We start from the raw sequence: 461,373 nt of genomic DNA, 5'->3' as shown, positions 1-461,373 counted from the left end.
CAGGCTGTGCTCAAATGGAGGGATTTATAAATGGCTGACGAAGAAAAAGAACAAGAAGCTGCGCCAGAAGAAAAAAAGAAATCTCCCATCATATTGGTCGTAGTGCTTGTGCTGGTAGGCCTTGTGCTGGCAGGTGGCATTTCCTTCTTCGTGACTACGAAGATGATGTCCAATCCCCAGACTGAGTCAGTCAATGAGCACCATGACCCGGGAGTCTTCATCAAACTGGGAGATGCCAAGGAGGGAATTCTTGTAAATGTAGGCGGCCAGAAGGCTGGCAAGTTCCTCAAGGCCAGCATCGTGCTGGAAATGAATCCTGGCAAGAAGGATAATATCGTGGAGGGAGTCCTCCAGCCTATGGCTGAGACCAAGATTCTTGATACCACTATGCAGATGCTCAGAAGTGCCAAACTTGATGAGTTTGACGCTGCCAAGCAGGATGAACTGAAGAAGAAGCTGAAGGACGAGCTCAATGAGCGTTTAGGGCAAGGTTCTGTGTATGATGTCTATATAACTAGCTTCCTGCTCCAGTGACCTGACTTAAATAAAGCAGGAAGGAGGGCGAAGATTGGCAGAAGATGTACTTTCCCAATCCGAGATAGACAAACTGCTGTCCGCTTTGTCGGACGGTTCAGTATCTGCGGAAGAGGTCAAGGCAGACGAAGAACAGAAAAAAGTCAAGTCTTATGACTTCAAGCGTCCGGATAAATTTTCCAAGGATCAGATTCGCACTCTGTTCATGCTGCATGAGAGTTTCTCAAGGCTTCTTAATACCTATCTCTCCACCCATCTTCGCACCATTGTGAATGTGGAAGTGGCTTCGGTGGAGCAGCTGACCTACCAGGAATTTGTCCAGTCCCTGGCCAATCCTTCGGTGATCAGCATCCTGGCGGTGCCGCCCCTGAAGGGCAACATCATCATGGAGGTGAACACGGAAATAGCCTTTGCTTTCATAGACAGGGTCTTTGGCGGTGAGGGCAAGAGCGGCATCAAAACCCGTGTTCTCACTGAGATAGAGGAAGCTGTCATGAGGCGCTTCGTGGAGAAGGCCACAGCCCATCTGAAGGAAGCTTGGGCCAATGTGGTGGAGTTCTATCCCAGTCTTGAGGCCACTGAGTCCAATCCCCAGTTCACCCAGATTGTGCCCCCCAGCGATATGGTGGTTATCGTCACCATTCAGATGAAGGTGGGGGAGGTAGAGGGCATGATGAATATCTGCATACCCTACCTGGTATTGGAACCTGTCATGTCCAAGCTCACAACTACTTTCTGGGTAGCATCCTCGGTTTCCAAGGATGATGACCCGGAACAGGTGAAAATCCTCCAGCGGAAGATTGAGAGAACCAGGGTGCCCTTCCTGGTGGAAATGGGAGATATCAACATTACCATCAATGAATTCCTTACCCTGGGGTTTGGGGACGTACTCCAGCTTGATACCAAGGTGGATGATGAACTCAAATGCAGGATAGGCCGCAAGGCCAAGTTCTTCTGTCGCCCGGGAACTTCAGGCAAGAAGATGGCGGTACAAATTACCAGGATACTCAATGAAGATGAGATCCTGAACGAAGGAGATGAAGAAGCCAATGAGTGACGATATGATCTCGCAAGAGGAAATAGATGCTCTCTTGAACGGCGGCTTGCCACCGGCAGGAGGCGATGATGCACCAGCGGGAGAGTCGGCAGATGGAGGCGGCGGACCAGCAGAGGCAGGGTCTGATGATTCATCTCAGTTCGCAGATGTGCTGTCAGATATAGAGAAAGACGCTTTGGGGGAGATAGGCAATATCTCCATGGGCAGTGCAGCTACCACCCTTTCGGTGCTGCTGGGCCACAAGGTGAACATCACCACACCTACGGTGTCCGTGTCCACCATGAGCCTCATCAAGGAACATTATCCCATGCCCTACCTCATTGTGGAGGTGGGCTACACCATAGGCATTGATGGCAACAATGTGCTGGCTATCCAGGCCCAGGACGCTGCCATCATAGCAGATCTCATGATGGGAGGCGATGGCACCAATCCTGACACCAATATCGGTGAGATACAGATGAGTGCCGTGGGCGAGTCCATGAACCAGATGATGGGTACTGTGGCCACGTCGCTGTCCTCCATGTTCAACAAGAAGATTGATATTTCGCCACCTAAGGTGAATCTTATCGATTTGGGGGCGGAGGACAAGGTCACGGAAATCATCGGCAACGATGACCCCATCGTGCGCATTTCCTTCCGCATGGAAGTGGATGGTCTCATAGATAGTGAAATCATGCAGATCCTGCCTGTTCATGTGGCAAAGGAAATGGTAGAGTCGCTGATGAATGGCGAGGCCAACGTGGATCCGGCACCTGCGCCGGCACCTGCTCCACCGCCGCCAGCTGCCCCGGCAGCAGCTCCGCCTCCGGCGGCAGCACCACCGCCTATGGCAGCAGCTCCGCCTGCTATGGCAGCGGCACCACCGCCTATGGCACCCGGTGGGATGCCTCCTGGCGGAGGTTATGGCTACGGTTATGGCGCTCCCATGATGTCCCAGCAGCAGATGGCGGCCAATGTGCCAGTGCAGCCAGCGGCCTTTGTGCCTCTCAATATGGAGCCTGTGCAGGTAAATGATGCCAATATCGGCCTTATCCTGGATGTGCCCCTGAAGGTGACGGTTGAGCTGGGCAGGACCCACAAGTCCATCAAAGAGGTGCTGGAACTTACCAACGGTTCCATTGTGGAGCTGGACAAGCTGGCTGGTGAGCCGGTGGACATCCAGGTCAACGGCAAGTTCCTGGCCAAAGGGGAAGTGGTGGTCATCGATGAGAATTTCGGTGTCCGCATCACAGAGATAGCAAGTCCTGCTGAGAGGGCGGCCAAGCTGCAGTAAGCCCCGTGAGGGCAGTGCGGCTTGGATAGACCCTTGTCTAAAGGCAGAATTTCCTATATAATTAAACTAGCTTTGAAGTACATCCAAGTTTCTTTTAAGGTGAGGAGAGATGAAACATGGCAGTAAGAGTATTGGTCGTTGATGACGCAGCATTCATGAGAATGATGGTCAAGGACATTTTGTCTAAGAATGGCTATGAGGTCGTCGGCGAGGCCGAGAACGGCATGAAGGCCTTGGAGAAATACCAGGAACTGAAGCCGGATCTTGTTACCATGGACATCACGATGCCTGAAATGGACGGCATCAGCGCTGTCAAGGAAATCAAAAAGGTTGACCCCAACGCGAAGATTGTCATGTGCAGTGCAATGGGCCAGCAGGCCATGGTTATCGAGGCTATTCAGGCTGGTGCGCGTGACTTCATTGTCAAGCCGTTCCAGGCTGACCGCGTTTTGGAGGCTGTCCGCAAAGCAGTGGGCTGATGGGCAAGAGATATTATGTGCTGGCGTGTTTGGCGGGGCTGCTGTTCGCAGCTGCGACGGAGCCTGCCCTGGCAGCCGAGGAGGCTGCTCAGGGGGGGTATCTGTCCGGTTACGACACCAGTATCCCGCAGCCGGCAGCGATGTCTTGGTGGTCTACCGCTGCTTATCTGGTCAGCCTCTTTGTTATTTTTGCCTTCGTGGTGGGTATGGCGTATCTGGCAGCCAGATTTCTGGGCGGTCATTTTGGGAAGCCTGTGAAGACTTCCGCAGGGCGCATCGTGACCCATCTGCCTCTGGGGCCGGGCAGGTCAGTCTGCATTGTGGAAGTGGCAGGATATTTCCTGCTCCTGGGGGTTACGGAGCATGAGATAACCCTTCTCAGGGAAATCACAGATTCGGAAGAGATAGAAAAACTTCGCCGGATGGATTCAGACATAAGCCTGTCCGGGGATATGTTCTCCCAGCAACTGGGTTCCCTGTCGGGACTGGCACAGAAGATACCGCCTTTCCTTCGCAAATGATGCACTTATATCTAGTAAAAGCTGGGGGTGGGAGATGTGAGAGGCCTGAAGGCCTTGGGATTGCTTGGGGGACTGGTCCTGATCCTGGGACAGCCCGTTGAAGCATTGGCGGCACCTCTGCCCAGCGTGAATATCGGCCTGGGTACCTCTGACAGTCCTCAGGATGTGGCTGTTACCCTGCAGGTCATGGCAGTGCTGACCATTGTTTCGTTGGCACCTGCAATTCTCATGATGACTACTTCCTTTGTGAGGATTGTAGTGGTCATAGGTTTCCTCCGCAATGCCCTGTCCACCCAGAATGTTCCGCCTAATCAGGTGGTCATTGCTTTGTCTCTGTTTTTGACTTTTTATATCATGGCTCCCTATTGGGGAGAGGCTAATGAGCAGGGGCTGCAGCCATATCTGGCGGGGCAGATTACCCAGGAAGAGGCTTTGCAGAATGTAGTGGAGCCCATGCGGGTATTCATGTTCAAGCAGACCAGGGAGGCAGACCTGGCCCTGTTTGTGAACCTGGCTGATGCACCGCGTCCTGATTCACAGGATGATGTATCGACCTTCACCCTGATTCCCGCCTTTATCATCAGCGAGCTGAAAACGGCTTTCCAGATGGGCTTCATGATTTACATTCCCTTCATTGTCATTGACATGATAGTGGCCAGTACCCTCATGTCCATGGGCATGATGATGCTGCCGCCAGTGATGATTTCGCTGCCTTTCAAGATTTTGCTTTTTGTCATGGTGGATGGCTGGCATCTCCTGATCCAGTCTCTTATCATGAGCTTCAAGTAAGGGGGGAGCGATATGTCCGGGGATTTGGTTATCCAGCTTGCACAGCAGGCTTTGATGGTCGTTCTCATCGTGGCAGCTCCCATGCTGGGATTGGGACTTATTGTCGGCCTTATGGTCAGCGTCTTTCAGGCCACTACCTCCATTCAGGAGCAGACTTTGGCCTTTATCCCAAAGATTGTGGCAGTGTTTGTGGCTATTCTTATTTTTGGTCCCTGGATGCTGCGCATCATGGTGGAATTTGTCACCAATATCTTTGTCAACCTGCCTTTTTACATCGGCTGAGGCTGCGGAAGGGGTAAGGTGAGATGGATTTCTTTGAGATTTACCATGAGCATGCAGCAATATTCCTGCTGCTTCTCACGAGGATTACAGGGATTTTCATGATTTCTCCCTTTTTCGGCAGCATGAACGTGCCCATTTACTTCAGGGCCGGCACTTCTTTTGCCTTTGCCCTGGTGCTTTTTCCTGTAGTGGACAAGCTGGGCATTGTGGAACCGCCTGCCACTGTGGCCATGTATGTTTTGGCAGTGCTGGGGGAGATGTTCGTTGGCTGGCTGATAGGCTTTGTGGCCTATATAGGCTTTTCTGCCATTAACATGGGCGGAAAAATCATGGATATGCAGGTGGGGTTTGCTATAGTAAACGTTATGGATCCAACTTCCGGTCAGCAGATTCCGCTTATCGGAAGTTTTCTTTATAATCTGAGCGTAATCATCTTTCTGGTGACTAATGGCCATCACATGGTGATTGCCTCCCTGGTGGAAAGCTTTCATCGGGTGCCGCTCCTGACCATGGATGCCAGCATGTCGCTGCCGATTATAATTTTGGATTTTACCGCAGGAATTTTCCTGACGGGCATGAAGATTGCCATGCCCGTGACTTTTTCCATTCTGCTGACTAATACAGGACTGGGGATATTGGCTCGTACCATGCCCCAGCTCAATATCTTCGTGGTGGGCCTGCCTATGCATATCATGATTGGCCTTTCCATGCTGATGATGCTGATACCTTTTTATGTGCTTTTTTTGGATGTGGTGTTCAATGAAATGTATGGCAATATCGGCATTGCCCTGCGGGCCCTGCAATAGGGAATGGCGCACATATCTGGAAGATGACAGGGAATGGCGCTTTGACCTGCAGCTTTTTGCTGATGGGGACAAGACAGAGGAGCCTACAGCCAAGAAGAGGGAGGATGCCCGCAAGAAAGGCCAGGTGGGCAAGAGCCAGGAGCTAAATACGGCTTTTGTGCTGCTTATGGGCTTCTTCATGCTGAAGATCCTCTGGGATACCATCTACCTGAACATTGCAGAATATACCAAGTACATACTGTCACATCCGGCCCAGACGGTGGATACGGAGACTGTCATACAGCTGTTTTTGGGCATGGTGGAACTGCTGGCCAAGACGTCTTTTCCCATCATGCTGGCTATTATGTTCATAGGTCTTGGCATCAACTTCTTTCAGGTGGGGCTGCACTTCAACACGGAGGCCATGGAGCCGAAACTTGACAAGCTGAATCCCATCAATGGTTTTGGCAGGATTTTTTCCAAACGGGCTTTGGTGGAAATGGTAAAGTCTATTTTCAAGATCATTGTCATTGGTGCGGCCTTGTATGTGGTGCTCGTTGACCACGTGCTGTCCATGCCGCAATTTATCTTCTTCGGGCTGGAGAACAGCCTGGGACAGATTGCGGATATCATTTTCAACATGGCTTTCAAGGTCTGTGGACTTATCCTGGTGTTGGGCGTGCTTGACCTTGCTTATCAGAAATGGCAGACCACCCAGGACCTCAAGATGACCAAGCAGGAAGTCAAGGATGAGTTCAAGCAGTCCGAAGGCGATCCCCAGATCAAGGGCAAGATCAAGCAGAAACAGCGCCAGATGGCCATGGCCCGCATGATGCAGGAAGTGCCCAAGGCAGATGTGATTGTCACCAACCCGACTCATTTTGCAGTAGCTCTTGAGTATCATAAGGGTATGGTGGCCCCCAGAGTCATTGCCAAAGGCCAGGATCTGGTAGCCCAACGCATCAAGGAGATAGGCCGGGAGTCCGGCGTGCCTCTGGTGGAGAACAAGCCGCTGGCCAGGGCACTCTTTGCCAGCACGGAAATCGGGGACTCGGTGCCCCAGGAACTTTACCAGGCTGTGGCAGAAGTGCTGGCTTATGTCTACAGGCTCAAGCACCGCAAAAGAGCATGATTTTTTTGAAATTTTACGTGAAAGGCATGGGGAGGTGAGAACATGGCTGCACCAAGTGCTGCGGCGGACCCCCTGAAAGGCGGTTCCCTCATACAGAAATACAGCGATGTCCTCATAGCGGTGGCCATCGTGACCATCGTCATCATGATGATCATTCCGTTGCCCACCCTCCTTTTGGATCTCTTGCTGTGCCTTAATATTACCATTGCCCTCCTGGTGGTCATGTCTGCCATTTACAATGTGGAGGCGCTGGACTTATCTATTTTCCCGTCACTCTTGCTCATTACCACGCTGTTCCGCCTGGCACTGAATATATCTTCCACCCGTCTCATTCTGTTGGATGGTTATGCAGGAGAGGTCATCACAGCTTTCGGCAACTTCGTTGTCGGTGGTAATGCAGTAGTAGGTTTCATAGTATTCATCATTTTGGTGGTTATCAACTTCATCGTCATCACCAAGGGCTCCGAGCGTGTGGCAGAGGTTTCTGCCCGCTTCACTTTGGATGCTATGCCCGGCAAGCAGATGTCCATTGATGCAGACCTCAATCAGGGGGCCATCACAGACGCTGAGGCCAAGATCCGCCGCGAGAAGATTCAGCGGGAATCAGATTTCTTCGGCGCCATGGACGGTGCTTCCAAGTTTGTCAAGGGCGATGCCATTGCCGCTATCATCATCATGTTCATCAACATTTCCGGCGGTTTTGTCATCGGCATGCTGCAGCGGGGGCTGGAAGCTTCACAGGCGCTCCAGACTTACACCCTGTTGACAGTAGGTGAGGGCCTGGTGAGCCAGATCCCGGCGCTCCTGATTTCCACGGCTACGGGTCTTATCGTCACCCGTTCTGCTGCGGAGGGGAATCTGGGCAGCGATCTGGTGAATCAGATGTTCCGCAATGAGCGCATTTTCTTCATCCTCTGCGGCGTGCTGGTGTTCCTGGCGCTGGTGCCAGGCCTGCCAGGTGTGCCCTTTATGGCTCTTTCTCTTCTCTGTGCGTTCATAGGTTACAATCTGAAGAAGAGCCATGAGGTGAAGGTGGAAACCAAGAAGGTGGAGAAAAAAGCTCAGGCCAAGAAGGAGGCCACAACGCCGGAGAACATCGTTTCTCTGCTGCAGGTGGATCCCATGGAGCTGGAAATCGGCTACAGCCTGATTCCGTTGGTAGATACGGGACAGGGCGGCGACCTGCTGGACCGCATTGTCATGATCCGCCGTCAGTGCGCTTTGGAACTTGGTTTGGTTGTGCCTACTATCCGCATCCGCGACAACATCCAGATCAAGCCCAATGCCTACATCATCAAATTGAAGGGCATTGAGATAGCCAAGGGCGAATTGATGCTTGACCATTACCTGGCTATGAATTCCGGCACTGTCTTTGAGGAAGTGCCGGGCATCGAGACCGTGGAGCCGGCCTTCGGCCTGCCTGCACTTTGGATTCCTGAGAGCGAGCGGGAGCAGGCAGAGCTCAACGGCTACACAGTGGTGGATGCCGTGTCAGTGCTGGCCACTCACCTCACAGAGGTCATCAAGCAGCATGCCGATGAGATCCTGGGCCGTCAGGAAACCCAGAACCTCATCGACAACCTCAAGAAGTCCAACCAGTCTCTGGTGGACGAGGTGGTGCCGGATATCCTCAGCGTGGGCGATGTGCAGAAGGTACTGGCCAACCTCCTCAGGGAGCGTATTTCCATCAGGGATATGGCCACCATCATGGAGGTGCTGGCGGATTATGGCCACGCCACCAAAGATACGGAAATCCTTACAGAGTATGTGCGCCATGCCATGGCCAGGTCTCTTACCCAGGCCAATGTGCAGAATGGGATCCTGCCCTGCGTGACTTTGGATCCGGCGTTGGAGAACAGGATAGCCGGCGGCGTGCAGCGCACGGACCATGGCTCCTATGTGAGCCTGGATCCGGATTCCATGCAGAGGCTCCTGCAGTCACTGGATACAGAGCTCCAGAAGCTTACCAATATGGGCTATCAGCCCATCGTCCTCACCAGCCCTGCCGTAAGGCTTTACTTCCGCAAGCTGGTGGAGCGCTCCGTGCCGGGACTTATCGTCCTTTCCCATGCAGAAATAGAGCAAAGCGTTGAGATACAGATTTTAGGGGTGGTGAAGATCTAAGGTGCAGATCAAAGTTGTGAAGGCTCCTTCTATGAAGGAAGCCATGGAAGAAGTAAAAAATGAATTAGGCCGTGACGCAGTCATCCTGCACACCAAGAAATATCGCGAGGGTGGTTTCCTGGGTTATCACAGCAAGGATGTGGTGGAAGTGACGGCAGCCATAGAAGATGCACCTGCCAAGGGACAGGGAAAACGCGCTCCCAAGGCAGTGGAGACGGTGGAGGAAAATGCTCCCCAGACACGGGCTGGGGAGCGTCCTATGCCCGTATTCCCGGCCAATATACTCAACCAGTACAAGACCAATGGCACCCAGGCGGGGGTGGATATAGTGTCTCCTCCTTTGGAAATGCCAAGTTTCGAGCCTCGTCCTGCCAGCCAGGAAGTGGAAGCCGGCACCGCTGCTGAGGCAGTGATGCCCATGGAGCTGCTTCCAGGGGCAGAGGAAGAAGCGCGGGAAAAAGAGCCTGAAGAGAAAGCGGCAGAGACACATATGCAACAGTCAAAGCAGGAAGATACAGAAAAGATACAGAAGCTGGAGGCAGAGCTCTCCCAGATGAAGACCCTGCTGGCCCAGGTCATGAGCAAGGATATGCCTCAGGATGAGATTTCTCTGCAGGAGGCCTTGAGGAATCAGGAGGTAGAGGAGGAAATCCTCCGGGATATGGCTGCCAAATCGGCCGCAGGCGACACCCTGGTGAACTGCCTTGATCCCAAGGCCAAGGATATCCTGGCAGATTATCTGGACAAAGTGGTCAATTTCTCAGAGGGAATCCAGCTGAACCGCCATGGGGTGCGCATCGTATCCCTCATCGGTGCCACAGGGGTGGGCAAGACCACGACTCTTGCCAAGATTGCGGCCCGCTTCGTGCTGGAAAAGGGAGTCAAGGCGGCCCTTATCACTGCCGATACTTACCGCATTTCTGCGGTGGAGCAATTAAAGACCTATTCAGATATCATCGGCCTGCCTTTGGAGATAGTATATTCTCCCGATGAGCTGAAGGTGGCCATCCACAAGCACAAGGATAAGGACCTGGTGCTTATAGATACCGCAGGCCGTAGCCAGCACAATGATTATCAGATGAAGGAGCTTCAGGACTTCCTGGCTGTGGACGGCCGCATTGAAAAGCATCTGGTCATGAGTGCCACTACCAAGGAGAGAGATGCAGAAGACATTCTGGAAAAGTTTTCTGTGTGCAGGCCTGACCGGGTGATTTTTACTAAGACTGATGAGACCAGCAGCGTGGGGCTTATCTTGAACCTGCTTAGCAAGAGAGAGATTGCGATTTCCTTTTTGACCAATGGGCAGAGCGTGCCGGACGATATCATCCCCGCCACCCCTGCAGAATTGGCCCGGCTATTGTTGAGGGTTTGATATGGCAGATCAAGCGACTAGATTGAGGCAGCTGGTGGGAGGAAGCCCGCTGCCAGAAGACATCAGGGAGGAACAGATGCTTTCTCCCCAAAAAAGAAAAACTGCAAACTCCGACAACGTGCGGGTCATCGCCATCACCAGCGGCAAGGGCGGTGTGGGCAAGACCAACTTGTCTGTGAACCTGGCCATTGCCCTCAGGGAAGCAGGTCTCAGGGTGCTGCTCATTGATGCGGATCTGGGCATGGCCAATGTGGACGTAGTCCTGGGCAGCCTTTCCCGCACGCATCTGCTGAACCTCCTGGAAGAAGGGGTGGAGCTTGAGGATGTGCTGGTGCATGGCCCCTATGGCGTGGATTATATCTCCGGGGGCTCCGGCATTGAGAAGGCGGCTGATTTCACCTTTGAGGAACGCCAGCGGCTCATGCAGAAGCTTACGGGCTGCGGCCAGATAGCGGACATCATCCTGGTGGACACGGGGGCAGGTCTTGGGAAGAACGTCATGGAATTCATCCTGGCAGCAGATGAGGTGCTGCTGGTCACCACTCCAGAGCCCACGGCCCTCACTGATGCTTATGCAGTGATGAAGGCCTACAGCATGTACGCCTCTGCTCCCAGCCTGAAGCTGGTGGTGAACAGGGTCTATGATGAATCCGAAAGCCGTGAGGTGGTGGCCAAGCTGCAGCAGACCTCCGAGCGTTTCCTGCATCTTCCCTTGGAGTGCCTGGGTTATATCTTTGAGGACCCGGGGGTCATGAAGGCAGTGCGCAGTCAGAAACCCTTTTTGGTGACAAATCCCTCAGGTACCGCCTCCAGATGTATCAAGGGACTTGCCTCCAGTGTGCTTTACGGCAGCAAAATGACCGTAAAGAAGGGGTGGAGAGGATTTTTACAGCAAATTTTTAATTTTTCGCACTAACTATGGAGGAACTTTTTTATGGCGGGCGAATTATTAAGAACAGGGGAAGTTTTGAGAGCGGGCCAGAAGGTGGAATTCTATCTGGACGAGGAAGGGGACCGTTACCAGAGCTACCTTATCTCTGTGTCAGAGAAGGAGCTTCAGGTGGCTACCCCTGTGGACCCGTCCGGCATGCCCCTGGCCTTGGTGCCCCAGGTGACTTTCAAGGGACTGGTGCAGGTAAAAAACAGCGAGTATCAATTCGCTGTCACTTTCCTGAAACAGGAAACCAGAGGAAAGGTTTCCCTTTGGCACACTTCTTTGCCTGAAAAGGTGGAACATTCCCAGAATCGTGCTTTTGTGCGGGTAAGTGTGGAGCTTCCGCTGGAGGTGCGCCTGATTGGCAGTGATGGCTCCATCGGAGCCAGGAAGCGCGTGCGCATGCTTGACCTCAGCGGCAGCGGCTTGAGTTTTGAGATTGGCGAGGCTGTGGAGCCCGGGCTTCAGGTTGCCCTGGAGATAAACAGCATCCCTGAGGTTGGCACTCTGGCGCTCCTGGGCAGAGCCCGCAAGTGCAAGGTGGTCAACCCAAAGGCCGTCTATCCCAGGTATCATGTGGGGGTGAGTTTTGGGCATCTGCCCAGGGCTGACGTCAACAGAATAGTGCGTTATCTTTTCACAGTCCAGCGGGAGCGCATCAACCGGGCCAGCTGGCTGAGAAAATAAGAAATCATTCATGCTGCTATTTGCAGACCGAGAGGTTACTGTGAACTGATAGGTGAGGTGAGCCAGATGATCCGTGTGTTGATCGCCGATGATTCGGCGTTCATGCGAAAAGTCTTAGCGGATATGTTTGCATCACAGCCGGACTTTGAAGTGGCTGGCACAGCCCGCAATGGTCAGGAAACCGTGGAAAAGGTCAGGGAGCTTTCTCCCGACCTGGTGACTTTGGATGTGAATATGCCCGTCATGGACGGATTGGAGGCTCTGGATATAATCATGAAGGAGCATCCCATTCCCGTGGTCATGCTCTCAAGCCTCACCCAGAAGGGGACGGAGCAGACAGTGAAGGCTCTGGCCCTGGGAGCGGTGGATTTCATCAGCAAGGCTGGAGGTTCCATTTCGCGCATTGACGGCATAACCGGTGAAATCCTGGAAAAGTGCCGGGCAGCGGCCAAGGCTCATGCCAGGAAAACACCCTCTGTACCTGCGAGGTCATCAGCACCTCCCGGACCGCCGGTTATGAAGCGCATACAGCTCCCCTTGCGGCAGGGGCATAAGCTGCCGGACCGCATGGCAGTGAAGCCTCCGGAGCTTGCGACTCCGGCCAATACTTATGCCAAGCGCAATAATCCCCTGCTGAAACGCAATGCCAATCCGCCTGTCCCCCCCAGCAAGCCATCCGCTGTGCCCATGACCAGTATGGGCAGGGGGGCAGAGAAGCTGGTGGTCATAGGCACCTCTACAGGCGGTCCGCAAGCTCTCCAGAATGTGATTACCAGACTTCCGGGCAATCTGCCCTGCGGGGTGGTGGTAGTGCAGCACATGCCTGCAGGTTTTACAAAAGCCCTGGCTGACCGGCTCAATGCCATTTCCGACATTGCTGTGAAAGAAGCGGAGGATGGCGAGGGCATAAAACCTGGCATGGTTTACATAGCGCCAGGAAATTATCACTTGCGCATCAAGAACGGCACCCAGATAGTCCTGGGACAGGATCCGCCTGTGGGCAACCATCGCCCGGCTGTGAATGTGATGTTTTCTTCCGTAGCCAGCCTGGGGCGCAAGCTGGTGGCAGTCATAATGACTGGCATGGGCTGTGATGGCTGTGATGGCATGAGGGAGATAAAGAAGGCCGGCGGCTACAGCATAGCCCAGGATGAACCAACCTGCGTGGTTTACGGCATGCCCAAAGCCGTAGTGGATGCAGGGCTGGCAGATGAGATAAAGCCGGTGCAGAATATAGCCCAGGCCATTGTAGAGGCTGTGAAGCGATAAGATTAAATAGGGGGAATACAAATGGAAACGAATCAGTACATGGATATGTTCTTGGATGAATCCCATGAACATTTGCAGTCTCTTAATGACGGCCTGCTGGTACTGGAGGAGAACTCCGAAGACATTTCCGTTGTTAATGAGATATTCCGCAACGCTCATACCCTGAAGGGTATGTCTGCCACCATGGGCTTCAATAAGATTGCTGAGCTGACCCATGAGATGGAGGATGTACTGGACCTTATCCGCAAAGAGCAGATCAAGCTCACTGAGGACATCGTTGATACGCTGTTCAAATGCCTGGACTCCTTGGAGCAGATGGTTGACAATGTGGGCAATGGAGACCCGGAAGACCTTATTGACGTATCTGACCTGGTCAGCAAGCTTTCTTCCATTTCCAAAGGCGATGGCGCGCCGGCACCGGCAGCTGCTGAAACACCGGCAGCGGCGGCACCGGCAGCAGCAGCTCCTGCCCCTGCGCCTGCAGCAGCACCTTCTGCAGCTGAGGCAGCTTTGCAGCTCAGTGAGACTGACAAGAATATGATCCGCCAGGCCAAGGAAGGGGGCCTGCAGGGAATCCATATTCAGGTGACCCTCTCTGATACCTGCCTTTTGAAGTCAGCCCGTTCTTACATGGTCATGAATGCCCTGGATGAACTGGGAGATGTGATCAAGACAGTGCCTCCTGCTGAAGAACTGGAGCAGGAAAAATTCGAGCAGAGCTTTGACATTCTCATGGTCAGCGGCTCTGAGCCCAAGGTGGTGGAGGAAGCTCTGACCACCATTTCTGAAATCGATAAGATTGTGGTGGAGTTGGTTGATCCCGATAAGGCAGCTGCGCCTGCAGCAGCACCTGCTCCTGCCGCAGCAGCGGCACCTGCTCCTGCGCCTGCAGCGGCGGCAGCACCGCCTCCTGCAGCAGCTCCTCCTGCACCTGCCGCCAAGAAGGCACCGCCCAAGGCAGCAGCTCCTGCAGCCGCCTCCGCTCAGAAGAAGGCTCATCAGAGCCAGAGCGTCCGCGTGGATATCGAGAAACTCGATACTCTCATGAACCTCATGGGCGAGCTGGTAATCAACAAGGTTCGTCTGGAGCAGATTGGCCAGACTCACAGGCTCACAGAACTCACCGAGACGCTGGAGCAGATGGACCGCGTCACTACGGATCTGCAGAACATAGTCATGAAGGTGCGCATGGTGCCGGTAAGTGCCGTGTTCAACCGCTTCCCCCGCATGGTTCGCGACGTTTCCAAGGAACTCAACAAGGAAATCAACCTTACCATCGAGGGTGAGGAAACAGAACTGGATCGTACCGTTATCGATGAAATCGGCGATCCCATCATGCACCTCCTCAGAAACTCCCTGGATCATGGCGTGGAGCACCCGGATGACCGCGAGGCCAAGGGCAAGCCCCGCACAGGTGAGGTTGGCCTCATCGCCCGCCACGAAGGCAACAACGTGGTCATCATGGTCACCGATGATGGTGCCGGCATCAATGCGGACAAGATCCGCAAGAAGGCCGTGGAAAAGGGCATGATTTCTCAGGAGGAAGCAGACAAACTGGACGATGCAGATGCTGTACGCCTGATTTTCCTGCCTGGTTTCTCTACTGCCGAGCAGATTTCCGATATTTCCGGCCGCGGCGTGGGCATGGATGTGGTGCGCAGCAAGATTGAGTCACTGTCCGGCCATGTGGATGTTGAAACCCATGTGGATGAAGGCTCTGTCTTCAAGATCAAGCTGCCCCTGACCCTGGCTATCATCCAGGCCATGCTGGTGAAGGTACAGGAAGAGATGTACGCTATTCCCCTTGGCTCCATCGACAGCACCATCAACATCCAGGAAACGGATATCCAGACGGTGCAGAACAAGGAAGTCATTGTCCTGCGCGGGGAGATCATCCCCATCATCCGTATGGGCGAACTGCTGCAGGTACCTCATGTGAAGGACTACGACGAAATCTTCGTGGTGGTGGTGCATGCAGGCGAAGCCAAGGCCGGCATTGTGGTGGACAACCTCATTGGCCAACAGGAAATTGTTATCAAGACCCTGGGCAACCTCTTTGCCGGACTGAAGATGTTCTCCGGCGCTACCGTCCTGGGTGATGGCCGTGTGGCACTGATCCTCGATGTGGCTACCATGATGCAGTAAGGAGGGCAACTAAGATGGCAAACGAAGATACGACCAAGAACGAAGTCCAGGAAGGATTGCAGGTTGTGGCATTCAAGCTCCATGACGAGGAGTATGGTGTAAGCATCCTAAATGTACAGGAAATCCGTAATCTGACTGATATTACCAGAGTGCCCTTTGCTGCTGAATTCATCAAAGGGGTCATCAATCTCCGCGGTTCTGTGCTGCCGGTCATTGACCTTAAGCAGCGCCTGGGATTGGCTGAGACTCCTTACACCGACAGCACCCGTATCGTTACCGTGACGGTGGACGATCTGCATGTGGGCATGCTGGTGGACGCAGTGACAGAGGTCATGACCATCGAGGCCAAGCCCGTGGATACCAAGAAGGCTATCAACGCCAAGGATACCAGGTTCCTTTCTGGCATAGGCAATGTAGAAGGCCGGCTTATCATCATGCTGAACCTGGAGGAGATTGTAGGGCTGCCAAAGGATGGCAAGTAACCCGGAGAACTGGAATTTTGAAGCCGCGAAGCAGTTCACACAGCGAGGTGTCAGAATATGAATGATGAACTCGATTTGTCCCCGGCGCAACTTGATGCGCTAAAAGAAATAGGCAATATCGGGGCGGGCAATTCCGCCACCGCCCTGTCCCAGGTCATCAACCGCCGCATTGATATGAATGTGCCCAAGGTGGCTCTGGTGCCTCTGGAAGCTGTACCTGATCTGGTAGGAGGACCTGATGCCATTGTGGTGGGGGTTTTCCTCCGGGTTTATGGCAAGGCTCCGGGCAATATCCTCTTCCTTCTGCCCAAGAACAGTGCTTTTTATCTGGTTGACACTTTGATGGGGCGTCCTCAGGGCACTACCACCAAACTGGACTTCATGGATGAGTCTGCACTCATGGAAATCGGCAATATTCTGGCAGGTGCTTACCTCAATGCCTTCTTCACCTTCACCCAGCTGGCTATGCTTCCCTCCATCCCGGCTCTGGCTATGGATATGGCAGGTGCTATCCTGAATGTGGTGCTGGTGCAGCTGGGCCAGATGGGTGACCAGGCCCTGGTTATTGAGACAGAATTCCTTTCTGAGGATGACGGTATCAACGGGCACTTCTTCCTGGTGCCGGATCCTGGTTCATTGGAGACGATAATATCTGCAGTAGGAGTTGAGTGATATGCCAGAACTGATTCGAGTGGGCATGGCAGACTACAAGGTAGGCAAAGCTCCCGCCACCATTATCAGCTATGGCTTGGGGTCCTGCATAGGAATTTCCCTCTATGACCCCCAGCTCAAGGTGGGCGGCCTCCTGCACATCATGCTGCCTGACAGCACCCAGGCCAGGGGCACCGATAATCCTGCCAAGTTCGCAGATACTGGTCTGCCACTTTTGCTGAAGGATGTACTGGCTTTGGGGGCTTCCAAGTCCCGGCTGGTAGCCAAGATCGCCGGTGGTGCCCAGATGTTTGCCTTTGCCAATGCTACGGATGTCATGCGGGTGGGAGCCAGGAATGCTGAGGCTTCCAAGAAAATGCTGAAGGACCTGGGGATAAGGCTGATTGCCGAAGATACTGGCGGCACCTATGGCCGTACGGTTTCCATCAATCTTGAGGATGGCAGCTATATAGTCAAGACGGTCAACAAGGGTGAAGCAGTGATTTAAGAGGCGGGTGGTGAGGCGCATTGTTCAAGTTATGCTTGGCCCTGGCCTTTGGGCTGGTGGCAGCTTTTGCCATCGGCCTGGCGGGCCTCTTGGCAGATGTGACCCTCGCTACCGCCTTTTTGCGGAGCCTGTTGGGCTTTCTGCTGGCAGGGCTTTTGAGTTATTTGGTGGCATTTGTCCTTGAAGCCAAGGAATGGGCGGATTTTGACAAAAATCTCGTGCTGGCCTCCCTTGATGGGAAGCCGGAAGAAGGCTCTCCTGAAGATGAGGAGGGCGGTCAGGAGGAGGAGACAGGTGCACCTGCTGAGGAGGTCACGGAGGAAGGAGGCTTTACGCCTTTTTCCCCGGAGAACCTTAATCGTGTTGAGCCCCCCTGATAATATGCTGGTCAGCTTAGGGAGGCAGTGGGGAGGTGGCGCCTATGGCCTTGAATGAGACCTTGACTGAAGTGCAGCTGGAGTCTCTTTGGAGGCGTTATAAAAAAAGCAAGGACAGCGCCCTGCGCAATGAACTGGCAGAGTATTACCTGCCGCTGGTTAAGGTCGTTGCCGGGCGGCTTGCCATCAGCCTGCCCAGCCATGTGGATAGGGACGATCTCTTAAGCAGTGGCTTTTTTGGCCTGATAGATGCCATTGACAGGTTTGAGCCGGATCGCAAGAACAAGTTCGAGACTTATGCAGGTGTCAGGGTCCGTGGAGCCATGCTGGACTATCTGCGCTCCAAGGACTGGGTGCCCGTGACTATGCGGCAGAAAATCCGTCGCTATGAGCAGGCGGTGCTGGAAGTGGAAAGCCGTCTGGGCCGTTCTGCCACAGATGAGGATCTGGCGGGAGAGATGGGGCTGACCGTCAAGGAGCTCCAGAATCTGGAGAGCCAGATCAGTGCCGCTACGGTGATTCCACTGGACGATTACCTGCGGGCAGATATGCCTGGCGGGGCAGACCCTGAGCCCGTGGAGAAGCTGGAAAAGCAGGAACTCAGGGAAACTCTGGCTCAGGCCATACAGAGACTTCCGGAAAAGGAAAAGAAGGTAGTAGCTCTTTATTATTATGAAGAAATGACTTTGAAAGAAATAAGCCTGGTCATGGAGCTTTCCGAGGCGCGCATTTCGCAGTTGCACACCAAGGCAGTATTCAGGATGCGGGGGTATCTTTCCCGCATGAAGGCCAGCTTGGTATAGATAGGCACAAGGGTGCTTCAGATTGAGATTATGCCCTTTCATGTCAGCATGAAAGGGCGTCTTAGGATAGAGGGGGCTGGGAATCATGGCTGAGAAGGAGCTGCGCTCCCCCGTTGGCGGGGCAGGAGCCGGTTATTTGCTGGAATTCAGGGAAACAGGTGTTTACATCACTATTTTCCCGGATTCCAACGGAATCCTCTTTGAGCTGTCAGATATCCGGCAGATACTCCAGGAGTGCGGCGTAGTGGACTATGATGTGGTGAGCCTTGCCCGCATAGTCAGGGAGTCCTCAGGTGAAGCCCACAAGCTTTCAGATTCCTTTTTGTCCCCCGAGGAAATGAAGGCTTTGCTGGAAGGTGAGAAAAAGCCTGAAGGTGAGGCTGCAGAGGAGGCCCCGCTCTCTGAGGAGGAGGCGGCCCTGGCGGCTATACCGGCAGATATCATTGTGGAGATCAGCCGTGACCGCATGCAGGCAACTGTGCGCTTTGACACCCGCAAGGGCAAGGGGCTGCGTTCTGTCAGTGATATACAGGAGGCGCTGGAGGCCAAGAAGGTAGTTTTTGGCATCAACCTGAATGCCATCAAGAAGGGGGCGCAGGCCCTCAATCCATTTGTGGCAGCCCAAGGGGTGCCGCCCCAGCATGGAGAGAATGCTGTCATTGAGAGAAAATTTGACCTGGGTGTCAAGGGGCGTCCTGTCATAGACAAGTATGACCGGGTGGATTACAAGAACCTGAATCTTTTCGTGCTGGTGAAAAAGGGTGATGTGCTGGCAGTGCGCATTCCCCAGACCCAGGGTGTGCCGGGCAGGAATGTGCTGGGAGCTGAAGTCATGGCCAGGAATGGCCGTCCTCTGCCCCTGCCCTTAGGCAAGGGAACTGCCCAGCAGGGGGAGAATACGGTGATAGCTGCCATTGACGGGCAGATTGTGGACAGCAAGAACAAGATTGCCATAGACCCGCATTTGGTCATAAAGAGCAGTGTAGGTGTGGGGACTGGCAATATTGACTTTGACGGCAGTGTGGAAATCAAGGGCAATGTGGAAGCCGGCTTCATGGTCAAGGCAACCGGCGACATCGAGATTGGCGGCGTGGTCAGCGGCGGCGACGTGCATGGCCGCAACGTCTTTGTCAGCGGCGGGGTCAACGGCATGGGCCGTGGACAGGTTACTGCTGATGCGGATGTGAGGGTGTCTTTTGCAGAAAATGCCAGGATTGAGGCGGGGCAGGACATATACATTTCTGATGTGTCCCTGCACTCAAACATCAGGGCAGGCAGGCATATCTATGTGGAGGACCGCCGGGGACAGATTACCGGTGGGCTGGCAGCTGCCGGAGAGGAGATCAGGGCCAATGTCATAGGCAATCAGGCCTGCGTGGTCACCAATATTTCCGTGGGCATAGACCCTACGCTGCAGAACAAGTATAATCATGCCTGCAATGAGTACAAGGAAACCAAGAAGCGTCTTACGGAAATAACCCAGATGCTCAACACCCTTTCAAAGATTGATGTGAGCAAGCTGCCGCCTCAGCGGGTGGAGCAGATAAATTCCCTGACCCGCTCCCAGTTCCCTTTGGTGGGCAAGCTCAAGCGGCAGGAGGCGGAGATTGCTGCCATGGCGGAGGAGCTTTCCCATATGAAGAACGGTAAGGTATCGGCTTCTTCTATCATTTACCCGGGGGTGCGGATCACCATAAATTCCTTGAAGAAGAACATACAGTCAGAGCTTCAGCGCTGTACCCTGACGGTGCAGGGAGATGAAGTTACGGTAGGGCTTTATGACGGCTGAGTTTCTTAAGAAAGAGAGGGGGGAGCAGCTATGAATGTGACACCCATCAGCATGCAGATGGTGGTGCCCCAATCTACCGAGGCGGGACAGGTACAGCACAATCTCAATCAGGCAGGTGCCTTGCAGCAGGCCTTCGAGGATGTGCGGCAGAAAGAGGATGCCCGGCTCAAGCAGCAGCAGGTGCGGAATAAGGATAACCCCGAGGATGGGAAAATCAAGGATGACCCGGAGCACAGGAACAAGGGCAGCTACGCAGGAAGCAGGCGTGGAAGACAGGCTGAGGCAGAGGAGGAAGAGCCTCAGTTGGAGCTTTTTGCCCGTGACCCGTCAAGGGGGCAGTTCCTGGACATAAGGTATTGAGGATAATCTATGGCAGCAGGAGGCTCTTTTTTTAGTTATGGTCACAGAAGTATTAGGTTTGATGATTGCAGTCGGAGCAGTCCTGGTTTTGGGAGTCAGATATTTAACCAGCAGGCAGGCGAAAGCCCAGGAAATGCAGGAAGATATGCAGCAGTCCACCAAGCGCCTGAAAGCAGAGCTTGAACGTTCCGGGGACGCTGTGGTGAAGCGCTTGGGCAGCCATGTGGCTCATTTGGAGAACCTGATCCGCGAGGCAGATGAGAAGAATGCCCAGTTGTCGGAACGGCTCTCTGAATCACGCCGCATGGAGGAGGATTTCAGGCGGCAGCTCAAGGATCTGGAGAGAAATCTTGAGGATGCCAGAGCAGAGAACCGGCGTCTCAGCGAGGCCCGGGAAAGCCAGCTGAGGCAGCAGGAGGAACTGAGCCGTCAACGGCGTGAGATTCAGCAGCGCCAGGAGGAAGAACGGCAGATGCCCCAGCGGGTGGATGCCCTGGATTTTGCCCAGGTGCTGCAGAATTCCATCCAGAGGGGGGCGGCAGAGGAGGAGAATGATCCTGCCCAGGAAGCAGCAACTTCCAGGCACTCGCTGATAGGAGAGCCGCCTCAGGAGCCTCCGCAGGAAGGTCAGCCCCTGGTGAATGCCCAACAGGCCGCAGGCCTGGCTGAGGCCATGACCAATTGGGAACCTGCGCCTGAGGAGCTTTTCAAGGAGCCTGACAGAGGAGGCGGTAATGTGCCAGCAGGCAAGAGTCATCCTGGTCCTACACCGGACACGGCAGCGGCTAAGGCAAGAGCAATGCTCCTGAGCGGTTACTCGATAGAGGAGGTTTCCCGGGACACAGGTCTGGGGAAAAGAGCTGTGGAGCTGGTCAGGGAAATGAGCCGCCATGAGTTGGAAAAAGTACAATAAAAACAGCGGCCCCGGTTTGATTCTCAAACACGAAGGGCCGCTGTTGGCGTCCAATCATGGACACTGTTGCAATTATTCTTTTAGAGGTTTGAAATTCGCTTGAATTCTTCGACCTGACGCAAGGCTGCCCCGCTGGCGATGAGCTGGCGGGCTTTTTCTATGCCCTCGGCAATAGAGTCTGCCTTGCCGCCGATGTAGATGGCGGCTCCGGCATTGAGCAGCACGATATCTGTCTTGGGACCCTGAGCCCCCTTGAGAATTGCCAGGGTATCGGCAGCATTTTCCTCAGGCGTGCCGCCTTGGATGTCTTTCTTCTCACAGCGGGTAAAGCCGAAGTCCTCTGGTTTTATGGTATAACGGCGGAACCAACCCTCCTTGAACTCGCAGACACTGGTGGGGGCACTCATGGAGAGCTCATCCAGGCAGTCCTGGCCATAGACCACCAGACCGCGCTCCACACCGAGAGAGAGCAGGACCTTGGCCAGCGGCTCCAGCAGATACTCATCGTAAACACCCAGCAGCATGCGCTTGGGGTGGGCGGGATTGGTGAGAGGACCAAGGATATTGAAAACCGTGCGGATGCCCAGTTCCTTGCGTACTGCTCCTACATACTTCATGGAGCTGTGGTATTTCTGGGCAAAGAGGAAGCAGAGCCCTATTTCCTTCAGTTCCTGCACGGCCTTCTCAGGCGGCTGGTCCAAATTCACTCCTAAAGATTCCAGGCAATCCGCTGCCCCGGATTTTGAGGAGGCTGCCCTGTTGCCGTGCTTGGCAACCTTGACACCTGCTGCAGAGATGATGAAAGCGGCGGTGGTAGAGATATTGATGCTGTGGGCGTGGTCACCGCCGGTGCCTACGATTTCCAGCACATCCATATCATGCTCCACTTTCAGGGCATGGTCCCGCATGGCAGCGGCAGAGCCAGAAATCTCCGCAATGGTCTCTGCCTTGGTACTCTTGGTGGAAAGGGCGGCCAGGTAGGCTGCATTCTGCACCTGGCTGGTTTCCCCGTTCATGATCTCATTCATGACGGTGTAAGCTTCATCGTAGGTAAGGTCCTGCTTGCTGACTACTTTCTCAATGGCTTCTTTGATCATGCACATCCGCTCCTTTGAGGGGGAATCAGTTCGTAACATATAAGAAATAACAGAAAAAGAATACCATCTATATGTAAAGTTGTCAACTTTTCGCTGGCAAACATCAAAAAAGGAGCCTGACAAACGTCAGACCCCTTGTATTTCCTGGTGCGCCTGGAGGGATTCGAACCCCCGACCCACGGCTTAGAAGGCCGTTGCTCTATCCAACTGAGCTACAGGTGCAAATGGTCGGGATGACAGGATTCGAACCTGCGACATCCTGCTCCCAAAGCAGGCGCGCTACCAAACTGCGCTACATCCCGTCACATACCTTAATATTATATACACCTGCATCGATTCTGTCAACTAACTTTTCAGGTACTTGAAATTTTCTATGCTATTGTCCATAATATTGTTTTGGGAGACAAAGAAGGATTTTCAATAAGATTGAAGAACATAGAAGGTGTTCTCAGGAGGGATTCTTTTGGCTAGATTTGGCGGCGGCAGCGGTCTTTGTGCCTTGTATGTGGTGGTAGGTGCCATTCTGGGGGGGCTTTTGGGAGAGCTTATCAAGATGAGTGATATGCTCTCCGGGGTGGCTCCTTATCTGGTAACTACTTATCAGGTGTTCGACATAGCACCTGTGACGGTGAATCTTTATGTATTGCAGTTCACTTTGGGGCTTTCTTTTGCACCGAACCTCATGAGTATCCTTGGTGTGGTGCTGGCTATCTATTTGTTCAAGAAATATTGAGGGGGAAGGATTTTGTTTATTTTGGCTTCGGGTTCTCCCAGGCGGCGGGAGCTTTTGAAACAGATTGGCGCCAGGTTCCGGGTGGCCATCAGTGATGCGGCAGAGCTTAAAGGTGACGGTTACGAGCCTTTTCAGCTGGTGCGGCACAATGCAGAGGCCAAGGCCGAGGCTGTGGCCCGCATTCACAAGACTCTGCCGGTGTTGGGAGCTGATACGGTGGTGGCTCTGGAAGGAAGGATTTTCGGCAAGCCACGTGACGAGGAAGAAGCGAGGGAGATGTTGAAGACCCTGTCCGGGAAAGTCCATGAAGTGTTGACAGGCATTGCCTGGGTGAAGGATGGACATACTTTTTCCGAGGTCATCTCCACCAATGTGAAATTCGCCCAGCTGGCAGAGACGGAAATCGACAGGTATGTGGCAGGCGGCGAGCCGCTGGACAAGGCTGGGGCTTATGCCCTGCAGGGCGAGGCCGCTGTCTTCATTGAAGGTATCGAAGGTTCTTACAGCAATGTGGTGGGGCTGCCCCTCTTTGCCACGGCGGCCCTGGCCCGAAGAGCGGGGGTCGATATTTATGGCAGAGACGATTATGGTCAGGGATTTGCCCCTTGAGGAGAGGCCGAGAGAAAAACTTGTAAGCTACGGGCCGTCAGCTCTTTCTAATGCAGAGCTTTTGGCCATCCTCCTGAGGACCGGCACCAGAGGGGAATCTGTGCTGCGCCTGGCAGAGAGGGTGCTGGCCTACTGCAAGGACAGGGGCCTTGCAGCCATGGTGCACATGTCCGTGGAGGAGCTGGCGAAAATCAATGGCCTGGGCCCAGGCAAGGCTGCCACAATCCTGGCGGCAGTTGAGCTGGGCAGGAGGCTTTCTGTGGCAGAAGCCAGGATAGAAGTGATACACGGGCCGGAGGACGCGGCCCGTTTTGCTATGCCTCATTTTCGCCATGAGACGAAGGAACACTTTGCGGTGCTGCTGCTGAACACCAAGAACCACATCCTGGCCATGCCCCTTATCTCCCAGGGAAGTCTGACGGCTTCCGTGGTGCATCCCCGGGAGGTATTTGAGGCGGCGGTGCGGCACTCGGCGGCCTCCATGATACTCCTGCACAATCATCCCTCAGGCGACCCCAGTCCCAGCCGGGAGGATATTGCTGTCACACAGCGTTTGGTGAAGGCAGGACAGGTCATGGATATACCTGTACTGGACCATGTAATAATAGGAAATAATTCCTTTGCCAGCCTGAAGGAAAAAGGACTTATGGGGAACTGAGGAAGTGACTGCAGAAAAAGTGCCTGCATTTGCAAAAAAAATCCCCCAAAGCTTCATAAGTTGTGCTACAATGATGCTTGTATTATTTGTCTATGAATGAATTTCTGAAGGGAGTTTATAAATCAACATGTGGAGTCTTTTTGGTGGTTTTTCTCACGATATGGGTATCGATTTGGGTACCGCAAATACGCTGGTGCACGTGAAGGGCAGGGGCATTGTGCTGCGTGAGCCTTCTGTGGTGGCTATCAAGAGCGATACCGGCGACATCCTGGCCGTAGGTGAGGAAGCCAAGCGCATGATCGGCCGTACCCCCGGCAACATCGTGGCTATCCGTCCCATGAAGGACGGCGTCATTGCAGACTTCGATGTGACTCAGGCCATGCTGAAGTATTTCATTGCCAAGGCCATGAATTCAAAGACCCTGATTTCCAAGCCTCGGGTAGTGGTGGGTGTGCCTTCCGGCGTCACCGAGGTGGAGAAGCGTGCGGTCATCGATGCTGCCCAGCAGGCAGGTGCCCGTGAGGCTTACCTGATTGAGGAGCCTATGGCAGCAGCAATCGGCGCAGGCCTGCCGGTGGAAGATGCTACCGGTTCCATGGTAGTTGACATCGGTGGCGGCACTACGGAAATCGCAGTGATTTCCCTGGGGGGCATTGTCACCAGCCGCTCTATCCGCGTGGGCGGCGATGAGATGGATACTTCCATCGTCCAGTACATCAAGCGCATGTACAACCTGATGATTGGCGAGCGCACTGCTGAGGATATCAAGATTGAGATTGGTACGGCCATTGTCACCCCTGAAACTGACCGCACCATGGACATCCGCGGTCGTGACCTGGTCAGTGGCCTGCCCAAGACCCTGACCATTCAGGCCAAGGAAATCCGCGAGGCTCTCAATGAGCCCATCTACAAGATCATCGATGCTGTCAAGAGCACTCTGGAGAAAACTCCTCCTGAGCTGGCAGCTGATGTCATGGATCACGGCATCATGATGACCGGTGGCGGAGCCCTGCTCACCAACCTGGACAAGCTTCTTTCCAATGAGACGGGGATGCCGGTGCTGGTTTCCGAGGATGCACTTTCCTGTGTAGGCGAGGGCACGGGCAAGTCTCTTGAGAATATTGAACTCCTGAAGCGCGTCGTCATGACGAGCAAGAAGCTGAACTCGTGAGCCGGGTAAGACGTGATAAAAAGTCCCCTAAGAGGTTTTGGGCACTGCTGTTTGTCCTCGTCAGCCTGTTCTGCCTGATTCTTTTTGCAGCCAGGGGGCGCTTCCAGGTGCCCATAGCCAGCCAGACAGTATCACTTATTCTTTCGCCCTTTCAGCAGGCTGTGTCCTGGGTGGGGGGGGAGATAAATTATGTCACCAGCAATATCTGGGAGATTGTCACCGTCCATGAGCAGAACAAGATGCTCAGGAATGAAGTGAACCAGTTGCGCCAGCAGAATCTCCAGGCCAGCGACTTTGCGGCAGAGAATGCCCGCCTGCGTGAGCTTTTGGGCTACAAGCAGGCTGCCACCCAGTTTGACCTGGTGGCAGCCAGAGTCATTGGCCGTGAGTCTGCTACCTGGTCCAGCATGGTGGTCATCAACAAGGGCCTGGGAGACGGTGTGGACAAGGATATGGCTGTGGTTACGGAAAAGGGCCTGGTGGGCCGGGTAATAGAAGCCGGTCCGAACTCTTCCAAGGTGCAGCTGATCCTTGACCCCCGTTCCTCCGTGGGCACACTGGTGCAGCGGGCAGAGTCCCGGGTCACTGGCATTGTGGTGGGGGATATGGATAATCCCACCATGCCGGATATGGTGAATATCCCGAAGACTGCCGACGTGCAGGAGGGAGATCTCATCATCACCTCTGGCTATGGCGGCGTGTTCCCCAAGGGGCTGCCTGTGGGGCTGGTCACTACCTTGAAGAATGATGACGGGGGGCTTTTGAAGATTGCGGTGCTGGAGCCTGCGGTGGACTTCCAGAAGCTGGAAGATGTGGCGGTAATCGTTGCCTCCAGAGAGGCACCGCCTGAGCCCTTGAAGCCTCCTGTCCAGACCCCTGGCACAGAGACAGATCCTGCCACGGGAGAGCCTAGGAATGCAGAAGGGCAGGGGAACTGAGCTTGAAAAAGATAGGCAAATGGGCAGCCTTTGCCGCCGCCCTCTTCGTCCTCCAGACTTCCATCCTGCCCTTGATGGCCTACCATGGCATCACCGCTGACCTGATGCTCCTGCTGACTGTTTCCTTTGCTTTTTTGCGGGGGGCGAAGCAGGGCGCGTTCATGGGATTTTCTGTGGGGCTGATGCAGGATCTGGCCACGGGCACCTACTTCGGAGTGAATACCCTGGCCCGCACCCTGATGGGCCTGCTCTTTGGACAGTTTTCCGACAGGGTCTTCAAGGAGCAGTTTTTCCTGCCGGTGCTGGCTTCTATGGCTGTGACCATACTCAACTATTTTATTTTGGCCCTGCTTATGGTATTATTAGGTTACCGCTTTAATCTGGAAAGCCATATGCAGCAGATGCTTGTGCCCATGCTCCTTTATCAGCTGGCCTTTGCCTATCCTGTACATTATCTTACTTACAGGCTGGACAAGCGTCTGGAAGAAAAAAAGTAATTATGAAGATTGAAGCAGGCACCTTATATATAAAGGGTGCCTTGCTTAATGTAGTGAACCGAGTATTCCAGGGGAGATTGTTTTGACGGAGATTGATGAATACGGCGACAGGCTGAAGGTCGTTGGCTGGCTGGCGGTGCTGGTCATAGTGGTCCTTATTGCCAGAGCCTGCTATTTGCAGATTTATGACGGGGAATACTATGCCCGTCTGGCAGACGGCAACCGCATTCGCCTGATACCTGCCATGGCCCCCCGGGGCAATTTTTTCGACAGGAATGGCGAGCTCCTGGTTGTCAACCGGCCCGGCTTCACCGTTTCTCTGCTGCCCCTCAATGAGCCTGTTTCTGACGAGGTGGTGGACAGGCTCTCGGAGCTCTTGAAGATGCCCAAGGAGGACATCCAGAAGAAGATCGATGCCCATGTGGGCTTTGACCCCATCCGCATCAAGACGGATGTGGCAGCAGATGTGTACTCTGTCATCGAGGAGCAGAAGGAAAAATATCCTGGGGTGGTCATTGAGACACAGCCCATCAGGGATTATATCCTGAATGAGGAAGGAGCCCACACCTTCGGCTATGTCAGTGAAATCAATGATGTAGAGCTGGAGAAGAAGAAGGACGAGGGCTACAAGTCCGGTGACATCATCGGCAAGTTCGGTCTGGAAAAAGTATATGACCATGAGCTGCGGGGAGCCGATGGCGGCGAGCAGGTGGAAGTGGATGTGGCAGGCAAGCCCGTCCAGCGCCTGGGCCGTAAGGAACCACGCCCCGGTGATGACCTTTACCTCACCATTGACAAGCACATCCAGGAAGCGGCGGAAAAGGCTGTAGATGAACGCTTGAAGATGATACATGCCAATGCGGCGGCGGCAGTGGTTTTGAATCCCCAGACCGGCGAAGTGCTGGCCATGGTTAGCCGCCCGGCCTTCAACCCGAATCTCTTTGCCCGGGGGATTTCCGTGAAGGAGTGGAACAAGCTCAACAACAATCCCTACCATCCCATGGACAACAAGACCATCACCGGCGAATACCCGCCGGGGTCAACCTTCAAGATAGTCACGGGTACAGCAGCTCTCACTGAGGGCGTGGTAACACCCGGGGAGCAGATTTTCGATTCAGGCCATCACTGGATCATTCCCAAAGGCAATGCTGACGGTGAGGCTCTGGGCTGGCTGGATTTCCGCGCAGCCATGGCCCATTCGGATAACGTGTACTTTTACGAGATGGGCAACCGTTTGGGGATAGACAGACTGGAGCGCTATGCCCGCATGTTTGGCCTGGGCGCTGTCACGGGCATTGACCTGCCCTATGAGTCTGACGGTCTGGTGGCCAACCGCAAGTACAAGGAAAAGAACTTCGAGGACGGAGACTGGTACCTGTCCGAGACCTTCGATGCTGCCATCGGCCAGGGCTTCAATCTTGTGACTCCCCTGCAGGCCGCCATGGTCATGGGGGAGATTGCAGCAGATGGCAAGCGGTTCAAGCCTCATCTGGTGAACCGCATCGTGGGGCCTGATGGCAAGACCGTGAAGGAATTCAAGCCGGAACTCCTTTCCTCACTTGATGTGAGGCCGGAGGTTATCAGGTTGGTCCAGGAAGGCCTCCACGAAGTGTCCACTTACGGTACAGCAGCTTCCATCTTCCGGGGCTTCCCGGTGCAGATTGCAGGCAAGACGGGAACGGCGGAGAACCCCCACGGCAAGGACCACGGCTGGTTCGTAGCCTATGGACCCTTTGACAATCCCACGGTGGTAGTAGCTGTGGTAGTGGAGCAGGGCGGCTACGGCGCCCAGTCCGCTGTGCCTATCGGTCGTGAGATCCTGGAGGCAGCCTTCGGCATAGAAAAGCCGCAGGAAAGCAAGGATAAGCAAGGCAAGCAGTAACTTATTTTCATATCTTGATTGAAATGAGGATAACTATGAGTGAAGAGATGGTGAAGATCAAGGGCGGCAGGTCAGGCCTTTCCCTGACTTTTGCTCCCCAGGCAAGTTTTGAGGACATCCTGCAGCACCTGCAGGAAAAACTGGAGTCTGGCTCCGGCTTTTTCCTGAGGGGGACCATGGTGTTTCTCCCCCGGGATGTGTTGACGGATGGGCAGCGGGAAAAGCTGCAGAAGCTCTTCCATGAGCATGGCCTTATCTGCAGGCTGCAGCCGTTGGAGGGGGAAAATCCTCTGGAGCAGCAGCCCAAAGCGCAGCCGGCGTCTGTACCTGCCGAAAGCCAGCCCCAGGCAGAAGCTCCTCAGAATCCTGATACTCAGGAAATGCTGGTGGTGAATAAAACCCTCCGGGGAGGGCAGGAAATCCGCACCAAGAGCTCTGTGCTGGTGTGCGGCAATGTGAATCCCGGTGCGCAGATCATCGCCGGGGGCAGCATTGATGTCAGGGGCATCTGCCGGGGCATGGTTCATGCCGGGGCCTATGGAGATACTTCCGCCATTGTGGTGGCAGACCATCTCATGCCTACGCAGATACGCATTGCAAGTTTTATTGCAAGGTCTCCGGACCACATGGATATGACAGAAAAAGCCGAGCGGGCGTCCATCAAGGATGGGCAGATCGTTATCGAACCAATAGAAAGGTAGGAATTTGCAAATGAGCGAAATCTATGTAATCACCTCTGGCAAGGGCGGCGTTGGCAAGACCACGACTACTGCTAATCTTGGTATGGGCCTTGCCATGCGGGGCAAGAAGGTAGTATTGGTGGACACCGATACGGGCCTTAGGAATCTTGACCTCCTGCTGGGGCTTGAGAACCGCATCATGTACGATTTGATCGATGTCACCGAGGGCCGGGTGCCTTACAAGAAAGCTCTGGTGCGTCACAAGAAGTACGAGAACTTGTTCCTGCTGCCTACTTCCCAGGTGAAGGACAAGACGGCTGTGAATCCGGAGCAGGTGGTAAAGCTTTGTGAAGAGCTGCGCCAGGAGTTCGACTACATCCTCATCGACTGCCCTGCAGGCATCGAGCAGGGGTTCAAGACCGCCATTGCCGCTGCTGATGTGGCTATCGTAGTGACTATGCCGGAGATTTCCGCTGTCCGTGATGCTGACAAGATCATCGGCGAGCTGGGCAGGGCTGACAAGGAGAACATCAAGCTCATCGTCAACCGCATTCGTCCCCAGATGGTGCAGAGCGGGGATATGCTGGATATGGATGACATCAATGACATTCTCTCCCTGGAGTGCATCGGTCAGGTGCCCGATGATGAGATGGTGGTTACCAGCACCAACCGTGGTGAGCCCTGCGTGGCCCTGAATGGTTCCCAGGCAGGCCAGGCCTACAGGAATATTGTGGGCCGCATCTGCGGTGAGCCCATCCCCTTCATGACCTTTCAGAAGGAAGGCTGGTTCACTAAGCTCAAACATGTCTTTGGTCTTTAAGGGGAGGTCGCTTAACATATGATGGAAGCATTGATGAAAATCTTCGGCAAGAAGGAGCCGTCCGGCAAGGTGGCCCGCAATCGCCTGAAGGTGGTACTTGTACATGACAGGATAAATATTTCCCCGGAAATCATGGAAAACATGAGGAATGACATTGTGAAGGTCATTTCCAGATATGTGGATATCGACATGAATGCCATGGAGATGTCCCTGGCCAATGATGATGATTCCGTGGCTCTGGTGGCCAATATCCCCGTGAGCCGCATGAAACATGATAAGGGCGACGGCAAGTGAAAAAAGGAATGCTGAGGCGCATGGATTTTACCCTGCTGATGGCTGCGCTGGGCATCATTATCATGAGCCTGGTCATCATCGGCAGCGCCACTCATATCAATACTCCCGGAGAGGAACGCTATTATTTTGTACAGCGCCAGGGCATCTTCACTATCCTGAACATCGCAGCCGCGGCTTTTTTCATGAACTTCGACTACAAGATGCTGCAGGGCTACGGCAAGAAGCTCTATATCTTCAACCTGGTGATGCTGTTGGCGGTCATGCTGGTGGGCCAGTCGGCACTGGGAGCCCAGCGCTGGATTTCCATAGGACCCATCAGCATCCAGCCTTCGGAGTTTTCCAAGCTTATCATGATTGTCTGCCTGGCTTCGGTGCTGGAAGAAAGGGTGGGCAAGCTCAATACCTTGGATGACCTGATGCCTGTGGCGGCCTACATCGGGGTGCCGTTCCTGCTGGTTTTGAAGCAGCCGGATTTGGGCACATCTCTGGTGTTCATGGCCATCTTTTTTGGCATGGTCTTCGTGTCGGGTATCAGGCTGAAGCTGCTCTTTGGGATTTTTGGGGCGGGCATTGCCGCTATGCCCCTTCTGTGGCATTTTCTGAAAGATTACCAGAAAATGCGCATCATGGTCTTTATGGATCCCAATGTTGACCCCTTAGGTTCTGGCTATCATATCATCCAGTCCAAGATTGCCATCGGCTCCGGCATGCTCTTTGGCAAGGGGCTCTTTGAGGGCACCCAGAGCCAGCTGAATTTTTTGCCGGAGAACCACACGGACTTCATTTTTGCCGTGGTGGGAGAGGAACTTGGCTTTATTGGCGCGGTGTTACTGCTGCTGCTCTACCTTGTGGTATTGTGGCGGGGGGTGCAGATTGCCAAGGATGCCGGCGATGTCTTCGGCAGGTTGCTGGCAGTGGGCATCACTTCTATGTTTGCCTTCCATGTGCTGGTGAATGTGGGCATGACCATGGGCATCATGCCTGTGACGGGCATTCCGCTGCCGCTCATGAGCTATGGAGTGAGTTCGCTGACTACCAATATCATGGCTATAGCTATACTTATGAATATTCAGCTTAGAAAGCAGAAATTGTTATTTTAGTATTTGTGGGGAGATCCCGGTGCTTGATGCGGGGTCTTCCTTTGTCTTTTCTATTATTGTGAAGGAGAACGAAAGCATGTCAAAAGCAAGGACCGTACAGGTGCCTCATGAGGTGCTGCAGGCTGTTTTGAAGCCCTCCCGCTATACTGGCGGGGAGTGGAATGCGGTGCATAAGGATTGGGATTCGGTGGACTGCCGCTGGGCTTTGGCTTTGCCGGATGTCTACGAAGTGGGCATGAGCAACCTGGGGCTGGCTATCCTTTATGAAATCCTCAATTCTGAGGAAAAGATTGTGGCCGAGCGGGTCTATGCTCCCTGGACGGATATGGAAGAGGAGATGCGGGCCCGCAAGATGCCCCTGTTCTCCCTGGAGTCCAAGCATGAGATTTCTGCCTTTGACTTCCTGGGCTTCTCTCTCCAGTACGAGATGATCTACTCCAATGTGCTGAATATGCTGGATTTGGCGGGGATTCCCCTTTGGGCCAAAGACCGCGGGGAGGATATGCCATTTATCCTGGGGGGCGGTCCCTGCGTTTACAATGTGGAGCCCTTGGCGGATTTCTTTGACTTCTTCATCATCGGTGAGGGCGAAGATGCGGTGAAGGAGGTTTCCGCTGCCCTGATAGAGTGGAAAGGGGAAGGTCGTCCCGGCGGCCGCCGCGGCTTCCTGGAGCGCCTGCTGGAGATTCCCGGCATCTATGTGCCTTCCTTCTACCAGCCTGAATATACCGGCGCAGGTGAAGAAGGGGATTTCAAGGCCCTGCAGCCCTTGACCCCCAAGGCGCAGCCCATCATCTACAAGCGGGTCATCAAGGACATGAATACGGCCAAGTCCGTGGAAAAGCCTCTGGTGCCCTTCATGGATATCGTGCATAACCGAATTATGCTGGAGCTGTTCCGCGGCTGTTCCCGCGGCTGCCGCTTCTGCCAGGCTGGCATCTGCTACCGTCCGGCCCGTGAGCGCCGGGAGGAGAATCTCAGGAAGATGGCCAGAAACCTGGTGGATTCCTCCGGCTATGATGAGATGAGCCTCACTTCCCTGTCCTCGGCAGATTACTCCTGCCTGGGCAGGCTGGTGGATGATTTGCTGGCTGACTTCAAGGAGGAGAAGGTGAGCTTCTCCCTGCCCTCCCTGCGCATAGACAGCTTTTCCATTGACCTGGCCCACAAGATGCAGCAGGTCAGGAAGTCCGGCCTTACCTTCGCCCCTGAGGCAGGCACCCAGCGCATGCGCGATGTCATCAACAAGGGCGTGACGGAAGAAAACCTCCTCACCGCCTGCGGCGCCGCTTTCCGTCAGGGCTGGAAGCAGGTGAAGCTCTACTTCATGATGGGCCTGCCTACGGAAACAGACGAGGATATCATCGGCATTGCGGAACTGGCCAAGAAGGTGGTGGATCTCTATACGGAGATCAAGGGACGCCGTGGCGTGAAGGTCACCATTTCCGTGTCCTGCTTCGTGCCCAAGCCCTTCACCCCCTTCCAGTGGTTTGGCCAGCTGCCCATCGAGGAATTTGAGCGCCGTCAGCGGCTTCTGAAGGAGCATATCAGAGACAGGGCCATCACCTTCAACTACCATGATGCGCGGCTGTCCGTCATCGAAGGCGTGCTGGCCCGGGGTGACCGGCGCCTGGCCAAAGTCATTTATCAGGCCTGGGCAGACGGGGCCAAGTTCGATGGCTGGTCTGACCTTTACAAGGACGAAATCTGGCATGAGGCCTTCAAGAAATGCGGCATTGACCTCTCTTACTACAATGCCCGCCACCGGGAGTTTGGCGAAGCCCTGCCCTGGGCGCACACTTCTCCCGGCGTGAATGAGGAGTTCCTGCGCAGGGAGTGGGAAAAGGCCATGCAGGGCGCTCTCACTGAGGACTGCCGCCGGGGCCGCTGCTCTGCCTGCGGCATCTGCACCAATCTCAAGGTGAACGTGGTGGATTTTGCCAAAGAAGAGGAAATGATCAAGGCAGAAGAAGCCTTTGCCGCCAGTGTCAGAGGCGAGGGCGAAGCTGTGCAGGAAGCTCTGGGCAGCGGCGCCGCCGATGGCGAGGGCACCTTCAAGCCCCAGAAGGCAGTGAAGGGGTCTCCCCAGCATCCCGGCACCCAGCGGAAGCTCTACAAGTACCGGGCGGAAATCACCAAGGGTGATGAGCTGCGCTATGTGTCCCACCTGGACTACGCCAATATCTTCCTGCGGGCCTTTGACCGCAGCAAGCTCCCCATGGCCTATTCCGAGGGCTTCAACCCCCACATGAAGGTGGCCTTTGCCTCTGCTCTTTCCCTGGGGGTTACCAGCCGGGCAGAGTATATGGACTTTGAGCTGACCAGGGAAATGGCCCAGCCCGAGGTCTGGGACAAGCTGAAGGCCCAGCTGCCCCGGGAGTGGAAGTCAGGGAATTGAAGCTCCTGAAGGAGAAAGCTCCTGCCCTGATGGCCCAGACTGACGAGGCCCGCTACAGCCTGGTGGTTCCCTATGAAGGTACGGAGGAAGAGGCCGGGGCTGCCGTTGCGGCTTATAACAAGGCGCCTGAGGCCGTCTACAACCGGGTGACACCCAAGAAGAAGCGGGAGATTGAAACTAAGCAGTATATGCTGAAGCCGGTAGAAGCTTCCATAGCTGACGGCGAGCTGCAGCTGGACTTCGACATTTCCGTCACTCCCGAGGGCAGCGTGAAGCCCCTGGAGGTGTTCACGGTGATTGTGGAGAGCTTCGGCCTCAAGGCCCAGCCCAATCAGGCCCGCATCGAGCGCACAGCTCTCATGGGCAAGGGGCGCAGGCTGATTGATTTAGTGAACTAACCTAAAAGCCTTCCCCTTGAGGGGAAGGGGAACCGCTGAAGGCGGTGGATGAGGTGTCTCGTTGAAGAAACTTTTGCATAGCAGGCCACCTCATCCGTCAGCCCTTCGGGCTGCCACCTTCCCCTCAAGGGGAAGGCGTTAAAAACACTCTTGGAGGTACAGCAATGAAGACCATCCTGGCTAATGTGGTGCCGGAGGAAACCCGGCTGGCCATGGTAAGTGACGCCGACGGCGAACTGGAGATGGTGGAATTTGAACGGGCAAGCCAGGCCCACCTGGTGGGCAACATCTACCGGGGGCAGGTGCAGAACGTGCTGCCGGGGATGCAGGCGGCCTTTGTGGATATCGGAGGAGAGAAAAACGCCTTCCTCTACATAGGTGACGGCCTGCCCTACGGCGAGGGGGAGGCCCGCCAGCTGCCCCACCAGAAAATCCATATCGGACAGATACTGCCAGTGCAGATTGTGAAAGACGCCGTGGGCACCAAGGGTCCAAGGGCTACCATGCACATTTCCCTGCCCGGCAGGATGCTGGTGCTGATGCCCACGGCAGCCTATATCGGCCTTTCCCGCAGGATCACAGATGAAGGCGAGCGGAGCAGGCTGCATGATATTGCAGGGCGTATCTGCCCTGAGGGCATGGGCCTCATCATCCGCACGGCGGCGGCAGGGGCCAGTGAAGAGGAGCTGAAAGCTGATGCCGAAGCCCAGCTCCGCATCTGGAACTCCATCCTGGCCCGCTTCAAGCTCAAGGGACAGCGCAAGGGAGCTCTGCTCTACCGTGACGCAGACCTGCTGATCCGCTGGGTGAGAGACCAGCTGACGGAGGATATCTCCGCTTTGGTAGTAGATGACCGCCAGGCCTACCTCAGGGTGAAGGAACTGGCTGAGGCCCTGACCCCGGAGCTGGCTGACCGGGTGAAGTATTACGAGGGCAAGCGCCCCCTTTTCAAGGAATATCAGGTGGAAAGGGAGCTGGAGAAGCTGGGAGACCGGCAGGTGGAGCTGAAGAACGGGGGCTTTCTGGTCATAGACAAGACCGAGGCGCTCACCGTTATCGATGTGAACACCGGCAGCTTCGTGGGCCGCTCCAATCTTTCGGATACCGTCTATCAGATGAATCTGGAGGCGGCGGCGGAAATCATGAAGCAGATCCGCCTGCGGGACATCGGCGGCATCATCATCGTGGACTTCATCGACATGGATGCGGCCGAGCAGAAGGAAAGCCTCCTGCAGAGACTGCGGGAGCTTACGGCCAAAGACCGCACGAAGATGACCATTGTGGACATTACCAGTCTTGGTCTGGTGGAAATCACCAGGAAGAAGTCACGCACCAATCTGGAGACACTTATCTACGCCGAGTGTCCCGTCTGCCACGGCAGGGGGCGGGTGGAGTCTCCCGAGACTGTCAGCATCCGCATCAGCCGGGATATACGGCGGCTGGAGAAGAAGTGCCATGCGGTGGACGGCTATGACATAGAAGTACATGACAGCGTGGCTGACGAACTGGGGGCCAACCAGCTGCTCATGAACCTGGCAGCAGAGTTTGCCTTTGACCTCAAGGTCATTGCCCGCCCGGACTTCCACCCGGAAAGCTATACCATTACCCAGACCAGCCCTGACTGAAATTTCACCTCTTGACAGGTTTGCTATACTGATAGTGTAGGTCTTTTGAGAGGCCTGATGTATTGTATTTGGGAATAAGCAGAGGACGCCGATATCAGTGCTTTGGTGCGATATCAGCGTCCTCTTTGTATGGGAAGAACGTAGGAAGGAGTATTCATTTGAAAAGATTTAAGTATGTACTGTGCGCCATGATGGTGATGCTTTCCCTGCTGGCTGCGGGCTGCGGAGGGCAAGAGGCCCAGAAAGGGAGCAAGGACGGGGAGTTTGTGATTGTCACTTCTTTTTACCCTATGTATATTGATGTGCTGAACATCACTGACGGGGTGGAAGGTGTTAAGGTGGTGAACATGACCAAGCCTCAGACCGGCTGCCTGCACGACTACCAGCTCACCACCGAGGATCTGAAGACTTTGGAAAGCGCTGATGCTTTTGTGGTGAACGGAGGGGGCATGGAGAGCTTCCTGGACAAGGTCACCTCCCAGCAGAAGAATCTTAAGATCATCGATGCCTCCAAGAGCGACAAGATCAATTTCCTGAAAGACGGGGATGAGGAAAATCCCCATGTGTGGCTGTCCGTGACCTACGCCATTGAGCAGGTGAAGGCCATTACAAGCCAGCTCTGTGAGGCTGACCCTGCCCATGAAAAGCAGTATAGGGATAATGCCATGGCTTACGTGGAGAAACTGATGAACCTGCGTGAAGAAATGCACGGAGAGCTGGATAATTTGCCCAACAAGGATATCGTGACCTTCCATGAAGCTTTCCCCTACCTGGCCAAGGAGTTCAGGCTGAACATAGTCAGCGTGGTGGAGCGGGAGCCGGGCACGGAGCCATCTCCCAAGGAACTGGAGGAACTCATTGCACAGGTGAAGGCTCTGCCGGTGAAAGTCCTCTTTGCAGAGCCCCAGTATTCTCCTGTGGCAGCAGAGACTATTGCCCGGGAAACGGGAGCGAAGCTCTATCAGCTGGACCCGGTGGTGACAGGAGAGGCGAAGCCGGAAGCAAAGGATGCCTACCTCAATACCATGAGGGAAAACATGAAGGTGCTGAAGGAAGCCTTGCAATAAGAGAAGCCATAGTTTAGAATCAGAGGCGGAGCAGATGCTCCGTCTTGATTTTTTTTGTAAGTAAGAATGCAGGAGCAGTGAAAAAGCAAATTGAAACGCGAGCATAAAGAGGAAATGAAGCAAAGGAGCCGCAATATCTGCCTGAAGGTGGCTTATGACGGCACCAGGTACCACGGTTTCCAGCGCCAGAGTCCTCCAGTGGTGGCGGTGCAGAATGTGCTGGAAAAGCAGCTGGGCAAGATGTTCGGCGATTCCATAGAGATGGCGGCAGCCGGCCGTACGGATGCAGGGGTGCACGCCTACGGCCAGGTGGTGAACTTCTTCACCAACGGCAGGATTCCCACGGAGAGGATCGTGCAGGCCGCCAATAGCCTGCTGCCGGAAGATATCACGGTGGTGGAGGCCTGGGAAGGGGGCTATGACTTCTCTGCCCGGCACAGCGCCAAGTCCAAGACCTACCTCTACCGGGTGCAGCAGGGGGCGGTGAGGAATCCCTTCACTGACCGCTACGCCTGGTATGTGAACCGTTCCCTTGACCTTCCTGCCATGAGGGAGGCCCTCTCCATGCTTCTGGGGACCCATGATTTCAGTTCCTTCCGGGCAGCTGGCGGCGCTCCCATGAGCCCGGTGCGTACCCTTTACCGGGCGGATATTGAAGAACGCGAGGGGGAGATGCTGGAATTTGTCATTCATGGCAACGGCTTCCTCTACCACATGGTGCGCAATATCGTGGGCACGGTGGTGGATGTGGGCAAGGGGAGGATCACGCCCCGGCGTTTCGGGGAAATCCTTGAAGCCCATGACCGCGGCAAGGCCAGCCCCACGGCTCCGGCCTGTGGGCTGTACCTTTATGAGGTGGAATATTGACAGCAGGGGGAGGCAGCTCCCCCTTATTGGATTGGACATGAAAGATGATTTTATGGTATATTTTAAATGGTATTGAAAGGAAATTTCATTATAAAGTAGGAATTTTCTTTTTGGACAGAAGGTATGTATAAGTAAATGGGGGAATTATATGTCAGACCTTATATATGCAGCAGGGGGCATTCTGGTGTTGCTCCTGCTGGCAGTTCTGGTCATGGCAGTGTCGTTTGTGCGCCGGGGAAGGCGCAAGGCGGGGACTGTGCTGATTTTGATGGTGGCTATTTTGGTAGCTGTGGGAAGCTACGGAGTCTGCATGTTCCGTGACTCCAGCCAGCAGGCGGTAGAAGCCCAGGTCAGCTCCTACGAGAGCAGCACGCTGGAGCAGGCAGAGACCAGCTATCAGGAAGCCGTGGTGCTTCTGCGGGCGGTCTCCCTGCAGAATGCGGACATAAGGAGCCTCAAGGCAGCCCAGCAGGATTTGGAGGCCATTGACGGCAACGGACACATGGCCGATATCCTGGTGGAGAAGTATCCGGATGTGCCGGTACTGCTCTCCTATACGAAACTGCTGTTGGCTGTTTCCCGCCATGAGGAAGGGCTGAGCAGCCGTGTGGTAGCCCAGGACGGCCCACTGGTGGAAGCAGCCCTGGCTATTCCTGCCCAGTACGCCGGGACACTGGCGGAAAAGATCCTGCCTGTGCGCAATATGATCCTGGCCATGAAATCGGAAGGGGACAAGAAGTCCCAGCAGGATGCCAGGGATATGGCTGAGCATAAGGAAAAGATGGAGCAGGGTGAGTACGGACTGATTGCCAAAGGCGACCCGGAGAGCAAGCTGGTGCCGGCTTTCGGCCAGCCTGTGTACGTCAATGAAGGTATGGACAAGGACGAGCCCAAGCAGTATGTCTTCCGGCACAACAGCCGTAATATCTATGTCTATACGAAAAATGGCATCGTGACAGACGTTCGGGGGTTGTGAAGCCATCTTATTTTGCTGTTAATGGTTGGCAAAACCGGTAGATATAGTGTAAAATAGAATATAGGTTCGAAAAGGCGGCTGTTTAGCCGCCTTTCACTAGAGAGGAGCGAAAAATTAATGGCAAAGGAAAAGACAGTACAGAGGGAGCTGCCCGCCCTGGACGACATGGAAGGGCGCAAGGCCGCCCTGGCTTCAGCACTGAAACAGATTGAAAAAGATTTCGGCAAGGGCTCCATTATGCGGCTGGGGGATGCCAAGTCCAGTATGAACGTGGAAGTCATACCAACCGGCATCCTGCCCCTGGATATTGCTTTGGGCGTAGGCGGCGTGCCCCGGGGACGTATTGTGGAAATCTACGGCCCTGAGTCTTCCGGCAAGACCACCGTCACCCTGCACATGATTGCCGAGGCCCAGAAGAACGGCGGCATCGCGGCTTTCATTGATGCAGAGCACGCCCTTGACCCCATCTATGCCCAGAAGCTGGGAGTAAATATCGATGACCTGCTGATTTCCCAGCCGGACACCGGCGAGCAGGCTTTGGACATCGTGGACGCCCTGGTGCACAGCGGCGCCCTGGACATCATCGTGGTGGACTCCGTGGCAGCTTTGGTGCCCAAGGCAGAGATCGAGGGCGAGATGGGTGACAGCCACGTGGGCCTCCACGCCCGTCTCATGAGCCAGGCCATGCGCAAGCTCACGGGCATCATCAGCAAGTCCCGCACGGTGGTGGTGTTCATCAACCAGATCCGTGAAAAGGTTGGCGTCATGTTCGGCAACCCGGAGACCACTACTGGCGGCCGTGCCCTGAAGTTCTATTCCTCTGTGCGCATGGATGTGCGCAAGAAGGATAAGATCACCCAGGGACAGGATGTAATCGGCAGCCACACCATCATCAAGGTGGTGAAGAACAAGGTAGCGCCTCCCTTCAAGCAGGCAGAGTTCGATATCATGTACGGCGAGGGCGTTTCCCGTCTGGGCTGCGTGGTTGACATGGGCGTGGAACTTGACATCATCGACAAGAGCGGCGCCTGGTTCTCCTACAATGGCACCCGCGTGGGACAGGGCAAGGAAAATGCCAAGAAGTATCTGGCAGAGAATCCCGAGACCTGTGAGGAAATAGAGAAGAAGATCCGTCAGAAGCTCATGGAATCCCAGCAGACGGAAGCCAACACCGAAGTGGCCCAGGCCATGAAGTCCGCCGAGGATGAGGTTGAAGCTGAGGATGAATAAGAAAACCGCCCTCATGTATGCGGTGGATCTGCTGGCCCGTCAGGAACAGAGCGAAAGGCGCCTGCGGGAAAAGCTCGCCCGCAAGGGCTATGAGGAGGAAGAAATCGACGCCGCCATGGCGAGGCTTCACGAAAAGCATTACCTCAATGACGAAGAAGCCTGCCAGCGGCAGTTTGACTACCTCTACCGCGAAAGCCGCAGCTCAGTGCGGCAAATATGTCTCAAGCTCCAGCAAAGGGGATTCGAGGGCAGCCTGGTCAGGCAGTGCGTGCCCAGTGATACCTTTGAGCGTGAACAGAAGGCGGCCCTGAAGAACCTGAGACTGAAATTCAAGCCCTCCGCTGACCAGCAGAAGATGCTGGCCAGCCTTTACAGGCAGGGCTTCGGCACCTCCGTCTGCCGGGAGGCAGTGGAAGAATTCACGGCTGAGGCGGAAGAAGAAAATTTATAGATAATGATATGTTTCCCTGTAAGGGTGCCTTTGGATTGGTTATCCTTACAGGGATATTTTTATTTCATTGACCTAAGTACCAAAAAGTGATACCATTGAGATATGAATAATAAACATAAACAGACGTATAAGGCTATTTACAGTGACCCGGTCAGGTCAAATGTGAAATGGTCAGATATAGAGGCTCTGCTGGTGGCGGCAGGGGCTGTAATAACAGAAGGAAATGGCTCCCGGATTCGTATACTTCTTAATGGTGAGCGTGCTGTGTTTCACAGGCCTCACCCAGAAAATACAACCGACAAGGGGGCTATTAAGTCTATGCGCAGATTTTTGCTCAATGCGGGGGTGACGATTGATGAACTATAAGGGGTATATCGGAAAAGTAGAATACGATGAAGAGAATCATATTTTTTCGGGAGAGGTAATCAACACTCGTTCGGTGATAACTTTTCAAGGTGATTCTGTAAAAGAATTGGAGACAGCTTTCAAGGAATCTGTAGATGATTATTTGGATTGGTGTGCCCAGGATGGTGTGGAGCCGGAGAAGCCGTATTCGGGGAAATTCAATGTTCGCTTCCAGCCAGAGCTTCATCAGCAGGCCACGGTAGCAGCGAAAATTTTGGGAATGTCGTTGAATGCTTTTATTGCAAGGGCGGTTACAAATGAATTGAAGGCTGTGCCTGTGAAGTAGGAGTTGTAGTTATAATTGTCGCCGCTGTAAGGGCGGCAATTTTTTTAAGGATGTGTAATAATTTTGTCACAAGATGCAAATAATAAGATGAAGAATGTTATCTGGGATGATACTCCCGTGGATGTTACTGAGGAAGTCAATCTCATCTGGTCTATAGCCAATAAGCTGCGTGGCCCCTATCAGAGCGACAAATATAAGAATGTCATTATCCCCATGACGATTATCCGTCGGTTTGAGTGTGCGCTGGAACAGACGAAGCAGGCTGTGCTGGATAAGGTGGCGGCTATGCCGAATGTGCCGGATAAGGTGCTCTATAAGACAGCAGGGTATGCTTTTTACAATAAGAGCCGTTTGTCCCTCTGTGAACTGTTGAATGACCCGGATAATCTGGCTGAGAATTTCAAGGCTTATCTGCAGGGCTTTTCGGATAATGTCAAAAATATCATTGCCAATCTGGAGTTCGAGAAGGAAATTGTCAAGATGGACAAGCATAACCGCCTCTATCGGGTGGTGGAGTCCTTCTCTGAGGTGGACCTTGACCCGGCAATTATCGACAATGTTAAGATGGGCTATATCTTCGAGGATTTGATTCGCCGCTTCTCTGAAAATGCCGAGGCTGGTGACCATTACACGGGGCGTGATGTCATCAAGGTCATGGTGGAAATCCTGCTGGCTGAGGGGGCGGATGATGTCTTCGAGGATCACAAAGTCGTGCCTGTGCTTGACAAAAGACAAGCGTATTTGATACAAGCAAACGGCAACGAAAAAGCCTCGCAGTCCCTTGGTATATGGGCTTGCGAGGCTTTTCATGATTATGGAGCAGCGGCATAATAGCTAGGTTTACATATTTTAAAATGGTATAAAAATCTTTACAATCGTTCCGCCGCATTCGCGCGGATAAATGCTTAAATTCCCTTCGCAGAACATTTCCAATCGTTTTTGAATATTTTTCAACGCAAAATTTTCTCTGCCGTCGTCAAGTTCAAATCCTGCTCCGTTGTCCTCAACGATAATTTCATTGCCCGATTCTGTTTCGCGCGTCAAAATTAAAATGTTTAAGGGATCAGAATCAAGGTCAAGTCCATGCTTAATGCAATTTTCCACAATCGGTTGCAATGTCAGCGGCGGAATCTTAAAATTCACATACGGCGTGTCGTATTCGATAAATAAATTTTCTTCAAACTGCGCCTGCTCAATCGACAAATACGCTTTTGTATGCTCCAATTCTTCTGAAAATAAAATCGTCCCTTTGTGAGTAATCGCCATAAAATTTTTTCGCAGGTAATTTGTAAAATCGAGCATAACTTTCTGCGCTTGTTTTGGATTTTGCGAACAAAGATAATAAATACTCGTCATAGTGTTGTATATGAAGTGCGGACGCATTTGCAAAACCAAAATGTTCGCTTGCTGACCCAAAATTTCACGCTGTTGTCGTAAAAATTTTTCGATATGATCAATCAAAATTATGACAAACATTCCAAGCGCCGAAAGGGTTACTCCAATCGCAACCACCAACGGATTAAAAATTATCGTATGAAAAAGTATCGCAAACATCATCGACAAAGTATTGACCATAAACGCTACATAATACTTTTTCGACAACATTTTTCTGCGTTTTATGACCGCGATTAAATTTATAGACGCCATTACTACTAACTGGCCTATTAAGATTGTGTGCAGTTCGTTTCGATAAAAAATGTTTTCATCCGTTATATAATAAAAAATTCCTGTAAACTGAGTTATTGCAAGCAAAATTAAAAATACAACATATACGATGAGCACCGAATAAAAAAATTTGCTCTTGCGCCAATTTTCTCCGCAACAATGCAACAAAAAAATGGCGACCATAAATATATTGACGGGAATAAAGAAATATTCAAAGAAAACAGCAATTCTTCCTGCAATCGCCGCATTTGGAGATAATAACATAAACGAGTCAATCAAATATGTACTTACCAATAGCGTTAAAATCGTGAAAAGCGCGATAAAAAATTTTCTCTTCCATTTTTCCATGTCAGGCGTTATTGCGGATATGATAATTCCCGCAATCATCAGCGACATCATTATGCCGCAAAGGAAAAAATTTGCCGCACACATAATCGTCATAGAATTTCACCCAAATTTATCAAAGGATAACGCAGATTTTTTAATTGGGCTTTTAAATTTTCCGCCGTAATAGGCTTTAACAGATAACCGCTTGCTCCGGTGCTCCATGCCTCAAAAGAATATTCAACAAAAGCGGTCAGAAAAATTATATTTGTTTGCGGGTTTATCTCCAAAAAATTCTTGCAAATATCAAGTCCGTTGGTTTTCCCCATTTCAATATCCAAGAAAATCAGCGAAATTTTCTTTTTTTTGGCAAATTCAACCGCTTCGATAGGTTTGGTAAACCCAAAAATATTTGCGTTTGGCAAAACTTCTTCGACAACGGAGAGTGAACCTTGCACAACAATTTTTCTGTCGTCAAGAATAATTACGTTTAATTCGTCGTCGCCGTCAAGCAAAATTTCCATTAAATCGTATTCGTTTACCTCAAGCGCTTTGCAAATTCTTTTGATCATAAGCATATCCGGCAAACTGTAGCCGTTTTCCCATTTAGCGATGGCTGAACGCGTAACGAAAATTTTTTCCGCCAATTCATGTTGAGAAATCAATTTGGAAGTTCTTAATTTTTTTAAAGTATCCGCAAATTTCCTTTTCATTGTAAAATCCTCAAAAATTTTTAGTTTTTTTTAGTTTACATGCAGGGGACGCTAAAATCAAGAGTTTTGTTTGAAAAATGTTCCAATTCAGAACACATCTTGACAGCAATCAATGTATAGTGTATAAATGTACTATAGGTGTAGACCGAATTGGTGGTAAATTCTAACAAAGACATATATAGCAAAAGGGAGTGAGGCAATGAAAAAATTATTTACGATTGATGATTTTATAATCGCCTTCATTTCGGCCCTTGTATACGGCTTGAGTTTTGAAATTCCCATGCTTCTCGGCTGGGGAATCTGGACGGCTTTACCCCTTTGCTTGATTATCGGCGGCGCGGTTGATATGGTGACAAGAAAGCTTGTCTTCAATAAAGCCGTACAAAAAAACGCGATGAATAAGGCTCTGATTTTTTTTGCGCTGTTTGTCATTTTTCTTATAGGAGGGTATGTCGCGTTGCAATTAACGGGATTATCCCTCAAAGATTATTTTGTGGAAAATTATATATATTCGATTTTGCCTTCTGTTTTGGGATTTGTATTTAGTATGGCATTTCGCTGGTATCAAATCAGAAAAATTCGCGTTCGTTATGGTGATGGCAGTCAGGGATTCTTATACGACGATATGTACACGAGCGAGGAGATTGAAGAGTTTAACAAGCAGAATCGGCAAATCAAAGGCGAATATGATACAAAATTGGCTGTGAAAACGAAAACCGGCGTATATGTCGGCTACAAGGAAAAAAAGGGCGTCGTTTATCGCGAAATCCCTTACGCAAAGCCGCCGGTGGGCAAGCTTCGCTGGAAAGCTCCCGAGTCGTTGCCCGCATCTGATGAAGTATTCGAGGCAAAATATTTTGGCGCGTCTGCCATACAGGTTGAACACAAAGGCTCAATCCTGAAAATCCATCGGCAAAGCGAAGATTGTTTGACGCTAAACGTTTGCGTCGGCAAAAAAGATAACAATGATAAAAAGCCTGTAGTGGTGCTTTTTCATCACGGCGATTTTTCTTACGGCGGTTCTGCCGACCCGCTGATGTATTTAGAAAAAATAGCCGACACGTATTCTGGCTTCATTGGCGTAAGCTTTAATTATCGTCTTGGCATATTCGGCTTCATTGATTTTTCCGAAGTCCCCGGCGGTGAAAATTATCCCGATGCTTTAAATCTTGGCTTGCTTGACCAAATTGCGGCGCTTGAATGGGTGAAAGAAAATATTTCCGCTTTTGGCGGCGACCCCGGCAATATTACGGTAATGGGCTTTGAATCCGGCGCGATTTCAATCAGTCTGCTTGCCGTTTGCGAACGCGCAAAAGGCTTGTTCCAAAAGGCGTTTATATTTTTCGGCAGTCCCGATTTTTCCTACCTTACGCCGGATGCCGCAAGGGCTTTTGCCCAAAAACTTTTGGAAGAAACCGGGGCAAAGTCAATGGACGAGCTGCAACGGCTCACAAGCGCACAATTAAAAGACCTCAATCAAAAAATCGGCTTGCACAGAATAGCTCCGACTTGCGACGGCAAACTTATTCCGGCAAATGTTTTTGACGCTTATAAAAACGGTGCGGCTGACGGCATAGAATTTATTGTCGGAATTCCAAGCAATGAGGGACATGTCCTTAAATCTTTTATTGGCGAAGAAAATTTCGAGGAATTCGTGTCCGAAAACAATGAAGAAACTTTATCGTCGTACCTTGACGCCGATACTGCCGCCGCCGTGAGAAAGTACATTGAAAATCGGGCAAAGCATACAACCGCACTTGAAGCAGAAGGAAAATTCTATGAACAATGGAACACTTTGTCAATGTATCTCAGCGCTATGCAGCTTGCGGCAGGCGGAAATAAAGTTCATCTGATGTATTGGGACGTAAAGCCGCTGATTGAAAATCTAGGCTCCGGCACAGTCGATGTGGTTTTGGCTTTGTTCGGCGACAGCAAAATTTCGCAAATGTACGGCAATGTCATTGATTCCGCCATTTCCGAAATACTTCAGCATTTCTTGAAGAAGTTTATAAGCGGCGAAACGATGAGCCTTTACAACAATGAAATCAAGGGCGTTAAGGATATCGACTGGAAAGAATTTCCCAGCGCGCTTATTGTCTCAAATAAAATTTTTAAATGCGCACCTATCGAAGACAGGCTGTATGAAATTGATGGGTTATGGGAATTTATGAAGAGGAATGGCGCGACTTTCGCGCGAGAATAAAATTATGGGAGGTACTTCAAATGCAAAAGACTGTTATTCTCGGCAACATCATCACGGTTGACGAAAGGAGGCCCTTTGCCAAGGCGGCGTTTGTCAAAGACGGCGTTTTTGCCTATATCGGCGACGCTGACGAGGCGAAAAAGCTTGCCGGTGCGGACGCAAAAATCTTGGATTACGGCGAAAATTTCATTTATCCCGGTTTCCTGGAAGCCCACGCTCACGGCGCTCTTGCGGGGGACCGCGCTATCGGGCAGGCCAATCTTTCGCAGGTTCGTTTGACCGACTATGATAAATACCGCGAAATTATCAAGGATTATATCGCGAAAAATCCCGATAAAGAAGTTTATGTGGCGGCGGGCTGGATTCAAAATGAGGAATATAAAACCAAAGCCTATCTTGATGAAATTTATTCCGATAAGCCGTTGATGATGAACACAATCGACGGGCATTCTATGTTGTTTAACACAAAGGCGTTGGAATGGGCGGGCATTGACGCCGAATATGCGAAAAAATACGGCTATGACCAGGTACACGTGGATGAAAACGGCGAGCCGGACGGTTATGTTTGCGAAGGACCATTATATGAAATTGTGCCTAAGCTTCCCCGATCATTTGACGACTTCAAAAACTTTTTGCTGGCGTGGCAGGATATCGCCATACAAAACGGATTTACGGCTGTAGCGGATGCCGGAGTTGAACTTCTCCATCCGAGCGTTACCCAAGCGTATTATGAACTTGAAAAGGAAGGCAAGCTGAAAATGCGCACTTACGCATTTTTAATGGTGCCCGAGAACGCCGAAAATCCCAAAGCGGAGGTTGCCCGTATTGCCGCAGACCGCGCAAAATACAGCAACGAATATTTTCACGTAGTAGGCGTAAAGGCTTTTCTGGACGGCGTAATCGAGGCGCATACCGGCTGGCAAATTGACGATTATCTTGATACGCCCGGTTATCACGGCTTGGAACGTTTCAACGACCATGACAAAATGGTTGAGCTTATTGTTGCGGCAGATGCCGAAGGGCTATCGGTACACGTTCATTCCATAGGAAACGGCGCAACTAAATTTATGCTTGATTGCATTGAGGACGCGGAAAAGATTACCGGCGATATGGATCAGCGCAACATTTTGGCGCACTTGCAATTTGTCCGGGAAGAAGATTTTCAGCGTATGGCAAATACCGGCTCCGTACCGGCGGTGTTCACTCTTTGGTGCCCCAAAGAAGCGAACATTTACGAGCAGGAAGTCAGATACGTCGGCGAAGAATTGGCGGAGAAAGGTTACCCGGTAAAATCTTTCTATGATGCGGGCGCGAACGTGGTATTTCATTCGGATTATCCCGTGTCGCCGCTGTTTGACATCAAAAACAGCTTTTACGCAGCCGAAGCGCGCGACTTTCCAAAAGGGATCGGAAAGGTAGCAAAACCGCGCAATATGGAAGAAGCTATCACCCGCGAACAGTCGCTTCGTGCAATGACAATAAATGTTGCCCGTCAATGGCGTGAGGAAAGCCGCCTGGGTTCCATCGAGTTCGGAAAAATCGCCAATATGACGGTGTTCGACTGCGATTTCCTGCACGACGATTTGGAAAAAGTTGCAAAGGCAAAGATTATCGCCACTATCATTGACGGCGAAGAAGTCTACAAAGCCTAAGGAAACCTCTAAAAAATTCCCTAAAATTACAAAATGAAGAATACATATGCCACATAGGGATTTCATCAAACTGTTACTGTGATCGCACATCGAAGTATATATGGTACTGCCTGGAGGAGCCTTTGGGATTGGCCCTTCGGGCGCAGTCGAAGTTTGTCAAGACATATCGGGAAAGGACTTGAAACGCATGAAGAATGGTGTTACGATTCGCACAGCACAGCACAGGCTGACTGCGCTCTTTTTTGCTGCCATAAAACCGCATATGGCATTCGGGACGGATGACCGCCGAATTTGATGGGGCTAACTATGCCCTGTCAAATTCGGCGCTTTTTTATGGCCTGGCAGTATTTCGGCCTGATTGCACGAAGGTTCAAGCAGCAAAGGCAAAAAGGAGGGAGATATCATGAGCACATAGGAGAGGCACGGCAGTATTTTTGGGAGCAAGGAGATTGCGGCCCCGTCAATGTGGACGAGAAATTCGTAATAGGAGGTTAGCTTATGAATCGAACTTTTTTCAGGAAAGCACTTACTGCGTCCCTGGCAGGAGTGATGTTCACTCTCTTTGCCACAGGCTCCGGTGCAGTTTTTGCCCAGTCGAAGTTTTCCCAGGAATTTCAGGAATGAAAAATAGCACGCTGTAGGAAAAAAACTAGGAGGAGATCGGCAATGAGTATTTTCAAAAAAGAGTTCCGTCTCTTTGTGTCTGCGCTTATGGCTTTCTGCTTCACCGTATGCGTTTCAGCGGCGCAGGCAGCCCCTTTCACGGCCCCTGAGAAGCTGGCTGATTACCTGTACTACATGGAGTACACCGACTATGTGCCTGACCTTACGACGGGCGAAAAGGTCAAGACCGGCTTCGCCTGCTCCGCTGTACGCAACGGAAACTTCTACGGGCGCAATTTGGATCTTGACTACTCCGACGTCCCGGAATTTGTGATCAAGGTTGCCGCCAAAGAGTCCGAGGGACGCTACGCCAGCATAGGGCTTGCCGCGATTCTCACGCTGAAGTCCAAGGGGGTTGGCAACGTCTCGGAGGCTGAGTTGCTCGCCATGCCCAACCTGACTTTTGACGGCATCAATGAAAACGGCGTGGCCATGAACTGCAACGTCGCTCCCGCCACCGATCTGGACTTCGCCACCAAGATTTCGACCAATTACGGCAAGCCGCGCATCCATGCCGTTGCCGTCGTCCGCTACGTCCTTGACCATGCGAAATCCGCTGCCCATGGCGTGGAGCTGATGAAGAACATGGACATTTACGGCGGCTATGGCTCCTGGGGGCTTCACTGGATGCTCTCTGACGAGAAGGAGACTTACATCATCGAGTGCATTGACGGCAAGCTGGTTGCCAGGAACGACACGGACAACATCATGACCAATTTCTATGTCAACTACGCAGCGAATACTCCCTATGCCAAGCACATGAAGGCAGGGCAGACAGCCGTGGGCAAAACCTACAAGGGCTTCCCGGTTCTCACGCCCCATGCCTGCGGCGTTGAGCGCTACGCCATCCTGAAGGAGCATTATGCAGAGGGCGCGAAATCCGCTGAGGGCATGGCCAGCTTGATGGAGCGTGTGAAATATACCCAGACTTATGAAGCGAGCACGGAGCCCTTCTGGTACACGGAGTATACCGTAGGAGATTTGACAGCCGCAAGCGCGCCTGCGGATTTCAAGGCCAAGATCCAGGCCGGCATGGATACCTACAAGCTGCATGACAGGAACATCCAGCCCGATAATTTCTGGCTGACCTGGCACACGGCGGTTTACGACCTGGCGAACAGGACGCTCCGCCTGAACATTCAGGAGGATTACGCCAAGCATTACGACTTCAAGCTGGGCGAATGAAAAGCGGCCTGCTTTTGGGAAAAGTTTTTTCACTGCAAGAGTGGCATCTATGGAACTTGAGGGCGGGCAGCCGCCCTTCAGGGGAGAATGCATAAGGGAACCTCTAAAAAATTCCCTAAAATTACAATTACGTTCCGTTATCTCCCTGCCGCTTCGCGGCAGGGAGATAACAAAACATGGTTTTAAAAAAGTTTAGGAGGGACTATGATGAAAACCAATGCAGCAGAAAAGGTTGTTATAGGAGATGGTGTTATGAAAATAATTGACTGCGAATTTCACTATTACTTACCTGAATTGATGGAATATCTTTCCACACGTAATAATTCAGTGAGATATTATCCGGAAACCAAAACCTTGGAAGTGAGAGATAAACTTTTTGCTAATCTTGGCGGGGTAACGAACGAATACCCGGTTATTGATGAGCTTATGAATTTTGGAGCAGAAAGAATTGCCGTCATGGATAAAAACGGCATTGATGTAGGCGTTATGGCCTCTTCCCCTGCACTGGAAGAATTACCGGAAAAAGAGGCAATATATTTTGCCCAGAAATCTAATGATGCTGTTGCTGAAATTATAAACAAATATCCAGAGCGTTTCCTTGGCGCTGCCGTTTTACCAACACCTTATGTTGATGCGGCCATAAAAGAACTTGAACGCTGTGTAAAAGAGCTTGGTTTTAAATATTGGCACACACATTCTAATTATAAGAATGAACATTTATATGAAGAAAAATATCTTCCTTTGCTTGCCAAAGCTGAAGAATTGGGATGCGCGTTTTATGTTCATCCACAAGCATCTGATGATAAAGATATGAAAGACATGGGTTACGTATATTCTTCCCCTGGACTTGGTTTTGGCTTAGATGCTATGAAAACATCATTAAGAATCATATTAAACGGGACATTTGATAAATTCCCCAACTTAAGAATGATTCTTGGTCATTTGGGCGAATTTTTCCCATTTATATTGGATAGAGTTGATAATCGTTTTAAATGGATTCGGGATGACGAAGTAAAAATGAAACATACTGTTTCTTATTACTTTAAAAATAAAAATGTTGTTGTAACAACAAGCGGCAATATGTCTAAACCTGCTTTCGAATGTACGAAGAAGGCGCTTGGTATAGACAGCATTATTTTTGGTTCTGATTATCCGTATGAAAGCTTGTCTGATATGATGAAATTTATGGATTCTTTAGAATTAACCGCAGAAGAAAAAGAAAAGGTATTTCACTTAAATGCTGAAAAATATATTTTAAATAAATAATGTTTTAGCTTATTGCCAGCTTTATTTCAAATAAATTTTCAAGGAGGTTTGACACCTCATCCACCGCTAATGCGGTCCCCCTTCCCCTCAAGGGGAAAGCTTAAGTTAATGACGTTGCTAAAAAACTACCTAAAATTACAATTACGTTCCGTTATCTCCCTGCCGCTTCGCGGCAGGGAGATAACAAAACATGGTTTTAAAAAAGTTTAGGAGGGACTATGATGAAAACCAATGCAGCAGAGATGGTTGTTTACGGCAAAATTTTTACTTCGGAAGACAACAAAATTGTCGAGGCGTTTGCGGTTAAAGACGGCAAATACATTTACGTCGGCGACAAAGACGGCGTGAAAGATTTTATCGAGGAAGGCAAAACCGAAGTCATCGACTACACTGGCAAAGGTCTTGTCATGCCCTCTTGCGGCAACGGGCACGCACATTATTCTAATGCTCTCGGTATTCCGAAATTCGGCACGACAATGGACAGAGAAACCACTCCGGAAAAATTTTTGGCGGAAGTCATTCCGGCGGCGGTTAAAAAGGCAAGAAAAACCGGCGCGACGGCTATCTTCGGTTACGGCTGGAAATTTTTGATTTTTGAAAACAATATGCCTACTCGTCAACAGTTGGACGCCATTTGCAGCGATATTCCCATGTACATTGCCGACGAGGAAGGTCACAAATCTCTCGTGAATACAATCGCACTTGTCAATGCGGGTATCATGACGGCGGACGGCACCGTACTCAAAAATAAAATTCGCGGCGGCGAAATTGTTTTCGGCGAAGACGGCACTCCGACAGGTTTTCTCAAGGAACAGGCAGGAACTTACACGCGGTCTTTCTTGGACAATGACAAGATCTTTTCCGTTGACTTGGCAAAAGAAACTTTGCAGGATATCCAAAAACTTTTGCTGTCGGAAGGCTACACAATGTATATGGACGGTTGGAGTAACTATTTCTACAATGAAAGTTATTACAGAGCCGCGAATGAAATGGACAAAGCGGGCGACCTTCATTTTATGGCCGGCTTGAGTTATGAACTTGAAAGCTGGATGGACATTGATAAAAATTTGGAAAAATCGCTTGAGGTTCAAAAATATGCTTCCAAGCATGTAAAGACAAACTGGGTAAAACTTTTCATGGACGGCACGGTTGAAACGGGTACGGGCTTTATCGAACCGCTTTATAATGACGGACATCAGGGAATCGCCAACTGGGAGGAAGACGAAGTTACCTACATTACGCGCAAATCTAACGAAAAAAATTTGACGATGCATATTCACACAATGGGCAATAAGGCGGTCAATCGCGTCGTCAACGCATACGTTAACGGCGGCAAGGACGAAATGCGCAACACGCTTGTTCACGTGTACGGCGTCATGCCGTCGGACTACAAGCGCATGGCAGATCACAACATTTATGTCACTGAAGGTATGCTTTGGCATCACAACAGCGACGATGTAAGAGATTATTTGATGGAACGTCTTCCCGGAAACATGGGAGAAGAAGGTTTCCCGATGAAGTCATACTTCGACAACGGCGTTAACGTAACCTCGCACTCGGACTTTCCCGCATTGACCGGCAGCCCCGACGATCCGTTCGGCATTATTGAAGTTGCCGTTACGGGTCAATGGCACCTCGAAAACGGAAAACCTCGTTGGCCGGAAGAATTAATCACCCGCGAACAAGCCATTACGACTCTGACAATCAACGTCGCAAAGCAAATGTTCATCGAAAACGAACGCGGCAGTATCAAGACCGGCAAATATGCCGACTTCCTCCTCGTCAACAAAGATGTTTTGTCTTGTCCGGAAACTGAAATTCACGAGGCTAAGCCTATCGCGACTTATTTTGAAGGTAAAAAAGTTTTTTCTGTCTAAAGTGAAAATGAACTGCCTAAAGTGAAAATGAACTACTCCCGCCTATAGAAGCGGGAGTAGTTCACAAATTTTTTGAAAGTGGTAATTATGAGAAAACGTAATGATTTCGTCAAATTATTTGAGAGTCGAAAAAGCAACATAGATTCTTGTATAAGAAGCGATTATATAGAAAACTCAAACTTCCCACACCTATAACCGGCGGAGATCCTTGAAAACTGTATATCTCAGAAGATAAAAAAGGCGCGCAAAGCCTCAAAACTTGGTACAATAGAAGTGCTACCCAGCTACTATCCAAGGAGGTTTTACGCCATGTCTATTGTATCACTTGAATCCGCTGATGAAAAGAAAGTTTCTGTTTCAATCTTGAACTTTCTCACTGCCTATGGAGTAATAAGCCTTTTGAGCAAGTGCGGAGGCACGAAGCTCAAGGGGATTCCTGTCAAGGCTCTGTTCACTTACACATCCATTGTTTTGAATTTGTCGGCAGCCTGGAAAAGAACGGTTTTTAGGTATACTACACTTTAAGGAGGCAAACAGATGAAAAAAAAGTTGTTTTCGATGATGGGTTGCGCGCTTTTGGCAACAGTCGCGCCATGCACAGCCGGAGGGATGAATACCGCTTTTGCGGCGGAAACGGTTTTCGTGGAAAGCGAATTTGCTCCCCTCAAACGCGTAGTGCTGACACAGACGGAGGTTGTGCTCGGAAAGAACATTCTAAAATATGTTGATGCTAACGCTAAGGTTCCGGAAGTGACGGATGAATATATGAAGGCGTGGGCACTCGAACGGGAAAATCTGAAAGAAGTGCTGGAAAAATACGGCGTCGAAGTGCAAAGACCGCGTTTGCTCACGGATTACGAGAAAATGCTTGGAAATGTTGAGAACGGTTACACAGAAGCCGCAGGTATCACCAACTTTTTTGCAAGAGATCCGTTCATAACAATCGGTAATCATATTATCGAATGTTCATTGTTCTCGCTCTATCGCAGACTGGAAGTTCTTCCGATTAGACCCATTTTACAAAAAGAAGCAGAAAAAAGCGGTTGCTATTATGTGTCAATACCGCAAGCGGATATCTCGGAAGGCAATGATTCAACGGTCGGGCCGTTTCTTGAGGGCGGCGACGTGTTGGTTTACAAGAAAACCGTTTTTGTGGGAAATTCGGGACGAGCTACCAACCATGCAGGTGTCGTATGGCTCAGAAACTATTTGAAACATTTCGGTTATAACGTTGTCGAAGTCAAGATGGATAATGATATTTTGCATCTTGATTGCATACTGAGTTTTCCGAGAGACGGTTTAATGATTGTATGCGAAGAGGCTATGCCCGAAGGTTTGCCGACGGAGTTAAAATCGTGGGACAAAATCACCGTCAGCAAAGACGAAGCGCAAGCGTTGGCAACCAACGGACTGCCCATTGACGATCACACCTATATAACGGATATTGTGTTCAAAGATACCGTAGGCAAGGAATTGGAGAAACGCGGTATAAAAGTCGAATATATAGATTATAAATTGTCGAGATTCGCGGGGGGAGCTTTCCGTTGCAGCACACAGCCGCTCCTCAGGAAATAACGGGCAAATATGCGGAGTTCGCTTTTGTTGATATAGAATCCGATCATTTTCATCAAAATAAGGGCAAGATAACCGCCAGCGACTTCAAGCAGGAGAAGACTGGGATGTATGTTAAGGAAGATATTGTTCCTTATCCCATTGTCAAATTGCCGGTTCCAGATAACATCAACGTATCGCCTGAGGTTTATCAGAAACTGTCCGAGATTATAGATGAAATCAACAGTCGCACGGGACAGAATTTTGACCGGGATGTTGCCGTCAAGTCCATGTTGCAGCTGCGCGACATCATGCTGAAATCAGATGACCTCAAAGCCAGCGCGAGGAATAATACCGCCTCGAACTTTGAGATTTCCTTCTACAACCAGCTGGATGATATTTTAGTGGAGGGTTATGAACAAAATCAGGACTTCTTTTCACTGCTTCTGAGCAATGAAGGCATCAAGCATCAGGCTATGGGGATTTTTGCAGATGAAGTTTATCGGGAATTACGTGAGAATCAAATGAATGTGTAATATGGTCACGAAAAAGGACTCCAAAGTTCGGAGTCCTTTTTTATGTACATATCTATTTTTATGCTTTCACCAGCCATTCCGACAAATTCCTTTTTTCAGAATCGAAGCTCACGCCAATCTTGAAGAGCTGCCGCTGGTCGGCTGCGAAGGGGGCGGCGTAGACTTTTTCCTCTATCTGGGCCAGGGCCTCCTGGGCTGATTTGTCCAGCTTGAATTCAAAGATGTAGATGAACTCTTCCGTTTCCAGTATGCAGTCGGCCCTGCCCCGGCTGCTGTGTACTTCGCATTGCACGAACTGGCCCAGCAGGGTGAAGACGATGTAGAGTACGGACTGGAAGTAGTGTTCGAAGGGAGCAGCGTCTGTGGTATAGGGGATGCCGGCGAAGAGGGCGGTTAGGATGTCTCTGGCACCATCAGTATCCCCTGCCTCCAGGCAGTCGCAGAGGGCGAAGACATCTGTGCCGCGGTTTGCTATGGCGGCGGGAGTGTAGGCGGGCAGGAGGCTTTTCAAAAAAGCGTATTTTACTTCGTCATTGGGGAAGCCAAGGATGTAGACCTGGCGGCGCTCGTTGAAGCCCTGGATGGTCAGATAGCCAGTCTGGTAGAGCAGGGGTACGGGGTCGGGATTTTCGTAGCGGTAGTCTGTCAGAGCGTCCATATCAGCGCAAAGGGTTTTGTCTGTGAAGCGATTGGCATTCAGCCGGGCTTCCTGCACCCGTTTTACCAGGAAGGTGGGGGTGCCGGTGGAGAACCAGAAGGCTTTGAACTGCCGTTTCTTGAGGGCATTTAGCAGACTGAAGGGATTGTAAAGGCCGGGGCAGCCGGGGAAGAAGTGGTAGCCGTCGTACATGGCGGCCAGTTTCTGCAGGGCCTCATCTTCTGTCAGCTTGTGCTTTTCGGCCAGCTGCTTCAGTTCCAGCTGGAAATTCTGCTCTATTTCTTCCTGGGTCAGCCCGCAGATGGCGCTGTATTCCTCATCAAAGGAAATGTCCTCCAGCTGGTTCAGATCACTGAAAATGCTAACCTGGCTGAATTTCGTGACCCCGGTGATGAAGACGAACTGCAGATAGGCATCGTAACTTTTCAGAGTGCCGAAGAAGCCTTTGAATACTGCTTTGTTATGCTCTTCGCGTTCCTTGTTTTCAAGTACCTCTAGGAGAGGTTTATCATATTCGTCCACCAGCACCACACATTTTTTGCCGGTTTCTGCTTTAGCTTTCATAAGCAGGGTCTGGAAGCGGGCGCTCAGGGAGCCTTGGGGGACACAGTCATACAGGGCCTCCCATTTCTGCAGCATTTTGTCCAAAGCATCCTCCAGGGCCGTATCCTGCTGATAGTTCTCCCCGTTGAAGTCAAAGTAAAATACTGGATAGGGCTGAAAGGCGTTTTCGCTGCCTTCTTCCATTTTCTCAATGGAGAGTCCAGCAAAGAGTTCTTTCTTCCCCTCCCAATAAGCAGCCAGGGTGGAGAGGAACAGGCTCTTGCCGAAACGACGGGGGCGGCTGAGGAAGTATTGCCGTCCGGAATGTGCCAAATCATATATGTAGCTTGTCTTGTCAACATACAGGAAGTTTTCCTGTCGCAAAATATCGAAGCTCTGCACCCCTATGGGCAGTTTTCTGTTCAAATCCTTCATTTTCACGGCTCCTTTCCTTGTTTTTGCCTGGCTCAGACGTCTTTTTATGGCTCAAGCATAGCATATTTTCAATAAATTAGCTATACTGATGAATCTTCTTTCAGGTTCCCCCTGCCGGGGGCAGGAATTTGCCATAAGCAAGGAGAATATTTGCCAGATAGATTTGTTTGCTGATAGAAAAGTGAAGGGGAGAATCTAGAGCGTGAAGGGGATAAGAACCTGGCTTCGACGTATGGCAGATTACAGCCGGGCCAGCATCAGGCGGCAGTTGCTGTTTTTGGTGCTGGCTTGCGGCATTGGCACCTTTGTGGCAACTCTCATGCTGTTTGGCTATTCTATGCATGGCTTGCAGGAATCTTTGGAAGATGAAGGCCGGGACATAGAGGAAGTAGTGGCAGAGTCTGTGGGAAACACGGCCAAGAAGCGTACCAGAGCCTGGCTGAAGTCAGCGGTGGAGAATGAGGCAGCCCATATTGACAGGGAATTGGCAGTTAATAGCGCCGATGCGGAGCTCCTGGCTGACAGTATGACCATGATGATGCAGTCCCGGGATAAATATGGGGAAGGGAAGCTGGTCAATGACAGAGAGGTGGCAGATATTGCTTCCGGTACGGCCTATCTCCATTACAGCCCTCAGTTGGCAGCTGAGGGAGTGGGAGCGGATTTGGCGGCAGAGATTAGCCGGGCCGCTAATTTCGCGGATATGCTGGTACCCATGGCCAAGTCATATATGGGGTGCCGCACCTCGCTTGTCGTTGCTTCCCGCAAGGGGTATTCCATCTGCGTGGACGTCCTCCCAGGGGAACCGGGGCAGAGTATCTATCCTTCGCCGGAGGCCAGGACGTCATTCCTGGAGCAATACGATGCCAGGCAGCGTCCCTGGTACCAGGCAGCCCAAGCCAAGGGGAGAAACGTCTTTACGGATGTCTTCATGGGTGAGGAGGGCTTTCTGGCGCTGAGCTTTGCCACTCCTTACTACGATGAGGAAGGGTTTGCTGGTGTGATAGGTATCAACGGCAGCATCGAGGATTTGCAGAGTCAGGTCAAGCAGGTCTCCATTGGCAGGACTGGCATCAGTTTCTGCCTGAATGGCAAGGGACGGGTGGTGCTGTCCTCCGAGGGCGAGGGGCTGCTGGCTCCTAATCTTCAGGGTGCAGACCTGCGGGAGAACTCTGAGCCTACTTTGGCAGAAGCCGCCCGGCGCATGACTGCCGGGGAGAGCGATGTGGTGAAGGTGCTGGTAGATGGGCAGGAATACTATCTGGCTTTTGCTCCCATGCATATTGTAGGCTGGAGCTTTGGGGCTCTCATTGGTCGGGATGAGGTCCTGGCGCCGGCCCAGGAAGTGACGGCCCTGGTTCATGAGGAGATGAAGGATTTCTACGACACGCTCAATCAGGATTTTGCCTGGATGGCGGGAAAAGTCTTGTTGCTGCTTGGCCTGCTGGCATTGGCAGCCTTTTTCACCAGCGGCGCTCTGGCTGACCGTATCCTCCGTCCTATCCGCGCTCTGGCGGAGGGGGTTCAGGAGATAGCGGAGGGCAATCTGGACAAGAAGCTGGAAATCCACACCGGCAACGAGGTGGAGGAGCTGGCCTCCTGCTTCAATGAAATGACGGAAGAATTGAAGGACAATGTCCAAAGGCTTTCCCAGGCTGCGGCCAAGGAGGAGAGAGCCAGGACGGAGCTGGAGGTGGCAGCCAGGATTCAGGCGGGGCTTTTGCCTGCGCCCTTGAAGGCCTCCGCCTTGAGAGGGGATTTCGACCTCAGCGCTTTCATGCAGCCTGCCAAGGAGGTAGGGGGAGATCTCTATGATTTCTACTTCCTGGATGAGGACCTTTTGGCCGTTACTGTGGCTGATGTGTCTGACAAAGGCGTGCCTGCGGCTCTTTTCATGGTCATGGCCAAGACCTTGCTGAAGGACCAGGTGCTGCTGCGGCGGAATGAAAAGGACCTGGCCCGGGCAGTGGCGGAGGCCAATGATGCCCTGGCCCAGAGCAACACCACCTTCATGTTTGTGACGGCCTTCATAGGGATACTGCACTTGCCCACGGGGCGGTTTATCTATGTCAATGCAGGGCACAATCCCCCGCTCATCTGCAGGGCGGGCCTGGCAGTTTATCTGCCCAAGGCCCCAAATCCCATGCTGGGTGTGAGAGGGGGCATGTCCTTTGTGGCCGAGGACCTGCTCCTGCAGCCAGGGGACTCCCTCTTCCTCTACACAGACGGGGTGACGGAGGCCATGGATGCAGCGGAGGACTTCTTCGGTGAGCAGCGCCTGCAGGAGGTGCTTTCAGCAAAGTCCGGCCAGGGAGCCGGGGAGCAGCTGGAGGCGGTTCGGGAGGTCCTGGCCTCCTTTGTGGGGGAGGCCAGCCAGTCGGATGATATCACCATGCTGGCCCTCGCCTATGGTAAAAGGAATAGGAAGTAGGAGGATTTATGTCTGATTTACCTATCAGCTACAGCAGTGAAGAAATAAACGGCTGGCTCCTTTGGCACCTGCAGGGGCGGCTGGACCGCCTCACTGCAGAGGAGACAGCGGCAAAAGGGGAAGATCTCCTGGCTGGCTGCCGGAAGCTGGCCCTTGACCTGTCAGCCCTGTCATATCTTTCCAGTGCCGGCATCAGGACCATCCTGAAGCTGGCCAGCACAGCCGGGCAGGCAGGGAAGCCCTTTTCAGTGGTATCACCTGGGGGCATGGTGAAGGAGATTTTGGAAATGGCCAGGTTGGATATGTTTGTTAATATCTACTCGTCGGCGGAAGAGTTGGAAAACGCTTAAACAGGAGGAGTCATCATGGATTTTGCAATAAGGCAGGAACGTCAGGGAGAGCGCCTGACTATGTTTTTGACAGGAGAGTTCAACAAGCTGGCCATGGACGTCTTTGATAAGGAATTCTTGCTGGCAACGGAAGGGGTGAAGGAACTCCTGCTGGATATTTCCGGGGTCACCTATCTTTCTTCGGCGGGATTGCGTTCCCTGCTGCAGGCAGCCAAGGTCATGGAAAGCCAGGAAGGCAGCTTCACGGTGCTCTACCCCCAGGAGGCTGTGATGGAGGTCTTTGAGATGACCAACTTCTCCCGCTTCATTCACATCGTTCGGGAGGGGGAGGAGCCGGCTTCTGCCACCAGGGCTTATTATCCCCTGCGTCCCATCCAGCGCTGGATGACGGATACCCATTTCCGTCGGGCCAAGTCTACCATGATGAATGCCGGCGCTTTGGTGCGGCTGGACCCTGCTGTGGATCTGGAACGGTTGGCGGCAGCGGTGAACGGTCTTTTGGAGTCTTATGACATCTTCCGCTGTCGTCTGGTGTTCCATCCTGATACAGGAGAACTTTGCCAGCGCTTTGACGGGGAGGTGGCGAAGGTTTATGTGGAAAGCCTGTCGGAAGAGGGACTGGAGGAGCGCAAGCAGGAGCTCAGACAGCCCTATGACCTCATTGACCGGCCCCTCTACCGGGTCAATATCATAAAGACCCCTGAGTCCAAGTATATCTACATGGACTTTTATCATGCCATCATGGACGGGACGGCTATAGCCCTGCTCTTCTGGCGGGAGCTGGAGAAGCGCTATGTCCACGGCAACGAGGCCGCAGCCGCCAAGCGCCAGCCTGCCAGCTATGCTGACTATGTCAAGGCGGAGGCAGAACTGCCTGAGGAGGAGCTGACGAAGGGGCGGGCTTACTGGCAGGCTATGCTGGCCGGTTTTGATAAGGAAAGGCACTTGCCACCTATGGATGGAGGTAATGGGGAAGCGGGGCCGGACCATGAGATGGAAACGCCCCTCAAGGGGATAGAGAAAGAGTTTTTCAAGGGCCGTGATTTCAATGAGAACACTTTTTTCATGGCGGCCGCAATGCTGGCTATTGCCAGGTCAGCCGGGCGCAGGGATGCTATCATCAGCTGGGTCCACAATGGTCGGGCCACCTCGTCTGAGCGGCGCCTCATGGGCTTGATGCTGGATCAGTTCCCCCTGCGCTGGGATTTTGATGGCGAGATGACCGTGGGCCAGTTCCTGCCCAGGCTTGAGGCTCGTATAGCTGAGGCTGTCCAGTACAGGAAGGGACTGGATAAGGTTTACGAAGAAGGCATGGAAACAGGCTGTGCCTGCTTTATCCTTCAGAAGGGCAGTATGGGACGCCGGGGAGGCATGAAGCTGGGGGACACCCAGGCTGTCATTGAGGAAATGCCGGCCAACGAAATCTCCGCAGCGGAAAATACTCTTGATATTGAGCTGAATGCCCATGATGATGGTACCTATTCTCTGGTGCTGGATTACGATCCTGACTGCTATTCCCACAAGGCCATGGAGAACTTTACCAGCCAGGTGGAAAAAATGACCGTGGCCCTGCAGGATAGTGAACGGAAATTGGCAGAACTGCTGTGAGTAGAGGTTTTGAAGCATGAATAAAGAAGTGTGGTGTGACAGGTATCTGTCCGAAGAAAGCCCGGAATGCCTGCCCCTGCCTGATGGCAGGGAGCCAGGCGGGTGGAGGCGTCAAGCCCTGAACTTGACTGCGGCAAGTGATGCTGCGGAGTTGTCGGCAAGCCTGCTGCTTTTGTTGGGGCTATACGGAGGGCTGCAGGAGGGCGCGTTTCTCCTGCAGCAGGGAGAGTGCCTTAGGCCGGTGCGTCTCAGCTGGCAGGGGGAGGATTCTCCAGAGAGCCTCATTTCACGGGTGCAAGGCTGGCTGGAGGAAGCAGGGAACTTTGCCTGGCAGGAGGAGGAAATAGCGGAACTTTTGGGTTGGGAGCCGGGCCGGGGGATGGTTCTCTGCCTTGAGGCGGAGCGCGGCTGGGTACCGGGTGACAGATATGCCCTGGGCTTCTGCGCTGGCGGTGGCGAGCTCTCTATCTGCTATGATGAGGGCAGGTACAGCCAGGCCCTCATCCGGGAACTGCTCCTGGCCTGGAGGGAAATCCTCCAGAGCCTGCGGGCGGCTCCGTCCCTGAGCAAGGTTCAGGTGTCTTCGGCAGAAACCAGGCAGAGACTGGATGCCTTCAATGACAATGCTCGGGAATATGACCGTCAGACCACCATAGTGGAGCTTTTCCGTCAGCGGGCGGCAGAGTACCCGGAGCATACGGCGGTCATCTACGAGGAGCGGGCCTATACATATGCCCAGGTGGAGGATTTGACTGACAGGCTGGCAGCATATCTTGCCCGGCAGGGGCTGGGAAGGGGAGACCGGGTGGCGGTCTTCATTCCCCGGTCTGAGTACATGGTCATAGCCTCCCTGGGAGTGCTGAAGGCAGGCTGCGCCTATGAGCCACTGGATCCCAACTATCCCGATGAACGCCTTTCCTTCATGGCCAGGGATGCAGAGGTAAAGCTCATCATAGTGGCTGATGAGCTGAAGGCAAGATTGGAAAATTTCCCGGAATATAAGGGGCTGGTGCTCACTATTTCTGAAGCGGCCAGCCTGCCAGAGGCTGCAGAGGAAGAAATCAAGGCAATGGAGGGCCCCAAGCCGGAAGATCTCTTCATCCTCATCTACACCTCCGGCACCACCGGCGTGCCCAAGGGGGTGCGGCTCCTGCACAGCAACCTCATGGCCTATGCTGCTTGGTACCGCAGGTACTATGCTCCCACCCCGGAGACCCGGGTCAGCTGCTACAACAGCTATGGCTTTGACGGCTCCCTGGCAGATATGTATCCCATCCTGACGGTGGGAGGCGCTGTGGTGATAGTCCCTGAAGAAAAGAAACTGGACCTGCCTGCTCTGGCAGAGCTGATCCGGCGCCACAACATTTCCATTTCTGATATGCCCAGCCAGGTGGGGCGGCAGTTTGCCCTGACCATGGACTGCCCCAGCCTTCGCTATATCGTGGGAGGCGGGGAGAAGCTGGTGTCTTTCCAGCCGGTCTATCCCTATATCCTGGCCAATGAATACGGCCCCACGGAGGCCACCGTATCCGTCACCTGCTACAATATGACCAAATACGAGGCCGATGTGCCCATTGGCACCCCAAATGACAATACCGATATCTACATTGTGGATGGTTATGGCCGCCGGGTGCCCCCGGGGGCTTTGGGAGAGCTTTGGATAGCCGGGCCCCAGGTGGCGGGAGGCTATCTGAACCGCCCGGAAAAGACAAGAGAGGTCTTCGTGCCCAATCCTTTCTCCACTGACCCTGATTATGCCACTGCGTATCGCACCGGGGACATCGTGCGCTATCTGACTGACGGCAATATCCAGTTCGTGGGCCGGCGGGACGGCCTGGTGAAGATCAGGGGCTTCCGGGTGGAGCTTTCCGAGGTGGAGGGAGTCATACACGACTTCCCCCAGGTGGAAAATGCCGCCGTGGCAGCCTGGGACAATCCCGCAGGAGGCAAGTTCATTGCCGCCTATGTGGTGTCCCGGGAGCCCATTGACCAGGAGGCGCTGGCAGATTTCATCCGGGAGCGGAAGCCTCCCTACATGGTACCTGCGGCCATTGTGCAGCTGGATGCCATCCCCCGGAACCAGAATGGCAAGCTGAACAAGAAAGCCCTGCCTGTGCCGGAATTGAGGGGCGTATCTGAGGAGTATGTGGCCCCTAAGAACGACACTGAATCGGAGCTGTGCAGAGGCTTTGCCGCTGCCCTGGGGCTGGAGCGGGCCAGCGCTGAGGAGGATTTCTTCCAGGCAGGGGGCGACAGTCTTAGCATTGTGCGTCTCCTGTCCGAGTGCCGGGAGCTGAAGCTGAATTTCAACCTTATCTATGAGGGCAAGACCCCCGCAGGCATTGCAGCCCTGCTGGCGGAGCGCAGCCAGCAGGCAGCCGGGGAAAAGAAGGAAAGCCACTTCTTCGGCCCCCTGCAAGAACTGCATTACGACTGGGGCAATTCTCTGGAGGAAGGCTACGGCCTTCACTGTGATGCCTATGTGACTCTGGACGCCGTTACTGACCTGGAACGGCTGGCTGCAGCCATTGAAAAGGTGCTGCTGGCCCACCCGGCAGTTGATGCCAGGCTCACAGAGGCGGAAGGGGGAACACTGCGCTGGAAACAGGGTGACCTGCAGGACCTGCGTCCCGCTGTGGAAGAGGTGTCCCGGGCAGAGTATGAGGCCCTGAAGCCCAAACTGCGGCAGAGCAGGAACAAGCCTGACACCCGCATGTTCGTCATGCGCCTCTTTGCTATCAAGGAGGAGGATGGCAGCCTGAGCAAGTTGTTCTACTTTGATTTCCTCCATCCCATCATTGACGGGGACTCCATTGAGATCTTCCTGCAGGACCTGGATGCCGCATACCGTGGCGAAGAAGTTCAGCCGGAGGAGTACAGCATCTTTGACTACTATGACGAGATAGAGGCAAAGCTGGGCACCGAGGCTTATAAAAAGGAACAGCAGTGGAACCATGATTTTGTCCGCTCCTTCACCAGCCGTCTCAGCGAGATGCCAGGAGATCTTGACCCCAAGGGTGAGAATGATACCAAGGATATCTTTGTCCCCATCCATGTGGATCTTGCGGCGGTAGACGCTTTCACCAAGGCCCAGGGCATCACGGACGGCACTTTGACCGCTGCCGCCTTCGGCCTGCTGCAGGGCCGCAACAACGGGGAGCAGGCCGGAGTGGTGCTCACCATTTACAACGGCCGTGACGACATCCGCTTTGAGCGCACCATGGGAGCCATCTACCGTCACTATCCTCTCTGCGTGAGCTGGGATGAAAATATGGGAGCGGGAGATTTTGTCCGGCAGACTCAGGAAAATGTCCTGCTCTGCCGTCGTCACGCCCTCTATGAAGGTGATCCGGTGCCCCTCATCGTGGCTTTCTCCTACCAGGGGGAGGACATGGACACGGGCTTCGACTTCTGCGGGGGACGGGCTGAATATGAGGAAATCGAGGACTTTGAGGAGGAGAATTTCGACTTCTTCGTCCATCGCCGCAGCGATGATTTCTATGTGAACCTGACCTACAATACACTGGAGTACAGCGAGGCTTTTGTAGAGAAGTTCCTGCGGAACTACGCCCGCGTCATAGAGGGCTTGGCGGCAGGCAGGAAGCCTGCGGATATCATAAGGGAGCTGGCCTGACAAGGAGGTTTGTCCTTGAGTTTGAAGGAAAAAGTGGATCATGCTTATTTTACCCGCAGGATGTTTTTGGGGGCGGTGCTGCCTGCACCTTTGGCGGGGATTGGCCTGGCCCTGGCGGAAATGGGGCACACCATTTTGGTGGGCCATGCCATCGGCACGGAGGGGCTGGCTGCCGTAGGCTTCGCCTCGCCGCTCTTCCTGCTGGCTGCTTTCTTTGTCTTTGGTCTGTCCATGGGAGGAGCAGTGATTTATGCCAATCTCATGAACGAGGGGCGAAAGGAGGAGGCCCTCTCCATCTTCCGCTTCTTCCTGCGGCTGGCTGCCGTCATCGGCTTTGGGGTGGCGGCCGGAGGTCTGCTGCTGGAAGATGGGGTGCTGGCGGCACTGGGCACCTCTCCGGAGGACGGCGAAGTCTACCAGCTGGCCAAGAGCTATATCTCTTACATACTGCTGGGGATTCCCTTTGAGATTCTCATGGAGCTGGTGACCACCTACCTGAGGAATGACGATGCCGACACCCTGGCCATCACCCTGCAGACTGTCAGCGGCGTGGCCAATCTGGCCGTCAGCGCCCTGCTCCTGTTGGTCTTTGACTGGGGCATTGCCGGCTGCAGCTTTGGTTTCTTTATTGCCAATGCGGGAACCTTTGCCATTGCCATGGGCTATCTATGCCTGGGCAAAGGGCAGCTGCGGGTGCTGGGCAGGGCTGCCTCCTTCCAAGAGGCCTTCAAGGCCTTGCGGCTGGGCTTTGCCACTTCCTCTGAGTACATCTTCGATGCCATCTTTACGTTAGTGGCCATCCACCTCATGATGGACCTGGGGGGCACCGAAGGGGTGGCGGTGTTCAACATCATCGAAAACCTCTCATTGCTTTTCATCTTCATCTACGAGTTTATCGGCAAGACGGCCCAGCCCCTCTTTTCCACCTTCTTTGCCGAGTGCAATTTCACCGAGCTGCACAGAGTCTTCCGCTACTGCCTGATATATTCACTGGTTTTGGGCGTCCTGGCTACTTTGGGGGTCGTGGTTTATCCCCAGATCCTGGATCTGCTCTTTGGCATGGAGGATATCGGGGAGGTGGGCAAGGCCTACTATGCAGCCAGGGTTTTCTGCATCGGCACCATCTTCATGGGAGTGTGCCTGCTGTTGCAGAATTATCTCCAGTCCGAGGAGGATGAAAAAGGGGCTTTCCTGGTGGTCTTCATGCGGCGTCTGGGGGCCAGCCTGCCCCTGCTGTTCCTGCTGGCGGAGGGGGGCTTCTATGTCTTCTGGTTCGTCTATCCCCTGGGAGAGCTGGTGACGCTGGCGGTGCTCTGGCTTTACCACAGGCGCCGGGGGGAGCGCAGGTCCATCTCTGACGAGCGGGTCTACAGCGCCTCCTTCCTGGGCCATGCGGAGGCTGTGACTGAGCAGCTGGAGGCCATGGAGGATTTCGCCGCCCGCTGGGGGGCTGATGAGAAGAAACGCTACCTCCTGCGTCTGGCCCTGGAGGAAATCTGCGAGGAGGAAAGCAGCCGCTTTGGGGGGCAGGCAGTGCAGGTGCAGCTCACCCTGATTGCCAGGGAAGATGGCATATTCGAGCTCCATTTCCGTGATAATGGGGAGGAGTTCGACCCCTTCCAGCTGGCCCGGGAAGCCCTGGCTCGTAAGCCACAGGGCATGGCAGAGGCCGCCCGTGACACCCGCGGCTTGGGCCTGCACATGGTCAAAAGCCATGCAGCCAATCTTTTCTATCGCAGCTATCACGGCTTCAATACATTGACGCTGTCTATTTGAAATTGGCCCGGCAGGGGATAACCCAGCCGGGCTTTTTCTATGCGCCCAGCAAAACGAATCAAAACTTCTGCTGCCTCATTTTGATGAAGCCAGCAAGATAAAAAAGGGAAAACCCCTTCTCATGTAGAAAGAAAGGCAATAGCTATTTCGTAGGAGGGAATGTGTATGTTTTTTATGAACTCTGTGAAAGGACGGCTGACGGCCATGTTTGTGGCCATCGGTGTCCTGGCCACTCTGACAGTAGGCTCATACTTCATCTTCAGCACTATCCAGGAAAACAAAGAGGAAAATATCGCCTACAGGAAAAACCTGGAGGAACACTACGACAGGGAAATCAAGCTGCAGACAGAAGCTCTGGTATCCTCCCTGAACGGCATCTACTCGCAGCAGCAGCAGGGCAAGATCACCGAAGCCCAAGGCAAGGAACTGGCTCTGGCTACCATCAGGGCCCTGCGCTACGATGACGGCAAGGGCTACTTCTTTGCCGATGAGAAAGCCACCGGCATCTGCGTGGCCCACGCTACTTTGGGCTCCAAAGTCGAAGGCAAGATGCGACTCAATGACAAGGACAGCAACGGTGTCCTCTATATGCAGGAAATCTTCAAGGCAGCCCAGCAGGAGGGGGGCGGCTACTCCAACTTCGCCTTCCCCAAGCCCGGCGAGAGCACTGATCTGCCCAAGCGGGGCTATTCCATGGAATTCAAGCCCTATGGCTGGATCATCTGCACCGGCTCCTGGATTGACTACATAGACGAGGCGGCAGCCGCCTATGTGGCAGAAAATGACTCTGCCCTCTACAGCAGGATTGCCATGGCCGCCGTTATCATGCTGGTGATTTCCGCCCTGATGGTGGTCTTTGGCATCAAGCTGGCAGGCGGCTTCAGCGGCCCTATCTCCTTTGTCACCGGACGCCTGCAGAAGTTTGCCCAAGGAGATTATCGCCAGGAACCCATCAATCCGGAATTTGCAAGCCGGCAGGATGAAATCGGCCAGATGGTGGAAGTGCTGGGAGTGATGGGAGGCAGCATGAGAAAGCTTTTGGATGCCATCCGCAGCTCTGCCCAGCAGGTATCCTCTGATGCTGCTCAGCTGAATGAAATGACCGCCCAATCCGCCACCGCCAGCCAGCAGGTGGCCGAATCTATCACCGATGTGGCCCACGCCACCAACACTCAGCTCACCGCCATCACCGAGGCTACTGATGCCATGGAAAACCTGCTCACCCGCATAGAGACCATGGCCCACAACGCCCGCCGGGCTGCGGTAGAGACCAAGCAGGCCACGGACGAAGCCCAAAAGGGGGCCGAGGTCGTAGACCGCACCGTCAAGGATATGGCCCGCCTCAGCGAAGTGGTAGGCGAATCTGCCAGGGTGGTTGACAGCCTGGGAGAGCGTTCCGACACCATCGGCAAGATCACCGATGACATCTCCGGCATCGCTGAGCAGACCAACCTGCTGGCGTTGAATGCTGCCATCGAAGCCGCCAGGGCAGGAGAGGCAGGACGGGGCTTTGCCGTAGTGGCAGAGGAAATCAGGAAACTGGCAGCCCAGTCCGAAGAAGCCGCCAGCCGCATCGCCTCCCTCATCACCCAGATCCAGCACGAGACAGAGCAGGCCGTAAGCAGCATGCATGACGGCACCGCCCAGCTCACCTCCACCCAGAAAAGCGTGGAGGAAACCGGCCAGGTCTTCGACCAGATCGTGACCCTGGTGGACAAGATCGCCCAGCGTTCCCAAAAGATTTCCGCCGACTCCCAGGAGGCCGGCGCTAGTGCCAAAACCTGCCGCAATTCCATCGACAATATCAGCCAGATGAGCCGCAGCGTGGTATCCAACGCCGAAACTGTTTCCGCCGCCACAGAGCAGCAGACCGCTGCCGTCCATGAAATGAACACCAACACCCAGCAGCTGGCCAGGATGGCAGGAGAACTTGAGCAGGAAGTAGCAAAATTCAAGGTGTAGATACCCTGCTGGAATAATAAAGAATAGCCCGGCAGGTGAATCCTGCTGGGCTATTGCTTTATCGCATTTGTTCAGCAAGCCCATAAAAAGAAGAAATGATACAAATAGTTACCGCCGCGAGGTGGCTTAAAAAGTGTTGATTGGTGATATATTTATACACCGTTTGAACTTTAAATAAATTTAAGAGGGAAGTTCATGATGGAATATATGAAATTACTTTCAGGTATACTGATACTTACCTCGTTGCTGCACGATTGGGGCAAAGCCAATGATGCTTTCCAGGAATCGCTGCGAAAGAAGAAAGCGAGAGATTGCTATCGTCACGAGTGGCTTAGCTGCAAGCTGGTGGAGAATCTTTGTGCTGCTGCTGATAACGATGCTGATTGGCTTCAGCAGCTTGCCGAAGGAAAAATTGATGAAAAGGCTCTTATTGCGGCAATACAAAAAAACTATGCTCAGGAGATAGGTGAAATGCCACCTATTGCCAGCATGATTTGCTGGTTGATTTTGTGCCATCATCGAATGCCGACACTGAAAAAAGAAGATTGTGCTGGCTTCGTGAAAGCTGAGGGCAATTCTTTTCAAGAGGTACTGTCTATAATTGAGCCTGAATGGGGATATAAGAAAGTTGATGAGGTGAAAATGCCCATGTTTTCCAAGGGCTTGCTGCTTGATTCAGCAGTTTGGCTGCAGGAGCTGAAGGAAGCCAGCCAAGCGGTGCTGGATGAGCAGGATAAGCTTCTGGAGATATGGGAAGCTGGAAACACAAGAATCTTCTTATTGCAGGCGAGAATTTGCCTGATGCTGGCAGATTACGCTGTTTCGTCAGAGGAGGCTGACAAGGCGTGGAAAGGTGGATGGCAGGTTTTGTATGCAAATACCTGTCAAAGGAAGCTGAAGCAAAAACTTGCTGAACATCTGGTGCGTGTTTCCCGGCAGGCTGTTCAGATAGCCAATGCCCTGCCGAAACTCATGGTTGGGATGAAACGGGCAAGAAATATCGAAAAACTCCAACAAGAAAGTAAACTGTCAGCTTTTGCCTGGCAGGATTTGGCAGTGAAGGCTGTGCGTGAAAATAAAGCAAAGTCTGAGGCCGGGGGCGGATGGTTTGTAGTCAATATGGCAGGAACAGGCTGCGGCAAAACCTTTGCCAATGCCAAGCTTGCCATGGCTATCTCGCAAGATGGAGAGTCCTTAAGATATAGTCTTCTGCTAGGGCTTAGAAGCCTCACGTTGCAAACCGGCGATGAATATCGCAGTCGTGTAAGGCTGAACGAAAATGATATGGCCGTGTTGATTGGTTCTGCTACAGTCAAGGAACTGTATGAAAGGGTGAAAGGCGGAAAAGAAGATTGTGAGAAAGTCTGGGATGATAATAGTGATACTGCAAACATGAATGAGCTTATGCCTGGTGATATTGATGGTGGTACTGCTCAAGATGAAGATGTTTTGGCGGCGCTCTTTCCTAAGAATAATGAAGATGCAAGTCAGAAGCATCGCAGATTGCTGTATGCTCCTGTGCTGGTGTCCACTATTGATCACCTTATGCCAGGCACGGAAAGCATTCGTGGTGGACGTTTTATCTTGCCTGTGCTGAGGATGATGACGGCTGATATTGTCATCGATGAGATAGATGACTTCACAGGCAGTGATTTAGTAGCTATAGCCAGGCTTACGCATCTGGCTGGCATGCTAGGGCGCAATGTGATATTGTCATCGGCAACTATACCGCCTGATTTGGCAGAAGGCTTGTTTTCTGCCTATAAAAGCGGACGGGAACTATATGCTCGTTTTTGTGGTACAAGCAATGATATCAACTGCGTTTGGTGTGATGAGTTCATGACCAAAGTAAAGTTGATGGACAATCAAAAAGATGATGATTTCAGGAGGGCTCATGCTGCGTATGTTGATAACCATTGCAAGAAACTTCTGTCTCAGCCGCCGAAAAGATGGGCCTGGATAAAGGATTGCACTGATATTTTTAGCAAAACAGATGATGAGAGGCGAAAGGCATATTGCGAATGTATGAAAGAAGCGGCGGTCACCCTTCATCAAAATTACTTCGTAATAGATAAGAAAACCAATAAAAAGGTATCAATTGGTCTTGTCAGGACAGCTAATATCAGGTTGTGTGTGGAAGTAGCCAGGTATTTCGTAGAGACAGCTGCGTGGCCAGAAAATATGGCACCGAGGATTATGGTATATCATAGCAGGCAGACACTGCTTTTGCGAACGTTGCAGGAGAAATATCTTGATGGAGCCTTGAAGCGCAAGGGGCAGGATATGGAGATGATTGATTTCACAGATAGCGTTATGCGTAAGCACATAGATGAAGCAGAAGGAAATAATATTCTCTTTATTGTCGTAGCTACACCTATCGAAGAAGTGGGGCGTGATCATGATTTTGACTGGGCTATATTGGAGCCATCTTCATATCGCTCGCTCATTCAGTTGGCTGGTCGTATACGCAGGCATAGATGTGCTTTCAAGGCAAAGGCTGTAGGTAATATCTGTATAATGCAATATAATATGTTGGCTTTGGAGGGAAAAAAGATTGCATATACATCGCCTGGCTTCGAGTGTGAAGAATATGTCCTGGAGACGCATGATTTGCAGCAACTGGTAGACGTTGATGGCCTGGCTGAGAGAGTAGATGCCATACCTAGAGTCAGCAGGCAGGAAATGTTGTTACCAAAGAGACGGCTCATAGATTTGGAACACCAGGTATTGAGCGATTTTCGCAATCTTTCCAATGTGGGGGCTGCATTTATTCATGGCTGGCAGGACGAGTATTGGTATCTGACTGGTTTGCCACAGACTTTGAATCCTTTCCGTGAGGGGGACAGAGATATCGAATTGTATCTAGAAAAAGATGATGCGGGGAGGTACAGATTTAAAAAAATGGATGAAGAATCTGGGAAGTTTATGCTGGTTGAAGAAACCTATGACATCGTTCATGCTGAAGTTGAAGATAGTGAGAAGTTTTGGCTTGAAAGGGATTATGGTACCGCAATTGAGGTTGGCAAAGAATGGAGTTATAGAGTGGGACTTCTGACTATTTCTGATAAGGAACGCAGGCGCATATATTCTGATCAGTATGGCATGGTTGAAATTATTAGGTGAGGAGGGGTAAGGGTGAGTGTTTTCCTGGATGAACTTGCAAAGAAAGTAAAAAGCAAGGATAAGGATTTGGGGGCCTGTTTGCTGAGATTGGCCGATAATGTATGCAAGATAGAATTGGCTTCGCATATCGGCAAATACACGGACCCTGAACTTCAGGTTAATTATTGTGTGCCCACGGATGGCGTGGCTGATATTAACTACGTGATGACCAAGACTGTGAATTGCCAGGTAGATATGTATGGCAGTGCCGCGTATTCTGCAACCAGCAGTTTGCTTACCAAGAAACTAGAGGATGGCAGGACGGTATATCAGCATCTTAATAGTGATGATATGTTAAGAGAAGATATAGAATCTATTGGCCTTGCCTATGATGAAATCAAAGAAAAACTGCTTGCTTTCAAGGAGCCTGACAGTCATGCGCCAATAGGGAATAAGCTTAGGCAAGTGTATTTTCCTGTCGGAGATACAGATCACCTGCTGTCAGTCATGCAACCTGCTTGCGTTATTCAAGAATTGGCGACCAGGGCAAGAGCAATGAGGGATTTGAAGTTTGAGGCACGGAAGCCAGATGCTGATATAGGTGAATACAGTGATATCTATGGGATGGTAAGCACCAAAATAGGTGGAGCAAATGCACAAAATGTGTCTATAGGCACGACTGGCATGGAGGCAAAAATGTTATTGTCCATGCCACCAAAATTTGATAAGAGAGTATTTTTGCCTCAAAAAGATTTTTTTAAAGAAAAAGTGTGGTTCAATAACACCTTCAAGGATATATATAAGCATATATGCAAGCATTATAACACTGCATGGGAAAATAAGCAGAATCGGGAGATACTAGACTATTACTGGTCCAAAGCTATCGATGAGACATATAGATTTGTGTATGAGTTGCGTGCGGAGCCGCAAGGCTGGAGTGAAAAGGGAAAGCTTCCCAGGGAACAGGCTGTCTGGTTGGATGATAAATATATTGATGAACGTTATGACAGCGATGAATGGCAGAAAGAAGTTGTATCGGAATTTGCCAGAAGGTTGAGGGGATTTTTTGTTGAAGCATGGAAAATTGAGTATAGAAAAGAAATCACACCTGATGATAAGTTTTTGTATAATTTGAAAGAGAAAATTCTTAGGGTTGTTCAATCAGACTGATGGTTGCGTTGATTAGAGGTGATAGACTGATGGATAAAACTTATTTGTTGTTTTCTAAAATGAGGGTCCACAATGCCAATGCGGCCAGTTCAGCTTATACCATAGGGGTTCCAGCTATGACTGCGTGGACAGGCTTCATGTATGCATTGGAGAGATATGTCAAAAAACAACGCAAGTTGGAGAAAGTCGAGTTTACCGGGATTGCGGTATCGTATCATGAATGTGAACTGCAGACGTATAGACTAGACGTAGATAGGACACACATTATTGGTTATGCCAAGCCACCTAAGCTGAAGGGTAAAAAGGGTGAGATACAGGCTGCTTCATTCATTGAAGAAGCAAGATGTCATATGTGCGTAAGCCTCCTTATCGAACTTGAAGGCGTGAACGGCATGAATGAAAAGATGTTGCTGAATGCTGTTAGGGAACGGATGCCGCGTATGAAAGCTGCTGGAGGAGATATTTGGACAAAATTTGATGAGAAAAATTTAACTGTTCATTATGTCCGGGATGAAAAGTCTATGTATAAGGTTAGAGCCAGACTGATGTGTGGCACTATACTGAGGGAACGCACGGATCTTATACAGCCAACGGAGGAGCATGATGCGCTTGACTGCCTAATGGATATTCAACGAGTAGTGTATAAGAAGTTTGTCGAGGAACAGGAAAATTCTAAAAAGAAAGTAGTGCGATGGGAAAGCAGCAAATTCATTGATAAGGGCTGGCTGGTACCTATAACTGTAGGTTTTTGTGATTTGTCCGGCCCTACTGATAAACTTGAGGGCCAGCGCGACTATGATTATGAGCATCACTTTGTTGAGCCGATAGTTACGGTAGGAGAGTTTAGGATGCCGCATAGATTCAATACCCTTGACGAAATGATGTGGCGTTATGACTATGATGAGGTCAATGGCCTTTATCTTTGCAAACAGACAGTTCAATAAGAAAAGGAGAAATGTGGTATGGCTAAGAAGAAAGAATCTAACAATACGAAACTTCCCTCTCTGCTGGCTTATGAAAAGAAACTTGTTCCTTCTGATGGCTATTTATATGGTACTGTCTGGGATGATAATCATATCAATGATACTGAGCCACTTAAAATAACTGAGAAAGCAGTGCGCGGTACTGATTCCACTTTGCAGGAGAATTCTAAAGCCGATACTGAAGATAAATTTGAGGCGAGGATTACCAAGGCAAATTTGCAGACAGTGGATGCCTGTATGCTGGGAGTTAATCAGGATACAATAGTGCTGACGTTCACGTTGAAGATCCTGAGTGGCGTAGAAACTCCGATTGCTTGTAATGATGTGGCATTTAATGACAATTACTACGCCAAGGTTAAAGAGTACATAAAGAAAACGGGATGCCGGGAGTTGGCCCATCGTTATGCTACGAATATTGCTAATGGCCGTTTCCTGTGGCGCAATCGTCTGGGGGCAGAGAAGGTTGAAGTTTATGTGAAGGCTGATGATTTGGAGGCAACCTTCTCAGCATATGACTATTCTCTGCGCAATTTTGATAGATATGATGAGAATCTGGATAGGTTGGCAGGTAAGATTGCCTCAGCCCTGTCTGGCGAGACTCCCTATTTGTATGTTGAGGTAAAGGCTTATGCCAAGGTGGGCTTCGGCCAGGAAGTTTATCCTAGTGAGGAGCTGGTGTTTAGCAAAGGCAAGGAGGACAAGAGCAAGATCCTGTATCAGTCAGACAGCATCGCAGCCATGCACTCCCAGAAAATCGGCAATGCGCTGCGTACTGTTGATAATTGGTATCCTGACTATCCGGACAAGGAAAACTCGCCTGTTCTGGCTGCTGAGGTTTATGGCGCAGTGACTACCAGGGGGCGGGCGTTCCGCATGCCAAACAGTAAGCAGGACTTTTATACCTTGTTTAAGAAATATATGTTTGGAGAAGAACCTTTGACGAATGAAGAGGAACATTATGTAGTAGCAGTTCTCATTCGCGGTGGCGTATTCGGTGAGAGCGATAAGAAAGATAAGAAGGATGGTTGATTTATGGTGAAATATTATCAGGAGTTGACCATACTGCCGGATGGGGAGGTCAATGAAAATCATATATGGGGCAAGTTGTATCAGTCGGTTCATATTGCCTTGTCAGACAAGATGGAGGAGGAGAGGGGGCGCATTGGCGTTTCCTTCCCTCACTATAGCCTGGATGGCTTGGGGGATAAGCTAAGGATTTTTGCAGAGACAAAAGAAGAACTGCTAGCGCTGAACATGCAGCAGCAGGTGGCCAGGTATCGCGATTATGTCCATGTAAAGGGAATTGCCAAGGTGCCTGAGCATGTTACATGGGCTACTTTCAAGCGCCGCCATAGTAAGGGGAATCCTGCTAAACTAGCAAGAAGATATGCCACGAGGCATAATATCTCTTTTGAGGAGGCTATCAAGATTTTCCCGGAGCAGGTGCATAGGAAACTCCCTTATGTAGTGCTGCGCAGTGATAGCAACAAGCATGAGTACCGTTTGTCTATAGAGAAAATTGACAAGGATGAAGTCAGTGCGATGGGGTTCGGGAGTTATGGGCTGGATAATCAGTCTACTGTGCCTGTGTTTTGACCCAAATTTTTGGACTGCTGTCAGAAGCAAGTAAAATAAAGGCTTCTTGAGAAGGCGCAGAATTTGGGGTAAAATAGGGAAAAGCGCTGTGAGAGCAGGTGCAATAAGGTATTAGGTATCGGATTTTACTGTTAACCGCCGTGTAGGCGGCTTAGAAATAACGTAGAGACGAGGAAAATCAGCAGCGAAGGTTAACCGCCGTGTAGGCGGCTTAGAAATGTTGCCACCGAAGCCGTCGCCGTTGTTGTTAGTTAACCGCCGTGTAGGCGGCTTAGAAATTCTTGATGATATAGTCACCACCGAAAGCAGGGTTAACCGCCGTGTAGGCGGCTTAGAAATATTCCAGTGGTTAAAGATAGGCAGGGCAAGCGTTAACCGCCGTGTAGGCGGCTTAGAAACTTACAACGCCAGCGGGAACGTCGCCAGCACCGTAACCGCCGTGTAGGCGGCTTAGAAATCCTTCAGCCACGTGTGGAACGCATCCCAAACGTTAACCGCCGTGTAGGCGGCTTAGAAATTGAGGACTTCGGCGTAGTCAATGTCCTGACCGTTAACCGCCGTGTAGGCGGCTTAGAAAAGGCAACAGAGGATTTTCTTGCGCAGATGGAGGTTAACCGCCGTGTAGGCGGCTTAGAAAAGTACAGGGACTTCGAGGTGGAGCTGTTCCGTGTTAACCGCCGTGTAGGCGGCTTAGAAACTCCTGCTTGCGAACACGCTTCAGCGTTCCTTGTTAACCGCCGTGTAGGCGGCTTAGAAATATGACCTGCTGTCAGTCCGGGTGTACAAAGGGTTAACCGCCGTGTAGGCGGCTTAGAAAAAACGATGTGACCCGCCGTGTAGGCGGCTTAGAAATACGTTGTCGGGGGCATCCGTGGAGAATTATTGTTAACCGCCGTGTAGGCGGCTTAGAAACTTGACCAGGCAAAGGCTTTGAAGGTGGCTCCTGTTAACCGCCGTGTAGGCGGCTTAGAAAATGCTGGAGCAGATGTATGAACAGGCGGAAGGGTTAACCGCCGTGTAGGCGGCTTAGAAATTGGGCCAGACAATGATGCCACCCACGGGTGTTGTTAACCGCCGTGTAGGCGGCTTAAAAATCTAGCGGGTTCCCCATCAAGCGAAAGGAGGCGTTAACCGCCGTGTAGGTGGCGTAGGAGTAAAAAGCGTTGAGCAGTGTCATGTGAGGGCGAAAGAAAAAGTAGCTACTTGTATGTAACTACTTCTTGGTGCTATAATTAAATCATGGACATGGAATTTGAATGGGATGAAGAAAAAGACGTAATCAATTACCGCAAGCATCACATACATTTTGCGGATGCTCAATATGTTTTTTGCGATAAAAATCGCTTGGAGCGTTTAGATTGTTCTGCAGAAAACGATGGAACAGAGGAACGCTGGCAGACCATTGGCAAAATTGGCGAAGTGGTCTTTGTCGCCTTTACAGAGCGCAAAGACAGAATACGACTGATTTCAGCAAGGCCAGCGACTGCGAAGGAAAGGAGGTTTTACTATGGCAATAGTGACTTCACGGCTGAAGGCTGGGAGCATACCTTCTGAGGAGGTAATGGCGAGGATAAAGGAGGCCGTATGTTACCCGGTGACATTTGATGAGGATTGCCCGGAGCTCACTGATGAACAGCTTAGGGAGTTCAAGCCTGTAAATCCTGAACTTCATGCCAATCCTAAGTATTTCAAGCCAAAGAAGAGGCAGATTACCCTAAAAATAGATGCTGATGTATTGGAGGCATACCGGGGAACGGGTAAAGGCTATCAGACTAGAATTAACGAGGCATTGCGTCATGCAGCTGTTAACGCAGGCCTTCTGATGGGCTGATGTAGTGTCCAAGCTTTTATATCTGAAAATTTTTTATGCCGTTTTATTTATCGAATGATTTGTACTCTGGAGCGGTGCAAGAAGATAACTGAACAGAGAGAAAGCCACCTTTCCTAAAAAAGAAAAGGTGGCTTTTCTAATGGCATTTGGATCAGAATTTTCCTCCTCCGCCGCCGTGGCTGCCGCCGCCACCGCCGCCGGAGCTTTTCTTTGGCTTGGGGCGGCGGGTTTCGGTGGTGTAGAGGAAGGTGTCGTTGTTTTCCGTGAGGCTTACGCTGCCGTCTTCCAGATAGGCATCTGCTGAGGGGGCGTAGGCCACATTGCTCATCATGCCTTCAAGGCCGCTCTTGACCAGGAGGGCGGCAAGAATGCCTAAGGCAATGGCTATGACCAGGGCCAGGGGACTGAATTCGTTGTAGGGGGCGTAGGGCTCCCCTTCCCGCTCGTAGTAGGCGAGCATTTCATCTGTGCCGTCTACGTAGGCATCAAAGGCACCGTAGAAGTCATTGTCCTTCAGATGGGGCAGGAAGGCTTCTTTCAGATGGGGGAAACCGCCGTCATCGGTGATGATGGTGCGCATGACGCTGTCCGTGGATACATGGTAGTCGCGGCTGTCCATGGCCAGGAGCAGCACGATGCTGCCGTTCTTGCCGCCGGCATACTGCTTATCAAGGATGCTGTTGGCAGTCTTGCCCGGGGGTGCCCCCTTCAGGGATTTCATGGTGACGATGCCGATTTTCACTTGATGGGCATCTTCCACCTGCTTGATTTTCTGCTCCAGTGCTGCTTTCTGCTCTGCCTTGAGAAGCTTGGCTCCGTCCTGGACAGAGGCGGCAAAGGCCGCCGTCATGGTCAACAGGAGGCAGAGCAGGAGGGCAGAGAGCATAGCGGATACTCTAGCAAGTCTTTTCATCTTCACGCCTCCTCATTCTGCCAGCACTTCTGTCAGGAGATACTTGGCTATATAGTAGAACAGGGGCGTGGTTAGAGCAAAGACCAGCAGGCTGTAGAGCAGGGATTTTTTCTTGTCAATGGGCAGGCTGCCCACGGTTTTCCCTGTCTGGCCGTTCATCATGAAGGTGTAGGGCTGATCCTGGTATTTCGTGGTGAGTATCCACACCGGGGCCATGGCATAAGACACAGCGCCTTCCTCCTTGAAGACGGAGGAGGTATTGCAGTTCACGGAGTCATAGCCTGTGACGGTGTCTGCCAGCACGCCCACAGCGCTTTCCTCTACCCGCTTGTCTGCCCTGGGCACAGAAGCATCTGCATCCACATCGTACTTATCTGCCAGGAAGCCAGTCATATAGGTCTGGGTGAAGGGCACCATTTCCTTGTAGTCGAAAGGCTCGATGCTCTCCATGTAATCATCGTCCATCTTCTCGCTGCCGTCCACGGGAATGTTTGCAAAGCTCATTTTCCCCGCCCGGTTGCACTCGTAGTGGCGGGTGATAGTGACAATCTCATCACTGGTCTCGAAAGTGTTGTCCGTGGTGGCATGGAAGCTGGCGTGGGCATCGACTTTGGCATCAAAGAGCCAGAAGGGCACGTACATGGGCTGGATTTTTTCCAGCTTGTTGGCACTGTCAAAGCCCGAGGGCAGGAGAGGCTTGCCTTTGTAGAATTCCTTCAGGGAGGCGAGGGCCTCCTCTTTGGTTTTCTTGAAGGGTATGATGTAATCCGGCCTGAGAGTGCCAGAGAACTTCTGGGGCACCATGGTGGGGTTGCCACAGTAGGCGCACTGGGTGGACATGGTGTTCATATCCGCCACAATCTCCGCTCCGCAGGAGGAACAAACCAGGCTGCGCAGGTTGGCAGTGTCTTCTTCGCTCCACTCACTGCCGGCCTGTTGGGTTTCCCATTTCTTGTCCTCCAGGTCGGCCAGGGCAGCGGCTCTTTCCTCTGCCTGACGGTAGAGTTCCTCGATGGTTTCCGTCTGGAACTCTGTGCCGCAGTATTCGCAAGTGATTGTTTCCTTGCCAGGCTGGTAGGAGAGCGGGGCACTGCAGTTAGGGCATTTGTAATTTACCGCAGATTCTGCCATAGAGCCCCCTCCTTACGGTCTGGGGCTGCCGCAATTGGAACAGAATTTGCCCTTGTTCACGGTGCCGCAGGAGCAGGTCCAGTCCCCGGCAGGTTTGGGCTTGCCGCACTCGGCGCAGAACTTGCCCGTATTCACAGCACCGCAGGAGCAGGTCCAGCTGGTGTTTTCGGGGCGGGGCTTGCCGCACTCAGCGCAGAATTTGCCCGTGTTGCCTGTGTGGCCGCAGGCGCAGGCCCAGCCGCCGGCAGCAGGCTGGGCAGGGGCTGCAGGAGCCTGGGCATTGCCCATTTTGTAAAGGTCTTCGGCCCTGACGCCGCCAGCTCCAGCCGCCATATTCATGCCCATGAAGCCGATGGCGGCGCCGCCTGCGTTATTGGCAGCGTCCTGCATGGCGGCAGCCTGGGAACCTACCATGTGGGCTGCGGCCATGGTGGGATTGCGGAAGGCGGCGTTGCGCTGGAGCTCCTTGATCATCTGCTGGTCTTCTTCGCTGATGCTCACGTTGCTGACGCCGAAGGAGACGATTTCAATGCCCCGCAGTTCGCCCCATTTCTTGCTGAGCACATCATTGAGGGCATCGGCAATCTCCTGGGTGTGGGCGGGCAGTTCGCTGTAGCGGATGTCCAGGGCTGCAATCTTGGCCATGGCAGGCTGCAGGGCTGTCATGAGCTCGGATTTCAGCTGGCTGTCGATTTTGTCACGGGAATACACGCCTTCTATATTGCCACAGACGTTCTTATAGAACAGCAGGGGATTCTTCAGCTGGTAGCTGTACTCGCCGAAACATCTGAGGGAAATGTCAATGTCCAGGCCCACGTTCCTGTCCACCACCCGGAAGGGAATGGGGGTGGGGGTGCCGTACTTGTTGCCCATGATTTCCTTAGTATTGAAGTAATAGACCCGCTGATCCGTGGAGGCTTCCCCGCCGAATTTGACACGGTTCAGGAATTCGTCAAAGACCTTCTTGGCACTGTCACCAAGGCTGCCTTCGAAGATGGTGGGCTGAGTGGCAGAATCGAAGATGAACTCGCCAGGCTCGGCGCAGACTTCTATGACTTCACCCTGCTCCACGATCATCATGCACTGGCCGCTGTTCACAGTGATGACTGAGCCGTTGGAAATCACATTGTCGCTGCCGTCCGTGTTGCTGCTGCGCTTGCCTGTGCGTTTCTGTCCCTTGGCAGCCAGAATGTCCTCGCTCAGGCTGTCACAGTAAAAGAATTCTTTCCATTGATCAGCCAGCACGCCGCCAGCGGCGCCAGTCACAGCTTTGATAAGTCCCATAGTGTATTCCTCCTTGCTGAATGCGAATGCAATTGAAGTCTTACATACCTCATCATATATTCACTAAAGGCGGGGGGAATTCCTGCCTGGGGGAGCTATTAGGCAAGATTTATACCAAAAACGGCAAATCCATGCTTGGGAATTTTTCAGGCATGGATTTGCCGTTTGCTATGTGCGCTTGTAATGGCCGCTTTTGCCGCCGCTTTTTTCTTCCAGATGGATGTCTGTGATTTCCATGCTTTTGTCCAGGGCCTTGCACATATCGTAGATGGTGAGAAGCGCTGTGCTGACGGCGGTGAGGGCTTCCATTTCCACCCCGGTTCGCCCGGTGATCTTGGCGGTGGCGGCAGCTTTCACGGCACATTCCTCCGGCAGCAGGGTGAAGTCTACGCTGACGGCGGTGAGGGGCAGGGGGTGGCAGAGGGGGATGAGGTCGGAGGTCTTCTTGGCTCCCATAATGCCTGCCAGCCGGGCTACCCCCAGCACATCGCCATTCCTGGCAGTGCCGCTGGTTGCCTGTTTTTTCTGATACCTGTCATTGGCTGGATTTATATTTTGCAGGCAAAGTCCTGAATTTTTGCCAAATATTTCAGTCCAGGGCACGCCTTTCCAACAGGATGTTTGGGAGTTGCTCCTAATCATTCCCTATGGACGGACAACCAGCTATGGGGATATGGCAACTGAGATTGGCAAAAGGCGGCAGAAAGAAAAATGTCCGCCCAGGCAGTGGGCGTAGTAGTGGAGCATAATCCTATAGGTATAATTATTCCCCCGCCATTGGGCAGGATGGCAGTCTTACTGGTTATGGGGGGGCTTTTGCGGAAGGAATGGCTGCTGAAGGTGGAACAAGGCGTGAAAAAATAGGGCTTTAATGGTAAAATAAAAGTAAAATGTTTCCAAGTCACAAGGACGGTGAGAACATGGGCAAGAAAAGTCTTACCGAAGAGGATATCAAGCTTCGCTACATCACCCCCGCTATCACGGCCAAGTGGAAGGTGGAGCATATCTTCATGGAGAAGAAAATCACTGATGGCAGGGTGAATATTAAGGGCAACATGGCTGTCCGTGAGAATCCCAAGAAAGCTGACTATGTGCTCTGCTACCGTGGCTACTATCCTTTGGCTATCGTGGAGGCTAAGGATAATAAGCAGCTTCCCTCCTTCGGTCTGCAGCAGGCCAAGACATACTGCCAGATGATGGATGTGAAGTTTGCCTATAGCTCCAACGGTGATGAGTTTGTAGAGTTCGATTTCCTGACGGGGCAGGAGCGCAGTCTGCCTCTTGCTGACTTTCCTTCTGAGGATGAGCTATGGGAGAGGCTGGAGCGCGAAGTCAAGCTCTCAACAGAAGAGATTCAGATAATCAACCAGCCCTTCTATACAGGCAAGAACTCTCCCAGATATTATCAGCAGGTGGCTATTGACCGGACCTTGGATGCCATTGCTCGGGGACAGCAGCGTCTCCTTTTGGTTATGGCCACCGGCACTGGCAAGACTTTCACAGCCTTCCAGATAGTCTATCGCCTCATCAAGAGCAATCTGAAGAAGAAAATCCTCTACCTGGCTGACCGCAATATCCTTGTTGACCAGTCCATCATTCAGGACTTCAATCCTCTGGCTAAAGTCATCCATAAGGTAGACTTCTCAAAGGACAAGCCTGCGCAGATCTCGGCCTATCAGGTATACTTCGCCCTTTATCAGCAGATGGTAGGCAATGATGACGTGCCGCATTTTCAGGAGCTGTTTGAGCCGGAGTTCTTCGACCTCATCATTGTAGATGAGTGCCACCGTGGATCTGCCAAAGAAGAAAGCCAGTGGCGCAGGGTACTGGAATACTTCCAGACAGCTACCCAGATAGGCATGACCGCTACGCCCAAGGAGACGAAGTATGTATCCAGCACCAATTACTTCGGGGATCCGGTCTACACCTACAGCCTCAACCAGGGCATCAATGATGGCTTCCTGGCTCCCTTCCGAGTCATTGAGCCGCGCATGAATGTCAGTGATGGCTGGCGCCCTATCAAGGGACAGCTGGATTATTACGGCCAGGAGATTCCTGACCGTATATATAACAACACTGACTATGACTACAACATCGTGCTGGAAGACCGCATACGCGAGGTGGCTGCCCAGATAACCGAATACTTAAAGGCCACTGACAGGATGGCCAAGACCATTGTTTTCTGTGCCAGTGAAGATGCTGCTGAGAGAATGCGGGCAGAACTTGCCAGGCAGAATGCAGATATGCTGGCCCTGAACCCTGATTATGTGGTGCGTATCACCGGCAGCGATGTCTATGGCAAGAGCAAGCTGAACTATTTCATCTCTGTCAGGGAGAGGTTCCCTGTTATAGCTACCACATCGGAACTGCTCTCTACTGGCGTGGATGCGAAGATGACCAAGGTTATCGCCATTGACAAGAGCATTGCTTCCATGACCCTCTTCAAGCAAATCGTGGGCCGTGGCACCCGCATCCGCGAGGAAGCAGGGAAGACCAACTTTACAATCATTGACTTCCGGGGCGTGACCCGTCTCTTTGCTGATCCAGCCTGGGATGGCCCCATTGAGAGAGTACCAGGATTTACACCAGGACAGGTTAAGGAGCCGCCTGCTACATATGGGCCCGAAGGGCCTCAAGGCACGGATGGCCCCGAAGAACCGAAAGAGCCACGCATAGTACCCTTTGTGCGGCCTGATGGCTGCAAGGTAGTTACCGTGAACAAGACCATCTCGATTTATGATCCGGGTGGAAAGCTTTTGAAGCAGGAAAACATCATTGACTACACCAAGGCGAATATCCTGGGCCAGTATGGCGACCTGGCGAAGTTTATCCGCACCTGGTCAGAGGCAGACAAAAAAGAAGCCATTGGCGAGGCGTTGGCTTCACAGGGAATAAGCCTGGAGAAGCTCAAGCATGACATGAACATGGATGAAGTGGACGACTATGACTTCATCTGCCATGTAGCCTACGACCAGAAGCCCCTCACCCGCAGGGAAAGAGCCGAAGGCGTGAAGAAACGTGACTTCCTGCACAGGTTCAAGGATGCAGCAAGGGAAGTGCTGGAAATCCTTCTGGATAAGTATATGAACCTTGGCATCAAGGAAATAGAGACTACGACTGTGCTCAAGCTGGCAGAATTTCAGAAGTTTGGCACACCGGGCAATATAGCCAAGCTCTTTGGCGGCAACAAGGGCTATAAAGAGACCGTCAGAGAATTAGCAAAAGAGATATACAAGAATGAAGATAAGGCAGGTTAAGTAAATGGCAGGAAATTTAGGAGGCCTCGTCAAGAGGCTGCAGGACATCATGCGTCAGGATGCGGGGATTAACGGTGATGCTCAGCGCATAGAGCAGATTGTCTGGATGCTCTTCCTCAAGGTCTACAGTGCTAAGGAAGAAGAATGGGAACTCGACGATGAAGATTATGTCTCCATCATACCCGAGGAATACCGTTGGCAGAATTGGGCCCATGAGGAAAAACAGGGAGATGGTCTCACCGGCGAGGACCTGCTGGACTTTGTAAACGATATGTTCAAGGCCTTCAAGGAGCTGGAAGTAACCTCTGAAACGCCCCTCAAGAAGTCTATCGTGAAGACTGTCTTCGAGGACACCAACCAGTACATGAAGGATGGTGTTCTGCTTCGGCAGATGGCCAACGAGCTGGACGCTATCCAGCTGAGTCAGTATGAGGAAATCCATGCCCTGGGGGATATTTACGAAACCATACTCAAAGACCTGCAGTCAGCTGGCCATGCTGGCGAGTTTTACACGCCCCGTGCTGTGACGGACTTCATGGCAAAGATGATAGAGCCGAAGCTGGGTGAAAAGATGGCAGACTTTGCCTGTGGCACCGGTGGCTTCATTACCAGCTGGTTAAAAGAGCTTGAACCGCAGATACAGACTACTGAGGACAGGAAGAGTTTCAGCCAGTCTGTCTATGGCATAGAGAAGAAGCAGTTCCCTTATATGCTGGCCATCACCAACCTGCTCCTGCATGACATTGACGAGCCAAGAATCTTCCATGACAACAGCCTGGCTTACAACGTGCTGGACTACACGGAGAAAGATTCCTTCGATAAGATCCTTATGAATCCACCCTACGGGGGAAGCGAAGGGGAAGCCATCAAGAACAACTTCCCGGAAGATCTGGCTGACTCCGAGACCGCTGACCTCTTTATGAGCGTCATCATGTACCGCTTGAAGAAAAACGGACGGGCTGCCGTGGTGTTGCCAGATGGCTTCCTCTTTGGCACCGACAACACCAAGACTGCTATCAAGAAGAAGCTCATGAGCGAGTTCAACCTGCATACCATCATCCGGCTGCCCGGCAGCGTCTTTGCTCCCTACACCAGCATCACCACCAACCTGCTGTTCTTTGATAACACCGAACCTACCAAGGAAGTCTGGTTCTACCGTCTGGATATGCCAGAGGGCTACAAGCACTTCTCCAAGACCAAGCCCATGAAGCTGGAGCACTTCCAGCCCGTTATGGACTGGTGGAAGAATCGGGAGGAGATAGAGGTGGAAGGCTGGTCCAAGGCTAAGCGCTACACTGCCGAAGAGATCCAGGAAGGTGGCTACAACCTCGATCTCTGTGGCTTCCCCCATGAGGAAGAAGAAATCCTGGATCCGCTCGACCTGATACAGAGCTACCAGGAGCACCGCAAAGAATTGAATGCAGAGATTGACAGGGTATTGGGGGAGATAACAGCAAGACTTGAGAATTGATGGGAATAGTTGCAGGATTTTTAGTGACAAGAGAGAAGTTAAGCGTAGTTGTAGATAGGACGCATAGAGTTTTTAGCAAAGAATATGTTGCAGGCCAAAAGATTAAGGGGGTGAGGGCATGACAGTGGCTCGAGTAAATATCAATCCTGATGTACTGATGTGGGCTATAGAATATAGCCAGAGAGGATTGGAGGCTTTTTCTGAAAAATTCCCTAAGCTAACTAAGTGGTTGGAAAAAAGTGAGCGGCCTACTGTTAAACAGTTGGAGGACATGGCAAAGTTTGCTTATGTTCCTTTTGGCTATTTGATGCTGTCTGAAAAACCTGATATTCCCATAAGGAAAATATCTGATTTTCGTACTCTCCAAAATCAAGGCTTTATTGCAAGTGATGAATACAGCGCTGCTTTGCGTGATACTATAAACATTGTTCGTAGTCGTCAGGAATGGTTGATTGATTATAAAAAAGATAAAGATTACGCTCCTGTAGCATTTATAGGTAGCATAGATAGAAATATGTCCGATGATGATATTGTAAATCATATAAACAAAGTATTGGAAATACCAACAAATTGGCGTACTAAGATAAGCAGCAGAGCTAATGCCTTACGTTTTTTTGTTGATATTCTTGAAAGTAAAGGAATTGTAATTTTTATCAATGGAGTAGTGGGCAATGATACCCATCGTCCTTTGAGTGTGAGTGAGTTTCGCGGCTTTGCTTTAGCAGATAAAATGGCACCTGTGATTTTTATCAATGGTGCAGATGCTATAGCAGCCAGGATATTTACTTTGTTCCATGAGGTGGTACATTTATTTTTAGGTCAAGATGGCCTTGATGACCGCACTGAACCTTTTTGTAATAGAATCGCCGCTAAATTATTAGTGCCAGAAGATTTGTTTGATAAGGGCTGGCAGAAATATGCTCATGATTTTGAGCAGTTAGAGAAATTCTTTAAGGTGAGCCAGCTTGTCCTTTTTAGGGCAGCTTTGACTTATAACAAAATAGATGAAAAAGAATATGCTAGGTTGGTTAAATTATATGAGAGTACGCATAAGAGAATCTCTATGACAGGTAGTGGAGGAGATTTTTATAATGTTGCACCATATCGTGTAGGGCGTGGTTTTTGTCGGTATGTGAACGAAGCGATTAATTCGGGAGCTTTGACTTATACGGAGGCATATAACTTGCTGGGCGTTAAGGGAAAAACCTTTGCTGAAGTAATGAGAAGGGCAAAGGAGGGATAATCATGAGTTATTTGCTTGATACAAATACATTTATAACTGCAAAGAATACATTTTATGCTTATGATATTGTTCCTACCTTTTGGCGTAAGCTGTTGGATAGGTTTCAGGTTGGTACAGTTAAAGTTATAGATGCTGTAGCTACGGAAGTACTCTCTGGTAATGATGAGTTAACAGATTGGTTTCGCAAAAATATACAAAAGGCAGAAGATTTTTATAACCAATCTTATGTTATTAACGCTAAATATGACGAAAAAGTTGTTGCGAAGTACCAAGCTATAGCAAATAAGATATATAATAATCCGCAATATGATGAATCAAACAAGCAAAAATTTTTAACAGTAGCTGACCCGTGGATTGTGGCAGCAGCTTGTGTATATGATGATACTGTTGTGACGTTCGAGACAATGGCGGGGGCAAATAGCAGAAAGATTAAAATTCCTGATGTTTGTCAGCAGATGGACGTGCATTGCGTGAACTTGTATGAAATGATGAGAAACACTGAGATTAAAATATAAAGGATGGACATAACGCAGTGATGACACCACAGCAATTAAAGAATAGCATACTTCAAAGGGCCATAGAGGGGAGACTGGTGGAACAAAGACCAGAGGAAGGAACCGCCAAAGAACTGCTCAAGGAGATACAGGCGGAGAAGGCGCAGTTGATCAAGGAAGGAAAAATCAAGAAAAGCAAGACATTGCCGCCTATCACTGAGGAAGAGAAGCCCTTTGATATTCCTGAGGGGTGGGAGTGGGCAAGGTTGGTCGATATATGTTGGACAATAGTTGATTGTCCACATTCTACGCCTAAGTATGTACAATACAAAACTGACTATGCTGGTATAGATACGAATTGCATTGATGAGAATGGAAACATAAAACAATGGAGATATGTTCTCCAAGATGATTATGAAAAGCGAATAACCCGCCTTACCCCTGAGTGTGGCGATATTGTATTAACTCGTGAGGGTTCAATAGGGCGAGCTGCGATTTTACCAGTTGGCATGAATATCTGTTTAGGTCAAAGAGTAATGCTACTTCGACCAGCTGATATAGAAACCAAATACTTAAGATGGTTTCTTATGTCTCCCGATACCTTAACGCGACTAACAGCTAAACAAAAGGGGTTAGGTGCCAAACATATTAATGTATCAGATATATGCCAAATAACAGTTCCGTGCCCTCCTTTAGCAGAGCAACAGCGCATTGTAGCCAAAATCGAAGAAATCCTGCCCCTTATCGACAAATATGATAAAGCTTACACCAAGCTGACCGACTTCAACACCCGCTTCCCGGAGGCCATGAAGAAAAGCCTGCTCCAGTACGCCATCCAGGGCAAGCTGGTGGAGCAGCGCGCCAATGAGGGCACAGCCCAAGAGCTCATCAAAGACATACAGGCAGAGAAGAAGCGGCTCATAGCCGAGAAGAAAATCAAGAAGCCCAAGGCACTGCCACCTATCACAGAAGAGGAAATCCCCTTCGATATACCGGAAGGGTGGGAGTGGGTACGACTGGGAGATATTTGTACCTATGATCAGACAAAGGAAAAGATTTCCAAGGAAGAAATCTTGCCTGATATGTGGTCACTGGATATGGAGGATATAGAAAAAGGTAGCGGAAAGATTATTAATGTAGAGAAGGCTGGCAATAGGAAAATAGCGGGGGATAAAGTTGTTTTCCATAAGGGAGATATTCTCTATAGTAAGTTGCGTCCCTATCTACAAAAGATACTCATTGCTCCAGCAGATGGGATCTGTACCTCGGAATTGGTGCCGTTCCAGTGCTATGGCGAAGTGAATAATAGTTATATAACATGGTTGTTAAGATCACCTTATATAAATCAGATTGTTAATACATCTTCGTATGGGGTCAAAATGCCAAGAGTAGGAAAAGATACTATGGTAAATATTTTAGTTCCACTACCGCCTCTATTGGAGCAGTTCCGTATTGTAGAAAAGATAGAAGAGTTGATGCCATTCTGTGATGATTTAATGAAATAGCAATAAGACCTGCCAGGAACTTTAGGCAGGTCTTATTGAAAAATGAGTAGTGAAAAAGGATGGATGATTTTGATTACATTAGTAGTGGGAAATGGATTTGATTTAGAGCACGGATTGCCAACGCAATACAAAGATTTTTTGAAGTTTTTGGGAGTGCTTAAAAAATTAAAAGGTATTACAAGTTTAAGTGGATATAAGGATGATGTAGATTTAGGATCAAAATTCAAGGATTTAGCAACAAGTGATGGGCTGAATGCTGAATTGGTAAATGTTGCAACAGAGTGGATATGTGAAGATGTTAATGCATCGATGGAATTTATGTTGTCGGTTGAAGCGAATGAATGGGTGGGATATTTTCAAACAATTTATGAAGAAAATAAGATAAGGGGGGAGAGGTGGATTGATTTTGAAAATGAGATATCGAAAGTTGTTAAAAGGTTAGAAGAGGAGACGCATTTTCTTGTTAAAGAGAAGGAGTTTTTTTATAAAAATGGTTTAATAAAAGAATTTATGAAGAAAAGAAATAACTATACTGTTGGATATAAGAGTAAGTTTGTAGAACGCCTTGTTAAAGAAATGGATGATTTTACATCATTCTTAGAAAAATATATTTCTTTGATTGAAAAAATAAAGCTTAACCATACGTCGTATGATATAGAGGATATTTCGATAAAGGTAGATAATCTTATTAGCTTTAATTACACCGATACATTTAGAAGAAAATATAGCAAAAGTGTAAATGTTGATTTTGTGCACGGAAAAGTGAATGAAAATAATATGATATTAGGAACAGAAGAAACTATAGAAAATAAAGATGAGATTAGTAAAAAATTACTATGTATAAGATTTAAGAAATATTTCCAAAGAATATATAAGAGAACAGGCTTAGAGTATAAGAGGTTTCTTTCAAAAATGGAAAAAGGAAAAAATATAGCATACTTCTTTGGTCATTCGTTATCAATAAATGATGGAGATATTATAAAACTCAAACTTCGCACAAACGAAACAGGCCAGCACCTATGTGCGGTGTAGAGCCATGACTCCTAGAAAGTCTGCCTCATGCACAACGTTTCAAACACTTGTTCCATAAATTCGGCAGATTTTCCAAGAACAAATCGAGCATCATGTCCAGTTCCTTTTCCATAAAAAACGTCTTTCCCTTTACCTTAGCAATAAGTTCTTTTAAGAGCAACACCAAGGCATCGAGATAACGCAGATCCTGCAATTCGTCATAAGCGAGATAGAATAGCTCACCTATGCTCCGTTTATCGACATTCCGGCGCTGCTCTAGTGACAACATCATATACCTTGCAAATACAACGGATACATGTGATGTCATTGCATCATAAGACAGAGCGTGGCTTTCTTTCCCAAGTTTCAGGAATGACTTGCATATCTTGAAGAAAACCTCGATATTCCAGCGCTTTCCATAAGTCTGGATGATGTCTTCCTCAGACAAACAGGTATCTGTGGATACCAAGATTAGATAGTCCTTGGGGTTGCTTCTGTTCCTAACGAAAACGAGTTTGACTGGCAGAGTTTTTCCGTCCTTTACCACCGCCGCCTCTACTGAAAGCAGATACTTTGAGCAACCAGGACGCTTTTTAGACTGGCGAAATATTGCCATTACACTCTTCATGCGTTCGTCATGAAGGAAATGACTGTTTTCAGACTTTTTTACCATAGCAATGGCATCGAAGCCGAGTTCCTTGACTTGAACAAGGGAAGACGGTGAACAGAACCAGGTGTCAAAAAGAACGTAGCGGGCTGGAATCTCCATAGATTTTGCCTCAGCCAAGAGCTTCTGCATAACAACGGTAGCCTTAGTCTGTGCCAGCTTGCGCTGTTTCCCGCCGTTGCTACGCGAGTCGATCTTATCCGAAGACTCCTGCAGCCGATTGACACGATTGGCAGATGAAAGCAGACAGTGGCTGAGTGGCAGAAACGAATTCCCATCACTCCAGCCGAGAGTCAGCATGCGGAACCCCCGCGTATACTTGTGCTCGACGTGGTCAAACACCTTGGCAAGCAGCTCCACATTCTTGGAACGTGCCCTGCTTAACAAGGAGTCATCGATGATAAGCACGTTGCGCCGGTTTTCATTGGTAAGAGGTACAATTTTTTGAATGATGGATTTACCAAGCTGCAGAGTGAATTTGCGCCAGTTGACACAACTGGAATTCATGAAACGGTAAAAGGTATCTTTAGCAAAGGGAATAACAGATGAATCCATCTTTTCCTGCTGATAAAAGGACTTGTTGCGAAAGGCATTCTCGAATGCAACCTTAAACACATTGCTTACAGAGAAACCGCGAACCTTATAGGCATTGCAGACCTTGAGTATCTTGCCAACATGGAATTCTTCCAGGAAACAAGATATTTTTGAAGAAAGTTGTTCACCAAAGATATGATTCTGTGATACAATGTTCATGGCATAAGCCCTCCGTTTATGTTATGATTGCTGTCACTTTCATTATACAAAACGGAGAGAGCTTATGCTATTTTTTTAGGAAATGGTACAAGTCGAATGATTTGGCAGTTTCACAACTGCGAAGTTTGAGTTATAAAATATATCGTGGATAGACATGATAGAAGTGTATTCTTTTATCATGATGAAAAGCAACATGCTGAACAAATAGCAAATTTAGTATTGATATTTGGAAAAGATAGAGTTATAGAAGCTGCAAATACAAATTTTGAATTTAGGAAACAGAATCATGGTAAGGAGGGGAAGAAATAGTAATTTTTTCTGTCTTTGGCAGTATTCTGCTATATGCGCCTGTAATGCCCGCTCTTGCCGCCGCTTTTTTCTTCCAGGTGGATATCTGTGATTTCCATGCCCTTGTCCAGAGCCTTGCACATATCGTAGATGGTGAGGAGGGCGGTGCTGACGGCGGTGAGGGCTTCCATTTCCACCCCGGTACGTCCGGTGATCTTGGCGGTGGCGGCAGCCTTCACGGCGCATTCCTCCGGCAGCAGGGTGAAGTCTACGCTGACGCCGGTGAGGGGCAGGGGATGGCAGAGGGGGATGAGGTCGGAGGTCTTCTTTGCTCCCATAATGCCTGCCAGCCGGGCTACCCCCAGCACATCGCCCTTCCTGGCAGTGCCATTGGTGATGGCTTCGTAAACCTGGGGGCTGACCTTTATCTTGCCTGTGGCCGTGGCAATCCTGAGGGTTTCTGCCTTGGGGCTTACATCAACCATGTGGGCCTGGCCGCTGGCATCGAAGTGGTTGAGTTTTGGTTCATCTATCGTCCCATCAGAAAGAGACATGATTCCACCGCCTTTTCTATGTCGTTCAGATTGTATTCGTAAATCGCAGCTGCTTCTGCATGTGGCTCAGAAGTGAATATGGCGGCCACATCTTCTCCCACAAGGGGAGTGCCCTTGCCCCGCCAGAGGGAAAGGGCGGGCAGGGTGCCATGGCTGCGGCTCTCTGTGAGGAGCAGGTCGATGCCCTCCATCTTGTTGGCAACAGATTCAAAGCCAGCCCGCTGCTCAGTCTTTTGGGTAATGAACCAGCCCTGCGGTGATATCACCGCTACGCTTTCTGCGCCTGCCTGTGAGAAGCGGCAACTGTCCTTGCCCTCCATATCCAGATTGAAGCCGTGGCTGTCGCTTTTGATCACTCCTGCTCTTATGCCTCTTTCCCTGAGGCGGGGCAGGAGTTTTTCTATGAAGGTGGTCTTGCCGGTGCCGGAGGCGGGGGCGGTGATGGCGATAACAGGTACTTTGCGTTTGAGATTGGCAAACCTGCCTTGTGCCAGCCGCCAGTCGGCGGGGGTGTTGATATTGAAGAAATGAGAAGGTGAGCCTGCATATTCCCGCTGGCTGCAGGGGAAGGATTCAAGCACCTGCCGGATTTTCCTTACGTCACCATGGAGGGCTCTTTGGAAACAGGTGGCAGTTTTCTGGTGATAGAAAGCTGCCAAGGGCTGAAGCCTGCCCTTGGCTACAGGCAAAAGGGCAAGTTCGCTGGTTGGGAGAGTGGCTCCGAAACGGCACAGTTCTTCCAAGTCCAGGAAAGGCATGTCTCCTGCGATGGCCAGAGCCCATGATTTCGTTATGGAAGCAAGCCCCCGGGCAAGGCCGGACACGGGACCAAGCCCCTGCGTCTCGTCAAAGAGCAGGGCAACCCTATATTTTCCTGCCAGTTCCGTGAGGAAGGGGGAGGGGGCTTCGGCACAAAGGAAGACTTCCTTGAAGACGGATTTTTTGCCCTGGGCCAGAGTGTATTCCAGCAGGGAGGAGTCACCAAGTTTCAGTTGCCGCTTGTCAGTGCCCAGCCGGGAACTTTTGCCCCCGGCTATTATCAGGAGTGAGAGGTCATTTGGGTTCATACATTATTTCCTCGCACATTCCCCTGTCTCTCCCCGCAGGATTTCTATGCCGTGGGCAAGGCTGGGGAGAATGAACCCCAGGCATTCTTCTACGGCCTTGGGGCTGCCGGGCAGGTTGACAATCAGGCTTCTTTTATGGATGCCGGCGGCGGCGCGGCTCAGCATGGCCCGGGGGGTGATCTTCAGGGAAAGGGCCCGCATGGCTTCGGGAATGCCGGGGGCCAGGCGTTCGCAGACCTCCAGGGTGGCCTCCGGAGTTACGTCCCGGGGGGAGAAGCCTGTGCCGCCGGTGGTGAGAATGAGGCCTACCCCCATATCTGCGTATTCCCGCATCTTGGCGGCCAGTTCTTCCTGTTCGTCTGGCAGGATGACCCTGTGGACTTTGGTGTAGCCTGCTTCCTTCAGCATGGCTTCGGCCTTGTCGCCGCTCTTGTCCTCCCGCTCCCCCTTGGAGCCTTTGTCGCTGGCGGTGATGACGGCTGCTTCCAGAGGAAGCTTTTCTTCGGTGATGGCAAGTGTGTCTCCTGCCTTCAGTTTGCCTCCGTGCAGCACTCTGGCGAAAACGCCTTTTCTCGGCATAATGCAGTCGCCCACCCGCTTGAAAATCTCGCAGTGGCTGTGGCATTTCTTGCCTATCTGGGTAATCTCGAAGAAGACGTCTCCGGCCTTCAGCCGCGTGCCCACGGGCAGCTGGTCGAAGGCAATGCCCTCTGCCACGATATTTTCCCCAAAGTCTCCGAATTCCACCTCACCACCCCGGCGGCGGAAGTCTTCTATTTCCTCAAGGGCCAGGAAGCTTACCTGCCGATGCCAGCTGCCGGCGTGGGCATCGCCCTTGATACCGTGTTCCGTGATAAATAATGCTTCTGCTACAGGTCGCTTGATGGTGCCCTTCTTTTCGCTCATGCAGATTGCCTTGATATTGCCTGTGCTCATGTTAGCCTCCTACCTGATACATATAGCGGCTGTCCCGCTCCCTTTGTTCAATGGCTGAGAAAAGATGCTCTGCCGGCTTTTTCCTGGCTGCATTGGCAATGGCTTCAATCAGATCTTCATCAGTGATGCCATTGCGGAGAAGTGTCCGCAGATCCAGCCCTGCGGAACTGTGCAGGCAGAGCTTCAGGAAACCTTCGGCGGTGAGACGCAGGCGGTTGCAGGAAGAGCAGAATTTATGCTCCATGGCGTCTATGAAGCCAAGCTTGCCCTTGAAACCAGCAGGCCTGACATACTCGGCAGGACCCCAGAGGCTTTCCCGGGCCTTGGCTTCCTGCAATGTGCCGAAGGAGCTTTGCAGGATTTGCCGCACTTCTGCCATGGGGATGCGTTCCAGTCCTGCTTCATAGGCACAGCCCACGGGCATCAGCTCTATGAAACGCACGTTGATTTCTTCGTTTCTTGCCATTTCTGCCAGTTGGGGGATATCTGCCTCGTTTATGCCCCGCAGGGGGACGCAGTTGATCCTGGTATGACGGAAGCCTGCTTCTTTCAGTGCCTTCAAGCCTTCCCTGACAGCGGGCAGATCCCGGCGGCGGGTGAGGCGGAAAAAGGCGGTCTCGTCCAGGGTGTCCAGGCTGACATTGATATAATCAAGGCCCGCTGCCTTGAGTTTTTCTGCCATCTGGGGCAGCAGCACCCCATTGGTGGTGAGGACCACAATCTCTATGCCGGGGATGCACTTGATTTCTTTTATCAAGTCAAGGATGCCTGCCCGCACCAGTGGCTCGCCTCCCGTCAGGCGGATTTTCCTGGCGCCAAGTTTGGCGAAGCAGCGCACCAGCCGCAGGATTTCCTCGTAGGAGAGTATGTCCTCATGGCGCAGCTTGGGCACGCCTTCCTCCGGCATGCAGTAGCGGCAGCGAAGGTTGCAGAGGTCTGTGACGGAAATGCGCACATATTCGATGCGCCTGCCTAAGTTATCGTACATAAGGGTACCTCATAGCAATAGAACTTCAACCTTATCTCCCGCCTTGAGTTTTCCCGTCCCAGCAGGCAGGTCAATGAGTGCGTTGCAGCCCACGGCGGAGAACAGGGAGCCGGAGGAGTGCTGGCCAGGAATGGAGACGGCGCCCGTGGCTATCTCGTAGTGGGCGCGGATAAAGCGCCTGCCGTGGCTGGCTTTGGGGAAGACGTCTTTCAGAGTGGCCCTGACACGGGGGAAGGGGCGGGGGGCGCGTCCTGCCAGCTTGTCAATCAGGGGGCGGGCAATCAGCTCGAAGGTGGTGTAGGCGGCGAAGGGATTGCCGGAGAGAGCCACGCCTAAGGTTTTCTCTGCTGCATAGGCCAGCAGGGGATAGCCGGGCTTCATCTGCACTCCCCAGAAAAGCCTTTGGGCAGGGAGCAATTTGATGACCTCGTGCATGATGTCTTTCTTGCCTACGGAAACTCCGCCAGTGGTCAGCAGCAGGTCAGCCCGGTCAAGGCAGGAGCGCAGCTTTTCTGCAGCTTCTTCAGGGTTATCGGGGATAATGCCCAGGATTTTTGTCTCCGCCCCCAGTTCCTGCAGGCGGGCAGCCAACAGGTAGAGGTTGCTGTTGTAGATCTTGCCGGGGGAGAGCGGCTCTCCTGGCTGCAGCAGTTCGTCCCCCGTGCCGCCCAGGACAATGCGGGGGCGGCGGCAGACTTTGACTTTTGCCCTGCCCTGGCTGGCCAGCACGCCGATGCGGGGGGCGTCCAGCACTTCCCCCTGCCTGATGAGCAGGGTGCCCTGCTTGATATCCTCTCCTGCGAAGCAGTAGTTCTCATGGTGCCTGAGGGGATAGGGCACTTCCAGCATGCCGTCTGCAACTGCCACATCTTCCTGCCGTATCACCGCATCAGTCCCTCGGGGCATGGCCCCGCCGGTCATGATGCGCAGGGCTTCGCCGGAATTGATGGCACCGGCAAAGAAATCCCCGGCGCATTCCTCGCCCACAATGCGGAGGCGGGCAGGTTTTTCCCTGGTGGCATCAACCGTGTCGGCGGCGATGATGGCATAGCCGTCCAGGGGGGAACGGTCAAAGGGGGGATTGTCGAAATCTGCCCGCATATCTTCAGCCAGGGTGCGGCCTAAGGCCTCTGACAGGGGGATTTCTTCCGTTTCCTTAGGAACATTTGCTTTTGCCAGCAACAGTTCCACGGCCTGTTCCAATTCGATTCCTTCCATGGCCCTTCCTCACTTTCCAAAGCCGCAGTTGGGATAGTGGCAGACCTGGCAATTCTGGCAAAGTCCTCCTGCTCCCAGATGGCGGATATCTTTCCTGGTCACTTCTATTCCTGCTGCCAGTCGGGGCAGTACAATGTCAAAGATAGTGGTGGCGGCGTACATGACACAGCCGGGCAGCCCCAGGATGGGGATTTTCTTTCCTTCATTCTCGTAGTAGGAGAGCAGGAACATGGCACCGGGCAGCACCGGGGCGCCGTAGGTGATGATTTTGGCGCCAGTGGCTTTGATGGCGGCGGGGGTCTTGTCGTCCGGGTCAACGCTCATGCCGCCGGTGCAGATGATCATATCCATGCCCAGGCCAATAAGTTCACGGATTTTCTCAAGGGTGCATTCTATCCCGTCATCGGACAGGCGGTGCTCGTCCATCTTGAGGCCAAATTTTTTCAGCTTGGCTTCGATGACAGGGGTGAAGGTGTCTTTGATAAGTCCGTTATAGACTTCGCTGCCAGTAGTGACTACGCCCACTTTCATTGACTTGTATGGGTGAAGTTCCAGCAGGGGCGTACTGCCTGCTGCTGACTTGGCTTGCTCCATTTTCTCTTTGGCAATGACCAAAGGAATCACCCTCATGCCTGCCAGTTTCGTACCGGCTTTTACGGGCATATATTGGGGCAGGGTGGCGATGGCGATATCCTCCAGGTCATTGAGGTTGTCCAGGCGTTCGACATCGACTTCCAGCACGCCGTCATATTCTGCCGTGAGTTCGATTTTGCCTTCCTTGGGGGCAGAGGCGTTCATGCCCTTGTTCTGTGCAAGGCTGCGGAGAATCTCAGCGGCCTCGTCTTCATGGAGCAGGGTGCCGTCATTTTCCCAGACAAAGAGGTGTTCCTTGCCCATGGAAAGCAGCACGGGGATATCTTCCTCAGTGACGATATGCCCCTTGCGGAAGCGGGCGTCCTTGGTGACGCCCTTGATGATCTGGGTGAGGTCGTGGCAAAGGATATGGCCTACGGCTTCGGTGGTCTTGATTTCTTTCATCAGCAGGTTCTCCTAAACAGTTTTTTTGTTGAGCCACATATTCATAGCCAACACAAATATCAATGAAAACACTACCAGGCTCATAGCCCACTTCCCTGCCAAATCATAATCATTGGCCTGGACAGCGGCGTAGATGGCAGTGGACATGGTCTGGGTGCGGCCGGGGATATTGCCGGCGAACATGATGGTGGCGCCGAACTCTCCCAGGGCCCGGGTGAAGGCCAGCACCAGCCCTGCCAGGATGCCGTGGCGGGCATTGGGAATGAGGATATGCCAGAAGATGCGCCACTCGGATACCCCCAGGGTGCGGGCGGCGTAGATGATGTTCCTGTCCAGCTGCTCGAAAGCCCCCCGGGCTGTGCGGTACATGAGCGGCAGGGATACCACTACGGCGGCGATGACTGCTGCTTTCCAGGTGAACACCAGGGTGATGTCAAACTGCAGCAGGAGCTGACCGATGGCGCTGCGCTTGCCGAAGGCCAGCAGCAGGAAAAAGCCCACCACCGTGGGGGGCAGCACCATGGGCAGGGTGATCAATGCGTCCATCAGCCCCTGGCCCCGCTTCAGGCGCACTACACCATAAGCAAGGCCAATCCCCAGGAAGAAGGTGATGAAGGTGGCAGTGACAGCTGTTTCCAGTGTGACGATAAGGGGGCTCCATTCCATTATGTCCTGCCTCCTTAGCTTTCCAGCAGCATGATGGCTTCGGGGGGGAAGTAGATGAATAATTCCCTGCCTGAGAGCCGCTGCCAGTCTTTTTTCTCAAGTTCCCAACGAATAGGGGCGGCATCTTGGCCTGCAGGCCGTATCATGACTATGAAAGAGAAGGTGTCTTCTATCACCCGCACAACTTCCATGGAAAAGACATTCTCGCCTTCCGCCCCTTCCCTTGGATCCAGGAAGTGGGCTCGTATGCCCGCGTATTTTGTCCCTGAGGGCGGTTCTGTTGAGGTCTTCAGGGACAGTTTCCAGTCTGCCGCGTAGATATGGCTCCCGTCCTCACGCTGGGCGGCGGAGATATTCTTGCAGCCTGTCAGCAGGGTGGCTGAGAGGGTTTTGGGGTGGCGGAAGAGTTCCTTCTTCTTCGCAGGAGGCTCCATCTGTCCCCGGTTGATGACGGCAATCTTGTCTGCCAGCCGGTAGACCTCTCCCCGGTCATGGGATACCAGCAGGGCTGTGCCGCCGTAGGCAGGCAGCATGTCCATCAGCTCCGTTTCCAGTTGCCATTTGAGATAGCTGTCCAAAGCTGAAAAGGGCTCGTCCAGCAACAGGAGCTTTGCCTCCGAAGCCAGGATGCGGGCGAAAGCCACCCGCTGCTGCTGCCCCCCGGAGAGGGCGGCAGGATAGGCGTTTTCCAGTCCTTCCAGCTGGAAGCGCTGCAATAGTTTTGGTACCTTATTCCCGCTATCTTCCTTCATGACAAAGCGCAGGTTTTCCGCTACGGTCATATTGGGGAAGAGGGCGTAGTTCTGGAAGAGGTAGCCCATCTGCCGCTTCTGCGGTGGCAGGTCTATGCCCTTCTCGCTGTCAAAGAGGACCTGCCCGTCCAGCATGATGCGGCCTTTGTCAGGCTTTTCAATGCCCGCGATGCACTTGAGGGTCATGCTCTTGCCGCAGCCCGAAGCCCCCAGCAGGGCAAAGACTTCATCCCTGACGGTGAAATCAGCCTGCAGGGTGAAGTCTCTGAGCTTTTTTTCTAGAAAAACTGTAAGTTCCATATGTTTCGCTCAAAATCACTTGCATACAAATCCGTACTTCTCAAAAATTGCCTTGGCCGTATCGGAACTGGTGAAGTCCAGGAAAGCCTTGGCCTCGTCGGGATGCTTCGTGCCCTTGATGACGGCGGCGGGGTAGATGACGGGCTTGTGGCTGCCCTCCGGGGCTTTGGCGGCCACCCTTACATTGGGGTCAATGGCTGCGTCCGTGGCGTAGACTATGCCGCAGTCAGCTTCCCCGGCAGCCACCCAGGAGAGCACCTGCCGCACATCGGAGCCGTAGACGGCCTTTTCCTTCACTTGGTCAAGGATGTCCAGCTTGGTGAGGATTTCTTCTGTATACTGTCCCACGGGCACCCCTTTGGGCTCACCCAGGGCGATATGCTTCAGTTCCGGTCTGGTGAGGTCTGCAAAGGAAGCCAGTTCGATTTTGCTGTCCCGGGGCACGATCAGCACCACGGAATTTTCCAGCAGGTCCTTGCGGGTGCCTGCGGCCAGGTTGTCCGACTTCTCCAGGGCGTTCATCTGCTTCTGGGCGGCGGAGAAGAAGAGGTCTGTCTCGCCGCCGTTCTCAATGGCCTGCTGCAGGGCGCCGCTGCTGCCGAAGTTGAAGGTGAGGGTCACTTCCGGGTGCTCTGCCTTGTAGGCTTCCGCCACTTCCTTCATGGCATCCGTCAGGCTGGCGGCTGCCGCCACATGGAGCTCAATGGCCTTGTTGTCCGGTACCCGCTCAGATTTTCCCGCCTGTTCACTGCCGCAGCCAAGGCTGAGCAGGGCAGCTGTTGCGAGCAAGGCGGCTGCAAGTTTTTTCATGTAGGATTCCTCCTTCTAAGAACACAAAAGGGACTATCCCTCCACTGAAACGCAGAGGGACAGTCCCTATTTTGTCCATAGGAAAGAAAGCCCCTTGCTCCTTTTCAAATGCGGAAGGCGGCCGGGTTTCCCCTGCCACCCTGTGCCCTGCCACCAAGGGCAAGGCAGGCGCAGCGCCATAGACTAGCCTTAGGCACTTTTGCTCGGAGGGATTTTTATGTTTTGTTATTATTTTAGCATGAGTTGGTATTGTTTACAATGACGTCATAGCGCATGTATGGCTATCAATGTGTGCGGAACTTGCCGATGCTTTCTTTCAGAGAGTTGGAGAAACTGGAAAGCTCCGTACTGGAGGCGGCGCATTCTTCGGAGACGGCAGAGTTGTCCGTGACTACCCCCAGGATGTCCTGGGAGAGGGAACTGACGGCTTCCATCTTGTGCTGCTGGGCGACGCTCTGTTCCTTCATCTTCTGGAAGGCTGCATCCACCACCTGGGTGTTCTGGGAGGTGCTGGCCAGGGACTCGGCGGCTTTGTTCACTACTTCCGTGCCCCTGTCGATGGCAGCCAGAGCGTTGGAGATGAGCTGCTGGATATTCTGGGTGGAGGCGGCGGACTGCTCGGCCAGCTTGCGCACGTTCTCGGCTACCACCGCAAAGCCGCGGCCTGCCTCGCCGGCCCGGGCGGCCTCGATGGAGGCGTTGAGGGACAGCAGGGCTGTCTGCCCGGTGATTTCGTCCAGGGTGCTGAGGATGGTGCGTATCTGCTCGGAAGCATGGCCGATTTCCTGCATGGCCGTCACCACATTGTCCATCTGATGGCGGCTGTCACCGATGCGGTCTTTGGTGGTCTTCCTGGCTTCCAGGGCATCGTTGACGTATGTTTCCACCTTGGCATTTTCCTCGATGGCTTCCTGGATCTTGGTCTGCAGATTCTGCACTGTCTCGTTCTGGGCCATGGCTCCTTCTGCCAGGCTCTGGGATACTTTTGATACTTCCCCGGCGCTGACGGCCACATGGTCTGCCATCTCTACTATGGAATGCATTTCGTTGCAGAGGGTCTGGCGTATTTTGTCCAGATTGGTCTGGATGGGCAGGTAGTCGCCGATGTATTGCATATTGGTGCTGGTGACCAGATCCCCTGAGGCCATGCAGCTGAGGTTCTTCTCAATATCCTGCACATAATCCAGTAGGGCCTTGCGGGTCTTGTTCAGCAGACCGTAGAGGACACCGATTTCGTCATGGCGCTCATAGGAGAACTTCTGGGAAAGATGCCCTTCGGCCAGTTTGTTGAAGCTGTCTTCCAGTTCATGGATGGGGGTGACTACCCGCTGGCTGAAGATGGCGTAGACATTGCGCAGATAAATTCCCACCGCTGCGGCGAAGCCGATGAGCAGTACATAGAGGAAATAGGCCATGATGTCCACCATGTGCTGGGCAGAAGCTACCATGTTGTTGGTCAGCTCGAAGTATTTCTCGCTTTTCTCCAGCAGCCCGGCAGGATTCTTGCTTTGCTGGTATTCAGAAATGGCGGGCTTTATCTCACTGTTCCAGTATTTTTCCACCTCATCCCGCCTGTCCTGGAAGCTGCCCAGGCGCATTTCTCCCTGCAGGCGTTTCAGGATGCCCTCATTCTTCTCTATGAGCTGGGCGGCATCGGTGCCGGCCAGCACCTGCTTGACGATGCGCTGGCTGCCGCCGCGCACGATGCCAGCATCATTGACCACTGCTGCGTAATCTGTGAAAAGATACAGGCTGATCATGATGATGAAGGCTACAGCGCTTACAATGATGAAAACCTTGTTCAACAGCTGCTTGATCAGATAGGCTATGGTTTCGTTACCCATGGTCGTACCTCCTAAATGCACAGGCAAGTGAAATCATCCTCATCGTACTTTATTCACGAAGCAGGGGAAGTTTTCCTGCCTGGGAAGCAAAGTCCTCTACCAAAGATTATAAGAAAATCGGCTTCTCAATGGGTCCTTATGTCCATGTTTGCCATAAACAAAGATTTCCTGAAACCGCTCCGCTGGGTAGCGCTGCTGCGCCGTCTGCAGCGGAGCCTGTTTCCTTGTTTGGAAGGTTGGAATAAGTGCCTTGACAAATAGATTATAAAAATGTAATATATGAATATATTGTAAGGAGGCAGGGAAGGAGAGGCATAGGATGGAAAAGACAGCTATGCAAAGGGCAAAACTCAAAAGATATGCAGTGGTAGACCGTGAGTACTGCGCAGCCTGCGGGGCTTGCGAGGCAGTTTGCCCGCGGGGGGCCATCGTTGTTTGGAAAGGCAGTTTCTCCGTGGTAGATGATGATCTCTGTGTTGGCTGCGGGCGATGCAGCGCTGAATGCCCGGCTTCTGCCATCAGCATCGAGGTGAGAGCATGAAGCAGCATTGGTACAATTATTTGTGGATTTGGTCAGTCATATATTTTTCCCTGGGATTCTTCAATATACTCTTTGCCTGGCTGGGGCTGATCAGCTTTTTCCTGCCCCTGATTTTTGCCATCGGGTTTGGCAATAAGCATTTCTGCAACCGCTACTGCGACAGGGGGCAGCTGCTGAGGATGCTGGGAAGTCAGAAGGGCTTTTCCCGCAAGCGTGATATGCCGGACTGGCTGAAGAGCCGTGGCTTTCGCTATGGCTTCCTGATCTTCTTCCTGTTGATGTTTGCCAATGTGATCTATGCAACTTATCTGGTGGCAGGCGGGGCCAGGGAGGTGGCGGAAGTGGTGACCCTCTTCTGGTCTTTCAGGGTTCCCTGGGAGTGGGCATCCTCTGCGGCAGCAAGTCCCTGGGCAGTCCAGTTTGCCTATGGCTTTTACAGCCTGATGCTCACTTCGGCTCTGCTGGGCATCATCACCATGCTCTTCTATAAGCCTCGTTCCTGGTGCGTATACTGTCCCATGGGCACAATGACCCAGCTGATATGCAAGGCAAAGGCGGGGGCAGATAAAGAAAGCTTGCAGATGTTTTGCAGAAAGATGCCGTAGTATGTTAGCAGTGACGCGATTTATATTGAAGTTTTCCCGTGAGGAGGAATGTAGATGTGGATAGTATTAGCACTGCTTTCAGCCGTATTTGCGGCTCTTACTGCTATTTTGGCCAAGGTGGGGATTGAAGGTGTCAATTCGCATCTGGCAACAGCCATTCGCACAGTAGTGGTGCTGGTTATGGCCTGGGGAATGGTCTTCCTGCTCAATGTGCAGCATGGCATCGGTGATATCAGCAGGAAATGCTGGATTTTCCTGATTTTGTCGGGGTTTGCTACAGGAGCTTCGTGGCTTTGCTACTTCAAGGCCCTGCAGATGGGAGAGACTTCGGCAGTGGTGGCGGTAGATAAACTGAGTGTGGTTCTGACTCTGGTGCTGGCGATAGTTTTCCTCCATGAGGAATTCACCATGAAATCTTCTTTGGGCGCAGCTCTTATTACAGCAGGAACCTGGATGATGATAAAATAGGTTAGAGGGGAAGGGAAGGATTTGTATGGCACTTGGCAGCATGATAATGAAGATAAGGCCTGAAGCAGAACACGGCCTGCGCACCAGACTGGAGCAAATGCCAGGGGTCAGCGTGGAGGAAAAATCTCCCCAGGGAGATCTTATCCTGCTGGTGGAGGCAGAGAACCTGGGGGCTTTGCACAAGCTCAGCCAGGAGATAGAAAAAGTTGAGGGGGTGCTGGGGCTTTATCCCAGCTATATCACAACAGAAGATGAGGATGCTTGAAGACTCCCTCCATGAGGGAGGCTTTTTTACAATTTTTTATCAGTGGTGACTGCTGCAACATCATGGCAGGAAAATATAAGGTAAAATTGAAAGATAAAGATTTGTTTGAATTATCGGAGAGAAGGAGGCTTGTATGGAAAGGAGGGCTTTTATCAAGATGGTATTTGGCGGCGGAATACTGGGCATTCTTATGGGAGCGGGAAAAGCTGTTTCGGCTGATGAGGGGCTGATCAGGCCTCCTGGGGCAGAGCCGGAGGAGCTTTTCCTGGGCACCTGCGCCCGCTGCGGCAAGTGCGCCGAAATCTGTCCCCGGGGCTGCATCAAGATTGCTCATGGGGAGCAGGGGGTGGCCATCGGCACGCCCTATATCGTGCCGGTGGAAAATTACTGCGACCTTTGCCTGAAGTGCATCGATGTCTGTACGGCGGGGGCCCTGAAGTCCGTGGAGAAGGAAAAGGTGCGCATGGGGCTGGCCCAGATTGACAAGGATTTGTGCCTGGCCCGCAAGGGGGAGGACTGCCGGGTTTGCCACGCGGCCTGTCCTTTCTATGACAAGGCCATCAAGCTGGAGGATTATAAGTATCCCACGGTGGACCCGGACTACTGCACCGGCTGCGGCCGCTGCGAGAATGTCTGCATCGCCAGCCCCCAGAAGGCCGCCACTGTGAAGCCCAGAGGGGATTGAGGCCATGATGAAAGTAAAGATCATACGGAAAATAGTGCAGGTGTTTTTCCTTGTCATCCTCCTGCTGCCTATCTGGTACACGGATCTCCTGTGGTATGGCACTTATATTTCGGCAGATCTTATGGGACTGGAGCTGACAGACCCGCTGACGGTCTTGGAAATCACTTTGGCCAGCAAGAGCTTGTGGGGGCCTCTCTTATTGTCGGCCCTGCCCTTGACTCTGGCGGCTGTTCTCCTGGGAAGGGTCTTCTGCAGCTTCGTGTGCCCGCTGAATTTCCTGCTGGAACTCTTGCCCAGGGACAAGAAGAAGCCGTTGCAGGACAAGCGTTGGCCTTTGTGGTCTTTGATTTTTGTACTGTGCCTCGCCCTGTTCTTGTCTATGCCGGTGTTCAACATTTTCTCCCCGGTCTTCGCCCTGATGCGCATGCTGCTGTTCGGGGCAGGGCTTGAGCTGCTGCTTTTGCTTCTAGTGGTGGGAGCAGGCCTTGTCTGGGGCAGGAAAATCTGGTGCCGCACCCTTTGCCCCTTGGGGGCCATCTATGGTCTTCTGGGGATGAAGCGGCTGCTGAGGGTGACGGTGGATGAGAGCAAGTGCACCCACTGTGGCAAGTGCGCCGCCGTGTGCAGCATGGGCACGGCCCCGGGCAGGGAGTCCGTAGATGATAATATGTTGTGTACTAACTGCGGGGATTGCATTGACAGTTGCAAGGAGGGGGCGGTGAGCTTTACATTCAAGGGGAAAAACAAGTGATGATCATCTGTGCTGGCATCCCTCCGAGCAAAAGTGCCTAAAACCTTCGGTCATGGTACTGCGCCTACGCCGGGAGCGTACAGGGCCATGGGGGAAACCCTGCGGCCTTCCGTGTTTGAAAAGGAGCCAAGAGCCAAGAAGGAGGGAGCAACATGAGTCTGGGAGACAAGCAAGTAAAGCTGAAGCACATTGCCATGGCAGGCATTGCCTGCATCGTGGCCTTCACGGCGGCCTACGGCATGATTGAGGCCACCAATCAGAATACCTTCTGCGGAGAGCAGTGCCATGAGATGGACCCCATGTATGTCACCTGGCAGCACTCCAACCATAAGAATGTGGACTGCGCCGACTGCCATGAGCAGCCTGGTTTTACAGGTCTGGTGAAGTCCAAGATGAAGGGCACCCAGGAACTTATCCTCCATGTGACGGGCAACGTCCCCGACCCCATCAAGCTGCAGAATACCAATGAGGTGAACTGCTACAACTGCCATCAGGACAAAATCAAGGAAGCAGAGGTGGCCGGGCCCCGCAAGGATCCCCATACTGCCAAGCATTTTGAGAACGGCATGAACTGTGTCACCTGCCATACCGGCATTGTGCATAACGATGCCGCCAATCAGGTGCTGCCCAGCCGTGAGCGCTGCTACACCTGTCATCTTGATGCCATGGGTTCGCTTTGAGGGAGGGCCTGAACATGAAATTTTCAAGAAGAGATTTTTTGAAGGCTATAGCAGTTTCGGCCGCCATGCTGGCTGCCGGCTGCGGCAACAAGCGTGACACGCAGAAGGGCCCTGTGGAGCAGAAGGATGCGGAGAAGTGGGTCAAGGGCGTCTGCCGTTATTGCGGCACCGGCTGCGGCGTGCTGGCAGGCGTCACTGGCGGCAAGATCGTAGCCGTGAAGGGTGACCCGGATTGCGCCGTGAACAAGGGTCGCCTCTGCGTGAAGGGCATTCTGTTGCCCAAAATCATGGATACCAAGGACAGGGCCAAGAAGCCCCTGATCAGGAAGGACGGCAAGCTGGTGGAGGCCAGCTGGGATGAGGCCATGAACCTCATTGTGGAGAAGTTCAAGGAATCTATCGAGAAATACGGTCCGGACTCTGTGGGCTTCTATGGCTCCGGCCAGACCTTTGCCGAGGAAACCTACACCATGCAGAAGATTTTCCGGGCTGGCATCGGCACCAACAATGTGGAGGGCAATCCCCGCACCTGTATGGCCAGCGCCGTGGCAGGCTTTGTCACCACCTACGGGGCAGATGAGCCCATGGGCACCTATGCGGATATCGAGGCGGCGGATACATTCTTCCTCATTGGCTCCAACTCTGCCGAGGCTCACCCGGTGCTGTTCTCCCGCATTGTGGACAGGAAGAACAGCGACCCCAATGTGAAGATCATCGTGGCAGATCCCCGCAAGACCCGCACGGCAGATATTGCGGACTATTACCTGCCCTTCATTCCCAGCCGGGATCTGGCCATGATGAACGCCATGGCCCAGGTCATTGTGGAGGAAGGGCTGACGGACGAGAAGTTCATCGCTGACCATACGGAATTCATGAAAGGGGCCAGCGATAAGCTCACCTATGAGGAGTACAAGGCCTTCCTGCAGGATTATACCCCGGAGAAAGTGGAGGCAGCCTGCGGCATACCTGCCGCAACCATCCGTGAGGTGGCCAGGCTCTTTGCTGACCCCAAGCGCAATACCATGTCCATGTGGTGCATGGGCTTCAACCAGCGCACCCGGGGCGTCTGGGCCAACAATCTGGTGCACAACCTGCATCTCTTGACAGGCAAAATCTGCAAGCCAGGCAATACGCCCTTCTCCCTGACGGGGCAGCCCAGTGCCTGCGGCAGCGTCCGCGAGACAGGCGGCCTTTCCCATATTCTGCCCGCCCATCGTTTTGTGGCCAACGAGAAGCACAGGAACGAGCTGGAGGAAATCTGGGGCGTGCCCAAGGGGACCATGCCCTCCAAGCCCGGCTACCATACCCTGGAGATGTTCAAAGCCGCCGTCACTGGCGACCTCAAGTGCCTCTGGGTCATGACCACCAATCCGGGCCAGTCCCTGCCTAACCTCAATTACTACCGTCCCGGCATGGAGAAGGTCTTCCTGGTGGTGTCGGAGGCTTATCATCCCACCCGCACTTCGGAACTGGCAGATGTGGTGCTGCCTGCCGCTCTCTGGATGGAAAAGGAAGGCGTCTACGGCAACGGCGAGCGCCGCACCAACCATATCGCCAAGGCTGTGGAGCCTCCCGGTGAGGCCAGGTCTGACCTGGAGACCATCATCGACTTCGGCAAGCGCATGGGCTTTGAGAAGCTGGTGCCTTTCAAGACCCCGGAGGAGGTTTGGGCAGAGTATCAGAAGTGCCAGGCTGGCACGGATATGCAGATGGCTTCCTACAGGCGCCTGCGTGAAGGCCACGGCTTCACCTGGCCTGTGGCGCCGGACCCCGACAGTTCCCCCGAGACATATATCCGCTATGCGGAGGGGTATGATCCTTATGTGAAGGAGGGGGAGGGCATCAAGTTCTACTGCCGCAAGAACAACAGGGCTGTCATCTACGCACGGCCTCAGATTGACGCTCAGGAAATGCCTGATGCAGAATATCCCTTCTTCCTCACCACGGGCCGCATGCTGGAGCATTGGCATACTGCCACTATGACGGGCAACGTGCCGGAGCTGAAAAACGCTGCTCCTGAGATGTATGTTGAAGTCAACGAGGAGGATGCCAAGCGCCTGGGCATCAGTGAGGGCGATCTGGTGAACATCACCTCCCGCCGGGCCACCTGCAAGTTCAAGGCCAAGATTAACGGCCGCGGCAAGCCCATGCCGGGGCTGGTGTACGTCTCCTTCCACGACCCGGAAGACGACCGCCTGATCAACAAGGTGCTGCTGGATGCTTTCGATCCCGGTTCCAAGCAGCCGGAGTACAAGGTCTGCGCTGTGCAGATTGCCAAGGCATAAAATGTATAGCAAGGGGCTGTTGCACGTAATCCAAACGTGCAGCAGCCTCATTTTTATGCAAAAAGATAATCCCGGGACATTCAAGCCCCGGGATTAGGTGTAGAATTTAGGTATGCTAAAACCGAATTCACAGAAAGAGTATACGTCTTTAGGAGAGAATTATCAACTGTTTCTCCCCTTAAATCTTGAATTTCAGGTTAGCAAGGATGACCCCGTCCGCCTGCTTCGCCACTGCATTGGAGGTATGGATATAAAGTCACTGGAGGAGACCTATCAAAGGATAGATCGAAATTTGGCGTCGCCCAGGCAGATGCTGGCCATCCTTGTTTATGCCGGAATGAACCATATTTTCAGCTCCCGCAAGATTGAGACTGCCTGCCGACGGGACATCAACTTCATGTACCTGCTGGAAGGCAAGCCGGCCCCTGACCATGCTACCATCTCAAGATTCCGTTCCAAACATCTGGCACTCTGCATCAAGGAACTGTTTGCCCAGATGGACTTCCTGCTTGAACAGTTCGGTGTCATTTCCCTTAAAGACATCTTCATTGACGGAACAAAGATTGAGTCTTTCTCCAACAAGTATAAATTTGTCTGGAAGAAGGCTGTCCTTAAAAACAAAGCCAAGCTCATGGCAAAGCTTCCTGCCTTTGTCAGCAAAGCCAGGGAAGAGTTCACGCTTTCTCTGCATTACAGCGATGAAATCCATGTCAGGCACCTCAAAAAGCTTCGCCGCAAGCTCAAGGCATGCCAGAAGGCGCAGGACATCATATTCGTCAAGGGAACGGGCAAGTGCAAGACTGCCCTGCAGAAAACAATGGAGCAGCTGGACGAATTCATTGCCCGGCTCAAAAAATACAATACATACCTGCACATTCTAGGCGACCGCAACAGCTTTGCCAAGACAGACACGGATGCAACCTTCATGCGCATGAAGGAAGATGCCATGAAGAACGGCCAGCTCAAGCCGGCCTACAACATCCAGTGCGGCACGGACTCTGAATTCATCACATGGGCATCGGTCGGTCCCCAGCCTACAGATACAACCACACTCATTCCTTTCCTTCAGGATATGGAGAAACATCTGCAGCGCCGCTATCCCAATGTGGTTGCGGATGCAGGATACGAAAGCGAAGAGAACTACCTCTATCTTGAGATCAACGGGCAGCGCGCCTTCATAAAGCCCAGCAATTATGAGAAGAGCAAGACAAGAAAATGGAAAAAGGATATCGGGCGCAGGGAGAATATGACCTATCTGCCAGAAGAAGATGCCTATTTATGCGCCCAGGGCAGGAAGCTTGCAGCTGCAAAGGAATTCGTACGCAGCAGCCGGACAGGATTCAAAAGAAATATAACCCTTTACAGTTCCGCGGATTGCGGCAACTGCCCGCTGAAGAGCCAGTGCATACACGGAAACCATTGCAAGACCCCGCTGGAGGAGAGAACCAAGCACTTTGAAGTATCCAAACAGTTTTTGCGCCAACGTCAGGAAGATTTGGAACGTATAACCTCAAAAGAAGGAGTACAACTGCGCATAAACCGAAGCATACAGGCAGAAGGTGCATTTGCAATGATGAAGGCGGACATGAATTTCCGAAGGTTCCTGAGCCGCGGCACAGCAAATGTCCTTGTTGAGATCATGCTGGTGGCTATGGCTTACAATATTCAAAAGCTGCACTGCAAAATCCAGTCAGACAGAGCAGGCCAGCACCTGTTCCCTGTGAATAACGCAGCCTGAATACAAAATAAGAGCACAAGAAAAAAGGCGATTTTTATACCGCCTGGTATCTTGTGCTCATTTTTAGTGGATTTTACAACGAATAGGAACTTCTTATACATCAACAAGGAAAAGGGGCTGTGCATAAGTGGAATTACACTCATGCAGCAGCCCCGTTTTGCTATGTACAAGAAGAAGGATTTTCACAAAGGGTGGAGAATATATAATTAGGATTCATTTTGTCTAAGGAGGAAGGCGCTTTGCGGTTTGATAACAGTGAGGGTATCCTTACTATTTTCTTAGAGGGCGATATTGATGCCCAAAATGCTGCAGATATTCACCCTGGCAGACCATATCAACTTCGCCATAGAGCGCCTGCAGAAGAAACTGGTCATCACCAACAGGTCCCTGTGGGGTATCAAGAGCTTCTACAGCAAGGAATTTGCGGCAGCAGAGAAATGCCTGGCCTGTCTCAATGAGACCCTCAAGGTGAACCTGCCAGAGGAAGAGGCGGCCAATATCGCCTTTCATATTGCCAACGCCGAGGAAGCCCACGGCCAGGACTACGACAGCGCCAGGAATGCCAAGCTCATGGGGGAGATTGTCAACATCGTCTGCTACTCCCTGCACAAGAAGCTGGACAAGGAAAGCCTCCATTATAACAGATTCATCACCCATATCCGCTTCTTCGTGGAGCGCTTCTTCACCAACCAGATGCTCACGGATGACATCCTGCCGGAAAGCATTGCCGGCAAGTACAAGACAGAAGAAGCGGTGGCGGAGAAAATCAGGCAGCATCTGCTGAACAGGTATGAGAAGGAAATCAGCGAGGAGGAAAAAGCCTACCTCGTCATCCACATTTCCCGCCTGGCCAGAAGTTAAAGCAAGGCCCCGGTGCCAATGGAACCGGGGGCTGCTTTTTGTGGTGATTTGTAAGTTTTCTTGACAAAGAATTTATACAATGGTATGATAATTCTGACTTAAGTTTCAATCTACAACAGCATAAGGAAGGGTCAGGTGTCGGAAGACTCAATAAGGAAGTCCGGTGCGAGGGAAATCCTCAAGGCCGGTGCGGTCCCGCCACTGTAACAGGGAGCAGTCCTGCATCCATGCCACTGGGGGAAACTCTGGGAAGGCGCAGGAGGGTGATGAACTGGAGCCAGGAGAATTGCCTGACCGACAATCGCCGTAAGATACTGGAGAGCAGTATCCAAGAACCTGCGAGTGATGGGGATGGGGATTTGTGCCGGGGTGTATTCCTGCTGCCAGGGGCATGGGAAGACACGGCAAGGATGATGGTTTGACAGGCCCGCTCCCACTTGGGGGAGGGGCCTGTTTTCTTGTCTTGCGGAACAGTTCAAAGGGAGATGGTGGAAGGATAATGGGAAAACTTTGGCTGCGGGGCATGATGCTCCTGGCGGCGCTGACAGCCAGCATGGGGCTGGCCCTGGGCATGGGGTCGGTGCCTATCCCGCCGGAGACAATCCTGCAGGAAATCAGCGCCTTGGTTCTGGGAGAGCCGCTGGAGGCGTCCACTTCCATGATAGTCTTCGACATACGGGCTCCCCGCATTCTCTTTGCGGCCATGGGCGGGGCGCTGCTTTCCCTTACGGGGCTTTTGATGCAGACCGTGTCCCAGAACTATCTGGCAGACCCCTATATCCTGGGAGTTTCTTCCGGGGCCAGCACAGGAGCCGTGCTCTGCCTGGTGACCGGGGCGGCCCAGCTCTTTGCCCCCTATGGTGTCTATGTGGGTGCCTTTCTGGGGGCTGCGGTGGCCACAGCCCTGGTGGTGAAGCTGGCAGGCAGCAGCGGCAGTCCGGTGAAGCTGGTGCTCATGGGCATGGGCATTTCGGCCCTTTTCTCGGCCTTCACCATGCTGGCCATCTATGGGGCCAAGGACGAGGCCCAGGTCAGAAGCGCCATGTTCTGGCTGATGGGGAGCCTGTCCGGGGTCCAGTGGGGCATGGTGCCGGTGGGGGCAATGATGCTCTTCATAACCATGCTGTTCATCTGGCTCATGCGCCATGAGCTGGACCTGATACTTTTGGGGCGCAATGAGGCCAGGCATCTGGGGATGCCCGTCCAGCGGGTGCAGCAGCTCATCGTGCTGGTTTCCTCCCTGGCGGTGGCTGTGGTGGTGGCCCTTTCTGGCATCATCGGCTTTGTGGGCCTGGTGGTGCCCCATATAGCCAGGTCTCTCAGCGAGTCCCGCCATGCGGTCATGCTCTGGTTCACCGCCCTGACAGGGGCTTTGGTGATGGTCTGGGCAGATGCGGCAGCCCGCACCTTATTCCGGCCGGAGGAGCTGCCCATCGGCATCCTGACGGCCACCCTGGGAGCGCCGGTGTTCATGTGGATCATCAGCAGGAAGTACAAGGATTATTGATATGCTTACGGTAAAGGATCTTAGCTACAGGATAGGGGAGCAGGAAATCCTGAAAAATGTGCAGGCTCATTTCCGGCAGGGGCGCATGACGGCCATCGTGGGTCCCAATGGCAGCGGGAAAAGCACCCTCCTGTCCTTTCTGAGCCGGGACAAGCCAAGTTCCGGGCAGGTTTTCCTGCAGGGCCGGGATGTCAGCACCATCGAGGGAAGCGAATACGCCCGGCTGGTGGCGGTGCTGCCCCAGCAGCGGGAGACAATTGCTGATTTCATGGTGAAAGATGTGGTGGTCATGGGCCGCTTCCCCTACAAGCAGGGGTTCCGTGACTATACGGAAGAAGACCGACGCATTGCCGCCGAGGCCATGGAGCAGGCAGGAGTCAGCAGCATGGCAGAGCGGCGCATCAGCCACATGTCAGGGGGCGAGATCCAGCGGGTGATGATTGCCAAGACCCTGGCCCAAAGGTCTCAGCTGGTATTGCTGGACGAGCCCACCAACCATCTGGATGTGAAGTACAAGCTGGCCCTGATGAAGACTCTGCAGGCCTACGAGGGCACGGTGGTCATGGTGCTCCATGACCTGTCCCTGGCAGTGGCTTTCTGCCATGATGTCATCATGATGAAAAAAGGCAGCATCGTGAAGCAGGGGGCAGCGGGTGAGGTGCTGGAGCCAGGGCTGCTGCAGGAAGTCTTCGGAGTACCCTTTGTGCGTTACGAGCATGAGGGCAGGATATATCTCAACTATTGAAAGGAGTCATAAGCATGAAGATGTGGTTAAGGAAAGGCCTCATAGCAGGACTTTGTGTCATGTCTGCCATAGTGATTGCCGGCTGCGGCGCTGAAAAGCAGGCCCCAGCCAGCGACAAGCCCGCCGCAACCAGCGAAAAGGCCGCTGCCTATCCCGTTTCCTGGACGGAGACCCTGGACGGCCAGGAAGTGAAGCAGAGCGTGGACAAGGCTCCCGCCCATGCCATTTCCATGTCCCAGGCTACCACGGAAATGCTGCTGGCCCTGGGGCTGGAGGACAAGATGGCAGGCACGGCCATGAAGGAGGAGGAAATCTATCCGCCCCTGCAGGCCGCCTATGACAAGGTGAAGGTGCTGTCGGATAAATGGCCTTCCTATGAGACCTTCATGGCAGAGAATCCTGACTTTGCCACAGGCTGGGAAGTGCCCTTCACCAAGCGGGGCATCCCGGCAGAGAAAATCACCGCCAAGAATGTGCCCATTTACGTGCCCTCCTCCATGCAGAAGCTGGATGCCAATCTGGACACGGTGTTCGAGGATATGCTGAAGCTGGGAGATATTTTCGGCGTCCGTGACAAGGCCGAGGCCTGGGTGAAATCGGAGAAGGAGAAGCTGGCCGCTGTGCAGGGCAAGATTGAGAAGCTGCCCAAGAAGAAAATTTTCGTCTATGATGCCAGCGACGGCAAGCCTTTCACAGCCTTCAAGGGCTATACCACCAATATCCTGAAGCTCATCGGCGCGGAGAACGTCATGGAAAATGCCGGCGTGGACAAGACCTGGGCCGCCGTCAGCTGGGAAAATGTGGTGGCAGCAGACCCGGAGTACATCATCATTGCAGACTACAGCAACGGCATCCGCAATGACGACGACTTCCAGCAGAAGGTAGCCGCCATCAAGGATAATCCCCAGTTGGCCAATGTGAAGGCAGTGAAGGAAAACCACTTCGTGAAGGTGAAGCTGTCCGAAATCACCCCGGGCGTGCGGACAGTTGATGCGCTGGTGCGCATGGCAGAAGAAATCCACGGTGCAGCCGCGAAGTAAGAGAAGTTAATGGCAAATCTTGCATAAAGCAAGGCCCCCGGTGTCGTGTGACCGGGGGCCTTGCTTTATGCTGATTCTATGCTCTTGTCAGATTTTGAATTTCTTCATTTCATCCTGCAGATCTCCTGCCAGGGAGGCCAGGCCGCGGGCGGCGTCGGAGATTTCGTGCATGGAGGCGCTCTGCTGCTGGCCGGCGGCGGAGACGGACTGGGCTTCGTCAGAGTTCTTGCCGCTGGTCTTGCTGATGTTGACGCTGGCCTGGAGCATGCGCTCGTTGTCGCTTGCCATGTCTTCGATGGCCTTGGCTATGCGCTGTATCTGGGCGGTCAGGTCATCAATGACCGTCACGATGTCGGCAAAGGCCTTGTCGGCGGTCTGCACGGTGTTGATGCCTTCCATGACGCTCTGGGTGCCGGTGCGACTGGCTTCCACCGCTGACTTCATGTCTTCCAGGTTGGAGCGCACCAGGGCGGCTATCTGCTGGGAGGACTGGTTGGAGTTTTCCGCCAGCTTCCGCACTTCATCGGCTACCACCGCAAAGCCACGGCCTGCCTCGCCTGCCCGGGCGGCCTCGATGGCGGCGTTCAGGGCCAGCAGGTTGGTCTGCTCGGCGATGCCCGTGATCATATCCACGATGTCGGAGATTTCCTTGGAGCTTTGATTGAGCTTCTCGATGGAAGTCTGGATGCTGTCGGTGCTAGCGGTGATGTTGTTCATCCGGGACACTGCTTCCTGGATGGAGGCACGGCCTTCTCCAATCTTGTCCTTGGCGCTCATGGCGTTCTGCAGCACTTGGTTGGCATCTGCCGCCACTGCCTGGACGGAGTTGGTGACGTTTTCGGCGGCTTCCTGGATATTGCTGGCCTCTACTGCCTGCTCGCTGGCACCTTCGGCAATGGAGACAATGCTCTCTGCCACCATGTGGCTGGCTTGGGCGGACTGCTCGGCGCTAGTGTTCAGCTGCTGGCTGGCATGGGCTACCTGCTCTGCCATGGAGGTGACTTCCTTGATGACATGGCGCAGGTTTTCAATCATGTGGTTGAGGGAATTGCCCAGGGCGCCAATCTCGTCCTGGCTGCTGTTTTCTACATGGCCTGTGAGGTTGCCGTCGGCAATCTTGCCGGCTTCGTCCATCAGGTGGCCGATGGGGTTGCCGATGCGGCGGTTGAAGATGATGATCATGGCGGCGCAGAGGACTACCATGACCATGAGGGCCATGATGATGCTGGTCCAGATGGATTTGGTCACGGCACCCCTGTAGTCTGATTTGGGAGCCACCAGCACCAGCTTCATATTGTCTATGCAGAGGGGAGCAGCCATCACATAGCTGTCCTCACCGAAGACATCCGTTTCCGTGAGTTCCAGCGAGGTGAGTCCCACGATCTTCTGCCCCAGGGCAGCCAGTTCTTTGTCGCTCTCCTCGGTGATCTTCTGCTTCATGTTCTTGCCATCGTCCTTGGTGGCCAGGTACAGGCCGTCGCTGCCCACCAGGAAGGCGTAGCCGTTATCCCCGATGGTGATGCTCTTGACATAGTCCTCCAGCTCCGTGATGCCGATGTCCACGGTGACGGTGCCGATGCTCCTGCCGCCTTTCTGCACAGCTGCTGCGCTGGTGAGCATGGTGGTGCCGCTCATTTCATCAAGGTAGGGGCCGGTCCAGGCCACCTTGCCCGGACTCTTCATGGCGTTCAGGTACCAGTCGAATTTGTTGTAGCCGTACTCGGCGTTGCTGTATTCCATGTCCAGGGTGACGGTGTTCCCGGGACCTTTGGTGCGGTAGGGGCCGTAGTATTCGATGTCCGGGCTGTAGGCAAAGGGCTCGAACCAGAAGCCGCTGCCGATGATCAGGCTGTCAGAGAGCACATAGCCGTCTGCCATGCCGAACATGACATCGCTGTCAAAGGTCTTCAGCTGGCTGACCCCCAGGGAGAGGCCGAGGGTCTTCTGCCCAACCTGCAGGATGCGCTGGTCCAGCTTCCCGGCAATAGCCTCGGAGTGGGCCGAAAGGTTGCCCTTCACCTGCTCTTCCACGGTGCTGGTGAGCTGGCCGATGTTGATGAAGGTCTGCACGGTCAGCAGCGCCCCTGTCAGGAGTACGACGCTGATGAGGAACAAGGTCTTGATGCTGCCGCCAAATCTTTCCATGAGTGTCCACCTCTTTCTTGAAATATGTTTACACTTTCTGTCTTTCGCTTCCAACAGGGAAGATTCCTGCTTACGGGAAAGAAAAATGGCTGTGCAAAGCAACACCCCCGATTCATATGAACCGGGGGCAGCTTTGGGTATGATTTTTTTGAGCAGGATTACCTTATCTCAGCTTGAACTCTGCCACTGCCTGCTGGAGCTTGCCGGCCATTTCGGCCAGCTGGCGGCTGGCGGTGGCTACTTCTTCGATGGCGGCACCCTGCTCTTCCGTGGCGGCGGAGACGGTTTCCGTTTCCATGGCCAGGCGGCTGGAGGCGGCGTCGATGTTGATGACGGCTTCCACAATCTTGTCGCTGCCCTTGTGGGCTTCGCCGATGGCGCTGTTGGTCTGGCTCACTTTTTCCGTCAGGGAGTTCACATGCTGGGCGATGGCCCGGAAGGCTCCTCCGGCTGCGCTGACAGACTGGGCGCTCTTTTCCGTGATGTCACGGCCGGCGTGCATGGTTTCCACGGCCTTTTCCGTCTGGTCCTGGACCTGGCGGATGAGGCTGCTGATCTTGTCGGCAGCAGCAGCGGACTGCTCGGCCAGCTTCCGTACTTCGTCCGCCACCACGGCAAAGCCCCGGCCGTGCTCGCCGGCTCTGGCGGCTTCGATGGCGGCGTTCAGGGCCAGCAGGTTGGTCTGCTCGGCAATGGCGGAAATGGTGTCCACAATCTGGCCGATTTCCTGGGACTGGGTGCCCAGGGACTGGATGACCTGGGCGGACTCGTTGACGGAGGTTTCCAGGCTTTCCATATTGCTGACAGCAGCCTCGATGGTCTCCATACCCTCATTTGCGGTGGTGCGGGTCAGTTCCGAAGCCTTGGCCACGTTGTCTGAGTTGTCGGAGATGACGTACAGCAGCTGCTGCATATTGGCGATGGCAAAGCCTGCGGCTTCCATGGCCTCTTTGAGTTCCTTGATGCGCTCTACCACGGTGGTGACAGAGGTGCTTATCTGGTTGGCGGCCTGGGCAGATTGCTCTGAGGTGGCGCTGAGTTCCTCGGAGGAGGAAACCACCGAAAGGGCGCTTTCCGACGTGCGCTTCAGGACAGCAGAAAGCTTGTCCATCATGCTGTTGAAGGCGGCAGACATCTGCCCCAGTTCATCACCGGAGGTGACGGTCAGATTGGGCTGGGCCAGGTTGCCTTTGGCGATTTCTGCCGCGGTATGGCTGATGGCGGCGATGGGAGCGGCGGCCCTGCCAGCCAGGGCATAGGCCATGAAGGCGGCCAGCACCAGCAAAAGCATACCAAGTCCCGCCGTGGTGAAGGCCTGCCTGTAAGCGGCTGCCTGGATGTGGCTGTAGGGGCGGGCGGTGGCAATGACCCAGCCTGTCACTTCGCTCTGTGAATAGCAGATGAGGCACTTTTCTCCCTCCAGCTCGGCCTGGGCAGCGCCGGACTGGCCCGCGAGAGCCTGGCTGACGAAACCCAACTGGCTTTCGTCGGTGCGGTCTTCCTCTTTGGTCACTTCTTTGGCGGAGTGGGCCAGGAGCTTGCCCTGGGCATCGATGATGAGCACCCGGGTTTCGTCATCTGCCTGGGCTTTGACGAAGTCACCCAGCACGGAGAGGTCATAGCTCCGCTGGACGATGCCTATGGGCTGGCCATTATCATCTTTGACGGGCACTTCCAGGACGGAGATGAAATTCCCTGCGCTCTTGCTCACCAGGACTTCGGAAATATATTCCTTGCCCTGCATGCCCTCCTGGAAGTAGGAACGGCTGCTCACCTCCGTCAGGTTCAGCTTGTCGCTCCTGCAGACCTGCTTGCCACGGGCATCGGTGACGATGAGGTTGTTGCCGTCCTGGAAGATGGCATTGGTGTCGTCCACGGACTGCTGCAGGGCAAGGGCCAGCCTTTCGTCCTGTTCCCCCGCCAGATAGTGCCTGACAGCGGGCTGGGCAGCCAGGGTCCTGAGGGCTGTGAGGTTCTGCTGGCAAAGGGAGGAGATATTTTCCTGCACGATGGCATTTCGCAGGAGGCCGTCTGCCTCCGCAGCCTCCTCAGCATCGGCGATGGTGTTCAGGGTGCTGATGATGATGGAGATGATCAGCGGCACGGCGCTGATGCCCACGAGGAGCAGGATAAGCTTGGCTTTGATGGACTTCAGTTCCATGGGGCAGACACACTCCTTTGCTTCAATCTGTATTACCGAAGAACGCCGCAATCCCCGCCAGCAGCTCTTTCTTTCCCAGGGCCTTGATGAGGACCCCGGCAGGGTGGAGCTCCTCGACCTTCTTGAGGTTGTCCTGGTCTTCCGTTCCCGTCAGGAACATTACCGGCACATTCTGGCAGTCAGGCATCATGCGGATTTTTTCCAGCACCACGGAGCCGTCCATGTCCGGCATCTCGTAATCCAGCAGCACCAGGTCGGGCTGCTCCTTTTTTAGATATGCCAGGGCCTGTTCTCCGGAACCCACTGCCGTCACATCATAGTCCTTCTTGAGCCAGCGGGTCATCATGGCGAGGAAGTCCTCGTCATCATCCACCAGGAGCAGGCTGCGCTGCTGGTGGGGGGCGGGTTCCTTGGCTGTCTTCCCGCTGCCTGCCTGCTGGGGCTGTTCTTCCGAGAGCTGTTTCAGCGGCTCGTCAAGGCTGCGATAGAGGGAGAGCAGCACCTCTGCCCCTGCAGTGAGGGCAGCCAGGTCATGCTTCTTGCCCGCTTCCTCCATTTCTGCCGCCAGCTCAGAAAGCTCCGAGGCGCCGATGGATTTTGCCATGCTCTTCAGGGCGTGGACTTTTATCGTATAACCCTTGTAGTCCCGTTGTTTATAAAGCTTTTCCAGTTCGTCAGCCCGTTCCTTGATGGAAGCGGCGAAAAGCTTCAGGGCGTCCAGGTATTCCTGCTGGCCCCCGCAGAACTCGATGCCCCGGCGGGGGGAAATCAGCGGGATATCACTGAGCCAGTCGGGAAGCTGCGTCTCCTCCGCCTCCTCTGTGTCTGCCGAGTCAAACACCAGCTTGTCTGCAGGCAAATGCTTCAAAAGCATGGCGTCCAGCGCATAGGGCATGACCGGCTTGGAGAGGTAGTCCGAAAAACCGGCGGCCAGGTATTCTTCCTTCGCGCCGAAAACTGCATTGGCTGTCAGAGAGATAATGGGCGTTTCCTCGCTCTTGCCCGGATAAAGGCGCTTCAGCTCCTTCAGGGTTTCCATGCCGTCCATGCCCGGCATCCTATGGTCCAGAAAAACCAGGTCGTACTGGTTCGCGCCGAATTTCTCCAGGCACTCCTCACCCCCGGAGGCCGTATCCACGAAAATCTTCGTGCGGCGCAGCAGGCCGGAAATGACCGCTATATTCATGGGGGCGTCATCCACCACCAGGATGCGCGCGGTGGGAGCCACGAAGCCAGCATTGCGGCGAAGCCTTTTCCTCTCAATACGCTTCATGGCGGCATTGATATCACCCACACCTTCCCAGTTCACTACCTTCTGGGGCAGGGAGAAGGAGAACGTGGAGCCCTTGCCGAACACGCTGCGCACTTCCAGATGGCTGCCCATCATGGTCAGGAGCTGCTGGGTGATGTTGAGGCCCAGCCCGGTTCCTTCGATTTTCCGTGTCTTTTCCCCGTCCAGACGGTCAAAGGCGGCGAAAAGCTGGTCCATCTGCTCTTCCCGGATGCCGCAGCCCGTATCTGTTACGGACACGTCCAGGGCGATTTCGTCCTGGGCCGTCTGATGGAAGCCTACGGAGAAGGACACAGAGCCTTTCTCTGTATATTTCACCGCATTGGTCAGGATATTGGTGATAATCTGCTTGATTCGGATCTCGTCGCCAAACAGGATATGGGGCGTTTCGGGGTCTACCTTGACGTGCAGGGTCAGCCCGTGCTCCTCTGCCCTCAGGCGCACCAGATTGACCAGGTCGTTTACCAGGGAGGGCAGGGCATACTCTGCAGGCAGGATATCCATCTTGCCGGCCTCGATTTTCGAGAAATCAAGGATGTCATTGATGATGGAAAGCAGGCTCATGGAGGCGGCGTGGGCGTTTTCCGCATAGTTCAGGATGTTCTCGTCATGGCTTTCCCGCAGGATCATCTCGTTCATGCCGATGACGGCGTTGATGGGGGTCCTTATCTCATGGCTCATCATGGAGAGGAAGGCGGTTTTCGCCTGGTTGGCAGCCTCTGCCGCTTTGCCGGAGTCCTCCGCTGCCTGCAGGGCGTTTTCCAGCTCTTTTTTCTTTTGCAGGGACTCGCGCATCTCTGCGTCAATGTCCGCAAAGCCTATGCAAATAGTGTGGATGGTGGTGCCGTCCTCCTGCGCCGTGGTGTTGGCGGCGGAAATGCGCAGCTGTCCATAGCGTTCCTGGCCATCGCGCTCCGCCAGGAAGCGGAAGGTGAAAATGGGTTCTGTCGCCAGCCGGCGGCGAAGCTCCTTCGGCTCGATGCACCGGAGGAATTCGGAACGATATTCTTCTCTCACAGACTGCTCGGCATAGGAGGCAAATCTCTGGTAGAAGGGGAATTGCTCTCCTACTTCCGGCGAGTTCTTCAGCAGATTGTCCTTGCGGTAGCAGACAGCCTCATTGGCGTCCAGGTCCACATAGTAGACGCTGCGGTAATTGGCGGCCAGGGAATTGATGATATTTTCCTGCCGGGCCTTTTCTTGTTCCTGGGCCAGGAGCTCCTCCTGCATGGCCAGCTGTTCTTCCAGCTCCTGCTGCTTGCCGCGGTTCTCGGCCTCAGATACCTCTTTTTCCAGTGTGGCCCTTGCAGCCCGGCGGAATTGCAGATACAGAGCAGCGAACATCACCATGAGCACCAGGGCCGTAAAGGCGGACTGCAGGAAGCTGCGCTTGGCAATCCCCTCGGCAATGGAGCTGATCTGCTCGTTGATGACGCTGTCACGCACCAGATAGGTTATCATCCAGTCCGTATCCTTGATGGGCACATAGCAAAGAGTTTCCCGGATATTGCCATAGGTAAAGGCGGCCACCCCGGGCCTGCCTTCTGTGAAATCCGCCGCCACCGACTTGAAAGATTTGTCGCCGCTGAATTTCGCGTGGGACAGGGCATCCAGAAGATTCGTCTCGCTGGCCAGCCCCCCCAGGACCATGTTCGTCAGTGCTTCTCCCTGGCGAGTGTATATATTGCAAAAGGTGGTGTTCTTATTGTCTGTTTGCAGGGAAAGATTCATCAGCATCCGGTTCATGTCTATTTCCATGAAGCAGGCCACCAGGGTTTTCCCTTCCAGCGGCAGCCGGTCTACGGGCATGGCGATGATGACTTTCTTGGCTCCCTCCACATCTTTCAGCGAGACTTCCGCTCCCGCAATATGGTTGTAGTCGAAGCGGTAAAGCTGCACATCCGTACGTGTCCCCCGGGAAGTATAGATAAGGCCGTCGCTGTCCACGAAGGCAAATTTCTCCAGCCCGTAAATCTGCTTCATGCGGGCCTGGTACACCTGCAGATTCGCGATGCTGGAGAGGTCCTGGGGGGTGAGCAGGCCGACGGCGGCATCCATGCTGGCGGCATAGTTGGACAGGGTGGAGGAAACCACCTGCCCGCGCCGCTCCGCCAGCTCGTCAAGATACATCATGCTCACCGCATGGACGGCAGTCTCCGTGTCCTCGCTGGCATTCCTGCCCGTGATGACCGTGCCCAGCAAGAGGATGGCGGCGACAATGACACAGCCGATGGCAGCTTCTTTCATGAAGCCTTTTTTTCCCGAAGTTTCCAACGAACTCATCTCCCGTCGCAAAGATATTATCGAAGGATTTATTCTATTGCGGCGGTTATTTTTCCTGCTTTTCCCTGCTGTTGCGGCTGGAGAGATAGTTGGCGGCCAGTGAGCCGGAGATGTTGTGCCACACGCTGAAGATGGCGCCGGGGATAGCGGCGGCAGGGCCGAAGTGGAGCATGGCAAGGGATGTGGCCAGCCCGGAATTCTGCATGCCTACTTCAATGGAGACAGCCTTGGCTTTGGCAATATCCATGTGCAGGGCTTTGGCCAGCAGGAAGCCGGTGCCGTAGCCCAGCAGGTTATGGCACATGACCACGGCCATGATTAGCAGGCCTGTTTCCATGATTTTCTGGGAGCTGACGGCAACGACGCCTCCCGCAATCAGCACAATGGCAATGACGGAGATCAAGGGCAGGATTTTGACGAATTTCTGTACTTGGGATTCAAAGAAGGAATTGAGGACGAGCCCCGCCACAATGGGGAGGATGACTACCTGCACAATGGACATCATCATGGCTGAGAGGGAAATATCCACCCAGGCGCCTGCCAGCCACCAGGTCAGCAGCGGCGTGACAATAGGAGCCAGCACAGTGGTGGTCATGGTCATGGATACAGACAGAGCCACATCTCCGCGGGCTAAGTAGGTCATGACATTGGAAGATGTTCCGCCTGGGCAGGTGCCTACTAGTATCACACCTGCGGCCAGCTCCGGCGGCAGATTGAAGCCCTTGGCAAGGAGATAGGCCAGCAAAGGCATGATGGTGAACTGGGCCAGGGCGCCGATGAACACATCCCGGGGACGCTGGAACACCAGCTTGAAATCCGAGAGTTTCAAGGTCATGCCCATGCCAAACATCACAATGCCCAGCAGCATGGTGATGTTTGGGGCAGCCCACTTGAAGCTGGGGGGCTCGAAGAGTGCAACAGCCGCGATGGCGATAACGAATACCGCCATATACTTGGAGATAAAAGAACTTGCTTTTTCCAGAAAATGCATTAAATCAATCCTTTCTGTACCAGATGTTTACAATGTTATAACTGCAAACAGAAGGTGTCAATCGAAGAACTGTCCGCATGGCAGCAATTTTTTATTGTTTTCTGGCGGTCCCTCTTCTACAATGGAGGAAAGGCGGGTGAGGATATGACAGGCAGCACAGATTTGCTGGAGGAGTACAGGCAGTACATACTGGCTGAAGAATTGCCGGAAGGGAAAATTGAGCCAAGTGAGGGGGACATCAAGCTGTCCGGCCCTTATGCCCAGGGGGAGATTCGCTTCCATTTGCTGGCTTCGGTCATCGTGGAAATGAGCGTGACCAGCCGGGCGCGGGGGGAGAGCATCTTCTACCTGCACTTCGAGCTGAAGGACATGGCCCACGCCAAAGAACTTTGGGCGGAGATGCGGGAGGTCTTTGCAGGGGCCAGGGACAAGGGGCGCCGCAGGATTCTTCTCTGCTGCACCGGCGGGCTGACCACCGGGTATTTTGCCCAGCAGCTGCAGGAGGCGGCAGAGCTTTTGAGCCTTGACTATGAGTTCAGCGCCGTGCCCTGGGCAAAGCTGGGGACAGCGGGGCTGGAAGCCGAGGCCGTGCTGCTGGCACCACAGATTGCCTATCAGTATGAGGCGGCCTGCACCCTTCTGCCGGAGAAACTGGTGCTGAAGATTCCCGCCAAAATCTTTGCCCGCTATGATGTGGCGGCCCTGTTGGACTTTATCCGGGACGGGATGGATAAGTGGCGGCAGACCAGTGAGGACAGGGCTATTGCCAAGGCTTTGGGAGAGATAAAGAGCAGGGAGAGGATTCTGGCCCTGGTGCTGATGCCCTTTGCGGGCAGGACCAGAATTGCCTACCGCCTCTATGAGCAGGGGACGCCCCTCAAGGCTGAGACGGTTATCAAGGGCCGTCTGGACGTGCGGAAGGACATAGAGGATATTCTGGACACGGCTGCCTGCCGCTTTGGTCCCTATGATATCGTAGGCATTGCCACCCCAGGCTCTGTATGGCAGGGACACCTTGACTTGGACCCCACCATGATTGACCCGGAGCTGGACCTGGCTGGCTATATGGAGGAAAGGTACGGCGTGCCTGTGGTCATCACCAACAATGTGAACGCTGCGGCCCTGGGCTTCTACGCCCAGCAGGATAAATACAGGAACATCGTCTTCCTTTCCCTGCCCAGGGGCTACAGCATCTGCGGCATGGGGCTGGTGCTGGACGGCAGGCTACATCAGGGCAGCCACAATATCGCCGGAGAAATAAAGTATCTGCTCTACAGCCTTCTGCCCCAAGAGGAATGGTATCAGCATCACCTGACGGACAGGAAGAAAAGCCTGGAAACCATAGAGGTAAGCCTCCGGGCAGCTCTCGCTATGACCGATCCGGAGCTGGTCTGTGTCCGCAGTGAGATGGTGACGGATATGGAAGCCCTGTGCCAGAAACTGGCAGAATATATCCCCGAAAAATACTTGCCAGACCTGCAGCATATCAGGGACGACGAAATGTCAGAGCTGGCCCTGCTGGGGCAGATGATACTGTGCTTGGAGAAGCTGGCAGAGGGGGAGGGCTGTTGCTGAATGTTTCATCAATTTGTGTTATACTTTTCTCAGCTAGAAGACCGGTTAAATATAGGTGATTTCATTAGACGTTGAAAAGAGAATGGGTGGGTATGATGAACGCTTATTTGGAAAGAATCCGTGATTTTGCCCTTAAGGCCATGGAAGACGAGAAAGCCAATATCTACCTCTTTGGTTCCTGGGCCAGGGGGAATGCCCGCCATAGCTCTGATGTGGATATAGCTGTGGAGGGTACGGCGGGGGATATTTCTGCGAAGATTGCAGACCTCCGTGAGAAGCTGGAGGAATCGACCATTCCTTATCAGGTGGATGTAGTGGATATGGCCTGCGCCTCAGAGGTGCTCTGCGAGGAGATACGCCGGGAGGGAATCTTATGGAAGAAAGCATGAAGAAGCGTTTTGACGGGGCGGAAAAGGCTCTTGGCAAGTTGCATGAAGGTGTGATCAAGGACAGCCTCACGGAAATGGAACGCGATGGGCTGATTCAGCGTTTTGAGTTTGCTTTTGAAATCATGTGGAAATGCGGCAAGGATTATCTGTTGGACAGGGAGGGTCTGGAAGCAGCCTCACCCAAGAAAGTAATCCGTCTCCTCCGGGAAGTAGGGCTGTTCAGTGATGAGGAAGCAGAACAGGCGCTGCAAATGGCAGATGACCGCAATCTTACCGCTCATACTTATGATGAAAAGATGGCAGTGGACTTGGCCAAGCGGATTGTTGAGCATGAGAAACTGCTGTCAGAGTGGCTGGGGAGGATGAAGGATTAGATGACATAAAAAAAGGTTCAGGGAAACGCTCTGCAGAGCGCTTGTCCTGAACCCTTTATTTTTACTCGCAGATTTTCACGCGGTTGGAAATGTCTTCCTTTTCCTTGGCCTCAGGCTCGGCGGTGATGCCGCCGAAGGGCATCTGGGCCACCAGCTGCCATGAATCAGGCACTTGGAAAAGTTTTTTTACAGCTTCATCTATGACCGGGTTGTAGTGCTGGAGGCTGGCACCGATGTTCAGGTCCCGCAGGGCCGTCCAGATGGTGAATTGCAGCATACCGTTGGCTTGCTGGGCCCAGATGGGGAAGTTGGCAGCATACAGGGCAAACTGTTCCTGCAGGGACTTGACCACGTCTTCATCATAGAAGTAGAGAACTGTGCCTGCTCCGGCTTTGAAGCTGTCAATCTTCTCCCGTGGGACTTTGCCGCCAAAGGCCTCATAGACCGCATCCCAAAGCTCGTCCTGTTTCTGGCCCAGGGCCAGGACAACACGCGCCGACTTCATGTTGAAGGCATCCGGCACCAGCTCTGTGGCCTGTTGGATTACTTCTTTGACTTTCCCGGTATCCAATGGAAGCTCCTTGTTAATCTGGTAATAGGTGCGCCGCTGGCTGATGGATTCCAAAATGCTCATGCTGTCCTGCCTCCTCAAACTTTTGATATATAGTTTGAAATATTCCGTAAATATATGATACAACAAAGCAAGTGAACGGGTCAAGGTCGTGTTTTCCACAGGGGCCAGCTTCTCTTCCTTAAGCCAGCTTTCTGGTAGGTTGTCTTTTTCTTTTGACACTACAAAATTTGCAGCAGCTCTGTTATGCTAAGATAAAAGGAATACAATGGGAGGTGGCTTTTTATTGGATGAACGGAAAAAGGGACTGCTCATGGTATGTATGGGCGCGTCCATGTGGGGCGGCAGCGGTGTGGCCGGGCAGTATTTGCTGCAGGATTGCGGCTTTTCCACGGAGTGGCTGGTGGTGTCCCGGATGCTGCTGGCTGGTGTCATCCTGCTGGTGACAGATGCCTGCCTCTATAGAGAAAGCATCTTCCAGATCTGGCAGGATAAGAAAGATGCCTTGGAAGTGCTCTTGTTTGCTGTTTTTGGCATGCTGGCGGTGCAGTACACCTATTTTGCCTGCATCAAAGCGGGCAATGCGGCTACGGCCACGGTGCTGCAATACCTGATGCCGGTGTTTATCGTAGGTTATACAGCTGTGAGAGCCCGCCGTCTGCCCCGCTATCTGGAACTCATCTGCGTGGCTATGGCCGTGGGAGGAACCTTCCTGCTGGTTACCCACGGCAGCCTGGACAAGTTATCCATTTCGCCCCTGGCCCTGTTTTGGGGATTGGCATCTGCGGTGGCGGCGGCTTTCTACACCATGCAGCCCAAGCGGCTGATCCGCAAATGGCGGCCGACCTTGGTGGTGGGCTGGGGCATGCTGCTGGGAGGACTGGCCCTTTCTTTCCTGTGCCCTCCCTGGAATTTTGTGGGCATTTGGCATCCTCTGGCCGGTCTTATTTATGCTTATATCATTATCTTTGGCACCGTGGTGGCCTTTGGCTGTTATCTGGGCAGCATCAAATACATCCAGCCAGCGGAAGCCAGCATCCTTGGCTCTCTGGAGCCTTTGTCGGCCATTGTCTTTTCCCTGCTGTTCCTGAAGGCCAGCTTCGGTGTCATGGACCTGCTGGGGACGGCTCTGATTCTTGCCACCGTATTCCTGCTGGCCAGACGCGGCAAGGAGTGAGGAGATATCTGGCAGGATTTTGCCTCATGGAAGCGAAATAAGCAAAAAGGTATATTTTTTGCATAAGGAGATCATGATGGAAAAGAAAGCATCTTATCTTGAACATGCGGCGGTGACCGTGGCGGATATTGACTGGAGCCTGAAGTTTTTCCAGACAGTGCTGGGTATGACCGAGACCCGGCGGAAAGAAAAGGACGGCAACCTCCAGCAGGTATGGCTGAAAGGGGGACTGCAGCTGGTGGCTGCCCCGGAAGACCCGGCAGCGGGCAGGGGACACCATCTGGGCATTGTGGTGCAGGATTTTGCGGCTGCGCTGCAGGAAATGCTGGCCTATGAGGGGGTACACCCCATGGAAGGCAAGCCGGAAAAATGGGTGCAGCTTCCGGACGGGCTGGTGCTGGAGCTGTTCCAGGAAAAGCCGGGAGCCATTGAAAAAGTCCTGGGCATTGAGGTAAAGTGAGCATCATAGATTTTGAAGGAGCGTTTTTGCAGGCGGATAACATAAAGCAGGAGGCAATGGACATGAAACTGGCGATTTTGGGAACGGGATTTATTGTGAAGGAAGGGGCACTGCCAGCCCTCAGGGAGGTGCCGGAGATTGAAGTCACGGCCATTTTTGCCCGCCCCAGAAGCAAGAGCGTGGCAGAGGGGCTGGCCGTACAGTACGGCATTCCCAAAGTATATACGGACTATGACGAGCTGCTGGCCAGCGGGGACGTGGAATTTGTCTATGTAGGCCTGACCAACAGCGTGCATTACGAATATGCAAAAAAAGCCCTCCTGGCGGGCAAGCATATCATCATGGAAAAGCCCTTTGCCTCCACAGCGGCAGAGGTGCAGGAACTGGTGAAGCTGGCCCTTGAGAAGCATCTTTATATCTTCGAGGCGGTGACACTGCTGCATCTGCCCAATTTCCATGCCATCAGGGAAAGGCTGGCAGACCTGGGGAAGATCACGGCGGTCATGGCCAATTACTCCCAGTATTCCAGCCGCTATGACAGGTATCTGAAAGGAGAGGTGCTGCCAGCCTTTGACCCGGAGCTTTCCGGTGGTGCTCTTTACGATATCAACATCTACAATCTGAATTTCATCATCGGCCTCTTTGGTGCGCCGCAGGCTGTGACCTATGAGCCAAATATCGGTTTCAACGGCATTGACACTTCCGGTACTCTCCTGCTGAAATATCAGGACTTCACGGCGGTGGCCCTGGGAGCCAAGGACTCTGAAAGTCCTTGCTTCATCACCATGCAGGGAGAAAAGGGCTGGCTGAGGGTGCTGGGAGCGCCCAATGCGCTGGCAGCCTTCGAAGTATCCCTACACGGCAGCAGGACCGTCACCCGTTACGAGCTGAACCGCTATCCCCACCGCATGGTGCATGAGTTCAAGGAGTTTGCTGCCTTGTATGAAGCCAGGGACTACGCCGCCATGGAAGCCGGCCTCAAGGTGTCCCAGGTTGTACTGGAAACCGCCGAGCGTGCCAGGAAGGATGCGGGCATAGTCTTCGGTTGTGACAAACAGTAAATAAAAAGAGACTTTGAGGCTGTCATATCATTGATATGAGGCAGTCTTCAAAGTCTCTTTTGGTATGTGATGTTTGGAATATCTTACAGGTGGGAATGAGTTTCAAGTTCCGGGGTGGCAGAGGTCAGTGTCTTGCTGGACTGGAGGCTGGAAATCTCTACGCTGTAGGCGCTGCCGAAGCGGCGGTTCATTTCTTCGTCGGTAGGAGGCGGGAGTTGAGGCTTTTTATAAGCATCCTGGGAGCTTATCTGAGCCAGTTTGCTCTCGATCCTGGACAGCTTCTGGTAATCCTCATTGATCTGGCCACGGTTTGAATCCTCATCTGTGGAAGAAAGCTGGGCAATCTCTTCACGGTAACTGCTGCGGTCCTGAATGAGCTTCTGCTGAAGGTCATCGTGCTTGGGAATCTGCTGAGCCTGCCAGGAATTGCCGGCAGGGCCGATGGCCATGGGCACAGGCATTACGTCCTTTCTGTGGTAGCAAAGGGAATGGTTTCATAAATTGATATCATTCTACAGGAAAGTAGTGGCGTTGGCAAGTCGTAACAGGCTATTAAGTATTGCAGCTCTGAGTAGATATGCAACGTGTATGGGGGTGAGTTCAAGTAGGTGAACTGAAAGCGGATATCCGAAGCAAACGAGTGCCAACGCCAGGCAGAAAGGGAGCCCAAGGATTTAAACAATGACCAAATATAAATTTATAAAATTGTATTTGACAAAATTAAATTTAGGCGTATAATAAGCCTTGTAAGACAAACAGAAAGGAAAAAGTTCAGCAGACCGATTTCGAAAAGCTGTGATGGCTGAGCTTTTGAGGAGGTGCATGGAATGACAAAAGCAAGGATTCACAAGAATATCATCATCATCGGCGCTGGTATGGCTGGCCTGACAGCTGCTCTATATGCAGGCCGTATGAACCTCTCTACCCTGGTTCTGGAAAATGGAATCGTTGGCGGCCAGATTGCCAATGCGACAGGCATTGAGAATTATCCGGGCTTCGCCAAGGTCTCCGGCAAGGAACTGATGAGTAACCTGCAGGCACAGGCAGAAAGCTTTGGCGCTGAGATTGATGAATTTGACATGATTCAGCGGGTGCAGCTGAAGTCCACGCCCAAGCTGGTCGAGACTGATGAGCATATCTACGAAGCTGATGTTGTCATCATTGCCTCCGGCATGAACCGCCGCAAGCTGCCGTTGCCAGAAGCAGGCAGGTATGCCAACAAGGGTGTCCACTATTGCGAGCTCTGCGATGGTCACATGTATCAGGATAAAGTCATCGCTGTCATGGGAGGCGGCAATGCTGCTGTGGATGCTGCCAACTTCCTGTCGAAATATGCGAAGAAGCTTTACCTCATTCACCGTTCCCAGCTGAGAGCCGATGAGATTTCCCAGCAAAAGCTGCTGGAAAATACGAAGGCTGCTGTGATGCTGGAGACAGAGATCAAGGCCCTTCACGGAGAGGGTCGTTTGGAAAGCATAGATGTTTTCGATAAGAAGTCCAATCAGGAGTCAAGCATTGCCGTTGACGGCATCTTCGTCAATATCGGTGTCGAGCCGAATTCCAGCCTGTTTGCAGAAGAACTTGAACTGAAGGACGGACGCATTCCTGCTGGCGAAGACTGCCGCACAAAGATTCCCGGTGTCTTTGCCGCCGGAGATATCCGTGAGAAAGAGATCCGCCAGCTGACCACGGCAGCTGCTGATGGCACTGCTGCAGCCCTGCTGGCCGAAAAATACATTGTCAAATTACAGGGAGGAAAATCAGAATGGTAAAGGTATATTCGATCAATGACTGCCCCTGGTGCGAAAAGGTGAAGAAGTATCTGAAGAGCAAGAATGTAGAGTTTGAAGAGCACAACATCGAGGAAAACGATGAAGACCGCAATGCGTGCTATAAGCTGTCGGGTGATATGGCTGTACCGGTAACCACAGCCAATGACAAAGATTTTGTCCTGGGCTTTGACAAGGACAAAATCAACGAGATAGTTGGTCTCTGATAGTGATGATATAGATTAAGGATATTGAGGAGTAAATAATCATGGGTGTATATGATTTCGCAGCCAAAACCAGCAAGGGTGTAGAAAAGTCTCTGGCAGATTACAAGGGAAAGGTTCTCATCATCGTCAATACGGCCAGCAAGTGCGGTTTCACGCCGCAGTTCAAGGAGCTGCAGGACCTGTATGTGAAGTATCAGGAGCAGGGCCTGGAAATCCTCGGTTTCCCCTGCAATCAGTTCGCAGAGCAGGATCCGGGCAGCAATGACGAGGTGCAGGAATTCTGCCGCTTCAATTATGGCGTGACCTTCCAGATTTTTGCCAAAGGTGATGTCCGTGGTGAAAGTGCCCAGCCCCTCTTCAAGTATCTGACGGAACAGAAGGGCTTCAAGGGCTTCGATAAGAACCATCCGATTGGTGCGAAGCTGGAGGAGGTCCTGAAGGACAACTTCCCGGAAATACTGGCAGGGGACGGCATCAAGTGGAACTTCACCAAATTCCTGATTGACCGTGAGGGCAACGTAGTAGAGCGTTTCGAGCCCACCACGAATCCCTCTGATATGGCAGCAGCTATCGAGAAGCTTCTGTGAATAGGGCGTGTTGAAAAACTCATTTCATAAAGACTTTTGTATGTAAACAGTGGACTGCTTGCGTAATTCTTTTCCAAGCCTAAGAAATGTCTTCATTCATCTCAAGATGAAACGTGGCCCTTCTGCACCCAGTTTCCCCCTGGGTGCAAAGCCGCATTTTTCCAGTACCCGCATAGAAGCGGCATTGCTCTCATCGGTCTCCGCTTCTATGGATTTTACGTCTTCACGTTTGGCAGCCCAGTCAACTAGTGCTCTGACCGCTTCGGTGGCATAGCCGTGATGCTCATAGGTGGGGGATACGCCATAGCCGATTTCCACCATGCCGTCTTCGGACAGCCCTTTGAAGCACAGATCACCAATAATAGTGTCAGGTTTTCCCTTCAGTTTTATGAGCCACATGGCATAGAGTTCCCTTATCTCCGGGTGCTCCTGTGCCCCATGCAGCATTTCGCCATAGGCTTTTTTCATCTCAGCATCAGCCTCTGCCGCTATAACGCGTTCCATTTCCCCATCACTTGCCAATGTAAGGCAAAGCCTGGCAGTTTCGATTTTTTCCATCTTTATGTCTCCCTTCATGAAAATAAGACGGGGCAGTTTGCTCCGTCTTATCTTTGTTAGTTGCTATTTGGTCCTCAGAAAATCTGTCCTGGCAATACCAGCTTTTCTTTTTGGGGGAAGCCTGCCTCATACCGAGCGAAATCCTCAGGATTCTCATCTGCCACAAAGTAGCATGAGGGAGTGGCGTATTCCCCGTTGACTGAATCCAGGCAGCCGGGCACAAGTTCCTTGCACAGGAAGAAGGAACTGTCTGCTCCTTCAGGCAAGCCGTGGTAGCGGATTCCCTTGGAGTCAGCGGTCACAAAGCCACTCTTGCCGTAAAATTCAATATTTCCCTCGAAGCAGACCGCCTTGCAACCCGACTCGGCTGCCCGCTCCAGGGAATAGTCCAGCAGGATTTTGCCATAGCCCTGCCGTTTCCACTCGGGAGCAATGCAGATAGGCCCCATAGTCATGATAGGGAAAATCGTACCGTCATCACAGGCAATCTCTGCCTGCACAAAGACATTCTGCCCAATAATCTGTCCGTCCTTTTCCAGTACGAAATCCAGCTCCGCAACAAACTCCTTTGTCTGCCGCAAATGCTTCAGCACATAATGCTCCACACATCCAGGACGGTAGACATTCCAAAAGCTTTCCCGTACAAGATTCTCTACGATAGCATAGTCAGCTGGCATTTCTCTGCGAATCACATAGTTGTTCTTATTCATTGTTCTGCCTCCCATAGCAATCAGTCTATATTGCTTAAGGGCGGGAGGCTCCCAGTTGTCCTGCAAGCCTTCCGCTTACAGAACAAGCTCCAATGCACTTGTAAATTTACGCAAAAAGCATACTCCTGTTCATAAAATGTTAACTACATGACATAGCAAACTATTTGCCATATCATCGACAGAATTATAGCACTATTTCTTTCTTTTTGTCAAACATCTGCGATTATCTGCAGTTTGGATGTGCAAGTAGTTGAAATAGCAGGAGGCAGGGGGCGCTTTTATGGAGGTGAGGAACAGCACTGGAAAAATAAATTATGCTCTTTATAAAATTCGTTGTGATTTAGCGTTTTTCCTCTATCGAGTTCAGGAAGGGGAAAGTATATAACTCGGAAGAAGATGTCCCCCCTCTATAGGTGGGGGTGGCTAATATCATAACAGGCGGGAGCGCATATCTCCCGCCTCGTTGAAACGCTGATTGGAAGATTTTGTCTATCGACAAAATCTGAACAATGGCGTTATAATAAATCTGATTGGAAAATAAAGAATATTATGTATAAAATGGGAGGTATCGTGATTATGCCGATGGTGAAAGATTATCTGGAAAACAAATTCAAGCATAACATCGAGGCTGGGAAGCTGCAGTATGGCGTGGCCCAGGAAACTACTTCCATGGATGTGGCTGAGGTCCTGGCAACGTCAGGCTATGACTGGCTGTTCGTTGATGGGGAGCATGGCCCCCATACGGTTCAGACCATCCTGGCCATCGCCAGGACCGTGGCGGCCTATGATATGCAGCCCGTAGTGCGCATTCCCCAGGCGGGCACAGGCATCCTCAAGCAGCTCCTGGACAGCGGCATCCAGAACATCATCATTCCCAAAGTGGAAAGCGGGGAAGAAACAGAGGATATCATGTACTGGGCATCCTATGCTCCCCGGGGCAACCGCGGCATGGGAGCATCGGTAGTCAGGGCTGCCCGCTTTGGCCGCCACGAGGATTATTTCCAGCGGTCTGCCGAGGAAATCTGCATCCTGCCACAGATTGAAAGCCCCAAGGGCATCGAAAATCTGGAGGCCATAGCCAAGACGCCGGGCATAGGCGGCGTCTTCCTGGGGCCCATCGACCTGGCAGTGGAAATGGGACACGGTGTGAATATCTTCCACCCGGAAGTGGAAAAGGCCATGGACTATGCCATCACCCGCATCAAAGAGCTGGGGGTCCCCGTGGGCACCATTGCCGTTACGCCGGAGCAGGCCAAACACTTTGCTGACCTGGGTGTCAGCTTCTTGGGAGTGGGGGCAGATACAGCCTTCCTGACCCAGGGAGCAGATGCAGCCCTGAAGATGTTCAAGGATGGGATGAAGTAAGGCATGGAATCCCGTGAGAAAACAATCATCAGGACCAGCATCATCGGCATCGCAGCCAATTTATTCCTGGCCGCTGTCAAGGCAGTCATAGGCTTGGCCAGCAATTCCATCGCCATCATGCTGGATGCGGTCAACAATATTTCCGATGCAGCCAGTTCTCTTATTACCATCGTAGGAGCCAAACTGGCCGTCAAAGCGCCGGACAAGGAGCATCCCTTCGGCTATGGGCGCATTGAGTACATGAGCGCCATCATCATAGCCGTCCTTGTATTCTATGCCGGCACTACATCCCTGGTGGAGTCGGTCAAGCAGATTTGGCAGCCCGAAACTCCTGAGTACAGCACCGTATCCATCGTCATTGTGGCCCTGGTCGTGGTGGTCAAGATTGTGCTGGGTCGCTATGTCAAAAGCATGGGGGAAAAGGTGAATTCAGATGCCCTCATCAACTCGGGGGAAGATGCCAGGCTGGATGCGGTCATCTCTGCTTCCACCCTGGCAGCCGCCGGCATCTTCCTGTTGTTCGGCGTGCCCCTTGAGGCGTGGCTGGGTGCGATTATTTCTCTGGTCATCATCAAGGCAGGCCTTGATATGCTGAAGGAAACTGTGTCCAAGATTTTAGGGGAGCGCAATGACCCGGAGCTGGCCAAAAGCATCAAGCAGACGGTGCTCTCCTTTCCGGGAGTGCGGGGGGCTTACGATCTGGTTCTCAACAACTACGGTCCCGATACCTGGCATGGCTCCATCCATATCGAGGTGCCGGATACATATGGGGCGAACCAGCTGGACAAGCTGCTGCGGGAAATCATGATGGAAGTGATGAAGCAGCACCGTGTAGCTCTCACGGCCATCACACGAAAAAAGCTGCCACGGGCAAATATGTATGCTCTATCTGCGGCCAGGTCTACGACCCGGCTGTTGGCGACCCGGAGCATGGCATTCCGGCAGGAACTGCCTTTGAGGATTTGCCCGCAGACTGGAAATGCCCACGCTGCAAGCAGAGCAAGGACAAGTTCAGCCCCGCGTAAATGAGGCGGCAAATCTGTGCCGGGCGAAGACCACCACCACGAATCCCTCTGATATGGCAGCAGCTGTCGAGAAGCTGCTGTGATGCAGGAGGTATGGCTTGCATGAGAATAGCAGGGCTGCACATAGGCAGTCCTGCTTTTTGCGTTGAGGATAAGCAGGGAGGCAACTGGGAGATTTTGAAATTTGAGCATGCTCAGGCGCAGCCCTTGCTTTTATTTTCCTCCTGCCTATGGTATGATTAACAAAGATAGTATTGTTAGTAACGAGAGGGAGGAACCGTTTTGAGCAAGCCTGCAAAAGAAATGATTTTGGTGCTGGACTTCGGAGGTCAGTACAATCAGCTGATTGCCCGCCGGGTGCGTGAGGAGCATGTGTACTGCGAGGTGCACCCCCATACCCTGAGCCTGGAGAAAATCAGGGAAATGGCACCGAAAGGCATCATATTGACCGGCGGCCCCAACAGCGTTTATAAATCCGAGTCTGCCACCTGCAGCAAGGAACTCTTTTCCATGGGCATTCCCGTGCTGGGCATCTGCTACGGTTCCCAGCTCATGTCCCACCTGCTTGGAGGCAGGGTGGAGACGGCTCCCACCAGCGAATACGGCAAGACCGAGGTTCAGGTGGATAAGCATGCTTCCAAGCTCTTCAAGGAAGTGGACGGCAAGACCATCTGCTGGATGAGCCACACGGACTATATCGCCGCAGCTCCCGCAGGTTTTGAGGTTACGGCCCACACTCCCGTTTGCCCTGTGGCGGCTATGGAGAACGAGGCAGAGAAGCTCTATGCTGTGCAGTTCCACCCGGAGGTCATGCACACGGTGCAGGGCAAGACCATGCTGAAGAACTTTGTCTATGAGGTCTGCGGCTGCTCCGGCTCCTGGCAGATGGGCTCCTTCGTGCAGGAGACCATTGAGGAGCTGAAGGAGAAAATCGGCTCCGGCCGTGCCCTCTGCGCCCTGTCCGGCGGCGTGGATTCCTCTGTGGCAGCTGTGCTCATGTCCAAGGCCATCGGCAAGCAGCTCACCTGCGTATTCGTTGACCACGGCCTGCTCAGAAAGGACGAGGGAGACCAGGTGGAGGCCGTCTTCGGTCCCAATGGCCCCTACGATGTGAACTTCATCCGGGTCAATGCCAAGGAGCGCTTCTATGAGAAGCTCAAGGGCGTGACGGAGCCTGAGGCCAAGCGCAAGATCATCGGCGAGGAGTTCATCCGCGTCTTCGAGGAAGAGGCCAAGAAGATTGGGGCTGTGGACTTCCTGGTGCAGGGCACCATCTACCCGGATGTCATCGAAAGCGGCCTGGGCAACTCCGCTACCATCAAGTCCCACCACAACGTGGGCGGCCTGCCTGACTATGTGGACTTCAAGGAAATCGTGGAGCCTCTGCGCCTGCTCTTCAAGGACGAGGTGCGCACTGCAGGCCGTGAGCTGGGCATCCCCGAGTATCTGGTCAGCCGCCAGCCCTTCCCGGGCCCGGGCCTCGGCATCCGCATCATTGGCGATGTCACCGAGGAAAAGGTGAAGATTGTCCAGGAGGCAGACGCCATCTACCGTGAAGAAGTGGACAAGGCCGGCGTGAAAGGCCTGGGTCAGTACTTCGCCGCCCTCACCAACATGCGCTCCGTAGGCGTCATGGGTGATGGCCGCACCTACGACTATGCCATTGCTCTGCGTGCTGTGATGACCTCCGACTTCATGACAGCCGAAAGCGCCCAGATTCCCTGGGAGGTCTTGCAGAAGGTCACCAGCCGCATCGTCAACGAGGTCAAGGGCGTCAACCGCGTACTCTACGATTGCACCGGCAAGCCGCCTGCTACTATTGAATTTGAATAAGTTCTTTTATTGCTACAATGAATATACAGCAAAAGCTTAGCAATTTATCTCAGCAAGGTCTTGTTCTGGCTCTAATGTTTTTTGGAGCACTGTTGCAAAGGTGGTTGCCGGACAACGATTTATGGTTTATCCTGAATGGCGGTCGCTATGTAATGGAGCAGGGCATACCCCATACAGAACCTTTCACCGTTCATGCAGGACTTCATTTCGTGCTGGAACAATGGCTTACCGGGGTAATATTTTGGCAGATATATAACATTTTAGGAGAGACAGGACTGTTAGAGTTGATATTCTTTCTAGGTTGTGCTCTCATATATGCTTATTATCGGTTGTGCCTGCTTCTAAGCGAGGAGAATCGACAGGTTTCCTTTATGATGGCCTTGACAGTGGGAATAATGACGGCTCCTGCCTTTTTTGTGACCCGACCGCAAGTTATTTCCCTGCTTATATTCGTGACGGAAATATTTTTCTTGGAAAAATACCTCCGTACCTCAAAAAAATCTTATCTTTTAGTCTTGCCCTTGGCGTCTGTACTGGTTGTCAATCTTCACGCTGCCCTTTGGCCTTTTGTGTTTGTTCTGCTGGCTCCTTTTGTGCTTGATTGGCTAATGGGGAAATTTGGCTTGCCATCGTTTCATTTTCCCGGCAGCAAATTTTCGGTTCGTCCCTTGGCTGTAGCGGCGTTAGCCGCTTTTCTGGCAGGCTTTATAAATCCTTACGGTTGGGAAGCCATGACCTTTGTGCTTTATTCCTATGATCCGGTCATTCATGGACGTATAGCAGAAATACAAGCCGTTAACGCCGGGATACGTGAAGGGAAATATTTTTTTGCGTTGACAGCCTTGCTGATAGCGCTGCAAGCCAGAAATAGCGTTCCTTTGCGCTACTTTCTTTTGTTTCTTGGTACCATGTTAATGGGGCTGTTTTTCCTCCGCAATATGTTTTTGTTTTTCTTCTTGGGGACACTTCCCTTAGCCTATATATTCCGTGGATGGCACTCTAAGTTTCTGGCGAGAAATACCCGCACCAGTCCGGTTTTCGTTGTTCCTTTTTTGGCTCTTGCATTAATGGCCGTGTTATTGTTTTTGTCCAGGCCGGAACTGCATAATCTCACATATCCATGGATAGTGAAATTGTTTTTCCTGTTTGCATTCCTTTGTGGTACCATCAATCTATGGAGTTGCAGTAAAGAAGGAAAAGGCTTTGATCTGCATTGGCCTTCCACACAGCTAAAGGTTATGTCTGTTTCCCTGGTGGTACTTTCCTTCTATTGCTTTTCCAATTGGTATGGGGCGTGCAGGAGAGATGAGACCAATCACACCTTTGCGCCTGCGATAGATTATTTGCTGGCCATGCACCGACCTGAAGAAATTACCTTGTGGACTGGCTTTAACAGTGGTGCTTACCCAGAATTTCGTCGTATTAAGTGCTATATGGATGCCAGACCGGAAGTGTTTTTACCCTCCAACACGGGAATTGAGCACAATATTATCAAGGAATATTTTGACTTGGCGGATGAAAAGCTGGACTACAAGGAATTTTTCCGGGAAAACCATTTCGATTATGCTATGACTGTTCCGGGAGACGGGGCAATATATACATTGCTGCCCCATGATGAGGATTTCTTGCTGGTATATGAGCAAAAGAATGCTGAAGGTGAAGTAATGTGCCGGATATTCAAGGTGAACTTGTGATAGGAGACGACATTTTTATGAACAAGGAATATAATATTGCTGTTCTTATTCCTTGTTATAATGAAGCCTTGACCATTGCCAAGGTCATCACTGACTTCCGCCGGGCACTGCCATCGGCTGCCATTTATGTTTACGATAATAACTCTGTTGATGCTACGGCTAAATTGGCCCAAGAGGCAGGAGCGATAGTTCGTAAGGAGAGCCGCCAGGGAAAAGGTAATGTTATCCGTAGCATGTTTAGGGATATTAGGGCAGACTGCTATCTTTTAGTGGATGGGGATGATACTTATCCGGTGGAGAGTGCCGCTGAGCTCTGTCGTTTAGTTCTGATGGAGGGCGCAGATATGGCAGTTGGAGACAGACTGTCAACTACTTATTTTCATGAAAACAAGCGCCTTTTTCATGGTTTAGGTAACAGGCTGGTAAGGAAAATCATCGATCAGTTATGGGGAGATGCTACCTTTCGCATACTGGATGTAATGACGGGATATAGAGCACTCAGCCCCTTGTTTGTTAAGTCGTTTCCTATCCTCTCACAAGGCTTTGAGATAGAGACGGAAATGACAATTCATGCTCTGAACCATAATCTCCGAATCATGAGCACCCCTGTATCGTATCGGGACAGACCTTCTGGCAGCCACAGCAAGCTGTCCACTTTTTCTGATGGTGCAAGGGTTCTTCTTACCATTGCAGGACTTTACCGTGCGTTTCGTCCCTTGCGCCTCTTCGGTGGTGTGGCCCTAGCGATGGCATTATCTTCGTTGGGATTGTTTTTGCCGATTTTTGATACTTATTTGGCCACGGGGTTGGTGCCCAGAATTCCTACACTGCTTGTTTCTTCCTGTCTAATGCTGGGGGCGATGCTGTCATTGGCGGTGGGAATGGTACTTGATGCTGGAGTTATAGAAAGCCGGCGTCAGTACGAAATGCACTTGCAAACGGTGGCCATGCTGCTAGACAAAAATACCAATAAAGACATCCATGTTTGAGATGTTTTGCCTCGGCTGTGCAGCCGGGGTTTTTTGCTTGCTGCATATTGCTTGTCACAAGTTTTATATTATTTTCATGGGAATTTCAGTTTCCTCCTTTTCACCCTATATAAATTGTAGTATACTCATGGAGTTACATATCCGCTATGGACAGGCACGCTGGCAAGTTTAGGCATGTCTGTTTTTAATTTTTAGGTATTATTTTAGGGGGTAGGCATGGAACTTATCTTTATTGCCCTGGGGCTGTATGCCTTGGGGACTTGCTCTTTCCTGTGGCCTGAAAGATGGGAGCGGGGAGCCCATATGGTGGGAACCCTGCTCTCGGCCGGGGCAAGTTTTCTGGTGTTTCTTTCTGCCGCAGATTATATGCTGGGCTGGGGGGCGTTTTCCCTGCCGGGAGGCTGGCTCCTGCCGGTGGCTGCCTGGGGGCAGTTCAGTCTGGCGGCTGACCTTTGGAGCGGGTTCTTCCTGGCGCTGACGGGGCTTTCCGGCACGGCGGTGAGCATTTACGCTCTGGGTTATGCGGCCCATTATCAGGGCCACCGCTTGCGGCTTTTGACCGGGCTTTGGAACCTCTTTATCCTCTCCATGGTGCTGGTGCTCATTGCCGGGGACGGCTTCACCTTTTTGGTGGCCTGGGAAGTGATGGCTCTGGCCTCCTTCCTGCTTGTTTACCATGAGAATGAGAAGAAAGCCACGGTGCAGGCGGCTTATCAGTACATGGTCATGACCCATCTGGGCACGGCGGCCATCATGGCTTCCTTCTATCTCCTGGGCAGCGCCTCTGAAAGCCTGTCCTTCATGGATCTCTCCAAGAATGGCCTGACTGAGAATCTGCGCCATGTGGCCTTTGCTTTGGCCTTTATTGGTTTTGCCCTGAAATCAGGCCTGATGCCTCTCCATGTGTGGCTGCCCAATGCCCATCCGGCGGCTCCAAGCCATGTGTCCGCCCTTATGAGCGGCGTCATGCTGAAGGTGGCTGTCTACGGCTTTGGCCGCTTTGTCTTCCAGTTCCTGGGGGCGGAGGTCTTTGCCTATGGCCTGGTGGTTATGCTGGTGGGACTCATTTCTGCTTTCCTGGGGGTGCTTTATGCCACCATGGAAAAGGATATCAAGCGGATCCTGGCTTATTCCTCTGTGGAGAACATGGGCATCATCTTCACTGCCTTCGGGGCGGGCATGCTGCTCTTCTCCCTGGGCCAGGCCGGGCTGGCTGTGGTGGCCTTTGGGGCGGTGCTGGTGCATTCCTTCAGCCACAGCATCATGAAAAGCCTGATGTTCATGAGCGCCGGTGTGGTGATGCACGCCACGGGCACGAAGAATATCGAGCAGCTGGGAGCGCTTCTGAAGAAGATGCCCTGGACTGGCGTTTTCACTTTGGTGGGCTGTATGGCCCTTTCCTCCCTGCCCTTTACCAGCGGCATTTTGGGAGAATGGCTGACCCTGCAGTCCCTCATGTCCCTGGCTGACAGCGCCGGGACCCAGGGCCTTCGCCTGCTGGTAATCGTGGCCTTTATCCTCATGGGGCTGACTGGCGCCCTGGCTTTGGGCTGCTTTGTGCGCTATTTCGGCGTGGCCTTCCTAGGCCGCCGCCGGAGCGGTGCAGTGCTGAATGCCCATGAGGCCAGTCTGTCCATGCGCATTGGCATGGGCATGGAGGCGGTTTTCGTCATCTTCCTGGGCTTCTTCCCCAGCGAACTGCTGGGGGCTGCCACCCGGGCTTTGGGTGCAGGTTTTGGCAGCCTGAACGGGAGCATCTGGGGCATTGCCTGGCTGAGAAGCACGAGGGATCTGGCGGTTTACAGTCCTGTGCTGATCTTTGTTCTGGCGCTCTTGCTGCTGGTGGTGCTTGTCCTGCCCCTTATGGGTTCCAAGGTCTTTGCCAAAAGGGAAATCACCTGGAACTGTGGCACCTTGCCCACCCGTCGTCAGCAGTACACGGCTACGGGCCTGTCCAAGCCCCTGCGCCGGGCCTTCACTTCCATTCTGAGGCCCCGCAGGGAGCGGATTTTCCTCACTAGGGAACACGAATATTTCGGCAGGAGGCTTGAGTATCGCCTGAGCCTGCCTGAGCATTTCGAGCGCCTGCTTTACCATCCTGCGGAGCACCTGCTGGTGCGTCTGGCGGAAGTGCTGCGGGGGGTACAGCAGGGCAGTGTGCGTCTTTATATCGGTTATACTATGCTGGCCATGGTGCTGGTGCTTGTCTGGGGGTGGGCTAAATGATAAGTGAGATCGGATTCCTGCTGGGAGCATACCTTTTGCAGGCTTTGGCCCTGCTTCTCCTGGCGCCGCTGGTGGCCGGCCTTATCAACAAGGTCAAGGCCTTCCTGCAGAAGCGCCAGGGGGCCAGCATTTTCCAGGAGTATTTTGACCTCTACAAATGGTGGCGGCGTGAGACTATCCTCACTCCCTATACCAGCTATATCTTTATCCTGGCTCCCGTGATTTATCTCCTGACCAGCCTGATGGGAGCCGCCATGGTGGGCTGCCTGGAAGGCGGCTTTGATATGGGCGATGCCTTTATCTTTGTCTGCATCCTGGCTTTGGGACGCTTCTTCATGACCTTGGGCTCCATGGATTCTGCCACCGCCTTTGGCGGCATGGGCAGCTCCCGTGAGATCTACATTTCCGTGCTGGTGGAGCCTGCAGTGATGCTGGCGGTGCTGCTGAATGCTTCCCGCTACGGTTCTACCACCCTTTCCCGCATGGCTATCGACTACGGCAGCCTTTACTTCACCCTGCCCACGGTGCTGGCCTGCGTGGCCTTCTTCCTGATCATGCTGGCGGAGAACTGCCGCCTGCCGGTGGATAACCCGGACACCCATCTGGAGCTGACCATGATCCATGAGTGCATGACTCTGGAGTATTCCGGGCGCCTCCTGAGCTATATCCACCTGGGCAGCATGGTGCGCCTGATGGTGTTCCTGGTGCTCTGGGGCAATCTCTACCTGCCTCTGGCTATACCTCTGGCAGTGAAGGTGCTGCTGGGGGCTTTGCTCATTGGACTCATTGAAACTCTGGTGAACAAGATGCGCCTTTTCAAGGTGCGGATTTACCTGTCTGCCGCTGTGGTGCTGCTGATGGTGGCCTTTATGGCTGAAGCCTGGTAAGGAGGAAGGAGAAATATGAACGAACTGGTTATTTTTCTGATCCTTGCCGTGCTGCTGCAGACAAGGGTTATGGATCTGCGGCGCTCCGTGTACTGCCTGGCTTTTCAGTCCTGCCTGCTGGCCTGTGCCTGCCTGATTGTGGGACTGGTCCACGGGGGCGTGCATCTGGTGCCTGCCCTGCTGACCCTTCTGATCAAGGTTATTTTCATTCCTGGCGCCATCCTGCGGCTCATCGCCAAGCTGACGGATGAAAGGGAGATTGTCTCCGATATCGATGTGAACTATTCCACCCTGGCCGGGGCCCTGTTTTTGGTGCTGGGCTACGTGCTGGTGGACAATCTGGGAGCTTCGGCTTTTGGCCGTGACGTCATTGCGGCTTCCATCTTCATGATCCTGACGGGGCTTTCCCTGATGGTCATGAGGAAGAGGGCTATCATGCAGATCTGCGGTCTCATTACCATGGAGAACGGCATTTACCTTTTGGGACTTTTTGTTACCGAGGGGCTGCCCCTTATTGTGGAGCTGGGCGTGTTCCTGGATGTGCTCATTGCTGTGGTGGTGCTGGTGATTCTCACCAACCGCATGAGCTTGTCTTTTATGACTACTGATACTACCGTGATGAAGAAACTGAAGGGGTAAGGGGGTTATGATGGAATCTATGTTTACGATACAGGAGCTCCTGGATTTTGTGCTCCTTCTGCCCCTGGCTTTCAGCCTGCTGGCTGCCTCCGGCTTCTTCAAGGGCGGGGTGCTGCATTGGGCTGACCGCCTGACGGCAACTTTGGTGGCTGTGGCTGTCTGGCAGATTGTCCTGTTGTTCCCGGCGGACAGCAGCCTACATGAGGGCTTCATCTATCTGGATGCCCTGAGCCTTTGGATGCTCTTGATACTTTCCCTCTTGTATGTGGCCTTTTCCTGGACTAGCAAGGCCTATCTTGACAGGGATACCAATATCCGTTACGGCTATCTGCGCCGTTTCACCCATCTGGAGGGCCGTTTCTATGCCCTGTCCCACCTCTTTGTGTGGACCATGATGCTGGTGGTGCTGGTGGACAATATGGGCCTCATGTGGGTGGCTATCGAGGCTACCACCCTGATTTCCGCCCTGCTGGTGGCTTTCAAGTTCACCCGCACCTCTTTGGAAGCGGCCTGGAAATATGTCATGGTCTGCACCGTGGGCATCTGCCTGGCGCTCCTGGGCACTATCCTGCTTTACGATGCCCAGCTGCAGGTCCTGGGTTCCGAGCTGGCCCTGGACTTTGCTCATCTGGCGGAGCATGGCAAAGAATTGCCTGAGGGCCTGGCCAAGGTGGCCTTTGCCTTCCTCTTCGTAGGTTATGGCACGAAAATCGGTCTGGCTCCCATGCATGCCTGGCTGCCGGATGCCCATTCCGAGGCTCCGGCCCTCACCAGCGGCCTCTTGTCCGGCGCGCTTTGCATCTGCGCCCTCTATGTGCTGCTGCGGGCGGTGATCATCCTCCTGCCGGCGGTAGGTGTGGACTTCGTGCAGAGCCTGTTCCTGTTCTTCGGTCTCTTCACCATCGCCCTGGCAGTGCCCTTTGTGGTGGTGCAGCGTGATATCAAGAGAATGCTGGCCTATTCCTCCATGGAGAACTTCGGCCTCATGGCGGCAGGCTTCGGCCTGTTCCTGCCTCTGGCAGCCAAGGCAGCGCTGCTGCACATGATGAACCATGCGCTTATCAAGTACGCTCTGTTCTACCTGGCGGGCACCATCATGGAGACCTATGCCACCAAGAACATGATGCGCATTCACGGCATGATTGCCCAGTGCCCCAGGACGGCCTTTTTCTTCCTGCTGGCCATTGTGGGTATTTTGGGAATGCCGCCCATGGGCATTTTCTTCAGCAAGTTCTACCTGCTGCAGGGCTTCTTTATGGGTGGCACTCCCTGGCTGGGCGTGCTGGCCTTAGCGCTCTTGGCTGGCATGCTGATCGGCATCCTCTACCATGCCCTGCGCATGGTGGGGGGCAAGCCCCACCGCAAGGCTGCCGGCGAGCTGCTGGGCCGTCTTGATACGGCAGTGGTGGCAGCTCTGCTGATAGTCAGCGGTGTATTTGGCGCCCTGCTGCCGGAGCTGGGAAAATTTGACCAGCTTCTGAGCGAGGCTGCCAGGATTGTCATGAAAGGAGTGGCGTAATGAAGCTTGAAATCAAAGAAATAACGGCTGAAGCCCTCCTTTCCGAGGCTAAGGTTTATAACGAAGGCGGAAAGCACCCCCTTACGGCCATGTTTGGCAGGGATGAAACCAACGCCGAGGGCGGCTTTGCCGTCTATGCGGTGTTTGAGTTCCCTGAGGAGAAGGTGCACCGTGCCCTGAAGGCAAAGGTGGGGGAGAGCATGAGCTTCCCCAGCCTCAGCCATCTCATTCCCGCCGCCTCCTGGTTTGAGCGGGAGATACAGGATATGTTCGGCCTGAAGGCGGAAAATCATCCTGACCCGCGCCCCCTGGTGCTCCATGAGAATTTCCCCAAAGGCATCCATCCCCTGCGGAAGGACGCTCCCAGGGAAGTGGAGTTTATTGAGGGCAAGCATACTCACATGCACACGGTGAGCGGCGAGGGCACCTTCCAGGTGCCTGTGGGCCCCATCCATGCGGGCATCATCGAGCCGGGACATTTCCGCTTCAGCCAGGCTGGTGAGAGCATGCTGCAGCTGGATGCCAAGCTGTTCTATACCCATCGGGGTCTGGAAAAGATGATGGAGGGCAAGACGGCGCTGGAGGCCCATCCCATTGCCGAGCGCATCTGCGGCGCCTGCACGGCAGCCAATACCTGGAGCTACTGCCAGGCGGTGGAGACGGCTGCGGGTACCACTGTGCCCCGCAGGGCAGAAATTCTCCGCACCTTCATTTTGGAAATCGAGCGCATCACCAACCATGTAGGTGACTTGGGCAATATCCCTGCCGGCGTGGGCTTCTCCTTTGCGGTGAGCATCGGCACCCGGGCCAAGGAAGCCATGATGCGCCTGCAGGACGAGCTTACGGGGAACCGCTTCCTCAGGGGCTTTATCGTGCCGGGCGGCACGGCGAAGGACCTGGCTGGCAGTGAACTTGCTCAGGCAGAAGAAGTCCTCAGCGAAGTGGAGAAGAACGTCCTTGATCTGGAGCGGATTTTCGCGGAGCAGGACAGCTTCCAGGACCGCGTGCGCACCACGGGCATTGTGCGGAACAAGACCGCCCGGGACCTTGCCATGGTAGGTGTAGGGGCCAGAGCCAGCGGCTATGCCCACGACAGCCGGGCAGACTTTGGCTATGGCGTTTACCCCGAGCTGGCCCTCAAGGTAGTCACCGAGACCAGCGGCGATGTGGCGGCCAGGATTCTGGTGCGCATCGGGGAGCTGAAGGAATCCTTCCGTCTGGCAGGGAAGCTGCTGGAAATGCTGAAAAAAGAGCAGGGAGCACATTGCACCGAACTGGGCACGCCCCAGGGCGAGGCCGTTGGTGTCAGCGAATCTGCTCGTGGCAGCAGCTTCTGCTATGTGGCTTTTGACAAAGAGGGTCTGCTGGACCGCATTTTCGTGCGCAGCGCTTCCTATGCCAACTGGCCGGCCCTGCCCATTGCCGTGCAGGGGGATATCATTCCTGATTTCCCTCTGATCAACAAGAGCTTCGAGCTTTGCTACGCTTGTCTGGACAGGTAGGAGGAAAGATATGCTGAAATTACTTGAACGCCTGCTGAAGGAAAAGGTGGCAACGGAAGCCATCACCTTCAAGGAAGGGGAGGCCATGCCCTATCTGCCTGACGGCACGAAGGTCACGGCTGACATCATCAAGAGCCGCCTGGGCCGCTCCCTGCATGTGCGCCATCTGGACGCAGGCTCCTGCAATGCCTGCGATTTCGAGATGGGGGCCCTGTCCAATCCCCTCTACGACCTGCATCGCTATGGCATCCACTTCGATGCCAGCCCCCGCCATGCAGACCTGCTGATGGTGACGGGAGTGGTCACCAGGAATCTGGCAGAGGCCCTGAAGCGGTCCTACGAAGCCATGCCTGAGCCCAGATTGGTCATGGCCTGCGGCGACTGCGCCATAGACGGCGGCGCCTACGGCGAAAGCTACGCCATCGTAGGGCCTGCAGAGAAGGTAGTCCCCGTGGACATCTACGTCCCCGGCTGCCCGCCCCGGCCCAATGTGATGATAGCAGGACTGATTGCGGCAGCGGATATGCTGGCAGAGAAGCTTAAATAAGTCTGCAATAAATAGAAAAGCCCGGAAGGCAGTACCTTCCGGGCTTATTGTAGTGCGCCCGGCATGGGCGCACTCTAATGGGTGAAAGTCCCTAGACCGCCCGGTAGTGGGAAGGTCATAGCCGAACACCAAGGGTGTCCATCGTGAGGTGGAATCTGAAGGAAGGTGCAGGCAAATCTCTGGTCTGACGAACAGAAACCACATCAGGCTAAATCATGGGGATAAGGCCGCTGTACAGGTCGAAGTCCAATAGCTACACGGGACCATGAATAGTAAATGTGGCAGACACATGGAGAGAAAGAGTGCGTTCTTACCCGGGAAGGTCTCACGGACATGGCCAAAGCCATATAACATTGGCGGCCATGGTTGAAACAAGATTTGCCGTGAGAAGTCAGCCGAGGCCATAGTACCAGATGGGCTATAGACCGTATGGGAAGGGCCGAACCTTAGGAGATGTCAGCAAATGAATGTAACCAAGCGGATCCATAAAGGCAGAAAACTTCATAAAGAAGACTGGCCGCAAAAGGCAGCTGCGGAACAGCGAGAATATGCGGGAGTGCCCCGTTCTGTGCGGATTGCTGAAACGAGGGACATCATCGCAGACTTGCCAGCGGACAGTCTGCTGAAGCGGATACTATCGCGGGACAACATGAATAATGCTTTCCTCAAGGTAAAATCCAACCGTGGAGCAGGCGGAATCGACAAGATGAGCGTAGATGAGCTTCTGCCGTATCTTAGAGAACACCGCCTGAGCCTCCTTCGGCAGATAAAGGACGGCAAATACAAGCCGAACCCCGTCCGTCGGGTAGAAATACCCAAAGAAGAAAAAGGTAAATTCCGGAAACTGGGAATCCCGACGGTAGTAGACCGCGTGGTGCAGCAGGCCATCGCCCAGGTGCTCACGCCAATCTACGAATCGCAGTTCTCAGATGTAAGCTTCGGCTTCCGGCCGGGGCGTGGAGCACATGACACATTAAAAGCCTGTCGGAAATATGCCAATGAGGGGTATGTCTATGTAGTTGACATGGACTTAGAAAAGTTCTTTGACACAGTTTGCCAGAGCAAGCTGATAGAAGTGCTCTCCAGAAGCATAAAAAACGGCAGGACAATCTCGCTGATACATAAATATCTCAACGCGGGAGTAATCCAGCGGGGAATGTTTGAGAAAAGCGAAGAGGGCGTACCGCAGGGCGGGCCACTCAGCCCGCTGCTCAGCAATGTCATGCTGAACGAACTGGACAAGGAACTGGAGAGGCGGGGGCATAAATTTGTCCGCTACGCCGATGACTGCATGATACTGTGCAAAAGCAAGCGAAGTGCAGAAAGAACCCTGGCCAGCATAATCCCCTTCATAGAAAAGAAGCTCTTTCTCAAAGTGAACAGGGAGAAAACCAGCGTGGCACATATCTCAAAGGTGAAATACCTTGGCTATGGCTTCTACCGTTACAGAGGGGAATGCCGTTTCAAGGTGCACAAGAAATCCCTTGCCAAGATGAAGAACCGCCTGAGGGCGATAACGAACCGAAGCAAGGCGATAAGCAACGAGGATAGGCCGCTAATGCTGAAACAATTTGTTAAAGGCTGGGTGAACTACTTCAAGCTGGCGGATATGAAGAAAATGCTGAAACAGGTGGACGAATGGCTCCGGCGAAGGATAAGGGCAGTCTACTGGAAACAGTGGAAGAAGGTCAAAACGAGATACCGCATGATAAAGCAGTACAACCTGCCTGAATGGAAGGTACACGAACTGGCCAACTGCCGCAAAGGGATATGGAGAGCGGCACTAATGCTGAACCAAATCCTGACCAACAAAGAAATAGCCCGCCAAGGTTACATGACCATGACGAGCTACTATAAGCAAGTATGTGAAAACTAAGGAACCGCCGTGTACCGAACGGTATGCACGGTGGTGTGAGAGGTCGGCTGGTCAAATAATGGTCAGCCTCCTACTCGATTGGGACGTATCATTGTAGCAATTAGGTTAGTTGGTCAACATAAAGGCATTATAGTTGGGAAAATGCTAATGTATCAATAAAGTGAATAAATAGAAAATAATGAAAATGTCTTGCGGGGGGGGACTCTTGTGCTAAAATATAGTATACGGTGTAACATTGTAATGTATGTGTAGGAGGCGGGAAACTTATGTTGAAGAAGTTTTCTCAGGCAACCAAGGAAGCGCTAGGGAATTATGTGTATGTTTTATCCTGTCCTGATACCAAGAAGCCTTTCTACATAGGTAGAGGTAAAGGTGACAGAGTTTTTGAACACTTTAAAGAAAAAGAGGGAGATAATAAGGCCAAGCGTGAGAAGATAGATGGCATACTGAAGCAGGGGAAAGAAGTTGACATTGATATTCTTGCTCATGGCCTGACTGAGGCAGAAGCCGCATTGGTGGAGATGGCGGCAATAGATTTGATTGGCAAGCAGAATCTTACCAATGATGTTCGTGGCAAAGATGCAGGCAAGAGAGGTCGTGAATCTGCAAAGAATATTGACTCACGATATAGCGGGGCTAAACTGACAGAAGATGATATAACTGACAATGTTGTTCTGGTGAAAATAAACGAGCTTTATGAGCCGGACTTTGCGCCATTTGAGATTTATGAAGCTGCAAGAGGATATTGGGAAATGGATATAAAGCGGGCAAAGTCTGTAGATTATGTGCTTGCTGTATGCAACGGAATTGTATTGGAAGCGTACAAGCCCACAGAATGGCTGCCCGCTGGTACGACATGGCGCACAATCAAAATGGAAAATGAGAACTTGACAAATAGGGTGGAGTTTGTAGGGAATGTGGCGCCACAAGAAGTACATGATAAATATTGTGGAAAGTCTGTAGTGGAATTGTTTGGGAAATATCCGGGGTCTTTTAAGTATGTGGACAAGAGAAATGTAAAAATTTGAATGAAGAAAGCGGTGGAAAAATGAAGGCATATAGAATTATAGTTTTGATAATGTTAATTATATCTGCTGTGATAGGGACATGCTTTGCAAGTGATGCTTATAATAATAATCCTAATTATAAGGAGGTTTTTCCTGTTGTTGTTACGAATAATTTTTATTTTGATAAAAGTTCTGTGAAAGTACATAGATATGAACCGCCAATTTATGAGATTCAATTTGAAGTTGTATGTTATGACAGATTAGATCAGTCAAAAAACAAAAGAAATTATTACGATGTGCGTTGTAATTATGAAACAAAAAGCACACTTTTTAGGAAAGAGGACAATGAGTATTACACTCATAATGCTTATCAATCTGGAGGAACCTTAGCTAATATAGTCGTAGATGAGGCTTTTAAAGTAGCTTATGGCATACCTTTTTATAAGCAAATAGAAAATGGTCGAATAGCTCTTTGTAATATTTCTCCCCTACATGGGAGTTACGATAAAATAGTTAATCAACGATTTAGCGAATTAAATTTTGTAGGTAATCTTGAGTTAATAGATATAATAACAGGAATGAAAATGTGGTATTATCATGACAAGATTAGGGGGATAGGATTGCAATTCAAGAAAGATGACTCGCTGTCAGCTATAATGACTAATATGGGCGGCTATCATGGTGGTGAAATTATGCCTGATGGAATTAGAATAGGGTCAAGAGGGGAAGATATCATTGATAAATATGGTTCGATAAGTTTGGATACACCACCTACTGATAAAGCAGATTACCATTACTCGAGTCCAGATGGTTGCCATATGTGGCTTAGTACAAAGAATAATAAGGTTATACAGATATTCCTTTTTTGGCAGGAACCTTAATAGTGGGAGTGATGAAACTATGTTGGGGAGAATGGGAACTGCTTTGAGCATGGAGGCTATAGTTGCTAGTTTTGTGGTAACTGTACTTACTTGCCTTGCTGCTAGACAGTTTATAAAAAGTCGCATGAAAAATGAATCAGATCCAATACCGTTGGGAAATAATGGTTTTGAAAATAGTGCTCCATTTGGCATCTTGGGAGCAGAATTGCTGGACTATTACACCAGCAATCCGGCTCCCTATGTGGAAGATGCAGCTTTTACAACTGTTTGCGACACAATCCTGAATCTCATCGTTTTCGTGGCATTCTATGGGATTTTTACTTTGTTTGGGATAAGGAAAGATGATGATGCACGGCGGGCAGTGCTGGCGTTAGTATGTGTGCCTTACGTAAGCATAGGCTTGATTTTCCTTTATATGTATTTGGCAACGGCTTAAAGGAAATTCTTATCTTATGCAATAGGATCTTGATAAACACGGAGGTGGACGTGCAATGCGTGGGGAAGTCAGAATAATTGCAATATGCCTTATACTGATGTTGAGTTTGACATCTATGGCTTGCAAGACACGTTCGAGTGAAGCGGATAATCAGACGAACGTAGTGAAGGAAACACCTGCACCGGTTTCCAGCCAGGTCAAGACAACTAAAGCTGAGCCTAAAGCGGAAACAAAAACTGAGGCAAAAACTGCTCCTGCAAGTGTACCTAAAGTAACTGTCACCGAAAGTGATATGCAGGTAGCTGCAAATAATTTACTGGCTGCTGTAATAGCAGTTTTCCAAGGAGACACCGCAACAGCACATTCTTATCTGTTGAAAAATTCATCGGAAATTGATGCGGGGATTGTAGGTTTTGCAGTAACATTTAATTCAGCTTTGACAGCTGCGACGGGAAAAGAATATGTACCTTTCTATGTAAGCATAGCTAACTCAAGAATTGTAGATGGAAATACAATAGTATTTGACATAAATGTGCAAATTGAAGGGGATATAGTATATTATTCGGGGATTCTTATGAAACGCTCAAGTGGGACGTGGAAAATGCCAATCGAATCACTAATGAAAGCCTTGGGGGAAGGTGGATATTGAATGTAAGTGCCTATGCGGAAGGAGGAAGGAGATGATGTATGGGTGTTGTTCACTGAGATTTGTGGTCGCTTTTCTGTTGTTGCTGACTTATATTTTTTGTCTTACGGGCTGCACGCCAACAAGGGCATGGCTTAACTTTGATTATTTAGGTGGAACTGTAACTAGCCATAAGGCAGTAGAAGAGATAAATGGCTATCTCAAAGCTGAAAGTAGCGCAAAAAAACAGGCTGGACAACTGCTGTTTTCATATGGCGGAGCTGTGCCTGTTTTTGGGGATGCTTGGGTGAATAATGCCAATATTGAAATGTCCTTTGAAACCGAAGCAACCGGTAAAATTACGTCCATTGTTCTGGCGTTTTCTAACGTGGACAGTTCCACCATTGAGGCGGCAACGATTTTAGTAAAGGGTATTGCAGAAATGATTGATCCCATGGATTACGCATTTAGCGAAAAAAATAAGGTAGATATGCTAAATCATCTCGACCTATATCATTCAGATAGCAGAGTGCGTGTCTTTTACAATAACAATAATACCAGAGTAGAAAAACTTGATACTAATCAGTTATTTATTCCTATTACACTGATAAGATTCAGCAAGCAGGACAGCAAAACTTTAGATGTTTATTGCCAAGAGGTAGCATATAAATTATTGGAGCATCCAGAGTCTTTGCTGGCGATGCTCATAGGAGATGAAAAGTCATCGGTTAGTGATAACTCTGCCGTGAGTTCCGCATTAGGGGATAATAGGGGCAATAATGCAACCGTACAAAATGAAAGCCGTAATAGTAAGGTTATAACGACTTCTGTACCAGGAGTGTTTGCTGGCAATGACTTGTCGTTGGGAGATTTTTCAATCGGCGACAGTAAAGCAAAGGTTGACAAAATCCTCGGCAAGGCGCAAAAGGTACGTCAGGGAAATGAGGGACGTACTCATTATACCTATAACGATATGGAGGTCGTAATTTCCCAAGGAAAAATCAGTGCTCTCGTATCAAATTCACCGCTTGCAGCTACGCCTAGGGGCATACATGAAGGATCGTCCTTGCAGGATGTGTTTGATGCGTATGGCAGGGATTGTCTGGTATCACAATATGATGGCGATACGTTGTACGAATATGAAATAGTCTCGAATGATGCACATTCATGTTATTTGCGCTTTGCCGTAAAAGATAGCGACCAAAAGGTGGACTACATAAGCATGAGGTTTGCGCAATAGAGAGGATAGCTAGGGTTGTGAGAGAAGTATCTTCAACACAAAGTGGCCATGCACGGCGAAAGTGCATGGCCTTTGTGTTGTGGAATTATCCTATCTGCCGGAGCTTTTCAATAATGTCATCCATAGATGGCTCTGGGGAGTCGTATTTTTCTTTTGTGTAGTCTCCGCTTCCTTGTTCGAACTGCTGAAGGAAGCGCACTGTTCCCACAGGACCCAGTGCTTTTTTCAGGGCAAGCATGCCTGCAATTCTGACTTCGGCAGGGTTTTCTATATTAACCTTCATATTCCAGCACCTCCTCAATATATTCCAACGGATTCATCACTCGAACGGTAAGCGTGATTTTTCTGCATAGCTTGATCAATTTATCGTCTACAGTAAGGAAGATATCAGCCTCACCTATCTCTGCAGAAGCGACATGAAAGCTGTCCATGACGTGGAGTCCTTCCAGTTGAAGCTGTTTGGCACGCTGTTCAAGGGATTCGCTGTGAGCTATGCGTTCCGTGACTACTTGGCACAGGTCGGCAACTTTTGCTCTCTTTTCTGGATTCCGGATGGCGGCTATTTCCAAGCCAAGCGTGCCGCTGCCTAAAATGGTGTCGCCATTCATCAAAGAACGTGTGATGATGGCGAGAACAGAGTCTGATTCGAGGCGAACCCGCTCCTGTGACAAGTCATCGAACGGTCTGTTATAGCAGCAGCAATCAAGATAAAGCCTCATGTGCTCATCTCCTTTGCTAACATTTTATCATATAGAAAATGAATTTTCTATAACGAGTACAAGATATCCCCCACTTCTATAAGTGGGGGCGGTAACTTACTAACAGGCGGCGAGTTAATATCTCCCGCCTCGTGCGACGCGAAGCTAGTCCCTGTGGGAAAAGGCCAAGAGGAAGTTTTGCCTTCGGCAAAACTGGAACAATGGCCTTATAAATTCCTTGCGGAATGCATAAGGACGCAAGAAAAGACAGGAAAACAAGCCGTTTGTAATGGCAGGCATCCCGACTTTGCCACGAAATTTAAAATCAGACACCTAAAAAAGTAAGGAATTTCAAAGGTTTTCCTTGCTTTTTTATTGCTTTTATGTTATAATTATTTAGTAGGTATATATTTATATAAGGAGAGGACTATGTTTGTCGAGCTGTGCAAGAACAATGGCATCCCTTACCTCCGTCTGATGCAAAGCTGCCGGGTTGAAGACAGCCAGGGGCGCAAGGTCTCCCGCAAGAAGACCGTCATGAACATCGGCCCCTTGTCCCGCTTCGATGACGGCAAGCCGGATTTCGTGCAGCGTCTGAAGGATTCATACAAGAACGGAATCCCCATCATTGATTCTCTGCTTCCTTATGTCGATTCCCCACTGCCGCAAAAGCATGTCGTAACTTACGTCGAAGGAGAGGCTGCCTGTATAGGCGCGCCAAAACTCGTTGCACAGTTTCTGCTTGACCGACTGTTTGGGCAGCTGGGGCTGGACAAGCTTTGTGCAACTTTGAAGCACTCATTGGGACTTACATATGACCTGGCCGGATTCATACGCCTGCTCATTTTCGGGCGCATACTTCAACCTGCTTCCAAGTGGGAAACCGCACAGCAGAACGAGCAGTATTTTGCCCCGTTGGCAGATGTTTCCTATCCCTACCATATCTACGATGCACTGGATGTGCTGGCAGAGCACAAGGAACAGTTCATCCGCCGGATGCATTCTTCCATCTGCAAATCCGTAGGACGTTCCACGGCGCATATTTACTATGATGTCACGAACTTCTTCTTTGAGATAGAAGATCCAGATCCGGATGAGGTCGTAAACGGTGATACGAAAAAAGGCCTGCGGCAGAAAGGCGTTTCCAAGGAGAATCGCAGAGAGCCAATCGTGCAGATGGGACTTTTCCTTGATGACAACGGCATCCCCATAACCATTGAGTCATTCCCCGGCAATACCCTTGACCAGGCTACGCTGCGTCCTGCCCTGAAGAAAAGCATGGGGAGACTTGAGACGGAACGTTTTGTTCTGGTGGCTGACCGAGGCATGCATTCTTTCTACAACCTCTGTCATCTTGTCAGGGATGGACAGGGCTACATAGTAAGCAAGAGCATACGCAAGACCCCGAAGGCTGAGAGACATTGGATTCTGGAGCAGGAAGGCTATACATCCAAGGGCAGTTCCTTCCGTCTGAAATCACGTATTCTGACCCGCAGGGTAAAGGATGAGGACGGCAATACCGTGGAACTCAAAGAGAAAGTTGTTGTCTACTGGAGCGAACGCTTCTACAAGCGCGAGTACCACGAGCATAAGAGATTCCTGGATTTTCTGGAGAAACTGCGCAATAACCCGTCAACATTCCGCGTGACGGCAACACAGTCCCGCCAGCTCAAGAAATATTTCAAGAAAGAGTTTGTCCACAAGGAAACCGGGGAGATGATCGAGTCCGGCAAACTGCTGGGCATGCTGGATGAAGAAAAGCTTGAGGAACTAACGGCATACATGGGTTATTACCAGATTGTGACTTCGGAAACAGACATGGCCGATGAAGATGTTGTGGAGGCTTACCACGGGCTGACGCAGATTGAAGACCAGTTCAGGGAAATGAAGGGAACACTGGCTACACGCCCCATATATGTTTCAACAAGGGAGCATATACAGGCGCACCTCCTAGTATGCATGATGGCGCTGACAATGCTTCGCCTGATTCAGAAAAAGGTTTTATCTGCTGACCCTGGAGGAAATGCTGACAGTTTGTGGAGTTACGGCATTTCTGGCAGACGCGTCCAGTCAGCCTTGCAAAAATGGCAGATTGACAAGCTGCCCGGAGACCTTTACCGATTCAATAACACAATGGATGATGACCTAAAACGGATACTGTCTGCGTTCTCGCTGGATATTGTTCCTAAGCTTTACACCAGAGGTGATTTAAGAAAAATGAAGGCTGATATGGAACTTTGAAGTGTAGGTGTATATTATTTTCGAAAAAATAAGCACGAAGCCATATGTACTGTGGCTTCGTGCATTTTTTACGTGGCAAAGTCGGGTTTTATCATATAGAAAATGAATTTTCTATAACGAGTACAAGATGTCCCCCACTTCTATAAGTGGGGGCGGTAACTTACTAACAGGCGGCGAGTTAATATCTCCCGCCTCGTGCGACGCGAAGCTAGTCCCTGTGGGAAAAGGCCAAGAGGAAGTTTTGCCTTCGGCAAAACTGGAACAATGGCCTTATAAATTCCTTGCGGAATGCATAAGGACGCAAGAAAAGACAGGAAAACAAGCCGTTTGTAATGGCAGGCATCCTGTCTCTTTATGCTTATGGGATTTGTTTAGTCCTGAATAGCCGTCTCCAGCGCAATCTTCATCATATCGGTGAAGGTGGTCTGGCGTTCCTCAGCGGTGCAGGATTCCTTGGTCAGCAGATGGTCGCTGACGGTGAAGATGGCCAGGGCCTGTACATGGAACTGGGCGGCGATGGTGTAGAGGGCGGCAGCTTCCATTTCCACAGCCAGGATGCCATACCTCCTGAGGCGGTCGCTGTCCACATCATCGTCATAGAAGCGGTCGGCGGAGAAGATATTGCCTACCTTCACGGGCAGGTTCAGTTTCTCGGCACTCTCCACGGCCTTGCGCAGCAGGTCGAAGTCTGCAATGGGGGCGTAGTTGATGGCGGGACCGAAGATGCTCTTCATCATGCCGGAGTCAGTGGTGGCTGCCTGGGCGATGAGCACATCACGGAGTTTCACGTCTTCGTGCATGCCGCCACAGGTGCCCACGCGGATGAGTTTCTTGCAGCCGTACTCATTGATGAGCTCATGGGTGTAGATGGAGATGGAAGGCATGCCCATACCGGTGCCCTGCACGGAGACAGGCACGCCTTTATAGGTACCGGTGTAGCCCAGGATTCCTCTTACATGGGTGTATTCCTTGGCATCCTCAAGGAAATTCTCGGCAATGAATTTGGCCCGCAGGGGATCTCCTGGCAGGAGGATGCGCTCGGCTACCTGGCCCTTTTCAGCAGCAATATGTGGTGTACTCATGATGAAGCCTCACTTTCTGAATGTCTGCATTGTGAACTTAATGGACACCTGCGGTGTCCACACGCCCTTACACGAAATCTAAGTTCATCTGCGCCTCCCTAAAGGGACTAGCTCTGCTTTTGCAGAGCGTCGCTATGGGCTTGATTCACTAAGATTTCATAGTAAAAATTTTTATTCAAACTGACATTTATATTATAGGGAAAAAATGATAAAATAGAAAGGGCAAGTGTCCGATTTTTGAAGTATTAAACATGTAAATATATTTAGATAATTATCACGGGAAGGGACAAAGGGGATTAAGGCTATGGATATGAAGGAACAGACACGCAATTCGGTGTTGACGGCAATGGTCTGTATTGCCCTGTCCTCCGGTACAGCCTGGGCGGCAGTGCCGGACGAGCCGGTGCCGGCTGTGCAGCAAAGAGCCCTGACGGGGTCAGCTGCTGCACAGGCTGCCGAGCTTCGCAGCATGCCGCTCTACTGGTCTGCCTTGAAGCCAAAGGAGGAGCAGGTCAAGAAAGCCCAGCCCATCATCATCACGGCGGATGATATTGATGCCAAGCGCAAGGAGGAGAAGCGGGCGGCAGCAGCTCAGGCTGCCAAGGGGGCACAGAAAAAGCCTGCGGATGAAAGCAAGGTGCAGCCACAGGTAAATAAACCTGTGGCAACACCTAAGCCAGAAGCAGCTTCGCAGGCCAAGCCTGACAACAAAGGAGCGGTTTCCCAGCCTGTTCAGGCGCAAAAGCCTGTTGCCAGTGAGCCCCTGCCGGTGCAGCCAGCAAAGCCTGCAGGCAATGTGCCTGCTTCGGCCCAGCCTGATCAGCCTGTCCGGCCCAAGGAGCAGCAGCCGACAGCGCCTCCTGTCCAAACGGCACCGCCAGTAGAGCGGACTCAGCCCGCAGCGCCGGCAGTGAAGCCACAGCCTGCGACGCCTGCAGCAACGCCGCAGCCCAAGGTGCAGCCCGTACCGCAAAGCGAATACAGACCCCAGCCTGAGAAGGCGGCACCGCCTGTTCCTCCGCAGGAACCTGCTCCGCCCCCCCGCCAGATGGTGAAAATCCATCCGGAAGGGCTGTATGCCTCCCGCAGGCAGAAGCCTCTGGCAGAACCTGTTCCGCAGGGGCAGGAGCCTGCTTCCAGGGAAGAGCGCCAGGAGCGTGCCCAGGTGCAGCCTACGCAGCCTGAGGGTGCTGCACAGCAGCCTTTACCCCAGCAGATCCAGGTGGAGCGTCCTCCTGAGTATGAGGGGATTTCCGATGAAGTTGTGCGCCATATAATGGCGGGGGAGTACGCCATGCGCTATCAGCTTTCCCGTGATCCCTCTGAGCCGGGTGTTTATCATGCTGCCCAGATTCTCAACCAGAATACGGGGCTTTCCCACTTGCAGAAAATCGAGTACCTCATGGGCTTCGGCCGTGCCATCAATCGCAGCCATCTGTCAGAGTACCAGAAAAAGGCTTTGATAGATGCAGTGCTGCAGGCCTTTGGGGAGAAGTGAGTCTTGCAATCATAAGAGCTTACAGCCTAAAAGGGCCCGCGAATGCGGGCCCTTTTAGGCTGCTTATTTTTCGTTTATCTTGTTCATGATGAAGTCGCGCAGGAGGGACAGGTGCATGGTCATGGCGTGGTGGGCATCTTTGACATTTCTTTCCCTCAGGGCTTTGAGTATCTGCCGATGGTAATGGATGGTGTTGCTCTCACGCTGGGCATCCATGGTGATCTCGATATTCTTGGCCACAGAGGAATTGAGAATATAGGTGAGATTGCCTATGACCCGGTTGCCGCTGGCTTCGGCCACCAGCCTGTGGAAGCGGCTGTCGGCGGCGGCGTATGATTCACCCTCCCGTATGCAGCGTTCCATTTCCTCTGCCTGGGCGGCAATCTCATTCAGCTGTTTCCCAGTGGCATAAGCTGCTGCCAGGCTTGCCACTTTAGGCTCAAACATCAGGCGCACGTCCAGCATATCCAGCACCAGCTGGTTGTCGTCATAGATGAAGGTCAGGCCCAGGGGGTCATCGGGTATGCCCCGCTTGGGAGACACGAAAGTGCCGGAGCCCTGACGTACATCCAGGATGTTGCGGGCAGTCAGCAGCTTGAAAGCTTCCCGCAGGGTGCTGCGGCTGACGTTCAGGATGGAGAGGAAGGCCAACTCTGTGGGCAGTTTGTCTCCGGGCATCATTTTATGGTCGATGATATACTTGATGATTTCATTGGCCTTGGCTTCTGCCAGGCTGGGTGGCTTTGTTGACATGGGAATCAACCTCCATAAGATTTTCTTGCTACAAGTAAGTATATCATAAAGCAGTTGAGGCGACATAAAAAAATCGCTGTCCGGCCCGTGGGCACGGGCTGGGCAGCGAAAGGGGGCTTATTCAGCTACAGCTTCCATCTCCAAAGGCTGGCCTTCCACGCATTCCTCATCCTTGCGCAAGATGAAGAATGCGTAGAGGCTGGCAACGCAGACGATGCCGGAAATCACTAGGAAGGTCTGCTGGTAGCCAATCTGGTCATGGAGGGCACCCAGGGGTGCGGAGAAGATAATCTGTCCCACCTGGGCGGCAATCTGGAAGCCCACCATGTAGAGGGTGGCGGAGATGCGGGTATCGAAGTGCAGGGTGAAATAGCGGAAGATGGCCAGGATGAAGAGGGCGGTCTCGGGAGCGTGCAGAAGCTTGATGATGCCTACGCCCAAAGGACTGGTGGCCAGGCCGCAGCCGCCGATGCGTACTACCATGATGGCGCAGCTCAGGAGGATGGCCTTGCGTACGCCAATCTTTCTCATGAAGACAGGTACCAGGCCCATCATGAGGAATTCCAGGAACACTTCGATGGAGTTCAGCACGCCATAGGCCTGCTGGCCCTGCTCGGGAGTATCGAAGAAGCGGGTGAAGAACTCGGGGAACATCTGCTGGTCAAAGACCGTGTAGAAAGTCCAGCTCATGATGACAAAACCGATGATTTTCCACACGTCACCGATTTTGAACACGCCCAGAATATCCTTCATGGAAGGAGTCTTGCTGTCTTTCAGGCTTTCTTCCTTGTCTTCATAGCGGGCAAGGTTCCCTTCATCCTTTTCAGGCTTCATGAAGAGCAGGAGAGCCAGCAGCACGGCAGAAACAGCAGAGCCGGTCCAGAAAACCAGATAGGGGCTGATGGTGAAGAGGAAACCTGCGGCCAAAGCGGAGATGGCATAGCCAAAGGAACCCCAGGCTCTGGCCTGGCCAAATTCAAAGTGGAAGCGACGGCTCATGCGCTCAGTGACGGCCTCAAAGACGGGGCAGGCGGCAAGGTAGGAAACTGCCAGATAGATAGCGCCTACTACGGCACCTACGTAGAAGTTGGCTTCCAGCATGGGTACATATACCCAGGTGAAGAAGGGAGCCAGGAACACCTGGCAGGCAATCAGGGCGATGAGTAGATTCCTTTTCATGCCCAGCTTGTCCTGAATGGAGCCGTAGACGAACATCAGCATGAGGGCTGCGGCAGAGCCAAAGGAGAAAATGGTGCCCACCTGGGCGCCGGAAAAGCCCTGCTTGGTGGTGAGCCAGATCTGGAAGAAAGACCACCAGATACCCCAGCCGGCGAAGAATAGCAGCATCTGTAAGGAACCCATGCGGTAGAACGGGTTGCCAAAGGCTTGCAGTAATTTCATGATTAAATCCCCCTAATTCATGAATCTACATTCAGTATATCATCAGTAGCGGTTGGTTTCAGCTTCCAGAGCGTAAATGACAGCCTTTTCAGCCGGAATATCCCAAAGTTCCAGGCTGAGGTCACCCTGCCAGTACATGCGCTCTGTAAAGGTTATTTCTCCTTCGTTGACAAAGATTTCCGCAGAACTCCTGTCCACGAAAATCTGCAGGGAGAGTTCCTCAAAGGGCAGGATTTGCGTGGCCCTCTCTCCGTCTTTGGTACTGCGACAAAGTATGAGGCGGTTGCCCTTGGCATCAAGGGAGAGGGTGAGTTCCTGTCGGCCATCTCCCAGTTTCAGCAGAGTTCCTTGATGGTTCCAGGCTTCCTTGAAGGTGAGCAGCACTTCGGAGGTGGAGGGGAGCTTTGTCCTGCTGCCTGCGGCAAGCTTTCCCTCCAGCAGTTTACCTGCGCGCACAGAGGCCATTTCCCGGACTGGCTGCTGATAGAGCCTGCCCTTTTCCACCCGCAGTTCTCTGGGGATGGTGAGGGCTCCTGCCCAGCCGTCCTCTTTTTCCTGCATGGGGGAATCCCAAGCATTCATCCATGCGGTCATAAGCCTTCTGCCGTCCGGAGCCAGCAGGGTCTGGGTGGCGTAGAAGTCGTGGCCGCGGTCGATTTCCGTGAAATCCTTTCTCTGGAGCCTGCCGTCCTCGTCCTGTTGGCCCAGGAGATAGCCTGTCTGGTTGAGATTGCGGAAGCAGTCGCCCTGTGGCTCAAGCCCTTGAGGGGACATGAGCAGGATGTCCCTGCCGTCCAGATGGAAGAAATCCGGGCATTCCCACATATAGCCCTCATCCTTCAAGCTCACGGCCTTGTCCAGTACGGATACAGGCTCCCATTGTTTGAGGTTCTGTGACTTATACAGGAGAGCACGGCCCAACTCGTCACTGCCCTGGCTGCCCAGCACCATGTAGAAGGTGTCGCCCTCCTGCCAGACCTTTGGGTCGCGGAAGTGCTTGGTATTGCCCTTGGGAGCGCGAAGCACCGGATTGCCTTCGTATTTGTGGAAGGCTATGCCGTCCTCAGACCAAGCGATGTTCTGGTCCTGATAGAATTCCTCGCTGTCAGCGGGATTGGTGAGGTGGTGGCCTGTGTAGATGAGCCACAGCTTGCCGTCATAGACCACGGCGCTGCCGGAGAAGCAGCCGTCTTCATGCTCATCAGGAGCGAGGGCCACAGGCAGTGTCTCCCAGTGAACCAGATCCTCGCTGCGGGCATGACCCCAATGCATGGGACCCCACTCGGCGGCGTAGGGGTAATACTGGTAGAACATGTGATAATATCCCTTGAACCAGGAAAAGCCGTTGGGGTCATTCATCCAGCCTCCCTTGGTCATCAGGTGGTAGCCCAGCCGATAACGCTGGTCGGTGACCTTCATTGTTTCTTGCATCTTCCCATCTCCTAAATTATGTCGAATCGGTTCGACAAAAGCTTTTTAGAAAATCGAGCCAATATCAAATCGGTTCGATATGTTTATAATAGTGGAACAACAGGAGTTTGTCAATATCTTTTCGGAAAAAATATATAAAATAGAGAGAAAGTAATAAAAAACACCGCTTGAGTGAGCGCAAGCGGTGGGGCAAGCAGGGCAAAAGCGTGTTTAGCAGGTTTCCCCTTCCAGAAGCGTAGGTGGCAGCACCCAGGGGCTGTCGTCCTTTTCTTCGTTGATCATGTTGATGATTTTCGTCACTGCCAGTTGCGCCAGTTCCTCTATGGGCTGCCTGATGGCGGTGATGGGCTGCAGGCCCATGCGGGTGGCGGCAGTGCCGTCGTAGGCCAGAAGCTTCACGTCTTCCGGCACTTTTTTCCCCATAGAAGCTGCTGCGTTCAGGCAGGCAGAGACAGACAAATCTGCCCCCAGGATGCCGTCTGCTTCCGGGTATTTCTGGAAAAGTTCCCGGGCAGCGGCCATGAAGTCTTTGTAACTGAAAGCGTTCCAGGGCATTTCCAGCATATGGACTTCTGCCCCATGGGCGCGAAGGATATCCGCTGCCATGAAGTGATATTCGTTGGCCGGAGTGCTGACTCCCTGATAGCCTACGATTTCTACAATCTGTTTGCAGCCCTGGTCCAGCAGGGCCTGGGCTGCCAGTCTGCCGCCCTGGTGATGGTCGCAATGGACAATGGGGATGTTATCATTCAGGTACCGGTCAAAAGCCACAATGGGCTGCTTCAGGTCATCATAGAGAGAAACGTCCAGGGAGTGGGCGCCCATGATGATGCCGTCCATGGTGCGGCGCTTCAGCATTTCCACGAAGGTGCGCTCGGAATTTTCCTTGTGCCGGGTGCAGCAGAGCATCATCTTGTAGCTGCGCTCATAGAGGGCAGCCTCCAGGGCTTCCACCACTTCTCCGAAAAAGGGATGGGAGAGGGAGGGCATGATGACCCCGATGGTATTGGTGCGGTTCAGGGATAGGTTTCTGGCCATTTCGCTGGGTACATAGTTGAGCTTGGCCATGGCGGCCTCTACCTTGGCCCGGGTGGCTTCCGACACATAGCCCTTCTTATTCATCACCAGGGAAACCGTGCTGGCGGCTACCCCTGCTTCCTTGGCAACATCTTTGATTCTGACCATAGTTTTGTGGCACCTTTCTGTTTTTCTTCGTAGAGCGTTTTGATTAAATGAGTGAATTAACCAACATGCCCTAGTTAGTATAATAGAATTCTTTTGCTATAGGCAAGTGCAAGGGTAATTTCCATCGGTTATTAAAATCATTATTGAAAAGAATTGACATATTCTGAAAATACTGCTAGAATAAATTCATCGGATGAATTTATTAGATTTTTGAGCAAGGATGGATGTATAGAGCAATGTGTTAGGAGAGTGTGCCGTTATGCTGAAAGTCTGCAATGATTGGCCCAGGGAGGCCTTTACGGATGAGCTGGTGTCGGGGAAGTACTGGAATGACTTCTCTGTGAACGCCAAAGCTGCTGCAGCGGAGCTTTGGCGGGTGCCTGATATGCTGGAAGCCAGGCGGAAGCTGGAGGAACTCATTGAGAGCCTGGCTGTGAAGAAGGTGGTGGCAGTAGGGGGCGGGGAGCTGCCTGCTCTTGATTATTTGTATGATGAGTTAGCTAAAAGAACGGAACTTTATACAGATAAATTCGACATTGCCCGCCAGGCCCCCCAGGCTGACCTGGGTATTTCCGTAGCGGAGTTTGGCGTGGGGGAGACAGGCAGCGTATGTGTGGATACTTACGCCTTCGAATCCCGGGTAGTGGGCATGCTGCCTCCGGTGCATGTGGTTTTCCTTGACCCTGCTTATATGGTAAGGGATGTGGAGACAGCCTTTGAGGTGATAGAGAAGGTCTTCAAGTCCGGCTATATGGGCTTTATCACAGGCCCCAGCCGCACGGCGGATATTGAGAGGGTTCTTTCCCTTGGGGTGCATGGCCCCAGCCGCTTCATTATCATGGCAGTTGAGCAGGGATTGGAAAGGCAGGTGCATTGACATGGCAGCAGGAAAACTCAGATACGAGCATGAAGAACATGAGCAGAGAAATCTTCACAAGGAAATCAAGGTCAAGCTGAAGGATGGGGTCATGCGGGATGCCCTTTCCCGCTTCGTGAATGAATATCCTGCCGCCAGGCTCAAGGCTTATGACAATGTGGTGTCCATCGACCGCCTGCGGGATGACCTGCGGGACATGAAGGAGTGGACCGTAGACCATATCGACGAGGTGGCAGACGAGTTCGAGGCTTCCATCAAGGCCCGGGGCGGCCATTTCTTCCGGGCCAAGGACGGGGACGAGGTGAAGGAAATCCTGCTGAAGATCTGTGAGCAGGAGCAGGTCAGACGCATTGTGAAGTCCAAGTCCATGGCTACTGAGGAAATCCATCTGAACCAGGCACTGGAGGAAAAGGGGCTGCATGTCAGGGAAACTGACCTGGGGGAGTGGATGCTGTCCGTGGCAGGCCAGAAGCCCTCACACATGGTGATGCCCGCCATCCATCTGAACCGGGAGCAGTGTGCCGGATTCTTCTCTGAGGAACTGCATGAGGATGTGCCCAGCGATATTCCCTATATGATTCACACTGCCCGCCGGGTGCTGCGGGAGGAGTTTCTGTCAGCCGACATGGGCATCACCGGGGCCAACTTCGGCATTGCGGAAAACGGCGCCATCGGCCTGGTGACCAATGAGGGCAATGCCCGTCTGGTGACCACTATGCCCCGCATTCATGTGGTGATCCTGGGTTATGAGAAATTGATACCGAAAGTAAGGGACGCCGCCAAGATCCTGCGACTCCTGCCCCGCAATGGCACCTGCCAGCGCATGACCAGCTACATGACCATGGTGGACGGGCCTACACCTGTCATCTATGAGAAGGATGGCCAGCTGGTGGAGGAGGAGCGCAAGCAATATGTGATCCTCCTGGACAATGGCCGCCTCAGGGCGGCGGCTGACCCGAAACTCAAGCAGGTCTACCAGTGCGTGCGCTGCGCTTCCTGTCTGAATGTCTGCCCCATCTGGACGCTGGTAGGGGGCCATGTCTACGGCCATATATACTCCGGCGGCATTGGCGCAATCCTGACGGGCCTCCTGAACAATATGGAGTCCTTCTCCCAGTTCAGCGACCTCTGCATTGGCTGCCGCAAGTGCATGACCATTTGTCCGGGCAAGGTGCCTATTCCCGACCTCATTGATGAGCTGCGTTCCCGTTATGTGAAAGAACATGGCCTGGGGTTGCCGGAAAAGACAGCCTTCCGCCATATCCTCACTCACAGGAAGGTGTTCCACACCCTGCTGCGCATGGGGGCCTTGGCCCAGAAGCCTGTGGAGTCCGGCGGCTTTATTCGCCATTTGCCGCTGTTCTTTGCCGGCATGACCAAGGGCAGGAGCCTGCCTGCCATTGCCGCCAGGCCTTTCCGCGACAGGACGGAGGAACTCTTCAGAGAGAACCCGGAGAAGCCTGTGCTCAGAGCAGCCTTCTTCAGCGGCTGCAATATGGACTTTGTCTTCCCTGGCACCGGCGAATCTGTGGTGAAGGTTTTGCAGGACCTGAATATCGAGGTCATCTACCCCGAGCAGCAGAGCTGTTGCGGCAAGCCTGTACTGGGCACCGGTGACAGGGAGACGGCCAAGATCATCGCCAGGCAGAATATCGAAGCCTTTGAGGAAACTAAGGCTGACATCATCGTCAGTGCCTGCCCCACCTGTGCCGAGACTTTGGAAAAGACATATGTGGAGCTTTTCGCAGACGACCCGGAGTGGAGCGAGCGGGCTAAGGCTTTCGGTGCCAAGGTGCGTGAGTTCACCAGCTTTGTGGCTGAATGCTATCGTCAGGCAGGCCGCCTGATGCCCACGGCTGGCACGGAGAAGGTCACCTACCACGATTCCTGCCATATCCGCAGGGGGCTGGGGGTCTACAAGGAGCCCCGTGAACTTCTGAAGGCTGCCCCGGGAGTGGACTTCGTGGAGATGAAGGACTGCGACAAGTGCTGCGGCATGGCGGGTGCCTTCGGCGTGAAGTACAGCGAGATTTCCCTGCCTATGCTGAAAGAGAAGGTGAACAACATCAAGGCCAGCGGTGCGGACACCGTAGCCGTAGCCTGCCCCGCCTGCCTCATGCAGCTCAGGGGAGGACTTGACCAGCAGGCTCCCGACATCAGGGTGCGGCATATTGCCGATATCCTGGCGGAGAATATTGCAGCAGGTCACTCACAGGCTGAGAGCATGTAAATGTTATTTAGGCCTCCACCGCAAGCGGTGGAGGCTTTTCAATGCAATAAAAAAGCCACAAGCAAAGCTTGCGGCTGCAATTTCAATGGCAGGGGTAGCTGGACTCGAACCAACGCATGCGGGATTCAGAATCCCGTGCCTTACCAACTTGGCGATACCCCTATGTCTTATCGACAGTTAAAAATTATACAGGAGAAGGGGCCTTATGTCAATAGTGCAGAAAAAAATTTTTCATGTTACAATGTTGCACTGTATCATAGGAAATATTCGCGCCAGCTACACATCAGGAGGCCTGCCATGTTTGCAGTCATAGTCAACACCTTAGCTATCATCCTGGGCACTACCGTGGGCCTGCTTTTGAGGCGGGGGATCCCCAGGCATATCTCCGAGGCCATCATGAAGGCCCTGGGGCTTTGCACCGTAATCATCGGCATTCAGGGGGCGGTGGCAGAAGAGAGGATTCTTCTCATGATCGTGGCCTGCGTGCTGGGAGTGCTCATAGGTGAATGGCTGGACTGGGAGGGCCATGTGAACCGCTTCACGGAGCGCATCACCTCCCGCTTTGCAGGCCATGGGGAGGGGGCTAAGATGGCCAATGCTTTTGTGACCTCCTGCCTCATCATGAATGTGGGGGCCATGGTGATCGTGGGCTCTCTCAATGCTGGCCTTTCGGCTGATTACACCCTGCTCTATACCAAATCCCTGCTGGATCTTGTTTCCGGTACCATCATGGGGGCGGCCATGGGAGTGGGAGTTATGGGCTCGGCAATCTTCACCTTGCTATTCCAAGGCGGCATCGTGCTCTTTGCAGAGTGGCTGGCGCCATTTATTTCACTGGAATTGATAAAGGAAACTGCCTGCACAGGCAGCCTGCTGATAGTTGCCATAGGATTTAATATGCTTGAGCTGACTAAGTTCAAGGTGATAAACTACCTGCCGGCTTTAGTCATGGTGCCCGTGCTCCTTTGGTTGGGCAGCCTGTGGGGTTGCTTGTAAGTCTTAGGAGTAAGTAGTATAATATTATCTCATAGGAATTTTAAGGGGGGGCTGATTTTGGCAGAAGAAGATTTGCAGCCGCTGCTGAAAGAGATGCACAGCTGGATGGATGCATATATGAAAACCTTTCATACAGATGATGAGGAGGTCATGCTGGGCATCCGCATCAAGGAAACGCATACGGGCTATGTGACTTCCATCGCCCGGGAACTGGCAAAGCATCTGGAGCTGAATGCCCATGATATGCAGCTGGCTGAGATTATGGGGCTTTTCCACGATGTGGGCAGGTTCCGCCAGTACAGCCTCTATCAGACCTTCAATGATTCCCAGTCCGAGGATCATGCTGATTTGGGCCTGAAGGTTCTCGATGAGCTTGATTTGATGAAGCGACTTGCCCCGGAGGATGAGGCTTTGGTGCGCTTTGCCATCAAGAATCACAACAAGAAGGTCATAGAGCCGACGGATAGCAAGAGAAAACTGCTTTTCGCCAGGCTGTTGCGGGATGCGGATAAATTGGATATTTACCGGGTGCTTACGCCGTATCTTGACAATGAAGATGCCATGATGCCCAAGTTCGTGAAGAACACGGGGGAGCATCTGGTAAGTGAAGGTTTCGTGAAGGACTTCGCAGAAGGCAACCAGGTGGATTATTACCGCATAACCACCCAGGGGGACAGGGTGCTGGTGCGCCTCATGTGGGTGTATGACATCAACTTTGCCTGGACCTTGAAAAAAGTTGTGGAAAAAGGTTATGTTGATGCGGTGGTGGCCCACCTGCCAGTTAAGGAGCAGCCGGAACTGAAGCCGGGCTTTGACCGCATGTACAAGTATATTGAAGAAAAATGCAAGACCAAGGATGCAGCAGACATCTATTGAGGTAAGGAGAGAAAGATTTATGGCAGAAACGACACTGGCCTCGAATTTTATCCAGAATATCATCGAGGACGACCTTTCCCAGGGGAAATACACTGAGGGCATTCACACCCGCTTCCCACCGGAGCCTAACGGGTATCTGCACATAGGCCATGTGAAATCCATCTGCCTGAACTTCGGGCTGGCAGAGCGGAATCAAGGCCTTTGCAACCTGCGCTTTGACGATACCAATCCTACCAAAGAGGATACGGAGTACGTTGACTCCATCCAGGAGGATATCAAATGGCTGGGCTTCTCCTGGGGAGACCGCCGCTTCTATGCTTCCGACTACTTCGAGAAGCTCTACGGCTATGCCGAGGAGCTCATCAAGAAGGGGCTGGCCTATGTGGATGACCTCTCTGCTGAGGAAATCAAGGCCTATCGCGGCACACTGACGGAGCCGGGCAAAGAAAGCCCCTATCGTAATCGCAGCGTGGAGGAGAACCTTGACCTGTTCCGCCGCATGAGAGCAGGGGAGTTCGAGGACGGCAGCCATGTGCTCAGGGCCAAGATTGACATGGCTTCTCCGAATCTGGTCATGCGTGATACGGTTATCTACCGCATTGCCCATGCCCATCATCACCGCACCGGAGATGAGTGGTGCATCTATCCCATGTACGATTTTGCCCACCCGCTGTCCGATGCCATCGAGAACATCACCCACTCCGTCTGCACCCTGGAATTTGAGGAGCACCGTCCCTTCTACGACTGGCTGCTGGAGTCTCTGGGCTTTGAAGAGGGCAAGCGTCCCCGTCAGATTGAGTTTGCCCGCCTGAATCTCACCAACACCGTCACCAGCAAGAGGAAGCTTCGCCAGCTGGTGGAGGAGGGGATTGTCTCCGGCTGGGATGACCCCCGCATGCCTACTATTGCTGGTCTCAGGCGCCGTGGCTACACGCCTGCCGCCCTGCGCCATTTCTGTGAGGAAATCGGCGTGGCCAAGGCCAACAGCCTGGTGGATGCAGCCATGCTGGAGCACTGCGTCCGGGACGATCTGAATGAGAATGCTGACCGGGTCATGGCGGTGCTGCGTCCCCTGAAGGTCACCATCACCAATTATCCCGAGGATAAGGAAGAGTGGCTTATAGCTGACAACAACCCCATGCACGGCGGCAGCCGTTTCATGCCCTTCTCCCGTGAGATTTACATCGAGCAGGAGGACTTCATGGAGGACGCCCCCAAGAAGTTCTTCCGTCTGAAGCCCGGCGGGGAAGTTCGTCTGAAGCACGCCTATATCATCAAGTGCGAGGAAGTCATCAAAGATGAGGCTGGCAACGTGGTAGAGCTTCGCTGCACGGCTGACCTGGATTCCAAGACCGGCGGCCCCACCGCCAATCGCAAGATCAAGGGCACCATTCATTGGGTGGCAGCCAGGACTGCCCTGCCCGCTGAGGTGCGCCTGTACGACTATCTCATTGAAACTGACGAGGATGGCAATATCCCCGACAACTTCCTTGAGTCATTGAACAAGAACTCCCTGGAAGTCATCGAGAATGCCTGGATTGAGCCCAGCGTGAAGCTCACGGCAGCCGGCACTCACTATCAGTTCCTGCGTGATGGCTACTTCGTGGTTGATCCGGATACTACCCCTGACCATCTGGTGTTCAACCGTGTGGTGGGACTTCGCGACAGTTGGGCCAAGGCCAGCCAGAAAGGTTAAGGTGATATAATGTCCAAGATGACCAAGAAACCGCCCAAGGCCAAAATTCCCAGGGATCTTTCCGACAAGGATATGCTTAAGAACTTTGTGGAGGAAGATACTGTCGAGACCAAGTTCGTCAAGGCCGAGGCGGCGCAGGTGAAGAAGCAGAAAGCTGAGGCAGAAGCCGCGCCTCCTGTGAATCTCTCCCGGGCAGGCTTCACCCCTGCCCTCACAGACGAGCTGGGCCGTGCCCTGACTCAGCTGAAGATGGAGCTGGCCCTGCAGGGCATCACCAGCTACGGCTTCAAGGTTAAGAAGGAAGGGCAGAAGATTATTCTGGAGCCTAGAGTTAATTTAGGGAAAGCATAGAGAGAAAGGGGTTTTTATGGAAACACAGACTATGATAGCTGTCACGATCTTCCTGATAGCTTATGCACTCATTATTTCAGAGAAGGTGCACCGCACTATCGTGGGTATCTTCGGCGCCATGCTGATGATCCTCTTGGGCATCCTTGACCAGGAGACCGCTATCCATCACATCGACTTCAACACTTTGGGACTGCTCATCGGCATGATGACCATCGTCAATGTCACCAGCGAGACGGGCCTGTTCAACTTCCTGGCCATCTGGGCTGCCAAGAAGGTCAAGGCCGAGCCGGTGGCGCTGCTGGTTGCTCTTTCCACCATTACGGCAGTGTGCTCAGCCCTGCTGGATAACGTGACCACAGTACTCTTGACGGTGCCCATCACCTTCAGCATCACGTCCCAGCTGAAAGTGGACGTGAAGCCTTACCTGTTTGCGCAGATACTGTCTTCCAATATCGGCGGTACAGCCACCCTGATTGGTGACCCGCCAAACATCATGATCGGCAGCGCTGTGGGCCTGTCCTTCATGGATTTCGTCTGGAATATGACAGGTGTATCCATTGTCATCTTCATCGTGGTAGAGGCTTTGCTGGTGCTGCTTTACCGCAAGCAGCTGCACACCGAGCCTGAGCTGCAGGCCAAGGTCATGAGCCTTAACGCCAAGAGCCAGATTGCCAATCCGGCGTTGCTCAAGAAGTGCCTGCTGGCCATCGCCCTGACCCTCACCATGTTCGTGCTTCATAGCACACTGCATCTGGAGACGGCTACCGCAGCCCTGGCAGGAGCAGGCTTCCTGCTCCTCATCTCCTTCCCCCAGAACGAGCACATGATTGCCAAGGTCCTCTCCAAGGTGGAGTGGCTGGCCATCTTCTTCTTCGCCGGCCTCTTCGTGCTGGTAGGTGCTCTGGTGGAGACTGGCGTCATCAAGATGCTGGCTGCTGAGGCCATCAAGGTTACCCAGGGCAGTGTGGAGGGCACCGCCATCCTGATTCTCTGGATGAGCGCCTTTGCTTCTGCCTTCATCGACAACATTCCCTTCGTGGCTACCCTGATTCCGCTGATTCAGGACATGGGGGCCATGGGCCTTTCCAATCTGGAGCCCATGTGGTGGAGCCTGGCCCTGGGTGCCTGCCTGGGCGGCAACGGTACCCTCATTGGTGCCAGCGCCAACGTGGTGGTGGCCTCTCTGGCTGCCCAGCACGGCAAGCAGATTTCTTTCATCGGTTTCATGAAAGTCGCCCTGCCGGTGATGGTGCTGACCATTGCCATGGCCAACGTCTATATCTGGTTCTGGCATCTCTAAGAGTTTGTGTCAATAAAAAAGCCTTGCCAATCGGCAAGGCTTTTTCAGTTCAATTGATTGTTCCTGTACTCTCTCGGAGTGCAGCCAAACATGGACTTGAAGGCCCGGGAGAAGGTGGAGTAATCCATAAAACCAACGTCTGCGGCAATCTGGGTGATGGGCGTATCGGTCTTGAGAAGGTCTCTGGCCATCAGCAGGCGCTTGCTGCGTATGTACTGGTGCAGGCCGTAACCTGTGTCTGCCTTGAACTTGCGCATAAGGTAGAACTTGCTCATATAGGCTTTGGCGGCCAGGGATTCCACACTGAGGTCCTCAGCCAGATGGCTGCCTATATATGTCAGCACTTCCTGTATCTTCGGGTCATAGGAAGCATTTTCCAGGGCGCTGAGTTCATGTTCGATCAGGGAACGGTTTATCAGGATCATGAACTCAATGAAGAGTATTTCTGTGTAAAGCTCATTGCCAAAGCCCTCACCATGGGCAGTCTTTTCCAGCTTGTCCATGTGATAGAGCAGGTCGTGGCTGGTGCCAGGAGGCTGGTGCATGACACTGGCTGTCTCTCTGGCCTTCTGGAAACAGGCGGACAGGTCAGCTCCTCTGCTGCCTTCCTCCTGCCAGCGTTCCAGAAAGTCTGGGGCAATGTAGATAACAATGCGCTCGTAGGGCACTGCCCCTTCGTCCTCGTCATGGATAATGGGGCGGTGGATTTCTCCTGCTGATACGAAGACAAGGTCCCTGGGCTGCAGGGCGTAGGTCTTGCCTTCTATGACGTAATCCACCCTGCCGTCCAGGAACAGGATTATCTTGTGGAAGTCGTGGTAGTGGAAGGGGATTTCCTTCATTGCAGCGTCTTTCAGCCGGAAAACCCGGAAATCGCTGACCAGGTAGCCTTTTTTCTGATAGCCAGGCATAAGTCATATCCTTTCGCTCTTGTTAAAGCTCTCTTGAATATATTTTAGTACATTTTTTGCAACATGAAAAGCAGATTTTGTGATTTTCATAGAAGAAAATGACTGATATAATGTGAGTCAGTTGGAAGGGATTTATTAGTCGATAGCAGAAAGGCCGGTGAACAGACATGATGGTGGTAAAAGGCTTCGTGGCAGAGGGCAAGGATTATCTGGTTCTGGATGGGACGAAGGGCTTCATGCCAGGGCCGGGCGCCATGTGCCTGCTTATGGACAAGCAGAAGGGCGTGGGCGCCGATAAGGCTCTGATCCTTGCAGGCAGCCATGAACACGCCGCCATTTGTGTCTTCCTGCCGGACGGCAGTTCTCTGGCACCTGATGCCAGGGAACTGCAGATGCTTCGTGGCAAGCCTTCCTATGAACTGCATCTGACGGACTCTTTTGTGGGCAGGATGCAGGAAGCAGACGAGAGTGCTGAATGCCTGATGGCTGCCAGCTGAGAGATGCAATTTTCGTGACGTGTGTTTTAGGGATTCCCGTTGTCAGAGGTGGCGAGGAATCCCTTTTTGGTGTAAAATAATAGAGGTTATACAATAAATAATAAAAATTCAGATGGGCAGGGATTGTTATGCAGAAAATCAGAAAAGCCGTCATTCCGGCAGCAGGTTATGGTACCCGTTTCCTTCCGGCCACCAAGGCCACCCCGAAGGAAATGCTTCCCATTGTGGACAAACCGACTATCCAGTATATAGTTGAGGAAGCCATTGCCAGTGGCATCGAGGATATTCTCATTGTCAGCGGCCATGGCAAGCGTTCCATAGAGGATCATTTTGATTCTGCGCCAACTTTGGAGCGGGAACTGGAGAAAAAGGGCAAGCTTGACCTCTTGAAGCAGGTGCAGGAGACAGCGGATATCAATATCCACTACATCCGTCAGCGACACATGAACGGATTGGGAGATGCCATTCTCTGTGCCAAGGCATTTGTCAGTGATGAGCCTTTTGCGGTGCTCCTGGGTGATGATGTGGTCTACAATCCAGAAAAACCTGCTCTGAAGCAGTTGATAGATGTTTATGAGACTACCGGTGGTTCTGTGCTGGGGTGCCAGACTGTGCCTGAGGATAAGGTATCTTCTTATGGCATCATTGATGGTGAGCAGGGTAATAATCCGCGCCTGCTGAAGGTCCTGGACATGGTAGAGAAGCCGGATGTGGGCAGCGCTCCCAGTCGTATGGCGGTACTGGGCCGTTATATCATCAAGCCCTCTATCTTTCATATTCTGGAAGAGACCAAACCTGGAAAAGGCGGCGAGATTCAGCTTACTGATGCCCTGAAGGTGCAGGCGAAAGAGGATTTTGTCTATGCCTACGATTTTGAGGGCCAGCGCTACGATCTGGGTGACAAGCTGGGGTTCTTGAAAGCTACGGTTGAGTTTGCCCTGAGACGCGACGATTTGGGTGCTGATTTCAAAGCTTATCTGAAGGATTTGGGACAGAGGCTCTGATGCAGAAGAAAAATAAGGCTAATCTTGCCCTGGGACTCAGTGCGGCAGGCTTCCTGGGGACTTTGGGCATACAGGGAGGCTTTGGGGCAGGGCTGCTGCACCACGGCTTCCTGGCGGCCACCATTGGCGGTCTGGCAGATTGGTTTGCCGTGACGGCCATCTTTCGTCGTCCTTTGGGTATTGCCTATCGCACGGATATCTTGCGGCGCAACCGGCCCCGCATCATGGATGCCATTGTGCAGTTTGCCAGCGAGGACCTCCTGAGCACCGAAAATGTCATGAAAGTGCTCAGGCAGCAGGATACGGCTGGCCTCATGGTGGATTACCTTGAGTACCGGGGAGGGCGGCAACGCTTGCAGGAGGTAGCATGCCAGGTACTGCTGCGCGGCATCAACACCCTTGATACTGCCAGGGTGGCAAGGGAGCTGGCTCCTTCTATCCAGGATGGGCTGAAGTCCCTGGCCTTGGAAAATGTGCTGATGGATCTGGTGCGGATGCTGGCGGAGGAAAAAAATTCCCGCAGCATCATACACAGCCTCCTGACCATAGGGCAGGAGGTGCTTTCCTCACCGGTGTTCCAGCAGGTATTGCTGTCCCATATCAGCCTGCTGCGCAAGGAGTATGAGGGAGATTCGGCAGGCAGGGCCTTTGTGCTGGAGCTCATGGACCTCAGTGACGAGAAGATCCTCGCCATCCTCAATGAGAAACTACAGAAGCAGCTGCAGGAACTCCTGCAAGGGCAGACCCAGAGTTATGCGGCCCTCAAGGCGGGCCTTGAAACTATGCTGATGAATTTCAGCCGGGATGAAAGCTTGCATGACCTGCTGAAGGACTGGAAGGACAGCCTGGTGGGCAGACTGGATTTGGAGCCGCTATTGGAACGCTGGCTGGAAGCCAATGTGAAGGGGGAGGAGCCTTTCTGGCTGCCAGGGTTCCGCTCTTTCGTGGACAGCAATGTGGACAGTTTCGTGCAATCGGAAAAGCTGCAGCAGAGTTTTGACAGGAAGCTGAAGGATTTCCTGGAAACGGAGCTTGCCAAGCACCACGACCTTATTCCAGGTATCATCAGGGAACGCCTGGCAGAATTCAGTGACGATGAGCTGGTGGAGTTCGTGGAAGCAAGGGTGCAGGATGACCTGCAGATGATACGCATCAACGGAGCAATCGTGGGCTCTTTGGTGGGCATGGGGCTCTATATCCTGGTGACCCTGGCGGAAAGGATGTGGGGCCTGTGATCTGGAGCAATTGGAACAAGGCGGACAAGACCCTGCTCTTTGTGCTGGTGGTGTTCCTCTTCTGCCTGTGCCTGCATCTTTCCTATCCCGCCAGCCTCCTGGCAGATGGCATGCTGTTCTGTGCGGAGGCGGCTCTGGTAGGCGGCCTGGCAGACTGGTTTGCAGTTACGGCGCTTTTTGAGAAGCCCCTGGGGTTTCCCTATCATACGGCCATCCTGCCCCGGCGCAGGGATTCTTTCATCCAGTCGTCTGTGACCCTGGTGCAGAAGGAATTCTTCTCCAAGCGGAAGATTTTCCACCATCTGGAAAGGCTTCACCTCATGCCCATGTTGCTGGAATGGCTGGATCATCCGGAGACCAGGGCACGCATGACAGACAGGTTGCTGGTCTATGCAAGGAATATCCTTGTCCGGGAGGGCAGTGGTGAGCAGGCGGCGGTGATTGCTGAGAGGTTCAAGGACACCCTGGCCAGGGTGGAGCCGGAGGATTTCTTTGGTGAGTTCGGCCGCTGGCTTTCCCGCAGCGGCAGGGACCATGAAATACTGGCAAAGCTGGCGGCTTACGGCTATCTGCAGGTAGAGAAGCCGGAGACCAGGAAGGCCATCGAGAAATACCTGCAGGATTACGAGAAGGAACGCACCAAGGGGGACTTTTGGAGCTTGCTGGCAGCTGGTTTCCTGGAGGCCACCAATCTGGTGGATCTGGAGGAAGCAGCAGAGCTGATGCAGAAGCAGCTGCTCTCAATCCTTGAGGAACTGGCCAAGCCGGAAAGCCAGCTGCAGGAAGACCTGCTCTCCCTTTTCTATGAGAAGTCCATGGTGCTGAATCTGGACCCTGCTTTCCATCAGTTGCTCCATGATCTGAAGGACAGCTTGCTGGAAGACCTGCCCCTGGGGGAGGCGGTGCAGCGTACCTTCACCCATCTGCGTGCTCATCTGGCTGAGGATCAGGCACGGGAGGTGGACCCCCTGGCCGAGCATCTGCCGGTGCTTCAGTCCCGCTTGGCAGGCCTGATTGGCGAGGAGTATCAGCGCATTTTGGACCTTCTGAAGGAGGATGAAGAACTGCGGCGCAGTGTGGGGCATTTCCTCTATGATCTCATAGCGCGCTCTGCTCTTCATGCCCAGACTTTGGTGGGTGTGGTAGTGACCTCCGTGCTGTCGGGACTGACTGACAAGCAGCTCAACCATCTTGTGTACGACAAGGTAGAGCCTGATTTGCTGTGGATTCGCATGAATGGATCCATTGTGGGTGCAGGCATTGGGCTGATCATGTTTGTCATCATGAAGTTTATAGAATTGAATTGAAGCAAAAAAGATGCGGACCCTTTGGCGGGGCCCGCATCTTTTTGCGAGGTTTCAGATACCCATCTCGATATTCTTGATGATCACCGTGAGTTTTTCCATTTCTTCCTGGGTGGCATCGTTGAGCCGTTCCAGCTCTTTGATGGAGTCTGTGGATTTCTGAATGTGACGGAGGCCGTCAGCCAGATTGGCATGAAGGGTTTTCATCTGGCCGCTGAAGCTGGTGTCAAACTCCGCTATCTTGGCTTCGAACTGGTCGTTCTCGGCCAGGATTTCGTCTATCTGCTTCACATCGCCCAGCAGGGTCTTGATGGCTTCGTCGGAGGTCTGGAGGCTGGTCTGGGTATTTTCAGAGAGCTTCCTGACCTCTTGGGCTACCACGGAGAAGCCGCGGCCTGCTTCGCCTGCCCTGGCGGCCTCGATGGCGGCATTCAGGGCCAGCAGGTTGGTCTGGGCGGCAATCTCGTTGATCATGTTCATAACGTCGTTGATTTTCTGGGCACGCTGGCTCAGAAGATCAAGTTTCGGCGTAATCTCGCCCATGCGGTTCATGAGCATCTTGAAGAGCTTGTTCTGTTCCTCAAGGCCGTTGGCCAGCTGGTGGATGGCGCTCTGGAGACCTTCGGAATCATTGGACATGCGCATGATGGTTTCCACGATGCCGGGCATCTTGGCCTGATAGTTGCGGAACATATTGATGAGGTTGTCCTTCAGGGCATCCATGTGCATCTGCCTGGCGATTTCGCGGTTGAAGAAATAGGCCCGGCAGTCAGAGTAGAAGCTGGCGAATTTGTCCAGATATTCATCGTGGTAGGACTCTCCCGGCAGGACGTGGTAGAAGAAGATGGCGGTGAGGGTTTCGTTTACGTGCAGCCCCAGTATCTCGCCCAGGCTGGAGAAGCCCGCCACAGGCACGTTTTCGAATTCATCCACATGGCCGATTTCATTGGGATAGCCCAGGCGGCGCAGAATGCAGTCGTTGAGGATGCCTCCGATGGGGGCAGGCTTGCCCTGCATATAGCGCTGCAGGTCGGAATGAACTGTCTGGGGCAGGGAAATGCGCTTCATGAGGTACAGTTCCTCGCCTGTCATGATATCGCAGTAGAAATGAATGCGGTCATTTTCTTCGTCAATCTTGGAGATGGTGCGGATGAAGTATTCGCCGTTCACATTGGAAGCGAAGGTGTAGTCCTGCATGGTGGCTTCCAATTCGGCTGTGCTGCTGACGTGGAAGTGCTCTTTCAGAGTATCTATGAAAGAGTTGTCCTCTCCCGTGGTGGGATCCTGGACTGTTTCAATGTAGCGCAGGGAACTGTTAGCAGCTCCCACCATGAAAGTGGTGCCATAGGCAGGCTCTACGGCCTGGGATTTCAATACCCCGTAACGATATTCCTTGCTGAGCCGCACTACGGCAATGACAGCGTGGTTTTCCAGGCACTCCTTGTCATTGTAGATGTATGTGCGTCCAAGGCTCAAATCTCCGCCTGCGCTGCCGCCGATATAGGGGCAGGCCAGCTGGCCGCTGTCAAAGAGAGCCTGCACGACAAAGGTTTCGCAACTGGAAACGCCGTCAATGTAGACAAAGGCGAAGGTGTGGTTTACGGAAACGCGGAAGGGCACATGCTGCTTGGCAAACTCGGATTTTAGGGCCGCCACGCGCTCTGCCACCGTCATGGTGACTTCACCACGGCGCAAATCATCGTTGGGCAGGGGAATGCTGGCGATGTAGACATCTTCCAGCATGCGTTTGGAAAATGCCTGCAACAGCACCTTACCACGATTATCCGGGGCATCCTGATAGTAGGTATGCTTGCCGGGGACACGGCAGAGCTCGCCGCAGGTGGTCATGAGAATCAGCTTGGTATTGCCGGGGATTTCCTGCTTGATGGCCCGGGATACTTCCGGTACGGAAAGATCGGGGGAGATGAAGCCCATGATGAGAGCAGCGCCGCCAGCCAGGTCACAGAGGTCTTTCAGCTTGTCGCTGGAGAGCTCGTTCCGATTGAGGTAGACAGCTTTGATGTCCTGCTGGCTGCTGACAGCGGCCACGGGCATGGCAGGGGTGGCATGCACCCGCTCAGCGGGAGTAGGGGGCGGTGCAGGAGTGGGTTCCGGGGCAGCGTTATTCTTGTCTTTGGAGAAAAAACTAAACATTGCGCGAACACCTCTTTTATTCCAGGTTAAAAGCATCAGGGCCAATTAACATAGTTTCTAATCTCATACCTTGCCTCTACTATTCGTTAAATTTGTCAGAATCCCTTCTTTCTCTGGGAAGTTTGATAGAAGAAATTATTCAGAAAAATGTAATTTGGTGTTCGTTGCTGTTCTTGCAGAAAGGATATAAGTGCAGATAAAAGCCTACAGTTCAAATGTGTGTCCGCTGAAGAGGGATTAAAATACCAAAGATGTTCATACAAATGCATAAAATATTACAGATTGCTGTTGACAAAAGAGGTGAGTTGCGCAATAATGTATACATATTTACAAGGATACACATTGAATGGACAGGTGAGCCGTGTTATAATGGTTGATGTCGGTATGATTCTGGTGGACAGTCCCTTTTGTATGAAGACTGTGCACAGTCCATGGAAGCATAAGGGAGGCTTGCTATGAAACATGTCCTGTCTGTCTTTGTGGAAAACCAGACCGGTGTGCTGGTCAGGGTTGTGAGTATGTTTTCCCGGCGGGAGTTCAATATCGACAGCTTGTCTGTAGGTGTGACAGAGACGCCGGATTGTTCCCGCATCACTGTGGTGGTGCAGGGGGACGAACAGCTGGTGGAGCAGATTATCAAGCAACTGGAAAAAATGCCGGTTGTGAGAGCTGTCCAGCGGCTGGATGAAAAAGTGGCAGTATGCCGCGGCATGACCATGGTGAAGGTTCATGCAGATGACAGCAACCGCCTTGATGTCCTTAAGATGGCCGAGTTGTTCCGGGCTCATGTGGTGGATGTGGAATCCACTACCCTGATGTTCGAGATTACCGGCAGCGATGACAAGGTGACGGCTTTCCTGAGGCTGGTGCAGCCCTATGGCATTGCCGAGGTCATCCGCACGGGGCTCATCGCCCTGGAACGCGGAGAACATACTATATATGAACACTGTGAGGAGAGAGAGTACTATGGCAAAAACTTACTATGATCAGGATGTCAACTGGGAAGTCATGAACGGCAAGACTGTGGCCATTATCGGTTACGGCAGCCAGGGCCATGCTCATGCCCTGAACCTTAAGGAGAGCGGCGTGAACGTGGTGGTTGGTCTTTACGAAGGCTCCAAGTCCAAGGCTGAGGCTGAGAAGCATGGTTTGAAGGTCCTGCCTGTGGCTGAGGCCGTCAAGCAGGCTGACATCACCATGATCCTGATCCCGGATGAGAAACAGGCCGATGTCTACAAGGCTGAGATTGCCCCGAACCTCAAGTCCGGCAGTGCTCTCGCTTTCGCTCATGGCTTCAACATTCACTTCAAGCAGATCGTTCCTCCTGAGGACGTGGATGTCTTCATGGTAGCCCCCAAGGGCCCTGGCCATCTGGTTCGCCGTACTTTCACTGAGGGCGGCGGCGTGCCCGTGGTCTTCGCAGCTGAGAAGGACGCTACCGGCAAGTGCTTCGACGTGGCTCTGGCCTATGCCCGCGGCATCGGCGGCACCCGTGCAGGCGCTATCCAGACTACCTTCAAGGATGAGACGGAGACTGACCTCTTTGGTGAGCAGGCTGTCCTCTGCGGCGGTGTCTGTGCCCTCATGAAGGCTGGCTTTGAGACTTTGGTAGAAGCAGGCTACAAGCCTGAGATGGCATACTTCGAGTGCTTCCATGAGATGAAGCTCATCGTTGACCTCCTCTATGAGGGCGGCATGGCCAAGATGCGCAAGTCCATCTCCGATACTGCTGAGTACGGCGACTACATGATCGGACCCCGCATCGTCACCGAGGAGACCAAGAAGGAAATGAAGAAGGTCCTCACTGAGATTCAGGATGGCACTTTCGCCCGCAACTGGCTCCTGGAGAACCGCGCTGCCGGCCGTGCCAACTTCCTGGCACAGCGCCGCATCCATGCCGAGCATCAGATCGAGCAGGTGGGCAAGGAGCTCCGCGGCATGATGTCCTGGCTGAAGGATGGCGACGACCTGTCCAAGGACTAAGGTTAGCAATAGCAAAAATGCAATAAAAGCCTTCCCCGTTTGGGTCGGGGAAGGCTTTTCGTGAATAAGGAGGGCAAGCTATGGGCATGAATATGAGCGAGAAGATTTTGGCCCGCCATGCAGGCCGTGATTCGGTTTCCGCAGGGGAACTGGTGATCTGCGACCTGGATATGGTGCTGGCCAATGATGTGACGGCGCCTCCGTCCATCAAGGAGTTTGAGAAGATTGGACGTCCCGTCTTTGATAAAGAGAAAATTGCCTTGGTGCCGGACCACTTCCAGCCTGCCAAGGATATCAAGTCCGCACAATTAGCGAAAGCCGTGCGGGATTTCGCCCACAAGCATGAAATCAAGCATTACTTCGAGCAGGGCCGGGTGGGCATCGAGCATGTCATCCTGCCGGAAATGGGTATCGTAGGCCCGGGCATGCTCACCATTGGCGCAGATTCTCACACCTGCACCTACGGCGCAGTGAATGGCTTCTCCACTGGCGTAGGCACTACGGATCTGGCGGTGGCTATGGCCACGGGCAAGGCCTGGTTCAAGGTGCCGGAAGCTATCAAGGTGGAACTTGTGGGCAGTAAGCCGGAGAATATCACGGGCAAGGATGTCATCCTCACCCTCATCGGCATGATTGGTGTGGACGGCGCCCTTTACAAGTCCCTGGAATTTGCCGGGGAGGGTGTGAAGACCCTTTCCATGACGGACCGCCTGACCATTGCCAATATGGCCATTGAGGCCGGCGGCAAGAATGGCATCTTCCCCTTCGACGAAGTGACGCAGGAATATGTGGAAGGCCGGGTGCAGCAGTCCTATGAATCGGTGGCACCTGATGAGGATGCCAGCTATGTGCAGACCGTGACCATTGACCTCAGTACCCTCACCCCTGTGGTGGCCTTCCCCCATCTGCCGGGGAATACCAAGGCGGTGAAAGATATCAAGGAGCCTGTGGAAATCGACCAGGTGGTCATCGGCTCCTGCACCAACGGACGCTTGGAGGATTTGCAGATTGCCGCCAAAGTCATGAAGGGCCACAAGGTCCATGACAGGGTGCGCTGCATCGTCATTCCCGGCAGCCAGGCCATCTATCAGCAGGCCATGCACGAAGGTCTCTTCGATATCTTCATTGAGGCTGGCGCAGTGGTGTCTTGTCCTACTTGCGGACCCTGCCTGGGAGGCTATATGGGCATCCTGGCTCCTGGGGAGCGCTGCGTGTCTACCACCAACCGCAACTTCCTGGGCCGCATGGGTGACAAGACCAGCGAAGTATATCTGGCCGGTCCTCAGACGGCGGCAGCCAGTGCCGTATTGGGCCGCATTGCCGTGCCTGCTGATGTGGAGGTGAAGTAAGATGGCACAGGAAATCTATCAGGGTAAAGTATGGCGCTACGGCGACAATATAGATACGGACATCATCATTGCAGCCAGGTATCTCAACACCTTTGATCCCCAGGAACTGGCCAAGCACTGCATGGCCGACCTGGACGAGAGTTTCGCCCAGAATGTGAAGGCAGGAGATATCATGGTGGGTGGCAGGAACTTCGGCTGCGGCTCCTCCCGGGAGCACGCGCCTGTGGCTATCAGGGCTGCAGGGGTGCCAGTAGTCATCGCCGCCAGCTTCGCCCGCATTTTCTACCGCAACGGCATCAATATCGGCCTGCCTCTGCTGGAGATCGGTGATGAGGTGGAGAAGATCAAGGCAGATGATGAGCTGATGGTGAATGTGGCCACTGGCGAGATCAAGGACCTGACCACCGGTGACGTGTTCAAGGCTCATCCCCTGCCGGGCTTCGTGCAGGAGATTGCCCAGGCTGGCGGGCTCATCAATTACATCAAGAATAAATAAGGTGATAAGATGGCAAAAATCGTTGTGATACCCGGCGATGGCATCGGTGAGGAAATCACCCGCTCCGCTGTGGAAGTCCTGAAAGCGGCAGACAAGAAATACAGCCTGAACCTGGAATATGAATTCCATGATGCAGGGGGCACTGCTTATGACAAGTTTGGCACGCCCCTGCCGGAGGAGACACTGGAAGCCTGCAAGGCAGCCGATGCTGTCCTCTTCGGCGCCGTGGGCGGGGACAAATGGGATAATGTGGATCCTGCCCTGCGTCCCGAAAAGGCCATCCTGGGCCTGCGCAAGGGACTGGGCCTCTACGCCAACCTTCGTCCCGTGAAGGTGGCAGAGGCTCTGGTGGAGTATTCTCCCTTGAAGCCTGAGCTGGCCAAGGGGGTAGACCTGGTCATTGTCCGTGAGCTGGTAGGCGGCATTTACTTCGGTGAGCGCTGCGAATCTGAGATGCACGAAGGGGCAGAGCGGGCCTGGGATCTGGAGAACTACTCAGTGCCTGAGGTGGAGCGCATCGTGAAGCTGGCCTGCGAGACGGCGAAGCTCCGCCGGGGCAAGCTCACCTCTGTGGACAAGGCCAATGTGCTGGCTACCTCACGCCTCTGGCGCCGCACGGCAGCCAAGGTGGCAGAGGGCTATCCGGAAGTGGAGCTGAAGAACCTCTATGTGGACAACTGCGCCATGCAGCTGGCCATCAACCCTGCCCAGTTCGATGTCATTGTCACGGGCAACCTCTTCGGAGATATCCTCTCCGACGAGGCGGCTGTGGTGGGGGGCTCCATCGGCATGCTGCCCTCCGCTTCCATTGGCACCTCTACCAGCCTTTATGAGCCTATCCACGGCAGCGCCCCGGACATTGCCGGCAAGGGGATTGCCAACCCCATGGGCACTATTCTGTCTGCGGCCATGCTGCTCAGGTATTCCCTCCATGAGGAAGAGGCAGCCAAGGCTATCGAGGCGGCTGTTGAAAAGGTTTTAGAAGAAGGCTGGCGCACTGCAGATCTTTGGAAAGAAGGATTTAAGAAGGCTAACACCGAAGAGATAACGAGAGAAATCTCACAAAGGGTGTGACGTACAATGAAAATGACAGGTGCAAAGGCAGTGGCGGCCTGCCTCAAGGAGCAGGGCGTGGAGGTGGTCTTCGGCTACCCCGGGGGCATGATCCTGCCTCTCTATGATGCCTTTTACGATGAAAAGGACGAACAGGGACTGCAGCAGATATTGGTGACCCATGAGCAGAATGCGGCCCATGCCGCAGACGGCTACGCCCGGGCTTCCGGCAAGGTGGGGGTGTGCATGGCCACCTCCGGTCCCGGCGCCACCAATCTGGTGACAGGCCTGGCCACTGCCTTTATGGATTCCATTCCCGTGGTGGCCATTACTGGTCAGGTGGATACTACCCTGCTGGGCCGCGATGCCTTCCAGGAAACGGACATTTTGGACATTACCATGCCCATCACCAAGAACAACTACAAGGTGAAGGACGTGAAGAAACTCATCCCCACCCTGCGGGAAGCTTTCCAGCTGGCCCGCAAGGGCCGTCCCGGCCCGGTGCTGGTGGATATTCCCCGGGATCTCTTCTTTGCTGAGGTGGATTATGAGCCTCAGGCGGTTGAGGAGAAGAAGCCCGGCAAGCCGGATGCGGATTTCCGCATCTGCGCTGCCGAGGCCTCTGAGGAAATAGTCAATGCCCAGCGCCCTCTGGCCATTGTAGGGGGCGGGGTCATTGCGGCAGGGGCCACCCCTGAGGTATTGGCCTTCATTGAAAAATACCATCTGCCTGTGGTGCATACCCTCATGGGGCTGGGGGCCGTGCCCGGTTCTCATCCCCAGTCCCTGGGCTTTGCGGGCATGCACGGGGAGAAGGCTGCCAATCATGCCATTGCGGCGGCTGATCTGGTCATTGCCATCGGCAGCCGCTTCGGTGACCGCCAGACGGGCAACCTCAAGAAGTACACCCAGGACAAGAAGTTCATCCACATCGATATCGATCCGGCAGAGATTGACAAGAATGTGGCGGGCTCCCTGGGACTGGCAGGGGATATGAAGACCATCCTGGGCCTTTTGATGCGGTATGAGCCCCATAGCGAGCTTAAGGAATGGTGGCAGCAGATTGAAGGCTGGCGGGAGACTTATGAGTATGACTACCAGCACAGCCGCCTGACTGTGCCTTGGGCCATGCACCTGGTGGCGAAAGCCACGGCTGGCAAGCCCTATGCCTTTGCCACCGATGTGGGCCAGCACCAGATGTGGGCAGCCCTGCACCTGAAGCCGGAGCAGCCCCGCACCTGGCTCACCTCCGGCGGTCTTGGCACCATGGGCTTCGGCCTGCCTGCCGCCATGGGGGCACAGGTCTATTATGGCAAGAACAGGCGGGTCATCCATGTGGCAGGTGATGGGGGCATCAAGATGACGGGCAATGAGTTCTACACCATTGCCAGACTGAATCTCCCCATTATCTCCATCATCGCCAACAACACCAGCCTGGGCATGATACGCCAGTTGCAGAAGGTCATGTATAACGAGCGTTATATTGCCTGCGAGCTGGATTATCAGATGGACTACGAGAAATATGCCGAAAGCTTCGGCATCAAGGCGGAGACCGTAGACACCCAGGAAGGCTTCGCCGTGGCTTTGCAGGAAGCTCTGAAGGATACGGAGCATCCCAGGGTCATCGTCATGAACATCTGGCGCAGCTTCGTGGAGCCCATGATCAAGGGCGGGGCACGGATCAACGAATTCGTGGAATTCAAGTAAATGCGCTGACATCTAAGTCAAACATATTTGTATATTGTTGGTAAAATTCCCTCCAGTGTCGTATAATAATTGATAGTTATTATTCGACATTGGAGGGATTTCTTTGATAAAGAAAGGCATTATCTTGGCGGGTGGGTCTGGTACCAGGCTCTACCCTTTGACAGAGGTTGTATCCAAGCAGCTTATGCCGATTTATGACAAGCCAATGATTTACTACCCTTTGAGCACCTTGCTGCTGGCTGGCATCAATGATATCCTGATTATCACCACCCCTCAGGACCAGGAACTTTTCAGAAGGCTTCTGGGTGATGGCAGCCAGTTGGGCATCAGCATCAGCTATGCAGTGCAGCCCAGTCCTGATGGCCTGGCTCAGGCTTTTCTGATTGGTGAGGAATTTATCAATGGCGACTCCTGTGCGCTGGTGCTGGGGGACAATATCTTCTATGGCTCTGATCTGGCCAAAGCTATGCAGAGGGCGGCTGCCTGTGATGATGGGGCCACGGTCTTTGCTTACTATGTGTCCGACCCTGAGCGCTATGGCGTGGTGGCTTTTGACAAGGAAGGGCGCGCCACCAGCCTGGAGGAGAAGCCGGCAGAGCCAAAGTCCAACTATGCGGTGACAGGGCTGTATTTCTACGACAAGGACATTGTGAGCATTGCCAAGGAAGTGAAGCCTTCGCCCCGTGGGGAGCTGGAGATCACCGATGTGAACAAGGCCTATCTTGAGGCAGGAAAACTCCGGGTGGAGAAGATGCGCCGCGGCTATGCCTGGCTGGATACGGGAACCCATGAGTCCCTGTTGCAGGCAGCCCAGTTCGTCCAGACCATTCAGGCTCGTCAGGGGCTGAAGGTGGCCTGCATCGAGGAGATTGCCTATCGCATGGGGTATATTGACAGTGAGCAGCTGCTGAGGCTGGCGGAGCCCATGAGGAAGAATGCTTACGGCAAGTATTTGCAGCAGCTGGCTAAAGAAAAGTAAGGGGCGCAGAGAGAATGAAAGTTACAGAAACAAAACTTAAGGGTGTTTATGTAGTGGAGCCGCAGGTTTTTGGTGATGCCCGTGGCTGGTTCATGGAGAGCTGGTCAAAAAGAAAACTGGCAGAGGCAGGGCTTGAGGTGGAATTCCTGCAGGACAACCAGTCCTTCTCCTCTCAGAAGGGAATACTGCGTGGCCTGCACTATCAGCAGAACCCTATGTGTCAGGCCAAGATGGTCCGCTGCACCAGAGGCCGGATCTTTGATGTGGCAGTAGATATCCGCAAGGGGTCTCCCCAGTATGCCCAGTGGGTGGGGGTGGAGCTCTCTGCTGAGAACAAGAAGCAGCTTTTTATTCCCCGTGGCTTTGCACATGGCTTCATCACCCTCACGGATGATGTGGAAGTGCAGTATAAGGCAGATAACTACTACGCACCTGAGTGCGATGGCAATGTGCGCTGGGATGACCCGGAGATAGGGGTGGAGTGGCCCATCCAGCCGTTGATTCTCTCTGACAAGGACGAGAAGGCGCCTACCCTGGCCGAACGTATAGAGAAGAATGAAATCAACTTTGTCTATGAGGAAATGAAGTAAGGGAGCGGAATCATGAATATTGTTGTAACCGGCGGCGCCGGTTTCATTGGTGCCAACTTTGTCTACTATATGCTGGAGAACCGTCCCGAGGACAGGATCATCTGCTATGACAAGCTGACCTATGCAGGCAACCTGGCTACCCTGGAAGAAGCACAGAAGAACAAGCAGTTCAAATTCATCAAGGGCGATATCGCAGACCGCGAGGCTGTTTACAAGATGTTCGAGGAAGAAAAGCCGGATGTCATCGTGAATTTTGCCGCTGAGTCCCATGTGGACCGCTCCATTGAGAACCCGGAAGTTTTCCTCCAGACCAATGTCATCGGCACCAGTGTGCTCATGGATGCCTGCCGCAAGTATGGCATCAAGCGCTACCATCAGGTGTCCACAGATGAGGTTTATGGCGACCTGCCTCTTGACCGTCCCGACCTCTTCTTCACCGAGGAGACGCCGCTTCATACCAGCAGCCCTTACTCTGCTTCCAAGGCCTCTGCAGACCTGTTGGTCATGGCTTATCACCGCACCTTTGGCCTGCCGGTGACCATCTCCCGTTGCTCCAACAACTACGGGCCCTTCCACTTCCCGGAGAAGCTTATTCCCCTCATGATCATCAACGCCATGCATGACAAGAAGCTGCCCGTTTACGGCGATGGCCTCAATGTCCGTGACTGGCTCTTTGTGAAGGATCACTGTGCCGCTATCGAAATCATCCTGCGCAAGGGCAAGGTAGGAGAGGTCTACAATATCGGTGGACATAACGAGAGGCAGAACATCCAGGTGGTGAAGGCCATCCTGAAAGAGCTGGGCAAGGGCGAGGAGCTTATCGAGCATGTCACCGATAGAAAGGGGCATGACCGCCGCTATGCCATTGACCCCACCAAGATCCGTGAGGAATTGGGCTGGGAGCCCACCACCAGCCCTGAGGTAGGCATCAAGGCTACGGTTGAGTGGTACAAAGAGCACGAAGATTGGTGGCGGAATATCGTCTCCGGCGAGTATCAGAGCTACTATGAGAATATGTACGGCAAGAAGCAAGTACTTTGATTATTCAGGGGAGGGGCTGTGATGACTGGGGCAAAGCGTTTGCCAGTTGGTACAGATGATTACAAGCGGCTTCGGGAAGATTTCTACTTTGTAGACAAGACCAGGTTTATCAAGGAGATTCTTGACCAGCATAGCGAAGTTACCCTCATCACTCGTCCCCGCCGCTTTGGGAAGAGCATGGCTATGAGCATGCTGAAGTACTTCTTCACCTTGAAGGGAGCAGAGGAGAATCGTGCCCTCTTTGCCGGGACAGATATCGAGGCGGTTGGAGGCAGGTATATGCAAGAGCAGGGGCAGTGGCCGGTGGTTATGTTGTCCCTGAAGGATATCAAACCTCTGAAATACTCAGATATGGTGGTTCAGGTAGCGTCTCACATGCATGATTTGTATGCTGAGTTTAGATATTTGTATGATGATGAGTTTCTGAGTGCGGATGAGCGTGTTTATTTCGAGGATATACTCCTGAGACGGGCTGCGGAGGGGGATTTGCAGCTGGCTCTGGGAAAACTGCTGTATTTTCTGCAGAGTTATCACCAAAAGACTGTTATCCTTTTGATTGACGAGTATGATTCTCCTGTTCAAGCGGCCTGGTCTGCCAAGGAAAGCTACTATGATGAAGCCATTGCCTTTATGCGTACTTTCCTTACTGCAGCGCTCAAGGGAAACACTGCGCTGCGATTTGGTGTATTGACCGGGGTGCTCCGCATTGCCAAGGAAAGTATCTTTAGTGCCTTGAACAATCTGGAAGTTTCCACAGTGGTGAATGGGAAGTATGCAGATATTTTTGGTTTTACTCCTGAAGAAACTGCTGGTTTGGCCAGAGAACTGGACAGGGAAGATAAACTGGAAGAATTGAAGGCATGGTATGATGGCTACAACTTCTCAGGTTGTGAACTTTATAACCCCTGGTCAGTGGTGAACTATTTTGCCAATGATTGCAAGCCTGATATTTTCTGGCTCAATACCTCCGGAAATGATATCATTGCTGGCCTTATGAAGCAGGCTGGCAAAAAAGATGAGAAGAAGCTGCTGACTCTATTGCAGGGAGGGACTGTCGAAACTGCTGTCCAGGAGGGGCTTATTTATACGGATATCTATCGTAGCAAGGACGCTCTGTATACCATGCTTCAGACGACTGGCTATCTGACATCCAGGCATACGGAGTTTATGGGAGGGAGGACTTACTGCGAACTTGCCATTCCTAACATGGAAGTGAGTACGGTATATGAAACTGAAATTGTCAACCGCTATCGTGGTGAGCTGGAGGATTCTGACCTTTTCGTCCTGCTGAGGTATTTGCTGCGTGGACAGGCTGAGGAGTTTGCCCAAGGGTTGCAGGAATATCTGGTACAGATAGCCAGCTTTCATGACACGGCGGAAAAGGAAACTTTCTATCATGGTTTTCTGTTGGGGATTATGGCCTGGCTTATGCCAAAGTATCGTGTAGTGTCAAATCGGGAAAGTGGCTATGGAAGGTTTGACCTGGGAATTTTTCCGAAGGAAGTGGGCATTCCTGGCATTCTGATGGAGTTCAAAGTGGCAGAACACGAGGAAGAGCTGGAAGATATGGCAGGACAGGCTTTGGCGCAGACAGAGGAGAAAGACTATCTGGCAGAGTTTCGTGCGCAAGGTGTGGATGAAGTCTGGCGGTATGGTGTAGCTTTCTGCGGGAAGAAAATTTGCTTGGTGGCAGGAAAGTCTGGATGAATAATTTTTTTACAAAAAACTTCTTTTTTTGTAAATTACCTGTTGACAACCTCTTCCATATGCCCTATAATAACACATGTTGACAGCGAAAAACGTCAGCAACCGGCAAGGCCGGGGTTTGTGGGGGCATAGCTCAGCTGGGAGAGCGCTTGCATGGCATGCAAGAGGTCAGGAGTTCGATCCTCCTTGTCTCCACCATTTATATGATACTGTAGCTCGCAGAGTGGAAGGCTTTGCGAGCTTTTTTAGTGATTTTTGCTGTATATGCAGCGATAACGGTGGCTTTGAATAAAAAACTCCGTGCGGAAATTTTGCACGGAGTTTTTGCTTTATTTAGCAGAATAAATTCTTTATGGCGCTCCATAGTCCCTTGGACTGGCTGTCGTTCATCAGTTCATTGTAGTCTGCTTCCAGTCGTTTATAAGCCTGTTCCCAGTAGTCGGCTCTTTCGCGGTCGCTTTGGAATCCGGTTCTGGCTTTGGTTTCTTCAGACTTTATGGCCAGTTCTATGCGCCTTTGCTGGCTGTAGAATTTGCTGTCCATGGTCTTGAGAAAATGGGCGGCAGCGGTGGGGGTGCCTGCATCATAGTGGGCGGCTCTGCCGCATAGCAGGAAGTCGTCTGTGTGACCTATGCCAGTGACTACGTTGCCGAGGGCGTGGATGACACTCAGTACAGGTGGCTCACAAAGTTTTATAAGGGATTCCTTGTCACCGCCGCCGCGGACGATGGCAACGTAGTCAAACTCATCTTCGTAAGTGTATTTGATGTTGCTCAAGGTGCTGGTGATGCTTTCTGCATCCATGGTTATATCGAAGAGGACAATTTCTGGCATATACTTGCCAAAGTTCTTTTCCAATGTCTGCATGAAATCATGATATCCCTGTGTATGGATGTTGGCTACGAGGCCAATCCTGCTTGGCTTTTTCGGTTCCGGGTATGTGCGTACTTCATCCCAACTGCGCAGGATATCAAAACACTCCGTTTCCCATAGTTTCTCGTTCTTCAGTCGCGTGCAGTCACCTAGCACATTTATGCTGGTGGCCTTGAGCTGGAAACAATTGGCAGGCTGGTAGTATGAGATTTCTCCATGGATGAGGAGTTCTTTATCCACAAGGTCACTGTAATCTTTGCAGCCTTCCAGCTGGCAGGCATCTTTGTATATGAAGAGGCCAATGATGCTTTGGGGATTCTCATAATCAATCAGAGCGCCAGTATAGCAGCTCTGGTTTTTGGCAGAGGCGTAGATGTTTTTGCAGTCAGCTTTGAGAGTGGCTTCAAAAGATTTCCCACTGACCATTTCGGAAATGTCGGTCAAAAGATCTGGCACCGAAGTGTTTAATTCACGTTTGAGGCGTTTCATCTCAGCAGGATAATGGCTGGAAAGGTGCGTTTCCAGGTAGTCGATTACGGCCAGATGCTTCAGCAGCACATTGGGATATATATGCCACTCGTAGCTGCTGCCGTCTGCTGTTCGCTTGGCACGGATGAGGTCTGTGTAAGGAAAATTGTGTTCTTGTGCATACTTATTGATAGTTTCTGTTACTTCCTTGCAAAAGGCCGGATTATTGAAGGGCCTCTGGTCAATGGTGAAATACATAGTGTTTCTCCTTGCTGGCTGTTACGTAATACTGCATAGTGAAAATCTTTGGAAATTGTAGCATTATATGAAATCCTTAACAAGGTTGTGAAGATTAGAGAGGTATTTCTAAGCGCCTTCTAAAATCTTAGCATATTCAGATTTTGCTTACGGCAAAATTAGAGCAATGGTGATATAATATCTGTGATATTACTTGGGATTGGTAGAGGGTAAAATGCAAATTGCAGAGGTATTCGTCAATATTCCTGTCAAAAGCATAGCCAAGGCTTTCAGCTACCTTGTGCCGCGTGGATTCGTTCTGGAGCAGGGGTGGCGTGTTTTCGTGCCCTTCGGGGGGCGGAAGGTGGAGGGCTTTATTGTCTCCATCAGGGAGGAAGCCGAGGATACAAAGCATGAGTATGCGCTTAAGGAAATTATTTCCACAGTGGATGAGGAAGCCTGGTTCACCCCGGAGATGATTAAGGCTGCCAGATGGCTTGCGGACTTCTATCTCTGCTCTTTGGCGGAAATTATGCGGCTCTTCATGCCTGGGAAGTCCGGGCTGAAGATTACCGTGAGTTATGCTGCTGAGGAGAGCATGAGCGGGCACCTGATGCTGGCCATGCCGATGGCCAGCAGTGTTTACCAGTATCTCATGGCTGAGGGCCCCAAGAGCCTGCGGGAGATCAGGAAGGCCTTGCCCGGGATGGGGGAGGAACTGCCTGGCCTGATAGAGCGCATGGTCAGCTATGGAGTGCTCGTCAAGGATTATCTGGCAGAGAAGCGGGATAAAGCACGTTATGAGAAATATGTCTGCCTGACGGCAGAAGTCACGGAAGAACTGCAGGTTGATTTCAAACGCAAGAAAGCACAGCTTCGTTTATTGGAACTTCTGGCAAAGAACGAGGGAAAAGAGCTTTCATATACTGCGCTTAGGGAAGAGAAGGTTTCTCCTGCCACTATCAAGCTGGTGGAAGAGCAGGGGTTGGTGGAAGTCCGTCAGAAGCGTGTCCTGCGGGACAGCTATGGAGGAAAAGCCGAACTGAACAACGCGCCGGCAATCCAGCTGACTGAGGCCCAGGGAAATGCTCTGGCAGAGCTGGAGCAGGCAGCAGAGGCCAAGGCGTTCCAGGGCTTTTTGCTGAAGGGGGTCACGGGCAGCGGCAAGACCCAGGTCTATATGGAACTGGCAAAGAAAGTCCGTGCCCTGGGGCGTCAGGTGATTGTGCTGGTGCCGGAGATTGCCCTGACGGGGCAGGTGGTGGCCTCCTTCAAAGAGTATTTCCCTGAGGATATCATGGTGATGCACAGCCGCCTTTCCCTGTCCGAGCGCAATGATGCCATCTTGCGGGTCAGAAGAGGTGAGGCGGGCATTATCATCGGGGCACGTTCTGCCCTGTTCACTCCGGCAGCTGATATCGGCCTTATCGTCATGGATGAGGAACAGGACATGAGTTACAAGCAGGACGAGTCACCCCGCTATCATGCCAGAGTGGTGGCAGAGCAGCTGGCTCGTATCCATAGGGCTGTGCTGCTGTTAGGAAGCGCCACGCCTTCACTTGAAACCTATTATCGTGCGAATAATGAAGAACTGAAGCTTTTGGAGCTGCCGGAACGCATCGGCAGCCTGCCCATGCCCTTGGTTCATGCCGTGGATATGCGGCGGGAACTGAAGCTGGGCAACAGGCATATCATTTCCCGGGACTTGCAGCGGTTGCTGGAGGAAACCCTGGCTCGTGGTGAACAGTCCATCATCATGCTGAACCGGCGCGGGTTTTCGACTTTCGTCATGTGCCGTTCCTGTGGGGAGGTCATGAAGTGCAGGCTCTGCGGCCTGCCCCTGGTGTACCACAAGAACGGGCGTCTTTCCTGCCATCACTGCGATGTGACCGAGCAGGTGCCGGATGTGTGCCCCAAGTGCAGCAGCCGCTATATCAAGTACTTCGGCTCCGGCACGGAGAAGCTGGAGCAGGAACTGCGGGAGATCATGCCCCGTGCCCGGGTGATCCGCATGGACAGGGATACCACGGGGACGAAGTTTGCCCATCAGGAAATCTTGAACCGCTTCCGCCGTCATGAGTACGATATCCTGTTGGGCACCCAGATGGTGGCCAAGGGGCACGATATACCCAACGTTACGTCAGTTGGCATTATCAGCGCAGATTCCAGCCTGAATATGCCTGACTTCAGGGCGGCGGAGCGCTGCTTTATGCTCATTACCCAGACTGCGGGGCGGGCAGGACGTCATGGCGGCAGGGGACAGGTCATCGTGCAGACTTATAATCCGGAGCATTATGCGGTGACAGCAGGCCTGAAGCAGGACTATGAGGAGTTCTTCCGACAGGAACTAGCCATGAGAAAGGAACTTTTCTATCCGCCCTACAGCAGGATAGTGAAGCTGCTTTTTCAGGATGAAGACGAAGAAATGGCCAAGGGGAAGGGCAGGCGGCTGGTGAAGGCCTTTGAGGAGCGCTTCAAGGGAGACAAGAGGCAGGTGATAGTGGGCCCTTCCCCGGCAGTGATTGCCAAATTCCGCAATATCTACCGCTTCGTGGTGCTGATCAAGACCGCTGACCTGCCTACTGTGCAGGAATTCCTGCGGGAACAAAAATTGCATTTACGCACAGAAGTTGCCATTGATATAGATCCGATAACCATGCTTTAAGTGGTTTTGCCTGTGGCGAAATATGCTATTTTGCGTTATAATCTTTATTTGTAATGTTGAATTTTATAGCTGGATGGTGAATAGAAATGAAAGTAACGAAAGAGGACCTGGATAACGTGGCTGTGCTGTCCCGGCTTTCTATTGCCGAGGAGGACACGGAGCGCTACCTGGGCAACCTGGACAAGATCCTGACCTATATGGACAACCTCTCCGAGCTGGACACGGAGAATGTTAAGCCTACCACCTACGCCCTGCCCATGGCGAACGTGTTCCGCAAGGACGAGGTTAAGGAGTCCCTTGACCGGGAGGCAGCCCTTGCCAACGCTCCCCTTAAGGAAGACGGCTATTTCAAGGTGCCCAAGGTGCTGGAAGACTGAATAAGGCAGGAGGATTGAACGTGAGATTATACGAGAAACCGGCTCATGTCCTGCATGATATGCTGGTGAATAAAGAGATTACAAGTGTAGAGCTGACCGAGGATGTGCTCTCCCGCATTGACGAGGTGGAGGGAGAGGTCAAGGCTTACCTCACCGTCACCCGTGACGAGGCACTGGAGCAGGCCCGCGCCGTGGACGAGAAGATTGCCCGGGGGGAGGAGATTTCCTTCCTGGAGGGCATTCCCGGCGCTATCAAGGACAATATCTGCACCAAGGGCGTGAAGACCACCTGCGCTTCCAAGATTCTGGAGCACTTCGTGCCTCCCTATGATGCAACGGTCATGAAGAAGCTCAAGGCAGAGAATCCTGTCATCCTGGGCAAGCTGAACATGGACGAGTTCGCCATGGGCGGCTCCACGGAGAATTCCGCTTACCATCCCACCTGCAACCCCTGGAACACCGAGTGCGTCCCCGGCGGTTCCTCCGGCGGCAGCGCCGCTTCCGTGGCTGCAGGCACCGCTATATGGTCCCTGGGCTCAGATACCGGCGGTTCCATCCGCCAGCCTGCATCCTTCTGCGGCGTGGTAGGCCTGAAGCCCACCTATGGCCGTGTTTCCCGCTATGGCCTGGTGGCCTACGGCTCCTCCCTTGATCAGATTGGCCCTGTGACCCGGGATGTGACGGACTGCGCACATCTGCTCAACATCATTGCCGGCCATGATGAGATGGACTCCACCTCCAGCGAGGCGGCTGTGCCTGACTTCACCAGGGCTCTGGTGGAGGATGTGAAGGGGCTGAAGATCGGACTGCCCAAGGAATACTTCGTGAAGGGCATGGACCCCGAGGTGGAGAAAGCCATCCGGGCTGCCATTGAGAAATACAAGGAAATGGGAGCAGAGATCGTGGATATCTCTCTGCCTCACACGGATTATGCCATTTCCGCCTATTACCTCATCGCTCCCGCTGAGGCTGCCACCAACCTCCAGCGCTATGACGGCGTAAGCTACGGCGAGCGTGTGGAGGGCGAGGACCTGGTGTCCATGATGACCAATACCCGCACAGAGAAGTTCGGCGAGGAAGTCAAGCGCCGCATTGTCATTGGCAACTACGCCCTTTCCGCTGGCTACTACGATGCGTATTATCTGAAAGCCATGAAGGTGCGTACTCTGGTGGCCGAGGATTATGCCAAGGCTTTCGAGCAGGTGGATGTGATTCTTGCTCCTGTGGCTCCCACCACGGCTTTCAAGATCGGCGAGATGGCGGGTGACCCCCTGCAGATGTACCTGCAGGATGCCTGCACCGTGCCTCTGAACCTGGCCGGCCTGCCTGGCATCAGCCTGCCTTGCGGTTTCTCCAGCAAGGGAATGCCTATCGGCATGCAGATCATCGGCAAGGCCCTGGACGAGGAAACCATTATCCGTGCGGCTTACACCTATGAGCAGAGTCAGGACTATCACACGAAGATGGCGAAGCTGGGAGGTAACAACTGATGAAGTATGAAGCCGTAATCGGCCTGGAAATACATTGCGAACTGAAGACCAAGACGAAGATTTTCTGCGGTTGCGCCACCAGTTTCGGCGCTGACCAGAACACCCATGTGTGCCCTGTCTGCCTGGGCATGCCCGGGGTGCTGCCCACTGTGAACCAGCGGGTGGTGGAGTTTGGCATCAAGGCCGGCCTTGCCACCAACTGCGAAATCAACAAGTACAGCAAGTTCGACCGCAAGAACTACTACTATCCTGACCTGCCCAAGAACTGGCAGACCTCCCAGTATGACCTGCCCATCGCCGAGCACGGCTGGGTGGACATCGACGTGGAGGGGGAGAAGAAGCGCATCCGCCTCACCCGCATCCACATGGAGGAGGATGCAGGCAAGCTGGTGCATTCCGGCACCAATATCAAGGACTCCGCTTCTTCCAACGTGGACTACAACCGCACGGGCGTGCCCCTGCTGGAAATCGTCTCCGAGCCTGACATGAGCTCCGCTGAGGAAGCCCGTGCCTATATGGAAAAAATCAAGGCTATCATGGAGTACATCGATGTTTCCAACTGCCGCATGGAGGAGGGCAATCTCCGTGCCGACATCAACGTGTCCCTGCGTCCCGTTGGCTCCAAGGAGCTGGGCACCCGCACGGAGATGAAGAACATCAACTCTTTCAAGAACCTTGAGGACGCCATCAACTACGAGATTGAGCGCCAGACTGAGGTGCTGGAGGACGGCGGCCACATCGTCCAGGAGACCCGTACTTTCGACCCGGCACAGGGCATCACCCTTTCCATGCGCAGCAAGGAAAATGCCCACGACTACCGCTATATGCCGGAGCCGGACCTGCCTCCCATCATCACCAGCGAGGAGACCATCGAGAAGTACCGCAGCGAGCTGCCGGAGCTGCCGGATGCCCGCCGCGCCCGCTTGGAAAGCGAGTTCGGCCTGTCCGACTACGATGCAGGCATCATCACCAGCTCCCGCGCTATGGCCGAGTATTTCGATGCCGTGGTGGCTACCGGCGCAGATGCCAAGCTGGCTGCCAACTGGATGATGGGCGACCTGCTGAAGAACCTCAACGATGAAGGCCTGGATATCAGCAAGTCTCCCGTGGAGGCCCAGCGCCTGGGCGAGATGATCCAGCTCATCATGAAGGATACCATTTCCGGCAAGATTGCCAAGAAGGTCTTCAAGGAAATGTGGACCAACACTGACAGCCCTGAGAAGATCGTCAAGGACAAGGGCCTGGTGCAGATCACCGACACCAAGGCCATCGAGGGCATTGTAGACGTGGTCATTGCCAAGAACCAGAAGGCAGTGGACGACTACAAGGGCGGCAACAAGAAGGCCATAGGCGCCTTGGTGGGACAGGTCATGAAAGCCTCCAAGGGCAAGGCCAACCCCCAGATGGTGAACCAGCTGCTGGCCCAGAAGCTGGACGGCTGAGACAAATAAAGCCTTCCCCTCTGGGGAAGGTGCCCCGAAGGGGCGGATGAGGTGCGACTTTTTGAGTCAGGCTGAAGTATTTAGTTCATTTCCACCTCATCCGTCAGCCTTCGGCTGCCACCTTCCCCTCAAGGGGAAGGCTTTTTTCGAACAGAAAGGATTATCATGCAATATTTCAACAGGGCTGCCGTCACTGCCAAGGCTGCGGTCTTTGACCTTGACGGCACCCTTATCGACTCGCTGGAAGATTTGGCGGACAGCGTGAACGAAGTCCTCACTGCCCACGGTTTCCCCACCTTCGAGGTGGATCTGTACCGCTACAAGGTGGGCAACGGCTCCCGCAAGCTGATTGAGCGCGTACTGCCGGAGGACAAGGCAGGGGATGAGGCACTGGTGGACGCACTTCTGGCCGAATACAAGGAGTGCTATGCCAGAAATATCCTCAATAAGACCCGCCCCTATGCAGGCATCTTCAATATGCTGAAGCGCCTTCAGGAGATGGGGGTGCCCCTGGCTGTCTGCACCAACAAGCATCAGAGCGCCGCCGAGGAAATCTGTCGGAAGCTTTTTGCTGAGGGCACTTTCGTTGAGGTTATCGGCGACCAGCCGGACCTGCCCCGGAAGCCTGACCCGTTGAAGGTGCTGAAGCTGGCGGAGAAGATGGGGGTTAGCCCCAAGGAAGTTGCCTACTTCGGTGACAGCAGCGTGGACATGGAAACCGCCAGGAATGCGGGAGCCATTGCCCTGGGGGTCACCTGGGGGTTCCGCACCCGTGAGGAGCTGGAGGAAAGCGGCGCCAGGTTTATCCTGGAGATGCCTGCCGACCTCTTTACCAAGGTGGAATTTGTGACTGGTGACGATGCAAGCGAGGCAAGTGAGGAAAGATGAAGGGAAAGATACCTGTCCAGCAGGGACAAGTCTACGAGATTGAAATAAACACCCTGGGCACCAGCGGCGAGGGTGTGGGGCGCTATGAGGATTTCACTGTCTTCGTGCCTTACGCCTTGCCGGGAGAAAAGGCCAAGGTGCGCATCACGGAGGTCAAGAAGACCTATGCCATGGGCAAGCTGCTGGAGCTTGTCCGCAAGAGCAGCGACCGGGTGGAGCCCGTCTGCCCCATTTACAAGGAATGCGGCGGCTGCCAGCTCCAGCACCTGAGCTACGAAGCGCAGCTGAAGGCCAAGCGCCAGCAGGTGATAGATGCCGTGACCCGCATTGGCAAGCAGCCTGACCTCTTTGTGGAGCCCACCCTCGGCGCAGCCACTCCCTGGAACTACCGCAACAAGATGCAGTTCCCCATTGGCAGGGAGAAGGGCAAGACCGTTATCGGCTGCTTTGCTCAGGGCAGCCACAATATCATCGACACCACTGACTGTCATATCCAGAAGGAAGGCAACAACGAAGTGGTGAACGCCGTGCGGGAAATTGTCACCAGGCTGAACATTCCCGTCTACAATGAGGACAAGCACACCGGCGTCCTGCGTCATGTGGTGGGCCGCGTGGGCAGCAATGGGGATATCATGGTGGTCATAGTCACCGCCAGCAAGACCCTGCCCCGGGAAAAGGAATTCGTGAAGATGCTGCGGGCGAGACTCCCGAAGGTGGTCAGCGTTCATCAGAATATCCAGACCTACCGCAACAATGTCATCATGGGCAGGGATACCAGGCTTATCTGGGGGCGTCCCACCATCCAGGACAGCCTGGGCCGCCTGAATTTCCACATCTCCCCCCGTTCCTTCTTCCAGGTTAACACTGCCCAGGCGGAAGTCCTCTACAACAAGGCCATGGAATTTGCCAACCTCAAGGGAGAGGAAACTGTCATTGACGCTTACTGCGGCACAGGCACCATCACCCTGTTCCTGGCCCAGAAGGCAAGGGAAGTCATCGGTATCGAGATTGTGAAGCCCGCCATCCAGGATGCCAATAAAAACGCCAGGGACAACAACGTAAGGAATGCAGAATTCATCGTAGGCGATGCCACCCAGGTCATGCCCCGCCTCTACAAGCAGGGTGTGCGCCCCGATGTGGTAGTGGTAGACCCGCCCCGGGCAGGCTGCACGGAAACAGTGCTGAAGACCTTCGCAGACATGCAGCCGGTCAGGATAGTTTACGTCTCCTGCAACCCCGCCACCCTGGCCAGGGACATTGCCGTGCTGGATGAGCTGGGCTACAAGGCCGTGAAGGTGCAGCCGGTGGATATGTTCCCAAATACTTCGCACGTGGAGAATGTTGCTTTGCTTGTTAAGAAAGACTGAGAGGCTTTTGATAAAAGTAACCCCCTGGGAGGCTTATTTTTCTGTCTTTACTAAGATAAAATAGTAGACAGAGAGAAACTACCATGGGGGTGCTGATAGTGAAAGCCAATGTTCGGCAGAGGGAAACTGCCTATGAGCAGGAAATTAAGCTTCAGGAGCTGATAGAGGCATATTGGGACGAGCGCAGCGGGGATTTCAGCAGGCTGCGGCTGAAGGAGCTGGCGGGGCCTTGCGGGGCGGCCTGGCGACAGGTGCTGGCTGAGAAGCTGCCTGAGGGGAAACTGCAGGTGCTGGATGTGGGCACCGGGGCAGGCTTCCTGGCTATCCTGCTGGCTCAGCTGGGGCATGAGGTGACAGGTGTCGATATGTCCGGTGAGATGCTTCATCAGGCCAAGCAGAATGCTCTGGCGGCAGGCTGCCGTGTGGATTTTTGCAAGGGCAATGCCCAGGTCCTTGACTTTGCAGACAATTCCTTTGATGTGCTGGTCACCCGCAACCTGACCTGGACCCTGCCGGATGTGATGGAGGCTTATCGGGAGTGGCAGCGGGTATTGAAGCCCGGCGGCCTACTTTTGAATTTTGATTCTGACTATGGACTGGCTCCCTTTGTGAAGAAGGATGAGCCCACGGATGTCCATGCAGGCATACGCAGGGAACTGGTGACGGAGTGCAATGAAATCAAGGATGAGCTGAGGATCAGCACCCACCGCCGTCCAGGCTGGGATGTCGCGTTCCTGCGCAGTTTGGGCATGGAAGTGACTCTGGAGGAGGATATCGGCTCCAGGGTGCATGTAGATGAAAGCATGCAGTTTGATAAGGTGCCGCTGTTCTGCATAGCGGCCCGCAAATAAGAAACAGCCTCCTGGTGAGATCTGGCTCGCCAGGAGGCTGTTTCTATTCTTTGCTGTCTTGGAAGTAAAGCTGCCGAATCTCTTTTTCGGCCTCCTCCAGGCTGGTGGGGCGGAAGCGGATGCCGTAGCCGATGTAGAGGGGGGAGGTGGCGTAGCGGGGGAGAATTTTGACCATGATTTTTTTGTCTCCTTCGTGGTAGAAGAAGATGTTGTAACTCTGGCCCCGGCGGGAGAAATGGTTCATGAAGTAGTCAACGCTGAGCTGGATGAAGTCGGCCAGGGTGTTTACGCTTTCGGTCTGGTAGAGGCGCTCTGTCTGAAGGTTGATTTCCCAGAAGCCTACCCGGGGTTTTTGGGAAAGGCGCAGGGAAACGCCGTTTTTCTCGGCGATCAGGGGACCATCGAAGTACTCGGGCAGGGAGAGGCAGCTTCTGTCCAGTTTGGGAAAGCCCACCAGCTGCATGTGGGGGTGGCGGATGGTGCCGCCAGAGAGAGGTCCGAAGTTCTTGAAGAACAGCACGTCTTCATAGCGGCCTGAGTGCATCAGCTTTTGCCAGTGATGGAGGCCGAAGCTGATGAGGTGGCGCATTTTCTCCCGAGAGTAGTCCGGCATATCCGTCTGGCACTCCCGGCCTTCTATCAGGACGAACTGGTCAGCGCCCACGATGACGTTGTATTTGTTCTTCAAAAGAATCATGCCATCTTCTTCGGCTATGATGTCCGTCAGGTGCTCCCGGTCGCAGAAGGGGCAGGCTTCCTCACGCAGGAGGCTGTTGGGTTTCTGTCTGCCGATGCGGGTGTCGAAGTCGATGATGTTCATGGCAAGCCTCCTTTCTGCATTTTGCCTATGGCAAAATCTACTTTGCATCGTAATTGCGTTATGACTCGGCTGTTGCCTCGTCGAAACGCAAATAGGTATATTTTGCCTATGGCAAAATCTACCTATTTGCGTTATAATTCTTCTGTTACACTTTATACAATTATAACGCCAACAAGGACGTTTTGCCATAAGCAAAACTGAGGCAGATTACTAGGCGGTGTTTTCCATTAACAAGCAAGAAACGAATCAAGAGATAGAAAGCCAGGAGCAGGAGGAAAAGAAGAGCAGCAAGGGCGAGTCCTTCCTCAAGGGCACATTTATCCTGACCATTGCCGGGTTTGTGGTGAAGGTCATCGGCTCCCTGAACTGGATTTTCGTGTCCCGTATCCTGGGGGGCGAAGGTATCGGCCTTTATCAGATGGCTTTTCCCATCTACTTTCTGGCCATGACCGTGTCCCAGGCAGGCGTGCCGGTTGCTATTTCCATCATCACGGCGGAAAGGGTGGCCCTGAAGGACATCTACGGGGCCAAGCGGGTTTTCCGCATTTCCATGGGCCTTATGCTGGCCACGGGCCTGTTCTTCTCCTTCCTGACCTACTTCCTGGCAGACTGGCTCATCGAGTGGCAGTTTATCCGTGACCCCCGGGCCTATATGTCCGTGGTGGTGCTGGCACCTACGGTGTTCTTCGTGACTTTTCTGGCCAGCTCCAGAGGTTATCTGCAGGGCTGGCAGCGCATGACGCCTACGGCAGTGTCCCAGATTGTGGAGCAGATTTTCCGGGTCATCACCATGATCCTGTTGGCCAGCCTGCTCATGCCCTGGGGACTTGACTATGCAGCTGCTGGTGCCTCCTTGGGCGCTTTGGCAGGTGCGGTGACGGGCCTGATGGTTCTGGTGTATTTCCACATCAAGCTGGACCGGGACATTGAGAGGGACTACGGCAAGGTGCTCACGCCGCCTCCGGGCACAGAGCACGAGTCGGCAGGACACATCATCAAGCGCATTTTCCAGCTGTCCCTGCCGGTATCGGCAGCCAGCATCATGCTGCCTATTGTGTCTAACCTGGATCTGATGATTGTACCCCAGCGTCTGGAAGTGGCAGGCTATTCCGTGGGGGAGGCTACGGAGCTCTTCGGTTATCTCACAGGTATGGCCGTGCCGCTGGTGAACCTTTCCTGCCTGATTACGGCTTCCATGGCCATGAGCATTGTGCCGGCCATTTCTGAGGCCAGGGCCCTGAAGCAGAAGGACAGGGTCTACAGCCAGACGGCGGCTTCTGTGCGCATTTCCAACTTCGTCTGCTTCCCGGCTTTTGTCTGCGTGTTCGTGCTGGCTACGCCTATTTCAGCGTTGATTTACAATGCGCCGGGTGCGGGGCCGGCGGTGATGATTTCTGCTGTGAGCATCGTGCTCCTTGGTCTTCATCAGGTTTCCACGGCTATCTTGCAGGGCCTGGGGCATCCCACCATTCCCATGGTGAACATGGTGGTGGCAGCAGGGGCCAAGGTGTTGCTGAACTGGCACCTGACTTCCATTCCCTGGCTGGGCATCATGGGCGCGGCCTGGGCTACGGCGGCGGATATGGGTGTGGCTGCCCTCATCAACCTGGTGTTCATCTACAAGTTCATTGGCTATAAGATGGAAATGGGGCAGCTCTTCAAGACCATTATAGCGGCTTTGGTGATGGCGGCGGCTACCCATGTTTTCTACGTGCAGTCCATGGCTTTGCTGGGGTCAGCTATTGTAGCTACCTTTGGGGCCGTGTTCTTCGGCTGCGGCGTCTACATCGCTGTCATGCTGCTGATTGGTGGCCTGCGTGAAGATGATTTGGTGCGTATTCCCATGATTGGCCGTTTCGGCATCAAGTTCCTGCGGCGCATAGGTGTTTTCAAGACCAAGGCAGAGTAAGGAGGCTATTCTTGCGTAAGTTCGTGCTTTTCTACAACCCCGTCAGCGGCAGCGCCGCCTTCAAGGGCAAGCTTGACATGATGGTAGAAGCCTTCCAGCGCCGGGGAGCCCTGCTGATTCCCTACCGCACCAAGGCGGGGGGCAATGACGGCCTGATAGATTTCGTGCGTGAGCTGCAGCCGGACGGCCTCATCGCTGCCGGCGGCGACGGCACAGTGCATGAAGCTGCCAACCTCATCATGAAGGGGAAGCTGGACCTGCCCCTGGGGATAATCGGCAGCGGCACTTCCAATGACTTTGCCACCTATCTGGGCATCAACGAGGATTTGGAAAAATACTTCGACACGATAGTTGAGGGCAGGACGCGTCGCTGCGACCTGGGCCTTGTAGGTGAGGAATACTTCATCAATGTGGCCAGCGCCGGCATGATGACCTCCATTGCCCATGAGGTGGCGCCAAGTCTCAAGAATGCCCTGGGCAAGAATGCCTATTATCTGAAAGGACTTGGTGAACTGGCCAGATTCCACAGCTGGAAGCTCAAGGTACTGGCAGACGGGCAGGCCCATGAAGTTGAGGCTTACCTTTTTGTCATCATCAACAGCTCTACGGTGGGCAGCATGAAGCATGTGGCTGAAGGCGTGGAGGTCGATGATGGGCTGCTTGACTTCCTGGCAATCAGGAAGGTCGGCGTGCCTCAGCTGATGGCAATAGGCAAAGATCTCATCGCAGGACGGCCTGTATCGGAAATGGATGCGGTGCTGCACTTGCAGGCTGAGAGCTTCACAGTCAGCACAGAGGAAGCCTTGGAGAGCGATCTGGACGGTGAAGTGGGGCCTATGTTGCCGTTGACAGTCCAGGCCATCAAGAGGGCTATAGAAGTTTATTGTTGACAAAAAAGGCTCCGCAAGCCAAGCTTGCGAAGCCTTTTGTTTCCCTCTGGTGCGGATGAAGGGACTTGAACCCTTACGCCGAAAGGCACTGGATCCTAAGTCCAGCGTGTCTGCCAATTCCACCACATCCGCATAGGTCTGCTATATCAGCAAAACATGATATATCTTAGCATCTTACCCCTCCTTTGTCAAACCGTCTGCCAGCCAAATTTATTTGCTTCCCGGCAGGAAAGGACTTGACAAATCACGTATAATAGTGTTACTGGAGAAAATTGTCAGAGGAGGGACAGGAATGAACGTTCGCGAGCAGACTGAGGCGTTTGAGTACGAGTACCTTTCTCCTCAGGCAGCCAAGAGCCGTGAGGCTGAGAGGAAGGAGCCCATGGAGGAGTGCGCTTTTCGCACCAAGTTCCAGCGGGACCGGGACAGGATACTTCATTCCAAGTCTTTCCGGCGCTTGAAGAGGAAAACCCAGGTCTATATCGTGGCGGGGGACCATTACCGCACCCGCATGACCCACAGCCTGGAAGTTTCCCAGATTTCCCGCACTATCGCCCGGGCTCTGCGGCTCAATGAAGATCTGACGGACGCCATTGCCCTGGGGCATGATGTGGGGCACACCCCCTTCGGCCATGCGGGAGAGGCGGCCATGGCCAAGCTCATAGGCCATTTCTCCCACAACGAGCAGAGCCTGCGGGTGGTGGAGTTTTTGGAGCGGGGGGGCAGGGGACTGAATCTCACTGCCGAAACCCGGGATGGCATACTGAACCACACGGGACCGAATCTGCCCAGGACTTATGAGGGCAGGATCGTGCGCACAGCTGACCGCATTGCCTACCTCTGCCATGATTATGATGACAGCATCAGGGCAGGGCTGCTGAAGCCGGGGGAACTTCCCTCGGAGGTCACAGCGCATTTTGGCTCAGATACCTCACAGATGATAACCAGCATGGTGGCGGATATGATTGAAACCTCCCTGGCCAGGGGCGAGATTGCCCAGTCTGAGGAAGTTGCCCATGTAATGGATGTGTTCCGCCGCTTCATGTTCAAGCATATCTACCATTCTGAGGCGCTGGCCCGGGAGCGGAAGCAGGCGGTGTTCGTGCTGCAGGAGCTTTTTGGCTATTATATGGAGAATTTCTCCGAGCTGCCTGATGAGTTCATCGAGCGGGAAGCCCGCTGGGGACGCCAGCAGACGGTGGTTGACTATGTGGCCGGTCTTACGGACAGCTATGCTGTGCAGCTCTTCAAGAGCATCTTTGTCCCTCCGGCGGAACAAATGGTTTAGTAAATTGCTGAGCTGTAGAGGATTTTTATATTTTGCGGTGAATATAGTTAAATTAGGGAATGGTCTGCACAATTTGGGAAATATTTCTCTTAGATACTTTTACGGGCAGGAAAATTCTCTTTTGTATAGAATTTATAGCAGGTGTCGTACTGATGGAATTTGGTTGTAAAGCTGGAGGGGTGTGTGTCCGTGGGTGACGGCAGGCTGGACGAATTCGTGGAGCAGGTGCGTTCCCGTTCGGACATCCTGCAGGTGGTACAGAGCTATGTGCCCTTGAAGCGCAAGGGCGGACGCTACTGGGGCTGCTGCCCCTTCCACCATGAGAAGACCCCCTCCTTTTCCGTGGTGCCGGACAAGGGATTCTTCTATTGCTTTGGCTGTCATGCAGGTGGCAATGTTTTCAAGTTCATATCCTTGATTGAGAACGTCACATATTTCGAGGCTATCAAGCTTCAGGCAGAAAAGCTGAATATCCCCATGCCGGAGCGGCCCAGGACTCCCGCTGAGGAGGCCAGGGAAAGGGAGCTAAATGCCCTTCGGAAAGTCAATGAGATGGCCCGGGATTTCTTCCACAACTGTCTCACCAAGACCGGTTATGGCAGGCCGGGGCTGGCTTATTTTGCGGGCCGCGGCATAAGTGAGACGGTGATAGAGGAGTTTTCCCTGGGCTTTGCCCCGGATTCCTGGGACAAGCTTTCCTCCGCTTTCATGAAGCGGGGGGTAAAACCGGAGCTGCTCCTCAAGGCAGGACTTGTGTCCGAAAGCCAGAGGGGGGGCGGAGGCGTCTACGACCGCTTCCGGGGCCGGGTCATTATCCCCATTGCCGATGAGCGGGGGCGGGTGGTTGGTTTCGGCGGCCGTGTGCTGGACGACAGCCAGCCCAAATACCTCAATACCCAGGAGACGGTGCTCTTCAACAAGAGAAAGCTGCTCTTTGGTCTCAACCGTTCACACAGGGCTATCAAGGAGGCAGGGTATGCCATAGTCGTGGAAGGCTATATGGATGCCATTTCCGTCTTTGGAGCCGGAGTGGAGAACGTGGTGGCCTCCCTGGGCACTGCTTTTACGGTGGACCATGCCAAAAAGCTCATGCGCTATGCGAAGGAAATTTATTTCTGCTACGATAGCGATGAAGCGGGACAGCAGGCTACCATACGGGCTCTTTCCATAGCAGCCAGGGACACGGGGGCGGTGGTGAAAGTCATCACCGTGCCGGATGGCAAGGACCCCGATGAGTTTATTAGGAAGCACGGGGCTGAGGCTTTCCGCGCCCTGGTGAAAGAGGCCAAGCCCTTGGTGGACTACCGCATTTCCTACGTGCTCTCCCATGTGCCCTACGACACGCTGGAGGGCAAGGGCAGGGCTCTGCAGGAAATCATGCCTGTGCTGACAGGCGTCAGCCAGGCCCTGTTGGGGGAGTACGTCAAGAAGCTGGCCCAGACTCTCATGATAGACGAAGGGCTGGTGCTGGAGGAGCTGCGCCGCTACAGGAAAGCTCCGGTGGAGATGGTGGAGCCGGAACGGGCTCCCATCAGGCAGGCTGTCCGGGAAAAGGACACCGCTGCCAAGAGGGCAGGCAGGCTGGTCATCAGGTCGGCCTGGCAGGACCCGGGGATAATTCTCCACACCCTGACGGTGGTGCCCCTGGAGGGCATAGCAGACCCTGTGCAGCGCGAAGTGCTGTCCTTCCTGCAGGACTGTGCCACTAGTGGAGAGCGTCCTGAGGATGCTTCCCTGCAGGGTCGCCTGTCAGAGGAGGCGGCAGCAGAACTCTCCCGCGCCCTGGTGGAAGACCTTGGGGGACGGGAGGAGGCCGAGGCCTATACGGATTCCCTGCGGAGTCTGAGAAAAGCCTATCTTGAATCCCGGTACCTGGCCCATACGGAGAAAGCCGAGGCAAAGATGCAGGCCGGGGACATGACATATCTTGAGGAACTGAATGAGGTTAAGAGAATCAAAGATGAAATGGATGGTATGTGAATTGTATTTTATGATGGAATTTGCTGGTCAGGAAAGGAGGGAGCTCAATGGCTGATGTACGCAGTGCCGCTGCGGCTATGGGCAAGAACCGCAGCTCCGAAATCATCGCCAATCTGCTCTCTAAAGGCAAGAGTAATGGCGGGACCCTCACTTATGGGGAACTGGTGGAAGCCCTGCAGACACAGGATCTTTCTCCTGACGAAATTGATGATATGTATGATACCTTCAGCAAGAAGGGCATTGAGATCGTAGATGATTCCGGCTCCGACAATCAGGAAGAGGAGCCCATAGATGAGGAAGAGGTAGAGATTGACCTCTCTGTTCCTGAGGGCATCAGCATTGATGACCCTGTGCGCATGTACCTGAAGGAAATCGGTCGCGTGCCCCTGCTCACGGCCGAGGAAGAAGTGGCTCTGGCCAAGCGCATGGAAGAGGGCGACGAAGAGGCTCAGAAGCGTCTGGCAGAGGCCAACCTGCGCCTGGTGGTCAGCATAGCCAAGCGCTATGTGGGCCGCGGCATGCTGTTCCTGGACCTCATTCAGGAGGGCAACCTGGGCCTTATCAAGGCTGTGGAGAAGTTTGACTACAACAAGGGGTATAAGTTCAGTACCTATGCTACCTGGTGGATTCGTCAGGCCATTACCCGCGCCATTGCAGACCAGGCCCGCACCATCCGTATTCCCGTGCACATGGTGGAGACCATCAACAAGCTCATCCGCGTGTCCCGCCAGCTCCTGCAGCAGCTAGGCCGCGAGCCGCAGCCAGAGGAAATTGCCAAGGAAATGGACATCAACGTGGAGCGCGTCCGGGAAATCATGAAGATTGCCCAGGAGCCTGTTTCTTTGGAAACTCCTATCGGCGAGGAGGAGGACTCCCATCTGGGAGACTTCATCGAGGATCAGGATGCGCCTGCTCCCGCCGATGCAGCTTCCTTCATGCTGCTGAAGGAGCAGCTGGAAGAGGTGCTTGAAACCCTTACTCCCCGTGAGGAAAAGGTATTGCGCCTGCGCTTCGGTCTTGATGACGGCAGGGCCCGTACCCTTGAGGAAGTGGGTCAGAGCTTCGGGGTCACCCGCGAGCGCATCCGCCAGATTGAGGCCAAGGCCCTGAGGAAGCTCAGGCATCCCAGCCGCAGCCGCAAGCTGAAGGATTTCTTAGACTAAACTTTCTATAGGCATCTTGACAGTATTGGTCGAGGTGCCTATGACTCGTTTTGCAGGTTATGAAAATATATTAACGTGGCAACGCAAACAACTTATGCTTGACTTGTACTGAGCGGTGGCCTCGTCGAAACGTAAATTGGTGAATTTTGTCTATCGACAAAATTTGAACAATGCGTTATAATTGTCTACGTTGGTTTTTATTCCTCGATAGCTCAGCCGGTAGAGCACCTGACTGTTAATCAGGCTGTCGCAGGTTCGAATCCTGCTCGAGGAGCCATTATGAATACACAAGGGTGTGACGGAGGCGTTGCGCCCTTTTTCTTTTTCTTGTATTTGCGGAGGAGGTATCCTCATGGGATTGGATGATAGATTGCAGGCCCTGGCGGATTTTGTGGAGCCGGGGAGCCGGGTGGCTGATGTGGGTACGGACCACGGTTATCTGGCTATAGAGCTTATAAAGTCCGGCAAGGCGGATTTCGTCATTGCCAGTGACAAGAACTCAGGTCCCCTGGAGGCAGCGGGCAGGAGCCTGAAGATGGAGGGGCTGACAGAGAAGATAACCCTGCGGCTGGGGGACGGCGTGCAGGTCTTGAAGCCCGGAGAAGTGGACACCGTGTGCCTGGCAGGCATGGGGGGCGTCCTCATGACGGAGATACTGGCAGTGAGGCCAGAAGTGGTTGAGGGGTTGAAGTATCTCATCCTGCAGCCTATGAACGGGGCGGAGGAATTGCGCCGCTGGCTTTACCGCAACGGCTGGCATATCGTGGATGAGGCCCTGGCCGTGGATGACGGGCGCATTTACGAGATCATCAAGGCAGAGCAGGGCAGGAAGCGCTATCCAGCCCCTGTGGAGCTTTTGATAGGCCCTAAGCTTTGGGAAAAGAAGCCGCCCCTCCTGCGTCACCATATCGAGCAGCTGCTGTTCCAGCAGAAGCGGGTGGCTTCGGGCATGGAGAAAAGTCCCCGGGCCCAGAAGACCAAGAAGTATGTCAAGGTATTGGAACTTATCAAGGAGCTTGAAGGGAGGCTTTACTGGTGAGCAAAGCTGTGAAGTGCCAGCAGGTCATGGAAGCCTTGGAGCGCATTGCACCCAAGAGGCTGGCAGAAGAATGGGATAATCCAGGTCTGTTGTTGGGCAGTCCCGCGCAGGAAGTGCATAAGATTCTCACCTGCCTGGATGTGACCGATGAGGTAGTGGCTGAGGCTGCCTCTTTGGGGGCAGATATGATAGTGGCCCACCACCCTATGATTTTCAAGGGCATCAAGAAGCTGCGCACGGACCTGCCCTTAGGTGCAAGACTGCAGAAGCTGATGGTGCATGGCATTGCCGTGGCTGCTGCCCATACCAATCTCGATACTGCCGAGGGCGGCGTGAACGATGTGTTGGCAAAGGCCATTGGCCTTACGGATATCCAGCCCTTTGCCGCCAAGGCCGAGGAAGGGGCAGAGCCTACCCTGGGACGCATTGGCTATCTGCCTGAGTCCATTGCGATAGAAGATTTTGCCCGTCAGGTGAAGGAAAACCTGCCTGTGGAGTATGTGCGGCTGGTCAGGGCAGGGGACAAGGCGGTCAAGAAGGTGGCCCTTTGCAGCGGGGCTGGTGCTGAGTTTATTGCCAAAGCTTCCTTCCTGGGGGCGGATGCTTATGTCACCGGCGATGTGAAGTATCATGAAGCCCAGCAGGCAGTGGAAATGGGCATCCATGTCATAGACGGCGGCCACTTCGGCACGGAGTTTCCCGTGGCGGCAGTATTGGCGGAGCGGCTGAGGGAAGAACTCTCCGGGCTTAAGGGAGAGGTTGAAGTGGTGACTGATACCCTTTCCCGTGATGTGTTTGCTGTAATTTAAGTTTTATCAGGCAAGGAAGCCGCAAGAAAGAGTGAAAGAGATTTATGGCTAAAGCGGAAGTTAAGAAGCAGTGCATGCGTTATTTCCAGATTTTCCTGGGCTGCTTCATTGTCTGCATGGGCTTCAATCTGTTTTTGATACAGGCCCATCTGCTGACAGGGGGCCTGTCGGGTGTGGCCCTGATTATTTACTATCTGACGGGTATTCCTGTTGGTATGCAGAACATTGTCTACAACCTGCCTATCATCTACCTGGCTTACCGGGTCTTTGGCAGGCTCTATGCCGTGGACACCATTCTGGGCACGGTGCTTCTGTCGGTGATCTGGGATGCCACGGCCTTTCTGCAGTCTGCGGTGCATATCACCGGGGACACCATGCTGAACGCCATCTTCGGCGGCGTGCTGGCGGGCATTGGCTTCGGCCTGATTTTCCGCTCCAACGCCAATACCGGCGGCCTGGATGTGGTGGGGGCTGTGGTGAAGAAGTTCTGGTCCATTGACGTGGGCACGGTGATATTCGTGCTGAACTTCGTCATCGTGCTGGGGTCCTCCTTCATCTTCAGCCTGGAGGAAGCCCTCTACACTTTGGTGTCCATCTATGTGACGGCGGAGCTCACCAACCGGGTGGCGGCAGGCTTGAACCGGGAGAAGAGCATCATGATTGTTTCTCCCCGGGCTCAGGAAATCTGCAATGACATCCTGGCCAATGTCCACAGGGGTGTCACCATCATCGAGGGCAAGGGAGGCTTTGCCCGGGAGCAGAAGGAAATCCTCTTCGTGGTGGTGCGCCTCACCCAGGTGAGCCGGGTGAAGACCATTGTGGACCACTATGACAGCGAGGCTTTCATGATCGTGTCCAACACCTCTGAGGTGTCCGGCAAGGGCTTCACTTTGGAGTGCGAGAGCTACGAGGAGGCCTTGAAGAAGTGGCACGAACAGCGCTGTCTGGAAGAAAAATTGTGACTTCTGACAGTTGTTTTTGCGCCGTGGACAGGCTTAGTTGATGGTTGACGCTATGGCCGATAGTGTTCTATAATTATTGTCAGCTGTAAACTGCAAATTTCAATCATCCCCGCTGCTTGTGCTGTGGGGGTGTCGTGTATGTTGGAGGAGATTGCATTGGAGAAATATTCACCCTCGGAGATTGAGAAAAAGTGGCAGAAGAAGTGGGAAGAGGAGCAGGCCTACAAGACGGAGATGGATGCAGAGCGTCCCAAATACTACGCCCTGGAGATGTTCCCCTATCCTTCCGGTAATCTGCACATGGGGCACGTGCGCAACTATTCCATCGGTGATGTCATGGCCCGCTACAAGACCATGGAGGGCTTCAATGTGCTCCATCCCATGGGCTTTGACTCCTTCGGCATGCCCGCAGAGAATGCGGCTATCAAGCACGGTGTAAGGCCAGGGGATTGGACTTACAGCAATATCGACAACATGATCCGCCAGCAGAAGGAAATGGGCCTGTCCTACGACTGGGACCGCAAGGCCATCACCTGCAGCCCGGATTACTACAAGTGGACCCAGTGGTTCTTTGAACTCCTTTACAAGCGGGGACTGGCTTACAAGAAAGAGGCTTCCGTCAACTGGTGCGACACCTGCGGCACGGTGCTGGCCAATGAGCAGGTCATTGACGGCAAGTGCTGGCGCTGTGACAACGAGGTGCATAAGAAAGACCTGTCCCAGTGGTTCCTGAAGATTACGGACTATGCTGACAGGCTGCTGAAGGACCTGGACAAGCTGCCCGGCTGGCCGGAGCGGGTCAAGACCATGCAGAACAACTGGATTGGCCGCAGCGAGGGTCTGGAGTTCGATATTGATGTGCCCCAGCTGAATGAGAAGCTGTCCGTCTACACTACCCGTCCCGATACGGCCTACGGCATCACCTTCGTGGCTCTGGCTGCGGAGCATCCCATTATCGAGAAAATCCTCAAGGACAACCCCAAGGCTGAGGAAATCAAGGCTTTCTGCGAGAAGGCCCGCAACCAGTCCGAGCTGGAGCGCACTTCCAGCGAGTCCGAGAAGGAAGGCGTCTTCACCGGCGTCTATGCAGTGAACCCCTTCAACGGCAACAAGGTGGAGCTCTGGGTCACCAACTATGTGCTGGCTGACTACGGCACCGGCGCCGTCATGGGCGTGCCTGCAGGTGACCAGCGCGACTGGATGTTTGCCAAGAAGTACGACCTGCCCATCATCATCACCTGCCAGCCCAAGGGTGTGACCCTGAAACTGGAGGAGATGGACCATGCTTACGACGAGAAGAACGGCGAGCTGGTGAACTCCGGCGAGTTTGACGGCATGGAAATGCACGCTGCCATGAGTGCCATCATGGACAAGGCAGAGAAAGAGGGGTTCGGCAAGCGCAAGGTGAACTACCGCCTGCGTGACTGGCTGATTTCCCGCCAGCGCTATTGGGGCGCTCCCATCCCTGTCATCCACTGCCCTCACTGCGGCGAGGTGCTGGTGCCGGAGGAAGACCTGCCGGTGAAGCTGCCAGAGAATGTCTCCTTCGAGCAGGGCGCTGTTTCTCCTCTGGCCCAGTGCGAAGAGTTCGTGAACTGCAAGTGCCCCAAGTGCGGCGCTGATGCCAAGCGCGAGACGGATACCATGGACACCTTCATCTGCTCTTCCTGGTACTTCCTGCGCTATACGGACCCCCACAATGACAAGGCACCCTTTGCCAAGGACAAGGTGAACTACTGGGCACCTGTTGACCAGTATATCGGCGGCATTGAGCATGCTATCCTGCATCTGCTCTATTCCCGCTTCTTCACCAAGGTCCTCCACGATGCAGGGCTGGTGGACTTTGACGAGCCCTTCAACAACCTGCTGACCCAGGGCATGGTCATCAAGGACGGCTCCAAGATGAGCAAGTCCAAGGGCAATGTGGTTTCCCCGGAGGAAATCATTGAGAAGTATGGCGCTGACACGGCCCGCCTCTTTATCCTCTTCGCAGCTCCCGTAGACCGCGACCTTGAGTGGAGCGACCAGGGCGTGGAGGGTTCCTTCCGCTTCCTGGCCCGCGTGTGGCGCATCCTCTCCCATTTCGAGGAGACTATCAAGGGCGCTGCCGAGGGATATGATGCCGCTTCCCTCACCAAGGAAGAAAAGGAGCTGCGCCGCATTCTCCACACCACCATCAAGAAGGTCACCGAGGATGTGCGTGACCGCTTCATGTTCAACACCGCCATTTCTTCCATCATGGAGCTGGTGAATGCCTTCTATGCTTTCGATGGAAAGGATGTCAATGCCGGTCTTGTGAAGGAACTGGCCAGCGCCTTAGTGCGCATGCTGGCACCCTTTGCACCCCATATCACCGAGGAGCTCTGGCACAATCTTGGTGGCGAAGGCTCCGTTCATGCCCAGAAGTGGCCCTCCTATGAGGAGAGAGCCCTGGTGCAGGACGAGGTGGAAATCGTGCTCCAGATCAACGGCAAGGTCCGCGACAAAGTCATGATTCCCGCCGGCATTGACCGCGCCGAGATGGAGAAGGTGGCCATGGAACTGCCCCGTGCCAAGGAGCTCACTGAGGGCAAGACCATCGTGAAGGTTATCTGCGTACCTAAGAAGCTGGTGAACATTGTCGTAAAGGGTTGATTGAAATGGTGCAAGCCTATGCCATAGAGAATCTTCGGGCAGGCATGAGGGTCGGTCGTGACGTATTGTCAGAGAACGGTGAAGTCCTGCTGAGCAGAGGGCAGATACTTACCCGGGAGAGTATCTGCAGCCTGTTGGAGCGTCCCATCTATTCCATATATGTAGATGAAGATGCCGAGGTGGTGGATATTCCCGGCAAGGAACATCTGCTGGATGCTGGTTATGTGGCTTGCTACGAGCGTGCCCATGAGAGGGTGAAGCGCCTGCTGCTGAACCTGGCTGCCGCGGGGAGGCTGGACAGAGGCCTTCTGGATGTCATTGTGGCAGATATCAACCATGACCTGGCCGCAGACGGTGCCAAGGCCATCTCCCAGATACACAATATGGAGAGGGCAGGGGCATATCTTTTTCACCACAGTCTTCATGTGGGGATTCTGGCAGCCCTGATGGGCAGCTGGCTGGAATGGGACCAGGACAGGCGGGAGAAACTTACTCTGGCAGGCCTGCTCCATGACGTGGGCAAGCTCAGCATTGACAGAGCTCTTTTGGACAAGACGGATCCCCTGACAGCAGAGGAATTTGCTTATATCAAGCGGCACACGGAGTTTGGCATAGCCATGCTGAAAAATGCCGGAGAAAACCGGCAGGAAGTGCTGAATGGTGCTGCCCAGCATCACGAGCGCTGTGATGGCTCCGGCTATCCGCAGGGGCTTGAAGGAGAGCAGATTTCTGTCAACGGACGCATCATTGCCTTCTTGGACATTTATGATGCCATGGCCAGTGACAGGGCCTTCGTGCCCCGGTATTCTCCCTTTGATGCTTTTGCGGCTATGGCAGACGACACTATGTCAGGGAAACTGGACCCGGTGTATACGGTGCAGTTCATGCGGCAGACCTGCCGGGCTTTGATTGGCACATGGGTGGAGATTTCTAATGGGGTGCGGGGAAGGATTGTCTATATCCCAGAAAGCTGCATTGTGGCGAAACCCATGATACATACAGTCCAAGATGAGTTCATAGATCTTGAAGTCCATACGGATCTGAAGGTCAAGGCTATCCTTACGGCTGCGGAATTAGAGGCATAAAAATTCCCTTCAACGGTTTGTCCGTTGAAGGGAAATTTTTTGTGCTCATAGTGCCGTCTGTTCATTTTCTTTGGCGCAAAGAAAACGAACCAAAAGGTAAACATGCCAGTGGCATGTTTACGCGGTCCCGGGGATTACATTCTCCCTAAGATAGCTCTTGCCACGTGCACGCCGCTGGCGCTGGCCTGGGAGAGGCCGCGGGTTACGCCGGCGCCGTCGCCGATGGCGAAGATGTTCTTGTGCTCGGTTTCCAGATCCTTGGTGAGGACTACCCGGGAGCTGTAGAATTTCACCTCGACGCCGTAGAGCAGGGTATCATCATTGGTCATGCCGGGAGCTACTGTGTTCAGGGCCTGGATCATCTCTATGATGTTGTCCAGGTGGCGCTTGGGCAGCACCAGAGACAGGTCGCCGGGGGTGGCGGCCAGGGTGGGCACCGTGAAGCTCTTGCTCATGCGGTGGGCGTTGGTGCGGCGGCCTTTCATGAGGTCGCCGAAGCGCTGGACGATGATGCCGCCTCCCAGCATATTGGAGAAGGAGGCAATGCGCTTGCCGTACTGATGGGGTTCCTTGAAGGGCTCGGTGAAGCGGTTGCTCACCAGCAGGGCGAAGTTGGTGTTCTTGCTCTGGAGCTTGGGGTCACTGTAGGAATGGCCATTGACAGTCATGATACCGTCAGTGTTCTCCATGACCACATGGCCGTGGGGGTTCATGCAGAAGGTGCGCACGGAGTCGCCGTAGCGCTTGGTGCGGTACACCAGCTTGGCCTCATATACCTGGCTGGTGATGTGGTTCCACACCTCGTCGGGAGTCTCCACCCGCACGCCCACGTCTACGCGGTTGTTTTCCTGCTGGAGGCCAAGGCGTTCGCACTCGTTGGAGAACCACTCGGCCCCGGCGCGGCCAGGAGCTACGATAAGATACTCGGCTTCAATCTTCTCGCCGCTCTCCAGAGTAATGCCATTGGTGCCCTTGCCATCGGAATCGATGTGCTCCACAGGGCACTCAAAGCGGAACTCCACCTTATCCTTCAGGTGCTCGTAGGTGGCCTGAAGCATTTTCAGGTTGTTTTCCGTGCCCAAATGGCGGACGCTGGCAGACAGCAGGTGCAGGTCATGCTGCAGGGCCTGGCGGCCGAGATCGGAGTTCGTTGTGGAGAAGACCTGGCTGGGAGCGCCGTGTTCCTGGTTGATTTTGTCCACATAGTTGATGAGGTCCATGACCTCGTTGTCATCCAGATATTCGTTGAGCCAGCCGCCGAACTGGGTGGTGAAGTTGTACTTGCCGTCGGAGAAGGCGCCTGCGCCGCCGAAGCCGCGCATGATGCTGCAGGGCTTGCAGCCGATGCAGCTCTTCACCTTGCCTGCTGAAATGGGGCAGACACGGTTATAGATATCCTTGCCTGACTCCAGCAGGATGATCTTCAGCTCTGGCTTTTTCAGGCAAAGCTCATAGGCCGCAAAGATACCAGCAGGGCCGCCGCCCACGATTGCCACATCATACTTATTCATAGTTGTCCTCCTAAATACATGCGTTTTTGCGCACGAAAAGTACGCAGAGAAAATTTTCAGTGAGAATGCTGCAAAGAATCTGCTGAAAATCCATCTGCGAATCATACCTAATGGGATCGGTTTGGAAACAAACCTAAGATAGTATACGGGAAGTGTTTACAGAATGCAAGCATTATTTTTTAAAAAAATTATAGCTTGTACACTATGTCTATGGAATATATCTTGCATACAAAATATGTGTATATTAGTAGAGCATTGAAGGAGAAAATATGTTATAATGGGTGCTATGTTGTAAACTTTATTCAAGTAAAGGGGGAAATTCTTTGACACATGATATAGCCATTATCATTACTTTCGTTGTCTACATGCTCATTATGATGAGCATTGGCGTCTACTATTACCGCCGTACTCGCAATATGAGCGATTACTTCCTTGGTAACCGCAAATTGGGTGCCTGGGTCACTTCCCTTTCCGCCGAGGCTTCGGATATGTCCGGCTGGATGCTCATGGGGGTGCCGGGCTTTGCCTATGTGGCGGGGCTCAATGCCGGGTGGATCACCCTGGGAATAGTGATTGGCACCTGGGCCAACTGGCGCTTTGTGGCGGCCCGTCTGCGGGTCTATACAGAGCTGGCCCACAATTCACTGACCCTGCCGGATTTTCTGGAGAATCGCTTTGAGGACACTTCGCGTCTCCTGCGGGTAATCCCTGCCATCTTTATCCTGATTTTCTTCGTCATCTACAGCGCTTCCGGCTTCGTGTCCGGGGGCAGGCTCTTTGAGACTATCTTTGGCATGGATTACGCTACAGCCTTGCTGCTTTCTGCGGGGGCGGTGGTGTTTTACACCCTCACCGGGGGCTTTTTGGCAGTGTCCCGCACGGACTTCATTCAGGGTGTCATGATGTTCTTCGCCATTTTGATTGTGCCACTCTTTGCCATGATGCTCCTGGGGGGGCCGGGAGCTACGATTGAGGCTATCAATACCTACCATGCTTCCTTTTTCGAGCCTTTCCAGAAGGTGGACGGCAGCACCATCACGGCGTTGGAGATCATCTCCCTGATGGGTTGGGGCATCGGCTATTTCGGCCAGCCCCACATCCTCGTGCGCTTCATGGCCATCAAGAGCACCAAGGACATTCCCCAGGCTACCAATATTGCCATGGTATGGGTGGTGCTTTCCCTGGCTGCGGCCCTGGCCGTGGGCATGGTGGGCTCAGTGTTCCTCACCGAGCCGTTGACGGAAGCCAACCGTGAGACGGTGTTCCTGGTGATGACCAATACCATGTTCCCCTCTGCCATAGCAGGCATGATACTGGCAGCAGTGCTGGCAGCCATCATGAGCACCGCATCTTCCCAGCTGCTGGTGGCGGCTTCTGCTGTGTCGCAGGACTTTTATCGTTCCATGATAAATAGCAAGGCAGAGCAAAAGGAACTGGTCTGGGTCAGCCGTATTTCCGTGCTGGCCATTGCGGCCATGGCCATCGGCTTTGCCCTGAATCCCAACAGCTTCATCCTGGATATGGTGTCCTACGCCTGGGCAGGCTTCGGCGCCGCCTTTGGCCCCGCTGTGCTCATGTCCCTGTTCTGGCGCAGGACCACTAGGAATGGCGTGCTGGCTGGCATCGTGGTGGGCGGCCTCACCGTCCTCATCTGGAAGCAGTTCGCCTGGCTGGGCCTTTATGAGATCGTGCCCGGCTTCATCTTCTCGCTGCTTGCCATCTATGTGGTGAGCCTGCTGGATAAGGCTCCTGCCGAGAGCATCACCCGCACCTTTGACGAGGTGGGGAATAGCAGGATCTGAGCACCGCGAGACAAGGGAGCCGTGGCAGTACGGACTGACCTTTGGGGAGTAAGGTGGAGTGTTTCAATCACATGGAGTGTTTCTATCTCTTGCAAATTTTTTTTAGATATGGTATCCTGTGAGGGATGATTTTAATCATTAGGAATTCTGATGATAGAGGGGTGTGTGTCTGCTATGTTGTTGAAGATGGAAAAAAAGACATGTTCAGCCCTTATGTATAATCTGAATAGACATATGTTCACAGGGGGGGGGGCATAGTGGCGAATTATCTGAGATAATTCAGAATAATGCGCCTGTAGTCTCTCCTTATAATTATACATTAGATTTTGCAAGCCAAGCGTAGGATATGCGCTTGGCTTCTTTTCGTGCGCCCATTTGGATGTACGAAACAGGTGAAGTGTAAGAGGACAGGACAATCAAAAGGAGCGGATGAGAAAATGAAAAGGGTTATAACTTATGGAACTTTTGACTTGCTGCATTATGGTCATATCAACTTGCTGAGAAGGGCTCGGGCTTTGGGAGACTATTTGATTGTTGCTCTTTCCACAGAGGAGTTCAACTGGCGGGAGAAGCAGAAAAAATGTTATTTCACCTATGAACAGCGCAAGGAACTGCTGGAGTCCATTCGTTATGTAGATCTGGTGATACCAGAGGAAAACTGGGAGCAGAAACGCAGGGATGTAAAGCTTTACCAGGCGGACATCATGGTTATGGGGGATGACTGGAAAGGGAAGTTTGATTTCTTGGAGGAAGAAGGGTGTGAGGTAGTGTATTTGCCCCGTACTCCGGAAATCAGCACTACGCAGATAAAGAAGGATTTGCATAAATAATATTTAGGGGAGTTATTTCACATGGTGGACAGCAATAAATTAAAACAGCTCAATGGGTATGAGGCAAGACTGAAGGCTGCACAGAATTTGTATGATACTAGGGAATGGTTTAGAGTACGCAGTGATTATTATGATGCCTACATAAACACAAATGTTAACGAGAAAATGATTATGTATGAGGCCTTCTCAGGCAGAGGCATTACCTGTAATCCTGGTCAAATATTCAGGTACTTATTGGATGATCCACGCTTTGAAGGCTATACACACGTTTGGTCATTGGAGGAGAGTGAGTTTAGGGATACAGCTATAGAAATGTATGCTGATTATGATAATATTGTTTTTACAAAGCCATATTCCAATGAATACTTTTATTATATTTCTACGGCTAAATATCTAATCAATAATGTTACATGGCCCAATTACTTTACACCAAAGGATAGTCAGGTGGTAATCAACACCTGGCATGGCATACCCCTCAAATATCTTGGCTTTGATGTACCTGATGGTAAGGCTGGTACAGCCAATATGATCAGGAATTTGCTATTTACTGACTATGTAATAAGTCCGGCTGAATACATGACAGATATATATAGGAATTCGTTCAAGCTTGAGGGGATATATCCAGGAAAGGTGATTGAGGCAGGCCATCCCCGTATTGACTGCATGTTTGATGCGGATAAATATGAAATACAGAAGGTTCTTACAAGATGTGGTGTTAAGTATGATGTTAATAAAAAGTTGATACTTTATGCCCCTACCTGGCGGGGAGAAAAGTATGGTATATCATACATAGATTTGGATATTGTTGATGAATACGAAGCATTCATAAAAAAAATTAGTCAGTTTGTGGATATGGCTGAGTACCAGATATTGGTTAAACCACATCAGATTGTATATGAAGCATTAGTGCAAAAAGGCTTGATGCAGGATAATTTCATTCCCGCTGTGGTCGATACCAATAAGCTGCTTGGAGTGACAGATGTCCTCATCTCTGATTATTCCAGTATTTTCTTTGATTTTCTGGTTACAAAGCGTCCGATTTTTTTCTATATTACTGATTTGGAAGCATATAGTGAGAGCAGAGGATTGTATTTTACTGTAGATTATTTGCCAGGGCCGGTGACGGATAATCTTGATCAGTTGGGCGAATGGATTCGGGATTTGGAGCATTATAAGGAATTCTTTACATATAGTAGATATGAAGAAGCTATAAATAAATTCGCCTATTTAGAAGATGGAAAGGTATGTGAACGTGTCGTTGATGCAGTTTTCTTCGGGGATGAGACATATACGAAGGAACTGAAGAATAATAAGATTAAGCTATTGGTTCATATTGGTGGTATTAGATTTAATGGTATAAGTACAGCAGCTCTGAATTTTATGGAAAAGCTGGATAAAGAGAAGTACGATGTATCATTCTACGCAGTACAAGCGCAAGGATTCGGAGATTGTTATTGTGAATATCTCAAAAGCCTGGATGATGATGTTCGAGTTATTGCTAGAATTGGTGCAAGAATAAATAATATTGAAACTTATGCCCGTATAGAGTCATGCATTGACAATGCTATCACTATAGAAAGTGGATCAAATCTATTTCCAAAGGAGTTTTATGAAATTGAGTATAGAAGATGTTTTGGGAATGCTAAATTTGATTATATCATAGAATTTAGTGGCTTTTCTGCATTTTTTGCCAATATTTACGCGTCACAGCTTAAAACCAAAAAACTTATTTGGATGCATAATACCATGGAAAAAGAATATAACAGGTTAAACAATAAAGGATCTTATGCTCTTAGAAGAGATTTGGATAATATATATCAGCTGTATTCGTTGTTTGATGGTTGTGTGAGTTGTTCTCATGCTGTTATGAAGGAAAATGCACGATATTTTGATAGGCTGGGAATAAAATGTAAGCATTTATATGTAAGAAATTTTTTTAATAAAGAAAAGGTCCTTTTAGGACTGGAAAATTATGGTGGACTAAGAACTAGTCAGGGAGATTTTTTCATAAGCGCTTACAAGAAAGAACTTAGAGAAGGACTTTTGGTTCGTTGGCCATCAAATTATAAAAAAACATTTGTAACAGTTGGGAGATTGGCAGAAGCTAAGAATACGGAAGCTTTGGTTAGGGCTTTTGCGATGCTCCATAATGAATATGCCGATACTGAGCTTTATCTGATTGGCGCTGGTCCTGATGAAAAGAGGTTGCGTCAGGTTATAACCGCCTATAAGCTTGAGGATTGTGTTGTCATGACGGGAAATTTAGATAATCCATTCCCTATTATGGAGAAATGTGATTGCTTTGTTATGCCATCACATTATGAAGGACAGCCCATTGTCATTCTTGAGGCTCGCATCCTCCATTTGCCCATCATCGTTTCCAATTTCGCTACAGTAGAAGATAGTTGTTGCGAAAGAGGCCAATTGGTAATTGGCATGGAAGTTGAGGATATTTACGAGGGAATGAAGAAGTTTATGTTGGGGCAGGTCCCTTGTGACTATGATTTGGATATTGATGAGTACAACAGAAAGGCTATGGAGGAATTTGAATATTGCCTGGCGGCCTGCGATAGAAGAGAACATGATAACTGATTAAGGACGGGAGAAGATAGGCTGTGTCAAAAAATTATGAAATAACAGATGTGAATGGTGAGCCGTTCATAATAAATTGCAATCTGAAAAAAGATGCTGTGTTTGACCGTTATAGAACCAACATGTACTCCTGCTCCCGCCCAGAGGAAGTTCTTGCTTTGGTGGAGCAGCTGGAAGATGACTATGATAAACTTTTGACCAAGTCAAAGGCAGATGCCAAGAAAGCGGATGACAAGTCAAAAGCAGATGCCAAGATGGTGAATGATTTCTCCAAGCGAGTAAAAATCCTCAAGCATCACGTTGTTACCATGCATAAGTACAAGCGCTGGACTTTCCCGGACTACCGCTTCCCCAGGGGGACACGGGTGGTGGTCTATGGCTATGGAGATATGGGGCATGATTACGTGTGGCAAATAGGCCATTCGGACCGGCTTTGCCTGGAGGGAATCGTGGATTCCAATATCTCCAGTTATGATAGGGAGGCAGATGTCCTGCCACTGGAAGCTTTAGATAAGTTGGACTATGATGTGGTGCTGATAGCCGTTAGGGAGCCTGAGCCAGCTGAAGCTATCAAAAAGAAGCTTCGTTCTGTGGGAGTGGACAGGCGGCGTATCTATTGGCATGATGTGCGCTTGGGCATCAAGGATTAAGACTGGAGGAGAGGGGCTATGATATATCTGTTTCCCTTTGATAAGGTGCCCCAAGGCAGCAAGGTCATACTGCACGGATCAGAAAATATACTCGTACAGTTCCTGGGGCAGCTGACATCTTCCGGCTATGCCAAGGTTGTTGCTGTATCTGTAAAGGAACAGGAGGATGGGGGTCTGCCGGAGTCTGCCTTGGAAAGACTGGGGCGTAGTGACTACGACTTGCTGGTTATAGCTGCTGAGGATGGAACCGCAGGTAGTCGAATGGCTGAGCAGCTGGTTGAGTCTGGCATAAAAAGGGAGCGGATTGTCCTGTCAAGCCCTCGCCCTGTCCTGCGTTACCATAAGATTAACCGTCCTGGCAGCAGCACCATGCGCAATTTTGATGTCATGCTTTATCTGTTCCCCTTTGAATTAGTGAGGCCCGGCAGCAGGGTTATCATCTATGGGGCAGGGGATGTGTGCCGTCAGTTTCTGGCACAGCTGGAAGTGGTGCCGTATTGCAAGGTAGAAGCCGTGGCGGACAAAAACACGGACTATCGGTCTGAGGCGGTCAGGCTCATTACACCAGACAAGATACAGGAAGAAGCCTATGATGCCGTGGTAATTGCTATCAACGAGGAGCGCATTGTGGAAGCGGTGCGCAAAGATTTGCTGGCCTGGAGAGTGCCGGAAGCAAAAATCATAGATGCTTCCTGGCGCACCTTACCGGATGAGAACGGCATGTTGAATTTGCTCTCCAGCGGGCATTGGGAAGTGTTGGAAAATGCAGCTTCCAAAGAGCCGAAACTGGAGGATTACTCGACTGATCCAGCAGACTTCATTGGTGCCCTGGCTGCTTCCCGCTGGGGACAGCCCTGGCAGGAAATTGCTGACTATGTAAGTGGGCTTCCCTTGGGAAGACGTAAAAGCAAGGATCATCAGGAAGATTTGACGGTGGCCATCTACTACCGTTCTCTTGCCAATGGTGGCGCACAGCGGGTGACAGCCATGCTGGCCAGCCTCTGGGCAGAAGCGCGCCAGGAAAATGGTGCTCCTTTGTATAGAGTGGTGCTGGTACTGGATCAGGCAACTGCCGGGAAAGAGGCAGAGTATCCCCTGTCGGAGCAGGTGGAACGAGTTTATCTGCCCTCACCGGAAGAAGCTTCTGGCGAAAATTATGCACAGCGCTGCAGAGCATGGCAGGAAATGCTGGCCCAATATGCTGTGGATGTAGTAGTTTATGCCTGGTTGCATCACGAAGCAGTGATATGGGATTGGCTCTCTATAAAGAGCCATCCTCTGCATCCAGCTTTTGTGCTGCAGAGTCATGAATTTTGCTGTATGCCTTATACCCGCATGGATGGTCTGGCTTCGAATCTTTTGACCATGTACAGTCTGGCGGATGGCTGCGTAGTTCTGTCCGAATATGACAGGGAATTTGTAGGTTCCTTCGCACCACATACTTACTGTATTCCAAACCCTATCCCCTTTTCCACTGGTACCACGCCAAACTCCAGTTATGAGCAGGACTTGATTATTTGGGTGGGACGGCTGAGTCCTGAAAAGCAGCCTTTGGAAGCTGTGCGCATGATATACCTGCTGAGGAAACGCGGTAGACAGGCAAAGCTTTGCATGATAGGGGAAGATAGCGATTTAAGTCTTTCTAAATTGCGGCAGGAAATCAAGTTGCTTGGGCTGGAGGACAGTGTAGAATTGGTGGGTTTCACCATGGATGTGGAGCAGTATTATCGCCGGGCAAGTATTTTCCTTTCCACTTCCCTTTACGAGGGCTTCCCTTTGGCCATGGCAGAGGCTTTTGCCCATGGTCTGCCGGTGGTGGCTTATGAATTGCCCTGGCTTTCCATGGCTGAGAATAATGAGGGACTTTTGTCTGTGCCCCAGGGACGGCCTGAGCTTTTGGCGGCGGAAATAGATAAGCTACTCAAGTTCCCCCGGCTGGCCCAGGAACTGGGGGCAAAGGGCAAATCTCATCTGGCAGATTTGGAAAAAACGGATATAGCCGCCAGCTGGCGGGAGGTTTTCTCTGCTGTTACTTCAGAAGAAGAAGGGCGCGGCGAGGCATCCAATGCCATGTCGATGCTTTTCAGATATATCACCAGCTATCAGCAGATGGCTAAGGAGAGGCTGCAAAAACGGTGTCAGGAGGAAATGGAACTGCTGAGGCTGGAGGCCCAGGAGCATTCTGCTTCGGCAGCCCTGGGAATGCCAGTGGAGAACTATCTCCCTGCCCGGCATAGTGAATCCAGTGCTGCTATGCGCAAGTACAAGCGTTGGTTTTTTCCTGAGCATGGTTTCAGGGAAGGTGCAAGGCTGGTGGTTTATGGCTATGGGGATATGGGCAAGGATTATGCATGGCAGATCCGCCATGGCAGACGTTTCCTTCTGGCAGGCATTGTGGCAGAAAAGCCGGCAGAGTATGCCGGGGAGGCAGAGGTACTGCCCCCTGAAGCCCTGATGGAGATGGAGTTCGATATTGTCCTTATCGCTGCCGAGGAGGCAGAAGCAGCGGAAAAAATCCGCCGCAGCCTGCGCCAGCTTGGGGTAGATAAGGAAAGAGTTTATTGGCAGGATGTACGTCTGGGATTGGAAGGGGAAGCCTAAATGCCGAAAGTATCTGTGCTCATGCCCTCATACAATGTGGCACCCTATATCAGGCAAAGTATAGACAGTGTCCTGGGACAGACCTTGCAGGATATAGAGGTTATCTGCATAGATGCTGGCTCAGAGGATGGCACTTTAGAGATTATCCGCGAAAGGGCAGAAGAGGACAGCCGTCTGATGCTCCTGCCCTCGGAGCGCAAAAGCTATGGCTTCCAGATGAATCTGGGCATAAAGCAGGCCCGGGGCGAGTATATAGCCATCGTGGAAACGGATGATTTCGCTGAGGCGGATATGCTTGAAAGGCTGTGCAGCCTGGCAGATGCCTATGAAGCTGACCTGGTTAAGAGCAACTATTGGGAATACCGCAATGGCAGGAAATTTTTTCATGAAACTTTGGCAGGTCATCCCTATGACAAGCTTATTTGCCCTGGTGAAGATGACCCGTCCTTGCTGAAGGTCAGCCCCAGCATCTGGTCGGCTGTCTACCGCCGCTCCTGGCTTCTGGAACAGGGTGTTGATTTTCTGGAGACGCCGGGAGCTGCCTATCAGGATGTGTCTTTTGCCATAAAGGCTTTGGCGGCGTCCAGGCGGGTGGTTCTCTGTCGTGAGGCTTTCCTGCATTACCGCAGGGACAACGCCGGCCAATCCGTCAGGGATGGGGGTAAGAGCCATTTCCTTTTTGACGAGTTTCAGGCTGTGGAAGATTTTCTGGTACAGAGACCGGAGTTGGGTAAAAAGCTGGGCGAGGTTATAAGGCAGACAAAACATGCCCAGTTTCTCACTGGCAAACGTCGTCTGAAAGCCTTGGAGCAGGCAGAATTTCTTATCCGTGTCAAGGAAGAGCTGCAAAGGGAAGCAGCTAATGGTGAAGCTGCGCTATCTCTCTGCTGGCAACAGCTAATGGAAAACACCGATGAGCAGATTCGCATGAATGCCATTTTGCAATGGCAGGAACAGAAAATGTGTGTCTCAGGATTTTGGCGAGAGCTGGAAGGAGCTGGCATGATCTATCTTTACGGTGCAGGCCGGGTGGCTTGCCTGGTAAAGGATTGCCTGGCTCAGCGAGGCTTTGCTCCTGCAGGTTTCCTGGTGACCAGCCTGAGGGATAAGAAGGAGTTGGAAGGTATCCCGCTGTTTGAGGCAAGTAGACTTCCACTGGACTGCCCCGGGATATTGGTACTGGCATGCGTAGGTGACGAGAAACTGCCAGAGGTGCTTGGTACGCTGCGAGAATTGCATTGCAGCAATTATATAGCTATGAATCTGGAGCTCAGGCAGAGCTTGGGGGCGGAGTAAGAGAATGGCTGTTTCATTAAGTGTCATAGTGCCAGTCTGGAATCAGGCGGCATACCTGGAGCATTGCGTGGAATCCATTCTGGGGCAGGAGGTCGAAGATTTGCAGCTTGTCCTGGTGGACGATGGTTCAACTGATGGCTCGGGAGAAATCTGTGATTGCTATGCCGCCAAGGACAGGCGCGTCACTGTCATCCACAAGCCCAATGGCGGTATCCTGTCTGCCCGGAAGAGCGGATTGTCTGCAGCCAAGGGGGAACTGCTGGCTTTTGTTGATGCGGATGATTGGCTTGAGACAGGGTATTTTCCACATCTGACTGCTTTTATGCAAAGCAATCCCCAGGTGGATGTGGCAGCTGGCAGCATGAAGCGGGTCTACGCTGATGGCAGCTGCCGTCCCATCTTCCCCAGGGCTGAGGAAAAACTCATGGGGAGAGAGGAAGCCTTGGGGGAGATGTTCCGCCAGCGCCATTTTGGCTGGCATCTGGCAGGGAAGGTTTACCGCCGCAGTCTCTTTGAGGGATGGCAACCGGATGAGTGCATTGCCAGCGGAGAGGATTTGCATGGCAATTATTTGCTGCTCTCCGGGGCAAGGCAGGTAATTTGTCTGCCAGGCAGTGCTTATTGCTACAGGGAAAACCCTGCCGGAGTGACAAAGCGCACCACCATGGAACTTGACCTGACCCCGGTCTATGAGTATATGCTGGCCAACTTATGGGTGCAGGAAAGGAATGTACTGGATCTGCTGCTTGAATCGTACCTATATGACCTTGTCAGGCAGTATAGGGAGATGTTCTTTACTGACAGTGTGGCATATAAGGAAAAACTCTTGGACTATGCTGGGCGAATGGAGAAGCTTGCAGGAAAAATAACAGAGCCAGTGCTTTTCGCAAAAGGGCAGCTAGAGTTTTATCGCCAGAAGCCCGAGGCCTTGCAGGCATGCTATGAGGAAGCAAGGCTTGCCATGCTTCAGACGGCGCGAGCTGCTTTTGCTTCAGGGCTGCCCGTCTATCTTTATGGCGCGGGCATTGCAGCCAAATGCTATCTGTTGCTGCTGTCCGGGGAAGGCATGATTTGCTCAGGTTGTGTGGTCAGTGATGGACAGGTGTCGCCGCCTGCTTTCCAGGGGGCACGTGTTTTCCACTTATCTGAAATAGGCAGGGAGGCAGTTTTCCTGCTGGCCTTGAATGGGCGTTATGTGCCTCAGGTGACGGAGGCACTAGCCCAGGCCGGGCATAAAGATGTCTTTCACCATGACGAGCCACAAATATTTGCGGGGTTGGCCGTAGGCTGAGTAAAGTCAGGATTAGCCTGTGCGTGTGTGATGATTTTTCCTGAAGCCGAAGAAAGGATGTTTGTGTAGATGAAGCGTGTTGTCTTTTGGGGCAGTGGCTCCCGTGCGGAGGAAGCAAGGGAACTGTTGCAAGGCTGGCAGATAGAAGCTGTGGTGGACAACAATCCTAAACTGCAGGGGCAGAAATGGCATGGCATCCCTTTGATATCCTTTAGTGACTTCCTGGCTATGGAGAACAGGCCTATATTATTGGTCACACCTCATTTTTGCAGCAGCATACTTCAACAGCTTCGGGAGGCCGGGGTGGACAAATGGGTCACCTACAATGACATTCTGGCTGGAAACAGCGCTGAGGGAATGAAAAAAGATCAGCTGTCCTTCCTGTATGAGGCGACCTGCCTGCAACTGGGCAAGGTCAAGAAGTTGCAGCACAACTATTTTTATGAATGCTTCCTGCGCAGTGGCAGCAAAGAAGGGCGGCAGAATCGTCTGCTGCAGATGTGCCAGGCGGCTAAGCATCCTGTGCTTCACTACCGTTCCCGTAGTGCGGCGGACTCTGTGAATATCCTCTTTGGCAGGCAGGTGGAACTGGTGAAGGGCAGGCATTTGCCAGAGGAGGCAGATCTGCTTTTCACCCACAGTCTCTATGAGGAAGACTATGATGCCAAATTCATGGAGCTGGAGGCTATGCGGAGGGGCGTGCCGGTTATCCTTTCTGATGAGGGCTTTCTCCATAGCATCGAGCCGGTGGAGCAGCTGGAGAAGAATAAATTCCGCCAGGGCCATTCCCTGGTGCTGGACATGGGTGGGGACTACATCAACGCCGGTTCCCCTTCCCGGGTAGAAAATATCCTAAATTCGGATTGGGAAATGTCACAGGAAGAAAGGTACCGTGCAGAGGGGCTTATCAAGACAATTTTGGAGCAAAAGCTCAGCAAGTACAATTCCCAGACCGCCACAGATTTCCGTCTGCCTGCTGTCAAGGGTGGGGAGAAGGTGCTGGTGGTAGACCAGCTCTATGGTGATATGTCCATATCCTACGGCCAGGCCACGGATGAGATGTTCTCGGAAATGCTGGGGGTGGCCCTGGAGGAGAACCCGGAAGCGGATATTTATGTCAAGGCTCATCCAGTCAAGGGGAAAAAGCATTTTGCTGGCTATGAGGATCATCCCCGCGTTATCTGGCTGGAGGCAACCATGAACCCCATAGCCCTTTTGGAGCAGGTGGACAAGGTTTACGTCTGCACCAGCCAGCTGGGGTTTGAGGCTCTGATGTGTGGCAAGGAAGTGCATGTCTTTGGTATGCCGTTTTATGCTGGTTGGGGGGTGACCAGGGATAGGCAAAGCTGCCCCCGCAGGAAGAAAAGACGTTCTGTGGAGGAAATCTTTTATGCAGCGTATGTGTTCTCTACGGTATATCTTAGCTATAGGACGGGGAAGGTATGTGAGATTGAGGATGTTATTGATGAGCTGCTGGAGCTGCGGAGGAGCTATGTGAATTCAATGAAAAAAAAGCATAAGGCATTTATGGTAGTGGTTAATGAGAAGTTGATGTTTGCTTTGGGCACTTTTCTTATTAATCTAAAGAAGATGGAAATTGATTATGATACAGTTATTGTATACAGTGATGTGGAAATTGACGAAAGATTGAAGGAGAAATTCGCATCCTATAAGGTTAGGTGGATTTTATATACACACGATGAATTCTGTGCAGAATTTTCTGTTGGAACGGGTAGTTTACATTTTAAGGCGGTGGATACAAGGTATTCTTTTCTCATCTATACTAAATTTCTTTGCCTAAAACATTTAAGAGAGTTTTCGACGGTTATATTGATAGATTTAGACGTTTTAGTTCTGGATAAGATAGATGAACTTTTTGCATTGGATTGCAACATCGCGTGGAAAAATGGTTTAAATTTCTCCGAAAAATTTGATCTAGATGCATTCGAGGATAAGGAGAAAATAAAGCGTGATTTATTAGAAAAACACAATATAACAAAAGATACAGTAACTCCTAATGGAGGCCTAATTGTTGTAAATGATAATTTCGACTACATGAAATGCTATTCTGATGGGGTAGACTTTTTTAGAAAATATATTATTAATCAAAATAGGCTTTGGGGCGGAGATGAAATTATTTTTGCCTTTTTTGCAGCGAAAAACAAACTTCGTCTGCACGCATTTGACAATAAAGTATATAATGTTTTCCCATATTTGGCTTTTTCGGGTAGCAAAATCATACACTTTATGGGAAAGAAAGTATGGTCGGACTTACTGCTTTCTCATGTGTTCCCTATGTGGATGGAATATTATCAGCAGTGTGTGAAAGAATTTGGGCTGTCATCTAAAATGGTCCGCAGTGATAGAATAGGGATGTTGGTGGAGAAAGAGCTAATTCGTGACATGTGGTTGGGATTATTAGCGAGAATATATAAAGTCCTTCCTAAAGAGTTAAAGATAAGAGAGTTTTTTGATAAAAAATGGTTGATATTTGATTATAATGAAGTTTGCTATTATGAATTTAAGGTGAACTTTAAAGGAAAATTTATGTGCGGGATGTGGATTAGTGGAGAGCAGCAAGTCCGGAAAACAAAGCAGGAAATAGAAATTTTGGTAAACAAAAATTATGGGAAACTTTCTTATTTTATAGATCATAGGGGGCTGTATTTATATACCAAAGAATATGTGGAAAAGGGGAAAATAGAAGAATATTTTTTGATGTTTTATAATTGCACAGAAAAGATTAGATTGATGGTGAGTGAATGAGAGATATAATTTCATTCTGGTTTTAAAGCTGGCTGATTAATGCTTTTTTGAAACGCGGTCGTCTGTCAAATTTAAACAGGTATGACAACTTGACTTATAAATGTTTTTAGGATGGTGATTAGCTTGACTATTGAGTGCAACCAGGCTAAGGACATACAGAGCATAATACAGGCTTCCCTTGAACCAGTATACCAGGAATATCCTCATCAGTGAGATAATATCGGTCATCTTATCCATTATGAGAGTAATAGATTTGTAGTTTTTATTGATGTTGAAAATGATCTAGACTGGGAAACAAGTGATGCGATTGATGCAGAATTATTGAATAGGGAGAACTATTTTCACCATATATTAGCTGATGTAGATCTTTTATCTCATCAGGCAGGCATGAGATTCTTTCATCCTGAGATAAAGCGTGATCTTTTGTGGCAATTGGGGCGAGCTGTTGTATTGGCAATAGATGGGCAGGAAGCGTTGGCGCGACGCATGGTTACGGTTGCAGCTAAATTTTATTCAGCTCGTCTTTTGGAAAGATGTAGAGAGTGTCAGCATACTTGTTCTTTTGCGATATATTTCATCGTATTGTTAATGTTTACTTGTTTTTACAACCTTGGAGATTGTTTGAGTTATGACGTGAGGACTGTAGGATATACAGTCTTCTACGGTTGTACGGGAGTTATGCTTTATGGCATCCATAACATTGCCAAGCTTAGATATAGCAGCGGGGCGGGATGGTATCTGCACTTACTGCAAATTTTATCCAGGTATGTGGCTGGAGGCATAGGTGCATATTTCTTGACGTTGCTGTTTAAGGCGGGGGTTGTTTTCCATAGTTTTCAAGGTGGAGAAAACGAAGGGGTACTGTTGGCAATTCTGGGAGTTGTAGGCGGGTTTAGTGCCAAAATGGTTCCGTCCATATTGGAGTGATTTACTGTGGAGGGGGAGATAGATGATGAGGCGGGGCGTGCTGTTGATAGGCAATCCGGGAGATAGATATAAAGCTGATGAATATTGCAAAGGCGTATTTGCTGACTTAAAGAGATATAAGGAATTCTTTCTTAGTATGCAGGGTGGCGCATGGGATGAGGATGAGATATGTTCACTTCCAATATATACTTCGAGTAATGAAGTGCGTAAAGCCTTGCGTTGGTTGGACTCAATGGAGTACTCGATAGTAGTATTCAGTGGACATGGAGGTTCACTGGGGAGACAAACTATTCTGGCTCTCTCGGAAGATTGCGAGGATGTTATTAGTGAAACCGAATTTGTCAAAGTGGGGCGGACGGTAATTTTAGATTGTTGTAGAGCGCCTTTTGGGAAGGAAGAGGTACAGATAAAAAAGGCTTCCCGCCCTGTTTTTGATTCTTGGAGTGGAATCACACGGGAGATGGCTCGAAGCATGTATGACGAGGCAATTAGGCAATGCGTCGGTCAGGCTGTTGTCCTTTATAGTTGTAGTCATGGACAATTTTCGGAGGATATATCAGGGGTGGGGGGAGTTTATAGTACGGAACTTCTTGATATTGCAGAAAACTGGTGCGGGGTAACTATTCTTACTGTTGGAGAGGCTCATGAAATGGTGGTAAATAACTTTGAGAATAGGCCAGACGTTTTACAAAGACCACAGATTCGTAAGCCTCGGATGATAGGTGCAAGGACATATCCATTTGCTTTGGGTTTATAGACTTGCCATGTCCACAACAGTTAAAACGTAAGATTTTGAACGTGGACTTCGAAATGTTGGTGGAAGGCCGTTTCATGATCTAATCGGTATCTTAGCAGAAAGACGGCTTTTGATGTTTTATGATAGCAAAGAAAAGATTAGATTGATGGTGAGTGAATTAGAGACATAATGTTTTTTGCGTAAAATTAAGGAGATGCGAATTCACACATGAAGTATGATGTTGGGATATTAGGACGATACAATAATTCTAATTGGGGAGGCAGTTTGACTGTTCTTGTTACTTATTCTACGATAAGTGACATGGGGTTTAAGGCTAAACTTTTGAAAGTGAAAGGGCATGATGACGATAAAAATGTGATATACAATCGTTTGTGCGATTTTACTAAAGTGTTGATAAATAATCCTATGCCTCCCAAAGACTGGAATAGATATTTTAGTAATTTTTTATTGTGTTCTGATTGGACTTTATATAAAAATTGGTTTCTGCCTCTTGATATGCGAATGTTTTCCTGGGTGGAAAAGAATAATATAATTAGTATGGCTGCTAGTTTCGGTACAGAAACAGGTAATTATGATAAGAGCGATTATCCTATGCTTTATTCATATTTGAAGAGGTTTCGACATTTGTCTATTAGAGAAAAATTCGGATTGGATTTATGCAAAAAGATTGGGATAGATCACGCGGTTATCATGCCAGATCCTATTTTTTCTCAAGGAAAGGAATATTACTACAAGATCGCTCAAGCATATTCTCATAAATCGATAGAAGGAAAATATGCTGCAGTGTACTTGCTAGATATGAGTGATAATTCAATTGAACTTGCAATTAATACTGCCAAGCAGATGAATTTAAAACCTGTTTTCATTGTTGCACAAAAAGACAAAGACAGAATTGAGAAAAATAGGGAGAGGTTGGAGAGGTATATATATGTAAATAATTTCTCGGAGAGCCTTTCTGCTTGGATTTATTATTTATATCATAGTGAAGCTATAATAACAAATTCATTTCATGGGGCTTGCTTGGGATATATTTTTGAGAAAAATGTATTTGGTATAGAAAGAGGAAGACTATCGTCTAGATTGGTTGATTTATTGCAGCAATTTGGCATTAAGAACAGATTTATCAGCAAGCTGGATGATATTGATAAGGCTATCAAAGAACCTGTGGATAGTAATGCTGTTAAAGATAAGATTATGCTTATGAATAATAAGGTTCGTGAATTTCTTGTAAAAGCTATAACAGATGGAAAGAAGCAGGAGAATAGAATAGATTACTTGCCTAGGGTAGAGTGTACTGGCTGTATGTCATGTGTTAATGTTTGTCCCAAGAAGTGTATTAGCATAGAGAAAGATAAAGAGACTGGTTTCCTTTATCCTAAAATTGATGAATCTATATGTGTCAATTGTGGAATATGTGGTAAGGCATGTCCAGTATTGTCCAAAAACGAATTGACAGGTCAAATAAATACTGTTTGGTGTGGGTTCAGTAAGGACAAAGAAATACGTTATCTCTCTACTAGTGGAGGTTTTTTCTCAGAATTAGCCAAGGGCGTTTTTGCAAAAGGTAATGCGGTGGTATTTGGAGCAGCCTACGAAACACCGCAAAAGGTTGTTCACACTGAAATATTTGATGAAAAAGATATTCCTCGTATCAGACAATCAAAATATGTACAAAGTGAAGTTCGTGATACATATTTAAAAATGGAACGACATTTAAGAGACGGGAAAAATGTTATGTTTTGTGGTACACCTTGTCAATGCGCAGCGGTTCGTTCATTTATAAATGCTAAAAAAATTCCTGATGATAATTTGTATCTTGTTGATTTTATTTGCCATTCTGTGAATAGCCCAAAGGCTTATCAGGCATATTTGGCTGAGATTGAAAATAACATTGGAGATTCAATTAAAAAGGTTTGGTTCAAGAATAAAGAAATATCTTGGGAGAAGTTCTCAACTAGGATAGATTTTGAGACAAAGGAACCTTATTATATTAAAAATCGTTATGAAGATAGTTTTTACAAAGGTTTTTTGAAGCACCATTTGTATTCCCGTCCGTCTTGTTCACATTGTAATTTTAAGGGAGAGAAGCGCCATAGTGATATAACCCTTGCAGATGCCTGGGGAATAGCTATGAATTGTGATAAAAGCCATGGTATTAGTACGGCTATTATACATACAGACAAGGGCGTGAAGCTCTTTGATGAAATAAAAGAGAAACTGTATGTAGAAGAGAAAAATATTGAGGCAGTTAGCAAGGGGAATGTTAATTTTATGTCCTCAACTCAGCTGGGACGTAATTCTAAGTATTTTTATCAGAGACTTGCTCAAGGCATCCCTTTCTCAAAAATAATTGATGAAATTGATACTAATAAGCTAGTGAAAGAACAAGATGTGAATAAGCTTGATGAATCTTCTGTAAAGTTGAATGGTGCTGTTGTTCGTGCACATTCTACAGCAAAAATCATTACAAATTCAAATTCTAGCCTAATATTAAATGCTGGGAAATTACCGGGAAGCAATAGTGATTGTTTGATTGAAATGGATGAAGGTTCAAAGATAATAGTAGAAGGTAACTTTAAAATTTATCATTCTTGTCGTATTAAGGTACACAAAAATGCAGTCCTGACTCTTGGCAATGGATATATGAATACAAATTCTATTGTTGTATGTGCAAAGAGTATCAATATTGGTGACGCTATAATTGCACCCAATTGCTATATTGTTGATAGCGACTATCATAAAATCCTTGAGGATGGAAAGGTTATAAACCCGCCAGCTCCCGTGAAATTTGAAGGGCATGTTTGGCTAGGGCAGAATGTGACCATTTTGAAAGGAGTTACTATCGGGCGAGGATGCTGTATAGGAGCAAAGAGCCTGGTGACAAAGGATATTCCTGCCGATAGTTTGGCAGTGGGAGTTCCTGCCAAGGTTGTGCGTTCAAACATCGAGTGGAGGTAAAAACTGTGGAATTTAAGCTTCGGGTTTCAAGGGTGCTGGTTACAGGAGGGGGGAGCGGTATTGGCAAGGCGATTGCCAAGGCTCTCCTTGACGAAGGTTGTTATGTGTGTATTTGTGGACGAAATCTTGAGAAACTGGAGAAGGTGAAAGAAGAATTCGGAAACGATAGACTTTCGTGTATGCAATGGGATGTTAGGGATGTTTCGCTTATATGGGAGAAAATCAATGAGGCTGCAAGCCTGTGCGGAGGATATTTGGATGGATTGGTAAACAATGCTGGCGTTTATGTAAGCCATCATAATTGGAAGCCCTGGAATGAAACGGAGGAGGAATGGGATGCTGTATGGGATACTAATTTAAAAGGTCCTATGTTTTTATTAAGGAAATTTGCTACGTATTTAAATAATAATCATATAAAGGGGAATATATTTTGCGTTTCGTCTATTGAAAGCAGAAATTATAATATACAGGGAAGTTACCAGGGGAGTAAATATGCTTTTTCCGAAATGGTGCGAAGTCACGCAAAGAAAGTTTTAAATTTAGGGATTGTGATTAATGGAATCTGTCCGGGTATAGTAGCATCTTCTCTTAATGATTACAATGCAGGAGATCCTACAAAAAGTTGTGCCTTAGGGAGAATTTTATCCCCGGAAGAAATAGCAGCTTGTGCACTATTTTTGATGTCAGATGCAGCGACTATTTGTTGCGGGGAAATGTTGGATGCTTCTGGAGGATTTTATGCTGCTTTTTGATGAGGAGCAATATCGCAAAGTACTGCTGAGAACCTTCGAGTTGAACAAGGATGTAAACTTTAAACGCATTTCTCTTGTAAAATGTATAGCCTCTGAATCTTCGGAAAAATACGTTGGCTGCGTCCATTGTAAAAATGATAATGATGAAGAAGTTATTGTAAATATCAATAATTCTGCCCCCAAAACTATGCTTTATTATCCTAAAAAGTGTGATGTTGAATTTATTGGAGAGATCCCTGGTTTACATTTTTCCTATACAGGGGGATGCACTTGGAAAAATAGGCATATTTATGGTTTTATGAGGAATTCCTGCAGGCTACTTGATATTGATATTAATATGAAAACGGTAAAAGAAGTAGATTGTAGTATAGACGGTTCTAAATTAAATAGCAGGACAGTTATGGGACATCATTATGGTGGTGTAATGAAAAATGATACATTGGTTATCCCTCCTCGTTTGGCAGAGGACGTATTGCTGATAGATTTGGAACATCAAACCTGTAAACAAGTTAGACATTCTGCTTTTAGAGATAATAATTATAATGGAGCGGTATTGCATCCAAATGGGAAGGTGTACTTTACACCGATGCATGGATCGGCAGTTGCCGAGTTTGATTTAGAGAATTTATCTGTAAGGATGGTAGGAGAGAGGATATCTAACTCTCTTTTTGGCGGTGCTGTTTACATTGATGGATGTATTTATAGCTTTTCTCAAAATAAAGGCTTGTATTGCATAGACCCCAAACGTGGCTGCGTGGAGTTGGTTTTGGAAAAGACAGAAGAAGGATGTCAAATTTTTGGGTCTTATGGAACCGTGCTTCATTACAATGGGAAGATATATAATATACCTGGAAATAGTAAATATGTATATGAATATGATCCTACTAAGCAAAATTGTAAAGTTGTATCTACATTTAATGATGGAAGATTCAATACAGCAAAATGGGCGGGAGGTGTTTTACTTGAGAATGGCAATATTTATTTGACTCCTGCTTTTGGAAGATTTGTATGTGAATTGCATTTTGATAAAAAAGCTATTGTTTCGGATGACATGCGGGCACTTATTTATTCACAATATATGAAAGTTTTATGATGGAGGATAATTTGTGGTAATCATAAATAAACTTTTAGGAAACAATACAATTATGGAATTGGATGGTGACAATAAAATTATCATTGGTGAAGATTGCCTGCTCGAAAATACCAGTATAATTTTTCGAGGAAGAAACAATATTCTATGTGAATTAGAAAAGTCGGCAGTCTAAATATGATTTTTCGAACATCCTTTTTTGTTTTCGGCTGTTTTTCCAGCATATAATCAGTAATTTGCTGGGATACAGGAGGGAGTTTATGCAGAAATACAAAAGCAGAGCCGGACGGCATAAAATCGCCTATAGCTACACCGGCGAGTTCGATGCCTGGGTACCTGCCACCATGCAGTTCCTGGGCACCCTGATGCCGCCTACTCTCTCCAAGCGGGCGGCTGCCATGCTGCTTTTGGTGGCGGGCATGGGCAATGAGGAGATAGTGGCACTGACGGGCATGTGCATCAGGAGTGTCCGTGCCCTGCGGAAGACCATGGAAGAGCAGGAGCCAACCTCCGAGCTTTTCACCATCAAGCCAGGCAGCGGGCGGAAGAGGAAAACTGATGGCATCGAGGAGCAGGTTTGGGCGGAACTTGATACAGGCAACTACCGCACGCATAAGGCGGTGGCGGATATGCTGAAGGAGAAATTTGATATTGATGCTTCAGTGAATCTGGCTGCCAGATTGATGAAGCGTTGGAAGTCGGCTAGGGAAAAGAGCGCAGAGTAAGGACGGGGTCTTCTATGGTTTGGAAGAATAAGTTCCATGAGCGGATCAATGAGTTGTGGAAACGAGCCAAAGAAAAAAAAAGTAAAATGACTCAGACTGAGTATGCCAGACGGCTTGGTGTGACCAGGAATGCTTTATTGGGCTGGCTGCGAGGTTCCGGGCAACCTGATGTGGATGGCCTGGTCCGCATAGCCAGTACAGAGAATGTAAGCCTCGCCTGGCTGATGGGAGATGAGCGTCCTAGAAAGGAGAATGAATTGCTTCAGGACGAACAGACTCTGTTGTACTCTTTTCGAAGCATAAGCCCGGAACACAAAGATTATCTGCTGTGGCTGGCTATACGATGGAAAGAGGCTGAGGAATGTGCCTCTGAATGAAAATTTTCTCGTTGCTTCCCTGCTTGCCAAGCCCTCACCTCTTTCGGTGAGGGCTTGTTGATTTTCTCTTGCTGATGTCATATGATGGTATCAAGATAAGAGTTCTTGTTAGGATGGGCGTTATTCCAGGAATTGGTGATATTTCTACTATATTTCTACTTTTTGATGGATATTTCTACCATATTTCCACTTTTAGCGGTTTTGCTTTTTTAGGAGGTTTGGCTTTGGCTGCCTTTATAGAAATAGAGAATCTTGAACATGAATACCGGACAGCAGACGGCAAGGGGCACAAGGCTTTGGCGGGGATTTCTCTTTCCATCGGGAAAGGGGAGTTCGTGGCGGTGCTGGGGGCCAATGGCTCCGGCAAGTCCACCCTGGCCCGTCATCTCAATGGGCTTTTGCTGCCCAGCGCAGGGCAGGTGCGGATAGATGGGCTCTCCACGCTGGAGGCGGCAGAGAAAAATGAGCTGTGGAAAATCCGTAGCCAGGTGGGCATGGTGTTCCAGAATCCTGATAATCAGCTCATTGCTGCCATAGTGGAGGATGATGTGGCTTTTGGCCCGGAGAATCTGGGCGTAGAGCCGGTGGAAATCCGCCAGCGGGTGACGGAGGCTCTGCAGGCAGTAGGCATGGCCCGTTTCAGGAAGCGGGCGCCTCATCTCCTGTCCGGCGGGCAGAAGCAGCGGGTGGCCATTGCGGGGGCCCTGGCCATGGAGACGGACTGCCTGGTGCTGGACGAACCTACTGCCATGCTTGACCCCCAGGGCCGCAAGGAAGTGCTGGAAGTGGTGAAGAGGCTGCACCGGGAAAAGGGTCTCACGGTCATTCTAATCACCCATTTCATGGAAGAAGCCATGGCAGCCCAGCGGGTGCTGGTCATGGACCAGGGCAGGGCTGTGATGGAAGGCACTCCCCGGGAAATCTTCGTGCGCACGAAGGAACTGAAGGCTTTGGGGCTGGAGGCGCCTATGGCAGGGGAGCTGGCAGAGCGGCTGCGGAAAGCTGGCATTCCCCTGCCCCAGGAGCCGGGCATACTCACGGCAGAAGAATTGTTGGCAAGCCTGCAGGCGTTGAGGGGGAAGGGCCATGTCCATTGAACTGAAAAATGTCAGCTACACTTATATGCCCGGCACCCCCATGGAACGGCAGGCACTGATGGGGATAAATCTCACCATTGAGCAGGGCAGGCTTTACGCCATAGCGGGACATACGGGCTCCGGCAAGTCTACCCTGATACAGCAGATGGCAGGGCTGCTTCCGCCTACCTCAGGTGAGGTGATGGTGGAGGGGGTGAAGCTGAACGCCAGGGATAAGGAAGGGAAGAAACAGGCTGTGCTGGCCCGTCGCCGGATTGGCATCGTCTTCCAGTATCCCGAGCAGCAGCTTTTCGAGGAAACAGTGGCAGCTGATGTGGCCTTCGGTCCCAAGAATCAGGGCCTTTCTGAGGAGGAAATCTCGGCCCGGGTGAAGGAGTCCCTGGAACTGGTGGGACTGGACTATGAAAAGTTTGGGCAGAAATCCCCCTTCATGTTGTCTGGCGGCGAGAAGCGGCGGGTGGCCATTGCGGGAGTCCTGGCGCTGAATCCCGCATACCTGATACTGGACGAGCCTACGGCGGGCCTTGACCCCAGGGGGCGGGAGTCCCTGCTGCAGATGATAACTGACCTGCAGAAAGGCACGGGAGGCAGGGAACCCGTGACTATCATCCTGGTATCTCATGCCATGGACGATATCCTGCGGCTGGCAGACGAGATGTTCGTGCTGCAGGAGGGGCAGGTCACTGCCTCTGGCAGTCCTTTGGAAGTTTTCAAGTGCTGGGATATCCTGGCGGAGGCCGGGCTGGAGCCGCCTGAGCTTTTGCTGCTTATGGAGCAGCTGCAGGGGGCGGGGCTGGCAGCGGAAATGCCTGTGCGTAATCTCAAGGAGGCAGTAAAGGCAGTGGAAAGGGGGCTGAAAAAACGTGCTTAGCGATATCACCATAGGCCAGTATTATCCTGGCAGGTCCCTTTTGCACCGGTTGGACCCCAGAGTGAAAATCATGCTTTTGCTGCTATTGATGGCGGAAATCTTCATCTTCAGCAACTGGTTTGCCTATGGTGCCCTCATTTTGCTGACGGGGCTTTTGATGCTGGCTTCGGGGGTGCCTGTGCTGGTGCTCCTGAAGTCCATCAGGCCCCTGCTATGGATCATCGTGCTGACCTTCATCATCCACCTGCTGGGCACGCCGGGAGAGGAAGTAGCGAAGCTGGGGCCTGTGGCCATCACCCAGGAGGGCATCTCCCGGGGCAGCTTCATCTGCCTGCGGCTGGTGCTCCTGATACTCCTCAGCTCCCTGCTGACTTTCACCACCAGCCCCGTGAAGCTGACAGATGCCATGGAGGCACTGTTGTCGCCTTTTCGCCGCTTTGGCGTGCCTGCCCATGAGCTGGCCATGATGATGACCATAGCCCTGCGGTTCGTGCCTACCCTGATAGAGGAAACAGACCGTATCATGAAAGCCCAGCAGGCCAGAGGAGTGGATTTTTCCTCCGGCGGCCTTGCCACCCGCATCAAGGCAGCGGTGCCCATCATGGTGCCTCTGTTCCTCTCTGCCTTCCGCAGAGCTGATGAACTGGCTCTGGCTATGGAAGCCCGCTGCTACCGCGGCGGCGTGGGCAGGACGCAGATGAAGGCTCTGGCGGTGACCAGGCTGGACTATGCGGCGGTGACCCTGATGGTGCTGCTGGCAGCAGGCTTGTCAGCGTTGGCGTGGCTTAACTGAACAAATACAAGAATCTTTAAGGGAGAGCGCAGGATGGTGTCGCTCTCCCTTAAAATTACTAGACAGGCAGCCTTGACATGGTATAAAATATGAAAAGAGCCTGTAAAAGGGCTTCTTAGTCATGCTTTATAGAACTAAGTTCTACAAGAAATTCCCGTAATACTAGGTGGTGTAAACATGGACTCAATACTGAAGGTGGGCATTGATGTGGGCTCTACCACCATCAAGCTGGTGGTGATGGACCATGAAAAGAAGATACTCTACAAGAACTATGCCCGTCACTTTTCAGAAATTGGCAATGCTTTGCAGGAAAACCTCACGCACCTCAAGGAAGTGGTGGGGGAGAAGAAGTTTTCCTTTGCCCTCACGGGCTCTGCAGGCATGGGCATTGCCCAGCGCATTGGCCTGCCCTTTGTGCAGGAGGTCATTGCCTGCGCTGCGGCGGTGAAGGAGCTGATTCCCCAGACCGATACGGTGGTTGAGCTGGGCGGCGAGGATGCCAAGATCACTTATTTCGGCGATGCGCCGGAGCAGCGCATGAACGGCGTCTGCGCAGGGGGCACCGGGTCTTTTATCGACCACATGGCTTCTCTTTTGTCCACGGATGCTCCGGGGCTGAACGCTCTGGCAGAAAAGGGCAGGCAGATCTATACTATTGCCTCCCGCTGTGGTGTCTTTGCCAAGACGGACATCCAGGCCCTTATGAATGACGGAGCGGAAAAGGCGGATATTGCTCTTTCCATCTTCCAGGCGGTGGTGAACCAGACCATCGGCAATCTGGCCCAGGGGCGTCCCATTACGGGCAAGGTGGCTTTCCTGGGAGGGCCGCTGCACTTCCTGCCGGAGTTGAAGAACCGCTTTATTGAGACTTTGAAGCTGGACGATGACCATGTGGTAAAGGTGGACTATGGCAACTACTTCGTGGCCATGGGCTCTGCTCTTTCCGAAGAGGCGCAGGTCATTGACACCCAAAAACTGGACGCCTGCATCAAAGGCGCGGCCCAGGCAGCTGCTGCCGAGACCCGCAAGGCAGACTTCACCCTCTTTGATACTCCTGCCGAGTACAAGGAGTTCAAGGCCCGCCACGACAGGGACAAGGTGAAGCGGGGAGAGCTTTCTTCCTACGCCGGTCCCGTTTACGTGGGCATTGACGCAGGTTCCACCACCACCAAGATCACGGCCATTGGCCTGGAAAAGGAAATTCTCTACACTTCCTACGGCAGCAATCAGGGTTCTCCCCTCCAGACAGTGGTAGGGGAGCTGAAGGAGCTTTACAAGGCCCTGCCGGAAAGTGCTTATATTGCAGGGGTGCTGACTACCGGCTACGGCGAGGCCATTGTGAAGGCCGCTGTCCACGCTGACGGGGGCGAGGTGGAGACCTTTGCCCATTTGCGGGCGGCCCAGGAATTCTGCCCCGAAGTCACCTTCGTGCTGGATATCGGCGGGCAGGATATGAAGTGCTTCTTCGTCAAGGACGGCAATATCGGCAATATCACCCTGAATGAAGCCTGTTCGGCAGGCTGCGGCTCCTTTATCCAGAACTTTGCCGAGGGCCTGCACATGACGGCGGCAGAGTTTGCCGAGAGGGCCATTGAGTCCAAGGCTCCTGTAGACCTGGGTACCCGCTGCACTGTCTTCATGAATTCCAAGGTGAAGCAGGCCCAGAAGGAAGGGGCAGAGGTGGCGGATATTTCCGCCGGCATTGCCTTCTCCGTCATCAAGAATGCCCTCTTCAAGGTCATGCAGCTGAAGGATACCTCCACCTTGGGTGACCACATTGTGGTGCAGGGGGGCACTTTCTACAATGATGCTGTGCTGCGCTGCATGGAGAAATTGCTTGACCGGGAGGTTATCCGCCCGGATATTGCGGGGCTTATGGGGGCTTATGGTGCGGCTATCCTGGCTTTGGAAGCCGATGAACGCCCCGAGGAGAAGTCTCAGCTGCTTTCCTCAGAAGAACTGGCAGAGTTTACCGTAGCTACCAGCTCTTACCGTTGCCAGGGCTGCGGCAACAAGTGCCTGGTGACCATGCAGAAGTTCCCGGACGGGGGCAAGTATTTCACTGGCAACCGCTGTGAGCGGGGGGCCGGGGGCAGCAAGGCCACGCATGAGGTGCCCAATATCTATCAGTATAAGTACGACCGCCTCTTCAAGGCTTATGCGCCCAATGAAGGCGCGAAGCGGGGGCGCATCGGCCTGCCCCGGGTGCTGAATATGTATGAGGACTATCCCTTCTGGTTCACTTTCTTCACGGAGCTGGGCTATGAAGTGGTGCTCTCGGGCAAATCCAGCGCCAGGATGTACTACAAGGGTATGGCCACCATTCCTTCGGATTCCCTTTGTTATCCGGCCAAATTGGTGCATGGCCATATCATGGATCTGGTGGAAAAGGGAGTCAAGAAGATTTTCTATCCCTGCGAGCCTTACAATATGGCAGATGACCAGTGCCAGTCGGACAATCACTTCAACTGCCCCATCGTGGCTTCCTATGCGGAGAATATCCGTGGCAACATGGATATCCTGAAGGAGGAAGGGGTAGATTTCCTTCAGCCATTCCTGCCATTGGACGATGAGAAGCGCATGGTGCAGCGCCTTTATGAGGAGCTGGGCAGCCATGAGGGCCTCAGCAAGCAGGAAATCAAGACGGCAGTGGCGGCAGGCTACAGGGAACTGGCTAAGTATCGCGAGGATGTGCGGGCCTTTGGTGCCAGCATTTTGGAGCATATTGAGAAAACGGGCCAGCAGGCTATTGTGCTGGTGGGGCGTCCCTATCATGTGGATCCGGAAATCAATCACGGTATTGCCGAAATGATCCAGTCCTACAAACTGCCTATCCTCTCTGAGGATGCGGTCTGCCATCTGCCCATCAAGGCCCAGAAGCTCAGCATTGTGAACCAGTGGAGCTACCATGCCCGTCTCTATCGGGCGGCCCAGTTCGTGGCAGAGCATCCGAACCTCACGCTGATCCAGCTGAGTTCTTTCGGCTGCGGCCTTGATGCCCTGACTACCGGGCAGACCAAGGATATCCTGGAAGCCCATGACCGCATCTACACCATGATCAAATTGGACGAAGTGTCCAATCTGGGGGCGGCCCGCATCCGCCTGCGCTCCCTGATGGCGGCTCTGGCCCGCAGGAAGCCCCTGCCCTATCGTGAGGTGAAGCCCATCGAGAGGCCGCATTTCACGGCAGACTGCAAGGCTGCCCATACTATCCTGGCACCCCAGATGGCGCCTATCCATTTCGAGCTCATCAAGACAGCCCTGCGGAAGTATGGCTACAATGTGATGATTCCGCCCATGCCCAACAAGCAGACCACGGATGTGGGCCTCAGGTATGTGAACAACGACATGTGCTACCCGGCCATCGTGGTCATCGGGCAGCTGATTTCGGCCCTGAAGGACGGGCTCTGCGACCCGGACCACACCAGCATCGTGCTGTTCCAGACCTGCGGTGCCTGCCGCGCCACCAACTACATCGGCGTGCTGCGCGAGGCGCTGAAATACGCCGGGTTCCCCCAGGTACCTGTCTTTGCCTGCATGGGACTGCCGGATGAGACTGACGACTTCAAGCTGACCCGGGAGATGCTGGTGGATGTCATCAAGGCCGCCGTTTACGGCGATGCCCTGATGAATGTGAAGAACCGCATGATGCCCTACGAACTCACCGCCGGCAGCACCAAGGCCCTGTATAACAAGTGGCTGGAGCGGGCCAAGGAAGAGATCCGGCACGGCAGCTGGTGGAAGTATCGGAAGAACATGAAGGCGATGGTCAGGGATTTTGACCATCTGCCCATTGATGAGGAGCTTTGGAAGCCCAAGGTGGGCGTGGTAGGGGAGATCCTGGTGAAATACCATCCCGTGGCCAACAATCATCTTGAGCAAGTCCTCATGGACGAAGGAGCCGAGGTGGTCATGCCGGACTTCGTAGACTTCTTCCTCTATACCGCCTACGATGCCATTGCCAAGCGTAAGCTGCTGTCAGGCTCCTACAAGGAGCAGGTCTTCAGCAAGATGTTCATCCGTCTCTTGGAGTTCTTCCGCCATCCCATGAAGAAGGCGTTGGAGCAGAGCCGGCATTTCCTGGCACCACGCTCCATCTACGAGACAGCCAGGCTGGCTTCCCGCCATGTGTCTCTGGGCAATATGGCAGGGGAGGGCTGGTTCCTCACCGGCGAGATGGTGAAGCTCATTGATGAAGGGGTTCCCAACGTCATCTGCCTCCAGCCCTTCGGCTGCCTGCCCAACCATATCACGGGCAAGGGCGTGCTCCATGAGCTCAGGGCCAGCTACCCGGGGGCCAACCTCACTGCCATCGACTGCGATGCAGGTTCCTCCGAGGTCAACCAGCTGAACCGCATCAAGCTCATGTTGTCTGTGGCCAAAGAAAGAGGGCCCAAGAAGGAAAAAAGCACAGAAAGCCATTTTGCCACTGGCAAAAATTAAGTGGAAGTGCTACAATACAATCTTGTTGCAAAATAAGCTGCGATAAAGTGAGAGGTGCAATATGGCAAATAGATTCTATGATTTAGAAGTGGCAGGGGTAAAGAGAAGGCTTTCCATCCTCAACGTCACTGACAAGCTGGCCATTGCCGGCTTCATCATGCTGGGAGATGTGGAACTGGTGGATGCCTGTGCCAGGGAGCTGGCCAAGAAGGTGCCTGCTGATACGGAAATCATCCTGACTGCTGAGACCAAGGGCATTCCCCTGGCAGCCCAGCTGGCCAAGGAAATGGGCATGCCTTATTTCGTGGTGGCCCGCAAGTCCATCAAGGCCTATATGGAAAATCCTGTCTGGGTTGACGATGTTTCCATCACCACCAAGGGCAAGCAGATGCTCTGCCTGATGGATGCTGATATCGAGCGCATCAAGGGCCGGAAGGTGCTGCTGCTGGATGATGTCATCAGCACCGGCGGCTCCATGAAGGCTCTGACGAATCTGGTGGACAAGGTGGGCGGCACCGTTATCGGCGAAGCCTGCGTGCTGGCTGAGGGTGATGCCTCCAAGCGTGACGATATCATCTTCCTGGAGGCTCTGCCCCTCTTCGATGCAGAGTAAGATCTATGGAAATAAATCTGCACGAACTGGCCAGAGCGTTAGAGCAGTCTGATGTGAGGCAGGGCTATGTCGACCTTGAAAAAGGAGAGGTAATCCTTTTGCGGGACGATATGGATGAAGCCGAGGCGGAAGCTCACGTCTTCGAGATAGAGGAAGACTGGGAGCATTATCTGCCCTTGCCGAACCTCCTTGACGAGCGGGAGCGGGAGTTCATGCTCTCCTTTGCAGAAAATGCCCGTGAGGGGGTCCGCGAACGCCTGCAGGAAGCTCTGCAGGGTGCTGGCGCCTCCACCAGGTTCCGCCATCAGGTCAAGCGACTGCTCTTGCAGAAGGCCTGGGAAGAGTATTTCCGGCAGTCCATGCTGGAAGCCGCCAGGGAGTTCTGCCAGGAAAACGATTTGGCCTATAAAGAATGATGCAATAGCACAAGAAGCTGTGAGAAAGTATGTCCTCTGCATACCTTTTCACAGCTTCTTTTTGTGTGGAAATAAGTTGAAATACAAAAAGAGGACGCTTTCGCGTCCTCCGAACTCTCAAGAATGGTCGGGATGACAGGATTCGAACCTGCGGCCTCATCGTCCCGAACGATGCGCGCTACCAAACTGTGCCACATCCCGACAACGAATAATAGTATACATTACCTTGGAAAGAAAAGCAAGCATTATTTGCAAAAAGTTTTCAGGAGTTCAAGAAAGGGCAGAAGAACCTAGAAATGATCCTTTAAAGTCTTGCCATCCAGGAACCGGATGAACCATTCCGGGGCGATGATTTCATCGTCTATTTGGATGAGGGTCTGGTGCATGTGGATGGAAACCCATTTTTTTCCGTTCTTGGGGTGTATTTGCTCTTCGAACTGCTCCTCATAGTGGGCTTTGAAGGTCTCGGCTGTGCTCTTGCTGGAGGTGACTTGCAGGATCTCAGAGAAGGCGTTCTCCTCGCCTGCGCCATACTCTACCTTGAGCACAATAAAGAGCTTCATGTTCTTCTTCATAATGCTGTTCCTCCCTGGTGTAGAATATATGCGAATCATATACCGTTACATTCTACATGGGAATAAGTGTTTCCTTCTTTTAGATTTTCATTTTCTTGATGCGTTCTACGGCTCTCAGGGTATTCTCCCTGCCGCCGAAGGCGGTAAGGCGGAAGTAGCCTTCGCCGCAGGGGCCGAAGCCGGCGCCGGGGGTGCCCACGATGTTGACTTCGGTCAGGAGCTTGTCGAAGAAGTCCCAGGAGGGCATGTTGTTTGGCGTCTTGAGCCAGATGTAGGGAGCGTTGATGCCGCCGTAGGCCTCGATGCCTGCGGCCTTGAGTCCTTCGCGGATCAGGCGGGCATTTTCCATGTAGTAGGCGATGGTTTCCTTTACCTGGGCCTTGCCTTCCTCCGTGTAGATGGCGGCAGCGCCCCGCTGGACGATGTAGGCGGTGCCGTTGAACTTGGTGGTGTGGCGGCGGTTCCAGAGGCGGTTGAAATCCACCCGGCTGCCGTCGGCGGCTTTGCCGGTGACACCCTTGGGGATGATGGTGTAGCCGCAGCGGGTGCCCGTGAAGCCAGCGGTCTTGGAGAAGGAGCGGAACTCAATGGCAACTTCCGTGGCTCCCTCGATCTCATAGATGGTGCGGGGCACATCGTCTTCCGTGATGTAGGCGGCATAGGCGGCATCAAAGAGGATTACGGCATCTTCTTTTTTAGCGTAGTCCACCCATTTTTTCAGTTCGGCATGGGAGAGGGTGGTGCCAGTAGGGTTGTTGGGGCAGCAGAGGTAGATCATGTCCACGTGTTCTTGAGGCAGCTCCGGGGCAAAGTTGTTCTCTGCGGTGCAGGGCAGGTAGGTGACGCCCTCAAAATGGCCGTCTTCCTGAAGTTCGCCTGTGCGTCCGGCCATGACGTTGGTGTCAAGGTAAACAGGGTAAACCGGGTCTGTGATGGCAACTTTGTCGGTGAGGCCAAAGATTTCCTGGATGTTGCCGCAGTCGCTTTTGGAGCCGTCGCTGACGAAGATCTCATCGGTGCCGAAGTGCAGGCCGTAAGGCTCGTAGTTATTCTTGAGAATGGCTTCCGTCAGGAAGCTGTAGCCCTGCTCAGGCCCGTATCCTCTGAAGGTCTCTGCTTTGGCAAGCTCATCTACTGCCTTGTGCATGGCCTCGATGCAGGCGGGGGGCAGGGGCTGGGTCACGTCGCCAATGCCCAGGCGGATGATGTCTGCCTGGGGATGGGCTTCTTTATAAGCTGCCACTCTCCTGCCAATCTCGGCAAAGAGGTAGCTGCCGGGCAATTTCAGGTAATTGTCATTGATGGTTGCCATAAATGCCTCCTAAGAAAATAGAAAGAAAAAGGAAAATAAGATAATGAATCTCAATGAACTTTTGAGGTTATTATAACATAAGGTTATATCTTTGCAAGACCCTATTATGAAAATATTATAGCTATAATTAGCTGCAATTAACATAAGATAAATTATAATTATGCTATAAGATTTTCCTATAAGTATTATTTACTTTTTCATAATCATGGGTGTATAATAGCCCAGGAGATATTGGGGGAAATATCTTCTGGGCTATTGAAACGCTAGTGGGAATATTTTGCCTTTCGGCGAAATCTGAACAAGGGCGTTATAATACCCAAGGGATTTATGTGTGTCCTGTCCTGCTATGATTATTTATTATGATTCTTATGAAAAGATAAAATATTTTTTTCAGTAAAAGAGGAAATGCATTTTCTCATGGCGAAATAGCAGGGCAAGGAATTTTATCTATGTGTAGCTTCTAGAAAAAGGGGAGAGAAAGTTTATGGAAATGCTACTCGGTTTTATTGTACTGCTGACATGTTTGGTGGTCGGCGTCCGTCACGGCGGCATCGGCCTGGCAGTCATCAGTGGCATCGGTCTGGTCATCTTTACTTTCGTGTTCGGTTATAAGCCGGGCAAACCGCCTGTGGATGTCATGCTCATCATCATGGCGGTGGTTACCTGCGCGGGTTTCCTCCAGACTTCCGGCGGCTTGACGGTCATGCTGAAGTATGCAGAAAAACTCCTGCGCGGCCATCCCAAGTACGTCACCATCCTGGCACCCATGACCACCTGGTTCCTTACCATCCTCTGTGGTACGGGCCATGCGGTCTACACCTTGTTCCCCATCATCTATGATGTGGCTATCAAGCAGAACATCCGTCCGGAACGTCCCATGGCAGTTGCTTCCGTGGCTTCCCAGATGGGTATCTGCGCTTCTCCTGCTTCTGTGGCCGTGGTTTCTATCGTGGCTTTCCTGGCAGGGGCAGGCAGTGAATTCTCCCTGCTGCAGGTGCTGATGGTTTCCGTGCCTGCTACCGGCCTGGGCGTGTTCTTCGCAGCTCTCTGGAGCTATCGTCGCGGCAAGGAACTGGCTGACGATGAGCGCTTCCAGGAATTCATCAAGGATCCTGAGAACAAGGCTTACGTGTACGGCGATACGGAGAGCCTGCTGGACAAGGAACTGCCCACTGAGTATTATCGTGCCATGTATATCTTCCTGGCAGGCATCGTGGTCATTGCCATTCTGGGCAACGTCAGCTCCCTGCTGCCGCACTTCCCGGATGCCAAGGGCGTTATGAAGCCTGTTTCCATGGTGCAGGTCATCCAGATGGTCATGCTCTTTGTGGCAGCTACAATCCTCGTGACCTGCAAGGTCAAGGCTAAGGATGTAGGCAACAGCCAGGTGTTCCGCTCCGGCGTGGTTGCTCTGGTTTCCGTTTACGGCGTTGCCTGGATGGCAGATACTTTCTTTGCTCATCACATGGCTTTCCTGAAGGAATTCCTGGGCAACGCAGTGCAGAATTATCCTTGGGCTTACGCCGTGCTGGCCTTCCTCACCTCCAAGCTGGTGAACTCCCAGGGCGCAGCTATCGCCATCGTGGTACCCATGGCCTTGAATGTTGGCATGGATCCCGTCCTTGTGCTGTCCTTCATTTCCGCCTGCTACGGCTATTTCTTCCTGCCCACCTATCCTTCCGACCTGGCCTGCATCGGCTTTGACCGTTCCGGCACTACCCGCATTGGCAAGTACATCCTGAACCACAGCTTCATGATTCCTGGCCTTATCGGTGTCGGCTCCGGCTGCTGCGTCGGTTATGTCATGGCACATCTTCTCTACTAATAAGTAAGAAAATAGCATGAGAAAAGCTCCACAGTCTGCAAAGCAGCTTGTGGAGCTTTTTAGGTTGGAAAATCAGTCGTCGTTTTTCTGTTTGAGGATTTCTTTGCAGAAATCGATGAAAGACTGGGCGGCCTTGGAAATGTAGCGGTCTTTTTTCCAGGCCAGGCCTACATCCACGAAGAGGGGCTCGGCCAGGGGGATGACTTTCACGCCCGGCGTGCCTTCCACCACCATGTCCAGCAGGAAAGCCAGGCCTACTCCGGAGGCCACCAGGCCTTTGAGAGTGCCTACCTGATTGGACTCCAGGACGATGTTGGGTTTGACGCCTGCATCTTCAAGTTTGCCCAGGATGAGCTGCCTGAGGAAGCTGCCCTCTTTCAGCATGACCATGCTGGAGTCTGCTACATCCTGGAGGCTGATGGCTTTTTTCTGGGCCAAAGGACTGGTTTCCGGTACGCAGCAGACAATCTGGTTCCGGGACATGGGCAGGAGCTGGAGGCTCTGGGAGGCACCGGAGATGATGATGATGCCGAAGTCCAGCTCGTCCCGCTCCAGCTGTTCCCGGATGGACATGGAGGCTTCTTCATGCAGGAAGATTTCCAGATGGGAGTAGCGCTTCTGGAAGCTGGAGAAGATCTTGGGAAAGAGGTAGGCGCCCATCATGGGAGGGATGCCGATCTTGATGGTGCCTTTCTGCAGCTGCTTGTAGTCATTGACTTCCAGCACTGCGTCCTGGATGTTACGCAGGGCAAGCTCGATACGGTTGAGGAAGACGGCTCCCTCCGGGGTCAGGGACAGCTGTTTCTGGCTCCGGTCAAAAAGCTGGATGCCCAGTTCTGCTTCCAGCTTCTTGATAGCGACCGTGATGTTGGGCTGGGAGACGCGCAGCCTTTCCGCAGCCCGGGTGATATTCCGCAGACGGCTGGCCATCTGGAAATATTCGAGTTGTCTGAGTTCCATGCAATCGCTTCTTTCTTTGTAGACATAAATCTCCTTTATCTTTTATTTATTATATCATACTTTACACACATAAATGATATAATAATAAAAAATTATTGTTGCTCCGTAAAAAAATTTTTTTCCTCTCCTCTGGTAGGATTTTTGCCCTTTGCAAGGAATTATACAAGTAAGCGTAAGCACGTTATAGCTTAGATGATTTTCCTTCAATAACGACAGAAGGTTAGGGGGGCTTTTATCTTGGAAATGTCAACAGTTATAGGCGCAATAGGCGGTCTTATCTCCGTCTTCGTAGGTATGATCATCAAGGGTGCGCCCATCAGCTCACTGAATAACCCTGCGGCATTCCTGATCATTATCTGCGGTACCTTCTCCTGCTTGTTCACTGCCTTCAATATGAAGCAGCTCAAGTCCCTGCCCAAGATTGTCAAGATGGTTTACTTCAAGCCGGCCCTGCATGAGAAAGCGGAACTTCTGAGCATGTTCATCGAGCTTTCCCAGATTGCCCGCCGTGAAGGCATCCTGGCCCTTGAGGGCAAGGTGCAGGAAATCGAGGACCCTTTCTTCCGGACAGGTCTGGGCATGGTCATTGACGGCATGGATCCGGAGTTCGTCAGCGACGTGCTTGATGCAGAACTGGCTGTCATGCAGGAACGCCACGCCGAAGGCCGTGCCATGCTGGAGCAGGCAGGACTTTACGCGCCTACCCTTGGTGTGCTTGGCGCCGTTATCGGCCTTATCGCAGCACTGGGCAACCTGAACGATATCAACAAGCTGGGCCACGCTATCGCAGCAGCTTTCGTGGCAACCATCCTCGGTATCTTCACCGCATACGTCGTTTATCTGCCCATGGCCAACAAGCTGAAGCTGCTGTCCAAGGCAGAAGTCAGCGAGAAGCGCATGATCATTGAAGGTATCCTTTCCCTGCAGGCCGGTGATTCTCCTACGGCTATTGAAGCGAAACTGATGGTATTCATTCCTCAGTCCGAACGCGAAGGGTTGAAGAAGGAGTGATTAGATGGCTAAGAAGAAACATCAACCGCCACACGAAGAACATGAAGGTGAGCCCTGGCTCCTGCCTTATTCTGACCTGATGACCCTGCTGCTGGCTCTTTTCATAGCGCTGTTCGCTATCTCACAGACTGACCAGACGAAGCTCAAGCAGATGGCCCAGGCCTTCACGGCAGCCTTCAACTCCGGCGGCCCCTCCTTCTTTGACGCCATGGGCCCGAATCCGGGGCGCCGTGCTGAGATGCCAAGTGATGAGGATGCGGGCAACTCTGCCTATATCCAGGAAAACCAGAGCCTGGAGGAAGTGCAGCGGCAGATGGAGGAATATATAGAGGCCAACAATCTTAAAGATAAGCTCACCACAGAGCTTTCCGAAGATGGTCTGATGATAAGGATCAAAGAGCGGGCGTTGTTTCCTTCGGGGTCTGCCCAGCTGGTGGCTGAGTCCCAGAAGATTGCCCCTGTGATAGCGGGGCTTTTGGCTACTCTTCCCGAGCGGGTGGTCATCTCCGGTCATACGGACAACGTGCCCATCAACACGGCTCAGTTTCCTTCCAACTGGGAGCTTTCTTCCAGTCGTGCCCTGAATTTCATGAAGTACATCATCGCCCAGGACAACAGGCTCAATCCCAAGCGCTTCAGCGCTGTGGGCTACAGCGAATACCGTCCTATTGCTTCCAACGATACGGACGAGGGCAGGCAGCAGAATCGCCGGGTGGAAGTTTTCATCGCTCGGAACTATCGCTTCAATCCTAATGAGAGCGTGAGCGCTGCGGGCGGTCCCCCCACCAGCAAGGCAACGGGCAATATTCCTTCTACAGGTGCTAGCAGCACGCTGGGAACCACAGGTGACAGCAGCATTGGCAGCACCGATGACAGCGGTGCCACTGGTGCCACTGGCGGTCCCACCATGGCGGGCAAGGCCTATACTGGAGATTTGCCTCCTGCTCTGGCAAACTGATGGTGCAAGATTTCACCTTGAAATGGTATACTATAGGAGCCGGCAAGTACTGTCGGCTCCTAATTTGTGATTAAGCGGAGGAATAATAGTTGATTGCTGGCATTGGCACGGACATCATTGAAATCACCCGGGTGGAAAAGGCGGCCAGTCCCGCCTTCATCAAGCGGGTCTATACGGAAAAGGAACAAGCTTACTGCGAGGGGCGGGGAGCAGGCAGATATGCCAGCTATGGTGCCCGCTGGGCGGGGAAAGAAGCTGTGCTGAAGGCCTTTGGCACAGGGCTCAGGCATGGCTCCCTGCTGGATATCGAAATCCTGCCTGATGAGTTGGGCTGTCCCCAGGTGACCCTCAGCGGCTATTTTGGGCAGCTGGCAGAGGAACGGGGGGTAAAGTCTGTCTGGCTCTCTTTGAGCCACTCGAGGGACTATGCTGTTGCCCAGTGTGTGATGGAAAAATAAATCATAAGCGGAGGAAATGGTATGAAGCTTGGACTTATAGAAGATATGCACAGGATAGACAAGGAGGCGGCGGACAGTTACAGCCTGCCTGAAATCGTGCTCATGGAAAACGCCGGCCGCAGGTCAGCAGAAGTGACCATCGAGATGCTGGGAGGAGTGCAGGGCAAGAGCCTCTGCGTGGTGGCCGGCAGCGGCAACAACGGTGGTGATGCCATGTCTGCTGCCCGTCACCTGGCCAATAAGGGGGCAAGGGTGAGAGTCTTCCTGGCCGGGGAGCACGCCAACCTGAAGCCTTCGGCTGCTGCCATGTACACCATTTTGGAAAAGATGGGCATGGAACTGCACGAGTTGAACGGTGACAGGGATTGGGACAGGTTCCACATGGCCCTGAAATTTTCCGATGGGATAGTGGATGGCGTCCTTGGCACTGGAGCTGTAGGAGAGCTCAGGAAAAAAACCTTGAAACTGATTGAGGAAATCAATCAGTCGGAAAGGCCTGTCATGGCCATAGATATGCCCAGCGGGGTGGCGGCAGATACGGGGGCAGTGCAGACTGCAGCCGTAAGAGCCCAGGCTACCCTTTCTTTGGGCCTGCCCAAGCCGGGGCAGCTGCTCTCCCCGGGGGCAGACTATGTGGGCAGGTTGGTAGTGGATGATATTGGCCTGCCTTCCCAGCTGCTTGATTCGGATAAGATGTCCTTGCAGATGCTGGACAAGGATTTGGCGGCCTCCCTGTTGCCGGAGCGTGCCAGGGATGTGCATAAGGGCAGCTGTGGCCGCATTCTCATTGTGGCCGGGTCCCGCGGCATGACCGGGGCGGCTGTCATGGCAGCCAAAGCAGCCCTGCGCATTGGGGCAGGATTGGTGACTTTGGCAGTGCCCCAGAGCCAGCAGCCCATAGTGGCTGCGCAGGTGCAGGAAATCATGACCTGTCCCCTGCCGGAAACGGAAGCCGGGTATCTGGGAGGCGAAGATGCTGTGCAGGTGGTGCTTTCCCTGGCCAATAAGGCTGATGTGCTGCTGATGGGGCCGGGACTGGGAAGGGCTGCGGAGACCATGGAGTTTGTGAGGCTTGTCTCCACCCGCACTCCCTGCCGCCTGGTGCTGGATGCAGATGCGCTCTTCGCCTTTGCACGGCTGCCTGAGGTGCTGGCAGAGTGCAAGGAACGCCCTATCCTCACGCCTCATTTGGGGGAGATGGCGCGGCTGATGGGGGTGGAGACAGAGACTCTCCGGGGGAATCTGGTGCCGGCTGCCCAGCGGCTGGCCAAGGGCTGCAAGGCCGTATTGGTGGCCAAAGGCGAATGTACGCTGATGGCATATCCGGAAGGGGAGGTTTTCTTCTCCACACTTGGCAATCCTGGCATGGCCACTGCCGGAACTGGTGATGTGCTGGCAGGCACCATTGCCGGCCTGGCGGCCCAGACGGAGGTGGATTTCATGCCGCTCCTGGGCACGTATCTTCACGGCAGGGCGGGAGACCTGGCCTATGAGGTGCTGGGGGAAGGCCTGCTGGCAGGCGACATCATCGAAAAACTGCCTCAGGCCCGTCGGGAACTCCTGGACTGGCGCAAGGAGAAGGGTATCAAGGATATAGAAAGACGTTTGTTCTCAAAAGGCATTGACAATGTTACATTTCTGACCTAAAATAGTGCAATGAGATAAAGATGTTTCACATTTCCACTAATGGTGGACAAACATCAGTCAAGTTTATATATAGGGGGACCCGGCAAAAGCCGGGCTGCCCTTAGCAGAAAAGGGGCATTAGTATGGCAAAGGCAGATGTTGATTGGTCGAATTTGGGTTTCAGCTATCGTACGATATCCAAGCGCTATGTGGCAAATTTCAAGGATGGCAAGTGGGGCGAGGGCGTGCTCACCGAGGATGCCAATATTGTCCTCAATGAATGTGCAGGTATCCTGCAGTACTGCCAGGAGGTCTTCGAGGGCCTTAAGGCTTACACTACCAAGGATGGACGCATTGTGACTTTCCGTCCTGACCTCAATGCAGAGCGCATGGTGGATTCAGCCAAAAGGCTGGAAATGCCTGCTTTCCCAAAGGAGAGATTCCTGGAAGCAGTGGATCAGGTAGTGGCAGCCAACAAGGAATGGGTGCCTCCCTACGGCTCTGATGCTTCCCTGTACCTGCGCCCCTATATGTTCGCCTCCAGCCCTGTCATTGGCGTGAAGCCGGCTGAGGAGTATCAGTTCCGTCTCTTTGGCACTCCTGTGGGACCGTACTTCAAGGGCGGTGCCAAGCCCATCACCCTCTGCGTAAGCGACTTTGACCGGGCTGCGCCCCATGGCACGGGCCATATCAAGGCAGGCCTCAATTACGCCATGAGCCTCCATCCCTATGTACTGGCTCATCACAACGGTTTTGACGAGAATATGTTCCTGGATTCTGCCACCCGCACTTATGTGGAGGAAACCGGCGGCGCCAACTTCCTCTTCATCACCAAAGATGGCACGGTGGTAACCCCGAAATCCGACAGCATCCTGCCCTCCATCACCCGCCGCTCCCTGGTGTACCTGGCAGAGCACATGCTGGGCATGAAGGTGGAGCATCGCCCGGTGAAGTTCTCCGAGCTGAAGGACTTCGCCGAGTGCGGTCTCTGCGGCACCGCAGCTGTCATCTCCCCTGTGGGCAAGGTGGTTGGGAAGGATGAGACCATCGAATTCCCCAGCGGCATGGAGAAGATGGGCCCCGTCACCCAGAAGCTTTACGATACCCTGCGCGGCATCCAGCTGGGCACCATCGAAGGACCCGAGGGCTGGATTCGGGAAGTCAAGTAAATCTTATAGAAATGCGTCTGAGGACTGCTGTGAGGCAGTCCTCTTTTCTTGTGGGTTGAATTTTCATAGTGCACCAGGAGTGTACAGGAAGGATTTTGGTCTGGTCAAAGAGAATGCCCTATAAATAGGAATGTTTGAAGGTGGCAAAACTTGGTTTATTGCGCTATAATATTTTTAGTGCTATTTTACATAGGGAGTTTTACGTTATGCCTATAGATCTTTCCCTGCCCAGTGGATTCCACGGCATCCTTTCCACCATTACGGTGCTTGATGCTGTCGATATTTTCATTGTGGCAGTTATCCTTTATAAAGTATATGAGATGCTCCAGGATACCCGGGCCATTACCCTGGTGAAGGGTGTGCTGGTGCTTTTGGGCATCACCATCATCTGCAGCTGGCTGGAACTGCATGTCATGTCCTGGCTCCTGCAGAAGAGCGTGACCCTGCTCTTTGTGGCTTTGCCCATTGTATTCCAGCCAGAGCTCAGGCGGGCGCTGGAACATCTGGGGCAGGGCAAGTTTCTGGCCCCTTCGGTTACGCTGGATTATGATGAGGCCCGTTCAGTGGTAAATGAGCTGGCCAAGGCGGTAAAAGTGCTTTCCACCAACAAGATAGGGGCCCTGCTGGTTATTGAGCGGGATATGGGGCTCAATGATATCAGCGCCACAGGCATACAGATAGACGGCCTGATCACCTCTGATTTCCTCATGAATGTGTTTATTCCCAATACGCCGCTGCATGACGGGGCGGCAGTGATTCGGGGAAAGAGGCTCATTGCAGCAGGCTGCCTGCTGCCCCTGACGGAGAATCGCAGCCTTTCCACGGAGCTTGGCACCAGGCATCGGGCAGCTATCGGCCTTTCTGAGCAGTGCGATGCCCTGATTGTAGTGGTCAGTGAGGAAACGGGGACTGTTTCAGTGGCTGAGAACGGCCATATCATGAGACACCTGGACATGGACAGGCTCAAGGCGGTTCTGCGGCCGGCTTTTGTGGCTCCTGAAGCGGGCTTCAAGGATATGATCAGGAATTGGAGGAATAAGTCATGATTGGACGCTTGCAAAATCTGGTGCGGCGCAATCTGGCTGCCAAGATACTCTGCTTCCTGGTAGCCCTGGTGCTTTGGGGCTATGTGATGAATGATCAGAATCCTTCCATTGAGGGAACTTTTTCCGTGCCCCTTACCATCATGAATGCTCCTGAGGGGTACAAGGTGTCCCAGGAGACAGGGGCAGTGAAGCTGAAGGTGCGGGGCCCCCGCTCCATGTTCGTGAATGCTACAGAAGATGATTTTGATGCCTATGTGGACTTGGATAGTGCCAGTGACGGCAGGAAGGCTTACCGGGTGCATACCAATATGCCACAGGGCTTTGAGTTAGTGGAAGTGCAGCCGGAGACTGTGGAAGTGACTTTGGATAAGATTGAGAGCCGCCAGTTCAAGGCAGAGCTCATTGTCACGGGAGCTACAGCTCCAGGTACTACTGTGGCCAGGGTCACTCAGACTGCCAGCGTGGTCAGCGTGGAGGGGCCCAAGTCCCTGCTGGATGAGGTAAGCCGGGTGATAGGCTATGTGGGCCTCTCCGGCAATGGCACAGATTTCACCCTCCAGGTGCCTCTCACGCCCATCAATGCAGACGGCAGGGAGGTAAGCGGCGTTACGGTGCGGCCTTCCTCCGTGCAGGCAGATGTGCAGCTGGCCCGGGGACTGACTAAGAAAGTAGTCAATATCAAGGCTGTCACTGTAGGGGAGATGCATCGGGGACTGGTGCTGTCCGGAGTGAAGGTGGATCCGGTGAAGATTGAGATTGCAGGACCTGAGGAAACCCTGGCCCAGATCACTTCTGTGGATACGGAGCCTGTCAATCTGGCAGATTTGGGCAAATCCACCAGCAGGAAGGTGCAGCTGAAACTTCCCGAAGGCGTCACAGTGACCAACAAGGAGGTTACTGTTTATCTGGAAATCAGGAAGGCCGATGAGCCGGAGAAGAGTCAGTAAGTCAATATAAGATGGAGTGAAGATAACATTGCTTAGAATCAAGAATATGCAGGTGCCTCTCACTGAGGAGGCGGACCTGTCCGTCCTTGTGGCTAAGCGTCTCGGATTACCACCCCAGGCTGTGCTTGGGGTGGTAATTGTGCGTAAGGCCATAGATGCCCGCCGCTATCGTGGGGCTCCCATCCAGTTCACCTATATGCTGGATGTAGAAATAGCACCTGCCCATGAAAAGAAGCTCAGGGGCAAGCTGAAAAAGGACAAGAATCTGGAAATCATAGTGCCTCAGCCCCTGACTGAAAGGAATTTTCCTGCTCCCGGGCAGGGAGAGCTGCCTCCTGTAGTGGTGGGCTTTGGTCCCGCAGGCATGTTTGCGGCGCTGACCTTGGCCAGGGCAGGTTATCGGCCTTTGGTGCTGGAGCGGGGGGCTGATGTCGATACCCGCACCAAAGATATTGAATCTTTCTGGCAGGGGGGCGGGCTGAAGCTTCAGTCCAATGTGCAGTTCGGTGAGGGAGGAGCAGGCACCTTTTCCGATGGCAAGCTCACCACCCGTATAAATGACCCCTTGATGGGAGAAATCATTGAGGCTTTTATCAGGGCTGGTGCTCCGGAGGAGATACGCTATCTCCATAAGCCTCATATCGGCACGGATCTTTTGCGGGGCATTGTCAGGAATATCCGGCAGGAAATCATTTCCCTGGGGGGGCAGGTGCGCTTTGGCGCCCAGGTGACGGATTTGGAGCTTGCCCCGGGAGGGGAACTGGCTGCCCTGATTGTGGGGAGCGAGGAGCGCATACCCTGCCATAACGCCTTCTTTGGCATAGGCCATTCTGCCCGCGACACCTACCGCATGCTCCTTTCAAGAGGCTTGAAGATGGAAGCCAAGCCCTTTGCCATGGGGGTGAGAATAGAGCACCCCCAGGAGTTTATCGACAGGGCCCAGTATGGAGAAGATGCGGGGCATCCCCGCCTGCCTGTGGCAGATTATGCCCTGACCTACAAGGACCCGGTGACGGGCAGGGGAGCATACTCTTTCTGCATGTGCCCCGGGGGACTGGTGGTGGCGGCCACTTCCGAAAAGGAGGGTGTTGTCACCAATGGCATGAGCAATTTCGCCCGGGATTCGGGCATTGCCAACAGCGCCCTGCTGGTGCAGGTGGGGCCGGAGGATTTCGGCAGGGAAGTGCTCTCTGGCATGGCCCTGCAGGAAAAGCTGGAGCACCTGGCCTTTGACCTGGGGGGCAGGGACTACAAGGCTCCCGTGCAGACCGTGGGGGACTTCCTCTCGGGTTCTGTGGGGGCTCAGTCATTCCTGACTTCACCTACTTATCGTCCGGGGGTAAAGACGGCTGATCTGCATGACTGCCTGCCTGAGTTCATCACCAAGACTTTGGCAGGGGCGCTGCCTTTCTTTGACAGGAAAATCCCGGGCTTTGCTGATCCGGGGGCGGTGATGACGGGCATTGAGTCCCGTTCCTCTGCTCCCTGCCGCATTGTGCGGGACAGGGAAAATATGATGGCTGAGGGAACGCCGGGCCTTTATCCCATGGGGGAAGGGGCAGGCTACGCCGGGGGCATCATGAGTGCCGCCGTAGACGGCATGAAGGCAGCCCTTGCATTTCTCACTGCTTCTGTGGCATACTAAATGAGTTATGATTTAATTTTTAAAAGCTATTAGGGGGATTTATATTATGGCAAGACTGTTTGGCACGGACGGCGTCCGGGGGGAAGCAAATGTGACTTTGCTGCCGGAGATGGCTTACCGCCTGGGCCGTGCTGCTACGCTTTATTTTGGCAAGGATAGTGAGGAGGAGCAGCCTCTCATCATCATTGGCCGCGATACCCGCCTCTCCGGGGAAATGCTGGAAGCCGCTCTGGTGGCAGGCATCTGCTCTGCTGGCGGCCGTGCCATGCTGGCAGGAGTCATTCCTACGCCGGCCATTGCGTATCTGGCCCGCAAGCATCGCGCCAAGGCAGGCATCGTGATCTCTGCCTCCCACAATCCTTTCCATGACAACGGCATCAAGTTCTTCGGCGGGGACGGCTACAAGCTGCCTGACTCCGTGGAAGACGAGCTGGAGGCCATTGTGCATCAGCTGGAGGAAAATGATGACCTGTACCGTGCCAAGGGCAGCCGTATCGGACATCTGGAGGCACGCAAGGACCTTCTGAACCAGTATATAGACTTTGTGCTGAGCACCTGTGAGGAGCGCCTGGATGGCATGAAGATCGTGCTTGACTGCGCTAACGGTGCTTCTTTCGAGGCTATGCCCCAGATCCTGCGCCAGCTGGGAGCCAAGGTGAAGGTTATCCACGCTCTGCCCAATGGCATCAACATCAATGATGGCTGCGGCTCCACTCACATGGAGTCCCTGCAGAAGGCTGTAGTGGAGTATGGTGCAGATCTTGGTATTGCCAATGACGGCGACGCTGACCGCTGCCTTTGCGTGGACGAGAAGGGCGAGATCATCGATGGCGACCATATCCTCATCATGTGCGCCACGGATATGATCAAGAGCGGCACGCTGCCTTACAAGACTGTCGTGACCACGGTGATGGCCAACATCGGTTTCCACAAGGCCATCAAGGCTGCCGGCGGCCGTGCGGAAATCACCAAGGTGGGTGACCGCTATGTTCTGGAAAACATGCTGAAGAACGGCTACAAGATTGGCGGCGAGCAGTCAGGACATATCATTTTCACTGAATACACCACCACCGGCGACGGCCTCATCACTGCCCTGCAGGTGCTCAAGTCCCTGAAGCGCAGCGGCCGCAAGGCTTCTGAGCTGACCGCTCTCATGACCACCTATCCCCAGTTGCTGCTGAATGTGAAAGTGGCTACCAAGGAAGGCTGGGAGGAGAACGAGAACATCAAGGCTGCCATTGCTGCAGGCGAGGCGGAGCTGGGGGCTGAAGGCCGCATTCTGGTGCGCCCCTCCGGTACGGAGCCGCTGATTCGCGTTATGGCTGAGGGCCCGGATCAGGAGCAGCTGGATGATATCTGCAACCGCATTGCCGATGTGGTGAAGGCGGAGCAGGGCTGATGGATGCGGCCTTAGTGCTGGTGAGCTTTGGGGTGGCGGGCCGTGAGGCCCGTGCCTTGGGGCTTGAGAAACTGGCAATGGAAATGGGGGAGGCCCTGCCTGATATGGAAATCCGGCAGGCTTATACCTCCGTTTTCATCAGGAAGAAACTTCTGAAAGATGGGATAATCATTCCTTCTCTGGCAGAATGCCTGGCAGGGATCAGGCAGGAGGGCTTTCAGAAGGTATTCCTGCAGCCAACCCATTTCACGCCGGGTGAAGAATATAATCATAAGGTCATTGAGGCTGCGGAGGAGTTCCGCGGCAGCTTTGAACTGCTGAAAATCGGTGAGCCTCTTTTCTATCAGGAAAAGCCCGGGCAGGATGATTTTGCGTCAGGCCTGGCGGCTGTATTTTCTGCCTATCATCTTGAAGATGGGGAAGATTTGGTCCTGTTGGGCCACGGTTCACCCCATCAGCACAATTCCGTTTATGAGAAACTGCAGGAGAGGGCGGACAGGCAGGACTTTCCCGTTCATATTGGCGTGCTGGAGGAAAGCGATACGCCCAACTTTGACATGGTGCTGGCGCGCTTGCAGAAAAAAGGCACAAAAAAGGTGTTGCTGGCCCCGTTGCTTCTGTCAGGCGGCCTCCATGTCCATGAGGATATGGCTGGGGAGGGTGAAGGTTCCTGGCTTTCCCGCCTGAAGGCTGCAGGCTTTGAGGTCAGGACGGAGCTCAGAGGTCTGGCAGAATACCCGGTCTTCCGCAGGCTCTACCTTGCCAAGGCCTTGAAGCTGGTGGGAAGCGAATAGCCAATAGCTATTAGTTATATTCTCATAAAATATTTTGATATTTTCCCTGATTGTTGTATAATACACAAATGGGAATTTCTATGGTTTCATCAAATACATTATAATGAGGTGATTTCATGTCACAACCGGTTACGACGAACCCGTTCATCATCATGCTCATCAACATGACGGTGGTGTTCCTGGTTTTGATCGCCCTGGGAGTAGTCATCAATCTTATCCACTATTTTGATCCTACCAAGCCCAAGGCCAAGCCTGCAGAGGAGGCTCCGGCCCCCGCTCCTGCTCCGGCTCCCGTAGTGAAAGCTGCGCCAGAGCCTGTAAAGGAAGAAGGCCTTACCCCCGAGGTGGTAGCGGTGATAGCAGCGGCAGTGGCCAGTCTTGGCTACGGTCCCGGCGCCGTCAAGGCCATCAGGCCTGTTGACCGAAACGGCTGGAAGCAGTCCGGCCGCACCATGGGCATGGACCGCACGGTTTGAGCAGGGAGGGATATAGATGGAATTATTTAATGCTTTCGTAGTCTCCCTGCAATCCGTCTGGACAGGGAGCGGCTTTGCCACCTTTACCATGGGGCATGCCATCATGATTGCTGTAGGCTTGGTGCTCCTCTACATGGCCTTCGTGAAGGAATTTGAGCCTTTGCTTCTGGGGCCTATCGCCTTTGGCTGTATCCTGGCCAACTTCCCGGGCACGGGCTTCCTGGAAGAGCCGGGTCTTATGCAGGCTATCCATTACGGTATTGCCAATGAGATTTTCCCGCCGCTGATCTTCCTGGGCATCGGTGCCATGACTGACTTCGGTCCGCTGCTGGCCCGCCCGGTGGTGCTCCTCCTGGGAGCAGCTGCCCAGATTGGCGTGTTCGTGGCTCTGGTAGGTGCCATGCTGCTGGGCTTCAACGTGCAGGAAGCAGGCGCCATCGGCATCATCGGCGGCGCTGACGGCCCCACGGCCATCTACCTTTCCATTCAGATGGCTCCGCACCTCTTAGGCGCTATTGCCGTGGCAGCTTACTCCTACATGTCTCTGGTGCCGCTGATCCAGCCGCCCATCATGAAGCTTCTCACCTCCCAGAAAGAGCGTGAGGTGCAGATGGAGCAGCTCCGTCCTGTGACGAAGTTCGAGCGGGTGATGTTCCCCATCGTGGCCACCATTCTCATCAGCCTGCTGCTGCCGCCCATTGCGGCTCTGCTGGGCATGCTGATGCTGGGCAACCTGTTCCGCGAGTCCGGTGTCACTGACCGTCTCTCCGATACGGCTCAGAACTCCCTGTGCAACATCGTCACCATCTTCCTGGCCACTGGTACCGGCATGACCATGAGCGCCGAGAGCTTCTTGGTGCCCCAGACCCTGCTGATTATCTGCCTGGGTCTTGTGGCCTTCGCTGCCGGCACCGCAGGCGGCGTCCTCTTCGGCAAGATCATGTGCCGTCTCTCCGGCTGGAAGATCAACCCTCTGATTGGTTCCGCCGGCGTCTCCGCTGTGCCCATGGCTGCCCGCGTCAGCCAGATGGTGGGCATGAAGGCCAAGCCCGGCAACTACCTGCTGATGCACGCCATGGGCCCCAATGTGGCCGGCGTTATCGGTACGGCAGTAGCTGCAGGCACTATGCTGGCTATGCTTAAGTAAAGCAATATATTGAATTTATTTCATGAAAATCCTGGATTCTTTGCCGAGTCCAGGATTTTTTTACAAAAAAATAACAATCAAGCAGGAATTCTTTGAAAAAAGGCGAAACACTAATACTGTCAGCGTGGAAGCTGAAAGGTTTTAGGAGCTGTACTACTATTCGCAGCAATAATTGCAGCTCAAGTTTTGGAGGGGGTTTTTGTTATGATCGGGATCAAAAATGTCATTGCTATTGTTTGCGGCGGCGGGCCTGCCCCTGGCATCAACAGCGTTATTTCCGGAGTGGTGAATGAAGCTCACCGCCAGGGCTGGGATGTGCTGGGCATCTACGACGGTTTCTCCCGTCTGGCCCGTGGCGAGAAGAACTACATTCGCCTGGAGCCGAAGAATATCAGCCGTATTCATCTCACTGGCGGCTGCATCTTGAAGATGTCCCGCTTCAATCCCACTAAAAAGGAATCAGACCTCCGCACGGTGGTTGAGACTTTGACTGAGCTGGGTGTCACCCATCTGGTGACCATCGGCGGTGACGATACGGCTTACAGCTCCGCCGCTGTATCCGACTATGCCCGCCGGGCAGGGCGCACCATCAATGTGGTGCATGTGCCCAAGACCATTGATAATGACCTGCCGCTGCCGGAAGGTGTGCCCACCTTTGGTTTCGAGACGGCAAGAGCCTTCGGCACTACTGAGATAGAGAATCTCATGGAGGATGCCCGCACTTCCAACAACCGCTGGTACTTCACCATCGCCATGGGCCGTACCGCAGGCCATCTGGCTCTGGGGATGGGCCGCAGCGCTGGAGCAGCCATCACCATCATTCCGGAGGAATTCCCCCAGGAAAAGATTCCCCTGCAGCAGGTGGTGGATATCCTGACCGGTTCTCTGGTGAAGCGCTATCTCACCGGCAAGAACTACGGCGTGGCAGTCATTGCCGAGGGCGTCATCGAAAAGATTGCCCCGGAGGACTTCGACAAGCTGGGCCAGGTAGTGAAAGACGAGCATGGCCATATCCGCTACAGCGAGCTGGACTTTGGTGAAATCATCAAGCAGGCTGTTCTGGCTGAGGTCAAGAAACTGGGCATCAAGGTGTCCATCATTGATAAGGAAATCGGCTACGAGCTCCGCTGCACCGCGCCCATTGCTTACGATATCGACTATGCCCGCCAGCTGGGCTTCTCGGCAGTCAGCTTCCTTAAGGAAGGCGGCAGCGGCGCCCTGATCACCATTCAGGACAACAAGTCCGTGCCCATGTACTTCGAGGATATCAAGGATCCTGAAACGGGCAAGACGGCAGTCCGCAAGGTGAACATCGAGTCTGTGCACTATCAGATTGCCCGCGGCCTCATGATGCGGCTTGAGGAGGGGGATCTTGAAGATCCGGGCCTTGCAAATGCCTACCACATGACCCAGGAGGAATTCAAGGCACGCTATGAATACCTCTTTGAGGGCACTCCCACGGTGGAAGGATAAGCATATTCCTATAGAAGCAAATAAAGCAGCCTGTCAGGGAATTAAGCCCTGACAGGCTGTTTTTTGCTGCTCAGGAATTTTTTTACATTTTTTTCAAAAAAGGGGTTGACGCAGGGGACAGGATAATCTATAATACTATCTTGTCAGCCGGTGCTGAGGCGCAAGAGCCGAAGCCAAGGCAGGATAATCGCGGGATGGAGCAGTCGGTAGCTCGTCGGGCTCATAACCCGAAGGTCACAGGTTCAAGTCCTGTTCCCGCAACCAATTATGATTTTTCCATTTCACTCATCGCGGGGTGGAGCAGTCGGTAGCTCGTCGGGCTCATAACCCGAAGGTCACAGGTTCAAGTCCTGTCCCCGCAACCAATGTTTGGAATGCTGATGTAGCTCAGTCGGCAGAGCGTATCCTTGGTAAGGATAAGGTCACCAGTTCAATCCTGGTCATCAGCTCCATATATATTGGCGGCATAGCTCAGCTGGCTAGAGCATGCGGTTCATACCCGCAGTGTCCGGAGTTCAAGTCTCTGTGCCGCCACCATTTGTAAAAAAGAGTCCCTTTCGAGGGGCTTTATTTTATGCCCTGGAAATTTATGGAAATTTCCTGAGGAAAATCCTTAAGGGTGTCAAGGTTTTACTGTTGACACGCCAGGGCTTCTGTGCTAAATTATATTAGTGACGTCTGCAAGAAGGGGCGTCAAAGAGTCCAAAGCGTAAGGGGTGTAAGAAGAGATGCGCAACAATATTACCTTGGAGTGCACGGAGTGCAAGAGCCGCAACTACCGTACCAACAAGAACAAGAAGAACAACCCGGATCGTCTGGAGTTCAATAAGTACTGCAAGTTCTGCAAGAAGCACACGGTCCACAAGGAAACGAAGTAATTGCAGTAAGGGCAGGAGGATGTGAAACTCGTGAAGAAGTTCATAGACGAAGTAATCGCCGAAATGAAAAAAGTGTCCTGGTCCACGAAGAAGGAACTCGCCACTTATACTGGTGTCGTTGGCATCGCGGTTGCAGTGGTATGTGCCCTGATCTGGATTTGCGATACGTTCTTCGCAAGATTGTTCCACATCATTTTAAGGTAAGCTGGGTGAATTAAGCATGGCAGATAAGGACGAGCTGGACCTGCACAAGGACAATCCTGGCAGGGCCTGGTATGTGATTCATACCTACTCCGGCTACGAGAACAAAGTAAAGGCCAACCTTGAGCGCCTGATCCACACCGCCGGCATGGAAAAGATGATTTTCAATGTGGTGGTTCCTGTGGAAGAGGAAGTTGAAATCAAGGAGAACGGCCAGAAGAAAGTCGTTCCGCATAAAGTCTTCCCTGGATATGTGCTGGTTGACATGATTGTCGATGAGCGTTCCTGGTATGTTGTGCGCAATACTACTGGTGTCACCGGCTTTGTCGGCTCTGAAAAGCACCCGATACCGCTTACTGATGCTGAGGCACAGCGTATCCTGAAGTCCACGGACGAGACGAAGCTCAAACCTGAACTCGATTTCGAGGTAGGGGATGTAGTTCGCATCAATTCGGGCGTCTTTGAAAACTACACCGGAACGATTACTTCCATTGATACTGAGAAGTGCCGTCTGAAGGTGCTGGTGGAGGAGACTCCGATTGAACTCGATTACAAGCAGGTTGAAGAAATCTGATTGTAGTTGTAGATTATTTCCTTTTGAGGAGGTGTTTTGAAGATGGCAAAGAAAGTTGCAAAGATTGTCAAGCTCCAGGTTATGGCAGGCAAGGCTAATCCGGCTCCTCCGGTAGGTCCGGCACTTGGTCAGGCAGGCGTTAACATCATGGGCTTCTGTAAGGAATTCAACGAGAGGACCAAGACTCAGGCCGGCCTTATTATCCCGGTTGAGATCACGGTTTTTGAGGATAGATCCTTCACGTTCATCACTAAGACTCCGCCGGCTGCAGTGCTTCTGAAGAAGGCTGCTGGCATTGAAAAGGCCTCTGGCGAGCCTAACAAGAACAAGGTTGCCAAGCTGCCCCGTGCCAAGGCACAGGAGATTGCTGAGAGCAAGATGAAAGACCTCAACGCTGCTGATATCGAGGCTGCTACCCGCATGATCGAGGGTACTGCCCGCAGCATGGGCATCGAGATTGTTGACTAAGCAATGATTTCGTGCCTCGTGGGAGGCAGACACCGTTATCACCACGATGATAGGAGAATGAAAAATGGCTAAAGCTGGTAAGAAATACCAGGACGCTTGCAAGCTCATCGAGGCTGGCAAGGTCTACACGGCTGCTGAGGCTATGGAACTGGTCAAGAAGACCGCTACGGCTAAGTTCGATGAGACCATCGAGCTCCATGTCCGTCTCGGCGTTGACCCCAAGTACGCTGATCAGCAGGTCCGCGGCGCAATGGTTCTTCCCCATGGTACGGGCAAGAGCAAGCGCGTCCTCGTCTTTGCAAAGGGCGAGAAGGTTAAGGAGGCCGAAGAGGCTGGTGCAGATTTCGTCGGTTCCGATGAGATCGTGCAGAAGATTCAGGGTGGCTGGCTCGATTTCGACGTGGCCGTTGCTACTCCGGACATGATGGGCACCGTCGGTCGTCTTGGTAAGGTCCTGGGGCCCCGCGGCCTCATGCCGAACCCGAAGCTGGGTACGGTTACCATGGATCTTGCAAAGGCAATTTCCGAGATTAAAGCAGGTAAAGTCGAATACCGCACCGATAAGGCCGGTAACGTGCATTGCCCCATCGGCAAGGCATCTTTCGACGCTGAGAAGCTTCAGCAGAACTTCCAGGCCCTGATTGATACACTGATTCGCGTGAAGCCCGCTGCTGCCAAGGGCCAGTACATCCGCTCCATCACTGTGAGCGCTACTATGGGCCCCGGCGTGCCGGTTCAGCTTTAAGAATCAGCGAGGCTCCGGCCTCAGGGGCGCCTTATGGCACCCTGACAACTGTATATCGATGGCTGTAGACAGCAGGTTTGATTCCATCATCTAACGGCGCAAGCCGCCTGCCGAGGCCGGAGCACATGAATTTGAAAATTATGCCTCCGGCTGGTGTCAGCCGGAGGTTTTTTACAGGCTTTAATAATAAAAAAAGAAGGAGGTGCAACCAGACAATGGCTGTAAATGCAAAGAAAGAGGCAATCGTAGCTGAGCTCAAAGAGCAGCTCACCACCGCTAAGGGTGTTGTGCTCACCGGCTACAAAGGCCTTACTGTTGCCCAGGATACCGAGCTTCGTCGCACTCTGCGCGAGGCTGGCGTGACCTATCATGTTGTGAAGAACACCATGCTCCGTTTCGCCGCTGAGGAGGCTGGTATCGAGGGTCTCTCCGAGCATCTCGAGGGCACCACTGCTTTCGCTTTCGCTGATGATGCCGTGGCTCCTGCCAAGGTCATCTGCGACTTCATCAAGAAGAACAAGCTGGAAGACACTGAGGTCCTGACCGTCAAGGTCGGTATGGTCGAGGGCAAGGTCATTGACGCAAACGAAGTCAAGGCCCTGGCATCCCTGCCCAGCCGCGAGGAACTCATCGCCAAGGCTCTTGGCAGCATGAACGCTCCTATTGCCAACACTGTCAATGTGCTGCAGGGCGTTATCCGCAAGGCCGTCTATGTGCTTGAGGCTGTTCGCGCTCAGAAAGAGTCTGCCTAAGACGGAACTGCATGACGAAGATAAATGCTTCGCCGCTGGCACCGCAAGTGCCATTCAATAAGAAAGAAATTAAAAGAAAGATTATGGAGGTATATTAAAATGACTAAAGAAGAAATCATGGAAGCCATTGAGAACATGACTGTCCTGGAGCTGTCCGAGCTCGTTAAGGCTATGGAGGAGAAGTTCGGCGTTAGCGCTGCTGCTCCTGTTGCTGTTGCTGCTGTTGGCGGTGCTGCTGCTGGCGCTGCTGCTGAGGAGAAGAGCGAGTTCACCGTTATGCTCGCTTCCGCTGGCGACAAGAAGATCAACGTTATCAAGGCTGTTCGTGAGGCTACCGGCCTCGGCCTGAAGGAAGCTAAGGCTCTCGTTGATGGCGCTCCTGCTGCTGTCAAGGAGAACGTTGCCAAGGCTGAGGCTGAGGAGCTCAAGGCTAAGCTCGAAGAGGCTGGCGCTACTGTTGAGCTGAAGTAATTCAGTTTGACTCTCTAAAGGTCAATAGAAGCTGTGAGGAAGTGGACTTCGGTCCACGACCTCACAGCTTTTTTATTTGTTAAAATTTTCCATTGTGTCTCCCTTCGTGGTACAATAAAAGATAAAGAAAGTTCGTATGGAGGATACAGCAGATGGCAAAGACTAGCAGTGCTAATATTGGCTTTGAAAAACAAATTTGGGATGCAGCGTGTGAACTCTGGGGGCATATTCCTGCCGCCGATTACCGCAAGGTTATTGTCGGCCTAATCTTCTTACGCTATATAGGTAACGCCTTTGAGAAGAGATATAACGCACTTGTGGAGGATGGTGAAGGCTTCGAAGACGATCCGGATGCCTACGAGGAAGAGAATATTTTCTTTGTCCCGGAGGAAGCACGGTGGAGCAAGATTGCTGACAATGCCCACAAGCCAGAAATAGGCAAGATAATCGATGATGCCATGCGTGCCATAGAAGCGGATAACAAGAAGCTGAAGGATGTGCTGCCTAAAAACTTTGCCAGCCCTGATTTGGACAAGCGGGTATTGGGGAACGTGGTAGACCTCTTTACTAACATGGACATGGATGAAACTGAGGAAAGCAAGGATTTGTTGGGCCGCACCTATGAATACTGCATTGCCCAGTTTGCTGCTTACGAGGGGGTCAAGGGCGGTGAGTTCTACACTCCAGCCAGTGTGGTAAAGACCATTGTAGCCGTGCTCAGGCCTTTCTCTAACTGCCGGGTATATGATCCATGCTGTGGCAGTGGAGGCATGTTTGTGCAGAGTGCCAAATTTATCCAGGCCCATAGCAGCGTAAGGGGAGAGATTTCCGTCTACGGGCAGGAATCCAATGCCGATACGTGGAAAATGGCTAAGATGAACCTGGCTATTCGTGGCATTGATGCCAACCTTGGCGAGCACCAGGCCGATACTTTCTTCAATGATGTACATCCTACTTTGAAGGCCGACTTTATCATGGCCAATCCTCCTTTTAATCTCTCCGGATGGGGACAGGACAAACTGCAGGACGATAAGCGTTGGAAGTACGGTATACCTCCTGCAGGCAATGCTAACTATGCATGGATTCAGCACATGATTCATCACCTTGCCCCCAATGGCAAAATAGGTTTGGTGCTTGCAAACGGGGCCCTTTCTACCCAGACCAGCGGCGAGGGAGAAATCCGCAAGAATATCATTGAGGACGATTTGGTAGAGGGCATTATCGCCATGCCCACCCAGCTTTTCTACAGTGTCACTATTCCTGTGACTCTGTGGTTTATCTCTAAGAACAAGAAGCAGAAGGGGAAGACCCTCTTTATTGATGCCCGCAAGATGGGCTATATGGTTGACAGGAAGCACAGGGACTTCACTGATGAGGATATTGCCAAGCTTTCTGATACTTTCGCTGACTTCCAGGCAGGAAATCTGGAAGAGGTTAAGGGCTTCTGTGCTGCAGCAACCACGGAAGAGATTGCTAAGCAGGACTATATCCTGACCCCCGGGCGTTATGTGGGCATTGAGGAGCAGGAGGATGATGGGGAGCCCTTTGAGGACAAGATGAAGCGACTGACAAGGGAACTTTCCGAGCTATTTGATAAATCACATGAGTTGGAAGATAAGATTCGGAAGAATCTGGGGGCGATTGGATATGATGTATAAATGACTAGCTACAGAATAGAGGTTTTCTGATGAAAAAATGGCGCGAGGTTCGGTTGGGGGATGTGTGCGAAAAAATAGGCAGTGGCGCTACTCCCAGAGGTGGTAAGGAAGCATATCAGGAGACTGGAATATCGCTAATTAGAAGTCAAAATGTCCTAGATTTCGAGTTTTCAGAGGATGGTTTAGTATACATCAACAATGCGCAGGCTGATAAGTTAAAGAATGTCTGTGTTGAATCTGGTGATGTGCTGCTGAATATTACAGGTGATTCTGTAGCGCGTGTCTGTATGGTAGATGATGCATTCCTCCCGGCAAGAGTGAATCAGCATGTTGCTATTATCAGAGGAAAGAGAGATATAATATCAAACAGTTTTATTCTGTACTGGCTACAGGTACAGAAGCCGTATTTGCTTATGTTATCAGCTGGTGGAGCAACGAGGAAAGCACTCACCAAGCAGATGATAGAAGATTTACGAATTCCGTTGCCTGACTTAAGTGAACAGAATAGAATAGTAAAAGTATTAGATGATATTCAGGATAAAATACAATGTAATTCAAAGATAAACAAGATTTTAGAAGATCAAGCACAAGCAATATTTGGTAAGATAATCGAATCGTCACATTCATCATATTGCACCTTGTCCGATGTTGCTCAGTTAAATCCAAAACGAGCATTATCAAAAGGAAATATTGCAAGATGTATCGATATGTCACAGTTATCTAAATCAACAAGTTTTCCAAATGGATGGGAATATAAACCTTTTTCGGGAGGTATGCGTTTTTGTAACGGAGATACCTTATTGGCAAGAATAACACCCTGCTTAGAAAATGGTAAAACAGCATATATAAATTTCCTTGATGAAGGGGAAGTAGCATTTGGTTCTACAGAATATGTTGTGATTAGTTCTCGGGGAAAGTATCCTAGTGAATTTTTCTATTGTCTGGCTAGATATCCTGAATTTGTTGATTATGCAGTAAAAAATATGGCGTGTTTCAAAAACAGCCATTTGATGTTTAAAAATCCTTTGAAAGAGCAAAAAGCAACACCCTCCTGTGCGGCATAAAATGCCGTTGAGTTTTCGCTTTTGTGTGCGAAATTTATGCAACTTGTTCCGCCATGTCTTTGTCCCAGAATCCATATTCCTCCAGCAGGTCAATGAATTCTGGCCACGGCTTGCCTGTAAGCAGTTCCAACGGGCTGTGGCCCTTTCTTGACGCAACCCTTGACCTACGGTACTTCTTCGCATTCATGTGAAGTTGAACCAGGCTATAAAAGTTCGATGAAACATGCCTCTTTATGTTCATGTAGGCACGAAGCCTGCCATTGACATTTTCGACCATGCTGCTGGCCCTCTTGATGCCGGTGACTATTTCATCATGCACTTTTTCAACATTGGCTAACTCCCCTGCCGGGATGAGGGCTGATGCCTGCCGGGTAAGTTCCGCATAGGCTTCTGACTCTTTGTTTACTGATAATCTGCTATAGAGAAGACGGAACACCTCCTTAGGCAGTCCCATAGCCTCAGCTTTCATGCTGAAGTCACGGAACAGTCTGCTTATGAAAAGCATGGTCGTAGGCAGCCGATCCTTGAACCGCAGAATTTCGCTGCTAAGCTTGTATGACCAGCTATGGCGGATTGACACAGCAAGCATCTCGTCAAGAATCCAATCCATTAGCTCCATCACCTCGTCATAGCTATGGCCGCTAAAGGAGACCATCTCACGTAGCCAGGAGTATAGGATATCCAACATGTCAAAGTCTTCTATCATGGCTGGAATTGCAGTCTTGTAATCAGCCAGCTTCTTCTGTCTCTTCCTGGCCCGTTGGCTCCATTGCCTTTTCTCTTTTGCTGCGGCACTTTCAAGCTTGTAGCATTCCGCAAGCTCCTTGAAGGTATGCTCTTTGAAGCGGTAAACGGGACGGCCTATGTCCCTTAAGACATGGAATAGATCAAGCTGGGTATCGGCATCAGGGAAGGCGGCCTTCACGCCTTTGAGGAGACCGCTGCCAGCATCGCTGATGGCCACCTTCAGCTTGAGCCCCAAATCCTTCAAGGTCTCCATGGCAAGTTCCCACGTTTCGCCCTTGCGGTCATCCATATTCTGCATCAAGTAGATGTAAGTGGAATCGGGGTCAACACCTGTGAGCACTGGCTTGTCACTGCCATCAAATACCTCATCGTTTGCCCCATGGCAGATACCGTCCAAGGGGATGGCCTTAGTGATTTCCGCTGCAAAAGCTCCCGCTTTTGACAGAAATTCACTTATGTGGCCGATGGAACGCCGGGTGTTCTTACAGTCTAGCGTGGCCAAGACACGCTGTATGCCTTCCAAGGAAGCGTGTGCATCTAAGGCTAAAGCCAGGATTATCTTATCAATACCCTTTTGCGTGAGTATGATGCAATCGGCTGGGATGTCTGGTTGCGCATCAATTCTGGCTTCAAGTTGAGCAAGGCGGTTGATATTTCCATAGACAGCCTGAGGGGTAACACCAAATGCTTCAGAGATCACAGTTACAGGCAAATTCACCTGGTCAGCCCACTTTCCGATAAGTCCCATAAAAAAGGAGCAAGAGTTAAAACCACCGGGTAACGAAGTGGGAACTCCAGATAAAAGACTTTTCAATATCTCTTTTGGGTAGTACAATGATGTTAGCATACGGTACACCTCCTATGCCTAACTGGATTGTTGCTACTCTCAGTATAAAGCATTTGAGGTGAACGTATGCTTTTATTTTATTTGAACAGCAGTTGAGATAATTTAAGGTGAAGTCAACAGATTTTTTTCAGGCTGGTTTTAAAGCTGATTTTGATGTTTTTGAAACACGCCAAAAATATGAATGGAAGCAGTGGAAGACAAAGAGTATCTGCTGAAACCATAGGAAAATATGAGCTGCCAAGACTGAGTGATTCTGATATGCAGGAGTTTCGTGAGGTAGTACCGCAAATTTTTGCTGTATGTTGCAATAATTCTCTGGAAAATATTAGGCTTGCTAATTTGCGTGATGCACTACTCCCACGACTTTTGTCCGGGGAAATAGATGTATCATCTATTGATCTATAGGTCTTTAAGTTCGTTTATGTGGAGTAAGAAAATATGTATCTAAGAAATGTCTTATTTAAAAATTATGGTGCACTAAAAGATGTGAAGTACGATTTTCAGTTTAATGAAAATGGGACACCTAAGCCAACAGTTTTTATTGGTAAGAATGGTGTAGGTAAAACATTGCTGCTATCAAACATTGCACATTCGCTAATAGAAATTAAGCGAAATTTTTATCAAGAGATTTCTGATGTTATTGGACAAAGTTATTATAGAGTTGGGTCAAAACATTATATATCGTCAAGTGAAAATGATGCATATAGCAAAATGACTTTTGATAATGATGCATATTATGTAGATTTAATGGCTAGAGATTATGATGACTTCAAATCACACTTTGATCCTAAAATGTATAATGGTGTAGATATATATGATAAGAATTTGAAGGATAATGGCTTTTATGTAAAAACTCAAAAGCCATTAGTAAATGTATTTGAACAAGAGATTTTTTTATATTTTCCTGTGGAACGTTACTATATCCCAACTTGGGAGAATGAAAAAAATTATTCATCCAAATTTGTGTTTAACGACACTAATTATGTTGGGAAATGTAATGACTCGATAATTCAATATAATTTATTGGAAAATGTAGAGTCGTGGCTTTTAGATGTGGCTATAGATCAAGCTCTGTATGAGAATAGAGCCCTGCCAGTAAAAGTAGAGAATGGTGATACTCCATTAACTTATAGAATAACTGCGGGAAAGAATACAAATATAATTAACGCAATTAACACGCTCCTAAAAAATATCTACATGAATAAGTATTCTTCAATGAGGTTTGTTATAGTACCAAAACAACATGGTCGTAGACAAATTCAAATTTTAGGAAGCGTTGATAACGAAGGAGAAAATTTGGTCGTTCCTAGATTTGCAAACCTATCATCTGGAGAAATTATGTTATTAGGTATGATGGCTTCGATTTTACGGGAGTATGATAAATTTAGCACGTTGAATTCTATGACTTTTGAAGCTATCTCCGGTGTTGTTTTGATTGATGAAATAGATCTTCATCTACATTCTGATTTATTAAAGACTGTTTTACCAAATTTAATTAGTATGTTTCCTAAGATACAATTTATAGTTACTAGCCACTCACCGTTCTTCCTTCTAGGTATGAAAAATAAATTTAAGGATAGTTGCAATTTTGTAACACTACCTACAGGAACTATTACGAACCAAATAGAGCACTTTGATGAAATAGAAAGATGTTATTCTATTATTGATGAGAGTTATAAAGAAGTTCTAAATTCGTTGGATGATGTTAATAAAAAACTAGATAAGGTAAGCAAGCCATTAATTATTACTGAAGGGAAGACTGACTGGAAACATATAAAACACGCTCTTTCTTGTTTGCAGAAAAAGGGAATGTTTCAAGATGTTAATATAGAATTCTTAGAGTATGAATATGAATTAGGAGATTCAAAACTAGAATCGTTATTGGATAATCTTGCGAAAATTCCTCAGGTACATAAGATAATTGGCGTTTTTGATTGTGATACAAAAACGGGGAAAAAGTATATTGATACCGTTGATTTTGGAAATAACGTATATGGTTGTTGTATAACAGATGTTCATGGATATGGGGATGATATATCTATAGAACTTTTATACACTCGTGACGATTTGAAAAGATGTGACAAGAATGGACGCAGAATATATCTGTCAGAAGAATTTAAGGAAAAATCGCATCAACTCAAAACGAATTCTCAAATTACGTGTTCTAACAGTGCGATTGCTGGTGCATACAAGAGTGGCATTGTAAAGATAATAGATAGCAATGTTTTTGATAGTGAAGAAAAAAGCTTGGCACTCTCAAAAAGTGACTTTGCAGACAATGTTTATAATGAAAAGGGTAATTTTGCTGACATAAGCGTTGAAGGATTTAAAAATATTATTGAGTTGATACAAGAAATTTTCAATAATTGAAAATCACTCTATGTAGTTTGCTGTTAGGAATGTATAGATATGAATAAGAGGATTTTATCTTTAGAAGATATTGTCACTTTAGTAAGACCTTTAGCAGAAAGATATAATGCTAAAGAGTTATATCTGTTTGGTTCCTATGCTAGAGGCGAAGCGGATGAGAATAGCGATTTGGATTTCCTGGTAATCGGTGGAGATAAATTCAAGCTGACCAATGTATTTGCATTAGGGGAGGAATTGCGAGAGGCTTCGCAAAAGAACGTAGATATATTTGAAATTCATGAAATCAATCAGGATAGCGAATTATACAAGACTATTATGCAAGATCGAATATTGATAGTGTAAAATAGATATCTTCGTAGAGATATATAACCTTGGAGGTGAAAGAAATGATGTATCCTTTTTTGACATTGGAAGATGAGACTGAAATTGTGCATTCTGAGTTACTTGAAAACAACGAGGTGAAAGTTTATATAGAAAAACCTGATGAGAAAGATTGTTTTCATCACATGACCTGTTATCTGCCAAGCTACAAAGTAGAGGATATATTTGGTTTTAGTGAAGATGAAGTTCAGAATTATTTAAGCATCATAAAGAGTACATCGCATCTTATTATAGAGTTCGCCCAAGGTGGAGGATTTGAAAATGCCGCAAATCTTTAAGATTGGTTCTTACTGGGTATACTTCTGGACAAACGAAAGCGATCCTCTTGAACCGGTTCATGTTCATATTTCTGAAGGTAAGCCAGTGCCAAATGCTACTAAGGTTTGGATTACCAGTGCGGGAAAGTGTTTACTGTGCCATAACAAATCTAAAATACCTGCCATTGCATTGCGGAATATAATGCGTATTATCGAAGCAAGAAGTGATGAAGTTATAAAAAAATGGCATGCATATTTTTCTAACGTCACCTTTTATTGCTAAGAGGTTGCTTATTTCCGTACCCTGGAAGGGAGGAAATTATTTTGTCAGGATTTTATACCGAAGCCGACTATGAAAACTCTGTTATGGAATTATTCAGCGGGCTGAACTATGATATAGTCTATGGCCCGGAGGTGGAGCGGAATCAGCGCAGTCCTCTTTATGATGAAGTTCTAGAGGATTATATCCGGCGGCTGAATTCTGATTTGCCAGAGGATGCCATTGCTGATGCCCTTTATAAGCTCCGCAACTTTGAGAGTGGCGAATTGGCACAGCGCAATGAAGTCTTTATGGACTACCTGCAAAGTGGCATTCCTGTGCGGTATACGGTCAATGGGGAGGAGCGCTCGGCTATTGCTTATTTGGCGGACTATGAAAATCCTGACAACAATTCCTTTATTGCGGCCAATCAGTGGACGTATATAGAGAACAGCCAGAAGAGGCCGGATATTGTCATCTTCTTGAATGGCTTGCCCATAGCCATTATTGAACTGAAATCTCCTTCCCGTGAGGAAACGGATGCCAGCGAGGCATATTTGCAACTGCGGAACTACATGCACGAAATCCCGTCTATGTTTATCTATAACGCTATCTGCGTTATGAGCGACATGATGACTTCCAAGGCGGGGACTATAACTTCCGGCGAAGACAGGTTCATGGAGTGGAAGACAACTGACGGTAGTTATGAAAATACACAGTATGCCCAGTTTGACACCTTCTTTGAGGGAATCTTTGAGCAGAACAGGCTGCTGGATATCCTGCAGAACTTTATCTGCTTTTCCAATGATGGCTTGTCAAAGGTCAAGATTCTGGCGGGCTATCATCAGTATTTCGCAGTGCGCAAGGCTATTGCTTCCACGTCCCATGCCACAGTTACTGATGGCAAGGGAGGCGTTTTCTGGCATACACAGGGCAGCGGCAAGTCCTTATCTATGGTATTCTATGTCCATTTGCTACAGTCGGCACTGAATAGTCCCACTGTAGTGGTGATAACGGACAGGAATGACCTTGATGACCAGCTGTATGGGCAGTTTGCCAGGTGCAAGGCTTTTTTGCGGCAGGAGCCGATCCAGGCAGAGAGTCGGGAGCATTTGAAGGCTTTGCTGGCAGGACGTCAGGCTAACGGCATCATCTTTACCACCATGCAGAAGTTTGAGGAATCGGATGAGCCTCTGTCAGAGCGACGGAATGTAATCGTGATGGCGGACGAGGCGCACCGCTCGCAATATGGCCTGACTGAAAGAATAGTCATGACCCATGACGAGGAGGGGCAGGAAATCGCCAGGCGGGTAGTGGGCACGGCCCGCATTATCCGTAACAGCCTGCCTAATGCCACTTATATAGGCTTTACAGGTACGCCTATTTCTGCCAAGGATAGGAGTACCCGTGAGGTTTTTGGCGATTATATAGATATTTATGATATGACCCAGGCAGTAGAAGATGGGGCTACCCGTCCTGTCTACTATGAGAGCAGGGTCATCAAGCTGCAGCTTGACGAAGCTACGCTGAAACTGATAGATGCAGAGTATGACTTGATGGCTCAGAATGCAGATGAAGCAACCATTGAGAAAAGCAAGCGTGAGCTGGGACAGCTGGAGGCTGTGCTGGGCAATGACAAGACCATCAATTCGCTGGTGACGGATATTCTCGATCACTATGAAAACTATAGGGAAAATTTGCTGACAGGCAAAGCCATGATTGTGGCGTACTCTCGCGCTATTGCCATGAAGATTTATTGGCGCATTATGGAACTGCGGCCAAATTGGAGCGAAAAGGTAGCTGTGGTCATGACTGAGAGCAACAAAGATCCTGAAGACTGGCGGCAGATAATTGGCAACAAGCGCCGCAGGGAAGAACTGGCGCAGAAATTCAAGGATAATGACAGCCCCATGAAAATAGCCATAGTAGTGGATATGTGGCTGACGGGCTTTGATGTGCCATCCATGGCAACCATGTATGTCTACAAGCCCATGAGCGGGCATAATCTCATGCAGGCCATTGCCCGTGTCAATCGCGTCTGGCGGGACAAGGAAGGCGGGCTGGTAGTTGACTATGTGGGCATTGCTTCTGCTCTCAAACAGGCCATGAATGATTATACTGTGCGTGACAAGAAGAATTATGGCAATATGGACATTGCCAAGGCAGCCTATCCGAAGTTCCTGGAAAAGCTCTCTGTCTGCCGTGATATGTTCTATGGCTTTGATTACGGGAAGTTTGCTAACGGCTCTGATTTGGAAAGGGCAAAGACCATTACCGGCGCTGTAAACTTCATTGTTGCTCGTGAGAAGGATAAGGAGAAAGAAGCGTTTATCAAAGAGGCGCTGCTACTGCATCAGGCCTTGTCACTATGTTCTTCTCTTGCACCGGAAGAGGAACGCTTCGAGGCGGCGTTTTTTGAGGCTGTGCGTGTGCTGGTGCTCAGGCTAACCCATCAGGGAGCAGGACAGAAGATTTCTTTGCCGGAAATGAATCAGCGCATCAACGAACTCTTGAAGCAGAGCATCAAGAGTGACGGGGTTATCAATCTGTTTTCTGATGTGGAGCGTGAGTTTTCTCTGTTTGATCCTAAATTCCTAGAAGAGATTTCCAAGATGAAGGAGAAAAATCTTGCTGTGGAATTGCTGAAAAAGCTTATCGCTGAGCAGGTGCAGGTATACCGTCGCACCAACGTAGTGAAGTCTGAGAAATTCAGCGAAATCATACAGCGTGCCATGAATGCCTACTTGAATGGCATGCTTACCAATGAGCAGGTCATTGAAGAATTGCTTAATCTTGCCAAGCAAATCTCCGAGGCGCAAAAGGAAGGACAGCAGCTGGGGCTCACGGCTGATGAACTGGCTTTTTATGATGCTTTGACAAAACCCCAGGCCATCAAGGATTTCTACGAAAATGATGAGCTTATTGCCATTACCAAAGAATTGGCTGATACCTTGCGCCGCAATCGTACCATTGACTGGCAGAAGCGTTCCAGTGCCAGAGCCAAAATGCGCATGCTCATCAAGAAGTTGCTAAAGAAGCATAAATATCCCCCAGAGGGCATGGATGATGCCGTGCAGACGGTGATGCTGCAATGTGAATTGTGGACGGATAATCAGGATATGGAGGGACAGGGAATTTATTACAAAGCTTACGAAGAAAATGAGTATTCATTGGCTGCTGAAAGTCGGTCTGTATATAAATGAAATCTAAATTGGAGCATAATTATGTATACTATAGAGCATAGGCAGGAAGATTATCACCGCGTACTGGAGCGCTTGCAGTCTGCTTTGCAGAAAGAGCCTGATGCTGATGAGATATACCTGGATGCCACCATTCAGCGCTTTGAGTTTTCCTTTGAGCTGGCGTGGAAACTGATGAAAGCTGTGCTGGAGTATGAGGGCATCGAAGTCAGCAGTCCCCGCTCCAGCATTAGGGAGGGCTGGAAGGCGGGGCTGATAGCTGATGCAGAGACATGGCTTGACATGCAGGAGAAGCGTAATCTGTTTACCCATATCTATGATGAGTTTACGGCATTGGAGGTCTATCGCCAGATAAAGGAAAAGTATGTGGCGCTCTTAGTGGCTTGGGATGAGGAAGTTCAGAGGAGATTGTTGGAGACTGGGGCAATCTGATTTTAGAAGTGTGTGAAATATGACGTTAAAACATATTTATTTTACTAGAAGATGAAGCATATAACGATTGACACCAAGCAGAGGGGGGTGACTATGAATCAGGATACTATGGAATTTGTGATCTATATGATTCACGCCTGTGCCAATAAATGGCATCTATCGCCGAAGCAGGTCTACCATAAATTACAAGAAACGGGCTGCATAGATGGATATCTGGTGCCCAATTACGATATCCTGCATACCCAGGGGAGTGGCTATTTGATAGATGATATTGCAGAGTACCTGCGGATAAGAGGGGTGGCAGTATGATATATTCATCACTCAGCAGGCTATAGACAAGTTGCTGACTTATGATTCCTACTTCGAGGTGTGAGCTATGGATGAGAATATTTTGGAGCAGGTGTATCAGGAGAAACTGGAAGAGCGGATTGTTGCTCAGATAGCGAAGGAAAGGGACATTCCTTTGGAAAAGGCCATGCGGATATATTATAGTAGTAATCTGGCTGATCAGATACATCAAGGCATGGAGGGGATTCAGTATCTCGACTATAAGGTGTTGGCGCAATTACTGATTGAAACGGAAGATGAAAAGTTTAGCATGTAAGTGCAACGAACCTTCGAAGAAAAAGGCAGCTGTAAGGGGATGATGATCTGAACTTGCCATCAAATTCTTTCATTATATTATATACAGCGCGGAAGAAACTTAAACTGGAGGAAAATTCGCCCCTTGACAAAGGGGCATCCTTATGATAAAGTTATAAACTACAGGAAATTGAATAGGGATAACTGTGCGCAAGCGGAAAGGGACTGGAAGCAAGGTGTGATTTTGATTGATGCCTTGTTTTTTTTTCTGATTCATTCTTTCCGTGTTTTCTTTGCGTTCTTTCTACATTCCTATCGTTCAAGAAGTAATTTAGTTAAAATCAGGCTAAGGGGTGAAGGATTTAATGTTTAATCCTGTGCCGGTGGGCAAAAGAACCAGGTATAGCTACGCCAGAATCAAGGAAGTCATGGAAATGCCTCACCTGCTGGATATCCAGCGGGCGAGCTACAAGTGGTTCCTGGATGAGGGGCTGCAGGAAATCTTCCGTGACATTTCTCCAATTCAGGATTTCTCCGGAAATCTCGTACTCTCCTTTGAAAGCTTTTCTATGGGAGAGCCTAAGTATGACCTCGATGAGTGCAAAGAGCGTGACGTGACCTGGGCTGCGCCCCTGCGCGTCAATGTGCGTCTCATCAACCGTGAGACCGGCGAAATCAAGGAGCAGGAAGTTTTCATGGGGGATTTCCCCCTGATGACCGACACGGGCACCTTTATCATCAATGGTGCAGAGCGTGTCATCGTCAGCCAGCTGGTTCGTTCTCCCGGCGCTTACTATGGCGAGGAGATCGATCCCACCGGCAAGAAGCTCTACAATGCTACCGTCATCCCTAACCGTGGTGCCTGGATTGAGCTGGAGACGGATACCAATGATATCGTATCTGTCCGCATCGACCGCACCCGCAAGATGCCCGTGACCTATTTCATACGGGCTTTGGGCTTTGCCTCTGACCAGGAAATTCTCCAGCTCTTTGGCAATGACCCTCGCATTGCTGCCACCATCGAGCGTGACGGTGAGGAAGTCAAGAGCCAGGGCAAGGCTGTGGTGGAGATTTACAAGCGTCTCCGTCCCGGTGAGCCTGCCAACGAGGACAACGCCCAGCAGCTTTTGGACTCCCTGTTCTTCGATCCCAAGCGTTATGACCTGGCTACTGTGGGCCGCTACAAGCTCACCAAGAAGCTGGGCTGGAAGCGCCGTATCCGCGGCCGGGTCCTGGCTGAGCCCATTGTGGATCAGGCCACTGGCGAGATTGTCATTCCCGCCAAAGAGGTTGTCACCGAGGAGATGCTGGACGCTGTCAGCGCAGAGCGTGAGCGCGAGATCTTCGGTGAGGGCAACATCATCGAGCTGTACCTCCTGAAGAAGGATGGCACGAAGATGAAGCTCCTGTGCTCTCCGACTCTGGAGATGCATGACCGTACGATTACCCGCAACGACATTATGGCATCCATCAACTACCTGCTGAACCTGATGGATGAGGTGGGTGCCACCGATGACATCGACCATCTGGGCAACCGCCGCGTCCGTGCGGTGGGCGAGCTGTTGCAGAATCAGTTCCGCATCGGTCTTTCCCGCATGGAGCGCGTGGTGCGCGAGCGCATGACCATCCAGGATGTGGATGTCATCACGCCCCAGGCCCTTATCAATATTCGTCCTGTGGTGGCTGCCGTGAAGGAATTCTTCGGTTCCTCCCAGCTGTCCCAGTTCATGGATCAGCATAACCCCCTGTCCGAGCTCACTCATAAGCGCCGCCTCTCAGCCCTTGGCCCCGGCGGTCTGTCCCGTGAGCGCGCAGGTTTCGAGGTTCGCGACGTTCACAACTCCCATTACGGCCGTATGTGCCCGGTTGAGTCTCCTGAAGGACCGAACATCGGTCTGATCGGCTCCCTGGCTACCTATGCCCGCGTAAATCAGTTCGGTTTCATGGAGACTCCTTATCGCCGCGTGGATAAGGAGAACCATCGCGTGACCGACGATGTACGTTACCTTACTGCTGACGAGGAGGACGAGCTGGTCATTGCTCAGGCCAACGAGCCTTTGGATGACAACGAGTGGTTCGTCAACGAGCGCGTTACCGCCCGTTACAATGAAGAAACCGGCCTCCATGGCCGTGATACCGTAGACTACATGGACGTGAGCCCCCGTCAGGTGTTCTCCATCGCTACGGCCATGATTCCCTTCCTGGAGAACGATGACGCCAACCGTGCCCTCATGGGTGCGAACATGCAGCGTCAGGCTGTGCCTCTCCTCCGTACCCAGGCACCTCTGGTAGGTACCGGCATGGAGTACAAGGCAGCCTGCGACTCTGGCGTCATGATCCTGGCCAGGCGTGCAGGCACGGTTGAGGAAGTTTCCGCTGACCACATTGTCATTCGTACGGAAAACGGCGACCGTGACCGTTACAAGCTGCAGAAGTTCCTGCGTTCCAACCAGGGCACCTGCATCAACCAGCTGCCGATTGTCTACAAGGGAGACAAGGTCTTCGAGAAGCAGCCTATTGCTGACGGTCCTGCTACTGACCACGGCGAGCTGGCCCTTGGCTACAACATCATTGTTGCCTACATGCCTTGGGAAGGCTACAACTATGAGGATGCTATCCTCCTTTCCGAGAACCTCATCAAGCGCGACCTCTATACCTCTATCCACATCGAGGAATACGAGTGCGATGCCCGCGACACCAAGCTGGGCCCTGAGGAAATCACCCGCGATATCCCCAATGTGGCTGAGGAAGCTCTGAAGGATCTGGATGATGAAGGTATCATCTCCATCGGTGCTGACGTGCGTCCTGGCGATATCCTGGTGGGCAAGGTCACTCCCAAGGGAGAGACTGAGCTGACCGCAGAGGAGCGCCTCCTGCGCGCCATCTTCGGTGAGAAGGCCCGCGAGGTTCGCGATACTTCCCTGCGTGTGCCCCATGGCGAGGCAGGCAAGATCGTGGACGTGAAGGTCTTCAGCCGCGACAACAACGACGAGCTGCCCCCTGGCGTGAACCGCCTGGTGCGTGTCTATATTGCCCAGAAGCGCAAGATTTCCGTGGGTGACAAGATGTCCGGCCGTCACGGCAACAAGGGTGTCGTGTCCCGCATCATGCGCCAGGAGGATATGCCTTTCCTGCCGGACGGCACTCCCGTCGATATCATGCTGAACCCCCTGGGCGTGCCTTCCCGTATGAACATCGGGCAGGTACTGGAGACTCACCTTGGCATGGCCTGCCGCAATCTGGGCATGCAGATCAAGGCTGGCGATCCCACAGTGGAGAGCAGGCTCCGGGCTGCAGGTTATGATTATGACAAGAACGGCATGCCCAAGCCCGATGTGGCAGGCATCCATATCGCTACCCCGGTCTTTGACGGTGCCGGTGATGCTGATGTGTTTGGCACCATCAAGGCAGCCGGCCTGCCTGAGGATGGCAAGACCATCCTCTATGATGGACGTACTGGTGAGCCTTTCGAGAACCGTGTCACCGTGGGCTGCGTGTATATGCTGAAGCTCCACCATCTGGTTGACGATAAGATTCATGCCCGTTCCACCGGCCCGTACTCCCTGGTTACCCAGCAGCCTCTGGGCGGCAAGGCCCAGTTTGGCGGCCAGCGCTTCGGCGAGATGGAGGTTTGGGCACTGGAGGCTTACGGCGCAGCTTACACCCTCCAGGAAATCCTCACGGTCAAGTCCGATGACGTGGTGGGCCGCGTGAAGGCTTACGAGTCCATCGTCAAGGGCGAGAATATCCCCGAGTCCGGTGTGCCTGAGTCCTTTAAGGTGCTCATCAAGGAGCTCCAGTCCATTGGCTTGGACATCAAGGTGCTCAATGAGGATGCCAAGGAAATCGAAATCACCGATGATGACGATGAAGATATCAATGAGACAGCCAAGAAGCTGGATCTGGATGTGGCTGGGGTTGACCCCAACAAGGAAGGTGCTCCTGTGCCCAGCGCAGGTGCTGATTCCTATGATGAAGGAGCTTCCTCGGATGATGAGCAGGTTGATCCGGAAGAGATTTCCGAAGGCATCATCGCCGACATTGGCAGCATGATGGAAGAAACCGACATGGATAACGGCGAAGGCGAGGAATAAGAAGGGAGTGTCATCTCTTTGCTGGATGTAAATAGTTTTGATTCGATGCGCATAGGCCTTGCTTCCCCGGACAAGATCCGCGAGTGGTCACACGGAGAGGTCAAGAAGCCGGAGACCATCAACTACCGCACGCTGAAGCCCGAGCGCGATGGTCTGTTCTGCGAACGCATCTTTGGACCTACCCGTGACTGGGAGTGCCACTGCGGCAAGTACAAGCGCATCCGTTACAAGGGCATCGTCTGCGACCGCTGCGGCGTGGAGGTTACCCGCGCCAAGGTGCGCCGTGAGCGCATGGGCCATATTGAGCTGGCTGCTCCCGTGTCCCATATCTGGTACTTCAAGGGCATTCCCAGCCGCATGGGCCTTATCTTGGATATTTCCCCCCGTGCTCTGGAGAAAGTTCTCTACTTTGCCTACTATATCGTGCTGGATGCCGGTGAGACTGAGCTGGCCAAGAAGAGCCTGCTTTCCGAGAAGGAATACCACGATGCTCTCGACAAGTATGGCCGCACCTTCCGTGTGGGCATGGGCGCCGAGGCCATCAAGGAGCTTCTCGATGAGCTGGATCTGGAGAAGATGAGCGTGCAGCTCCGCAAGGAAGTGCGCACTACCTCTGGCCAGAAGAAAATCCGTGCCATCCGCCGTCTGGAAGTTGTTGAGGCTTTCCGCAAGTCCGGCAACAAACCCAGCTGGATGATCCTGGATGTGGTGCCGGTCATTCCTCCCGAGCTGCGCCCCATGGTGCAGCTGGATGGCGGCCGCTTTGCCACTTCTGACCTCAATGACCTTTACCGCCGCGTCATCAACCGTAACAACCGCCTGAAGCGTCTGCTGGATCTCGGTGCGCCGGATATCATTGTCCGCAACGAGAAGCGCATGCTGCAGGAGGCTGTGGATGCCCTGATCGACAACGGCCGCCGCGGTCGTCCTGTCACGGGTCCTGGCAACCGTCCCCTGAAGTCCCTCTCCGATATGCTGAAGGGCAAGCAGGGCCGCTTCCGTCAGAACCTCCTGGGCAAGCGCGTTGACTATTCCGGCCGTTCCGTTATCGTGGTAGGCCCGGAGCTGAAGCTCCATCAGTGCGGCCTGCCCAAGGAGATGGCTCTGGAGCTCTTCAAGCCCTTCGTCATGAAGAAGCTGGTGGCTTCCGGTGCCGCTCACAACATCAAGTCTGCCAAGCGCATGGTGGAGAGGGCACGTCCTGAGGTTTGGGATGTGCTGGAGGACGTCATCAAAGAGCATCCTGTGCTCCTGAACCGCGCCCCGACCCTGCACCGCCTGGGTATCCAGGCCTTCGAGCCGGTGCTCACCGAGGGCCGCGCCCTGAAGCTCCATCCTCTGGCTTGTACTGCATACAACGCTGACTTCGACGGTGACCAGATGGCTATCCATCTGCCTCTGTCTGCCGAAGCTCAGACTGAGGCCCGCATCCTCATGCTGGCAGCCAACCATATCCTGGCTCCCAAGGACGGCAAGCCTATCATCGTTCCCACCCAGGACATGGTGCTGGGCTGCTACTATCTGACCATCCTGCGTCCCGGCGCCAAGGGCGAGGGCAAGGTGGTCACCGGCATTGCCGAGGCCCTGCTGGCTTACCAGCAGCATGAACTTGACCTGCAGGCTGAGATCCAGGCCCGTTTGGGTGATAAAGGGCTGGTCAAGACCTCCCTGGGCCGCATGATCTTCAATGAGATCCTGCCTGAGGAACTGCGCCAGTATCATAAGGACAAGGAAACCGGCCAGTGGATCCTGGGCGAGGGCATGAAGAAGAAGCAGCTGGGCAAGCTGGTGGCTAACTGCTATAACCACTTCGGCGCTACCAAGACCGCTGAGGTCATCGATAACGTCAAGAATCTCGGTTACCACTACGCCTGCGTGGCAGGTATGACGGTGGCTATTTCCGACGTCATCGTGCCGCCCCAGAAGAAGACCCTGATTGCAGATACCCAGAAGGTGGTCAACAAGGTGGAGCGCCAGTTCGCCCGCGGCCTTATCACCGAGGACGAGCGCTATCGCAAGGTAGTGGGCCTCTGGTCCAAGACCACTGATGACGTGGCAGATGCCATGATGGACAACATGGACGCCTTCAACCCCATCTTCATGATGGCCGACTCCGGCGCCCGTGGTAACAAGCAGCAGATGCGTCAGCTGGCAGGCATGCGCGGCCTCATGGCCGATCCTTCCGGTAAGATCATCGACCTGCCCATCACGGCCAACTTCCGTGAGGGTCTGTCCGTATCCGATTACTTCATTTCTTCCCATGGCGCCCGCAAGGGTCTGGCAGATACCGCACTGCGTACGGCAGACTCCGGTTATCTGACCCGTCGTCTGGTTGACGTGGCACAGGATGTCATCGTCCGTGAGGAGGACTGTGACGTTTCCACCCTGAACCTGGTTCAGGCTCGTGCCCGCCTTTCTGAGTCCACTTTTGACGCGCTGGAAATCCTCAACGACAGCCTCATGGGCCGTCTGCTGGGGGCTGATGTGCTTGATCCTGAGACCAAGGAAGTGCTCTTGAAGCGCGACACCATCCTGTCCGAGGAAGAGCTTACCCTCATCGGTGAGAAGGAAATCCGCGAGATTATGGTACGCGGGTCCTCACTGGCTTCCGAGGCTGCCATCAGCAATGCCATGATCACCGAGCCCATCACTTTGGGCGAGCCTGATGAGGCTGCCCGCAAGAAGGCTCGTGAGACCATGATTCACGAGATGAACGGCAAGGAAATCACCCGTGATGTGCTGGCCCTGGACGGCAGCGTAGTGCTGCCTGCCGGTGAGCACCTCACCGAGGAGATTTTCGAGACCATCATGGCTTCCGATGCCAAGGAGCTCCATGTCCGCGACAACAACGTCCGCGGCATTGAGGTTGAGGCTATCATGGAAGGCGATGGTGTCATCGAGTCTCTGGCAGAGCGTATCGTGGGCCGTGTGCTGGCTGAGGACATTGACGATCCTGAAACCGGCGAGCGCATTGCTTCTGTCAACGACAGCGTGGATGAGGACCTGGCCAAGCGCATTGAGAAGGTCCGCAAGACCGTTTCCATCCGCAGCGTGCTGACCTGTAAGTCTCAGTTCGGCGTCTGCATGAAATGCTATGGCCGTGACCTGGCTAACCAGAGCGAGGTCGAGATCGGCGAGGCTGTTGGCATCATCGCAGCCCAGTCCATCGGCGAGCCTGGTACTCAGCTTACCATGCGTACCTTCCACTCCGGCGGTGTGGCCGGTGACGATATCACCCAGGGTCTTCCCCGTGTCGAGGAGCTCTTCGAGGCCCGTAAGCCCAAACATCATGCCATTATTGCTGAAATCGAGGGCGATGCCCAGGTGGAGGACAACGGCAAGGGCATGCGCAAGGTCACCATCGTGCCTGCTGAAGGCGAGGCACGCGAGTATGCCGTGCCTTATGGCGCCCGTATGGCAGCTAAGCAGGGCATGCACATGAAGCCTGGTGACAAGATTACCGAGGGTTCCGTGAACCCCCATGACATCCTGCGTGTCTGCGGCCTCCAGGCCACCCAGCGCTACCTGGTTTACGAAGTGCAGAAAGTGTACAAGTCCCAGGGCGTTGAGATCAACGACAAGCACATCGAGGTCATGGTGCGCCAGATGCTCCACAAGGTGAAGATTGAGGAGTCCGGTACTACGGACTTCCTGCCTGGCGAGTACATCGACATCAACTCCTTCGAGACTGCCAACACCAAGGCTATCGAGGAAGGCGGTGAGCCCGCAGTGGCCAAGCCCATCCTCCTTGGTATCACCAAGGCTTCCCTTGCTACGGATTCCTTCCTGTCAGCGGCTTCCTTCCAGGAGACCACCCGTGTCCTCACGGATGCTGCCATCAAGGGCAAGGTCGATCCGCTCATCGGCCTTAAGGAGAACGTCATCATCGGCAAGCTCATCCCTGCCGGTACCGGCATGAGCCGTTACCGCGGCCTGAAGGTTGTGGACAACGACCCGAAGCCGGAGGAGGCTGCTGAGGAAACAGATGTAACTACTGCCTAAGCAGAGAAATTGCATAGATGATTTATTGCCCCTGGAAAGGCTAGTTTTCCGGGGGCATTTTTCTGCTTTTATGAGAAAAAGTACTTGAGGAAATTTACTCAGAGAAATTTTATTTATACAGGCAGGGATTTTGGCTTCTGGTAGCGAAATGTACTTTAAAATATTGCTGAGAAGTAGCATAGCCAATGCAGATTCATAAAGAAGTAGGTGAGCCTTTGTGGAGAAAGTGAAAGTAATGGTCGTCGATGATTCCAAGGTCAGTCGGGCCATGCTGGAAAGAACCCTGGCCAAGACTAACTTTGAAGTGGTAGCGATGGCCAGAGATGCCGCGGAAGCGGTGAAGATGTACGAGGAATACAATCCAGCCGTGGTTACCATGGATATGAACCTACCGGACGCTGACGGCATCGAGTGCTCCAGGCGCATTCACGCCTTAGACCCTGAGGCCAAGATCGTCATGATCAGCGCCATGAAAGATGCCAGCCTGGTGGCCAGGGGACGTGAGGTAGGCATAAGCGCTTTCTTACAGAAGCCGGTAAGTCCCAACGAACTTTTGGATACGCTGATGATTCTCTGCCAGAACAAGGCAGGGAAGGTGGCAGTGCTTCGGGAATCTTACGCAAAACCATTTATGCGTGCCCTCCAGCAGGGACTCTTCAGCCTCATAGGAGTTCACAGCGAAGTGGAGCTTGAGCTGGACGATAGGCGCTTCCTGGAGGTTTCCGGGGTGGCAGTCATCATCGGCCTTACAGGCTATCCCAGCGGCAGGGCTATTGTCTATATGGAAGCAGAGACCATGAGGAAGTTCGCCATGGTCATGCTGGAAGAAGAGGGAGCGGAAAGCGTTGGCGATGATGAAGCCAGCGAATCTGTGGAGGAAGCAGCCAATATCATTGTGGGCAGAGGTGTTTCCAATATCAATGATGTATTCAAGGACAAGGAAATGCGCATCACACCGCCGGGCACCATCTGCGGTGTGGACATCCGCATAGCCAGTCCCAAGCTCACAACCTTCCGTGTGGTTGCCAAGACCCGTATTGGCGATATCAAGATGAATATTGGCTTTGCGGAAGGAGAATGATAGTATGGACGCAAAATTAGTTAATCCTTTCGTTGACGCATTTACCACCGTCATGCCCCAGATTGGCTTCCCTGAGCCCAAAAGGGCCAAGCTCTATGTCCGGGACCAGAATGCCGTGGGCCTGGGGGTATCCGTGGTGGTGGGCTTTACCAAGCAGATTCGCGGCAATGTAGTATACAATATGGAAGAGGAGACGGCAAAGTACATCGCCTCCACTATGATGATGGGCATGCCTGTAGCAGAGTTCGATGCTATGGCTCAGAGCGCCATCTCAGAAATGAGCAATATGCTCACGGCCAATGCAGCCACCAATCTTACGGGCATGGGCTTTGAGGTGGATATCTCCACGCCATCTCTGTCCATTGGCAAGAATTTCCAGGTGAAGATCAGCGATGCCCAGTACCTTACGGTGGAAATGGATTTAGGCGGCCACATTGTGGAGCTGGATATTGCTGTAGACCAGAACAACTGATGCAAAACATGAAATGCCTTCCTGCACAGTAGGGTTGATGCCTTCGCAGGAGGGCTTTTTCTGTGGCAACAGAAATTTTTTCAAAAAAAGTGCAGAAAAAGTAAATTTACCTGTTGACACTGTTGGAGTACACTGCTATAATAATCCATGTCGTCGGGGCGTAGCGCAGTTTGGTAGCGCGCTTCCTTGGGGTGGAAGAGGCCGTGGGTTCAAATCCCGCCGCTCCGACCATTATGAATGGTCAAGGTTCTGCACTTAGTGCAGAGCCTTTTTTGTTGCCTTCCCCAGAAGGGAAGGTTTTCTTATAGGCAAAACAGTCTAAACATTGTTGACATTCTGGCTGATTTCTGGTAGTATATGTAAAAAGAGGGGTGCAGCCTCCCGGGAATGGTAATGCTAGCCGAAGGGAAGCGGAGCTCTTGCCGTGGATTGGTAGACTGGAGCGCAAAGGAGGGGGACGTCCGATGGGCCCGTAAAACGATCCCAATGGCAGATATGAGAACGGAAAATAGCATATTGAAGAGGCCGGCAGCCGGTCAGGTGGACGCACCCGTAAGGCTTGCCGGTTTTCTTATGGAAATACAGAAAATGGCCTTTTGCTTGCCATTATTTGTAATTATTTCTTTGTGAAAGTGTAAACATGTAACCTATAATTTGCCCTCGGGAATTGACAGGGGGCAGTGCCTGTGTTAAGCTTTTGAAAATATATTTTCCAAGTCTAAAGAAAGAAGGGGTTACGTTGGCATTCTATTTCAAGGAACCATCACATACGTTCGGGGAGTATCTTTTGGTACCGGGCTATTCGTCTGAGCAGTGCATCCCGGCGAATGTGTCCCTCCGCACGCCGCTGGTGAAGTTCAAAAAAGGCGAGGAACCCAAGCTCTCCATGAACATCCCCATGACGTCTGCCATCATGCAGTCCGTGTCCAATGACACCATGGCCATTGCCCTGGCCAAGGAGGGTGGCGTTTCCTTCATCTATGGTTCCCAGACCATTGAGGAAGAGGCGGCTATGGTGGCAAGGGTCAAGAGCTACAAGTCCGGCTTTGTAAGCTCTGATTCCAATATCAAGACCACCACCACCCTGGGCGAAATCCTGGCTCTCCTTGAAAAGACCCGTCACTCTACCATGGCCGTCACCGAGGACGGAACCTCTAATGGCAAGCTGCTGGGCATTGTCACCAGCCGTGACTACCGCATCAGCCGCATGAGCCTTGATACTCAGGCTGGTACCTTCATGACCCCCTTCGAGAAGCTGATTTGCGCTGATGCTGATACCACCACTCTTTCCCAGGCTAACGACCTCATCTGGGAGCACAAGCTGAATATGCTGCCTCTGGTGGACAAAGAGCAGCGCCTCCGCTACATGGTATTCCGCAAGGACTACACCGACAGCAAGGAAAACAAGTTCGAGCTGTTGGACAAGGACAAGCGCTATATTGTGGGCGCAGGCATCAACACCCGTGATTATGCCGAGCGCGTGCCGGCCCTGCTGAAGGCTGGTGCAGATGTGCTCTGCATTGACTCCTCTGAGGGCTTCTCCGAGTGGCAGCGCATCACCCTTAAGTACATCCACGAGAACTTCGGTGAGGATGTGAAGGTGGGTGCAGGCAACGTAGTGGATGCTGATGGTTTCCGCTTCCTGGCTGAGGCTGGCGCAGACTTCATCAAAGTGGGCATCGGCGGCGGTTCCATCTGCATCACCCGCGAGACTAAGGGCATTGGCCGCGGCCAGGCTACGGCTCTTATCGATGTCTGCAAGGCCCGTGACGAATACTACGAGGAGACTGGCGTCTACATTCCTGTCTGCTCTGACGGCGGTATCGTCCACGATTACCACATGACTCTGGCACTGGCCATGGGTGCTGACTTCCTGATGTTGGGCCGCTACTTCTCCCGCTTTGACGAGAGCCCCACGGCCAAGATCAAGCTCAACGGCAACTACTACAAGGAGTACTGGGGCGAAGGCTCCAACCGCGCCCGCAACTGGCAGCGCTATGATTTGGGCGGCGCCAAGAAGCTTTCCTTCGAGGAGGGCGTAGATTCCTATGTGCCCTATGCTGGTACTCTCAAGGACAATGTCATGACCACTACCGCCAAGATCCGTTCCACCATGTGCAACTGCGGTTCCCTCTCCCTGCCCGAATTCCGGGAGAAGGCCCGTCTGACCCTGGTGTCTGCTACCTCCATCGTGGAGGGCGGCGCCCATGACGTCATTAAGCGTGACCAGCTGGGACGCGACTGATAGCAAAAATATCATATTGAGGGTTCGGAGCACAGGCATAGCAGCGCTTCACTTGTGCCCCTCACTCACTTTTTAACTCAAGAGCACCGCAAGGTGCTCTTTTTCATTAGAATTTCAAGCGTAGCGCAGGTCAAAGGTTTATAATGATAAGAAGGCTGTTGGTTGCTTTTTGTTGCGACTGGCACCGGAGACGAAAATTCTAGGAGGCAGATAAGATATGCGGGTTCTATTGGCAGAGGATGATAAACGCTTAGGCAAGCTTATACAATACATGTTGGAACAGAACAATATCCAGGTGGAATGGGTCACCAATGGCAGCGATATCTATGAATACGCCATGTATGCCGATTATGATATCCTGGTGCTGGATTGGATGATGCCCGGGGAGAACGGCGTGGACGCCTGTGCCCGGCTCAGGCGGGACGGTTACGAGCGGGCTATCCTCATGCTCACCGCCCGCGATTCTGTGGAGGACCGGGTAACCGGGCTGGATGCAGGGGCTGATGATTATCTGGTGAAGCCTTTCGAGTTTGCAGAACTCCTGGCCCGCCTGCGCGCCCTTGGACGTCGCAGCACCCAGAAGATCCAGCAGGATGTGGTGGAGGTGGGGGATTTCACCCTGAACCGCACGGCCAAGGTCCTGAAGAAAAAGGATCAGGTTATCCAGCTTTCTCCCCGGGAATTCCAGATATTTGACCTGCTGGCCCAGAATATCGGCATTGTGGTGCCCAGAGATATCATTCTTGACCGCATCTGGGGGCTGGAATCTGATGTCAGTTCAAACAACATTGATTCCTATATGAAAATCCTCAGAAAGAAACTTGATACCGGTGACGGACAGACTGTCATCAAGACCGTCCGCGGTGTAGGCTATAAGCTGGAGGCTGGTGCCTGATGGCCATTTCCGAGAATCTTTTCGGCCGCAGCCGCCAGCGGCTTACGATGCTTTATTCCCTGGTGATGATTGTTTTCCTGGCGGTGATTCTCTTTGTGATGCACCGCTCCATGGAGTGGTCTATCACCTCTGAGCAGGCCAGGGAGCTTCTTGATACTGTTGAGAATGTCAGCGATGCCCAGAATTACCTCAACCAGCATCCGGAGCTGGTGATAGATGACAGCGTGGTGTACAAGAGCACCAATGACAGGCTTTTCTTCTATGTTTTCGCCGAGGACGGGCGGCTGCTGAATTTTTCCCGGGCTTCTTTCCGCATTGAGCCCTTTATCCTTGACGTGATGCAGGACTGGAGCCTGCCGGAAGGAGAGGTGTCCGTCTTTACCAAGACAGGGGAAAATGGGCATAAGAGCAAGATCATGATGACTGCCAAGGAGGTCACGGGCACCTGGAATGGTGCTACAGGCCAGCGGGTTTATGTGGGCAAGGACGTCACTGCCATGTACAACGGCATGGAAAAGTCTACCTATGCCCTGGCTATCGTTGGCGTGGTGGCCCTGCTGATTGCTGCAGGGGTGGGTCATATCCTTTCAGGACGTGCCATGATACCCCTCAAAACCGCTTACGAAAAGCAGCGTCAGTTTGCAGCAGATGCTTCCCATGAGCTCAGGACCCCCCTGGCGGTGGTCATGGCTTCGGCTGAGCTCCTGCAGAATGACCCCAGCATACAGTCCCCTTTCCTCAAGCAGGTCATTGAGGATGTGCGTGATGAGGTCAAGAAGATGACCAAACTGGTCAGCGACCTGCTGGTGGTGGCAAGGAGTGATAATAAGGCCTTGAAGCTGAAGCCTCAGAAATTTGACCTGGCGGGACTGATCGAGCAGACTTCCCGGCTGATGCAGCCTTTGGCAGACCAGAAGCACATCACCCTCAACACCTACAATCTGGAGAGGACGGAAATACAGGCTGATGAGCAGAAGATTCGCCAGCTGATTCTGATTCTGGTGGATAATGCCGTCAAGTATACTCCGGAGGAAGGAACGGTTACCGTGTCTCTTCTCAAAGCAGAAAAGGGACGGGTGAAGTTTGCTGTGGCCGATACTGGCATTGGCATTGCTCCCGAGGATCAGGAAAAGGTCTTTGACCGCTTCTATCGGGTGGATAAGGCCCGCTCCCGTGAGATGGGGGGCAACGGCTTAGGCTTGGCCATTGCCCAGGAAATAGTGAATCTGCACAAGGGGCATATCCGCATAGAGAGCGCTTTGGGGAAGGGCACCACCTTTATAGTGGAGCTTAAGGCCCGCCTCACCAACAAAGGTTGGGCAGGGCTTACCCGTCAGGAAGAAAAGCCGGCGGAAGTATGAGAAAAAAATTCCTTTAAGCAGGAAACAGAGATATAGAATGCGAATATATGCCCAAATGCTCAAAGATGAGCGATGGGGAGGCGTTTGCAAGATGGGGAGAGTGAGTCTCGCTTGTGACATGGAGGTGCTTGGCTTGAAGCATGGCGGTTTTGAGGAAAGGCTTGATGGCATACTGACCAGGGCCGCCCTGCGTCTTCAGGAGCGTATGCGCCTGGCCTATTTCCGGGGCGAGCTCATAGATTATCTGGGCAAGCTGGGACTGAAGGAAGAGATAGACGAGTCGATTCTTGAAAGGGAGAGCCTGCTGGAACTGCAGGATGAAGCTGTGCTGGTGCTGGCCAGGAAAATCCGCTATGCCCGAAAACAGGGCTTTTTGAAGGATTACCTGAAGCAGGTTAATATGATGGAGATCCTTTATCTGGAGAAGGAAAGGCAGACCAAGGGCAGGGGTAATCTCAAGCCCATGCCCGCAATCCATAGCGTGGAGCGGGAAAATCGAGATTCCGCTCAGGCAATCCAGGACAGGGAGCTGCGCTTGCAGCGGTTCAAGGTGATAAAATAACATAATGGCGAGACCTCCGAGCCGTGGGCTGGGAGGTCTTTCTTTTTTGGCTTCGCATAAAGCAGAAAAGCCGCCCTTACGGGCGGCCTTGGCCAATCAATCTTCGGTTGCAACGTGCTTTTCTGTGATGAGTATCTTGTCAATCCTGGCTCTGTCCATGTTCAGCACTTCAAAGGTATAACCCTGCCAGTCTTTCTTTTCACCTACTTTTGGTATATAGCCGAAGCAGGAGGTCAAAAATCCTCCCATGGTCTGGTAGTGGTCGTGGTCTTCATCGGGCAACTCTTCGATTTCGAAGCGCTCCTTGAAATCATCAATGGAGTAGAGGCCGTCCACCAGCCAGGAATGGTCATCGCGGGCGGAAATCTGGGGGGCGGTGGGTTCACCTACGGCGATGGTGTCGCCTATGATTTCTTCCAGAATGTCCGTGAGGGTCACGAAGCCCACCACGCCGCCGTATTCGTCCAGCACCATGGCCTCGTGTATGTCGCTGTCCTTCATCTTTTCCAGCACCCGGAAGGTTTCCATGGAACGGGGCACGAAGATGGGCTTGTGGATGTACTGGGCCAGGTCAAGGGACTTGCGGGAAAGGCTGGCATCCAAGAGCTCTTTGGCATAGAGGACGCCGCAGAAGTCATCAAGGCTGTCCCGGCCCACGGGGAAGACCGTCTGGGCGGTTTCCCTTATGAGCCTCAGGTTGTGCTTCAGGGGATCCGCCAGGTCCAGCCAGAGCATTTGGGGGCGGGGGGTCATCAGAGCATAGATGGTCTGGTCGCTCATGTGGAAGATATTGTCCACCATGGCCTGCTCTGTCTTTTCAAAGGTGCCTTCCTCCGTGCCCTGCTCAATGAGATCCTTGACTTCGTCTTCAGTGACGCTTTCCTGAGATTGGGGATTATGGCCTGTGAGCAGCAGCAGCAGCTTGGCCAGGCCGGAGGTGAAGATAAGCCAGGGAGAGGAAAGGGCAGAGAGCCATTTCAAAGTCCTGGGGGTATGGGGGGCGCCGTCTTCGTCCTCGCTGGCTTTGGGCAGGAAGCCCTTGAGAGTCAGGGTGAGGCAGGCGGCAAAGGAAAAGATGAACAGGACCGATAAAAGTAAGACGGTGATTTTCAGCCAACTATTAGGGTCAGGATTATCCAAGATATACACTCCTTAATGGTGAGAAATTGCTTCAGTTTCAGTCAAAAGTTAGATAAAAACCGCCCGAGGGCGGTTTTTTTAGCTATGGGATTTTACTTGTTGTTCCTGTGAGCCAGAATTCTGATGACCTTGGCACCGGTGTTATGGATTTTCCTCAAGGGGGCCACATGGGTCTTCACCTTGGGCTTGATTTCCTTCAGGGTGGTGAAATCCCCACGCTTCAGGAGGGTGGTCTTGGTCTTGTCCGGCTTGAAGAAGGAACGCATGGCTTTGGAGATTGCTTCAGGCTGGGCATCTTCCTTGCAGAGGAAGATGTCCATGGCCACATATTTCAGATCGCTGTAAACCTGCAGGGAGATGTGGCCTTCCTCCAGAATACCCATCAGGGCATGATGGTCATCCTCTACCTGCTCACAGCACAGGCCGATGAGGCTGGCACCATTTTGGGAAAGGCTGCTCTTCAGGGTCTTCTTGATGAGATCTATGTCGGTAAGCTGACTGTTCTTGCAGTTATACAAATCCACCGTCAGGTGCCTTGCATTAAGTTTCACGAACCAAACCCTCCTTGTTAGTATGTAGTCATAAAGTAAATTATAAATGATAATGGTCTATTTCGTCAATCAGTCCCGGAATCCTTCTTTTTCCTGCTGGTGGCTGCGATTATAGGTGAAAGCCCGGGCTTTGGCTGCTGGTGTTTTTCGTAAATGCCTGCCAGGATAAAGGCGGCTGCAGACAGGGCCATGAGGATGGAACTGGTGGTCTGGGCACTGGTGAGCAGTCCGAAGACTTTTTCCGTATAATCTCCCCGCAGGAATTCCAGGCAGAAGCGGGCCAGGCTGTAGAGGAAGACGTAGAGGGCAAAGCACTGGCCTTTGGCGTGCTTGTGGCTGCGGAACATCAGCAACAGGGCGAAGATGACCATGTCCAGCTGTCCTTCCCAGACCTCTGCAGGCCAGAGAGGCTGATTGCCATAGGTGCGGTGGGCAAGGGTGGTGTTAGGATAGACAATTCCGAAGCTGCTGCCGGTGGGGGCGCCGAAGGCATCGCCATTCAGCAGGTTGGCGCAGCGCCCCAGAGCCTGCCCCAGGATGATGGCAGGAGCCAGGATATCCATCAGTGCCAGGGTGTCCAGTTTATGCTTCCTGCAATAATAAACACCTGTCAGCACCCCCAGCAGCACTCCGCCCTGTATGGCCATGCCCCCTTGCCAGACAGCAAAGAGTTCCGTCAGATGGTGGGAATAGTAATCCCAGTCAAAGAAGAATACATCCCAGAGCCGGGCGCCAATCAGTCCCGCAATGCCGCAATAGATGCCAAGGTCCACGATGTGCTTCTCATAACCTTTGTTTTCTTTTTTAGCCAGAAAATAGCCTACTCCCGTAGCTAGGATGATGGAGAGGGAAATGACAAGTCCATAGCTGCGGATGGGAAAGTTTCCTATATAGAATAAATATTGGTGCATATACAGTCCTCCTTAGGATAGTTTACATTATAACGCCATTGTCCAAATTTTGTCGACAGACAAAATGTACTTATCGGCGCATCAAGGAGGCTTTGAGTCATATTGAAAGCGAAGGCAAAAATTAGGAGCAGGAATAAATTGTATTTATGTCGAAAATAAAAACTTGTATGTTTGCTGATGTTGATTGTATACTTGTAACATGGGTGTTCGAAACACCGTGAAAATGGGAAGGGGACGTTGGGAATATGCCTGTGATGGAATATCTGGAGCGCAATGCAGAGCTTTATGGGGATGAAGTTGCGCTGGTGGAACTCAATCCCACAGAGCCGGACAACCGGCGCATGAGCTGGAAGGAATACAGCCTTATTGAATCAGACCGCTTTGCTCCCTATAGGCGGGAAATCACCTGGAGCGTGTTTGAGGAAAAGGCCAACCGCTGTGCCAATCTGCTGTTGCAGCGAGGCGTCCGCAAGGGGGACAAGGTGGCCATCCTCATGTACAACTGCCTGGAGTGGCTGCCCATTTACTTTGGCATCCTGAAGACGGGGGCCATTGCCGTGCCCTTCAATTTCCGCTACGATGCGAAAGAGATTCTCTACTGCGCGGAACTGGCCGAAGTAAGCGTGATCATCTTCGGCCCCAGCTTCATTGGCCGTATCGAGACAAATGCGGAAAGACTGTCCAAGGGGCGGCTGCTCATCTATGTGGGGGATGGCTGTCCTCCCTTTGCGGAAAGCTACCATCTGATGGTGGCGGATTGTCCCAGTACCAGGCCCAATGTGCCGCCCATTACGGATGATGACTTCGGTGCCATCTATTTTTCCTCGGGCACCACGGGCTTTCCCAAGGCCATCCTGCACAAGCATCTGAGCCTGACCCAGGCCGCCCAGATGGAGCAGAAGCATCATGCCACCACCCACGAGGATGTTTTCCTTTGCATTCCTCCCCTTTACCATACGGGGGCGAAATTCCACTGGATGGGCAGCCTGGTGACAGGGGGCAGGGCGGTGCTCCTGAAGGGTACCAAGCCGGAAATCATCCTGCAGGCCGTTTCCCAGGAGCACTGCACCATTGTCTGGCTGCTGGTGCCCTGGGCGCAGGATATCCTGGGGGCACTGGACAGGGGAGAGCTGAAGCTGGAGGACTATGAGCTGGCCCAGTGGCGGCTGATGCACATCGGGGCCCAGCCTGTGCCCTCGAGCCTCATCCGTCATTGGAAAAAATACTTTCCCCATCATGACTATGATACAAATTACGGCCTGTCGGAGTCCACGGGACCGGGCTGTGTGCATCTGGGCATGGAAAACATCCACAAGGTGGGCGCCATCGGCGTGCCGGGCTACCGCTGGGCCTGCAGGATTGTGGATGAGGCAGGCCGGGAGGTGCCCCAGGGCGAAGTGGGGGAGCTGTGCGTGAAAGGTCCCGGGGTCATGACCTGCTATTACAACAATCCCCAGGCCACCGCCGAAGTCCTGCGGGAGGGGTGGCTCTTTACCGGTGACATGGCCATGCAGGACGAGGATGGTTTTTATTTCCTGGTGGATCGCAAGAAGGATGTCATTGTCAGCGGCGGTGAGAATATCTACCCCGTCCAGATTGAAGACTTCCTGCACAAGCATGAGAAAATCAAGGATGTGGCGGTCATCGGCATGCCGGACAAGCGTCTGGGAGAGATCACGGCAGCCATCATCCAGGTGAAGGAAGGGGAGGCCTGCACAGAGGAGGAAATCCAGGAGTTCTGCCTGGAACTGCCCAGGTACAAGCGCCCCAAGAAAATCATCTTTGATGCGGTTCCCCGGAATGCCACGGGTAAAATCGAAAAGCCGAAACTGCGCAAGCTGTATGGCGCAGATAATCTGGTAGAGAGGCAAGTGGAGAGCGAGGAAGAATGAGCATGAAAACATTGATGCTAGGAAACAAAGCCATAGCCAGGGGGCTGTATGAGGCAGGTGTCTGCTTCGTGTCCAGCTATCCGGGCACCCCCAGCACGGAGATTACGGAAGAAGCTGTGAAATACGAGGAAATTTACTGCGAATGGGCGCCCAATGAAAAGGTGGCTATGGAGTCGGCCTTCGGAGCATCCCTGGCGGGAAAGCGTTCCTTCTGCGCCCAGAAGCACGTGGGACTGAATGTGGCTGCCGACCCCCTCTTTACTATGTCCTATACTGGCGTGAATGCTGGCATGGTCATCGTGGTGGCAGATGATGCAGGCATGCACTCCTCACAGAATGAGCAGGACAGCCGTCACTATGCCATAGCTGCCAAGGTGCCCATGCTGGAACCTGCCGATTCGGCAGAGGCCCTGGCCTTCACCAAGACAGCCTATGAGCTTTCGGAGAAATTCGACACCCCGGTGCTCATCAAGATGTGCACCCGGGTGGCCCACTCCCAGTCCGTGGTGGAAACGGGGGAGCGCAGCGAATACGACAAGCCCTATGAGAAAAATATTGCCAAGTACGTCATGATGCCGGGGAATGCCAAGAAGCGGCATCCCATTGTGGAAGCCCGCACCCGGGCTCTCAGAGAGTATGCGGAAACTACGGAGCTGAACCGGGTGGAAATGGGAGGCACGGAACTGGGCATCATCACCTCATCCACCTCCTACCAATATGTTAAGGAGGTCTTCGGGGACAGCGTCAGCGTCCTGAAGCTTGGGCTGGTGAATCCCCTGCCGGAGCAGAAGATCCGGGACTTTGCTGCCAAGGTGGAAAAGCTGGTGGTGGTGGAGGAACTGGACGACATCATCGAGCAGTATGTGCGCAGCCTGGGCCTTGCGGTATCCGGGCGGGATATTTTGCCTGGCATTGACGAGTTTTCCCAGAATCTGGTGGCCAAGGCTTTTGGCCGCGAGGTTACGGCAGGAGCGAGCCTGGAGGAAGCCATTCCTTCCCGTCCTCCTGTCATGTGTGCCGGCTGCCCTCATCGCGGCCTGTTCTACACGCTGCAGAAGAAGAAATGCACGGTGTTGGGGGATATCGGCTGCTATACACTGGGGGCGGTGCCGCCTCTGGCGGCCATGGATATGACCCTCTGCATGGGGGCTTCCATCAGTGCCACCCATGGCTTCAACAAGATGCGGGGGGCGGAAAGCAGCGGCAAGACTGTGGCGGTTATCGGGGATTCCACCTTTATCCACTCCGGCATGACAGGCCTGGCCAATGTGGCCTACAACCAGTCACCCTCCACCATCATCATCCTGGACAATTCCATCACAGGCATGACGGGCCATCAGCAGAATCCTGCCACGGGGCTGAACATCAAGGGGGAACCGGCCGGCAGGATAGATCTTGAGGCTCTTTGCCGGGCCATGGGCTTTGCCAGGGTAAGGGTAACAGATCCCTACGACCTCAAGGCTACGGAAGCGGCCATCACGGAAGAACTGGCTGCCCCGGAGGCTTCGGTGATCATTTCCCGCCGTCCCTGCGCCCTGCTGAAAAACGTTCAGCATAAGGCGCCTCTCTTCGTAGACAGGGAGAAGTGCATCGGCTGCAAAGCCTGCATGCGCATCGGTTGTCCCGCCATTTCCATCAAGGAGGGCAAGGCCCAGGTGGACACTACCCTTTGTGTGGGCTGCGGCCTGTGCCAGCAGCTTTGTCCCAAGCAGGCCTTTGCCAGCATGATGAAAAATTGAGGAGGCGGCACTATGGAAACAAAAAATATAATCATCATCGGCGTAGGCGGGCAAGGCTCTTTATTGGCCAGCAAGATTCTGGGCGAACTGCTGCTGCGGCAGGGCTATGATGTGAAGGTTTCGGAGGTTCACGGCATGTCCCAGCGGGGAGGCAGCGTCATCACCTATGTGCGCTTTGGCGACCGGGTGTATTCCCCTGTGGTGGACGAAGGGGAGGCGGATTTCATTGTCTCTTTTGAGATCCTTGAGACGGCCCGCTGGCTCAGATGCCTTAAGCCCGGGGGCCAGATAGTCACCAATACCCAGCAGATAGACCCAATGCCCGTCATTACGGGGGCGGCGGCTTATCCCGAGAAGCTGGTGGAAAAGATCAAGGCCAAGGGCATCAGCATAGACGCCATGGACTGCCTGACCCTGGCCAGGGAAGCAGGCTCTCAAAAAGCGGTGAATATCGTGCTTTTGGGCAGGCTCTCCCATTATTTTGACATCAGCGAAGAGGTGTGGCAGCAGGTTCTGGCTGACAGCGTGCCGCCTAAATTCCTGGAACTCAATCAGAAGGCCTTTGCCCTGGGGAGAAATTATCAGGACTGATTTTTAGTTGTTAGATTCATCACGAAAAGAGGTATTTTATGGAGAAATATTTTCAACCAGAAATAGAATGTGCCCCGCCGGAAAAAATCAGGGCCTGGCAGGAGGAAAAGCTGCAGAAGCAGGTGCGCCATGCCTGGGAGCATGTGCCTTACTACCGACAGAAGATGGAGGAAAAGGGCGTGCGGCCGGAAGATATTACCTCTTTGGCCGATATCAGCAAGCTGCCCTTCATATCCAAATACGACCTGCGTGACTCCTATCCCTATGGCCTCTTGGCTGTGCCCCTGAAGGACTGTGTGCGCATCCATTCCACCTCTGGCACCACGGGTAAGCGGGTGGTGGCCTTTTATACCCAGGCGGATATAGATATGTGGAATGACTGCACAGCCAGGGCCATCGCTGCGGCAGGGGGGACCGATGAAGATGTGTGCCACATTGCCTATGGCTACGGCCTGTTCACCGGCGGCGCTGGCATAGACGGCGGCTCCCACAAACTGGGCTGCCTCACAGTGCCTGCCAGCTCCGGCAACACGGAGCGGCAGATCATGTTCATCATGGACCTGAAGGCTACGATCCTCTGCTGCACTCCCAGCTATGCTGCTTATCTGGCCGAGACCATGAAGGAAATGGGCTACAGCCCTGAGGAGATTCCTTTGAAGATCGGCATTTTCGGGGCAGAGGCCTGGTCAGAGGAAATGCGGCAGGATATTGAAAAGACCTTGGGCATCAAGGCTTATGATATTTACGGCCTGACGGAACTTTCCGGTCCCGGGGTGGCTTTTGGCTGCTCGGCCCAGCAGGGCATGCACATCAACGAAGACCACTTCTATGCAGAGATCATCGACCCGGAGACCGGGGAGGTGCTGCCGGAGGGCAGCCAGGGGGAACTGGTGCTCACCGCCCTGGACAAGGAGGCTTTCCCCATCCTGCGCTACCGCACCAGAGATATCTGCGTGCTGACCAGAGAAAAGTGCAGCTGCGGCCGCACTCATGTGCGCATGTCCAAGCCCATGGGCCGCAGCGATGATATGCTCATCATCCGCGGGGTCAACGTGTTCCCCAGCCAGATTGAGACAGTGCTCTTAAATCACGGCTACGCAGCCAATTATCAGATTGTGGTAGACAGGGTGAACAACACCGACACCATGGAGGTGAAGGTGGAAATGACGCCTCAGATGTTCACTGACAATGTGGGCGAGATCGATGAGCACCGCAAAGAACTGGCAGAAGGCATCAAGAACATCCTGGGCATCCGTGCCAAGGTTTCCCTGGTAGCGCCCAAGAGCATAGAGCGGAGCAGCGGCAAGGCTGTCCGGGTCATAGACAAGCGCAAGATCTGAGGAGGTGCCAAGCTATGAGTGTGAAGCAGATTTCCGTATTTTTGGAGAACCGGCCGGGAACGCTGAAAAACATGACTGCCGTCCTGGCGGAGAACAAGATCAACATCCGCGCCCTGTCCCTGGCGGATACCAAGGATTTTGGCATTGTGCGCATGCTGGTGGACGATGTTTTTGAAGCCACCAATGTACTGGAGAATGCAGGTTTCATCACCAGGCTAAACTCAGTGCTGGTCTTTGCCATTTCCGATGAAGCCGGCGGCCTTGATGCCCTGCTGGCCAAATTTGAGGTAGCCAAAATCAATATAGAGTACATGTACGCTTTCGCCGGCAAGAAGAACGCCTACATGATCTTCCGGGTGAACGATACCAAGAATGCCGAAGCCGCCCTCCGCAAAGCCGGAGGCATCCCCCTGTCGGCAGAGGAAATGTCGGCTGTGTGAGTGTGGCAGCTTTTACTGTGGATAAAAAGACAGCCCTATTCGGATTGATTTCCGGGTAGGGCTGTTGTCCTTAGATAGGCATATATGCTAAACTTATTGTGAGTTTTGAGATTTTTTCCTGAGCGGGGTGATATTTTGCGTGGAAGTTATGATATCGTCATAAATAGCAGACGGCTTCAGTATAAATTCACCGTGAAGCGGAATATAACGGTTATTCGGGGGCAGAGCGCTACGGGGAAGACCACGCTGGTTGACATGATCAGTGACTACAATGAGAATGGCATCGACAGTGGTGTCACTGTCAGCTGTGACAGGAAGTGTGTAGTCCTGACAAGCCGTAATTGGCAGCGTGACATTGGTGAGTTGGAAAAAAGCATCGTTTTTGTAGATGAAGGTCATCCGTTTGTCTTGTCAAAAGAGTTTGCCGAAATGATACGGCAATCCACCAACTACTATGTAATAGTTACCCGGGAGCGCTTGGAAAATATACCCTATAGTGTAGATGAAATTTATGGCATAAGAAATTCTGGCAAATATGGTACCTTGAAGAAGACTTATCATGAATTCTACCGCTTGTATGAAAATATCCCTTACAGCGATGGAGATGTAAGGGCAAGCAAGATAATCACCGAGGATTCTAATTCAGGCTATCAGTTTTTCAGTGAAGTATTCAAGGATAAGATTAAGACCTGCGTATCTGCTAAGGGGAAATCAAATATTGCTGAGGCAATATTGAACTCATCTGAGGCTGTGGTAGTCATTGCTGATGGAGCCGCTTTTGGGCCTGAGATGGAGCGGGTGACAGAACTGATGAAGGCAAGGGATGATGTGTACCTTTATCTGCCGGAATCATTTGAATGGCTTATTTTGCAGTCAGGCCTTGTGGAAAGGGAGGGCCTTTCAGAAATGTTGGCCAGGCCGTATGATTATGTGGATAGCGAAAAATTTTTCAGCTGGGAGCAATTCTTCACAGAGGTGCTTAAGGACAGTACCATAGGGACATTGTATCAGTACAGCAAAAGGAAACTGGCACCCGTTTATCTGCATGAGGGGAGTACGGCAAAGATTTTTGTGCAGATGAAGCCTCTGCTGAACATACTGGGGGTGGGATAGATGCTGAGGATATTCTATGGTGATATGCCGGGAGCAGTATTCAATACGGCGATGTTTTTCAAGAACAGCTATGATGATGATTGGATAGTGGATGATTTTTCCAAGCAGATGATAGCCGATGTAGACAAGTCAGAAGTGCTGGGCACCGGGGTGATAGACAGTCCTGTGCTGGGCAAGATTGCACCTGAGAGGCTTTCTGGCGGGGTGAAGACGCTGATGTTGGTGAAATTCATGCCGGAAAGGGTGTTCAATGTTTCTACCTGCGGCAATAACTGTGCCAAGTGGCTGCTGAAGATGACAGAGCAGGAAGACAGGACAGTGAACCTGCGCAATATCATGAATTTCGGAGAGGAACCTTTTGAAGTCTATGTTATGAATACAGGCAAGACGGCTCGGTCCATGAAGGAATTGCTGCCCATTGCAATCAAATATGTATAGTGCAAAATAGCTCGCCGAGAGGGCGAGCTATTCCTTATAAAATTAATTGTTAGAATTTTTCTATAAATAAAATATATAGGTGTAAAATTTTTATTGGCAAGCAGGTTGAGATAGGCTATAACGAGGGACAAAATGTACCGCATCTTTGCAGTTGGTAGTGCGAATATCATAACAAACAGTAGTGAATATATCTACCGCCTCGTTGAAACGCCAATAGGAAGTTTTGTCTTTGACAAAACTGGAACAACGGCGTTATAATAGGGAACAGTATTGTTTGCAGGAGAGGGGGCCTTTAATGAAGGAAATGAGCCCGGTGCTGGTGAGGGTCAAAGGGGTGCAGAAAACTCCCGATGGGGAGGAAAACACCATCAGGACGGAAGCCAGGGGACGCTATATTTTCCGGGGGGGCAAGCACTATGTCCTCTATGAGGAAGAGGGGCTGTCCGAGGCAGGTAAGGTTTCCACCACCTTGAAGTTCGACGAGGAAAAGCTCACTCTCCTGCGGCACGGTGCCGTGGAGCAGACCATGGAGTTCATGCCCCGCAGGGAAAGCCGCAGTCCCTACCGCACGCCTATAGGAATCCTGAATCTGGCGGTGCGCACGGAATTTTTGGGCATGGATCTTGCCTCTGAGGTAAAATCGCTCACGGTGGAGTACAGCCTGGCGGTGGAAGGCGTCCACCAAAGCCAAAACAGCCTCTTCATCGAGGTTGCGGAAATTGATTGATATTAACCTTATATAATGAAGTTTATTAGGGGGATTTATTTTGGAAATCAAGGATCTCTTGTGTGAAGCTATCAGAAAGGCTGCCCAGCAGGCCATTGCTGATGGCGCCCTGCCGGAAGGGCAGCTGCCGGAAATCAATCTGGAGGTGCCCCCCCAGAAGGAGTACGGCGATTTTGCCACCAACATTGCCATGCAGTCCGCCAAAGTGTTCCGCAAGGCTCCCCGGCAGATTGCCGAGGCCATTGCTGAGCGTCTGGAAAAGGGCGGCCACAGCTGGCTGGACCACACCCAGATTGCAGGGCCGGGCTTCCTGAACGTCTATCTCAAGGGCAATGTGCTCTATGATGATTTCGCCAGGATTCTTGCGGCAGGGGAGGCTTTTGGCCAGCTGCCCGGCAAAGATGCACCCAAGATCCAGGTGGAGTACGTCAGCGCCAACCCCACCGGCCCCCTGCATGTGGGCCATGGCCGCGGGGCTGCCGCAGGCTCCGCCCTTGTAAATATTCTTCGGGCAGCAGGATATCCCGTGGAAAGCGAGTATTATATCAATGACGCAGGCAATCAGATGGACAATCTGGCCCTCTCCGTCAATGCCCGCTATCTGGAGCACTTCGGTGTAGCGGTGGAATTCCCCGAAAATGGTTACCATGGCGCGGATATCATCGACACTGCCCAGCGCATCATCAAGAAGGACGGGGACAAGTATCTGAAGATGGAGGAGGCAGAGCGCCTCAATATCTTCAAGGATCTGGCTTATCTGGAGAAGCTGGCAGCCCTGAAGGAAGATCTGGAGGCTTTCCAGGTGACCTTCGACAAGTGGTTCAGCGAGCGCACCCTGCATCCGGAGGCTGTGAAGGCTGCGGTGAAGATCCTGCAGGACAACGGCAACATCTACGAGAAGGATGGGGCGCTGTGGCTGAAGTCTACCGCTTACGGCGATGACAAGGACCGGGTGGTCATCCGCGACAACGGTGTGCCCACCTATCTGGCTGCAGATATCGCCTACCATCATGACAAGTATGAGCGTGGTTTTGACCGTCTCATCAATATCTGGGGCGCTGACCACCATGGCTATGTGTGCCGCGTGAAGGCTGCCATGGATGCTTTGGGCCATGACTCTGAGAAGCTCACGGTGCTGCTGCTGCAGATGGTAGCCCTTTACCGGGGCGGCGAGCTGGTGAAGATGAGCAAGCGTACGGGCCAGAGCGTGACCTTAAGCGAGCTCATGGAGGAAGTGGGCACCGATGCTGCTCGTTACTTCTTCCTCATGCGTTCCCTGGACAGCCAGCTGGATTTCGACCTGGATCTGGCCAAGAAGAAGTCCAATGACAACCCTGTGTACTACATCCAGTACGCCCATGCCCGCATCTGCAGCATCTTCCGCCAGGCAGAGGAGACGGGGCTGAAGCTCACGGACAGCGTGAACCTTGAGCTGCTCACGGATGAGAGCGAGATTGACCTCATCAAGAAGATTGAGTCCTATCCCGAGGAAATCGAGAAGGCGGCGGCTGACTACGCTCCCCAGCGCATCGCCCGCTACAGCTATGATCTGGCAGCCCTCTTCCACAGCTTCTACAACAAGTGCCGCATCGTAGGTGTAGACGCACCTCTGGCCGAGGCTCGTCTGGCCCTGGTGACGGTGACGGCCCATGTCATCAAGCATTCCCTTGGGCTCCTGGGCGTTTCTGCACCGGAGCACATGTAAGATAAAGATATTGTAAATCATAGTGAATTACCGTAAATCACTTTAGGAGGATTTTTTAGATGGATTTTGTCAACAGTTCCGAAGTGGACGTAGCTTACCACGTCCTCACCCAGGCCGGCCAGACCATGTATTATAAGGATTTGGTGATGGATGTCATCGACAAGAAGCGCAAGCCTGTACAGTCCTTGTCAGCAGCCATTTCCGAGGTCTATACTCTCATCAACATGGACAGCCGCTTCCAGTACGAGGGTGACGGCCAGTGGGGGCTCACCGAGTGGAATCCCCCCGAGGTGAAGCGCCATGTGCGCAGCTCCTCTTCTGCCGGCAGCAGCTCCAAGGCAGCAGCCAAGGCCAGCAGTGCCCGCAAGAAGAAGCTGGAGAGCATCCAGGAATAAGGGAAGGTCCCTTTCATAGTGCATTGAGTTTTAACAGTTCTATATAGGAGGCTTCCAATGGCAAAGTATATTTTCGTCACCGGTGGTGTGGTTTCCTCACTGGGCAAGGGCATCACGGCAGCATCTCTGGGCCGTCTGCTGAAAAGCCGTGGCATCAAGGTCACCATCCAGAAGTTCGACCCCTACATCAACATTGATCCGGGTACCATGAGCCCTTACCAGCACGGTGAGGTCTTCGTGACGGACGATGGTGCCGAAACTGACCTGGATCTGGGTCACTATGAGCGCTTCATCGACATCAACCTCACCAAGAACTCCAACATCACCACGGGCAAGGTCTACTGGTCCGTGCTGAACAAGGAGCGCAATGGCGACTACCTGGGTTCCACGGTGCAGGTCATCCCCCATATCACCAACGAAATCAAGCAGCGTGTCTACGATGTGGCTAATGCTGATGGCGCCGATGTGGTCATCACGGAAATCGGCGGCACCGTGGGTGATATTGAGAGCCAGCCCTTCCTGGAGGCTATCCGCCAGGTGAAGAAGGAAGTGGGCAAGAATGATGTGCTCTATATCCATGTGACCCTTCTCCCGTATATCTCTGCCGCCGGTGAGCTGAAAACCAAGCCCACCCAGCACAGTGTCAAGGAACTGCGCGGCATCGGCATCCAGCCGGACATCCTGGTGTGCCGCACGGAGAAGCCAATCCCTGCTGACATGAAGCGCAAGATTGCCATGTTCTGCGACGTGGATCCCGAGGCTGTCATCGAGAACCGCACTGCCTCCACTATCTATGAGGTGCCTCTCATGATGCAGGAGGAGGGCCTTGACCGCATCGTGCTGAACAAGCTGGCCATGAACTACAGCCCTGCCAATATGGAAGGCTGGGAGAAGATGGTCTACAAGATCAACAACCCCCAGAAGAAGGTCAAGATTGCCGTGGTGGGCAAGTATGTGGAGCTGCCCGATGCCTATATTTCCGTCACCGAGGCCCTGCATCACGGTGCCATCGACAATGATGCCTCTGTGAAGATCCATTGGGTGAACGCTGAGAAGATTGAGGATCCCGATACTGATCTTGATGAAGTCTTCGTAGGCTGCAAGGGTATCCTGGTGCCCGGCGGCTTCGGCGACCGCGGCGTGGAAGGCAAGATCAAGGCTATCCAGTATGCTCGCGAGCACAAGATTCCCTTCCTGGGCCTGTGCCTGGGTATGCAGTGCGCTGTCATCGAGTTTGCCCGCCACGTCTGCGGCATGACGGATGCCCATTCCTCCGAGTTCAATCCCGAGACTAAGCATCCGGTCATTGCCCTCATGGAGTCCCAGCAGGGCATCGTGAAGAAGGGCGGCACCATGCGCCTGGGGGCATATCCCTGCAAGGTCACTGCCGGCACTCACACTGAGGAGGCTTATGGCACCCTGGAAATCAGCGAGCGCCACCGCCACCGCTTCGAGTTCAACAATGACTACCGTCAGGCCCTCACCGAGCGCGGCCTGGTCATTGCCGGCACCTTGCCTGATGACAGCCTGGTAGAGATTGTAGAGGTCAAGGACCATCCCTGGTTCGTGGCTGCCCAGTTCCATCCGGAGCTGAAGAGCCGTCCCAACAATCCGCACCCGCTCTTCAGCAAGTTTGTGAAGGCTTCTCTGGAAAACTGAAGATTGCCTATCTGCAAGGAGCAGGATCTATGAAAAGGTCCTGCTCCTTTTTTCAGCCAATTTCCATAAGAAATTTAATGCTTAAAGACACTCATGGTGGAAGGATTTTCCTTGTCTCTTGGCGAAATATCCAGCAAAGAAAGCATTGGTGTGGAAGATAGACACCAGTGTCGTTTTACAGGCAAGACTCCGCTCAGGGAAGACCACGGAGCTTCCTATGCTTTTAGCTGAGGGGAGGAGGAACAAGGATGCTTATTGATACGCTTTGCTCGGTGGCGCTCTACTGTCAGCGCTGTGGCAAAGTGCAGCTGCTGGATGTGCCCTTATTCTCGGGCAACCAGCGGCTAAAGCTTCGCTGCGGAGCTTGCGGAGAGCAAATGGGTGAGACTATCCTGCGCCCTAAGCATGGACTGGGGCTGACCATACACTGCGGAGTATGCGGGAAGAGCACTTATGAGCAGTTCAGCTGGCATCAGCTGAAAAAACTGCGCTTTGAAAAACTCTATTGCCACCATGACCACTTCGAGCTGGGCTATATCGGGCGCTGGCAGGATATAGCAGAGTTCCTGGATTTCAACGATGCCGAATACGATTCCCTGCATCCAGGCGATGGTGACCGCTTCCTGGAGCGACAGCAGATTCTTCTGGAGGGGCTCACCAGAGTCCACGAACTGGCAGCCCATGGTGACCTTTCCTGTCCCTGCGGTTCGCAGGATGTCAGTGCCGGGCTTATGGGAGACAGCATCGTGCTCCAGTGTCAGGAATGTGGCAGCAGCTGCGTGCTGCCCATGAGGTCGGCGGAGGATTTGGCGCATATCTATCAGGCGGTGGGAGCCTCCTGGCGGCTGAGATCTACTTTGTGAATTCATGGAGGCTATTGACGCAGGACGAGTTTTGCAATATCATAAAAAGCAACAGTTATTCAGGACATAACAGGGACTATCACCGGCTTGCCGGTGACAGTCCTGTTTTTCGTGTATTTGGAGAAGCGAAAGAAAGTAGCGGAAAATCAAGAGGTGTGGTGCATGTACTCACTATTTGCGGCCATGTTGCAGGACAAGTCCCTGCAGCGATTGCAGGAATACTTCTGCGGAGGGCCCTCAGAAACTCTGGCCTATGGCATGGGCGGTTCCCAGAAGCATGCGGCGGTGGCGGCCTGCTATGAGAAGGGACCCCAGCCTTTGATCATCATCCTTCACAGCCGTGAATCCCTGGAGGAATGGCGGGAGAATCTGAATTTGCTGCTGCCCAAGGTTCCTGTGGTGGAGCTGCCGGAAATGGATCTCATGGAGGTGCAGGCTGCAGCCAAAAGCCTTGAACGCAGTGCCCGCCGCATGGATGTGCTGGGCCGTCTCATGCGCCGGGAGCCGGTGATAGTGCTGGCCAGGGCTGCTGCGGCAGTGCAGAAGGGCCTGAGCCCTGCGGAGTTCCAGCGGCTGGCCCTCTCGCTCAAACTGGGGGATAATATTCCCAGGGAAAACCTCATCAAGAGATTGGTGGACTTGGGGTATGAGCGCACGGAAGAAGTGGAGCTGCCGGGGCAGTTCAGCGCCCGGGGCGGCATCATGGACATCTTTGCCATCAATGCCCTTTCTCCTGTGCGGCTGGAGTTCTTCGATGATGAAATCGAGTCCCTGCGGGAGTTTGACCTGAACACCATGCGCTCCAGCAAGTCCGCAGGACTTTCTGAGTTTACGGTGCTGCCCCTGGTGCAGACAGATGGCAGCGGCAAGCCGGAGCCTTTCCTGAGCTATCTGGGGGGCAGGGGGGCGGTCATTTTTGACGAGCCCATCCGCATCCGGGAGCAGATCCGCACCATGGTGAAGGAAAATCCAGATATCAGGAACAGCATCTTCAGCTGGGATAATCTCATTGAGGGAGCCAGAGGCAACAGGGTGATTTACTCTGCCCTGATGCTCCAGCAGGTGCACGGGGCGGAGCCTGATCATACGGTGAGCATCACTTCCACCAACATGACTCCCTTCCACCGGCAGATGGATCTCTTGGAAAGCGAGGCCAGCCGCTGGCTGAGCCAGAAACAGCAGGTGCTGATTCTCCTGACAGCCCAGGACAAGGCCAACAGCCTCAGAGAGTTCTTTGCCCGCAAGCGCATACCCTCCCTGGTGGTCAAGGGCACGGAAATGCTGGAAAAGGGTCTCGTGAATATTCAGGTGGGGGCCCTTACCTCCGGCTTTGAGATGGCGGCGGCCCAGCTGGTGGTGGTGACGGAAAAGGATATTTTCGGCCATCAGAAGCGCCAGAGCATACGACGGGCTGCCAAGGGGGAGAAACTGTCCCATTTCCGGGATATCAAACCCGGGGATTACGTGGTGCACGTGAACCACGGCATCGGCAAGTATCTGGGGGTGGAGACCCTTGAGGTAGGGGGCATCCACAAGGATTACCTCCACATCAAGTACGGCGGGGATGACAAGCTTTTCGTGCCCACGGAGCAGGTAAACCTCCTGCAGAAGTACATCGGCTCCGAAGGCGAGGTGCCCCGCCTACATCGCATGGGCGGCACGGAGTGGGCCAAGGCCAAGGCCCGGGCCAAGAAGTCTGTGGAGGACATCGCCCAGAAGCTCATTGAGATCTACGCCCAGCGCAAGGAGGCCAAAGGCTTTGCCTTTTCTCCGGACGATGCCACCCAGCACGACTTTGAAGAGGCCTTCCCTTATCAGGAAACAGATGACCAGCTGAAGGCCATCGAGGAAATCAAGGCGGATATGGAAAAGGAAAAGCCCATGGACCGTCTCCTCTGCGGGGATGTGGGCTTCGGCAAGACGGAGGTGGCCATCAGGGCAGCCTACAAGGCTGCCATGGACGGCAAGCAGGTGGCGGTGCTGGTGCCAACCACGGTGCTGGCCCAGCAGCATTATCAGACCTTCACTTCCCGTTTTGCGGACTTTGCTCCCAACGTGGATGTGATCTGCCGCTTCCGCTCGGCCAAGGAGCAGAAAATCACCCTGGAGAGGGTGAAGCTGGGGCAGGTGGATATTCTCATTGGCACCCATGCCATCCTGAATCGCCGGAAGGTGCATTTCAAGAACCTGGGACTCCTGATTGTGGATGAGGAGCAGCGCTTTGGGGTGAAGCAGAAGGAAAAGATCCGCAGCCTTTCTGCGGGCCTTGATGTGCTGACTCTGTCTGCTACGCCTATCCCCCGCACTCTCCACATGTCTCTGGTGGGGGCGCGGGATATGAGCATTATCGAGACGCCTCCTGCAGAGCGTTTCCCGGTGCAGACCTATGTGGTGGAGAACAACGATGCGGTGATTTCCGGGGCCATCAAGCGTGAGATCAAGCGGGGCGGTCAGGTATACTTCGTTTACAACAGGGTGGACACCATCGACCGCATGCGTGACCATATCCAGAATCTGGTGCCGGATGCCCGCATCATGACTGCCCACGGCCAGATGCCGGAGGAAATGCTGGAGCAGGTGATGATGGACTTCTATGAAGGCCGCTATGATATACTGCTGGCTACCAGCATTGTGGAGAACGGCCTGGATGTAGCCAATGCCAATACCATCATCATCTACAATGCCGACCACTTCGGCCTGTCCCAGCTCTACCAGATGCGGGGGAGGGTGGGACGTTCCCACCACATGGCCTTTGCCTACTTCGTCTATCAGGCAGACAAGATACTGACGGAGACAGCAGAGAAGCGCCTGCAGGCTATGAAGGAATTTGCCCAGTTGGGGGCGGGCTTCAAGATTGCCATGCGTGATCTGGAAATACGCGGAGCGGGCAACCTGCTTGGCTCCCAGCAGCATGGCCACATTGCCAGCGTGGGCTTTGAGATGTACTGCAAGCTGCTGGAAGAAGCAGTGGAGAATCTCAAGAACGGCAGGAAGAATGAAGCTGTGCTGGAGCCGCCTGCTGACCCCATCATTGACCTGGCGGCAGAGGCTTATCTGGATGTTGACTACATTGAGGATGCCATGCACAAGATTGAGATTTACCAGCGCATTGCCGCCATCAGGAGCGATGAGGAAGTGAAGGTGCTCTATGAGGAGCTGAAGGACCGCTTCGGCGAGCCCTCCGAGCCCGCCAGAAATCTTCTGGAGGCTGCCCGCATCAAGAATCATGCCAGGGCCCTGGGGCTGCGCTCCGTGCTGGTACAGCCGAAAGCCCTTTCGCTCAGCCTGCTGCCCGGCAGGAAGCTGCCTGCCAAGGGCCTTCTGTTGATAGACAAATACTTTGGCCACAACCTGCGCCGCATCATGAAGACCGGGGCCTATGAGATCGGCCTGACTGAGGCCAAGAAGAAGCACATCGCCTCCTTCGTGCTGCGGGTGCTGCTGTTGGCAGGAGGGGACGAAGAGGCAGCCGTGGCCAGCCAGGCGGAAAATGCGAAGAAAGTGAAGGAGAAGAAGATAAATGGCAAAGATAACAGTCCTGGGACTGGGGCCGGGAAGAGCGGGGCTCATTACCCGGGAAAGCTGGCAGCTGCTGAGTTCTGAAGAGCTGCCGGTGGTGCTGCGCACGGCTGTCCACCCCACGGTGGAGGATATCAAAGCAGCGGGCATAGAGTTCACCAGCTATGACAATTTCTATGAGCAGGCGGGAAGCTTCGAGGAGCTTTACCGGGCCATAGCAGAGGATTTGCTCAGGCGGGCGGAGCGTGAGGGGGATTTCCTTTACGCTGTGCCCGGCAGCCCTCTGGTGGCAGAGCGCACGGTGGTGCTCCTGCGGCAGCTGGCCCAAAAGACTGACGTAGAGGTGGAGATCCTGCCCGGCATGAGCTTTGTGGAGGTCATGTATACCACTTTGGGCATTGACCCCATTGAGGGCCTCACCATCATTGATGCGGAGGATGTGCTGAAACTGAAGGAACGCCCGCTGCAGTCACTGGTGGTGACCCAGGTGTATCATCAGCAGATTGCATCTGATACGAAACTGGCTCTGATGGATCTCTATGGCGACGAGTACGAGGGCTTGTACATCCACAATCTTGCCTTGCCGGATGAATCCCTGCGGAAGATTCCCCTTTATGAGCTTGACCGCCAGCCGGATATCGACCATCTGACCACGTTTTTTGTGCCCAAAGAGCCTTTTTTTATTGAAAAGCCTTGATTTTTCTAGGTTTTTTTGGTAAATTCATCTAAGCAGGTAGGAATATTGTGCTTGCTGGCGAATAAAACCTACCGTACAGGAATGGATGGACTAATTCATCTTTCCAGAAAAAACTCTTAAGGAGGCTACGGTTGTGAACAAAACTGAATTGGTAGCTAATGTGGCTGAAACAGCAGGTCTGACCAAGAAAGACGCTGAAAAGGCAGTAAACGCTCTGTTTACTACGGTTCAGCAGGCTCTTATCGAGGGGGACAAGATCCAGATTATTGGCTTCGGTACCTTCGAGGTGAAGGAGCGTGCCGCTCGTACGGGCCGTAATCCCCGCACCGGCGAGGATATCAAGATTCCCGCTTCCAAGAACCCTGTGTTCAAGGCAGGCAAGGCTCTGAAGGATGCTGTGAACTGATTACCGCATTGATAAGTTTTTGAAAGGCCGGGTTCCCGCTTGGGACCCGGTTTTTCGTGCATAAGGAACTTTATTGAGGAACAGTTCCTAAGGGAGATATTATGGACCTGATGGATATGAAGGGAAAAGCTGTGCTTATTTCCGGCGGCACTTCCGGCATCGGCCTTTCGGCAGCCGGACTGTTTCTGAAGGCGGGGGCTATGGTGGCCCTCCTGGGCCGTTCGGAAAAGCGGGGGCAGGAGGCTCTGGCAAAGCTGGGGGAATGTTTCCCGAAGGATAAAATCACATATATCCGGGGGGACGTTGCCAGCAGGACGGACTGCCGGCAGGCGGTTGAAGAGATTGTTTCTTCCTTTGGCAGGCTGGATGTGCTGGTGAATTCGGCAGGTATCTACAGGGAAGGCGCCCTGGAGGAGATTACAGAGGAAGAATTGGATGCCATCCTTTCTGTCAATGTGAAGGGCACCTTCTGGCTTGTTCAGGCAGCACTGCCGGAGCTCAGGAAATCGAGGGGCAATGTGGTGAATGTGGCTTCAGACGCAGGTGTACATGGCAATTATTTCTGCTCAGCCTACTGTGCCAGCAAGGGGGCAGTGGTGCTCTTTACCAGAGCCATGGCATTGGAACTGGCTTCCTTTGGGGTGCGGGTGAATGCCATTGCCCCTGGGGATATCCTGACCCCCTTGACGGAAAATCAGCTGGCCGGGGCTTCTGACAGGGAGACGGCCCTGCAGGAAATGGCTTCTGTCTACCCGCTGGGCCGCATAGGCACGCCGGAGGAAGCTGCCGCCCTGATTCTCTTTCTGGCTTCTCCTGCGGCTTCCTTTGTTACGGGGGCTGTATGGGGAGTTGATGGAGGTCTTACTGCATGAAGAAGCGCATCCTGATTCTCACTGCTTCTGTGGGCTCAGGCCATATCAAGGCTGCTGAGGCGGTGGCAGATGAACTTTTGCGGCAGGCTCCCGGCGTGGACCTCATTACCGTTGACTTTATGTCCCGGGAAACCTCCCTGTTCCATTGGCTGACGAAGGAGCTTTACCTTTTCATGCTGGCTTGGGTGCCCAACCTCTATGACCATTGCTACAAATTTTCCGGGGGCGAGTCGGGCGGGGGGCTGGCCCGGCGGCTGGCGGCTTATGCCATGTTGCCGGTGCTGAAAAAGCTGATTGCCAGATATCAGCCGGACTTGGTGCTCTGCACCCATCCATTTCCGGAGGGAGCCTGTGCCCTGCTGAAGGAGAAGCTTCACACACAGGGGGGAGACCTGCCGCTGGCGGTGGTGATGACGGATTACAGCCTCCATCAGATTTGGCTCTATCCCCAGGTGGATGCCTACTTCATGGCTACCGAGGCCATGCAGGAGGAAATGGCCGGGCTTGGCTTGGGGGCAGAAGCTGTAGCTTCAGGCATCCCCGTAGCTATGAGCCTGAAGAATCTGCCTGCCAGGCAGGAACTTCGCAGGCAGCTGGAGCTGGAGGAATTGCCCACGGTGCTGCTGATGGGGGGCGGCCTGGGCTTGGGCGGTATGGATGAGACACTACAGGAGCTGGAGACTCTGGCGGACAGGCTCCAATTGCTGGTCATAGCGGGACGCAATGAAAAACTGCTGGCAAGGGTCAGAGAGCTGGGAGCAGCGTCACATCACAGTGTTCACTGCTGGGGCTACACCGACAGGGCCCATGAGCTGATGGGCGCATCGAACCTGCTTATCACCAAGCCGGGGGCCCTCACCATCAGCGAGGCCTTTGTGCTGGGGCTGCCCATGCTGCTCCATGACCCCATTCCCGGCCCGGAGACGGAAAATGCCGTCTATGCTGCCCGCCACGGGGCAGCTATCTGGCTCCACCCGGGGGAGTCCCTGTCCCGGGCAGTAAGGGAACTCCTGCATGGGAATCTGTCTGCCATGGGTGAGAAGGCAAAAGCCTGCTCCCGCCCGGAAGCTGCCGCGGTCATCGCAAAAAAAATACTCAAATTATGCCGCCCTTAAAATTTTTTTGGGCGGCAGGTTTTTTATCCTCTCATGGGGAATTAAAGGGAATAAAGAACGGCGTTTGAAGATGGACTGCTCGCTGCCGGCAGTCGGAAAGAGCGGTGGACTTGAATGTCAGTGACGAAGCTGGAGCGTAATGCCCAAAATAATTTTGTTTGCCCCACCTGTGGGCAGGTACTTAAATATGTGGAAGGCCAGGCGGTGCAGCTGGTGGGAGGGAAGGCCGATATGGATGCCATCCTGCCCAAATACGAGTGCCACAACTGCGGTGTTTTTTACCGTGAGCTTTTGGGTTCTGGCTTTTACGATGTGTTCCCCCTGCCCAGGAAGCCCAAGCGGATGCTGAATACCGGTGATATCCCCCCCATGCAGCTGAAGCGGGAAGCTGACGGGAAGTGTGAGTGCCCCCGCTGCGGGGAGCGCATGGACTACATTGAGGGGGGAGCGGTGCGGCTGGTGAACGGCAAGCCGGACATGGAAAATGTCCATGAGCATTTTTCCTGTCCCTACTGCAAGTCCGTCTATCGGCGCATTGCCAGCACGGATTATTTCCAGTGGTCTGACCACTGATTTCCCTTTGGTGATTTTTTTGCAGGAAATTTCCATGAAAAATGCCCTTAATGCTTGCAAGGAAGCCTATTTGCAGGTATTATAAAGGGGTGTGATATTAAGCAAGAGGAGGAATGGGCATGATACCGACTCGGCAGCCTAAGAAAAGGCGTTTTAGCTGGTTCTTTCTGGTGCTGATACTGGTTATAGCGTATTTCTCTTCGATTATGATTTCCCAGCAAATGTACCTGAGCCAGGTCAGTGAAGACCAGGAGGCAGCGGAGCAGCGTCTGGCGGCAGCCAGGCAGGAAAACGAAGCCCTGCGTCAGGAGAGGGAAAATCTTAACCGGATGGATTACATAGAAAAGCTGGCCCGGGAGGAGCTGGGCATGACCCGTCAGGGTGAGCTGCCCTACAGTCCCGGAAGTGCCGGGCGCAAGCAGGCGCAGCCTTGACACAGCTCGAGGCCTGACGGTATACTCTATGTATTCTCATGTACTTAAGGAGGAAGAATTTCATTGTCCATTGAAGTTGGCAGCGTGGTTGAGGGCGTAGTCACGGGTATCAGCAATTTTGGTGCCTTTGTGGAGTTGCCGGAGGGAAAGACCGGACTCATCCATATTTCAGAGGTGGCCGATGTCTATGTAAAGGATGTCCATGACTTCCTGAGCGAAAGGGACAAGGTCAAAGTCAAGGTGGTCAGCGTAGATGACCGCGGCAAGATTGGTCTTTCCATCAAGCAGCTTCAGGAAAAGAAGCCTGAGGAGGCAGCGCGTCCCGCAGCCGGTGGTTCTTCCTTCCGTGCCCAGGGCGGACCGCCCCGTGCTCCCAGGGATTTCCACAGGCAGGGAGGACGTTTCGGGGGAGCCCGTACTTCCGCTTCCTTTGAGGATAAGCTTTCCAAATTCCTGAAGGATAGCGACGAGCGTCTCACGGATTTGCGCCGCAAAACTGACTCCAAGCGTGGGGGACGGGGTTCACGCCGTTCAGACTGACTGTTTATTGGCGTACATAAGCACTCTGTTACCAGGGTGCTTTTTCTGCTTAATCAAGGAGGATAACTTCCATGTTGGAAGCCTTGCTGAAGGATACAGCAAAATTCTGCGAAAGGGAAGGACTTATCCCCTCCGGCGCCGGAGTGCTGGCAGCCTGCTCGGGAGGGCCTGACTCGCTGGCGCTGCTGGATATTCTCTGGCGGCTTTCAAGGCTGTCCAAGTACAATTTCACTGTGGAAGCCGCTCACTTTGAACACGGCATCAGAGTGGAGGACGGAGCCTCCCGTGAGGATGCCGCCTTCGTGGCGAGATTCTGCCAGGAAAGGGAGATTCCCTGCACCATCGCCCACGGCGATGTGCCCGCTTTTGCAGAGGCTGGCAAGCTGTCCCTTGAAACTGCTGCCCGCCAGTGCCGCTATGAATTCTTGGAGAAGACCAGGAAGGCCCGGGGGCTTGACCTGATTGCCACCGCCCATCAGGCTGACGACCAGGCGGAAACGGTGCTCATGCGGCTTTTGCGGGGCACGGGCATCACAGGGCTGGCAGCCATGCGGCCCAGGGCGGAAGGGGAGCTTCCCCTTATCCGCCCCCTGCTCTTTGCTCCCCGGACTGCCATTGAGGAATACTGCAAGGTGCGGGGACTGACCCCCCGGCAGGATGCCACCAATGAGCTCCTGGACTGCACCCGCAACCGCCTGCGGCTGGAAACCCTGCCCAGGCTCAAGGAGGAGTACAATCCCCGACTGGTGCAGGCCCTCTGCCAGCTGGCCTCCATCAGCGCCGCAGAGTCTGACTTCATAGGGGCAGAGGCGCAAAAGTCTTTTGAAAGATTAGCAGGAAAAGAGGGCCTGGAGGCAGAAGGTTTTAGGAAACTGCCACAGGCACTCAAATGGCACGTACTGAGGCTTTTCTGGCAGCAGGAAACAGGTTCTCACAAGGACCTGCCCTATGCCCATGTGCAAAGGCTCTGCCATGTCCTGGAAACGGGCCATGCCGGTAGCCAGCAGCAGCTTCCTCACGGCAGGTGCCTGCGGCTGTACCGGGAAAAAAAGAAACTTTATGCAAGACTTATGTAAGAGGAGAGGTAAACCCATCATGATGAGAGACGATATCGAAAAGGTAGTATTCAGCGAAGAGCAAATCCGCGAGAAGGTTGCCGAGCTGGGCCGCCAGATCACCGAGGACTACAAGGACGTGAAGGAGGAAATCTACTGCGTTGGTATCCTGAAGGGAGCCGTCAACTTCTACACCGACCTGGTGCAGCAGATTGACCTGCCTGTGCGCTTTGACTTCATGATTGCCTCCAGCTATGGCAATGGCACCTCTACCACGGGTTCCGTGAAGATCCTGAAGGACCTGGACTATGACATTGAGGGCAAGCACCTCATCGTCATTGAGGACATCATAGATTCCGGCACCACCATGAACTACCTCATGAAGTATTTCCGCGAGAGGAAGCCTGCCAGCGTGAAGCTCTGCTCCCTGCTGTCCAAGCCTTCCCGCCGCACGGTGGATGTGAATATCGATTACTGCGGCTTTGAAGTGCCTGATGAGTTCCTGGTGGGCTATGGCCTGGACTATGCTGAGGTTTATCGCAATCTCCCCTTCATCGGGGTCTTGAAGCCTGAGATCTACGCTTAATTATAGCTTGAAATATGGACAAAATCTTGCAGGGCAGGGATTCATGGCCCTGACAGAAGGAGGGGCAATGGATTGAACAAATTTCTACGCAACGTAGGCTTTTACCTGCTGATCATCCTCGTGGCTATTTCCATCATTGACTATTTCTCCACCAAGCAAACGGTGAACAAGTCGGTGGAGTACAGCCAGTTCCTGCATCAGGTAGATGCCGGGGAAGTACAGAAGGTCACCCTGATCAAGAATACGATTCAGGGCAAGCTTTCAGATGGTACGGATTTTACCACCATCACACCTGATGAGCCTTACAGTGACCCGCATCTCTATGAGAAACTCACCGCCAAAGGGGTGGAGATAGCGGCGGACAATCCGCCGGAGCCTCCCTGGTGGTCCACCATGTTCTCCTCTATCCTGCCTATCCTGCTCCTCATTGGTGTCTGGTTCTTCATCATGCAGCAGACCCAGGGGGGCGGCGGCAGAGTCATGTCCTTTGGCAAGAGCCGTGCCCGCATGAGCGGTGCGGACAAGATCAAGGTCACCTTCCAGGATGTGGCAGGGGCTGATGAAGCCAAGCAGGAACTTGAGGAAGTAGTGGAGTTCCTGAAGGACAAGGACAAGTTCACGGATCTCGGAGCGCGCATTCCCAAGGGCGTGCTGCTCTTTGGCCCTCCGGGCACAGGCAAGACCTTGCTGGCCCGGGCGGTAGCCGGTGAGGCCGGGGTGCCCTTCTTCTCCATAAGCGGTTCTGACTTCGTGGAGATGTTCGTGGGCGTGGGTGCTTCCCGCGTGCGCGACCTCTTCGAGCAGGCCAAGAAGAATGCTCCCTGCATCGTCTTCATCGACGAGATTGATGCCGTGGGCCGCCAGCGCGGCGCAGGCGTAGGCGGCGGCCATGACGAGCGCGAGCAGACCCTGAACCAGCTCTTGGTGGAAATGGACGGCTTTGCTGCCAACGAAGGCATCATCATCATCGCCGCCACCAACCGCCCGGATATCCTGGACCCGGCTCTCCTGCGTCCCGGCCGCTTCGACCGCCAGATTGTGGTGGACAAGCCCGATGTGCGGGGCCGTCTGGCTATCCTGAAGGTTCACACCAAGGGCAAGCCCGTGGCAGAGGATGCAGACCTGGATGTACTGGCCCGCCGTACTCCCGGCTTCACCGGTGCTGACCTCAGCAACCTGGTGAACGAGGCAGCCCTGCTGGCTGCCCGCCGCGACAAGAAGAAGATTTTCATGGCAGAACTTGAAGAAGCCATTGAAAGGGTAATGGCCGGCCCCGAGCGCCGTTCCCATGTCATGAGTGATGAGGAGAAGCGCCTCACCGCTTATCACGAGGGCGGTCATACTCTGGTGGGCATGATGCTGAAGCATGCCGATCCTGTGCACAAGGTCACCATCATTCCCCGTGGCCGCGCCGGCGGCTACACTTTGATGCTGCCCAAGGAGGACCGCTCCTACGCTACCCGCAGCGAGCTGATGGACCGCCTGAAGGTGGCCATGGGCGGCCGGGTGGCAGAGGAAGTGGTGCTGAAGGAAATCAGCACCGGCGCCTCCCAGGACATCCAGCAGGCTTCCCGCATCGTGCGCAGCATGATCATGCAGTACGGCATGAGCGACCAGCTGGGGCCCATAGCTTACGGTGAAAGCCAGAACCATCAGGTGTTCCTGGGCCGTGATTTCAACCATCAGCGGAACTACTCCGAGGAAGTGGCCAGCGAAATAGACAAGGAAGTGCGCCGCTACATGGAGGAAGCCTACGAGGCCTGCCGCCAGATTATCACGGAGCATCGGGACCAGCTGGAGCTCATAGCCCAGGCCCTTATCGAGCGCGAGACCCTCAGCGCCAAGGAACTGGAGGAGCTCCTGGAAAAAGGCCGCCTCTCCGAGCAAAAGGATGACAACGATGGTCCTAAGGATGACGGCCCCAAGGATGGCGACCCGGCTCTGATTCCTCCCATGTTCAAGCCCATCCCTGTGAAGGTGCCCGTGCCTGAAGCAGAGGAGAAGGAAAAGGAAGAAGAGGTCACGGTGAAATCCACCGAGCCCAAATTCAATGTCACCCATTTTGATGACTGAATAAAGTCAATACAAGCGCCCCCTATGATGATACAGTTTTCACTGTCTTTCAGAGGGGGCTTTTTGATATAGAAATAACGAGGCTGAAAGGAGCGAAGGTATGCAAGTCAATGGCGATTTAGCCAATATCAAAACTTACGTGCTGGAAAAGCTGAAGGCTCTTTATGAGCTGAAAGTGCCCCTGGGGCAGATTTCCACCCGGGAGCTCAATGAGGAGATGCTTTCCATCACCGAAGATACGGACAGGGAAGTGGCGGTGTATCTTAACCGGCAGGGCAAGGTGGTGCAGGTGTCCCTGGGGGATACAGCGACGGTGGATCTGCCTGAATTCAAGCAAAAGACCCGATCGGATCTGCGTCTGTCGGGCATACGCTGCATCCATACCCATCCCGGCGGGGATGTGCGGCTCAGTGCTCCTGACCTGTCTTCTCTGCGCCGGCTGCGTTTTGATTGTATGGCAGCCATTGGCCGCAGGGAGGACAAAATCTTCGGCTGTCTGGGTTTCTTTTCAGGAGAAATGAGCGAGGACGGCACTCAGCTGCTGACCCAGTACGGCCCGGTGGAAGACAAAGTGCTGAGCCAGATAAATCTCAATTACCTGGTGACAGTGGTCAACAAGAAACTGGCGTCCCAAAGCACGAAAAAGACCGAAGATGAGGTGGAGCGGGCCATCCTTGCCGGGGTGGAGTGTCCCGGCAGCAGCTGGCCTATAGAAGAGTCCATGGAGGAGCTCAAAAGGCTGGCAGATACGGCCGGTGCCAAGGTGGTAGGGGTCTTCACCCAGCGCAAGGAAAAGCCGGATGCGGCCTTTTTCTTAGGCAAGGGTAAGGTCAATGAGCTTTCCATGGAGATTCAGAATCTGGAGGCAGACCTTTTGATTCTTGATGATGAATTGACCCCTTCCCAGCAGCATAATCTGGAACGTGTGCTGGGGGTGAAGGTCATTGACCGCACGACCCTGATTCTGGATATCTTTGCCAAGCGGGCCAGGTCAAAAGAAGGCAAGATGCAGGTGGAGCTTGCCCAGCTGCGCTATAATCTGCCAAGGCTCACTGGCCAGGGGCTGGCCCTCTCCAGGCTGGGGGGCGGCATCGGCACCCGCGGCCCCGGCGAGACCAAGCTGGAAGTGGACAGGCGGCGCATTTACAGCAAGATTCATGATATCGAAGCACAGATCGAGAGCATGAAGAAAAGCCGCAGCCTGCACCGCAAGCGCCGCAAGGAGTCGCAGCTCCCTTTGGTGGCATTGGTAGGTTATACCAATGCGGGCAAATCCACCCTGCTCAACAAACTTACGGGGTCTGATGTCTTCGCCGAAGACAAGCTCTTTGCTACTCTTGATACCACCACCCGTTATCTGCAGCTGCCGGAAAAGCAGGAAATCCTGCTGACGGATACGGTAGGCTTCATCCAGAAACTGCCCCATACCCTGGTCAAGGCTTTCCGGGCAACTCTGGAGGAGGTGCAGGAGGCAGACTTGCTGCTCCATGTGGTGGACTGCAGCAATGAGAATGTGGAAGCCCAGATTGAAGCGGTAGTGTCTGTGCTGAAAGAACTGGAGGCAGCGGAAAAGCCCATGCTCTATGTCTTCAACAAGGCTGACCAGCTGGATAATCCCCATGCAAGGGAACGCCTGCTGCATGGCTGGGGCGGTGTGTTCATCTCCGCCAGGACAGGTGAGAATCTGGAGGCCCTGCAGCGGCGCATGGAAGGATTTTTCAGGGAGAGCCAGGTGCGCATGACCCTTCTTATCCCCTATGACGAGGGGGCGGTAGTAACCAGATTGCACAAGCTGAATGCGGTGGTGGAAACGGCCTACGAAGAGACAGGTACGAAGCTGGAGGTTCGGCTGCCTCTGTCGGAAAAAGATCATTTCGTGAAATATGAGGTAATTGATACCAACTGACAATTTAGGAAATATCCACAGGCACCGCCACTCTGGTGATGAACTCTTCAGCTTCCTGCTGGTACTGCCGAAGCTCATAGGATTCAGGGGCGTGGGCTGGCAGTGCCTGTCGCAGGCAGCCGTGAAGTAAGATTATCTTGCCAAATCGGCGAAGATGTCTTTCACAGGTATGATGAGGTCATCATAAAGGCTTACTTTGATGGATTCCTTCAGTTTTTCCTGCGCCTGTTCCTCCGCGTCCAGACCTTCCCATTCTTCCTCAGTGTAGTTGTGATAGACTTCGTCCATCTCGTATTTTCTGTTCTCGTACTCTTTGAGATGTTCCATAGCTCCTCCCGTTGTGAAAAATCGGTTACTTGGTTTTCAATATGTTGCAAAGTTTTTCGTATAGGGGTGGAATATCCTTCTCTATCATGTCCCAGGCCATTTCCTTGTCTATTGACAGGTAGTCGTGAACGAAGTAATCCCTGGCACCTTTGATTTGTCGCCAAGGAATTTCTGGGTGACTTTTAATCAGGTCATCAGAAACCCGTTTGGCAAGTTCTCCTATTTGCAGGATGGGAGTGGAGCAGGAATTGAAATAAATATAGTTTTCTAAGAAGGCGGCTTTATCATTACCAAAGAAGCTGACTGTTCCTGTTATTTCTTTGCAATAGCGGATCATGTGCTCAATGAGTTGGATGTCTCTATCGTTCATAGATTAAAACCTCGTCTCTACGAAGATTAGACTTGAATTTTTCTGAATCTGGCAAGCGGCTAAGGATATCTAGCTCACTGCCGAGAGCTTCCTTTATATCAGCGTAGAAGCCGCCCATGACCAGGAGGTTCTTGATATCGGATTCTATGCGTATGTCCACGTCGGAAGTATCTTTTTCTTCTCCACGAGCATAGGAACCGAAGAGGTAGGCACGGTGTATGGGGTACTTGTCGCATATAGGCTTTATGAGTTCACTGATTTTTTTTATGGTAAGCATAAGATATCCCTCCTCCCTTGAGTATATTATAACGCCGGTAGGTGTGGTTTGCCAATGGTAAATGGTCTTATTTGTTGGAATTTACAAAACATGAGCGATGAGCTGAGGAATCTCAGCAGGGAAATGGCGGCTATCGAAGAGTTCAATGGGAATGTCAAAGATGTGGAGAAAGTGATAGAGAACATCAACAGTCCCTTGAAGGCTTTGATGCAAGCTATGGGGCAGGTACATATACGTCCATGTCAGATGGTATTGGCGGCACCAATATCATGCATGATGGTCTGGTGGTAGGCCATGCTGGTGAAGACGGAGTGGTTGACTCGCATGGATTGACCTTGGCAGTACCAAATGAAGAAGGTGGGACAGATGTATTTGAGGATGGAAAACTGGTGTCCCATTCAAAGCATAATATTTTCGGTGGCACAGACACTTATCACGGCACCAAGTTGGCCTCATCTACCATGCCAAATTCCATGGGCGGTGTGGATATCTTCGACGGAGACATGGATATGGAGGGGTTCACCTCACCAAATGTGTTTGGTGGAGAGGACTTCGTATCCTTTGGCAATGGGGAGGATATGATGAGCTTTGATGATCATTTGGCCCATTCTGCAGAGTTCAGGATGGACCCGCTTGTGTTCTGAGAAGGATAAGCTGTAAAAGCACTTTCCATGCAAAACAAAAATCCCGCCCGGAGATTTAATGTCTCGGGCGGGATTTTTAGGTTAGTCAAGGATAGCCAGTTTTGCAACAAATTCATGGCAGCAGCTGCTGCATATCTGCGGGCAGTTCTGCCTTGATATCTATTGACTCTTTGGTAACAGGGTGAGGGAAATGCAATCTGTAAGCGTGGAGGGCCTGTCGCTGCATTAAATCCAGGCTGCCGCCGTAGAGGTCGTCGCCTGCCAGGGGATGGCCGAGATGACTCATGTGTACCCTGATCTGGTGGGTGCGGCCTGTTTCCAGCCTGAGTTCCACCAGGCTCAGTTCATGTCCCTCTCTTGCAAAGCAGGAGAGAGTTTTATAGTGGGTGCGGGCCTCCTTGCCCTCCGGGGAGACTTTTCGCAGGATGATGCTGGGCAGGGCCCGGGCGATGGGGGCGTCGATAAGGCCTTCTGGCGGCTTCGGTCTGCCTTCCACTATGGCCAGATATTCCCTGTGGAAGAGTTTCGTGCCGTCCCTGGCGGCCAGCAGGTACTGGACCTGAGGCTCCTTGGCTATGAGCACCAGCCCTGAGGTGTCCCTGTCCAGACGGTGGATGGGGTGGTAGCTGTGAGCCTCGCCGTTGCCTTTATAATGGTAGAGGACAGCACCTGCCAAAGTGCCATGTGCTTCTTTGGTGGTGGGGTGTACCAGCTGACCGGGGGGCTTGTTTACAATCAGCAGATATTCATCTTCATAGCGTATGTCGAGGGGGAGGGCTTCCGGCTCAATATCTGTGGGCTTTTCCACCTGATAGCTCACGGTGTCACCATCTTTCAGCATGGTGCGGGCGGCGTTGACGATTTCCCCGTTGACCTTGAAGGTGCCGGAGTGCTTGATGCGTTTCCAGAGGGTATTTGATATGCCTTGCTGGCGCAAAAAAGCCTTGGCGGGCATAGTCGCCAAGGCTTCGGACAGCGCCACCTGGAAAGTGGTCATGCTGCGTTTTCTTCTTCTTTGGCTTCCGGCCTGCCCTTGAAGGCGTCGATGATGCGGAAGCTCAGGGAGAGGATGATGGCTACGATGGTAGCCAGGGACATGCCCTTCAGGGTCACAGTGCCGATGGTAAGGCTGGCGGTGGAAACACCCAGGCCCAGCACGATGGAAGTGAGGAGCAGGTTCTTCGGCTTGTTGTAGTCAACCTTGCCCTCCACCAGGATGCGGATACCAGAAGCGGCGATGACGCCGAAGAGCAGGATGGAGACGCCGCCCATGACGGGAGCGGGAATGCTCTGGATAAGAGCAGCCAGCTTGCCCAGGCAGGAGAGGACAATGGCGAAGATGGCTGCGCCGCCGATAACCCAGGTGGAGAAGACTTTGGTGATGGCCAGCACGCCGATGTTCTCGCCGTAGGTGGTGTTGGGGGTGGAACCAAAGAAACCGGAAATCACGGTGGAAATGCCGTTGCCCAGGATGGAGCGGTCAAGGCCCGGGTCATGGGTGAGGTCTTTGCCCACGATGTTGCCCGTCACGATCAGATGGCCGATATGCTCGGCGATGACCACCAGGGAAGCGGGCAGGATGATGAGGATGGCGCCGATATCAAAGGCGGGAGTGTAGAAGGTAGGCAGGGCGAACCAGGGGGCAGCCTCCACGGCAGCCCAGTTCACCAGACCGCTGAAGCTGGCGATGATGTAGCCGCCCACCACGCCTATGAGGATGGGGATGATGGAGAGGAAGCCCTTGAAGGCAATGGAGGCGAAGATGGTGATGGCCAGAGTAGCCAGGGACACGGTGATGACCGTGGGATCAACAGCTTCGCTGGTAAGGCCTGCCATGCCTGCAGCCGTGGGCATGAGCTCCAGGCCGATGACGGCCACGATGGCGCCCATGGAGGCCGGCGGGAAGATGACATCTATCCAGCCGGTGCCCACAGCCCGTATGAGAGCTGCTACCAGGCAGAACACCAGGCCTACGGCGATGAAACCGCCCAGAGCGTATTCATAGCTGTACTCGGACAGCACCAAAAACACAGGGGACAGGAAGGCGAAGCTGGAGCCCAGGTATGCTGGGATGCGTCCCTTGCACAGCACCAGGTAAAGCAGGGTGCCGATGCCGTTGAAGAGCAGCACTGTGGCCGGATTCACATGGAAGAGAATGGGCACCAGCACCGTGGAGCCGAACATGGCAAAGAGATGCTGCAGGGAAAGGGGAACTGTTTCTAAGAGCGGCAGTTTCTCGTCCACCGCAATGGGACGCTTTTGCAAAGAAGAACACTCCTTTTAGAAAAACTACTTATAATTACTGCTGTATATCCTAGCACAAAAGGGGACAGGTGTCCACTTTCTGCAGAGAAAAATACGCAGGTATACACGGCAGAATTGCAGGAAAAAAGAGAATAGATAGAACAGGAAACTATGGGAACTATAAAAAAATCATAGAGGATAATTTTAATAAAGTGTAGTATATAGACAGAGGACAAAAATTCTTGTATAATACTCTATGTTACAAAATGACAAGTGAGGTTCTGGAGTGGTCATTTGTTTACGGTTGTTTCCAGAACCAGTTATTTAGGGGGAGAATTATGGCGCTAATTGTAAAGAAATTCGGCGGCAGCTCGGTAGCCACCACCGAAAAGATCATGAACGTGGCCAAGAGGGTGCTGAAGGAGAAGCAGCCCGGTGACAAGATTGTCATGGTGGTATCCGCCATGGGCAAGACTACCGATCAGCTGATAGAGCTGGCGAAGGGGATCAACAAAGAGCCTTACAAATATCCAAGGGAAATGGATATGCTCCTGACTACCGGTGAGCAGGTTTCCATTGCCCTTCTTTCCATGGCCTTCCAGAGCCTGGGACAGCCTGCTATTTCCCTGACGGGGCCCATGGTGGGCATGAAGACCAATTCTGTTTTCACCAAGGGGCGCATCATGGACATCACTCCGGAACGCGTCCATGAGGAGCTGGACAAGGGGCAGATTGTAGTGGTGGCAGGCTTCCAGGGCTGCAATGAGGTTGGCGACCCTGTGACTTTGGGCCGCGGCGGCTCTGATACTTCTGCTGTGGCGTTGGCAGGCGCCCTGAAGGCGGACAGCTGCGAGATCTTCACTGACGTGGATGGCGTATACTCTGCAGATCCCCGCATGGTGCCCAGTGCCCGCAAGATGAAGGAAATCACCTACGATGAGATGCTGGAGATGGCCCGCCTGGGGGCAGGTGTCATGCAGCCCCGCTCCGTGGAGATGGGCAAGCATTTCGGCATACCCATCCATGTTCGCTCTACGTTTACGGAAAGGCCTGGCACGATGATTAGGGAGGATTATACTATGGAAGATAAAGATTTTGTGGTCCGCGGTGTTGCTCATGATGACAAGGTAGCCAAGATTGCTGTGCTGGGCATCCCCAACACTCCTGGCATTGCTCATGAGATTTTCTCCGCTCTGGCTGCTGCCAATGTGGATGTGGACATGATTGTCCAGAGCATCCGCAATATCGAGAAGAATGTCACTGACATGGTGTTCACTGTGGCAGCAGACGACCTTTCCCAGGCCAAGCAGGTAGTGGATAAAGTGGCCGACAAGCTGAACGCCGTGGCTGTGCTTATCGAGGAGGACGTTGCCAAGGTTTCCATCGTGGGCGCAGGCATGCTGGGCAACCCCGGCATCGCTTCCCGCATGTTCGGGGCTATTTCCAAGGCTGGCGTCAACATTGATATCATCAGCACTTCCGAGATCTGCATCTCCTGCCTGGTGAAGGGTGATAAGCTCAAGGAGGCTGTGAACGCCATCCATGAGGAGTTCTTCCCCTCCAGGTAATAAGCATTTAGGGCCCCTTGCCTTTGCGGCAGGGGGCTTTTGTGACAGCTTCACAGTTTTTTTATTTGCAGGGCAAAAGAAATAATATTGTATACAGACAGCTGTATGGGTAGACAGGACGAAATGAAACAGTTATTATATACATGTGTCCAGGAAATGGCCTGGCAATGACGGAAAGGGGAACGAAAGCGATGACTATGAGTATGGCGGCCACCCACGCTGCTGAGAAGGAACTTCATGATGCAATTTTCGGTGCCAGCGAGGCTTGCCGCCTGGCTGCTTTGAAGCACGGCACTTATAAGGTGACCAATGCCACCATTGGCACCATGATGGACGATGAAGGCAAGTTTGCTACCCTGCCCACGGTGGAGAGGATTTACCGTGAGCTGAACATCGGCGATTATATGCGTTATGCTCCCATAGCCGGCCTGCCCGAGTACCTGGATGCGGTGGTGGACCTCACCTTTGCTGACCAGCGTCCCGAAGGTTACTTTGCTGCTGTGGCTACTCCCGGCGGCACCGGCGCCATCCGCCATACTGTGGCCAACTATGCCGAGCACGGTGACTATGTGCTGACCTCCGACTGGTTCTGGGGCACTTACAATGTCATCTGCAACGAGTGCGGTACGAAGCTGACCAATTTCAAGCTCTTTGACGAGAAGCTGAACTTCAATCTGGCAGACTTCACCAGCAAGGTGGACGAGCTCCTTTCCAGTCAGGACAGCCTGGTGGTCATTCTGAACACTCCTGCCCAGAACCCCACGGGCTTCAGCCTCACTGAGGAAGATTGGGATGGCGTGCTTGATGTGGCCAAGGGCCATGCTGCCAAGGGCAAGAAGATTATCCTGTTGGTGGATATCGCCTACATCGACTTTGCCGGGGAGAAAAACGAGACCCGCGCCTTCATGAAGAAGTTCGGCAGCCTGCCTGAGAACATCCTGGTGCTCACCGCTTTCTCCATGTCCAAGGGCTACACCGCCTATGGCCAGCGCACCGGCGCTCTGGTGGCTGTCTCTTCCTCCCAGGAAGTCATCACGGAGTTCAAGAATGTCACCAAGTATTCCGGCCGTGCCACCTGGTCCAACATCAACCGCGGCGCCATGACCCTGCTGGTACGTCTTCAGCAGGATAAGGCAGCCTATGCCCAGTTTGAGAAAGAGCGTGATGATTTCTATCAGCTCATCCGCAACAGGGCTGCTATCTTCACCAAGGAAGCCGAGGCCTGCGGCCTGCCGGCTCTCCCGTACAAGGGTGGCTTCTTCCTGGCTGTGCCCGCCAAAGACCCCAAGGCCGTCTGCGAGAAGCTCCACGACGACCTGGTCTTCGCTGTGCCTCTGAAGCTGGGTGTGCGCATCGCCGCCTGCTCTGTGGCTACGGAAAAGATGCCCGGCATTGCCGGGAAGGTGCTGAAGGCTTTGAACGCTGTAGAATAAAAAGCTCTGTGAAAAGCGCCTGAATCTTTGAGGAACTGTTCATAAATAAATTTTAGATTTGACTTGTCTAAATCTCCATAGGCATCGTTGTCGTCAGTCGACATAGCACCGCTATGCCTCCTTCCTCCGCCTTGCCTATGAAGATTTATCCTGCGTCCTATCTTAAAATTTATTTATTGCCAGTTCCTAAGGGATGATAATTTCAGCTTGATATAGATGGTGTGCATTTCCTTATGGGAGGGAAGTGCACACCATTTTTTCGTTTTCGTGAAAATTTGCGGTTGCTGAGAGTCCTGAATGGAGCTATAATTAAATATATATTAAATTAGATATATTGTATGAGAGAATTTAGGAGGAGGACATAGGACGCGATGTTTAAGTTCAATCAGAAGGACACGGAATACTTTGACCTCTTTGTTGAGAGTGCCCGCTACTTCTACAATGGTGCCCTGATGATGGATGAAGTCATGCTGGACTACAGCAAGGCCACGGACAAGGTGCGGGAAATCGTGGAGCTTGAGCATGAGGCTGACGCTGTCAATGACAAGATTATTGACAAGCTCAATACGACCTTCATCACTCCTATCGACCGGGAGGACATCTATGCCATCGCCAATGGGCTTGATGATGGGGTGGATATCCTGCAGGGGACTTTGCAGCGCATTGTCATGTACAAGGCTGGCAAGGCCATGAGCGGGGCGGTGTCCCTTACCAAGCTCATCATCGAAGCCACGGAGGAAATCATCAAGGCTCTCACCATGCTGAAGGACATTCGCAAGAATCAGGCCCAGATCCTTGATGCCACCCACAAGATTGCCAAGCTGGAAAGCGAGGGGGACAGGGTTTACCGCCATGAGGTGGCCTATCTCTTTGATAAAGAAAAAGATCCTATTGAGCTTATCAAGTGGAAGGATATTCTGGAGAACCTGGAGGATACACTGGATCACTGCGAAAAGATTGGGGATATGCTCAGGGGCGTGGTGATGAAGTATGCATGAGTTGCAGTATCTGATCTTTACCGTCATCGTGCTGGCCTTGCTATTTGACTATATCAACGGCTTCCACGATACGGCCAATGCCATCGCCACCTCCGTATCCACCCGGGCCATCCATCCCAGCCATGCCATCATGATGGCGGCTGTGCTGAATTTCCTGGGTGCCATGTACTCCACAGGCGTGGCCAAGACCATCGGTGCGGATATCGTAAAGTCGGCCCAGCATGTGGATGAGCATATCATCATCGCGGCCCTGGCGGGAGCGGTCATCTGGAATATCATCACCTGGTGGCTGGCGGTGCCCTCCAGTTCCTCCCACGCTTTGGTGGGTGGCATCATCGGAGCGGTGCTGGTGTCCGTGGGGGCGGACGGGCTGAATTTTGCAGGCATAGGCAAGATTGTCCTGGCCCTCATAGGTTCGCCTATCCTGGGCATTGTCACGGGCTTTATCGTGATGATGGTGCTGTACAGGGTCTTTGGCAATGCCAGTCCCTCGAAAGTAAATCACAAGTTCAAGAAAATGCAGATAGCCGCTGCCGCCATGATGGCTTTCTCCCACGGTTCCAATGATGCCCAGAAGTCCATGGGTATCATCACTCTGGCCCTGCTGTCCGGCGGCTACATCGATGTCTTCGAGGTGCCTACATACGTCAAGGTGCTGGCAGCAACAGCCATGGCCTGCGGTACCGCCATGGGTGGCTGGCGCATCATCAAGACGGTAGGTGGCAAGATCTTCAAGCTGGAGCCTATCTCAGGCTTCGCAGCAGATCTCAACTCCTCCATCGTCATCTTCACCGCCACCCTCCTGCACCTGCCCGTCAGCACCACCCATGTGGTGTCCGGCTCCATCATGGGTGTAGGCACGGCCAAGCGTGTCAACGCTGTCCGCTGGGGCGTAGCCCAGCAGATGGTCATGGCCTGGGTCATGACCATACCCTGCACGGCCCTCATGGGAGCTGCAGCTTACCAGGTGGTCTGCATGGTGTTCAAGTGAATCTTTTGTCCCTGCGAGAGTACGGCTTTCGCCAGGGACTTTTTTATATTTGCTCATTGTGATATGATATAGCTATGAGGAAGAAAATTCGCAATATTACACAAGCGGAAGAAGGATGAGAAATGGGCAGATTTTGTACTAATTGCGGAGAGCCGCTTAAAGAAGGAGCAAAGTTCTGTGGCAGCTGCGGGGAGGCTGTGGAGGCGCAGGCTCCCCGCAAGCCTGAGGAAGCGGGCAGAAGGCCATATAGGCCAACAGACCCAAGGAAGCTGCAGCAAGAAGTGCGCAGGGAAGCGCCGGTGCAGGAAAGGCAGCAAAGCGGCGGAGGACTGTGGCATTTCCTGGCAGGGACGGCCATGGGGGCCTTCCTGGGGAATCTTTTCGGCGGTTCGGCAGAGGCTCATAATGAGACAGTGGTGAACCACAACGAGACTGTTATCAATCAGTATGACCGGGATGATGATTTCGCAGACGAGGGTCAGGGAGAAGACTTGTATTACGACGATGACTATGATGATACAGAGGAAGACTACGAAGACGATTTCGATGATGATGACTATGACATTGATGACGATGATTATGATGAAAGCTATGATGATGACGGTTACGATGGGGGAGACTTCGACGGCTTCTCCGATGACTTCGGAGGCGGGGATGATTTCGGGGGAGATGACTTCTGAGATATATAGGATCTTCTGAAATGATGCTTATGCTGAAAACGCTGGCTCCGTGTTGTGAGCCAGCGTTTTTTATGTAGGGGATTTGTTAATTTCTTTTGTTCAGATAATCTCTTAGCATTTCTGAAGTCCAGTTCCGTAAGAGGTGATGGCGCTCTTGAAAGTAGATACACTATTAGCGCTAGACAAATTTCGTAAAAATGTGGGAAACCGGCTCAGTCGGTCTTTTCTGATATCCTATAACAAAACGGGAAAGATTTTATAGTTTTTACTTCTCTGCACTTGACGAAATATGTTCGATAAATATAATATAAGGAAAGTATTTTATATATTTTCCGTCCTAGAGGTGCGAATTATGAGTAAGGAGATACATTTTAAGCTAGAGTATAAGCTGCATAAGGGTTTGGCCAGTTATGTGAATTAGAAAACCCGGTAATCTAAATGAGAATGTGTGGCTGTTGGTATTGAGGTGATGGGAAATGCTTTTACACAAAGCTGGAATACCATAGCTTGAAAGCGTATGAGAAAATTGGCGCAGAAAAACCAGCCTCTGAAAAAACAAATTTTTTCAGAGTTCAAGCACGCTTACGCCAGGCATTTACATGGATGACGGATATTATTGCGAATAACCGAATATACCACATCATGGAAGAGTGATGGTGCCCTTCTTCCAACAATCCGTCGATCTTTATGTATTTGTTTGCACGCTCGGCAGATGTGCGCTTGTTGTAGACTTGCTTCCACTGAGGCGAACCTCGCGGAGGATCGCAGAACAGCCGTGGATTATCCCTCAGGCTCATATTAACAACACGGCCATAGGTGGATTTGGTACAGCGCTTATCGCACAGGCATAGCCTTTCGGCGTATTTTGTCTGCGGACAAATATACTTGGCTCTGTGCCGTTTCTTATCAGTGCCATCAGGTTTCATGGGAAGTCCAAGAGGACAGATTGGCACACCGTCATCACTTATTGTATATCCCTTCTCCTCAGCTGGTTTGGTACCACGAGGGTTCAAGTCTATGAAAGGCATTATGCTGCTTTTGTTGCACATCTCATACACAGCAGTTGCATCGTGTGCGGAATCAAGGATCAAGGCGGAAATATTCCAGTGCGCGAAGAACGCCTTGATGCAGGCAAGTCCATGCAGCATGGCAGGAAGATCGTGGCGGGAAGCACGCTCCAGGATAGGGAAGACAGGCAATCCGGAGTTGGCATCTGTGAAGAGATAGAGGTTATAGCCATAGTAAAAGAGATTTCTGGACGAATCCCATCCCCAATTGGCATCAGGCTGGGAGAACCAGCGCTTGTGGTGGCAATTGACGATACCTTTTTCATGGCAATAGCACGTTGAATGGCTGCGCTCACGGTTGGATACTTTCACGGGCGTGCCGTCACCGGCCAGAACAAGCTGCCTGAAATTCAGAAGTTTTTTGTGCATAGAACCTGTCAAGAAGACCTTGCTGTAGATTTCACCGATGATGGACAGCTTGGTCTTGAGAATGCTTCCGGCACTGTGCTTCTCGAAATATTTGATGATGGTGGCAGTATGATCCTTATTGAAGGACGGAGACTTTTCGCCATTGCGCTTTCCTTTAGGCGGTTTCTTCTTGAGGTAGCGCAGGTGAGGCAAGAAATTGTTGCATCCTGGCCATAGGCGATGGAAGAAGTCATAAAAAGCGCCGAAGGAAGGTGTATGGTCTGGTGAAAAGCCTGACAGTATGGCCAGAGCCTCATCAGAGCGCAGACGTTCAGCCCAGTCAACAAGAGAGGTGGACTTGAGCCAGATGGAAAGCAAGTAGGAACGCAGCATAGAGGAAGGTAGCCATGCAGGACGACCTTCCTCTGAGTAAAAAGGGGCGCATGATCTCGTCAACCGGTGAAAGGTCAAGAGCCATGAGCTTGACTGCCAGTTTGCGCTTCTTATTGTCGAAGCGCTTGAGGCGACTGTTGTGAATGCGTTGGGAGAGGAGCTGCTTATAGGCAGCGTGGGAGCCAATATCAGGCAATCTCAGCATGATGTTCACCTTCTTTCAAGTACTATTGTACATGTGAACCATCAAACTGAGATGGGTGATACTCATTCGCAGCAGTATTTTGCCATAAAATGTGGGGGCACATTGAATAATGTGCCATGACTCAAGTCAGACAAATAGAAGGCTTTGAGTTTTCTAATTTACATCAGTTATGTAAAGGAGGAGCCATGAAGAAAATCTTTGTTTTAGAAAACAGTACGAGTGGGTCTAAGCCTATGTGTTTTGATAGTGAAAGTGAAGCTCAAAAAGTGTTTGTCAAAAAAATTCGCAAGTGGGCTGGTAGCTGTGGCAACATTGCATTGCTGATGAAAACAGATGAAGAGTTAGTAAAGGAGAATTCTATTTACAAATTTGATAATAATGCTTCTATTGAACTGGTATGGGGAGACTATGAAGATGATGTTGTTCAGCTTCGTATGGATATAGTTTTCATGAATAGCGGCTTTGATGAGTTCCCTGAAAATCCATTTGAATTTATGAGAAAGTTCCCTGATGACTATTGGTTGGACGATTCCTGTATGCACAGAGGGAAATGTGTCGAAGTATGGCTACCTTTTGAACAATATGATGTTGATGTGCTTGAACATTATGTTGTGGAAGGTGAGTTGGGGGCATACCTTTCTTGTGGTGGGAGTCCATCATCGTATGAATCGTATAAAAGAAAAATGGCTAATGGGTGAGTTTTGAAAAGCGTGTACCTGGTATGGGCACACGCTTTTCTTAGCATGTTGAACTATAGGAATGCCAAAGGAGTTGACGACATAAGCTCTACTCTTTTAGTAAGGTGGACTGCCGAAGACAGTGGAGGGACGAGTTAACGTACTACTGTAAACTTTATTAGTTATTACTTTAGCCCCTTCCATACGCTATGATATTTGGTATATTGTTGTCAATTTATGACTCAAACTTCGCAGTTGTGAAACTGCCAAATTATTCGACTTGTACCATTTCCTAAAAAAATAGCATAAGCTCTCTCCGTTTTGTATAATGAAAGTGACAGCAATCATAACATAAACGGAGGGCTTATGCCATGAACATTGTATCACAGAATCATATCTTTGGTGAACAACTTTCTTCAAAAATATCTTGTTTCCTGGAAGAATTCCATGTTGGCAAGATACTCAAGGCCTGCAATGCCTATAAGGTTCGCGGTTTCTCTGTAAGCAATGTGTTTAAGGTTGCGTTCGAGAATGCCTTTCGCAACAAGTCCTTTTATCAGCAGGAAAAGATGGATTCATCTGTTATTCCCTTTGCTAAAGATACCTTTTACCGTTTCATGAATTCCAGTTGTGTCAACTGGCGCAAATTCACTCTGCAGCTTGGTAAATCCATCATTCAAAAAATTGTACCTCTTACCAATGAAAACCGGCGCAACGTGCTTATCATCGATGACTCCTTGTTAAGCAGGGCACGTTCCAAGAATGTGGAGCTGCTTGCCAAGGTGTTTGACCACGTCGAGCACAAGTATACGCGGGGGTTCCGCATGCTGACTCTCGGCTGGAGTGATGGGAATTCGTTTCTGCCACTCAGCCACTGTCTGCTTTCATCTGCCAATCGTGTCAATCGGCTGCAGGAGTCTTCGGATAAGATCGACTCGCGTAGCAACGGCGGGAAACAGCGCAAGCTGGCACAGACTAAGGCTACCGTTGTTATGCAGAAGCTCTTGGCTGAGGCAAAATCTATGGAGATTCCAGCCCGCTACGTTCTTTTTGACACCTGGTTCTGTTCACCGTCTTCCCTTGTTCAAGTCAAGGAACTCGGCTTCGATGCCATTGCTATGGTAAAAAAGTCTGAAAACAGTCATTTCCTTCATGACGAACGCATGAAGAGTGTAATGGCAATCTTTCGCCAGTCTAAAAAGCGTCCTGGTTGCTCAAAGTATCTGCTTTCAGTAGAGGCGGCGGTGGTAAAGGAAGGAAAAACTCTGCCAGTCAAACTCGTTTTCGTTAGGAACAGAAGCAACCCCAAGGACTATCTAATCTTGGTATCCACAGATACCTGTTTGTCTGAGGAAGACATCATCCAGACTTATGGAAAGCGCTGGAATATCGAGGTTTTCTTCAAGATATGCAAGTCATTCCTGAAACTTGGGAAAGAAAGCCACGCTCTGTCTTATGATGCAATGACATCACATGTATCCGTTGTATTTGCAAGGTATATGATGTTGTCACTAGAGCAGCGCCGGAATGTCGATAAACGGAGCATAGGTGAGCTATTCTATCTCGCTTATGACGAATTGCAGGATCTGCGTTATCTCGATGCCTTGGTGTTGCTCTTGAAAGAACTTATTGCTACGGTAAAGGGAAAGACGTTTTTTATGGAAAAGGAACTGGACATGATGCTCGATTTGTTCTTGGAAAATCTGCCGAATTTATGGAACAAGTGTTTGAAACGCTGTGCATGAGGCAGACTTTCTAGGAGTCATGGCTCTACACCGCACATAGGTGCTGGCCTGTTTCTCTTGTGCGAAGTTTGAGTTTATGACTTAAAAATACAATCGTTATGATATTCCAAGAAATTGTATTCTGGCATATTCCTTTCAGGAAAATTTATAGATTTATTTTCTAAGAAGAGCAACCAGTTTTTGGTGGTTTCATCAATACGTGGATGTTTTTTTAGGCAGTCGGATACCATTATGCTTTTAGTGGTTTTATGGATACTGATAAAACCTAGGTCAAAGGCCTTGTGGGTTAAATAATTTAGGCATATGCCGTTAGATGGATTAAGGCAGTCATTGATGCTTTTACACTTGCTGTATGGCATTATATGGCAGGCTTGTAAAAGTTCCGGAACGGCAATACCTGTCATGCAGCACCGTTCCCCATATGCACTTAGAACAGCTTTACGGAAAAAATCCTGACCTTTGCGCACGAGGACAAGTCTTTCTTTGGGAGTATAATATTTGAGATCAATTGCTGGTGGTAAATGTTTTACTTTAGGATTCGTCAGTTTGATGGAGGTGTTATAAGAAGACAATATCCGCTCTTTTTCAAGCAGGAGATATTCATATTTTCCCTTAAATTCAACCCATACTTCTTTATCTAGCTTGCTACTGTGAGGCAGAGAGGTAACTCCTCTGCATAGTAAACTTTCGTCCAAGGAGGCAAGATTTACCATCTTCATAATCAGTGATGATAATGACCTTTGCATTAAATCTGCCATGGACTGTAAATACTTATTGCTTCTGTTTATTTTTCCATAGGGCATTTCGTAATAAAAAGATAATGCAAGGATTGTTTCATCACGTGTCCATTTTTTTCCATAATTATCGTTGCACATTATGAAACCTCCATTTCGTTTAATTTTTTGATTGAGCATAATGCCGATTCTTACCTGCTCCAATCGCCACAAGCCTGCCACTATCCACCAGTTCCTTGATAAGATTGTTAGCTTGGCTGCGGGACACGCCCAGTGTATCCTGCACATCCTGCCTGATGAAGGTTTCCTTGCCAGACAGGGCTGTGAGTAGGGGAGGGTTATTTGCTTGGGCAAAAGGAGAAGCTTGGTCGGTTTTGAAATTCCTATTGGGCAGGGTTATGCGGAAGGCGTGGTCGCTGGTTTCAAGTTTTGGTTCCAGTCTGGAGTTTTGATATCTTTCAGTGAGTTGATGTATGAAAAATGGCACTTGTCCTCATATTAGAGGCAGTGGCTGTACTTACGTTTTTATGCCGTTTTACGAATATTTTCCACGTTGGCATCCAGTAGGCAGAGAACTTCGCCACTTTTTAGGGGGATTTCATCTATAGGTGATGGGGCAGGTAGGGAATCGCCGTCTTGCTCCATACCTCATATGTGCATGGCCAGACCTTCTTTTGCCAAGTAAAGCGCTTCGTCTAGGGTGGCTCCAGTAGCGATACAGCCGGGGAAGTCAGCGAAGTATACGCCATTGTTGCTGCCTGATTTAGAGGCGATAGCTTGCCTATTGTCCATGAGAACCCCTCCTTTACAATAGTCCTGCTTGGCGCAAAATAGATTTCTCCAGGTCAAGAGATACATCATCACTATCCCGATGGCCAGATATAGTGACCCGGCCAGGTTTGGTAGGGGGGCAAGGTTTTGATAACATCTAAGATAAAAGGCACAGCATTTTAGAACCTGAGTTCTTATGCTGTGCCTGATTCGCATGAGTTAAAGCTGTGCTGCGTACTTGCTCTGTTCTGAGGCAGGGATTTTCAATGCGTCCATAGCCTGCTGGGCAGTCCAGTGTAGTGATTCCATTAAGTTGCGAATGGAATTCAGTCGCTCTGAATCTTGCCCTTCGGCATAGCCCTCACGTCTTTGCTGTTTGAGCTCCATCATAAGTGTCATATACTCCACCTTCGTTTCATTATGTTGCTTTACACGCTCTACCTCGGCGGCTATGTCCTGCGTGAATTTACCTTCAGCAGCGTTGCCGTCCACATACGCTAAGAAACTCTCGATGTCCTTATCTGCTTTGCCTTTGGTACCTTTGGCGTTAAGGAAGAGTTTGGTGGTTTCATCGCCAAGCTCCAGGTAATCACGTTCGTGGCAGCGATTGGAAAAAGTATAGACCTTCTCTCCTGAGTCAAATGGGTCAAAGGTACAGATGAAGATGACATAGGACTTTTTGAGCTCGATGTAATCTTTGCCTTTACCCAACACATCAAGGTCAATCATTGCCTGATAATATCTTGTGCGCTTGGGGAGCCAGCCATCAGCACCATCTGTAGTTTGAATTTCGATGTCTATGATAGTGCCGTCATCTGTCTCAACATAGAGATCCAGTCGGATGGACTTGCTGGTGGCCCCGATGGCAATACTCTTCTCTGCCACAGGATAAATGATGTTCTTGATCTTGATTTTCAGTAGTTTCTGAATAAGGCGCTTGCAGAGCCGCTTGTTTTGCATGACCTTCTGGAAGAGGAAGTTGTCACAGATGGTGAGTTCTTCCCACTCTTTGATTCGTGCCATAGTTAGAGTACGCCCCCTTCTGCCTTCATTTTACAATGGGGGGAGGTAGTTTTCAAGGTTTTCTTTGTAATGGGAGTGAACGTACCCCCGCCTACGCTTCGCTGAGAGGCGGGGGCTTCCTGCTTCAACGAGGATAGCACCGTTTCTCCGAAGAGTTACGACGACTTACACTCTCTCCACAGGCGTAGATTTCCGTGCGACCCACGGTATTCTGCCGAGTTTGGTTAGGCGGATATACGCCTAGCTTCCTCTCGGATGTTTATTGCAGCGTTCTTGTCTCGATTATGGTGACTGCCACAATTAGGACAATCCCATTCACGTACAGACAAGTCTTTGGTTTTGCTGTTCTGGTAGCCACATACGTGACATAACTGACTGCTGGGATACCACTTGTCTATCTTGACAAGTGATTTGCCCTGCCAAGCAAGTTTATATTCCAATATGTTTACAAACTTATTCCAGCCATTGTCAGCCACGGATTTACCAAAACTGAACTTACCGCCCTTCTTGTGCTTAGCCATCGCCTTGACGCTGATATCTTCAATGCCAATTGCATCATAGCGGTCTACAAGATAGCGAGCCTTCTTATGCAGGAAGTCACGGCGTTGATTTGCAATCCTCTCATGAAGCCTGGCCACACGAAGTCGTTGCTTGTCTCGGTTGTGGCTGCCTTTTTGTCGTTTGGACAACTTTCTCTGGGCTTTAGCCAGCTGTTTCTCGGCTTTCCGTAGGAAGTTCGGATATTCTGCATCATCCTCATCAGAAGCAACGTACAGGCCGTGCATGGCAAAATCAAGCCCCAGGAACTTCTTTGGTATTATGGGAAGTATTTGGTTTTCGTACTCCATCAGAATACTGATATAGAACTTGCCTGAGGGCGTTTTACTTATGGTGACGGTCTTTATGGTGCTATTTTCCATCAAGGGACGGTGCAGACGCAGCTTTACCCAGCCAACCTTGGGCAGCTTGATTTTGTTTCCTTCAAGTCTGACAGAGCCTTTCTGATTGTTCGTAGAATATGAGAAGTGCCCTGTTTTCTTCGACTTGAAGCGGGGCTTGCCAAAATGCTTGCGATTCTTCCAGAAATTGTTGTATGCTTTGTTCAGATTCAGCTGAGCATTAGCAAGAGCCAAACTGTCTACTTCTTTCAGCCAGGGAAATTCTTCCTTGTATTGTGCAGGTGTGTTGTTTAGCTTCTCGCCGGTTTTCTTGTAATGGTCAAGGCGATCGCCAAGCATCTTGTTATAGATGAATCTGGCACAACCGAAAGTCTTGGCAAACATAATCTTTTGTTCATTGGTTGGGTAGAGTCTGTATCGGTACGCCTTATTCATCATATTCACCTGCCTTGATTTTCTATGTATTTTCTGATTGTACCTATAGGAGCACCGCCTGTTGTCAGCAGGCAATAGCTTCTCGACCAGAACATTTCCTTCCATAGCTTGCGCCTGACTTCCGGAAAATCCCTTTTGATTAGCCTGGAACTGGCACTCTTGTAAGCATTGATGAACTTGGACAACTCCGTGTTAGGGTGAGCACGGAACATTATATGCACATGGTCTACATCATGGTTCCACTCTTCAAGAGTTATATTATAGGGAGAGCAGAGCCGAACAAATAAGTCTTTAGCATATTCGCTCATCTGGTCAGAGAATACTTTACGGCGATACTTTACCACAAGCACAAGATGGTAATAGAGCAAGAACACTGAATGGTTATTATTATATAATTTCATGGTATATCAAGCCTCTTCTCTTCTACGACTGATTATACCAAAAAACTATCTACGCTACAATTGTCTGGCTTCAATTGCTTACGCAAATTCGCCAGACCCGCCTTCATCCCCCACCTAAGAGGTGGAGGACTTCTGGCGGACTACGTTAAATGAGGTAAACGGTCCCTGTCTGCGTAGTTGAGACAGGGCTGTACTAAGATATTTGCTTGCCAAAACAAATCATTTAGCATAAGATAATATATAAGATAATACATAAGATGCCAAGGAGGAGTTGTCTATGGGGAATTATCCTCCGTATACGCTGAACAATGAGATACTGAGGCTGGTGGCGTCTATTTCTACCAGGCTGGGGCAGGTGCTCCATTATCGTGATATGTCAGCATATCCGCGGTTGCGCAGGAACAACCGCATCGAATCCATACATTCTTCTCTGGCTATAGAAGCCAATTCCCTGACTTTGGGGAATGTCAGGGATGTTATTGCCGGGAAAGTGGTGGCAGGGCCGGAGAGGGAAATTCTTGAGGTGAAGAATGCTTATGCGGCTTATGATGAGCTGCCGCACCTGAATCCCTATAGTTTGAAGGAACTATTGCGGATTCACGGGATTATGACGGCAGGACTGGTGCAGGAGGCAGGAAAATTCCGTCATGGGGAGGAAGGTGTGTTTGCAGATGGCAGGTGCATCTTCATGGCACCGCCTGCCAGGCTGGTGCCGGAGCTGATGGAAGTTCTGTTTGCCTGGCTGGGGGAGGCAAAGAAGGAATTGCAGCCCTTGTTGCTATCGTCGATATTCCATTATGAGTTTGTTTTTATTCACCCTTTCGCTGATGGCAATGGACGCATGGCCAGGCTTTGGCAGACGGCGCTTCTTTCCAGGTGGCAGCCGCTTTTTGCATATCTGCCCATAGAGAACCAGATACACAGATATCAGGCAGAGTACTATGAGGCCATCAGTCGTTCCTATGCAGCAGGTGAGTCCACGCCTTTTATCACTTTCATGCTGCAAATGATTGATGCCGTGCTGGAGGAACTGTTGCAGAAGGACCTGCTGGCAGAGCAGGATGAGTATGTAAAAAAGTTGCTGGCCCAGATGGAATATGATGTTTCCTACAAGGCTAAGGAACTGCAGGAAAAGCTGGGCCTGAAGTCTACGGCGGGGTTGAAGCGGAACTATATCGAGCCGGCCATGAGGCAGGGATTGATAGCCATGACCCTCCCGGATAAGCCCACCAGCAGGAATCAGAGGTATTACAGGGTTAGGTAGGCTTTTGTTTTTGGGGAAGATGTTGATTCACTGAGTTTTAGAAATGGAGCTGAACATGGAGAAAAACAGCCAGATTTATAGAAGTTATGTAGAAATTCTCAGGCGGGAGCTGGTGCCGGCTATGGGGTGCACTGAGCCTATTGCCATTGCCTATTGTGCTGCCCAGGCAAGGGCGGCGCTGGGGCTTTTGCCTGATAAGGTTACCATTGCAGCCAGTGGCAACATCATCAAGAATGTCAAGAGCGTCATCGTGCCGAATACAGGCGGCTGCAAGGGAATTGAGGCTTCGGCTGCCATTGGCATCGTGGCGGGGGATGAAGAGGCGGGGCTGGAAGTCATCGCCTGTGCCAGGGAGGAAGATAAGGCCAGGCTGGCTGATTATCTGCGCAGTACGGAGTTCAAGGTGGAATTTGCCCAGTCTGACCATGTCCTCGACATCTGTGTCCTGGTCAGCAAGGGCAGGGATAACGCTGAAGTGCGTGCGGTAGGTGAGCATACCAATATTGTGAGGATTGCCCGTAACGGCGAGGTCTTGTTTGAAAAAGAAGCTGTGGGTGCGGCAAATACCGGCAAGCCGGACTATGAATTCCTCACCATCGAGGATATCTACGATTTTGCCATGACCTGCGACCTGGAGGATGTCCGGGAGTTACTTGACCGGCAGATTGCTTATAATACAGCCATAGCTGATGAGGGCATGAAGAACGACTACGGTGCAAACATTGGCAAGACCCTGCTCAAAGCTTATGGCAATGATATCCACATTCGTGCCAGGGCCAGGGCGGCAGCCGGCTCTGATGCCCGCATGGGTGGGTGCGAACTGCCTGTGGTCATCAATTCCGGCAGCGGCAATCAGGGCATGACCGTTTCCCTGCCGGTCATCGAATATGCCAAAGAAGTGGGTGCTGACAGGGAAAGGCTCTACCGTGCCCTGCTGCTTTCCAACCTGGTCACGCTCCATGAAAAGGAGGGCATTGGCCGGCTCTCAGCCTACTGTGGCGCCATCAGTGCCGGCGCCGGGGCGGGGGCAGCTATTGCCTGGCTCTGCGGCGGTGATTATAAAGCTGTCATTCACACTATCGTCAACGCTTTGGCCATCACTTCCGGCATTGTCTGCGATGGTGCCAAGGCTTCCTGTGCGGCCAAGATTTCCGCAGCTGTGGATGCTGGCATCCTGGGCTTTGAAATGTACCGCAATGGCCAGCAGTTCTACGGTGGTGACGGACTGGTCAAGAAGGGCGTTGAAAATACCATCCGCAATATCAGCCGCCTGGGCCGCATTGGCATGAAGGAAACTGACAAAGAAATCATAAAGATGATGATTGAAGAATAAAAAATGACACATTGCTTCAGACGAAACAATAAAAATGCGAAACAATTGTAACGTTGTTTCGCATTTTTGCTCCTGAAGCCTTTGGATATGTATGAAACTATGTATCAGTTGCTCATGAAAGTGATGAGCAATTTATTCAGCGCCAGCTGATCGTCCTTATGCATGACCTCTCTGGCTGAGTGCATGGCCAGCATGGGGACGCCTATGTCCATGGTGCGGATGGGGACAAGAGTGGAGGCGATAGAGCCCAGGGTGGAGCCACCACGAACATCACTGCGATTAACAAAGGACTGACAGGGGATTTCATGGGATTCACAGAGCCCGCGGATGATGGCAATGGCTTCTGCGTCTCCGGCATATGTTTGGGCGGCTGCCTGTTTCAATACTATGCCTCCACCCATGAGTGGCTGGTTGGATGGGTCGTGTTTTCCTGCATGGCTGGGATGCAAGGCGTGGGCCACGTCTACAGATAGCATGAAACCGGACGCTATATCTGCCCAAAGGTCTTCTCTTTTTTGTCCGAGAGAGGAGTAGATTCTTTCCAGTACCTGATTCAGCACCGTAGAGCCTGCTCCCTGTTTGGTGCCGCTGCCGATTTCCTCATTATCAAAGAGGGCAATGAGGCGCAGTCCGGACATTTCTTTCGGTTCTGCCGCCATAATGCCCTTGAGGCAAGCCAGAACAGAAGTGAGATTGTCCAGGCGTGGGGAAGAGATAAAAGACTTATATAACCCGCACAGGCAGCCTTCCTCAAAGGGATAGGCAGATAGTTCGTAGGCGAGAATATCCTCGGGATCCTCCTTTTCCAATTCTTCGCTTAGCCAATCTGTGAAGAAGCTTTCCGAAAACTCCTCGTTTTCCATAACAGCCAAGGGAAGCATATCTGTTTGGGGATTCAGCTTGCCCTCCTTGTTTACTTCCCTGTCCATGTGTATGGCCAAACTGGGGATGGTCAGCAGGGGGCGATCAAAGTTTACCAGCTGCGTGTCTGGCTTGAAGACATCCTCAGAGCGCAGGACAACTTTTCCAGCCAGTCCCAGAGGCCTGTCCAGCCAGGTGCGAAGTATAAGGCCACCGTATTTTTCTACATTAAGCAGTCCATGTTCTTCTTTATTGATACTGGCATGAGGTTTTATGCGGAAGCATGGGAAGTCTGTGTGGGCCGCTGCCAGGCGCAGGGGGCCGGGCTTTTCACCAAGGGCAAAGGCCAGCAGGCTGGAGTCGTAGACGGTTACGAAGTATCTGCCGCCTGGAGCAAGCTCCCACTTTGTGGTCATATCCAGCTGTACAAAGCCTGCATTCTGCAGCATTTTTCCTGCTGTTTCCACAGTGTGGAAGGGTGAGGGGGCATCTTTTATGAATTGCAGTAGTTCTTGTAATTCTTTTTCCAAGGTCAGTCACTCCTTATCGTTCTTGTCCCATACTGTCCAGCAGGCGTCTGATGGGCAACAGTTTCACAAGCAGCAGACAAATCAGGCATTCAGCGCCCATAAGTGAGCCGTTGACGGTGAGCGAATAGAGGACGGGGGACATGCCCTCCGGAGCGTAGGAGGCGAAGAAGACTATGCCGGAAATGAAGTGGCAGAGGAAACGCCCTGCAAAGCCCAGGAGAATGCCCAGGTAGAAATTGTGCCTGATAAGGCCTGCCAGCCCGATGGCCATGAAGGGCAGGGGATAGTCAAAGAGCACCTGCACGGGATGCAGGATGAAGGGGTCCTGCAGGAGATTCATGAAACCGTAGAGAAAGCCTGTCATGGCACCCACGGAAGGGCCGAAGCGCCAGGAGATGAGCATGATGGGCAGCATGGAGCCAAGGGTCAGGTTGCCCCCCTGGGGGAAATGGAATATTTGCAGTTGCTGCAGGATGATGGTGAGGGACAGCATAAGGGCAATGTAGACCATCATCTGGGTGGTGAGCCGGGTTTTGCGCAGGTAAATGCAGCTTCCCGTCAGGGCGAAAAGACAAGTTATGGCAAAGATGCTGGAGGGACTGGAGATGAGTTCTGCCAAATAAAACACTTCCTTAATTCAAGAGACGATGATTGCAACATGAGTATTTTAACATCATGGGCAGGAGAAAACAATGTATTATTGGCAGATAATAAGCCTTCCCCTCAAGGGGAAGGCAAGTAAGTTCTTGCCAAAAGTCAAAAAATCAAATATAATGGAGGGAACGATAGGTCAATTAGTCAATCAAGATACAGAGGGTGATACAATGAGCAATATTGCGGATTTAATTGAGGCCTATATCCTCCGGCAGCTGGCCACCAGGGAGGATGGCAAGGTGGAGCTCAGGCGCACGGATATCGCGGACGCCATTTCCTGCGCCCCTTCCCAGATCAGCTATGTGCTTTCCACCCGCTTTACCCAGGACAAGGGCTTCATGGTGGAATCACGCCGTGGTCTGGGGGGGTATATCCGCATTGTCCAGGTGCCCATGAAGAGCCTGGTTTACCAGCAGATGCTGGATGATATCGATGAGGATACGGATGAGAAGACCATGCAGGGCATGATACAATACCTCCATGACCACGATATGGTGTCTACGAGAGAAGGCGCGCTTTTGATGCAGGTGGTGGGGGAGGTCTTCCATTCTGCCACCATGAGCGACAAGGAAAGAGTGCGGCTGCTGAAGGTCATGCTGCTGACTTTGGAGAATTTCGGCTGATTTTAGGAAAGCGGTGAAATATATGTTATGCGATGATTGCGGCCGCCGGGAAGCGGCAGTCCATATAGTGCAGATAGGTCCCAAGGGGCGGGTGGAGAAGAACCTTTGCGAGAAATGCGCGGCAGGCTACGGGGAATTCATGCCGGAAAACCAGCCTAAGCGCAATATGTCTGTAGACGATTTCCTCAAGGGCATGTTCAGCCAGTCTGCCGGACAGGAGGAAAAGCAGAAGGGCAGGCAGGGGGAGCCTCTGGTGCTCACCTGTCCCAACTGCGGCATGAGCTATGCGGATTTCCAGCAGACGGGGAAAATAGGCTGCAGTGTCTGCTATGCTACCTTCCGTCCCCAGCTGGAACCCCTCCTGCGCCGCATTCACGGCACCAGCACCCACAGCGGCAAGATTCCCCGCCGCAGCGGCGGAACCCTGGAGCTGAAGCAGGAAATCAAGCGCCTCCGGGCCGAGCTCAAGGAAAAGGTTGCCCGGGAGGAATACGAGGAGGCAGCCAGGCTGCGTGATGAGGTGCGGGCGTTGGAGCAGAAGCTTTCCGCCAAGGAAGGAGGGGAGGCTCATGTCTAAGGACGAAATCATGAAAGAGCGCCACCTGAGCTGGCTTTCTGCCGGGGGGACAGATGGTGATGTAGTGCTCATGAGCAGGGTGCGGCTGGCCAGGAATCTGAAAAAGCTGCCCTTCCCCAATCGGGCTGACTTTTCCCAGCTGCTGGCGGTGCGCACGCAGGTGGAGCAGATCTTGCCCAGCCTGGCCAAGGGCCTGGGAACGGAATTTGCAGGGTTCAACATGGAGGAGCTTACCCCCTTGGAGCGCAGCGTGCTGATTGAGAAGCAGCTGGCTACCACGGCCCTGATGAAGAATCCCCAGCATCGCGAGGTGCTGCTGGCAGAGGCGGGACAGGTGAGCCTGATGGTCAACGAGGATGACCATCTGCGCATACAGTGCCTTGCCCCTGCCTTTGATCTTGATGCGCCCCTGAAGAAGGCTTTTGCCATTGATGATATCATCGAGTCCCAGCTGGATATAGCCTTTGACGAGAAGATGGGCTATCTTACGGCGGTGCCCACCAATCTGGGCACGGGCCTCAGGGCTTCGGTGGTGCTGCACCTGCCGGGGCTGGTCTTCACCAAGAATATCAGCAGCGTGGAGACCATTGCTCCCCAGCTGGGCCTGTCCATTCACAGCCTTTACGGCGAGGGGCAGGAGGCAGGGGGCTGCCTCTATGAGATCACCAACCAGCTTACCATGGGCTTCTCTGAGCAGGCGCTGGTGGAAAACCTCAAGAGCGCCGTCCGGGAAGTGGTGGCCCATGAGCGCAAGGCCCGCAAAGCCCTGGCTCTGTACATGAAGGACAGGCTGGAGGATGAGGTGTGGCGTGCCTACGGCACCCTGCGCTATGCCCGGCTGCTGACGGAGAAGGAGACGCTGGAGCTTCTTTCCTGGGTGCGGCTGGGAGTGAACCTGCGGCTGATGGAATGGGAGAATCCCGACAGCTTCGGAGATATCCTGCTGGTGAGCCGCACCCACTTCCTCCAGAATCTGGCGGAAAATGAAAATATGTCCAAGAACGAGATAGACAGGCTCCGGGCAGAGCAGGTGCGCAAGGCCCTGCTGGGCAAGGAGTAAGCCTTATTTCCCATAGAAAGGAGGCCCTGCATGGGCGATAGAGACCGAAGAGAATTTACAGAAACAGCTGTCCGGGCAGTGCGTTTCGGCCAGTATCTGGCCCACGAGCTGCGCCGGGATTACATAGGTACAGAGCATATCCTGCTGGGGCTCCTGCATGAACGGGGGAGCCTGGCGGCCAAAGCCCTCAGGAATCTGGGCATGGAGTATGAAAGCGCCCTCTCGGAGCTGCGGCGGCTGACGGCCAGCGAGCAGGAATACCCCTCTGACAATCCTTACTATACCCCCAGGGCCAAGCGGGTCATGGAGGGGGCGGTGGAGGAAGCCGACCGGCTGGGGGCCTCTGTGGTGGACACGGAGCATATCCTTATCAGCCTGCTGGAGGACGCCGGAGGGGCGGCGGTGGAGCTGATTGAGCACTTCGGTATAGAATTGAATGATGCTTTGAATGAAATCTTTTCTCTTTTGGAAGAAAAAGGCGATTATCAGGAAGAGCCAAACGCTTCGAACGAAAGCAGGGGAGGCACGCCCCTGCTGAAAAAATACGGCCGCAATTTAACCAGGCTGGCCAAAGAGCAGGCACTGGACCCGGTGGTGGGCAGGCAGAAGGAAATCACCCGCACGGTGCAGATCCTCTCCCGCCGCCGCAAGAACAATCCCGTGCTCCTGGGGGAGCCGGGGGTGGGCAAGACTGCCATTGCCGAGGGACTGGCCCAGCGCATAGTAGCAGGAGAGGTGCCCCATACGCTGCAGGACAAGGAAATCATTTCCCTGTCCATCGCCTCTCTGGTGGCAGGTGCCAAGTACCGGGGTGAGTTCGAGGAACGCCTGAAGGGAGTCATCGAGGAAATCAGGAAGTCAGGCAAGGTGATACTCTTCATAGACGAGCTCCACACTCTGGTGGGAGCCGGGGCGGCAGAGGGGGCTCTTGATGCGGCCAATATCCTGAAGCCTGCCCTGTCCCGCGGCGAGATACAGGTCATCGGCGCCACTACCCTGTCCGAGTACAAGAAGCATCTGGAAAAGGACGGGGCCCTCGCCCGCCGCTTCCAGACAGTGCTGGTGGAGGAACCTACCGTGGATGAGGCGGAGGCTATCCTGAAGGGGCTGCGGGGACATTATGAGAAATTCCACCGGGCAGTCATTCAGGATGATGCCCTGGAGGCAGCGGTGCGGCTGAGTTCCCGCTATATTTCGGGCCGCTTCCTGCCGGACAAGGCCATCGACGTGATGGACGAGGCGGCGGCCAAGGTGCGCATGGCAAATGTCTCTGCTCCCAAGTCCCTGCAGGAGATGGAGGAGAGCCTTAACCGGCTGGAAAAGGAGAAGGACGAAGCCATCAAGGACCAGGCCTTTGAGAAGGCCGCCAGCCTTCGGGATGAAATGCAGCGGAAGAAGGCGGAACTGCAGGAGGCACGCAAGGAGTGGAACCAGCAGAATGGCAGCTTCGTGACGGTGACAGAAAACGACGTGGCTGAGGTGGTCTCCCTCTGGACAGGCATTCCTGTGCAGCGCATGGCCAGCCGGGAAGCGGCAAGCCTTCTGGGGCTGGAAAAGAAGCTGTCTGCCAGAGTGGTGGGGCAGCAGGAGGCGGTGGAAGCCGTTTCCCGTGCGGTCAGAAGGGCCAGGGCCGGCCTCAAGGATCCCCGCCGCCCCATTGGTTCCTTCCTGTTCCTGGGGCCTACGGGGGTGGGCAAGACGGAACTTGCCAAGGCGCTGGCAGAAAGGCTCTTTGGCAGTGAAGAGGCCATTATCCGCTTTGATATGTCCGAGTATATGGAAAAGCATACTGTTTCCCGCATGGTGGGAGCCCCTCCGGGCTATGTGGGTTATCAGGAGGGAGGCCGCATGACAGATGCCGTGCGGCAGAAGCCCTATTCCATCATTCTTTTGGATGAGATAGAAAAGGCCCACCCTGATGTTTTCAATATCCTGCTGCAGGTGCTGGATGACGGCCGCCTTACTGACGGCCAGGGGCGCACGGTGGATTTCCGCCACACGGTGATCATCATGACCTCCAATGCCGGAGCCGGGTCCCTGAAGAAGGCTGCTCCTGCTATGGGCTTTGCCGTAGGGGCGGAGCGCAGCCTCAGTCAGCAGGAGCTGGAAAAGAAGCGGGTCATGGGCGAGGTGCGCCGCACCTTTAGGCCGGAGTTCCTGAACAGAGTGGACGAGCTGTTGGTCTTCCACCCACTGGGCAGGCCGGAGCTTTCCAGGATAGTGGATATCCTGCTGGCTGATGTGAAGAAGCGCCTTTTGGAGCAGGGCCTGCGGCTGGAGGTCACCCCCAGCGCCAAGCTGCGCCTGATAGAAAAGGGCACGGATGAAAAATATGGGGCGCGTCCCCTGCGCCGGGCCATCGAAAGGCTGCTGGAAAACGATCTGGCGGAGCTGCTGCTTGCCGGGGCTTTCAAGGCAGGAGATACTATCAGCGTCCGCAAGGGCAAGGCTGAGGACAAGCTGGATTTCGTGAAGAAAGAAAAGCCTGCAGGCAGGAGGCGTGAGGTCATAAGTCATGGACAATAAGCTGGCGCCTGAGACTACCAAGGGAAAAATACTGAACTTCTTCATGAATCTTTTTTGGTCCATTGTCTGGCTGGGACGCTGGACTATCCGGCTGATTAAGCGTATACTAAATCGATGAAGATATCAGAGCCGCTTCCTGGCTTCGATGGGGGCGGCTCTTATTATTGGAGGCTTGCTATGGCCAAGAAGAAGAAAACCGTATACGTCTGCCAGCAGTGCGGCTATGACTCTCCCAAGTGGCAGGGCAGGTGTCCTGGCTGCGGCGCCTGGAATACCATGGTGGAGGAAATCGCCCTGCCGGAAAAGGAAAGCGAAACGCGCACGGGGCTGTCTGATGCTGTGCCCCCCAAGCCCATAGGGGAGGTGGAGCTGGAGGATATGCCCCGCTTTTCCACCGGCTCCGGGGAGCTTGACCGGGTGCTGGGGGGCGGGGTTATCCCCGGTTCCATGGTGCTGCTGGTAGGGGATCCGGGGGTAGGCAAGTCCAGCCTGACCCTGCGGGTCTGCGCCGAGATTGCCCGCGCCGGGAGAAAGGTGCTCTACGTCACCGGCGAGGAGAGCACCCGCCAGGTGCGCATGAGGGCCGACAGGCTTGAGGCCATTGCGGATAACCTGCTGGTGGTGAGCGAGACCAACCTTTCCACCATTGAAACCCATGTCATGAATGCGGAGCCGGACCTCTTGGTCATTGACTCCATTCAGACGGTGTTCAAGCCTGAGATACAGAGCGCCCCGGGCAGCGTGTCCCAGGTGCGGGAATGCGCTGTAGACCTGCTGCGAATTTCAAAGAGCAGTGGTATAGCTTCATTCATAATTGGCCATGTTACGAAAGAAGGAAATCTGGCAGGCCCCCGGGTGCTGGAGCATATTGTGGACACGGTGCTCTTCTTCGAAGGTGAGCGCAATGCCGAGTACAGGGTGCTCAGGGCGGTGAAGAACCGCTTTGGCAGTACCAATGAACTGGGGCTGTTTGAAATGCGGGAAGTGGGGCTGGTGGATGTGCCGGATGCCTCCAAGCTCTTTCTTTCCGACCGGGAGCAGGACACGGGCACGGTGATCATTCCCACGGTGGAGGGAACCCGCCCTTTGCTGGTGGAAGTGCAGGCCCTGGTGGCACCCACTCCCTATGTACCGCCCAGGCGCACGGCGGATTCCGTGGATATCAAGCGGATCCAGCTCTTGCTGGCAGTGCTGGAGAAAAGGGTGCACCTGTCCATTGGTGCCTGCGATGTGTATGTGAAGGTGGCAGGCGGCATACGCATTGATGAGCCTGCAGCAGATCTGGGGCTCTGCGTCGCCATGGCCTCCAGCTTTGCCAACAGGCTCCTGCGGCCCCAGACCATCGTCTTTGGCGAGGTGGGCCTCTCCGGTGAGGTGCGGGCTGTGAGCCAGGCTGAGAGCAGGGTGAACGAAGCCAAGCGTCTGGGCTTCAAGACAGCGGTGCTGCCCATGAAGAATTACCGGCAGCTGGCCGGGGAGATAAAGGGCATAGAGCTTTACGGCGCTGAGACAGTAAGCCAGGCCTTGAAGCTGGCTATGCCAAGATGAATCAGAAAGGTGGCAATTACCCCGATGGGGTGCTTAAGAAAATTTGCAGCAATATGTCTGTGTTTTGTACTGGCTGTAGCGCAAGTGCCTGTGGCAGAAGCACAGGAAGACATAAAACTCAGCGCCGATGCCGCTATAGTTATGGAAGCCTCTACCGGCAGAGTCATCTGGGAGAAGAACGCCGATGAGCGCCGCTATCCTGCCAGCATGACCAAGATGATGACGGGGCTGCTGACTTTGGAAAACCTCAGCGCTGATACGGAGGTGCTGATTTCTGCCAATGCGGCGGCTACCGAGGATGTGCCCATGGGGCTCCTGCCCGGGGAAATGCTGTCTTCCGCGGAGCTCCTGAACGGCCTGCTGATGCTTTCGGATAATGGGGCGGCGGTGGCCCTGGCTGAGCAGATAGGCGGCTCCGTCTCTTCCTTTGCGGAGATGATGAATGCCAAGGCGGAGAAGCTGGGCATGGAGAACACCCACTTCGTGAATCCCAATGGCCTGACAAATGCTGAACACTATTCCACGGCCAGGGATATGGCAAAGCTGGCCCGTCACGTCATGCAGAATGAGAGATTCCGGGAAATCGTGGGCCAGCAGAAGGCACTGTTGCGCTGGAGCATTCCCAAAAACAAGATGCTGGCAGCAGAAAACACCAATGAGCTTCTGGGCAAGTACGAGGGCATGACGGGCATCAAGACCGGCTGGACCCAGGCGGCAGGGGGGTGCCTGGCTGCCTCTGCCAAACAGGGCGGGCTGGAGCTCATCGTCATTGTCATGCACGCCGAAACCCCCAAGGACAGATTCAAGGATGCGGAAAAGCTCCTGGACTACGGCTTTGAGCACACCCGCCTGGTGCGCGGGGTGAACAAGGAACGCTTCAGGGGGAGCGCCTGGGTCAAGGATGGCAGGGAAGCCAAAGTAGACCTCCATCTGGCAGAGGATATAAACTTTCCTCTGGTAGATGCTGAGGAAAAAAGCAATTACAAAGTGGTTTACGATGTAAAGAAAGTGCTGGCGGCTCCTGTGAAAAAAGGACAGAAAGCAGGCACGGCCAAGCTGCTTTACAAGGGGGAGCAGGTTGGTGAGGTGGATATCCTGGCGGATAAGAACGTAGGACAGGGCTCGGATATCCTCTCCTGGCTGGTAGGCGTGTTTGAGCCGGTATTTGACCGTCTATAAATATAAGAGAACTGACGCATGCTAGGCACGCGTCAGTTTTTTGTTTGTGGAGCTGGCATGACCCGGGAGATTTGTTTGTCGACAAAATCAGAACAATCGTGTTATGATAGTTATGTTGTAATAGTATAGGTACACTAAATCAAAGGAGGTATTATAATTTATGGACATACTGAACAGTGCAGTTGATAGTATCAACACTCTGCTCTGGTCTTACGTGCTGATTGTGGTGCTGGTGGGCTGCGGGCTCTATTTCACCCTTACCACTGGACTAGTGCAGCTGCGCATGTTGCCGGAGATGTTCCGGGTATTGTCAGAGGGCATAGGCAAGAGGCCTGCGGGGAAGACCATCAGCTCCTTCCAGGCTTTCTGCGTCAGCACAGCTTCCCGCGTGGGTGTGGGCAATATTGCCGGCGTGGCCATCGCCATTGTCACTGGCGGTCCCGGTGCTGTTTTCTGGATGTGGGTCATAGCTTTCATAGGTTGTGCCACGGGTTTTGTGGAGAGTACCCTGGCGCAGATCTACAAGCTGCCCCGGGAGGAGGGCAAGTTCCATGGCGGCCCTGCCTACTATATTCAGAATGGACTGGGCCAGAGAGGTGTGGCCAAGCTCTTTGCCATACTGATTTCCGTCACCTTCGGCCTTATCTACAACTCCGTGCAGGCTAATACCATCGCTCTGTCTGCTGTCACGGCTTTTGGCATTCCGCCTTATGCCACGGCTATCTTCCTGTGCGTGATGACTTCGCTGGTCATCTTTGGCGGCGTGAACCGCATAGCCAGGGTGGCCGGGGTTTTGGTGCCCATTATGGCAGGCTTCTACATCTTTATTGCTGTTCTTATAACCCTGCTGAATATCGACAAGGTGCCGGGCATGTTTGCCCTCATCTTCCATGATGCTTTCTCACCCCAGGCTGCTGTGGGGGGCGGATTGGGTTCGGTGGTGCTGACGGGTGTCAAGCGGGGGCTCTTCTCCAACGAGGCCGGTGAAGGTTCTGTGCCGAATGCCGCCGCTACAGCTGATGTCTCCCATCCTGTGAAGCAGGGCCTGGTACAGGCTCTGGGCGTTTACGTGGATACCTGGCTGGTGTGCTCAGCCACGGCTTTCATCGTGCTTCTCACTGGCCAGTATCAGGTGGGTGGTGAGCTGACGGGCATTGCCCTGGCTCAGGCCAGTCTGGCCAGTGCCTTCGGCAGCCTGGCTCCCAGTGTCGTTTCCCTGATGATTCTGATGTTTGCCTTCAGCTCCATTGTGGGTAACTACTACTACGGGGAAATCAACATTGCCTTCTTTGAAGGCAATGGCAAGGCCGGCCTGCAGGCCTTCCGGGTCTGTGTGGTGGCCATGGTGCTTTTCGGCTGCCTGGCCGAGCTGAATCTGGTATGGAACCTGGCGGACCTCTTCATGGGCCTGCTGTGCCTCACCAACCTCTATGCGGTCATACGCCTGGCCAAGTATGCCCGCATTGCGCTGGACAGCTATATCAGCCAGAGGGACCAGGGCATAGAGCCTGTCTTTGACCCGGCTATCCTGGGCAATGTGGAGGGCGTTCATGCCTGGGGAATCAAGAATCCCGTGGACCATAAGTAAAATAATGTAAATGAAATAGGGAGGCTGACAGTCATATGGACTGTCAGCCTCCCTATTTGTGTGGGTAGGTTTAGCGCTTGTAAGCGGTAACCTTCTGGTAGTGCTTCTGGAAGAATTCCTCTGCCACCTGGGGGAAGAGAGCGTAGGAAAGTACGTCTTCGTCGGTGGGGTTCAAGAAGCCCTTCTCCACCAGCTCGGCCTTGAATTCCTCAAAGGTCTCTGCCTTGGCATCTTCCACGGAGCAGTCATCAATGATGTCCACGGGAGCGATGCCGAGAGTCTTGGTGAGGAAGTCGCGGTCGATGGCCACAGGAGTGCGGCCGAACTTGCCACGGGCCAAATCCTTGAATTCCTTCGGTACCATCTTGTAGCGCTCGCCGCTCATGACGTTGAAGGTAGCCATGGTGCCCACGATCTGGGAAGACGGGGTGACAAGGGGCGGATAGCCGAGATCCTTGCGGACGCGGGGCATCTCATCCAGGAGATCCTGATACTTGTCTTCCATGCCGGCTTCTTTCAGCTGATTGGCCAGGTTGGAAAGCATGCCACCGGGAATCTGGAAGTCCAGCACGTTGGGGTTGATATCGAAATAGCCCTTGAGCTTGAATTCATCGATGATGCGCTTCTTCACGGAGAGGAAGTGCTGGGAAATGGGGGTCATGGCCTGACGGTCGAGGCCCGTGTCACGGTCAGTGCCTTCCAGAGCTGCCACCATGGTCTCGGTGCAGGGCTGGGAAGTGTCGCTGGAGAAGGGAGCCAAGGCGCAGTCGATGATGTCAACGCCTGCCTCCACGGCCTTCAGGTAAGTGGCATGACCGAAGCCGGAGGTGCAGTGGGTGTGGAGTTCCACGGGGATGGAGAGAGCTTCCTTCAGCTTCTTCACCAGATCCTCTGCCACATAGGGCTTCAGGAGGCCGGACATATCCTTGATGCAGACGGAATGGCAGCCCATCTCTTCCAGCTCTTTAGCCAGTTCCACGAATTTCTCATTGGTATGCACCGGGCTGATGGTGTATACCAGGCAGCCCTGGACATGGGGCTTCTCGGGGCAGGCGAGAGCAGCCTTGATGGCTACCTTCAGATTGCGCACATCGTTCAGGGCATCGAAGATGCGGAAGACGCCGATGCCGTGACGGGAAGCAGCCTGCACGAATTTTTCCACCACGTCATTGGAATAGTGGTTATAGCCGAGGAGGTTCTGGCCGCGGAGCAGCATCTGGATAGGAGTCTTCAGGTTGGCTTTCAGGGTATCCAGTCTCTCCCAGGGGTCTTCATCCAGGAAACGGAGGCAGGTATCAAAAGTTGCACCGCCCCATGCTTCCAGGGCGTTGTAGCCGATTTTGTCCAGGGCTTCCAGCTGGGGAAGCATGTCGCCGATGCGCATGCGGGTGGCAACCAGGGACTGATGGCCGTCACGGAGAACCGTTTCTGTGATCTTGACCGGATTCTTTGCCATAAATAACACTCTCCTCATACTATCATTCTATAAATGTGGCTTATAGATAAAACAGACGAAAATTGAAGAAAAAGATGCTTCTGCATGCGGGAGAACCCGCATAAAACCTACAGTTGTAGGGATTTTTCTTAAATTTACATCACAACTGTATTATAGGTACTAATTTGCTGATTGTCAACATGAATGTGATTCTTTTCCCATACCATAACTAAACAGAATTACAGCCAGACTATTGGTTTTTGTTATAACCCTTGTTATAATAGGAGTGTTGAATTTTTGTTTAGCCGTGTTGCTAAAGAGTTTACATTGGCAAAGTCATTTTATTATCTATGGGGAGAGATGTGTAAATGAAGCTGGTAGTTACCATTGTAGGCAAGGACAGGGTGGGCATTATCGCTATGGTGAGCCAGGTTTTGGCGGAAAACAACGTCAATATCCTCAATATCAACCAGAACATCATGGATGGCTATTTCAACATGGTCATGAGAGCCGAGATGGGCGAGGACGCCCGCATGAGCCTGGTGGACCTCCAGAAAGTGCTGAAGGAGAAGGGCCAGGAAATGGGGCTGGACATCAAGGCCCAGCATCAGGACATCTTCAACGTCATGCACAACGTCTGAGTTTCGTTCAACTGATTAGGAGGACCAAGACCATTGATCACTATAGATGATATCTTAGAAACAAACCGCATGATCACCGAGAACAAGCTGGATGTGCGCACCATCACCATGGGCATCTCCCTGAGGGACTGCGCTCATCCCAATCTCGAGAAATTCTGCCAGAATGTCTATGACAAGATCACCAAGTCTGCAGAGTTCCTGGTGAAGACCGGCGAGGACATCGAGGCAGAGTACGGCATCCCCATCATCCACAAGCGCATCTCTGTGACTCCCATTGCCATTGCGGCTGATGCCTGCAAGACAGACAGCTTCGTGCCTGTGGCCGAGGCTATGGACAGGGCTGGCAAGGCTGTGGGTGTCAACTTCATCGGCGGCTTCTCCGCTTTGGTGGAGAAGGGCTACACTCACGGTGACAGGGTGCTGATCGAGAGCATACCCCAGGCGCTGGCTTCCACGGATATAGTGTGTTCCTCTGTGAACCTGGGCTCCACCAAGGCGGGCATCAATATGGACTGCGTGCGGGAGATGGGCGAAGTGGTGAAGCGCACCGCCGAGCTCACCCGTGACACCCAGGCTTTGGGCTGCGCCAAGCTGGTGATTTTCTGCAACGCCCCCGGGGACAACCCCTTCATGGCAGGCGCCTTCCACGGCGTGTCCGAGGGTGACCGGGTCATCAACGTGGGTGTCAGCGGCCCCGGCGTGGTGAAGCATGCCCTGGAGGATCTCAAGGGGGCTGACTGCACGGAGATTGCAGAGACCATCAAGAAGACGGCCTTCAAGATCACCCGTGTGGGCCAGCTGGTGGCCCGCGAGGCTTCCAGGCGTCTGGGGGTGCCCTTTGGCATCATCGACCTTTCCCTGGCTCCCACGCCTGCCGTAGGGGACAGCGTGGCCCGCATCCTGGAGGAAATGGGCCTGGAGGCCTGCGGCGCTCCCGGCACCACGGCTGCTCTGGCCATGCTGAACGATGCAGTGAAGAAGGGCGGCCTCATGGCCAGCTCCCATGTGGGCGGTCTGTCCGGCGCCTTTATTCCCGTCAGCGAGGACGAGGGCATGATTGCTGCCGTCAAGCAGGGCAGTCTTTCTATTGAGAAGCTGGAGGCCATGACCTGCGTCTGCTCCGTGGGTCTGGATATGATTGCAGTGGAGGGTGATACTTCCGCAGCCACCATTTCCGGCATCATCGCCGATGAAGCTGCCATCGGCATGATCAACAACAAGACCACGGCTGTGCGCGTGATTCCCGTGCCCGGCAAGAAGGTGGGAGATGTGGTGGAGTTCGGCGGCCTCCTGGGCTACTGCCCCATCGTGCCCGTCAGGAACCAGTACAGTTCCTCAGCCTTCGTGGCCCGCGGCGGCCGCATTCCCGCGCCGGTGCGGAGCCTTACCAACTGATATGCGGGTGACCAAGGCAGTCAGGGAGCAGCAGATTGCCATTTTGGAGGAAATTTATCAAGGCGTGAAGCCTGCCCTGAAGTTCCGCAATCCCTTCGAGCTCCTGATTGCCGTCATCCTGTCTGCCCAATGCACAGATGTGCGGGTGAATGTGGTGACGGAAAGGCTTTTTGCCAAGGCGCCCACCCCTGAGGCAATCCTGGCCTTGGGACTGGGGACGCTGGAGCAGGAAATCAAGGACTGCGGGCTTTTCCGCAACAAGGCAAAAAACATCATGGCGGCCTGCCAGATGCTCTTGCAGGACTATGGTGGGCAGGTGCCCGAGGATTTCGAGGCCCTGCAGAAGCTGCCGGGGGTGGGCAGGAAGACGGCCAATGTGGTCATGAGCGTGGCCTTTGATTATCCAGCCATTGCGGTGGATACCCATGTCTTCCGGGTGGCCAACAGGCTGAAGCTGGCTGTTGGCACCACGCCTTTGGAAGTGGAAAAGGGCTTGCAGAAGGCTATTCCCAAAGAGAAGTGGTCTGCAGCCCACCACTGGCTGATCTGGCATGGCAGGAAACTATGCAAGGCCAGGAATCCCCTTTGCACTGACTGTCCCCTCCATGAGGTGTGCCCCAGTGCAGTGCCAGGAAAATAAACAGGGCCCTTTGACGGGCCGGGAAGTGATTGTATGGAATACAGGAAAGCTGTTTTTGGCGATATAGAAGCCATCTATGAACTGGTGAACAAGTATGCGGAAGAAGGGGTCATGCTGGCCCGCTCCCGCAATACTCTCTATGAGACCATCCGCGATATGGTGGTGGCCATCGATGAGAAAAATGGGGGGCGTCTGGCTGGTGTCGGCGGCCTGCACATCATCTGGGAGAAACTGGCAGAGGTGCGCACCATGGCGGTGGACCCTGACTACATCCGCCGGGGCATCGGCGGGGAGATTGTCCGCCGCCTGATGGCCGAAGGTGATGAGCTGGGCATTGAGCAGTATTTCACCCTCACCTATAAGCCCGGTTTTTTCCAGACGCTGGGCTTCAGGATCATCACCAAGGAGGAACTGCCCCACAAGGTGTGGAAAGAGTGCATAGACTGCCCCAAGTTCCCCAACTGCGATGAAATCGCCCTCATGAGGGAGGCAGGCACGAAAGCGCAATAACAAATCATATAGGAGCAGGAGGTAATTAGATGATTATCGTAATGAGCCCCAGTGCAACCAAGGAAGATATAGCCAAGGTGGAAAACAAGCTGAAGTCTGTGGGCCTGCAGGCCCATCTTTCCGTAGGCGCAGAGCGCACCATCGTAGGTGTTATCGGTGATAAGAAAATCATAGGCAACCTGGAGATGAATATGCTGCCCGGTGTGGAAAAGACTGTCCGCATCACTGAGAAGTACAAGCTGGTGAGCCGTGAGTTCCATCCGGAAAACTCCGTGGTGGATGTGGACGGCGTGAAGGTAGGTGGCGAGCAGCTGGTGGTCATGGCAGGTCCCTGCTCTGTGGAGAGCCTGGAGCAGCTGCGTGAGGCGGCTCAGGCCGTGAAGGCCGGCGGCGCCCAGTTCCTGCGCGGCGGCGCTTTCAAGCCCCGCACCAGCCCCTATGACTTCCAGGGCCTGGCTGAGGACGGCCTGAAGCTCCTGCGTCAGGTGGCTGACGAGAACGGCCTCAAAGTTGTCACGGAAATCGTGGACAAGGACGATATCGAGCTGGTGGGGCAGTATGCCGACCTCTATCAGGTGGGGGCCCGCAATATGCAGAACTTCCAGCTGCTGAAGGCTCTGGGCAGGGCCAAGAAGCCTGTGATGCTGAAGCGCGGCCTTTCCGCCACCATCAGCGAGTGGCTGAATGCCGCCGAGTACATCGCCGCAGGCGGAAATGAGAACATCATCCTCTGCGAGCGCGGTATCCGCACCTATGAGACTTACACCCGCAATACTCTTGATCTCAGCGCCGTGGCGGCAGTGAAGGAACTTTCTCACCTGCCCATTATCGTTGATCCCAGCCATGGCACGGGCCGCTGGCAGATGGTGCAGCCCATGGCCAGGGCCGCTGTGGCTGCCGGGGCAGACGGACTCATCATCGAAGTGCATCCCCATCCGGAGATTGCCCTGTCCGATGGTGACCAGAGCCTCACGCCCAAGAAGTTCAATGTCCTCATGTCCGATTTGGAGAGGATCGCTGCTGTCATGGGGAGAACTGTATGAAGCCGGCAGGGGAGCCTGTACGCCTGGCCATTATTGGCGTGGGCCTCATTGGCGGCTCCCTGGGCCTCTGCCTGAAAAAGGCAATGGGAGAGGGCATTTATATCACAGGCCTTTGCCGCACCCAGGCCTCTATGGTAAAGGCAGTGGAACTGGGGGCCGTGGATTTTGCAGACGGCGATATAGAAAAGGTAGTCTCAGAAGCTGATATTGTCTTTCTGAGCCCTCCGGTGCTGCAGATCGTGCCCATGGTGAAAAAGCTCCTGCCCTATCTGAAGCCTGGCACCATCATCACTGATGCCGGCAGTACCAAGCAGTATATCTGGCAGCAGCTGCAGGGTATTTTGCCAGAGAATATCTACTACATTGCAGGCCATCCCATGACGGGGCGGGAAAAAAGCGGTGTCACCGCTGCCAAGGCCGACCTCTTCCGCGGCAAGGCTTATGTGATTGTGGAGGATACGGGGGCGCCAGAGGAAGCCCATGAAAAGCTCATGGCAGTGCTCAGGCACACGGGGGCAAATTTCACCACCCTTGACATCAGAAAGCATGACCGCTGCGCCTCCGTCATCAGCCATGTGCCCCATGTGACGGCAGCAGCCCTGGTGACACTTTTGAACCGCAGCGGGGACGACTTGGAGTCCTGCATCAAGCTCATCGGCGGCGGCTTCACGGATACTACCCGCATAGCCTCCTCCAATGCGGACATGTGGGCAGACATCTGCATGACCAATGGGGAGGCCATCAACCGCCATCTGAAGGAACTGCAGTCAATTTTAGGCGAGGTCATCACAGCGATAGACAGCCATGACCGCACAGCCATTCACGATTATTTCGCCGCCTCCAAGGCAAGGCGCGACAGCCTGCTGGAGCAGGCCGTGGAGAAGCGGATAGACCCAAACTGATAAAAAATATCCATGGATATGGGAGTCTGTCTGCCAAGGCAGTCAGGCTCTTTTTTTGCCTTGAGGGCCTTGAGGGTGTTAGTTAGTGAATTTTCGCTTAATTTTGTAGTAAACGTCTTTGGAAATGCCAACAAAAGCCTTCCCCAGAGGGGAAGGCTGATTGTCAACCATTATGACGTTTACGATATCTTGGCGGTGAGCAGTGAACGAAACGGGAGGTTTGCCAATGAAAAGATATCTGGATCGCCTTCACGAGATCATGGAGAAATATCCAGACAGGCCGGCCTTGGTCGAGGCGGAAAAAAGCCTGACTTATCGTGGGGTGGAAATTGAGACGGGGAAAATTTTCAATTACTTGAAGAAGCAGGGGGTGAAGCGGGAAGACCACATCCTGGTCTGCCCCAAACGGGGCATAGGGAGCGTCTCCTGCATTCTAGGCGTATTGAAGGCCGGAGCAGCGTTCATTCCCCTGGAGGAGGATTACCCGCAGGAGCGGGTTGACTACATAAAAAAAGACGCTTCCTGCACCATTGTCCTGGATGAAGCCCTGTATCGGAAGATACTGGCAACAGAGGAATACAGGGAGGGGCATGAGGAGGCAGAGCTTCATGACAAAGCCTATATCATCTATACCTCAGGTTCCACTGGAAATCCGAAAGGCTCCATCCATGAATATGGCAATATAGAACAGCAGGCTTCCCTCATAGAGGATAGAACGGACTGGCGGGAGTTCAGGCAGGGGATCATCTCTCCCTTTTATTTCATGGCGACTTGCCAGTTTGTGATGCACTATACCCTGCAGGCTTTTACCATGTACATCCTGCCAGGGGATATCGTAAGGAATATTGCCAGCTTTTCCCGGTATATGCATGAAAATCGGATACAGGGAATCTTTCTGTCACCTTCTTATGTACGGCTGTACAAGGAACCGAGTCCCTATCTGGAAGAAATCCTCACGGCAGGGGAGCCGGCAAATGGGCTTTATTATCCCGGAGGAAAGCCGGCCATCCGCAATCTATACGGGATGACGGAAGCAGGCTTCACGATACTGGAGACTTTTCTGGACAAGGCCTATGAAATAGCGCCCATGGGGAAGCCTGTACTGGCAGAAATTGACCTGCATCTGGAGGATGAGCAGGGAAACAGAGTGGAGGGAGCCGGGACTGGCGAGATTTGTTTTAAAAATGAATACGTCAGGGGCTATCTGAATCTGCCGGAGAAAACAAAGGCGGCTTTTGTGGACGGGGTCTTCCATACGGGAGATCTCGGCAGAAGAGATGAGAACGGCATGTATTATATCGTGGGCCGCAAGGACGATATGTTCAAAATCAACGGCAACCGCGTGGAGCCGGTGGAAATCGAGAGTGCAGTAAAAAAAATTACGGGGCTGGAGACTGTGGTAGCCAAAGGGTTTGAGTTGGAGGGGCGTTCCTTTATCTGCCTGTATTATCTGCGGGGAGAGGCGGCAGAGCGGAACCTGCTGGCAGGGAAGGAATTGAAGGTGGACCTGGGGGCGCTGGCGGATATGTTGCCCCGCTATATGCTTCCCACCTATTACATTCCGCTGGAGGAAATGCCGCTGAGTGACAGGGGAAAGATCCTTCGCCGCCTTCTTCCTGCGCCGGAGCTGAAAGATATGGCAGGCGAGTACGTGGCTCCCGCAAATGAAGCAGAGCGGGCCATCTGTGAGATGATGGCAGAGATCCTGGACCTGGAAAAATTCAGCGCAGCGAGCGATTTTTTCCGGCTGGGGGGAGATTCCCTGCGTTCCATCCGCCTGATTGCTCTGGCAGGCAGCCGTGGCTTTTCTTTCACGGCAGGAGAGTTGTACGATGCGAGGACACCGAGGCGGCTGGCTGCAATCTGCGCCAATCGTCAGATGCCGGGGGATGCTGCCTGGCAGTTGCAGGAACTCCAGGCCAGGCAGGAACTGAGGGAACTCCTGTCCATGCAGAAAATATGGGTGGAACTGACTTTGGCACATGCCGAGCAAAATATGGGCTGGATTGTTCGCTTCTACAAGATGAAGCCTTCCGTTGACCCGGAAAGACTCAGGGAGGCCCTTGACAAGGTGCTGCGGCACTATCCCATCTTTTCCACCCGTTTGGCAAGAGGGGAAGATGGAGTTATCAGGCAGGTGTATGATGAAAGCCTGCCGGTGCCCACAGAAATCCGGGAGGTAACGGAGGCGGAGATAGACAGGCTGCAGCAGGCGCCCCTGGAAAAAATGGATATTTTTGCCCAGGGCGGCTACCGGGGAAAAATCCTGCGTACGAAGGAAACTTCTTATTTGTTCCTGCAGCTTCATCATGCTTTTCTTGATGGCACAGGGATGGCCCTTTTGCGCGACAATCTGTTTGAATGCTATGAAAATCCATCTTTTGAGCCTGCGCCTGACTATTATTATTATCTTCTCAGGCAAATGGAACTGGCTGCGGCAAGTGAGGTTTATCGGGAAGCAGGAAGATATTATGAGGAACTTTACCGGCAAAAACTGCAGCTGGCTGCGTCGGAGTGCAAAATGCATCCCGATTGGGAGGGAAGGTATCAAAAGGCGGTTTTATACAGAAAGACCAATGCCTTTCCCAGGAAGCTGGACAGAACCAATGCCTTCTACACGACGGCGGCAGCCTTGGCTATGGCTAAAAGCAATGGAACCAATCATTCTTTGGTGTATGTGACCAGCAATGGCCGGGATGAATCCTTAAAAATGAATTCTGCGGGAGGCTTTGCCTTTAATGTGCCCGTTGGCCTGGCTATAGGGGAAGGGAACACCCCGGAAGAGCTCTTGGCCCAGACGAAGGCACAGATGGAGTTTGGCGTCGCTCACGCTCCTTACAGTTATTTCCCCCTGGATGTGCCATCTATGAGTGAAAGTGTGTTGTTCCTCTATCAAAAGGATATGTTCGGCCTTGGAAAAATGGGCAAATATATTGAGCAGCAACTGCCGTATATCCCTGAGTTTGAGCAGCCGTGGCATTTTTTTGTGGTTTCTGTGGTGGATCAGGCGGAGGATGACAGGCTGCATCTCAGTGTCATTTACTCCCCTCATCATTTTTCTGCTGATAAAGTAGAGATGTTTGTGGAGAATTATCTTGAGGCTGTTGATTATCTCAGCGATGGGAAGTGAGCGAATACTTTATGAGGAGAGTGTCTATGAAAAGATATCTGGCGCGGCTTCGCGATATCACTGCAGAATATCCGGACAGGACAGCACTGGTGGATGCGGATTGATGAAAAGCACTCCTGAATCTTTGTGAGCCGGGGGACGAAAAAGCGCCTCTCTGTGATTTTTGCATCACAGAGAGGCGCTTTAATGCCATATCAGATGTTCCAGTAAATCATCTTTTCCATCATATCCGGCTGGCTGTCGTCTGCTTCTGCATCCGGGAGCCATTCTTCTGAAAAGAGAGGGCGTCCGTCAATGATTTTCTTGACTATCTTGGACATTTCGGAGATATCATTGCCCTTCTGGCCGGAGTTGATGAAGTTGCCCAGGGCGGTGCCTACCTTTAACATATCCTTTTCCTTCAGGGAGCGGGTGGTGGGGTCAAGGCTGGAGAGGCGCAGCACAGAGAAGCTGAGGTCACTGGAGGTGAGGAGCTGCTCGGGCTTCACCATAAGGCCCGCTGCAACCAGATTATCCGTGAGCTTGCTGCCGTCGATGCCCTCCCTGAGCTGGGCCAATACCAGATGGTTGGCGGTGGGTCCGCAGAGGGTGTTCACGCCTGCTTCCCTGAGGCCCATTTCCAAAGCCTGGGCGTTCTTGATAGTCTGCTGGCAGTAGGCGATGAATTCGTCAGTGGCAGCTTCCTTGAAGGTGATGGCCAAAGCTGCCAGCACGTTTTTCTTCAAAGACACATGGCCCGTGTCGATGACCGCCTGATCAAGCCAGGGAGCCAGCTTTTCCGTGGTGAGGATGATGCCGTTCTGGGGGCCGTGGAGGGCGTCGCTGGCACCGAAGGTCACCACATCTGCATAGGGGACCGGGGAGGGCACGAAGCCTGTGGCCACCAAGCCTGCATTCTGCCCGATGTCCACCCAGAGATAGGCGCCTGCCTCATCGGCGATCTGGCGGAACTTTTCGTAGTCTGTATTCTGGGGGTAGTTCACCGGGGAGTAGATGATGATGCGGGGACGGTGGTTCAGGGCCAGCTCCCGTACCTTGTCAAAATCTATGGTGAGGGTGTCCGGCTCCAGGCTGAATTTCACGAAGTTATAGGTCATCCAGTCGCCGGTGCAGTGCTCCTGCTTGCGCAGATTGAAAGAGAGGATGGTGCTGTCCGGCTGGGCCAGGGCGTAGAAAACTACACGGGATGCCGCCACGGGGTTGCCCGTGCGGACGATGGCGTGGCCGCTGTGGAAGAGTTCCTTCACCCGGCGGCAGGCCATCTGCTCCAGGCGGCTGCGGCGCTCAATGGCGTGATGGTCCATGAAGTCATTGCCCAGCACGCTGCCCTTCAGATAGGCTGAGAAGGGAGAGACCGCATTGGCGGTAGGTATCAGGGACAGGGTGGAGCACTGCCTGTCCAGAGCGGAGAGCAAGAGGTCAGAAAGCTCCGGGTCGAAGGCCTCCATACGGCGGAGCAGAGTCTCATTATCCATAGGATCAGATCCTTTCTGGGAAATATTTGCTCATACATATATCTATTGTATTGCCATGCCTTATCAGACGATGCCCGTCAGCATGTAGAAGGCGATGCACAGGAAGGGCACGGTAAACTTCATGAAGAGCAGCACCACGATGTCGAAGTAGGACTGCTTGTGGGTGAGACCGCAGATAGCCAGCAGGGTCACCAGCGCGCCGCAGTGGGGCACCGGGTCGATGCCCACGGAAGCGATGGCCACGATGCGGTGCATGACCTCCAGGGGAATGCCCTGGGCGATGGCTGCCTGTGCCCACTGCTCGCCAAAGGCTGAGAGGGCGATGGTGAGACCGCCGGAAGCAGAGCCGGTGATGCCGCACATGATGTTGGTGGCAAGGACTGCGGAAAGCAGCGGGCCGCTGGAGGCGGAAAGCCCCAGGAGGGCATCCTTGATGGGGCTGAAGCCCGGCATGGCCACCAGCACGCAGCCAAAGGCAAAGCCGGAGGCCACGTTCAGGGCCGCAGTGCCAGAGGACAAAGCGGCGAAGTTGATGGGATTCAAAAAGCCGTCAGTGGCTTTGAGCCTTTTCCTGCCAATCCAGCCAGCGGCGACGCTGCTGACAATCAGGGCGATGGAAATGGACCAGATGGCAGATACCTTGCCGATATGGGAGGCAATGAGAGTGAGCTTCATGCCGGAGAGGGACTCCAGCATATCCTCAGCCCAGTGGAAACCCCAGTCCCAGGCGAAGGGATTGGAGAGAATCACGTTGATGATGACTACCAGCAGGAGGGGCACCATGGCCAGCTGCCAGCTGACAGTTGCCTTGCCCTGGCCGCTCTGACGGTCGGCGTGGGCACCGTAGCCTTCGCCTTCGTTTTTGAGCTTCTTCATGCGGTAGGTGAGCCAGCCCCAGCCCATGACCATGAAGATGATGGTGGCGAAGAGGCCGATGCCGATGCCTGACCAGGAAGAAGTCTCGAAGTAGGCAGCGGGGATGATGTTCTGAATCTGGGGGGTGCCCGGCATGGCAACCATGGCAAAGGAAAAGATGCCTATCCACAGAGTGGCGGGCAGGAGCCTTTTGGGAATGTCAGCCTGACGGAAGATCACGGCCCCGAAGGGGTACATGACGAAGGCTACCACGAAGACGGACAGGCCGCCGTAGGTCAGGGCGCCGCAGCCCAGGATAACAGCCAGGATGGCCCGCTCCTCTCCCAGGGTGCTGACAATCTTGGCCGCCACGGCAGAGGCCAGACCGCCTTTCTCCATGAGTTTGGCGAAGACGGCGCCGAAAAGGAAGATGGGATAATAGGTCTTTACATATTCGGCCAGTTTGGTCATGTAAAGCTCACTGAAAATGGGCAGGCCATAGTGCTGGCTGCCCAGGGCGGCCACAACCGCAAAGAAGGGTGCGACCAGGATGATGGAGCAGCCGCGGTAAGCGCAGAGCATAAGCCCTATGAGCGCAGCTGCCATAGCGATGGTTGCCAAGGGAATCTCCTCCTGAAATTATTGTTTGAAAGCATACATATATTATCATAACTAGCAGTTATGGTCAATAATATTCGAAGATGAACAAATATTATGATAATCAATAAACGTCGCTTCTGAGCTGATAAATAAAAGAATAATAATCAATAACAAATGTGTCTGATAATTACTTCTAATTGCCTTCCGGACCTTCTCTTACTATGTAATTTATGTTATACTTTAAGCAGTTAATATATTTTTAGGCAAGGTTGATAATCATTCAATATTGACAGCTGTTCTCATTCGCAGTATAATGGGAACAGTCAGTTAGGTTGTTTTCAGCTTGGCCTAAGTGTTTCACATGAGGAGGATATTTATGTTCCAGAAAACAGATTTTTGGATTGGTCTCGCAGTTGGTGCCGTAGCTGGTATTTTCGGCTATCGCTTCATGCAGGAGCGTGAGCAGCAGATGGCTGCCCTCCAGCAGGCTGCTCCCGCAGGTGAATTGCCCCTTGCTGAGCTTCAGCGCCAGAAAGAGGAGCTCGAGGACCTTATCGCTGCTCAGGAAGCTAAGCAGAAGTAATTTCTTATGAGTTTGGAGACTGCCATCGGCTTCGCCCCTGGCAGTCTTTTCTTCTATGTGAAAGGGAGGAAATATTCTTGAATCTGTTGGGGAACATACAGATTCCAACCAGCAAGTTGGATTTATTTATCCGTTCTGTGGAAATTGCGTCTTATCTGCCTGGGAGGGTGCGCCTGCGCTCCAGGAATCTCATCGGCAATGCGAATCTGGAGCACGAAGTGAGGTCCCAGCTGCTTTCTTTTGCAGAGATTGACTCAGTGGATACCAGCACCGCTACCGGCTCCATTCTTATCAAGTATGTGCCGGAGCGTCTCAGAGCCAATGCTGAACTGGCAAAAGTTGAACAGTATATTATGTCGCATGTAAAGGGGAGATGAAGTGATGGCTATGTCCGGAACAGGAATGATGATGGGTATGGCAGCAGGTCAGGCTTTGGCACAGATGCTTATTGGAGGCGGCTCCGGTGCCGCCAAAGGCATGATGGGTGGCCGCGGCGGTATGATGGGCGGCATGATGGGCAGCATGGGAGGCCTGGGCGGTCGTTCCGGCGGCCAGTCCGGCCTTTTGGACAGCGGCCTTGACATGATGAAGCAGGCAGGCCAGGGTGTGGCAAAAGCCGGGGCCAGGATTCAGCGGGCAGTGTTTGCAGCTCCGGTTGAACCTTTTACCCTGGTTTCCAGGCAGCCGGGACGCCGCCGCTACAGGGCTTCCTTTGACAAGGGCTTGGAAAAGACTTTGGAAAAACTTGCTTCACTGCCCTTTTTGAAGGAAGTGAAGGCCAATGCCCTGACGGGCAGCATTCTCTTTATCTATGAGGTTGCAGAGGCCAACGAGGAAGAGATGGACAAGCTGGCAGCAGAGCTGCGTGACAAGGTCTTCAAGCATAGCCTGCCCCCCGTACCTCCTGCACCGCTTAAGGGTGAGGGCCTGCCTTCTGAGGCCCATGCCGGTGCCATCACCAGAAGCCTCAGGGGCACTATGCGTTCCTTCAGTGCCTGGATCAAGGAGCATACCGGCGGCTGGCTGGATATCAGCTCGGCGGCTTCCCTCTTCTTCCTGCTGCGGGGCTTCCAGAAGATGTTTGCCAACCAGCAGTTCCCCACCGGGTCCCAGATGTTCTGGTGGGCCGTTTCCCTCATGAGAGGATGGCGTACGGTATGAAATACGGTGTTTACAATATAAAGCTGGCGGTGGCCCTGCCCCGTGAGGAACGGGCCATCCTGGCAGCCAAACTGCGCAGCTTCCGCCAGATAGCAGCGGCAGTGGTGGAGGAGCGCCAGGCGCGCATCTACTACCGCGGCGTGCTGCCCCTGCAGCAGGTGCAGTCTCTTATTGTGCGCACCTTGGTGCGGGTGAAGGAAGAATCCGTCAGCCAGGCAGACCGCCTGGTTGAGTATCGCAGGGATGCCCTGATTTCCCTGGCCAGCTTTGCAGGCATGCAGCTCCTGCAGCGCACTTCTCCCCAGCTTTATGCCAGCATGAAGATCCTGCGCACCATTCTGGTGCTGGGCATTGCCCGGAACTTCATCAAGACTGGCATTCAGGGCATGATCGAAGACCGCCGTCCCAATGCAGATACATTGACGGCTACGGCAGTCATCGCCTCCGTGCTGGCAGGCAAGCCGGAATCCAGCCTGACCCTGCTGGCCTTGTCCAATGGCGCGGAGATGCTCACCAGCTATGCGGCAGAGCGCGCCCGCACCCATATCTCCGGCCTCCTGTCCCTTGACCAGCGCTACGTCTGGCTGGTGGAGGGCCAGGAGGATGATGGAGATGTGGTGGAGCGCAAGGTGCCCATTGAGCAGGTGAAGGCCGGGGACATCATCGCCGCCCATGCCGGCGAGAAAATCGTCATTGACGGGCGGGTGATTTCCGGTGATGCTGCCGTGAATCAGGCCTCCATAACCGGCGAGTCCAATCCCGCCATGAAGCACGCAGGTTCTCCCGTTTACGCAGGCAGCGTGGTGGAGGCAGGGGAACTGGTGATTGCGGTGGAGAAAGTGGGCTCTGACACCTCCCTGGCCCATATCGTGCATCTGGTGGAGGAGGCCCAGACCCGCAAGGCGCCGGTGCAGAATTTCGCCGACCAGATGGCCAATCTGCTGGTGCCCATTTCCTTCATCGGGGCGGGCATTGTCTACGGTGCCACCCGTGACTGGCAGCGGGTGCTGAACCTGCTGTTCATTGACTTCTCCTGCGGCCTCAAGCTTTCCACTGCCACGGCCATTTCTGCTTCCATTGCGGCAGCGGCCAAGCGCGGCATCCTGGTGAAGGGCGGCAACTATATCGAGGCCCTGGCAGAGACTGACACGGTGGTGCTGGACAAGACTGGTACCCTCACCGTGGGCATTCCCCAGATTTCCTTCATCAAGACCAAGGTCGGGGTGGAGGAGAAGGAACTACTGCTGCTGGCGGCTTCTGCCGAGCAGCATTCCGTCCATCCCCTGGCAGTGGCCATCCAGAAGTATGTGAAGGCACAGGAATGGCAGGTGCCCCAGCATAAGAAATCCGAGACCGTGGTGGCCCGGGGCATGCTGGCAGAGGTGCCGGACTTCGAGGGCTGCAAGGGCGGCACTATCCGCGTGGGCAGCCTGAAGTTCTTGAACGAAAATGGCGTCAAGGATAATGAGAACCTTGATGCAGGCCTCAAGGGCAAGAACCTCCTTTATGTGGCCCGTGACCAGGAGCTTATCGGCGTCATCGGCATCGAGGACCCTGTGCGTCCCAATATGAAGAAGACCCTGAACCGCATGCGCCGCTATGGCATTGACGAGATAGTCATGCTCACCGGCGATTCCAAGGCGGTGGCAGCTGAGGTGGCAAATGCCATGGATATCGACTCTTACCATGCGGAAATCCTGCCTGAGGACAAGAGCACTTATGTGAACAAGCTCAAGCAGCGTGGCACGGTGATGATGGTGGGGGACGGCATCAACGATGCTCCGGCCCTGGCCTTTGCAGATGTGGGCGTTTCCCTGGGCGGGCGGCAGACGGATATTGCCGCCGAGTCCTCTGCAGTGACCATCCACTCCGAGGACCCCAACCGCCTTATGGAGGCCCTGCAGCTGGGCAAGCGCACCATGGATCTGGTGCACCAGAACTTCATGGCGACAATCCTGGTGAATTCCTCCGCCATGCTGTTGGGAGCTTTGGGGCGCATCAATCCTCTGTGGGCAGCGGTGATCCACAATACGGCCACTCTGGCTGTGGTGCTGAACAGCTGCCGCATCCTGCGGCCCAATGCGCCGTTGTTTGCCAGGAGGCGTCGCTGAGCAGTTTGACGAATGAGGCTGTCTATATCCCCCGGGGGGGCTTGCGCAGGCAGAGGCAGCTTGTTATCATCTAATTGATATTGATTATTAGGTGATAAGGAGTTTCAGCATGCGCATACCGGACGAGGACAGACATTATCTGAATATAGCAATGCCTGCTGCCCTGGAGGGCCTGTTTATGGTGCTGCTGAGTTCTGTGGATATCATCATGGCAGGCATGCTGGGAACGGCGGCTATTGCGGCGGTGAGTATCTTTACCCAGCCCAGGATGATGCTGCTTTGTGTGGTTCGCTCCATAGCGGCGGTTCTGACGCTGCTCACTGCCAGGAAGTTCGGTGAGGATAATACACAGGAAGTGCCCGTGCTGCTTGCACGGACACTTTTTTGTGCTGTTATTTTCATGGGCATATTGCATGTCTTGTTCTTCTGGCAGCTGGAGCGCATTCTCTGCTGGATGGGGGCGCAGGAAGAGTATCTGGCAGCGGCTCTGTCCTATGGGGACATCGCTCTGCTGGGGGTATTCCTAACCACTCTGGCCACTGTCCTGCAGGCAGTGCAGCTGGGCTATGGCCACACCAAAGAGGTGATGAGCGCCAACCTTCAGGGCAATCTGGTGAATGTCGTGGGCAATGCTCTGTTCATCTTTGGCCTGGGCCCCTTTCCTGCGCTGGGGGTGACGGGGGCTGCTGTGGGTACGGTCATTGGCACCAGCTGGACTCTGGCAGTTTCTGCCCGCCAGCTGGGGGGCAGCGCTATGCCGGGGGACTGGCGGGCTTTTTGGCCTGACAGGTCATATTTCCGGGAATTCTTGCCAGTCTTTGCCGGAGTCTTCAGCGAGCAGGGGTTCGAGCGCATCGGCATGGTGCTCTACACCCGCATGGTGGCGGAGCTGGGCACGGCAGCTTATGCCGTCCATGCCATCTGCATGAATTTCTGCGATTTCTATTACTGCTTTGCCGGGGGACTGGGCAAGGCCAATATGGTCATGGCAGGCCACGCTCACGGGGCAGGCGACTGGGCTTACTGGCAGCGGCAGCTGCGGGCCGGGCTCAAGTGGAGCTTGATTTTTTCCCTTGTTTCTTTTGTGCTGACCTTCAGCTTGCGGGAAGAAATCTTCAGCCTCTACTCCCATGAAGTGGGATTGCTGCCCTTAGGGAGCCTGGTCATGATTTTCGTGGCGGCGGTGAGCTTTCCGGAGGCCCATGCCCTGGTGTGCGCCGGCGTGCTCCGGGGCAGCGGCAGGACCAGCCAGGTGGCAGCCTATTCCTTTGTGAGCATCGCCTTCCTGCGTCCCCTGATCACGGCTTTCTTCCTGCAGGTGCTGGATATGGGCCTGCCTGGTGCCTGGCTGGCTCTGGCCATCGACCAGTCCATCAGGGCTGCCTGTGCCTCCTTCCTGCTGTGGCGCCTGTGGCAGGGGCGTCCCCAGCCTGCCTGCGAAACTTGACAGGCTGGGGTAGGTAGTGGTAAAATTTTGCCTGTTGTAATTTTCATTGAAAACAATTCTATATTGAGATTGGATTGGGTGTCGAAAGGAATAGCATAGTTCCTATGACTTAATAGAGAAGCCGGTAAAAGCCGGCGCGGTCCCGCCACTGTAACAGCGAGCTTCATTGCATTGATGTCACTGGAAAGAGCAAAGTCTTTCTGGGAAGGCGCAAGGAAGTGATGACCTGGAGCCAGGAGAACTGCCTGATTGACAATCACCGTTTGACCCGCGAGCGATGGGGATGGGGATTTTGCTGGAGAAGTATATGGTGGACCTGTCTGCATTTTTGCGGGCAGGTTTTTTATGTTTATGGGGAGATGAGAAACTTTGCAAAAACTTTTGGGCAAGATGTCGCAGATGCTGATTACCCTCATAGGTGTCAGCTTCCTGACCTTTTGCTTGACCTATCTGGCCCCCGGGGACCCGGCGGCCATGCTGCTGGAGGCGGGGGACACTATCGTGTCACAGGAAACCCTGGACAAGACCAGGGCGGAGCTGGGACTGGACAAGCCCTTCCTGGTGCAGTATGTGAACTGGGCAGGAGGCGTGCTGCAGGGTGATATGGGCATATCCTACTCTGCCAAGAAACCGGTTACAGAAAAGCTGCTGGAGGGCTTTGCAGGGACGCTTACTTTGGCGGCTGTGACCATCGTCTTCGTGCTGCTGATTTCCCTGCCGCTGGGGATATGGTCTGCGATTCACAGGAACGGCTGGCAGGATCATCTGGTGCGGGGCATTTCCTTTATCGGGGTGTCCATGCCTTCCTTCTGGATAGGCCTGCTCTTCCTCTATGTCTTCGGCCTGAAGCTGGGCTGGTTCCCTATTGCCAAGTCGGCTGTGACATTGGAGGGCATCGTGCTGCCTTCCCTGACCCTGGCCCTCTATATGTCCTCCAAGTATATCCGCCAGGTGCGCACTGTGTTCCTGGAGGAACTGCAGCAGGATTATGTGGTGGGGGCAAGGGCCAGGGGGCTTTCGGAGCAGGCTATCCTGTGGAAGCACGTCTTGCCCAATGCCATCCTGCCCCTCATCACCCTGCTGGGCATGTCCATTGGCTGGCTCCTGGGGGGCGTGGCGGTCATCGAAATGGTGTTCTCCTGGCCTGGCATCGGCAATATGGCGGTGCGGGCCATCTCCATGCGGGACTATCCTCTCATTGAGGGCTTCGTGCTCTGGATTTCCATAGTTTACATGGGCATCAACGCGCTGGTGGATCTTTCTTATGCTTATCTTGACCCGCGGCTGAAAAAGGAGGGGAACTGATGGCGGTTTTTCGTGAGAACAGGCTTTTCGCCTTCTATACAGCTCTGGTGGTATTTGTGGTGCTGCTGGCCATCTTTGCCCCTTACCTTGCTCCCCAGGACCCCATGGAGGGAAACATGAAACTGGTGCTGCAGACGCCGTCGGCAGAGCATATCCTGGGCACGGATAAATTGGGCCGGGATATTTTCTCCCGCATTCTCTGCGGCACCCAGGTTTCTCTCTTCATGGCCCTGTGCCTGGTGGCGCTGATTGCCGCTGTGGGCACGCTGGTGGGAGTGCTGGCTGGGTTCTTCGGGGGCTGGCTGGAAACCATCCTCATGCGCCTGGCGGATATGATGCTGGCTTTCCCGGGCATCGTGCTGGCCATTGCCATCGCAGGCATCCTGGGGGGCAGCGTGGTGAATACCATCCTGGCCCTGCTGGTGGTGAGCTGGGCCAAGTACGCCCGGCTGGTGAGGAGCCTGGTGCTGCGCCTGCGCAATCAGGATTTCATCCAGGCAGCCAGGATCCAGGGGGCCCGCACCGGAGCTATTCTCTGGCGCCATGTGCTGCCCAATGTGCTGCCCATGGTGGTCATCACGGGAGCCATGGACATCGGCACCATGATGATGGAGATTGCGGGACTGTCCTTCCTGGGCTTCGGTGCCCAGCCTCCCACACCGGAGTGGGGGCTGATGCTGAATGAGGGGCGCCAGTATATCCAGTCGGCTCCCTGGCTCATGCTCTATCCGGGGCTGGCCATCTTCAGCGTAGTGGCGATATTCAATCTGTGGGGGGACAGCCTGAGGGATGTCCTTGACCCGCGGCAGGAATAAATATGTTGTCTCTCTTATTTTTTAGAAAAGGGGAATGCGTGCAATGAAGTTCAACATGAAGAAAGTTTGGAAAGCTGTGGCTATGGGGCTGTGCGGTGCGGCTCTGACGGCTGCTCTGACCGGCTGCGGGGCAGACAAAGGGGGGAGCGCCCAGCAGGGTGTGCTGAAGGTGGGTGTCACCAACTTCGCCGACACTCTTGAGCCTACCCAGAATTACTTTGGCTGGGTGGTCATGCGCTACGGCCTGGGTGAGTGCCTTACCAAGTTTGACGAGAAGATGAATGTGCAGCCCTGGCTGGCCGAGAGCTGGAACATCAGCGACGACCATCTCACCTGGACTTTCAAGATCCGTGAGGGCGTGAAGTTCTCCAATGGCGACGAGCTTACGGCTGAGGCTGTGAAGGCTTCCATCGAGCGTGCCTTCGCCAAGAACAACCGTGCCGCTACTTTCTTCAAGTACAAGGAAATCAAGGCTGAGGGGCAGACCCTCACCATCGTGACGGAAAAGCCCATGCCCAATATGCCGGGCTTCCTGGCGGACCCCCTTTTCATCATTGTGGACACCAAGGCCGAGGCAAATCGCGACTTTGCCAAGGAAGGCCCCATCTGCACCGGTCCCTACATGGTGGAATCCTTCGTGAAGGAAAAGGCTGTCATGAAGAAGAACCCCTCCTACTGGGATGGGGAAGTACCCTTTGAGACGGTGGAGATTCCCTCCATTGATGACCCCAACACCCGGGCCATGGCTCTCCAGTCCGGCGAGGTGGATATGGCTGTGAACATCGCCGCAGGTGACATGGACACCTTCCGTGGCAATGACAAGTTCTTCGTGGACGAGATTTCTTCCCTGCGGGTGGTGCTGGCCCGCCTGAACCAGAAGGGCATCCTGAAGGACGACAAGGTGCGCGCCGCTCTCATTGCCGGCTGCGACAGGGAAACCTACAACAAGGTGCTCCTGAAGGACACTTTCCTGCCGGGCAAGGCTCCTGTGCCTCCTTCCATGGATTACGGCTTTGACCAGCTCACTGACCCCAACGCCTACAATCCCGAAAGGGCAGCTAAGCTCCTTGACGAGGCCGGCTGGAAGGATACCAACGGCGACGGCATCCGCGAAAAGGACGGCCAGCCTCTGAAGCTTGATTTCGTGGTTTACAACAGCCGCGCAGAACTGCCCCTCTACGCTGAGGCAGTGCAGGCTGACCTGAAGAAGCTGGGCTTTGACATCAACATCAAGACCGTGGATTACAATCTCGTTGACCAGATTGGCATCAAGGGCGAGTATGACCTCCTGATTTCCAATATCACCACCGCCAACACCGGCGATCCTGAGATTTTCCTCAACTGGTACTGGAAGTCCAATCTGAATGGCGAGAATCCCCAGAACGGCTCCGGCTACAGCAATCCTGCTCTGGACGCCAAGTTCGAGGCCCTGTCCGTGGAATTTGACAAGGAGAAGCGCCGCCAGCTCATCATCGAGATCCAGCAGATGATCATGAACGACGGGGCAGCCCTGTTCCTGGGCTATCCCCAGACCAACATCGTCAGCAGCAAGGCTCTGGCCAACGTGAAGATGTATCCTTCCGACTACTACTGGATCACCAATATCATCAAGCCTGCCAAGTAAGGGAGCGAAAATGCTTTTAGATGTAAAGAATCTTTCCATCGAGTATCAGGGAAAATCCACGGTGGAAAATGTTTCCTTCGGCCTGGAGCCGGGGGAGATACTGGCCATCGTGGGGGAGTCCGGCAGCGGCAAGACCTCCGTTATCCGCGCCATCCTGGGATGCCTTTCCGGCACGGGCCGGGTCAGCGGCGGGGAGATAGATTTTGCAGGGCGGAAGCTCCTTTCCCTCACCAATAAGGAATGGCTGGAGCTTCGTGGCAAAGATGTGGCCATGATCTTTCAGGACAGCGGCAATATGCTGAATCCTGTCCGCACCATCGGCAGCCAGTTTGTGGAATACATGCAGGTGCACAGCAGCATGGGCAAGGGTGAGGCAGAGGAAAAGGCCAAAAGCCTCCTCAAGCGCATGAACCTGCCGGACCCTGCCAGGGTGATGGACTCTCATCCCTTCGAGCTCAGCGGCGGCATGCGGCAGAGAGTTGGCATCGCCATGGCGCTCACCTTCCAGCCCCAGCTGCTGCTGGCAGATGAGCCCACTTCGGCTCTGGATGTTACCACCCAGGCCCAGATAGTAGAAGAGCTGATGCAGGTGGTGCAGGAGGCAGGCTCTGCCATGATCATCGTCACCCACAATATCGGCGTGGCAGCCCACATGGCAGACAAGATCATGGTCATGACCGGCGGCAGGGTGGCGGAGTACGGCACTACTGCCGAGGTCATAGGAAGCCCCAGGGCTGACTATACCAGGACTTTGCTGGCTTCGGTGCCGGAGATTGGAGGCCGTCGCTATGTCTGAACAGGAAATACTGCTGGCTGCTGAAAAGGTCTGCAAGGTCTTCGAGCCGGAAAAGGGCAAGAAATTCACTGCCTGCCGCGATATCTCCCTGCAGCTGCGCAAAGGGGAAACCCTGGGCCTGGTGGGGGAGTCCGGCTGCGGCAAGTCTACCTTCGTCCGCACCATCATGGGGCTGCACCCTGCCACCAGCGGCAGGATTCTCTTCAAGGGTGAGGATATCACCAACATCAAGGGAGAGAAAAGGCGGGAAATGGCCAGGCACATCCAGATGATTTTCCAGGACCCTGCCACGGCTTTCAATCCCAAGATGCGCATCAAGGACATCATCTGCGAGCCCTTGCGGAATTTTGCCAAAGTCTCAGATAAGGAAGCTGAAGCAAGGGCCGTGGAGCTCCTGCGGCAGGTAGAGCTGCCACCGGAGATGGCCCTGCGCTATCCCCATGAATTGAGCGGCGGCCAGCGCCAGCGGGTGGGCATTGCCCGGGCCCTGATACTGGAGCCGGAAATCATCATCTGCGATGAGGCCACCAGTGCCCTGGATGTGTCCGTGCAGGACAGCATCGCCAAATTGCTGGCGGAAATCCAGAAGAAGCGCGGTGTCAGCTATATCTTCATCTGCCATGACCTGGCCCTGGTGAGCCTGATCAGCCATCGGGTGGCAGTCATGCAGCAGGGAAGCATAGTGGAAGAACTGCCGGGGGATAAGCTTGCGGAAGCCCGGCATCCGTATACCAGGAAGCTGTTGAGCTCTGTTTTTGCGGTCAGGGCGTGCTGAATATGCAGGAAAAGGAGCTGTTGCAATTGCAACGGCTCCTTTTCCTATGGAAAAATCAGACAGATTGGGTTAAAATAAAATCTGGATGAAATGATGAGCGCATAGATATATAACAGCGTAATCAACAGATTTGCAATGGAGGTCATATTATGAGCGGAATTTTTTACGGTATCGGCGTGGGCCCCGGCGACCCGGAACTTTTGACTGTGAAGGCCATCAACGCCATCAAGAAGGTGGATGTGCTCATCGCTCCCAAGACAGAGAAGAAGGACGGCAGCGTGGCTCTTTCCATTGCCAAGCCCTACCTCAAGGAAGATGTGGAGATAGTCTATCAGGTGTTCCCTATGGTGAAGGGCTTTGCAGATGATACCAAGGCCTGGGAGGAGAACAAGGCGGAAATCCTGGCACTTTTGCGCGCAGGCAAGAACGTGGCTTTCCTGACCCTGGGCGACCCCATGTTCTACAGCACCTATATTTACGTTTACCGCCTGCTGGAGCATGAGGACGTGGAAATCTGCACCATTCCCGGCGTGCCCGCTTTTGCTGCCATTGCCAGCCAGATTGGCGCCCCCATTGTGGAGGGTGACGATGTGCTGGCCATCATCCCGGCTACCGCCAGCCCGGACAAGATTCAGAATGCCCTGGCAGTGGCTGACAATGTGGTGATGATGAAGGTCTACAAGAACTTCTCCGATGTGGCCCATCAGCTGGCTGCCCACGGCCTGGCCGAGAATGCCGTGCTGGTAAGCCGCGCAGGCCTGGACGGGGAGCAGGTCATCGATGATATCATGGCCCATCGGGATGAGAAGCTGAACTATCTGTCCACCATTCTCACCCGCAGGCATTGAGCCTGCTAGAAAAGGGAGATGGGCGATATGAAAAAACTTACGGCAGTCCTGCTGTGCCTTCTGTTTTTATTGGTTGCGGCAGGCTGCGGCAGCCAGCAGGCGGCAAATAATGCTTCCGCGCAGATTTTTACCAAAGTGCAGGACGACCTGGGCCGGGAAGTGACTCTGGAGAAAAAGCCGGAGCGCATTGTGGTTACCTCTGCTTCCTTTTTGGAGCCTCTCCACGAGGTGGGGGGCGACGTAGTGGGCCGCCCGGACTCCAAGACCAAGATGCCGGACTATGCCAAAGACAAGGCCAGCGTGGGCAAGGTCTACCAGATTGATGTGGAAAAGGTGCTCTCCTGTGAGCCGGATCTGGTCATCATCAACAAGGGCATGAATGAGAAGCTGGTGGAAACCCTGGAAGCCAGCGGCATCAAGACCTTGGTGGTGGATATGAAGAGCTACGAGGACGTGAAGCGGGAAGTGGCTCTCTTTGCCCAGCTTACGGGGGAGAAGGAAAAGGGAGAGGCCCTTATTTCCTCTATGGACAAGAAAATCCAGGCCGTGAAGGAGAAAATCCCGCAGGAGAAGCGCCGGGTGGCCGTCATCCACAGCACCAATCAGGGGCTCACTGTGCAGCTTTCCGGCAGCATAGCAGGTTCGGTGGCAGAAATGCTGGGCTGGGAGAATGTGGCAGGGGACATGACCCCGCTGGAAAAGGATCCCGACTCTGCTCCCTACAGCCTGGAGACCATGGTGGAGAAGAATCCCGAGCTGATGTTCGTCACCAGCATGGGCAAATTGGAAGAAATCAAGGCCAGCATGGACGCAACCATGGCAGAGAACCCTGCCTGGCAGTCCGTGGAGGCGGTGCGCCAGGGCAAGGTCTTCTACCTGCCCCAGGACCTGTTCCTCTTAAGTCCCGGCCTTCACTATCCGGAAGCCGTGGAAATGATGGCCAAGCTGGTCTATCCGGAAGCATTTTAAGGAATGAGAATTGACAGGAGGTCGTCAATATGATGATAAGAAAGGTCGTCTTATTGGCGGCCTTCTTTGTTTTGGCAGTGCTGGGCATGCTCATCAGCATCAGCCTGGGTTCTGTGGAGATACCCGCTTTGGAAGTGTGGCAGACCCTCTTTGCCGGGGGCAGCGGCACCCATGAGCAGATCCTGATGAACATACGCCTGCCCCGCACGCTGGTAGCGGCGCTGGTGGGCATCAACCTGGCCCTGTCCGGGGCTATTTTACAAGCGGTGATGAGGAATCCACTGGCTGACCCCCATATCATCGGCATTTCTTCCGGGGCGGGGCTCATGGGCATCCTGGTGATGCTGGCCCTGCCGGGGTACGGCTTTCTCATTACCCCTGCGGCCTTTGTGGGGGCCATGGGGGCGGCGGTGCTGATTTACCTCTTGGCCTGGAAGAACGGCATCCAGCCCATCCGCATCATTTTGGCAGGTGTGGCAGTGTCGGCCTTTTTGGGGGCGGGGATTTCCGCCCTGATGATTTTCTACAGCGACAGGGTACACAGCGCCCTGATCTGGATGGTAGGTGGCCTGTCTGCCCGCAGCTGGCCCCATGTGGCCATGCTCTGGCCTTATACTTTGGGCGGGGCTTTGTTGGCCTTTGCTTCGGCAAGGCATATCAATATCCTGCAGCTGGGAGATGAACTGGCCAAAGGCCTGGGCCTCCGGGTAGAGCTCACCCGCCTGATCCTCACCTCCGTGGCGGCCCTGCTGGCGGCCAGCGCCGTTTCCGTGGTGGGGCTGCTGGGCTTCGTGGGCCTAATTGTGCCCCATGCAGCCCGGCTCATGATAGGCTCTGACTACCGCTTCCTCCTGCCGGGGACGGCTCTTTTGGGAGTGGGCATGGTAACCTTCAGTGATACCTTTGCCCGGGTGGCCTTCTCTCCCGTGGAACTGCCTGTGGGCATTATCATGGCGGTGCTGGGCGCCCCGTTCTTCCTGTTCCTGCTGAGAAGGGAGCTGTGACCATTGAGCGAGCAAAGCAAAAAGCCTGACGGGTTCCGCGTCAGCCATTTGAAGGTTGCCATTAAGGGCAAAGCCATCCTAAAAGACATCTCCCTGAATTTCACCCTGGGCAGGCGTACTGCCATCATCGGTCCCAACGGCGCAGGCAAGTCCACTTTCCTGCGGGCCATCTCCGGCCTGAACCACGCCTACGAGGGGGCCATCAGGCTGAACGGTGAGGAAATCCGCAAGATGGGCAGGCAGCGGCTGGCCCAGAAGCTGGCCATCCTGCCCCAGGGCCTGCAGGCTCCCCCTGACACCACGGTGGGCACGCTGGTGGACTACGGCAGATTCCCTTACCGCAGCTGGCACGGCGGCAGCCAGGATGCCAGGGCAGACCGGGAAGCCGTGGCATGGGCTCTCTCCGTGACAAAACTGGAGTCCTTCAAGGACAGGCAGGTCATGACCCTTTCCGGCGGCGAGCGCCAAAGAGCCTGGATAGCCATGGCCCTGGCCCAGAAACCGGAAATCCTGCTGCTGGACGAGCCCACCACTTATCTTGACATAGCCCATCAGCTGGAGGTCATGAACCTGATCGAGTCCATCAACAGGGAATACGGAATGACCGTGATCATGGTGCTCCACGATATCAACCACGCCCTGCAGTATGCAGATGAGCTGGTGGTCATCAAGGAGGGAGCCTTGTTTGCCCAGGGCAGCCCGGATGAGATACTCACAGTAGACCTCATCAGGAATGTCTTTGGCGTCAGGGCAGATATCTTCAAGAACAGCCAGGGGGCATCAGTGCTGTCGCCGGTGGAATTGGTGAAGAAGTGAATCAATGCCAGAAGCAGGACGTTTTTACGGTTATATCCGCAAAACTTCTTGGATTTGGTGACTATTGCGGATACAACAATACTTGCAAGAGGAGAGAGGTCAGTCTGATGAACAGTGTTTACGAGAAACTGAACCAGGCTTTGCAAAAATTCAATTCACTGGGCATAGGGGAGCAATTTGATTTCCATAAACTGTACCTGTATTCTCTGGTCACGCATTCCACCGCCATCGAGGGGTCTACGGTCACAGAAATCGAGAACACCCTGATGTTTGACGAAGACATTGTGCCCGGTGGCCGTACGTTGACTGAGCAGCTGATGAATCTTGACCTGAAGCGGGCTTATGATTTTGTTGCCAGGCAGGTGCCTGAGAAGCCGGAGATTACCGTGGATTATCTGAAGAAACTCTCGGCTCTGGTGATGAGGAATACCGGCAGTGTCTATAACACTGCCCTGGGGGATTTCGATTCTTCGGCAGTAGATCTGCGGCTGGTGAATGTCAGCGCTGGACGTGGCGGCAAGACATATCCTTCTTATCAGAAAGTGCCGGGGAAACTGGAGGAGTTTTGCTCATGGCTGAATGAGGCAAGGCAAAGCAACTATGAGGATGAGGCTTCTGTGTACGCCTTATCCTTTGAAGCCCACTACCGGCTGGCGTCCATTCACCCCTGGGTAGATGGCAATGGCCGCACCTGCAGGCTGCTGATGAATATGCTGCAGATGGAGCGAGGGCTATTGCCCAGCATCTTGCTGAAGGAGCATAAGGCTGGGTATATAGAGGCTCTGGCTAAAAGCCAGGATGGGGAGGACAGCAGGATATTTGTGGAGTTCATGATGGGGGAAATGATGGGGTTTTTGTGGAGGAGTGTGGAGGAGTTTGTGAAGACTTCTTGAATAAGTTATCAGCGGGAAACCAGGATTGATGTTACCGCAAAATACTGTGAGTACATATTTAGAAACAGTGCAATGTTAAGAGTATTATTTAACCTGGGGAAAGGGATTACTAATATGTCACCGGGAAGCGGGAGGTACTGGCATGAAAAACTTCTTTACTGAAATAGACGGTATAACTATGACTTTCAATGACATAGGCAAAACAGAGGACGGCATGGAGTATATCCGCATATACTTTGAAAAGCCTGTAGAAGATGGATTCTGTTTCCTGGAATCCAGTCTTCCTATGCTGAATGTGGTGGAAACAGAGGGCTTTACCGAGCAAGAGCAGAAAGAGTTGCTGGAGTATGCCAGCAGAAACGCTTTTATCATATGGGAACTGGCCAGAGAAGGTGGTGTTGGTGTTGCCTAAAATCTGTAAGTTTGGCAAATATACTATCTTCTTTTGGTCAAATGAAAACAATGCGATGGTTAGCTGCTAATAGACAAATGATTGAGGACAAGTGGAAGAAGCATTTTAGCAATACCTGAATTATCTAGCGCATAGAAGGGTAGATGGAAATGGCTGCACCTGCAGATTGTTGGTGAATATGCTTCAGATGGAGCGGGGGGCTGCTGCCCAGTATCCTGCTGAAGGAGCATAAGGCCAGGTATATAGAAGCGCTGGTTGAAAACCAGGAGGGGGAGGACAGCAGGATATTTGTGGAGTTTATGATGGGGAAATGACGGGGGTTTTGTGGAGGAGTTTGTGAAAACTTCTTGAATAATACAAGTGCAGTGATTATGCAGCACTATGGTATGAGGATATGGTGGTGTCCATGAAAGCTGTATTTGCAACGATGAAGGTAGCTCCAGAACCTAAGGTATCGGCATAGGTGCTGTGCGAGCGTATGGGACGACAATCTCTAGGGCCTATACCATGTTGCTTAAGGCTGCATGCGGATGGGCTATATTCCGTTTGTGATAAAGGTTGATAGTTTCAGAATCAAAGGCCTTTGAGGTGGGCGATTCGGAGCCTTTTAGCTGGTGAGGGAGATAAGTCTGGTTGAGGTTTTGGGGGATTTTTGCAAACTGCTACCTTGTTTATGTGCGAATAAAATAGATGCAATATTACAAGAATAATGCAAATATAGTTTGCACTAGGAGAGATATTCATGAAATACTTGGCACATAGGAATCAAGAAGATGGCAGGGAACAGTTGATGGTTGATCATTTGTGGGGAATGAGCAAGAAAGCGGAAAAATTTGCAAAGGTGTTTGGTGAGCAAGAAGTAGGGCAACTGATGGGGTTATATCATGATGTGGGTAAATATTCAAGGGAATTTCAAGAATATTTATTACAAGGAGGTGGCAAGAAAGTAGACCACTCTACTGCAGGTGCATTGGAATTGGTGATGAAAAAAGGGATAGCGGGGATTCTGGTGTCCACAAGCTTGCAAGAATGCTATCAGCGTATTATAGGCGCGATGATTATAGCCAGTGTTTCAGTAGGCGATATAACGTTGCCAAGCTATCCTCTGGTGGAAACAGGTCTATGATGGTTCATTTCAGGAGCATGCTTGTGGATGAGCGTTTTGAAATATCAGGTAAGACCATTTTCTTGCTAGATGATATCGTAACCACCGGCAACTCTCTGATTGCAGGCAAAGAATTGCTATTGGAGGCTGGAGCTGCCAAAGTATATCCCCTGGCCATGGGCAGAACCGTGCTTGAGCCGGAAACTCCCTACGCCAATAAGAGGGAGAGAGAAAATCCTGTTAACATGGATGACAAATTGATTTTTGTAGATGAGAAATGGCACTGATGTATGGTTGCAAGTTCATAATATTATCTTAGAATTTGACTAATAGAGAGACTTTGGTGTATAATAAAAGCGGAGCTGTCAGGTTCTGCATAGGGCAGTGAACCTCGGGCGTGTACTCCCTGTCGAGTATTATGCCTATCGCCTTTATATGCGGAAGGAATGAGCAGGTTTTACGACGCGCATCTGGTGGGATGGGTCAACCTTCCGTAGTGCAGGCTTCTCTGTCTGGAGCAGTTGACTAGGGGTTCTAAATATGTTTATAATAAGGGCGACTAACGGGGGCAATCATTAGTCACCCGACCAGCAAAGCTACTTGCTGGTCTTTTTCTTTTTACCACCTGATGATATGGTTTGCCATCATCAGTGCAGGAAGAACCACTATCCTGCAGACGCCCGACTAGCCATACTTGACTAGCCAGGTGTTTCGGCATATAATTGAGGTTGACTAAGCTTGTGGAAATTTAGTCACCCGACCGACAATCACTTGTCGGTCTTTTCCCTTGCCGCCTCTCTCTGGCGGCGGAGGACACGCGCCTTTAAGGGCGCCACCTCCTTGCGGTGGGACTCATCAGTCTCCCACCACCTTGCGGCGGCAAGAGAGACGAGGGTTATTGCCCCCAGTCCACTGCCAATATAGGCAATGAACTTAAGAACTACGGCAATGTTTTCCAAAGTAACGTTTTCCATGATAAACACCTCCTAAGTGTGGCAGCGGGCTTTCGACGCCCATCATGGATGCTGCCAATCAAAAAATGCACGAACCTTGACATAATCTAAGATTCATGCAACAATAATATTGGCAGGAAAGAGGAACGACAGTGCCGTGTCGTTGCCCCTCTCTCCGTGCCGTGCGCTACTTGCAAGCACATGGCATACAGGATGTTCATTGGGTTAAATCCCGAAATACCACTTCAGGATTGCTTGGATTGCTGCTGCGACTAAGGCTTTAGCTACTGCATCAAGCACCCAGAGGAATCTTTCCTGCATGCTCCTACCACCTTTCATGGGCACGGTGGAAAACATGAGCTGTCAGTTTTTTAACGAGGACTGAAAGCTTGACCTCGCACCCCCTAATGTGGACGCATTAGGGGGTATCATTTATTTGGCTGCCGTAAGGTAAGGCATACTGGATACTTCTTGAACAAATCCAGCGATTCATAGGGGACTAGATTTTATCTTAAGAAAATTTACTATATTTGATAAAGACAGGTGCGCATCACAAAGTTTCAAGTATGACGGAGGGTTCCTGGGAGGGGTATGAAGTTCTGGGGGTGGCATTTGTGGCAGGTTGGTGGCAGGAAGCTTTGAGGTTGATTGCTGTGGATGTATTTAACAATCACCCAAGCGGTGGACATAGGGATGGAGACATTCTTTTTTGAGAAATAGATAGCTTAGAGATGATGTTTCACTATTTTGTGGGCGTATTTATGGCATGTTTCAATGCGGGCTGATTTGTGGTAACAGATTTTTATGTTGTTTTTAGTCCGTTTGCCACGTATAGTGAACATTTTCTGCGTAATTGCAGGCGTTAAAGAGTTATACTGGACAATTATGTACGCATTGAACGGACAAAATCTGTAACCTCCATATGCCCTTTTATAAAACACGCCCGGATTACAGTGGAATCAAGAAGGTTTACACCATTTGGCTCCTAAAATCCTGGAGATTTTTTTACCCTACGCCAAGAACTCAATAATATCAATGGTTCATGGCGTTTTCGGTAGCGTTATAAAACTTGCCATACGAAGCCCTAAAATCGTGCTTGAAATGCCGTGACCCCTTGTGAATACTAGGTTTTGGAATTGTAGGTTAAGTTTTCGGCGGGATTTTAGACTGGATATGCATGGAAACTTCTGCAGACAGAAATCTCATCAACTGCTATCGTATGACAGAACGACATTTAGTTTGGAAAGTATAAGGAATTTCAAGAACATTATGACTCGCTCAATATAGTGATAGTATACTTGGCACTTGGGCCAGTGCGAAATCAGATGCTATCTATGCTACAGGTCATATTCCAGAAAATCAATAAATCAGCAGAAGAGAAAAGTAAAAATCTCAAGAAAAAGTTCGATATTGAAGTCACAGGTGAGATGGAGTAGGAGCTGAGAACGATGTGTAATTTGAGCGAAGGCATTTATGAATGTGGCAGAGATGATGAGCGTGTAAAAGCAATTCAGAGCGTAATGGCAAGTTTGAAGGTATCTGTACAACCTGCAATGGAAATAATATGTATTTCGGAAGAGGAACAAGAAAAATATGTAGCTGTTATAAGCAGTTGAGAACGATATGCAATTTGAGTGAAAGCATTTTTGATTGTGGCATGGAGCAGTTGGAAAGATAAGGTAAGAGAAAAAGGAGTGCTAAGCAATGGGGCTTAACAGTTATGTGGCAAGGGAACCTAGACCCCTTCCAATTTTTATACTTGCCGATACATCCGGAAGTATGATGGGCGGAAAAATAAATGAACTGAATCTTGCTTTGCGTGAGATGCTTACTACATTAAATGGGGTGGATGATATACGAGGCAAGTTTCAGCTGTCGATTATTACTTTTGGCGGTGAGGTAAGACTTGTTCAGCCTTTGGAGGATATCACAGGGTTGTCCTTATCAGAACTTACTGCGGGTGGAAACACACCAATGGGGCAGGCATTTGAAACTGTGCAGAAAATGATCGAAGATAGGGGGATTGTTACGTCCAGAGCCTATACTCCTACAATTGTTCTGATTAGTGACGGTATTCCTACAGATTGTTCTGAAGAGATGTACAGCAGAAAGAATTATTTCGATTGGGAGCCGCTTAAAAATCTTCATTCAGGAGTACGATCGGCTAAATGTCAGCGCCTTGCATTAGGAATCGGAGATGATGCTGATACTGAGATGCTTAAGGCTTTCATTGATGATCCTGAGGTTCCGGTAATAAGAACGAAAGATGTTTCTGGAATTGCCAAATTCTTCCGATGGGTAACAATGTCAACGGTTGCTCGTATGCATAGTGTCAATCCGAATGAAACATCTGTCGTAGCTCCTCTGTTTGATATTGATGCAGAGGATATTGTCATATGATCGCCAAGAGTGAGCAGCATGGAGATTATACATTTGTGACTGTTTCAGACACGGGAGTCAGTCATGTAATCCATGGAGTTACAAATCAGGACGCAGCAATGTTTATAATCGAAAATGAGGACTTTGCAATGGCTGTTTCTGATGGTGTCGGATCATGTGCAAAGGCAGATGTCGGTTCTCAGGCGGCAGTGACTTCTGTGAAGCTAGCATTTTATTCAGTTAAAGAGGCGCAGAATGACCATGATTGTAGCAGGCTGCCGGAAAAAATTATAGCCGAGTGGAAGAGACTGTTAGGAGGCATGAAAGCTGATGAATGCTGTGCTACTTTAAAGGCTGTTATGAAATTTGGAAATAAGATTGTGCTTTTTTCCATTGGTGATGGAATACTTGCAGTTACATCCAGAGGGATGCAGTGCTGTGCTCCAATAGATACCAATTTGTTCGCAAATCAGACAATGTGTTTAAATAAAGGTGTTAAGGCAGATGATTTCTGGACATCAGAGTTCAGGCTGGATATGTATGTGCCTTATGTAATATTTGCCTGTACAGATGGGGTTGCAAATGGAATTCAAGAAGGCAAAGAACTGGAACTGGTAGCTTCGATTGAAACAGAGACATCGGAGGATGAACTTCAGAAAGAGTTGGAGACTCTGGTGATTGATATATCAGAGTTTAGCTCAGATGACCGAACCGTAGGAGTTGTAAAATATGAGCGAAAGAATGCAAAACCTGATTGGTGAGACGATTATCACTATAGAAGGAAATAAGCATCGCTTAGAGAAGATGGTCGGATATGGATCTCAGGGAATTGTTTATGAGGACAGCACTGGGGCCAAAATGATAAAGCTTTATTATCCATCTGGATCAAAAAATATAGATGAGGATATTCTGGAGCGCCTGCATTTTATCCGCGAGGTTAAAGTTCCGCCTAATTTCGTTGCAATTGAGGATATTGTGAGTGAACCATATGTTGGATATGTCATGGAAAAGGTGGTGGATCATAAGCCGTTGAATTCTTATCTGATTCCGGATCAAAAAATACCTTTTTTTGAATGGTACAACAAAGGCCTTGGGCTTAGGGAAAGAATTTTCATAGGTTACATAATTGCGAAGGCATTCGGAGCGCTGGAAAGGGTAAATCTCTCGTATTGTGACATTTCCGGCAACAATATTCTGGTAAAAACAGGATGTAAGACCGCATCGATAAAGATGATAGATACAGACAATATCTATATTGCTGGAAAAGGTGCAGCCTCTGTGCTTGGTACGCCCCGTTACATTGCACCGGAGGTTATTAACAGGCAGAGGAATCCTGATGTATTATCAGACAATTACTCTCTTGCAGTTATTTTATTTGAACTGCTTAGGGTCGGTCATCCTTATATAAGCGATAATATTCTGGACGGAAATCCAGAGGATGAAGAAGCGGCACTTGCTGGCAAGTGCGAATATGTCACGGATGACAATTCTACAAATATGTTACCTGCTGATGTTGTGTTTACTGATAAGCTGAAGAGACTTTTCCGTCGATGCTTTGTTGACGGTAAAACTAACAGAATGATGCGTCCTTCAGCTCAAGAATTTGAAGTTGCCTTGTTGGAAGCTAGCAACAAGGTAATCAAATGTCCTTCATGCGGAGCATGGTATTTCCCAAGAAAAACCGGAATTGCATATGATGGGTGCCCTTGGTGTGATTCAATATCTAAGCCTAAGGCTAGACTGAATTTTTACGATGTTTTGACAGAAGGCGATGATTATAGGAACGGAAATATTATTAATGGCAGTCCGCAGGGGAAACTGGTTAATTCTTATATTTTAAGAGATGGGAAAAATCAGATTAAAAGATTGTATGTTCTCAGATATGATAATCCGTCACAAACAGCAAGGGTAGCGGATAATTACCTTTCTATAGCCAAAAATGATGACGGATATTGGGCTTATAATGAATTTTCCAAGAGCGGTGTTGTGATTAGAAAGCTGAGAGCTGGTACTTATGCGGTAAAAACTGCAAGAGGTACATCAATCTCAAAATGTAAGGAACATGAATATATTAATCTAGGCAATCATGAAGCGGTCAAAATTGAAAATGGAGATTGCATCTATTTTGAGTTAAATGTAACCATTAAGATTGGCGGGAAAAAGTGCTCCTTTATTCGTATGGCTAAGTTTTTGGAGGAAGTGCAATGAAGATATCTGAAATTTATTCGGCAATGGGGCTTAAGATCAAACTTAGCTATGAAGATTCTTCTGCTGACTTTCAGCCCGGTAACTTGATTCGAATTGAACCGACACATGAGAGATTGGTATTTCTTGCCAGCCAGTATGGGAAAAATGTGCAGAGCAAGAAACCTGTGCTATGCAAGGCTGGCCCTAAAATAGCAGATTATCTTTTGGATCTATTTGAAGGTGAACGTGAAAATGCTTATCGTTGTATGTTTTTGACCCATGTGGTGGAGAATGAATGCATAGTAATACAGACATACATATTTCAGTCTGTGACGGAGTATAAAACACCTATAAATATTATCGTGCCAAATAAACTACAGGAAGCGCATTCTATTGAAAAATTACGGCAGGATTATATATGGGATCAATTGGGAATTCCAGCGCTGTTCTGTTTGAACTATAAAAACAAAAAGAGACAGAATGCCAATGTTCGTTTTATTGGCGGAAGGAGATATTTAGTTGCTCAGAATACTGCACGAGGAATTATTGCAGAGAGCGTAGCCTACCTGAAGGACAAATATGATATCCCAGTTGATATTTTCGTTGCTCCAGAAATCAAATTTATACCGATGTCGGATATTGCTGAGGTGAATGATGCATTATCAGCAGATTTGGAGAAAATTTCCAATCCAGCGTCATACTTTGCCAGGTGGGAGGCATACGATGAGCTGAATAAAAAGCTCCTTGAAAAGGAAAGCGAGGAGTTCGGAGAAATTACGTATACATCATATGATTTCCGGGTTGAGGTGAACGGTATCACGTATGAGTTCAACATCGATCAGGAGCTGGATGATTCGCTAATAGGTAAGGAAGTCGGAGCCTCGGAAGCGGAAACTGTCGCAGAGCAGATTGAAAAAAATGCTCGCCATAAGAAGCAGATTGGTGTTGGTAAAATTAAAAAGGTCACAGATAGTAGAGTGATTACGTTCCTTGAGGGCGAAGATGATACGGATTTGATTCCGAAAAAGGGGGTCTTGAAGCTTTATACAGCGGGGGAACATTATATCATGAAGCGCAGGCTTGCTGCGAGAGAACGAATGATAAAGCACAGGTCACCTATAAAATCTATTGTAGCTTTGATAGAGTCTGGCGCTTCCAGTTTTGAAATGTTGAATTCCTGGGGGAGCCATAAAGCGGTTACGGAAGAACTCAGAAGGAACTTCAAACGTGCAGCTGAACTAAATCCGGAACAGGTAGCCGCTCTTGACATAGCAGTTAATACCCCGGATATTGCACTTATTCAGGGGCCTCCTGGAACTGGAAAGACTACGGTAATCAAGGCAATCGCAGAGAGGTTCAGAGAAATTTTTGAGGCTGAGCAGAGGCAGTATCAAAAAATAAATCCTGAACATATACTTCAAAGCCCTAAAATCCTAATCTCCAGCTTTCAGAACGAAGCAGTGGACAATGCAATTTCTGCACCACTGCCGGGAGATATTCCAGCCTATCGAAAAACAGCGAAAAGAACATCTGAAGGTAGTAAAGAACAGTATCAGAAATCCTTGGATAAGTGGTATACAGGGTTGAAAGAAGCTATTAAGGATATGATTGAAGATAAGACAGCCTCTGAATTTATATCTCAAAAGAGACTGCTTGACGATGAATTTCTTTCGTATAAGAATGCTGGAGAGCCGATAGAAAAAGCGGTGGCGTTGATAAAACGCTATTTGAGCTATGTGAGTATACCATATCCTAATGAAACTATTGCGATTGCAAAAGAGATTATTACTGCCGCGACAGAGCCCGGTGATGAATATGAGAATCCTATTATTAGAAAGATAGAAGCTCAAAGAACCTCGCTGGAGAGTTTTAAGGATGATGGTCAGCGAAATGCTAGACGGCTAATTGCTTATATTAGGATCAACGATGAACTGGGAATATCTGATGTCATTAAAGAAGCGATTGAGGCGGTATGCGACGATGCATATTCTTCCGAAGATTTTGAGCGATATGTGAAGGCTATTGGAAGTTTGCGCAAAATTTTTTGCAGAAAAGAAAGTATCATTGACACCAAAGATACAGAGAAAGTCAATGAATGTATATTGAAAATTGCTAATACCTTCTCTAACCATTATCTTAGTACTCTTTCCAGCATTGAGAGCAAGAAATCCTTGATCCTAAGTGATTTCCTGGCTCGTATGGGGCAGGATTACGAGATGATTGTTAGAAAATATTCAATGACGACGGCAGCTACTTGCCAGACAAGTCTGGATTTTCGAGATCGTGCTGATAAAATATATGATCTTGTTATAGTTGATGAGGCTGCAAGAGCTAATCCGCTAGACCTGTTCATTCCTATGTCCATGGGAAAGAAAATAGTGTTGGTTGGCGATCACAAACAATTGCCTCATATGCTTGAGCCTGATGTGTTAAAGTTGCTTACAGCGGATCCAAGATTCAGAGACATTCCAGAGATAGAAAAGAGTCTGTTTGAAAGACTGTTTGATATGTTTTCAAAGGGCCAAAAACCGAAAGCATTGCCTTTAACACAGCAGTTCAGAATGCATCCGGAAATCTGCAATTTTGTGAGCGACGCTTTTTATGATGGCAGATTGAAGACAGCAAAAAACATCACTTCGGAGATGAGAGCAAGCTCGTCTGAGATTAATCATGGGAAGGCACTGGTGTTTGTGAATATCCCCATATCCAGAGGTGCTGAAACTCCGGGCGTTTCCAAAAGTCGATGGGCAGAGATAGAGGTGATTGGCAAGGATGTTCGCCACATATTGGATGTGGATCAGAAAACAAGCATTGGAATCATCACATTCTATTTAGCACAAGCGCAAATGCTCGAAAAACATTTGGACAGTTTCCTGAACGATGATGAGAAGGCCAATATTGAAGTTGGTACAGTTGACGCTTTCCAAGGAAAAGAGTTTGATTATGTGCTGTTGTCCTGTGTTCGTTCCAATTCTCCAGGAGGTGGAAAGGCACCGGTTGTAGGCTTCTTGGAAAAACCGAACAGATTGTGTGTAGCTTTTAGCCGTTCTATCAGGCAACTGGCAGTCTACGGAGATGCGGAAACGCTGATACAAATTCCTTGTTTTTCTCGTTTATATGAAATCTGTGCAGTTGAAGGGGGAGGCTGCTATCGTGAATGCTGATATATTGAGCATGAGAAGATTTGATGCCAACGATCAGGCTATCGATATAGCCTTGCCGGTTCTAGCAATTGAGTGTGAAGCCACACCTCCAATGGAAAATTTCCTTGATGCATATGAGGAGGCGGTTTTGAAACTGGTATCGTTAGGATTATCAACAGGGGGGATTTCCAAAACCTTGAATGCCACCGAGAGCCTTGTGGAAGAAATTCTTACACATCTTGAGGCTAAGGAGTATGTGCATAGAGAAATAGGAAGACCATGGGAACTCACAGAGAATGGAGAAGAATATTTAAACGGGGGGATTCGGGAACGAGCGTCAGCTGATTCGCAATATGGCTATATGTTTGTGAATGCAATAAAAAAGGAGATTCTGCCATACTTTCACCAGGGAGATGTGGGGACGATATCTTTATTCAGGGGAGGGCATCTTCCTTTGAAGCTGACAGCGGAGGGAGGTGAAGCACAAACCTTTGCGCCTGTTGAAATAAAGCATGCGAGACTAAAAAAGGCATATAGAGCATATTTTCGTAATCTTAAAGTTGTTGACGACTATCTTGAAAGTGCTATCCCTAAAGAGGAGGCTTTTGACCTGTTTTTCGATCTGGAGTCCTTTGATGAAGAGGAAGATGAAGCTATAGAGAGAAATTTCCAGGAAAACAAAGCAGGAAGACTTCCCCAAAATATGTTTATTAGAGCTCTCAGGGGGAAGCCGAAAAACTTATATCTCAGGATGAGAATCATAATTGATCCTAGTTATCCCGGGGGATATCGTGCCGAGTCACCATTTGATTTTTATGGAGTTGATGACAATTATTTTCTGCGCCAGATTCAATGGCTTGAACAGTCAGAGAAGGCGTATTTGGACAATGAGCTCATGCAGGACTTTTTGCATAGAGAGATCTGCAAGCTCAGCCCATCATACACAAACGCTCTTAAGGATTACGGTGTATTTGTGCTGGAACGAATGCCGATGCTAAGCATATATCGATCCAGATTTCCGTATGTATACGAGGATATGGAGAGAATATACGGATTGATGCAACGACAAAGTAGTCTTCTTGAAAAGGAAAACATCGTCAATAACCTTGCGCGATGTGTTGTTGAAGCGCTATTTAACATATATTTCCGTTCCGTAGATCAATCTCGACTTGAGCAAATTCGGCAGAAGGCTTTGGATGATGTGAAAATCTATGGATGCGAGGAATATAAACAAAGGATTTGCGGGAATGCTGGATTGTCTGGTGATACATTGCATTGGGTCACCTGGAAATACTTAAACACGATTTTGAATAGAATCAACATGACTTATGGCAATAGTATAGTAGAAAAATTCATCAATATGCTTGTCATAGATTATCATCTGAGTGATGCACAATTACATAGATTCCTGACTCAAAGAGACATCCAGCGTAAATATATTCTTATTGATAAGTTAAATCGTATCAGAAGAAAAGTATCGCATGACACAGGCGATAGATTTGTAAATGAAGATTATGAGTTCTACATGGAAAATGTATTCGAGCTAGTGAATGGATTGCTTGATGGTTTCAGGGGGGACGAATAATGCCAAAGAGAAATAAGAGCAAGAACACCAATGCTACGAAGCCTGGGAATGCCCAGAATGTGATGATTGAGAAATCAAATGAAGAAGTAAAGTCGTTTACGTTTGATGATGTTGAAGCTAGCATCAGTCAAGCAGAATTTGATGCAAAAAAGAGCCAACTAATCCAGCAACTGCTGGAGGATATAAGTGGTTGGGAGGATTCTAAAAAAGTTGCAGAAGCGGCTGCTCAGAAAGCACAGGATTCCTTGGAGCAGTTGGAAAAGAAAGTAAAAGAACTATCAGATCAACGAGACGAGTTGCAGGAAAAACTCGATGCTATTCAAAAGAAATATTCTGAGGCGGAGCAGACTGTAAAAAGTGCCATGAACAAGGCTGAGTCTATAAGGCTTAGTGCGGATACCTATGCTGAGGATGTTAAACGAGCAGCTGACGAAGAATGTTTGAAGAAGCTGAATGAGGCTGCGAATGAGGCTAGAAAGGCATGGCAGACCAAGATAGATGATCTTAGTCGTCAAATTCAGGAAATCGCTGAACAAGAAGCGGCTTTGCATGAGGCACAGCGACAACTGGATAAAGAAAAACGCTTTGTGGAAGATGAAAAGGAGGCTCTCGATGAGCTAAAGGAGGATCTTCAGGCACGTAAAAGTCGTTATGAAGCGGCAAATCCGATGAAAATTGCACGACTTGAAACTGAGCTTGCAGATGAAAGAAGTAAATATGCTGTTCTGCAGGAGCGATATCGTGATCTTCAAAAAAGACTTGAAGATTTGCAGGTTCTTATGGATATCGTAAAAACAGAAATCAATGATCCTGAAAAGGGAACTCGGATTGCATCTATGAATGAGATTGTCTCATCCTTACAGAAACTAAAGGAAGAATATAACCGCCTTGCGTCAGTATATGAGCGTTATCCTAATGATGCAGCGATTTTCGCGCTAGAGGAAAAAGCACGCAGGGCGGATGGGCTTGAACGAGCGAATGAAGCACTTGAGCTTGAGCGGAACAGATATCGCGAAGAAGTTATTGCCGCAAGAAATGCGACTAAAGAACTGGAAATTGTTAAGCAAGAGGTCGAGGCTACTAATGCCTTGAATGAGCATTTACTGCAGGAATTGGAAAGCCACAAGACTGCGCTTGAAAGTCGAACAGGTGATACCTGCCCGTCTCTTTCTAAGGTTGATATGGAGATCGAAGCAGATGATTTTAAAGCTGATATCATGAAACGTATGCAAAGATCTGAGCTTTTGAGGCTGAGCGATATAGTGTCACATGTGAAAAACTTTGCTGGAAGCCGTTCGAAAGAAGAGCAGCTCTATTATACAGATAACGATATTCGGGCATTTCTTTCTGGCATGGCTGTCAGTCGCTTGATTATCCTCCAGGGTATGTCTGGAACTGGAAAATCTAGCTTGCCACGCATTTTTTCTGAGGCGATTTCTGGATTCAATAGATTGATACCGGTGGAGTCTTCGTGGAGAGATCGAAATGAACTTCTGGGATATTACAACGATTTTAATAAAAAGTTCAATGCAAAGAGCTTTACAATCGAACTCTACAGAAGCAGCAAGGAACGCTGTCAGCCAATACCGACATTTATCGTTCTGGATGAAATGAATCTGGCACGCATAGAGTATTATTTTTCTGATTTCCTGGCAATACTTCAGGAACCAAATCACGAAAAGTGGCTAATTGAACTTGTGTCTTCAGATATGAGAACTCTTCCGATGGAACTTCCGGATAGTGTAAAAGCAAAAATGCAGCGAGAAGCTCCTACTATATTTGCAATTTGGGAAAAAATTGAGCGCAGCAGACAGGGGGATATCAAAGCAGAAACATCTGATGAGGATAAGGAATTACTTACGGCATATTTAAGCAAGCTCGGCCAGTTGACTGGTGCGAAAGATCTTATTGATGGGAGAAAAATCAAGGTAACGGATAATATTTGGTTTGTTGGGACAGCAAATAGGGATGAATCTACGTTTGAGATCACTGACAAGGTCTATGACCGGGCGCAGGTGGTATCTCTTAACAGAAAGGGCGTGTCGGCAGGTAATTATACTCCGGTGAGTGCTAAATTTATCTCTGCTGAAAAGCTGCAGGCACTATTTCAGGATGCAATCAACAATAATAAACACATAGAGGAAGTAAAAAATCGACTTGAAGCGCTAGATAGAGTATTGATGGAAAAATTTAATCTGTCATTTGGCAACAGAATCGTTACTCAAACAATCAAATTTGTGGGAGTGTACACCGCGGCAAACGGTCAGGTTAATGATGCTTTGGATTACCAGATTTCAACAAAGATTCTGCGGAAGGTCATAAACAGCGATGATGACAAGGCATTATATGACTTGCTGGACGCAGTGAAGGATTATCCAGAAACTACAAGATTGCTTGAAAAACGGTTAAGTGAGTTGATGTAAATATGAGGGTTTATTATCATTCAGCCTTGGAGCATAAGGAGATTGTTCCAGACAGTACTCTGCGTACTGTGCCATGCAAGGCTCGTATAGAGTTGCAAAGGGAAAAGGCAGATGCTGATTGCGAAATCTTTTATGACGGAGATATCAAAAACCAGGATACAAAGTATATCGAGTGTGTAGGAGAAGCTGATCTGGTAGTACGACAGAACGGACAGAAATATACATATAGTATCCGTCATTCAATTCATGTCATGCCAGATGAGTATGCGCAAGCATATGAGTATTTTTTCGAAGAATATCGTAATATGAGTAAAGATGAGATTAGCGGCATACGATCTGGAGACCTTAAAATATATGCCGTTGATCAAAGCATCGAGGTCGTTCCCTATACAGATGTTTTCAATCAGATACAAACTGCATATAAAGCTTTTAAGCTGATTTGCGAAAGACCGAAATCTCATTTAAAAGCAGTAAATGAAGTGCGTCCTATCGAGACGGTCAAGAGAATAGGATACGAGTCTATTCCCTATTTGGCGGCGCATAGTGAAGATTGGCTGGCTCGTACAGCAAGTGGGCTAAAACCGGCACGTCTGTTTTCAAGAGTAGAAGAGGAGGAATTTCAGATCTATGAGAATCGTGTGGTAAAAACACTGATTGATCTTATTATCGGATTCCTTCGGAAAACTGAGAAACGGCTTCGTGATCAGAAAGATCAGCTCAATGGAATCATGAACAGCAGTGTTCAGACGGGCTGCTTCGGATTTGATGTAACTTTCCAAAAGGCTGTATCAGAATTGATGTCGTCTGATAGTAATGGAGAAAAATATCGTTCTAAAAGGTTGGATGAGATAAAAAAGCTGCAAGGAATAGCATATAAGCTGTTGAAACGCTACCGCGCACTTAGGCAGACAAGGCTTTATCGATACCTCAAGAAAGCGAGAAATGTTTCAAATCCTCTGAGCGAAACGAATATACTGGTGCTGGATAAGCATTATAGTGTTGTCTTCAAACTGTGGAAAACAATCCATCACAAGATTGCACCACGCACGCATAAAGTGGAGGAGCGTGTCACTTTTGAAGATGCCTGTGATTATTATCAGCAGTTTTGTGCGTCCTTATGTGGTTACGCCGCACATGTCCTCAACTTTGAACTTCTTGGCAACGGCCATTATGTTCGAAAAAATGATTATCTTGAGCTAACCATCTCCTGTAAAGAAGGTGGGCTGGTAGATGTGATGCTCAAAGATGTTAAATCGCGAAAAGTTTGTGTTCCGCATGGAATTGATGTGCCAAATGTTGCAAATACAAATAAACACCGTATATCATATGATGGGCAAGATTTGATATGGGCAAATGATATAACAGAAGAAGAAATAGATTCATTCTGTAGTCTCCTCAAAACAAAAGGGAGTAAGGATCGTGGTGAGAATCATGAAGAAAGTAGAAAATATTTAGCGTTAAAAAGCCTGTTGGAAGAATCCAACCGTTCATATCCTAAATCAGTCGTTAAGGAATTTGTAATCATACCCTTGGCAATCGAGTTAGGGACAGAGAATCGCACGAGTTTTAAGGCTTTAATGGATACGGTCGCGGGGAATATTCTCAAGGAAAAATCAGAGGTTGAGATTGTAGTTGCACTTCCAATTTGCAATGAAAATGAGCAGAAAGTGACCGAGTATGCTAGAGAGAATGGACAGATAGTATCGATTCTCCCGCTGACTATGTTTGACATCAATTCCTTCCGCCGACTTCAGAATGTGTTATACAGACAGATTATTAAAATGGAGAAGATGTCCTGCCCGAATTGTGGTAAGGAAATGCGTATACATGCAAATCGATCGGTTTGCGATAATTGTAACCAGCTCACACTTACCAAGACGATTTGTCCTAATCCAGAATGCAAGCAAGAATATCTTTATATGGGGTATGATGTTTCAGAGGATACCATTTCAGAGATGCAAACAATTAATAGTGAAAGCTTCTTTGAATGGGACAGTTTGTTTCAATATAAAAACGTCGTAAATATGACTGTGCAGAATGGAAAAATTAAGACCGTATGCCCCCGTTGCCACCATAGCTGATAATATAGATATAGGCAGGCTTATGTGACCCGCCGTGTAGGCGGCTTAGAAAGGAGATTAGTGCATGATAAGGACAAATGGATATAAAGAAGAATTTCGAGAAGAATATGGTCACATGGATATTTAATAAGCATTGTAGCTTTTCCTAATCAGAAAGGGGGATGTCTGATGACTAAATTATCAAAAAAATAGCCGTACTTGTTGCCGGGCTAATACTAGGGCTTTCCTTTGGAAGCATGAGTGAAGTAAGTGCCTACAGGGAGCCTGTATTTACGACGAATCTGGGCGGCCTGCCCATAAGCTGCTCCGTCTATGCAGAGCAGGTGGGGATAGGGAGCATACATACGGGGGATAGTCCGCAAGCGGTTCAAGCCCAATATGGGAGTCAAAAAAATATCTCCGATGAAGGTGGGATCAGGCACTATTATGATGGCATGATATTTACCTTCGTGGATTTCAGCGGTGAGAAGAAGCCTGTTCTGGCTGACATAAGAATTACGAAGAACATGAAAGTAGGGAACAACGCTACGCCTGCCGGAGTTGCTGTGGGAATGTCAGAAAATGTACTGACTCAGGCTTATGGCATGGCAGATGAGGTGTATATTGAGAAACATACGGCGCCCAAGCTGTCTGAGGCACAGAATCAGAAATATGACGAAAGATTGAATCGGACAGTATATATCTATAATGCCAACGAATGTCTGTCCATGCACTTTATCGTGAGAAATGGCATCATCACAGAGATTCACATACACCTTTCGGATTAAAGAGGACGGAGGCTGATAAGCGTGGATAGAGTATTGGTCGTTGGCAGTTTGAATATGGATTTTGCAGTTTACATGGACAGACGGCCGCAGGCCGGGGAGACTGTCATGGCGCGGAGCATGAAGCTGGTGCCGGGGGGCAAAGGCGCAAATCAGGCGTATGCCTTGGGGAAGCTGGGGGCAAAGACTGCTATGATTGGAGCTGTGGGGGGCGATGCCTTTGGTAAGCAGCTTCTGGAGAATCTGGAAAGTGTCTCCGTGAATACGGCGGGGGTCCGAAGAATTCCCGGGGCAGAAACCGGCAAGGCTTTCATAGAAATCGAAAGCAGTGGCCAGAATAGCATCAGCGTGATTGCCGGAGCCAATGCTGCTGTGGATGAAGCGCTGGTGCGGGAACAAGAGGAGCTGATTGCCCAGGCTGATGCTGTGGTCATGCAGCTGGAAATACCAGTCCCCTCCGTGGTGGCTGCGGCCAGACTGGCAAAAAAACATGGCAAGACTGTGGTATTGGATCCGGCTCCGGCAAGGCCTGACCTGCCTGATGAGCTTTGGTCAATGGTTGACATAACCAAGCCTAATGAGACAGAGCTTGCGGTGCTCACAGGGCTGCCGACCGGTACGGAGGAAGAAATAGTGACAGCCGCTAAATCCCTGCTGGTTAAGGGCGTGAAAAATGTGCTGGTGACCATTGGGGGCGAGGGCACTTTGTGGGTGACGGCAGATAAAGTGGAAAAAATTGCTGCTTATAAGGTCGAAACCGTTGATACAACCGCTGCGGGTGATTGTTTTCTGGCTGCCTTTGTGAGCCGTTTTACCGGCTGCAATTTCGTCGAAGCCATGGATTTTGGCGCCAGAGCAGCGGCCATTGCTGTAACCAGGCAGGGGGCGCAGACTTCGATTCCTACGTCAGCAGAGGTTGAGAGCTTCAACTGAATGATTCCGAAATCAAGGGCTTTTTGGTTGGTATTGTATTCTTGCTGCCAAGTCTTCTACGGTGCTTTCTTGCTGTCGTTAAACCTCCGGGTCCCAAAAATCCGGATGTTCGTGCTTGGCGTTTTTTACTGTCGCCTCATAAATTTGCCATGTGGATTTTGGCCGCAGCAAAGTCAAATCTTCTGTCTCTGCCAGCCTGCTGAGTATCGTTTCCACAAAAACCTGCATATTAGGGCTCATGCCAATGCCGGTTGCACGTTTTCGCTGCCACCATTCGTATTCTGCCCGGAAGGTGAATTTATCACGACCATAGGCTTTAGCTGCCCCAAGGCAGTCACAGATCAGCTCTACGGCGTATTTGTACGGCATATCCTGCGGATATGCTCCGTGGTCGAAATTATCCCACCAAGCCTCGTAGTGATGAAGATTTCGTCCATGATGATGAATCCAGGCCATGGATAGGCCATTGTTTTCCTTTTTGCATATTTTTATGGGTGAAATCTTGCCATTATAGTATTTGACACTTTCGATAAACTCTGTCGGTGAGAACTTAGACCAGTCATGCATAAATCCCTGCCAAGGAATCCCCGCAATACAGCAAAAGCGAAACACCCAGTACTTGTGACGCAGAATCATCCAGGTGTGGCCGCAGACACGCTTTACCAAATTCATAAGCAAAACTCCTTTTCTGCTAACAACATACCATCTCAGTAGAAAATCTGCAAGTTGCGCTTTGGCGCCATTGAAGATCGAGAGTTAAATTGACATATGACAAAAATATGGTAAAATATGATTAAGACATATGTCAAAAATGGAGGTTGATGATGAGCAGGCCAATGAAAAAACGCCGGGTAAGTGCCCTGCCTCCCTGCACGCGTTTTATGCCGCAGGAGGGCGAAGATGCTCCGGAGGTCACTATTTCTCTGGAGGAATATGAGTGCATTCGCCTCTTGGATTACGTAGGCATGACCCAGGAAGAATGTGCCAGGCAGATGGGGGTGGCCCGCACCACGGTGCAGGCTCTGTATCTGGCAGCCCGCAAACGCATGGCAGGCTGTCTGGTGGAAGGCCGTCCTTTGGTCATCAGCGGCGGAAGTTTTGAACTTTGCCCTGCTTGTCAGCGCAGCCCTCATCCAGTGCGATTATCGATGCAGAAAGGAAGCAACAGCCCTATGAAACTTGCAGTTACCTATGACAACGGCCAGATTTTCCAGCATTTCGGCCATACGGAAGAGTTCAAGGTTTACACCATTGAGGACAATGAGATCAAGGAATCCCATATTCTCTCCAGCAATGGTGTTGGCCATGGTGCTTTGGCGACCCTCTTGCAGGAAGAGGACATCAGCACCTTGATTTGCGGTGGCATTGGCGGTGGTGCCCAGAATGCTCTGGCCCAGGCTGGCATTACCTTGTATGGTGGTGTTCAGGGCAGTGCCGATGAAGCAGTAAATGCTTTTCTGGCAGGCAAACTGGCTTATGACCCCGCTGTTCACTGCGACCATCACGGCCACGGCGAAGGCCATAGCTGCGGCGGTCATGGTCATGGCCATGGTTGTGGCGGTCACGGTCATGGACATGGTTGCCACTGATTATCAGCAATACAGATTTAAGGTGCTCGGCAAATTGTCGGGCACTTTTCTTTATACAAAAAAGAGCTTGACCTGAAACAGGTCAAGCCAGAGCTTACGCACGAGGCCATGTGCAATCCTAAATTCCAGGCCAGAATCCTGACGGAAAAAGGCACGGAGCTTTTCATCTCCTGTGGCCTCTGCGTAGGCCACGATGCCATCTTCAACGCCAGCTGCCCCGGGCCTGTCACCACTCTGGTGGTCAAGGACAGACTGCTGGCATATAATCCCTTGGGAGCCATCTATTCCAGCTACTGGAAAAGGACGCTGGGGATTATGGAGGAGGGGGGAGTATGAAATTCAATTGCTGAAAAGGTGATAGCATGAATACCCAGGGACTGTGCTGCTAAAGCGTTGCCATGCAGCGAGCAATAGACTGCTTTAGCCTCCCTCAATACTGTCCTCATGCTGCCTGGCGGTTCGTTCTACCACTTCCTCGTAGCCGGTCAGGGCTGCGAAGGGGGCGAACTGGGCAGCTCTTTTTTCTAGGGGCATGCGGGGGCAGCATCTTGGCTCCGGTCGTGGGAGGTCTATGAGGTCGGCGTATTGCTCTATTTTTCTCTCTATCTTCATCATGCCCTGTGTCCTCCGATTTCGCTGTTGCGGGCAATGGTGCGGGCTTCTTCTTTGAGATTGGCCGCCTTCAGGATAGCGTTTTTGCCGAACTTGTTCTTGATGGCTATCATGGTGTGCTGCAGGGATTTTTCTTTTTCCTCTGCCAGTCGGGCAGCTTCTTCCTTTTTGGCTGTGCCCTCCATATCACTGAAAAGATCAAATTCTACCGTGGCTTCTTTTTGTCTGGCTGCGCTGTCTTCATTTATCAGCCTTCCCATGGTGACGGTAATGCGGCGGACCAGGAGGGGCGGGCTGATGATACGGTCGTAGAGGGCCAGGGTTTCCCGCAGCAGTTCCCTGGTGGAGGAACTGTGCTTTTTGAGGCTCATGGTGCCGTGGGCTGGCTTGGGCACCTTTCGTCCATAGTGGTCAGTATGGACGGGTCCGCTGTACCCTTGGGCGATGTTTTCGATGTCATAGCCTATATCGAGGACTATCTGATTGGTCATGAGTTTCTTGGCCACCAGGTCGAGGATAAGCTGGTCAGCCATTTCCCAGACGATGAGGCGTGCCTGTTCATGGGTGTAAGGGCAGTGCAGCACCTGCCCGCTGCTGAGGCTGGTGGCAGATGGACGGTAGGATTTGATGGCCTCAATGGTGCAGGGCTCATATCCCCAGGCATGGTCGATCAGGAGTTCTGCATTGATGCCAAATACCCTGTACAAGTCCCTTTCTCCTTGGCTGTCCAATGACTTGCGGGCCACATCTCCCATGGAATACAGCCCCATGCTGGCGAGCTTGTTGGCATACCCTTTGCCCACCCGCCAGAAGTCCGTGATGGGGGTGTGGGCCCACAGCTTTTGCCTGTAGGTCCTTTCGTCAAGCTCTGCTATCCGCACCCCGTGCTTGTCTGGGGGCATGTGCTTGGCTGTGATGTCCATGGCGATTTTGGCTAGGTAAAGATTGGTGCCAATGCCGGCGGTGGCGGTAATGCCGGTCTCTGCAAGTACTTCCCCTATCATTTTCATAGCCAGTTCACGGGTAGTCAGCTTGTAGGCAGCAAGATAGGGGGCGGCATTGATGAAGACCTCATCAATGGAATAAGTGTGTATGTCCCTGGGGGCAATGTACCGCAGGTAAATCCCATACACCCGGGAACTGTAATCCATGTAGAGAGCCATGCGGGGAGGGGCCACGAGATAGTCGATGGCAAGGCTGGGATTCTTCGATAGTTCCACAGCATCGCAGGACTGCCCTTCGAGTTTATGGCCGGGAGCATAAAAACGGCGGGCGCCGTTGGCCTCGCGAATTTTCTGCACCACTTCAAAAAGCCGTGCCCTCCCCGGTATGCCATAAGATTTGATGGCGGGGGTTGCGGCAAGGCAGATAGTCTTTTCTGTACGACTCTCATCAGCAACTACCAGATTGGTGGTCAGAGGGTCAAGTCCCCGTTCCACGCACTCCACTGAGGCGTAGAAGGATTTCAGGTCAATGGCAATAAAGCAGGTCTTTTCCATTTTCATATCATATCATGCTCACGTAACGTTTTTTTCTATATTATTATATTTTAGAACTATTGTTCTCGTCAATAAACAATGTGTTCCCCGTTTTATTTGAAAATGTGGGAAGGACAGGAGTGGATTCCATGCGGCTCCTGGGGGATGCTGCGGTGCAGAAGCTGGGGCAGAAGCTTGTGGTGCTGGGAGGAAGCCTGCTGGCATTTCTGGGCTTCCTGGCTCACCAGACCAGCCTCTATGCAGCCTTTGGCTTGCTGGCGTTTTTGGTGGCATTGCAGGCCCTTATTGCAGCTTATGTATACAAGAAAGTTTTGTGAGGGAGGATGTTATCATGTTGGCAGATAATCATGTGCATACGGAGTTTAGTGATGATTCTCGTGAGCCTATGGAGGAGCAGGCGAAAAAGGCTGTTTCCCTGGGGCTTGAGGAAATGTGTTTCACAGACCATGTGGACTATGGCATCAAGAAAGACTGGGATGAGGGAAATATCGAGTATCGCGGCGGCGATGGCATAGGCACACCGGCAGATGAACTGGAGCCTATGGCCAATGTGGATTATCCAAGGTACTTTGAGAAATTCAGCCAGGTCAAGGCAGATTTTTCCAAGGACATAGCTTTGCATTGTGGCTTGGAATTTGGTGTGCAGGTTGGCACTATCCCCAAGTATGAGGCTTTGTTTGAGAAGTATGCAGACAAGCTGGACTTTGTATTGCTGTCCATCCATCAGGTGGACAACAAGGAATTCTGGAATCAGGAATTCCAGCAGGGCCGTAGCCAGCAGGAGTATAACGAGCGTTACTATCAGGAATTGTACGAGGTGATGAAAAACTTCAGGCATTACTCGGTGCTGGCCCATCTGAACCTCATCAGCCGCTATGACAAGCAGGGGAAATATCCCTTCAAAGCTGTCAGAGACATGGTGGCGGAAATCCTGAAGCTGGCCATAGCTGACGGCAAGGGTATTGAGCTCAATACTTCCTCCTGGCATTATGGACTTGATGACACCATGCCTGCCAGAGATATCCTGCGGCTATACAAGGACTTGGGAGGGAGAATCATCACCATTGGCTCCGATGCTCATTCGACGAAGTATCTGGCTGACCATCTGGAGGATGCCAGAGCTATCCTGCGAGATGAGATTGGCATGAGGGAAATCTACACATTTGAGAAGATGGAGCCATTGGGGCATAAGCTTTGATATAGAGCGAGGTTGATGGCATGAGAAGGATGGAATTGAAAAGAATAGACGGTCAGTTCACGGTCTGTAAGCTTAAATCGGTAGCAGATATTGACCTGCATCAAGAATTCTATTTTATTGGCAGGACAGATGAGGAGATATCTCTTGTCTGCAAAACAGAAGATACACCGGTTGAAACGCTGGAGCGTGACGATGGCTGGCGAGCCTTTCGCATATAGGGTACTCTTGATTTTTCTCTGATAGGCATTTTGTCGAAAATATCAGCCATACTGGCTGAAAACAAGATAGGCATATTTGCGGTATCTACCTACAACACTGATTATATTCTGGTCAAGGAAGATAATTTTGAGATGGCATTGATGGCCTTGGAGAAAAACGGCTATAACATAGTATAGCCGCAGGGGCGGTTTTGAGTTGCCCCACAATCCAACCAATTTTTAAGAGAAGTCGAGCTATCCTTTTCAGTGGGTATAGCCTGTAGCTTTTGTTTTAATATCGCCATGTTGAGGGAATTTCGATCTTTTCCATGAGGACCTCCTCAAAAATAAGTACCAGAATATATGATGCAGCAAACTGCTTGCCACATCGACGATGGAATCGTAGCACTGTTTGTTCGTTTATGTCAACTGCCAGGGATATGGAGCATGTGCAGATGAGGGAGTTTCCTAAAAATATTTTCATGCTCGACAGGCTCTGGAGAAATATCGGCTTTGGCTATCTGGGGGAGGAAATCAGGCGATAATGTAGAATACATAACACATATAAATAGGATAGGTAGCATATATTGGATATATATGTTTTAGGAAAATGACCTCTGGCAGGCTAGTCGACCTTCTGGTTCAGGCTCTCGAAAATCATCTGCTGAAGGTGCGGCCACTGTGAAGGAGTTGCGAGCATGGGACATTTTTTTAATAAATTATTGCAGTGGTTTATGGGGGATAAGCAGGGAAAGATCCTGGATAAGCTGGTACGCATAGTATTGGGGAGCAATTTGGCAGCGGTGCTTATTCTGGGGGGGATTGCCCTTTATGGCATGAATGTTTCCCTTAGAGAGTCACAGAATATGGGGGAAAGTCTGGGCGAAAATTCGTATGAAAATAGCTCGAGCCTTCTGATAGAACAACGGCAGGAAGAACTGCTGCATATAGCTCAGGACAATGCCTCTATCATCAATCGCAGCCTGATGGATATTGCCTGTGATGTGCAAGTTGTGGCCCGGCAAGCTGAGAAGATAGAAAGATACCCGCAAAGGTTCATGCCAGTGGAAGTGCATACACCTGCTCCTGACAACTACCGTGCGCTGGATCTTTACCTTCAGTATGGGCCTGAGGTTTCTCTGGAGCCTTTGGCTGGGCATATTTCCTTGATGGCCAATATCGGTGACTGGCTGACGGGAATGTTGGAAAACAATGTCATGGCACAGTCGGTGTTCATTGCTTCCAGGGAGAACTTCGCCCTGTCCGTAGATGCCAAAAGAGTGCTGGCAGCGGATAAGTCAGATATTCCGCAGCCACAATATGATGCTTTGGCCAGTGACTGGTACAAGAGTGCTGCTAGTCAGAAGGGATTTGTTTTTACCCCTGTCAGAAGGTTTATGTTCAATAAGAGATTGGGAATGTTTTGTTCCGTACCTTACTACGATGGGAATAACGAACTGCTTGGTGTGGCCTGCATGCAAATCACCCTCAGTGATCTGCAGAATGTCCTGAAAGAAATAAACCTGCATGAAGGAGGTTTTTGTTTCGTGACGGACAAGCGAGGGTATGTCATTTTGTCCTCTCAGGAAGACCCCGGTGAGGCAGGCACTGGGAGGGAGCTTGCGGTAAATATCAAGAACGACCTGAGGGAGTCTGACAATCCAACCCTGGCCCTGACTGTCAGGGAAATGGTGGCGGGGGACTGCGGTGTGCGGCAAACCAAGGTGGACGGCAAAGACTATTACATCGCCTTTGCTCCCATCGAGAGCAGTGGCTGGAGCTTAGCGGCGGCCTTCGCTGCTGATGATGTCATTGCCCCTGCTGTGCAGAATAAGGCTGATATCAGCAAGATTACGGAAGAAAAGACTTCTTATCTGAAAGGGCAGATGTTGTCCACCATGCTCCTGATGGTGGTTGCCATCATAGCATTGCTGGCTGCAGTGGTCTATAGCGGCAGGAAGCTTTCCAGGCGGTTTGTGGCACCTATCAGTGAATTGGCTGATGGTGTGCGGGAGATCAGCAGCGGGAATCTCGGCAAGAAGGTTGAAGTCCACACGGGGGATGAGCTGGAGCATCTGGCAATCTGCTTCAATGCCATGACAGACGAGCTTCAGACTTATATGAAAAACCTTACGGAAGTCACGGCAGAAAAAGAGCGCATTGCTACGGAACTTTCCGTTGCCAGGAATATCCAGATGGGGGCATTGCCCCGGGATTTCCTGGAGGACAAGAAAAGCATCCAGCTTTTTGCCACTATGTCTGCTGCCAAGGCAGTGGGCGGAGATTTTTATGATTTTTATATGCTGGATGAGAAACATCTGGTGGTGACCATTGCCGATGTGTCAGGCAAGGGGGTGCCTGCGGCGCTCTTTATGATGAGGGCTAAAACGACCTTGAAGAATCTTATGCTTATGGCAACTGCCCCTGATGATTTCGGCGCTGTCATGACCCTGGCCAATCAGGAGCTTTGCCAGGACAATGGAGAAATGTTGTTCGTCACGGTATTCCTGGCTCAGCTGGATCTGGACACAGGAGAAGTTATCTACGTGAACGGAGGGCACAATGCGCCTCTGGCCAGACAGGCAGGCAAATTCAGCTATGTGCGGCATAAGAAAAAAGATAAGATGCTGGGCATGATAGAAAATTTGAGCTATGAGACCCATCGTTTGCAGCTTTCTCCCGGGGATATGCTTTTCCTTTACACGGATGGCGTGACAGAGGCTATGAACAAAGAGAAAAAGTTCTATACGGAAGAACGTCTGCAGAAGGTTTTGGACAACATGAGCGGCGAGGCTTCAGTGAAAGAAATCTTGACGGAAGTCAGGGGCGACATAGATGCATTTGCAGACGGAGCTGAACAGTACGATGATATCACCATGCTGGGGGTGATGTTCTGTGGAAAAGGCCAATGGGAAGATTTTGCCTATGGCAAAATTTGAACAATTGCCTTATAATGCATAGCAGGTGAATTTTTCATAATTGTGTAGTAATAGGAGAAGTAATATGTCTGAAACATGCAATCACGATTGCTCTTCCTGCGGGTCTACCTGTGGGGAGGACAGCCGCAAGGTGCAGGATCTGCACGAGAAGCCGAATGAGCTGAGCAATATCAAGCACGCCATTGCCGTGGTCAGCGGCAAGGGCGGCGTGGGCAAGTCCTTGGTAACGGGGCTTTTGGCAGTGGCCATGCGCCGGAAGGGGAAGCATACAGGGATACTGGATGCGGATATCACCGGGCCTTCCATACCCAAGATGTTCGGGGTCACGGGAGAGGTGCTGGGCTCCCAGGCTGGGGCTTATCCCGTGAAGTCGGCCGGGGGCATCGATGTCATGAGCATGAACCTCCTGCTGGAGCAACAGACTGATCCCGTGGTCTGGCGCGGGCCTATCCTTTCCGGGGTAGTGAAACAGTTCTGGACGGATATCATCTGGGAAGACACAGATTACCTTTTCCTGGATATGCCGCCCGGCACCGGCGATGTGACCCTGACGGTGTTCCAGTCCATCAAGGTGGATGGCATTGTCATCGTTACCAGCCCGCAGGAGCTGGTTTCCATGATCGTGGCCAAGGCTGTGAAGATGGCAGAGATGATGGAAGTGCCTATCCTGGGCCTGGTGGAGAACATGAGCTATTTCAAGTGCCCGGACTGCGGCAAGGAGCATGAGATCTTCGGCCACAGCCATCTGGAAGAAATCGCTGCCCAGTATGGCCTGGACATTTTGGGACGCATTCCCATCATGCCGGAACTGGCCGCCCAGTGCGATGCAGGGCAGATTGAGAATGTGCAGGAAAACTGGCTTAGCGAAGCTGCAGACAAAATACTGGCAAGGTAAAAGAGATTTGTGCTGATACAAGGCACAGCAAAAGGAGGCTGCACTGCTCATGCGGTCTCCTTTTTGGCGTGATGATTTTTTGGTGATGGTTTGTAATTGGGAAGACAAGGGAGCTTCCGGGGGACTTTGATTTTCTAGCGTGGCATCAATGCTTCTGATAAGGTCAGCCGTTCGTGCAGGAAGGGGGATTTTACGTAGCGAATGGGGATGGGCGGGGAGAGCATGGTGGATTCCGGGGACAAAGATGGTTTCGCAGATGGCTCTATGATGCGGGTGAATTCTTCTTTTGCGGTGGTAATTTGCAGAGCAGCTTTCCCTGTCTGGCCGTTCATCATAAGCCTTAGGAAACCGCCGTTTGCCAAGGTGGTTTCCAATGCATATATGGGGAGCAGCACCAGGCCGTAGTTGTGCTGTCTGATATCTCTGGAGACCCAGCGCAGCTGTATTTCTTCCAGGCCGAATGCCCTGCGGAGTCTTTGGGGAGCAGTCCTTTGCAGTATCCAGTCGGGTATTCTGGCCTGCCAGTCCCCAAGGTTTTCCGAAGCCAGGAGCTGAACCTTTCCCTCCAGATAGGCTGGCTTCAATGAGGTGATCTCACCGTAGTCCCAGGGGGAAAGTTCGTCCATGAGGAAGATGTCGTAGATGATGGAGCGCGGCCAGGCCCAGTCCAGACATTCCTGGTAGTACCAAAAGCCACCCCGTTCACAGGACACTTTCATCTTCCAGCGAAGGTCAGCCAGCTGTACCGGGACATAGGCAGATGTCAGCCTGTCATTTACATGGCTGGTGTCCTGGATAAGGCCTTTTACTATCTCTTTGGCACTGATCTGCGCTGCAGGCTTGGAAAGCTTGAAGGGCAGGCATTTGCTGTAGAGATTGTACTTTCGTCCCACCACCAGGCGTTCGTCGTATTTGCCAGTGGCAATCTGTTCCTGGTGGCCGAATTTCTGGCCGCAATAGGGGCAGGTGAAGAGGTTCTCTGTCAAGAGGGAGGTCAGATGATTCCCACAGAAAGGGCAGTTCAGTTCGCAAAAGCTTTCATTCCGGAGGGCGTAAAAAGCTTCTGCGTCTCTTTCCAACAACTTCCGGTCAAGGGGAAGGAGTCTTTTCAGGCGTTCTTCCCGGGGCGGTGGGGCCAGTGCCTCCTTGACCTCTATGGCTACGTGTCCCAGCTTCAGCAGACCGTCCACAATCTTCACTGGCTGGTGGCGAAATTTCACCGCTGGGGCAAAATCCTCATCTGTAATGGCAAAGGGACGAAAGGTGTCGCAATAGAGGCAGCTGAAGCCGCCTTTCTTCATGTCCGGGTACATAGGTGCTCCGCACTTGGGGCAGGCCAGTGCAGAGATCTTTGGTTCTTGGCTTTTAGATATTTCCATCACGTGCTCCTTTCTTTGCTTATGAGTCAGCAGGGAAGAATGATGAATATACTATACATAAGACAAGTGGGAGGCAGGAACAGTTTTTGCCTGGTCGGGGTCATTATAATACAGCCCCGCGGGCTTGGCAAGATAGATAAGAGGGAGCTTTAAGACACTGCATTTTTCCAGATGTTGGATAAATTTTTTCAGATGCTGGAAAAATGTGTTGACATGCTCTTGCCTCAATGATATACTATAGGAGCTGTCGCAGGAAAGCGGTAGTGTTGGAGTGCTGATGTAGCTCAGTCGGCAGAGCGTATCCTTGGTAAGGATAAGGTCACCAGTTCAATCCTGGTCATCAGCTCCATTTTTTATTCTGGCTGTCGCAGAAAAGCGGTAGTGCTGGAATGCTGATGTAGCTCAGTCGGCAGAGCGTATCCTTGGTAAGGATAAGGTCACCAGTTCAATCCTGGTCATCAGCTCCATTTTGATTTTTATCCCGGAGGGCGGTTGCCTTCCGGGTTTTTCTTATGTAAAGGAAACACTGATTAATTCAGTCACCCATCTTGACGTATCTTGTCTGCCCTCCCTGCGTTGACAAATCCTCGACATAGCCCGCTATGCCTCCGGTTTGTCGCCTTGGGAAGGACAAACAATCTGCGCCAATCTGTATGACTTCATTTAATCAGTGTTTCCTAAAATTTGTCTGCATTTGATTGAAAAATACTTTATCTTATGGTAGAATATTTTTTGTGTTAATATGTAAATGCGTTGATGGAGACAGTAGGCACGCAGGAACGTCAAAGCGAACCGGGGCTGGTGAGAGCCGGGGGCTAGTAGGGCGGGCTGAACATCACTTCGGAGCAGCAGGCTGAGAGTCCCTTGGGACACGTAAGCCCCGCCGGTTCTTCCCGTTACGAAGCAGCGTATGATGGTACGTGGCAAATAGGTGGTATAAGTGTAGGCAAGGCCTGCATCCTGTTTGGGATGCAGGCTTTTATATTTTTTAGGGGGAATAGAGTTGTATAGCAAAGTAGACACCAACCTTGATTTCGTCACCCGTGAGAAGGAAGTAGAGGAATTCTGGAAAAAAGAGGGCATTGCCCAGAAGGCTATTGATCAGCGTGAGGGCTGCGATACCTTCACTTTCTACGATGGTCCGCCGACGGCTAACGGCAAACCCCATATCGGCCATGTGCTGACCCGTGTCATCAAGGATATGCTGCCCCGCTACCAGTCCATGAAGGGCAAGAAAGTCCTGCGCAAGGCTGGCTGGGATACCCACGGCCTGCCGGTGGAGCTGGAAGTTGAGAAGCTGGTGGGCATCAACGGCAAGGAGCAGATTGAGGAATACGGCATCGAGCCTTTCATCAAGAAGTGCCGGGAGTCCGTCTGGAAGTACAAGGGCATGTGGGAGGAGTTCTCTGACGTGGTCGGCTTCTGGGCTGACATGGACCACCCCTACATCACCTATGAGAATGACTTCATCGAGTCCGAGTGGTGGGCACTGAAGGAGATCTGGAAGAAGGGCCTCCTCTACAAGGGCCACAAGGTTGTGCCTTACTGCCCCCGCTGCGGCACCCCTCTTTCCTCCCATGAGGTGGCACAGGGCTACAAGGACGTGAAAGAGCGTTCTGCCATGGTGAAGTTCAAGGTCAAGGACGAGGATGCTTACTTCCTGGCCTGGACCACCACTCCCTGGACCCTGCCTTCCAACCTGGGTCTCTGCGTGAATCCTGAGGTTGACTATGTGAAGGTCAAGGTGGCAGGTGTTGTCTATTACCTGGCTGAGGCTCTGGTGGATACCGTCTTTGAGGGCGTGGAAGGCGAGCGTGAGGTGCTGGAGCGTTACAAGGGCAAAGACCTTGAGCATCGTGAGTACGAGCCCCTTTACCCCTATGCAGAGGGCAAGCTGAAGAAAAAGGCTTTCTACGTGGTCTGCGATGACTATGTCACCACCTCCGACGGTACCGGCATTGTCCATATCGCTCCGGCTTTCGGTGAGGACGATAACCGTGTCTGCCGCAAGTACGATATGCCCTTCGTGCAGTTCGTCAACAACAAGGGCGAGATGACGGAAGAGACCGACTGGCCCGGCGTCTTCGTGAAGGATGCCGATCCCCTGATCATCGATGACCTGAAGAAGAGCGGCAAGCTCTTCAAGGCGCCCAAGTTCGAGCACAGCTATCCCCATTGCTGGCGCTGCGATACTCCGCTCATCTATTACGCTAGGGAAACTTGGTTTATCAAGATGACGGATGTGAAGGACAAGCTCATTGCCAACAATAACACCGTCAACTGGATTCCGAAATCCATCGGCGAGGGCCGCTTCGGCGACTGGCTGGAGCACGTGCAGGATTGGGGCCTGTCCCGCAACCGTTACTGGGGCACGCCGCTGCCGGTGTGGGAGTGTGAGTGCGGTCATCAGCATGCCATTGGCTCCATTGCCGAGCTGAAGGAAATGTCCGACAACTGCCCGGAGGAAATCGAGCTGCACCGCCCCTACATCGATGCAGTGACCATCAAGTGCCCTGAGTGCGGCAAGGAAATGCACCGCGTGCAGGAGGTCATCGACTGCTGGTTCGACTCCGGCGCCATGCCCTTTGCCCAGTGGCATTATCCGTTCGAGAACAAGGATATCTTCGAGAAGCGCTTCCCGGCTGACTTCATCTCCGAGGCAGTGGACCAGACCCGTGGCTGGTTCTACTCCCTGATTGCCATTTCCACTTTGCTCTTTGACCAGGCACCTTACAAGAACGTCATTGTGCTGGGCCATGTGCAGGATGAGAACGGCCAGAAGATGTCCAAGTCCAAGGGCAATGCCGTTGACCCCATGGATGCCCTCCGCAAGCATGGCGCCGATGCCATCCGCTGGTACTTCTATGAGAACAGCGCTCCCTGGCTGCCCAACCGCTTCCATGATGGGGCTGTGCAGGAAGGCCAGCGCAAGTTCATGGGTACCCTGTGGAACACCTACGCCTTCTTCGTGCTCTATGCCAACATCGACGAATTCGATGCTACCAAGTACAGCCTGGAGTACGATAAGCTCAGCGTCATGGACAAGTGGTGCCTGTCCCGCCTGAACACCATGGTGAAGGAAGTGGACAGCTGCCTCTCTAACTACCGCGTGACCGAGGCTGCCAAGGCACTCCAGTCCTTTGTGGACGAGCTTTCCAACTGGTACGTGCGCCGCAGCCGCAGCCGTTTCTGGGCCAAGGGCATGGAGCAGGACAAGATCAATGCCTACATGACTCTCTACACGGCTCTGGTGACTACTGCCAAGGCTGCTGCTCCCATGATTCCTTTCATGACTGAAAGCATCTACAGGAATCTGGTCTGCAGCATTGACAAGGCTGCTCCCGTGTCCGTGCATCTGGCAGACTTCCCCGTGGCAGACGAGGCCCTCATCGATACCGAGCTGGAGCAGAACATGGAACTGGTGCTCTCCATCGTGGTGCTGGGTCGCGCTGCCCGCAACGAGGCCAACATCAAGAACCGCCAGCCCATCGGCCACATGTTCGTGAAGGCTGCCGGCACTCTGGATGATTTCTTCAAGGAAATCGTGGAGGACGAGCTGAATGTGAAGGAAGTTGTCTTCAAGGAAGACATGGAGGACTTCACCGTCTACACCTTCAAGCCCAACTTCCGCGCTCTCGGCCCCAAGGTGGGCAAGAACATGGGGGCAGTGAAGAATGCTCTTGGGGCCATGAATGGCCGTCAGGCCAAGGAGTCCCTGGACAGCACTGGCAGCCTCAAGGTCACCCTGGCCGATGGCACGGAGTACAGCCTCACCTCTGAGGACGTGGAGATTTCCATGAGCCAGGCCGAGGGCTACAACTGCCAGAGCTACGGCGAGGTGGCTATTGCCCTGGAAACCACCCTCAGCGAAGAACTTCTTGAGGAAGGCTTCCTGCGGGAGATCATCAGCAAGGTGCAGACCATGCGCAAGGAGAACGGCTACGAAGTCACCGACCACATCAAGGTTGGGCTCTCCGGCAATGACAAGCTCCTGGCCATCGTGAAGAAGGCGGAGAACGAGGAGATGCTGCGTTCCGTGACCCTGGCAGATGAGGTGGTCTACGGCAGTGACGTGGCCCATGCCAAGGAGTGGAACATCAACGGCGAGACGGTGGTGTTGTCCGTTGAGTGATGCGAAGCGTCTGGCCGTGGACAAGGACCTGATGGTGGAACTTGACCATGACCATGTGCTGGTGGATGGCAAGATCGTCCACCGCCACCCACATACCCATAGCCATACGCATACCAAAAGCGTGGTGAACCGCCTGGCCCGCATCATCGGCCATCTCCAATCCGTCAAGAAGATGGTGGAGGACGGCAGGGACTGCACGGAAGTGCTCACCCAGCTGGCAGCGGTGGACAGCGCTCTCAAGGGAGTCAGCCGGGTCATCATCAAGGACCACATGGAGCACTGCATCGTGGATGCGGTGCAGCATGAGGACCGTGAGGCCCTGGAAGAACTCAGCAAGGCTATAGACAGTTTCATAAAGTAAGGAACTATCACGAAATAAATCAAACATCTTGCTTGTCTAAATTTCTGCTGTCTGCGTTGTCGTCGTTCGGCGTAGCCCACTACGCCTCGCTCCTCCGCCTTGACAGCAAAAATTTATCCTACGCAATCTGCATAATTTATTTCGTTCCAGTTCCTAAGCAAAGCGCCCAACCGCAATCTTGTTTTGCGGTTGGGCACTTTTGCAATCTGAATTTCAATGGAGGCGGTGTTTTTAGAACTTGAACTGCCGCAGGGCCTGCTGCTGTTCGTGGGCCATGTTGGACAGGGGTTCGCTGGCCGACGCTCCAGATGGCAGCCAGGGGGTTCGCCAGACCTTGGCCAGCGATATCTGGGGCGCTGCCGTGGATGGGCTCGAACATGCTGGGGTATTTGCGCTCAGGGTTGAGATTGGCGCCTGCTGCCAGCCCCATGCCGCCGGCAATGGCGGCGCCCAGGTCAGTGAGGATATCGCCAAAGAGATTGCTGGTGACCACGATCTGGAAGCGCTTGGGGTTCTTGACGAAGAACATGCTGGCGGCGTCCACCATTATTGGATATGGTTTGGCCGAGCTGTTTGATCTTCTTCATCTTGTTCCCTCCAGTCTTGTTATTTCAAGTCCTGTAAACAAGATGAAGTATATCAGATGTAAATGGAAATATGATGGTTGACTATGGAAACTAAATGAAAGATTATGTGCATACCTGCCGCCGTTTCCTGCATGACGGACTGAAGCTGAAGGAATAAGGAGTGGTCTATCTTGAAGTATTATGCTGGTTGTTATGAATCTCCCCTAGGCTCCCTGCTTATGACCAGCGATGGGGAAGCTCTCACCGGGCTGTCCTTTGTGGATGAGCCCCCGGCATTGCAGGTGACGCAGGCTCTGCCTGTTTTTGCGGATGCCTGCCGCTGGCTTGACTTATATTTTTCCGGTAAAGTGCCGGATTTTACGCCGCAGCTTTCATTGCAAGGGTCAGATTTTCGGCGGGCAGTGTGGGAAATACTGCTCACTATTCCCTATGGTCAGACAATTTCATACGGGGAGATAGCCGACATGATTGCCAGGGGACGGCAGCTGGGAAAAATGTCTGCCCAGGCAGTGGGCGGGGCTGTAGGACATAACCCTGTAGACATCATCGTTCCCTGCCACCGGGTGGTAGGAAAGGATGGCAGCCTCACAGGCTATGGGGGAGGGCTTTGGCGGAAGGAATGGCTGCTGAAGCTTGAAAACATCACATAGCATGGAGGTGGTACAATCCTGCCTCTTGGGCGAGCAAAATATCGTACACAAAAAGAGATTCTTTTGCTAAAATTATAAGTAACCAAGGTTTGAACATTTTTGTTTGTGCTGGACCATGTAGCAATGAAGCTGACAGGTGGCGGAAATTTTCCTGCGATATCTGTCGATTTTGGGAAAGGAGGAGCTTTGTGCGGAGAATCCTCATTTTGACAATTCTGGTTCTCATGGCGGTCATCGCGGGAATCCTGCTGATCAGAGATGATTGGCAGAGCGTGGATTTGGCCAATAAGACAACCAAAGTGGGGCTGCTTCTGAACGGTTCACGCTCAGACCGCAGCTTTAGCCAAACACATTATGAGGCACTGGAATCCCTGCAGGACGAGCTGAATTTGGAAATCGTCTGCCGTGAGAATGTGTCCGCCGACTGTTACAAGGATATCGAAAGCCTCATTAGGGACAAGGGCTGCGAGATCATCGTGGGGGTATCCTTTGGCTTCGGTGAATCCATGCAAAAGGCTGCGGAGAAGTACCCGGATGTGTATTTCCTTCACGCTACGGGCACAGGACACAGCAGCAATCTGTCTTCCTTCTTCGGCAGGATGTATCAGGCACGGTATCTTTCGGGCATTGTGGCAGGGATGCGGACGGAGACGGGAGCCATCGGCTATGTGGCGGCCTTCCCCATCCCGGAGGTAATCCGGGGCATCAATGCCTTTGCGCTAGGAGTGCGAAGCATACGCCCGGACGCGCAGGTCTATGTACGCTACTGTAATTCCTGGACGGAGGACAGTGCGGCCGGAGAAGCATTCAACAATCTGATGGACAGCCATCCCGACATAGACACCATGGCCCTGCATACGGACTCCATTCATCCCCATCGGGAGGCGGAGAAGCGGGGCGTGTGGTCCATCGGCTACAATCTGGACAATAGCGATGAATTTCCCAAGACCTATCTGACTGCCTGCATCTGGAAATGGAATGTATGCTACCGCAAAGAAATCCTGAGCTGCCTGCAGGGAAAATTCCATGGAAGCCATGAGTGGATGAACCTGGAGGACGGCATTGTCTCCCTTTCGGATTTCACCGGAAATGTGAAGCCGGAAACAAAGCAGGAAGTGCTGGCGGCCAATATAAAGATGAGGAGCCGGAAATTCGATGTTTTTTATGGACCGATTACAGACAACATGGGCAATGTCCGCGTGGAGGCAGGGGAATCTATGTCGGACAGCGAAATGCTCAACGGATTTGATTGGTGTGTGGAGGGTGTGACGGTTGAAGAGTAAGGAATGGCTGAGACGCAAACTCCCGCTGCTGCTCGTATTGTTTTGCATTTTGGCGATTGTGGTCGTGATAAGGAGTTTCAAACTTCCCGAAACAGAAAAGCAGCCTGTGGTTGGTCTAGTCCTGATTGGAGCGAAAGCGGATCGGGGCTGGAATGAGAGCCACTACGATGGCCTGTCGAGCGCCTGTGACGTATACGGGTGCGTCCTCCGGGTGCGGGAGCATGTGCCGGAGGATGAGAGGGCACTGAACCATGCTGTCGAGGAACTGATCAGCGAAGGCGTCAATGCCATCTATCTGACCAGCTTCGGCTACGGTCAGTATGTGGACAGGATTGCCAAGCAGCACCCGCATGTTGCCTTTTTTTCCATTTCCGGCAAGGGCAAGGAGAAAAACTGCACTACCTATTTTTCCCGTCTCTATCAGGCGCGGTACCTGGCGGGTATTGTGGCAGGCAGCGAGAGCCGGACAGGGGTGCTGGGCTATGTGACTGCGACGCCGAATGCTCAGGCCAATCGCAGCATCAATGCTTACGCTTTGGGAATGCGCGTTGCCAACCCGAAGGCGCGGCTCATTGTCCGTTTCGTCAATAGCTGGGATAATGAAGAAGAGGAGCGGGCAAGTGTCGCCCTTCTGGCCAGCAGGGGCGCAGATGTCATCACCTATCATGAGGATATGCCCCATGCTGTGCGGGAAGCGGAGGAACTGGGGCTTTTAAGCACTGGCTATGACAGTGTGTATGAACAGTACTCCGAGCGGTTCCTGACGGCGGCGCTGTATGACTGGACTATGGTATACAGGAGAGTGCTGGGGGACTATCTGAGCGGGAGGACGAACACGTCCCGCAATTACTGGCTGGATATAGCAGAAGGCGGTGTCAAGCTGTATCCCCTGTCTCCGCTGGTGCAGCCCTGGACCAGCGCGCTGATGAAGCGGGAAGAGAAGCGCATCATGACGAACTGGGATGTGTTTTCCGGCTTGATACGCGACAACAAGGGAAACATTCGTTGCAGGGAGGGCGAAAGAATCAGTGACCATGAGCTGTTTACCGGTATGGATTGGTTTGTTGAGGGAGTAGAGATATATGAATAGCAGATTCTCTTTTAAAGGGAAGGGAAGCAATCTCCTGGCCACCCTCTTTTTTGCTGCGATATTGCTGGTTGTGGGGGCGCTGTTTCAGCAGCGGATGAGCGAGCTCTTGATTCATTATACAGAGAATCAGACGAAGCGGCAGGCAGAGACACTGGCAATACAAGCTGCGGAAAAGCTGGGAGCGGAGCTGGACATTCTCAACTATATCGCTTCCAAGATTGAAGCTAATCCGGAAGAAATGGAGAGGCTCATGCCCTTGGTCTTCAATGAGGCAGGCTTGAAGCAGGGGCTGCTGGCCATTGACGGCCAGGCAATTTTTGGGGACAGTCTGTCCCTTTACACCTACGATGGCATACAGACCTCTGTGCGAGGGGAAAGGGCAATCACCTTTGTGCAGGATCGGGGAATTCTGTTCACCTGTCCGGTGTTCCATGGCAAGAACATCAAATATGTTCTCTATCGGCTCTATCCCCCCGAAACCATCAGGGAGAGGTTTTCTATCAGCTGCTATGATGATATCGGCAGGATGTGTGTCGTCACGCGTAAAGGTGATATTATCATTCCCTTTGCACAGCTTGACGAGGAAGATATGGATTTCATGCAGAGTGGAGAGCTCAGGGAGTTCTTCCATTCCATGCATCGGGATATGGAAACCTCCATGGCGGCGGCTCGCACCTTCAATACGACCCGGGGAGATATGCTGCTGCTTGAGGCGGAAATCCCGGGAACGAACTATCTGATTGCGGGGTTCGTGCCGAAGGAAAAAGCCTCCGAGGGAATCGGAAGCCTTACGCTTTTGGTGGTTTGGGTCTTCGGCCTGTTGATGTTGCTGGTCGCGGTGGGGGCCATGTATCTGGTCCAGATCCGGGATGATATCTACGAGAGTGAGGAACTCAAAAAGGCAAAGGCCATGGCCGAGGAAGCTTCCCGCGCCAAGAGCAATTTCCTTGCCAATATGTCCCACGAGATCCGTACACCCATCAATGCGGTGCTCGGCATGAATGAGATGATCCTGCGGGAATGCGAGGACAGAAACATCCTTGCCTATGCCGAAGATGTGAAGGCCGCCGGCAACACATTGCTGGGAATCATCAATGATATTCTGGATTTTTCCAAAATCGAGGCAGGTAAAATAGAGATCATTCCTGTGGAATACGACCTTTTGGGCAGCCTCAACGACCTTGTGACGATGATTCAGGTGCGGGCGGAAAGCAAGAATCTCTCCCTTGTCCTGAATTTTGATCCCAATTTGCCTAGAAGGCTCTATGGGGATGAGATCCACATCAAACAGGTTATTACGAATATCCTGACTAATGCGGTGAAATATACGGAAAAGGGAAGTGTGACATTTTCCGTTGGTTTTGACCGGAGCGAGGAGGCGCCGGATGAGGTGCTGCTTCATGTCTCTGTGAAGGATACGGGCATAGGCATCAAGCATGAGGATCTCAAAAAGCTTTTTTCCGAGTTTGAACGCATCGAGGAAAAGCGCAACCGCAAGATCGAAGGCACTGGCCTGGGCATGGCCATCACAGGAAAACTGCTTCGCATGATGGGCACAGAGCTGCAGGTAGACAGTGTCTATGGCAGCGGCTCCGAATTTTACTTTTCCCTGCGGCAGAAAGTTGTCAGCTGGGAACCTTTGGGAGACTACCAGAAAGCCCGTCAGGTGCATCTTTCAGAGCATAAAAAATACCAGGAAAAGTTTATAGCCCCCGATGCCTGTGTCCTGGTGGTGGACGATACTCCGCTGAATCTGGTAGTGTTCAAGGGGCTTCTGAAGCAGACGCAGATTCAGATCGATACGGCAAACGATGGGGACGAGGGAATCTCCCTGTCCCGGGAAAAGAAGTATGACCTCATTTTCCTGGATCATATGATGCCGGGGAAGGATGGCATCGAAACCCTGAAATATATGAAGTCAATGCCGGATAACCCGAACAGCGGGACTCCCGTGATTTCCCTGACGGCCAACGCTATTTCGGGTGCCAGGGAGGAATACCTGGCTGCCGGGTTCCAGGACTATCTGACCAAGCCCGTAGACAGCGCTAAATTGGAAAGCGTGCTGATCCAATATCTGCCCCAGGAAAAAGTGCGCGTGCGGGAGGAGGGAACGGAAGATGCACCTGCTGAAGAAAATATTCTGCCCTCCTGGCTTCAGGAGCTGGAGGGAATCGACACGCAGGAGGGCATAGGGCATTGCGGTTCGGAAGCTGCCTATCTGGACACAGTGAAGGTGTTTGCCGAGGCGGCCTGGTCCGGGATTGCGGATATCGAAGGCTATTTCCGGAGTGAGGACTGGCCAAACTATACGACCAAGGTCCATGCCCTCAAGAGCACGGCGCGCATCATCGGCGCAAGGCTTCTTTCAGAAATGGCGAAACGCCTTGAGTATGCGGGCAATGCCGGCGAGATAGAGAAGATCAAGGTGGAAACGCCGGCGTTATTGTCCATTTACCGTAGTTTCGCAGAAAAACTCGCGCCTCTTTGCCCGCCGAAGCAGCGAGACGAGGAAAAAGTGCCCATTGATGAGGCGGCGCTGAGAGAAGCATACGATACCTTGAAGGAATTTGTCGCCTCTTTTGACTATGACAATGCGATGTTTGTGCTGGAATCACTGGAGGAATATCGCTTGCCGGAAGATGAGGAGAAACGCTATCAGAGCATCCGGACAGCAATAGAAAAGCTGGATTGGGAAAAAGCAGGGCAAATCCTTGCAGACGGGTAGTCAGTTTGCCTTGAAGAACAAGTAAAAAAATCCTCCGAAATGTGATGATATCCCCCTGGCTACCAACAGGAAAAGCGGTCATATCCTGCTGCAGTATGCAGACAAGAAACTGAATGAGTAGTTTTGTATGGGCACCTGGCCTTCAGGCTGGGTGCTTTTTTTCTTGAATAACCATGACAAATCTAGTACTATAGGGGGTAGTTAAGTCTTAAAAGGTGGGATTCCATGAAGAAAGCTGTTTTTTTCGATATTGATGGCACCCTGATTGATATAAGGAAGGGGCACACCAAGCTGACGCCAAAGGTGAAAGAGGCTATCAAGGAGCTTCGGCAGGCGGGGCATTATGCCTTCATTGCCAGCGGCAGGCCCCTGGCTTACCTGGATGAAGAGCTCATGCAGCCGGGGCTGTTCAACGGCTTTGTGCTCATGAACGGAGCTTTTGTGCTGGCGGACGGGCAGGTTTTGAATGACCAGCCTTTGCCGAAAGAGACGGTGCAGGAAATCGTCAGGCTCTGTGAGGAGCATCAGGTGCAGTATGTGCTGGAGGGCAGGGAGAAGATTTACTTGCGGCCGGAGTTTGACCAGGTGCGGCGCTTCTATGTGGGCATAGATGTTTCCCTGAAGAATTTCGTGGAGGAATTTGAGCTGGGGGACATTGAGGTCTACAAGATGGAATTTGTCTGTGACAATCCCGGCGGCAACGGTCTCTTTGAGAAGCTGCTGAACTGGCCGGGGCTTACGGGGCTCATGGACCCTGCCCACCTGAAGAACATGGAGCTTTATGCTACAGAAGTGACCAAGGGCACGGGCATTGAACACGCCCTGGAGAAGCTGGGGCTGCCCCAGGAGCAGAGCTACGCTTTCGGGGATGGCCTCAACGATCTGGAAATGATGGATACGGTGGGCACGGCTCTGGTCATGGGCAACGGCCAGCCGGAGCTGAAGGAAAAGGCAGATTTCATCATGCCCACGGTGGCAGAAGACGGTGTGGCCTATGGCATAAAGCATTACATCCTGGGAGGCGAAGACAATGCGTGAAAAAGTGGGAGTGCTTTTGGGAGTGCTCCTGATGCTGTCGGCGCTGCTGACGGGCTGTGCCCCGGGAGGAAATGGGGGCGGCACTTCTTCGGCAGAGAGCAGTGCAGCACAGGTGCAACAGGAAAAGGCGAAACTGACAGTGAAGATGCTGGATGTGGGCCAGGGGGATGCAATCCTCATTGAAACCGGGGAGCAGACAGTACTGGTGGACACCAGCGATGTTGACGAGCGGGAAAAGCTCAAGGCAGAGCTCAAAGAAGCCGGAGTGAAGCGGCTGGACAAGGTCATCCTCACCCATCCCCATGCCGACCACATCGGTGGCATGGATGTGATTCTCTCAGATTTTGAAGTGGGAGAGGTCTATGACAACGGCATGCCGTCCACTTCCAAAATCTACCTTCGTTATATGAAGGAACTGAAGGCCAAGGACATCAAGCGCCATGGCCTCAAGGCCGGTGAAGTGCTGGAGCTGGGGGGCGGCGTGATGTTCAAGGTGCTGGCTCCCTCGGAGGAGCTGGCAGCCAAGGGCACCCAGTCAGGCTACAAGCATGACCCGAACAATGAATCGGTCATGGGACAGCTTATCTACGGTGACTTCAAGATGATGTTCACCGGCGACGGCGAAGGCCCTGAGGAAAAGGATATACTGGCTGCTCTGGGGGGCGCAGATATTCACAGCCAGGTGCTGAAAGCTGGCCATCACGGCAGCAAGACCTCATCTTCCAAGGAGTGGCTGAGGGCCGTGAATCCGGAAGTGGGGCTTATCTCCTGCGGCGCGGGCAATGACTACGGCCACCCCCATAAAGAAACCCTGAAGAAGTATCAAGCCCTGAAGATGAAGGTCTATGAGACTGACAAGAACGGCACCATCACTTTGACCAGTGACGGCAAGACTTATGAGATAGCTGTGGAAAAGGGGGATGTCCAGTGATTTCGGCATATCTTGACCGCTTTGAGGGCAGTCTGGCAGTATTGCTCTTAGGTGAGGAGGAAAAAAAGGTAAACTTTCCCAAGTCTTTCCTGCCTGAGGAGGCTGAGGAAGGTGACTACCTGAAAATAGAAATCAGCCGGGATGAAGAAAAAACTGCAGAAGCTGAGGCAGAAGCTTTGCAGTTATTGCAGGAATAAGGCTGGCTTTGCAGAAATTTCCCAGAAAGGGAGACTAAAATATACGGAAGTTTGTTCGTTGGTTGTTTACTAGGGAGGAGTCCTTTTGATGTGCAAGTTTTTCTGCCGTGCAGTTTCGGCGGCAGCGCTTCTGGTGATGTGCCTTTCCATGCTGGTCATGGGGCAGGGCAGCGTAGAGGCAGCGGAGAAGTCACCCGTACATGAGCTGAATTATTTCAAGAGCTATGAGACTGAGATCCAGGGAGCCAAGGCTTTCCGGATTGAGATTGGCATGGACAAGGATAACCTTGATTACCAGGTCATTCCCAAGACCTTTCTTCATAAGCAGCTGGTGCTGGATATGAAGAGCACCAAGCCCGGGAAGCTGAAGAAGAATATCAAGCTCAATAATTCCCTGGTCAAGCGCCTGACCATCAGCGAATTGGAAAGGCGCCATACCCAGGTGGTCATAGAACTGGGCAAGAATGTCACTGAGGATATGTACAGTGTCCATGTGGAAAAGGCCGACCATAAGGCAGGGAAACCATATCGGCTGGTAGTGGACATCTTTGCAGAGCCCCAGGGCGGCACCGATGAGAATTTCAAGGGCGTCAAGGGACGCACTATCGTCATTGACCCCGGTCATGGCGGCAGCGATTCTGGAGCTGTGGGTCCCACGGGTCTGGCGGAAAAGACCGCGACCCTGGCTGTATCAAAGAAGGTCAAGACCCTGCTGGAGGCTTCCGGGGCGCGGGTGGTCATGACCCGTGACCGCGATGTTGATGTCTATGGCCGCAATGCCACCGACAGGCAGGAGCTGCAGGCCCGGGTCAACGTGGGTGAGTTCACTCCCGGGGCCAACATCTTTGTCTCCATCCATTGCAATGCATTTTCCAATCCTGAGGCCAAGGGAATGGAAACATATTATTTCCCCGGTTCTGCCAGGGGAGAGCAGCTGGCAACTTCCATTTACAATGAGCTTCTGAAGGATGGCGGCCTGGCTGGCCGTGGTGTCAGGACGGCCAACTTCTACGTCATCAAGCATTCTTCCATGCCCGCCACCTTGCTGGAGCTGGCTTTCATCACTAATCCCAGGGAAGAAGCCCTGCTGGGAGATGACAAGTATCAGACCACTCTGGCCAAGGCCATTGCGCGCGGCATCAGCCGTTATTTCGGCGAGTAAGAGCAGGGAGGGGAAATAGATGAAGATTTTTGCAAGCAAGAGATGGCTGGCTGCCTGCCTGATGGTGCTGACGCTTTTGGTGACAGCAGGCTGTCAGGAGGGCCAGGGCACCAGCAGTTCCTCCGGTTCTTCCGGCTCCATCACCACGGTACAGGAAAAGCAGGCACCCAAGGCAGAGAAGCAGGAGAAGAAGGAGGAAAAGCCCCAGGAGATAAGCACCAAGGTCTACTATCCCAATGCCGATGGCACCAAGCTCATCGCTGTGAAGCGCAAGTTCACGGTGAGTGCTGACAAGGACAAGTATGCCGAGGCCGTGAAGTCTCTCATGCAGGGCACCAAGGAAAAGAACCAGAGCGTCATCATCCCCAAGCAGGCCAAGCTCCGCGGCGTGAAGCTGGAGGGGGGCGTGGCCAGGGTGGACTTCTCCCAGGATCTGGTGAAGCACTTCGTGGGCGGCTCCACTGGCGAGGAGATGCTGGTGGGCTCCATTGTGAATACCCTGACGGAGTTCCCGGAAGTGAAGCAGGTGCAGATTCTCATTGAGGGCAGTCCCGTGGAGACCATTGCCGGCCACATGGACCTCAGCACTCCTCTGGAGCGCATGAAGGATTTGCTCTGATTCACACATTGATTTTTTGACTTTATAGTCTTTAAGCGCACAGAATTGCTTGTAATTCTGTGCGCTTTGTGTTATGATTTCTAAAGTATGGCTATGTATAAGCCAATTGAAATGGATAAAACAGGAGGTCATTTTAGACAATGAAAGTTACGGCAGCAAACGGAGAGAACCAGCAGGTCACTCTTACTATTGAAGTTGAAGCAGCAGAGGTAGCAAAGGCAGAGGAGCGCGCTTGCAAGCGCCTCGCGGGCCGTGTGAATATCCCTGGTTTCCGCAAGGGCAAGGCTCCCAAGAGGATTGTGGAGAACCACCTGGGCAAGGAGTATGTGCTCCAGGAAGCATTTGACAGCTTCCTCGGCCCCCAGTCCCTGGATGAGGCTTTCAAGGAGCAGGATATCGTTCCTGTGACCCGTCCCGAGGTTGAGATCGTGACTCTGGAAGAGGGCAAGGACCTGGTCTTCAAGGCTACTGTCACCCCGCGTCCGGCAGTGACTCTCGGCGAGTACAAGGGCCTCCACATCGAGAAGGTTGTGGACGAGGTCAAGGACGAGGACGTTGAGAAGCAGCTGAAGAACATGCAGGAGCGCCAGGGCAACATGGTGGATGCTCCCGAGGGCAGCGATGTGCAGGACGGCGATTTCATCACCCTTGATTTCGACGGCTCCGTTGACGGCGTGGCTTTCGAGGGCGGCAAGGGCCAGGATTATCCTCTCCAGATTGGTTCCGGCAGCTTCATCCCCGGCTTCGAGGATCAGCTCATCGGCGCCAAGGTCGAGGAGGAGCGCGATGTGAACGTGACCTTCCCCGAGGAGTACCATGCCAAGGATCTGGCTGGCAAGGCTGCTGTCTTCAAGTGCAAGGTGCACAGCATCAAGCGCAAGGAGCTGCCTGCTCTGGACGATGAGCTTGCCAAGAAGGTCAGCAAGTTCGAGACTCTTGAGGAGCTCCGCGCTGATATCCGCAAGAACCTGGAGGAGAACGCTGAGCGCAAGGCTGAGAACGATCAGCGCACCGCTGCCATCGAGAAGGCCAGCGAGAACATCACTGTGGACATTCCCGCTGTGATGATCGACAACCGCGTGACTGCCATGATCCAGGAGATGTCCATGCGCCTCGAGCAGCAGGGCATGAAGATGGAGCAGTATCTCCAGTTCGCAAATACAGATATTGCCAAGATCAGGGAGGATTATCGGGAGACCGCGGAGAAGAATGTACGTACGGATCTCATGCTTGAAGAGGTAGCAAAGGCTGAGGACATCAAGGTTGAGGGCAAGGATCTTGACCAGGAAGTTGCCATGATGGCCATGCAGTATGGTGCTACTCCGAAGCAGATCCAGAAGATCATCAAGGAGCAGGGACGTCTGGGCGATCTGGCTGCTACTGTGCTCCGCAAGAAGACTGCACAGTTCATCATCGACAGCATTGCCTAATCCCTCGGTTTCTTCTTTCGTTTCCCTAATGGGGGTAGACAAATGAACTATGTACCTATGGTAGTGGAGCGTTCCAGTCGTGGGGAGCGGGCTTATGATATTTATTCCCGCCTTCTGAAAGACCGCATCATCTTCTTGGGCGGCCCCATTGACGACAACGTTGCCAATTCAGTAGTAGCCCAGCTGCTTTTCCTGGAGTCGGAGGATCCTGACAAGGATATCCATCTCTACATCAACAGCCCGGGCGGCGTGGTGACCGCAGGTCTTGCCATCTACGACACCATGCAGTATATCAAGCCTGATGTGTCCACTATCTGCATCGGGCAGGCAGCCAGCATGGGTTCCCTGCTGCTGGCAGCCGGTGCCAAGGGCAAGCGCTATGCCCTGCCTCTGGCCCGCATCATGATCCATCAGCCTTTGGGCGGTGCTCAGGGCCAGTCCACGGACATTCAGATCCAGGCCAAGGAAATCCTGCGCCTGCGTGAAGTGGGCAATGATATTCTGGCCAATCATACCGGTCAGGACAGGGACAAGATCAATCAGGACACTGAGCGTGATAACTTCATGAGCGCCGAAGAAGCCAAGGCTTACGGCCTCATTGATGAGGTCATCACACGTCCCAAGAAGACGACTGCCAAGAAAACCGCCAAAGAATAGGAGGTGATGTCATGCTGAAGTTTGGGGATGACAAGGGTCAGCTGAAGTGTTCTTTCTGTGGCAAGACTCAGGAGCAGGTCAGGAAACTCGTGGCTGGGCCCGGGGTTTATATCTGTGATGAATGCATCGAGCTTTGCAACGAAATCATCGAGGAAGAATTCAGCGAAGATGTAGAAGTGGAGCTCAAGGACGTCCCGAAACCGAAGGACATCCGTGCTATTCTGGATCAGTATGTCATCGGCCAGGAAGAGGCGAAGAAATCCCTCTCCGTGGCTGTGTACAATCACTACAAGCGTGTCAATTCCGGTCAGGGCAAGAGCGATGATGTGGAACTGCAAAAGTCCAACATCCTCATGCTGGGGCCTACGGGCAGCGGCAAGACTTTGCTGGCACAGACTCTGGCCAGGATTCTCAAGGTTCCCTTTGCCATTGCTGATGCCACGGCTCTTACGGAGGCAGGCTATGTGGGCGAGGATGTGGAGAACATCCTCCTGAAGCTCATCCAGGCTGCTGACTACGACGTGGAAAAGGCAGAGCGGGGCATCATCTACATCGACGAAATCGATAAGATTGCCCGCAAGTCCGAGAATCCTTCCATCACTCGTGATGTATCAGGTGAGGGCGTGCAGCAGGCTCTGCTGAAGATCCTGGAGGGAACCACTGCTTCCGTGCCGCCCCAGGGCGGGCGCAAGCACCCTCATCAGGAGCTTATCCAGATTGACACCACCAACATCCTCTTCATCTGCGGCGGTGCCTTTGACGGTATCGAGAAGGTCATCGAGGCTCGTTTGGGCCAGAAGCAGATGGGCTTCGGGGCTTCCATCAAGTCCAAGAAGCAGAGGAACATCGGCGAGACCCTCAGCAAGGTCCTGCCGGAGGATCTCCTGAAGAATGGCCTCATTCCGGAGTTTATCGGCCGTCTGCCCATCGTGGTGACGCTGGATTCCCTGGATGAGGACGCGCTGGTGAGCATCCTCACCAAGCCAAAGAATGCTCTGGTGAAGCAGTACCAGCGCCTGCTGGAAATGGACGGGGTGAAGCTTTCTTTCGAGGAAGAAGCCCTGCGCCAGATAGCCAAGGAAGCCCTGAAGAGAAAGACCGGGGCCCGCGGCCTGCGCTCTATCTTAGAGGGCGTCATGCGCAACGTCATGTACGAGATTCCTTCCGTGGAAGGTGTCTCTGCCTGCAAGGTTACCAAGGAGGCCATCACGGCGCGCAAGGATCCGGTTCTCACCATTGCGAAAGCCGGTCAGAACAAAAAAGAAGAATCTGCCTGAGTTGCAGACTTATGGATAAGGCGCTGCCTGAGCAGCGCCTTATCTTAATATACATTGGATTTTAGGAGGAATGACAATGGCAGAGACCAGAACGCTGCCGGTGCTCCCGTTGCGGGGCATGACGGTCTTTCCGTATATGATCATACATCTGGATGTGGCCCGGGAGCGCTCCATGGCGGCCCTGGAGCAGGCCATGGTGGGGGACAGGAGAATACTCCTGGTCACCCAGCAGGACGCAGAGGTTGATGCCCCGGAGGGCAAGGACCTTTACGAGACCGGCACCATTGCCGAGGTGCGCCAGCTCATCAAGATGCCTGGCGGCACCATGCGTGTGCTGGTGGAGGGGCTGGTGCGCGGGGTCATCGAGGGCTTCCAGGCACTGGAGAACTATGATGAAGCAGCAGTGACTGCTTATGAGGACGAGCAGCCCAATTCCCTTGAGATGGAGGCTCTCTCCCGTGGCGTGAGCCATGAGTTCGAAGAATGGGTGAAGCTCTCCAAGAAGATTCCTGCCGAGACGCTGGTGTCCGTGGCCATCATTGACGATGCAGGCAGGCTGGCTGACCTCATTGCCAGCCATCTGAATCTCAAGGTGGAGACCAAGCAGGAACTCCTGTCCTGCATAGATATCAAGGCCCGTCTGGAAAAGCTCTACGCTGTATTGGCACATGAAATAGAGCTCATGAAGATGGAGCAGAAGATAGGCGTCCAGGTGCGCAAGCAGATGGAGAAAATCCAGAAGGACTACTACCTGCGCGAGCAGATCAAGGCCATTCACAAGGAGCTGGGGGACAAGGACGACCGTACCAGCGAGATAGAGGAGTACAAGAAGCGCCTGGATGAGGGGGAATACCCTGACAAGGTCAGGGAGACCGTGGAAAAGGAGCTCAAGCGTCTGGACGGCATGAGCAACATGAACTCCGAGACCAGCGTCATCAGGACCTATCTGGACTGGCTCCTTGACCTGCCCTGGTGCAAGGAATCCGAGATGCAGGTGGATATAAATGAAGCCAAGCGGGTCCTTGACCACGACCACTACGGCCTCACCAAGGTCAAGGACAGGATCCTTGACTATCTGGCTGTGCAGCAGCTGGCCGAGGACAAGCGGGCGCCCATCCTCTGTCTGGTTGGCCCCCCCGGCGTGGGCAAGACCTCGTTGGCAGCTTCTGTGGCCCGGGCTACGGGCCGCGAATTTGTCCGGGCCTCTTTGGGGGGCATCCGTGACGAAGCGGAAATCCGGGGTCATCGCCGCACTTATGTGGGGGCTATGCCCGGCCGCATCATTGAGAGCCTCAGGCATGCGGGCACGAAAAATCCCCTCTTCCTGCTGGATGAGGTGGATAAACTGGGCAATGACTACCGGGGAGACCCGGCGGCAGCTCTCCTGGAGGTGCTGGACCCTGCCCAGAACAACACCTTCAGTGACCACTATATCGAGCTGCCCTTTGACCTGTCCAAGGTCATGTGGATCATCACGGCCAACAATCTCAGCAATATCCCCAGGGCTCTGCGTGACCGCATGGAGGTCATCACCCTCTCCAGCTACACTGAGCTGGAGAAGCTGGAAATTGCCAAGCGCTATCTGGTGGCACGTCAGCGCACCCAGAACGGCCTCAAGAGCAAGGATATTTCCCTCAGTACCACGGTGCTCCAGAAAATTATCCAGGAGTACACCCGTGAGGCCGGTGTCCGTGAGCTTGAGCGGGTCATAGGCCAGGTTTGCCGCAAGGCCGCCCGCAAGATTGTGGAGGGAGAGGAAGCTCCCATCAAGGTCACCAAGACTAACCTCAAGGACTTCCTGGGACGGGCCAAGTTCCTGGAGACCAAGGCTGAGAAGAAGCCCCAGGTGGGCCTGGCTACGGGCATGGCCTGGACGGAAGTGGGGGGAGACATCCTGCCCACGGAGGTCACCATACTCAAGGGCAAGGGCAAGCTGATCCTCACGGGGCAGTTGGGGGATGTGATGCAGGAATCTGCCCAGGCAGGCCTCAGCTACATCCGCAGCCGTGCCCAGAAGTTCAAGCTGGAGGAGGACTTCTACGAGAAGGATGATATCCACATCCACCTGCCGGAAGGCGCCATCCCCAAGGACGGGCCTTCGGCGGGCATCACCATGGCCACGGCTATGATTTCCGCTTTGACAGGCCGGAAGGTCCGGAGCGATGTGGCTATGACCGGCGAGATCACCCTGCGGGGCAATGTGCTGCCCATCGGCGGCCTCAAGGAAAAAGTCCTGGCAGCTTACCGCGAGGGCATGAAGACCATTATCCTGCCCAAGGAAAACGAGCGGGATATCGAAGATATTCCCGAGACGGTAAGGGAGAAGCTGGAATTCGTCCCTGTGGAGCACATGGACGAGGTGCTGGCTACGGCACTGTGCGGGAAATAAATCAGGATTGGCGAAATAAAGCCTCCCTCTCAGAGGGAGGCTTTTTGAAAGGAGCGATATCATGGCAGAGAAGGAGAGCGTGGTTATCACCCAGGGCAGGTACATTGCTTCGGCGGTGAAGCGGGAACAGTATCCGGAGGGCAATTTGCCGGAGGTGGTCTTCATCGGCCGCTCCAACGTAGGCAAGTCTTCTCTCATCAACTCCCTCACCAGAGTCAAGGGACTGGCGAGGGTTTCTTCCCAGCCTGGCAAGACCCAGACCATCAATTTCTATGAGCTGGGAGCCAAGGTTGAGGGGGCTGAGGAGAGGAAGTCCTTCTATCTGGTGGACCTGCCCGGCTACGGTTATGCCAAGACCGGGAAGGAAAAGAGGAAGCTTTGGTCGAAGTTCATCGAAGAATACCTGCTGACCTCTGAGAATCTGCAGTTCGTGTGCCAGCTCATCGACATCCGCCACGAGCCCATGGCCTCTGATGTGGACATGTTCAAGTGGCTGGTGGAAAACAACATCCCCGTGCTGATTGTGGCCACCAAGGCGGACAAGATTGGCAAGAATGTCAGACAGAAGCAGATTGCCCTCATCAAGCGCAGCCTGGGAGTGGCGGAACTTTCCGTGTTGCCCTATTCCTCTTTGAAAAATGAAGGGCGTTCAGATTTGCTTGACGTAATCGGTTCGATTTTGGTAGAATAAGAATAAAGAAAAATGAATCGGATTCATAGTTTCCGCAGGGGATTGTGTATCGGGGAGGGGAGAAGATAATGGAGCTGACGGCCTTTGACAAGGAGCTGTTGAATCTCTTGCAGGGACACCTGCCCGTTTGCAGCCGTCCCTTTGCCAGACTGGCAGAGGAGCTGGGCACGGAGGAAAGCGTGGTGCTCCAGCGGGTGCAGGAGCTGAAGCGGGAGGGGTATCTGCGCCGCATAGGCACATTCTTTGATTCCAATAAGCTGGGCTATCATGGGACTTTGGTGGCCCTCAGGGTAGCGCCGGAGCATATTCCGGAGGTGGCAGATGCCATCAACGGCTACCCCGGTGCCACCCACAACTATGAGCGGGAGGGCAGGTACAATCTCTGGTTTACCCTGCTCACGCCCAATGAGCAGCAGGAAAAGAGCATCATTGCCCAGGTCAGGACCCTGCCTGGCGTGGAGGATGTGCTGAACCTCAAGGCTCATAAGAAATACAAGATAAATGTGCAGTTCAAATTACAGTAAGGATAAGGCAGCAGAAAGCGGTGACATCAGGTGGAAGCAGCAGGGGTAAGCGAGCTTGACAAAAAGGTGATCCGGGCGCTGCAGGGGGAGTTCCCTCTGGTGGCGGAACCCTACAAGGTGCTGGCAGAAGGCATAGGCATTTCCGAGGACCTTTTCCTGGAGCGGGTAAAGGCTCTGGAGGAAGACAAGAAAATCCGCAAGATGGGGGCGGTGCTCCGCCATCGTGAAGTTGGTTTCAAGGCCAATGTGCTGGCAGCCTGGGTGGTGCCACAGGAGGAACTTGACACCATAGCTCAGGAAATGGCCCGTCACCCGGCGGTGACTCACTGCTATGACCGCACGACGGCTCCTGGCTGGCCCTATAATCTCTACACCATGATCCACGGTCACAGCCGGGAAGAGTGCGAGGCCATTGCCAGTGAGCTGGGAGAGGCTGCAGGTGTCACGGAGCGCATCATGCTCTACAGCAAGCACGAGTGGAAAAAGACCAGCATGAAATACTTTTGCGAGTGAGAAGAAGGACTCTCCGATATGGAGGGTCTTTTATTTTGCAAGGGTATATGTTAAAATGTAAAGCGTGTTGTATCGGATAAAGATATTTGTTTATATTGTAGGGAGATGTACTTATGGTAGACCAGAAGATGTATGAGCTAGGCACCAGGAAATCCACCATCAGGGATGTCTTTGAATACGGCCGCAAGCTGGCGGCGGCAGAGGGGGAGGACAAAGTCTTTGACTTCAGTCTGGGCAACCCCAATGTGCCCACGCCGGAATATATCAAAGAGGCGGCGGTGGATATCCTCCAGACCATGGAGCCCAGCGCCGTACATGGATATACTATAGCTCCCGGTGCACCTGCTGCCCGCAGGGCCATCGCCAAAAGCATCAATGAGCGTTTCGGCATGGAAATCAGCGAGCAGAATCTCTTCATGACCGCTGGTGCCGCCGCTGCCTGCACCATCTGCTTCAAGGCACTCTGTGAGGCAGAGGATGAGTTCCTGACCTTTGCTCCCTTCTTCCCGGAGTACCGCTGCTTCGTGGAGTCCGTGGGTGGCAGGCTGGTAGTGGTGCCTGCCAAGACGGAGGACTTCCAGATTGATTTTGAGGCCATGGAAAAATGCCTCACGCCCCACACCAAGGCCGTCATCGTGAACTCTCCCAACAACCCCAGCGGGGCGGTGTATTCCGAAGAAACCATCAAGAAGCTGGCTGAGGTGCTCAGGGGCAAGGAAAAAGAATACGGACATCCCATCTTCCTGATCGCTGACGAGCCGTACAGGGAGATTGCCTATGAGGGCTTCACGGTGCCTTATATCCCGAAGTTCTATGAAAATACTCTGGTCTGCTACTCCTACAGCAAGTCCTTCTCCCTGCCTGGTGAGCGCATAGGCTATATCATGGTGCCGGACACGGTGGCAGACTTCCAGCAGGTCTATGGTGCCATTGCAGGTGCGGCCCGCGTCCTGACCCATGTGAATGCGCCCTCCCTCTGGCAGCTGGTCATTGCCCGCTGTGCCGGACGTCCCTCTGATATCAGCACCTACCGCGAGAATGGGCAGATGCTCTACCAGGGCCTTATCGACGCAGGCTTTACCTGCGTCAAGCCCCAGGGGGCTTTCTACCTCTTCCCCAAGGCGCTGGAAGAGGACGATTACGCCTTCTGCGAAAGGGCCAGGAAGTACGGCCTGCTGCTGGTGCCGGGCACGGACTTCGGCTGCCCCGGCTACTTCCGCGCCGCCTACTGCATCAAGACCGACACCATCCGCCGCTCCTTGCCGCTCTTCAAGAAGCTGGCAGAGGAGTATAAAAAATAACGAGTAAGAACTTGTTCTTCCTTGTTGAAACACTGATTGGAAGATTTTGCCTACGGCAAAATTTGAACAATGGTGTTATGATAATATAACTGTTTTCTGTACCGCCCTTTACAAGAGGGCGGTTTCTTTATATCATATATAGAAATAGTTTTTGCGTTTCAATAATTTGGAGGTATGTGAGTTCCATGGGAAAGATAATCGTCATTGGCATTGCAGGCGGCACAGGCAGCGGGAAGACTACCATCACCAGGAAGCTGGTGGAGAATTTTGGTGACCAAGTGACGGTGATTTACCACGACAATTACTACCGGGCTCATCACGATATGCCTCCCGCCGAACGGGCCAGGCTGAACTTCGACCATCCGGACGCCTTTGATACGGAGCTCATGCTGGAGCATCTGACCGCCCTCAAGAATGGGGAGGCTGTCGAGTGTCCCGTCTATGACTATTCCATCAACGACCGCAGCGACAAGACCATCACCGTGAAGCCCTCCCGGGTCATCGTGGTGGAGGGCATCATGACCTTCCATGAAAAGTGCCTGCGGCAGCTTATGGACATCAAGCTCTTCGTGGATGCTGACGCCGATGTAAGGATCCTGCGCCGCATCATGCGCGACGTGCGGGAGCGGGGCCGTCAGCTGGACGGCATTATCCGGCAGTATCTTGAGACTGTGAAGCCCATGCACGAGGCTTTTGTGGAGCCTTCCAAGCGTTATGCTGACATCATCATCCCCGAGGGCGGGGAGAACAAGGTGGCCCTGGAAATGGTCATGAACCGGGTGCAGTTCCACCTGAATAAGGGGGCCAAGGCTTGAGGTTTGGCTGCTTCTGAAATTTTTTCAAAAAAAGTAAAAAAAGGTGTTGACAGCAGATAACCATCTGCGTATAATAATACATGTCGCTGAACGAAAGCGACAAGAAAGTTGGAACGGCCCCATAGTTTAGTTGGTTAGAACGCCGCCCTGTCACGGCGGAGGTCAGGAGTTCAAGTCTCCTTGGGGTCGCCACTATTGCGGAAATAGCTCAGTGGTAGAGCACCACCTTGCCAAGGTGGGGGTCGCGAGTTCGAGCCTCGTTTTCCGCTCCATACCGGCGACATAGCCAAGTGGTAAGGCCGAGGTCTGCAAAACCTTTATCCCCAGTTCGATTCTGGGTGTCGCCTCCAAGTGAGTGCAAAGCCTCCCGTAAGGGGGGCTTTTTTGTCGTACAAGAAACAATTTCCTTTTTTCAGGAGGAAATGGACATTTAATCTAGAATATGTGCGCCGAGAGGACAGATGTTGAACCTGCCTTTTCGGTGCATTTTTTTACGTGAGAGGTGGAGGAAGGAGTGTGCAGGGCAAAGATGGAGACAACAAAGGCAAAGCTAAGAGATGCTTATCGAAGACTGAAGAGAGATTGCGGCATCATGCGCCGGAGCACAGCAAGGAAGGAGGCTGGTGGGGGAGAACGGCAGCAGGGCTTCAGTATGCTGGCAGTGCTGATTGCCGTCCTTATTGTAGGTACCATGGCCACGGTGGCAGTTCCCCGCTTCAATGCGGCTCTGGCCACTGCCAACACGACCAAGATCAAGGCCGACCTGTCTGCCATAGATACTGCCATTGCCCTTTACAGCATTGACAAGGGCAAAGAGCCTGACACCATGGACAATCTCAAAGATTATCTTGAGGATTATCAAAATATAAAGCCTCCCACGGGAAAATGCAATGTCAAAGGAGCAGTGACGGATGTTCCCGGAACGGCGTACAGCATTTCCAAGGAGAAAAGTGAGAGGATGCAGGCGCATCTGGGGGAGAATACGGTTTATGATTTCGGCAACGGGAAGTGAAGGATGAAAGGCCTGAGGATAGGTTTTTATCAGCCCCTTGATGTGCGGTTGTTGAGGAGGCACTGCCCGGCAATTCTCCTTTTATCTTGTCTGTGTCTGCCCTGGCTGCTGTTTTTGCCAGAGGGGAAGATGAGAGCAGCAGGGAGTCTTTTTGCTGTGCTTTTGGTTCTGCTGGCTGTACTGGACAGCTGCTATGGCTTTTTGTATGACCGGCTTTTGCTGCCCTTGGGGGCAGCGGGTTTGGGATTGGAAGTTTTCGGGGTGCTGCCCCATGGCGTGACTGAGGCCTTGGCGGCAGCAGCGGCGGCAGGCGGGCTTTTCTGGGGGCTGCGCTGGCTGAGCCGGGGCGGCCTTGGCCTTGGGGATGTGAAGTTTGCAGCGGTGCTGGGGCTCTGGCTGGGACTTCGGGGCGTGGCGGTGGCAATGGCCCTGGCTGTGCTGATGGGAGGGTGCCTGGCGGTTTTCCTGCTTCTGCGGGGCTGGAAAAGCGGGGAGGCTTTGCCCTTTGGTCCCTTTCTTTCCCTGGGGGCTTATGCTGCCTACCTTTTTGGTGATATTATCTGGCAGTGCTATTGGGAAATGATATTATGATGAACAGAGCAGGGGAAAGAGGCATGGCAGCGCTGGAACTGCTGCTCCTGCTGGCAGTATTGGGGCTGGCAGCACGCTGGGCTATGCCCAATGCCTTGCGCATCTATAAGTACAGTGCGGTCAGGTACGAGGCGGAGCTGCTGCTCAGTGAGCTTCGCTATGAGCAGGTGCTGGCCCGTACAGCTGCGCAGAATCTGGCTGCGGACGGCAGCACGGCCATTGCCTCCACCCGCCCGTATATCCTCTTGACGGGGACGGGGTATCGTGTCTATCGGAGCAGGGATGAGGTCAAGCGCCACAGCTGCCTTGCCACTGTGCGGCTGAAGTTCAACGACAGCTGGGATGGCAGGGACCAGATGATTTTCTTCAATGCCAACGGCAATGTCTATCCCAATGTCACCATCAAGGTCTTTTCTTCCGGAGGCGAGGGGATTGGCTGCAAGCTGGTGCTGGATAACGCTGGCAGGTTCAGGCTGGAGAGGATTGATGCGGGTGGATAGGGAACGAGGGTTCTTCTTTCTGGAGGTGCTTGTTGCCGGGCTGGCCCTTTTGGTCATGGCGTCCTGTTTTGCCATCTATGCCAGGAGCATGGAGCTGCGGGTGGCAGATGGCTGCCGGGTGAGGGCTGTTTTCCTGGCCCGCACCCAGTTTGCTGCCACGCAGGCAGAGGCGGCTGCCAGAGGACTGGCCCCCGGAAGCTATCCCTGGCAGGGTCGGGCAGAGGATTTGCAGGAGGGCGGTATCGACTACGCTGTGGAGACAAATATAGGCAGTGAAGGTGGCATTGAGGGAAATCCCGCGGCGTACAGGGTTTCAGTGCAGGTCAAGTGGCAGGGCAGGGCCGCCAGAGGGCAGCTGGATTTGGAACGGGAAGTGGTGAGGCATGGGGCCGGAGAATAGGACAGGGGAGGCGGGGATAGCAGCTTTGGAGCTTTTGCTGGCCCTGCCGGTTTTGGCGCTTATTCTGGCGGGAGCTGCCCTGGGGGTGACTACGGCTGCGAAAAATTATCTGTTGCTGAGAGCACAGGAGGAAGTACAGCAGGAAGTGCAGCTGGCCTTTGTGAGAGTGGTGGATGACTGCTTGATGGCAACTTCCATCAGCAAGGGCAGTTATCCTGAGTCCATCAAAATATATTCCGGAAAAGATGTGGTCAGGCAGTATTTCGTGAACCGTGACAGCAAGGGCGTGCGCAAACTGGTGGAAAACAGGGCTGCGCTGCCCATGACAGGAAATCATGCCTGGGCCATGGTCAACATCAGCGCCTTCGGTTTCGAGGAGGTGGACAGCATCGGCAGGCCTGGGCTGTACAGGATCTGGCTGGAAGGGCAGAGCACGATGGCAGGCACTTCGCCGTACAGGCTCACCACAGAAGTTTATATCCCTCCTGAAAAAGGGGAGAAAGAGCATGGCAAATGAGGGAGAAAGAGGGGCGGCTGCACTGTTGGCTATTTGCGCCATGACGGCGGTGCTCTGGCTGGCTATGGGGCTGCATGCGGCAGTGGAGTACGGCACCAGGGGCAGTGAGGAGTTCATACAGGAATCAAGGCTGCGTCTGGCAGCAGAGGGCCGGGTGGAAATGCTGGCCAGTGAGATAGAGCGCTGCCCTGCTGCCGTGGACGGCCTGCCCAAGGGGAAGTGGCAGCCTTATGGAGGAGAGTACAGTGACCAGGGCATTCAGGTGACAGTGAGCCTCAGGCATATTGCCTGCACACAAGGAGAAGAAGGGGAAGATATTTTCCTCAAGGCCTGGGCAGAGCCCGGGGAAAAGGAGAAGTGGAGCAAGGGGAAACTTGTGTGCGGCTGGCTGCACAGAAAGGAGGAGAGCTGTGTTTGGCGGGGCTGGAGATCAGTGGAAGAATGAGTGGCAGGAGAAGGCCGGGCGAGCCTTGTCAGGGCTGAAAGACATGGTTTATGCCCGGGGCGGCACATATTTGGGTGTTTATGGCGGAGAGGAGGAGATCTCTTTCCTGGAATTGCGGCAGGAAGATGGTGCCTGGCGCATAGGAAGGCAGGCTGAGGAAAAATGGCAGAGGCCGGAGGATTTTTCAGAGCTGGCAGAGCTGCTGGCGGAGCGCACAGCCCAGCGGCTCACCAGGGAGGGCTGGCAGGATCTGCCCCTGGCTCTCTGCCTGCCTGAAAAGTGTTTCCTCTGTCACTTGTTTCCTATTTCGACGGCCATTCCCCTTCCTGAGCAGCGCACTGCTGCCTATTGGGAAATGGACAGGTTTTTGCAGGATTGCGGCCTGTCGCCGGAAATGGTGAAGTGCATATCGCTGCCTTTGCCTGACAGGACAGATATGGTAGAGGCGCTGGCCCTTGAGAGGGAAAAAATCAGCATGCTGGAGGATGCCTTTGGGAGAAGGGGCTGTCCCCTGGCCGGTCTTTACCCGGAGACGCCTGTTTTGCTTGAGTGCCAGTCCGGAAGCTGTGGCTGGCAGATAGGGGAGGCAGAGATAAGTCCGGCGGCTGAGGCCGGGGGCGCAGAGGAGCATGAACGCCGACCTCTTTTTGCCGCGGCTGCCCTGGCAGGACTGGGACGTCAGGGCTGGCCGGAGAATCTTTTGGAAGATAAGGGGGAGGTCAATGGCTGGAACTATGAGGGCATAGGCAGGGCAGCGGCAATTTTGACGGGAGTTTTACTGATCCTCTGTCTGAGCCTTGACCTGGGAGAGTTTTTTCTGACTTCCCGGGCAGCAGAGGAGGCAGGGAGGCAGCTGGCAGAGCTTGAGCCTGCCCGGCAGGCGATGGAAGCTGACAGGAAGATGATTGCGGCGGCAGAGGTGAAGGAAGCGTGCCTGGGGCGGCTTACGGAAAAGTCCCGCCCTTTGGACAGCCTGCTTATCCACCTGGGTACAGTCACCGTGGAAGGTGCCTGGCTGACAGAGGTGGATTGCACGGAGGAAAAGATTTTGCACCTCAGGGGGGAGGCTGTGGATTACAGTGCTCTGGGGGAGTTCCTGGAGGCTTTTGAACGGGATAGGGATTTTTTCTCTGCTGTGCCTGTGCTGGAAGAATCCCGGCAGAAGGAAGGCCTGGTGGAATTCCGACTGAAGATGGAGATGGGAATATGAGGGCGGAGGAAAGACTGAAACTGATTGTGGCGGCAGGGGCTCTGCTCCTGTGCGTTTTTTATTTTTTCGTGCATGCTCCCTTGCAGGAAAAATGTCGGGAAAATGAGGAGGCGGCGCTGCAGCTTCGGGAGGAAAAAGTGGCTGTGCAGAATTTCCAGAACGCCCATCTGGACCAGGCTGCCTATAAAGAGGAACTGGCAGAACGACTGGCGCGGGCAGATAAGGCACTGCCCGCCCACCTGAGCCAGGGTGAGTTCCTGAACAGGCTCCAGGCTGATGCCTTTGGCGCAGGGCTGAAGCTGGAGGAAGCCCTGCCCCGGGAGCGGCAGGCCGTGGAGGAGCACTGCGTGGCTTTGCCTGTGCAGCTCAAGGTGGCAGGTGATTACTTTGAGTTGCTGGACTTTTTGCAAAGACTCAGGAAGGAAGAGCGGTTTTATCAGCTGAAGCAGATCAAGGTTGATGCCAAAGAAGGGGCGGGCAGACTGGAGGCCGAATTGCTGCTGGTGATGTTTGCAGAAGAAATTTAAGGCTGTTTTAAGTTTACAAATTTGCAACTATAACTTTGTAAAATGCTTGATTTATATAAGCCTATATCGTACACTATAGACAACTGATTATTCGTAGTATAACGAGGTGTAGGTATGAGCGAACTGCGTTTCATGACGGCAGGGGAGTCACATGGCCCCTGCCTGACGGCTATTTTGGAAGGACTGCCTGCGGGGCTGAAGCTTTCGGAGGAGAATATCAACCGTGATCTGGCGCGGCGCCAGCAGGGCTATGGCCGGGGCGGCCGTATGAAGATCGAGACGGACAGGGTGGAGGTCACCAGCGGCGTCCGTTTTGGAGAGACTTTGGGCGGCCCCATTACCCTGCGGGTGGTGAATGCCGACCACGGCAACTGGGGAGGGCGCATGGCCCCCTTCGGCGCCCCCGAGGGCGAAAAGGTGACGGCAGCCCGTCCTGGCCATGCGGATCTCACCGGGGCGGCCAAGTATGCCCGTGAGGATGTGCGGGATATATTGGAGCGCTCCAGCGCCCGGGAGACCACCATGCGGGTGGCGGTGGGAGCTGTGTGCAAGGAGTTCCTGGGGGCTTTGGGCATGGAAATTGTGTCCCAGGTGACAAACATTGGCGGCGAGGCCGTGGATGAGGCCAAAGTCGACCGCAAGGCCCTGGGCAAGGACAATGGTTCTGAGCTCAACTGCTATGACAGTGAGGCCGAGGAGCGCATGAAAGCGAAGATTGACGAGGCCAAAAAGGAAGGGGACACTCTGGGTGGAACCTTTGAAATCATCGTGCGGGGGGTGCCTGTGGGGCTGGGCAGCCATATCCAGTGGGACAGGCGCCTGGATGCCCGTCTGGCGGCTGCCCTTATGTCCATACAGGCCATCAAGGGTGTGGAAATCGGGGCAGGCTTCAAGTGTGCTTATCTGCCCGGCAGTTTGATACATGATGAAGTCTTTTTGGACAGCGAGGGGCTGCCCTGCCGCAAGACCAACCGGGCCGGAGGCCTGGAAGGGGGCATGAGCAACGGGGAGGAAATCGTTCTCCGGGCTGCCATGAAGCCCATTCCCACCTTGATGCAGCCGCTTCAGTCTGTGGATATAGAGAGCCATCAGGCCGTCATGGCCTGCAAGGAGCGCAGCGACACCTGCGCCGTGTCCGCAGCTTCCGTGGTGGGAGAAGCCATGACCGCCTTTGTGCTGGCCCAGGCTGTCTGCGAGAAATTTGGTTCCGATGCCCTGGTAGATGTGCAGGCGGCCCTCTCCGCCTACAAGGAGCGCCTGAGGAAAGAGTGGGTGGCAGGATGAAGAACATTGTACTGGTAGGCTTCATGGGCACGGGCAAGACCAGCACCGGCAAGGTGCTGGCCCAGCGGCTGGGCAAGGCCTTCATCGACATGGACAGCCGCATTGAGGAGGAGCAGGGCACGACTATCCCTGAGATATTCGAGACCAAAGGCGAGGCGCATTTCCGCCAGCTGGAAAAAGAACTGGTGAAAAAGATTTCCCAGCGGGCCAATGCGGTGGTTTCCACCGGGGGCGGCACCATCAAGGACCCGGAAAATGTGGAGCTGCTGAAGCAAAGCGGCCTGATTGTCTGCCTCACTGCCTCCCCGGAGGTTATTTTGGAGCGCACCGAGCGCAAGGGAGAGCGCCCCGTGCTGGACGGCGCAGATGAGGGGGACAGGCTGGCGGCTGTCAAGAAACTGCTTTCAGAACGTGAGCAGTTCTATCGCCAGGCGGATTACTTCATAGATACGGGGGAACTCTCCCCTTTGCAGGCAGCAGAGCGCATTGTCCACACGCTGAAGACCAGGGGGGAACTGCATGGGTGAGATACAGAGGAAGGTTCGGGTGGAACTGGGCCCGGACAGCTACGACATAGTCATAGGCAGGAACCTCAGGCAGGAAGTGCAGGACTTTGTCAGGGGAGCGGGCTTTTCCAACAAGGCGCTGCTGCTTACCGACAGCAATGTAGGCCCTGTCTATGGGGAGAAAGTAGTCAGCTGGCTGGCTGAGGCGGGCCTTGTGGCCGCCCTGGTCACCGTGCCCGCAGGAGAAAGCTCCAAGTCCCTGTCGGTGGCGGAAACAGTTTATACGGAGTGCATCAAGGCGGGACTTGACCGCAAATCTCCCGTCTTTGCCCTGGGGGGCGGTGTGGTTGGTGACCTGGCTGGCTTTATCGCAGCTACCTATATGAGGGGAGTGCCCTTCGTGCAGCTGCCCACCAGCCTCCTGGCGCAAGTTGACTCCAGCGTGGGAGGCAAGGTGGCGGTGAATCATGCCCTGGGCAAGAACCTTATCGGCGCCTTTTACCAGCCCAAGGCCGTCTTTATGGATTTGGAGATGATGGAAACCCTGCCAGCAAGGGAGATTTCCACGGGACTGGGAGAGGTTGTCAAATACGGCCTTATCTATGATGCAGATTTCTTCGCGTATCTGGAAAGCCATATTGAGGAAATCCTCTCTTTGAAGCATGAGTGCCTGTCCCATATCATTGCCCGTTCCTGCGAAATCAAGGCGGCAGTGGTCAGCGAGGACGAGAAGGAAGCCGGCCTGCGCCGCATCCTGAACTTCGGCCACACCATTGGCCATGCCATAGAAAAGGAAACAGGCTATGCCCGCTACAATCACGGCGAAGCAGTGGCTGTGGGCATGGTGGGGGCCTTGAAACTTTCCATTGAATTGGGCCTGTTGGCAGAGGAAGTGCTGCCCAGGACTGAAAGGCTGCTAAGGGCGCTTAAGCTCCCCGTCAGGGCTGAGGGCTGTACCGTAGATGACATGTACGAGGACATCTTCCACGACAAGAAGACCGTGGGGGGAAGGGTGGCCTGGGTGCTCATTTCTGCAATCGGCCAGACCGTTTGCAGGAGCGATGTGCCGGAAAGTGCCGTCAGGGAGGCCATGGCATACTGTCTGGCTGATTAGGATTGTTTACAATTTTTTTCTGCTTCCAGATTTTTTTCCTTGAAAGGCCATTTCTTTTTTGCTATACTCATAGGGTATGTGGACGGTCCTCTGAGTGAGCCGAGAGTGGAGCTTGCCATGAACGTCTAGTGTTAGGAGGAAAAATAAATGAACATCATCGAAACTCTTGAGAAAGAACAGCTCCGTTCCGACATCCCTGCTTTCGGTCCTGGCGACACTCTGCGCGTGCATGCAAAGATCGTCGAGGGTAACCGCGAGCGTATCCAGGTGTTCGAGGGCGTAGTTATCGGCCGTCAGGGCACCGGCGTGCGTGAGACCTTCACCGTTCGTCGTATTTCCTACGGTATCGGTGTGGAGCGTATGTTCCCCGTTCATTCCCCGCGCATTGCTAAGATTGAGGTTGTTCGCCACGGTATCGTCCGTCGTGCGAAGCTCTATTATCTGCGCAACCTTACGGGTAAGGCTGCCCGTATCAAAGAGAAGCGCTAATCTGGCGCCGGATAGGGACTGCTCCTGTGGCAGTCCCTATTTGTGTTATTGGTGCTTTTTTAAGGAGGAAAATAAATGAGTTCTTTAGGGGAAGAAGTCAAGGATTGGCTGATATCCATTGTAGTGGCAGTAGTGCTGGCCTTCCTGATTCGCCAGTTCGTGGTGGAACTTTACATTGTGGACGGCCCCTCCATGCGGCCTACCCTGCAGTCTCAGCAGCGGCTGGTGGTGAACAAGTTCATCTACCGCTTCCGTGCGCCGGAGAAGGGTGAGATCCTGGTGTTCCAGTACCCCCGTGACCCCAGCCGTGACTTCATCAAGCGCGTCATTGGCGTACCTGGTGACACAGTGGAAATCAAGGACGGCAGGGTGCTGGTGAACGACCAGGTGCTCAGCGAGGATTATATCCTGGAGAAGACCCGCGGGGACTACCCCAAGTCCACTGTGCCTGAGGGCACGGTGTTCGTCATGGGTGACAACCGCAACAACTCCGAGGACAGCCGCTTTGCAGATGTGGGCTTCGTGCCCGGCGCCCTCATCAAGGGCAAGGCCGTGCTGGTGTTCTGGCCTGTAGCTGAGCTGAAGTCCCTGCCTTGACAAAGGGGAGGAATCTGCCATGAAATTCATTTCCTGGAACGTGAACGGCCTGCGGGCCTGCCTGAAGAAGGGCTTTATGGAATCCTTCCGGCAGCTGGACGCAGATATCTTTGCCCTGCAGGAAACCAAGATGCAGCCTGACCAGGCTATCTTAGAGCTGCCGGGCTACCGCCAGTATTGGAACAGCGCTGAGAAAAAGGGCTACTCCGGTACGGCGGTGTTTACCCGCCTTGAACCTCTTTCCGTTGCCTATGGCATAGGCATTGAGGAGCACGACCATGAGGGCAGGGTCATCACCCTTGAATTTGCGGATTACTACTTCGTGACAGTCTATACGCCCAATTCCAAGCGGGAGCTTGAGCGTCTGGATTACCGCATGGAGTGGGAAGACGCCTTCCGGGCCTATCTGCTGGCATTGGATGAGAAGAAGCCCGTCATCGTCTGCGGTGACCTGAATGTAGCCCACAAGGAAATCGACCTGAAGAATCCCAAGACCAACCACCGCAATGCAGGCTTCACCGATGAGGAGAGGGAGAAGTTCACAGCGCTCCTGGAGGCAGGCTTTACGGATACCTTCCGGGCCCTCTATCCCGAGAGGGAAGGCATTTACACCTGGTGGTCCTATCTGCGCAAGGCCCGTGAGACCAACGCCGGATGGCGCATAGATTACTTCGTCGTTTCGGAGCGTCTGAAGGATTCCATCAAGGACGCCACCATTCACAATGAGATTTTCGGCAGCGACCACTGCCCCGTGGGGCTGGAGCTGGACATTTAATTTGGAGGTTAGATTTTGTCAGCATTGCAAGAAGAACTTGACCGCGAGATAGGCAAGCGCCGTACCTTTGCCATCATCTCCCACCCTGATGCCGGTAAGACCACCCTGACGGAGAAGCTGCTGCTCTACGGCGGCGCCATCCATCTGGCAGGCTCCATCAAGAGCCGCAAGACCCAGCGCCATGCGGTGTCCGACTGGATGGAGATTGAGAAGCAGCGCGGTATTTCCGTTACCAGCTCTGTGCTGCAGTTCGACTATCAGGGCTGCCGCATCAATATCCTCGATACCCCGGGCCATCAGGACTTCAGTGAGGATACCTACCGTACTTTGATGGCAGTGGACAGCGCCGTCATGGTGCTGGATATTGCCAAGGGCGTCGAGGCCCAGACCAAGAAGCTCTTCAAGGTCTGCAAGCAGCGCGGCATTCCCATCTTCACCTTCGTGAACAAGCTGGACCGCTTCGGCAAGGCGCCCCTGGATATCATGGACGAACTGGAGAATGTGCTGGGCATCCGTTCCTATCCCATGGATTGGCCCATCGGCGTGGACGGCCAGTATATGGGTGTCTATGACAGGCAGAAGAAGCAGATTGAGCTTTTCGCCGAGGACAGCTCCCACGGTCAGGAGGAGCGCTTCTCTGAGACCTTCGCTCCTGATGACCCCAAGGTGCGTGAGCGCATTGGTGAGGAAGCCTGGCAGGCCCTGCAGGACGACCTTGAACTCCTGAATGAGGCAGGGGAGGACTTTGACCTGGAGCGCATTGCGGCAGGGGAGCTGACCCCCATGTTCTTCGGCTCCGCCATGACCAACTTCGGCGTGCAGAACTTCCTGGAGGAGTATATCCGCCTGGCACCCACGCCTGCACCACGCAATTCTTCTGACGGCGAGATTTGCCCGGATGATGAGAAGTTCTCCGCCTTTGTCTTCAAGATCCAGGCCAATATGAACCCGGCTCACCGTGACCGCCTGGCTTTCATCCGCATTTGCTCCGGCAAGTTCGAGCGCAATATGAATGTCTGGCATGAGCGCAGCGGCAAGATGCTGAAGCTGGCCCAGCCCCAGCAGTTCCTGGCTCAGGACCGCCAGATCATCGACACGGCTTACCCCGGCGACATCGTGGGCCTCTTTGACCCTGGCGTCTTCGGCATTGGCGACACCATCTGCGATGAGGGACACAAGTTCAAGTTTGCGGACTTCCCCGTGTTCCCACCCGAGAAGTTTGCCCGTGTGTCTGCCAAGGATACCATGAAGCGCAAGCAGTTCGTGAAGGGCATCGAGCAGCTGACCCAGGAAGGTGCCATCCAGCTCTTCCAGCAGGCCGGCGCAGGCACTGAGTCCTATATCGTAGGCACAGTAGGCACCCTGCAGTTCGAGGTGCTGGAGTACCGCCTGAAGAACGAGTACAACGTAGACATCGTCATGAATATGCAGCCCTACGAAGTGGCCCGCTGGCTCACCTTTGAGGACGAAAGGGAAGTCACCCCCGAAAGCCTCAAGGGCGCCGACCGCGGCATGTTCGTCTATGACAGGCATAATAATCCTGTGCTGCTGGTGAACAACGAGTGGGCCCTGGGCTGGATTCGGGACAACAACCCCCAGCTGGAACTCCACCCCGCACCTGTGGGCAGGAAGCAGATTCTCTGAGCAGGAACAAATATTGGACAAACAAGTCTGAAAATGATAGAATGATAGCAGGAGAGCGTTAGATACGCTTTGAAGCCCCCGGGTTTGTGTATTGCCCGGGGGCTTTTTTAGTAAACGCGATAAAAGATGTTGACCTCCACCGCTTGCGGGGGAGGGGGACCACCGAAGGTGGTGGAAGGGGGAATGCGGGGACGAACTATGCTCTTCGAAGTCGCTTCACCTCTTCGCCCCTTCCACCGGCTACGCCGGTCCCCCTTCCACGTTTCACGGGGCAGGTAAGACCTAAAATATTATTGCGCTTACTATAGTCATTTGTCTATCGACAAATACCCATATTTGAGTTATAATCATCCTAACGGTTTACTGCCGTGGCGTTATTTCTTTAGAGGAAAATTAAATGCTGGATGCGTTGGGTAAGGAGTGTTTGGCGTGAAGCTGGATAGCCTGAAGATCGTTCTGGCCTGTTTGGCGGTATTTCTCTTCAGCTGATTCGTGGATGGATCTTTTGAAGGCAAAGAAGCAGGGCTGCGTTGGTGCGGCTTTGCTTCTTTTCTTTTTTAGGAAGCATTTGCTTATAGATGGGGGAGCCGGCAGGAATCTGCTGTGTTCGGGGAGAATATAAAAAAGGATGTACAGCAGAGAGGGGAGTTGTATATATGGCAGCAGAAGAAACCTTGATCATAAAACCAAAAGTCAAAATAAAAGTTTTCGGCGTAGGCGGCGGTGGCAACAGCGTCCTCATGCGCATGGGACAGCACAACGACCTGGATATTGAGCTGATAGCTGTGAACACGGATGCCAAGCAGCTTTCCCTGGTCTCACAGGAGGGAGTGAAGCCTGTGCAGATAGGCGAGGCTCTCACCCGGGGGCGGGGAACCGGCGGCAGTGTGGAGCTGGGAGAGCAGGCGGCGAAGGAAGCGGAAAACCGTCTGCGGGAGGCCATGAGCGGAGCTGACCTCATCTTCATCACCGCAGGCATGGGCGGCGGTACCGGCACTGGGGCTGCTCCTGTAGTGGCGCGGCTGGCCAACGAATTGGGGATCCTTTCCGTAGGTGTGGTGACGGTGCCTTTCAGCTTTGAGGGCAGCCGCAAGAAAAAGCTGGCCATGGAAGGCGTAGTCAAGATGCAGTCCCAGATGGATGCCCTGATTGCCGTGGAAAATGACAATCTCATGAAGCTGCCGGAAAACCGGCGTATGTCCATGGTGCAGGCCTTTGTCTGCGCGGACAACATCCTGAAGCAGGCTATCAACTGCGTGGCAGAGCTGATTCTCACCACCGGTGTCATCAACGTGGATTTTGCAGATGTCACCACCATTTTCCGTCAGAATCCCAGCAGTGATGCCCTCCTGGGGATTGGCAGCAGTCCCCGCAGTGCGGTGGAGGCAGTGAAGCAGGCCGTGGAAAGCCCCCTTATCAACAAGAGCCTCAAGGGCGCCCGGGGGGTTATCATCAATCTTACGGGCGACAACAGTCTCAGCCTTTACGATGTGGACGATGCTACCCGCTACATTTACGAGCATACGGATCCTGATGTCAATATCATTCTGGGAACGGTTATAGATGAGGCAATGGATGGCACTGTCCAAGCTACTATCATCGCTACAGATTTTGCAGACAGCATGCCTTTGAAGGCTCCTACGGTGAAGGTGCCGGAAAGCAAGGTCCAGGCACCGCCCAAGGAGGCAGCCTTCTCTTTGGAGACGCCTTCCTTTATGGTCAAGCCTCCAGCAGCACCGGAGTTCAAGAGCCAGGGGGCTTTTGCCATCCCGGCATTCAAGCTGGCTCCTGATGATTTGGAAAAAAAGTGATGAAGTTGATGCTTGTCTGTTGCATCTTTGGCGGCGGCCGCCCGGCTGCCGTCTTTTCTAGTTGAGGGTTTCAGGAGGCCTTTATGAGCGAAGAAGTACATGAATTTTCACGTTTGGAACTGTTGGTGGGAAGGGATGGCTTGCGGAAACTCAGCGAAGCCAGGGTCCTGCTCTTTGGTCTGGGAGGCGTAGGTTCTTATGTGGCAGAGGGATTGGCACGTGCAGGTATTGGCAGCTTCCTTCTGGTGGACAATGATACAGTGAGTATTTCCAACCGCAACCGCCAGCTGCCTGCTCTGGCCTCTACGGTGGGACGTCTGAAGACTGAAGTAGTGGCAGAGCGCCTGAGGGATATCAATCCTGCAGCCAGGGTGGAAACCAGGGAAATGTTCTACCTGCCGGAGAAGGCTGAGGAGTTTTTTGCAGAGGCGGGAGAGATTTCCTATGTGGTGGATGCCATCGATACCATCACAGCGAAGATTGACCTGGCCTGCCAGTGTGAGCGACGTGGCATTCCCTTGATAGCCAGCATGGGCACGGGAAATAAACTGGACCCTACCCGCTTCGAAGTGGCAGACATTTACGACACCAGTGTGGATCCTTTGGCCCGGGTCCTGAGGAAAAAGCTGAAGGAAAAGGGTGTCAAAGGGCTGAAAGTGGTATACTCCCGGGAGCAGCCCCTCCCTGTGAGTGCGCCCGGGGAAAATCCGGATGGCACTCCCCGCCGTGCTGTTCCCGGCAGCATTTCTTTTGTGCCTTCTGTGGCAGGACTGATTATAGCAGGTGAAGTGGTGCGGGATCTGTTGGGAATGGAGAGGACTTCCCGATGAAATATGTGGACTTCATGGGCAGGCTGCAGGGGGCAGAGCTGCCTCATATTTTTCTGCTGGCAGGTGAAGAAAGGTACTATGTGGACAGAGCCTGCCGGGCCATTTTGCGGCGGCTGGGGGTGGACAAGGAGGATTCTGCCGAAGCTGTGCAGAAACTATCCGGAGATACAGGCCTTGATGTGCTTATGGGCAATATTGAGACAGCGCCTTTTTTTGCGGATAAGAACGTCATCTGGGTGCAGGATACAGCCCTTTTCAGGGCCGTCAAGGCAGAGGGTAGCAAGGAAAGAGAAAAGCAGCTGGAAAAGCTTATGGCTCTCTTTGCGGATATGCCTCCCTATAGCTATGTGATTTTTACTTCCCGGGAAAAGGCAGACAAGCGGAAGAAAATCTGCAAGCTGGCAGAAAAATATGGGCTGGTGCTGGAGGCAGAGCCTGTGCGGGCCTGGAATATTGACGAATGGCTGCGGGGCAAGCTCCATGAGATAAAGAAGGAGCTTGCTCCGGAGGCTGCCGCTTACTTCCACGGGGCAGTGAGCCTCATGCAGCCTATCTCCCTGGAATTCCTGGATCAGGAGTTTGACAAACTTTCCATGTATACTCAGGAGCGGCGCATTGCCCTGGCTGATTTGAAGCAGGTCTTTGCCTCCCTGCCGGAGATTTCCAATTTCGCCCTGCTGGATGCAGTGAGCAGCCGTCAGGCAGGCAAGGCGTTGTCACTCTTGAAGCGGCAGCTGCTGGAGGGCACATATTTCACGGTCATATTGGCTCTGCTTACCCGCCATGTGAGGCAGCTGTGGCAGGCCAGGGAGCTGATGGCACAGGGAATAAGGGGCAAGGCGCTGGCTGGTCCTCTGGAGCTGAATCCCTATATTGCTGAAAAGCTGGGGCAGGCGGCAGAGAAGTTCCCGGAAAAGGTATTGAAGGCTGCCATGCTGGAGCTTATTGATGCGGATTACAAGCTCAAGACGGGGCAGGCCGGAGAGGAAGTTTTGGAACACGCCATTATTCTCCTCTGCCAAAGGCAGAGGTCTTGAAAGCAGAATGGGGTTGAATTTTTGTGGCAGGCAAGCTGAATGAAAAGGTGCTGCTGACGGGCAGGCAGGTTTTCTGGCAGGATACCCTGCAGCGGCTCTTTGCCAAGGAGGGCTGGGATTTTTACGTCCTGACAAAGGATTTCCCAGCTCCGGAGGAAGTCTTCCGCATCCATAATGTGCCTGTGGTGCTTTATGTGCTGGACAGTCAGGCGGAGCCAAAGTCCTGGGCGCCTGAATTGAATGAAATACTGGCCATGTGCCGTGAGCATGGTGTGAGGCGGTTTTACCTGCTTGAATCCCTGGAAATGCCTGAGGCACGGTTGGAGCTGTCAGAGAAGATCGCTTCCGCCTGGCGGGGGGGCGAGATGACGGTTTCCTTCCTGCGCCTGCCGGAAGTCTATGGTCCGGGAGCTGCGCCGGAGGACGGGCTGGCAGCTGACTGGCTGGAAGCATCCCAGCGGGGAGAGAGCCGTACGGGCTTCATGGAAACAGAGGAGAAGAGGGAGTTCCTCTATGCGGATGATGGGGCTTATGCCATCTTCAGGACCATCGCCCGTGATTTTGCAGGGGAGTCGCTGGATATCGTCACCGGCCAGCCCGTCAGCGCCAAAGAACTGGCCAGAACCATCGGAGAGGTGACGGGAAAGCCCTTAAGCTTGTCTGTAAGTGAGGCTTCCTTCGGAGGCAGGCTGCCAGACAGCAGCCTGGTGCGGGCAGAAATCGGCTGGAGTCCCAGGTACAGCCTGAAGGACGGACTGGCCATGGCCTATGAGGCACTGCAGGATGAGGGCGAGTCGTGGCAAAGGTCAGCCCGTCGGGACAGGCGCATCAATCAGCTGCGGGGATGGAAGGAAAAATTAGTTCCCTATGCGGAAAATCTTGCCGGTGCCCTGCTGATGGTCATCGTTGCCTATTTCCAAGGCGGCACTACTGTCAATCCTGCCGTCTACTTTGACCTGAATTTTGCCTATATCGGAGCTATGGGCATACTCTACGGCAAAGGCCAGTCCCTGATTGCCATGGTGTTTTCTTCTGTCATACTTTTGGGCGTGCTTCTCAGGGCAGGAGCAAATGCAGTGGCGCTCATGTATATGCCTGAGCATCTGCTGCACTTTGTGGCCTATCTTTTCGTGGCGGTCGTTACCGGCTACTTTGCCGATGCCAGGGCTTTTGAGAGGCAGAGCAATGAGTGGCATGCGGAGCAGGCCCGGGAGCGCTATGATTTCCTGCGCTCTCTTTACGATGAGTGCGTAGTGGTGAAGGACAGGCTTTATCGCCAGATTGTGAATTCCGATGACAGCATAGGCCGCTTGTACAGGATCATCCGTTCCCTGGACAGTGTAGCAACAGAGAATCTTTTCACCCAGGCCGCCGGAGTTACCACCCAGGTCATGGGGGTTGAAGATATTGCCGTCTATGTCCTCAGCAAAGATGGATACTACCTGAGGCAGAAGGTGAGGAAGGGGCGCCTTGCCTTTCAGCAGCCGAGGTCGCTGAGAGTGGAAGAGCATGATTATCTGAAGAACCTGATTGCGGAGAAAAATGTCTACGTCAATCGGGAACTGGTGAAGGATACGCCAGATCTGGCGGCCCCTATCCTCTATCAGGGGGAGGCTATCGGGGTGGTGGAGCTCTTTGGACTGGACTTCAACAAGTGGAGCCTCTATCATCAGAACCTGTTCTCCATCACTATGCGGCTGATTTCTGCCTCCATGGGCAGAGCCTATCAGTATGAAGCCGAGGCCCAGGATAAGCGCTACTACAGTGGCACCAGGATCCTGCGGGAGGAAGCTTTCAGGGAAATATTGCAGGAGCTTATGGAACGCCGCAGGCTGCAGGGGGAAATGCCCCTTGGCATCTTGAAAGTTTCCCGGGAAGGCCGCAGCTGCGAAGAATTGGACAGCATTTGCGGCAAGGTGACCAGGAACGAGGACTTCTTAGGCGAGCATCAGGGGGGGATATACATCCTGCTGCCTGATGCGGATGAGAAGGTCTGCAATATGGTGATGGAGCGTTTGGCCAGGGAAGGTGTCACGGCAGTGCGGGAGGAGAAGATGCTTTGATGACGGGGCTGGACTGGAAAATATTCCTGCTGGCGCATTTGCTGGCAACAGGGCTCTTCCTGCTTTTGGACTTGAAGGGCAAGACCAGGCTGAGAGCTTTTTCAGAGGCAGTTATTGTCCTTTGTGTGCCTGTAGCGGGGCTGGTCATACTTTGCCTGTTCAAGCTGGCAGGCAGTATCCTGAGGCTCTGGGATCTCCACGAGGCTGAGGAGGAGGAAATGGGGGAAGCTTTCTTCATTGGGGTGCCGGTGCAAAAGGATGTGGTGCCCCTGAATGATGCCTTTCTGGTGGAGGACAAGCTGCAGAAGCGCCATTTCTTCACGGAGAGCATCAAGCAGTCCCTGGTGGAGAACCAGCAGATCCTGCGCATGGCCATGCACGACAAGGACAGGGAGATTGCCTACTATGCCGTGTCCATGCTCACATCCCGCATGGAGAATCTGGAAGGAGAGCTTTTTGACCGTGAGACCAAGGTGCTGAAGGGTGAGCAGCAGGAGGATCTGCCTCTGCTGCAGGAGTATGCTGGGCTGCTGAAGGAATACATGGGCAACAAGAATTTCATAGACCATGTGACCTGGCGGAAGAAGCAGGAGCTATATGTGGGCATTCTGGACAGGCTTACCAGGCTGGCGGCGGATAATAAGGAATACTATCAGGAGGAAGTGGAGCAGCTGCTGCAGCTGCCGGACTACCCCGGGGCTGAGCAGGTCTGTGAGGATTTCCTGGACAGGCATCCTCGGGCAGAGGAACCGTATCTTAGCTTTATTTCTCTTTACGTGGCCTGGAAGAAGCCGGACAAATTGCAGGAGTGCCTGAAAAAACTCAAGGCGCTGCCCATAGAGCTTTCTCCGGAGGCTCTGAGGGTGATTCGATTCTGGGATAAGGGGGCGGCAAGAGTTGGATAAGCGGTATATTGTACTGCTATGTGTGCTGGTGTCCCTGCTGGCGGCCTTCTTTCAGTTCATCAGGATGGACGGCTTCCTGAAGTTCGGCGGTGAGACCAACATCCTGCCCCGGCTGCCCCAGCTGGAGAATGATGGGGTGCAGGAGAGCAGCAGGGACAGGTATCTCATCATCTACGACAATCACGATGTGTCCAGCGTCTTTGCCCGTCACCGTCTGGAGTGGCTGCTGGATCAGGAGAAGAAGGATCATTATTACGCTCTGGCTGAGGACAGCAGTTTGGAGGATTTCTCCTCTTACCGCGGTGTGCTGATTGCCACCGGGTATCTTGATAAGGTAGCATCCTGGGACAAAATCAGGTCCTATGTGGAAAAGGGCGGCACAGCTGTGTGCATGATGCGGCCTGAGAGCATTAATGACGGCGGCCTGACTCCTGCCTATCTGGCCCCCATAGGCATCAAAGCTCTGCGGGGGGAGGGGGATGTGAAGGGAATCAGTCTGCCCACGGATTTCCTGGTGGGGGGCAAGGGCTATGCCTTTGGGGATACGGCCTACAGCAGCAATACCACACTGGTGGAGCTGGAGCCGGAGGCCGCTGTGCATATAGCTTCTTATGAAGGGGAGCCGCTGTTGTGGGAGAAAAAGCTGGGGCAGGGGAAATACTATGTCTTTGACGGCATTGTCCGGGATGACAAGACCAATATCGGCCTGTTGATTTCCCTGATCAACCACTGCGGGGAGGACACTATCTATCCTGTGTTAGGCTACAAGGTCTTTTATATCGACGATTTCCCTGCGCCTGTGCCGGAGGGATACTTTGACCGCATTTATGAGGAACTGGGGGTCAGCACGCCGGAGTTCTACCGCAATGTCTGGTGGCCCTACATGCGGGAATGCGCTGAAGAGTTCGGCCTGAAGTACACGGGGCTGATCATCGAGTCTTATGGCGACCAGGTGAAGGGACCCTTCAAGCCTCTGACGGGGCGCACTGCCCGGGACAACCTCATCATCTACGGCAGGGAGCTTTTGGATATGGGGGGGGAACTGGGCATACACGGCTACAACCACCAATCTTTGGCGCCAGAGAGCTATCAGCTGGATGATCTGGACTATGTGCCCTGGGAAAGTCAGGCAGATATGCTGGAGGCGATGAAGGAACTGCGCCGCTATATCACGGAAGCCTATCCACAGTACCATTTCCGCTGTTATGTGCCCCCTTCGGATATCCTCAGCCCCGAGGGCAAGGAGGCCATCCGGGAGGCCTTCCCGGAGGTGGATATCTTTTCCTCACTCTTTGATGGTCCCTACGCTTCCAGGGCCTATATCCAGGACTACGAGCGAAAGAACGGCCTCTATGAGATGCCCCGCACCACGGCGGGGTACTCCCCAAACGGCCAGGCCCTCTACGAGGATATCAGCATGATGAACTACATGGGCTGCTTTTCCCATTTTGTCCACCCGGATGAGCTTTATTACGAGGAAAGCGCCCATCTTACTTGGGCGGATATGGCTGAGGGGTTCAAGAAGTACATGGGCGAAATCACCACCCGCTACAGCTGGTTGAAGCCCATGACAGCTTCCGAGGCGGCTCTGGCCTTTGATGATTATCTGGATATGGACTACCGGGTGGAGCGGTCAAAGGAGAAGCTGGTTCTCACCTGCTGGAATTTCCGTCAGCCTCTGCGCTTCATACTGCGCAGCGGCAAGGTGCTGGATCATGCTGAGGGGGCGGAGGTCACGAAGATTGGCGACGAAGCTTATCTTGTGGAGGCTTCAGAGCCCAAGTCCGTGATTTATTGGAAGGAGGAGCCTTGATGAGAATCTGCCTGCTGGTGGAAGGTTCTTACCCATATGTGGTGGGGGGCGTTTCTTCCTGGGTGCAAATGCTCATGGCGGGCATGCCGGAGCATGAGTTCTTCCTCTACTCCATTGGTGCAGAGGAGAAAGACAGGGGCTGCTTCAAGTACAAGTTCCCCCCGAATGTGGTGGGCATACAGGAGGAATTCCTGGACGAAATCCTGGGGCTCAAATCCCACGGCATGGAAGAAAATGTGCTCACGCCTGAGGAATGCCGGGTGCTATATGATCTGGTGGTGGGACAGAAGCCTATCGACATCAAGGAATTGGCCTCCATCTTCCGCGGGGGCAGGCGCTTCAATGGCATGCTGGGGATTTTCATGACCAGCGATTTCTTCGATGTGATTCAGAGAGTGTACGAGGAAAAGTACAGCTATCTGCCCTTTACGGAGTTTTTCTGGACGCTTCGCTCCATGCTGCTGCCCCTTTTCTATTTGCTGCAGCAGGAACTGCCCGAGGCGGATGTGTACCACAGCGTGGCTACGGGTTATTGCGGCGTCATTGGGGCGCTGGCTTCGGAAGTCTACCACAAGCCATTTCTGATCACGGAGCATGGCATCTATTCCCGGGAGCGGGAGGCAGAAATCATCAAGAGCGACTGGGCCAAGGGCGATTTCAAGTCTGTCTGGATCCAGTATTTCTACAATCTGGCCAAGCTGTCCTACACCTCTGCTCACAGGGTCTACACCCTCTTTGAGCATAATGCGGAGGTGGAAATGGATCTGGGCTGCGACCCGGCCAAGATTGGAGTAGTGCCTAATGGCATACGCCTAGAGCGCTTCAAGGACATACCAGAAGTGGAGGACCATGATGGGCCTTTCCGCATTGGGGCAGTAGTGCGGGTGGTGCCCATCAAGGATGTGGTGACGCTGCTGAGGGCTTTCTTCCTGGTCAAGCAGGAAATGACGGATGCGGAACTCTATGTCATGGGCAATGTGGAAGAATCCCCGGAGTACTATGACCTGTGTATGCAGACGGTGGAAATGCTGCAGATGGAAGATGTCCATTTCACCGGCTCCGTGCAGGTGACAGAGTATCTTCCCAGGATGGACCTGATGGTGCTGTCCAGCATCAGCGAGGGGCAGCCCCTGGCGGTGCTGGAGGGGCAGGCGGCCCATAGGCCTTTCGTCACTACGGATGTGGGCTGCTGCCGGGAGCTTATCTACGGCGCTTCCGATGACAAGCTGGGCACTGCGGGAGCCGTGGTGGCGCCCATGGATTTTGAAGACATGTCCCGGGAAATACTGCGGCTGGCCAGGAATTACCCGCTGCGCAGGGAAATGGCCCGCATTGGCTACGAGCGGGTATGCAGGATGTATACTTATGACATATTCATAGAGAGTTACAAGCAGATTTACAAGGAAGCCGGGGAGGCAGGAGCAAGATGGCAGGGGTAGGTTTTGAACTCAGGAAACTTTTCCAGGCGAGAACCATGACGGGCCATGTAAAGGCTTATTCGTATTCTGCCATCATCACTGCTGGACCTTTTGCCCTGATGACGGGCATGGTGCTGGCTGTGCAGATGCTGTTCTCTTATTACGAAATAGGGGAGGAAGCCGGGCAGATTTTCGTGGGGGCGGTGGTGTATGCCTTTGTCTTTTCCCAGGTACTGTCCAGCGGCTTTACCATGGTGCTTACTAGATACCTGGCTGACTGCCTGTCAGTGCATCATTATGAGGATGTGACCGCCTCCTTCTTTGGTCTGGGCTCCATCCTGACGGTGCTGGGGGCGGCAGTTTCGCTGGCCTTTTTCTGGGACAAGCCTTTGGATTTCGTGACCAAGTGCCTGTCGTATCTGTTTTTTGCCCTGTTGCTGCTGGCCTGGGCAGAGAGTGTCTATCTGTCGGCTGTGAAGAAGTTCAAGGGCTTGCTGCTGAGCTATCTGACGGGGGTACTGCTAGCCATTTTCCTCTCCTGGGCCTTCCTTCATTGGCAGCTGCTGCCGGCTGAACAGTGCGGCCTGCTGGCGGTGGATGTGGGCATGACTTTAGTGGTGCTGCTGTTCCTGCTGCATATTGTGGACTACTTCGGCCTGTCCCCGGAGGGGCAGAACTTCGCCTTCCTGCCTTATCTGGAGAGGCATTGGCGTCTGTTCCTCATTTCCTTTGGCTATATGCTGGGCATCTTCCTGCCCAATATCATCATCTGGCAGGGGCCATGGAGCACCGTGGCTGGCGGGACCTTCCGCTTTGCGCCGGTGTATGATGTGGTGACCTTCTTCGCTTTTATTTCCGTGCTGCCCCTGATGATGCTGTTCGTGGTATCTGTGGAAACGGCTTTCTATGAGCGGTACAATGTGTATTTCACTCATATCACCAAGCGGGGCAATTTCCGGGAGATTGACGATGCCAGGAAAGACCTTCTGCATACCCTGTGGTTCGAAATACGCCATATCGTGGAGTTCCAGCTGGTGTCTACTTTGGTGTTCCTGGTGCTGGGAAATTATATACTGAGCAATGCGGGCATCACTTATGCCCAGGTGAATATGTACAACGTGATACTTTTCGGAGCCTTCTTTACGGGGCTGTTGCAGCTGATTTATATTCTTATGGTTTATTTTGACTATCAGAAAGATGTGCTGAGGATTTCTGCCTGCTTCTGCCTGAGCAATCTTGTGCTGGGCCTCTTGGGCTTGTGGTTCCTGGGGCCGGACAGCTATGGTTTCACTTTCTTCCTGGCAGGCCTTCTCAGCTTTGCTTTTGGCTTCTGGCGGCTGAGCCATTTCAGCCAGCGGATAAATTATTTTGTCTTCTGCTCCCAGCCTATGTTCTACCAGCCGGTGCAGGGGCCGCTTACGAAACTGGCCCTGTGGCTGTACGGTGAGAAGTATGTGGAGTTGGAGCTTTTGGGAGGTGAGCGGAAATGAGGATGAGCAGGAAAAAGCGCAGGAGGCTGGCAGAGGACAGGGAGCCGGCAGAACCCTCTGAACCCTCTTTCCGCATGAGCAGGAAGAGGCTCAGAAAAAGGCGGGAAAGCCAAAGGGCCGCCATAGTCCTGGAACCGCCTGTCTCTTTCCGCATGTCGAGAAAGCGGCTGCGGAAACTGCGGGAGGAAAGGAGGCTGGCGGTTGTACCAGATCCGCTGGAGAACTTCCGCATGACCAGGAAGCGCCTCAGACTGAAGCGGGAGGCCCAAAGGCCATCGGCTGCTGGTGCATTCTCCCTGAGCCTGCTCTTTGCTGCATCTGGCCTGGGGGAGGCTTCCTCACTTTCCACCATGCATGACGTTCCTGCAGAGTTCCAGGCTTTGCGCAATGCCAGAGAGGAGATTATCAATTATCGGGAGGCAGAGCGGAGCCTGAGAAATGCCCAGAACAATCTGCTGGAGGCAGAGCGCGCCCTGGCTGAAGCCAAAAATAACAGAGAGGAAGCAAATGAAGGGCTGATGCGGGCCAGATTGAACCTGGAAGCCGCCAAGGTGCATCTCGAGGAAATCAAGTCTGCCTTGGAAGAGGCCAGGTTGGAAAGTGAGCAGCGCACTCAATTGGCGTTGGCATGCCAGCAGGCAGTAGCAGACTACCTGCCTGATATTTCTGCTCAGGAGGCTTCTGTACAGCAGCTGTCTGCTGAGGAGAACCGCATTGCTGGTGAATATGCTGCCCGTTATGAGGTCGTTGCAGGACAGGTGGACGAGCTGGCAGCCCGCATCGAGCAGGCCTGGGAAAGTGTGGACTGGCAGCAGAACCGCATTGCAGAAGTCCAGGCCATGGTGGCTGGCGTGAATGTGGAAGATCCCGTTTCGGATAACAATGACTCTGCCTATGAAAGCCGTCTGGAAGAAATCAGTAATGCTCTTGAGCAGGAGAACGCCTTCCTGGATGAAATGTATGCTTACCTTGACGAACTGGAGGCTGCCCGGGATCAGGCGGAAGCAGCGGAGGAAGAAGCACGTGATTTGGTGAAGGACCTTACTGAGCAGCAGGCTGATGTGGAAGCAGATCTTGTTCAGAGCAAACAGGATGTGGCAGAGGCGGAGAAATGGCAGGAAGAGGCAGAGAAGGGACTGTTGGAGGCCGAGGAATATCACGACGAAGCAGAGAAGGATTTGCGCAAGACTCAATACGAATTGGATCATTTCGGTGAGGGCAAGTCCTGGCAGAGTTCCCTGGATTTTTACAGTTGGTCAGGTTATTCTGGTAGAGGCCATCAGTTCGTATTTGGACAGGAGTTCTTCGGGGCAGAGAAGAATGTTGAGTATAGCCTGTCTACGGGATATGTCATGTCCAATTCTGGCTTGAAGCACGGTCGTGTCTCAGGTATGACGGATACAACCCTGACGGCGAAGGTCAAGAATCCGCATGAGAAATATGACGTGAATTACACCTTCGTTATAGATCTGCCTACGGGGCAGGAAACCAATGTCAACGCACAACTGCCGGAGGGGTTGGCAAAGTACACATCCTTTGGCGAAGGGGTAAACTTTACCCCCGGAGTAGAAGTAGTAAGACACTTCAGCAAGGAGGATACCCTTATCGGCAGGCTTTCCTATAAGATTCGCGGCAGCTATGAATATGAGTCCCAGACAAATGATGTATGGGGGTTATTCACCAGCCAGTATCCGGAAGCATATGCTGAATTGAGTGATGCGCTTAATTCATCACCTGAAGAACTCTTGCTGACAGATGACAAAAGTGTTGAAGATTTTTTGCAAAAAAAAGGTTATAGTGTGGCAGAAGCTGATGATTGCCTGCAAAAGACATTGGGTAGCAATTATAAGGAGGTTATGAAACAAGTTTTAACTGATTATGTAGAAATAGTAAGACCATATAATATTTACAGCGAATCAGTTAAGAATCTTGCAACTGAAAAGAGGCTGAGCATTAGCAATCTGCAGGATATTGTGGAAAGCTATGTCCTGAATGATGATAAAACATCCGCATTGTCGGCACTTCAAAAGCAGGGCTTAAGTGAACACGATGCGTCTGAGTTTTTTGATGAGATTTTGTCCAAGCTAGATGAATATGGCACGAATACTTCTGCTTTGAAGGAGGTAATAGCGAGACATAACA

408 protein-coding genes, 17 tRNA genes, 4 pseudogenes, 2 CRISPR repeat arrays, 4 riboswitches and 1 other annotated feature (1 of these 436 running past the window's edge) are annotated in these 461,373 nt (G+C 52.5%); of the genes and pseudogenes, 354 read left to right on the top strand and 75 right to left on the bottom strand.

What is annotated here, in order from left to right; translation table 11 throughout:
- Positions 1 to 30 precede the first annotated feature (30 nt).
- The 23 genes from P159_RS0115895 (at position 31) to P159_RS0115785 (ending at position 21,266) form a co-directional block, all read left to right on the top strand.
- On the top strand, positions 31 to 534 hold the full coding sequence (locus tag P159_RS0115895; RefSeq protein WP_029545651.1) for a flagellar basal body-associated FliL family protein: 504 nt from the start codon (positions 31 to 33) through the stop codon (positions 532 to 534).
- A gap of 34 nt (positions 535 to 568) precedes the next feature.
- Entirely contained in the window at positions 569 to 1,591 is a 1,023-nt protein-coding gene (fliM, locus tag P159_RS0115890; RefSeq protein WP_029545649.1) for a flagellar motor switch protein FliM, read from the top strand.
- Positions 1,584 to 2,864, top strand: coding sequence for a flagellar motor switch phosphatase FliY (gene fliY / locus P159_RS0115885; RefSeq protein WP_029545648.1), 1,281 nt, complete (start codon positions 1,584 to 1,586; stop codon positions 2,862 to 2,864). Before fliM ends, fliY begins: the two co-directional genes overlap by 8 nt.
- A 116-nt stretch (positions 2,865 to 2,980) precedes the next feature.
- Complete coding sequence (locus P159_RS0115880; RefSeq protein WP_014423701.1) at positions 2,981 to 3,343, top strand: response regulator; 363 nt, start codon at positions 2,981 to 2,983, stop codon at positions 3,341 to 3,343.
- On the top strand, positions 3,343 to 3,864 hold the full coding sequence (gene fliO / locus P159_RS0115875) for a flagellar biosynthetic protein FliO (protein ID WP_029545646.1): 522 nt from the start codon (positions 3,343 to 3,345) through the stop codon (positions 3,862 to 3,864). Before P159_RS0115880 ends, fliO begins: the two co-directional genes overlap by 1 nt.
- Before the next feature lie 60 nt (positions 3,865 to 3,924).
- Positions 3,925 to 4,653, top strand: a complete 729-nt coding sequence (gene fliP, locus P159_RS0115870; protein WP_318253649.1) for a flagellar type III secretion system pore protein FliP — start codon at positions 3,925 to 3,927, stop codon at positions 4,651 to 4,653.
- Positions 4,654 to 4,665: 12 nt separating this feature from the next.
- The gene (gene fliQ / locus P159_RS0115865; protein WP_029545642.1) at positions 4,666 to 4,935 is read left to right on the top strand and encodes a flagellar biosynthesis protein FliQ; all 270 of its coding nucleotides are present in this window, start codon (positions 4,666 to 4,668) and stop codon (positions 4,933 to 4,935) included.
- Positions 4,936 to 4,958: 23 nt separating this feature from the next.
- Positions 4,959 to 5,741: a flagellar biosynthetic protein FliR gene (gene fliR, locus P159_RS0115860; RefSeq protein WP_029545640.1), complete on the top strand. Its 783-nt coding sequence runs from the start codon at positions 4,959 to 4,961 to the stop codon at positions 5,739 to 5,741.
- Positions 5,695 to 6,852 carry a flagellar biosynthesis protein FlhB gene (gene flhB / locus P159_RS0115855; protein WP_080706031.1) on the top strand — a complete coding sequence of 386 codons (1,158 nt, stop codon included), beginning with the start codon at positions 5,695 to 5,697 and terminating at the stop codon, positions 6,850 to 6,852. Before fliR ends, flhB begins: the two co-directional genes overlap by 47 nt.
- 42 nt (positions 6,853 to 6,894) lie before the next feature.
- Positions 6,895 to 8,976: a flagellar biosynthesis protein FlhA gene (gene flhA, locus P159_RS0115850; RefSeq protein ID WP_029545637.1), complete on the top strand. Its 2,082-nt coding sequence runs from the start codon at positions 6,895 to 6,897 to the stop codon at positions 8,974 to 8,976.
- A gap of 1 nt (position 8,977) precedes the next feature.
- Positions 8,978 to 10,348 (top strand): flagellar biosynthesis protein FlhF, encoded by a 1,371-nt coding sequence (gene flhF / locus P159_RS0115845; RefSeq protein WP_029545635.1) that lies wholly within the window; start codon positions 8,978 to 8,980, stop codon positions 10,346 to 10,348.
- Position 10,349: 1 nt separating this feature from the next.
- Positions 10,350 to 11,264 (top strand): MinD/ParA family protein, encoded by a 915-nt coding sequence (locus tag P159_RS0115840; protein ID WP_029545633.1) that lies wholly within the window; start codon positions 10,350 to 10,352, stop codon positions 11,262 to 11,264.
- Positions 11,265 to 11,282: 18 nt separating this feature from the next.
- Positions 11,283 to 11,969: a PilZ domain-containing protein gene (locus P159_RS0115835; protein WP_037377072.1), complete on the top strand. Its 687-nt coding sequence runs from the start codon at positions 11,283 to 11,285 to the stop codon at positions 11,967 to 11,969.
- Between the two features lie 66 nt (positions 11,970 to 12,035).
- Complete coding sequence (locus tag P159_RS0115830; protein ID WP_029545629.1) at positions 12,036 to 13,238, top strand: chemotaxis response regulator protein-glutamate methylesterase; 1,203 nt, start codon at positions 12,036 to 12,038, stop codon at positions 13,236 to 13,238.
- Between the two features lie 21 nt (positions 13,239 to 13,259).
- The gene (locus P159_RS0115825) at positions 13,260 to 15,383 is read left to right on the top strand and encodes a chemotaxis protein CheA (RefSeq protein WP_029545627.1); all 2,124 of its coding nucleotides are present in this window, start codon (positions 13,260 to 13,262) and stop codon (positions 15,381 to 15,383) included.
- A gap of 14 nt (positions 15,384 to 15,397) precedes the next feature.
- Positions 15,398 to 15,865, top strand: coding sequence for a chemotaxis protein CheW (locus P159_RS0115820; protein WP_029545626.1), 468 nt, complete (start codon positions 15,398 to 15,400; stop codon positions 15,863 to 15,865).
- 57 nt (positions 15,866 to 15,922) lie between these two features.
- Complete coding sequence (locus tag P159_RS0115815) at positions 15,923 to 16,537, top strand: chemotaxis protein CheC (protein ID WP_029545624.1); 615 nt, start codon at positions 15,923 to 15,925, stop codon at positions 16,535 to 16,537.
- 1 nt (position 16,538) lies between these two features.
- Positions 16,539 to 17,024, top strand: coding sequence for a chemotaxis protein CheD (locus P159_RS0115810; protein WP_029545623.1), 486 nt, complete (start codon positions 16,539 to 16,541; stop codon positions 17,022 to 17,024).
- A 20-nt stretch (positions 17,025 to 17,044) separates the two neighbouring features.
- A complete protein-coding gene (locus tag P159_RS19635; protein ID WP_139283550.1) occupies positions 17,045 to 17,401 on the top strand; it encodes a hypothetical protein in 357 nt (118 codons plus the stop codon).
- Between the two features lie 44 nt (positions 17,402 to 17,445).
- Positions 17,446 to 18,204 carry a FliA/WhiG family RNA polymerase sigma factor gene (locus P159_RS0115800; protein ID WP_029545619.1) on the top strand — a complete coding sequence of 253 codons (759 nt, stop codon included), beginning with the start codon at positions 17,446 to 17,448 and terminating at the stop codon, positions 18,202 to 18,204.
- An 85-nt stretch (positions 18,205 to 18,289) separates the two neighbouring features.
- Positions 18,290 to 19,993: a FapA family protein gene (locus P159_RS0115795; RefSeq protein ID WP_029545617.1), complete on the top strand. Its 1,704-nt coding sequence runs from the start codon at positions 18,290 to 18,292 to the stop codon at positions 19,991 to 19,993.
- A 30-nt stretch (positions 19,994 to 20,023) separates the two neighbouring features.
- Positions 20,024 to 20,353 (top strand): hypothetical protein, encoded by a 330-nt coding sequence (locus tag P159_RS0115790; protein ID WP_029545615.1) that lies wholly within the window; start codon positions 20,024 to 20,026, stop codon positions 20,351 to 20,353.
- A gap of 37 nt (positions 20,354 to 20,390) precedes the next feature.
- Entirely contained in the window at positions 20,391 to 21,266 is an 876-nt protein-coding gene (locus P159_RS0115785) for a hypothetical protein (RefSeq protein WP_029545613.1), read from the top strand.
- An 80-nt stretch (positions 21,267 to 21,346) separates the two neighbouring features.
- Here the strand turns inward: P159_RS0115785 and trpD are convergent, their stop codons facing one another.
- The 3 genes from trpD to P159_RS0115770 all read right to left on the bottom strand — a co-directional run bounded on the left by trpD (position 21,347) and on the right by P159_RS0115770 (position 22,665).
- On the bottom strand, positions 21,347 to 22,363 hold the full coding sequence (gene trpD, locus P159_RS0115780; RefSeq protein ID WP_029545612.1) for an anthranilate phosphoribosyltransferase: 1,017 nt from the start codon (positions 22,361 to 22,363) through the stop codon (positions 21,347 to 21,349).
- A 145-nt stretch (positions 22,364 to 22,508) separates the two neighbouring features.
- Positions 22,509 to 22,585 (bottom strand) — tRNA-Arg (locus P159_RS0115775).
- 3 nt (positions 22,586 to 22,588) lie between these two features.
- A tRNA-Pro gene (locus tag P159_RS0115770) sits at positions 22,589 to 22,665 on the bottom strand.
- Positions 22,666 to 22,826: 161 nt separating this feature from the next.
- Between P159_RS0115770 and P159_RS0115765 the strand changes: the two genes are divergently transcribed.
- From P159_RS0115765 to P159_RS0115665, 20 genes and pseudogenes are all read left to right on the top strand, one after another.
- A complete protein-coding gene (locus tag P159_RS0115765) occupies positions 22,827 to 23,096 on the top strand; it encodes a DUF4321 domain-containing protein (protein ID WP_029545610.1) in 270 nt (89 codons plus the stop codon).
- A 12-nt stretch (positions 23,097 to 23,108) separates the two neighbouring features.
- Positions 23,109 to 23,705 (top strand): Maf family protein, encoded by a 597-nt coding sequence (locus P159_RS0115760; RefSeq protein ID WP_029545608.1) that lies wholly within the window; start codon positions 23,109 to 23,111, stop codon positions 23,703 to 23,705.
- Positions 23,668 to 24,363: a DNA repair protein RadC gene (radC, locus tag P159_RS0115755; RefSeq protein WP_029545607.1), complete on the top strand. Its 696-nt coding sequence runs from the start codon at positions 23,668 to 23,670 to the stop codon at positions 24,361 to 24,363. Before P159_RS0115760 ends, radC begins: the two co-directional genes overlap by 38 nt.
- Positions 24,364 to 24,490: 127 nt before the next feature.
- Positions 24,491 to 25,534, top strand: coding sequence for a rod shape-determining protein (locus P159_RS0115750; protein WP_029545605.1), 1,044 nt, complete (start codon positions 24,491 to 24,493; stop codon positions 25,532 to 25,534).
- Positions 25,531 to 26,472, top strand: coding sequence for a rod shape-determining protein MreC (gene mreC, locus P159_RS0115745; protein WP_051650417.1), 942 nt, complete (start codon positions 25,531 to 25,533; stop codon positions 26,470 to 26,472). The genes P159_RS0115750 and mreC overlap by 4 nt, the downstream gene beginning before the upstream one ends.
- A gap of 2 nt (positions 26,473 to 26,474) precedes the next feature.
- Positions 26,475 to 26,969: a rod shape-determining protein MreD gene (gene mreD, locus P159_RS0115740; protein ID WP_051650416.1), complete on the top strand. Its 495-nt coding sequence runs from the start codon at positions 26,475 to 26,477 to the stop codon at positions 26,967 to 26,969.
- Positions 26,970 to 27,051: 82 nt separating this feature from the next.
- A complete protein-coding gene (mrdA, locus tag P159_RS0115735; protein WP_029545599.1) occupies positions 27,052 to 28,851 on the top strand; it encodes a penicillin-binding protein 2 in 1,800 nt (599 codons plus the stop codon).
- A gap of 35 nt (positions 28,852 to 28,886) precedes the next feature.
- Complete coding sequence (gene minC / locus P159_RS0115730) at positions 28,887 to 29,552, top strand: septum site-determining protein MinC (protein WP_029545597.1); 666 nt, start codon at positions 28,887 to 28,889, stop codon at positions 29,550 to 29,552.
- A gap of 10 nt (positions 29,553 to 29,562) precedes the next feature.
- The gene (minD, locus tag P159_RS0115725; protein WP_029545595.1) at positions 29,563 to 30,351 is read left to right on the top strand and encodes a septum site-determining protein MinD; all 789 of its coding nucleotides are present in this window, start codon (positions 29,563 to 29,565) and stop codon (positions 30,349 to 30,351) included.
- Between the two features lie 18 nt (positions 30,352 to 30,369).
- Positions 30,370 to 30,645 carry a cell division topological specificity factor MinE gene (minE, locus tag P159_RS0115720; protein WP_029545593.1) on the top strand — a complete coding sequence of 92 codons (276 nt, stop codon included), beginning with the start codon at positions 30,370 to 30,372 and terminating at the stop codon, positions 30,643 to 30,645.
- A gap of 8 nt (positions 30,646 to 30,653) precedes the next feature.
- A complete protein-coding gene (gene rodA, locus P159_RS0115715) occupies positions 30,654 to 31,745 on the top strand; it encodes a rod shape-determining protein RodA (protein WP_029545591.1) in 1,092 nt (363 codons plus the stop codon).
- A gap of 76 nt (positions 31,746 to 31,821) precedes the next feature.
- A pseudogene (locus P159_RS18825) lies at positions 31,822 to 34,541 on the top strand (TIGR03960 family B12-binding radical SAM protein).
- Positions 34,542 to 34,705: 164 nt separating this feature from the next.
- Complete coding sequence (locus P159_RS0115705; RefSeq protein ID WP_029545590.1) at positions 34,706 to 36,166, top strand: Rne/Rng family ribonuclease; 1,461 nt, start codon at positions 34,706 to 34,708, stop codon at positions 36,164 to 36,166.
- Positions 36,167 to 36,354: 188 nt separating this feature from the next.
- Positions 36,355 to 37,233, top strand: coding sequence for a metal ABC transporter substrate-binding protein (locus P159_RS0115700; RefSeq protein ID WP_029545588.1), 879 nt, complete (start codon positions 36,355 to 36,357; stop codon positions 37,231 to 37,233).
- 90 nt (positions 37,234 to 37,323) lie between these two features.
- Positions 37,324 to 38,100, top strand: a complete 777-nt coding sequence (truA, locus tag P159_RS0115695; RefSeq protein ID WP_029545586.1) for a tRNA pseudouridine(38-40) synthase TruA — start codon at positions 37,324 to 37,326, stop codon at positions 38,098 to 38,100.
- 148 nt (positions 38,101 to 38,248) lie between these two features.
- Positions 38,249 to 39,076: a hypothetical protein gene (locus P159_RS0115690; RefSeq protein WP_029545584.1), complete on the top strand. Its 828-nt coding sequence runs from the start codon at positions 38,249 to 38,251 to the stop codon at positions 39,074 to 39,076.
- Positions 39,077 to 39,193: 117 nt separating this feature from the next.
- A complete protein-coding gene (gene recA, locus P159_RS0115685; RefSeq protein WP_175463403.1) occupies positions 39,194 to 40,306 on the top strand; it encodes a recombinase RecA in 1,113 nt (370 codons plus the stop codon).
- Entirely contained in the window at positions 40,299 to 40,757 is a 459-nt protein-coding gene (locus tag P159_RS0115680) for a regulatory protein RecX (RefSeq protein ID WP_318253610.1), read from the top strand. Before recA ends, P159_RS0115680 begins: the two co-directional genes overlap by 8 nt.
- A 355-nt stretch (positions 40,758 to 41,112) precedes the next feature.
- A complete protein-coding gene (locus P159_RS0115670; RefSeq protein WP_318253648.1) occupies positions 41,113 to 41,448 on the top strand; it encodes a type II toxin-antitoxin system HicB family antitoxin in 336 nt (111 codons plus the stop codon).
- 63 nt (positions 41,449 to 41,511) lie between these two features.
- On the top strand, positions 41,512 to 42,279 hold the full coding sequence (locus tag P159_RS0115665; RefSeq protein WP_029545574.1) for a type I restriction-modification system subunit M N-terminal domain-containing protein: 768 nt from the start codon (positions 41,512 to 41,514) through the stop codon (positions 42,277 to 42,279).
- Positions 42,280 to 42,297: 18 nt separating this feature from the next.
- On the opposite strand, the gene P159_RS0115660 is transcribed toward P159_RS0115665, so the two are convergent.
- On the bottom strand, positions 42,298 to 43,554 hold the full coding sequence (locus tag P159_RS0115660) for a histidine kinase (protein WP_029545572.1): 1,257 nt from the start codon (positions 43,552 to 43,554) through the stop codon (positions 42,298 to 42,300).
- Entirely contained in the window at positions 43,551 to 44,150 is a 600-nt protein-coding gene (locus P159_RS19630; RefSeq protein ID WP_051650414.1) for a response regulator, read from the bottom strand. Before P159_RS19630 ends, P159_RS0115660 begins: the two co-directional genes overlap by 4 nt.
- A gap of 199 nt (positions 44,151 to 44,349) precedes the next feature.
- Here P159_RS19630 and P159_RS19625 point away from each other — a divergent pair, with 199 nt between their 5' ends.
- The 9 genes from P159_RS19625 (at position 44,350) to P159_RS0115605 (ending at position 55,083) form a co-directional block, all read left to right on the top strand.
- Positions 44,350 to 46,353, top strand: a complete 2,004-nt coding sequence (locus tag P159_RS19625) for a carboxylesterase family protein (RefSeq protein ID WP_051650413.1) — start codon at positions 44,350 to 44,352, stop codon at positions 46,351 to 46,353.
- Between the two features lie 20 nt (positions 46,354 to 46,373).
- A complete protein-coding gene (locus P159_RS0115645) occupies positions 46,374 to 48,005 on the top strand; it encodes an amidohydrolase (RefSeq protein ID WP_029545567.1) in 1,632 nt (543 codons plus the stop codon).
- A 498-nt stretch (positions 48,006 to 48,503) separates the two neighbouring features.
- A complete protein-coding gene (locus tag P159_RS21300; protein WP_318253609.1) occupies positions 48,504 to 48,629 on the top strand; it encodes a hypothetical protein in 126 nt (41 codons plus the stop codon).
- Positions 48,630 to 48,671: 42 nt separating this feature from the next.
- Positions 48,672 to 49,853: a linear amide C-N hydrolase gene (locus tag P159_RS0115630; protein WP_029545563.1), complete on the top strand. Its 1,182-nt coding sequence runs from the start codon at positions 48,672 to 48,674 to the stop codon at positions 49,851 to 49,853.
- A 207-nt stretch (positions 49,854 to 50,060) separates the two neighbouring features.
- On the top strand, positions 50,061 to 51,119 hold the full coding sequence (locus P159_RS0115625; protein ID WP_051650412.1) for an amidohydrolase family protein: 1,059 nt from the start codon (positions 50,061 to 50,063) through the stop codon (positions 51,117 to 51,119).
- Positions 51,120 to 51,340: 221 nt separating this feature from the next.
- Entirely contained in the window at positions 51,341 to 52,996 is a 1,656-nt protein-coding gene (locus P159_RS0115620; RefSeq protein WP_029545560.1) for an amidohydrolase family protein, read from the top strand.
- A gap of 309 nt (positions 52,997 to 53,305) precedes the next feature.
- The gene (locus P159_RS0115615; RefSeq protein WP_029545558.1) at positions 53,306 to 53,521 is read left to right on the top strand and encodes a hypothetical protein; all 216 of its coding nucleotides are present in this window, start codon (positions 53,306 to 53,308) and stop codon (positions 53,519 to 53,521) included.
- A 12-nt stretch (positions 53,522 to 53,533) separates the two neighbouring features.
- Entirely contained in the window at positions 53,534 to 54,571 is a 1,038-nt protein-coding gene (locus tag P159_RS0115610; protein ID WP_185753771.1) for an arginine deiminase family protein, read from the top strand.
- Between the two features lie 104 nt (positions 54,572 to 54,675).
- A complete protein-coding gene (locus tag P159_RS0115605; RefSeq protein ID WP_185753770.1) occupies positions 54,676 to 55,083 on the top strand; it encodes a hypothetical protein in 408 nt (135 codons plus the stop codon).
- A gap of 58 nt (positions 55,084 to 55,141) precedes the next feature.
- Here P159_RS0115605 and P159_RS0115600 read toward each other — a convergent pair whose 3' ends face one another.
- Complete coding sequence (locus P159_RS0115600; RefSeq protein ID WP_029545552.1) at positions 55,142 to 56,719, bottom strand: ATP-binding protein; 1,578 nt, start codon at positions 56,717 to 56,719, stop codon at positions 55,142 to 55,144.
- A 202-nt stretch (positions 56,720 to 56,921) separates the two neighbouring features.
- Here P159_RS0115600 and P159_RS19620 point away from each other — a divergent pair, with 202 nt between their 5' ends.
- The 13 genes from P159_RS19620 (at position 56,922) to P159_RS0115535 (ending at position 77,162) form a co-directional block, all read left to right on the top strand.
- Positions 56,922 to 59,150, top strand: a complete 2,229-nt coding sequence (locus tag P159_RS19620; RefSeq protein ID WP_185753769.1) for a SpoIIE family protein phosphatase — start codon at positions 56,922 to 56,924, stop codon at positions 59,148 to 59,150.
- An 8-nt stretch (positions 59,151 to 59,158) separates the two neighbouring features.
- The gene (locus P159_RS0115590; RefSeq protein ID WP_029545549.1) at positions 59,159 to 59,500 is read left to right on the top strand and encodes an STAS domain-containing protein; all 342 of its coding nucleotides are present in this window, start codon (positions 59,159 to 59,161) and stop codon (positions 59,498 to 59,500) included.
- A gap of 15 nt (positions 59,501 to 59,515) precedes the next feature.
- Positions 59,516 to 61,108, top strand: coding sequence for a condensation domain-containing protein (locus P159_RS0115585; RefSeq protein WP_029545545.1), 1,593 nt, complete (start codon positions 59,516 to 59,518; stop codon positions 61,106 to 61,108).
- 16 nt (positions 61,109 to 61,124) lie between these two features.
- Positions 61,125 to 64,742, top strand: coding sequence for an amino acid adenylation domain-containing protein (locus tag P159_RS0115580; protein ID WP_029545543.1), 3,618 nt, complete (start codon positions 61,125 to 61,127; stop codon positions 64,740 to 64,742).
- A 15-nt stretch (positions 64,743 to 64,757) separates the two neighbouring features.
- Positions 64,758 to 66,518: an MATE family efflux transporter gene (locus P159_RS0115575; RefSeq protein ID WP_029545541.1), complete on the top strand. Its 1,761-nt coding sequence runs from the start codon at positions 64,758 to 64,760 to the stop codon at positions 66,516 to 66,518.
- A 165-nt stretch (positions 66,519 to 66,683) separates the two neighbouring features.
- Entirely contained in the window at positions 66,684 to 68,480 is a 1,797-nt protein-coding gene (locus P159_RS0115570) for a methyl-accepting chemotaxis protein (protein WP_051650410.1), read from the top strand.
- Positions 68,481 to 68,675: 195 nt separating this feature from the next.
- Positions 68,676 to 71,603: a type I-F CRISPR-associated helicase Cas3f gene (cas3f, locus tag P159_RS0115565; protein WP_051650409.1), complete on the top strand. Its 2,928-nt coding sequence runs from the start codon at positions 68,676 to 68,678 to the stop codon at positions 71,601 to 71,603.
- Between the two features lie 12 nt (positions 71,604 to 71,615).
- Entirely contained in the window at positions 71,616 to 72,752 is a 1,137-nt protein-coding gene (locus P159_RS0115560) for a type I-F CRISPR-associated protein Csy1 (RefSeq protein ID WP_029545536.1), read from the top strand.
- 29 nt (positions 72,753 to 72,781) lie between these two features.
- Positions 72,782 to 73,696: a type I-F CRISPR-associated protein Csy2 gene (locus P159_RS0115555; RefSeq protein WP_029545534.1), complete on the top strand. Its 915-nt coding sequence runs from the start codon at positions 72,782 to 72,784 to the stop codon at positions 73,694 to 73,696.
- Positions 73,697 to 73,714: 18 nt separating this feature from the next.
- On the top strand, positions 73,715 to 74,764 hold the full coding sequence (csy3, locus tag P159_RS0115550) for a type I-F CRISPR-associated protein Csy3 (RefSeq protein WP_029545532.1): 1,050 nt from the start codon (positions 73,715 to 73,717) through the stop codon (positions 74,762 to 74,764).
- 3 nt (positions 74,765 to 74,767) lie between these two features.
- Positions 74,768 to 75,331 carry a type I-F CRISPR-associated endoribonuclease Cas6/Csy4 gene (gene cas6f / locus P159_RS0115545; protein ID WP_029545530.1) on the top strand — a complete coding sequence of 188 codons (564 nt, stop codon included), beginning with the start codon at positions 74,768 to 74,770 and terminating at the stop codon, positions 75,329 to 75,331.
- Between the two features lie 130 nt (positions 75,332 to 75,461).
- Positions 75,462 to 76,148: direct repeats of the CRISPR family, unit length 28 nt; unit sequence GTTAACCGCCGTGTAGGCGGCTTAGAAA.
- Positions 76,149 to 76,155: 7 nt separating this feature from the next.
- Positions 76,156 to 76,485: a CRISPR direct-repeat array (repeat unit 28 nt; unit sequence GTTAACCGCCGTGTAGGCGGCTTAGAAA).
- 85 nt (positions 76,486 to 76,570) lie between these two features.
- A complete protein-coding gene (locus tag P159_RS0115540) occupies positions 76,571 to 76,885 on the top strand; it encodes a BrnT family toxin (protein ID WP_029545529.1) in 315 nt (104 codons plus the stop codon).
- Positions 76,839 to 77,162, top strand: coding sequence for a BrnA antitoxin family protein (locus P159_RS0115535; protein ID WP_072004165.1), 324 nt, complete (start codon positions 76,839 to 76,841; stop codon positions 77,160 to 77,162). Before P159_RS0115540 ends, P159_RS0115535 begins: the two co-directional genes overlap by 47 nt.
- A 151-nt stretch (positions 77,163 to 77,313) precedes the next feature.
- On the opposite strand, the gene P159_RS0115530 is transcribed toward P159_RS0115535, so the two are convergent.
- From P159_RS0115530 to moaC (P159_RS0115515), 4 genes are all read right to left on the bottom strand, one after another.
- Positions 77,314 to 78,075 carry a TPM domain-containing protein gene (locus P159_RS0115530; RefSeq protein ID WP_029545525.1) on the bottom strand — a complete coding sequence of 254 codons (762 nt, stop codon included), beginning with the start codon at positions 78,073 to 78,075 and terminating at the stop codon, positions 77,314 to 77,316.
- A 12-nt stretch (positions 78,076 to 78,087) separates the two neighbouring features.
- Complete coding sequence (locus tag P159_RS0115525; RefSeq protein ID WP_029545523.1) at positions 78,088 to 79,206, bottom strand: hypothetical protein; 1,119 nt, start codon at positions 79,204 to 79,206, stop codon at positions 78,088 to 78,090.
- A gap of 12 nt (positions 79,207 to 79,218) precedes the next feature.
- A complete protein-coding gene (locus P159_RS0115520) occupies positions 79,219 to 80,490 on the bottom strand; it encodes an SPFH domain-containing protein (protein ID WP_029545521.1) in 1,272 nt (423 codons plus the stop codon).
- A gap of 168 nt (positions 80,491 to 80,658) precedes the next feature.
- Entirely contained in the window at positions 80,659 to 81,042 is a 384-nt protein-coding gene (moaC, locus tag P159_RS0115515; RefSeq protein WP_349254365.1) for a cyclic pyranopterin monophosphate synthase MoaC, read from the bottom strand.
- 368 nt (positions 81,043 to 81,410) lie between these two features.
- Between moaC (P159_RS0115515) and P159_RS0115505 the strand changes: the two genes are divergently transcribed.
- The 6 genes from P159_RS0115505 to P159_RS0115480 all read left to right on the top strand — a co-directional run bounded on the left by P159_RS0115505 (position 81,411) and on the right by P159_RS0115480 (position 89,492).
- A complete protein-coding gene (locus P159_RS0115505; protein WP_029545517.1) occupies positions 81,411 to 83,747 on the top strand; it encodes a DEAD/DEAH box helicase family protein in 2,337 nt (778 codons plus the stop codon).
- Between the two features lie 4 nt (positions 83,748 to 83,751).
- Positions 83,752 to 85,218 carry a class I SAM-dependent DNA methyltransferase gene (locus P159_RS0115500; RefSeq protein ID WP_029545515.1) on the top strand — a complete coding sequence of 489 codons (1,467 nt, stop codon included), beginning with the start codon at positions 83,752 to 83,754 and terminating at the stop codon, positions 85,216 to 85,218.
- A 118-nt stretch (positions 85,219 to 85,336) separates the two neighbouring features.
- On the top strand, positions 85,337 to 86,461 hold the full coding sequence (locus tag P159_RS0115495; RefSeq protein WP_029545513.1) for an ImmA/IrrE family metallo-endopeptidase: 1,125 nt from the start codon (positions 85,337 to 85,339) through the stop codon (positions 86,459 to 86,461).
- A 2-nt stretch (positions 86,462 to 86,463) separates the two neighbouring features.
- Positions 86,464 to 86,976 carry a DUF4411 family protein gene (locus P159_RS0115490; protein WP_029545511.1) on the top strand — a complete coding sequence of 171 codons (513 nt, stop codon included), beginning with the start codon at positions 86,464 to 86,466 and terminating at the stop codon, positions 86,974 to 86,976.
- A 77-nt stretch (positions 86,977 to 87,053) separates the two neighbouring features.
- Positions 87,054 to 88,460, top strand: a complete 1,407-nt coding sequence (locus tag P159_RS0115485) for a restriction endonuclease subunit S (protein WP_185753767.1) — start codon at positions 87,054 to 87,056, stop codon at positions 88,458 to 88,460.
- Between the two features lie 69 nt (positions 88,461 to 88,529).
- Positions 88,530 to 89,492: an AbiH family protein gene (locus P159_RS0115480; RefSeq protein WP_185753766.1), complete on the top strand. Its 963-nt coding sequence runs from the start codon at positions 88,530 to 88,532 to the stop codon at positions 89,490 to 89,492.
- A 25-nt stretch (positions 89,493 to 89,517) separates the two neighbouring features.
- On the opposite strand, the gene P159_RS0115475 is transcribed toward P159_RS0115480, so the two are convergent.
- From P159_RS0115475 to P159_RS0115420, 11 genes are all read right to left on the bottom strand, one after another.
- Positions 89,518 to 90,891, bottom strand: a complete 1,374-nt coding sequence (locus P159_RS0115475; protein ID WP_029545505.1) for a transposase — start codon at positions 90,889 to 90,891, stop codon at positions 89,518 to 89,520.
- A gap of 338 nt (positions 90,892 to 91,229) precedes the next feature.
- Complete coding sequence (gene moaC, locus P159_RS0115470) at positions 91,230 to 91,733, bottom strand: cyclic pyranopterin monophosphate synthase MoaC (protein WP_029540351.1); 504 nt, start codon at positions 91,731 to 91,733, stop codon at positions 91,230 to 91,232.
- A complete protein-coding gene (mobB, locus tag P159_RS0115465) occupies positions 91,709 to 92,800 on the bottom strand; it encodes a molybdopterin-guanine dinucleotide biosynthesis protein B (RefSeq protein WP_029545503.1) in 1,092 nt (363 codons plus the stop codon). Before mobB ends, moaC (P159_RS0115470) begins: the two co-directional genes overlap by 25 nt.
- Before the next feature lie 3 nt (positions 92,801 to 92,803).
- Complete coding sequence (locus tag P159_RS0115460; RefSeq protein WP_029545502.1) at positions 92,804 to 93,736, bottom strand: MOSC domain-containing protein; 933 nt, start codon at positions 93,734 to 93,736, stop codon at positions 92,804 to 92,806.
- Position 93,737: 1 nt separating this feature from the next.
- Positions 93,738 to 94,724, bottom strand: coding sequence for a GTP 3',8-cyclase MoaA (moaA, locus tag P159_RS0115455; RefSeq protein ID WP_029545500.1), 987 nt, complete (start codon positions 94,722 to 94,724; stop codon positions 93,738 to 93,740).
- Positions 94,725 to 94,733: 9 nt separating this feature from the next.
- Positions 94,734 to 95,942, bottom strand: a complete 1,209-nt coding sequence (gene glp, locus P159_RS0115450; protein ID WP_029545498.1) for a gephyrin-like molybdotransferase Glp — start codon at positions 95,940 to 95,942, stop codon at positions 94,734 to 94,736.
- Positions 95,943 to 95,951: 9 nt separating this feature from the next.
- Positions 95,952 to 96,980: a molybdopterin-binding protein gene (locus tag P159_RS0115445; protein WP_029545496.1), complete on the bottom strand. Its 1,029-nt coding sequence runs from the start codon at positions 96,978 to 96,980 to the stop codon at positions 95,952 to 95,954.
- A 12-nt stretch (positions 96,981 to 96,992) separates the two neighbouring features.
- Positions 96,993 to 97,646 carry a molybdate ABC transporter permease subunit gene (gene modB / locus P159_RS0115440; protein ID WP_029545494.1) on the bottom strand — a complete coding sequence of 218 codons (654 nt, stop codon included), beginning with the start codon at positions 97,644 to 97,646 and terminating at the stop codon, positions 96,993 to 96,995.
- 14 nt (positions 97,647 to 97,660) lie between these two features.
- Entirely contained in the window at positions 97,661 to 98,698 is a 1,038-nt protein-coding gene (locus P159_RS0115435) for an ATP-binding cassette domain-containing protein (RefSeq protein ID WP_029545492.1), read from the bottom strand.
- Positions 98,699 to 98,713: 15 nt separating this feature from the next.
- Positions 98,714 to 99,508: a molybdate ABC transporter substrate-binding protein gene (gene modA, locus P159_RS0115430; RefSeq protein WP_029545490.1), complete on the bottom strand. Its 795-nt coding sequence runs from the start codon at positions 99,506 to 99,508 to the stop codon at positions 98,714 to 98,716.
- Between the two features lie 81 nt (positions 99,509 to 99,589).
- Positions 99,590 to 99,729, bottom strand: a riboswitch (molybdenum cofactor riboswitch).
- A gap of 63 nt (positions 99,730 to 99,792) precedes the next feature.
- Positions 99,793 to 101,352, bottom strand: coding sequence for a methyl-accepting chemotaxis protein (locus tag P159_RS0115420; RefSeq protein ID WP_029545488.1), 1,560 nt, complete (start codon positions 101,350 to 101,352; stop codon positions 99,793 to 99,795).
- A 319-nt stretch (positions 101,353 to 101,671) separates the two neighbouring features.
- Here P159_RS0115420 and P159_RS0115415 point away from each other — a divergent pair, with 319 nt between their 5' ends.
- The 13 genes from P159_RS0115415 to P159_RS0115350 all read left to right on the top strand — a co-directional run bounded on the left by P159_RS0115415 (position 101,672) and on the right by P159_RS0115350 (position 113,523).
- Positions 101,672 to 101,893, top strand: a complete 222-nt coding sequence (locus P159_RS0115415; protein WP_318253608.1) for a 4Fe-4S binding protein — start codon at positions 101,672 to 101,674, stop codon at positions 101,891 to 101,893.
- The gene (locus P159_RS0115410; protein WP_029545484.1) at positions 101,890 to 102,498 is read left to right on the top strand and encodes a hypothetical protein; all 609 of its coding nucleotides are present in this window, start codon (positions 101,890 to 101,892) and stop codon (positions 102,496 to 102,498) included. Before P159_RS0115415 ends, P159_RS0115410 begins: the two co-directional genes overlap by 4 nt.
- 54 nt (positions 102,499 to 102,552) lie before the next feature.
- Complete coding sequence (locus tag P159_RS0115405; RefSeq protein ID WP_029545483.1) at positions 102,553 to 102,966, top strand: EamA family transporter; 414 nt, start codon at positions 102,553 to 102,555, stop codon at positions 102,964 to 102,966.
- 25 nt (positions 102,967 to 102,991) lie between these two features.
- Entirely contained in the window at positions 102,992 to 103,231 is a 240-nt protein-coding gene (locus P159_RS0115400; protein ID WP_029545481.1) for a chaperone NapD, read from the top strand.
- 133 nt (positions 103,232 to 103,364) lie between these two features.
- The gene (locus P159_RS0115395; protein WP_037377071.1) at positions 103,365 to 103,916 is read left to right on the top strand and encodes a 4Fe-4S dicluster domain-containing protein; all 552 of its coding nucleotides are present in this window, start codon (positions 103,365 to 103,367) and stop codon (positions 103,914 to 103,916) included.
- 4 nt (positions 103,917 to 103,920) lie between these two features.
- A complete protein-coding gene (locus P159_RS0115390) occupies positions 103,921 to 104,667 on the top strand; it encodes a 4Fe-4S binding protein (protein WP_029545477.1) in 747 nt (248 codons plus the stop codon).
- Positions 104,668 to 104,676: 9 nt separating this feature from the next.
- A riboswitch (molybdenum cofactor riboswitch) is annotated at positions 104,677 to 104,807 on the top strand.
- A gap of 12 nt (positions 104,808 to 104,819) precedes the next feature.
- Positions 104,820 to 105,347, top strand: a complete 528-nt coding sequence (locus tag P159_RS0115385) for a NapC/NirT family cytochrome c (protein WP_029545475.1) — start codon at positions 104,820 to 104,822, stop codon at positions 105,345 to 105,347.
- Positions 105,348 to 105,361: 14 nt separating this feature from the next.
- On the top strand, positions 105,362 to 107,632 hold the full coding sequence (locus P159_RS0115380; RefSeq protein ID WP_029545473.1) for a molybdopterin-dependent oxidoreductase: 2,271 nt from the start codon (positions 105,362 to 105,364) through the stop codon (positions 107,630 to 107,632).
- Positions 107,633 to 107,744: 112 nt separating this feature from the next.
- Positions 107,745 to 109,370: an IS1182 family transposase gene (locus tag P159_RS0115375; protein ID WP_029545471.1), complete on the top strand. Its 1,626-nt coding sequence runs from the start codon at positions 107,745 to 107,747 to the stop codon at positions 109,368 to 109,370.
- A 294-nt stretch (positions 109,371 to 109,664) separates the two neighbouring features.
- Complete coding sequence (locus P159_RS0115370; protein WP_051650405.1) at positions 109,665 to 110,231, top strand: PRD domain-containing protein; 567 nt, start codon at positions 109,665 to 109,667, stop codon at positions 110,229 to 110,231.
- A gap of 116 nt (positions 110,232 to 110,347) precedes the next feature.
- A riboswitch (cobalamin riboswitch) is annotated at positions 110,348 to 110,540 on the top strand.
- Between the two features lie 190 nt (positions 110,541 to 110,730).
- Positions 110,731 to 111,738, top strand: coding sequence for an iron ABC transporter permease (locus P159_RS0115360; protein ID WP_029545467.1), 1,008 nt, complete (start codon positions 110,731 to 110,733; stop codon positions 111,736 to 111,738).
- Position 111,739: 1 nt separating this feature from the next.
- Positions 111,740 to 112,483, top strand: a complete 744-nt coding sequence (locus tag P159_RS0115355; protein ID WP_029545465.1) for an ABC transporter ATP-binding protein — start codon at positions 111,740 to 111,742, stop codon at positions 112,481 to 112,483.
- Positions 112,484 to 112,497: 14 nt separating this feature from the next.
- A complete protein-coding gene (locus tag P159_RS0115350; RefSeq protein WP_029545464.1) occupies positions 112,498 to 113,523 on the top strand; it encodes an ABC transporter substrate-binding protein in 1,026 nt (341 codons plus the stop codon).
- Positions 113,524 to 113,610: 87 nt separating this feature from the next.
- Here P159_RS0115350 and P159_RS0115345 read toward each other — a convergent pair whose 3' ends face one another.
- The 4 genes from P159_RS0115345 to P159_RS0115330 all read right to left on the bottom strand — a co-directional run bounded on the left by P159_RS0115345 (position 113,611) and on the right by P159_RS0115330 (position 122,394).
- Positions 113,611 to 115,668 (bottom strand): methyl-accepting chemotaxis protein, encoded by a 2,058-nt coding sequence (locus P159_RS0115345; RefSeq protein ID WP_029545462.1) that lies wholly within the window; start codon positions 115,666 to 115,668, stop codon positions 113,611 to 113,613.
- 163 nt (positions 115,669 to 115,831) lie between these two features.
- The gene (locus tag P159_RS0115340; protein WP_029545460.1) at positions 115,832 to 117,829 is read right to left on the bottom strand and encodes a methyl-accepting chemotaxis protein; all 1,998 of its coding nucleotides are present in this window, start codon (positions 117,827 to 117,829) and stop codon (positions 115,832 to 115,834) included.
- A 22-nt stretch (positions 117,830 to 117,851) separates the two neighbouring features.
- Positions 117,852 to 121,394 (bottom strand): response regulator, encoded by a 3,543-nt coding sequence (locus P159_RS19615; protein WP_051650404.1) that lies wholly within the window; start codon positions 121,392 to 121,394, stop codon positions 117,852 to 117,854.
- Between the two features lie 55 nt (positions 121,395 to 121,449).
- The gene (locus P159_RS0115330) at positions 121,450 to 122,394 is read right to left on the bottom strand and encodes a bile acid:sodium symporter family protein (protein ID WP_029545456.1); all 945 of its coding nucleotides are present in this window, start codon (positions 122,392 to 122,394) and stop codon (positions 121,450 to 121,452) included.
- A 144-nt stretch (positions 122,395 to 122,538) separates the two neighbouring features.
- Between P159_RS0115330 and P159_RS19610 the strand changes: the two genes are divergently transcribed.
- The 3 genes from P159_RS19610 (at position 122,539) to P159_RS0115315 (ending at position 124,732) form a co-directional block, all read left to right on the top strand.
- Positions 122,539 to 123,969, top strand: a complete 1,431-nt coding sequence (locus tag P159_RS19610) for an ROK family protein (RefSeq protein WP_051650403.1) — start codon at positions 122,539 to 122,541, stop codon at positions 123,967 to 123,969.
- A 92-nt stretch (positions 123,970 to 124,061) separates the two neighbouring features.
- Positions 124,062 to 124,358 carry a nucleotidyltransferase domain-containing protein gene (locus tag P159_RS0115320; protein ID WP_037377070.1) on the top strand — a complete coding sequence of 99 codons (297 nt, stop codon included), beginning with the start codon at positions 124,062 to 124,064 and terminating at the stop codon, positions 124,356 to 124,358.
- On the top strand, positions 124,343 to 124,732 hold the full coding sequence (locus P159_RS0115315) for an HI0074 family nucleotidyltransferase substrate-binding subunit (RefSeq protein WP_318253606.1): 390 nt from the start codon (positions 124,343 to 124,345) through the stop codon (positions 124,730 to 124,732). Before P159_RS0115320 ends, P159_RS0115315 begins: the two co-directional genes overlap by 16 nt.
- 61 nt (positions 124,733 to 124,793) lie before the next feature.
- Here P159_RS0115315 and P159_RS0115310 read toward each other — a convergent pair whose 3' ends face one another.
- Positions 124,794 to 125,366, bottom strand: coding sequence for a nitroreductase family protein (locus tag P159_RS0115310; protein WP_029545448.1), 573 nt, complete (start codon positions 125,364 to 125,366; stop codon positions 124,794 to 124,796).
- 223 nt (positions 125,367 to 125,589) lie between these two features.
- Between P159_RS0115310 and P159_RS0115305 the strand changes: the two genes are divergently transcribed.
- From P159_RS0115305 to P159_RS0115295, 3 genes are all read left to right on the top strand, one after another.
- On the top strand, positions 125,590 to 126,480 hold the full coding sequence (locus P159_RS0115305) for a DMT family transporter (protein ID WP_029545446.1): 891 nt from the start codon (positions 125,590 to 125,592) through the stop codon (positions 126,478 to 126,480).
- A 76-nt stretch (positions 126,481 to 126,556) separates the two neighbouring features.
- Positions 126,557 to 126,940: a VOC family protein gene (locus P159_RS0115300; protein WP_029545444.1), complete on the top strand. Its 384-nt coding sequence runs from the start codon at positions 126,557 to 126,559 to the stop codon at positions 126,938 to 126,940.
- Between the two features lie 62 nt (positions 126,941 to 127,002).
- Positions 127,003 to 128,001, top strand: coding sequence for a Gfo/Idh/MocA family oxidoreductase (locus P159_RS0115295; RefSeq protein WP_029545442.1), 999 nt, complete (start codon positions 127,003 to 127,005; stop codon positions 127,999 to 128,001).
- 83 nt (positions 128,002 to 128,084) lie between these two features.
- Here P159_RS0115295 and P159_RS0115290 read toward each other — a convergent pair whose 3' ends face one another.
- Entirely contained in the window at positions 128,085 to 128,456 is a 372-nt protein-coding gene (locus P159_RS0115290) for a hypothetical protein (RefSeq protein ID WP_185753765.1), read from the bottom strand.
- Between the two features lie 372 nt (positions 128,457 to 128,828).
- Between P159_RS0115290 and P159_RS0115285 the strand changes: the two genes are divergently transcribed.
- The 3 genes from P159_RS0115285 to P159_RS0115275 are packed head-to-tail and all read left to right on the top strand — an operon-like array spanning position 128,829 to position 130,584.
- A complete protein-coding gene (locus P159_RS0115285; RefSeq protein ID WP_029545438.1) occupies positions 128,829 to 129,773 on the top strand; it encodes an FAD-dependent oxidoreductase in 945 nt (314 codons plus the stop codon).
- Positions 129,767 to 129,997: a glutaredoxin domain-containing protein gene (locus tag P159_RS0115280; protein ID WP_029545436.1), complete on the top strand. Its 231-nt coding sequence runs from the start codon at positions 129,767 to 129,769 to the stop codon at positions 129,995 to 129,997. Before P159_RS0115285 ends, P159_RS0115280 begins: the two co-directional genes overlap by 7 nt.
- Before the next feature lie 41 nt (positions 129,998 to 130,038).
- Positions 130,039 to 130,584, top strand: a complete 546-nt coding sequence (locus P159_RS0115275; protein WP_029545434.1) for a glutathione peroxidase — start codon at positions 130,039 to 130,041, stop codon at positions 130,582 to 130,584.
- 96 nt (positions 130,585 to 130,680) lie between these two features.
- On the opposite strand, the gene P159_RS18815 is transcribed toward P159_RS0115275, so the two are convergent.
- The gene (locus P159_RS18815) at positions 130,681 to 131,142 is read right to left on the bottom strand and encodes a GNAT family N-acetyltransferase (RefSeq protein ID WP_029545432.1); all 462 of its coding nucleotides are present in this window, start codon (positions 131,140 to 131,142) and stop codon (positions 130,681 to 130,683) included.
- Between the two features lie 74 nt (positions 131,143 to 131,216).
- Positions 131,217 to 131,852: an N-acetyltransferase gene (locus tag P159_RS0115265; protein WP_029545430.1), complete on the bottom strand. Its 636-nt coding sequence runs from the start codon at positions 131,850 to 131,852 to the stop codon at positions 131,217 to 131,219.
- A gap of 576 nt (positions 131,853 to 132,428) precedes the next feature.
- On the opposite strand from P159_RS0115265, the gene P159_RS0115255 reads away from it, so the two are divergent.
- The 18 genes and pseudogenes from P159_RS0115255 to P159_RS0115170 all read left to right on the top strand — a co-directional run bounded on the left by P159_RS0115255 (position 132,429) and on the right by P159_RS0115170 (position 152,143).
- The gene (locus P159_RS0115255; RefSeq protein ID WP_029545428.1) at positions 132,429 to 133,217 is read left to right on the top strand and encodes an HpcH/HpaI aldolase/citrate lyase family protein; all 789 of its coding nucleotides are present in this window, start codon (positions 132,429 to 132,431) and stop codon (positions 133,215 to 133,217) included.
- A gap of 3 nt (positions 133,218 to 133,220) precedes the next feature.
- Positions 133,221 to 134,033, top strand: a pseudogene (locus P159_RS21295) (cation diffusion facilitator family transporter); the annotation flags it as partial.
- 71 nt (positions 134,034 to 134,104) lie between these two features.
- Positions 134,105 to 134,242 (top strand): rubredoxin, encoded by a 138-nt coding sequence (locus P159_RS20805; RefSeq protein WP_072004182.1) that lies wholly within the window; start codon positions 134,105 to 134,107, stop codon positions 134,240 to 134,242.
- A gap of 303 nt (positions 134,243 to 134,545) precedes the next feature.
- Positions 134,546 to 136,075: a glutamine-hydrolyzing GMP synthase gene (guaA, locus tag P159_RS0115240; protein ID WP_029545425.1), complete on the top strand. Its 1,530-nt coding sequence runs from the start codon at positions 134,546 to 134,548 to the stop codon at positions 136,073 to 136,075.
- Between the two features lie 104 nt (positions 136,076 to 136,179).
- Complete coding sequence (locus tag P159_RS0115235) at positions 136,180 to 137,769, top strand: hypothetical protein (RefSeq protein WP_185753764.1); 1,590 nt, start codon at positions 136,180 to 136,182, stop codon at positions 137,767 to 137,769.
- 17 nt (positions 137,770 to 137,786) lie between these two features.
- Positions 137,787 to 138,758: a glycosyltransferase family 2 protein gene (locus P159_RS0115230; RefSeq protein ID WP_029545421.1), complete on the top strand. Its 972-nt coding sequence runs from the start codon at positions 137,787 to 137,789 to the stop codon at positions 138,756 to 138,758.
- 216 nt (positions 138,759 to 138,974) lie between these two features.
- On the top strand, positions 138,975 to 140,984 hold the full coding sequence (locus tag P159_RS0115225) for a proton-conducting transporter membrane subunit (protein ID WP_029545419.1): 2,010 nt from the start codon (positions 138,975 to 138,977) through the stop codon (positions 140,982 to 140,984).
- Positions 140,981 to 141,871: an NADH-quinone oxidoreductase subunit H gene (locus P159_RS0115220; RefSeq protein WP_029545417.1), complete on the top strand. Its 891-nt coding sequence runs from the start codon at positions 140,981 to 140,983 to the stop codon at positions 141,869 to 141,871. The genes P159_RS0115225 and P159_RS0115220 overlap by 4 nt, the downstream gene beginning before the upstream one ends.
- 15 nt (positions 141,872 to 141,886) lie before the next feature.
- On the top strand, positions 141,887 to 142,510 hold the full coding sequence (locus tag P159_RS0115215) for a hydrogenase (RefSeq protein WP_029545415.1): 624 nt from the start codon (positions 141,887 to 141,889) through the stop codon (positions 142,508 to 142,510).
- Positions 142,511 to 142,517: 7 nt separating this feature from the next.
- On the top strand, positions 142,518 to 144,029 hold the full coding sequence (locus P159_RS0115210; protein ID WP_318253605.1) for a proton-conducting transporter membrane subunit: 1,512 nt from the start codon (positions 142,518 to 142,520) through the stop codon (positions 144,027 to 144,029).
- Positions 144,029 to 145,531, top strand: coding sequence for an NADH-quinone oxidoreductase subunit C (locus P159_RS0115205; protein WP_029545411.1), 1,503 nt, complete (start codon positions 144,029 to 144,031; stop codon positions 145,529 to 145,531). Before P159_RS0115210 ends, P159_RS0115205 begins: the two co-directional genes overlap by 1 nt.
- Positions 145,532 to 145,541: 10 nt before the next feature.
- Positions 145,542 to 146,078, top strand: a complete 537-nt coding sequence (locus P159_RS0115200) for an NADH-quinone oxidoreductase subunit B family protein (protein WP_185753763.1) — start codon at positions 145,542 to 145,544, stop codon at positions 146,076 to 146,078.
- A gap of 463 nt (positions 146,079 to 146,541) precedes the next feature.
- Positions 146,542 to 147,954, top strand: coding sequence for a group II intron reverse transcriptase/maturase (ltrA, locus tag P159_RS0115195; protein ID WP_029545407.1), 1,413 nt, complete (start codon positions 146,542 to 146,544; stop codon positions 147,952 to 147,954).
- 266 nt (positions 147,955 to 148,220) lie between these two features.
- A complete protein-coding gene (locus P159_RS0115190) occupies positions 148,221 to 148,982 on the top strand; it encodes a hypothetical protein (RefSeq protein WP_051650401.1) in 762 nt (253 codons plus the stop codon).
- Positions 148,979 to 149,842 carry a hypothetical protein gene (locus P159_RS0115185; protein WP_029545405.1) on the top strand — a complete coding sequence of 288 codons (864 nt, stop codon included), beginning with the start codon at positions 148,979 to 148,981 and terminating at the stop codon, positions 149,840 to 149,842. The genes P159_RS0115190 and P159_RS0115185 overlap by 4 nt, the downstream gene beginning before the upstream one ends.
- A gap of 19 nt (positions 149,843 to 149,861) precedes the next feature.
- Positions 149,862 to 150,278, top strand: coding sequence for a hypothetical protein (locus tag P159_RS0115180; protein WP_029545404.1), 417 nt, complete (start codon positions 149,862 to 149,864; stop codon positions 150,276 to 150,278).
- Between the two features lie 55 nt (positions 150,279 to 150,333).
- Positions 150,334 to 150,927 (top strand): hypothetical protein, encoded by a 594-nt coding sequence (locus P159_RS0115175; RefSeq protein WP_029545403.1) that lies wholly within the window; start codon positions 150,334 to 150,336, stop codon positions 150,925 to 150,927.
- Positions 150,928 to 150,958: 31 nt separating this feature from the next.
- Positions 150,959 to 152,143, top strand: coding sequence for a hypothetical protein (locus P159_RS0115170; RefSeq protein WP_029545401.1), 1,185 nt, complete (start codon positions 150,959 to 150,961; stop codon positions 152,141 to 152,143).
- Between the two features lie 85 nt (positions 152,144 to 152,228).
- Here the strand turns inward: P159_RS0115170 and P159_RS0115165 are convergent, their stop codons facing one another.
- A complete protein-coding gene (locus P159_RS0115165; protein ID WP_029545399.1) occupies positions 152,229 to 152,426 on the bottom strand; it encodes a hypothetical protein in 198 nt (65 codons plus the stop codon).
- Positions 152,416 to 152,862: a hypothetical protein gene (locus P159_RS0115160; RefSeq protein ID WP_029545391.1), complete on the bottom strand. Its 447-nt coding sequence runs from the start codon at positions 152,860 to 152,862 to the stop codon at positions 152,416 to 152,418. The genes P159_RS0115165 and P159_RS0115160 overlap by 11 nt, the downstream gene beginning before the upstream one ends.
- Positions 152,863 to 153,270: 408 nt before the next feature.
- On the opposite strand from P159_RS0115160, the gene P159_RS0115155 reads away from it, so the two are divergent.
- Positions 153,271 to 155,082 (top strand): IS1634 family transposase, encoded by a 1,812-nt coding sequence (locus P159_RS0115155; RefSeq protein ID WP_029545389.1) that lies wholly within the window; start codon positions 153,271 to 153,273, stop codon positions 155,080 to 155,082.
- Positions 155,083 to 155,453: 371 nt separating this feature from the next.
- Here P159_RS0115155 and deoD read toward each other — a convergent pair whose 3' ends face one another.
- Positions 155,454 to 156,164: a purine-nucleoside phosphorylase gene (gene deoD, locus P159_RS0115150; protein ID WP_029545386.1), complete on the bottom strand. Its 711-nt coding sequence runs from the start codon at positions 156,162 to 156,164 to the stop codon at positions 155,454 to 155,456.
- Between the two features lie 304 nt (positions 156,165 to 156,468).
- On the opposite strand from deoD, the gene P159_RS0115145 reads away from it, so the two are divergent.
- A complete protein-coding gene (locus P159_RS0115145; RefSeq protein ID WP_029545384.1) occupies positions 156,469 to 157,662 on the top strand; it encodes a hypothetical protein in 1,194 nt (397 codons plus the stop codon).
- Between the two features lie 63 nt (positions 157,663 to 157,725).
- Here P159_RS0115145 and P159_RS0115140 read toward each other — a convergent pair whose 3' ends face one another.
- From P159_RS0115140 to P159_RS0115125, 4 genes are all read right to left on the bottom strand, one after another.
- Positions 157,726 to 158,415, bottom strand: coding sequence for a FadR/GntR family transcriptional regulator (locus P159_RS0115140; RefSeq protein WP_037377068.1), 690 nt, complete (start codon positions 158,413 to 158,415; stop codon positions 157,726 to 157,728).
- 117 nt (positions 158,416 to 158,532) lie between these two features.
- Entirely contained in the window at positions 158,533 to 159,816 is a 1,284-nt protein-coding gene (locus P159_RS0115135; RefSeq protein WP_029545377.1) for an oligosaccharide MFS transporter, read from the bottom strand.
- 42 nt (positions 159,817 to 159,858) lie between these two features.
- Positions 159,859 to 161,247 carry a glycoside hydrolase family 32 protein gene (locus tag P159_RS0115130; protein ID WP_029545368.1) on the bottom strand — a complete coding sequence of 463 codons (1,389 nt, stop codon included), beginning with the start codon at positions 161,245 to 161,247 and terminating at the stop codon, positions 159,859 to 159,861.
- A 210-nt stretch (positions 161,248 to 161,457) separates the two neighbouring features.
- Positions 161,458 to 162,432: a LacI family DNA-binding transcriptional regulator gene (locus P159_RS0115125; RefSeq protein ID WP_029545367.1), complete on the bottom strand. Its 975-nt coding sequence runs from the start codon at positions 162,430 to 162,432 to the stop codon at positions 161,458 to 161,460.
- 259 nt (positions 162,433 to 162,691) lie between these two features.
- On the opposite strand from P159_RS0115125, the gene P159_RS0115120 reads away from it, so the two are divergent.
- Positions 162,692 to 163,309, top strand: coding sequence for a lactate utilization protein (locus P159_RS0115120; protein WP_029545366.1), 618 nt, complete (start codon positions 162,692 to 162,694; stop codon positions 163,307 to 163,309).
- A gap of 1 nt (position 163,310) precedes the next feature.
- Complete coding sequence (gene ldhH / locus P159_RS0115115) at positions 163,311 to 165,539, top strand: L-lactate dehydrogenase (quinone) large subunit LdhH (protein ID WP_051650400.1); 2,229 nt, start codon at positions 163,311 to 163,313, stop codon at positions 165,537 to 165,539.
- An 86-nt stretch (positions 165,540 to 165,625) separates the two neighbouring features.
- Here ldhH and P159_RS0115110 read toward each other — a convergent pair.
- Positions 165,626 to 165,701 (bottom strand) — tRNA-Gln (locus tag P159_RS0115110).
- Positions 165,702 to 165,836: 135 nt separating this feature from the next.
- Between P159_RS0115110 and P159_RS0115105 the strand changes: the two genes are divergently transcribed.
- The 5 genes from P159_RS0115105 (at position 165,837) to P159_RS0115085 (ending at position 170,758) form a co-directional block, all read left to right on the top strand.
- Positions 165,837 to 166,535 (top strand): DUF554 domain-containing protein, encoded by a 699-nt coding sequence (locus tag P159_RS0115105; protein ID WP_029545361.1) that lies wholly within the window; start codon positions 165,837 to 165,839, stop codon positions 166,533 to 166,535.
- A 72-nt stretch (positions 166,536 to 166,607) separates the two neighbouring features.
- Positions 166,608 to 167,411 carry an HD domain-containing protein gene (locus P159_RS0115100; RefSeq protein WP_029545359.1) on the top strand — a complete coding sequence of 268 codons (804 nt, stop codon included), beginning with the start codon at positions 166,608 to 166,610 and terminating at the stop codon, positions 167,409 to 167,411.
- Positions 167,412 to 167,430: 19 nt separating this feature from the next.
- The gene (locus P159_RS0115095; RefSeq protein WP_029545358.1) at positions 167,431 to 169,107 is read left to right on the top strand and encodes a glutamine--tRNA ligase/YqeY domain fusion protein; all 1,677 of its coding nucleotides are present in this window, start codon (positions 167,431 to 167,433) and stop codon (positions 169,105 to 169,107) included.
- 18 nt (positions 169,108 to 169,125) lie between these two features.
- On the top strand, positions 169,126 to 169,458 hold the full coding sequence (locus tag P159_RS0115090; protein WP_029545356.1) for a hypothetical protein: 333 nt from the start codon (positions 169,126 to 169,128) through the stop codon (positions 169,456 to 169,458).
- Positions 169,459 to 169,474: 16 nt separating this feature from the next.
- A complete protein-coding gene (locus P159_RS0115085; RefSeq protein WP_029545354.1) occupies positions 169,475 to 170,758 on the top strand; it encodes an ArsB/NhaD family transporter in 1,284 nt (427 codons plus the stop codon).
- Positions 170,759 to 170,802: 44 nt separating this feature from the next.
- On the opposite strand, the gene P159_RS0115080 is transcribed toward P159_RS0115085, so the two are convergent.
- Positions 170,803 to 171,669 (bottom strand): AraC family transcriptional regulator, encoded by an 867-nt coding sequence (locus P159_RS0115080; protein ID WP_029545353.1) that lies wholly within the window; start codon positions 171,667 to 171,669, stop codon positions 170,803 to 170,805.
- Positions 171,670 to 171,836: 167 nt separating this feature from the next.
- Between P159_RS0115080 and P159_RS0115075 the strand changes: the two genes are divergently transcribed.
- From P159_RS0115075 to P159_RS0115060, 4 genes are all read left to right on the top strand, one after another.
- Positions 171,837 to 172,166: a hypothetical protein gene (locus P159_RS0115075; RefSeq protein WP_029545349.1), complete on the top strand. Its 330-nt coding sequence runs from the start codon at positions 171,837 to 171,839 to the stop codon at positions 172,164 to 172,166.
- A 128-nt stretch (positions 172,167 to 172,294) separates the two neighbouring features.
- Positions 172,295 to 173,170 carry a UTP--glucose-1-phosphate uridylyltransferase GalU gene (gene galU / locus P159_RS0115070; RefSeq protein ID WP_029545347.1) on the top strand — a complete coding sequence of 292 codons (876 nt, stop codon included), beginning with the start codon at positions 172,295 to 172,297 and terminating at the stop codon, positions 173,168 to 173,170.
- On the top strand, positions 173,170 to 174,405 hold the full coding sequence (locus tag P159_RS0115065; RefSeq protein ID WP_029545339.1) for a DUF445 domain-containing protein: 1,236 nt from the start codon (positions 173,170 to 173,172) through the stop codon (positions 174,403 to 174,405). Before galU ends, P159_RS0115065 begins: the two co-directional genes overlap by 1 nt.
- Positions 174,402 to 175,712: a DUF445 domain-containing protein gene (locus P159_RS0115060; RefSeq protein ID WP_029545337.1), complete on the top strand. Its 1,311-nt coding sequence runs from the start codon at positions 174,402 to 174,404 to the stop codon at positions 175,710 to 175,712. The genes P159_RS0115065 and P159_RS0115060 overlap by 4 nt, the downstream gene beginning before the upstream one ends.
- A gap of 51 nt (positions 175,713 to 175,763) precedes the next feature.
- On the opposite strand, the gene P159_RS0115055 is transcribed toward P159_RS0115060, so the two are convergent.
- Positions 175,764 to 177,863 carry a methyl-accepting chemotaxis protein gene (locus P159_RS0115055; protein WP_051650399.1) on the bottom strand — a complete coding sequence of 700 codons (2,100 nt, stop codon included), beginning with the start codon at positions 177,861 to 177,863 and terminating at the stop codon, positions 175,764 to 175,766.
- A gap of 455 nt (positions 177,864 to 178,318) precedes the next feature.
- Between P159_RS0115055 and ilvN the strand changes: the two genes are divergently transcribed.
- The 11 genes from ilvN to P159_RS0115000 all read left to right on the top strand — a co-directional run bounded on the left by ilvN (position 178,319) and on the right by P159_RS0115000 (position 188,966).
- On the top strand, positions 178,319 to 178,849 hold the full coding sequence (ilvN, locus tag P159_RS0115050) for an acetolactate synthase small subunit (protein WP_029545333.1): 531 nt from the start codon (positions 178,319 to 178,321) through the stop codon (positions 178,847 to 178,849).
- Positions 178,830 to 179,846, top strand: a complete 1,017-nt coding sequence (gene ilvC, locus P159_RS0115045) for a ketol-acid reductoisomerase (protein ID WP_029545331.1) — start codon at positions 178,830 to 178,832, stop codon at positions 179,844 to 179,846. Before ilvN ends, ilvC begins: the two co-directional genes overlap by 20 nt.
- Before the next feature lie 80 nt (positions 179,847 to 179,926).
- A complete protein-coding gene (leuC, locus tag P159_RS0115040) occupies positions 179,927 to 181,195 on the top strand; it encodes a 3-isopropylmalate dehydratase large subunit (RefSeq protein WP_029545330.1) in 1,269 nt (422 codons plus the stop codon).
- A 1-nt stretch (position 181,196) separates the two neighbouring features.
- Positions 181,197 to 181,691 (top strand): 3-isopropylmalate dehydratase small subunit, encoded by a 495-nt coding sequence (locus tag P159_RS0115035; RefSeq protein ID WP_029545329.1) that lies wholly within the window; start codon positions 181,197 to 181,199, stop codon positions 181,689 to 181,691.
- Positions 181,692 to 181,700: 9 nt separating this feature from the next.
- Entirely contained in the window at positions 181,701 to 182,765 is a 1,065-nt protein-coding gene (leuB, locus tag P159_RS0115030) for a 3-isopropylmalate dehydrogenase (protein WP_029545327.1), read from the top strand.
- A gap of 12 nt (positions 182,766 to 182,777) precedes the next feature.
- The gene (gene ilvB, locus P159_RS0115025; RefSeq protein WP_029545325.1) at positions 182,778 to 184,451 is read left to right on the top strand and encodes a biosynthetic-type acetolactate synthase large subunit; all 1,674 of its coding nucleotides are present in this window, start codon (positions 182,778 to 182,780) and stop codon (positions 184,449 to 184,451) included.
- Between the two features lie 103 nt (positions 184,452 to 184,554).
- Positions 184,555 to 185,430 carry a glucose-1-phosphate thymidylyltransferase RfbA gene (gene rfbA / locus P159_RS0115020; RefSeq protein WP_029545323.1) on the top strand — a complete coding sequence of 292 codons (876 nt, stop codon included), beginning with the start codon at positions 184,555 to 184,557 and terminating at the stop codon, positions 185,428 to 185,430.
- 14 nt (positions 185,431 to 185,444) lie between these two features.
- Positions 185,445 to 186,020, top strand: coding sequence for a dTDP-4-dehydrorhamnose 3,5-epimerase (gene rfbC, locus P159_RS0115015; RefSeq protein ID WP_029545321.1), 576 nt, complete (start codon positions 185,445 to 185,447; stop codon positions 186,018 to 186,020).
- A gap of 12 nt (positions 186,021 to 186,032) precedes the next feature.
- Complete coding sequence (gene rfbB / locus P159_RS0115010) at positions 186,033 to 187,061, top strand: dTDP-glucose 4,6-dehydratase (protein ID WP_029545320.1); 1,029 nt, start codon at positions 186,033 to 186,035, stop codon at positions 187,059 to 187,061.
- A 21-nt stretch (positions 187,062 to 187,082) separates the two neighbouring features.
- Positions 187,083 to 188,768 (top strand): AAA family ATPase, encoded by a 1,686-nt coding sequence (locus P159_RS0115005; protein WP_029545318.1) that lies wholly within the window; start codon positions 187,083 to 187,085, stop codon positions 188,766 to 188,768.
- 122 nt (positions 188,769 to 188,890) lie between these two features.
- Positions 188,891 to 188,966: transfer RNA gene (locus tag P159_RS0115000), tRNA-Ala, on the top strand.
- A 135-nt stretch (positions 188,967 to 189,101) separates the two neighbouring features.
- Here the strand turns inward: P159_RS0115000 and P159_RS0114995 are convergent.
- Positions 189,102 to 190,367 carry an exodeoxyribonuclease VII large subunit gene (locus P159_RS0114995; RefSeq protein WP_029545316.1) on the bottom strand — a complete coding sequence of 422 codons (1,266 nt, stop codon included), beginning with the start codon at positions 190,365 to 190,367 and terminating at the stop codon, positions 189,102 to 189,104.
- A gap of 214 nt (positions 190,368 to 190,581) precedes the next feature.
- Between P159_RS0114995 and priA the strand changes: the two genes are divergently transcribed.
- The 7 genes from priA (at position 190,582) to P159_RS0114960 (ending at position 199,426) form a co-directional block, all read left to right on the top strand.
- On the top strand, positions 190,582 to 193,011 hold the full coding sequence (gene priA / locus P159_RS0114990; protein WP_029545314.1) for a primosomal protein N': 2,430 nt from the start codon (positions 190,582 to 190,584) through the stop codon (positions 193,009 to 193,011).
- Positions 193,012 to 193,097: 86 nt separating this feature from the next.
- A complete protein-coding gene (gene gatC, locus P159_RS0114985; RefSeq protein WP_029545312.1) occupies positions 193,098 to 193,388 on the top strand; it encodes an Asp-tRNA(Asn)/Glu-tRNA(Gln) amidotransferase subunit GatC in 291 nt (96 codons plus the stop codon).
- Positions 193,389 to 193,408: 20 nt separating this feature from the next.
- Positions 193,409 to 194,878: an Asp-tRNA(Asn)/Glu-tRNA(Gln) amidotransferase subunit GatA gene (gatA, locus tag P159_RS0114980; RefSeq protein WP_029545311.1), complete on the top strand. Its 1,470-nt coding sequence runs from the start codon at positions 193,409 to 193,411 to the stop codon at positions 194,876 to 194,878.
- Positions 194,878 to 196,320 carry an Asp-tRNA(Asn)/Glu-tRNA(Gln) amidotransferase subunit GatB gene (gene gatB / locus P159_RS0114975; RefSeq protein WP_029545309.1) on the top strand — a complete coding sequence of 481 codons (1,443 nt, stop codon included), beginning with the start codon at positions 194,878 to 194,880 and terminating at the stop codon, positions 196,318 to 196,320. The genes gatA and gatB overlap by 1 nt, the downstream gene beginning before the upstream one ends.
- A gap of 165 nt (positions 196,321 to 196,485) precedes the next feature.
- Positions 196,486 to 197,208 carry an HAD-IA family hydrolase gene (locus P159_RS0114970; protein WP_051650398.1) on the top strand — a complete coding sequence of 241 codons (723 nt, stop codon included), beginning with the start codon at positions 196,486 to 196,488 and terminating at the stop codon, positions 197,206 to 197,208.
- Positions 197,205 to 198,575: a 23S rRNA (uracil(1939)-C(5))-methyltransferase RlmD gene (rlmD, locus tag P159_RS0114965; RefSeq protein WP_029545306.1), complete on the top strand. Its 1,371-nt coding sequence runs from the start codon at positions 197,205 to 197,207 to the stop codon at positions 198,573 to 198,575. Before P159_RS0114970 ends, rlmD begins: the two co-directional genes overlap by 4 nt.
- 98 nt (positions 198,576 to 198,673) lie before the next feature.
- Positions 198,674 to 199,426: a class I SAM-dependent methyltransferase gene (locus P159_RS0114960; RefSeq protein ID WP_318253601.1), complete on the top strand. Its 753-nt coding sequence runs from the start codon at positions 198,674 to 198,676 to the stop codon at positions 199,424 to 199,426.
- Between the two features lie 43 nt (positions 199,427 to 199,469).
- On the opposite strand, the gene P159_RS0114955 is transcribed toward P159_RS0114960, so the two are convergent.
- Positions 199,470 to 200,246: a DUF4931 domain-containing protein gene (locus P159_RS0114955; RefSeq protein WP_029545302.1), complete on the bottom strand. Its 777-nt coding sequence runs from the start codon at positions 200,244 to 200,246 to the stop codon at positions 199,470 to 199,472.
- A gap of 226 nt (positions 200,247 to 200,472) precedes the next feature.
- Between P159_RS0114955 and P159_RS0114950 the strand changes: the two genes are divergently transcribed.
- Together P159_RS0114950 and P159_RS0114945 are read left to right on the top strand one after the other, a co-directional pair.
- A complete protein-coding gene (locus P159_RS0114950; RefSeq protein ID WP_318253646.1) occupies positions 200,473 to 202,155 on the top strand; it encodes a polysaccharide biosynthesis protein in 1,683 nt (560 codons plus the stop codon).
- Positions 202,156 to 202,166: 11 nt separating this feature from the next.
- Positions 202,167 to 203,045: a YegS/Rv2252/BmrU family lipid kinase gene (locus P159_RS0114945; RefSeq protein WP_029545299.1), complete on the top strand. Its 879-nt coding sequence runs from the start codon at positions 202,167 to 202,169 to the stop codon at positions 203,043 to 203,045.
- 47 nt (positions 203,046 to 203,092) lie between these two features.
- Here the strand turns inward: P159_RS0114945 and P159_RS0114940 are convergent.
- Positions 203,093 to 203,177: transfer RNA gene (locus P159_RS0114940), tRNA-Leu, on the bottom strand.
- A gap of 160 nt (positions 203,178 to 203,337) precedes the next feature.
- Between P159_RS0114940 and P159_RS0114935 the strand changes: the two genes are divergently transcribed.
- The 9 genes from P159_RS0114935 (at position 203,338) to P159_RS0114895 (ending at position 214,005) form a co-directional block, all read left to right on the top strand.
- On the top strand, positions 203,338 to 204,333 hold the full coding sequence (locus tag P159_RS0114935; RefSeq protein ID WP_029545297.1) for a deoxyguanosinetriphosphate triphosphohydrolase: 996 nt from the start codon (positions 203,338 to 203,340) through the stop codon (positions 204,331 to 204,333).
- Between the two features lie 189 nt (positions 204,334 to 204,522).
- Entirely contained in the window at positions 204,523 to 206,313 is a 1,791-nt protein-coding gene (gene dnaG / locus P159_RS0114930; protein WP_029545296.1) for a DNA primase, read from the top strand.
- Between the two features lie 47 nt (positions 206,314 to 206,360).
- Positions 206,361 to 207,476: an RNA polymerase sigma factor RpoD gene (gene rpoD, locus P159_RS0114925; protein ID WP_051650396.1), complete on the top strand. Its 1,116-nt coding sequence runs from the start codon at positions 206,361 to 206,363 to the stop codon at positions 207,474 to 207,476.
- Between the two features lie 201 nt (positions 207,477 to 207,677).
- Positions 207,678 to 207,753, top strand: a tRNA-Asn gene (locus P159_RS0114920).
- A gap of 75 nt (positions 207,754 to 207,828) precedes the next feature.
- A complete protein-coding gene (locus P159_RS0114915) occupies positions 207,829 to 208,515 on the top strand; it encodes a class I SAM-dependent methyltransferase (protein ID WP_029545292.1) in 687 nt (228 codons plus the stop codon).
- On the top strand, positions 208,512 to 209,324 hold the full coding sequence (locus P159_RS0114910; protein ID WP_318253599.1) for a Nif3-like dinuclear metal center hexameric protein: 813 nt from the start codon (positions 208,512 to 208,514) through the stop codon (positions 209,322 to 209,324). The genes P159_RS0114915 and P159_RS0114910 overlap by 4 nt, the downstream gene beginning before the upstream one ends.
- A 44-nt stretch (positions 209,325 to 209,368) precedes the next feature.
- A complete protein-coding gene (locus P159_RS0114905) occupies positions 209,369 to 210,286 on the top strand; it encodes a YitT family protein (protein ID WP_029545289.1) in 918 nt (305 codons plus the stop codon).
- A gap of 156 nt (positions 210,287 to 210,442) precedes the next feature.
- Positions 210,443 to 212,920, top strand: a complete 2,478-nt coding sequence (gene leuS, locus P159_RS0114900) for a leucine--tRNA ligase (protein WP_029545287.1) — start codon at positions 210,443 to 210,445, stop codon at positions 212,918 to 212,920.
- Positions 212,921 to 212,925: 5 nt separating this feature from the next.
- On the top strand, positions 212,926 to 214,005 hold the full coding sequence (locus tag P159_RS0114895; protein WP_029545285.1) for an HD-GYP domain-containing protein: 1,080 nt from the start codon (positions 212,926 to 212,928) through the stop codon (positions 214,003 to 214,005).
- A 134-nt stretch (positions 214,006 to 214,139) separates the two neighbouring features.
- Here P159_RS0114895 and P159_RS0114890 read toward each other — a convergent pair whose 3' ends face one another.
- A complete protein-coding gene (locus tag P159_RS0114890) occupies positions 214,140 to 215,516 on the bottom strand; it encodes an NAD(P)/FAD-dependent oxidoreductase (RefSeq protein ID WP_029545284.1) in 1,377 nt (458 codons plus the stop codon).
- A gap of 323 nt (positions 215,517 to 215,839) precedes the next feature.
- Between P159_RS0114890 and putP the strand changes: the two genes are divergently transcribed.
- From putP to P159_RS0114780, 21 genes are all read left to right on the top strand, one after another.
- On the top strand, positions 215,840 to 217,318 hold the full coding sequence (gene putP, locus P159_RS0114885) for a sodium/proline symporter PutP (protein WP_029545282.1): 1,479 nt from the start codon (positions 215,840 to 215,842) through the stop codon (positions 217,316 to 217,318).
- A gap of 437 nt (positions 217,319 to 217,755) precedes the next feature.
- A complete protein-coding gene (tagD, locus tag P159_RS0114880) occupies positions 217,756 to 218,148 on the top strand; it encodes a glycerol-3-phosphate cytidylyltransferase (protein ID WP_029545280.1) in 393 nt (130 codons plus the stop codon).
- A 21-nt stretch (positions 218,149 to 218,169) separates the two neighbouring features.
- On the top strand, positions 218,170 to 220,740 hold the full coding sequence (locus P159_RS0114875) for a glycosyltransferase (protein WP_029545278.1): 2,571 nt from the start codon (positions 218,170 to 218,172) through the stop codon (positions 220,738 to 220,740).
- A 23-nt stretch (positions 220,741 to 220,763) separates the two neighbouring features.
- Entirely contained in the window at positions 220,764 to 221,390 is a 627-nt protein-coding gene (locus tag P159_RS0114870) for a hypothetical protein (RefSeq protein WP_029545276.1), read from the top strand.
- Positions 221,391 to 221,408: 18 nt separating this feature from the next.
- Positions 221,409 to 223,991 carry a glycosyltransferase gene (locus P159_RS0114865; RefSeq protein ID WP_029545271.1) on the top strand — a complete coding sequence of 861 codons (2,583 nt, stop codon included), beginning with the start codon at positions 221,409 to 221,411 and terminating at the stop codon, positions 223,989 to 223,991.
- On the top strand, positions 223,992 to 225,287 hold the full coding sequence (locus P159_RS19605) for a glycosyltransferase family 2 protein (protein WP_051650394.1): 1,296 nt from the start codon (positions 223,992 to 223,994) through the stop codon (positions 225,285 to 225,287). It abuts the gene before it with no gap.
- A gap of 4 nt (positions 225,288 to 225,291) precedes the next feature.
- Positions 225,292 to 226,578, top strand: a complete 1,287-nt coding sequence (locus tag P159_RS19600) for a glycosyltransferase (RefSeq protein WP_051650393.1) — start codon at positions 225,292 to 225,294, stop codon at positions 226,576 to 226,578.
- Between the two features lie 69 nt (positions 226,579 to 226,647).
- A complete protein-coding gene (locus P159_RS19595; protein ID WP_051650392.1) occupies positions 226,648 to 229,344 on the top strand; it encodes a hypothetical protein in 2,697 nt (898 codons plus the stop codon).
- Between the two features lie 321 nt (positions 229,345 to 229,665).
- A complete protein-coding gene (locus P159_RS0114845; protein ID WP_185753762.1) occupies positions 229,666 to 230,271 on the top strand; it encodes a hypothetical protein in 606 nt (201 codons plus the stop codon).
- A 22-nt stretch (positions 230,272 to 230,293) separates the two neighbouring features.
- A complete protein-coding gene (locus P159_RS0114840) occupies positions 230,294 to 231,028 on the top strand; it encodes a caspase family protein (RefSeq protein ID WP_029545263.1) in 735 nt (244 codons plus the stop codon).
- Between the two features lie 207 nt (positions 231,029 to 231,235).
- On the top strand, positions 231,236 to 233,986 hold the full coding sequence (locus P159_RS21290; RefSeq protein WP_051650391.1) for a Coenzyme F420 hydrogenase/dehydrogenase, beta subunit C-terminal domain: 2,751 nt from the start codon (positions 231,236 to 231,238) through the stop codon (positions 233,984 to 233,986).
- Between the two features lie 5 nt (positions 233,987 to 233,991).
- On the top strand, positions 233,992 to 234,738 hold the full coding sequence (locus tag P159_RS0114830) for an SDR family oxidoreductase (protein WP_029545259.1): 747 nt from the start codon (positions 233,992 to 233,994) through the stop codon (positions 234,736 to 234,738).
- Positions 234,725 to 235,831, top strand: a complete 1,107-nt coding sequence (locus P159_RS0114825) for a PQQ-binding-like beta-propeller repeat protein (protein WP_029545258.1) — start codon at positions 234,725 to 234,727, stop codon at positions 235,829 to 235,831. The genes P159_RS0114830 and P159_RS0114825 overlap by 14 nt, the downstream gene beginning before the upstream one ends.
- A 257-nt stretch (positions 235,832 to 236,088) precedes the next feature.
- Positions 236,089 to 236,553 (top strand): helix-turn-helix domain-containing protein, encoded by a 465-nt coding sequence (locus tag P159_RS0114815; protein ID WP_029545256.1) that lies wholly within the window; start codon positions 236,089 to 236,091, stop codon positions 236,551 to 236,553.
- A 14-nt stretch (positions 236,554 to 236,567) separates the two neighbouring features.
- Entirely contained in the window at positions 236,568 to 236,930 is a 363-nt protein-coding gene (locus tag P159_RS19585) for a helix-turn-helix transcriptional regulator (RefSeq protein ID WP_051650390.1), read from the top strand.
- A 224-nt stretch (positions 236,931 to 237,154) separates the two neighbouring features.
- A complete protein-coding gene (locus P159_RS0114805) occupies positions 237,155 to 238,027 on the top strand; it encodes an energy-coupling factor transporter ATPase (RefSeq protein WP_029545253.1) in 873 nt (290 codons plus the stop codon).
- Complete coding sequence (locus P159_RS0114800) at positions 238,017 to 238,898, top strand: energy-coupling factor transporter ATPase (RefSeq protein ID WP_029545251.1); 882 nt, start codon at positions 238,017 to 238,019, stop codon at positions 238,896 to 238,898. The genes P159_RS0114805 and P159_RS0114800 overlap by 11 nt, the downstream gene beginning before the upstream one ends.
- Entirely contained in the window at positions 238,891 to 239,691 is an 801-nt protein-coding gene (locus P159_RS0114795; protein ID WP_029545249.1) for an energy-coupling factor transporter transmembrane component T, read from the top strand. The genes P159_RS0114800 and P159_RS0114795 overlap by 8 nt, the downstream gene beginning before the upstream one ends.
- 177 nt (positions 239,692 to 239,868) lie before the next feature.
- Positions 239,869 to 244,134 carry a 2-hydroxyacyl-CoA dehydratase gene (locus P159_RS0114790; protein WP_029545247.1) on the top strand — a complete coding sequence of 1,422 codons (4,266 nt, stop codon included), beginning with the start codon at positions 239,869 to 239,871 and terminating at the stop codon, positions 244,132 to 244,134.
- 61 nt (positions 244,135 to 244,195) lie between these two features.
- The gene (locus tag P159_RS0114785) at positions 244,196 to 244,747 is read left to right on the top strand and encodes a phosphoribosyltransferase family protein (RefSeq protein ID WP_029545245.1); all 552 of its coding nucleotides are present in this window, start codon (positions 244,196 to 244,198) and stop codon (positions 244,745 to 244,747) included.
- 5 nt (positions 244,748 to 244,752) lie between these two features.
- A complete protein-coding gene (locus tag P159_RS0114780) occupies positions 244,753 to 245,163 on the top strand; it encodes a UPF0158 family protein (protein ID WP_029545243.1) in 411 nt (136 codons plus the stop codon).
- A gap of 124 nt (positions 245,164 to 245,287) precedes the next feature.
- Here P159_RS0114780 and P159_RS0114775 read toward each other — a convergent pair.
- From P159_RS0114775 to P159_RS0114765, 3 genes are all read right to left on the bottom strand, one after another.
- Positions 245,288 to 245,364, bottom strand: a tRNA-Pro gene (locus P159_RS0114775).
- 89 nt (positions 245,365 to 245,453) lie between these two features.
- Entirely contained in the window at positions 245,454 to 245,738 is a 285-nt protein-coding gene (locus P159_RS0114770) for a hypothetical protein (RefSeq protein ID WP_029545241.1), read from the bottom strand.
- A gap of 79 nt (positions 245,739 to 245,817) precedes the next feature.
- Positions 245,818 to 247,050 (bottom strand): LL-diaminopimelate aminotransferase, encoded by a 1,233-nt coding sequence (locus P159_RS0114765; RefSeq protein ID WP_029545240.1) that lies wholly within the window; start codon positions 247,048 to 247,050, stop codon positions 245,818 to 245,820.
- 484 nt (positions 247,051 to 247,534) lie between these two features.
- Here P159_RS0114765 and P159_RS0114760 point away from each other — a divergent pair, with 484 nt between their 5' ends.
- Positions 247,535 to 248,875, top strand: a complete 1,341-nt coding sequence (locus P159_RS0114760) for an anaerobic C4-dicarboxylate transporter (RefSeq protein ID WP_029545238.1) — start codon at positions 247,535 to 247,537, stop codon at positions 248,873 to 248,875.
- Between the two features lie 72 nt (positions 248,876 to 248,947).
- Here the strand turns inward: P159_RS0114760 and P159_RS0114755 are convergent, their stop codons facing one another.
- A complete protein-coding gene (locus tag P159_RS0114755) occupies positions 248,948 to 249,835 on the bottom strand; it encodes a LysR family transcriptional regulator (RefSeq protein ID WP_029545236.1) in 888 nt (295 codons plus the stop codon).
- 243 nt (positions 249,836 to 250,078) lie between these two features.
- Between P159_RS0114755 and P159_RS0114750 the strand changes: the two genes are divergently transcribed.
- The 26 genes from P159_RS0114750 to P159_RS20065 all read left to right on the top strand — a co-directional run bounded on the left by P159_RS0114750 (position 250,079) and on the right by P159_RS20065 (position 270,795).
- Positions 250,079 to 250,846, top strand: a complete 768-nt coding sequence (locus P159_RS0114750) for a MotA/TolQ/ExbB proton channel family protein (RefSeq protein ID WP_072004180.1) — start codon at positions 250,079 to 250,081, stop codon at positions 250,844 to 250,846.
- A 4-nt stretch (positions 250,847 to 250,850) separates the two neighbouring features.
- On the top strand, positions 250,851 to 251,804 hold the full coding sequence (locus tag P159_RS0114745) for a flagellar motor protein MotB (RefSeq protein ID WP_080706017.1): 954 nt from the start codon (positions 250,851 to 250,853) through the stop codon (positions 251,802 to 251,804).
- Between the two features lie 89 nt (positions 251,805 to 251,893).
- Positions 251,894 to 252,262, top strand: coding sequence for a holo-ACP synthase (gene acpS / locus P159_RS0114740; protein ID WP_029545231.1), 369 nt, complete (start codon positions 251,894 to 251,896; stop codon positions 252,260 to 252,262).
- Positions 252,263 to 252,283: 21 nt separating this feature from the next.
- Entirely contained in the window at positions 252,284 to 253,909 is a 1,626-nt protein-coding gene (locus P159_RS0114735) for an NAD(P)H-hydrate dehydratase (protein WP_080706016.1), read from the top strand.
- 122 nt (positions 253,910 to 254,031) lie between these two features.
- Complete coding sequence (locus tag P159_RS0114730) at positions 254,032 to 255,057, top strand: branched-chain amino acid aminotransferase (protein WP_029545227.1); 1,026 nt, start codon at positions 254,032 to 254,034, stop codon at positions 255,055 to 255,057.
- A 206-nt stretch (positions 255,058 to 255,263) separates the two neighbouring features.
- Complete coding sequence (gene cdaA / locus P159_RS0114725; RefSeq protein ID WP_029545225.1) at positions 255,264 to 256,103, top strand: diadenylate cyclase CdaA; 840 nt, start codon at positions 255,264 to 255,266, stop codon at positions 256,101 to 256,103.
- On the top strand, positions 256,100 to 257,050 hold the full coding sequence (locus tag P159_RS0114720; RefSeq protein WP_029545224.1) for a CdaR family protein: 951 nt from the start codon (positions 256,100 to 256,102) through the stop codon (positions 257,048 to 257,050). The genes cdaA and P159_RS0114720 overlap by 4 nt, the downstream gene beginning before the upstream one ends.
- A 28-nt stretch (positions 257,051 to 257,078) precedes the next feature.
- A complete protein-coding gene (locus tag P159_RS0114715; protein WP_029545222.1) occupies positions 257,079 to 258,695 on the top strand; it encodes an FAD-dependent protein in 1,617 nt (538 codons plus the stop codon).
- Between the two features lie 46 nt (positions 258,696 to 258,741).
- Positions 258,742 to 260,094, top strand: a complete 1,353-nt coding sequence (gene glmM / locus P159_RS0114710) for a phosphoglucosamine mutase (RefSeq protein WP_029545220.1) — start codon at positions 258,742 to 258,744, stop codon at positions 260,092 to 260,094.
- A complete protein-coding gene (locus tag P159_RS0114705; RefSeq protein WP_029545219.1) occupies positions 260,094 to 260,888 on the top strand; it encodes a sirohydrochlorin cobaltochelatase in 795 nt (264 codons plus the stop codon). Before glmM ends, P159_RS0114705 begins: the two co-directional genes overlap by 1 nt.
- A 116-nt stretch (positions 260,889 to 261,004) precedes the next feature.
- Positions 261,005 to 261,364 (top strand): OadG family protein, encoded by a 360-nt coding sequence (locus P159_RS0114700; RefSeq protein ID WP_029545217.1) that lies wholly within the window; start codon positions 261,005 to 261,007, stop codon positions 261,362 to 261,364.
- Between the two features lie 16 nt (positions 261,365 to 261,380).
- Complete coding sequence (locus P159_RS0114695) at positions 261,381 to 262,511, top strand: sodium ion-translocating decarboxylase subunit beta (protein WP_029545215.1); 1,131 nt, start codon at positions 261,381 to 261,383, stop codon at positions 262,509 to 262,511.
- Between the two features lie 204 nt (positions 262,512 to 262,715).
- The gene (gene pfp, locus P159_RS0114690; RefSeq protein ID WP_029545213.1) at positions 262,716 to 263,984 is read left to right on the top strand and encodes a diphosphate--fructose-6-phosphate 1-phosphotransferase; all 1,269 of its coding nucleotides are present in this window, start codon (positions 262,716 to 262,718) and stop codon (positions 263,982 to 263,984) included.
- Between the two features lie 188 nt (positions 263,985 to 264,172).
- Positions 264,173 to 264,248: transfer RNA gene (locus tag P159_RS0114685), tRNA-Met, on the top strand.
- Between the two features lie 25 nt (positions 264,249 to 264,273).
- Positions 264,274 to 264,349: transfer RNA gene (locus P159_RS0114680), tRNA-Met, on the top strand.
- Between the two features lie 11 nt (positions 264,350 to 264,360).
- Positions 264,361 to 264,436: transfer RNA gene (locus P159_RS0114675), tRNA-Thr, on the top strand.
- An 8-nt stretch (positions 264,437 to 264,444) separates the two neighbouring features.
- Positions 264,445 to 264,521, top strand: a tRNA-Met gene (locus P159_RS0114670).
- Between the two features lie 191 nt (positions 264,522 to 264,712).
- Positions 264,713 to 264,862 carry a 50S ribosomal protein L33 gene (rpmG, locus tag P159_RS0114665; protein ID WP_029545211.1) on the top strand — a complete coding sequence of 50 codons (150 nt, stop codon included), beginning with the start codon at positions 264,713 to 264,715 and terminating at the stop codon, positions 264,860 to 264,862.
- A 21-nt stretch (positions 264,863 to 264,883) separates the two neighbouring features.
- Positions 264,884 to 265,066 carry a preprotein translocase subunit SecE gene (gene secE / locus P159_RS0114660; protein WP_029545209.1) on the top strand — a complete coding sequence of 61 codons (183 nt, stop codon included), beginning with the start codon at positions 264,884 to 264,886 and terminating at the stop codon, positions 265,064 to 265,066.
- A 16-nt stretch (positions 265,067 to 265,082) separates the two neighbouring features.
- Entirely contained in the window at positions 265,083 to 265,637 is a 555-nt protein-coding gene (gene nusG, locus P159_RS0114655; RefSeq protein WP_029545208.1) for a transcription termination/antitermination protein NusG, read from the top strand.
- 42 nt (positions 265,638 to 265,679) lie between these two features.
- Positions 265,680 to 266,105, top strand: coding sequence for a 50S ribosomal protein L11 (rplK, locus tag P159_RS0114650; RefSeq protein WP_029545206.1), 426 nt, complete (start codon positions 265,680 to 265,682; stop codon positions 266,103 to 266,105).
- 64 nt (positions 266,106 to 266,169) lie between these two features.
- Positions 266,170 to 266,850, top strand: coding sequence for a 50S ribosomal protein L1 (gene rplA, locus P159_RS0114645; RefSeq protein WP_029545204.1), 681 nt, complete (start codon positions 266,170 to 266,172; stop codon positions 266,848 to 266,850).
- A 44-nt stretch (positions 266,851 to 266,894) separates the two neighbouring features.
- Positions 266,895 to 267,032: a sequence feature (ribosomal protein L10 leader region), on the top strand.
- A gap of 33 nt (positions 267,033 to 267,065) precedes the next feature.
- Positions 267,066 to 267,602, top strand: a complete 537-nt coding sequence (gene rplJ, locus P159_RS0114640; protein WP_029545202.1) for a 50S ribosomal protein L10 — start codon at positions 267,066 to 267,068, stop codon at positions 267,600 to 267,602.
- A 99-nt stretch (positions 267,603 to 267,701) separates the two neighbouring features.
- On the top strand, positions 267,702 to 268,073 hold the full coding sequence (gene rplL, locus P159_RS0114635; RefSeq protein WP_029545201.1) for a 50S ribosomal protein L7/L12: 372 nt from the start codon (positions 267,702 to 267,704) through the stop codon (positions 268,071 to 268,073).
- A gap of 152 nt (positions 268,074 to 268,225) precedes the next feature.
- The gene (locus tag P159_RS0114630) at positions 268,226 to 269,731 is read left to right on the top strand and encodes a class I SAM-dependent DNA methyltransferase (RefSeq protein WP_029545199.1); all 1,506 of its coding nucleotides are present in this window, start codon (positions 268,226 to 268,228) and stop codon (positions 269,729 to 269,731) included.
- Positions 269,732 to 269,760: 29 nt separating this feature from the next.
- A complete protein-coding gene (locus P159_RS20065) occupies positions 269,761 to 270,795 on the top strand; it encodes a restriction endonuclease subunit S (protein ID WP_072004163.1) in 1,035 nt (344 codons plus the stop codon).
- A gap of 34 nt (positions 270,796 to 270,829) precedes the next feature.
- Here the strand turns inward: P159_RS20065 and P159_RS0114620 are convergent, their stop codons facing one another.
- Positions 270,830 to 272,389: a transposase gene (locus P159_RS0114620; protein ID WP_029545195.1), complete on the bottom strand. Its 1,560-nt coding sequence runs from the start codon at positions 272,387 to 272,389 to the stop codon at positions 270,830 to 270,832.
- A gap of 438 nt (positions 272,390 to 272,827) precedes the next feature.
- On the opposite strand from P159_RS0114620, the gene P159_RS0114615 reads away from it, so the two are divergent.
- The 17 genes from P159_RS0114615 to P159_RS0114525 all read left to right on the top strand — a co-directional run bounded on the left by P159_RS0114615 (position 272,828) and on the right by P159_RS0114525 (position 294,582).
- Positions 272,828 to 274,759 (top strand): AAA family ATPase, encoded by a 1,932-nt coding sequence (locus P159_RS0114615; protein ID WP_029545193.1) that lies wholly within the window; start codon positions 272,828 to 272,830, stop codon positions 274,757 to 274,759.
- Positions 274,760 to 274,798: 39 nt separating this feature from the next.
- The gene (locus tag P159_RS0114610) at positions 274,799 to 275,101 is read left to right on the top strand and encodes a nucleotidyltransferase domain-containing protein (RefSeq protein WP_029545191.1); all 303 of its coding nucleotides are present in this window, start codon (positions 274,799 to 274,801) and stop codon (positions 275,099 to 275,101) included.
- A gap of 44 nt (positions 275,102 to 275,145) precedes the next feature.
- Complete coding sequence (locus P159_RS0114605) at positions 275,146 to 275,418, top strand: hypothetical protein (protein WP_029545189.1); 273 nt, start codon at positions 275,146 to 275,148, stop codon at positions 275,416 to 275,418.
- Positions 275,402 to 275,680: a DUF4160 domain-containing protein gene (locus P159_RS0114600; RefSeq protein ID WP_029545188.1), complete on the top strand. Its 279-nt coding sequence runs from the start codon at positions 275,402 to 275,404 to the stop codon at positions 275,678 to 275,680. The genes P159_RS0114605 and P159_RS0114600 overlap by 17 nt, the downstream gene beginning before the upstream one ends.
- A 41-nt stretch (positions 275,681 to 275,721) precedes the next feature.
- Positions 275,722 to 278,859 carry a type I restriction endonuclease subunit R gene (locus tag P159_RS0114595; RefSeq protein WP_029545186.1) on the top strand — a complete coding sequence of 1,046 codons (3,138 nt, stop codon included), beginning with the start codon at positions 275,722 to 275,724 and terminating at the stop codon, positions 278,857 to 278,859.
- A gap of 21 nt (positions 278,860 to 278,880) precedes the next feature.
- On the top strand, positions 278,881 to 279,288 hold the full coding sequence (locus P159_RS0114590; RefSeq protein ID WP_072004162.1) for a nucleotidyltransferase substrate binding protein: 408 nt from the start codon (positions 278,881 to 278,883) through the stop codon (positions 279,286 to 279,288).
- A 93-nt stretch (positions 279,289 to 279,381) separates the two neighbouring features.
- Positions 279,382 to 279,597: a DUF3791 domain-containing protein gene (locus P159_RS0114585; RefSeq protein WP_029545182.1), complete on the top strand. Its 216-nt coding sequence runs from the start codon at positions 279,382 to 279,384 to the stop codon at positions 279,595 to 279,597.
- Between the two features lie 67 nt (positions 279,598 to 279,664).
- Positions 279,665 to 279,892 carry a hypothetical protein gene (locus tag P159_RS0114580; protein ID WP_029545181.1) on the top strand — a complete coding sequence of 76 codons (228 nt, stop codon included), beginning with the start codon at positions 279,665 to 279,667 and terminating at the stop codon, positions 279,890 to 279,892.
- A gap of 343 nt (positions 279,893 to 280,235) precedes the next feature.
- A complete protein-coding gene (gene rpoB / locus P159_RS0114570) occupies positions 280,236 to 283,964 on the top strand; it encodes a DNA-directed RNA polymerase subunit beta (RefSeq protein ID WP_029545177.1) in 3,729 nt (1,242 codons plus the stop codon).
- An 18-nt stretch (positions 283,965 to 283,982) separates the two neighbouring features.
- Positions 283,983 to 287,966 carry a DNA-directed RNA polymerase subunit beta' gene (gene rpoC / locus P159_RS0114565; RefSeq protein ID WP_029545176.1) on the top strand — a complete coding sequence of 1,328 codons (3,984 nt, stop codon included), beginning with the start codon at positions 283,983 to 283,985 and terminating at the stop codon, positions 287,964 to 287,966.
- Positions 287,967 to 288,183: 217 nt separating this feature from the next.
- Positions 288,184 to 289,047: a response regulator gene (locus tag P159_RS0114560; RefSeq protein WP_029545174.1), complete on the top strand. Its 864-nt coding sequence runs from the start codon at positions 288,184 to 288,186 to the stop codon at positions 289,045 to 289,047.
- A gap of 4 nt (positions 289,048 to 289,051) precedes the next feature.
- Positions 289,052 to 289,519: a chemotaxis protein CheX gene (locus tag P159_RS0114555; RefSeq protein ID WP_029545172.1), complete on the top strand. Its 468-nt coding sequence runs from the start codon at positions 289,052 to 289,054 to the stop codon at positions 289,517 to 289,519.
- 154 nt (positions 289,520 to 289,673) lie between these two features.
- Positions 289,674 to 289,750, top strand: a tRNA-Pro gene (locus tag P159_RS0114550).
- A gap of 508 nt (positions 289,751 to 290,258) precedes the next feature.
- Positions 290,259 to 291,764, top strand: coding sequence for an IMP dehydrogenase (locus tag P159_RS0114540; RefSeq protein ID WP_029545168.1), 1,506 nt, complete (start codon positions 290,259 to 290,261; stop codon positions 291,762 to 291,764).
- Between the two features lie 217 nt (positions 291,765 to 291,981).
- Positions 291,982 to 292,659, top strand: a complete 678-nt coding sequence (locus P159_RS0114535) for a response regulator transcription factor (protein ID WP_029545166.1) — start codon at positions 291,982 to 291,984, stop codon at positions 292,657 to 292,659.
- Positions 292,659 to 294,020, top strand: a complete 1,362-nt coding sequence (locus tag P159_RS0114530) for an ATP-binding protein (RefSeq protein ID WP_051650389.1) — start codon at positions 292,659 to 292,661, stop codon at positions 294,018 to 294,020. The genes P159_RS0114535 and P159_RS0114530 overlap by 1 nt, the downstream gene beginning before the upstream one ends.
- A gap of 91 nt (positions 294,021 to 294,111) precedes the next feature.
- Complete coding sequence (locus tag P159_RS0114525) at positions 294,112 to 294,582, top strand: hypothetical protein (RefSeq protein ID WP_185753761.1); 471 nt, start codon at positions 294,112 to 294,114, stop codon at positions 294,580 to 294,582.
- Between the two features lie 96 nt (positions 294,583 to 294,678).
- Here P159_RS0114525 and P159_RS0114520 read toward each other — a convergent pair whose 3' ends face one another.
- The 3 genes from P159_RS0114520 to lgt form a co-directional block, all read right to left on the bottom strand.
- Positions 294,679 to 295,722 carry a hemolysin family protein gene (locus P159_RS0114520; RefSeq protein WP_318253597.1) on the bottom strand — a complete coding sequence of 348 codons (1,044 nt, stop codon included), beginning with the start codon at positions 295,720 to 295,722 and terminating at the stop codon, positions 294,679 to 294,681.
- 92 nt (positions 295,723 to 295,814) lie between these two features.
- Positions 295,815 to 296,273: an S-adenosylmethionine decarboxylase gene (locus tag P159_RS0114515; RefSeq protein ID WP_029545158.1), complete on the bottom strand. Its 459-nt coding sequence runs from the start codon at positions 296,271 to 296,273 to the stop codon at positions 295,815 to 295,817.
- Between the two features lie 65 nt (positions 296,274 to 296,338).
- Positions 296,339 to 297,184 (bottom strand): prolipoprotein diacylglyceryl transferase, encoded by an 846-nt coding sequence (gene lgt / locus P159_RS0114510; RefSeq protein ID WP_029545156.1) that lies wholly within the window; start codon positions 297,182 to 297,184, stop codon positions 296,339 to 296,341.
- Positions 297,185 to 297,429: 245 nt separating this feature from the next.
- On the opposite strand from lgt, the gene P159_RS0114505 reads away from it, so the two are divergent.
- From P159_RS0114505 to P159_RS20800, 25 genes are all read left to right on the top strand, one after another.
- Positions 297,430 to 299,076: a class I adenylate-forming enzyme family protein gene (locus P159_RS0114505; protein WP_029545154.1), complete on the top strand. Its 1,647-nt coding sequence runs from the start codon at positions 297,430 to 297,432 to the stop codon at positions 299,074 to 299,076.
- A gap of 2 nt (positions 299,077 to 299,078) precedes the next feature.
- Positions 299,079 to 300,815 (top strand): indolepyruvate ferredoxin oxidoreductase subunit alpha, encoded by a 1,737-nt coding sequence (gene iorA, locus P159_RS0114500; RefSeq protein WP_037377067.1) that lies wholly within the window; start codon positions 299,079 to 299,081, stop codon positions 300,813 to 300,815.
- Between the two features lie 12 nt (positions 300,816 to 300,827).
- Positions 300,828 to 301,406: an indolepyruvate oxidoreductase subunit beta gene (locus P159_RS0114495; protein ID WP_029545151.1), complete on the top strand. Its 579-nt coding sequence runs from the start codon at positions 300,828 to 300,830 to the stop codon at positions 301,404 to 301,406.
- A gap of 38 nt (positions 301,407 to 301,444) precedes the next feature.
- A complete protein-coding gene (locus tag P159_RS0114490; RefSeq protein WP_029545149.1) occupies positions 301,445 to 302,746 on the top strand; it encodes a phenylacetate--CoA ligase in 1,302 nt (433 codons plus the stop codon).
- Between the two features lie 14 nt (positions 302,747 to 302,760).
- Positions 302,761 to 303,186, top strand: coding sequence for an ACT domain-containing protein (locus tag P159_RS0114485; protein WP_029545147.1), 426 nt, complete (start codon positions 302,761 to 302,763; stop codon positions 303,184 to 303,186).
- Between the two features lie 135 nt (positions 303,187 to 303,321).
- Positions 303,322 to 304,299: a hypothetical protein gene (locus P159_RS0114480; protein ID WP_029545145.1), complete on the top strand. Its 978-nt coding sequence runs from the start codon at positions 303,322 to 303,324 to the stop codon at positions 304,297 to 304,299.
- Entirely contained in the window at positions 304,300 to 304,737 is a 438-nt protein-coding gene (locus P159_RS0114475) for a DUF4869 domain-containing protein (RefSeq protein ID WP_029545143.1), read from the top strand. It abuts the gene before it with no gap.
- A gap of 295 nt (positions 304,738 to 305,032) precedes the next feature.
- Entirely contained in the window at positions 305,033 to 305,464 is a 432-nt protein-coding gene (locus P159_RS0114470; RefSeq protein WP_029545141.1) for a DUF1934 domain-containing protein, read from the top strand.
- Between the two features lie 40 nt (positions 305,465 to 305,504).
- The gene (argS, locus tag P159_RS0114465; RefSeq protein ID WP_029545139.1) at positions 305,505 to 307,169 is read left to right on the top strand and encodes an arginine--tRNA ligase; all 1,665 of its coding nucleotides are present in this window, start codon (positions 305,505 to 305,507) and stop codon (positions 307,167 to 307,169) included.
- Between the two features lie 59 nt (positions 307,170 to 307,228).
- A complete protein-coding gene (gene rpoE, locus P159_RS0114460) occupies positions 307,229 to 307,564 on the top strand; it encodes a DNA-directed RNA polymerase subunit delta (RefSeq protein ID WP_029545137.1) in 336 nt (111 codons plus the stop codon).
- A 57-nt stretch (positions 307,565 to 307,621) separates the two neighbouring features.
- Entirely contained in the window at positions 307,622 to 309,223 is a 1,602-nt protein-coding gene (locus P159_RS0114455) for a CTP synthase (RefSeq protein ID WP_029545135.1), read from the top strand.
- 248 nt (positions 309,224 to 309,471) lie between these two features.
- Positions 309,472 to 310,086 carry a hypothetical protein gene (locus tag P159_RS0114450; protein ID WP_029545134.1) on the top strand — a complete coding sequence of 205 codons (615 nt, stop codon included), beginning with the start codon at positions 309,472 to 309,474 and terminating at the stop codon, positions 310,084 to 310,086.
- Between the two features lie 162 nt (positions 310,087 to 310,248).
- The gene (mfd, locus tag P159_RS0114445; RefSeq protein ID WP_080706014.1) at positions 310,249 to 313,689 is read left to right on the top strand and encodes a transcription-repair coupling factor; all 3,441 of its coding nucleotides are present in this window, start codon (positions 310,249 to 310,251) and stop codon (positions 313,687 to 313,689) included.
- The gene (locus tag P159_RS0114440) at positions 313,607 to 314,302 is read left to right on the top strand and encodes an SAM-dependent methyltransferase (protein WP_029545130.1); all 696 of its coding nucleotides are present in this window, start codon (positions 313,607 to 313,609) and stop codon (positions 314,300 to 314,302) included. The genes mfd and P159_RS0114440 overlap by 83 nt, the downstream gene beginning before the upstream one ends.
- Positions 314,303 to 314,435: 133 nt before the next feature.
- The gene (locus tag P159_RS0114435) at positions 314,436 to 314,708 is read left to right on the top strand and encodes an HU family DNA-binding protein (RefSeq protein WP_029545128.1); all 273 of its coding nucleotides are present in this window, start codon (positions 314,436 to 314,438) and stop codon (positions 314,706 to 314,708) included.
- 116 nt (positions 314,709 to 314,824) lie between these two features.
- A complete protein-coding gene (locus tag P159_RS0114430) occupies positions 314,825 to 315,580 on the top strand; it encodes an SDR family NAD(P)-dependent oxidoreductase (protein ID WP_029545126.1) in 756 nt (251 codons plus the stop codon).
- Positions 315,577 to 316,695: a glycosyltransferase gene (locus P159_RS0114425; RefSeq protein ID WP_029545124.1), complete on the top strand. Its 1,119-nt coding sequence runs from the start codon at positions 315,577 to 315,579 to the stop codon at positions 316,693 to 316,695. The genes P159_RS0114430 and P159_RS0114425 overlap by 4 nt, the downstream gene beginning before the upstream one ends.
- 114 nt (positions 316,696 to 316,809) lie before the next feature.
- Entirely contained in the window at positions 316,810 to 317,268 is a 459-nt protein-coding gene (locus P159_RS0114420) for a hypothetical protein (RefSeq protein WP_029545122.1), read from the top strand.
- 119 nt (positions 317,269 to 317,387) lie between these two features.
- Entirely contained in the window at positions 317,388 to 317,702 is a 315-nt protein-coding gene (locus P159_RS0114415) for a septum formation initiator family protein (protein ID WP_029545120.1), read from the top strand.
- Positions 317,703 to 317,765: 63 nt separating this feature from the next.
- Entirely contained in the window at positions 317,766 to 318,242 is a 477-nt protein-coding gene (locus P159_RS0114410; protein ID WP_029545119.1) for a S1 domain-containing RNA-binding protein, read from the top strand.
- A 71-nt stretch (positions 318,243 to 318,313) separates the two neighbouring features.
- Positions 318,314 to 319,318 (top strand): tRNA lysidine(34) synthetase TilS, encoded by a 1,005-nt coding sequence (gene tilS, locus P159_RS0114405; RefSeq protein ID WP_051650388.1) that lies wholly within the window; start codon positions 318,314 to 318,316, stop codon positions 319,316 to 319,318.
- Positions 319,319 to 319,337: 19 nt separating this feature from the next.
- Entirely contained in the window at positions 319,338 to 319,883 is a 546-nt protein-coding gene (gene hpt, locus P159_RS0114400; protein ID WP_029545115.1) for a hypoxanthine phosphoribosyltransferase, read from the top strand.
- 72 nt (positions 319,884 to 319,955) lie between these two features.
- Complete coding sequence (gene ftsH / locus P159_RS0114395; protein WP_029545113.1) at positions 319,956 to 321,956, top strand: ATP-dependent zinc metalloprotease FtsH; 2,001 nt, start codon at positions 319,956 to 319,958, stop codon at positions 321,954 to 321,956.
- Between the two features lie 100 nt (positions 321,957 to 322,056).
- Positions 322,057 to 323,862: a GTPase HflX gene (hflX, locus tag P159_RS0114390; RefSeq protein ID WP_029545111.1), complete on the top strand. Its 1,806-nt coding sequence runs from the start codon at positions 322,057 to 322,059 to the stop codon at positions 323,860 to 323,862.
- Positions 323,849 to 323,992 (top strand): hypothetical protein, encoded by a 144-nt coding sequence (locus P159_RS20800; RefSeq protein ID WP_185753760.1) that lies wholly within the window; start codon positions 323,849 to 323,851, stop codon positions 323,990 to 323,992. Before hflX ends, P159_RS20800 begins: the two co-directional genes overlap by 14 nt.
- Positions 323,993 to 323,994: 2 nt before the next feature.
- On the opposite strand, the gene P159_RS0114385 is transcribed toward P159_RS20800, so the two are convergent.
- The 3 genes from P159_RS0114385 to P159_RS0114375 are packed head-to-tail and all read right to left on the bottom strand — an operon-like array spanning position 323,995 to position 324,836.
- Complete coding sequence (locus P159_RS0114385) at positions 323,995 to 324,189, bottom strand: hypothetical protein (protein ID WP_029545109.1); 195 nt, start codon at positions 324,187 to 324,189, stop codon at positions 323,995 to 323,997.
- 25 nt (positions 324,190 to 324,214) lie between these two features.
- Complete coding sequence (locus P159_RS0114380) at positions 324,215 to 324,559, bottom strand: HepT-like ribonuclease domain-containing protein (protein WP_037377066.1); 345 nt, start codon at positions 324,557 to 324,559, stop codon at positions 324,215 to 324,217.
- The gene (locus tag P159_RS0114375) at positions 324,549 to 324,836 is read right to left on the bottom strand and encodes a nucleotidyltransferase domain-containing protein (RefSeq protein ID WP_029545106.1); all 288 of its coding nucleotides are present in this window, start codon (positions 324,834 to 324,836) and stop codon (positions 324,549 to 324,551) included. Before P159_RS0114375 ends, P159_RS0114380 begins: the two co-directional genes overlap by 11 nt.
- Positions 324,837 to 324,926: 90 nt before the next feature.
- Between P159_RS0114375 and P159_RS20795 the strand changes: the two genes are divergently transcribed.
- Positions 324,927 to 325,127 carry a hypothetical protein gene (locus tag P159_RS20795; protein WP_185753759.1) on the top strand — a complete coding sequence of 67 codons (201 nt, stop codon included), beginning with the start codon at positions 324,927 to 324,929 and terminating at the stop codon, positions 325,125 to 325,127.
- Positions 325,076 to 325,480 (top strand): hypothetical protein, encoded by a 405-nt coding sequence (locus P159_RS0114370; RefSeq protein WP_029545104.1) that lies wholly within the window; start codon positions 325,076 to 325,078, stop codon positions 325,478 to 325,480. Before P159_RS20795 ends, P159_RS0114370 begins: the two co-directional genes overlap by 52 nt.
- Positions 325,481 to 325,592: 112 nt before the next feature.
- Here the strand turns inward: P159_RS0114370 and P159_RS0114365 are convergent, their stop codons facing one another.
- On the bottom strand, positions 325,593 to 326,477 hold the full coding sequence (locus P159_RS0114365) for an RluA family pseudouridine synthase (protein ID WP_029545103.1): 885 nt from the start codon (positions 326,475 to 326,477) through the stop codon (positions 325,593 to 325,595).
- Entirely contained in the window at positions 326,474 to 327,745 is a 1,272-nt protein-coding gene (gene uraA, locus P159_RS0114360; RefSeq protein WP_029545101.1) for a uracil permease, read from the bottom strand. The genes P159_RS0114365 and uraA overlap by 4 nt, the downstream gene beginning before the upstream one ends.
- Before the next feature lie 317 nt (positions 327,746 to 328,062).
- Here uraA and P159_RS0114355 point away from each other — a divergent pair, with 317 nt between their 5' ends.
- The 5 genes from P159_RS0114355 to P159_RS20320 all read left to right on the top strand — a co-directional run bounded on the left by P159_RS0114355 (position 328,063) and on the right by P159_RS20320 (position 333,394).
- Positions 328,063 to 329,292, top strand: a complete 1,230-nt coding sequence (locus P159_RS0114355) for an aspartate kinase (protein ID WP_029545099.1) — start codon at positions 328,063 to 328,065, stop codon at positions 329,290 to 329,292.
- Between the two features lie 191 nt (positions 329,293 to 329,483).
- The gene (locus tag P159_RS0114350; RefSeq protein ID WP_029545097.1) at positions 329,484 to 330,725 is read left to right on the top strand and encodes an aminotransferase class I/II-fold pyridoxal phosphate-dependent enzyme; all 1,242 of its coding nucleotides are present in this window, start codon (positions 329,484 to 329,486) and stop codon (positions 330,723 to 330,725) included.
- Positions 330,726 to 331,096: 371 nt separating this feature from the next.
- Complete coding sequence (locus tag P159_RS0114345; protein WP_029545096.1) at positions 331,097 to 331,723, top strand: DUF47 family protein; 627 nt, start codon at positions 331,097 to 331,099, stop codon at positions 331,721 to 331,723.
- Positions 331,716 to 332,714: an inorganic phosphate transporter gene (locus P159_RS0114340; protein ID WP_029545094.1), complete on the top strand. Its 999-nt coding sequence runs from the start codon at positions 331,716 to 331,718 to the stop codon at positions 332,712 to 332,714. The genes P159_RS0114345 and P159_RS0114340 overlap by 8 nt, the downstream gene beginning before the upstream one ends.
- A 122-nt stretch (positions 332,715 to 332,836) precedes the next feature.
- Positions 332,837 to 333,394 carry a zinc ribbon domain-containing protein gene (locus P159_RS20320; RefSeq protein ID WP_080706013.1) on the top strand — a complete coding sequence of 186 codons (558 nt, stop codon included), beginning with the start codon at positions 332,837 to 332,839 and terminating at the stop codon, positions 333,392 to 333,394.
- Positions 333,395 to 333,966: 572 nt separating this feature from the next.
- Here the strand turns inward: P159_RS20320 and P159_RS0114330 are convergent.
- Both P159_RS0114330 and P159_RS20790 read right to left on the bottom strand, forming a co-directional pair.
- Positions 333,967 to 335,202, bottom strand: coding sequence for a transposase (locus tag P159_RS0114330; protein ID WP_051650387.1), 1,236 nt, complete (start codon positions 335,200 to 335,202; stop codon positions 333,967 to 333,969).
- Positions 335,150 to 335,407 carry a hypothetical protein gene (locus tag P159_RS20790; RefSeq protein ID WP_185753758.1) on the bottom strand — a complete coding sequence of 86 codons (258 nt, stop codon included), beginning with the start codon at positions 335,405 to 335,407 and terminating at the stop codon, positions 335,150 to 335,152. Before P159_RS20790 ends, P159_RS0114330 begins: the two co-directional genes overlap by 53 nt.
- A 185-nt stretch (positions 335,408 to 335,592) precedes the next feature.
- Between P159_RS20790 and P159_RS0114325 the strand changes: the two genes are divergently transcribed.
- Both P159_RS0114325 and P159_RS0114320 read left to right on the top strand, forming a co-directional pair.
- The gene (locus P159_RS0114325) at positions 335,593 to 336,105 is read left to right on the top strand and encodes a hypothetical protein (RefSeq protein ID WP_029545088.1); all 513 of its coding nucleotides are present in this window, start codon (positions 335,593 to 335,595) and stop codon (positions 336,103 to 336,105) included.
- A 350-nt stretch (positions 336,106 to 336,455) separates the two neighbouring features.
- Positions 336,456 to 337,829 (top strand): transposase, encoded by a 1,374-nt coding sequence (locus P159_RS0114320; protein ID WP_029540897.1) that lies wholly within the window; start codon positions 336,456 to 336,458, stop codon positions 337,827 to 337,829.
- 74 nt (positions 337,830 to 337,903) lie between these two features.
- Here the strand turns inward: P159_RS0114320 and P159_RS0114315 are convergent, their stop codons facing one another.
- The 6 genes from P159_RS0114315 to tnpA form a co-directional block, all read right to left on the bottom strand.
- Entirely contained in the window at positions 337,904 to 338,704 is an 801-nt protein-coding gene (locus P159_RS0114315; RefSeq protein ID WP_029545087.1) for an HNH endonuclease, read from the bottom strand.
- Positions 338,705 to 338,723: 19 nt separating this feature from the next.
- Positions 338,724 to 339,050: a hypothetical protein gene (locus P159_RS20785; RefSeq protein WP_029545085.1), complete on the bottom strand. Its 327-nt coding sequence runs from the start codon at positions 339,048 to 339,050 to the stop codon at positions 338,724 to 338,726.
- A 161-nt stretch (positions 339,051 to 339,211) separates the two neighbouring features.
- Complete coding sequence (locus tag P159_RS20780; RefSeq protein WP_185753757.1) at positions 339,212 to 339,355, bottom strand: type II toxin-antitoxin system HicB family antitoxin; 144 nt, start codon at positions 339,353 to 339,355, stop codon at positions 339,212 to 339,214.
- 198 nt (positions 339,356 to 339,553) lie between these two features.
- The gene (locus tag P159_RS0114300) at positions 339,554 to 340,357 is read right to left on the bottom strand and encodes an Rpn family recombination-promoting nuclease/putative transposase (protein ID WP_029545083.1); all 804 of its coding nucleotides are present in this window, start codon (positions 340,355 to 340,357) and stop codon (positions 339,554 to 339,556) included.
- 224 nt (positions 340,358 to 340,581) lie between these two features.
- Complete coding sequence (gene tnpB, locus P159_RS0114295; RefSeq protein WP_080706011.1) at positions 340,582 to 341,694, bottom strand: IS200/IS605 family element RNA-guided endonuclease TnpB; 1,113 nt, start codon at positions 341,692 to 341,694, stop codon at positions 340,582 to 340,584.
- Positions 341,695 to 341,696: 2 nt separating this feature from the next.
- Complete coding sequence (gene tnpA / locus P159_RS0114290) at positions 341,697 to 342,092, bottom strand: IS200/IS605 family transposase (RefSeq protein WP_029545079.1); 396 nt, start codon at positions 342,090 to 342,092, stop codon at positions 341,697 to 341,699.
- A gap of 277 nt (positions 342,093 to 342,369) precedes the next feature.
- Here tnpA and P159_RS0114285 point away from each other — a divergent pair, with 277 nt between their 5' ends.
- Entirely contained in the window at positions 342,370 to 343,356 is a 987-nt protein-coding gene (locus P159_RS0114285) for a Fic family protein (RefSeq protein WP_029545077.1), read from the top strand.
- 55 nt (positions 343,357 to 343,411) lie between these two features.
- Entirely contained in the window at positions 343,412 to 344,689 is a 1,278-nt protein-coding gene (locus tag P159_RS0114280) for an L-serine ammonia-lyase, iron-sulfur-dependent, subunit alpha (protein ID WP_029545076.1), read from the top strand.
- A gap of 104 nt (positions 344,690 to 344,793) precedes the next feature.
- Here P159_RS0114280 and P159_RS0114275 read toward each other — a convergent pair whose 3' ends face one another.
- Entirely contained in the window at positions 344,794 to 346,080 is a 1,287-nt protein-coding gene (locus tag P159_RS0114275; RefSeq protein ID WP_029545074.1) for a M18 family aminopeptidase, read from the bottom strand.
- A gap of 13 nt (positions 346,081 to 346,093) precedes the next feature.
- Positions 346,094 to 346,699 carry an energy-coupled thiamine transporter ThiT gene (thiT, locus tag P159_RS0114270; protein WP_318253593.1) on the bottom strand — a complete coding sequence of 202 codons (606 nt, stop codon included), beginning with the start codon at positions 346,697 to 346,699 and terminating at the stop codon, positions 346,094 to 346,096.
- Between the two features lie 205 nt (positions 346,700 to 346,904).
- Here thiT and P159_RS0114265 point away from each other — a divergent pair, with 205 nt between their 5' ends.
- From P159_RS0114265 to P159_RS0114230, 8 genes are all read left to right on the top strand, one after another.
- Positions 346,905 to 347,357 (top strand): CtsR family transcriptional regulator, encoded by a 453-nt coding sequence (locus P159_RS0114265; protein WP_029545072.1) that lies wholly within the window; start codon positions 346,905 to 346,907, stop codon positions 347,355 to 347,357.
- Positions 347,358 to 347,379: 22 nt separating this feature from the next.
- Complete coding sequence (locus P159_RS0114260; RefSeq protein WP_029545071.1) at positions 347,380 to 347,934, top strand: UvrB/UvrC motif-containing protein; 555 nt, start codon at positions 347,380 to 347,382, stop codon at positions 347,932 to 347,934.
- On the top strand, positions 347,927 to 348,994 hold the full coding sequence (locus tag P159_RS0114255; RefSeq protein ID WP_029545070.1) for an ATP--guanido phosphotransferase: 1,068 nt from the start codon (positions 347,927 to 347,929) through the stop codon (positions 348,992 to 348,994). Before P159_RS0114260 ends, P159_RS0114255 begins: the two co-directional genes overlap by 8 nt.
- A 30-nt stretch (positions 348,995 to 349,024) precedes the next feature.
- Positions 349,025 to 351,520, top strand: a complete 2,496-nt coding sequence (locus P159_RS0114250) for an ATP-dependent Clp protease ATP-binding subunit (protein ID WP_029545067.1) — start codon at positions 349,025 to 349,027, stop codon at positions 351,518 to 351,520.
- Entirely contained in the window at positions 351,510 to 351,638 is a 129-nt protein-coding gene (locus tag P159_RS21285) for a hypothetical protein (protein WP_318253592.1), read from the top strand. The genes P159_RS0114250 and P159_RS21285 overlap by 11 nt, the downstream gene beginning before the upstream one ends.
- Positions 351,639 to 351,697: 59 nt before the next feature.
- A complete protein-coding gene (gene radA / locus P159_RS0114240) occupies positions 351,698 to 353,068 on the top strand; it encodes a DNA repair protein RadA (RefSeq protein WP_029545065.1) in 1,371 nt (456 codons plus the stop codon).
- A gap of 90 nt (positions 353,069 to 353,158) precedes the next feature.
- The gene (locus P159_RS0114235; RefSeq protein ID WP_185753756.1) at positions 353,159 to 354,247 is read left to right on the top strand and encodes a D-alanyl-D-alanine carboxypeptidase family protein; all 1,089 of its coding nucleotides are present in this window, start codon (positions 353,159 to 353,161) and stop codon (positions 354,245 to 354,247) included.
- A 160-nt stretch (positions 354,248 to 354,407) separates the two neighbouring features.
- Positions 354,408 to 355,835, top strand: coding sequence for a sodium:alanine symporter family protein (locus tag P159_RS0114230; protein WP_029545062.1), 1,428 nt, complete (start codon positions 354,408 to 354,410; stop codon positions 355,833 to 355,835).
- A 70-nt stretch (positions 355,836 to 355,905) separates the two neighbouring features.
- Here P159_RS0114230 and P159_RS0114225 read toward each other — a convergent pair whose 3' ends face one another.
- Positions 355,906 to 357,291 (bottom strand): pyruvate carboxylase subunit B, encoded by a 1,386-nt coding sequence (locus P159_RS0114225; RefSeq protein ID WP_029545060.1) that lies wholly within the window; start codon positions 357,289 to 357,291, stop codon positions 355,906 to 355,908.
- Between the two features lie 347 nt (positions 357,292 to 357,638).
- Here P159_RS0114225 and P159_RS0114220 point away from each other — a divergent pair, with 347 nt between their 5' ends.
- From P159_RS0114220 to P159_RS0114190, 7 genes are all read left to right on the top strand, one after another.
- Entirely contained in the window at positions 357,639 to 357,911 is a 273-nt protein-coding gene (locus tag P159_RS0114220; protein WP_029545058.1) for an ACT domain-containing protein, read from the top strand.
- Positions 357,912 to 357,944: 33 nt separating this feature from the next.
- On the top strand, positions 357,945 to 359,306 hold the full coding sequence (locus P159_RS0114215) for a PFL family protein (RefSeq protein ID WP_029545056.1): 1,362 nt from the start codon (positions 357,945 to 357,947) through the stop codon (positions 359,304 to 359,306).
- 1 nt (position 359,307) lies between these two features.
- Complete coding sequence (nth, locus tag P159_RS0114210; protein WP_029545054.1) at positions 359,308 to 359,946, top strand: endonuclease III; 639 nt, start codon at positions 359,308 to 359,310, stop codon at positions 359,944 to 359,946.
- A gap of 33 nt (positions 359,947 to 359,979) precedes the next feature.
- Entirely contained in the window at positions 359,980 to 360,456 is a 477-nt protein-coding gene (locus P159_RS0114205; protein ID WP_029545052.1) for an N-acetyltransferase, read from the top strand.
- Between the two features lie 29 nt (positions 360,457 to 360,485).
- On the top strand, positions 360,486 to 361,499 hold the full coding sequence (gene aroF / locus P159_RS0114200) for a 3-deoxy-7-phosphoheptulonate synthase (RefSeq protein WP_029545050.1): 1,014 nt from the start codon (positions 360,486 to 360,488) through the stop codon (positions 361,497 to 361,499).
- The gene (locus P159_RS0114195) at positions 361,496 to 362,401 is read left to right on the top strand and encodes a prephenate dehydrogenase/arogenate dehydrogenase family protein (protein ID WP_029545048.1); all 906 of its coding nucleotides are present in this window, start codon (positions 361,496 to 361,498) and stop codon (positions 362,399 to 362,401) included. The genes aroF and P159_RS0114195 overlap by 4 nt, the downstream gene beginning before the upstream one ends.
- A gap of 226 nt (positions 362,402 to 362,627) precedes the next feature.
- Positions 362,628 to 365,531 carry an AMP-binding protein gene (locus P159_RS0114190; protein ID WP_029545046.1) on the top strand — a complete coding sequence of 968 codons (2,904 nt, stop codon included), beginning with the start codon at positions 362,628 to 362,630 and terminating at the stop codon, positions 365,529 to 365,531.
- Between the two features lie 194 nt (positions 365,532 to 365,725).
- On the opposite strand, the gene P159_RS0114185 is transcribed toward P159_RS0114190, so the two are convergent.
- A complete protein-coding gene (locus P159_RS0114185; protein ID WP_051650386.1) occupies positions 365,726 to 367,006 on the bottom strand; it encodes a hypothetical protein in 1,281 nt (426 codons plus the stop codon).
- Between the two features lie 63 nt (positions 367,007 to 367,069).
- A complete protein-coding gene (locus P159_RS0114180) occupies positions 367,070 to 368,443 on the bottom strand; it encodes a GntP family permease (RefSeq protein ID WP_185753797.1) in 1,374 nt (457 codons plus the stop codon).
- Positions 368,444 to 368,837: 394 nt separating this feature from the next.
- Between P159_RS0114180 and P159_RS0114175 the strand changes: the two genes are divergently transcribed.
- From P159_RS0114175 to P159_RS0114090, 18 genes are all read left to right on the top strand, one after another.
- Positions 368,838 to 369,044, top strand: coding sequence for a hypothetical protein (locus P159_RS0114175; protein ID WP_029545040.1), 207 nt, complete (start codon positions 368,838 to 368,840; stop codon positions 369,042 to 369,044).
- 77 nt (positions 369,045 to 369,121) lie between these two features.
- The gene (locus tag P159_RS0114170; RefSeq protein ID WP_029545038.1) at positions 369,122 to 369,421 is read left to right on the top strand and encodes an HMA2 domain-containing protein; all 300 of its coding nucleotides are present in this window, start codon (positions 369,122 to 369,124) and stop codon (positions 369,419 to 369,421) included.
- Positions 369,422 to 369,425: 4 nt separating this feature from the next.
- Positions 369,426 to 370,205 carry an HMA2 domain-containing protein gene (locus P159_RS0114165; protein ID WP_051650385.1) on the top strand — a complete coding sequence of 260 codons (780 nt, stop codon included), beginning with the start codon at positions 369,426 to 369,428 and terminating at the stop codon, positions 370,203 to 370,205.
- Positions 370,202 to 372,316 carry a heavy metal translocating P-type ATPase gene (locus P159_RS0114160; protein ID WP_037377063.1) on the top strand — a complete coding sequence of 705 codons (2,115 nt, stop codon included), beginning with the start codon at positions 370,202 to 370,204 and terminating at the stop codon, positions 372,314 to 372,316. The genes P159_RS0114165 and P159_RS0114160 overlap by 4 nt, the downstream gene beginning before the upstream one ends.
- 109 nt (positions 372,317 to 372,425) lie before the next feature.
- A complete protein-coding gene (locus tag P159_RS0114155; protein WP_029545032.1) occupies positions 372,426 to 373,763 on the top strand; it encodes an MATE family efflux transporter in 1,338 nt (445 codons plus the stop codon).
- Positions 373,764 to 373,822: 59 nt separating this feature from the next.
- Positions 373,823 to 374,027, top strand: a riboswitch (cobalamin riboswitch).
- A gap of 105 nt (positions 374,028 to 374,132) precedes the next feature.
- Positions 374,133 to 375,068, top strand: coding sequence for a nickel ABC transporter permease (nikB, locus tag P159_RS0114150; RefSeq protein ID WP_029545030.1), 936 nt, complete (start codon positions 374,133 to 374,135; stop codon positions 375,066 to 375,068).
- Positions 375,068 to 375,883 carry a nickel transporter permease gene (gene nikC / locus P159_RS0114145; RefSeq protein WP_029545028.1) on the top strand — a complete coding sequence of 272 codons (816 nt, stop codon included), beginning with the start codon at positions 375,068 to 375,070 and terminating at the stop codon, positions 375,881 to 375,883. The genes nikB and nikC overlap by 1 nt, the downstream gene beginning before the upstream one ends.
- 55 nt (positions 375,884 to 375,938) lie before the next feature.
- Positions 375,939 to 377,507, top strand: coding sequence for an ABC transporter substrate-binding protein (locus P159_RS0114140; protein WP_029545027.1), 1,569 nt, complete (start codon positions 375,939 to 375,941; stop codon positions 377,505 to 377,507).
- Between the two features lie 10 nt (positions 377,508 to 377,517).
- A complete protein-coding gene (locus tag P159_RS0114135; protein WP_029545026.1) occupies positions 377,518 to 378,303 on the top strand; it encodes an ABC transporter ATP-binding protein in 786 nt (261 codons plus the stop codon).
- Entirely contained in the window at positions 378,296 to 379,078 is a 783-nt protein-coding gene (locus P159_RS0114130) for an ABC transporter ATP-binding protein (protein ID WP_037377062.1), read from the top strand. Before P159_RS0114135 ends, P159_RS0114130 begins: the two co-directional genes overlap by 8 nt.
- A 149-nt stretch (positions 379,079 to 379,227) precedes the next feature.
- On the top strand, positions 379,228 to 379,926 hold the full coding sequence (gene cobI / locus P159_RS0114125; RefSeq protein WP_029545023.1) for a precorrin-2 C(20)-methyltransferase: 699 nt from the start codon (positions 379,228 to 379,230) through the stop codon (positions 379,924 to 379,926).
- Positions 379,927 to 379,953: 27 nt separating this feature from the next.
- Entirely contained in the window at positions 379,954 to 380,895 is a 942-nt protein-coding gene (locus tag P159_RS0114120; protein WP_029545021.1) for an ABC transporter substrate-binding protein, read from the top strand.
- Positions 380,896 to 380,927: 32 nt separating this feature from the next.
- A complete protein-coding gene (locus P159_RS0114115) occupies positions 380,928 to 381,899 on the top strand; it encodes an iron ABC transporter permease (RefSeq protein ID WP_029545020.1) in 972 nt (323 codons plus the stop codon).
- Positions 381,900 to 381,902: 3 nt separating this feature from the next.
- Positions 381,903 to 382,715, top strand: a complete 813-nt coding sequence (locus P159_RS0114110) for an ABC transporter ATP-binding protein (RefSeq protein WP_051650384.1) — start codon at positions 381,903 to 381,905, stop codon at positions 382,713 to 382,715.
- Between the two features lie 107 nt (positions 382,716 to 382,822).
- Complete coding sequence (locus tag P159_RS0114105) at positions 382,823 to 383,608, top strand: Fic family protein (RefSeq protein ID WP_029545016.1); 786 nt, start codon at positions 382,823 to 382,825, stop codon at positions 383,606 to 383,608.
- 142 nt (positions 383,609 to 383,750) lie between these two features.
- Complete coding sequence (locus P159_RS0114100; RefSeq protein ID WP_029545014.1) at positions 383,751 to 384,020, top strand: hypothetical protein; 270 nt, start codon at positions 383,751 to 383,753, stop codon at positions 384,018 to 384,020.
- 742 nt (positions 384,021 to 384,762) lie between these two features.
- Positions 384,763 to 385,146: a CRISPR-associated endonuclease Cas3'' gene (locus tag P159_RS0114095; RefSeq protein WP_029545012.1), complete on the top strand. Its 384-nt coding sequence runs from the start codon at positions 384,763 to 384,765 to the stop codon at positions 385,144 to 385,146.
- Positions 385,147 to 385,169: 23 nt separating this feature from the next.
- Entirely contained in the window at positions 385,170 to 385,412 is a 243-nt protein-coding gene (locus P159_RS0114090; RefSeq protein WP_185753755.1) for a phosphoribosyltransferase, read from the top strand.
- Positions 385,413 to 385,892: 480 nt separating this feature from the next.
- Here the strand turns inward: P159_RS0114090 and P159_RS0114085 are convergent, their stop codons facing one another.
- Positions 385,893 to 386,099: a hypothetical protein gene (locus P159_RS0114085; protein WP_029545009.1), complete on the bottom strand. Its 207-nt coding sequence runs from the start codon at positions 386,097 to 386,099 to the stop codon at positions 385,893 to 385,895.
- Between the two features lie 1,427 nt (positions 386,100 to 387,526).
- Between P159_RS0114085 and P159_RS20775 the strand changes: the two genes are divergently transcribed.
- From P159_RS20775 to rbsK, 10 genes are all read left to right on the top strand, one after another.
- Positions 387,527 to 387,694 carry a hypothetical protein gene (locus P159_RS20775; protein WP_185753754.1) on the top strand — a complete coding sequence of 56 codons (168 nt, stop codon included), beginning with the start codon at positions 387,527 to 387,529 and terminating at the stop codon, positions 387,692 to 387,694.
- An 88-nt stretch (positions 387,695 to 387,782) separates the two neighbouring features.
- Positions 387,783 to 388,478 carry a VWA domain-containing protein gene (locus P159_RS0114065; protein WP_029545008.1) on the top strand — a complete coding sequence of 232 codons (696 nt, stop codon included), beginning with the start codon at positions 387,783 to 387,785 and terminating at the stop codon, positions 388,476 to 388,478.
- On the top strand, positions 388,475 to 389,218 hold the full coding sequence (locus P159_RS0114060; protein ID WP_029545006.1) for a protein phosphatase 2C domain-containing protein: 744 nt from the start codon (positions 388,475 to 388,477) through the stop codon (positions 389,216 to 389,218). The genes P159_RS0114065 and P159_RS0114060 overlap by 4 nt, the downstream gene beginning before the upstream one ends.
- Complete coding sequence (locus tag P159_RS0114055) at positions 389,187 to 390,665, top strand: protein kinase (RefSeq protein WP_029545004.1); 1,479 nt, start codon at positions 389,187 to 389,189, stop codon at positions 390,663 to 390,665. The genes P159_RS0114060 and P159_RS0114055 overlap by 32 nt, the downstream gene beginning before the upstream one ends.
- A complete protein-coding gene (locus tag P159_RS0114050) occupies positions 390,662 to 393,808 on the top strand; it encodes an AAA domain-containing protein (protein ID WP_029545002.1) in 3,147 nt (1,048 codons plus the stop codon). The genes P159_RS0114055 and P159_RS0114050 overlap by 4 nt, the downstream gene beginning before the upstream one ends.
- Positions 393,798 to 395,372, top strand: a complete 1,575-nt coding sequence (locus tag P159_RS0114045) for a hypothetical protein (RefSeq protein WP_029545000.1) — start codon at positions 393,798 to 393,800, stop codon at positions 395,370 to 395,372. The genes P159_RS0114050 and P159_RS0114045 overlap by 11 nt, the downstream gene beginning before the upstream one ends.
- Complete coding sequence (locus tag P159_RS0114040) at positions 395,372 to 397,795, top strand: hypothetical protein (protein ID WP_029544998.1); 2,424 nt, start codon at positions 395,372 to 395,374, stop codon at positions 397,793 to 397,795. The genes P159_RS0114045 and P159_RS0114040 overlap by 1 nt, the downstream gene beginning before the upstream one ends.
- 2 nt (positions 397,796 to 397,797) lie before the next feature.
- Positions 397,798 to 399,876, top strand: a complete 2,079-nt coding sequence (locus P159_RS0114035) for a DUF2357 domain-containing protein (protein ID WP_080706009.1) — start codon at positions 397,798 to 397,800, stop codon at positions 399,874 to 399,876.
- A gap of 236 nt (positions 399,877 to 400,112) precedes the next feature.
- Complete coding sequence (locus tag P159_RS0114030; RefSeq protein ID WP_029544994.1) at positions 400,113 to 400,643, top strand: hypothetical protein; 531 nt, start codon at positions 400,113 to 400,115, stop codon at positions 400,641 to 400,643.
- Between the two features lie 21 nt (positions 400,644 to 400,664).
- Positions 400,665 to 401,573 carry a ribokinase gene (gene rbsK, locus P159_RS0114025; RefSeq protein ID WP_029544992.1) on the top strand — a complete coding sequence of 303 codons (909 nt, stop codon included), beginning with the start codon at positions 400,665 to 400,667 and terminating at the stop codon, positions 401,571 to 401,573.
- Between the two features lie 78 nt (positions 401,574 to 401,651).
- Here rbsK and P159_RS0114020 read toward each other — a convergent pair whose 3' ends face one another.
- Positions 401,652 to 402,245, bottom strand: coding sequence for a DUF5662 family protein (locus P159_RS0114020; protein WP_029544989.1), 594 nt, complete (start codon positions 402,243 to 402,245; stop codon positions 401,652 to 401,654).
- Positions 402,246 to 402,397: 152 nt separating this feature from the next.
- Between P159_RS0114020 and P159_RS0114015 the strand changes: the two genes are divergently transcribed.
- The gene (locus P159_RS0114015) at positions 402,398 to 403,162 is read left to right on the top strand and encodes a DUF134 domain-containing protein (protein ID WP_029544987.1); all 765 of its coding nucleotides are present in this window, start codon (positions 402,398 to 402,400) and stop codon (positions 403,160 to 403,162) included.
- A gap of 33 nt (positions 403,163 to 403,195) precedes the next feature.
- Positions 403,196 to 403,498, top strand: a complete 303-nt coding sequence (locus P159_RS0114010) for a DUF1847 domain-containing protein (protein ID WP_318253645.1) — start codon at positions 403,196 to 403,198, stop codon at positions 403,496 to 403,498.
- Positions 403,499 to 403,582: 84 nt separating this feature from the next.
- Here P159_RS0114010 and P159_RS0114005 read toward each other — a convergent pair whose 3' ends face one another.
- Positions 403,583 to 403,777: a hypothetical protein gene (locus P159_RS0114005; RefSeq protein WP_080706008.1), complete on the bottom strand. Its 195-nt coding sequence runs from the start codon at positions 403,775 to 403,777 to the stop codon at positions 403,583 to 403,585.
- Positions 403,774 to 405,273, bottom strand: coding sequence for a DNA methylase (locus P159_RS0114000; RefSeq protein ID WP_029544982.1), 1,500 nt, complete (start codon positions 405,271 to 405,273; stop codon positions 403,774 to 403,776). Before P159_RS0114000 ends, P159_RS0114005 begins: the two co-directional genes overlap by 4 nt.
- 119 nt (positions 405,274 to 405,392) lie before the next feature.
- Here P159_RS0114000 and P159_RS0113995 point away from each other — a divergent pair, with 119 nt between their 5' ends.
- The 6 genes and pseudogenes from P159_RS0113995 (at position 405,393) to P159_RS0113970 (ending at position 410,502) form a co-directional block, all read left to right on the top strand.
- Positions 405,393 to 405,590, top strand: coding sequence for a hypothetical protein (locus P159_RS0113995; RefSeq protein WP_185753753.1), 198 nt, complete (start codon positions 405,393 to 405,395; stop codon positions 405,588 to 405,590).
- A 14-nt stretch (positions 405,591 to 405,604) separates the two neighbouring features.
- The gene (locus P159_RS0113990; protein WP_029544979.1) at positions 405,605 to 406,471 is read left to right on the top strand and encodes a histidinol-phosphatase HisJ family protein; all 867 of its coding nucleotides are present in this window, start codon (positions 405,605 to 405,607) and stop codon (positions 406,469 to 406,471) included.
- Between the two features lie 20 nt (positions 406,472 to 406,491).
- On the top strand, positions 406,492 to 406,689 hold the full coding sequence (locus tag P159_RS21280; RefSeq protein ID WP_318253590.1) for a hypothetical protein: 198 nt from the start codon (positions 406,492 to 406,494) through the stop codon (positions 406,687 to 406,689).
- Between the two features lie 15 nt (positions 406,690 to 406,704).
- Positions 406,705 to 406,866 (top strand): annotated as a pseudogene (locus P159_RS21275) (ACT domain-containing protein); the annotation flags it as partial.
- 500 nt (positions 406,867 to 407,366) lie between these two features.
- Positions 407,367 to 409,607 (top strand): SpoIIE family protein phosphatase, encoded by a 2,241-nt coding sequence (locus P159_RS0113975; protein WP_029544977.1) that lies wholly within the window; start codon positions 407,367 to 407,369, stop codon positions 409,605 to 409,607.
- 64 nt (positions 409,608 to 409,671) lie between these two features.
- A complete protein-coding gene (locus P159_RS0113970) occupies positions 409,672 to 410,502 on the top strand; it encodes an Mrp/NBP35 family ATP-binding protein (protein ID WP_029544975.1) in 831 nt (276 codons plus the stop codon).
- A gap of 134 nt (positions 410,503 to 410,636) precedes the next feature.
- Here P159_RS0113970 and P159_RS21270 read toward each other — a convergent pair whose 3' ends face one another.
- Positions 410,637 to 411,881, bottom strand: coding sequence for a hypothetical protein (locus tag P159_RS21270; RefSeq protein WP_029544973.1), 1,245 nt, complete (start codon positions 411,879 to 411,881; stop codon positions 410,637 to 410,639).
- A 273-nt stretch (positions 411,882 to 412,154) separates the two neighbouring features.
- On the opposite strand from P159_RS21270, the gene P159_RS0113955 reads away from it, so the two are divergent.
- From P159_RS0113955 to P159_RS0113940, 4 genes are all read left to right on the top strand, one after another.
- A tRNA-Thr gene (locus tag P159_RS0113955) sits at positions 412,155 to 412,230 on the top strand.
- A 42-nt stretch (positions 412,231 to 412,272) separates the two neighbouring features.
- Positions 412,273 to 412,348 (top strand) — tRNA-Thr (locus tag P159_RS0113950).
- A gap of 536 nt (positions 412,349 to 412,884) precedes the next feature.
- Positions 412,885 to 416,013, top strand: a complete 3,129-nt coding sequence (gene ileS, locus P159_RS0113945; protein ID WP_029544971.1) for an isoleucine--tRNA ligase — start codon at positions 412,885 to 412,887, stop codon at positions 416,011 to 416,013.
- Complete coding sequence (locus P159_RS0113940) at positions 416,006 to 416,374, top strand: metal-sensing transcriptional repressor (protein WP_349254360.1); 369 nt, start codon at positions 416,006 to 416,008, stop codon at positions 416,372 to 416,374. The genes ileS and P159_RS0113940 overlap by 8 nt, the downstream gene beginning before the upstream one ends.
- Before the next feature lie 298 nt (positions 416,375 to 416,672).
- On the opposite strand, the pseudogene P159_RS20050 reads toward P159_RS0113940, so the two are convergent.
- Positions 416,673 to 416,924 (bottom strand): annotated as a pseudogene (locus P159_RS20050) (isocitrate/isopropylmalate family dehydrogenase); the annotation flags it as partial.
- 207 nt (positions 416,925 to 417,131) lie between these two features.
- On the opposite strand from P159_RS20050, the gene P159_RS0113930 reads away from it, so the two are divergent.
- The 45 genes from P159_RS0113930 to P159_RS0113710 form a co-directional block, all read left to right on the top strand.
- The gene (locus P159_RS0113930; RefSeq protein ID WP_029544964.1) at positions 417,132 to 417,611 is read left to right on the top strand and encodes a methylated-DNA--[protein]-cysteine S-methyltransferase; all 480 of its coding nucleotides are present in this window, start codon (positions 417,132 to 417,134) and stop codon (positions 417,609 to 417,611) included.
- A gap of 206 nt (positions 417,612 to 417,817) precedes the next feature.
- Positions 417,818 to 418,894, top strand: a complete 1,077-nt coding sequence (locus tag P159_RS0113925; protein WP_185753750.1) for a BMP family ABC transporter substrate-binding protein — start codon at positions 417,818 to 417,820, stop codon at positions 418,892 to 418,894.
- Positions 418,895 to 419,000: 106 nt separating this feature from the next.
- The gene (locus P159_RS0113920; RefSeq protein WP_185753749.1) at positions 419,001 to 419,984 is read left to right on the top strand and encodes a BMP family ABC transporter substrate-binding protein; all 984 of its coding nucleotides are present in this window, start codon (positions 419,001 to 419,003) and stop codon (positions 419,982 to 419,984) included.
- Positions 419,977 to 422,709 carry a response regulator gene (locus P159_RS0113915; RefSeq protein ID WP_051650380.1) on the top strand — a complete coding sequence of 911 codons (2,733 nt, stop codon included), beginning with the start codon at positions 419,977 to 419,979 and terminating at the stop codon, positions 422,707 to 422,709. The genes P159_RS0113920 and P159_RS0113915 overlap by 8 nt, the downstream gene beginning before the upstream one ends.
- 225 nt (positions 422,710 to 422,934) lie before the next feature.
- Complete coding sequence (locus tag P159_RS0113910) at positions 422,935 to 423,747, top strand: Cof-type HAD-IIB family hydrolase (protein WP_029544956.1); 813 nt, start codon at positions 422,935 to 422,937, stop codon at positions 423,745 to 423,747.
- A complete protein-coding gene (locus P159_RS0113905; RefSeq protein WP_029544954.1) occupies positions 423,740 to 424,678 on the top strand; it encodes a ComEC/Rec2 family competence protein in 939 nt (312 codons plus the stop codon). The genes P159_RS0113910 and P159_RS0113905 overlap by 8 nt, the downstream gene beginning before the upstream one ends.
- Positions 424,675 to 424,875, top strand: coding sequence for a DUF3006 domain-containing protein (locus P159_RS0113900; protein WP_029544953.1), 201 nt, complete (start codon positions 424,675 to 424,677; stop codon positions 424,873 to 424,875). Before P159_RS0113905 ends, P159_RS0113900 begins: the two co-directional genes overlap by 4 nt.
- Before the next feature lie 88 nt (positions 424,876 to 424,963).
- Complete coding sequence (locus P159_RS0113895) at positions 424,964 to 426,037, top strand: N-acetylmuramoyl-L-alanine amidase (RefSeq protein ID WP_037377061.1); 1,074 nt, start codon at positions 424,964 to 424,966, stop codon at positions 426,035 to 426,037.
- 19 nt (positions 426,038 to 426,056) lie between these two features.
- Complete coding sequence (locus tag P159_RS0113890; RefSeq protein ID WP_051650379.1) at positions 426,057 to 426,656, top strand: GerMN domain-containing protein; 600 nt, start codon at positions 426,057 to 426,059, stop codon at positions 426,654 to 426,656.
- Positions 426,657 to 426,796: 140 nt separating this feature from the next.
- The gene (tig, locus tag P159_RS0113885) at positions 426,797 to 428,086 is read left to right on the top strand and encodes a trigger factor (RefSeq protein WP_029544947.1); all 1,290 of its coding nucleotides are present in this window, start codon (positions 426,797 to 426,799) and stop codon (positions 428,084 to 428,086) included.
- Between the two features lie 42 nt (positions 428,087 to 428,128).
- Positions 428,129 to 428,743, top strand: coding sequence for an ATP-dependent Clp endopeptidase proteolytic subunit ClpP (gene clpP / locus P159_RS0113880; RefSeq protein WP_029544946.1), 615 nt, complete (start codon positions 428,129 to 428,131; stop codon positions 428,741 to 428,743).
- Positions 428,744 to 428,754: 11 nt separating this feature from the next.
- Positions 428,755 to 430,020: an ATP-dependent Clp protease ATP-binding subunit ClpX gene (clpX, locus tag P159_RS0113875; RefSeq protein ID WP_029544944.1), complete on the top strand. Its 1,266-nt coding sequence runs from the start codon at positions 428,755 to 428,757 to the stop codon at positions 430,018 to 430,020.
- Between the two features lie 76 nt (positions 430,021 to 430,096).
- Complete coding sequence (gene lon, locus P159_RS0113870; protein WP_029544942.1) at positions 430,097 to 432,409, top strand: endopeptidase La; 2,313 nt, start codon at positions 430,097 to 430,099, stop codon at positions 432,407 to 432,409.
- A 61-nt stretch (positions 432,410 to 432,470) separates the two neighbouring features.
- The gene (gene yihA, locus P159_RS0113865) at positions 432,471 to 433,100 is read left to right on the top strand and encodes a ribosome biogenesis GTP-binding protein YihA/YsxC (RefSeq protein ID WP_029544941.1); all 630 of its coding nucleotides are present in this window, start codon (positions 432,471 to 432,473) and stop codon (positions 433,098 to 433,100) included.
- Positions 433,101 to 433,168: 68 nt separating this feature from the next.
- On the top strand, positions 433,169 to 433,624 hold the full coding sequence (locus tag P159_RS0113860; protein WP_029544939.1) for an AsnC family transcriptional regulator: 456 nt from the start codon (positions 433,169 to 433,171) through the stop codon (positions 433,622 to 433,624).
- A 30-nt stretch (positions 433,625 to 433,654) separates the two neighbouring features.
- On the top strand, positions 433,655 to 434,137 hold the full coding sequence (locus tag P159_RS0113855; RefSeq protein ID WP_029544937.1) for an Lrp/AsnC family transcriptional regulator: 483 nt from the start codon (positions 433,655 to 433,657) through the stop codon (positions 434,135 to 434,137).
- A 113-nt stretch (positions 434,138 to 434,250) separates the two neighbouring features.
- Entirely contained in the window at positions 434,251 to 435,438 is a 1,188-nt protein-coding gene (locus tag P159_RS0113850) for a pyridoxal phosphate-dependent aminotransferase (RefSeq protein WP_029544935.1), read from the top strand.
- A 185-nt stretch (positions 435,439 to 435,623) separates the two neighbouring features.
- The gene (udk, locus tag P159_RS0113845; protein ID WP_029544934.1) at positions 435,624 to 436,253 is read left to right on the top strand and encodes a uridine kinase; all 630 of its coding nucleotides are present in this window, start codon (positions 435,624 to 435,626) and stop codon (positions 436,251 to 436,253) included.
- Positions 436,254 to 436,368: 115 nt separating this feature from the next.
- Positions 436,369 to 436,445: transfer RNA gene (locus P159_RS0113840), tRNA-Asp, on the top strand.
- 5 nt (positions 436,446 to 436,450) lie between these two features.
- Positions 436,451 to 436,525, top strand: a tRNA-Gly gene (locus P159_RS0113835).
- A 4-nt stretch (positions 436,526 to 436,529) separates the two neighbouring features.
- A tRNA-Cys gene (locus P159_RS0113830) sits at positions 436,530 to 436,603 on the top strand.
- 179 nt (positions 436,604 to 436,782) lie between these two features.
- A complete protein-coding gene (locus P159_RS19575; RefSeq protein WP_139283607.1) occupies positions 436,783 to 437,265 on the top strand; it encodes a type II secretion system protein in 483 nt (160 codons plus the stop codon).
- Positions 437,266 to 437,421: 156 nt separating this feature from the next.
- On the top strand, positions 437,422 to 437,856 hold the full coding sequence (locus P159_RS18785; protein WP_185753748.1) for an A24 family peptidase: 435 nt from the start codon (positions 437,422 to 437,424) through the stop codon (positions 437,854 to 437,856).
- Complete coding sequence (locus P159_RS0113815; RefSeq protein WP_029544929.1) at positions 437,853 to 438,356, top strand: hypothetical protein; 504 nt, start codon at positions 437,853 to 437,855, stop codon at positions 438,354 to 438,356. Before P159_RS18785 ends, P159_RS0113815 begins: the two co-directional genes overlap by 4 nt.
- Positions 438,343 to 438,756 carry a hypothetical protein gene (locus P159_RS0113810; protein WP_029544927.1) on the top strand — a complete coding sequence of 138 codons (414 nt, stop codon included), beginning with the start codon at positions 438,343 to 438,345 and terminating at the stop codon, positions 438,754 to 438,756. The genes P159_RS0113815 and P159_RS0113810 overlap by 14 nt, the downstream gene beginning before the upstream one ends.
- Positions 438,740 to 439,273, top strand: coding sequence for a hypothetical protein (locus P159_RS18780; protein WP_037377060.1), 534 nt, complete (start codon positions 438,740 to 438,742; stop codon positions 439,271 to 439,273). The genes P159_RS0113810 and P159_RS18780 overlap by 17 nt, the downstream gene beginning before the upstream one ends.
- Positions 439,263 to 439,718 carry a hypothetical protein gene (locus tag P159_RS0113800; RefSeq protein ID WP_029544925.1) on the top strand — a complete coding sequence of 152 codons (456 nt, stop codon included), beginning with the start codon at positions 439,263 to 439,265 and terminating at the stop codon, positions 439,716 to 439,718. The genes P159_RS18780 and P159_RS0113800 overlap by 11 nt, the downstream gene beginning before the upstream one ends.
- On the top strand, positions 439,684 to 440,928 hold the full coding sequence (locus P159_RS0113795; protein ID WP_029544923.1) for a PilN domain-containing protein: 1,245 nt from the start codon (positions 439,684 to 439,686) through the stop codon (positions 440,926 to 440,928). The genes P159_RS0113800 and P159_RS0113795 overlap by 35 nt, the downstream gene beginning before the upstream one ends.
- Entirely contained in the window at positions 440,925 to 441,455 is a 531-nt protein-coding gene (gene pilO, locus P159_RS0113790) for a type 4a pilus biogenesis protein PilO (RefSeq protein WP_051650376.1), read from the top strand. The genes P159_RS0113795 and pilO overlap by 4 nt, the downstream gene beginning before the upstream one ends.
- A gap of 114 nt (positions 441,456 to 441,569) precedes the next feature.
- On the top strand, positions 441,570 to 442,739 hold the full coding sequence (aroC, locus tag P159_RS0113785) for a chorismate synthase (RefSeq protein ID WP_029544919.1): 1,170 nt from the start codon (positions 441,570 to 441,572) through the stop codon (positions 442,737 to 442,739).
- Positions 442,736 to 443,266 (top strand): shikimate kinase, encoded by a 531-nt coding sequence (locus P159_RS0113780; RefSeq protein ID WP_029544917.1) that lies wholly within the window; start codon positions 442,736 to 442,738, stop codon positions 443,264 to 443,266. The genes aroC and P159_RS0113780 overlap by 4 nt, the downstream gene beginning before the upstream one ends.
- Entirely contained in the window at positions 443,259 to 444,359 is a 1,101-nt protein-coding gene (gene aroB / locus P159_RS0113775; protein WP_029544915.1) for a 3-dehydroquinate synthase, read from the top strand. Before P159_RS0113780 ends, aroB begins: the two co-directional genes overlap by 8 nt.
- A 147-nt stretch (positions 444,360 to 444,506) precedes the next feature.
- Positions 444,507 to 444,848: a 50S ribosomal protein L19 gene (gene rplS / locus P159_RS0113770; RefSeq protein ID WP_029544913.1), complete on the top strand. Its 342-nt coding sequence runs from the start codon at positions 444,507 to 444,509 to the stop codon at positions 444,846 to 444,848.
- Between the two features lie 75 nt (positions 444,849 to 444,923).
- Complete coding sequence (gene lepB / locus P159_RS0113765; RefSeq protein ID WP_029544911.1) at positions 444,924 to 445,445, top strand: signal peptidase I; 522 nt, start codon at positions 444,924 to 444,926, stop codon at positions 445,443 to 445,445.
- Between the two features lie 19 nt (positions 445,446 to 445,464).
- The gene (locus P159_RS0113760) at positions 445,465 to 446,220 is read left to right on the top strand and encodes an exodeoxyribonuclease III (protein WP_029544909.1); all 756 of its coding nucleotides are present in this window, start codon (positions 445,465 to 445,467) and stop codon (positions 446,218 to 446,220) included.
- 15 nt (positions 446,221 to 446,235) lie between these two features.
- A complete protein-coding gene (locus P159_RS0113755) occupies positions 446,236 to 447,864 on the top strand; it encodes a peptide chain release factor 3 (protein ID WP_029544908.1) in 1,629 nt (542 codons plus the stop codon).
- 656 nt (positions 447,865 to 448,520) lie between these two features.
- A complete protein-coding gene (gene ftsZ, locus P159_RS0113750) occupies positions 448,521 to 449,675 on the top strand; it encodes a cell division protein FtsZ (RefSeq protein WP_029544907.1) in 1,155 nt (384 codons plus the stop codon).
- 83 nt (positions 449,676 to 449,758) lie between these two features.
- Positions 449,759 to 450,505, top strand: a complete 747-nt coding sequence (locus tag P159_RS0113745) for a tRNA threonylcarbamoyladenosine dehydratase (protein ID WP_029544905.1) — start codon at positions 449,759 to 449,761, stop codon at positions 450,503 to 450,505.
- A complete protein-coding gene (holA, locus tag P159_RS0113740; protein WP_029544904.1) occupies positions 450,502 to 451,542 on the top strand; it encodes a DNA polymerase III subunit delta in 1,041 nt (346 codons plus the stop codon). The genes P159_RS0113745 and holA overlap by 4 nt, the downstream gene beginning before the upstream one ends.
- 23 nt (positions 451,543 to 451,565) lie before the next feature.
- Positions 451,566 to 453,605 carry an NAD-dependent epimerase/dehydratase family protein gene (locus tag P159_RS0113735; protein ID WP_051650375.1) on the top strand — a complete coding sequence of 680 codons (2,040 nt, stop codon included), beginning with the start codon at positions 451,566 to 451,568 and terminating at the stop codon, positions 453,603 to 453,605.
- A complete protein-coding gene (locus P159_RS0113730; RefSeq protein WP_185753747.1) occupies positions 453,602 to 454,510 on the top strand; it encodes a hypothetical protein in 909 nt (302 codons plus the stop codon). Before P159_RS0113735 ends, P159_RS0113730 begins: the two co-directional genes overlap by 4 nt.
- A complete protein-coding gene (locus P159_RS0113725; protein ID WP_029544899.1) occupies positions 454,503 to 456,323 on the top strand; it encodes a DUF2194 domain-containing protein in 1,821 nt (606 codons plus the stop codon). The genes P159_RS0113730 and P159_RS0113725 overlap by 8 nt, the downstream gene beginning before the upstream one ends.
- Positions 456,323 to 457,762 (top strand): GT4 family glycosyltransferase PelF, encoded by a 1,440-nt coding sequence (gene pelF / locus P159_RS0113720; RefSeq protein WP_029544897.1) that lies wholly within the window; start codon positions 456,323 to 456,325, stop codon positions 457,760 to 457,762. Before P159_RS0113725 ends, pelF begins: the two co-directional genes overlap by 1 nt.
- Positions 457,750 to 459,231 (top strand): exopolysaccharide Pel transporter PelG, encoded by a 1,482-nt coding sequence (gene pelG, locus P159_RS0113715; protein WP_029544895.1) that lies wholly within the window; start codon positions 457,750 to 457,752, stop codon positions 459,229 to 459,231. The genes pelF and pelG overlap by 13 nt, the downstream gene beginning before the upstream one ends.
- Positions 459,228 to 461,373: the 5' portion of a hypothetical protein gene (locus tag P159_RS0113710; RefSeq protein WP_029544893.1), read on the top strand. The gene runs 638 nt beyond the window's last position; the window shows 2,146 of its 2,784 coding nt (coding positions 1–2,146); its start codon is at positions 459,228 to 459,230; its stop codon lies off the right edge, out of view. Before pelG ends, P159_RS0113710 begins: the two co-directional genes overlap by 4 nt.

It is taken from the genome of Selenomonas sp. AB3002, from assembly GCF_000702545.1.
Classification (GTDB): Bacteria; Bacillota; Negativicutes; order Selenomonadales; family Selenomonadaceae; genus Selenomonas_B; species Selenomonas_B ruminantium_A.
Note: the sequence above shows the minus strand (reverse complement) of the source record. Positions and strands in the feature narration are given on the sequence as shown.

What these genes read in the sequence shown, in the direction of transcription:
- P159_RS0115895 (WP_029545651.1), top strand. Translation starts at nt 31, where the DNA reads ATGGCTGACGAAGAAAAAGAACAAGAAGCTGCGCCAGAAGAAAAAAAG.
- fliY (WP_029545648.1), top strand. Translation starts at nt 1,584, where the DNA reads ATGAGTGACGATATGATCTCGCAAGAGGAAATAGATGCTCTCTTGAAC.
- P159_RS0115880 (WP_014423701.1), top strand. Translation starts at nt 2,981, where the DNA reads ATGGCAGTAAGAGTATTGGTCGTTGATGACGCAGCATTCATGAGAATG.
- fliO (WP_029545646.1), top strand. Translation starts at nt 3,343, where the DNA reads ATGGGCAAGAGATATTATGTGCTGGCGTGTTTGGCGGGGCTGCTGTTC.
- fliQ (WP_029545642.1), top strand. Translation starts at nt 4,666, where the DNA reads ATGTCCGGGGATTTGGTTATCCAGCTTGCACAGCAGGCTTTGATGGTC.
- fliR (WP_029545640.1), top strand. Translation starts at nt 4,959, where the DNA reads ATGGATTTCTTTGAGATTTACCATGAGCATGCAGCAATATTCCTGCTG.
- flhB (WP_080706031.1), top strand. Translation starts at nt 5,695, where the DNA reads ATGAAATGTATGGCAATATCGGCATTGCCCTGCGGGCCCTGCAATAGG.
- flhA (WP_029545637.1), top strand. Translation starts at nt 6,895, where the DNA reads ATGGCTGCACCAAGTGCTGCGGCGGACCCCCTGAAAGGCGGTTCCCTC.
- P159_RS0115840 (WP_029545633.1), top strand. Translation starts at nt 10,350, where the DNA reads ATGGCAGATCAAGCGACTAGATTGAGGCAGCTGGTGGGAGGAAGCCCG.
- P159_RS0115835 (WP_037377072.1), top strand. Translation starts at nt 11,283, where the DNA reads ATGGCGGGCGAATTATTAAGAACAGGGGAAGTTTTGAGAGCGGGCCAG.
- P159_RS0115830 (WP_029545629.1), top strand. Translation starts at nt 12,036, where the DNA reads ATGATCCGTGTGTTGATCGCCGATGATTCGGCGTTCATGCGAAAAGTC.
- P159_RS0115825 (WP_029545627.1), top strand. Translation starts at nt 13,260, where the DNA reads ATGGAAACGAATCAGTACATGGATATGTTCTTGGATGAATCCCATGAA.
- P159_RS0115820 (WP_029545626.1), top strand. Translation starts at nt 15,398, where the DNA reads ATGGCAAACGAAGATACGACCAAGAACGAAGTCCAGGAAGGATTGCAG.
- P159_RS0115815 (WP_029545624.1), top strand. Translation starts at nt 15,923, where the DNA reads ATGAATGATGAACTCGATTTGTCCCCGGCGCAACTTGATGCGCTAAAA.
- P159_RS0115810 (WP_029545623.1), top strand. Translation starts at nt 16,539, where the DNA reads ATGCCAGAACTGATTCGAGTGGGCATGGCAGACTACAAGGTAGGCAAA.
- P159_RS0115800 (WP_029545619.1), top strand. Translation starts at nt 17,446, where the DNA reads ATGGCCTTGAATGAGACCTTGACTGAAGTGCAGCTGGAGTCTCTTTGG.
- P159_RS0115795 (WP_029545617.1), top strand. Translation starts at nt 18,290, where the DNA reads ATGGCTGAGAAGGAGCTGCGCTCCCCCGTTGGCGGGGCAGGAGCCGGT.
- P159_RS0115790 (WP_029545615.1), top strand. Translation starts at nt 20,024, where the DNA reads ATGAATGTGACACCCATCAGCATGCAGATGGTGGTGCCCCAATCTACC.
- P159_RS0115785 (WP_029545613.1), top strand. Translation starts at nt 20,391, where the DNA reads ATGGTCACAGAAGTATTAGGTTTGATGATTGCAGTCGGAGCAGTCCTG.
- trpD (WP_029545612.1), bottom strand. Translation starts at nt 22,363, where the DNA reads ATGATCAAAGAAGCCATTGAGAAAGTAGTCAGCAAGCAGGACCTTACC.
- radC (WP_029545607.1), top strand. Translation starts at nt 23,668, where the DNA reads ATGGCAGAGACGATTATGGTCAGGGATTTGCCCCTTGAGGAGAGGCCG.
- P159_RS0115750 (WP_029545605.1), top strand. Translation starts at nt 24,491, where the DNA reads ATGTGGAGTCTTTTTGGTGGTTTTTCTCACGATATGGGTATCGATTTG.
- minC (WP_029545597.1), top strand. Translation starts at nt 28,887, where the DNA reads ATGAGTGAAGAGATGGTGAAGATCAAGGGCGGCAGGTCAGGCCTTTCC.
- minD (WP_029545595.1), top strand. Translation starts at nt 29,563, where the DNA reads ATGAGCGAAATCTATGTAATCACCTCTGGCAAGGGCGGCGTTGGCAAG.
- minE (WP_029545593.1), top strand. Translation starts at nt 30,370, where the DNA reads ATGATGGAAGCATTGATGAAAATCTTCGGCAAGAAGGAGCCGTCCGGC.
- rodA (WP_029545591.1), top strand. Translation starts at nt 30,654, where the DNA reads ATGCTGAGGCGCATGGATTTTACCCTGCTGATGGCTGCGCTGGGCATC.
- P159_RS0115705 (WP_029545590.1), top strand. Translation starts at nt 34,706, where the DNA reads ATGAAGACCATCCTGGCTAATGTGGTGCCGGAGGAAACCCGGCTGGCC.
- P159_RS0115700 (WP_029545588.1), top strand. Translation starts at nt 36,355, where the DNA reads ATGATGGTGATGCTTTCCCTGCTGGCTGCGGGCTGCGGAGGGCAAGAG.
- P159_RS0115690 (WP_029545584.1), top strand. Translation starts at nt 38,249, where the DNA reads ATGTCAGACCTTATATATGCAGCAGGGGGCATTCTGGTGTTGCTCCTG.
- recA (WP_175463403.1), top strand. Translation starts at nt 39,194, where the DNA reads ATGGCAAAGGAAAAGACAGTACAGAGGGAGCTGCCCGCCCTGGACGAC.
- P159_RS0115680 (WP_318253610.1), top strand. Translation starts at nt 40,299, where the DNA reads ATGAATAAGAAAACCGCCCTCATGTATGCGGTGGATCTGCTGGCCCGT.
- P159_RS0115670 (WP_318253648.1), top strand. Translation starts at nt 41,113, where the DNA reads ATGAACTATAAGGGGTATATCGGAAAAGTAGAATACGATGAAGAGAAT.
- P159_RS0115660 (WP_029545572.1), bottom strand. Translation starts at nt 43,554, where the DNA reads ATGACGATTATGTGTGCGGCAAATTTTTTCCTTTGCGGCATAATGATG.
- P159_RS19630 (WP_051650414.1), bottom strand. Translation starts at nt 44,150, where the DNA reads ATGAAAAGGAAATTTGCGGATACTTTAAAAAAATTAAGAACTTCCAAA.
- P159_RS19625 (WP_051650413.1), top strand. Translation starts at nt 44,350, where the DNA reads ATGAAAAAATTATTTACGATTGATGATTTTATAATCGCCTTCATTTCG.
- P159_RS0115645 (WP_029545567.1), top strand. Translation starts at nt 46,374, where the DNA reads ATGCAAAAGACTGTTATTCTCGGCAACATCATCACGGTTGACGAAAGG.
- P159_RS21300 (WP_318253609.1), top strand. Translation starts at nt 48,504, where the DNA reads ATGAATCGAACTTTTTTCAGGAAAGCACTTACTGCGTCCCTGGCAGGA.
- P159_RS0115630 (WP_029545563.1), top strand. Translation starts at nt 48,672, where the DNA reads ATGAGTATTTTCAAAAAAGAGTTCCGTCTCTTTGTGTCTGCGCTTATG.
- P159_RS0115625 (WP_051650412.1), top strand. Translation starts at nt 50,061, where the DNA reads ATGAAAACCAATGCAGCAGAAAAGGTTGTTATAGGAGATGGTGTTATG.
- P159_RS0115620 (WP_029545560.1), top strand. Translation starts at nt 51,341, where the DNA reads ATGAAAACCAATGCAGCAGAGATGGTTGTTTACGGCAAAATTTTTACT.
- P159_RS0115615 (WP_029545558.1), top strand. Translation starts at nt 53,306, where the DNA reads ATGTCTATTGTATCACTTGAATCCGCTGATGAAAAGAAAGTTTCTGTT.
- P159_RS0115610 (WP_185753771.1), top strand. Translation starts at nt 53,534, where the DNA reads ATGAAAAAAAAGTTGTTTTCGATGATGGGTTGCGCGCTTTTGGCAACA.
- P159_RS0115605 (WP_185753770.1), top strand. Translation starts at nt 54,676, where the DNA reads ATGTATGTTAAGGAAGATATTGTTCCTTATCCCATTGTCAAATTGCCG.
- P159_RS0115600 (WP_029545552.1), bottom strand. Translation starts at nt 56,719, where the DNA reads ATGAAGGATTTGAACAGAAAACTGCCCATAGGGGTGCAGAGCTTCGAT.
- P159_RS0115590 (WP_029545549.1), top strand. Translation starts at nt 59,159, where the DNA reads ATGTCTGATTTACCTATCAGCTACAGCAGTGAAGAAATAAACGGCTGG.
- P159_RS0115585 (WP_029545545.1), top strand. Translation starts at nt 59,516, where the DNA reads ATGGATTTTGCAATAAGGCAGGAACGTCAGGGAGAGCGCCTGACTATG.
- P159_RS0115580 (WP_029545543.1), top strand. Translation starts at nt 61,125, where the DNA reads ATGAATAAAGAAGTGTGGTGTGACAGGTATCTGTCCGAAGAAAGCCCG.
- P159_RS0115570 (WP_051650410.1), top strand. Translation starts at nt 66,684, where the DNA reads ATGTTTTTTATGAACTCTGTGAAAGGACGGCTGACGGCCATGTTTGTG.
- cas3f (WP_051650409.1), top strand. Translation starts at nt 68,676, where the DNA reads ATGATGGAATATATGAAATTACTTTCAGGTATACTGATACTTACCTCG.
- P159_RS0115555 (WP_029545534.1), top strand. Translation starts at nt 72,782, where the DNA reads ATGGATAAAACTTATTTGTTGTTTTCTAAAATGAGGGTCCACAATGCC.
- csy3 (WP_029545532.1), top strand. Translation starts at nt 73,715, where the DNA reads ATGGCTAAGAAGAAAGAATCTAACAATACGAAACTTCCCTCTCTGCTG.
- cas6f (WP_029545530.1), top strand. Translation starts at nt 74,768, where the DNA reads ATGGTGAAATATTATCAGGAGTTGACCATACTGCCGGATGGGGAGGTC.
- P159_RS0115540 (WP_029545529.1), top strand. Translation starts at nt 76,571, where the DNA reads ATGGACATGGAATTTGAATGGGATGAAGAAAAAGACGTAATCAATTAC.
- P159_RS0115535 (WP_072004165.1), top strand. Translation starts at nt 76,839, where the DNA reads ATGGCAATAGTGACTTCACGGCTGAAGGCTGGGAGCATACCTTCTGAG.
- P159_RS0115530 (WP_029545525.1), bottom strand. Translation starts at nt 78,075, where the DNA reads ATGAAAAGACTTGCTAGAGTATCCGCTATGCTCTCTGCCCTCCTGCTC.
- P159_RS0115525 (WP_029545523.1), bottom strand. Translation starts at nt 79,206, where the DNA reads ATGGCAGAATCTGCGGTAAATTACAAATGCCCTAACTGCAGTGCCCCG.
- P159_RS0115520 (WP_029545521.1), bottom strand. Translation starts at nt 80,490, where the DNA reads ATGGGACTTATCAAAGCTGTGACTGGCGCCGCTGGCGGCGTGCTGGCT.
- P159_RS0115505 (WP_029545517.1), top strand. Translation starts at nt 81,411, where the DNA reads ATGGGCAAGAAAAGTCTTACCGAAGAGGATATCAAGCTTCGCTACATC.
- P159_RS0115500 (WP_029545515.1), top strand. Translation starts at nt 83,752, where the DNA reads ATGGCAGGAAATTTAGGAGGCCTCGTCAAGAGGCTGCAGGACATCATG.
- P159_RS0115495 (WP_029545513.1), top strand. Translation starts at nt 85,337, where the DNA reads ATGACAGTGGCTCGAGTAAATATCAATCCTGATGTACTGATGTGGGCT.
- P159_RS0115490 (WP_029545511.1), top strand. Translation starts at nt 86,464, where the DNA reads ATGAGTTATTTGCTTGATACAAATACATTTATAACTGCAAAGAATACA.
- P159_RS0115475 (WP_029545505.1), bottom strand. Translation starts at nt 90,891, where the DNA reads ATGAACATTGTATCACAGAATCATATCTTTGGTGAACAACTTTCTTCA.
- moaC (WP_029540351.1), bottom strand. Translation starts at nt 91,733, where the DNA reads ATGTCTCTTTCTGATGGGACGATAGATGAACCAAAACTCAACCACTTC.
- mobB (WP_029545503.1), bottom strand. Translation starts at nt 92,800, where the DNA reads ATGAACCCAAATGACCTCTCACTCCTGATAATAGCCGGGGGCAAAAGT.
- P159_RS0115460 (WP_029545502.1), bottom strand. Translation starts at nt 93,736, where the DNA reads ATGAGCACAGGCAATATCAAGGCAATCTGCATGAGCGAAAAGAAGGGC.
- moaA (WP_029545500.1), bottom strand. Translation starts at nt 94,724, where the DNA reads ATGTACGATAACTTAGGCAGGCGCATCGAATATGTGCGCATTTCCGTC.
- glp (WP_029545498.1), bottom strand. Translation starts at nt 95,942, where the DNA reads ATGGAAGGAATCGAATTGGAACAGGCCGTGGAACTGTTGCTGGCAAAA.
- P159_RS0115445 (WP_029545496.1), bottom strand. Translation starts at nt 96,980, where the DNA reads ATGAAAGAAATCAAGACCACCGAAGCCGTAGGCCATATCCTTTGCCAC.
- modB (WP_029545494.1), bottom strand. Translation starts at nt 97,646, where the DNA reads ATGGAATGGAGCCCCCTTATCGTCACACTGGAAACAGCTGTCACTGCC.
- P159_RS0115435 (WP_029545492.1), bottom strand. Translation starts at nt 98,698, where the DNA reads ATGGAACTTACAGTTTTTCTAGAAAAAAAGCTCAGAGACTTCACCCTG.
- modA (WP_029545490.1), bottom strand. Translation starts at nt 99,508, where the DNA reads ATGAAAAAACTTGCAGCCGCCTTGCTCGCAACAGCTGCCCTGCTCAGC.
- P159_RS0115420 (WP_029545488.1), bottom strand. Translation starts at nt 101,352, where the DNA reads ATGGGTAACGAAACCATAGCCTATCTGATCAAGCAGCTGTTGAACAAG.
- P159_RS0115415 (WP_318253608.1), top strand. Translation starts at nt 101,672, where the DNA reads ATGGAAAAGACAGCTATGCAAAGGGCAAAACTCAAAAGATATGCAGTG.
- P159_RS0115410 (WP_029545484.1), top strand. Translation starts at nt 101,890, where the DNA reads ATGAAGCAGCATTGGTACAATTATTTGTGGATTTGGTCAGTCATATAT.
- P159_RS0115405 (WP_029545483.1), top strand. Translation starts at nt 102,553, where the DNA reads ATGTGGATAGTATTAGCACTGCTTTCAGCCGTATTTGCGGCTCTTACT.
- P159_RS0115400 (WP_029545481.1), top strand. Translation starts at nt 102,992, where the DNA reads ATGGCACTTGGCAGCATGATAATGAAGATAAGGCCTGAAGCAGAACAC.
- P159_RS0115395 (WP_037377071.1), top strand. Translation starts at nt 103,365, where the DNA reads ATGGAAAGGAGGGCTTTTATCAAGATGGTATTTGGCGGCGGAATACTG.
- P159_RS0115390 (WP_029545477.1), top strand. Translation starts at nt 103,921, where the DNA reads ATGATGAAAGTAAAGATCATACGGAAAATAGTGCAGGTGTTTTTCCTT.
- P159_RS0115385 (WP_029545475.1), top strand. Translation starts at nt 104,820, where the DNA reads ATGAGTCTGGGAGACAAGCAAGTAAAGCTGAAGCACATTGCCATGGCA.
- P159_RS0115380 (WP_029545473.1), top strand. Translation starts at nt 105,362, where the DNA reads ATGAAATTTTCAAGAAGAGATTTTTTGAAGGCTATAGCAGTTTCGGCC.
- P159_RS0115375 (WP_029545471.1), top strand. Translation starts at nt 107,745, where the DNA reads ATGCTAAAACCGAATTCACAGAAAGAGTATACGTCTTTAGGAGAGAAT.
- P159_RS0115370 (WP_051650405.1), top strand. Translation starts at nt 109,665, where the DNA reads ATGCCCAAAATGCTGCAGATATTCACCCTGGCAGACCATATCAACTTC.
- P159_RS0115360 (WP_029545467.1), top strand. Translation starts at nt 110,731, where the DNA reads ATGGGAAAACTTTGGCTGCGGGGCATGATGCTCCTGGCGGCGCTGACA.
- P159_RS0115355 (WP_029545465.1), top strand. Translation starts at nt 111,740, where the DNA reads ATGCTTACGGTAAAGGATCTTAGCTACAGGATAGGGGAGCAGGAAATC.
- P159_RS0115350 (WP_029545464.1), top strand. Translation starts at nt 112,498, where the DNA reads ATGAAGATGTGGTTAAGGAAAGGCCTCATAGCAGGACTTTGTGTCATG.
- P159_RS0115345 (WP_029545462.1), bottom strand. Translation starts at nt 115,668, where the DNA reads ATGGAAAGATTTGGCGGCAGCATCAAGACCTTGTTCCTCATCAGCGTC.
- P159_RS0115340 (WP_029545460.1), bottom strand. Translation starts at nt 117,829, where the DNA reads ATGGAACTGAAGTCCATCAAAGCCAAGCTTATCCTGCTCCTCGTGGGC.
- P159_RS0115330 (WP_029545456.1), bottom strand. Translation starts at nt 122,394, where the DNA reads ATGCATTTTCTGGAAAAAGCAAGTTCTTTTATCTCCAAGTATATGGCG.
- P159_RS19610 (WP_051650403.1), top strand. Translation starts at nt 122,539, where the DNA reads ATGACAGGCAGCACAGATTTGCTGGAGGAGTACAGGCAGTACATACTG.
- P159_RS0115320 (WP_037377070.1), top strand. Translation starts at nt 124,062, where the DNA reads ATGATGAACGCTTATTTGGAAAGAATCCGTGATTTTGCCCTTAAGGCC.
- P159_RS0115315 (WP_318253606.1), top strand. Translation starts at nt 124,343, where the DNA reads ATGGAAGAAAGCATGAAGAAGCGTTTTGACGGGGCGGAAAAGGCTCTT.
- P159_RS0115310 (WP_029545448.1), bottom strand. Translation starts at nt 125,366, where the DNA reads ATGAGCATTTTGGAATCCATCAGCCAGCGGCGCACCTATTACCAGATT.
- P159_RS0115300 (WP_029545444.1), top strand. Translation starts at nt 126,557, where the DNA reads ATGGAAAAGAAAGCATCTTATCTTGAACATGCGGCGGTGACCGTGGCG.
- P159_RS0115295 (WP_029545442.1), top strand. Translation starts at nt 127,003, where the DNA reads ATGAAACTGGCGATTTTGGGAACGGGATTTATTGTGAAGGAAGGGGCA.
- P159_RS0115285 (WP_029545438.1), top strand. Translation starts at nt 128,829, where the DNA reads ATGACAAAAGCAAGGATTCACAAGAATATCATCATCATCGGCGCTGGT.
- P159_RS0115280 (WP_029545436.1), top strand. Translation starts at nt 129,767, where the DNA reads ATGGTAAAGGTATATTCGATCAATGACTGCCCCTGGTGCGAAAAGGTG.
- P159_RS0115275 (WP_029545434.1), top strand. Translation starts at nt 130,039, where the DNA reads ATGGGTGTATATGATTTCGCAGCCAAAACCAGCAAGGGTGTAGAAAAG.
- P159_RS18815 (WP_029545432.1), bottom strand. Translation starts at nt 131,142, where the DNA reads ATGGAAAAAATCGAAACTGCCAGGCTTTGCCTTACATTGGCAAGTGAT.
- P159_RS0115265 (WP_029545430.1), bottom strand. Translation starts at nt 131,852, where the DNA reads ATGAATAAGAACAACTATGTGATTCGCAGAGAAATGCCAGCTGACTAT.
- P159_RS0115255 (WP_029545428.1), top strand. Translation starts at nt 132,429, where the DNA reads ATGCCGATGGTGAAAGATTATCTGGAAAACAAATTCAAGCATAACATC.
- guaA (WP_029545425.1), top strand. Translation starts at nt 134,546, where the DNA reads ATGATTTTGGTGCTGGACTTCGGAGGTCAGTACAATCAGCTGATTGCC.
- P159_RS0115230 (WP_029545421.1), top strand. Translation starts at nt 137,787, where the DNA reads ATGAACAAGGAATATAATATTGCTGTTCTTATTCCTTGTTATAATGAA.
- P159_RS0115225 (WP_029545419.1), top strand. Translation starts at nt 138,975, where the DNA reads ATGGAACTTATCTTTATTGCCCTGGGGCTGTATGCCTTGGGGACTTGC.
- P159_RS0115220 (WP_029545417.1), top strand. Translation starts at nt 140,981, where the DNA reads ATGATAAGTGAGATCGGATTCCTGCTGGGAGCATACCTTTTGCAGGCT.
- P159_RS0115215 (WP_029545415.1), top strand. Translation starts at nt 141,887, where the DNA reads ATGAACGAACTGGTTATTTTTCTGATCCTTGCCGTGCTGCTGCAGACA.
- P159_RS0115210 (WP_318253605.1), top strand. Translation starts at nt 142,518, where the DNA reads ATGATGGAATCTATGTTTACGATACAGGAGCTCCTGGATTTTGTGCTC.
- P159_RS0115205 (WP_029545411.1), top strand. Translation starts at nt 144,029, where the DNA reads ATGAAGCTTGAAATCAAAGAAATAACGGCTGAAGCCCTCCTTTCCGAG.
- P159_RS0115200 (WP_185753763.1), top strand. Translation starts at nt 145,542, where the DNA reads ATGCTGAAATTACTTGAACGCCTGCTGAAGGAAAAGGTGGCAACGGAA.
- ltrA (WP_029545407.1), top strand. Translation starts at nt 146,542, where the DNA reads ATGAATGTAACCAAGCGGATCCATAAAGGCAGAAAACTTCATAAAGAA.
- P159_RS0115190 (WP_051650401.1), top strand. Translation starts at nt 148,221, where the DNA reads ATGTTGAAGAAGTTTTCTCAGGCAACCAAGGAAGCGCTAGGGAATTAT.
- P159_RS0115180 (WP_029545404.1), top strand. Translation starts at nt 149,862, where the DNA reads ATGTTGGGGAGAATGGGAACTGCTTTGAGCATGGAGGCTATAGTTGCT.
- P159_RS0115175 (WP_029545403.1), top strand. Translation starts at nt 150,334, where the DNA reads ATGCGTGGGGAAGTCAGAATAATTGCAATATGCCTTATACTGATGTTG.
- P159_RS0115170 (WP_029545401.1), top strand. Translation starts at nt 150,959, where the DNA reads ATGATGTATGGGTGTTGTTCACTGAGATTTGTGGTCGCTTTTCTGTTG.
- P159_RS0115165 (WP_029545399.1), bottom strand. Translation starts at nt 152,426, where the DNA reads ATGAAGGTTAATATAGAAAACCCTGCCGAAGTCAGAATTGCAGGCATG.
- P159_RS0115160 (WP_029545391.1), bottom strand. Translation starts at nt 152,862, where the DNA reads ATGAGGCTTTATCTTGATTGCTGCTGCTATAACAGACCGTTCGATGAC.
- P159_RS0115155 (WP_029545389.1), top strand. Translation starts at nt 153,271, where the DNA reads ATGTTTGTCGAGCTGTGCAAGAACAATGGCATCCCTTACCTCCGTCTG.
- deoD (WP_029545386.1), bottom strand. Translation starts at nt 156,164, where the DNA reads ATGAGTACACCACATATTGCTGCTGAAAAGGGCCAGGTAGCCGAGCGC.
- P159_RS0115145 (WP_029545384.1), top strand. Translation starts at nt 156,469, where the DNA reads ATGGATATGAAGGAACAGACACGCAATTCGGTGTTGACGGCAATGGTC.
- P159_RS0115140 (WP_037377068.1), bottom strand. Translation starts at nt 158,415, where the DNA reads ATGTCAACAAAGCCACCCAGCCTGGCAGAAGCCAAGGCCAATGAAATC.
- P159_RS0115135 (WP_029545377.1), bottom strand. Translation starts at nt 159,816, where the DNA reads ATGAAATTACTGCAAGCCTTTGGCAACCCGTTCTACCGCATGGGTTCC.
- P159_RS0115130 (WP_029545368.1), bottom strand. Translation starts at nt 161,247, where the DNA reads ATGCAAGAAACAATGAAGGTCACCGACCAGCGTTATCGGCTGGGCTAC.
- P159_RS0115125 (WP_029545367.1), bottom strand. Translation starts at nt 162,432, where the DNA reads ATGGTCAGAATCAAAGATGTTGCCAAGGAAGCAGGGGTAGCCGCCAGC.
- P159_RS0115120 (WP_029545366.1), top strand. Translation starts at nt 162,692, where the DNA reads ATGCTGAAAGTCTGCAATGATTGGCCCAGGGAGGCCTTTACGGATGAG.
- ldhH (WP_051650400.1), top strand. Translation starts at nt 163,311, where the DNA reads ATGGCAGCAGGAAAACTCAGATACGAGCATGAAGAACATGAGCAGAGA.
- P159_RS0115105 (WP_029545361.1), top strand. Translation starts at nt 165,837, where the DNA reads ATGTTTGCAGTCATAGTCAACACCTTAGCTATCATCCTGGGCACTACC.
- P159_RS0115095 (WP_029545358.1), top strand. Translation starts at nt 167,431, where the DNA reads ATGGCAGAAACGACACTGGCCTCGAATTTTATCCAGAATATCATCGAG.
- P159_RS0115090 (WP_029545356.1), top strand. Translation starts at nt 169,126, where the DNA reads ATGACCAAGAAACCGCCCAAGGCCAAAATTCCCAGGGATCTTTCCGAC.
- P159_RS0115085 (WP_029545354.1), top strand. Translation starts at nt 169,475, where the DNA reads ATGGAAACACAGACTATGATAGCTGTCACGATCTTCCTGATAGCTTAT.
- P159_RS0115080 (WP_029545353.1), bottom strand. Translation starts at nt 171,669, where the DNA reads ATGCCTGGCTATCAGAAAAAAGGCTACCTGGTCAGCGATTTCCGGGTT.
- P159_RS0115075 (WP_029545349.1), top strand. Translation starts at nt 171,837, where the DNA reads ATGATGGTGGTAAAAGGCTTCGTGGCAGAGGGCAAGGATTATCTGGTT.
- galU (WP_029545347.1), top strand. Translation starts at nt 172,295, where the DNA reads ATGCAGAAAATCAGAAAAGCCGTCATTCCGGCAGCAGGTTATGGTACC.
- P159_RS0115065 (WP_029545339.1), top strand. Translation starts at nt 173,170, where the DNA reads ATGCAGAAGAAAAATAAGGCTAATCTTGCCCTGGGACTCAGTGCGGCA.
- P159_RS0115055 (WP_051650399.1), bottom strand. Translation starts at nt 177,863, where the DNA reads ATGTTTAGTTTTTTCTCCAAAGACAAGAATAACGCTGCCCCGGAACCC.
- ilvN (WP_029545333.1), top strand. Translation starts at nt 178,319, where the DNA reads ATGAAACATGTCCTGTCTGTCTTTGTGGAAAACCAGACCGGTGTGCTG.
- ilvC (WP_029545331.1), top strand. Translation starts at nt 178,830, where the DNA reads ATGGCAAAAACTTACTATGATCAGGATGTCAACTGGGAAGTCATGAAC.
- leuC (WP_029545330.1), top strand. Translation starts at nt 179,927, where the DNA reads ATGGGCATGAATATGAGCGAGAAGATTTTGGCCCGCCATGCAGGCCGT.
- P159_RS0115035 (WP_029545329.1), top strand. Translation starts at nt 181,197, where the DNA reads ATGGCACAGGAAATCTATCAGGGTAAAGTATGGCGCTACGGCGACAAT.
- leuB (WP_029545327.1), top strand. Translation starts at nt 181,701, where the DNA reads ATGGCAAAAATCGTTGTGATACCCGGCGATGGCATCGGTGAGGAAATC.
- ilvB (WP_029545325.1), top strand. Translation starts at nt 182,778, where the DNA reads ATGACAGGTGCAAAGGCAGTGGCGGCCTGCCTCAAGGAGCAGGGCGTG.
- rfbC (WP_029545321.1), top strand. Translation starts at nt 185,445, where the DNA reads ATGAAAGTTACAGAAACAAAACTTAAGGGTGTTTATGTAGTGGAGCCG.
- rfbB (WP_029545320.1), top strand. Translation starts at nt 186,033, where the DNA reads ATGAATATTGTTGTAACCGGCGGCGCCGGTTTCATTGGTGCCAACTTT.
- P159_RS0115005 (WP_029545318.1), top strand. Translation starts at nt 187,083, where the DNA reads ATGACTGGGGCAAAGCGTTTGCCAGTTGGTACAGATGATTACAAGCGG.
- P159_RS0114995 (WP_029545316.1), bottom strand. Translation starts at nt 190,367, where the DNA reads ATGTATTTCACCATTGACCAGAGGCCCTTCAATAATCCGGCCTTTTGC.
- priA (WP_029545314.1), top strand. Translation starts at nt 190,582, where the DNA reads ATGCAAATTGCAGAGGTATTCGTCAATATTCCTGTCAAAAGCATAGCC.
- gatC (WP_029545312.1), top strand. Translation starts at nt 193,098, where the DNA reads ATGAAAGTAACGAAAGAGGACCTGGATAACGTGGCTGTGCTGTCCCGG.
- gatB (WP_029545309.1), top strand. Translation starts at nt 194,878, where the DNA reads ATGAAGTATGAAGCCGTAATCGGCCTGGAAATACATTGCGAACTGAAG.
- P159_RS0114970 (WP_051650398.1), top strand. Translation starts at nt 196,486, where the DNA reads ATGCAATATTTCAACAGGGCTGCCGTCACTGCCAAGGCTGCGGTCTTT.
- rlmD (WP_029545306.1), top strand. Translation starts at nt 197,205, where the DNA reads ATGAAGGGAAAGATACCTGTCCAGCAGGGACAAGTCTACGAGATTGAA.
- P159_RS0114955 (WP_029545302.1), bottom strand. Translation starts at nt 200,246, where the DNA reads ATGAACATCATCGACTTCGACACCCGCATCGGCAGACAGAAACCCAAC.
- P159_RS0114935 (WP_029545297.1), top strand. Translation starts at nt 203,338, where the DNA reads ATGAACGTTCGCGAGCAGACTGAGGCGTTTGAGTACGAGTACCTTTCT.
- rpoD (WP_051650396.1), top strand. Translation starts at nt 206,361, where the DNA reads ATGGCTGATGTACGCAGTGCCGCTGCGGCTATGGGCAAGAACCGCAGC.
- P159_RS0114915 (WP_029545292.1), top strand. Translation starts at nt 207,829, where the DNA reads ATGGGATTGGATGATAGATTGCAGGCCCTGGCGGATTTTGTGGAGCCG.
- P159_RS0114905 (WP_029545289.1), top strand. Translation starts at nt 209,369, where the DNA reads ATGGCTAAAGCGGAAGTTAAGAAGCAGTGCATGCGTTATTTCCAGATT.
- P159_RS0114895 (WP_029545285.1), top strand. Translation starts at nt 212,926, where the DNA reads ATGGTGCAAGCCTATGCCATAGAGAATCTTCGGGCAGGCATGAGGGTC.
- P159_RS0114890 (WP_029545284.1), bottom strand. Translation starts at nt 215,516, where the DNA reads ATGAATAAGTATGATGTGGCAATCGTGGGCGGCGGCCCTGCTGGTATC.
- tagD (WP_029545280.1), top strand. Translation starts at nt 217,756, where the DNA reads ATGAAAAGGGTTATAACTTATGGAACTTTTGACTTGCTGCATTATGGT.
- P159_RS0114875 (WP_029545278.1), top strand. Translation starts at nt 218,170, where the DNA reads ATGGTGGACAGCAATAAATTAAAACAGCTCAATGGGTATGAGGCAAGA.
- P159_RS0114865 (WP_029545271.1), top strand. Translation starts at nt 221,409, where the DNA reads ATGATATATCTGTTTCCCTTTGATAAGGTGCCCCAAGGCAGCAAGGTC.
- P159_RS19605 (WP_051650394.1), top strand. Translation starts at nt 223,992, where the DNA reads ATGCCGAAAGTATCTGTGCTCATGCCCTCATACAATGTGGCACCCTAT.
- P159_RS19600 (WP_051650393.1), top strand. Translation starts at nt 225,292, where the DNA reads ATGGCTGTTTCATTAAGTGTCATAGTGCCAGTCTGGAATCAGGCGGCA.
- P159_RS19595 (WP_051650392.1), top strand. Translation starts at nt 226,648, where the DNA reads ATGAAGCGTGTTGTCTTTTGGGGCAGTGGCTCCCGTGCGGAGGAAGCA.
- P159_RS0114840 (WP_029545263.1), top strand. Translation starts at nt 230,294, where the DNA reads ATGATGAGGCGGGGCGTGCTGTTGATAGGCAATCCGGGAGATAGATAT.
- P159_RS21290 (WP_051650391.1), top strand. Translation starts at nt 231,236, where the DNA reads ATGAAGTATGATGTTGGGATATTAGGACGATACAATAATTCTAATTGG.
- P159_RS0114825 (WP_029545258.1), top strand. Translation starts at nt 234,725, where the DNA reads ATGCTGCTTTTTGATGAGGAGCAATATCGCAAAGTACTGCTGAGAACC.
- P159_RS0114815 (WP_029545256.1), top strand. Translation starts at nt 236,089, where the DNA reads ATGCAGAAATACAAAAGCAGAGCCGGACGGCATAAAATCGCCTATAGC.
- P159_RS19585 (WP_051650390.1), top strand. Translation starts at nt 236,568, where the DNA reads ATGGTTTGGAAGAATAAGTTCCATGAGCGGATCAATGAGTTGTGGAAA.
- P159_RS0114800 (WP_029545251.1), top strand. Translation starts at nt 238,017, where the DNA reads ATGTCCATTGAACTGAAAAATGTCAGCTACACTTATATGCCCGGCACC.
- P159_RS0114790 (WP_029545247.1), top strand. Translation starts at nt 239,869, where the DNA reads ATGGACTCAATACTGAAGGTGGGCATTGATGTGGGCTCTACCACCATC.
- P159_RS0114785 (WP_029545245.1), top strand. Translation starts at nt 244,196, where the DNA reads ATGGCAAATAGATTCTATGATTTAGAAGTGGCAGGGGTAAAGAGAAGG.
- P159_RS0114780 (WP_029545243.1), top strand. Translation starts at nt 244,753, where the DNA reads ATGGAAATAAATCTGCACGAACTGGCCAGAGCGTTAGAGCAGTCTGAT.
- P159_RS0114770 (WP_029545241.1), bottom strand. Translation starts at nt 245,738, where the DNA reads ATGAAGAAGAACATGAAGCTCTTTATTGTGCTCAAGGTAGAGTATGGC.
- P159_RS0114765 (WP_029545240.1), bottom strand. Translation starts at nt 247,050, where the DNA reads ATGGCAACCATCAATGACAATTACCTGAAATTGCCCGGCAGCTACCTC.
- P159_RS0114760 (WP_029545238.1), top strand. Translation starts at nt 247,535, where the DNA reads ATGGAAATGCTACTCGGTTTTATTGTACTGCTGACATGTTTGGTGGTC.
- P159_RS0114755 (WP_029545236.1), bottom strand. Translation starts at nt 249,835, where the DNA reads ATGGAACTCAGACAACTCGAATATTTCCAGATGGCCAGCCGTCTGCGG.
- P159_RS0114750 (WP_072004180.1), top strand. Translation starts at nt 250,079, where the DNA reads ATGTCAACAGTTATAGGCGCAATAGGCGGTCTTATCTCCGTCTTCGTA.
- P159_RS0114745 (WP_080706017.1), top strand. Translation starts at nt 250,851, where the DNA reads ATGGCTAAGAAGAAACATCAACCGCCACACGAAGAACATGAAGGTGAG.
- P159_RS0114735 (WP_080706016.1), top strand. Translation starts at nt 252,284, where the DNA reads ATGAAGCTTGGACTTATAGAAGATATGCACAGGATAGACAAGGAGGCG.
- P159_RS0114730 (WP_029545227.1), top strand. Translation starts at nt 254,032, where the DNA reads ATGGCAAAGGCAGATGTTGATTGGTCGAATTTGGGTTTCAGCTATCGT.
- cdaA (WP_029545225.1), top strand. Translation starts at nt 255,264, where the DNA reads ATGCCTATAGATCTTTCCCTGCCCAGTGGATTCCACGGCATCCTTTCC.
- P159_RS0114720 (WP_029545224.1), top strand. Translation starts at nt 256,100, where the DNA reads ATGATTGGACGCTTGCAAAATCTGGTGCGGCGCAATCTGGCTGCCAAG.
- glmM (WP_029545220.1), top strand. Translation starts at nt 258,742, where the DNA reads ATGGCAAGACTGTTTGGCACGGACGGCGTCCGGGGGGAAGCAAATGTG.
- P159_RS0114705 (WP_029545219.1), top strand. Translation starts at nt 260,094, where the DNA reads ATGGATGCGGCCTTAGTGCTGGTGAGCTTTGGGGTGGCGGGCCGTGAG.
- P159_RS0114700 (WP_029545217.1), top strand. Translation starts at nt 261,005, where the DNA reads ATGTCACAACCGGTTACGACGAACCCGTTCATCATCATGCTCATCAAC.
- P159_RS0114695 (WP_029545215.1), top strand. Translation starts at nt 261,381, where the DNA reads ATGGAATTATTTAATGCTTTCGTAGTCTCCCTGCAATCCGTCTGGACA.
- pfp (WP_029545213.1), top strand. Translation starts at nt 262,716, where the DNA reads ATGATCGGGATCAAAAATGTCATTGCTATTGTTTGCGGCGGCGGGCCT.
- rpmG (WP_029545211.1), top strand. Translation starts at nt 264,713, where the DNA reads ATGCGCAACAATATTACCTTGGAGTGCACGGAGTGCAAGAGCCGCAAC.
- nusG (WP_029545208.1), top strand. Translation starts at nt 265,083, where the DNA reads ATGGCAGATAAGGACGAGCTGGACCTGCACAAGGACAATCCTGGCAGG.
- rplK (WP_029545206.1), top strand. Translation starts at nt 265,680, where the DNA reads ATGGCAAAGAAAGTTGCAAAGATTGTCAAGCTCCAGGTTATGGCAGGC.
- rplA (WP_029545204.1), top strand. Translation starts at nt 266,170, where the DNA reads ATGGCTAAAGCTGGTAAGAAATACCAGGACGCTTGCAAGCTCATCGAG.
- rplJ (WP_029545202.1), top strand. Translation starts at nt 267,066, where the DNA reads ATGGCTGTAAATGCAAAGAAAGAGGCAATCGTAGCTGAGCTCAAAGAG.
- rplL (WP_029545201.1), top strand. Translation starts at nt 267,702, where the DNA reads ATGACTAAAGAAGAAATCATGGAAGCCATTGAGAACATGACTGTCCTG.
- P159_RS0114630 (WP_029545199.1), top strand. Translation starts at nt 268,226, where the DNA reads ATGGCAAAGACTAGCAGTGCTAATATTGGCTTTGAAAAACAAATTTGG.
- P159_RS20065 (WP_072004163.1), top strand. Translation starts at nt 269,761, where the DNA reads ATGAAAAAATGGCGCGAGGTTCGGTTGGGGGATGTGTGCGAAAAAATA.
- P159_RS0114620 (WP_029545195.1), bottom strand. Translation starts at nt 272,389, where the DNA reads ATGCTAACATCATTGTACTACCCAAAAGAGATATTGAAAAGTCTTTTA.
- P159_RS0114615 (WP_029545193.1), top strand. Translation starts at nt 272,828, where the DNA reads ATGTATCTAAGAAATGTCTTATTTAAAAATTATGGTGCACTAAAAGAT.
- P159_RS0114610 (WP_029545191.1), top strand. Translation starts at nt 274,799, where the DNA reads ATGAATAAGAGGATTTTATCTTTAGAAGATATTGTCACTTTAGTAAGA.
- P159_RS0114605 (WP_029545189.1), top strand. Translation starts at nt 275,146, where the DNA reads ATGATGTATCCTTTTTTGACATTGGAAGATGAGACTGAAATTGTGCAT.
- P159_RS0114600 (WP_029545188.1), top strand. Translation starts at nt 275,402, where the DNA reads ATGCCGCAAATCTTTAAGATTGGTTCTTACTGGGTATACTTCTGGACA.
- P159_RS0114590 (WP_072004162.1), top strand. Translation starts at nt 278,881, where the DNA reads ATGTATACTATAGAGCATAGGCAGGAAGATTATCACCGCGTACTGGAG.
- P159_RS0114585 (WP_029545182.1), top strand. Translation starts at nt 279,382, where the DNA reads ATGAATCAGGATACTATGGAATTTGTGATCTATATGATTCACGCCTGT.
- P159_RS0114580 (WP_029545181.1), top strand. Translation starts at nt 279,665, where the DNA reads ATGGATGAGAATATTTTGGAGCAGGTGTATCAGGAGAAACTGGAAGAG.
- rpoB (WP_029545177.1), top strand. Translation starts at nt 280,236, where the DNA reads ATGTTTAATCCTGTGCCGGTGGGCAAAAGAACCAGGTATAGCTACGCC.
- P159_RS0114555 (WP_029545172.1), top strand. Translation starts at nt 289,052, where the DNA reads ATGGACGCAAAATTAGTTAATCCTTTCGTTGACGCATTTACCACCGTC.
- P159_RS0114535 (WP_029545166.1), top strand. Translation starts at nt 291,982, where the DNA reads ATGCGGGTTCTATTGGCAGAGGATGATAAACGCTTAGGCAAGCTTATA.
- P159_RS0114530 (WP_051650389.1), top strand. Translation starts at nt 292,659, where the DNA reads ATGGCCATTTCCGAGAATCTTTTCGGCCGCAGCCGCCAGCGGCTTACG.
- P159_RS0114525 (WP_185753761.1), top strand. Translation starts at nt 294,112, where the DNA reads ATGGGGAGAGTGAGTCTCGCTTGTGACATGGAGGTGCTTGGCTTGAAG.
- lgt (WP_029545156.1), bottom strand. Translation starts at nt 297,184, where the DNA reads ATGCACCAATATTTATTCTATATAGGAAACTTTCCCATCCGCAGCTAT.
- P159_RS0114505 (WP_029545154.1), top strand. Translation starts at nt 297,430, where the DNA reads ATGCCTGTGATGGAATATCTGGAGCGCAATGCAGAGCTTTATGGGGAT.
- iorA (WP_037377067.1), top strand. Translation starts at nt 299,079, where the DNA reads ATGAAAACATTGATGCTAGGAAACAAAGCCATAGCCAGGGGGCTGTAT.
- P159_RS0114495 (WP_029545151.1), top strand. Translation starts at nt 300,828, where the DNA reads ATGGAAACAAAAAATATAATCATCATCGGCGTAGGCGGGCAAGGCTCT.
- P159_RS0114490 (WP_029545149.1), top strand. Translation starts at nt 301,445, where the DNA reads ATGGAGAAATATTTTCAACCAGAAATAGAATGTGCCCCGCCGGAAAAA.
- P159_RS0114485 (WP_029545147.1), top strand. Translation starts at nt 302,761, where the DNA reads ATGAGTGTGAAGCAGATTTCCGTATTTTTGGAGAACCGGCCGGGAACG.
- P159_RS0114475 (WP_029545143.1), top strand. Translation starts at nt 304,300, where the DNA reads ATGCTGAGGATATTCTATGGTGATATGCCGGGAGCAGTATTCAATACG.
- P159_RS0114470 (WP_029545141.1), top strand. Translation starts at nt 305,033, where the DNA reads ATGAAGGAAATGAGCCCGGTGCTGGTGAGGGTCAAAGGGGTGCAGAAA.
- rpoE (WP_029545137.1), top strand. Translation starts at nt 307,229, where the DNA reads ATGGATTTTGTCAACAGTTCCGAAGTGGACGTAGCTTACCACGTCCTC.
- P159_RS0114455 (WP_029545135.1), top strand. Translation starts at nt 307,622, where the DNA reads ATGGCAAAGTATATTTTCGTCACCGGTGGTGTGGTTTCCTCACTGGGC.
- P159_RS0114450 (WP_029545134.1), top strand. Translation starts at nt 309,472, where the DNA reads ATGCTTATTGATACGCTTTGCTCGGTGGCGCTCTACTGTCAGCGCTGT.
- mfd (WP_080706014.1), top strand. Translation starts at nt 310,249, where the DNA reads ATGTACTCACTATTTGCGGCCATGTTGCAGGACAAGTCCCTGCAGCGA.
- P159_RS0114440 (WP_029545130.1), top strand. Translation starts at nt 313,607, where the DNA reads ATGGCAAAGATAACAGTCCTGGGACTGGGGCCGGGAAGAGCGGGGCTC.
- P159_RS0114430 (WP_029545126.1), top strand. Translation starts at nt 314,825, where the DNA reads ATGAAGGGAAAAGCTGTGCTTATTTCCGGCGGCACTTCCGGCATCGGC.
- P159_RS0114425 (WP_029545124.1), top strand. Translation starts at nt 315,577, where the DNA reads ATGAAGAAGCGCATCCTGATTCTCACTGCTTCTGTGGGCTCAGGCCAT.
- P159_RS0114420 (WP_029545122.1), top strand. Translation starts at nt 316,810, where the DNA reads ATGTCAGTGACGAAGCTGGAGCGTAATGCCCAAAATAATTTTGTTTGC.
- P159_RS0114415 (WP_029545120.1), top strand. Translation starts at nt 317,388, where the DNA reads ATGATACCGACTCGGCAGCCTAAGAAAAGGCGTTTTAGCTGGTTCTTT.
- tilS (WP_051650388.1), top strand. Translation starts at nt 318,314, where the DNA reads ATGTTGGAAGCCTTGCTGAAGGATACAGCAAAATTCTGCGAAAGGGAA.
- hpt (WP_029545115.1), top strand. Translation starts at nt 319,338, where the DNA reads ATGATGAGAGACGATATCGAAAAGGTAGTATTCAGCGAAGAGCAAATC.
- hflX (WP_029545111.1), top strand. Translation starts at nt 322,057, where the DNA reads ATGCAAGTCAATGGCGATTTAGCCAATATCAAAACTTACGTGCTGGAA.
- P159_RS0114385 (WP_029545109.1), bottom strand. Translation starts at nt 324,189, where the DNA reads ATGGAACATCTCAAAGAGTACGAGAACAGAAAATACGAGATGGACGAA.
- P159_RS0114380 (WP_037377066.1), bottom strand. Translation starts at nt 324,559, where the DNA reads ATGAACGATAGAGACATCCAACTCATTGAGCACATGATCCGCTATTGC.
- P159_RS0114375 (WP_029545106.1), bottom strand. Translation starts at nt 324,836, where the DNA reads ATGCTTACCATAAAAAAAATCAGTGAACTCATAAAGCCTATATGCGAC.
- P159_RS20795 (WP_185753759.1), top strand. Translation starts at nt 324,927, where the DNA reads ATGAGCGATGAGCTGAGGAATCTCAGCAGGGAAATGGCGGCTATCGAA.
- P159_RS0114370 (WP_029545104.1), top strand. Translation starts at nt 325,076, where the DNA reads ATGTCAGATGGTATTGGCGGCACCAATATCATGCATGATGGTCTGGTG.
- P159_RS0114365 (WP_029545103.1), bottom strand. Translation starts at nt 326,477, where the DNA reads ATGACCACTTTCCAGGTGGCGCTGTCCGAAGCCTTGGCGACTATGCCC.
- P159_RS0114355 (WP_029545099.1), top strand. Translation starts at nt 328,063, where the DNA reads ATGGCGCTAATTGTAAAGAAATTCGGCGGCAGCTCGGTAGCCACCACC.
- P159_RS0114350 (WP_029545097.1), top strand. Translation starts at nt 329,484, where the DNA reads ATGACTATGAGTATGGCGGCCACCCACGCTGCTGAGAAGGAACTTCAT.
- P159_RS0114345 (WP_029545096.1), top strand. Translation starts at nt 331,097, where the DNA reads ATGTTTAAGTTCAATCAGAAGGACACGGAATACTTTGACCTCTTTGTT.
- P159_RS0114340 (WP_029545094.1), top strand. Translation starts at nt 331,716, where the DNA reads ATGCATGAGTTGCAGTATCTGATCTTTACCGTCATCGTGCTGGCCTTG.
- P159_RS20320 (WP_080706013.1), top strand. Translation starts at nt 332,837, where the DNA reads ATGGGCAGATTTTGTACTAATTGCGGAGAGCCGCTTAAAGAAGGAGCA.
- P159_RS0114330 (WP_051650387.1), bottom strand. Translation starts at nt 335,202, where the DNA reads ATGCTGCGTTCCTACTTGCTTTCCATCTGGCTCAAGTCCACCTCTCTT.
- P159_RS20790 (WP_185753758.1), bottom strand. Translation starts at nt 335,407, where the DNA reads ATGCTGAGATTGCCTGATATTGGCTCCCACGCTGCCTATAAGCAGCTC.
- P159_RS0114325 (WP_029545088.1), top strand. Translation starts at nt 335,593, where the DNA reads ATGAAGAAAATCTTTGTTTTAGAAAACAGTACGAGTGGGTCTAAGCCT.
- P159_RS0114320 (WP_029540897.1), top strand. Translation starts at nt 336,456, where the DNA reads ATGAACATTGTATCACAGAATCATATCTTTGGTGAACAACTTTCTTCA.
- P159_RS0114315 (WP_029545087.1), bottom strand. Translation starts at nt 338,704, where the DNA reads ATGTGCAACGATAATTATGGAAAAAAATGGACACGTGATGAAACAATC.
- P159_RS20780 (WP_185753757.1), bottom strand. Translation starts at nt 339,355, where the DNA reads ATGGACAATAGGCAAGCTATCGCCTCTAAATCAGGCAGCAACAATGGC.
- P159_RS0114300 (WP_029545083.1), bottom strand. Translation starts at nt 340,357, where the DNA reads ATGGCACGAATCAAAGAGTGGGAAGAACTCACCATCTGTGACAACTTC.
- tnpB (WP_080706011.1), bottom strand. Translation starts at nt 341,694, where the DNA reads ATGATGAATAAGGCGTACCGATACAGACTCTACCCAACCAATGAACAA.
- tnpA (WP_029545079.1), bottom strand. Translation starts at nt 342,092, where the DNA reads ATGAAATTATATAATAATAACCATTCAGTGTTCTTGCTCTATTACCAT.
- P159_RS0114285 (WP_029545077.1), top strand. Translation starts at nt 342,370, where the DNA reads ATGGGGAATTATCCTCCGTATACGCTGAACAATGAGATACTGAGGCTG.
- P159_RS0114280 (WP_029545076.1), top strand. Translation starts at nt 343,412, where the DNA reads ATGGAGAAAAACAGCCAGATTTATAGAAGTTATGTAGAAATTCTCAGG.
- P159_RS0114265 (WP_029545072.1), top strand. Translation starts at nt 346,905, where the DNA reads ATGAGCAATATTGCGGATTTAATTGAGGCCTATATCCTCCGGCAGCTG.
- P159_RS0114260 (WP_029545071.1), top strand. Translation starts at nt 347,380, where the DNA reads ATGTTATGCGATGATTGCGGCCGCCGGGAAGCGGCAGTCCATATAGTG.
- P159_RS0114255 (WP_029545070.1), top strand. Translation starts at nt 347,927, where the DNA reads ATGTCTAAGGACGAAATCATGAAAGAGCGCCACCTGAGCTGGCTTTCT.
- P159_RS0114250 (WP_029545067.1), top strand. Translation starts at nt 349,025, where the DNA reads ATGGGCGATAGAGACCGAAGAGAATTTACAGAAACAGCTGTCCGGGCA.
- P159_RS21285 (WP_318253592.1), top strand. Translation starts at nt 351,510, where the DNA reads ATGGACAATAAGCTGGCGCCTGAGACTACCAAGGGAAAAATACTGAAC.
- radA (WP_029545065.1), top strand. Translation starts at nt 351,698, where the DNA reads ATGGCCAAGAAGAAGAAAACCGTATACGTCTGCCAGCAGTGCGGCTAT.
- P159_RS0114230 (WP_029545062.1), top strand. Translation starts at nt 354,408, where the DNA reads ATGGACATACTGAACAGTGCAGTTGATAGTATCAACACTCTGCTCTGG.
- P159_RS0114225 (WP_029545060.1), bottom strand. Translation starts at nt 357,291, where the DNA reads ATGGCAAAGAATCCGGTCAAGATCACAGAAACGGTTCTCCGTGACGGC.
- P159_RS0114220 (WP_029545058.1), top strand. Translation starts at nt 357,639, where the DNA reads ATGAAGCTGGTAGTTACCATTGTAGGCAAGGACAGGGTGGGCATTATC.
- nth (WP_029545054.1), top strand. Translation starts at nt 359,308, where the DNA reads ATGCGGGTGACCAAGGCAGTCAGGGAGCAGCAGATTGCCATTTTGGAG.
- P159_RS0114205 (WP_029545052.1), top strand. Translation starts at nt 359,980, where the DNA reads ATGGAATACAGGAAAGCTGTTTTTGGCGATATAGAAGCCATCTATGAA.
- aroF (WP_029545050.1), top strand. Translation starts at nt 360,486, where the DNA reads ATGATTATCGTAATGAGCCCCAGTGCAACCAAGGAAGATATAGCCAAG.
- P159_RS0114195 (WP_029545048.1), top strand. Translation starts at nt 361,496, where the DNA reads ATGAAGCCGGCAGGGGAGCCTGTACGCCTGGCCATTATTGGCGTGGGC.
- P159_RS0114190 (WP_029545046.1), top strand. Translation starts at nt 362,628, where the DNA reads ATGAAAAGATATCTGGATCGCCTTCACGAGATCATGGAGAAATATCCA.
- P159_RS0114185 (WP_051650386.1), bottom strand. Translation starts at nt 367,006, where the DNA reads ATGGATAATGAGACTCTGCTCCGCCGTATGGAGGCCTTCGACCCGGAG.
- P159_RS0114180 (WP_185753797.1), bottom strand. Translation starts at nt 368,443, where the DNA reads ATGCTCTGCGCTTACCGCGGCTGCTCCATCATCCTGGTCGCACCCTTC.
- P159_RS0114175 (WP_029545040.1), top strand. Translation starts at nt 368,838, where the DNA reads ATGTTCCAGAAAACAGATTTTTGGATTGGTCTCGCAGTTGGTGCCGTA.
- P159_RS0114165 (WP_051650385.1), top strand. Translation starts at nt 369,426, where the DNA reads ATGGCTATGTCCGGAACAGGAATGATGATGGGTATGGCAGCAGGTCAG.
- P159_RS0114160 (WP_037377063.1), top strand. Translation starts at nt 370,202, where the DNA reads ATGAAATACGGTGTTTACAATATAAAGCTGGCGGTGGCCCTGCCCCGT.
- P159_RS0114155 (WP_029545032.1), top strand. Translation starts at nt 372,426, where the DNA reads ATGCGCATACCGGACGAGGACAGACATTATCTGAATATAGCAATGCCT.
- nikC (WP_029545028.1), top strand. Translation starts at nt 375,068, where the DNA reads ATGGCGGTTTTTCGTGAGAACAGGCTTTTCGCCTTCTATACAGCTCTG.
- P159_RS0114140 (WP_029545027.1), top strand. Translation starts at nt 375,939, where the DNA reads ATGAAGAAAGTTTGGAAAGCTGTGGCTATGGGGCTGTGCGGTGCGGCT.
- P159_RS0114135 (WP_029545026.1), top strand. Translation starts at nt 377,518, where the DNA reads ATGCTTTTAGATGTAAAGAATCTTTCCATCGAGTATCAGGGAAAATCC.
- P159_RS0114130 (WP_037377062.1), top strand. Translation starts at nt 378,296, where the DNA reads ATGTCTGAACAGGAAATACTGCTGGCTGCTGAAAAGGTCTGCAAGGTC.
- cobI (WP_029545023.1), top strand. Translation starts at nt 379,228, where the DNA reads ATGAGCGGAATTTTTTACGGTATCGGCGTGGGCCCCGGCGACCCGGAA.
- P159_RS0114120 (WP_029545021.1), top strand. Translation starts at nt 379,954, where the DNA reads ATGAAAAAACTTACGGCAGTCCTGCTGTGCCTTCTGTTTTTATTGGTT.
- P159_RS0114115 (WP_029545020.1), top strand. Translation starts at nt 380,928, where the DNA reads ATGATAAGAAAGGTCGTCTTATTGGCGGCCTTCTTTGTTTTGGCAGTG.
- P159_RS0114105 (WP_029545016.1), top strand. Translation starts at nt 382,823, where the DNA reads ATGAACAGTGTTTACGAGAAACTGAACCAGGCTTTGCAAAAATTCAAT.
- P159_RS0114100 (WP_029545014.1), top strand. Translation starts at nt 383,751, where the DNA reads ATGAAAAACTTCTTTACTGAAATAGACGGTATAACTATGACTTTCAAT.
- P159_RS0114095 (WP_029545012.1), top strand. Translation starts at nt 384,763, where the DNA reads ATGAAATACTTGGCACATAGGAATCAAGAAGATGGCAGGGAACAGTTG.
- P159_RS0114085 (WP_029545009.1), bottom strand. Translation starts at nt 386,099, where the DNA reads ATGGAAAACGTTACTTTGGAAAACATTGCCGTAGTTCTTAAGTTCATT.
- P159_RS20775 (WP_185753754.1), top strand. Translation starts at nt 387,527, where the DNA reads ATGTGTAATTTGAGCGAAGGCATTTATGAATGTGGCAGAGATGATGAG.
- P159_RS0114065 (WP_029545008.1), top strand. Translation starts at nt 387,783, where the DNA reads ATGGGGCTTAACAGTTATGTGGCAAGGGAACCTAGACCCCTTCCAATT.
- P159_RS0114060 (WP_029545006.1), top strand. Translation starts at nt 388,475, where the DNA reads ATGATCGCCAAGAGTGAGCAGCATGGAGATTATACATTTGTGACTGTT.
- P159_RS0114055 (WP_029545004.1), top strand. Translation starts at nt 389,187, where the DNA reads ATGAGCGAAAGAATGCAAAACCTGATTGGTGAGACGATTATCACTATA.
- P159_RS0114050 (WP_029545002.1), top strand. Translation starts at nt 390,662, where the DNA reads ATGAAGATATCTGAAATTTATTCGGCAATGGGGCTTAAGATCAAACTT.
- P159_RS0114040 (WP_029544998.1), top strand. Translation starts at nt 395,372, where the DNA reads ATGCCAAAGAGAAATAAGAGCAAGAACACCAATGCTACGAAGCCTGGG.
- P159_RS0114035 (WP_080706009.1), top strand. Translation starts at nt 397,798, where the DNA reads ATGAGGGTTTATTATCATTCAGCCTTGGAGCATAAGGAGATTGTTCCA.
- P159_RS0114030 (WP_029544994.1), top strand. Translation starts at nt 400,113, where the DNA reads ATGAGTGAAGTAAGTGCCTACAGGGAGCCTGTATTTACGACGAATCTG.
- P159_RS0114020 (WP_029544989.1), bottom strand. Translation starts at nt 402,245, where the DNA reads ATGAATTTGGTAAAGCGTGTCTGCGGCCACACCTGGATGATTCTGCGT.
- P159_RS0114015 (WP_029544987.1), top strand. Translation starts at nt 402,398, where the DNA reads ATGAGCAGGCCAATGAAAAAACGCCGGGTAAGTGCCCTGCCTCCCTGC.
- P159_RS0114005 (WP_080706008.1), bottom strand. Translation starts at nt 403,777, where the DNA reads ATGATGAAGATAGAGAGAAAAATAGAGCAATACGCCGACCTCATAGAC.
- P159_RS0114000 (WP_029544982.1), bottom strand. Translation starts at nt 405,273, where the DNA reads ATGGAAAAGACCTGCTTTATTGCCATTGACCTGAAATCCTTCTACGCC.
- P159_RS0113990 (WP_029544979.1), top strand. Translation starts at nt 405,605, where the DNA reads ATGTTGGCAGATAATCATGTGCATACGGAGTTTAGTGATGATTCTCGT.
- P159_RS21280 (WP_318253590.1), top strand. Translation starts at nt 406,492, where the DNA reads ATGAGAAGGATGGAATTGAAAAGAATAGACGGTCAGTTCACGGTCTGT.
- P159_RS0113975 (WP_029544977.1), top strand. Translation starts at nt 407,367, where the DNA reads ATGGGACATTTTTTTAATAAATTATTGCAGTGGTTTATGGGGGATAAG.
- P159_RS0113970 (WP_029544975.1), top strand. Translation starts at nt 409,672, where the DNA reads ATGTCTGAAACATGCAATCACGATTGCTCTTCCTGCGGGTCTACCTGT.
- P159_RS21270 (WP_029544973.1), bottom strand. Translation starts at nt 411,881, where the DNA reads ATGGAAATATCTAAAAGCCAAGAACCAAAGATCTCTGCACTGGCCTGC.
- P159_RS0113915 (WP_051650380.1), top strand. Translation starts at nt 419,977, where the DNA reads ATGAATAGCAGATTCTCTTTTAAAGGGAAGGGAAGCAATCTCCTGGCC.
- P159_RS0113910 (WP_029544956.1), top strand. Translation starts at nt 422,935, where the DNA reads ATGAAGAAAGCTGTTTTTTTCGATATTGATGGCACCCTGATTGATATA.
- P159_RS0113905 (WP_029544954.1), top strand. Translation starts at nt 423,740, where the DNA reads ATGCGTGAAAAAGTGGGAGTGCTTTTGGGAGTGCTCCTGATGCTGTCG.
- P159_RS0113895 (WP_037377061.1), top strand. Translation starts at nt 424,964, where the DNA reads ATGTGCAAGTTTTTCTGCCGTGCAGTTTCGGCGGCAGCGCTTCTGGTG.
- P159_RS0113890 (WP_051650379.1), top strand. Translation starts at nt 426,057, where the DNA reads ATGAAGATTTTTGCAAGCAAGAGATGGCTGGCTGCCTGCCTGATGGTG.
- tig (WP_029544947.1), top strand. Translation starts at nt 426,797, where the DNA reads ATGAAAGTTACGGCAGCAAACGGAGAGAACCAGCAGGTCACTCTTACT.
- clpP (WP_029544946.1), top strand. Translation starts at nt 428,129, where the DNA reads ATGAACTATGTACCTATGGTAGTGGAGCGTTCCAGTCGTGGGGAGCGG.
- clpX (WP_029544944.1), top strand. Translation starts at nt 428,755, where the DNA reads ATGCTGAAGTTTGGGGATGACAAGGGTCAGCTGAAGTGTTCTTTCTGT.
- lon (WP_029544942.1), top strand. Translation starts at nt 430,097, where the DNA reads ATGGCAGAGACCAGAACGCTGCCGGTGCTCCCGTTGCGGGGCATGACG.
- yihA (WP_029544941.1), top strand. Translation starts at nt 432,471, where the DNA reads ATGGCAGAGAAGGAGAGCGTGGTTATCACCCAGGGCAGGTACATTGCT.
- P159_RS0113860 (WP_029544939.1), top strand. Translation starts at nt 433,169, where the DNA reads ATGGAGCTGACGGCCTTTGACAAGGAGCTGTTGAATCTCTTGCAGGGA.
- P159_RS0113850 (WP_029544935.1), top strand. Translation starts at nt 434,251, where the DNA reads ATGGTAGACCAGAAGATGTATGAGCTAGGCACCAGGAAATCCACCATC.
- udk (WP_029544934.1), top strand. Translation starts at nt 435,624, where the DNA reads ATGGGAAAGATAATCGTCATTGGCATTGCAGGCGGCACAGGCAGCGGG.
- P159_RS19575 (WP_139283607.1), top strand. Translation starts at nt 436,783, where the DNA reads ATGGAGACAACAAAGGCAAAGCTAAGAGATGCTTATCGAAGACTGAAG.
- P159_RS0113815 (WP_029544929.1), top strand. Translation starts at nt 437,853, where the DNA reads ATGATGAACAGAGCAGGGGAAAGAGGCATGGCAGCGCTGGAACTGCTG.
- P159_RS0113810 (WP_029544927.1), top strand. Translation starts at nt 438,343, where the DNA reads ATGCGGGTGGATAGGGAACGAGGGTTCTTCTTTCTGGAGGTGCTTGTT.
- P159_RS18780 (WP_037377060.1), top strand. Translation starts at nt 438,740, where the DNA reads ATGGGGCCGGAGAATAGGACAGGGGAGGCGGGGATAGCAGCTTTGGAG.
- P159_RS0113800 (WP_029544925.1), top strand. Translation starts at nt 439,263, where the DNA reads ATGGCAAATGAGGGAGAAAGAGGGGCGGCTGCACTGTTGGCTATTTGC.
- pilO (WP_051650376.1), top strand. Translation starts at nt 440,925, where the DNA reads ATGAGGGCGGAGGAAAGACTGAAACTGATTGTGGCGGCAGGGGCTCTG.
- aroC (WP_029544919.1), top strand. Translation starts at nt 441,570, where the DNA reads ATGAGCGAACTGCGTTTCATGACGGCAGGGGAGTCACATGGCCCCTGC.
- P159_RS0113780 (WP_029544917.1), top strand. Translation starts at nt 442,736, where the DNA reads ATGAAGAACATTGTACTGGTAGGCTTCATGGGCACGGGCAAGACCAGC.
- aroB (WP_029544915.1), top strand. Translation starts at nt 443,259, where the DNA reads ATGGGTGAGATACAGAGGAAGGTTCGGGTGGAACTGGGCCCGGACAGC.
- rplS (WP_029544913.1), top strand. Translation starts at nt 444,507, where the DNA reads ATGAACATCATCGAAACTCTTGAGAAAGAACAGCTCCGTTCCGACATC.
- lepB (WP_029544911.1), top strand. Translation starts at nt 444,924, where the DNA reads ATGAGTTCTTTAGGGGAAGAAGTCAAGGATTGGCTGATATCCATTGTA.
- P159_RS0113760 (WP_029544909.1), top strand. Translation starts at nt 445,465, where the DNA reads ATGAAATTCATTTCCTGGAACGTGAACGGCCTGCGGGCCTGCCTGAAG.
- ftsZ (WP_029544907.1), top strand. Translation starts at nt 448,521, where the DNA reads ATGGCAGCAGAAGAAACCTTGATCATAAAACCAAAAGTCAAAATAAAA.
- P159_RS0113745 (WP_029544905.1), top strand. Translation starts at nt 449,759, where the DNA reads ATGAGCGAAGAAGTACATGAATTTTCACGTTTGGAACTGTTGGTGGGA.
- holA (WP_029544904.1), top strand. Translation starts at nt 450,502, where the DNA reads ATGAAATATGTGGACTTCATGGGCAGGCTGCAGGGGGCAGAGCTGCCT.
- pelF (WP_029544897.1), top strand. Translation starts at nt 456,323, where the DNA reads ATGAGAATCTGCCTGCTGGTGGAAGGTTCTTACCCATATGTGGTGGGG.
- pelG (WP_029544895.1), top strand. Translation starts at nt 457,750, where the DNA reads ATGGCAGGGGTAGGTTTTGAACTCAGGAAACTTTTCCAGGCGAGAACC.